Source organism: Streptomyces sp. NBC_01474, from assembly GCF_035918215.1.
Taxonomy (GTDB): Bacteria; Actinomycetota; Actinomycetes; order Streptomycetales; family Streptomycetaceae; genus Streptomyces; species Streptomyces aureus.
Genome location: NZ_CP109449.1, coordinates 3201733 through 3663105, shown reverse-complemented (window position 1 = coordinate 3663105; position 461373 = coordinate 3201733). Strand labels below are relative to the sequence as shown.

Here is a 461373-nt window from a genome sequence, read left to right as displayed (position 1 = left end):
CCTCCCCGAAGGGGATGTCACCGTCAGTGTTGCCGACCACAGTTGGCCCGCGCGCAACGTGAACATGGGGAACCCCCACGCCGTCGCCTTCGTGGACGACCTCGCCCACGCCGGCAACCTCTTCACGGCCCCGCCCTTCACCCCGGCCACGGCCTACCCGGACGGGGTGAACGTCGAATTCGTCGTCGACCGCGGCCCCCGCCACGTCGCCATGAGGGTCCACGAGCGCGGCGTGGGCGAGACCCGCTCCTGCGGCACGGGCGCGTGCGCCGTGGCCGTCGCGGCGGCCCGCAGGGACGGCCTGGACCCGGCGGTGACCGGATCGCCGGTGACGTACGCCGTGGACCTGCCCGGCGGACGGCTCGTGATCACGGAGCGGGCCGACGGGGAGATCGAGATGACGGGACCCGCGGTGATCGTCGCCGAGGGGGAGATCGACACGGACTGGCTGGCGGGTCTCGAAACCGTAAACCCCTGAACGTTCGCTCGAATGGGTGATCCGTTTCACGCTGGGCGAGAGGGGGACTGCTCCACGTGATGGGCTCGGTAGCATCAAGCACCGGCCCGGGCGGGAACCCCGCAGACTGCCGCCGGTCGACGCAGCCGGAGGTGCTCATGAGTGCGGAGGCGACCAATCCCGCTACGCCGGGCCCGATCACACCGGGCGCGCACCGCCGGCGCGGCCGTCCCCGGATCGACCTGCGCCGCATCGGCTGGGCCGCGCTCCTCGGCCCCGCCGCGGGCAACCGGCTGCCCGACGCGATCGGCCACGTGGTCGAGGCCCACCGCGCCCACCACCCCGAAGCACCCCTGGAGCCGCTGCGCCGGGCGTACGTCCTGGCCGAGTCCTCCCACCGGGGACAGATGCGCAAGAGCGGCGAGCCCTACATCACACACCCGCTCGCCGTGACGCTGATCCTCGCCGAACTGGGCGCCGAGACCACGACACTGACCGCGTCCCTCCTCCACGACACCGTCGAGGACACCGAGGTGACGCTCGATCAGGTGCGTACGGAGTTCGGCGAAGAGGTCGCCTATCTCGTCGACGGCGTGACCAAGCTCGAAAAGGTCGACTACGGAGCGGCCGCCGAACCCGAGACCTTCCGCAAGATGCTCGTCGCTACCGGCAACGACGTGCGGGTCATGTCGATCAAACTCGCCGACCGGCTGCACAACATGCGCACCCTCGGCGTGATGCGCCCCGAGAAACAGGCGCGTATCGCCAAGGTCACCCGGGACGTCCTCATCCCGCTCGCGGAACGCCTCGGCGTCCAGGCACTCAAGACAGAGCTCGAGGACCTGGTCTTCGCGATCCTGCACCCCGACGAGTACACGGAGACCCGCGAGCTCATCGCGGCCAACGACGCGCGGGGCACCGATCCCCTCGCGGAGATCGCCGAGGACGCCCGCGCCGTCCTGAAGGACGCCGGGATCGCGGCCGAAGTGCTGATCAGGTCACGCCACTTCGTCTCCGTGCACCGGGCGAGACGCAAGCGGGGAACGCTGCGCGGAGCGGACTTCGGGCGCCTGCTGGTACTCGTCGGTGAGGACGCCGACTGCTACGGGGTGCTCGGCGAGCTGCACACGTGCTTCACGCCCGTCGTCTCGGAGTTCAAGGACTTCATCGCCGTACCGAAGTTCAACCTGTACCAGTCGCTGCACACAGCCGTGACGCGCGGTGACGGCGAGGTCGCCGAAGTCCTCATCCGCACCCACCAGATGCACAAGGTCGCCGAGGCCGGAGTCGTCGCGCTCGGCAATCCCTACGCTCCCCCCGCGGACGAGCAGACGGACAGCATGGGGGAGCGCGCCGACCCGACCAGGCCCGGCTGGCTCTCCCGTCTCCTCGACTGGCAGGAGGCCGCTCCGGACGCGGACACCTTCTGGTCGACGCTGCGCGAAGACCTCGCCCAGGACCGCGAGATCACCGTGTTCCGGCCCGACGGCGGCACGCTCGGCCTGCCCGCGGGCGCCAGCTGCGTCGACGCCGCGTACGCCCAGTACGGCGAGGACGCGCACGCCTGCATCGGAGCCCGGGTCAACGGCCGGCTGGCGACGCTCAGCACGGTCCTGAGCGACGGGGACACCGTCCAGCTCCTCATGGGGCAGGACCCCGCCTCCGAGCCCTCCAGGGACTGGCTCGACCACGCCCGCACACCCGCCGCGCGCATCGCCATCCGGCGCTGGCTCACGACCCACCCGGCCACGCCCCAGCCCGAGCCCGAGGGCAGGCGCGCCCCGGAGCCGGCTCCCAGGGCGCCGCAGGGCGCGCCCGCGGGCCGCCCCGCCGAGGCGAACGCCGTCGTGGACCAGCCGGGCGCCTCGGTCCGCCTCGCGGGCTGTTGCACGCCCGTGCCGCCCGACGCGGTGACGGCCTTCGCCGTACGCGGCGGTGTCGTGACCGTGCACCGCGCGGAGTGTCACGGCGTGGCGCGGATGAAGAGCACGGGACGCGCCGAGGTCGGCGTGCACTGGGGCGACACCACGCAGTGCCGGGTCTCCCTGATCGCCGAATCGTTCAGCCGGCCGCATCTGCTGGCCGATCTCACCGAAGCCATCGCCCTGGAGAGCGTGGCCGTGATCTCGGCGACCGTGGAACCGCCGACCCAGGGCCGCGTACGCCACACCTACACGCTCCAACTCCCCGACGCGACAACGCTCCCCGGACTGATGCGGGCCATGCGCAACATCGCAGGGGTGTACGACGTCAGCCGGGCACAGCACCCCGCCCAGACCACCTCGTAGGGTCTCGTTCGGGTGGGTGTGGCGCGTCCCGCCGGGGTCCCGGCGCGCACGCTGGTAGCCGTAGTTCATGCTGCTCACCCCCCGCACCATCCGCATGGGCACCGCGCTCGTCGCCGCGGCCGCCTCCACCGCACTTCTCGCCGCGAGCGCGCCGCCGCCGGCGGTCCCGCTGGGCATCGGCGACCGGCTCTTCCCGCACCTCGGCAATCCGGGCTACGACGTGGAGTCGTACGACATCGCGTTGACGTATCACGGCGACAACAAGAAGCCGCTCGACGCCGTCACCAAGATCGAGGCCACGGCGACCGCCACCCTCGAGCAGGTGAATCTCGACTTCTCGCACGGAACCGTCCGCTCCGTAGAGGTCAACGGCAGGCCCGCGCGGTTCGACACCAGCGACGAGGACCTGGTCGTCACGCCCGAGACCGTCGTCCCGGAAGGTGCCCCGCTGGAGATCACGGTGCGGCACACCAGCAACCCGGCACCCGGCAAGGAGGAGGGCGGCTGGCTGCAGACCAAGGACGGTCTCGCCATGGCCAATCAGGCCGACGCCGGGCACCGCGTGTTCCCGAGCAACGACCACCCTTCGGACAAGGCCCTGTTCACGTTCCGGGTCACCGCCCCCAAGGCGCTCACGGTCGTCGCCAACGGGGTGCCCTTCCTGAAGATGCGTCACGGAGCGGACACCAGCTGGTCGTACCGCACTCTCCACCCCATGGCCACCGAGCTGGCGCAGGTCTCGATCGGTCGCTCCGCGGTGCTGCACCGCGAGGGGCCGCACGGGCTGCCCGTCCGTGACGTGGTGCCCGCCAAGGACCGCAAGGTCCTCGAACCGTGGCTCAAGAAGACGCCCGGCCAGCTCGCCTGGATGGAAGGGAAGGTCGGCCGCTACCCCTTCGAGAACTACGGCCTCCTGATCGCCCAGGCCCGGACCGGCTTCGAGCTGGAGACCCAGACGCTCTCCCTCTTCGAGAGGGAGATCTTCACGGAGCCCGCGTACCCCGCCTGGTACATCGACTCGATCATGGTCCATGAGATGGCGCACCAGTGGTTCGGTGACAGCGTCAGCCCGCGCACCTGGTCCGACCTGTGGCTGAACGAGGGCCATGCCAGCTGGTACGAAGCCCTCTACGCCCAGGAGAAGGGTCACCAGTCCATGGCCAAGCGCATGCGCGAGGCCTACCGCGCCTCGGACGGCTGGCGCGCCGCGGGTGGCCCGCCTGCCGCCCCCAACGGCCCGAAGCCGGGCCAGAAGATCAGCATCTTCCGGCCCGTGGTCTACGACGGCAGCTCCCTCGTGCTGTACGCGCTCCGCCAGGAGATCGGCACGCCCGCCTTCGAGCGGCTGGAGCGCAACTGGGTGCGCACGCACCGTGACGGCACGGCGAGCACGGCGGACTTCATCAGCCTCGCCTCGCAGACCTCCGGCCGCGATCTCCAGGGCTTCTTCCGGGCCTGGCTGTACGGCAAGAAGACGCCGCCGATGCCGGGGCACCCGGACTGGAAGTCGACGCCGGTGGGGACGGCGAAGCCGGCCAAGGGATAGGCCGTCGACCGGCGGCAAACAGCCCAGGCGGGACACGCTTCGAGCCCCGCGCCGGCGGGCAATAAGTCGGGTGACGAGACGGGCCGTGCCGTGCGACCATCTTCAGGTCGGCGGCACGGCCGGCCCGGGAATCTACGGACGGCCCGGGACGTTGTGTCAGTCGAAGGACCACGCTCTCATGCGCGGACCGTCACACATTCCGAACACCTCGACGTAAGGATCCAATGACCTCCTCTTCTTCCCCTTCCCAGGACGCGCAGAGCTTCGCGCAGAACAACCCCGAAGGTCTTCGGGCCGATGCCCTGATGGAAGAGGACGTCGCCTGGAGCCACGAGATCGACGGAGAGCGGGACGGCGACCAGTTCGACCGCTCCGAGCGTGCGGCCCTGCGCCGTGTCGCGGGCCTCTCCACCGAGCTCGAGGACGTCACCGAAGTCGAGTACCGACAGCTCCGCCTGGAGCGGGTCGTGCTCGTCGGTGTGTGGACCTCGGGAACCGTCAGTGACGCGGAGAACTCCCTCGCGGAGCTGGCCGCTCTTGCCGAGACCGCCGGCGCCCAGGTGCTCGACGGCGTCATCCAGCGCCGGGACAAGCCCGACGCGGCGACGTACATCGGCTCGGGCAAGGCCCTGGAGCTGCGCGACATCGTCCTCGAGACCGGAGCCGACACCGTCGTGTGTGACGGTGAGCTCAGCCCCGGCCAGCTCATCCACCTCGAAGACGTCGTCAAGGTCAAGGTGGTCGACAGGACCGCCCTGATCCTCGACATCTTCGCCCAGCACGCCAAGTCCCGAGAGGGCAAGGCGCAGGTCGCCCTCGCGCAGATGCAGTACATGCTGCCGCGGCTGCGCGGCTGGGGTCAGTCGCTCTCCCGGCAGATGGGTGGCGGCGGCGGTGGCGGCATGGCCACCCGTGGTCCCGGTGAGACCAAGATCGAGACGGACCGGCGACGGATCCGCGAGAAGATGGCGAAGATGCGCCGGGAAATCGCGGACATGAAGACGGGCCGCGAGATCAAGCGCCAGGAGCGGCGCCGCAACAAGGTGCCTTCGGTGGCCATCGCCGGATACACCAACGCGGGCAAGTCGTCCCTGCTCAACCGCCTGACGGGTGCCGGAGTCCTGGTGGAGAACGCCCTGTTCGCCACCCTCGACCCGACCGTCCGCAGGGCCGAGACCCCCAGCGGCCGTCTCTACACACTGGCCGACACGGTCGGTTTTGTACGGCACCTGCCGCACCACCTCGTCGAGGCGTTCCGCTCCACGATGGAGGAGGTCGGTGAATCCGACCTGATCCTGCACGTGGTGGACGGATCGCACCCGGCGCCGGAGGAGCAGCTGGCCGCCGTGCGCGAGGTCATCCGCGACGTGGGCGCCACGCAGGTGCCCGAGATCGTGGTGATCAACAAGGCGGACGCGGCCGATCCGCTCATCCTCCAGCGGCTGCTGCGCGTCGAGAAGCGCGCGATCGCGGTGTCGGCCCGCACCGGGCTCGGCATGGACAAGCTGCTCGCGATCATCGACGACGAGCTGCCGCGTCCCGAGGTCGAGATCGAGGCGCTCGTGCCGTACACGCACGGTCAGCTGGTGGCGCGTGCGCACGCCGACGGCGAGGTGATCTCCGAGGAGCACACCGCGGACGGCACCCTGCTCAAGGGGCGGGTGCACGAGGAACTCGCCGCCGAGTTCGCGCCGTACCTCTCGGCGGCGGCCGCGAGCTGACGCTCCGGCAGCAGCCGGGCATCCTGCGCCGACGGCGAGGGCCCGCCCCCAACTTCCTGGGGGCGGGCCCTCGTTCGTTCGGTGAAGCCGGCGGTTACCGGCTGCCGTACTTCTCGCTCATCGTGTCGAAGACCTGCTGGGCGCCCTTGCCCAGCTGCGGTCCGGCCAGCCAGGTGTTCTCGGCCGGGCCGATCGACGTGTTCGACACCAGCTGCGTCTTTCCGTCGACCATCCGGAACCAGCCGCCACCGGACGAACCGCCGGTCATGGTGCAGCCGATGCGGTACATCGTCGGCATGTCAGGACTGAGGGACAGACGGCCCGGGCGGTCGATGCACTTGTGCATCAGCTGGCCGTTGAACGGCGGCGCGGCCGGGTAGCCCCAGGCGCCCATGCTGCTGACCGACTGGACCGCGGGCTCGGAGAAGTCGACGGGCAGCGCGTTGCCGACGGTCTCCTCGAGGGACTTGGAACCCTGCTCCGGCTTCACGTGCAGCACCGCGTAGTCGTACGGAGCGCCCGCACCACCCGACTCGGCGCCCGTGTCGATCCACTCGTTGGAGGTGGAGGCCCAGTCGGCCCAGAAGGTGCCGTACGGGGCGATCTCCTGCGGGGCGGCGTTCTGCAGCTGCGCCTCGGACTTGCCCAGGTCGTTGTAGGCCGGGACGAAGGCGATGTTGCGGTACCAGCCGCCCGCCGCACCCGCGTGCACGCAGTGGCCCGCGGTCCAGACGAGGTTGGACTTGCCAGGGTTGCGCGGGTCCTTCACGACGGTGCCGGAGCAGACCATCGAACCCTCGGGCGAGTCGAAGAAGACCTTGCCGACCGGGGCGGCGTTCTCGTGGTACGGGGTCTTCTCGGGCACGGCCTTGACGGGCTGCGGCTCAGGGTCCGTGGCGCCCTGGTCGGCCGACGCGTCCTTCGCGGCGATCGTCTTGTCCGGGTCCTTGGCGGACTTCATCCGCTCGGGCTTCCAGTGGTCCTTGATGACCGGGTTGACGAAGTCCTTGGCCTCGCGCAGCCAGTCGTCCTTGTCCCAGTTCTTCCAGGCGCCGTTCTGCCACTTGTCCGGGTCGATGCCGTGCTTCTTGAGCTGGTCGGCGATGCCCCCGGGCAGCTTGCCGTCGGATCCCTTGTCGGCTCCCTGCGAAGCAGTGGCGCCCGACTTGTCACTCGCCTTGTCGTCGCTCGGGCCGCAGGCCGTGGCGGTGAGCGCCAGGACCGCGGCGAGCCCCGTAGCGGCGAGGACATTGCGACGGCCCCGGCTCCGCTTGGATGACGGACGTGTGGAACGCATGGTGCTGTTACCCCCGTTGAGCGAATATGTCATGAGCTTGTCAGGTCCAATGTGAGCTCCGTGCGGAGATCTCGGACGCAGCACCCCACTATGCCTGTGGAGTTGAGGGCGAACGGCGGCGGGGTGGTGAAGGTTTCGTCACCCCGCCGCCGCCCGTTGCCTGCTCACCGGCGTTGCCTGCCCTACTGGCCGGCGTACTTCTTGCTGACCGCGTCGTAGATCCCCTTGGCTTCCTTGCCGAGGCGCGGGCCCGCGAGCCAGCCGGCCGTCACCGGGCCGATCGACGTGTTCGACACCAGCGACGGCTTGCCGCTGGAGCCCTGCGCGATCCAGCCGCCACCGGAGGAACCGCCGGTCATGGTGCACCCGATGCGGTACATCGTCGGCTCGGCCTTCGCGAGCGAGAGCCGGCCCGGCTTGTCGGCGCACTGGTAGAGCGTCTGGCCGTCGTACGGCGGTGCGGCCGGGTAGCCCTTCGCCGTCATCGTCGCGATCTTCGGCACCGCGGGCGCGTTGAAGTCGACCGGCACGGCCGTACCGACCGCCTCCTCAAGGGACTTGCTCTCGCTGCCCTTCTCCGGCGTGACCTGGATGACCGCGAAGTCGTACGGCGCGCCCTGCCCGCCCGTCGGGCCGCCCTGCTCGATCCACTGGTCGGACGTCTGCGCCCACGCGCCCCACCAGACGCCGTACGGAGCGACCTCTTCCTTGGTGGCGGTCTTGAGCTGCGCGTCCGACAGGCCCGCGTTGTTGTACGAGGGCACGAAGGCGATGTTGCGGTACCAGCCGCCGTTCTTGCCGGCGTGCACGCAGTGGCCCGCGGTCCACACCATGTTCGACTTGCCCGGGTGGGCGGGGTCCGTGACGACTGTCGCCGAGCAGACCATCGAGCCCTCGGGGCCGTCGAAGAAGAGCTTTCCGGCGTACGGCGCGCTGTCGTGGTACGGCGTGCCGACGGCCGCGGCCTTCACCGGCTGCGGCGTCGGGTCCGTCACACCCTGGTCGCCCGAGATGTCGTTGTCGTCGACCTCGTTGTCCGGGTTCTTGTCGGCGTCACGCATCCGGTCCGGGTCCCACAGACCGTCGATGATGGGGTTGACGTAGTCCTGCGCCTCACGCAGCCACTTGTCCTTGTCCCAGTTCTTCCACTCGCCGTTCTTCCACTTGTCCAGATCAATACCGTGCTCCTTGAGCCGGTCCTTGATGTCGTCCGGGATCTGGATCTTGTCGCTGCCGCCCTGCGTAGCGGACGCGGTCGGCTTCGAGTCCGCGTTGTCGTCGCCGGGACCGCACGCGGTGGCGGTGAGCGCGAGCGCCGCACCGATGGCGAGAGCGGCCGCCACGGGGGAGGTTCTGCGGCGCGCGCTCCTCCCGCGCTGAACGGTCAAGAGCGGACGTATGGGTCGCATGTCGTGAATCCCCCTGGGCTTCGAGAACTGTGCAGTGTCGGACGCCGGCGGTCGTGAACCCGTCGCGCCACACTCGGCACTTGGTGTGCCTCGCCCCGCGACCGAACCCTCCACCCTCCGTCGAACGGCAACCCACCCTATGCGGGCGCTGTGGGGGACTCCCCACGGAACGGCAACGGTTCCGTCACGGCATGGATCTTCCAAGGGACAAGGATTTTCCGCCGACCCGTGATCCCGCGCAGTCCCCGTCGTTGGTACGTACGGGGGATTCGCCGTCGTCGCTCGGTTCTTGGGGTTCCGCCCCGGACACCCGTACGTCAACTGATCCCCCCATACCGAGAATTCGACCGGATCCAGCGGGATCCAGGGGGAGGACCAACAGCAGTGGCCGTCACCGAGCCTGCGCCCGCGGCGGTGTCCGCGGGGTATGAGGGGGGCGCCGCCCGTGAGGGCGCCGCCCAAGAGGGAATCCTGCGGCGGCAGTCCGCGCGGGAGTCGGCGGCCCGCACCTATGCGCGCGCCCTGCCGATCGTGCCCGTGCGGGCACGCGGCCTGACGATCGAGGGCGCCGACGGACGCCGGTACCTCGACTGCCTCTCTGGCGCGGGCACGCTGGCCCTCGGCCACAATCATCCTGTCGTGCTCGAAGCGATCAGACGCGTACTCGACTCCGGCGCCCCCCTGCATGTGCTCGATCTGGCCACCCCCGTGAAGGACGCCTTCACGACGGAACTCTTCCGAACGCTTCCCGCCGGACTCGCCGAGCGGGCACGGATCCAGTTCTGCGGACCGGCCGGCACCGACGCGGTGGAGGCCGCCCTGAAACTCGTCCGCACGGCCACCGGCCGCAGCGGAATGCTCGCCTTCACCGGCGCCTATCACGGGATGACCGCGGGGGCACTCGAAGCGTCCGGCGGGGCGCAGGACGTCAGGGTCGCGCGGCTGCCCTTTCCGCAGGACTACCGCTGTCCCTTCGGCGTCGGCGGTGAGCGCGGCGCCGAACTCTCCGCGCGCTGGACCGAATCCCTCATCGACGACCCCAAGTCGGGGGTGCCGCATCCCGCCGGCATGATCCTCGAACCCGTCCAGGGGGAAGGCGGGGTGATTCCCGCGCCCGATGCCTGGATGCGTCGGATGCGTGAACTCACCGCGGCACGTTCCATCCCGCTGATCGCCGACGAGGTCCAGACCGGCGTCGGCAGGACCGGCGCCTTCTGGGCCGTCGAACACAGCGGCGTGGTGCCCGACGTCATGGTCCTGTCCAAGGCGATCGGCGGCAGCCTTCCCCTGGCCGTCGTCGTCTACCGGGACGACCTCGACGTGTGGCAACCCGGGGCCCACGCCGGCACGTTCCGCGGGAACCAGCTCGCCATGGCCGCCGGCGCCGCGACCCTCGCCTATGTCCGGGAGAACCGTCTCGCCGAACGAGCCGCCCTCCTGGGCGCCCGCATGGTGGGCCAGCTCCAGGGTCTCGCCGCCGAACACCCCTGCATCGGGGACGTGCGGGGCCGTGGCCTGATGATCGGCGTCGAACTGGTCGACGTAGGCGCCGCCCAGGACCCGGACCGACCGGCCGCACCCGAGGCGAGCCCACATCCTCCCGCGCCCGAACTCGCCGCGTCCGTACAGCGCGAATGCCTCCGCCGTGGACTCATCGTCGAGCTCGGCGGCCGCTACTCCAGCGTCGTACGCCTTCTGCCGCCCCTCACGATCACCGATGAACAGGCTGCCGCCGTCGTCGAGCGTCTCGCCGACGCCCTGGCCGAGGCGGCCCGCACCCATCACGGATAGCCCAGCCGGGACCGGCCCCGTCCTGAAGCCCCACACCCACCGGACCAGGGCCACCACGACACGGACCACCACGGACAGCAGCGGAGCGCCGGACAGTCCGGACCACCGCATCACGGAGTCAACTACCCCACAAGGAAGCCCCGTTGAACGCCAATCCCGCACCCGACGACCGACACCGCCCCCAGGCGACCGGAGCCTGCGACACGCAGCCTCAACTCGCCCCGGAACGCGGGACGGTCCCCCGGCAGAAGGACGGCAGTCAGGAGGCCGAGCATCTGCACGGCTCCACCGCCGACCTGCTGGAGCATCCCGACCCCGGCACCGCGGCCCAGGCCGCGGCCGTCGAGAACCTGCTCCGCTGCTGGGTGCGGGAGAGCGATCTGGCCGAGCCTCCGCACGGCACTCTGCGCATTCCTCTGCCCGCAAGTGGCACCGCTCTCCTCATCCCTGTCCACTACTGGTCCGCGACCGGCTGGCACCGGTTCGGCATGCCCCGTCTCCAGGACGGCCCGCTGGACGCCCCCCGCGTCGACGCCGTCACGGTCGCCGCCCTCCTGAGCCGCGAGGCATCGGGCCCGGGAAGCGCGGCCGAGGTCGGCGGTGGTGTCGGTGTCCGGGTGAGGGGCGGCGGCGGAAGCGGCTGTGACGCCCTTCCACGGGAGGCCGCCGTTCCGGGGTCGACGGGCACGCCGGACACCGCATCCGGCGCCCCAGGCGAGCCGGAGCCGCCGACCGGCCGGACGCCGATTCCGACCGTATCGGCGCCGACCCCGCCCGCCTCGGCGTCGGCCCCGAGCGTCCTCGCGCCGCCTACGCCGACCGTCGCGGACACCCCCGAGGCCGTCGCCGCTGCCGTCGCACCCGAGGCCCCGCGTCCGCACGCCGACCCCGTCGCGCAGCCCGACGTCAGCGGCGGGACCCCTTACCCGGAGGCGCAGGCCTCACGCCCCGAGGCCTCACGCCCCGAGTCCCCCCACTCCGAGGCCACACGCCCTGAGCTGTCTCCCCCCGCCACCTCTCACTCCTCCCACCCCACCCCCTCAGGCGACGGAGCCGACCTAGTGGGGCGCGTCGCCGACTCGATTCGCCGTACCGCCGACTTCATCGCCCACCGCCGCAGCAACCCCCGCGACACGACCGACCTCTTCCTGGCCGCCGAACAGTCCCTCCTGCTCGGCCACCCCCTGCACCCGACCCCGAAGAGTCGCGAGGGCCTGTCCGAGGCCGAATCCCGGCTTTATTCACCCGAGTTGCAGGGATCTTTCCCCCTGCACTGGATGGCGGTGAACCGCTCGGTGCTCGCGATGGACTCGGCCTGGACCCATCGGGGCCGCCCACTCCCGGCAGACCAGCTCACCCTCCAACTCGCCGGGACCCAGTTGCCCCTGCCCGACGGTCACGCCGCGCTGCCCGTGCACCCCTGGCAGGTTCGCGAACTCAAGCACCGCCCCCAGACTGCGGCCCTCCTCGACGCAGGCCTTCTGCGTGACCTCGGTCCGCGCGGCGCCTCCTGGTACCCCACCTCCTCCGTCCGTACCCTCTACCGGCCCGATGCGTCGGCCATGCTGAAGCTCTCGCTCGGCCTGCGCATCACCAACTCCCGTCGGGAGAACCTCCGTAAGGAACTTCACCGCGGTGTCGAGGTCCACCGACTCCTGCGCACAGGGCTCTTCGAGCAGTGGCAGGCCGCCCACCCCGGATTCGACATCGTCCGCGATCCGGCCTGGCTCGCCGTCAACGGCCCGGACGGCGAACCGGTGCCCGGCCTGGACGTGATGATCCGGAACAACCCGTTCGCGCCCGGAGACGACGCAGCCTGCATCGCCGGCTTCGTGTCGCCCAGACCCCCGGCCGCGCCCCACGGACAACGGGACCGCCAGCTCATGCGCTCCCGCCTCGCCGAGACGATCACCCGCCTCGCCGGCCGCACAGGACGCCCCCGCGGCGCCGTCGCCGCCGAGTGGTTCCTGCGCTACCTCGAACACGTCGTACGTCCCGTGCTCTGGCTCGACAGCACCGCCGGCGTGGCTTTGGAGGCCCATCAGCAGAACACGCTACTGCTGCTCGACCCCGAAGGCTGGCCCGTCGGCGGCCGCTACCGCGACAACCAGGGCTACTACTTCCGTGAGTCCCGGCGCGACGAGCTGGACGGCCGGCTGCCCGGCATCGGCAGCCACAGCGACACCTTCGTCTCCGACGACGTCACCGACGAGAGGTTCGCGTACTACCTCGGGATCAACAACGTCTTCGGTGTCATCGGCGCCTTCGGCTCCCAACAGCTCGCGGACGAAAGGCTGTTGCTCGCTGCCTTCCGCGGGTTCCTCTCCGATGTCGCGTCCGGCCCGGACAAGCTCCGCACCCCACTGCCCGGATACCTCCTCGACTCCCCGGCCCTGCGCTGCAAGGCCAACCTCCTCACCCGCCTGCACGGACTCGATGAACTCGTCGGTCCCGTCGACACCCAGTCCGTCTACGTCACCATCGCCAACCCCCTTCATTCCTGAGGACCATGCCCCACCCCATCCCCTGAGAGGAACGTCGCCGTGTCATCCACCGACGCGCGCACCGACGCCGGATTCACGCCCCCCACCGCCCTTACCGATGCCGTCGCCGACGAGACCGCCGACACGGGTCCCGGCGCCGACGAGCTCACAGGCTCCGACCCCGGCGCCGGCACGGACGTCGCCGACACCCTGGACCTGCGTCTGCCCGACGAACTCATCGACCTGATCGCCGGACAGGGTGGAACTGGCGGACAGACCAACGGCAGCGCTGACCAGGGGACCGGCGCAGGCTTTTCCGGGCACGGGCACGCAGCCGACGGAACGCGAGCACACGCACCGGGCGGCACCTCGACGGCCCTGTCGGACGACGACCTGCTCGACAACGTCGGAGCGTGGGGGCCGGTCACCACACGTTCCGGCGTCTTCCAACTGGTTCCTGTCCGTATCGAACGCGACCTGCCGCTGATCAGTCGCTGGATGAACGACCCAGCCGTAGCCGCCTTCTGGGAACTTGAAGGCCCGGAGAGCGTCCTGGAGAACCATCTCCGCCCCCAACTGGACGGCGACGGGCGCAGCGCCCCCTGCCTCGGCGTACTGGACGGCACCCCGATGAGCTACTGGGAGATCTACCGCGCCGACCTCGACCCACTGGCCCGCCACTACCCCGCCCGCCCGCACGACACCGGTGTTCACCTCCTTATCGGCGGTGTCGCCAACCGCGGCCGAGGACTCGGCACAGACCTGCTCAAGGCCGTCGCCGACCTCGTACTCGACCACCGTCCGCCCTGCGCTCGTGTCGTCGCAGAGCCGGACCTCCGCAACACCCCCTCCGTATCTGCGTTCTTGAGTGCTGGTTTCCGCTTCTCCGCCGAGGTGGACCTCCCCGACAAACGGGCCGCACTGATGATCCGAGACCGGGCCCTGCGCGCTCTGCTGTGAGCCCGTCACTCTTAGTACACCGCTCACCCCGATCCGGTTCCCTCCCGAGGAGTCCCCGTGCCGAATCCGTCCGAGCCCCAGACCTCCGCAGCGTCCTCCGCTCTGTACGACCCAGCGGAGCTGACCTCCGAGAACTGGGAGCGCGCCGCCTCCCGGCTGCTGGCGAAGATGATCGGCGAGTTCGCGTACGAGGAGATCATCGAACCGAAACGTGAGCCGGAGCCGGAGCCGGAGCCGGAGCGGGGGCCGGCGCCGGAGCATGGGCTTGGTCCGGGGCCAGGACGGACAGACCTCTACACCCTCACCGTCGAGGGCGCCCACATGGCGCCCGGCAGCGCGTTCCGGTTCAGGGCCCGCCGGGGCGCCTACGGCAGCTGGCTCGTAGATCCCGGCAGCATCCAGTGGATCGCCGGCCGCCCAGATGAGGCCGTCGGCCGCTCAGACGACACCGTCGGCCGCTCAGACGACACCGTCGGCCACGCCGCACAGACTGACAAGGACGCGGACGCTGCCGAGCCCGAGCCCTCGCTCCCCGCAACAGACCCGCCGGAACGCTTCACCGACCCCCTCGTCTTCCTCCTCCGTGCCAAGCACATCCTCGGCCTGGACGGCGCCACGCTCGGGCATCTCATCCGCGAGCTCACCGTCACCCTCGCCGCCGACGCCCGTCTCGACCACACCGCGCTCACCGCGGCCCAGCTCGCCGAACTCGGATACGCCGAACTGGAAGGCCACCAGACCGGCCACCCCTGGCTTGTCCTCAACAAGGGCCGCCTGGGGTTCTCAGCCTCCGACACGGCCCGATGGGCCCCCGAGGCCCGGATCCCCGGGACGCTCCCGTGGATCGCCGTCAACACGAGGATCGCCGCCTACAGAGGCGTCGCGGACCTGGCGACAGCCGATCGGCTGTACGACCGTGAGCTCTCCCCGGCGGCGCGGGACTCCTTCGCCGAGGCCCTCCGGGAGCGCGGCCTGGACCCACAGGCCTACCTGTACCTACCCGTACACCCGTGGCAGTGGAACAACATCGTGCTGCCGCTCTACGCCGGCCCCGTCGCGACGGATGCCATCGTGCCGCTCCCCACCGACGGTGACGTGCGCCTGCCTCAGCAGTCGATCCGCACGTTCCTCAATATCTCGCGCCCCGACCGCCACACGGTGAAGCTCCCACTGTCCGTACTCAACACCCTTGTGTGGCGCGGTCTGCCCACAGAGCGCACGCTCGCGGCACCGTCGGTCACCGCGTGGATGCACTCCCTCCGTGAAACGGACCCCTTCTTGAAGGACGATTGCGGGGTCATCCTCCTGGGAGAGGTGGCTTCGGTCGCCGTCGAGCACCCCGCATACGACGGCCTCGAAGAAGTTCCGTATCAGTACAAGGAGTTGCTGGGCGCCATCTGGCGCGAACCGGTCTCCCGGTATCTCGCCCCCGGTGAGCGGGCCCGCACCCTGGCCTCTCTGCTCCACGTAGACCCGCACGGGCGGGCATTAACCGCGGAGCTCGTCGCCCGCTCCGGGCTGACCCCCGAGGTGTGGCTGCGGCGGCTCTTCGCGGCTCTGCTGCCCCCGCTTCTGCACTTCCTCTACCACTACGGCACCGTGTTCTCCCCCCACGGGGAGAACGCCATCGTCGTCTTCGACGACCACGACGTGCCGGTGCGGCTCGCGGTGAAGGACTTCGTCGACGACGTGAACGTGAGCGCCGAGCCGCTGCCCGAACATGACCGCATGCCGCAGGACGTACGTGAGATCCTGCTCACCGAGCCGCCCGCCTTCCTGACCCAGTTCATCCACGCAGGGCTCTTCGTCGGCGTCTTCCGGTATCTGGCGCCCCTGTGCGAGAAACAACTGGGGGTCACGGAAGAGAAATTCTGGTCCCTGGTGCGCGCAGAGATCGTGCGGCATCAGGCGCGCTTCCCGGAGCTCAAGGAGCGGTACGAGATGTTCGACCTCCTCACTCCCCGCATCGAGCGGCTCTGCCTCAATCGCAACCGACTGCACCTGGACGGTTACCGCGACCGGCCGCAACGCCCCCACGCGGCCGTGCACGGCACGGTGCCCAATCCACTGCACCAGCCTTGATCGCGGGATTGTCAGTGGTGCCCCGTAGGGTGGTCGAGCTATGACGAAGCCCTCCCTCCCCGAGCTCCTGCACGCCGCCGTCGCCGCCGTCGGCGGTACGGAACGACCTGGCCAGGTGACCATGGCCGAGACCGTCGCCGAGGCGATCGACGGCGGTTCCCACCTGCTCGCACAGGCAGGCACGGGTACCGGTAAGTCCCTCGGTTACCTGGTCCCTGCCCTGGCGCACGGGGAGCGGGTCGTGGTCGCGACGGCCACGCTGGCACTCCAGCGCCAGCTCGTCGAGCGGGATCTGCCGCGCACGGTCGACGCGCTGCACCCTCTGCTGCGCCGGCGCCCCCAGTTCGCCATGCTCAAGGGCCGGTCGAACTATCTGTGCCTGCACCGCCTCCATGAAGGAGCGCCGCAGGACGAGGAGGAGGGGCTCTTCGACCAGTTCGAAGCGGCCGCTCCGACCAGCAAGCTCGGCCAGGACCTGCTGCGGATGCGGGACTGGGCCGACGAGACTGAGACCGGCGACAGAGACGACCTGACCCCCGGAGTCTCCGACCGGGCCTGGTCCCAGGTGTCGGTCTCGTCCAGGGAATGTCTGGGCGCCACCAAGTGCGCGTACGGACAGGAGTGCTTCGCCGAGGCGGCCCGAGAGCGGGCCAAGCTCGCCGATGTCATCGTCACGAATCACGCGCTCCTGGCGATCGACGCCATCGAAGGGGCGCCTGTCCTGCCGTCCCACGAGGTACTGATCGTGGACGAGGCGCACGAGCTCGTCTCCCGGGTCACGGGCGTGGCGACCGGCGAGCTCACCCCGGGGCAGGTGAACCGCGCGGTGCGCCGTTCCGCCAAGCTCGTCAACGAGAAGGCGGCCGATCAGCTCCAGACCGCAGCCGAGGGCTTCGAGCGGCTCATGGAGCTGGCGCTGCCCGGCCGTCTGGAGGAGGTCCCGGAGGACCTCGGCTACGCGCTGATGGCGCTGCGGGATGCCTCCCGGACTGTCATCTCGGCCCTGGGCACCACGCGCGACAAGTCTGTCCAGGACGAGGACGCGGTACGCAAGCAGGCCCTGGCCTCCGTGGAGAGCATCCACGACGTGGCCGAGCGCGTCACGAACGGCTCCGAATACGACGTCGTCTGGTACGAGCGCCACGACCGCTTCGGCGCGTCCCTCAGAGTGGCCCCCATGTCCGTGTCCGGCCTGCTGCGGGAGAAGCTCTTCGCGGAGCGGTCCGTCGTGCTGACCTCGGCGACACTCAAGCTGGGCGGCGATTTCAACGGGGTGGGTGCCTCTCTGGGCCTGGCCCCCGAGGGTCAGGAGGGCGAAGGCCTGCCGCAGTGGAAGGGCGTCGATGTCGGATCGCCGTTCGAGTACCGCAAGCAGGGCATTCTCTACGTCGCCAAGCACCTGGCACGCCCCGCGCGTGAGGGCACCCGCAGCGACATGATGGACGAGCTGGCCGAGCTGATGCAGGCCGCCGGTGGCCGGACGCTGGGACTCTTCTCGTCGATGCGCGCCGCCCAGGCCGCGGCGGAGGAGCTGCGGACCCGGCTCCCCGAGTACCCGATCCTGCTCCAGGGCGAGGAGACGCTCGGCGAGCTGATCAAGGGATTCGCGGCCGCCCCGAAGACGTGTCTGTTCGGCACGCTCTCCCTGTGGCAGGGCGTGGACGTTCCGGGCGCCAGCTGCCAGCTCGTCGTCATGGACAAGATCCCGTTCCCGCGGCCCGACGACCCGCTGATGAGCGCCCGGCAGAAGGCCGTCGAGGATGCCGGCGGCAATGGCTTCATGGCCGTGGCGGCGACGCACGCTGCCCTGCTGATGGCCCAGGGCGCGGGCCGTCTCGTGCGGGCGACGGGGGACCGCGGCGTCGTAGCGGTCCTGGACCCGCGGCTGGCGACGGCCCGGTACGGCAGCTATCTGCGGGCCTCGATGCCGGACTTCTGGTACACGACGGACCCGAACCAGGTGCGGCGCTCCCTGGCCGCGATCGATGCGAAGGCGACCGCCGAAGCCGAAGAGACCGCGTAGCCGCACGGCGCATACGGACGCGTGTGTGGAGCCCCGGATACCCGGAGCTCCACACACATCTGGCTCCGCAAACGGCAGGCCCAGGACACAGCAGGGCCCCGGAACCGGCGCAGTTGGTTCCGGGGCCCGGTCAGGGGTGCGGTGTCACACCCGCCGCAGAACGGCCACCACCTTGCCGAGGATCGTCGCCTCGTCACCGGGGATCGGCTGGTACGCGGAGTTGTGCGGCAGCAGCCACACATGGCCGTCCTCGCGCTTGAAACGCTTGACGGTGGCCTCGCCCTCGAGCATCGCGGCGACGATGTCGCCGTTCTCCGCGACAGGCTGGCGGCGGACCGTGACCCAGTCGCCGTCACAGATCGCGGCCTCGATCATCGAGTCACCGACGACCTTCAGGACGAACAGCTCGCCGTCACCGACCAGCTGCCGGGGGAGGGGGAACACGTCCTCGACGGACTCTTCCGCGAGGATCGGGCCACCGGCGGCGATGCGGCCGACGAGCGGGACGTACGACGCGGCCGGCTTGCCTGCGGTGTCCGTGGGCTGCGCGCTCGGCTGGTCGGAGCCACGGACCTCGTAGGCGCGGGGGCGGTGCGGGTCCCGGCGCAGGAAGCCCTTGCGCTCGAGGGCCATCAGCTGGTGCGCGACCGACGACGTGCTCGACAGGCCTACCGCCTGGCCGATCTCCCGCATCGACGGCGGGTAACCACGCCGCTGCACGGAGTCCCTGATCACCTCGATGACGCGGCGCTGCCTGTCCGTGAGCCCCGAGCTGTCCGCCCGGATTCCGGGAGGTCGGCCCGGCAGGGAGCGCGCGGGCTTTGGCCCCTCCGCGCTCATGGATACGTCATTCATGGCATGCACCGGCTCGAGTCGGCCCTGGGAACGGTCCTGGGCAGTGATGGTGGCGCTGTCTGCGGTGGTGGTCACGTCGGTCGGCCCCTCTCGAGTTGTTCTCCCTAGCTAGCCAACGGTAGTTGCTTTCGAAAGGTTGCGCCAAACACACGTTCGAGTGAAAAATCGCAGATTGCTTGTCGTCATCATGTGCCTGGGTGTATGCCTTGCGCTTCGCCGGAGTGGCAATTCGGTTCATTACGGTACGCTTCACCGCCGAGGCCGTGACCCACTCCGTGGGGCTCCCAGTGTGCCATCCGGTGGTCCGTCAACCCGGAACCGGCCCCCTCTCCGTGTGCCGCCGCCCGTGATCCGGGCGCATCCGTCATGGGCGTGCTCCCGCCCCGGTGTTCGCCAGGTGAAAGCGACACGCGTAGGGGCGAATTTGCGACCAAACCCCAGATCTAGTGGTTGGATTGCATCAGCAGCCCAGAAGTTGTGGTCCCCGGTCCGTCGAGGTCTCCGTCATCGCCTATGCTTGGGGCTGCTTCGAGGGGCCTGAAGGGCCTCCCGAGGCCATTGAGTCGTGCTGTGAAGGAGGGTTGGAGTTCCATGCACTGCCCCTTCTGCAGGCACCCCGACAGCCGTGTCGTCGACAGTCGCACCACCGACGACGGCACGTCGATCCGCAGGCGCCGCCAGTGCCCCGACTGCTCCCGTCGTTTCACGACCGTGGAGACGTGCTCGCTCATGGTGGTCAAGCGGAGCGGGGTGACCGAACCCTTCAGTCGTACGAAGGTGATCAACGGCGTCCGCAAGGCATGCCAGGGTCGCCCCGTCACCGAGGACGCCCTCGCCCAGCTCGGCCAGCGGGTCGAAGAGGCGGTGCGTGCCACCGGCAGCGCGGAGCTGACCACTCATGACGTGGGCCTGGCCATACTCGGCCCGCTTCAGGAACTCGACCTCGTCGCCTACCTGCGCTTCGCGTCCGTGTACCGGGCGTTCAATTCGCTGGAGGACTTCGACTCGGCCATCGCGGAGCTGAGGGAACAGTTGCCCGGTGCGAGCCGCGGCGGCGCGGGCGGAGAGCGCGAACCATGTGACTGCGGGCCCGGAGGGACTGTGGAAGTCCCCGTGCCCGCCACCGCTGCCGACTGACCGGCCCAGGGGTCGGTCGGCGGCCATTCAGACCTGTTGCGGGCGGCAAGAGCGGCGTCCGCAATACAAGACACACACCGTGCCACGGGAAGATCGAGGCACTTCGGGGCGTTTTAGCCCGGTATAGGGAGGCGGCATGACAGAGACGGCGAGTGGCCCGGCACGAGGTTCCCGCGCCAAGGGAGCCAAGGCCAACAAGGGGCTGCGTATCGAGCGCATCCACACGACTCCCGGCGTGCATCCGTACGACGAGGTGGAGTGGGAGCGCCGTGACGTCGTCATGACCAATTGGCGCGACGGCTCGATCAACTTCGAGCAGCGTGGCGTCGAGTTCCCCGGCTTCTGGTCGGTGAACGCGGTCAACATCGTCACCAGCAAGTACTTCCGCGGCGCGGTCGGCACCCCGCAGCGCGAGGTGAGCCTCAGGCAGCTCATCGACCGGATCGTGAAGACGTACCGGAAGGCTGGAGAGGACTACAACTACTTCACCTCGCCCGCCGACGCCGAGATCTTCGAGCACGAGCTGGCGTATGCCCTCCTGCACCAGATCTTCAGCTTCAACTCTCCGGTGTGGTTCAACGTCGGTACGCCGCAGCCCCAGCAGGTCTCCGCCTGCTTCATCCTGGCCGTCGACGACTCCATGGAGTCGATCCTCGACTGGTACAAGGAAGAGGGCATGATCTTCAAGGGCGGCTCCGGCGCCGGCCTGAACCTCTCGCGGATCCGTTCCTCCAAGGAACTGCTGTCCTCGGGCGGCAACGCCTCGGGTCCCGTCTCCTTCATGCGCGGTGCCGACGCCTCCGCAGGAACGATCAAGTCGGGTGGCGCCACGCGCCGCGCGGCCAAGATGGTCATCCTCGATGTCGACCACCCCGACATCGAGAACTTCATCGAGACCAAGGTGAAGGAAGAGGAGAAGATCCGCGCGCTGCGTGACGCGGGCTTCGACATGGACCTGGGCGGCGACGACATCACGTCCGTCCAGTACCAGAACGCCAACAACTCGGTCCGCGTGAACGACGAGTTCATGAAGGCCGTGGAGACCGGCGGCAAGTTCGGTCTGCGCGCCCGGATGACCGGTGACGTCATCGAGGAGGTCGACGCCAAGTCGCTCTTCCGCAAGATGGCCGAGGCCGCGTGGGCGTGTGCCGACCCCGGCATCCAGTACGACGACACCATCAACCAGTGGCACACCTGCCCGGAGTCCGGCCGGATCAACGGCTCGAACCCGTGCAGCGAGTACATGCACCTGGACAACACGTCCTGCAACCTCGCGTCGCTGAACCTGATGAAGTTCCTGAAGGACGACGGCAAGGGCCACCAGTCCTTCGACGTCGAGCGCTTCTCCAAGGTCGTCGAGCTGGTCATCACCGCGATGGACATCTCGATCTGCTTCGCGGACTTCCCGACGCAGAAGATCGGCGAGAACACCCGCGCCTTCCGTCAGCTGGGCATCGGCTACGCCAACCTCGGCGCCCTGCTGATGGCCACGGGCCATGCGTACGACTCCGAGGGCGGCCGCGCCCTGGCCGGTTCCATCACGTCGCTGATGACCGGCACCTCGTACAAGCGTTCCGCAGAGCTCGCCGCGGTCGTCGGCCCGTACGACGGCTACGCCCGTAACGCCGAGCCGCACCAGCGCGTCATGAAGCAGCACGCCGACGAGAACACCAAGGCCGTCCGCATGGACGACCTGGACTCGCCGATCTGGGCCGCCGCCACGGAGGCCTGGCAGGACGTCGTCCGCCTCGGCGAGAAGAACGGTTTCCGCAACGCGCAGGCCTCGGTCATCGCCCCGACCGGCACCATCGGTCTCGCGATGTCCTGCGACACCACCGGCCTTGAGCCCGACCTCGCCCTGGTCAAGTTCAAGAAGCTGGTCGGCGGCGGCTCGATGCAGATCGTCAACGGCACCGTCCCGCAGGCCTTGCGCCGCCTGGGTTACCAGGAGGAGCAGATCGAGGCGATCGTCGCCCACATCGCCGACAACGGCAACGTGATCGACGCCCCCGGCCTGAAGACCGAGCACTACGAGGTCTTCGACTGCGCGATGGGCGAGCGTTCCATCTCCGCGATGGGCCACGTCCGCATGATGGCCGCCATCCAGCCCTGGATCTCCGGCGCGCTGTCCAAGACGGTCAACCTGCCCGAGACCGCCTCGGTCGAGGACGTCGAAGAGGTCTACTTCGAGGCGTGGAAGATGGGCGTCAAGGCGCTCGCCATCTACCGCGACAACTGCAAGGTCGGCCAGCCCCTCTCCGCCAAGACCAAGGAGAAGGAGAAGGAGGCGGTCACCGCCAAGGCCGAGGAGACCATCCGTACCGCGGTCGAGAAGGTCGTCGAGTACCGTCCGGTCCGCAAGCGTCTGCCCAAGGGCCGCCCGGGGATCACCACCTCCTTCACCGTCGGTGGCGCCGAGGGCTACATGACCGCCAACTCCTACCCGGACGACGGTCTCGGCGAGGTCTTCCTGAAGATGTCGAAGCAGGGCTCCACCCTCGCCGGCATGATGGACGCCTTCTCGATCGCCGTCTCCGTAGGCCTGCAGTACGGCGTCCCGCTGGAGACGTACGTCTCGAAGTTCACGAACATGCGCTTCGAGCCGGCCGGCATGACGGACGACCCGGACGTGCGGATGGCGCAGTCGATCGTCGACTACATCTTCCGCCGCCTGGCGCTCGACTTCCTGCCCTTCGAGACGCGCTCCGCGCTCGGCATCCACTCGGCCGAGGAGCGTCAGCGTCACCTGGAGACGGGCTCGTACGAGCCGTCCATCGACGATGTCGAGGTCGACGTCGAGGGTCTGGCCCAGTCCGCCCCGCGGCAGACCGAGTCCCTGAAGGCCGTCGTCGAGGCCCCCAAGGCCAAGACCGTGGCGCCGGCTCCGCAGCAGGCGCACACCAGCGCCGAGCTCGTGGAGATGCAGCTGGGCATCCAGGCGGACGCTCCGCTCTGCTTCTCCTGCGGTACGAAGATGCAGCGTGCCGGTTCCTGCTACATCTGCGAGGGCTGCGGCTCGACCAGCGGTTGCAGCTGATCCGCTGACGCAGTGAGGTGAGGGGCGGCGGGCCATCAGGCCCGCCGCCCCTCACCCGTTCCGCGTTCCCGGGGTGCTCAGTGTGCGCGGCCCATCGCGGCGGCGAACGAGGTCGGGTCGCTGTCGAAGCCCTGGAGGACCTCGCGGAAGGCCCACTCACCGGAGTCGTCCCTCGCGAATTCGGCGATCACGGCCGCCGTGGAATCGGCCACTTCGGAGAAGTCGTTCTGCGCGAGGTCGGTATATCCCTCGCGGATCCGCACCGCCGTGTTCGCCACCGCTCCGAACACCGTTGCCCGCTCACCCTGTTGTATGGCGATACCGACGACCACGCGCGCGTAGGAGGGCGACAGGCGCTCCAGCTCCAGTGTCATGACTTCGTCGAACCCGAAGCCCTGGCCGGTCGTGCTGTCGCGGTTGAGGGTGATGGTCCCGTCGGGGGAGCGGCTGTCGAAGTGCACGACGTAGTCCGGCGGCCCGCCCGGGTCGTCGTCCGTGTAGGTCGCCGCGATGATGTCGAGATCATGGGGCGGCGCGCCGACCGGGCTCGGGTCCCATTTCAGTGCGACCTCGACCTTCTTGAGCCCTTTCTTGAAGCTGCTCACCGAACTCCCCCTCCTCGGCTGCTGGTTACGGCTGTCGATGACTGACTGCTCATGACTGTTCATGACTGCTACGGACACGCTACGTCCTACGGTTGTGACCATGAACTGGAACGGGGAAGAGCTGGATCTCGACGCCTACTTGGCGCGAATCGGCTGCACAGGAGACGTGAAACCGGACCTGGAGACGCTGCGCGCGCTGCACCGGGCGCATATCGCGTCGATCCCCTTCGAGAACCTGGAGATCATGCTCGGGCGGCCGGTGGACCTGGATCTCGCCGCCCTCCAGGCGAAGCTCGTGCGGCAGCGCCGCGGTGGCTACTGCTACGAACAGAACCTGCTCTTCGCGGCGGCCCTGGAGCGAATCGGCTACTCCGTGAAGGGACTTGGGGCGCGAGTCCGGGTGGGCGCCACGTCGATTCGCGCCGTCACCCACATGCTGACCCGCGTCACCGTGGAGGACGGCCAGGAGTGGCTGTGCGACGTGGGCTTCGGCGCCCAGGGGCTGCGGGAACCGATCCCCCTGAAGGCCGGGATCGAGGTACGTCAGGGTCCGTGGACCTTCGGCCTCGCGCCGGAGGACAGCGGCGTTCTGGTCCTGAGGAGCCTGCGCCCAGGCGGCTGGGAGGAGATCTACGCCTTCACCCTGGAGGAGCGCTACCCCGTCGACTACGTGGTGATGAACCACTACACGTCGACGCATCCGCGGTCCGCCTTCATCCACCGCGCCGTAGTCCAGCGTGCCGCCGTCGACACCCAGCGCTCACTCATCGACATGCGAATGTCGGTCGAGTTTTCTGACGGCACTCGGGACGAACGGGACGTACAGGAAGGCGAGTTGATCGACCTGCTCGCCCATGAGTTCGGGATCGAACTGAGTGGCGAGGACGCGGCGCGACTGATCTGGATGCACCGCGTCGGAGCGTGACCGAACCCACGTCATGGGCCGTACGATGGCGCGGTGCTGGTCAAGTGGATTCGCTGCACCGTGACCGACCGACGCGGGTTCGAGCGGGGGCAGCGAAAGTGGGCGGGGCTTCTGGGGGAGCCGGGGTTCCGGGGACAGGGCGGGGGCTGGAGCAGAAATCGGCCGGGGGTGGCCCATGTCCTCGGTTTCTGGGAGAGCCGCGCTTTCTACGACTCCTTCATGGCGCGCTCGCACAACCGGCTCGCCGCGGCCCAGTCGGGCACGTACAAAGACATCCAAGTGAAGCTCTTCGACCACCGGTTCGACGTGAAGACGGGCTTCGAGCCGCATTTCACGGACGCGGACACGGTGCGCCTGGCGCACTGCCGGGTGCATGCGGACCGAGAGGAGCACTTCGCGCTCATGCAGGAGAAGGTCTGGAACCCCGCGATGGCCGGCTCCCCGGGGATGGTGCGCGGACTGTTCGGTGAGGCGCCGGGCAATGAGTTCCTGATCCTTTCGATGTGGCACTCCGTGGCCGAGCACGGCAAGTACCAGGCCGAACGCGTGGAGCGGCTCTCGACCCGCGCCCAGACGGAGACAGACATCGCCGGGATCACGGGAGACATCGTCCAGCTGGAGCCTGCCTGGACGGTGTGAGCCGGATCGCCCACGCACAGGGCCGCGCGGTGTGAGATACGCCGGATGGAGCCCGTACGGGTGCTCGAACCGGGCCCTTCCGATCTAGGGTTTCCGCATGGCACGACCGCGGCGCATTGTCCTTGTCAGGCACGGCGAGTCGGAGGGCAACGCCGACGACACCGTCTACGAACGCGAGCCCGACCACGCCCTGGCCCTCACGGAGACGGGGCACCGGCAGGCGGACGAGACAGGGGAGTACCTGCGCGAGCTCTTCGGCCGTGAGCGGGTGAGCGTGTACGTGTCGCCCTACCGCCGCACGCACCAGACGTTCCGCGCCTTCCGGCTCGACCCCGAACTCGTACGGGTGCGTGAGGAGCCTCGGCTGCGGGAGCAGGACTGGGGAAACTGGCAGGACCGGGACGACGTGCGTCTTCAAAAGGCGTACCGCGACGCCTACGGCCATTTCTTCTACCGCTTCGCCCAAGGCGAGTCCGGGGCCGACGTGTACGACCGTGTGGGTGCTTTTCTGGAGAGTCTGTACCGGAGCTTCGAGGCGCACGACCACCCGTCGAACGTCCTCCTCGTCACCCATGGCCTCACCATGCGGCTGTTCTGCATGCGCTGGTTCCACTGGACCGTCGCCGACTTCGAATGTCTGTCGAATCCCGGGAACGGTGAGACGCGGGCACTCGTTCTCGGGGAGGACGGCAAATACACCTTGGACCGGCCGTTCGAACGATGGCGTGATCCCGAGCCGTACGGAGTCACCGGTTAGAGTGGCAGGGCGATGATCGCTGATTCCTCTCCTCATGTGCGGCTTGACCGCGCCCTGTCCAGCCTGCGCGGCCTGGCGGTGGGGGATGCGCTGGGCTCCCAGTTCTTCGTGCCCGCCACCTATCCGCTGCTCCAGCGCCGCGAGCTGCCCGACGGCGTCTGGCAGTGGACCGACGACACCGAAATGGCGTGCTCCGTGGTGGCGGTCCTGGCCGCCGAGAACCGGATCGAGCAGGACGTGCTCGCCCGGTCCTTCGCGGAGCACCACGACTTCGACCGGGGCTACGGCCCCGCGGTGAACCGGCTGCTCCGGCAGATTCGAGAGGGCGGCGACTGGCGCGCCCTGTCCTCCGCGCTCTTCAATGGCCAGGGCTCCTGGGGCAACGGCGCGGCGATGCGGATCGCCCCGCTCGGCGCCTGGTACGCGGACGATCCGGAGCAGGCCACGCATCAGGCCGAGATTTCCGCCTACCCGACGCATCAGCATCGGGAGGCCGTGGTCGGGGCCATGGCCGTGGCCGCAGCCGCCGCGATCGTGGCCGATCCGGCAGGACCGCCGACGCCGCAGGCGCTCCTCGACGGCGTGATCGCGCTCGTGCCGCGCAGTGCGGTGGGCGCGGGGCTCCGGCGGGCCAGGGACATGCTCGACTACGGCGACGCGGGGACGGTGGCCGCGGTCCTCGGCTGCGGCCGGCGCACCACGGCCCACGACACCGTGCCGTTCGCCCTGTGGTCGGCGGCGCGCGGGCTCGGCGACTTCGAGCGCGCGTTCTGGGACACGGCGCAGGTCGGCGGCGACATGGACACGACGTGCGCGATCGTGGGCGGAGTGGTCGCTTCCGGCCCGGGGGGCGCTCCGGCGGACCAGTGGTTGCGGCGTACCGAGCCGCTGCCGGAATGGGCGCCGGGCCTGCCGGTCTGACCTGTGGCTCGCTCACTGCCACACTCGGCGTGGCGGATGCCGGGCCGCCTTCGGTACCTGGGACGGCCCGGCATCCACTTCACGTGGTTTGCGGCCCCCCGTCAGCCGCCCGCCGGCCCGGCCGCACCCGCGGTACCCGCGAGCGCTTCCAGGTCGCTCTTGCGCACACGGATCACCAGAGTGGCGACGACCAGGGCCAGCAGTGCCATCGCCGCGGCCGGAATGAATGCGGTCGAGATGCCCTCGGCCAGGACCTGGTGACCCCAGGGAGCCGGGAGCTGCTGGGTCCTGGCGAACTCCGCCTTCTGCTCGGGCGTGGCCTGCGCCATGAAGGACGGGATCTGGTCCTTGGCCTCGTTCCGGCTGGCCGTGCCGAAGACCGTGGTCAGGATGGAGAGGCCGAGTGAACCTCCCACCTGCTGCGTCGCGTTGAGCAGCCCGGATGCCGCGCCGGCCTCGTGCTGGGCGACTCCGGAGACGGCGGTCAGGGTGAGCGTCACGAAGTTGAGCCCCATGCCGAGGCCGAACAGCAGCATCGGGCCGAGCACCCCACCCACGTACGAGCTGTCGGGGGAGATGAATGTCTGCCAGCCGAGGCCGAGCAGGACGAGTGTCGCGCCGGTCATCATGAACGGCTTGGGGCCGAGTACCGGAAGCAGTCGCTGGGACAGACCGGCGCCGACGATGATCGCGACCGTCACGGGGAGGAAGGCGAGGCCCGCCTCGATCGGCGTGTAGCCGAGTACGTTCTGTGCGAACAGGACGATGAAGAAGAACATGCCGAACATCGCCGCGGCCAGACTTAGCATGATCACGTAGGTGCCCGAGCGGTTGCGGTCGGCGAACATCCTGAGCGGAGTGATGGGTTCCTTCGCCCGGCTCTCGATGAATGCGAAGGCGAGCAGAAGCACCACCGCGGCGGCGAACGAGCCCACGCTGACGCTGTCCCGCCAGCCCTCCTCCGACGCGCGGATGAAGCCGTACACGAGCGAGGCCATGCCCGCAGTGGAGGTGAGCGCGCCCGCGATGTCGAAGCGTCCCGGGTGCCGTTCGGACTCATTGATGTACATCGGCGCGAGTACCGCGATGAGGATGCCGATGGGTACGTTCACGAACAGCACCCAGCGCCAGTCGAGCCATTCGGTGAGCATGCCGCCGGCGAGGAGGCCGACGGCGCCGCCGCCCGCGGAAACGGCCGCGAACACGCCGAACGCGCGGTTCCGCTCCGGGCCTTCGGGGAACGTCGTGGTGATGAGGGCGAGCGAGGTGGGCGACGCGATCGCGCCACCGACGCCCTGCAGGGCCCGGGCTGCCAGCAACTGCCAGGGTTCCTGGGCGAGTCCGCCGAGCAGGGAGGCCAGCGTGAAGAGCAGGATGCCGGACATGAAGACCCGGCGGCGACCGAGGATGTCTCCCGCGCGGCCGCCGAGAAGCAGCAGGCCACCGAAGGTGAGGGTGTACGCGCTGACGACCCAAGTGAGGTCTGTCGTACTGAATTTGAGCGCGTCCTGAATGTGGGGGAGCGCGATGTTCACAATCGTCGCGTCCAGTACCACCATGAGTTGGCAGGCCGCGATGACCGCCAGGGCTATGCCGGGGTGCCCCGCCCGCCGTGCCCTTCCCGGCTTCCTCGCCTTGTCCGGCTTCTGATCTTGAGTTAACTGAGAGGTTGACACTATGGATCCCCCATAAGTGCGTTAGTGAACGCAACCGTTCACTGTCGAGCCGAACGGTAGTGACTCCCCATCAGTGAACGCAACCGTTCACTGAAGAAGCTGCCTTGAATGCCCGGATCCCCAACGGAGAGAAGACGATGGATACTTCGCGCCGGACGGCCGCCCCCGCTCGGACGGCCACCCTGCGCCGGCGTGGCCCTGTGCTGGAGCGGGCCATCCTGGAGGCCGCGCTGGAGCAGCTCAGTACGGTCGGCTGGAACGCCCTCACGATGGAAGGCGTCGCCGCAGGGGCGCAGACGGGCAAGGCCGCCGTCTACCGCCGCTGGCCTTCCAAGGAGGAGCTCGTCGCGGACGCCCTCCAGGCGGCGCTGCCCAGACTCGACGGAGCGCCGGACCGCGGCAGCGTCCGCGAGGACCTGATCGAGCTGTGCCGCCTGATGCGTGAGGCGATGTACTCGCGCCCCGGCTTCGCTCTGCGGTCGGTTCTTCACGAATGCGACTCGGCGACGGCCCAGCGCTTCCATGAGGTGATCTTCGAGGGTGTCGTCGAGCCGAGCGTCGAGCTGATCAAGGAGGTCGTACGCCGTGGGATCGAGCGGGGAGAGGTGCGTTCCGGCGCCACGGACGCATACGTCTGCGATGTCATCCCGGCGATGATGATGTACCGGTCGAAGGTGTGCGCGAGCGAATGGGGCGAGCGTGATCTCACGGAGATGATCGATCAGGTGATGGTTCCGATGCTGCGGCCGCTGGGGGCGTGACGCGGGGTGGCGCCGGCGGCTTGCGGGCTGTGGATTCGGGCCTGGCGCCGGGGGCCGCGCCTCCGTCCGGTCGGCCGTGAACCGCAGGTTCCTGCCCCACCGGCCTCACCTATGGAGACCGGCTGGTCGTACCGGGTGTCGCTGAGGGGGTGAGGCGGCGTAGGCTATCGGCGCCATGCCGTACGAACCACCTACTCACAGCGTCGAGCGCTCACTGCGCGCCACCACCGGAGCCAAGATCGTCGCCGGTGTGGACGAGGTCGGTCGCGGTGCGTGGGCGGGACCGGTCACTGTGTGCGCCGCCGTCACCGGACTGCGCCGACCGCCCGAAGGTCTCACCGACTCCAAGCTGATCAGCCCGAAGCGGCGCGATGTGCTCGCCGAGACGCTGGAGAGCTGGGTGATGGCACATGCTCTCGGGCACGCCTCCCACGAGGAGATCGACGAGCTGGGGATGACGGCCGCTCTGCGGCTCGCCGCGGGGCGCGCTCTTGAGGCTCTCCCGGTCCGTCCGGACGCGGTCATCCTCGACGGCAAGCACGACTACCTCGGCGCTCCCTGGCAGGTCCGTACGGTGATCAAGGGCGACCGGTCCTGTGTGGCCGTCGCCGCGGCATCGGTGATCGCCAAGGTTCGGCGCGACAAAATGATGGCCGAACTGGGCATCGAACATGCAGACTTCGGTTTTGCGGACAACGCCGGTTATCCGTCGCCGGTCCACAAGGCCGCGCTGGAGGAGCGGGGGCCCACCCCGTACCACCGGCTCACGTGGGCGTATCTTGATGCGCTGCCCCAGTGGCGGCATCTCAAGAAGGCCCGCACCTGGGCGGACGGAAACGTTCCGGAGATCGAAGGCCAGCTCGGCTTCGACTTCTGATCTTCCGTTCGCACTCATGTGCCACCCGCCGGGGCCACTCGCACCGGCGTTTGATAGACATCAGCTCATGCCTCTCCTTCCCGAGGAGTCTCAGATTCACGAGAGTGCCCAGGGTCCCCGCGCCACTTCGGCCCCCAGCGGCCGCAACGCGCCGACCCCCCGCCCCGTACCCGGCCCGCGTCCCGCGGCGCCGCCGCGACCCGGACGCCCGGGCCCCGCACGGCCGATGCCGCCCGCGCAGCGCACGTCGCGCGAGTCGGTGTCCGCCGCCAAGCCGGGGCCTTCGGCTCCGGCCGCCCCTGCAGCCGTGCCGGCCGCGCCCGCCCCGGCGGACGCGACCGAGCAGCCGCAGATCCAGCTGATCCCGGCTTCGGTCGAGGGTGCCCTGGACGCCGCGGAGGAAGCCGTCGACCTGCTCCTCGACTCGGGCCGCGCGCCCGGCGAGGTGCTGGTGATCACCACCGGTGACCCGCACCCGTGGGCCACGCACGAGCTGTCCTTCGGCGACACCGCCTACTGGGCGCAGCACGACGCCGGTGACGACGTCTTCTACGCCGACGCCGGGGCCGCCGAGCGCGCTTCGAAGCGGCCTGTGGTCGTCGTCGCACTGAACGGCGGTGCCGACGAGGCGGCCGCCACCGCTCTGCCTCTCGCCCTCGGCCGGGCGGGCGCCCTGCTGATCGTGTGCGGCGACCCGCAGCGGATCAACTCCCTGCTGGGTGCCGGAGTCTGACACGCCGCGCGCCGGCTGTCCGGACCGTTCGACGGTTCCGCGGGCGGCCGGCGGCGCCGTGTGTCTGCGGCCCGTGTCGGCAGGGGCTCGTGCCGGCAGGGCTCGTTTCCGCGGCAGCTGTCAGCGGGCAGCCGCGCGGCGCAGTACCTCCGACGCGGCTCCTCCTGCGCGCGGCAGTGGCGGCTCGCTGCCGCCCTCGTACGCTTCGGGCGTCGATCCAAGGCTCGGGCGCCTGCCACCGCGCCCTTCGCCGAGTACCTGCCAGCCGTCCCGTGTCATGGTGATGTACGCCCCGCAGCGCAGCCCGTGAAGTGTGCACGCATCCCGCAGCCCCCACATCCAGGCACCGTCCTCCTCCGTCCAACGCGCTTCGCCCTCACGGCAGTAGAGCAGCACGGCCGTTCGCACCGGTGTACGGCGTCGGAGGTCGTGCGGGATGACCCGGCGCAGGTGCGTGAGCAGCGAGTTGCGAAAAACCCAGCCGTCCGCCGCGCTCGCGCGCCGGGTGAACGACGCGCTGGCCCTGAGTCGCTCCTCCGTATCGAGAACGGCCACGACGGCCGTCTGGGGCTTGGGGCGGTGCCGGGCATGCAGACCGCTGACGACCTCGCGCGGATTGCGCAGCAGCGGGATCCCCGCCGCGGCCCATTCCGCGGGTTCGAGCATCCTGGCGAGTTGGTTGACGGAGTCGGCGGACATATCGGCACGCGTCGATGACGTCGACAACGATGCCGCCGAGGACGGAGCGAATCCGAAGGTCACGGTCCTCCCTTCGGCTACGCGCCCACACTGCGGGCGGGGTCGGACTGCGGGAGCGCACCGCGGCACAGCCCTACCGGACCACGATCGAGCCGCGCGGGAGCGCCTCCAATTCTTCCCTTCGCACTGGCTTGCGGCAACGAGCAATTGAGGCCGGGGGCCGGTATCTGGGGAAGCGTCGGCTATATCCCTGCCCAATGCCGCCGCCTGCGACGCCAGGATCACGCCTTTACGGCCAGGACCAGCGGTAACACCGCCCGACCTCGTTGATCCGGGCGCCCGGGGAATGGAATCAAGAAGAGCTCGGCGCCTGGTGGGACACACTCCGAGCGGCCGGGTGGAGGGGGCCGGCGGTGATCATCACGGCGGGGGATTGGGCCGTTGTCAGTGGTGTGGGGTTGCATGGGGGCATGAGTAACCAGGAGCTGCGTGCCGAAGCCGACGCCATCCTCGCTGAGCTGGTCGGCGATCCGGGGGGTTCGGCACGCCTTCGGGAGGATCAGTGGCAGGCGGTGGCGGCCCTGGTCGAGGAGCGTCGCCGTGCTCTTGTCGTGCAGCGCACCGGCTGGGGCAAGTCGGCGGTGTACTTCGTGGCCACGGCTTTGCTGCGGCGGCGTGGGTCCGGTCCCACAGTGATCATCTCGCCGCTGCTCGCGCTCATGCGTAACCAGGTCGAGTCCGCGGCGCGGGCCGGCATCCAGGCGCGCACCATCAACTCGGCCAACCCCGAGGAATGGGACACGATCTACGAGGAGGTCGAGCGCGGCGAGACCGACGTCCTCCTCGTGAGTCCGGAACGCCTCAATTCCGTGGATTTCCGCGATCAGGTCCTGCCCAAGCTCGCGGCCACGACGGGACTGCTCGTCGTCGACGAGGCGCACTGCATCTCCGACTGGGGCCATGATTTCCGGCCGGACTACCGCAGACTGCGGGCCATGCTGGCCGAGCTTCCCGCCGGTGTGCCGGTACTGGCCACCACCGCGACGGCGAACGCGCGCGTCACGGCGGACGTCGCGGATCAGCTGGGTACGGGAGCCGGCGAAGCGCTGGTGCTCCGCGGCCCCCTGGATCGGGAAAGCCTGCGCCTGGGCGTCGTCGGCTTGCCGGACGCTGCGCACCGTCTGGGCTGGCTCGCCGAGCACCTGGACGAGCTTCAGGGCTCCGGCATCATCTACACGCTGACGGTGGCCGCGGCCGAGGAGGCCACGGCCTTCCTGCGCCAGCGCGGCTTCAATGTGGCCTCGTACACGGGCAAGACGGAGAACGCCGACCGGCTCCAGGCCGAGATCGACCTCCAGGAGAACCGGGTGAAGGCGCTGGTCGCGACCTCCGCGCTGGGGATGGGCTTCGACAAGCCGGACCTGGGATTCGTGATCCATCTAGGCTCGCCGTCCTCACCGATCGCCTACTACCAGCAGGTGGGGCGTGCGGGGCGTGGCGTGGCCCACGCCGATGTGCTGCTGCTGCCGGGCAAGGAGGACGAGGCCATCTGGCGCTACTTCGCCGATACGGCCTTCCCGCCCGAGGCGCAGGTACGGCAGACCCTCTCGGCCCTCGAGAGTGCGGGTCGTCCACTGTCGGTGCCCGCCCTGGAGGCGGCAGTCGATCTTCGGCGCAGCCGCCTGGAGTCGATGTTGAAGGTGCTGGACGTGGACGGCGCGGTCAAGCGCGTCAAGGGCGGCTGGACGGCCACGGGGGCCGACTGGGTGTACGACTCCGAGCGCTACGCGTGGGTGGCCAAGCAGCGGTCGACCGAACAGCAGGCCATGCGCGACTACGCGAGCACGTCCCAGTGCCGGATGGAGTTCCTGCGTGAGCAGTTGGACGACGAGGGTGCGGTTCCGTGTGGCCGCTGCGACAACTGCGCGGGGGCCTGGGCCGATTCCTCGGTTTCGGCGGAGGTGCTGACGGGGGCGGCCAGGGAGCTGGACCGCCCGGGGGTGGAGGTCGAGCCGCGCCGCATGTGGCCGACGGGGATGCCCGCACTGGGCATCGACCTCAAGGGGCGCATCCCGGCCAAGGAACAGTGCTCCACCGGGCGCGCCCTGGGGCGGCTCTCGGACATCGGCTGGGGCAACCGACTCCGCCCGCTGCTGGCCGAGAACGCGCCCGACGGGCCCGTCCCCGACGACGTCCTGAAGGCTGCGGTGGCAGTCATCGCCGACTGGGCGCGCTCGCCCGGGGGCTGGGCGCCGACTGTTCCGGACGCCTCTGCCCGACCGGTGGGAGTTGTCGCCGTGCCGTCCCTGACCCGGCCGCAACTGGTCGGTTCGCTCGCCCAGGGAATCGCGACCGTCGGCCGCCTCCCCCTCCTGGGCACGCTGGCGTACACGGGGCCGGTGGACGTACACCCGGTACGCCGCAGCAATTCCGCCCAGCGCCTCCGGGCGCTGTCAGGCAGCTTCACCGTTCCTGACGACCTGGCCGCCGCCCTGGCCGGCGCTCCCGGCCCCGTCCTGCTCGTGGACGACTACACGGACTCCGGCTGGACCCTCGCGGTCGCTGCGCGGCTGCTCCGGAAGGCAGGGAGCGAGCAGGTCCTGCCGTTGGTCCTGGCTGCGGCGGGCTGAGGCATGTGACCACTCAGGGCTGAGCCTCACCCGACCACAAGGGCGGGGGACCTCGCCTGGCTTCGGTGTGTGCCTCACACCTGAAGTTTCCGCCTGTGTCCTGCCGCTGACCCGGCGTCGGCGTCGGCGTCCTGGACCGAGGTGCCGTGCCCAGCAGCGCTTGTTGCAACCGGCATTGGGTGACTCGACCTCGAAGCCTCCCCGTCACCCGTCGCACCGGCGGGCGCCGGGCCCTCCCGTCGACAACGGCCAACTCGCCCGGGACAAGCATGACCTGATGGGTCGCTTCACGCGAGTGACCCGCCTGGCCTGTGGACAACTCCTGTCGTGTCCCTGATCCGGGTTATCCACAGGTCAAAACGGAATCTTGAGATTCGCGCCATGGTCGTCTCATGACGAATCACAGCGAAGCAGCCGGCGCACCCGGCACGGAACAGATCACCCTGCGCAACCCGTCCGAACTGGCCGAAGCGCTCCCGTACTTGCTCGGGTTCAAGCCCGAGGACAGCATCGTGCTCGTCGCCCTGCACCGCGGACGCTTCGGCGGTCGCGTGCGACTCGGAATCCCCGAGCGCCCCGGCGACTGGCCATCCGTCGCGGAAGAGATGGCCAAGTGCCTGATCAGCGGATGCGAGCGCAAGGACGGAACGCCTGACGGCATCGTTGCGTTCCTGTGCCGGGATCCGAAGACCACCGAGACCGGGCGGCAGATCATGGAGCGCCTGCAACCGCTGGCACAGATGCTGCGTTTGGGGTGCGGCCGCCTCGATGTGCCTGTGGTCGAGGCCCTCTGCATCTCCGACGATCACTTCTGGTCGTACAGCTGTCCGGTCGAGGAGTGCTGCCCGCCCGACGGCACACCTCTGGCCGCGACCGGTACGTCCGTCACGGCGGCCGCGATGACTTATGCGGGCATCCAAGTGCGGCGCCCGCTAAGGGAGGTGAGGGCCCGGCTCACGCCATGGCAGACGGCGGCCGTGCCACAACAGGAGCACGCGCTGGACGCCGCGGCCATGGCTCTCGTCCCCAGGATTCTCGCCGGAGCCCCGCGCGCCGAGGTCGCGGACGAGACGCTCGATCTCGCACGGCGGGTCTGGAGCCGTTTCGGGCACCGGCCGACCGCTGACGACACACTGGAAACGGATCTCAGGGACGACGAGCAGCTCGCGCACGACGAGGCGGCCAGGTTGATCCTCGGCCTCCAGGACCGGCTGACCCGGGATCACGCGGCCGAGTGGATGGAGGGCGATGAGGCGCCGCTGGCTCTGCGCCTCTGGCGAGCTCTGGCCCGGCGCTGCGTGGGCCCGTACGGCGAGCACGCTGCGGCGCCGCTGACGCTCGCCGGCTGGGTCGCGTGGTCCCTGGGTGACCGCGTGGAGGCCGGCGAGGCGTTGGACATGGCTCTGGCCGCGGATCCCCGGTACGTCTTCGCCCGGCTCCTCATGGAGGCGTGCAGCGCGGACCTGGATCCGGAGCCGGTGCGGCGCAGCCTGCGCAAGACACGGGACGAGCGGGGCGCGACGCCGTCCGAGGCGAATTCGGAGAGGGCCGTTGCCGGAGCCGGGGCAGGAGCGGCGGCAGGTGCGGGAACCGGTGCCGATGCCTGTGTCAACGGCGACGGCGCCGCCGGCCGTAAGGGCGCAGGATCCCCTGGGCGGCCGAGTGCCGAGAACTCTCGGGAACCGGCCGAGGATCGGGTGACGCGGGCCCTGGAGGCCGCTCTGCGCCGGCGCGGATCGCGTCGTGCAGGTGCGGGCAAGGGACCTTCCCGGGCCGGGCCATGCGCCCCGGCGACCGCAGGGGCGTCGCCGCGTGGGTCGGCAGGGGACGAGGCGGGACGGATGAGTACCGACTCGTGGCGCAGGTCCCGTGAGCCCGCCTCTGTGGCCGAGCGGGCACCGACCGGGGCGGGGGAGTCGGGGACAGGCATGGGGCTTCGGCTGCTCGGCTTCCTGCGCCGCGGGCGTGACCTGGGGTGGGGCAGGCCCGTTCACCTCTGTGGCACAGCCTCTGACCGGGCCGCGGCGCCGTCTCCCCGCCGACCCTTCGGAGCGCCATCGGCGCCTCGCGCGCGCCCAGCACGGAAGGAGCCACCCCATGCCGTCCCCCGCGTCGTCGAGCGTGTCCGCCGTATTGACCTGCGCCGTCCCCGTGGCGCTCGCCCTGGAGAAGGACGCCCCACCAGGTGTCGGCGTCCCTCCGTGCGAGACCGGTGCCACTGGTCGTCCGGGGGCGAGGCGGCGGTGATGCCTTCAGCCGCACGAGCGCCGGAGCCCGAAGACTCGTTCAAGGGCTCCTCCGAGAGCCCTTTGGAGGACTCGTTCGTCGACCGCCACGTCGGAGGTGAGGGCCAGGCCCGTGGAATCGCCGTGGGGACCTCGCCTCCTCCACCGGCTGGGGCATCGACCGCGCCCGTTGGAGCGGTGTCCGCGGCGTTGGGTCTGGGTGCGCCATCCGAGACCGCGGGACCGCCAACCGTCGTCGCGGGAGCGCCATCCGCTCAAGCAGTGGCGTCGGCGATCTCCTCAGCGCTCTCCCCCGCCCGCCGCAAAGATCCGGCTCCGGCTCGACCCGCTACCCGCAATGTTCCGCCGCCACCTGCGCACGCCGGTCGCGCGAACACCCCCGCTCCCCGGCGCTCCGCGGAGCTGCCGCCGGCACATACGACGCTGATCTGCGTGGCGCTGCCCTCGCTCGCGATCTCCTCGCAGCAAGGGCAGTTGACGGGCGACGGACTGGAGGGGGTCTACCGTGCGGGGCGCCGGTTGTTGTCGCGCTGCTTGCTCCGCGTGGCGGGGCGCGAGCCGATCGCGGTGCAGGCCCGCATGGTCGCCGCCGACCGGGCCCGGTTCGTGGCGACGCTGAGACCTGTCGTGGACGGCGGACCCGACCCGGACATCATGGTCGAACGGATCCGGCATGCCGACGGCACGGAGCGGATCACGCTGCGCAGCTCGGCCACCCGACCGCTGCGACTACCGGTCGAGGTCGCACTCGGTACGGATCTGGCCGAGCTGGGCGCGGTGGCGGCCGGACGGCCGGGGCGTGAACTGTCCGCCACCGTCCACGACTCCGGCATGCGGTGGTCGTCGTCGGCAGGTCACGCCGTCGTCACCGCCACCCCGCCACCCTGCGACGCCCTCGCCTCCGCCGGGCTGCTGCGCTGGGAGTTCGATCTGCCTCCGGGCGGCACCTGGAGTGTCGAACTACGGGTACGGGCCGAGGGCGGGGCGGCGAGCAGGCCGGTAGGGCATGGCACCGTACGCCCGCTAGCCGCGGCGGAATCGGCTGGGGACGACGCACGAGTGGGCCCGCTGCTGAGAACCTGCGCAGAGGACCTGCACGCACTGCTGCTGCGCGACCCGGCGTACCCCTCAGACCTCTACTTCGCCGCCGGCGCGCCCTGGCGCTGCGGTCTGGCTCCGGCCGAGGCGTTGGCGGCCGCGCGGATGGCGCTCCCTCTGGGGACGCGGTTGGCCGCGGGCACGCTCAGGGCCCTCGCTCGGACCCAACTCTCGGGAACGGGACGGGAGTCGGGGATGATTTCCGGCCCGCTGAGAGACGCCGGCCCGCATCTGCCTCCCGGCTGCACCGGAACCGAAGCGACGCTCCTGTTTCCGGCGCTCCTCGCGGAGGCGAGACGCTGGGGCCTTCCCGAGCAGGAAGTCGCAGAGCTGCTGCCCACGGCGGAGCGCTGCCTGCAGTGGCTGCGGGCCGCCGTCGGCGACGGGGCGTACCTGGCGGACCCCGGCCCCGGAGGGCCATTGCGTTGTGAGACCCAGGCGAACGCCCACCGGGCCGCTCTGCTCGGCGCGGATCTCCTCGACGCCCATGGCCGACCCGGCGCCGTGGAACTGCGCCAGTGGGCTGAAGCGCTGCGGACGAGGTTCAGGGAGGACTTCTGGGCCGAGGACCGTGGAGGCGGCCGGCCCGCCGCCGCCCGCACGCCTGACGGGCGACTCCTACCTCACCTGGGCAGCGCCGCGGCCCACCTCCTCGACACAGGTCTGCTCGGCGGCGGTCTGATGGCGCCGGGCCTCCTCGACAAGGTGCAGACGGAACAGCTCGCGCGGCTCCTGGGCGGTCCGGCGCTCGACTCGGGGTGGGGTCTGCGCAGCCTGGGCGTACGGGAGGCGTCGTACAACCCGTTCGGGCACCGTGGCGGAGCCGTGCGGGTGCAGGAGACGGCGCTGGCCGTGGGCGGCTTGGCCGCTGCGGGCTACGAGAAGGAGTCGAGCTCGCTGCTGCGGGGCGTCCTGTCCGCGGCCGAGGCCTTCGGGTTCCGGCTACCCGAGATGTACGCGGGGGAGCAGCGTTCCGAAGGGGGTGCCCCGCTTCCGCATCCGGCCGCCTGCAGACCCGCGGCCACCGCCGCGGCGTCAGGGGTGCAGCTCCTCACCGCCCTCGTCGGGATCCGGCCGGACGCGCCTGCCGGGACGGTGACGCTCAGACCGATGCGCAGCGCACCCCTGGGGGAGATCGGACTGGCCGGGCTGCGGGTCGCGGGCGCCCCGTTCTCGGTGCGGGTCAGCAGGCTCGGTCTCGCCATGGTCGAGGAGGCGGCCGACGGGCTGCAGTTGGGGGTGTGACCGGCGCGGACGTGAGTTCGGAAGATCGCCGGGGTCCCACCTCGGGGGCTCCGAAGAAGGCCTTGATCGACGATCGCGAAGGGAGTGTTTATCGTCAGGAAGACGACTATGATCGCGGCATGTCGCCCTACGACCCGTCGGCCTTCCCGCCCTTCGCAGTCACCGTCGACCTGGTCGTGCTGACCGTGCGCCGTCACGCGCTCTGTGCGCTCGCGGTGCGGCGAGGCGAACCGCCGTTCCAGGGGCGTTGGGCACTCCCCGGCGGCTTCGTCCGGGACGACGAGGACCTGTCGTCGGCCGCGGCGCGCGAACTGATCGAGGAGACCGGGCTCTGTGCCCATGATCCCGCGGACCCGGACCAGGTCGGCGGCGCGCACCTGGAGCAGCTGGCCACCTACGGCGACCCCAAACGTGACCCTCGTATGCGCGTGGTCAGCGTCGCTCATCTGGCCCTGGCGCCGGATCTGCCGGCACCGCGTGCGGGCGGCGACGCGCACAGTGCGCGCTGGGCGCCCGTGGAGGACCTGCTGAACCAGAGCGGGTACGGGCGCGAGGGTGAGCAGGCGGCACCCCTTGCGTTCGACCATGCGCAGATCCTGGCGGACGGCGTGGAGCGCGCCCGCTCGAAGATCGAGTACTCGTCACTCGCCACGGCCTTCTGCCCGCCCGAGTTCACGGTCGGTGAGCTGCGGCGCGTGTACGAGGCGGTGTGGGCCGTCGCGCTCGATCCGCGCAACTTCCACCGCAAGGTGACGGGCACCCCGGGCTTCCTCGTGCCCACCGGCGGGACCACAACCCGCCAGGGCGGCAGGCCGGCCCAGCTCTTCCGGGCGGGGGGCGCGACGCTGCTCAACCCGCCGATGTTGCGCCCCGAGGTGTGACCCGGAGCTGACAGGGCCTGACCTCCGGGCTCTGCCCGCCCGCGCCGCGCAGGTGACACCCGAGGCCCCACCCTGCCCGAAAAGTCAGAAATGTCGGGTTATCTTGCTGTGGTACCCACGGGGTTCGTCCGTCCCCGCTCGGCGGACGGGCCCTGGCCGCCGAGCGGTCGCACATCCTGCGAGAGAAGCGATGATCCAGGCCTTCGGACTGACAAGCAATCCCCGCCAGGAGCTCCCTCCCGCTGTCGACGACGTGTCCTTCGAGGCGCCGACGGGTCGCGTCACGGCGCTGCTCGGCGCCCGCGCGTCCGGCAAGACGACGGCGGTCCGGCTGATGCTCGAACTCCAACAAGGCCGTGGAATCACGCATTTCAGAGGCCGCCCCCTGCACCGCATCCCCCATCCCTCCCAAGAAGTCGGCGTGTTGCTCGGCGAGGTCCAGGGTCATCCGTCCCGCACCGTACGCGGACAGCTGCGTATGTTGTGCGCGGCCGCAGGCGTGCCGGTGCAGCGTGCGGACGAGGTCCTCGAAGTCGTCGGCATCGTCAGCCTGCGTGAGCAGCGTCTCGGCACGCTCTCGCGAGGCATGGACCGGCGCCTCGGCCTCGCCTGCGCGCTTCTCGCGGATCCGCACACGCTCGTCCTCGACGGACCCGCAGACGGCCTCTCGGCGCGCGAGGGCAAGTGGCTGCACGGCATCCTGCGGGCCCACGCGTCGCTCGGCGGCACCGTGCTCTTCACCACCGACGATGCCAAGGAAGCGGCGCGGACGGCTGACCGCGTGGTCACCCTGGAGGCGGGACGCGTCATCGCGGACCAGGGCGTCGCGGACTTCTCCCGTACCAGGCTGCGCCCCCGCGTCGCCGTCCGCAGCCCACATGCGGCCCGGCTCGGTGTCCTGCTGGCCAAGGAAGCGCGCGCGACGCAGCGTTCCGTCGAGGTCGTGAACGAGGACGGCAACCGGCTCTCCGTATACGGCAGTAACTGCGCGGACATCGGCGAAACCGCATTCCGCCACAGCATCCTGGTCCACCAACTCGCAGACGAGGTCGGGGATGCGGGGCCTGCGGTGAGCGTTCCGGCGCGGGCGCGCACTGAAGAAGTTCGGGAAGCGGAGCCGATCGTGCTCCAGTCGACAGTCGCGGATGCGTCGTCCGTGGCGGACACGCCTCTTCTCGCCATGGAGCCGTCGGAAGAAACCGCCGCACCGTCGGCGCTGGCGCAGGCAAACGCTCCCTCCGCTCAGGAACCCCCGCAGTCCATGGGCACCTTCGTGCCGCTCCCCGCCGACGCGGACCTTGGCGGCGCCTCCTCCTCGGCCTCGGCGCCGCCGTCCGACGAACCGGGCCCCCCGGTGTCCAGAACTCGCTCAGGCCCCGCCCCCGCCCCCGCCCCTCCTCCCTCCCCCCTCCCACCCCCCATCACGATCCACCCCGCACCCAGCCCGCTCCGTCCGCTGCGTTACGAGGTGCGCCGGGCGACCGGTATCGCCACCGGTTACCTCACTGCGGCTGCCGTCCTCGTCGCCTCCGCGATCGTCGCCGTTCTGCTCGCGCGGACCGGTCACACCTCGCAGGCGCACCTGCTGGCCGCCTGGCCCCAGGAGCTACCGCTTCCGCCGGCTGCCCTGGGCGCGGGGCTGCTCGGCGCCTTCGCGTTCGGCGACGAGTTCCGTCACCCCGCGCTCGCCGCCGACCGTGGCACCGTCCCCCGTCGCCTGGGGCTTCTTTGCGCGAAACTCGTTGTCGCAGCGGCCATCGCCGTCTCGCTGGCCTTCCTCGTCGTCGCCTCCGACGCGGTGCTGCTCCACCTTGTATACGGAGAAGAGCTCACCAAGGTTCCCGCAGACTGGCTTTCGACGAGCGCGAGTTGGCTGGCGCTCGTCGTGGGCTGCGCCTGGGCAGGGGTGCTGGCCGCGGGTGTCTTCCGGTCCACGACGGCCGGGCTGGCCGCTGTACTCGCCGTTCCGGTCCTCGTCGTGCCCCTAGTACAGAAGGCCTTGGAAGGACCATCTGTGCGAACGGCGGCGGGACTTCCGTCGAGGCTTCGTGATCTGGCGCTCGTGCACTGGCCGTTCGGGGCGGAGCGATTTCTGGCCGCGGGACTGCGGATGATCGCCCAACCTGTGGGCAGTGCGCTGATGTTGTCGCTGACCGCTCTGCTCTGCGCTTATCTGCTCACAGTGCTGCGTCCCAGGGCTCGATGACGTCCGTCAGGCGCCTTCTGGTCCGGCCTCGCGCACAACTCCCCGAGGAGCGCTCATTTCCGTCCGATAAGGCGTCAATTGCGACGGGGTAAGCGATCACCCTTTCGTGTGCTTTTCACCAAAGACCTCAAGGGACTTGGGGACGGCGCCGACAACAGATCCGTGAGTACCCTTGCGCACACCATGATGACCGCCGCCCGCTCCGCCGACTCCGGCCTGGCCGGCCCGGGCGAACTCGACCGTTACCCCTATGGGGAGGCGCACGGCGCCGACCGTGTGGGCGCCCCTGTGTGGGATGTCGCGGACCAGGACCTCGGCCGGATGGGGCGGCGGGCCGCCGGTAGCCGCGGACGCGGCCTGCACGGCCAACTCGTCCAGCAGCTGGGCCAGATGATCGTTTCTGGGGACCTCGGTGCGGACCGCCCGCTCGTGCCTGAGGAGATCGGCCAGCGATTCGAGGTGTCCCGCACCGTCGTCCGCGAGTCGCTCCGCGTCCTCGAGGCGAAGGGCCTGGTCAGCGCCCGCCCCAATGTCGGCACCCGCGTCCGCCCCGTCAGTGACTGGAACCTGCTCGACCCGGACATCATCGAATGGCGCGCCTTCGGTCCGCAGCGCGACGACCAGCGCCGCGAGCTGAACGAGCTGCGCTGGACGATCGAGCCCCTCGCCGCGCGGCTCGCGGCCGGACACGGCCGTGAGGACGTCCAGCAGCGGCTCACCGACATGGTCGAGATCATGGGGCACGCCCTGGGGCAGGGCGACCCGATCACGTTCGCCCGCGCCGACGCCGAGTTCCACTCCCTGCTCATCCAGCTCGCGGGCAACCGCATGCTCGAGCACCTGTCCGGCATCGTCTCCGCCGCCCTCCAGGTCTCCGGGGGACCCGTCACGGGCTGCGACCGCCCGAACGAGGTGGCTGTCGCGCACCACGGCCGGATCGCCGACGCCCTCGCCGCGGGCGACGGCACGGGCGCGGAGGCGGCCATGCGCCAGCTGCTCACCGTCCACCCCGATGTAGAACGTGTGGTCCCCGCGCCCCGCGAGCACTGACGCGTTTCTCGGCGATCCGGTGATCCGGCGCCTCGGCGCAGGCCCTCGGTGCTCGATGCACCTCACGGTCCGGATGCGCCCACCATCTGTTCCGCATGTGTCGCCGGATCGCGCCTGATCCCCTCGGGACCCGGCGCGATCCGGCGACACATGCGTGGACCATGGGTTCCGCCGGGTCGTGCTGGGTACCAGAAGAGTGGCCATGTTTGACCGTATGTATTAGTTTTTGACCGCTTACGGGGTGTGACTCGGGCCACGCAGATTGGGCGTAACGCTCCTCGGAACAGCGCGATGACCTAAGAGGTGACAGCCGAGGAGGGAATACAGCCGCCGCGTTCGGCGCTGTGCATCTCCCCGGCCCCGCCCGCGCCGTCGGCCCATCCCCAAGCCGGCGGTCGTCGGCTCCGGTCCTCACAGGACGGGGCCGGAAGCCGTTTTCCAACGTTCCGAGAGGTTGTTCGTGTCGGCCAGCACATCCCGTACGCTCCCGCCGGAGATCGCCGAGTCCGTCTCTGTCATGGCGCTCATTGAGCGGGGAAAGGCTGATGGCCAGATCGCCGGCGACGACGTGCGCCGTGCCTTCGAGGCCGACCAGATTCCGGCCACTCAGTGGAAGAACGTTCTGCGCAGCCTCAACCAGATCCTCGAGGAAGAGGGTGTGACGCTGATGGTCAGTGCCGCGGAGCCGAAGCGCCCCCGCAAGAGCGTCGCAGCTAAGAGCCCTGTCAAGCGCACCGCCACCAAGACCGTCGCCGCCAAGACGGTCACGGCGAAGAAGGTCGCTGCCACGGCCACCCCCGAGTCCCCGGCCGTCGAGGCCGAGGCTGAGGACGCCGAACCAAAGAAGGTCGCAGCCAAGAAGACGACGGCCAAGAAGGCCGCCGCGAAGAAGACCGTCGCCAAGAAGGCGACGGCGAAGAAGACCGGCAAGAAGGACGACGAGGTCGACGACGAGGCCACCGAGGAGACCCCCGGTACGGCCAAGGCCGAAGGCGAGCCCGGCGAGGAGGGCGCGCAGGGCTTCGTCCTGTCCGACGAGGACGAGGACGATGCGCCCGCGCAGCAGGTCGCCGCGGCCGGCGCCACCGCCGACCCCGTCAAGGACTACCTGAAGCAGATCGGTAAGGTCCCGCTGCTCAACGCCGAGCAGGAGGTCGAGCTCGCCAAGCGCATCGAGGCCGGCCTGTTCGCCGAGGACAAGCTCGCCAACGCCGACAAGCTCGCGCCGAAGCTCAAGCGCGAGCTGGAGATCATCGCCGAGGACGGCCGCCGCGCCAAGAACCACCTCCTGGAGGCCAACCTCCGTCTGGTGGTCTCCCTGGCCAAGCGTTACACCGGCCGCGGCATGCTCTTCCTGGACCTGATCCAGGAGGGCAACCTCGGTCTGATCCGCGCGGTCGAGAAGTTCGACTACACCAAGGGCTACAAGTTCTCCACGTACGCCACCTGGTGGATCCGTCAGGCCATCACCCGCGCCATGGCCGACCAGGCCCGCACCATCCGTATCCCGGTGCACATGGTCGAGGTCATCAACAAGCTCGCGCGCGTGCAGCGTCAGATGCTCCAGGACCTGGGCCGCGAGCCCACCCCGGAGGAGCTGGCCAAGGAACTCGACATGACCCCGGAGAAGGTCATCGAGGTCCAGAAGTACGGCCGCGAGCCGATCTCCCTCCACACCCCCCTGGGTGAGGACGGCGACAGTGAGTTCGGTGACCTCATCGAGGACTCCGAGGCGGTCGTGCCGGCCGACGCGGTCAGCTTCACGCTCCTCCAGGAGCAGCTGCACTCCGTCCTCGACACCCTTTCGGAGCGCGAGGCGGGCGTCGTCTCGATGCGTTTCGGTCTCACCGACGGTCAGCCGAAGACCCTCGACGAGATCGGCAAGGTCTACGGCGTCACGCGTGAGCGGATCCGTCAGATCGAGTCCAAGACGATGTCGAAGCTGCGCCACCCGTCGCGTTCGCAGGTCCTGCGCGACTACCTGGACTAGAAGCGCGACCGCCCGGACCGGTCCGGGCGGTGGGTGCGTCATCGAAGGGCCCGGCTCCCCTCAGGGGGCCGGGCCCTTCGATGTGCTCATATGCATGACGCACGAGGTTCACTCACGCTGGGTGTGTCGATACCACTCAGAGTGAGGACACCGAATGCGTCGTCCCTTCGCCCGAACGCTGTTCCGGGCGCCTGTCCTGCTGGCGGCGGCGGCCTTGCTGCCCCTGGCTTCCCCCGCCCCTTCGGCCGCGGACAGTATCGTCATCGGAGGCCGGTCGGTCCGGGTGGCCGACAGCCCGTGGATGGTGGCGCTCTCCAGTCGTGACCGGTTCGGGGGTACCCGGTCCGGTCAGTTCTGCGGGGGCGTCGTGGTCGGGCGGTCGACCGTCATGACAGCCGCCCACTGCCTGAGTCCCGAGGTCCTGGGCGCCGCGGTGCGCGCCGTGGGTGACCTCAAGGTCATTGCGGGGCGTGACGACCTGCGGACCGAGTCCGGTGCTGAGATCCCCGTTCGCCGCACCTGGGTCAACCCCGACTACGACCCCGAAACCAACTCCGGTGATGTGGCGGTCATCACGCTGAAGGCGCCGCTGCCCGAGAGGTACGTGATCCCGATGGCGGGGGCGGGGGACTCTGCGTACGCGGCCGGGACCGACGCCGCGGTCTACGGCTGGGGCGACACCACGGGGGCCGGTGACTACCAGAACACGCTGCGGGCAGCGGACGTGCAGGTCCTCGGTGACTCCGCGTGCGAGGCGGCCTATCCGGGCAACTCCGAAGGAAGGTTCCTAGCTCGCACGATGCTGTGCGCGGGGAAGCCGCAGGGCGGGCGGGATGCCTGCCAGGGAGACAGCGGCGGCCCTCTCGTGGCACACGGGCGTCTGATCGGGCTCGTGTCTTGGGGGAGCGGCTGTGGGCGCCCTGGGACCCCTGGCGTCTACGCCCGGGTGTCGGAGGCCATGCGTGTCATGCCGAAGCCTGTCTGACGCCCTCAGGGCGCCTCATGGGCATATGTCGTGCTGATGCGAGGACGGGCGGCCCCCCTGTGGTGCAGGGATGGCCGCCCGATCACCGGCCCGGGCCGGAGCTGGCTCGTCGTTGTGCGAGGCGTCAGCGTTCCTCGGTTTCGGCGCTTACCGGAGCGTCGGTCAGGCGCTCCGTCTCGTCCTGTATCTCAGCGGCGATCTTCTTGAGTTCCGGCTCGAACTTGCGACCATGGTGGGCGCAGAAGAGCAGTTCACCACCGCTGAGGAGCACGACGCGCAGATATGCCTGGGCGCCGCAACGGTCACAGCGGTCAGCGGCCGTCAGTGGGCTCGCGGGGGTCAGAACAGTAGTCACGTCGCCTCTTCTCTAGCTCGACGAGCTGTCGTACCAGGGTCAACATCCAACCAGGCCGAAAACGTTCCCGCTCGTGGCTTTTCCTCGAAAAATCTTTCCGAGGGGCTGTCTGCTGCCGGTTGGCGGCGAATGTGCCGTATTACGTGTCTTACGTGTCTTACGGGTTCGCGCGTTCCGTCAGGGTCGGTCCTCGCCGACTGGCTTGTCGGTTGTTCATGAGGACGTGCCCGGAGCCTAAATGGTTCATGCGCCGAAGGGAACGTGATGTGTGCTTCACCCCATCGAGGGATCGAACACGCATACGATGCTGGACTAGTCTGGGCGGAGGCGAGGGTTGCGTTACAACGGCTCTACCAGGCCTCGGTACCCTCTGAGCGGCGACCGAAGCCGACCCCTTACCCAAAAGGGTTCCAACTGAAATTCAGCGAGGAGCGAACTGCGTGACCGCCGAAACGTCCGTGCCGTCCACAGCGCTGCTGACCGGAGCAGGCGGCATCGTGGACAAGGACAGTTCCAACTACACCGCGCGGCACCTGCTCGTCCTTGAGGGGCTCGAGGCCGTACGCAAGCGCCCTGGCATGTACATCGGGTCGACGGACAGTCGTGGCCTGATGCACTGCCTCTGGGAAATCATCGACAACTCCGTCGATGAGGCCCTCGGCGGCTATTGCGACTACATCGAGGTCATCCTCCACGACGACGCCTCCGTAGAGGTGCGGGACAACGGCCGCGGTATCCCCGTGGACGTCGAGCCCAAGACCGGACTCTCCGGAGTCGAGGTCGTCATGACCAAGCTGCACGCGGGCGGCAAGTTCGGCGGGGGCTCCTACGCGGCCTCCGGCGGCCTGCACGGCGTGGGTGCCTCCGTGGTGAACGCGCTCTCCGCGCGGCTCGACGTCGAGGTCGACCGTGGCGGGAACACGCACGCCATCAGCTTCCGCCGCGGCGTCCCCGGCGCCTTCGCCAAGTCGGGGCCCGACGCGACGTTCGACTCCTCCGCGCGGCTCAGCAAGGTCAAGCGGGTCCCGAAGAACCGCACCGGCACGCGCGTGCGCTACTGGGCCGACCGCCAGATCTTCCTCAAGGACGCCAAGCTGTCCCTGGAGAACCTGCACCAGCGCGCCCGCCAGACCGCGTTCCTCGTGCCGGGCCTGACCATCGTCGTTCGCGACGAGTACGGGCTCGGTGACGGCGGCAGCAAGGGCGAGGAATCCTTCCGCTTCGACGGCGGCATCAGCGAGTTCTGCGAGTACCTCGCCGCCGACAAGCCGGTCTGCGACGTCGTCCGCTTCTCAGGGCAGGGCACCTTCAAGGAGACCGTCCCCGTCCTCGACGACCACGGTCAGATGACGCCGACCGAGGTCACCCGCGAGCTCGGCGTGGACGTCGCCCTGCGCTGGGGCACCGGTTACGACACGACACTGAGGTCGTTCGTCAACATCATCGCCACCCCCAAGGGCGGCACCCACGTGAGCGGCTTCGAGCGCTCGCTCACCAAGACGATGAACGAGGTGCTGCGCGCCCAGAAGCTGCTGCGTGTCGCCGAGGACGACGTCGTCAAGGACGACGCTCTCGAGGGCCTGACGGCCGTCGTCACGGTGCGTCTCGCCGAGCCGCAGTTCGAGGGCCAGACCAAGGAGGTGCTCGGAACCTCGGCGGCCAACAGGATCGTCGCGAACGTCGTTGCCAAGGAGCTCAAGGCGTTCCTGACCTCCACCAAGCGCGACGCGAAGGCCCAGGCCCGCGCCGTCATGGAGAAGGCCGTAGCTGCGGCCCGTACGCGGATCGCGGCCCGCCAGCACAAGGACGCGCAGCGCAGGAAGACGGCCCTCGAGTCGTCGTCGCTGCCGGCCAAGCTCGCCGACTGCCGCAGCGACGACGTGGAGCGCAGCGAGCTCTTCATCGTCGAGGGGGACTCCGCGCTCGGCACCGCCAAGCTGGCCCGGAACTCCGAGTTCCAGGCGCTTCTGCCGATCCGCGGCAAGATCCTCAACGTTCAGAAGTCCTCTGTGTCGGACATGCTGAAGAACGCCGAGTGCGGCGCGATCATCCAGGTCATAGGAGCCGGGTCCGGGCGGACCTTCGACATCGACGCCGCGCGCTACGGGAAGATCATCCTGCTCGTCGACGCCGACGTCGACGGCGCACACATCCGCACCCTGCTCCTGACCCTCTTCCAGCGTTACATGCGGCCGATGATCGAGGCGGGCCGCGTGTTCGCCGCGGTGCCGCCGCTGCACCGCATCGAACTCGTCCAGCCGAAGAAGGGCCAGGACAAGTACGTCTACACGTACTCGGACCGCGAGCTGCGCGAGACGCTCCTGGAGTACCAGCGCAAGGGCGTGCGCTACAAGGACTCGATCCAGCGTTACAAGGGTCTCGGAGAGATGGACGCCGACCAGCTGGCCGAGACCACGATGGATCCGCGTCACCGCACGCTGCGCCGGATCAACATCGGCGAGCTGGACGCTGCGGAGCAGGTCTTCGATCTGCTCATGGGTACGGACGTGGCGCCGCGCAAGGAGTTCATCAGCAGCTCGGCCGCGACGCTCGACCGCTCCCGCATCGACGCCTAGGACCGACCCGGACGCCGGCTCCACCCGTGGGTGGAGCCGGCTGATCCACCCACGATCCACCCCAGCTCCGATCCCGTGAGCCGGCCTTTTCCGTAACTTCGAAGACGTTGCTCGACGACGCCGCTCGGCGTCGTCCGGCGAAGTTCTCGAAACCCTCGAAATCCTCGAAGTCACGGAAAGTCGGAGGCCGCCATGTCCGGGCTCACCAATGTGCTGGTGATCATCGCCGTCGTCGTGCTGGTGGTCGTCCGTCAGTTCAAGGCACAGCAGATCACCATGGACAAGCGCTGGTGGGTCGTGCCCGCCGTGCTCGTCTTCATGGCCCTGCGCAAGCCGGACCTCCTCGACCCCCACCACCAGGCACTCTCGGCCTCGCTCATGGGCCTTGAGCTGCTCGTCGGTCTCGCCATCGGCGCCGGCTGGGCCTGGACCACCCGTCTGTGGACCGTGCAGGACGGCACCGTATGGAGCAAGAGCACCAAGGCCAGCGGCGCCGTCTGGATCATGGGTGTGGCCGTACGGGCCGGTCTCTACGCCGCCGGCGCGGCCTTCGGCATCAAGCAGGGCAGCGCTGCCCTCATGCTCGCCCTGGCCGCCACACTGCTCGTCCGCTCCGGAGTCCTCATCTGGCGTGCGCAGTCCCTGCAGACTGCGTCCCAGGGGGCCGGGGCGTACGGTGACGGCGTGCCCGCGCCGTCGTGGAAGGACCGTGTGTGACGCCCGGAGCCTGGACCAGCTGGCCCTCGCGGGAGGCGCTTTCCCGCGAAGGGCTCACACGCCCACGGCGGGTCCTGGCCCGCGTCGTGCGAGCGGTCGCGCTCACGGCTCTTGTGTGGACCGCCGCAGCGGAGCGTGGAGTGCACGGATGGACCGTCGCCCTGGCGCCGGTCGCGCTCATCGCCTGCGGCGCCGCTGCCTGGGGGTTCTTCCGGACCACGCTGGAACACCTGCTGTGGCCCTCCGTGGGACTGCTCGCCCTCCTGATGGGCGCGGCATTCGCCACGGAGCAGGCCGGGTTCAGAGGGCCGGCGCTCGTCCTCTGGTGCGGCTGTGCCGTCACCGCCCTTGAGCGGCTGCCCCTGGTCGCGGCCATTCCTCTCACGGCCGGTGCGCTCACCGGGTTCGCGGTCCTGAACAACGACGCATGGTTCACCACGGCGGTCACCACCATCGGGCTCTGCCTTGCGGGATACGTCCTGCGCCTCGACGCGGAGGCGAGAGGAAGCGCCCAGCGGCTGCTCCGCCAGGAGCGGGCAGCGAGGGCCGCGGAGGCGGAATCCGCCGCACTGGCCGAGCGTGCCCGGATCGCGCGGGAGATCCACGACGTGCTGGCGCACAGCCTCTCCGCCCAGCTCGTCCACCTCGAAGCGGCCCGCCTGCTCATCGAGCGGGGCGCGGATCTCGACCAGATCCACGAACGGGTCGTCGCCGCCCGGGGCATGGCACGTGACGGGCTCACCGAGACGCGCCAGGCGCTCTCGGCGCTGCGCGGTGAGCTGACGCCGCTGGAGGACTTCCTGCGCGAGCTCGTCGCCACGGACGGTGCGACGGTCTCGGTGGAAGGCGTGCGGCGCCCGCTGTCCGTAGAGGCGTCACAGACCGTACGCAGAGTCGCCCAGGAGGCCCTGACGAACGTACGCAAACACGCGCCCGGCGCGAAGGCCCAGGTGAGACTGGAGTACGGCGCCGCCGAAGTGACCCTTGAGGTAAGGGATTCGGGCTCGGCCGCGCCGGCGGGAGAGCTCACTGTCAGTGGCTCCGGCTACGGTCTGTTGGGGATGAGGGAGCGTGCGGAGCTGCTCGGCGGCACGCTCGTGGCAGGGCCGTGCGAGGAGGGTTTCGCAGTGAAGCTGAAGGTACCCGCATGAGTGGGACGGACCGGGGGGCGAACGGGAGCGATCGCGCAGCGGACTCGGGAGGTTCGCGGACAGGTGCGGCGGACGCGCCGACCGGCGCGGCGGACTCGGCTGGATCGCAGACGGGTGGGGCGGCGCGCAGGGATGCCAGAGTCGTGGTCGCCGATGACCAGACGGTCGTGCGCGAGGGCATCGTGATGCTGCTCGGGCTGCTGCCGGGCATCGAGGTCGTCGGAGCGGCCGGTGACGGGGACGAGGCCGTCGCACTGGTCGCCCAACTCGCCCCGGACGTCGTCCTCATGGACCTCCGCATGCCGCGCTGTGACGGGGCGGAGGCGACGCGGCGTATCCGCTCGGAGTACCCCGGGACCCAGGTCGTCATCCTGACCACCTACGCGGACGACGAGTCGCTGTTCCCCGCGCTCAAGGCCGGAGCCCGGGGCTATCTCACGAAGGACGCGGGCGGCGACGAGATCGTGCGCGCCGTCGAGGACGTGCTCTCCGGCGATGCGGGCCTTTCCCCGAAGATCCAGCGCCGTCTCCTGGAGCGCCTCTCGGAGCCCGCACCGGCCCCCGCGCCGGTGGATCCGCCCGACGGGATCACCGCGCGAGAGGCCGAAGTTCTGGGGCTCATCGCCGAGGGTCTCACCAATCAGGAGATCGCCCGCGCCCTCCATGTCTCCACCGCGACGGTGAAGACACACATCAACAATCTCTTCGCCAAGACCGGCCTCAAGGACCGGGCGCAAGCGGTGCGGTACGCCTATCGGCACGGCCTTGTTCAGCCACCGGGGTCGGCCATCACCTAATGGGGTGAAGGGGGATGTGAGAAGAGTCCGGGATCTTCCCGTTCTGTCCATCCTTGGGCTCGCGGCCTAAGTGGCCCGCGGACAAGGAGAGTTCGGTGGAGAAGCACGACGGGCGCGAGGTGGCGCAGACCCGGGCCGGTGATCGCGGTGTTCTCGGCGATCCCTGGTACGACGCGCTGGCCTCCGGGTGGGGCGAGCTGGACGGCACGGGGGCCCCGGCCCCGGCCGTACCTCCCCAGGCCGCGCCCCCGGAGCGGAGCGCGGCCGCGATCTATCTGGAGGTGCAGCACAGCGCCGCCTTCCAGGAAGTACGCAGCCGCTACCGGAGGTTCGTCATTCCGGCCGCCGCGGCCTTCTTCGCCTGGTATCTCGCGTACATCCTGGCGGCGACGACGGCCCCCGGTCTGATGGGCAGGCCCGTCGTGGGCGCGGTGAACGTGGCGATGCTGGCAGGGCTCGGGCAGTTCCTGAGCACCTTCCTGCTGACGTGGCTCTACTCGCGGCACGCGCGGCTGCGAAGGGACCGCGCGGCGCTCGAACTGCGCTGGGACACCCAGGAGATGACCCGAATGATCGAGGGTGGCCAGCGGTGACCGGAGACCATCAGACGCTGGCGCTGCTGCTGTTCAGCGTGTTCGTCGCCGTCACGCTGGCGATCACCACCTGGGTGAGCCGCAACAGGCACGGCTCGGCGGAGGAGTTCTACGCGGGCGGCCGGCTCTTCTCGCCCATGGAGAACGGTTTCGCCATCGCGGGCGACTACATGTCGGCGGCCTCCTTCCTCGGTATCTCGGGCCTGATCGCGCTCTTCGGCTACGACGGCCTGCTCTACTCGGTAGGGTTCCTCGTCGCCTGGCTCGTCGTGCTGCTGCTGGTCGCCGAACTCGTGCGCAACTGCGGGCGGTTCACGCTCGCCGACGTCATCGCCGCCAGGATGCGCGAGCGTCCCGTGCGGATCGCGGCGGGAACTTCCTCGGTGACGGTGTCCGTTCTCTATCTGGTGGCGCAGATGGTGGGTGCGGGCAGCCTGGTCGAGCTGCTGCTCGGCAGCACCGGCGGAGCCGTACAGGCATGGACCGTCGTCGGCGTCGGCGGGCTCATGGTCATCTATGTGTCGCTGGGAGGGATGCGGGCCACCACCTGGATCCAGATCGTCAAGGCGGTCCTGCTCATGGGCGGGGCGATCACCCTGACCGTGCTCGTCCTGGTGCGTTTCCACGGGGACTTCGACCAGCTGCTGCGTACGGCGGCGCAGCGCAGCGGGCACGGAGCCGCGTTCCTCGCGCCCGGACTGAAGTACGGCGGCGACTGGACCGCGCGGCTCGACTTCATCAGCCTGGGGCTTGCGCTCGTGCTCGGCACCGCCGGGCTCCCGCACATCCTGTCGCGCTTCTACACCGTTCCGACGGCACGGGCCGCGCGCCGCTCGGTCATCTGGTCCATCGGACTCATCGGCAGCTTCTACCTGATGACCATCGTGCTCGGCTTCGGTGCGGCGGCGATCGTGGGCTCCGACGCCGTGCGCGGTTCGAACGCGGCGGGGAACACGGCAGTTCCGCTGCTCGCGCTCGACCTGGGCGGCGGTCCGGACTCCACAGGTGGAACGGTTCTTTTCGCGGTGGTCGCGGCCGTCGCCTTCGCCACGATCCTCGCCGTCGTCGCCGGGATCACGCTCGCCTCCTCGGCGTCCGTGGCCCACGACCTGTACGCGTCCTTGCGCCGCCCGCATGCCAAGCCGCGCAGCGAGGTCGCCGTGGCCCGTGTCGCCGCCGCCGGAATCGGCGTGGTCGCGATCGCTCTGGGTCTGCTCGCCCGTGATCTCAATGTGGCGTTCCTCGTGGGCCTCGCCTTCGCCGTGGCGGCCTCCGCGAACCTGCCCGTGCTGCTCTACTCCCTGTTCTGGCGGAACTTCACCACGCGCGGCGCCGTGTGGGCCGTCTACGGGGGGCTCGTGCCCGCCCTCATCCTGGTGGTCCTGTCACCGGTCGTGTCCGGCAGCGAGACCTCGCTGTTCCCCGGCGTGGACTTCCAGTTCTTCCCGCTGGAGAACCCCGGCCTCGTCTCCATCCCTCTCGGATTCCTGGCGGGCTGGCTCGGCACGGTCACCTCGCCCGAGCCACCGGACGAGGCCAAGCACGCGGAGACGGAGGTGCGGGCGCTGACCGGGGCGGGAGCCGTCTGAGGCCCGCGCCCCACATAGGTGGCCCGAGCCCTCGCGCGGCCGGCCCAGAGTGCTCAGGTCACCTCGGTCACCTCGGTACCCTGGTCAGCTCAGGGCGCCACCCACACGTAACGGTGCTCCGGGCGCCCGGTGTCCCCGTACTTGAGCGAGAGGTGGAGCCGGCCCGACTGTTCCATGTGCCGCAGATACCGCTGCGCCGTGGAGCGGCTCAGGCCCGTCTCCGCCGCCACCTCGTGGGCGGACAGCGGATGGTCTGCGCGGTGCAGCACGCCGCAGATCAGATCCGTGGTCGGCTCCGACTGCCCGCTCGGCAGGCCGGGCGACGCGGGCATGGGCAGCGCCCGTAGCGCACCGAAGATCCGGTCGACCTGCTCCTGGCCCGTTGCGCCGCGGCCGCTGACCCGGTCCACGGTGCGGCGCAGCGCCGCGTACGAGTCGAGTCGCGAGCGCAGCGCGGCGAACGTGAACGGTTTGACCAGGTAGTGCAGTGCGCCCTGGCGCATCGCCGCCTGCACCGTCAGAACGTCGCTCGCCGCCGTGATCATGATGACATCGGTGTTGTGGCCGTTCTCCCGCATCCGGTGGGCGAGTTCGAGGCCCGTCATGTCGGGCAGGTAGTGGTCGAGCAGCACGAGGTCGATGTGCTGGCGCTCCACGAAGGCCAGCGCCTGCGCGGCGTTGTGGGCACGGGCCACCACCCGGAAACCGGGAACCTTTCCCACGTACTTCGCGTTGATCTCGGCGACACGGAAGTCGTCGTCCACGACCAGGACGTCAATCATCGGGCCTCTCTCCCTCAAGCCCAGGCGAGCTGTTAAGCCCGTGTTTCGGCTCAGCTGTTGTAGCGCGAGCAAAACGAGCACAACAGCCTCTTGCAAGCAGAAGTACACCTTGCGCCCAGAAGACTGATGCGGTGTCCCAGGTCACATCTACCTTCCGGCCATGAGCACAGACACCGGCCCCGCCATCGAACTGCGGGGCGCGAGCAAAATCTTCAGGACGCCTTCGGGCGGCCTGCACACCGCGGTCAGGGAGCTCGATCTGACCGTCGCGCGCGGCGAGTTCGTGGCCGTCGTCGGCCCCACCGGCTGCGGGAAGTCGACCACCCTGACCCTCGTCAGCGGCCTGGAGGAACCGACCGAGGGCGAGGTCCTGGTGGCAGGCCAACCCGTCGAGGGTGTCGGCGACAAGGTCGGATTCGTGTTCCAGCAGGACGCGACGTTCCCCTGGCGAACGGTGCTGTCCAACGTCATGGCGGGCCCGCGCTTCCGCGGCGTACCGAAGGCCGAGGCGAAGGCCAAGGCCCGCGAATGGCTGGCCCGCGTCGGCCTCGCGTCCTTCGAGGACCGCTACCCGCACCAGCTCTCCGGAGGCCAGCGCAAGCGCGTCGCGCTCGCCGCCACGTTCGTCAACGACCCCGAGATCCTGCTCATGGACGAGCCGTTCTCGGCGCTCGACGTGCAGACCAGGGCCCTGATGTCGGACGAGCTCCTGGAGCTGTGGGAGGGCACGGGCGCCTCGGTCGTCTTCGTCACCCACGACCTGGAGGAGTCGATCGCGCTGGCCGACAAGGTCGTCGTCATGACCGCGGGCCCGGCCACCGTGAAGCAGGTCTTCGACATCGACCTGCCGCGCCCCCGCAAGGTTGAATCGGTTCGCCTGCTGCCCGAGTTCATCGACATCTACCGCGAGATCTGGGAATCCCTCGGCGAAGAGGTCCGCATCACGCGCGAGAGAGGTGCCGCCGATGTCGCCTGACACCGTCACCGCCGCGCCCGTCACCGACACCACCAAGCCGGGACGCGCCGTCACCAAGGCCCGGGCCGCCCGTCGGCGCAAGGTGCTGGTCGGCAGCGCCCGAGTCCTGCTCCTCGTCGCCGTCCTCGGACTCTGGGAGGTGCTCGCTCGCGCCGCGATCATCGACCCGTTCAACTTCTCGATGCCGTCGAAGATCTGGGACCAGATCTGGACGTGGACCACCCACGGCACGGCGCTCGGCTCGCTGGGCGAACAGGTCTGGTACACGCTCTACGAAGCGCTCGTCGGCTGGATCATCGGCGTGATCGCCGGTGTCGTGTTCGGTATCGCGCTCGGGCGCATCACCTTCCTCGCCGACGTCCTCGGCCCGTACATCAAGGTCCTCAACTCCATCCCGAGGATCGTGCTCGCCCCGATCTTCGTCATCTGGTTCGGCCTCGGCCCGGCCTCCAAGGTCGCCTCCGCCGTCGTCCTGGTGTTCTTCCCGGTGTTCTTCAACGCCTTCCAGGGAGCCCGCGAGGTCGACCGGAACCTGGTCGCCAACGCGCGCATCCTCGGCGCCAGCGATCGCCGAGTGACGCTTCAGGTCGTCATCCCGTCCGCCACGTCATGGATCTTCACCAGCCTCCATGTGAGCTTCGGCTTCGCGCTGATCGGCGCCATCGTCGGCGAGTACATCGGCGCGACCAAGGGCGTCGGCCTGCTCGTCGCACAGTCGCAGGGCACGTTCAACGCGGCGGGTGTGTACGCGGCGATGGTCATCCTCGCCGTCGTGGCCCTGCTGGCCGAGGGGCTGCTCACCTTCGCCGAGCGCCGCATCTTCCGCTGGAAGCCCAAGGACTCGGACAGCTGACGGCTGCCCTTCGGCACGCGTCACCAGCGCTTCCCCGCACCACTCTCCCCACCCGCTTCAGTCTCTTCACAAGGACGTGAACCACTATGCGCAAGACCGCGCGGCTCTGTGCCCTCGCAGCGACCGGCCTGCTCGCCGTCTCCTCCCTCACGGCGTGCGCCAACGACGCCGCCAGTACGAGTACCGGCTCCGGCAAGAAGGCGGACGGCAAGGGCGAGCACGTCAAGATCATGGTCGGTGGCCTGGACAAGGTCATCTACATGCCGGCGATGCTCACGGACCGGCTCGGCTACTTCAAGGATGAGGGTTTGAATGTCCAACTCCTGAGCGAGCCCGCAGGTGTCCAGGCCGAGACAGCGCTCGTCTCCGGCCAGGTCCAGGGGGCCGTCGGCTTCTACGACCACACGCTCGACCTGCAGGTCAAGGGCAAGGCCGTGGAGTCCGTGGTGCAGTTCTCGCGGGCCCCCGGAGAGGTAGAGATCGTCTCCAACAAGGCGTCCAAGGACATCTCCTCGCCCAAGGACTTCAAGGGCAAGAAGCTCGGCATCACGGGCCTCGGCTCCTCGACGGACTTCCTCACGAAGTACCTTGCGGTCAAGAACGGCGTCCAGGCGAGCCAGTTCTCGCCGGTGGCCGTCGGCGCGGGCCCGACGTTCGTCTCCGCGCTCCAGAAGGGCGCCATCGACGGCGGCATGACGACGGACCCCACCGTCGCCACGATCCTGGACAAGAAGCTCGGCAAGGTCCTCGTCGACATGCGGACCCCGGAGGGCTCCCAGGAGGCGCTCGGCGGCCCGTACCCGTCGTCGAGCCTCTACATGCAGACGGACTGGGTCAACAGCCACAAGCCGACGGTCCAGAAGCTCGCCAACGCCTTCGTGAAGACGCTCAAGTGGATGTCCACGCACAGCGCCGACGAGATCGCGGCCAAGATGCCGGCCGACTACTCCCAGGGCGACAAGAAGCTGTACGCCGAGGCGATCAAGGCCACACTGCCGATGTTCACGACGGACGGCGTGATGCCCAAGAACGGCCCCGAGACTGTTGAGAGTGTGCTCAAGGCGTTCAACCCGAACATCAAGAACGCCAAGGTCGACCTGAGCAAGACGTACACCACCGAGTTCGTGGACAAGGCCGCCGGCTGACCACGTCAACTCCTCGTACGTCGCTCAGGTGCGGGTCGCCCAGACATAACGATGTTCCGGGCGGCCCGCGTCGCCGTACTTGAGGGTCAGGCCGGCCCGGCCGGTGCGCTCCAGGAGCTTCAGATAGCGCTGGGCGGTCTGCCGGCTCAACCCCGTACGGTCCCCGACCTCCTGTGCCGAGAGCGGGCCCTCCGCGTCCACCAGAACCCTGCGTACGAGCTCCGCCGTGCTGAGGGAGTGTCCCTTCGGGAGGTCCGGCTCCGTGTCTGCGGAGAGGGCGCCGAAGATCCGGTCGACCTGGGCCTGCTCGGCCTCGCCGCCGCCGTCCAGCGTGCGGCGCAGCCCCGCGTACGCCTCCAGCTTGGCGCGCAGCCCCGCGAACGCGAACGGCTTGACCAGGTACTGCAGCGCCCCGAGCCGCATGGCGGCCTGCACCGTGGAGACGTCACGCGCCGCCGTCACCATGATCACGTCGGTCTGGTGGCCGCGGCGCCGGATCTCCTGAACGGTCGCCAGACCCGTCTCGTCCGGCAGGTAGTGGTCCATGAGGATCAGGTCGATCTGCGGCCGGGCCTCCACCTCACGCAGGGCCTCGGCCGAGCTGTGCGCCTCGGCCACCACGCGGAAGCCCGCCACCTTCTGCACGTAGGCCGCGTTCACGCGCGCGACGCGGATGTCGTCGTCCACGACCAGCACTTCGATCATCGCGGGTCCTCCTTCGTGGGGGCGGCCATGGCATCGGCGGCGGTGTCGGCCGTGGTGGTCATGGGTGTCTCGGTGGTGGCCTCCTGTGCGAGGCCCGGATCCGTCAGCGCCTCGGGCAGGAAGACGGTGAACTCTGCGCCTCCGCCGTCAGGTTCCCCGACGTGGACGCTGCCGCCCTGCCGTTCCGCGAGCCGGCGCACGAGGGGCAGGCCGATACCGCGCTTCCCGTGGGAAGGCAGCTTCTTGGTGGACCACCCTTCCGTGAAGATCAACTCCCGTCGGGCGGCGGGGATGCCGGGCCCCGTGTCGCGCACCCGCAACGCCACCGTGCGGTCGTCGGCCGCCCGTACATCGACCTCCACGCGCGCGTGGGGGGTGCCCGCGACCGCGTCCACCGCGTTGTCGACCAGATTCCCGACGATCGTGACGAGCCCTCGCGGGTCGATCAACCGGTCGGGGAGGAGCGTCCTGTCGGAGATCCACAGGGCGACTCCGCGCTCCGCCGCCACCGTCGCCTTGCCGACGAGGAGAGCCGCGAGCAGCGGATCATGCACCTTCTCGGTCACCTGTTCCGCGGTCGCCCTGTGGTCGCCCACCACCTCGCCGACGAACTCGACGGCGTCGTCGAACATCTCCAGCTCGAGCAGGCCGAGCAGCGTGTGCATGCGGTTGGCGTGCTCGTGGTCCTGGGCGCGCAGGGCATCGATCAGGCCGCGCGTCGAGTCGAGCTCGCGCCCCAGCTGCTCCAGTTCGGTGCGGTCCCGGAGGGTGGCGACGGCGCCGCCGTCGTCCGTGGGCATGCGGTTGGCGATCAGCACGCGCTGGCCGCGGACCGTCACCAGATCCGTGCCCGTGGCCCGGCCCGCCAGCACATCGGTCGTACGACCCGGACCCAGCGCGTCGTCGAGCGACTGCCCGATCACCTCGTCGCCGATGCCCAGGAGCCGGTGCGCCTCGTCGTTCAGCAGCCGGATCCGGCCGCTCCGGTCCAGCGCGACGACGCCTTCCCGAATACCGTGCAACATGGCCTCGCGCTCCGAGAGCAGCCCCGAAATATCGGAGAACGCCAGGTCACGGGTCTGCCGCTGGACCCGGCGTGAGATCAGGTAGGCGGCCAGCGCTCCGACGGCGAGGGCGCCGCCCGCGTAGGCGAACAGGCCCGGAATGGCGTGGATGAGCCGCGCCCTGACGCTGTCGTACTCGATGCCCACGGAGACGGCCCCGACGATGTCGCCCTGTGCGTCGCGCAGGGGCACCTTCCCGCGCGCGGAGCGGCCCAGGGTGCCGCTGTCGATCCCCATGACGTCGTGGCCCGCGAGCGCCTCGCTGGGGTCCGTTGAGACGATCCTGCCGACCTCGCCCGGATCGGTGTGGGACCAGCGGACGCCTCCCTTGTTCATGATCACTACGTACTCGGCGCCACTGGCCCGGCGGATCCGCTCGGCCTCCCGCTGGACGGGGCCGTCGACCGTGGGACGTGAATGCCGCAGGTCCTCGGCGATGCTCGGCTGGGCCGCGGTGGTCTGCGCGATCGCCAGCGCTCGGCGCATCGCCTGGTCGTCGAGCTGGTCGCTGAGCGGCGCGAGGAAGAGCCCCGTCGCGAGCACGGCCACCCCGGCGGCGATCGCCACCTGCATCAGCAGCACCTGCGCGAAGACGCGCCGCGGCAGGCCGAAGCGCAGCCGGCGTGTGGGGGGAGTGGGGCTCATACGAAGAACGGTAAGGGGGCGAGCGGGGTACTCCGTAGCGATGTGGCGGGTATCTCGCGAGCTGGGATGCACCTCGTAAGGGGTGGTGGGGTGCCGTGTGTACGCCGGTGTGGGGCGTGAGCCCGTCGGCTCAGCCGCTCGCGCCGAGGGGGCCTGTGACGGCGGGCGCGATCTCGTCCACCGCGAGTACGTCCATGCGCGCCGGAGTACCCAGTGCGGCACCGCAGCTCTCGGGGCGGGGCGGCAGCGAAGTGCTCTGCGCGACCGTGACGTGCCAGCGGCGGCCGTCCGTGTGGGTGACGGTGACCTCCCAGAGGGTCCCATGCCCCGGTGCCGTGGCCTCCGTGCCGACGACGCTCAGCACTCCGGCGTCATCGATGCCGGCCGACGTGCGCACGGCGAGCTCGGCGGCCTGGCCGGGCCGCTCCCACGCGGAGTTCCCGCGGCATCCGTCGGTGGCGATCCGGCCGGCCCGTACCGCGTCGAGGGTGTCCTTGACGTGGGCGGCGTCTGCGCGGCCGTACGCATAGCCGTAGGGCAGTACGAGCAGCGTGGGGGAGAAGCGGTGGCCGCCGAGGTGGGTGACCTCCCAGATGCCGTCCTGTTCGGACGCGGCGAGATCGGCGGCGAGCGGTCGGCCCAGGAGGGCGCAGCAGCGGTCGCGCTTGCCGTTGGTGCAGACGAGCGCGAGCGGTGCGCCCTTGTGCGGCGTACCGAAGCCGCGGTGATCACCCGCTCCGAGGGCGGCGAAGTCGAGTGCGAGCAGGTCCTGTGGGGACTCGGTCGTGGTGCCGCGCAGCCATGTGTTTCCCGGAATGGTGTGGGCCACATACACATGGCGCCGGGTGGTGGCGTGGAAGTCCGCGTGCCGGCCCGGGCGCCTGATGAGGGCGACGCGCACGCCGGTCCCCTCCGCGGCCGCCTCCAGGGCCCTGCCGAGCTCCGGGTCCAGATGGCTGGACGTCAGCGCCTTCACGCCCCAGGGGCCCGGCTGCTCGATCAGCAGCCAGGTACTCGCGGTGGCGGCGGTCCCCGCGAGAGGCTCGGTCAGATCCTGCGAGGCGGTCGCACACGTACTCACGTAGGGGAGCCTAACCTCACTCGGCCGGCAGTGGGGCGTCGGGCGCGGGCAGCGGCTGAGGCGGGCGCAGTCCCACGTACTGTCCGCTCGGCCGCATCCGCAGCGGGCGCTCGCCGTACTCCTCCAGGGCGTGTGCGATCCAGCCCGCCGTCCGGGCCACCGCGAAGACGGTCTCGCCGGCCTCGGCGGGCATGCCGCACGAGACGGTGAAGACCGCGAGGGCGAGGTCCACATTCGCGTGCAGGTCGGTGTGGCGGGCGCTCGTCGCCACGACGTCGTGGGCCGCGGCGAGCGCCGGGTGGACCTGCGGGATCTCTTCCAGGAGGGCGAACAGGGCCTGGGCACGTGGGTCCTCGCCCTTGTACAGGCGGTGGCCGAGGCCCGGGACGCGGCGCCCGGAACGGAGTTCGTCCGCCACCACAGGGGCCGCGCTGCCGCGGTCGAGGACTTCGAGGAGCATGCGGTGCGCGAGACCGCTGGCGGCGCCGTGGAGAGGTCCCTCCAGGACGCCGAGGCCGGCGGACACCGCCGCGTACGCGTGTGCGCGCGCCGACGCGGCGACCCGGACGGCGAGTGTCGACGCGGCGAGGTCGTGGTCGACGAGGAGCCCAAGTGCCGTGTCCAGGACGTGCAGCGACGGATCGTCGGGTTCGCGTCCGGAGAGGCGGCCCCACAGGCGCTGGGCGAGCGGTCCGCCGTCGCGATGTGTGTGCCGTACGGGTGGCAGGGCGGCCACCAGTGTCGGGATGAGGGTGCGGGCCGTGCCGAGTACGGCCTCTTCGGAGAGGTCGAAGCGCAGCGGGTCGGCGACGGCGGCGGCGACCGCGGCGACCCGCAGACGGTCGACAGGGCCGCTGTGTTCCGGCAGGGCCCCCACAGCGTGCCGGGCCGCGGCGAGGGACTGTCCGGGGCCGGTGAACCGGACCCCCGGCCGCAGCGTCCCGGTCCACAGCCACTCGGCGACCTCTTCGTAGGAGTGACGCGCGGCGAGCTCGGCGGCGTCGACCCCGCGGAAGTAGTAGCGGTCCTTGTCGATCAATGTGATGCGGGTGCGTACGGAGAACTCGCCCGGGGCCGAAGCGGCGGCGGGCTCCCGCTTGTTGCGCTGCGCCAGCGCCTCCACCTCGGCCGCGTCGAACGTGCTGCCGCGCGAGCCCGGCGCCGCCCGGCGGCTGCTGAGCTGACCGCGGCTCACGTACGCGTACACGGTCTCGGGCTTCACACCCAGAAGTTCGGCCGTCTCCTTGGTGCTGAGCCGCCGGGCTTCCCGCGCGGGTGCGGGTTCGTGATCCGTCATGCGCGCCACCGTATATCCGCATCGCTTGTGTTGATTCAATCAATATTGACAGACATTGAGTCAAGCGTGGACAGTCGAATCAAGTCCAGGGAGGAAACATGCCGATCAACGGGACCACGGTCACCCCTGTCGACGTACCGCGGGGACTCGCGGGCGTCGTCGTCACCGACACCGAATTGGGTGACGTCAGAGGGCGTGAGGGCTTCTACCATTACCGCCAGTACTCGGCCGTCGAGCTCGCGCAGACCCGCGGCTTCGAGGACGTATGGCACCTGATGATCCACGGCGAGCTGCCTGACGCCGCGCAGTCCGAGGCCTTCGCCGCACGTACGGCCGCCCTGCGCCGACTGCCCGACGACGTGCGGGCCGCGCTGCCCGTGATCGCCCGCGCCGGAGCGCTCTCCGGCCCGCTCGCCGGGCTGCGCAGCGCCCTGTCGCTCTTCGGCGCCTCACAGGGCTTCCGCCCGGTGTACGACATCGATGACGAGCGGCGGCGGGACGACACCCTGGCCGCCGCGGCGGTCGTGCCGACGCTGCTCACGGCGCTGCACCGGCTCGGTGACGGCCTCGAACCGGTCGAACCGCGCGACGACCTGTCGTACGCCGCGAACTACCTCTACATGCTGACGGGTTCGGAGCCGGAGCCCGCTCACGCCCGTGCCATCGAGCAGTACCTGATCTCAACCATTGATCACGGGTTCAATGCGTCAACGTTCACGGCGAGGGTCATCACGTCGACCGGTGCCGATGTCGCGGCCTGTCTGGTCGGCGCCGTGGGGGCGCTCTCCGGGCCACTGCACGGCGGCGCCCCGAGCCGCGCGCTCGACACCCTCGACGCGATCGGCACGCCGGACCGGATCGACGGGTGGATCCGCGAGCGGGTCCTCGCGGGCGACCGGATCATGGGCTTCGGCCACCCCGTCTACCGCACGGAGGACCCCCGTTCGAGGATGCTGCGGGGCATCGCCGAGGGGTTCGGCGGGCCGACGGTGGAGTTCGCCGTCGAGGTCGAGCGCCACGTGGAGTCGATCCTCGCGGAGCTGAAGCCGGGCCGGGAACTTCACACGAACGTGGAGTTCTACGCGGGCGTGGTCATGGAGCTGTGCGAGTTGCCGCGCGCGATGTTCACCCCGACGTTCGCCGCTGCCCGGGTGGTGGGCTGGAGCGCCAACATCCTTGAGCAGGCTCGGGATTCGAAGATCATTCGCCCGGCGGCCCGGTATGTGGGCCCGGCGGCTCCGGCGCCGGTACCGGTCGTGTCCTGAACGCGCCGGAGCCCGGTCCTTCGTGGGGACCGGGCTCTGGGAAGCGGCGGGCTAGGCGTCCGGGATATCGGCCTTCGCGCGCACGAGCGTTTCGCGGCTGACGATCACGATGCGCTCGTAGTCGGCCAGTGAGGCGTCGTCCGGGAGCTCTTTGTCGAGCTCCGCGGTGGCCTCGGTGCCGATGACGGCGAAGTTGCCGTCGCTCAGCTCGAATACGTCAGGGCAGTTAGCGCCCGAGGTACTGCCACGGGCGTGCGGGGGCACACCGATGCGGCGCACGATCTTCAAGGGGTACCGATCCTTAGAGGAGGCTTACTTCCGGCAGGATGCCGACAGGCTAATGCGCCCCTTGGGGCTCATGCGTAACGACGCGGAAATCCTCGGAGGACTCGCTCGTGTGAGGGATGTCAGCCTGTTGACGGCCGAGGAGTCAGGACGTCGGCGGATCGCCGACCACCCACCACTCCTCGGTGTCCGCTTCCTCGAGCTCCTCGAGGAGCCGGTCGGCGAGGCGGCCGAGCCGAGCTTCGTCGGAGGAGTAAATCAGGGTCGCCCGGTTGGGCCGACTGGCCCGCCAGTACTCGCGGAAGACCGGACTCTGGAAGAGGTCGCGAAGACGGCCGTACAGGTCCTTCTGGTCGATGACGCCTGCCTGGTCCAAGTGGAAGAGGTTGACGTACCAGGCATTCGCGAAGAAGAACTGCCGCACCTTCGCCGGCGGGATCTCGGGGTCGTACGTGTTGATCACGGCTGCGAGCGAGGGGTCGTCGATCGCCTTGAGTGACAGTTCCCAATGCACGCGCTGCTGACGTGCCCGAGCGCCGCGCTGTTGCGACAACTCTTCCTGCTCCAGCTCCTCGATGCGCAGACGTGCCTCCTCGAGGCGACGCCGCTGCGCGGCGAGTGCGAGTGCGACTCCCATGAGAGCCGCCCCGGCAATGACGACGGACCCGATCCCTCGTACCCCAAAACTCTGTGTGGCCATGTCAACCCCCGGTTCAGGCGACCGTCCGCCGGTCGTCGGGTGCGGGGCGACGGGAAAGGACCGGCGAGCGGTGGGCGGCGCGCTTGCCGCCCCCCGGGGTGCCGAGCGGCGCTGGTCGGCGGGGAGGCGGAGAGGAGGCACACGGAGGGAAGCAGGGGTCGCTCGTCCGGGCGCCATGCCTGTCGTGTGCCCAGCCCGCGACGCTAACAATCGTTCACTTCGCGGTGTTTCTACGCGCTCGTATCCTGGGGCGGCATTCATTCGTCGTAAGAACGCCGGTATGCGCGTCCCTGGACGCGTCGGTGTGAGAGAGGTCGCGCGTTGAGTCAGCCGAGGCAGGAGCTTCCGCAGCAGATCCCGGTCGTCGTCCTCGCCGGGTTCCTGGGCTCCGGCAAGACCACCCTGCTGAACCATCTGCTGCACCACGGCGGCGGCACGCGGATCGGCGCGATCGTCAATGACTTCGGCTCCATCGAGATCGACGCCATGGCCGTCGCCGGGCAGCTCGGCGACTCCACCGTCTCCCTCGGCAACGGGTGCCTGTGCTGCGCCGTCGACGCGAGCGAGCTCGACGAGTACCTGGACCGGCTCACCCGGCCGTCAGCCCGCAACGGCATCGATGTGATCGTGATCGAGGCCAGCGGGCTCGCCGAGCCGCAGGAGCTCGTGCGCATGGTGCTCGCCAGCGAGAATCCGCGGATCGTGTACGGCGGTCTGGTCGAGGTCGTCGACGCCGTCGAGTTCGACACGACGCGGGAGCAACACCCCGAGCTCGACCGGCATCTGGCCATCGCCGACCTCGTGGTGGTCAACAAGGCCGACCGGGTCCCGGACGGGGAGCACCAGCGTGTCCTGGAGCGTGTGCGCCGGCTGGCCGGAGGCGCAGCAGTCGTCCCCGCGACGTACGCGCGCGTGGACCCCGAGTTCCTCTTCGACTGCCGGCCGACGCGCGAGCGGATCGGCCAGTTGTCGTTCGATGACCTCCACCGGTACGACGGCGACAGTACGGGCGGAGACGAACGCGACGAGCATGGGGAGCACGAGGAGCACGACGGCCATCTGCACTCCGCGTACGACAGTCTCTCCGTCGAGTCCGAAGTGCCGCTCGATCCGCGCCGGTTGATGGCGTTCCTCGACAGCAGGCCCGAGGGGCTCTACCGCATCAAGGGGTACGTCGACTTCGGCGCGGCCGACACGCGCAACAAGTACACCGTGCACGCCGTCGGTCGGTTCCTGCGGTTCTCACCGGAGCTCTGGACGCCCGGGGAGCCGCGCCTCAGTCGGCTCGTCCTCATCGGGACCGGGATCGACGCCCCGCGGCTGAGCAAGGAACTGACCGCCTGCGCCCAGGACGCCCCGCACACCTATGCCGACGAGCACAGCATGTGGGGCGTCCTGAGATACGTACAGGAACCGCAGGACAACGAAAGGCTCTAGACCGGCCCCGCCACCACCGAGACCGTCTTCGCGAGGGAGACGCCGGAGCCGTCGCGGCGCGGGTCGACCTCGGGCAGCTCGGCCGGGGTGCCGTTCTTCTGCGCCGCGCGGGCCGGTGTCGGGCCCGCCCAGCCCAGGCTCAGGCAGTCCTCGCCCTTCAGGAAGCGCTGGCAGCGCACACCGCCCGTGGCCCGGCCCTTGCGCGGGTACTGGTCGAACGGGGTGAGCTTCGCCGTCGTCTGGACGGAGTCGTCGAGCGTGCCGCGCGATCCCGCCACCGTGAAGACGATCGCGTCCACAGCCGGATCGACGGCGGTGAACGAGATCACCTTGGCGCCGTCGGCCAGCTTGATGCCCGCCATACCGCCCGCGGCCCGGCCCTGCGGACGTACCTGCGAGGCCTGGTAGCGGAGCAACTGAGCGTCGTCCGTGATGAAGACCAGGTCCTCCTCGCCGGTGCGCAGTTCCACCGCGCCGACGATGCGGTCACCGTCCCTGAGGCCGATGACCTCCAACTCGTCCTTGTTCGTCGGGTAGTCGGGCACGACGCGCTTGACCACGCCCTGCTCGGTCCCGATCGCCAGGCCGGGGGACGACTCGTCGAGGGTGGTCAGACAGACCACCTTCTCGTCCGCCTCCAGCGACGACAGGAACTCCGTGACGGGCGCGCCGCCGGAGAGGTTCGGCGCCGAGGCCGTCTCCGGGAGCTGCGGCAGGTCGATGACATTGAGCCGCAACAGGCGCCCCGTGGAAGTGATCGCGCCGATCTCGCCGCGCGCCGTCGCCGGGACCGCGGAGACGATCACGTCGTGCTTGGTGCGCCGGGCGTCCTCGTCGTCCCCGAACGGGCCGGCGGTCGCCGTGCGCGCCAGGAGGCCCGTGGACGACAGGAGTACGCGGCACGGGTCGTCGGCGACCTGGAGGGGCACCGCGGTGACCGCCGTGCCCGCCGACTCCAGGAGCACGGTGCGGCGCTCGGTGCCGAACTTCTTCGCCACCGAGGCCAGTTCGGCCGAGACGAGCTTGCGCAGCTCGGCGTCGGAGTCGAGGATCCCGGTCAGCTCGTCGATCTCGCCGTTGAGCCGGTCGCGCTCCGTCTCCAGCTCGATGCGGTCGAACTTGGTGAGGCGGCGCAGCGGCGTGTCCAGGATGTACTGCGTCTGGATCTCGCTCAGCGAGAAGCGCTCCATCAGGCGTTCCTTCGCCTGCGCGGAGTTGTCGCTGGAGCGGATGAGGCGGATGACCTCGTCGATGTCCACCAGCGCGACGAGGAGGCCCTCGACCAGATGCAGGCGGTCCTGCTTCTTCGTGCGGCGGAACTCGCTGCGGCGGCGTACGACCTCGAAGCGGTGGTCGAGATAGACCTCCAGGAGCTCCTTGAGGCCGAGCGTCAAGGGCTGACCGTCGACCAGCGCCACGTTGTTGATGCCGAAGGACTCCTCCATCGGCGTCAGCTTGTAGAGCTGCTCCAGGACGGCCTCCGGCACGAAGCCGTTCTTGATCTCGATGACCAGGCGCAGGCCGTGCTGGCGGTCGGTGAGGTCCTTGACGTCCGCGATGCCCTGGAGCTTCTTGGAGCCGACCAGGTCCTTGATCTTCGCGATGACCTTCTCGGGGCCCACCGCGAAGGGCAGTTCGGTGACGACGAGGCCCTTGCGGCGCGCCGTCACGTCCTCCACGGAGACCGTGGCGCGGATCTTGAAGGTGCCGCGGCCCGACTCGTAGGCGTCCTTGATGCCGGACAGGCCGACGATCCGGCCGCCGGTCGGCAGGTCGGGGCCCGGGACGAACTTCATGAGCGTCTCGAGGTCGGCGCCCGGGTGCCTGATCAGGTGACGGGCGGCGGCGATGACCTCGCCGAGATTGTGCGGCGGCATGTTCGTCGCCATGCCGACGGCGATGCCGGACGCGCCGTTGACCAGGAGGTTCGGGTAAGCGGCCGGCAGGACGGCGGGCTCCTGCTCCTGGCCGTCGTAGTTAGGCCCGAAGTCGACGGTGTTCTCGTCGATCGACTCCGTCATCAGCGACGTCGCGGGGGCCATCCGGCACTCGGTGTACCGCATGGCGGCCGGCGGGTCGTCGTTCCCCAGGGAGCCGAAGTTTCCGTGGCCGTCGACCAGAGGGAGGCGCATCGAGAAGGGCTGGGCGAGCCGCACCAGGGCGTCGTAGATCGACGCGTCTCCGTGCGGGTGCAACTTACCCATGACCTCGCCGACGACGCGGGCGCACTTCACATAGCCGCGGTCGGGGCGCAGGCCCATCTCGTTCATCTGGTAGACGATGCGCCGGTGCACGGGCTTCATACCGTCACGGGCGTCCGGCAGGGCCCGGGAGTAGATCACCGAGTAGGCGTACTCGAGGAAGGAGCCCTGCATTTCGTCGACAACGTCAATGTCGAGGATCCGCTCCTCGAAGTCGTCGGGAGGCGGGGTCTTCGTGCTGCGGCGGGCCATCGCTGCTGCGGCTCCTTCACAGATGCTGCCGGGGCATGTACGAGAATCTGACGCGCACCATTGTGGACCGCCCCACTGACAACGCCGACCGCGACCCGTCCGTACGGCGTTCGGTGCTCGCTCTCGGCGTACCCAGTGCGGGAACTTCGCCAGGCGTCAGAACGCTTGCATACAGTGGCAGAACTGGCAGCACATCTGCAGTTTCCGCGATAGTTCCGCGATCGAAGGGACGTACATGCCCATGGGTCACACGGCCACCGCCGAGGCCGGCTCCGGCGGCCTGACAGCGACCGAGCACCGCCTCGACAACGGGCTGCGCGTGGTGCTCTCCGAGGACCACCTGACCCCGGTCGCAGCCGTCTGCCTCTGGTACGACGTCGGCTCGCGCCACGAGGTCAAGGGCCGCACCGGCCTGGCTCACCTCTTCGAGCACCTGATGTTCCAGGGCTCGAAGCAGGTCCACGGGAACGGGCACTTCGAGCTGGTGCAGGGCGCCGGCGGCTCGCTGAACGGGACGACGAGTTTCGAGCGCACCAACTACTTCGAGACCATGCCGACCCACCAGCTGGAGCTCGCGCTCTGGCTGGAGGCCGACCGGATGGGCTCCCTCCTCGCCGCGCTCGACGAGGAGTCGATGGAGAACCAGCGCGACGTCGTCAAGAACGAGCGCCGCCAGCGCTACGACAACGTTCCGTACGGGACCGCGTTCGAGAAGCTGACCGCCCTCGTGTACCCGGAGGGCCACCCGTACCACCACACGCCCATCGGTTCCATGGCCGACCTGGACGCGGCCACCCTGGAGGACGCGCGGAACTTCTTCCGTACGTACTACGCCCCGAACAACGCCGTCCTCTCGGTCGTCGGGGACATCGACCCCGAGCAGACGCTGGCCTGGGTCGAGAAGTACTTCGGCTCCATCCCGCGCCACGACGGGAAGCAGCCCCCGCGCGACGGCGCCCTGCCCGACCGGATCGGTGAGGGCGTGCGCGAGGTCGTCGAGGAGGAGGTCCCGGCCCGCGCGCTGATGGCCGCCTACCGGCTGCCGCAGGACGGCTCGCGCGCGTGCGACGCGGCCGACCTGGCCCTGACGGTCCTCGGCGGCGGCGAGTCGTCCCGGATCTACAACCGTCTCGTCCGCCGTGACCAGACCGCCGTCGCCGCCGGGTTCGGTCTCCTGAGGCTCGCGGGGGCGCCCTCCGTGGGGTGGCTGGACGTGAAGACGTCCGGCGACGTCGAGGTGCCGGTCATCGAGGAGGCCGTCGACGAGGAGCTTGCGCGGTTCGCCGCCGACGGTCCCACTCCGGAGGAAATGGAGCGCGCCCAGGCCCAGTTGGAGCGCGAGTGGCTCGACCGGCTCGGCACGGTCTCGGGCCGCGCCGACGAACTGTGCAGGTTCGCCGTCCTGTTCGGCGACCCGCAGCTCGCCCTGACCGCCGTCCAACGCGTCCTCGACATCACCGCGCAGGAGGTCCAGGAGGTGGCCGAGGCCCATCTGCGCCCCGACAACCGCGCGGTGCTCGTCTACGAGCCCACGGCCCCCGAAGAGGCCGACGAGATCGCCGGCGGGACGACGGACGAGACCGCCGCAGCGATCACGGACGAGACCACAGGCGGGACCGCAGACGAGGAGGCCGGCAAGTGACCGAGCTCGCGACCATGGACTTCCACCCGCAGCCCCAGGCCGGCACGGCGCGGCCGTGGGCGTTCCCCGCGCCCGAGCGCGGCACCCTCGACAACGGCCTGACGGTGCTGCGCTGCCACCGCCCGGGCCAGCAGGTCGTCGCCATCGAGATCAACCTCGAAGCGCCCCTGGACGCCGAGCCCGCCGGGCTCGACGGCGTTGCCACCATCATGGCGAGGGCCTTCTCCGAAGGCACCGACAAGCTCGCGGCCGAGGAGTTCGCGGCCGAGCTGGAGCGCTGCGGCGCCACCCTCGACGCGCACGCCGACCACCCCGGCGTACGGGTCTCTCTGGAGGTCCCCGTCTCCCGCCTGCCGAAGGCGCTCGGCCTGCTCGCCGACGCCCTCAGGGCACCCGCGTTCGCGGACAGCGAGATCGAACGTCTCGTGCGCAACCGGCTCGACGAGATCCCGCACGAGACGGCCAACCCCGGCCGCCGCGCCGCCAAGGAGCTCTCGAAGCAGCTCTTCCCGGCCACCGCGCGCATGTCCCGCCCGCGCCAGGGCTCCGAAGAGACCGTCGCGGCCGTCGACGCGGCGGCCGTACGCGCCTTCTACGACCGGCACGTGCGCCCCGCCACGGCCACCGCGGTCGTCGTGGGCGACCTCGCGGACATCGATCTCGACGTCCTGCTCGCGGACACGCTGGGCGCCTGGACGGGGAACACGGCCGAGCCGCGCCCCGTACCGCCCGTGACGGCCGACGACACCGGCCGGGTCGTCGTCGTCGACCGGCCGGGCGCGGTGCAGACGCAGATCCTGATCGGCCGCGTCGGCGCGGACAGGCACGACCGGGTGTGGCCGGCGCAGGTGCTCGGCACGTACTGCCTGGGCGGCACCCTCACCTCCCGCCTGGACCGTGTTCTGCGCGAGGAGAAGGGATACACCTACGGCGTGCGGGCGTTCGGCCAGGTGCTGCGCTCGGCGCCGGACGGGACGGGCGCCGCGATGCTCGCCATCAGCGGCTCCGTGGACACACCGAACACGGGTCCGGCGCTCGACGACCTCTGGAAGGTGCTGCGCACGCTCGCCGCGGAGGGCCTCACCGACGCCGAACGGGACGTGGCCGTACAGAACTTGGTAGGGGTCGCCCCGCTCAAGTTCGAGACCGCCGCCGCCGTCGCGGGGACGCTCGCCGACCAGGTCGAGCAGCACCTGCCGGACGACTTCCAGGCGGAGTTGTACCGGCGGCTCGCCGCGACGGGCACCGTGGAGGCCACCGCGGCCGTCGTGAGCGCCTTCCCGATGGACCGGCTGGTGACGGTGCTCGTCGGTGACGCAGCCCAGATCGAGGAGCCCGTCAGGGCGCTCGGCATCGGAGAGGTGACCGTCGTCACGGGCTGACCGTGACCGGTGTGCAATGAGGGGCCCCGGTGGGCGAGATGACCACCGGGGCCCTTGTATGTCCGAATTGAACCAGTGGTTGCCTGTCTGCCCTGTGGCATGCGCTACAAAAGCCCGTTTCCGTTTGTTGATTGAAAGATGCCCCGCTTAGCGTCGGTCCGGCTGTCCGCCAGATGTGCGCCGCGCCCGCGGCACCGGACAGTCATCGCCGAGTCCCCCAAGGCGCGAGCCGGGGGAGCCGGGGACCCACCGTCCCTGGGGTGAATCGGACGCCCTTCCTTGAAGGGGGTCCGTAGGAGACCTTCCTGCTCCGAACCCGTCAGCTAACCCGGTAGGCGAGAAGGAAGGAAAGGATCAGCCACTCCATGGCGTTCACCCGTGCCACCGGGAAGCACCGTCGCCCGAGCCGTCTCACGCGTACCACCGCGCAGGTCGCCGGCGTCGCCGCGCTCACCACGACCGGTGTCATCGGAGGCCTCGCCGCCCCCGCCCTCGCCGCTGACGACGCGTCTCTCGAGCAGACCGGCCTGACCAAGGCCATCTCGATCGGTGACTCCCTCGCGGCGCAGATCGACGCGCAGGCCGCCGCCCAGCAGCAGGCCGCCGACAAGGCCGCCGCGAAGGAGAGGGCCGAGGCCGCGGCCAAGAAGAAGGCCGAGGAGGAGCGGCGCAAGGCCGCCGCCAAGGCCAAGGCCGAGCGCGAGGCCAAGGAGCGCGCCGCCCGTGCGGCCGAGCGCAAGCGCCTCAACGCCTTCGTCATGCCCGTCACCGGCTCGTACGTGTCGACCGCGTACAAGGCCAGCAGCGGCCTGTGGTCCTCCGGCAGCCACACCGGTATCGACTTCCACGCCGCCAGCGGCACCTCGGTCCACGCCGTGGGCGCGGGCACGGTCGTGGAGGCCGGCTGGGGCGGCGCCTACGGCAACAACATCGTCATCAAGATGAACGACGGCACGTACACGCAGTACGGCCACCTGTCGTCCATCGGCGCCTCCGTCGGCCAGACGGTCACCCCGGGCCAGCAGATAGGCCTCTCCGGGGCGACGGGCAACGTCACGGGCCCGCACCTCCACTTCGAGGCGCGCACGAGCCCCGAGTACGGCTCGGACATCGACCCCGTCGCCTACCTGCGCTCGCACGGCGTCAACGTCTGACCTTCGCCGCGTAGTCACGACAACGCATCGAAAGCCCCGGCTCACCGAGCCGGGGCTTTCGGCGTTACCGGCCGTGCTCGTTACCGGACCGGCTCGTTCGTTCCCGGCGGCGCTGTCCAAAAAATATCCATGGATTACGGCCTGCCGTCGGAAATTCGCGCCCGCTGGAATAGAGTCGCTGGGCAGGCGCGCTGAACGGACTTCAATCGCGCTGTACGAGCGACTGTCTACCGCGTTTCGCGGGGATTATGGCGGAGGTCGGTTCATGCGCATTCCGGCGCACTCGGTATGCACGGCGATCCGCGACGACATCGTCTCCGGTGTCTACGAGCGCGGCGGCAGACTCACCGAGGAGGTGCTCGCCCGCCGCTACGGCGTCTCCCGCGTCCCCGTGCGCGAGGCGCTGCGCACCCTGGAGGCCGAGGGCTTCGTCGTCACCCGCAGGCACGCGGGCGCGTGCGTCGCCGAACCCACCACGCAGGAGGCGGCGGACCAGCTGGAGATCAGGATGCTCCTCGAACCGCTCGCCGCCGCCCGCGCCGCGCAGCGCCGCACCGAGGCGCACCTGAAGGTGCTGCGAGGCCTGGTCAGGCTGGGCCAGGAGCGCTCCCGGCAAGGTCAGAGCGAGGATCTGCGCTCGCTGGGCGGCTGGTTCCACGAGACGCTGGCACAGACGTCCGGCAGCCCGGGGCTGATCACGATGCTCACGCAGCTCCGCCACAAGATCGCGTGGATGTACACCGTCGAGCAGCCTGCGCAGCCCGCCGCCTCCTGGGCCGAGCACGGGGCGATCGTGGACGCCGTGGCGCGCGGTGACGTGGAGCGCGCGCGGGCGCTCACGGCGCAGCACACGGAGCGCGCCATGGCCGCCCACCGCCTGCGCGCCCCTCGTAAGGGTGGCGGTGTGAGGACTTCGCAACATCCCGTCAACACAGTGGGGCTCCAGCATTAACAGAAGCGCCGTATACAAAGAGGGCGGTCCATTTCGACGGGCTCTGTTTCCGCTGTCCCGGAATTATGAGAACAGGGCCGCGGAAGGCAAAAGGGTCTGCTCGGAAAATCCGAACAGACCCTTTATTTGGCGCGATCTTCTGCGAGCAGTAAACGGCGCCCCGGAATCCAGAGGCCCGGTACAGGTCAGCGCTGAGCGACCCCGCACCGGCTCGTACTAGACGGTCTCGGGAAGCTCCTCGAGCCCCTCGGAGACCAGCTTGGCCAGACGGTCGAGCGCGATGTCCGCACCCTCGACGTCGGAGGCCAGAACGATCTCCTCGCCGCCGCCGGCGCCCAGGCCGAGCACCGCGAGCATGGAGGCGGCGTTGACAGGGGTGCCGTCGATCTTGGCGATCGTCACGGGGACGCCGGCCGCCGTGGCCGCGCGGACGAAGATGGAGGCGGGGCGGGCGTGGAGGCCCTCGGCCCAGCCGACGTTGACGCGGCGCTCAGCCATGTGATGCTGCCCTTCAGGATTCTCACGGTTGTCTAGACCAGTCTCCCACACCGGTGGACGTGCCCGATGTGGGTCTACATACCCGTCCGCACACGCCCGTCGGCCCTCATAGAGTGCCTTCGGCCCGCTCGTGCCGCGACCCGTACGACCGTCACCGCCGCGCCGTACGCTTGGCCCATGCAGACCCCGTCGGACCGGCACGCATACCCCGCCCACTGGGAAGCAGACGTGGTGCTGCGCGACGGCGGCACCGCGCGCATCAGGCCCATCACCATCGACGACGCCGAGCGGCTCACGAACTTCTACGAGCAGGTCTCCGACGAGTCGAAGTACTACCGCTTCTTCGCGCCGTACCCGCGCCTGTCCGCCAAGGACGTCCACCGCTTCACCCATCACGACTACGTGGACCGGGTGGGCCTCGCGGCCACCGTGGGCGGCGAGTTCATCGCGACCGTCCGCTACGACCGCATCAACGCCCAGGGAATGCCCGCTTCCGCCCCCGCCGACGAGGCCGAGGTCGCCTTCCTCGTGCAGGACGCCCACCAGGGCCGGGGTGTCGCGTCCGCGCTCCTGGAGCACATCGCCGCCGTCGCCCGCGAGCGCGGGATCCGCCGCTTCGCCGCCGAGGTACTGCCCGCCAACACCAAGATGATCAAGGTGTTCACGGACGCCGGGTACACCCAGAAGCGTCACTTCGAGGACGGCGTCGTCCGCCTGGAGTTCGACCTCGAACCCACCGAGGCCTCGCTCGCCGTGCAGCGCGCCCGCGAGCAGCGCGCCGAGGCGCGCTCGGTGCACCGGCTTCTCGCCCCCGGATCCGTCGCCGTCATCGGCGTGGGCCGCACGCCCGGCGGAGTCGGCCGCAGCGTCCTCGACAACCTCCGCGACGCCGGCTTCACCGGCCGCCTCCATGCCGTGAACAGGGCGTTCCCCGACGACCTGCGCGACCTGGACGGCGTCCCCGCCCGCCGCTCCGTCCATGACATCGACGCCGCCGAGCCCGTCGACCTCGCCGTCGTCGCCGTCCCCGCGCGGTACGTCCCCGAAGTCGTCACCGAGTGCGGAGAGCGCGGTGTGCAGGGGATCGTCGTGGTCTCCGCCGGATACGCCGAGTCCGGCAGCGAGGGTCGCGCCCGCCAGCGCGAACTGGTGCGCCAGGCCCGCTCGTACGGCATGCGCCTCATCGGGCCGAACGCCTTCGGCGTCATCAACACCTCGCCCGAGGTGCGGCTCAACGCGTCGCTCGCGCCCGAGATACCGCGCGCCGGCCGCATGGGCCTGTTCGCCCAGTCCGGAGCCATCGGCATCGCGCTGCTCGCCCGCCTCCAGCGGCGCGGCGGCGGCGTGACCGGAGTGACAGGTGTGTCGACGTTCGTCTCCGCCGGCAACCGCGCGGACGTGTCGGGGAACGACGTACTCCAGTACTGGTACGACGACCCGGACACGGACGTCGCCCTGATGTACCTCGAATCCATCGGAAACCCGCGCAAGTTCACCCGCCTCGCCCGCCGCACGGCGGCCGCGAAGCCCCTCGTCGTGGTGCAGGGCGCCCGGCACAGCGGCGTCGCGCCCCTCGGCCACGCGGTCCGCGCCACGCGCCTGCCGTACGCCACCGTCTCCGCCCTGCTGCGCCAGGCGGGTGTCATCCGCGTGGAGACCATCACCGAACTCGTCGACACCGGCCTGCTGCTGGCCCGCCAGCCCCTCCCGGCGGGCCCCCGCGTCGCGATCCTCGGGAACTCGGAGTCGCTGGGCCTCCTCACGTACGACGTCTGCCTCTCCGAGGGCCTGCGGCCGAAGCCGCCGCGGGACCTGACGACCGCGGCGTCCGCCGAGGACTTCCACGCGGCGCTCACCGAGGCGCTCGCGGACGACAAGTGCGACGCGGTCGTCGTCACGGCGATGCCGGCGGTGGGGGAGTCGACCGCCGAGGACGCGGCGCTCGCCGAGGCCCTCAGTTCGGCCGCGGCCGGCACCCCCACCAAGCCCGTCCTGGTCGTGCATGTGGAGCTCGGCGGCCTCGCCGAAGCGCTCTCCGCGGCCACCAGCACCGGCCCCCGCGCGCTCGCCAGGACCCCCGGTGGCCCCCCAGCCGGACGCCCGCCCACGGACGAGCCCGCCCCGACGCCCGCGCTCATCCCCGCCTACCCCGCCGCCGAGCGCGCCGTCCGCGCCCTCTCCGAAGCCGTCAAGTACGCCCAGTGGCGGCGCGACGCGGCGGAGCCCGGCAAGGTCCCCGAGTACGAGGACATCGACGAGACGGGCGCCGCCGAGCTCATCACCGCGCTCCTCGCGAAGGACGACGACCCGCGCGGCGCCGAGCTCGCCCCCGAGGACGCCCGCGCCCTCCTCGCCCGCTACGGCATCGACGTACGGCAGACCCTGCCCGCCCCCGGACCCGACGAGGCGGCGGCCGCCGCGCGCACCCTCGGCTACCCCGTCGCCCTCAAGACGACCGCCCCGCACCTGCGCCACCGAGCCGACCTCGGGGGAGTACGCCTCGACCTGGCGAACGAGGAGGAGCTGCGCCGCGCGTACGAAGAGCTGTCCGAGACGCTCGGCAAGCCCGAGGAGCTGCGGCCCGTAGTCCAGGCCATGGCACCCCGCGGCGTCGACACCGTCGTCCGCGCGGTCATCGATCCGGCCGCGGGCGCGGTGCTCTCCTTCGGGCTCGCGGGCGCCGCGTCCGAGCTGCTCGGCGACACGGCTCACCGGCTGATTCCGGTCACCGACCGGGACGCCCAGTCGATCGTCAGAGGCATCAAGACAGCGCCCCTGCTCTTCGGCTGGCGCGGCTCCGCGCCGGTCGACACGGCCGCGCTCGAAGCGGTGCTGCAACGGGTCTCGCGGCTCGTGGACGACCATCCCGAGGTCGTCGCGGTCTCCCTGGAGCCCGTCGTCGTCGCCCAGAGCGGCCTCTCGGTCCTCGGCGCCTCGATACGGCTCGCCCCGCCGCCCGCCCGCGACGACCTCGGCCCGCGCACCCTGCCCGCGTACTGAGCGGGCCGGGTGAGACGAGCCCCACATACGGGTGTTTTCCGCACCCGTCCACAGGCGCACCGCGAGCCCCCCGCCGGGCTTTAGGATGGACCTCATGGCCAAGACCAGTACGACGACCCAAGGGCTCCGCGCGGCGATCGAGCGCAGCGGCTACTACCCGGCCCTCGTGGCCGAGGCGGTGGAGGCCGCGGTCGGCGGCGAACCCATCGGGTCGTATCTGGTCCACCAGGAGACCACCTTCGACTCGAACGAGGTGCGCAGGCACGTCACCGTGCTCGTCCTCACCGGCACCCGCTTCATCGTCAGCCACACCGACGAGCAGGCCGCCGACACCACGTCGCCGACGCCGTACGCCACGACGTCCACCGAATCCGTGAAGCTCGGCCGGATCTCGTCGGTCGTGCTCAGCCGCGTCGTCGCCAACCCGGAGAAGTACGTCCCGGGCACCCTGCCCCGCGAGGTCGTCCTGACCATCGGCTGGGGCGCCGTCGCCCGCATCGACCTGGAGCCCGCGGCCTGCGGCGACCCCAACTGCGAGGCGGACCACGGGTACACGGGCAGCTCGACCGCCGACGACCTGAGCCTGCGCGTCAGCGAGACCGGGGACGGCCCCGACACCGTCCGTCAGACCCTCGCCTTCGCCCAGTCCCTGTCCGAGGCGACCGCGGCGACAGCGCGCTGATGGCCACGCCTGCCTGGGACGACGTAGAGCCTCTCGCCGTCCGGTCCGCCCCTGTGCCCGAGTACGGCGCCGGCTCCCTCGCCGACCTGCTGCCCACCCTCGGCTCCCACCTGGGCGTCCCCGGCTGCACTCAGGCGATACCCGAGCTCGTGCCCGCCGACCGCGCGTGCGTGTTCCTGATCGACGGGCTCGGCTGGCAGCAGCTCCAGGCCCACCCGGACGAGGCCCCGTTCCTGGCCTCGCTCCTCGCCTCCTCGCGCGGCGGCACGGGCCGCCCGATCACAGCGGGCTACCCGGCGACCACCGCGACCTCGCTCGCCTCGGTCGGCACGGGCCTGCCGCCCGGCGCGCACGGCCTGCCCGGCTACACGGTCCGCAACCCGGACACCGGCGAGCTGATGAACCAGCTCCGCTGGATCCCCTGGACCCAGCCGCACGTCTGGCAGCCGTACCCGACGATCTTCCAGCGCGCCCACGAGGCCGGGGTGCACACCGCGCAGGTCTCCGCCCCCGCGTTCGAGTCGACGCCTCTCACAAAGATCGCCCTCAGCGGCGGCACCTTCCGCGGACGCCTCTCCGGCGAGGACCGCATGGACCTGGCCGCCGAGCAACTGGCGGCGGGCGACCGCTCGTTGGTCTACACGTACTACAGCGAGGTCGACGGCAAGGGCCACCGCTTCGGCGTCGACTCCGACCCGTGGCGCGGCCAGCTCATGTACGTGGACCGCCTCGCCCAGCGCCTCGCCGAGCAGCTCCCCCCGCGCAGCGCCCTCTACATCACGGCCGACCACGGCATGATCGACATCCCGTTCGACGAGCAGTCCCGCATCGACTTCGACGAGGACTGGGAACTGCGCGCCGGCGTCGCCCTCCTCGGCGGCGAGGGCCGCGCCCGCCACGTCTACGCGGTGCCGGGCGCCGAGTCCGACGTCCTGACCGTGTGGCGCGAGGTGCTCGGCGAGCAGTTCTGGATCGCGAGCCGGGACGAGGCGATCGAGGCCGGCTGGTTCGGCCCGCACATCGACGAGCGGGTCTACGGCCGGCTGGGCGACGTCATCGCGGCCGCCCACGACGACGTGGTGATCATCGCCTCGGAGCGGGAGCCCAAGGAGTCGGCCATGGTCGGCAACCACGGCTCGATGACCCCCGCCGAGCAGCTCGTACCGCTGCTCGAAGTACGCTCCTGATCGCCCCCCACCACCGCGGAAAGGTCCTCAACTCCCCATGCCCGAGCTCGTGTTCTTCTCCGGAACGATGGACTGCGGAAAGAGCACCCTGGCTCTCCAGATAGAGCACAACCGCTCGTCGCGCGGCCTCAAGGGCATGATCCTCACGCGCGACGACCGGGCCGGTGAGGGCAAGCTCTCCTCGCGTCTCGGCCTCGTCACCGACGCCGTCGAGGTCGCCGACGAGCTCGACGTGTACGCGTACGTCGTCGACCAGCTGTCCCAGGGCGGCCGAGTGGACTACGTCATCGCGGACGAGGCGCAGTTCCTCGCCCCCGCCCAGATCGACCAGCTCGCCCGCGTCGTCGACGACCTGGGCCTCGACGTCTACGCCTTCGGCATCACGACCGACTTCCGGTCCAAGCTGTTCCCCGGTTCCCAGCGCCTGGTCGAACTCGCCGACCGCGTCGAGGTCCTCCAGGTCGAGGCCCTGTGCTGGTGCGGCGCCCGCGCCACGCACAACGCCCGCACGGTCGGTGGCCGGATGGTCGTCGAGGGTGCCCAGGTCGTCGTCGGGGACGTCGACCGGAGCGACGACGAGGTCGGCTACGAGGTCCTGTGCCGACGCCACCACCGCAAGCAGCTGACAAGCGCCACGGCACACGCGGCGGCCCTGTCTCCCGAAGTGCTGCCGATCGCTTCGGCCTGAACCGCCGCTGACCTCCGCCAGGAGGCCCTAGGGCCTTTCGTCCTCCTCGCGCGGCGCCGACCGTACGAGGGTGAACACCGCGCCCTCCGGGTCCGCGACCGTCGCCAGGCGGCCCTGGGAGCCGTCGCGCGCGGGCTTCAGGACGTGGCCGCCGAGCTCCTCGACCAGGGACACCGACTCGTCGACGTCCGCCACCTCGAAGTACGTCATCCAGTGCGCGCCCCGGTCGCGCGGGAGCGCCTGGCCCACGCCGTGCACCGACGCCACCGGGCTGCCGTTCAGATGCAGCGTCAGATAGTCGAAGTCGGCGGAGACGACGGCCTCCTCCTCGTAGCCGAAGGTCACTTCGTAGAACTTGGCGACGCTCGCAGTCTCCTGGGTCACGAGCTCGTTCCACGCCGGCGCCCCCGGCACCCCGGTGAGCGCCATCCCCAGATGCTCGGCCGCCTGCCAGATGCCGAACACCGCGCCCGCAGGGTCCGACGCGATGGCCATCCGGCCCGCCTCCCCGGCGTCGATCGGGCCGACGCCGACCGTGCCGCCGCAGTGGCGGATGCTCTCGGACGTGGCGTCCACGTCGTCCGAGGCGAGGTACGGGGTCCAGGCGACAGGCAGATGGCGGTCGGGCGGCATCTGCCCGATCCCCGCCACCTCGTGACCGTCGAGCAGGGCCCGCACGTAGGGGCCGAGCTGCTGCGGTCCCGGCCGGAACTCCCAGCCGAACAGAGCCGCGTAGAACTCCTGGGTCGCCGCCATGCCGTGCACCATGAGACTCACCCAGCACGGGGTGCCCGGCGCGCGCCTGGCTGCTGCCTCGGTCATCGTCACTCTCTCCTCGGAACAAAATCACGTGTCGCAACGCGCCCGAGCTGATGCTGGCACTCCATGGCCGCGCGACGCTCATCGGCCGCGCCGCCACGGACAGACTCCTCGCACGAGGATGCCCGGTGAGATGTCCGTATCAATTGCCGCGCCATGGCCTCGCGATGTCCGGTCGGTCAACGCTCGGTAGTCGATCGTGCACGCTAGCCGACCGACGGCGCTCGGGCCAGACCATGAGCAAGGATGGCCCTCATGAATGCCATCATCTCCGCAACCGAACTCGCGAGCGAGTCGGCGGGCGGGAACCCGCCGGTCATCCTCGACATCCGCTGGCAGCTGAGCGCGGCCAAGGCCGCAGGGGCCCCGGCCTTCGACGGACGGGCCGCATACGAGGCCGGACACATCCCGGGCGCGGTCTACGTCGACCTCGACGCCGACCTCGCGGGACCGGCCGGAGCGGCCGGCCGGCATCCGCTGCCGGACGTCGCGTCCTTCGGCGCCGTGATGCGGCGGGCCGGCGTGTCGGCCGACCGGGACGTGGTCGTGTACGACGGCGGACAGGGCTGGGCCGCCGCGCGCACCTGGTGGATGCTGCGCTGGACGGGTCACCCGTCCGTGCGAGTGCTGGACGGCGGTCTCGGTGCGTGGGAGGGCCCGCTGGAGACCTCGGTGCCGTCGCCCGTGCCGGGCACCTTCGAGCCCGCGCCGGGCGCCGTGGGGCTCCTGGACGCCGACGGGGCGGCCGCGCTGGCCCGCTCGGGGGTCCTGCTCGACGCCCGCGCCGCCGAGCGCTACCGGGGCGACGTGGAGCCGATCGACCGCGTCGGCGGCCATATCCCGGGCGCGGTGTCCGCTCCGACGGCGGAGAACGTGGCACAGGACGGCCGTTTCCTGCCCGCCGAAGCGCTCGCCTCCCGCTTCAAGTCCCTTGGTGCGTCCGGGGATTCGGGCGAGGTGGGCGTGTACTGCGGCTCCGGCGTCTCGGGCGCCCACGAGGTGCTCGCCCTCGCGGTGGCGGGCATCGACGCTGCGCTGTACGTCGGTTCGTGGTCCGAGTGGTCCTCGGACGAGTCACGCCCCGTGGCGACCGGCCCCGATCCTCAGTAGGGCATCGGCAGTTGAGAACGCGAGAGGAGGCCCGCACCGATGTGGCGCGGGCCTCCTCTGCATGCCGTTCGTGTTCTGCGTACGCCTCGCGTTCTCCGAACGGCTTGTGGCTAGTCCTGCTTCTTGCGGCGGGTGCCGAAGACGATCTCGTCCCAGCTCGGCACGGCCGCGCGCCGTCCGGGACGGACCCCGTCGGCCTCGGCCTGGCGGTCGGTGGTGCCGGTGAGACGGTCCCGGTGTCCCGCGACGCTGCGGGGCATGAGGACGTCCGCGTAGGCGGAACCCGCTCCCGCGGACGCGGCGGGAGCCGGCGGCTCCTCCGCCTCGGAGGGCTCCGGCTCGTCCGTGATGGGCTCGGGTGCGGGCACCGTGGGGCGCTCGGGGACCACGATGTCGCCGCGGTAGCTGGGTACGGCTTCCAGAAGGCTGGTCAGCGAGTCACGCTCGGCGGCGGAGACGGCCGTCGGGCTCTCCTCGGTGATCTCCGGTACGGGGGCCGGCGACGCGGGGCGCTCCAGCTGCCGGTCGAGGGCCCGGTCGAGCGGGCGGTCGCGGGGCAGCCTCGCGATGCGCGGCACGAACGGAAAGCTGGGTTCCGGCGTGGCGATGTCGTCGGTCTCGCCGATGAGCGAGCGCGCCTCGTCGTCTACGGCCTGGACGAGCCGCCGGGGCGGGTCGTACGTCCAGCTCGCCGAGTGCGGCTCACCCGCGACCAGGTAGACGAGCAGGACTTCCCAGGTGCCGTCGTCGCGACGCCAGGAGTCCCACTGGACGGTCTCCCTGTCGGCGCCGCGCAGCACCAGACGCTCCTGCACCGCCTCGCCGAGCTGGGGGCCCGCGTTCTCGCCGGGGCGGCGCACGGGGGTCTTCCTGGCCCGCTCGGCCATGAAGGCACGCTCGGCGAGGACAGGGCCCTCGAAGCGGCGGACGCGGTCGACGGGGATGCCGGCGAGCTGGGCCACCTCCTCGGCGGAGGCACCGGCACGTATACGCGCCTGGATGTCGCGGGGGCGGAGATGGCTCTCCACCTCGATCTCGATCTGGCCGAGGCGCGGACGGTCGCCGCGCACGGCGGCCCGGAGGCGCTCATCGATCGGAAGCGTGTACTCCGTGCTGTCCGCAGCCTTCAGCACCAGCCGTGTGCCGTCGTTAGAGACGGCCACGACACGCAGTTCGGGCATGGGGACCTCCCGGGTGGTGCCTGCCGACGTCACGTGCGTCGCTGCTTCCGCTAGTCGAGTGTGGCCTGCCCGGGTGCAGCCTGCCACAACCTTGCCGAGTTGCCCGGCGTGTCGGGCCTGGGCCCTGGATCGCCGTTATGGCACGGTTACCTGTTCGCAACGCTAAGTCACCGAGCTCGTCACCCTGTGCAACGAACCCCCTCCCGGCGGTCCTGGAAGGCCCCGGGCACCCTGACGGGAGACCGGACCCAGGGCTCGCAACGGTACTCCATTCGGGCCACTCGGGTGGACCGGCACGCCATCGAAGTTCTCATGGGGGACGGGAGTTGGGTACGGGGCATCACTCGTTCGGGGTTCACCGACGTGGCGTGCTTCACGGAATCCCCTGAAACGGAACTAATCACTTCGTGCACCCGTCCCTATCTCGTGAAGTAAGTCGAGAAAGGCAGGCAAGGGTCGGAGATGGGCGAGAAGCCGAAAACCTCCCAAGATGCACAAGAAAAGCCCAAGGGGAAGCGGCTCGACCTGAATCTGCCCCAGGTGGCGGGCAGTGCCGTGGCCGCCGTGGTGGCGGCCAAGCTGGCCGCCGGGCTCGGTGTGTACGGGACGATCGTGGGCGCGGGAGTCGTGAGCGTGCTGGCCACCTGCGGCGGCTCGCTCTTCCAGCACTTCTTCCGGCGCACGGGCGAGCAGATACGCGATGTCGCCGGCCAGGCGATACCGAAGGGCCGGCAGGTCCCGGTGACGGAGGACGGGCGTCCGGTACCGGAGACCTTCCGGCCCGACGTGGTCGCTGCTTCCGTGGTGCCGCCCGCGGCCACGACGGCGTTGCGGACGGACGTGCTCCCGAGGACGACGACCTGGGGGATGGGCGGTGCGCCGGCGCAGGATGCCGACGCGACGACTGTCCTGCCGGCGCTGGACGCCGAGCGGACGCGGTTCCTCAAGGCGGGTGGCGGTGACCCGGATCGGACGCAGCTCCTCACGGCCGCCGCTGGTGACTCGGATCGGACTCAGCTCCTCACGGCCGAACGAGGTGGTCCGGAGCGGACGCGGTTCCTCAAGGCGAGTGGCTGTGATCCGGATCGGACGCGGCTCCTGACGGCCGGTGGTGGTGATCCGGACCGGACCCAGCTCCTGAACGCAGGCGTCGGCGGTGGCGATCCGGAGAAGACCCAGTTGCTCAGGGCCGGGGGCTGGGCCGGTGGTCCGGAACTGCCGCCTCCGCCGGGCGACTTGGGCGACGGGTTCACCGACGGGCTCATCGACGGACTCCCTGACGAGTTCACCGAAGGGACCACGCACCGCGCGCGCGTGCGGAGCTGGAAGCGGCCCCTCGTCGCCGCTGCCGTGGTCTTCGGAGTGACCATGGGCGGCATCACGACGTACGAGCTCGCCTCGGGGCAGAGTTTCAGCGGTGACGGCCAGCGGACCACGCTCCGCGAGGCCTTCACCGGCGGAGGCGCCCCCTCGCCCCGCAACGACGACACCCCCGTGCCGAGCACCTCGCAGGAGCCGTCGGACAGCAGCAGCTCCGGGACACAGAGCGGCACCCCGCAGGACGGCAGTGGGGGGCGCAAGGGCGTCACCGAGGAGCCCACGCCCACGCCCAGTGCGAGCGAGGACTCCCACACCGGTCACGACAACGGCTCGGGCAGCGGTTCCGGTACCGGCGGGGACAAGTCCACGCCCACGCCGACCCCGACGCCCACTCCGAGCACCTCGCAGAGCAGCGACGGAGCCGACGTGCCGCAGCAGCAGGACGAGACGCCCACGCAGTGAGCGCGGTCAGTCGCCGATGACCCGCCGCAGATAGTCGTTGGCGAACAGGCGGTCCGGGTCGAGGCGGTCGCGCAGCTCCGTGAACTCGCCGAAGCGCGGATAGACCGTCGAGAAGTAGTCCGCGTCGCGCGTGTGCACCTTGCCCCAGTGCGGCCGGCCCTCGTGCGCGGTGAAGATGCGCTCGGCCGCCGTGAAGTAGGCCTGGTACGGGGTGCCCTTGTACATGTGAACGGCGATGTACGCGCTCTCCCGGCCGGACGCCGTGGAGAGCGCGATGTCGTCCGCGGGGGCCGTGCGGACCTCGACGGGGAAGCTGATGCGCAGGTTCGAGCGATCGACCATGGACTTCAGCTCGCGCAGCGTCTCGACGAGGGCCGCGCGCGGAACGGCGTACTCCATCTCCACGAAGCGGACGCGGCGCGGGGACGTGAAGACCTTGTAAGGGATGTCCGTGTAGGTGCGGGCGGAGAGCGCGCGGCTGGAGATCTTCGCGATCGACGGGATCGTCGAGGGGACCGCGCGGCCGAGTGAATTGACCGCCTGGAAGAGGCCGTTCGACAGCAACTCGTCCTCGAGGAAGCTGCTGAACCTGCTGACGGGGGCTTCCGGCCCGGCGCTGCGGTTGTTGCGCTTGGTGTTGCAGTTGCCGGTGTGCGGGAACCAGTAGAACTCGAAGTGCTCGTTCTCCGCGTACAGCGCGTCGAAGTTGCTCGTGACCCTGTCGAAGGTCATCGGCTCCTCGCGGGCGGTGAGCAGGAAGATCGGCTCCACGGCGAACGTGATCGCCGTGATGACGCCGAGGGCACCGAGTCCGATCCGCGCGGCCGCGAAGACCGCACGTTCTTCTGCGGTCCCCTTGTCCGAGCAGGTGAGGACCGAGCCGTCGGCGGTGACCAGTTCAAGGCCCTTGATCTGCGCGGATATCGACGCCGATTCGCGGCCCGTGCCGTGCGTGCCGGTGCTCGTGGCACCCGACACCGTCTGCTCCATGATGTCGCCCATGTTCGTGAGCGACAGGCCCTCGCGGGCCAGGGCGAGGTTGAGTCGCTTGAGCGGGGTGCCCGCCTCCACCGTGACGGTGCCGGCTTCGCGGTCAATATTGCGGATGCCGGTCAAGAGTTGAGGGCGTATCAATACACCGTCAGTCGCCGCAGCCGCGGTGAACGAGTGCCCCGTACCGACGGCCTTCACCTTGAGGCCGTCGTCGGCGGCCGCGCGGACGGCCGCCGAGAGCTCCTCCACCGACGCGGGCGTCACCTCGCGGACCGGCCGGGCGGTGACGTTCCCCGCCCAGTTACGCCACGGTTCGTTCCGTGTCCTGGCCTGCCGGGCTTGCGTCGTTTCGCTGCCCGAGTTCCCCGTGCTCATTGGTTCCTCCCCGCTGCGGCACCGGCTGCTTCAGCCGGCGGTACCCCAGGAACCCGACCGCCACCGCGACGGCGCCGGCCACGGCCGGAACCCCGTACCCGGCCTTCGCGCCGGCGGCGTCGATCACCCAGCCGGCCGCGGAGGAGCCGAGCGCGACACCGACCGCGAGTCCGGTGCTCACCCAGGTCATGCCCTCGGTCAGTTTCGCGCGTGGTACGTGCTGCTCGACGAGAGCCATCGTCGTGATCATCGTCGGTGCGATGGACAGGCCCGCGACAAAGAGCGCCACGGCCAGAAACGGAAGGTTCCCGACCAGTAGGAGGGGGATCATACTCACGGCTGTCGTGCACACACCGACCAGCCACCGGCGTGCGGGCGCCCCCTTGAAGTGCAACAGCCCGAAGACCGCTCCCGCGGCGCAGGAACCCGCCGCGTACACCGCGAGCACGAGACTGGCCGCCGCCTTGTGGCCCTCGTCCTCGGCGAAAGCGACGGTCACCACGTCCACCGCGCCGAAGATCGTGCCAGTTGCCACGAACGTCGCCACCAGGACCTGAAGACCGCGCGACCTCAGGGCGGACCCCCCGGAGTGCTGTCCGCGCGGATGCGGCACCGGCTCGGTCGCACGCTGCGCGGTCAGCCAGAAGACACCGGCCGCGAGGAAACAGCCCGCGAGAAGGGGCCCCGCCTCCGGGAACCAGGCGGTCGACAGACCGATCGAGATGATCGGCCCGAAGATGAAGCACACCTCGTCGATGACGGACTCGAAGGAGTACGCGGTGTGCAGCTGAGGCGTGTCCCTGTAGAGGGCCGCCCAGCGTGCCCGGACCATCGAGCCGACGCTGGGCACACAGCCGATCAGGGCGGCGAAGACGAACAGCGTCCAGTCCGGCGCCTCGAACTTCGCGCACAGCAGCAGACCGGCGACGGCGACGAGCGAGACCAGGGCGGCGGGCCGCAGTACACGGCGCTGCCCGTGCCGGTCTACGAGGCGTGAGATCTGCGGACCGATGGCCGCCGCCGAGAGCGCCACGGTGGCCGACAGGCCACCCGCGAGCCCGTATCGGCCGGTCAGCTGGGAGACCATCGTGACGATCCCGATGCCCATCATCGACAGGGGCATCCGGCCCAGGAACCCGGCGACCGAGAAGCTCTTGGTGCCGGGCAGGGCGAATATGGCGCGGTAGGGGCTGGGCAAGTCGTCTCCGGTAAGGCGCGTAGGTGGCCAAGACAGCTTACGGGTCCCGGGGCTTAGGGGCATGGCCGTTTTCCGCCTGTCAGTGACGGGTGGCAGGATCAAAGGCATGTCCGATGCGCTCGATCCCACGCCCTTCGACGGCTACGACGCCCTGCTGCTGCTCTCGTTCGGAGGCCCCGAGGGCCCGGAGGACGTGGTCCCGTTCCTGGAGAACGTGACGCGTGGCAGGGGAATCCCCAAGGAGCGGCTCAAGGAGGTGGGGCAGCACTACTTCCTGTTCGGCGGGGTCAGCCCCATCAACGAGCAGAACCGCGCCCTGCTGGACGCGCTCCGCAAGGACTTCGCGGACCACGGCCTCGACCTGCCCGTCCACTGGGGCAACCGGAACTGGGCGCCGTACCTGACGGACACCCTCCGCGAGATGGTCACCGACGGCCACCGGCGCATCCTCGTCCTCGCGACCAGCGCGTACGCGTCGTACTCGGGCTGCCGCCAGTACCGCGAGAATCTCGCGGAGTCCCTCGCCGCCCTGGAAGCGGAGGGGCTCGAAGTGCCGCGCGTCGACAAGCTGCGGCACTACTTCAACCACCCCGGCTTCGTGCGCCCCATGATCGACGGTGTCCTGAGGTCGCTCGCCGACCTCCCCGACGACGTGCGGGACGGCGCCCACATCGCGTTCACGACGCACTCCATCCCGACCGCGGCCGCCGACGTCTCCGGGCCGGTCGACGACCACGGCGACGGGGGTGCCTACGTGAAGGAACACCTGGACGTCGCGCGCGTGATCGCCGACGCGGTCCGTGAGGAGACCGGGGTCGACCACCCCTGGCAGCTCGTCTACCAGTCGCGGTCCGGCGCCCCGCACATCCCGTGGCTGGAGCCCGACATCTGCGACCACCTCGAGGAGCGGCACGGCGCCGGTGTGCCGGCCGTCGTGATGGCGCCCATCGGGTTCGTCTCCGACCACATGGAGGTCCTCTACGACCTCGACACCGAGGCCACGGCCAAGGCCGCCGAGCTCGGCCTCCCGGTGCGCCGCTCCGCCACGGTCGGCGCGGACCCCCGCTTCGCCGCCGCGGTCCGCGACCTCGTCCTCGAGCGGTCCGCCGCCGAGCGCGGCCGGGCCGTCACGCCGTGTGCCCTGGGCGCGCTCGGCGCGAGCCACAACGTCTGCCCGGTGGGCTGCTGCCCCTCCCGTGCCCCCAAGCCCGCGGCCGCGGGCGCCGACAGCCCGTACGCGTAAGGATCCCGACGTGACAGACCTGAAGGCCGAACTCCTCGAGGTCGCCCTGGAGGCCGCCGCCCGCGCCGGGACCTTCCTGCGCGACGGCCGCCCCGCCGACCTCGGCGTCGCCGCCACCAAGACCAGCGCCGTCGACGTCGTCACGGAGATGGACATCGCCTCCGAGAAGCTGATCACCGGCTTCCTCGCCGAGCGCAGGCCGGACGACGGCGTCCTGGGCGAGGAGGGCGCGAGCACCGAGGGCAGCAGCGGGATCACCTGGGTGATCGACCCCATCGACGGAACGGTCAACTACCTGTACGGGCGCCCCGAATGGTCGGTCTCGATCGCCGCCCGCCTGGGCGACGAGACTCTCGTCGGGGTCGTCGCGGCGCCCCTGCGCGGCGAGACCTACCGTGCGGTCCTCGGCCAGGGCGCGTTCGTGAACGACCGCCCGGCACACGCGCGCGTGGCGCCCCCCTTCGAGCAGGCGCTCGTCGGCACGGGATTCGGCTACCTCGCCGCACGCCGGGCCCACCAGGCCGATGTCGTACGGGAGTTGGTGCCCCACGTGCGCGACATCCGGCGTGGCGGTTCGGCCGCCATCGACCTCTGTGACGTCGCCGTCGGACGCCTCGACGCGTACTACGAGCGCGGCCTGAACCCCTGGGACCTGGCGGCCGGAGACCTCATCGCCAGGGAGGCGGGCGCGCTCACCGGCGGCCGTCCCGGTGAGGTGCCGTCCGGAGAGCTGACGATCGCGGCGCCGCCCGGACTCTTCGAGCGGCTCCAGAGCCGCCTTGAGGAGCTCGGGGCCTGGCACGACTGACGCACAGCGGCCTGCCGAGCGCGCAGGAAGCACGGGAACGGCACGAGAAAGGGCCCCGGCGCCTGCCTGGATCGACCAGGCGCCGGGGCCCTTCCGTACTGCGTCAGACGCGCGCGACGCCGAGCTCCACGCCGTGCTCGGCGGCGAGCCGATGCAGGTCGTCCAGCTCGTCCTGCTCGATCTCGACGAGGAATTCGTCGCCCGTCTCGCGAGCCCGGCTCAGGTCGGACTCGGTCGCCTTGATGCGCTGCAAAATTCCTGCGGTGAATGCGTCCATGGTTGCGCCCCCTCGTCCTGGGTCGTGGGTCGGTGGCACGGGGGTGTGCCCTCGGAAGGGGCGATCACGTCTCACACCGCCCTGCGGAAAGCGGGTCGTGGTACGCCACATACAAAGCGTGATCGCGGGTGTAAATCCGTCCTCCCCGCGCTCACTTACGCAGAAACCTCGACCGGCCAGAAAATCCCGCATTCCCGGGGCGCCCCATCGCCTTACAGCCGGTTTATGGCCGAAAGGGGCAGGATGGAGCCCACACTCCACGACCCGGACCTGCTCACAGGTGCTCAGAACCTGCCCGCAGGTCACACAGGAAGGACAGCGACGTGCGCGTACTCGTCGTCGAGGACGAGCAGCTGCTCGCCGATGCGGTGGCCACCGGACTTCGCCGGGAGGCCATGGCCGTCGACGTCGTGTACGACGGTGCGGCCGCCCTCGAACGCATCGGCGTGAACGACTACGACGTGGTCGTCCTCGACCGGGACCTCCCGCTCGTGCACGGCGACGACGTCTGCCGCAAGATCGTCGAACTGGGCATGCCGACCCGCGTCCTGATGCTGACCGCCTCCGGCGACGTCAGCGACCGCGTCGAGGGCCTCGAGATCGGCGCTGACGACTACCTGCCCAAGCCGTTCGCGTTCAGCGAGCTGACCGCCCGTGTGCGGGCGCTCGGACGCCGTACGAGCGTGCCGCTGCCGCCGGTCCTCGAACGCGCGGGCATCAAGCTCGACCCGAACCGCCGCGAGGTCTTCCGCGACGGCAAGGAGATCCAGCTCGCACCCAAGGAGTTCGCCGTCCTCGAGGTCCTGCTGCGCAGCGAGGGCGCGGTCGTCTCGGCCGAGCAGCTCCTGGAGAAGGCCTGGGACGAGAACACGGACCCCTTCACGAACGTTGTCCGGGTCACCGTCATGACCCTGCGCCGCAAGCTCGGAGAGCCCGCCGTCATCGTGACCGTGCCCGGCTCCGGATACCGGATCTGATCCCCTGTGGCCTCGACACCGGCGCCACCGGCCGCGCCTCCGAAACCCACATGGGACCCCAGAAAAGCCGAGCCGCCCTACCCGTGGCTGCGCCCGACCATCCGCATACGCCTCACCCTGCTGTACGGCGGCATGTTCCTGATCGCCGGCATCGTGCTGCTGTCGATCATCTATCTGCTCGCCGCGCAGGCGCTGAACGTCGGCAGCGACCTGCCGTTCACCGTCACGAACGGCTCGGTGAGCAGCGGTACCTGCCGTAACTTCTCGGGCCTCCCCGACCACCCCACGACGAGCCAGCTCAACTCCGCGCTGAACGAGTGCGTCAACGAGATGCGTCAGCACGCACTCGACAACCTCCTCAGCCGCTCGCTCCTCGCCCTGCTCGGCCTCGCCGTGATCGCGTTCGCCTTCGGGTACGCGATGGCGGGCCGCGTCCTGTCCCCGCTGGGCCGCATCACGCGCACCGCGCGCCGGGTGGCCGGCACGGACCTGTCGCGGCGCATCGAGCTGGACGGTCCGGACGACGAGCTGAAGGAGCTGGCCGACACCTTCGACGACATGCTCGACCGCCTGGAGAGAGCCTTCACCGCGCAGCAGCGGTTCGTCGGCAACGCGTCGCACGAGCTGCGCACCCCGCTCGCGATCAACCGCACGCTCCTGGAGGTCCACCTCTCCGATCCCGGGGCGCCGATGGAGCTCCAGCAGCTCGGCAAGACGCTGCTGGCGACGAACGAGCGCAGCGAGCAGCTCGTCGAGGGCCTGCTCCTGCTCGCCCGCAGCGACAACCAGATCGTGGAGCGCAAACCGGTCGACCTCGCCGAGGTCGCCTCGCAGGCCATCGACCAGGCCCGCTCGGAGGCCGACGCGAAGGGCGTCGAGATCCGCGGCGAGCGCAAGGAGGCCGTCGTCCAGGGCAACGGCGTACTCCTGGAGCGCATCGCCCTGAACCTCGTCCAGAACGCCGTCCGGTACAACGTCCCGGAGGGCGGCTGGGTCGAGGTCACCACCGAGGCCCAGCACGGTCAGGCGGTCCTCGTGGTGTCCAATACGGGGCCCGTGGTGCCCGCGTACGAGATCGACAACCTCTTCGAGCCGTTCCGGCGACTGCGCACCGAACGCACCGGGAGCGACAAGGGAGTGGGGCTCGGCCTGTCGATCGCCCGCTCGGTGGCGCGCGCTCATGGGGGCCGTATCATCGCGGAGCCGCGTGAAGGGGGTGGGCTCGTCATGCGGGTCACCCTGCCGATCTGAGGCCTCCGAGACGCGGGTCACCCGCCGATCCGGGCCTTTCGAGATGCGGGTCGGCGACCGATCTGAGATGCTTCCGCCGACGTGCCGGAGGAGTTCGCTTTTAGCGGAATTTTCGGGACCTGATCCCGCGAAGACCGTGTGTGATCGATCACAAGGGCGAATTTCCGGCCATCTACTCTCCGTGATCGCAAAAGCCCTCGGAAAGCCTGGAAAATCCGGGTTTTCAGGGGTCCTGATCACGGGAAGTACACGGGGTGGCGCCCGTGGAGCGCGACCTTTGGACCGTGTACGGTCCCGATCGCCATCCAACCCGATCACTCATGGGGGATCCGGTTGGGTGTCGATTGAGTAACAGACCTTGATGTGAGGCAAAATCTCCGCCTCAGGTCGGGCACAAAGTCCGGCCTCCCGCGCGTTGTGCGCTGGAGACACCGCATACACCCAGAGGGGGAGAGCGACACATGGCAACGGATTACGACACCCCACGCAAGACCGACGATGACGTCAACGAGGACAGCATCGAGGAGCTCAAGGCTCGTCGGAACGACAAGTCGACCTCGTCGGTCGACGTCGACGAGTTCGAGGCCGCCGAAGGCCTGGAGCTCCCGGGCGCCGACCTCTCGAACGAGGAGCTGGCCGTCCGGGTCCTGCCCAAGCAGCAGGACGAGTTCACCTGCATGAGCTGCTTCCTGGTGCATCACAGGAGCCAGCTGGCCCGCGAGAAGAACGGCCAGCCGATCTGCCGCGACTGCGACTGAGGCAGGGTCGGCCGTGACTGGCTCGACCCCGCCCTGGAAGCGCCGCTCCCGGAAGGACCGGGAAGCGGACGGTGGCCCGTCCGACGACGGCGTGCGTGACGACGAGCGAGGCTCTTCCCCCACAGGAGCAGCCTCGCTCGAGGACGCGGACGACCAAGAGGTGGCGGGCGACCTCGCGGCGGCGGGATACAGCGACGTGCCCGCCGTCTCCACCGCGGGTGACCAAGCGCCGATCGGCGGCCGTGCACAGGTCGCCAGGCGACGTGTGGCCGCCGTCAAGGACGGCGTCCGTAAGAGCGGCACCGCCGCCAAAGCAGGACTCGGCTATCTCGCCGACCGGATCATCGAGAACGCGCCGCGCGTGCCGGTGCGCGATCTGGCGACCCTGCGCAGACAGTTCCCCGGCCTGAACGCCGAACAGCTCGCCGACAAACTCGTCGCGGGCGCCGCCAACGCCACCTCCACCGTGGGTGCGGGGATCGGCGCCGCCGCGATGATGCCCGTACCTCCCGCGATGCCCGCCGAGCTGGCGGCCGAGATCACCGGCGTCGCAGCCATCGAGATGAAGCTGGTCGCCGAGCTGCACGAGGTCTACGGAGTGCGCCCGCCCGGAGCCCTTAAGGACCGCAGCGCCGCCTATCTGGCCTCGTGGACCGAGGAGCGCGGCATCGAGGTGACGAAGCCCGCGACGATCAATGCGGCGCTCGGCGGCCAGATGAAGCGCGAGCTGCGCCAGCAGATCATGAAGCGCATGGTGCGCAACCTGCCGAACCTGATGCCGTTCATGGTCGGCGCCGCGGTCGGGGCGGTCATGAACCGCCGCGACACCAAGAAGCTCGCGGGGCGGATCCGCAAGGACCTGCGCAAGATCCAGGTTCCCTGGGACGCCCTGCCGGAGCTGCCGCCCCTGGAGCGCCCCAGCGACCCGCACCCGCTGATCCCGGGCGACGCACCCGGGCCCAAGGAGCTCGGAAGCTGACCGGCGCTACTTGCCGAGCGCCTTCGCCAGCCCCTTCGGGTCCCGCGTCGACAGATACACGTAAGGGGTCGGGTCCTGCGGGTCGATGACGTCCACGCGCAGGGCCGTCGGGACATAGCTGCGGAGCAGCATGAAGGCGCGCGGGTCGGCCTTGTGCGTGCGCCAGGCGCGCGCCCCCTCGGCGTCCAGGACCTCCGCGTCACCCAGTGCCGACAGCGGGATCTTCGCGTCGCCGGCGACCAGCGAGTCCGCCACGACACGGATGCGCACGGAGCCGTACGAACTCGTCACCACCGCCGCCGCGGCCGTCCCGCCGACCAGCCCCCCGAGCAACGGCAGCGTGCCGAACGGCAGCAGGATCAGGGCGCAGGCGACGCCGAGCAGGAGTGAGACGAGCCACCACGAGCGGGGGGCGGTGAGGCGTTCTTCGAACGGTGCGGTGGAGAGCTCCATGCGGTCAAGCTTGGCACGGTGCGCTTTCTCCCAGGACGCGCGGGTAAGGTCTGCGCCTGTGAGTGGTACTTCTGCAGCTCTGACGCCCCCCGCCGACGCCATAGCGCCCGTGCGGCACCCCGATGCCCCCGCACCCGGCGAGCTCCTCGGCGCGCACTACGGACACTGTTTCGGATGCGGCGACGAACAGCCCCACGGGCTGCATCTGGCAGCTCGCGCGCAGGACGGCGTCCGCGTCACCGCCGAGTTCACGGTGCGGCCCGCCCACCAGGGGGCCCCCGGTCTCGCACACGGCGGAATCCTGGCCACCGCCCTCGACGAGACGCTCGGCTCGCTGAACTGGCTGCTGCGCGTCATCGCGGTGACCGGCCGGCTCGAGACGGACTTCGTGCGGCCCGTGCCGGTGGACACCGTGCTGTACCTCGACGCCGAGGTCACCGCCGTCGCGGGCCGCAAGATCTACTCGACCGCCACCGGCCGGATCGGCGGCCCCGACGGGCCCGTCGCGGTCCGCGCCGACGCCCTCTTCATCGAGGTGAAGGTCGACCACTTCATCGACAACGGCCGTCCGGAGGAGATCCAGGCGGCCATGAGCGACCCGGACCAGGTCCGGCGCACCCGTGCCTTCGAGGTGAACCCGTGACCCGAGCTCCTCTCGACGTGCTGATCAGGCGCGTCGACCCCGACGTACCGCTGCCCTCGTACGAGCATCCCGGTGACGCGGGCGCGGACCTGCGGACCACCGAGGCGTGCGAGCTCGCGCCGGGCGAGCGGGCCGTACTTCCCACGGGGGTGTCGATCGCGCTGCCCGAGGGGTACGCGGCCTTCGTGCACCCGCGATCCGGACTCGCCGCCCGTTGCGGTGTCGCCCTGGTGAATGCCCCAGGGACGGTGGATGCCGGGTACCGTGGAGAGATCAAGGTGATCGTGGTGAATCTCGACCCGCGCGACAGCGTGCGGTTCGAGCGCTTCGACCGGATTGCCCAACTGGTCGTCCAGCAGGTCGAGAAGGTGCGCTTCCAGGAGGTGGCGGAGCTTCCCGACTCGGCGCGGGCCGAGGGGGGCTTCGGGTCCACCGGTGGTCATGCCGCCGTGGGACCGGGCCCGGGTGGGCATCAGGGTGGGAATCGATACGCATCGGTCGTATCCGACCGGGAAGGACAGTGACGTGTTCGGACGTCGCAAGAAGAACGGCGCCGCCGATGACGCGGCGGGCGAGGCCGAGCAGGTCGTCGACGGCGTAGCCGGCGACAGCGACGCGGGCGAGGGCGAGCCGCAGCGCGTGCGGCTCGAGCCCGAGCCGCGTCCCGACGGCCCCTGGGACGCCTCCGAGGTCCGCGAGCCCGGCGAGGGCCGCGTGGACCTGGGCGGACTCTTCGTCCCCGGAGTCGAGGGCATGGAGCTGCGGGTCGAGGTCGCGGGCGACGCGATCGTCGCGGCCACCGTCGTCCTCCAGGACAGCGCAGTGCAGCTCCAGGGCTTCGCCGCCCCCAAGAAGGAGGGCATCTGGGGCGAGGTCCGTGAGGAGATCGCCTCGGGCATCACTCAGCAGGGTGGCGTGATCGACGAGGTCGAGGGTCCGCTCGGCTGGGAGCTGCGGGCCCAGGTGCCGGTGCAGCTGCCGGACGGCACGGGCGGCTTCCAGGTCGTCCGGTTCATCGGCGTCGACGGCCCCCGCTGGTTCCTGCGCGGAGTGATCTCCGGGCAGGGCGCGGTGCAGCCGCAGGCCGCCGGGCTCCTCGAGCAGATCTTCCGGGACACCGTCGTGGTCCGCGGTGAGGGCCCGATGGCCCCGCGCGACCCGATCGTCCTGAAGCTGCCGGACGACGCGCAGATGGTCGCCGAGGGCGTGCAGCAGGAGCCGCAGGAAGGCTCCCGGTTCGCCGGCGGCATGGGGCAGCTGGCGCGCGGCCCCGAGATCACCGAGGTGCGCTGAGCCGCACCCTTACCGCCATCGATGGGCCGCACACTCCACCGGAGTGTGCGGCCCATCGGCGTTGCGTGGCTCGGCAGTTCAAGGCTGTCCAGACCATTGCGAGGCCTTCGCGCAACTCCTTGACGAGCTGCTATGCGCCGCGCGCCGGGGGACGGGGGCTCGTGGACGTACGGCGGGTGCCTGCCGTGGTGCGGGGTCACCGTGTCGCCGACCCGCACGGTTCCTGAGTCCAGTTCGCGGCCCCGTGCCGCGCCAACGAGGAGCTGGGCGCGACGGTTCTGGTCGTCACGTACGAACCGCTCGTGTCCGGCAGGGTGCGCCGCGCGGTCCGTATCCGCGACGGCCGCGCCTCGACGGAGACCTTGCGCGAACGCGGGGGAGAGGGTGAGGAGTTCACGGTTCTGGACCGGGCGGGCACGCTCCCGCTGCCGCGGGACTGCGTGGAGCGGTACGGGCTGTGCGGCCGGGTTCGGCTCACGGGTGAGGCGGGCCACGTGGGTGTATGGCCGGATCGCGGCGACCGCTCCGACGGCTGAACTGCGGCTCTTTCTTCACCTCTTGACGGAGGGCTGGTACGTACCTAAGGTCTGCGGCCAACACCCGTGTTCATAAAGGTACTTCACGTTCACGTAGAAGAACGGATGGCCCCCCACATGCCGAACACACCGGCCCCCGCCCGCCACCGGCGCAGACGACGCGCCGCCCTGCTCGCCACCCTGGCGACGACCACCACCGCACTCGTCGCCACCCTCCTCGCCTGGCCCGGCGCCGACCGCGCCGACGCCGCGCCCGCCACCTTCGCCCACCCGGGCGTCGTCGTCTCCAAGGGGCAGCTCGACTTCGCCCGCGACAAGGTCGACGCCGGCGCCCAGCCCTGGAAGGGCGCGTACGACCAGATGCTGGCGAGCAAGTACGCCTCCCTCACCCGCACCGCCAAACCCCGCGCCACCGTCGAGTGCGGCTCCTACTCCAACCCCAACTACGGCTGCACCGACGAGCGTGAGGACGCGATAGCCGCGTACACCGACGCCCTCGCCTGGTACATCACGCGCGACGACCGCTACGCGAAGAAGTCCATCGAGCTGATGGACGCCTGGTCGGCCACCATCAAGGAGCACACCAACAGCAACGCGCCGCTCCAGACCGGCTGGGCAGGTTCTTCCTGGCCCAAGGCCGCCGAGATCATCAAGTACACGTACACCGGCGGCTGGGCGAACGAGGGCCGTTTCCGGACGATGCTGCGCGACGTCTATCTCCCCAAGGTCATCAACGGCTCCAACTCCAACGGCAATTGGGAGCTGTCGATGATGGAGGCCGCCGTCGGCATCTCCGTCTTCCTGGAGGACAGGACGTCGTACGACAAGGCCATGGCCAAGTTCCGTACGCGCGCGGCCGCCTACGTCTACCTCGCCTCGGACGGCGACCTGCCGAAGACCGTGCCGAGCCAGAACCTCGACACCAAGGCCAAGATCGTCAGCTACTGGCAGGGGCAGTCCACCTTCGTCACCGGCCTCACCCAGGAGACCTGCCGCGACTTCACGCACACCGGATACGGCATCTCCGCCATCTCCCACATCGCCGAGACCAGCCGCATCCAGGGCCAGGACCTGTACGGCACCGACGTCGGGCAGCGCCTCCAGCAGGCCCTCGGCTTCCAGGCCAAGTACGAGCTGGGCGAGGCGCCGCCGAGCTGGCTGTGCGGCGGGTCCGTCACGCGCGGACTCGGGCCCGTCACCGAGGTCGGCTACAACGCGATGCACACCCGCCTCGGCAACGCCATGACGAACACCCAGAAACTCACCGAGCAGAACCGCCCGGCGGGCTCCAACAACCTGTTCGTCGCCTGGGAGACCCTGACCCACGCCGAGAACCCCAACTGATCCGGGCCATTGCCCGGCCGGGCGCCGCGTGACCATACTGGCGCCCGGCCGGGGAACGCACGGGGAGCGCACATGAGTGAGAGCACGGAAGCGGGGACCGCCGTCCTCGACCAGGACGGCGGCGGCCCCATGGTCGTCATCGAGGACCTGCACCGCTCGTACGGCACCGGGGCCGCGGCCGTGCACGCCCTGCGCGGCGTCTCCTTCGAGGTACCGCGCGGCGAACTCGTCGCCCTCAAGGGCCGCTCGGGATCCGGCAAGACGACGCTCCTCAACCTCGTCGGAGGGCTCGACGAACCCGACGGCGGGCGCATCATCGTCGATGGACAGGACCTCTCCGGACTCGGCGAGAACGGCCTCCTGGAGCTGCGCCGTGACCGCATCGGCTTCATCTTCCAGTCCTTCGGCCTGATCCCGATCCTGTCCGCCGCCGAGAACGTCGGGGTGCCGATGCGGCTGCGCAAGGCCGACCCCCGCGAGCGCGAGGAGCGCGTCGAGCTGCTCCTCGCCCTCGTCGGCCTCGCCGACCACGCCAAGCAGCGCCCCGGCGAACTGTCCGGCGGCCAGCAGCAGCGCGTCGCCATCGCCCGCGCGCTCGCCAACCGGCCCGCCCTCGTCATCGCCGACGAACCCACCGGCCAGCTCGACGCCGAGACCGGACTCGCCGTCATGGAGCTGCTGCGCGCCGTCGTCCGCAGCGAACACGTCACCGCGCTCGTCGCCACCCACGACGCGGCGCTGCTCGACCTCGCCGACCGGGTCCTCGAACTGCGCGACGGCGAGATCACGGAAATCGCGGCGTCGGGGCAGCGCTGACCGAAACGCCGCCGGTGCGGAGTGGCCCGCATCAGAGTTGCGTCAAAGACGCACGTCCGCGGCCCCCTCGCCCCATTTGCCGCAATTGGTGGCCGTAGGGTCGACGCTGCGTACAACACGTGCAGCGGGAAGACAATGGGGCCATGGGACGCGGCAAGCTTCGGATCTACCTCGGTGCGGCACCGGGCGTCGGCAAGACCTACGCGATGCTCTCCGAGGGCCACCGCCGTATCGAGCGGGGCACGGACTGCGCCGTCGGCTTCGTCGAGCACCACGGCAGGCCCCGTACGGAGGTGATGCTCCACGGCCTCGAACAGATCGCCCGCAAAGAGCTGACCTACCGCGGCGCCGTCTTCACCGAGATGGACGTCGACGCCGTACTCGCCCGCCGCCCCGAAGTCGCCCTGGTGGACGAACTCGCCCATACGAACGTGCCCGGCTCGCGCAACGCCAAGCGCTGGCAGGACGTCGAGGAACTCCTCGCGGCCGGCATCGACGTCGTGTCCACCGTCAACATCCAGCACCTGGAGTCACTCGGCGACGTCGTCGAGTCGATCACCGGCGTGCGCCAGCGCGAGACCGTCCCCGACGAGGTCGTGCGCCGCGCCGACCAGATCGAACTGGTCGACATGTCGCCCGAGGCGCTGCGCCGCCGCATGGCCCACGGCAACATCTACAAGCCGGACCGCATCGACGCCTCCCTCTCCAACTACTTCCGCCCCGGCAATCTCACCGCCCTGCGCGAACTGGCCCTGCTCTGGGTGGCCGACCGCGTCGACGAATACCTCCAGCAGTACCGCGGCGAACACAACATCCGCTCCACCTGGCAGGCCCGCGAGCGCATCGTCGTCGGCCTGACCGGCGGACCCGAGGGCCGCACCCTCGTCAGGCGCGCGGCGCGGATGGCCGCCAAGGGCTCGGGCAGCGAGATCCTCGCCGTCTACATCGCCCGCAGCGACGGCCTCACCGCCGCCTCCCCCAAGGAGCTCGCGCTCCAGCGCACCCTCGTCGAGGACCTGGGCGGCACCTTCCACCACGTCATAGGGGACGACATACCGGCCGCGCTCCTCGAGTTCGCACGCGGCGTCAACGCGACCCAGATCGTGCTGGGCTCCTCGCGCCGCAAGACGTGGCAGTACATCTTCGGACCCGGCGTCGGCATGACCGTCGCCCGCGAGTCGGGCCCCGACCTCGACGTGCACATCGTCACGCACGAGGAAGTGGCCAAGGGGCGCGGCCTCCCCGTCACACGTGGCGCGCGCCTCGGCCGCTCCCGCATCATCTGGGGCTGGCTCATCGGCGTCGGCGGGCCCGCCCTGCTGTCCCTCGCGCTCACCCATGTCGCCACCGATCTCGGCCTCGCGAACGACATGCTCCTCTTCCTGTCCGTGACGGTGGCCGCCGCCCTCGTCGGCGGTCTCCTGCCGGCGCTGGCCTCGGCCGCCGTCGGCTCGCTCCTCCTGAACTACTTCTTCACGCCGCCGCTGCACCTGTTCACCGTCGCCGACCCCAAGAACATCGTCGCCATCGTGATCTTCGTAGGGGTCGCGGTGTCGGTCGCCTCCGTCGTCGACCTCGCGGCCCGGCGTACCCACCAGGCAGCAAGGCTGCGGGCCGAGTCCGAGATCCTCTCCTTCCTCGCCGGCAGCGTCCTGCGCGGCGAGAACAGCCTCGACGCGCTGCTCGACCGGGTCCGCGAGACCTTCGCCATGGACTCCGTCGCCCTACTCGAACGCGCGAGCGACGTCGAGCCGTGGACCCGCGCAGCCAGCGTCGGCCCGCACCCCGTGGAACGCCCCGAGGACGCGGACGTCGACATGCCGGTCGGCGACCACATGGCGCTCGCCCTGTCCGGCCGGGTGCTGCCCGCCGAGGACCGCCGCGTCCTCGCGGCCTTCGCGGCCCAGGCCGCCGTCGTCCTCGACCGCCAGCGCCTCCAGTCCGAGGCGGACCAGGCCCGCACCCTCGCCGAGGGCAACCGCATCCGCACCGCCCTGCTCGCCGCCGTCAGCCACGACCTGCGGACCCCGCTCGCCGGCATCAAGGCCTCCGTCTCCTCCCTGCGCTCCGACGACGTCGCCTGGTCCGAGGAGGACCAGGCGGAACTCCTCGCCGGCATCGAGGAGGGCGCCGACCGCCTCGACCACCTCGTCGGCAACCTCCTCGACATGTCGCGCCTCCAGACCGGCACCGTCACCCCGCTGATGCGCGAGATCGATCTCGATGAGGTGGTCCCGATGGCGCTGGTGGGCGTCCCCGACGGCAGCGTCGACCTCGACATTCCGGAGAGCCTGCCCATGGTCACCGTGGACAAGGGACTCCTGGAGCGCGCCGTCGCCAATATCGTCGAGAACGCGGTCAAGTACAGCCCCGAGGACGAGACGGTCCTCGTGGCGGCCAGCACACTCGGCGACCGCGTCGAGGTGCGCGTCGTGGACCGCGGTCCCGGTGTCCCCGACACCGCGAAGGACCGCATCTTCGCCCCGTTCCAGCGTTACGGTGACGCACCGCGCGGCGCCGGAGTGGGCCTCGGCCTCGCCGTCGCGCGCGGCTTCGTCGAGGCGATGAGCGGCACGCTCACGGCGGAGGACACCCCCGGCGGGGGCCTGACCATGGTCCTCACGCTCACCGCCGCGACCGGCCACCCGACGGCCGGCCGCACCAGCTCAGCCATTGCTCAGAGAGGCAGGTACGCATGACCCGGGTGCTCGTGGTCGACGACGAGCCGCAGATCGTGCGCGCCCTCGTCATCAACCTGAAGGCGCGCAAGTACGAGGTGGAGGCCGCGGCCGACGGCGCGGGCGCGCTCCAGCTCGCCGCCGCGTTCCACCCCGACGTGGTCGTGCTCGACCTGGGCCTGCCCGACATGGACGGCGTCGAGGTGATCAAGGGCCTGCGCGGCTGGACCCGCGTACCGATCCTGGTGCTGTCCGCGCGCCACTCCTCCGACGAGAAGGTCGAGGCGCTCGACGCGGGCGCCGACGACTACGTCACCAAGCCGTTCGGCATGGACGAGCTCCTGGCCCGCCTGCGCGCCGCGGTCCGCCGGGCCGAGCCCACCGGCGGCGGCGAGGACGAGGGCATCGTCGACACCGACGACTTCACCGTCGACCTGGCCGCGAAGAAGGTCAACCGCGACGGCCGCGACGTACGCCTGACCCCCACCGAGTGGCACCTCCTGGAGGTCCTGGTCCGCAACACGGGCCGCCTGGTCAGCCAGAAGCAGCTCCTCCAGGAGGTCTGGGGCCCCTCCTACGGCACCGAGACGAACTATCTGCGCGTCTACATGGCCCAGCTCCGCCGCAAACTGGAGTCGGACCCCTCCCACCCGCGGCACTTCATCACGGAGCCCGGCATGGGGTATCGCTTCGAGCGCTGACCCGCTCATCCGTTGTCCCCGCCCCCCGGTACGCTTGATTTATGAGTGCTGTCCCTCGTTCCGATACGCCGTCCGAGAAGCCGGTAGGCCGCTTCCGGCGCATGCTCGACCGGCTGTCCTCCTCCCAGGAGGATCTGGAGTCGGAAGAGCTGCGCGAGGACTCGCAGACCACGGGCTGTACCCGCATCGGGGACTGCCAGGACCGGCAGATAGTCACCGTTACTGGTACCTTGCGCACGGTCACCCTCCGACCACGTGCCGGAGTCCCGGCCCTGGAGGCGGAGCTGTTCGACGGCTCCGCGGCTCTGGACGTCGTATGGCTCGGCCGCCGGTCCATCGTCGGCATCGAACCGGGCCGCAAGCTGATCGCTTCCGGACGGGTCTCGATGAGCCGGGGCCGTAGGGTGCTCTTCAACCCGAAGTACGAACTCAGACCGCTCGGACGGGAGTAGCCGGTGACGTCCCTCGACAAGCCGACCGCGGATCAGGACTCCGACTCGAAGGCGGTGACCGAGGCCGCCCTCTTCGAGGCCTTCGGCGGCGTGCGGGGCTTGGTGGAGACCGTCGTTCCCGGTCTCCTCTTCGTGACCATCTTCACGATCAACAAGGACCTGCACATGTCGGCCATCGCGGCCCTCGCGGTGTCCCTGGTCCTGGTCGTGGTCCGCCTGGTCATGAAGGGCACCGTCAAGCACGCCTTCAGCGGCGTCTTCGGCGTGGCCTTCGGCGTCGTCTTCGCGATGATGACGGGCAACGCCAAGGACTTCTACCTGCCCGGCATGCTCTACACGCTGGGACTGGCCGTCGCCTACATCGTCACCACGCTGTGCGGGGTGCCGCTGATCGGCCTGATCCTGGGACCGGTCTTCAAGGAGAACCTCTCCTGGCGCACGCGCAACCCCGGCCGCAAGAAGGCCTACGCGAAGGCCAGTTGGGCCTGGGGCCTGATCCTGCTCGCCAAGTGCGCGATCCTCTTCCCGATGTACTGGTGGGCGGACACCACGAAGTTCGGCTGGGTCCTGATCGCTCTGAAGATCCCGCCGTTCCTGCTCGCCGTCTGGCTGACCTGGGTCTTCCTGGCGAAGGCACCCGCGCCCATCGACGTGTTCGCGGAGATGGAGGCGGAGGAGAAGGCCGAGAAGGAAGCGAAGGCTGCCCGCAAGGAGGGCGCAGCGCGCCATCGCCGGGAGGTATGAGGCTCGTTCGCGGCTGCGGGTGAGTGGGGGCGCTTGTCGCGCCCACGCGGCGGAGCCGCACATGTCACAGCCCCGCGCACCTAGAAGCAAAGAGGGCCCCGGAGTCTCGACTCCGGGGCCCCTCTTCGTAGCTACGGAAGAACCGTCAGCCCGCGACGTCCTCGCGGCGGACCGACAGCAGGTCCTCGAGCTGTTCCTCGCGGGCCTGGGCGGCCACGAACAGCAGCTCGTCGCCCGCCTCCAGCGAGTCCTCCTGGGACGGGGCCAGGACGCGGGTCCCGCGGATGATCGTCACCAGGGACGTGTCCTCGGGCCACTGGACGTCGCCCACGCGCGTGCCGGCCAGTGCCGACTCGGGCGGCAGCGTCAGCTCCACCAGGTTCGCGTCGCCGTGGCTGAAGCGCAGCAGGCGGACCAGGTCGCCCACGCTCACCGCCTCCTCGACGAGCGCGGACATGAGGCGCGGCGTGGAGACCGCGACATCGACGCCCCACGACTCGTTGAAGAGCCACTCGTTCTTCGGGTTGTTCACGCGGGCGACGACCCGCGGGACCCCGTACTCGGTCTTCGCGAGCAGCGAGACGACGAGGTTGACCTTGTCGTCGCCGGTGGCCGCGATGACCACGTTGCAGCGCTGGAGCGCCGCCTCGTCCAGGGACGTGATCTCACAGGCGTCGGCGAGCAGCCACTCCGCCTGCGGGACGCGCTCGACCGAGATGGCGGTCGGCGCCTTGTCGATGAGAAGGACCTCGTGCCCGTTCTCCAGGAGCTCACCGGCGATGGACCGGCCCACCGCGCCCGCTCCGGCAATGGCGACCCTCATCAGTGACCGCCCTCCTCTTCAGGACCCTCGGCGAACGCCGCTTCGACCTTCTCGACGTCGTCGGTGCGCATCATCACGTGCACCAGGTCGCCCTCCTGCAGGACCGTCTGCGACGTGGGCAGGATCGCCTCGCCGAGCCGGGTGACGAACGCGACCCGGACGCCGGTCTCCTCCTGGAGCCGGCTGATCTTGTGGCCCACCCACGCGACCGAGGCGTGCACCTCGGCGAGCTGGACACCCCCGGTAGGGTCGCGCCACAGCGGCTCGGCGCCGGACGGCAGGAGCCTGCGCAGCATCTGGTCCGCGGTCCACCGCACGGTCGCGACGGTCGGGATGCCCAGGCGCTGGTAGACCTCGGCGCGACGCGGGTCGTAGATACGGGCCGCGACGTTCTCGATGCCGAACATCTCGCGGGCCACGCGGGCGGCGATGATGTTCGAGTTGTCACCGCTGGAGACGGCCGCGAACGCGCCGGCCTCCTCGATCCCCGCCTCGCGCAGGGTGTCCTGGTCGAAGCCGACCCCGGTGACGCGGCGGCCGCCGAAGCCGGAGCCCAGGCGGCGGAACGCCGTGGGGTCCTGGTCGATGACCGCTACCGTGTGCCCCTGTTGCTCAAGGTTCTGGGCCAGGGCTGAACCCACCCGGCCGCACCCCATGATGACGATGTGCACCGGCCGCTACCCCGCACTCCCGGTCGCCCCGATGACCTGCGAAAACATCTCGCTCACTCTTCTCTCTCAGTCTGCCGGGCAACTAGAGGCAATCGCGTGCCGCGTTGCCCGGAGATGAGCTTAAGCCGCATGGCCTCCGTTGCCTGCATCCGCGTAGCCGGAAGCTCGATCAGCTTCGGCGCGCGCTTCCCCTGCCCGCGATCTCGGCCGCGTCCTGCCTGAAGGCCCACTTCATCTCCGGTTCCATCGCGAAGCGGAAGAGGCGTTGCACGGGCGGTGTGCACAGGCTGGTGATGAGAGCGGCGGCGGCCAGCGTGACGGTGATCTCGCCGAGCGGGGTGTGGAGCCACCGAAGGTCGTACCAGTCCCAGAAGCGGGAGCCCTTGGCGACGAACCCGTGCAGCAGGTAGCCGTACAGGGTGCCTGCGCCGAGTGCCGTGAACCACGTCTTGCGGCGCGGGACCCAGGCGAAGAAGCACGCGACGAGGACGACGGAGCAGCCGAACATGGCGAGTGTCATGACGGCGCCCGACCAGCCGGGGGCGCCGAGCTCCTGGGCGCTGTCACGGCGGTAGAACCAGGCGGCGTTCATGCGCGGGGCCGCCCAGTACGCGAACAGCAGGGCGGCCGCGAAGACGGGGACGGCCAGGATCCGCGCCTCGCGACGGCGTACGAGCTGGAAGTGCTCCGGCTTGAGGACGAGGCCGAGCACGAAGAAGGGGAGGAATTGCAGGACGCGCTGGAGGTCGAGGTCGTCGCCGATGTCGGGGGAGACGGCGGCGAGCACCGCGATGGCCAGCGCGAGCGGTACGGGCCAGCGGACGATCTTCCACAGTGGGGTGGTGAGCCGCCACACGAACAGCGCGATCAGGAACCAGGTCAGGTACCAGGGGTCGAGGAGGCTGATCGGGTACGTCGGGTCGTCGTTCGCCCAGCGCTTGAAGAAGGTGTACGCGACCTCGAAGATCACGTACGGCACGGCGACCCCGGTCACCAGGCGCTTGAGGCGTCCCGGGCTCGCGTCGAAGCTGCGCGAGAAGTAGCCGGAGATGACGATGAACGCCGGCATGTGGAAGGTGTAGACGGTGATGTAGAGGGCGGCCGCCGCCCGGCTGTCGCCGCGCAGGGGCTCCCAGGCGTGACCCATCGCGACGAGGACGATGGCCAGGTACTTGGCGTTGTCGAAGAACGCGTCGCGCGGCTTGGCGGGCTGCTTGTCCGGCTTCCCCGCGACCCCCTGCGGCCTGTCCGGCCTCTCCGCTGCTGCGCGCTGCTCGTCCGGCTTGTCCGCGGCCCGCGCGTGCGTCGCCGTCGGCGGCTTCTCCGGCGGGGGCGCAGCGGACACGGACGCGGGTTCCGGCGACGGTGCGGTGTGGTCACCCCGAGGTGTGACCGGCCGCTGCGCGGGGAGGTGGCTGCGGGACATCTCCCGCACCGTATCCACCCCTTCTCTCCCGCGTAAACCCGGACCACAGCGGCGTTACGGGCGTCACAGTGCCCACCTAGACTGGGGTCCTCCTTGGCCCGGTGAGCCGAAGCGGATGTGGAAGAGGACGACGACGGTGGTGACGCGCGTACGCGACTTCGATGACCGGCCCGCCTTCGACGACCCGCCCGCCGAGGTCATCGCGGAGGCGGCCGGCGCGTTCGGACTGCTCGCCTCCTCGGCCCGGCTGCACATCGTGTGGGCCCTCGCGCAGGGTGAGAGCGATGTCACAGGCCTCGCCGACCGCGTCGGCGGCGCGCTGCCCGCCGTGAGCCAGCACCTGACCAAGCTGAAGCTCGCCGGGCTCGTCCGGTCCCGGCGCGAAGGGCGCCGCCAGGTCTACTTCGTGGACGACCCGGACATCGTGGCCGTGGTGCGGCTGCTGGTCGGCCGGCTCGCCGAACGGGCCGACCCGAACCCGGCCCCCCGGCTCCGCGGGGCCGGGGCCTAGGGTCTTTCGCCAAAGGAGGCCGGGCGATGGCGGAGCGGGGCGGGCAGGCCAGGCGCAGGCCCTGGCTCTGGGGCGTGGTGCTGCTCGTCCTCCTGGTGGCCTGGGCGTGCGGGCGGTCGGGGGACACGGGCACGGACGGGACCGGTGGCGCCACGGGAGCTTCGGGGGCTACGAGGAAGCCGGATGCGTCCGCCCACCCCTCGCGAACGCCCACGACCCCCACGCCGAAGCCCAGCCCCAGCAGCCCCACCACCCCCTCAGGCAAGTACGACCCGGCGGCCTACGCCCCGCAGGTCCGGGCCCGCGCCGCCGAGGCCGGCGTCAGCCCGCGGCTCCTCATGGCGATCCTCTACAACGAGTCGTACAAACCTCACGACCCCGCCCTGGAACGCGCCTGGCAGCGCTACAAGCCGGGCGCCGCCTTCGGGATCGCCAACATGCACCGCGCCGCGTTCGACGAGACCAAGCGGGGCCGGGCCTTCGCGGGGCGCCGGTGGGAGGAGCTGCCCGACGACCGGGACCTCGCCGTGCGCGCGGCTGCCTGGTACCTCCACGACCTGGCGCGGCAACTGCCCGCGCACCCCTCGGGCCCGTACGACAAGGACGAGTTGCTCGCCCTCGGCTACAACGCGGGGGCGGGGAACATGCAGGCCTTCGCGCGCGGCGCGACGCCCGGCAGCCAGGCCGCCGACTATCTGTCCCGGCTGCGTTCGAACTGGGAAAAGGCGGGACGAGCCGTCGCCCGGACCGGTGGCGGCTGAGGCCGAAAGCCCTCGCCAGGACCGCCCGGCGTGAGGCCCGGTGCGAGGCCTTGTGTGAGGTTCCGGTGCGCTTGGGGGGTGGTGGGTGGGCGGCCCCCCGTTCGAACGCTTACGATCCTCTGCGTGTCCAAACTGACCGACGTGCCCAAACGGATCTTGATCGGGCGCGCTCTGCGCAGCGACCGGCTCGGAGAAACGCTCCTGCCGAAGCGCATCGCCCTCCCCGTTTTCGCCTCCGACCCGCTGTCCTCCGTGGCCTATGCGCCGGGAGAGGTGCTGCTGGTCCTCTCCATCGCGGGCGTGTCGGCGTACCACTTCAGCCCCTGGATCGCCGTCGCGGTCGTGGTGCTGATGTTCACCGTGGTCGCCTCCTACCGCCAGAACGTCCACGCGTACCCGAGCGGCGGCGGTGACTACGAGGTCGCGACCACGAACCTCGGCCCCAAGGCCGGCCTCACCGTCGCGAGCGCCCTCCTCGTCGACTACGTCCTCACCGTCGCCGTGTCGATCGCCTCCGGCATCGAGAACCTCGGCTCGGCGATCCCGTTCGTCGTCGAGCACAAGGTCCTGTGCGCCGTCCTGGTCATCGTCCTGCTCACGCTGATGAACCTGCGCGGCGTGAAGGAGTCCGGGAAGCTCTTCGCCATCCCGACCTACGTCTTCGTGGCCGGCGTCTTCATCATGATCGCGTGGGGCGCGTTCCGCGGGCTCGTCCTCGACGACACCATGAAGGCGCCCACCGCCGACTTCCACATCAAGGCCGAACACCAGGGCCTCGCGGGCTTCGCCCTCGTCTTCCTGCTGCTGCGCGCGTTCTCCTCCGGCTGTGCCGCGCTCACCGGTGTCGAGGCGATCAGCAACGGCGTACCGGCGTTCCGCAAGCCGAAGTCGAAGAACGCGGCGACCACGCTCGCGGCGATGGGCCTGCTGGCCGTCACCATGTTCTGCGGCATCATCGCCCTGGCCATGTCGACCAAGGTCCGCATGGCCGAGAACCCGGCGACCGACCTGATCCACAACGGCGTCGCGGTCGGCGAGAGCTACGTCCAGAACCCGGTGATCTCCCAGGTCGCCGAGGCCGTCTTCGGCAAGGGCAGCTTCCTCTTCATCATCCTCGCCGCGGCCACCGCCCTGGTCCTCTTCCTCGCGGCCAACACCGCGTACAACGGCTTCCCGCTCCTCGGCTCGATCCTCGCCCAGGACCGCTACCTGCCGCGGCAGCTGCACACCCGCGGCGACCGCCTCGCGTTCTCGAACGGCATCGTGCTCCTCGCCGGCGCCGCGGCGCTCCTCGTCGTCATCTACGGCGCCGACTCGACGCGCCTGATCCAGCTGTACATCGTCGGTGTGTTCGTCTCGTTCACGCTCAGCCAGACCGGCATGGTCCGGCACTGGAACCGCCATCTGCGCACCGAGAAGGACCAGGCAAAGCGCCGTCACATGGTCCGCTCGCGCGCCATCAACACCTTCGGCGCGTTCTTCACCGGCCTCGTGCTCGTCGTGGTCCTCGTCACGAAGTTCACGCACGGCGCCTGGGTCGCCCTCCTCGGCATGTGCATCTTCTACGCGACGATGACCGCGATCCGTAAGCACTACGACCGCGTGGCCGAGGAGATCCAGGCCCCCGAGACGCCGACCGACGACAGCGTCCGGCCGTCCCGCGTCCACTCGATCGTCCTCGTCTCCAAGATCCACCGCCCGACGCTGCGCGCCCTCGCCTATGCGAAGCTCATGCGCAGCGACACCCTCGAGGCGCTCAGCGTGAACGTCGACCCGGCCGAGACGAAGGCCCTGCGCGAGGAGTGGGAGCGGCGCGGCATCGACGTACCGCTCAAGGTCCTCGACTCGCCCTACCGCGAGATCACCCGGCCGATCATCGAGTACGTCAAGGGCCTGCGCCGCGAGTCGCCCCGCGACGCGGTCAGCGTGATCATCCCCGAGTACGTGGTCGGCCACTGGTACGAGCACCTGCTCCACAACCAGTCCGCCCTGCGCCTCAAGGGCCGCCTCCTGTTCACCCCCGGCATCATGGTCACCTCGGTGCCCTACCAGCTGGAGTCCTCCGAGGCCGCCAAGAAGCGGGCCCGCAGGCGCCAGGACTGGAACGCGCCGGGTGCCGTGCGCCGCGGCCCGGTCGAGAAGCGCCCGAAGGAGCCCTCCAACAAGGGCTGACCCCCTCGGCTGTCGTGTGGCGAGCGGCCGGACAACACCCACGTAGACTGGTGGGCTGTTGTCCGGCCGTTCGCCGTGTCCCTTGCTTTCTTACGTTGTGGAGTCCCCCGCCATGCAGGCAGAACCGAAGAAGTCGCTGGTCGGGGAGGAGTACGAGGTCGAGATCGGCCCCGTCGCCCATGGCGGCCACTGCATCGCCCGCACGGACGAGGGCCAGGTCCTGTTCGTCCGGCACGCGCTGCCCGGCGAGAAGGTCGTGGCCCGCGTCACGGACGGCGAGGAAGGCGCCCGCTTCCTGCGCGCCGACGCGGTCACCGTCATCGAGGCGTCCAAGGACCGCGTCGAGGCGCCCTGCCCGTACGCCGGCCCCGGCCGCTGCGGCGGCTGCGACTGGCAGCACGCCAAGCCGGGCGCGCAGCGCCGCCTCAAGGGCGAGGTCATCGCCGAGCAGCTCCAGCGCCTCGCGGGCCTCACGCCCGAGGAGGCCGGCTGGGACGGCACGGTCATGCCGGCCGAGGGCGACAAGCTCCCGGCGGGCGAGGTCCCGCAGTGGCGCACGCGCGTGCAGTACGCGGTCGACCCCGACACCGGGAAGGCCGGCCTGCGCCGCCACCGCTCGCACGAGGTCGAGCCGATCGAGCACTGCATGATCGCGGCGCCGGGCGTCTCCGAACTCGGCATCGAGAAGCGCGACTGGACGGGCATGGAGTCCATCGAGGCGATCGCGGCGACGGGCTCCCAGGACCGCCAGGTCATCCTGACCCCGCGCCCCGGCGCACGCCTGCCCCTGGTCGAACTCGACAAGCCGGTCTCCGTGCTGCGCGTCGACGAGAAGGACGGCGGCATCCACCGGGTCCACGGCCGCGGGTTCGTCCGCGAGCGCGCCGACGGCCGCACGCACCGCGTCGGCAGCGGCGGCTTCTGGCAGGTGCACCCGCAGGCGGCGGACACACTGGTCAAGGCCGTCATGCAGGGCCTGCTGCCCCGCAAGGGCGAGATGGCGCTCGACCTGTACTGCGGCGTCGGCCTCTTCGCCGGCGCGATCGCGGACCGCATCGGCGACCAGGGCGCGGTGCTCGGCATCGAGTCGGGCAAGCGCGCGGTGGAGGACGCCCGCCACAACCTGGCCGCGTTCGACCGCGTCCGCATCGAACAGGGCAAGGTCGAATCGGTCCTCCCGCGCACGGGCATCACCGAGGTCGACCTGATCGTCCTGGACCCGCCGCGCGCGGGCGCGGGCAAGAAGACGGTGGAGCACCTGGCGTCGCTCGGCGCCCGCCGCATCGCCTACGTGGCCTGCGACCCGGCGGCCCTGGCCCGCGACCTGGCGTACTTCCGCGACAGCGGCTACAAGGTCCGGATGCTGCGGGCGTTCGACCTGTTCCCGATGACGCACCACGTGGAGTGCGTGGCGATCCTTGAGCCGGTGAAGAAGGACGCCTGACCTGAGGTTTCCTGTTCCAGGTGGTTCGTTCGACCTGTTTCGCCCGCGGAACGGGTCGACTGGGCGCTCCGCCCATTCAGGCTGGCCTGACCTGCGGGTTCAGGGTGCGGCGAGGATCGCATGGGCGGCGGGGGCGAAGTCTCGTTCGTGATTCTTGACGCCCGGATGACGCTCGTCCCGCTGGTTTGAAGCGGGGCGTCGTTACCCAGCTGACGACGTGGAACACGGAGCGACCAAGTACGGAGCGACCAAGTGACGGCTTGTTCGGGACGCGTGGGCGCGGTCGCCGCCGGGGGACGACGAGACCGTTCCCACGTTCGGGAACCGGCTTCCTCCACGCGTCCGCGCACTACGTGAACAGTTCGGCGAGCAGCTCCAGGCGTCGCACACGCTCCCGCTCATTGGCCTCCGTCAGCAGGTTCCCCAGGCCCGTCGACTGGCTGCCTGGGACGAGTCCCCTCGATCAGCGGCCCGGCGGCTGTGCCGACACCTCCCTCCACGGCTTCCCGGCCCCGGACTCAGAGGGCGATCTTGCCCAGGCGAGCAGACAATGAGGACGAGGGACCCTCTCGCGGCTGCGGCGAGATGTGTGGTTCTACGGTCTGGAGGTCGGGGACATGGGGTGAGTACGGCCATGACGGTCGAAGAGCGGACTCCTCAAGTCGATGCATGCTTTCCCGCCGAGGGCTTGAGCCGCCGCCCCGGGCCGGTGGAGCGCGCCGATCCCGTAGGGCCGAACGTCTCCCCGCCCGGCTCGCAGGACGAAGTGGTGTCCATCCGAAACATGGCGGCGCAACTGAGGGCCGGCTACCCCTCGGCCGACGCGGTCACCGTTGAGGCGACGGTGAGGACCGCGTACGACTCGTTCCACGAGGCCAGGGTCAGAACTGCATCCCAATCCTGGTCGAACGCCGGTCCCAGAGGGAGCAAGTGCCGCCTGCCGCAGCGCTCCCGGTCAGGCCATCGACGGCAGGGTGGCACTCAAGACGCGCCGTGCTTGCCCCGGAAGGGCTGATGGGTGATGTCGGACGAGAGAGCGGAACGCATCGCGGATTTCATCGGGCCGCTACGGGTGAAACCGGGGTCGAAGGTGCGCCTGGACCGAGACTTCGATCCTCGCTACAAGGCCGGTCTGAAGAAGCGGGAGGGGGTCGAGCTGCTGCGGACCGGGGTGTCGCTGCTGGCCGAATACCAGGAGCGGCTGGCCGCCCAGGACACGTACGGCGTACTGCTCTGTCTCCAGGCACTCGACGCCGGAGGCAAGGACGGGACGATCCGCCACGTGATGAGCGGCGTCAATCCCCAGGGCGTACGGGTCAGCAGCTTCAAGGTGCCCTCCGCCGAGGAACTCGACCACGACTACCTCTGGCGCTACGCCCAGCGGCTGCCCACGCGCGGCGAGATCGCCATCTTCAATCGCTCGCACTACGAGGAGGTTCTCGTCGTGCGAGTCCACCCCGAGAACCTGGTCCGGCAGAAGCTGCCGGAGAAGGCCCGTGAGCCGGGCCTGTGGGACCGGCGCTACCGGGAGATCAACCGCTGGGAGCGCTACCTCACGGACAACGGGTTCAAAGTGGTGAAGATCTTCCTGAACCTTTCCAAGGAGGAGCAGCGCACCCGCTTCCTGAAGCGGATCGACGTGCCGGAGAAGAACTGGAAGTTCTCTGCGGCCGACGTCCGGGAGCGGCGCCGATGGGACGACTACCAGCACGCGTTCTCCGAAATGCTGTCGGCCACGAGTACGAAGTGGGCGCCGTGGTACGTCGTGCCGGCGGACCGGAAGTGGTTCGCGCGGATCTGCACGGCGGCGGTCCTCACGCACGCTCTGATGGACATCGATCCCCAGTACCCCGACGTGGGGGAAGAGGCGCGGAAGGATCTGCTCGTCACCAGACGGGAGCTGGAACAGGAAGCTCCCGCCGGCGCCCCGGCCGATCCGTACACCTCCCGGCATCCGTCGGCCGCTCAGGCCACTGGCCGGAGAGACAGGCCGACAGAAAGCAGGCGCGCGTCCGGCGCCGGGCGGCCGACGAAGAAGAAGCGCGGCTAGAACCTGTTCGACCGGCGCGCGACCGGCCCGGAGGCGTCCGGGGCGACGGATCGGAGGCAGAACGATGACGGTGCGGTCGGATTCCGTGGGGGAACGGCCCCGGGCTTCGAAGGACGGCTGGTACACGCGTGCTCCCGAGGAGGTCGTAGCTGCGTTCGGTGTCGATCCGGCGGTCGGCCTCTCCGCGGCACGGGCCGCGGAACTCCTCGCGGCGCACGGCCCGAACTCGCTGCCCGAGGAGAAGCGGACTCCGGCCTGGCGCCGGTTCCTCGGGCAGTACCGCAGTTACATGCAGATCGTCCTGGTGGCCGCGGCGATTGTCTCGCTGCTCATCAAGGAGTGGACCACTGCGATCCTGCTGATCGTCCTGACCCTGCTGAACGCGGTCGTGGGCCTGCGCCAGGAGGGCAAGGCCGAGAGCGCGATGAACGCGCTGCAGTCGATGATGAAGGCGACGGCGCGGGTACGCAGGGACGGGAGGGAGGCCGAGATCCCCGCCGAACAGCTTGTCGTCGGCGACATCGTGCTCATCGCCGCCGGGGACCAGGTGGCGGCCGACGGACGCATCATCGAGTCCAGTGCCCTGCAGATCGACGAGTCGGCGCTCACCGGCGAAAGCGTTCCCGCCGCGAAGGACACCGCTACGCTGCCGGGCCCCCGACCGGCACCCGGCGATCAGACGAATATGGCCTTCATGAACACCCCGGTCACCCACGGCAGCGGCGTACTCGTCGTCACTGCGACCGGCGTCGGAACCGAAGTCGGCAAGATCTCCGGGATGCTGTCGGCCACCGAGAAGGAGGTACCGCCGCTCACCAAGGAGCTCGACACCCTGACGCTGTGGATCACCGGGGCAGCGGGTCTGACCATGATCGTGATGTTCGCTCTGGGGCGGGGCCGGGACCAGGCTTGGGACGTCCTGTTCGTCAGTGCTGTCTCGCTGGCCATCGCCGCCATTCCCGAGGCCCTGCCGACCGTGACCCAGGCGATCCTGTCCGTCGGCAGCCTCAACCTGGCGAAGCGGAACGCCATCGTCAAAGAACTGCCGTCGGTCGAGACCCTGGCGTTCACGTCGGCGATCAACTCGGACAAGACCGGCACCCTGACGATGAACCAGATGACCGCCGTCGAAGTGGTGAGTCCCACCGACCGGTACACCGTCTCGGGCACAGGCTACGGACTCGACGGGAAGATCCACCATGCCGCAGGTTCCTCCGCGGGCATCGAGGACGCGATCCTGCCGTACGTGGTGGCCGGCGACGCGAAGCTGGTGGACGGCAAGGTGGTGGGCGATCCCACCGAGGGCGCGCTGCTGGTGCTCGCGCACAAGGCCGGGCTGGACATCGACGCCACCAGGGAGCGCCTGCCTCGGCTCGCCACACTGCCGTTCGACCCGGGCTACAAGCTGATGGCCACCTTCAACTCGGCGGTCGACACCGCCGGGCGGCAGGTCGTCCGATGCTTCGTCAAAGGCGCGGTCCCGGCGGTGGTGGCGCGGGCCGCCACCGCGCTCGCGGCGGGCGAGACCATCCCGTGGGACGCCGAACTTGCCACGCGTGCCGAGGCGCAGACCGAGCGGATGGGCGGCGAGGGGCGCCGGGTGATGGCCGCGGCCACCCGTGACCTGGATCCGGCCGGTTTCGATCCGGACGGGGACCTGCTCGCGTATGTCACCGAGCTGCGGATGACCAGTCTCGTCGGCATGGTCGATCCGCCCCGGGAGGAGGCCAAGGCCGCCGTGGCTGACGCCCAGGCGGGGCACATCCGGGTCCGCATGGTGACCGGTGACGACGTCACCACCGGTGCGGCGATCGCCCGGCAGCTCGGCATCCCCGGCGAGGCAATCCTCGGCGCCGATTTCGCCGCCATGAGCGAGGACGAGCAACTCGCCCGTATCGACGGCATCGGTGTGGTGGGGCGCGTCGCGCCGGAGCACAAGGTGCTGCTCGCCAACACGCTCAAGAAGCAGGGCGACGTCGTGGCGATGACCGGGGACGGCGTCAACGACGCGCCCGCCATCAAGGCCGCCGACATCGGTATCGCCATGGGCAGCGGCACGGACGTGGCGAAGAACGCCGGACGCATGATCCTCTCCGACGACAACTTCGCCACCATCGTCTACGCCGTGGAGCAGGGCCGGCGAATCTACGACAACCTCACGAAGTACATCCGATTCGTACTGCTCCTGCTGGTCACCTTCGTGCTGACCTTTCTCGGGGCCACCGTCTTCAATATCGCCGCCGGTGAGCCCTTCACCCCGCCGCAGGTCCTGTGGATCCACTTCGTGGTCAACGCCTCCTTCGGCTTCGCGCTCGGCTTCGACCGGGAGAGCCCCGGACTCATGCATCGCAGGCCGCGTCCGCGAGGGGAGTCCGTGCTCACCCGGCCCGTGCTGGTCACAGTCGGGCTGGGTGGGCTGGCGATCACCGTCATTCTGCTCGGACTGATCAAGCTCGGTCAGGCCCACTTCAACAGTGTCGGGACTGGTCAGTCGATCGCGTTCACCGCCTTCGCCCTCTGTCTGATCGTGGCCGCGTTCGAGTGCCGCAGCGAGACGGATTCGGTGCTGACCTCGTCCACCTTCGACAGCAAGCAGATGAACTGGGTGGCACTGGCCCAGTTCGTGCTCGCGGTACTGGTGACCCAGATGGACGGCTTCCGCCGCATCCTCGGGACGACCGAGATCAACGCGCGGCAGTTCGGCTGGGCGCTGCTGGCCAGCCTCGTGCTCCTGCTCCTGTGGGAACTGGGCAAGCTCCTGGCCCGTCGCTTGAGAGGCGCCTGACGCGTCGCCACTTCACCGCCCTCAGTACGGGCCTCTCCGTTCGCGACTCACAGCCTTCTGCTGCCTGCGCACCGGAGTGGTTGTCTCTCACCACCGCCGAACAGCCTGCTCAGCCCGGACCCGATACCGCTGCGCCTCCGCCCACGACACCAGCCGTTCGCTCAGGCGGCACCACGTCCTGCGGCGACCCGCCCCATCGTCAGCGCCAGACGCCGCACCCGCCGCCAGTCCATCGGCGGGGCACCGCGCGGCACGCCGGGCCGGTGCCGGGGCACGCGCACGCGCAGAGCGCCGGCCGCGAGGCGACAGTGCACCGGAGTGGGCAACATCAGCGCCTCGCCGTCGACACCTACCGGGATGACGGGAGCGTCGGCGTCGACGACGACCTCTCGTCGGGCGGTGGCCGCGGTCAGTCCGCGGCCCTGCCGGCCACGTAGCAGGAGCTCTGTCGCTTCGGCGGCGTTGCTGACGCTCACACACAGCACCCCCAACTCGCCGGAGTCCAGTCGCTCTCGGCGCCCCAGTCCGGCGGAGTCGCCCCTCTCATAGGGGTTGTTGCTCACCAGTACGGCCTGGGGACCGTCCATGGTCAGCGAACCGGCACGGACACTCAGCCGCGCGCCGTCGGCGTGTGTCAGCAGATCCGGCAGCATCTCCAGGATCGTGCGGGCCTTGTCGTCGCGATAGGCGGGACTCTGCACGACTTCCGCGTATACGCCGAACGAGGCGTTGTTGATGAAGACGCGCCCCGCGCTCAGGTCCGCAGGCGCTCCCGCATGGAGGTAGCCGAGGTCGATGCGCAGTTCGACGCCGTCGGTCAGTGCCTCCAGACACCTGGAGGGATCCTGCCGGTCCAGGCCCAGATCCTTGGCGAGGTGGTTGCGAGTGCCGGCGCTGATCACCATGAAGGGGATGTCGTGCTCTGCAGCCACACCGGCGACCGAGGCCTGCGTACCGTCACCACCCGCGACGCCGAGCAGATCGGCTCCACCCTGGACGGCTCGCCACGCCAGCTCGGCCACGTCCTGCCGCTGCGCCGGATCCAGCACGACGACCTCGGCACCAAGGGCTCTGGCCCGCTCCACCAGGTGGAACCTCTCGACCTTTCCGCCGCCCGAGAGCGGATTCATGATCAGGAATGGTCGCTTTGCCTGGCCGACGGAGCGCTCCGTCATTCTCGGGGATGTGTCTTCGACGAGTGCCGCCCTGCCTGCGGAAACGGCCAGCGCCCAGAGGCCGAGCGAGGCCAGCACGACCCACAGCAGTCCGGCAGCCGCGTACAGGAGCAGGACACCGAGCGGCGCGGCGACCACCAGCAGCGTGGCCAGCACCCTGATCCAGCCGGTGTGGGTGAGCATCCACCACCCGCCGGCCGTCGTGAGCGCCAGTCCTGCCCACCCCACCCCCATGAGCACGAGGCTCCCGAGTCCGGCGAAGACCACCAGCACCAGAAGTGCCGCTGCGCCCGCCGCCAAGGCCAGACGCGCGGTCCCGCGCCTGCTCATGGGGCACCTCCCGCCGCTCCACCGGCTGCCGGACAGAGGTCGTACTCGACCGAAGCCGGCAACTTCTGACGAGCTTCAAGACGAGCAACCACAGGGTCCTGCACCTGACTGAACTTGGGACATCTCCGAACCACCTTCCGGTGCTGTGCGGAGCCGATACACGCCGCCCGCTGCACACGGCAGCCCCCACGCATCATCGGTCCACTCCTCCACGGTAGGAGCGCCGGGGAAAGCACGCCCGCCGGGCCGATCAGGTCTTGATCCATGTCAAGGCTCGTTCACAGCCCTTTCAGCCCCGATCTCCCGAAGTGCAGCGGCCCACGTGATGATGTGAGGCATCGGGATGTCGCGCGGCCGGCAAGCTGCTTCTCGTGTCGCCGTTCATCGGTCAGGCGTCCGGCCGTTAGGCTCGCGTCGCCACAAAGGTCCCGATCTTCACGGAGGGCAGGACAACGGGGATCAATCGAGAGCGCATCGTCAGAACGCTGACGTTCTGGCTGCGGCCGGCCTTCGCGTTGCGGGTCATCAACCGGTTCCAGAAGATCGTGGGTTTCGACCGCTCGATGGCCCTGGCGTCCAGCGCCTTGACGGCATTGGTCCCGCTCTCCGTCCTCCTTGGCGCCGTCCTTGGCAACTTTGTGCACTTCGACGCCGCCGAGCGGATCATCAAGCGTTACCACCTCACCGGAGCGGGCGCCACGGCAGTCAGTTCGCTGTTCTCTCCTGCCGAGGAGACCAGCGCGAGCGTGGGCATCTTCGGGGTCGTGTTTCTGACGATCTCGGTGCTGAGTTTCGCGCGAGCCGCACAGCGACTCTTCGAACAGGCATGGGAACTCAAGCCCCTCAGTGTGCGCAACACGCGCAACGGCTTGTGGTGGATCCTCACTCTCGGTGGCTACGTAGCGATCAGCGCGTTGCTCTCCGGGCTCCATACCCAGGGCGCGCTGGGTCTGGCGGCCGCATCGGCGTGTGGGGTACTGGTGACCGCTGCGTTCCTCGTCTGGAGCGGCCGGATCCTGTCGGCGGAGCGGATCAGCTGGCGGGACCTGCTTCCCTTCGGCATCACCGGCGCCGTCCTGACGGCGGCCTATTCAGTGGGCGCGACCATCTACATGCCGCATCTCTTCAACTCCTCCGCAGCACGCTACGGGGTGGTCGGTGCTGTTTTCGCGATGATCTCCGCCCTCTTCGCAGCCATGCTCGTCCTGGTTGCATCGGCGGCATTGGGGCGAGAAGTACGGGACGAGCTCAGCCGGATCCGTCAGGGCCACCGCCCTTCCGACCATGAGGTCCGCCGGCAGTGGGACAGCGTGGTCGAGCAGACTCGGTCACGGTGGCGCACGGCACGGAACCAGGTCTCTCATCATCGGATCAAGAACTCGAACCATTGATGGGCACGGCCGGCCGCATTTGTATCCCTCAGCGCCCGCTGTCGTCACTCAGGAGACGACCGGCGTCGCTTGCTCGTTCAGGCGCTCAGCCGTCCGTCCTTGACCGCTGAGACGAAGGAGGACCAGCCGGCGGCCGGGAACACGAGAACCGGCCCGTGCGAAACCTTGCTGTCCCGTACCGGGACGACGACCGCGAAGTTGTCGGCGACCTCGACGCACGCGCCACCGTCCTGGTTGCTGTAGCTGCTCTTCCGCCAAGAAGCGTCGCTCAGGCCGATGGTTCGCACGTTGCTTCCTCCAACATCCGCAGAATGAACTTGCGCGATTCCGCCGGGGTGAGCGCCAGGTCGCGCACCGCATCGTACGTCTTCTGCAAACGCACAACAGGTGCGGATTCCTCGATGAGTTCGCCCCGGTATCCGTTCTCGGTATACGCGACGGTCCTGCCCTCGGGAAGGAGCAGGTACCACATGTCTGCGCTCATGAGACCGTGCAGCCCTGCGCTGTGCAGAAGCACGTGGACCGTCACATGGGGACGATCCGCAGCTTCCATCAGGTACTCCAACTGCCCACGCCACTCCGCCACTTCCCGCAACGGCGTCCGCAGCACCGCCTCCGACAGGATCGTCCGGAACGGCGGCGCGTCCTCTCCCTCCAGCAACTCCCGCCGCCCCATCCTGGCCTCGACCTGCTGCTCCAGCTCCTTCCCCCGGAGCCCGCCCGCCGCCAGCACCTCGCGCGCATACCCCGGCGTCTGCAACAACCCCGGCAGCACGCTCACCGCGAAGTGCCACAGACTCACCGCCTCGGCCTCCAGCGCCATGTACCGCCGGTAGCGCTCGCGGAACTGCGTGTGGTCCCCGGCGGCGAGCTCCCACAGCGCCAGTAACAGCCCCGGCGTCCCGTAGTGCTGGTCCAAGGCCTTGACGACCTCGGGGCTGCCGAGCGTCTCGCCCTTCTCCATCTTGCCGAACAGGGAGTAGTCCCAGCCCAGCCGTTCGCCGAGCTGCCGCAGACTCGTCCCGCTCCCGGCCCGCAGGGTCCGCAGCTCCTCGGCGAACCTCTGACGCGGCTCCTGGCTGCGGCCGGTGATGACCCGTCGCTGCGGCATACGGCCGACTCCCCTCCGAGCCGCCGGCTTGTGGTCGGTGTGGAAGGTGTGGAACCAGCGCCGTTCGACGGGGAAGCACCGCACGTCCACGGCGTGATCGGTCACATCCGGACGCATCCTCGTAACACCCGGACTACGCAGCGTAATTCACGCAGCTTGCCGGGGTCATGGAATCAGTCGGACCGACGAACCCGACAGACCGACCGGCGAAGGACGAGGACACGTATGCCCCCCACGCAGCGGCCCCCGCACCACTCGATCACCCCCGCTACCGGCCACACCGCCATCGTCACGGGCCCTTCGAGACCCCGTACGCCCAAGGTCCAGGAAGCGCTCGACGCCCGTGACGCCCTGGCCGGCGCTCTCAGCCAGGCAGGGGTCCAGCTCCCCGCAATGGACGTCCGTACCCCGTGGGCGGGTGACGGAGAGGACGGGGGCCGCTACGCGCTCGTCCACCTCGGGGTCTGCTCGGCGCCCGTGGCGCTGCAGTTGGCGGCTGTGATCGCCAAGGGGGCCGGTTCGTGACGCCGGAGCCGGTTCCGTCCCTGGAGGTGGGAGACGCTGTCCACGACACTGTGCGGGACCGGTTCGGACGGGTCATGGGCCATGAGGGGCCGTATCTCCAGATCCGTCCGCTGGCCGGTGGCCGCGAATGGGACGCCGATCCGGGCCACCTCCGGCTCCTGACCCAGGACGAGTTGCTGCGCGCCCTGGTGGCCGAGGCGAACGCCCGCAGCAGGCAGGGCATCTGAGGGCGCGGCGGTCCACCGAGCGCGGAGTCCCGCCGACGCCCTCCTCGTGATCCACGCGCTGACCCAGGACGACGAGAGCTGTCTCGGTGGCCCGGCGGGCTTGCTGATGCGCCCAGGCACGGAAACCGGAGGGCATGACTCGAGAGTGCGGTGACCGTTGGTGTGCGGGTGCCGGCACGCCCTGCATTCCCCGTCGAGAAGTCCGCCCCCGCGCGCGCGGCCGGAAAGGCTGGGATCCTGGGGGCGAGAGGGCCCATGACCCGACCCCTGACAGGCAGCGGTGGTGAGCGCTGTGGCGGAGATCCACGAGCATGCTGCTGGACCGGCCGGTCCGACTGTTCCGGGCGTGGATCCTCTGGGGGACTCGTTTCTCCGCACGCGGATCGCCTTGCCGACGCGACCCGCCGCCTACCTGCGGCGGCAGCGGCTCGACCGGCACCTCGACAAGGCTCTTCGGACACGGCTGACCCTGATCAACGGAGCGGCGGGCGCGGGCAAGACCCTGCTGGCCGCCGACTGGGCCGCCGGCCTGCCGCAGCCGGTCGCCTGGCTCACCGCCGAGGACGAGGACCGGCAGCCCGGGGTGTTCTGGGCGTACGTGCTGGAGGCTCTGCGCGCGTGCGGTGCGCCGGTCTCCGGCGCGGTCGGGGTCCCGATGGAGGCGGCCCGCGTGGACCGCAAGCTGCTGGCGGCGCTCGCCGCCGATCTGGACGCACGCGACCAGCCGGTGACCGTCGTGATCGACGAGTTCGACCGCGTGACCACCCCCGAGGTCGCCGAGCAGCTGGAATTCGTCCTGCACCACGCCGGGCAGGGCATGCGCCTGGTCCTCGTCACCCGCACCGAACCCCTGCTGCCGTTGCACCGTTACCGGGCGGCCGGCGAGCTGACGGAGCTGCGCGGCGCCGAGCTGGCCTTCACCCCCGAGGAGGCCGTCTCGCTGCTGGAACTGCACGGTCTGCGCCTGCCGCTCGACGCCGCGCGCGGCCTGGTGGACCGCACCCGGGGCTGGGCCGCCGGCCTGTGCCTGTGCGCCCTGGCCGCGCGCGAGAGCGCGGCCCCGGAGCTCTATCTGAAGGAGTTCGAGGCGGACCGGAGCGCGGTCGCGGACTTCCTGCTGGCCGAGGTACTGAAGCGGCAGCCGGAGGAGACACAGGATCTCCTGCTGCGCGTCAGCGTCCTCCAGCGTTTCAGTCCTGATCTGGCGAACGCGCTGACCGGGCGGACCGACGCCGAGGCCCTGCTCGTCGAGCTGCACCGCGCGAACGCGTTCGTCGAGGACCTCGGGCACTCGTGGTACCGGCTCCACCCGCTGTTCGGGGAGATACTCCGGGCCCACCTGCGCGTCCGCCTGCCCGGGCTGGAGCCCGAGCTCCACCGGCGTGCCGCGCTGTGGCTGCGCCGTTCCGGATCCCTGCCGGAGACACTCGCTCACGGTGCCGCATCGGGCGACTGGGGTTTCACCGCCGGCGCCCTCGTCGACGACCTGGCGATCGGGCAGCTCTTCACCGGTCTGCGCTCGGGCGACCTCGACCAGTTGTTCTCCGGGATGGACCCCGAGGCCACCGGCCCCGCGCCGGAGCTCGTCCGGGCGGCCCGCGACCTGTCCCGGTGCGACGTCGAGCGCGGTCTGTCCCATCTGCGCCGCGCCGAGGAGCGGCTTGCCGCCGACCCGCACGACGGGGCGGCCGCGCGGCTGAGCTGTGCGCTGCTGGAGACGCTGGCCGCCCGGCTGACCGGTTCTCCCGAGCAGGCCGAGGAGGCCGCTCAGGCTGCCGTCCGGCTCCGGCGCGAGGTCCCGGAGCACCTCCTGGACAGGCATCCCGAACTCCATGCGCTCCTCATGACCCATCTCGGCTCCACCCGCCTGTGGGCCGGGCGCTTCGAGGACGCGCGTGCCGCCCTGACCACAGTGGCGGGCACTCATGGCGAGGCGTCCACCGTGCTGCCCCGTGAGGAGTCGCTGGGGCACCTGGCGCTGATCGACTACCTGAACGGCTGGATCGGCAGGGCGGAGCGCAAGGCTCTCGCGGGTGCCTCCGAGGCGGAGAGGTTCCGTCTGCCCGAGCCGGGCGTCTCCGGTGCCGGCACGGGCATCGGGTTGCTGGTGCTGGCCGCCGTGGCCGTGGACCGCGACGAGCTGAGCCGGGCGCAGACCCTTCTCGACGAGACGGCCCCGCTCCCCGCCGCGACGCACGATCCGGTGATCGCCGCGGAACGGGCCATCACCAAGGCGCGTCTCCTGCTGGTCCAGGGCCACGCTCGGGCCGCCGTCGAGGCGGCGGACCCAGGCATCCGCGTCTCCGTCGCCTCGCCCTGGGCGGCGGGCCAGGAGGCGCTGGTCGCCTCGGCCGCCCACATGGCCGAAGGACGGCCTCGGATGGCCGCCGAGGTGCTCCAGGATGTCTCCGGCGACCAGCCGGCCTGTGCTGTGGAAGCCGCGCGGATGCTGCTCGCCGCAGGTCGCCCGGAAGAGGCCGTCGGTCTGCTCGACAGCATCGACACCGGGGGCCGGACCGGGCCGGCGGTGACCGTTCGGGCAGCGCTGGTCAGGGCACAGGCCGCGCAGGGAGCGGGAGACGACGCCACAGCACACAGGCTCGTCGCGCAGGCACTCCTCAGCGCCCGGCGCGAGCGGCTCCGCAGACCCTTCCTCGACGCGCGGCCGTGGATCCGGCCCCTGCTGTCCACCGCGCCGCTCCAGGAGCTGGCCGCGGACTGGCTGACGCCCGCTCCGTCGCGTCCTGGTGAACCGGCCCCGGTCGACGGGCGGCCTTCTCCGCTCGTCGTGGAGCTGAGCGGACGCGAGCGGGACGTGCTGGAGCGGCTGGCCCGGATGATGTCGACCGAGGAGATCGCCGCCGACCTCTACGTGTCGGTGAACACGGTGAAGACCCATCTCAAGAGCGTCTACCGGAAGCTGGCGGTGAACCGGCGCAACGAAGCGGTGCGCCGCGCGCGCGAACTCGGACTGGTGTGAACGGGCCTCGGCGGCCGGCCGGCGCTCCGGCCGGGGTGACCGGACCGACGCGCTGAGCCGAGCACGAGGAGGTACCAGTGTCCCGAACCACCGGACCCGTCACGGGCCGACCGGACGGAGCCGAGCGCCGAGCACGTGCCGACTACACGGGCGGCGTCTACGGATCCCTGCTCGCGGCCTCCGTGGTCGTCGGCGCCGGCACGCTGGGCTCCTTTCCCCGCGCGGAGCTGGTGCTGCTGCTGTTGCTCACCGGCGTGGTGTTCTGGATCGCGCACGTACACGCGCAGCTGTTCGGAGCGCGGCTGGCGCGGCGCACGGCACTGGACCGCGGGACCGTGCTGCGCGCGTGCCGCGACGAGTGGCCGATCGTCGATGCGGCCATCCCGCCCGCCGCGGCGGTGGCCCTCAGCCCTCTCCTCGGGCTGGACGTGAAGGGCGCGCTCTGGCTGGCGCTGTCGGTCGCCGTGGCCGGGCAGGTGAGCTGGTCCGTGGCCGCGGCACGCCGGGCCGGTGCCCCCCGGCGTCTCATGGCCGTCACCGCCTTGGTCAACCTGGTGCTCGGTCTGCTGATCATCACCTTCAAGATCGTCCTGAAGCACTGAGCCGGATCGTCGTACGCCGGAGAAGGCAGGTCACCTGTACCGGGTGAGGCCCGGCCGGGCGCAGAGGCGGACGCTCGCAGGTGAGGACGTCGCCCACCCGCCCCACGCTGCTCGCGGGAGAAAAGCCCATGCGTTACGAGATCCGCGTCGAGGGACACATGTCGGAAACGCTGACCAAGGCCTTCCCGGAGCTGGGCCACGTGAAGATGGCCGGCCAGACGGTTCTGTTCGGCCCCGTCGTGGACGACGCGCACCTGTACGGGCTGCTGGCCCGGTTCCAGTCGCTGGGACTGCGGGTGCTGGAGATGCGGCAGCTGCCGGAGGGCCTGGCCGACTGATCAGAGGCGCTCCGCCCGGATCAGGGCGGAGCTGTCTGCCGCTCCGCCCTGATCCGCCCGGAGCGGCCTGCAGTTCCCGGCGTCCCGGCGTCTCGCTCGACTCGTTTCGTCGCCCTTCGTACCCGTCCGCCGCACGCGAGGCCGCAGGGCGTGCGAACGCCTCCGGTCCACCTCATCGCCTGGGCGGCGCCGCCGAGGGATCACCCGCCGTGGGTGACCCGGCGGGCTGCGGCGCGCGGGACGCTGAGGCGGTCAGGTCCCCGCGTGCTGCCGGTCCCTCCGGCGGTCCGGGAACAACCCGCTCGATCATGCGAGGAGGAGCCATGACCATGCCGCGTGGTCCGGCGCCGCAGCCCGGACCGGAACCCCCCGCCGGCGGGGCGGCCCCCCGGCCGGTCGACGATCCCGCCGAGGCGCTGGCGCGACTGGGCCGCTCATGGACCTGGATCCTGGGCTCGGCGGTCGTCACGCTGGTGCCAGGCATCCTGATCCTGGTCTGGCCGGCGGAGACACTGCACGTCCTGGCGGTCCTCATCGGCCTGTACCTGCTGGTCATGGGGGTGTTCCGGTTCGTGGCCGTCTTCGCGCGCGAGGAAGAACGGCTGACGGGGCTGCTCCTGGCCGTGCTGTTCCTCCTGGCCGGGGTGCTGTGCCTGCGGAACCCGCTGCAGACCATCACCGCACTCTCCCTGATCGTCGGCATCGTCTGGCTCGCGTCCGGCGTCCTCACCCTCTACACCGCCATCGCCACCAAGGACCTGCCGCACCGCGGCGTGCTCATGGGCGTCGCGGTGCTCGGCATCGTCGCGGGCATCGTCGTACTGGCCCTGCCCGCCGAGTCGGCACAGGCCCTGACCCGGCTGCTCGGACTGTGGCTCGTCCTGCTCGGTCTGGCCGAGGCGGCGGTCGCCTTCGCCTGGCGGTCCGCGCTCCGGAAGGCGGGCGTCACGGGCTCGCCCGGCCAGGCCCCGACGGACTGACACCCCACACACCGAGTTCACCCCCGTCGGGTGAGGCCACCCGGCCCCCGTCGGCCCACGCTGAAGACGGCAGGCAAAGGCGGCTGGGCGAGCGCCCGGGACGGAGAAGAGACATGAACGCGCAGACGTACCTGGCGTACGACTATCCCCTGATGAGCGTCTTCTGGAGCATGCTCTGGTTCTTCCTGTGGATCATGTGGTTCGTCCTGCTCTTCCGCGTCATCGGCGACATCTTCCGCGACGACGGCATGAGCGGCTGGGGGAAGGCCGGCTGGCTGGTGCTCACCATCTTCCTGCCCTTCCTGGGCGTCTTCGTCTACATGATCGCCCGTGGCAAGAACATGGGCCGCCGGGAGATCGCGCAGGCCCGTGAGCAGCAGAAGGCCTTCGACAGTTACATCAGGAAGACCGCGGGCGGTACGGACCGGCCCAGCAGCGTCGACGAGCTGGCCAGGCTGTCCGAGATCCGCGCCCGCGGCGACATCACGGACGAGGAGTTCAGCAAGGCGAAGCAGATGGTGCTGGCCGGCCACGGTCCGGCCGAAGGCCCTGGTACCGACACCGCCTCCGGCTCCTCCGACTCCGCACGCTGAGCGCGTGCCGGACGAACACGAAACGAGGCACCACCATGACCGCGACACACTCGCAGCCGGCCGACACGACGAAGCAGGCGTGGGCAGGCGGCCTGACGATCTTCGCCGGCATCATGCTCATGCTCGTCGGTGTGCTCGGCATCTGCCGGGGCATCATGGGGATCGCCAAGGACGACATCTTCGTCACCACGCGCAACTACATCTTCCAGTTCGACCTGACCGGCTGGGGCTGGATCCACCTCGTCCTGGGCGTAGTCGCGGTGATCGTCAGCTTCGGGCTGCTCCAGACCGCGACGTGGGCGCGCGTCGGCGGTGTGGTCATCGCCGGACTCGTCATCATCGCCAACTTCCTCTCCCTGCCGTACTACCCGCTCTGGTCGGTCGTGCTGATCGCGATCTCGGGCTTCGTCATCTGGGCGCTGTGCGTGGTCCGGAAGGACGAGTCCGACGGGTTCTAGACGAGTCCGACAGTTTCTGCCGGTCCCGGTGGCTCGCCGGGACCGGTAGGGCGGCAGGCCGACGCCGGGACGGGGGCCTCGCCTGCCGGGATGACGTCCGCGGTGGCGGCCGGCCGGCGCAGGAGTGCCCGGTTCATGCGCTGTCCGGCCTCGGCGTGCTCGGGGCGGCCCGCGAGGCCACCCCGCTCGTCCGGGTCCGGGGTGCGGTCGCAGGGCTCGGCCGGTTCGTACAGGCGCCACACGTACACCACTCCTTGCCCCGTACGGCGATGGCGCGGCCCACGAGTCCGGGGCGCTCGTGCTGGAGCGCGGCCTTCAGGCCGTGGAGAAACCGGCGCTCGCCATCTGCGGCTCCTCTTCGAGGGGGAGCCGCTTTTCGGTGAACGCGTACGTGCGACGCCTTGCCGAGGCTTGCAGCACGGGGAGGAGGCTGCGGCCGGAGGTGGCGGTGCGGGGCATCGGTCCCGAGCAAGTCGGCATGCAGCTGGTCCGGGACGAAGAAGACGGAATTCGGCTGCTTGGGGGGCATGGGTCGTGCTCCTTCGCGTCACCCGACCATCAAAACCATACGGTGAGTGGTTTTTAGATACAAGGGGTGTGCGCCGGCGGCCGCGACCTCGTGGCCACCGGTCGCTCGGCGCATTGACGTTCTTCGGTTGGCGCATTGACGCCTAGAAACCGATCACAATATGGTTTTCGAGCGTTGAAGAGCCTGCCGGCGGAGCGTGCCGTCCGGCTGCCGCATGACACCTTGCCGGGAGACGTCTGCCACCCGGCCCTCCAGACGGAGAGAACAGCATGAGGATTTCCGCCCGCATAGGGGCATTGACGGCTGGTGCCACGGCTCTGTCCCTGGTACTCACGGGCTGTGGCAAGGACGGCGGTTCCGCCACGGCCGGCACGGCGGAACTCGACATCGCCACGCTCACGAACGCCCAGAGCCTGGACCCGGCGACCGCGCTCGGCAGCGCCCTGCCGTACTTCCAGGCGGTCTACGACACCCTCATCAAGCGGGCCCCCGACGGCACGTACAAGCCGATGCTCGCCACCAAGTGGACGTACGACAAGAGCCGGACCAAGCTCTCCCTCACTCTGCGGAAAGGGGTGAAGTTCAGTGACGGGGCCGCCTTCGACGCCCAGGCGGTCAAGGCCAACCTGGAGCACTTCAAGGGCGGCGGAGGTGGCGGGGCGAAGTACCTCGCCGCGCTCAAGAGCGTCAAGGTGGCCGACGCGACGCACGTGACGCTGGAGCTGGCGAGCCCCGACCCGGGGATGCTCTTCTACCTGAGCGACGCGGCCGGCCTGATGGCGAGCCCGAAGAAGTTGGCCGGCGGCTCCCTCAAGACGAAGCCGGTCGGGACCGGCCCCTACACCCTGGACAAGGCCAGGACGGCGATCGGCTCCAAGTACGTCTTCGACCGCAAGAAGGACTACTGGGGCGAGGAACTCCCGTACAAGACCCTGACGATCAGTGTCTTCGACAACGAGACGGCCGTCGTCAACGGCCTCAAGACGGGCCAGCTCGACAGTGCTGTCCTCCAGGACGCCAATCAGCAGGCGTCCATCGAGTCCGACACGAACCTCACCAAGTCCAGGCACAGTTTCGACTTCCAGGGGCTTCTGCTCTTCGACCGCGGCGGCGTACGGACACCGCAGCTGAAGGACGCGAGGGTGCGACAGGCGCTCAACTACGCTCTGGACCGCGAGACGATGCTCAAGAAGATCCGCGACGGCCGTGGCGAGATCACGGACCAGGTCTTCGGTCCCGAGACGAAGGCGTACGACAAGAGTCTGGACACCTACTACCCCCACGACCCGGCCAAGGCCAGGAAGCTGCTCGCGCAGGCCGGTTACGCGAAGGGCTTCACGCTGAAGCTGCCGCGCATGTCCGCCATCGTCAACGACGCCCTGGCGTCGTCGATCGAGGCCGACTTCAAGGCCGTGGGCGTCAAGGTCAAGTGGGACCAGCTCGACGGCGCCACCGCCCTGCAGAAGATCTTCCAGGAGAAGGCCTACTCCGGCATGGTCATGAACATCGGCCAGTCCTCCGTCGACTGGGTCACCGTGAACGACCTCGTGGTGCCGGGGGCGTTCAACCCCTTCGCCACCAGCGACCCGACCGTGAAGAAGCTGCTTCCGCAGATCCAGGCGGCCAGTGGCACCAAGGCCGGTGACGACGCGTCGCGCGCGCTCAACAAGCACCTGGTCGAGGAGGGGTGGTTCGCCCCCTTCTACCGGGCGTCCTTCCTGTTGGTGTCGACCAAGGACGTGAAGGTCGTGGCGCAGTCCGGGATGGCCGTGCCGTCGATCTACGACTACACGCCCGCCAAGTCCTGAACCGAATGACACGAAGGGGGCGCCTCCACCGCAGTCCGCGGTGGAGGCGCCCCCGTTATCGTGCGATCACGCCCAGGGAACGTCCCCGGCGGCGAAGTGGACGAGGCCGCGCTCGCGCCAGAGCGGCGCGTGGCGCGCGATGCGCCCGCGGTACTCGGCCCACAGGGGAGGCCGGCCCGACCAGGCCGTCTCGGCGACCGAGCCGAGCCGCGGCAGGAGCAGCGTCGTGAGGTCGTCGATGCCCCGCAGGGTCTCACCGAACAGGGTCGCCTCGACGCCCGCGACGGACTCGTCGGGGATGCCGTGCGAGGCCGGGTCCCAGGACGCCGTGTGCCGGACATCGCGCGGGAGGTAGTGGGGGAAGCCGAGGCGGGCCGCTGCCTCCGCCTGGGCAGGAGGCGTCACCTCGGCCGAGTAGCGCCGGTCGAGGTACAGATGGGACTGCGGGGAGAGCAGCAGCCGCCCGCCGCCCGCGAGGACACGCTCGACGTCGTGGTCGGACGGGGCGAAGAAGGTCCTGAGCGCCGAGACGATCTCCATCGTCATGCCGGACGCGGCCAGTTCGGGCCGGGCGGCGAGTTCCTCGGCGGAGTCCGGGAGGTCCATCATCGGCACGTCGACCCAGAACTGCGCGATGTCCCCGGGCCCGGAGCCGGCCCGCGACGACTCCTGCCACGCCACCGGACGCTTGCCGAACTTCCGTGTGAGGCTGCGTAGTTCGTGTACCGCGACCTTGAAGGCGTCGGCCGTGATGCCTACGGCTTCGTCGCACCCGATGTGCACGAACGGGCCGTCCGTGAGGGCGCACACGTCGGCGAGAACGGCGGAGACCGCGGAGTGCGTGGCCGCGTCGGCGAGGTCGAGCGGGGGCACGAACGGGAAGCGGTCCGCCAGCCCTTCGGGGGCGGGAGCGGGCGGGAGGTCCGGCAGCGCGGCCCGCAGGGCCGCGCAGTGACCCGGGAGATCGATCTCGGGAACGATCGTGACAAAGCGCCGCGTCGCGTACGCCTGGAGGTCGCGGTACTCGTCGGCCGAGTAGAAGGCCGCCGCCGTGGACACACCCGGACCGGACGCGTCCGCGCCGGGTGTCAGCGCGGGGAGCGACGGCACCGCGAGGCGCCAGCCCTCGTTGTCGGTGAGGTGCAGGTGCAGCACGTTCAGCTTGTAGAGGGCGGCGAGGTCGATGACCTGGCGCACCTCGCCGGGCGTGACGAAGCTGCGCGCCGGGTCGATCATGAGGCCACGCCACGCGTAGTGGGGCGCGTCCGACAGCCGCAGGGCCTCGATCGCGCCGTCCGGCGGTGTCGTCAGGAGCAGTTGGGCGGCGCTGGTCGCCGCGCGGAAGACGCCTTCGGGTGTGCGCGCCCGGCAGGTGATCCCGTCGGCCCCGACGGTGAGGGCGTAGGCCTCGTCGGCCGGTTCCGCCGTGCCGGCCGGCGCGACTCCGACGGTCCTGCCGGGCGGAACACCCGTCGCGTCGAGGGTCAGGACGATCTCGCTGCCGTGCGCCGACGGATCGCCGTCGGCAAGCAGCCTCGCGCCGAGGTGCGGTGCCAGCAGCGCCCGTACGGTGTCGGCGACCTCGCTCAAGGAGCGGTCGGCCCGGACGCGCCAGGGCCCTGCGGCCGCAAGTGATCCGGCGCCGCCCTGAGCGGCTTGCCCGGTCGGGCTGGGGATGACGGCGTTCATGAAGTCCTCCACCGGCAGGTCCGGAGGCCCGGGGGTCCGGCCGCCGGTTCGTCAGGTACGGCGTTACGGCGCCCCCGGGCGGGCGGACCGGTCGGGCCGCGGGTTCGTCCCGGCGCCACTTCCACTCCGACCGGCCCCACCTGTACGCTAACACGAAAACCGATCAACGAACGCTTTTCAGGGGTGGCCGTATGACGTCCTCAGCGCAGTCCGAACTCGTCCTGCCGGACGGCTTCCTGATGGGTGCGGCCACCTCCGCCCACCAGGTCGAGGGCAACAACACGGGGAGCGACTGGTGGGCCTTCGAGAACCGGCCGGACACCTTTGTGAGCGAGCCGAGCGGGGACGCCGCCGACAGTTTTCACCGCTGGCCCGAGGACATGGATCTCCTGCGTGAACTCGGCTTCAACTCCTACCGGTTCAGTATCGAGTGGGCCCGCGTCGAGCCGGTGCAGGGACGCGTCTCGCGTGCCGCCCTCGCGCACTACCGGGACATGGTCCGCGGGGCGATCGAGCGTGGTCTCACGCCGGTCGTGACCCTGCACCACTTCACCTGTCCCCAGTGGTTCCACGCGCGGGGAGGCTGGGCGGCGCCGGACTCCGCCGAGGTGTTCGCGCAGTACACCCGGACGGCGCTCGAGGTCCTGCGGGCCGGAGTGACGTACGTGGCGACGATCAACGAGCCCAACATGGTGGCCCTGATGTCCGCCCTGTACCGCCACGCCATCGAGAAGGGCGCGGGCGCCGCGGGCGCCGCCGCGGGCTTCGCCTCCGTCGAGCCGGCCGCGGACGTCACCGAGGCCCTCATCCGCGCCCATCGCGCCGCGACCGAGGTCCTGCGGGGCGCCGGCCTGGGGCTCCAGGTCGGCTGGACGGTCGCCAACCAGGTGTACCAGGCCGAACCGGGGGCCGAGGACGTGGCGGCGGCGTACGCGTTCCCGCGTGAGGACGTGTTCCTGGAGGCCGCGCGTGACGACGACTGGATCGGCGTACAGGCCTACACGCGCCACCTCATCGGCGCGGACGGGCCGCTGCCCGTTCCCGAGGGCGCCGAGACCACGCTGACCGGCTGGGAGTACTACCCCGAGGCGCTGGGCGAGGCCGTACGGCACACCGTCGACGTGGTCGGCCCCGGCGTGCCCGTCATGGTCACGGAGAACGGCATCGCGACCGGCGACGACGAGCGCCGCGTCGACTACACCACCCGCGCCCTGGAGAGCCTCGCGTCGGCCATGGCCGACGGCATCGACGTACGCGGCTACCTCCACTGGAGCGCCCTCGACAACTACGAATGGGGCACCTACCGGCCGACGTTCGGGCTGATCGCCGTCGACCCGGACACCTTCGCCCGCACCCCCAAGGAGTCGGCCCGCCGGCTCGGCGCGCTCGCCCGCTCGGGCCGGATCCCGCACGCCCCGGCCGGCGCTCTCAGCGCACGCTAGGCTGGCTGACATGGCGAAACGGGGCCCGTACGAGAAGGGCGAGGCGAAGCGCGCCGAGATCCTCCACGCGGCGTTGGAGATCTTCGCGAGTGAGGGATACCGCGGTACCTCGCTGCGCAAGGTGGCGGCCAAGTGCAATCTGAGCCTTCCGGGTCTCATGCACTACTTCGACTCGAAGGAGGACCTGCTGACGCAGGTCCTGCGGATGCGTGACGAGACGGCCAGGATCCGGCACGCGGAGCGGACCGACCCGGCGGCCTATCGCGAGCTCATCCGGGAGGCCACGAGCACGCCCGGACTCGTGGAACTGTTCGTGTCCATGGCGGCGGCCGCGAGCGACCCGAGTCACCCGGCGCACGCCCACTTCGCCGAGCGCTATCCGACGGTGCGCGAACGCACGGCGGACTATCTGCGCAGGCGGATGGACGAGGGCACGCTGCGCTCGGACATCCCGCCGGAGCGGCTGGCGGTCCTGTTCATCGCGCTGGCCGACGGAATCCAGCTGCAGTGGCTGATCGACCGGTCCACCGACATGGAGCAGCCCATCGAGGACGTGATGAGCCTGCTGGCGGCGAAACCGGACGAGGAGTGACGGTTTTGCCGCGAGAGACGTGAAGAGGGCTGGAGGCGGTGTGCGCCTCCAGCCCTCTGTGCGTTGACGCGTGGTCAGCACTCTGCCGCGTGCCGGGCGCGTGGTCGGCGCTCTGCGCATGGGTGCGTGTCCCGCCCTCTGCGCGGTGCCGCGTGGCCTCGGACGTTCACCACGAGCCGGTGGTCAGCCCCGCGGCCCGGTGGATGGCCCGGGTCCACGGAATCCAGCGCGGGTCGGGGCCCTTGGACCCGTCCCACGTCATCTCCGTGCAGGTGTAGCCCACGGCCAGGCCGCTCTCCGGGTGCGCCATGCCCAGGCGGCCGCCCGCCCCGGCATGGCCGAAGGAGCCCTCGCCGAGCATCGGCAGGCCAGGGCGCGGGAGTTCGAAGCCGAGGCCGAAGCGTGCCGGGTGCGTGTGCGCGGGTCGGCGCAGCGGCGCCGGCGCGGGCAGATGGTCGGTGCGGGGTGCCCGTGCCCGCTCCACGGTCAGCGGCGACAGCAGCCGCACACCGTCGACGTGGCCGATGAGAGCCGCGTAGAGGCGGGCCACACTGCGGGCGTTGCCGATGCCGCCCGCCGCGGGAATCTCGGCGGCGCGGCCCTGCCGGGAGTGGAACGCGGTGGTGACGGAGGCGAGTTCGGCCATGGACGCCAGGATCGAGCGGGCGAGCCGGTCGTCCGGTGTGAGGCCGACGGAGTGCAGCGCCGCGGTGATCTCCTCGGGAGCGGGCGCCGCCCCCGGCCGGTGCTGCTGCACGAACCTGTGCTCTTCGTGCGGGGGCAGTCCGATCCACAGGTCGAGCCCCAGCGGGCCGGCGACCTCGGCTGCGAAGAACGACCCGACACTGGCGCCGGTGACCCTGCGCACCACCTCGCCGACCAAGTGGCCGTAGGTGAGCGGATGGTAGTGGAAGGCGCTGCCGGGCCGCCACACCGGCCGGGCGTCCGCGAGCCGGGCCACGCATCCGTCCCAGTCGAGCAGGTCCACGGTGGCGGCATCGGCCGGATCGCGGGTGAACGCGGGCAGCCCCGCGCTGTGGGTGAGGAGGTCGGCGACCGTCGTCGCGGCCTTGCCGTTGCGGGCGTACTCCGGCCAGTAGCGGGAGACCGGGTCTGTCACATCGAGCTCGCCGTTCCGGGTGAGCATCTGGACGCAGACCGCCGACAGCCCCTTGGTGACCGACATCAGCACGCCCACCGACTCGGGACCGTAAGGGCGGGCGCCCGCCGGTCCGGCGGCCGTCCAGGTGTCCACGACGAGACGCCCGCGCCGGTACACCGCGAGCTGCGCCGAACCGGGGTCCCGCGCCTGGGCGTCGGCGAACGCGTCGAGCACCGGCTCCCACCCGGCCGCGGCCTCGCCCTCGATCACCGCGGCGCCCTCACTCGTCATCGTCGGTCACCGCTGCGTCCTCACTCGTCGTCGTCGGCCGGAGGTTCTCCGCCTGCCGCCTCCGCCGCCACCTTGGCCGACAGCGTGATCACGTCCTCGGGGCCGACACTGCTCTGCGGGAAGTCGGCGATGACGTCGAGCGGGACTCCCGCCAGGAAGCGCCGCATCACCGGATCGGCCATGGCGCCCGCGCTCTCGTCCGTGCGGCCGTGGGCGAACGCCTCCGCAAGGAGCGGCCCGCCGACGGGGTGTTCGAGCCATTCGGCCAGGGTGTGACGCCCTGTCAGCAGAATTCGGGAGGGGTCGCCGTCGAGCGTCACCGGAACGGTGAGCCTGATGTCCCGCGACGAGGCCGCCACCTCGAAGTGGTGGACACCGCCCTCCACACGCCATTTCGCCTCGCGTTCGCTGTAGTGGGCGAGGTCGGCCCGGTCCACGCTCACGCGCACCTCCACCTCCTCGTCCGGCGCCAGCTCCACGGACGCGAACCCGCGCAACTCGCGCTCCGGGCGGGCCACTCGGCTGTCTGCCGGTCCCCGGCTGTAGATCTGTACGACCTCGCGCCCGGCCCGCTGCCCGGTGTTGGCCACCCGTACGCGCAGATCCAGACGCGCGCCGTCGGCCTCCGGCAGCACCGTCAGGGCGGAGTACGTGAACGTCGTGTAGGACAGTCCGTGCCCGAACGGGAAGGCGACCTCGGCGCGGTGCTTGTCGTAGCCGCGGTAGCCGACGAACACGCCTTCCCCGTAACGGACATGGCCCTCCTCGCCCGGGAAGGACAGATGCGACGGGGAGTCCTCCAGGCGCAACGGGATCGTCTCGGCGAGCCGGCCCGACGGGTTGACCGAGCCGAACAGGACGCCGGCGAGCGCCGCGCCGCCGCCCTGGCCGAGGAGCCAGCCCTCGACGAGCGCCGGCACCCGGTCGTGCCAGGGAGCGGTGCGGACCACCCCGCCGTTGGACAGGACCACGACGACCCGCGGGTTGACCGCGACGACGCGCTCCAGGAGCCGCACCTGCGCTGCGGGCAGGTCGATGTGGTCGCGGTCGAAGCCCTCCGACTCGTCCTGCGCGGGCAGTCCGAGGAAGAGCAGCACGGTGTCGCTGCCCGCGGCGAGCCGCTCGGCCTCCTCGACGAGATCGTCCGTCGCGTCCGCGTCCGCGTCTGCGTCTGCGTCTGCGTCCGCTTCGGCGCCGGGCAGGGCGTAGCCGGCCGCGAACGTGACGCTCGCACCGTTCGCTGCCGCGTTCAGGCAGTCCAGTGGTACGTCCAGCCGGGTCGGGGTGACCTGTGAGCTGCCGGCGCCCTGGAAGCGCGGGGTGCGGGCCATCTCGCCGATCACGGCGACGGTCCCGGAGTCCGGGGCCAGGGGCAGCAGTTCGCCGTCGTTCTTGAGCAGGACGACACATCGCTCGGCGGCCGTCCGGGCCAGTTCGTGGTGTGACGTACGACACCTCGTCGGCGGCGGTGGCGTCGGCCGCGGTGGCGCGGCGGGCGAAGAGCGCGAGCCGGGCGACCGACCGGTCGAGCGTCCGGGCGTCCAGCTCGCCGCTCTCGACGGCCGCGACGACCTCGGCGTCGGTCCGTCCGCCCGTGCCCGGCATCTGCAGGTCGAGCCCGGCGCGCAGCGCGGGTACACGGTCGCGTACCGCTCCCCAGTCGGACATCACGACACCGTCGAAGCCCCACTCGGTGCGCAGGATGCCGGTCAGGAGACGGTGGTTCTCGCTCAGCGGTACGCCGTTGACGGCGTTGTAGGCCGACATCACCGACCAGGGGCGGTCCCGGCGGACGATGCGCTCGAAGGCGCGGAGGTAGATCTCACGGAGCGGCCGCTCGTCGATGTCGGCGCTGACGCGCATGCGGTCGGTCTCCTGGTTGTTCGCCGCGTAGTGCTTCAGCGCGGCGCCCACCCCCGCCTCCTGCAGCCCGCGCACCATCGCGCCGCCCACCTCGGCGGTGACGAGCGGGTCTTCGGAGAAGTACTCGAAGTTGCGTCCGCACAGCGGTGACCGCTTGATGTTGATGCCGGGACCGAGCACGACGTGGACGCCGTGCGCCCGTGCCTCGGCGGCGATGGCGGCGGCGACCCGGCCCGCGAGCTGCGGATCCCAGCTGCTGCCGAGCGCGACGGCCGGGGGGAAGCAGGTGGCGGGCGCCGCGCTGTGCAGGTCGACCTGGCCGCCGTCGCCCTGCTCCTTGGGCAGCCGCAGTCCGTGCGGCCCGTCGGACAGCGACACGGCCGGGACGTCCCCTGCCGCCTGAGTGACGAAGTCACCCGCGCCGCTGGTCAGCGATGCCTTCTGGGTGAGTGACAGTTCGCCGCCCGCTGCGGGTGCGCCGGGCGCGCCGGGTGCGGGGGAGTGGTGCTGGTGGGTCATTCGGCCTGCCCGGTGAGATGTGTCGACGCGGCTGGAGACTCAGCCAATCAAAAAACGTATGGTGATCGGTTTTTGCTGTCAAGGTCTGCGCGGGGCGTCTCGGTGAGTGGTGCGGTGCATCTGGTGAGGGGTGTCCAAGTTGTCGCACGCAGACGTCTTGACGGCTAGAAACCGATCACCTTACGGTTTTCGAGCTCGGTCGCCTCCGTCCGAGTGAGGACCCCCGCGCGCCCATGCCGCAGATGAGAAGAGGTACAGCAGTGCAGCTGCACCGTTCGCACCGTTCCTCCCCTGAGCACTCATCCACAGAAGGCGCCCGGCGCCCTCTGCTCCGCGCCGCCGTCTTCGTGGGCACAGCCGGGCTGGTGGGCCTGTCCCTCGTCCAGCCCGCGGCGGCCCGCCCGAGCGACAAACAGCCTCCCGCGCACGCCAGGCAGGAAGCCGCCCCGGTGCGTTACGTGGCGCTGGGGGACTCGTACAGCTCCGGGCTCGGCATCCCCGACGAGGTCGACTCGAACTGCGGCCGCTCCAACAGCAATTACCCCTCGCTGGTCGCCGAGGCCCTGAACGCCGCCGGCGTCACCGACGTGACCTGCGCAGGCGCCGACACGAGCGACATGGCCGGGCCACAGGACTCGACGCCACCCCAGCTGGACGCGCTGCGCCCGGACACGACCCTGGTCACCCTGGGGATCGGCGGCAACGACCTGGGCCTCCAGGAAGTCGGTACCCGCTGTGTCCTGGTCGCGTATCTCGACCCGAACGGGTCACCCTGCAAGACGAGTTACACCCTGCTCGGCACCGACGAGATCCGCTCGCGCATCAATACCACCGCGCCCAAGATCGACGCGATCCTCCAGGAGATCCACGCCCGCTCACCGCAGGCGCAGGTGCTCGTGGTCGGCTATCCGGTGATCATGCCCGACGACGGTTCCGCGTGCCGAGACGCCATCCCCTTCGCGGCAGGCGACTTCGCCTGGTTCCGCGACAAGGAGAAGGAGCTCGACTCCATGCTCGCCCAGCAGGCCTCCGCCTACGGCGCGACCTACGTCAACACCTACACCCCGTCGGTGGGGCACGACGCCTGCAAGGCCGAAGGGGTGCGCTGGATCGAGCCGAAGGAGACGCCGGAAGCCGCCGGCTTCCACCCCAACGCCGCGGGACACCGCAGCATGGCCGCCCAGGTGCTCGCGAGGATCAGCCCGTGACCGGATCCCCGGCGGAGTCGGCCACGTGAAGGCCGTACCGGCCGAGGAAGTCGCGTACGGGCGCTTCCATCGGCACCGCGTCGGGCCGGAGCAGCCACTGAGTCCGCAGGCCGTCCCCCACTTACCAAGTAGTCACATTCCTCCCGGCACATCTGCTCGGCGGTGAAAACCGCAGGTAGAGTCCCCCACGATCTCGTCCGCCGACGCGGTGCGGGACGTCCCACGCGCCGCGCGTGGCCCCGCCTCAGTGCGGGGCCACCGCACCCCGGCGCGGTTCACGCCGGCCGATTCGGCCGCGGTCACGGATACCGAGACACATGCTGACCTTCATCACCCGCAGGATCGCCGCGGGAGCGGTGCTCCTGCTGGTCATCTCGCTCCTCTCCTACGTGCTTCTGTCGATCCCGGACATGGATGTGGGGCGCCAACTCCTCGGCGAGGGGGCGTCGCAGAACGTCGTCGACGCCAAGAATGCCCAGCTGGGACTCGACCGGCCGGTCCTCGCGCAGTACGCGGACTGGCTCTCCCACGCCGTGCGCGGGGACTTCGGCACGTCCTGGTTCTCCAGCGAGGACGTCTCCCAGGCCATCGCCAACCGAATGCCCGTGACCGTGAGTCTCATGCTCGGCGTCACGCTCGTGACGGCCCTGGTCTCGTTCCTGCTCGGCGCGTGGGCCGGGGTACGCCGCGGCGGCGCCGTCGACCGCGGCGTCCAGATCCTCGGCGTCCTCGGCTACGCGCTGCCCGGATTCCTGGTGACGCTGATCCTCGTACTGGTCTTCGCGGTCCGGCTGAACTGGTTCCCCGCCATCGGATACACCCCGTTCACCGAGTCGCCGGGCGGCTGGCTGTCCACCGTCACGTTGCCGGTGATCTCGCTGTCGGTCGCCTCCGTGGCGGGCGTCTCCCAGCAGGTGCGCGGCGCCGTCATCGACGTCCTGCGCCAGGACTACGTCCGCACACTGCGGGCCCGCGGACTGCCCCCGTCCCGCATCGTGCTCAAGCACGTCCTGCGCAACGCCTCCGCGCCCGCCCTGTCCGTCCTCGGCATGCAGTTCGTCGGCCTGCTCGGCGGCGCCGTCCTCGTCGAGCAGATCTTCGGCCTGCCCGGTCTCGGCAGCATGACCGTCACCTACACCACCCGCGGCGACATCCCCGTGATCATGGCGCTCGTCATGCTCACCGTCATCGGTGTCGTCCTGATCAACCTTCTGGTCGACATCATGATCGGCTGGCTCAACCCGAAGGCGAGGATCGCATGAGCGAGAACCTCCCTGCCGATCCGGCACCGATCGCGAAGACACCGGCGGACGCCGGCCGTTCCCGCGGCATCCTCCGGCAGCTCGTGCGCAATCCGCTGGGCGCCGTCTCCCTGACGGTCCTTCTGCTCCTGGTCGCGGCGATGCTGCTCGCCCCGCTCCTCGCACCCCAGGCCCCCGGGGCCGCCACGCTCGCCGACGCGTTCGCCGGTCCGAGCTCCGGCCACCCGCTGGGCATGGACTCGGCGGGACGCGACATCCTCTCGCGGATCCTGTACGGCGGGCGCAACACCCTCGGCGGCGCCGTCATCGCCCTCGGCATCGCGCTCACGCTCGGTGTCCCCGCCGGCCTGTACGCCGGCTACTACGGAGGCCGCTTCGACTCCGTCGCCAACTGGCTCGTGAACCTCGTGATGGCGCTGCCCGCCATGGTCGTGCTCCTCGCCTCCCGCGCCATCCTCGGCCCCAACGTCTGGGTCCTGATGGTCGTCCTCGGATTCCTGTCCTCCCCCAGCTTCTTCCGCCTGGTGCGGGGCATCGTCGCGAACGTCCGGGGCGAGCTGTACGTCGACGCCGCGCGCGTCTCCGGGCTCTCCGACACCCGCATCGTGGCCCGGCACGTCCTGACCGTCGTCCGCGGCCCCATCATCATCCAGATCGCTCTCGTGTCCGGCCTTGCCATCGCCCTCCAGGCCGGCCTCGAATTCCTCGGTGTCGGCAGCGGAGACTCCGCCACCTGGGGCGCCATGCTCAACGAGGCGTTCCAGAACATCCAGCGCCGGCCGATCCTGCTGCTGTGGCCCGGACTCGCCCTCGGCCTGACCAACGCCGCGCTCGTCCTGATCGCCACGGCCCTGCGGGACTCCCTGGAGGACCGCGCGGGACAAGCGTCCCGTCGTATTCGGACTCCCGCCCGCACGGCCGATGCCGTGGCGCCCGCGGACTCCGGCGAGGAGCGGGCCGAGCTTCTGTCGATCCGCTCGCTCGCCGTCGCCTACCCCGGACCCGAGGGCGGTGACAAGGAGGTCGTGCACGAGGTCGACCTCGACGTGCGGCCCGGCGAAATCGTCGGCCTGGTCGGCGAGTCGGGCTCCGGCAAGACGCAGACCGCGTTCTCCGTGCTCGGCATCTTCCCCGAGGGCGGCCGGATCTCCCGCGGCAGCGTCCTCGTCGCGGGCCGGGAAGTCGTGGGGATGCCCGAGCGGGAGCACCGTGCCCTGCGCGGGGCGACCGTCGCGTACATCCCGCAGGAACCGATGAGCAACCTCGACCCGGCGTTCACCATCGGCAGCCAGCTCATCGAACCGATGCGCCACGTCCTCGGCCTGTCCCGCAAGGAGGCCGCCGAGCGCGCCGTCGACCTGCTCCGCACCGTCGAGATCCCGAACCCCGAGCAGGTCATGCGCCGCTACCCGCACGAGATATCCGGCGGCATGGCCCAACGCGTACTCATCGCCGGCGCCATGTCCTGCGACCCCGCACTCCTCATCGCCGACGAACCCACCACCGCCCTCGACGTCCGCGTCCAGGCCGAAGTGCTCGACCTGCTGCGCCGCCTCCAGCAGGACCGGAACCTGGGCGTCCTGCTGGTCACCCACAACCTCGGCGTCGTCGCGGACCTCTGCGACCGGGTCGCCGTCATGAACAAGGGCCGCATCGTGGAGACCGGCACCACCGAGCAGGTGCTCCACGACCCGCAGGACGACTACACCCGCACCCTGCTCGACGCCGTTCTCGACACCGCCCCCGCACGGGAGCCCTGGCAGCCCCGCGAGGCAAGGAGCACCACCGTATGACCAGCGCACCGGCGTCCGAAGCCCTGCTGACCGTCAAAGACGTGCGGGTGTCGTTCCCCGGCAAGGGGTGGCGCGCCCCCCGTACCGAGGTGCTCAAGGGGGTGGACCTCGACATCCGGCCCGGCGAAACCCTCGGCCTGGTCGGCGAGTCGGGCTCGGGCAAGACGACCATCGGCCGCGCCGTCCTCGGTCTGGTGCCGGTCGCCTCGGGCACCATCACCCTCGACGGCGAACGCATCGACACGGCGACCGCGGCACGCCGCCGGGCCCTCAGCCGTGACCTCCAGGTCATCTTCCAGGACCCGTACACATCGCTGAACCCGTCCCTCACCATCGGCGACACCCTCGCCGAACCGCTCCTCGCGCAAGGCGTCGACGCCCGCGAGGCGCGCGGCCGGGTCGGCGGCCTGCTCGACCGGGTCCACCTGCCGTCCGACGCGGCGCGACGCCTGCCGCGCGAGTTCTCCGGCGGGCAGCGCCAGCGCGTCGCCATCGCCCGCGCCCTCGCGCTCCGCCCGCGCCTCGTCGTCTGCGACGAACCGGTGTCCGCACTCGACCTCACCACGCAACGGACCGTGCTCGACCTCCTTCTGGAGATCCAGCAGGAGACCGGGGTGTCCTACCTCTTCGTCTCGCACGACCTGTCGGTGGTCCGCTGCATGAGCCACCGGGTCGCCGTGATCCACCGGGGCGAGATCGTGGAAACGGGCGAAGCCGACCACATCACACGCACCCCCGACCACGCGTACACCCGAACGCTGCTCCTGTCGGCCCCCGTGGCCGACGTGGCGCAACAGCGCCGCCGCAGGCAGCTGCGCCTGCGGCCGGAACAGCCGAGGCAGGCTTCCTGAACAGGGGACGGCGCAGCGGCGGGCGCCCCGCTTCTCACAGCCGCGGGTCGGTGAGTGTGTGGCGGGCGTAACCGCCCGTGATCACTTGGGTTGACCTCGGGGTAACGGGCATTTCGTACGGTCGGGTGGTCTCATCCGACCGTACGAAAGTGGGCGCACGGTGGCCACTCAGGACCCGCGGGGCCGTGCCGAGCAGGTGCGGACCGTGTGCTCGTACTGCGGTGTGGGCTGCGGGATGGTGCTCGACGTCGCCACCGGGGCCGACGGGCGCCGGAAGGTTCTCAAGGCGTCGGGCGACAAGGCTCATCCCGCCAACTTCGGGCGGCTGTGCACCAAGGGTGCGACCACGGCCGACGTGCTGGCCGCCCCCGGGCGGCTGACCTCCGCGCTGGCGCGGGCGGGGCGCGGGACCGAGCCGGTGCCCGTCGCCGTGGACGAGGCGGTCACGTCCACGGCGCGGCGCCTGCGGGCGATCGTCGACGAACACGGTCCTGACGCCGTCGCCTTCTACGTGTCGGGGCAGATGAGCCTGGAGGCGCAGTACCTCGCCAACAAGCTCGCCAAGGGCTTCGTGCGCACCAACCGGATCGAGTCCAACTCCCGGCTGTGCATGGCCAGTGCGGGCAGTGGCTACAAGCTGTCCCTCGGCGCCGACGGGCCGCCCGGCTCGTACCAGGACTTCGAGCGCGCCGATGTCTTCTTCGTCATCGGGTCCAACATGGCCGACTGCCACCCGGTCCTCTTCCTGCGGCTGATGGAGCGCGTCAAGGCGGGCGCGAAGCTCATCGTCGTGGACCCGCGGCGCAGCGCCACCGCCGACAAGGCGGGCTTGTTCCTGCAGATCCGGCCGGGAACCGATCTCGCCCTGCTCAACGGCCTGTTGCACCTCCTCCACGAGAACGGGGACCTGGACGCCGACTTCATCGCGGACCGTACCGAGGGCTGGGAGGCGATGCCCGAGTTCCTCGCCGACTATCCGCCCGCCACGGTCTCCGGGATCACCGGCATCCCGGAGGAGGACATCCGGCAGGCCGCGCGGTGGATCGGTGCGGCGGGGGAGTGGATGAGCTGCTGGACCATGGGGCTCAACCAGTCCACCCACGGCACCTGGAACACCAACGCCCTGATCAATCTGCACCTGGCCACCGGGGCGATATGCCGCCCCGGCAGCGGACCGTTCTCGCTCACCGGCCAGCCCAACGCCATGGGCGGACGCGAGATGGGCTACATGGGACCCGGCCTGCCCGGTCAGCGATCCGTCCTGGTGGACGAGGACCGCGCCTTCGCCGAGGATCTGTGGGGCCTGGAACCCGGTGCCGTGCGCGCGGACGGCTCCGGGCAGGGGGCCGTCGACATGTTCCGGCGGATGGCCGAGGGGGAGATCAAGGCCTGCTGGATCATCTGCACCAACCCCGTCGCCTCGGTCGCCAACCGCAGGACCGTGATCGAGGGGCTCGAAGCCGCCGAACTCGTCGTCACCCAGGACGTGTTCGCCGACACGGAGACCAACGCCTACGCCGATGTCGTCCTGCCCGGCGCACTGTGGAGCGAGACCGAAGGCGTACTGATCAACAGCGAACGCAATCTCACCCTCGCCCGCCCTGCCGTCGACCCGCCCGGCGAGGCCATGGCCGACTGGCGCCTCATCGCGCGCATCGCCTGCGAGATGGGATACGAGAAGGCGTTCTCGTACGACAGTGCCGAGGACGTCTTCGAGGAGATCAAGCGGGCCTGGAACCCGAAGACCGGGTACGACCTGCGGGGCGTGACGTACGAGCGGCTGCGCGCCACGCCCGTCCAGTGGCCGGCCGCGGACGCCGAGGGCCCGGACCGCAACCCGATCCGGTACGTGAGCGAGGACGGCGCCGGTCCGGTGTTCCCGACGGCGAGCGGCCGGGCCGTGTTCTTCGGCCGCCCGCACATCCCCGCGGCGGAAATGCCCGACGACGACTACCCGTTCGTCCTCAACACCGGGCGCCTCCAGCACCAATGGCACACCCTCACCAAAACCGGCAAGGTCGCCAAGCTCAACAAGCTCAACCCCGCTCCTTTCGTCGAGCTGCATCCCGAGGACGCCGATCGCCTGGGCATCGGCGAGGGCGATTCCGTGGAAGTCGCCTCCCGGCGAGGCCGGGCCGTGCTGCCCGCCGTGGTGACGGACCGGGTGCGGCCGGGGTGCTGCTTCGCGCCGTTCCACTGGAACGACCTCTTCGGTGAGTATCTGAGCATCAACGCGGTGACCAGCGACGCCGTCGACCCGATCTCGTTCCAGCCCGAGTTCAAGGTGTGCGCGGTGACGCTGGCCAAGGTCAGCACACCGGTCGCGGTCCTTCCCGGGCCGTCCCCGGTCCCTGCCGCGGAACCGGGGCCCGATCTCGTCGCAGCGTCCACCCCTGCGCCCGGCGCGGCGGCCGTGTTCGGGCTGACGGACGCCCCGCCGCCCGTGCTGGCCGAGCACGAACGCCAGTACCTGGTCGGCTTCCTGGCGGGGCTGGAGTCGGGCGCGCCGGGGGTTCCCGTGCTGCCGCCCGGCGCGCCCTTCACCGAGGAGCACGCCCGTTGGGTGAACGGCGTACTCGCCGGCCTGTACTCGCGTGTCCCGCAGCCGGACACGGGGCCCGTGGCGCGGGCCGTGAGCGGCGGCCGTGAGGTGGTCGTGCTGTGGGCCTCGCAGACCGGAAACGCCGAGGAGTTCGCGGCGATCACCGCCGACCGGCTCACCGCGGCCGGGCACCGCACGGCCCTGATGGGCATGGACGCCACCGACCCCGGAACCCTCCCGGCCACCGCTGATCTCCTGCTGATCACCAGCACCTTCGGCGACGGGGACGCACCCGACAACGGCGCCGGATTCTGGGAGGCCCTCACCGCCCCCGACAGCTCGCGCCTGGAGGGCCGGCGCTATGCCGTACTCGCCTTCGGGGACTCCTCGTACGACGACTTCTGCGGTCACGGGCGGCGCCTCGACGAGCGTCTGGACGAACTGGGAGCCGTGCGCCTCGCGCCGCGCACCGACTGCGAACCGGACTACGAGCCCTCCGCCCACGCCTGGCTCGACCAGGTCTTCACCCACCTGAGCACCGCTCCGGCACCGGCCCACGACCTGGCGCCGGCACGCGTCCCGGCGCCCTCGCAGTCACCCGCCCCGGCCATGACGCCGGTCCGCAGCACCAAGCCCGCACCCGCCGTCGCCCGGCTGGCCGGCAATCGGCTTCTCAGCCTTCCCGGTGCCGGGAAAGAGGTCCGGCGGTTCACCTTCGACAGCCGCGACAGCGAGTCGCCGCTCATCTACGAAGCCGGTGACGCGCTCGGCGTGCATCCCGTCAACTGCCCTGATCTGGTGGCCGAATGGCTGGCCGTGACAGGTCTCGCCCCCGACGCCGCCGTACAGGTCCCGGGCGTGGGCGACGTCCCCCTCGGCGAGGCCCTGCACCAGCACCTCGACATCACCCGGCTCACTCCCGCTCTGCTCGCCTTCATCACCGAGCGCACCGGCGACCGCGACCTGAGGAAACTGCTGCGCCCCGACAACAAGGGCGAGCTCGCCCAGTGGTCCTGGGGCCGCCAGGCGGTCGATGTCGTCGCCGAGTACGCGGTCCACGCCGACGCCCAGGACTGGGCCGGCGTCCTCAAGCGGCTGCAACCCCGCCTGTACTCCATCTCGTCGAGCCCTCTGCTCGACCCACGTCAGGTGTCGCTGACGGTCTCCGTCGTCCGGTACGAGAACGTCCGCGGACGCCCCCGCAAGGGCGTCTGTTCGACCTTCCTCGCAGATGCCGCTCCCGATGCCCCGGTGCCGGTCTTCATCCAGCGCTCACCGAACTTCCGGCCCCCGGCGGACCCCACGGCTCCGATGGTCATGGTCGGCCCCGGCACCGGCGTCGCCCCGTTCATCGGATTCCTCGACGAGCGTCGGGCCCGCGGACACGGCGGCCCGAACTGGCTCTTCTTCGGTGAACAGCACCGCGCCACCGACTTCTACTACGAGGACGAGCTGTCCGCCTTCCTCGCGGACGGCACCCTCACCCGGCTCGACACGGCCTTCTCCCGCGACCAGCGCGCCAAGATCTACGTCCAGGACCGCCTGCGCGAACACGGCGCCCAGCTGTGGTCCTGGCTCCAGCAGGGCGCGCACTTCTACGTCTGCGGCGATGCCGCCCGCATGGCCAAGGACGTCGACAGCGCACTGCGCGACATCGCCGTCGCCCATGGCGGCCTCGACCCCGACGCGGCCGCCCTGTACGTCAAGCAGCTCGCCGCCGACCGACGCTACGTCCGCGACGTCTACTGACGGAGCTGAAGTTGATCCGCTTGTGCGGATGGGGGCGAGGCTGTGGGCGTACTGGTGGTGCAGCCGGGTTCCCTGCGCGTCGTGCCGAACTGGGCAACGGCCGGCAACTCGTCCGCTACGAGGACAGGCCCGAGTACTTCCCGGCCCGTGCCGTCCGCGTCGCCGACGAGGCGCACGCTGAGCGGAACACCCGACCGGAGGGATTCATGAACACCGAACTCGACCGCGCCGCACGCCTGTTGGACGCCCAGGACAAAGCCGCCGAGCTCTTCGCCGAGGTCGAGGCGAGGAAGCTGGTCGCGCCGGGGGAGGGGGAGCGGGCGGTCAGCGACCGGATCCGCGACCTCGCGAACGAACTGTTCGGACCCACGCGCCACTGGCACAAGCGCATCGTGCGCTCGGGGCCGAACACCCTCCACCCGTACAAGGAGAATCCCCCGGACCGGATCATCGGCCGGGACGACATCGCCTTCGCCGACTTCGGGCCGGTCTTCGAGGAGTGGGAAGCCGACTTCGGCCGCACCTTCGTCCTCGGTGACGACCCGGACAAGCTCCGGCTGCGCGACGACCTGCCCGAGGTCTTCGCCGCCGGACGCCGCGCCTTCGAGGCCGACCCGGACATCACCGGCGCCGCGCTCCACGCCGAGGTCGCCCGGCTGGCCGCCACGCGCGGCTGGGAACTGGGCGGCTGGCACGCCGGTCACCCGGTGGGCGAGTTCCCGCACGAGAAGATCGACGGCGCCGACATCGAGTCGTACATCGCGCCCGGGAACGCCACCCGGCTCCGGCGCTCCGACCGGGCAGGACGCGCCTGCCACTGGATCCTGGAGATCCATCTGATCGACCGCGAGCGCGGCTTCGGCGGCTTCCACGAGGAGCTTCTCGACCTGGGATGACCGTATGCGGGCCGTTGTGTAGGCCGTTCAGGCGCTGTCGCTCGTGCGACGTCCTTCTCCTGCCGACATCTCTCAGCGGTGCCCGTGTTCACCGTCGTACGGACGGATCCGTGCATGGGCCGGGCTCCTGCCGGACATCGGCGTGCCCCGCACACCACTTGGAGACACGATGTCCATGCGTCACCGCCGACCGCACACGGTCCTGATCGTCGCCGCCCTGTGTCTGGTCACCACCCTCACCGGATGCTCGGGCTCGGGCGACGGGTCCCCCTCCAGCAGCAGCCCGCCCGCGTCCCCCTCCGCCCCGGCCTCGGCATCCCCCTTGTCCTCCGAGAGCGGTAAGGGCGAAGTGAAGGTCACCATCAAGGGCTTCGCCTTCCACCCTGCCACGTTCGAGGTCAGCCCCGGCACGAAGATCACCGTCACGAACGAGGACTCGGCCACGCACACGCTGACCGCCGACGACAAGTCCTTCGACACCGGCGACCTCGCACAGGGGAAGTCGGCCACCTTCACCGCGCCGTCCAAGCCGGGCTCGTACTCCTACATCTGCACCATCCACACGAACATGAAGGGCACCCTCACGGTCCGCTGACGTCGGCGCACCCCGCACGCCCTCGTCACCGGGAGGCCCCCGCCATGTCCCACGAACCGACCGACCCCCCGTCCGCCCGCCCCGCGCGCCGGCCATGGCGCGCGGCGGCCCGCATCCTCGCCGCCGCCGGACTCGCCGTCAACGCGTATGTGCACGCGGACCTCGCGTCCCGCTACGACCCCGTCAGCGCCGCGATCGGCCAGGGCCCCCTCTTCAGGATCGAGGCCGCCCTCGCCGCGCTCGCCGCCGTGCTCGTCCTGTTCTGGCGCCGGTCCCTCGGTGACGTCTTCGCCTGGCTCACCGCCGCCGGCGGGCTCGCCGCCCTGCTCGTCTACCGCTACGTCGACGTCGGCGCATTCGGGCCGCTGCCCAACATGTACGAACCCCTCTGGTACGCGGAGAAGGACCTCGTGGTGATCTCGCAGGCCGTGACCGTCGTGGCGATGACACTGCTCCTGGCCGGCCGGGGGCGCGAACGGTTCCTGATCCGGCGGCCGGCCTCCGGACACTGAGTGATATCTGTTCCGGCGAGCGCAGAAATTGAGGGCGGGGGGCTGAAGTTTTTCCGGGCGGCAGGGCTGGGAAATCGGAGTTCCGCGATGATTTCGGGGCGGCATGCTACTGTTGGATTTAGTTGCAGTTGTGGTTCCCAAAAACTTCGAGTGCCTCCGCCGGGATATTCAATCCCGCGGGAGCGCTTCTGTGTTTCCGGTGTCCTTTCCGGGCGGGGCGATGATCGCGGCGACAGGAGTTCGCACAGTGCGGGCTCCGGGCACTGCCCCGAAGGAGATATGACATGGCTGCTGGCACCGTGAAGTGGTTCAACGCGGAAAAGGGTTTCGGCTTCATCGAGCAGGACGGTGGCGGCCCCGACGTCTTCGCCCACTACTCGAACATCGCCGCCCAGGGCTTCCGTGAGCTGCAGGAAGGCCAGAAGGTGACCTTCGACATCGGTCAGGGCCAGAAGGGCCCGACGGCCGAGAACATCGTTCCCGCCTGACGTCGTCGCTGACGCGTAGACCGTAGCTGGGGCCCGCACCTTGGGGTGCGGGCCCCAGCTCGTTGCTTTTCCGGGTGCCGTTCATGTTTTTGGCATCCAATTATTCGGCTCGTTCCTGCGGTTCCCTGCGCTTTTCAAATGTCGCGGGAATTCCCTGACGCGTGCCGTGCATTTTCGTGCCGCGTCCAGGAAGGTTTTGCCGATCATGAAACGTACGTATGGGACAGGTCGAGAGAGTCGAGCCGGGCGAACGAGCCGGAGTGTGGTTTCCGGGGAGTTCGCGTTGCCGAAGACCGTTCGGCCGGGCCTCCCCGCAGTCGCTTCCTTCGGGGAACTCGCCCTGCCGGACGAGCTCCTGCAGATGCTCACCAGCCTCGGCATGAACGAGCCGTTCCCCATCCAGGCAGCGACCCTGCCCAACTCCCTCGCCGGGCGGGACGTGCTCGGCCGCGGCCGTACCGGGTCCGGCAAGACCCTCGCGTTCGGACTCGCCCTCCTCGCCCGTACCGCCGGGCGGCGCGCCGAGCCCCGCAGCCCGCTCGCCCTGGTCCTCGTCCCCACCCGCGAACTCGCCCAGCAGGTCACCGAGGCACTCACCCCGTACGCGCGGTCGCTGAAGCTGCGCCTGGCCACCGTCGTCGGCGGCATGTCCATCGGACGTCAGACCGGAGCGCTGCGCGGAGGCGTCGAGATCGTCGTCGCCACCCCGGGCCGGCTCAAGGACCTCATCGACCGAGGCGACTGCCGGCTCGACGAGGTGGCCGTCACGGTGCTCGACGAGGCCGACCAGATGGCCGACATGGGCTTCATGCCCCAGGTCACGGCCCTGCTCGACCAGATGCGGCCGGAGGGGCAGCGCATGCTGTTCTCCGCCACGCTCGACCGCAACGTCGACCTCCTCGTGCGCCGCTATCTGCACGACCCCGTGGTCCACTCCGTCGACCCGTCGGCCGGCGCGGTGACCACGATGGAACACCACGTCCTGCACGTGCACCCGGTCGACAAGCACGCGGCCACCACCGAGATCGCCGCCCGCGACGGTCGGGTCATCATGTTCCTCGACACCAAGCACGCGGTGGACCGTCTGACCCGGGACCTGCTCGGCGTCGGTGTGCGCGCCGCCGCCCTGCACGGCGGCAAGTCCCAGCCGCAGCGCACCCGCACCCTCGCCCAGTTCAAGAGCGGCCACGTCACCGTCCTGGTCGCGACCAACGTCGCCGCCCGCGGCATCCACGTCGACAGCCTCGACCTCGTCGTCAACGTCGACCCGCCCGCCGACCACAAGGACTACCTGCACCGCGGCGGCCGTACGGCCCGTGCCGGTGAGTCCGGCAGCGTAGTCACCCTCGTCCTGCCCAACCAGCGCCGCGACATGAGCCGGCTGATGCGCGACGCCGGGATCACCCCGCAGATCGCTCAAGTCCGGTCGGGTGAAGCCGAGTTGAGCCGCATCACCGGGGCGCGGACGCCGTCCGGTGTGCCGGTCGTCATCACCGCGCCGGTGATGGAACGCCCTCGGCGCAGCGGGGCGAGCACCCGTGGCCGCCGCAGCCGTTCCGCCGAGGCCCGGCGCGCCGCCGATCCGAGGCGCGCCGCCGACCAGCCGCGCACGGGGCAGGGCGCGGGAACCTTCCGGCACTCCGCGCCCCCGGTCGCCGCGGCGTCCTGACCTGTGACGCCACGGCCCGTAGCCCCGCCCCATCCCGCCATCCCGTAGGAGGCACTTTGACACTGGTCGAGACACATCCGCGCAAGACGGCCCGCCTCCCTTCGGGGGCAGCGTCCCTGAGGCCGTCGGGACCTCACGTCTGGGCCGACATGACCGTCGAGGTCGCCCTGTCCGTCCTCGACAGCTCCCGTGCCGGTCAGCTCCTCCTCTGCGACGAGGACGGCCGCTGCACCGGTACGGTCAGCCGCGCCGAGCTGAGCGCCGCGCGCGGCAGCGCCCGCTACACCGATCGCACCCAGCTGCGGGACATCGTCCACAGCTCCGGACCGTCCCTCTCCCTGTGAGGCCCTCATGCGCTGTGTCATCGCCAGATTCCCCTTCGACCTGTTCAGCAGCGACGTGCTGGACGCGATGAAGGGCGTCAAACCCGAACCCGTCACCGGCGACTCCGTGCTCATCGGGCGGCGCCACTACCCCGTCAAGCAGGTCGGGGCCGTCATCACCCGGCAGGATCGGCGCGACTTCACCTCCGCTGAGGTGGTCAGGGCGCTGACCGCGCTCGGCTTCACCTGTACCGAGGTCTCTGCGGGCCGCTCCGCCGGGGCTGAAGTCACCCCGCTCCAGGCCGCGTCGGCGCTGATGGGCCTGCCGGCCTCCGCGTAGACACGCCACCGCCGGCCGCCGAGGCCGGGCGGCGCCGAGGGCCCCGACCGGTTCGCCGGGCGGGGCCCTCGGCGTGTGCGCGGCCCGGCGGCGGCGCGACCCCGCGGACGCATGGTGTTCAATTTGGCCGGGGCACGGCGGCCGCGACGGCGCCGGGGCCCCTCCATGCGCCCCTCGACGAGGTGAGATGACAGCAGAAGAACCGCTCGGCCGTCTCGACGACGACGACTACCCCGCCTTCACGATGGGACGGGCCGCCGAGATGATCGGCACCACGCCCGCGTTCCTGCGGGCCATCGGCGAAGCGCGCCTGATCACTCCGCTGCGGTCGGCCGGCGGACACCGCCGCTACTCCCGCTACCAGCTGCGTATCGCGGCACGTGCCCGCGAGCTCGTCGACCAGGGCACCCCCGTCGAGGCCGCCTGCCGCATCATCATCCTCGAGGACCAGCTCGAGGAGGCCCTGCGCATCAACGCGGAGTTCCGCCGCGCGGCGGCCGGACCGGACGCCGGGGCCGAGGGCCGTTAGGCCCCGCCCGAAGACCCAGCCCCTCAGGCAACTCCCTGCCATGCAGCTTCCTGGCGTGGCGGGATGCGGACAGTGGGGGTGGCGCGGTGATTATCTCTAGGCACGCAGTCGGAACGGCCGAAACGGACCGGACCGGCGCAGGTCAACGCATCGAACGTACGCCGCACCGTACTCGCGAATGGAGACCTCCCATGTCCCGTGCCACCACCCGCTGTACCGTCCTCGCCGCCGCCGTACTCGGCGGGATCCTGTGGGCCGTGCCCGCGCAGGCCCTCCCCTCCGGGGCCACCGGGCAGGGAGCCGGTACCTCGAAGGCGGCCCCCTCCTCCGCCGACGACTTCGTGTGGCCGACCCCGCCGGCCCGGCCCCTCGACTTCGTGTGGCCGAGCCTTCCGCAGAACCTGCCCGGCCTGCCCGGCATACCCGCCTCGCCCGACGACTTCGTCTGGCCCGTCACCCCTCAGCGGTGAGTGCGATGCGGACGACGACGCCCCGTCAGATCCACTCCCTGCGCGTGGCCTGCACGCCGGCCTCGAAGCGGCTCGACGCACCGAGGCGCTCCATCAGCTCGGCCATGATGCGGCGCTCGGTGCGCACCCCGATACCGAGCGCACGGGCCACGGCCTCGTCGGTGAGACCCGTCGCGAGGAGCTGGAGGAGCTTGCGCTCCTGCGGGGTCAGCCCACCGGGCAGGGCGTCGCCGGGCCGGTCGAGGGGGCAGGAGTGCTCCCAGTACGCCTCGAACAGGGCCCGCATCGCGAGGACCACCGGCTGGCTGCTGAACAGCAGCGCGGACGGCTGGGCCTGACCCGGCAGACCTGCCACGATCGCCGCGGTGTTGTCGACGATGAGCAGCCGCATCGGCAGCGTCGGCGAGGTCCGGATCTCGCTGTGCCGCTCCGCCATCCACTGCGCGTGCGCCTTGGTGACGCGGTCGTTGGCGACGCTGTCGAGGTAGATCGACCGGAAGCGCACGCCCCGCGCGAGCGCCCGCTCGTTGAGGGGCCGGCCGGCCTCGATCGACTCCTGGGTCAGCGCGTTGACCGGATGGAACGCGAGGGACTCGCGCACGCAGGACTCGGCGAGCGCCTCCAGACGGATACGGATGTCGTCGACGTTGTCGAGGTGTTCCGTGCCGTCCAGGGTGTTCGACCAGCCGGACGCCGTGTACTCGGCGGCGAGCGCGGCCAGCGCGGCGCGGTTCTGCTCGATGCGCTGCTGACGCCAGGCCAGTTCGTTCTGCTCCCGCTGGAGGAGGACCTTCAGGCCGAGCGACGGGTTCACCGCCCGCAGCCGGCCGGGGGAGTCCGTCGAAGGTGCGAGGAGGGAGAGTTCGGACAGCCGGTCCAGGGCCGCCTCCACCGCCTCCGGCGTGCAGTCGAGTAAAGCGGCGAGGCGCTTCGGATCGTGTTCCTTGTGGAACAGAATCGCGCGGTAGACGCCGAGCGTCTGCTGATCCAGTGACGAGACTTCGTCCACGTGGTGTTTCCCCCTTGAACCACGGTTGAACGTTTATTCAGCGCCAAGTCAAGGCGCCTGAACTCCACTTCATCAGGGCGCGCCGCATTCCCGGCGACGCGCACGTTTCAAGCCGTACACAGATTCCGCACGTTACCTGCTCATCGTATTCCGCGAACAGGGAGTCCTCGTGTCCCACGCAGCGTCCTACGCACCCCCGCCGCTCGACGGCTGCGTCGTCCTCGTCGTCGACGCCACCACCGGCACCGGACGGGTCGTCACCGCGCGGCTCTGTGCCGCCGGGGCCGCCGTCGCCGTCGTCGGCGCGGGCCATCGGGGCCGCGGGGACGACGCGGCCACCAACGCGGCCTTCCTGTGCAAGGAGCTGGCCGGCATCGGTCTCGTGGCGCTGCCGTACCAGGTGGACGCCGAGGACACGGAGGCGGTGCTGGCGCTGCCGGCGCAGATAGCCGCCGACATCGGGCCGCCCACGGCCGCCGTCGTGATCGTCCCGGCCGAGGACGCCCCGTACGGCCTCGCGGACACGTTCCGCGCGGTGTCGGCCGCCGTCGCGGCGGGCCTGCCCGTCCACGCCGTGCACATCGAGATCGACCAGGAGGCCCGGGCCGAGGAACTGGCCAGGTCGGTGGTCGACCGGCTGCTCGGCACGTCCGGTTCCGAGTCCGAGTCCGAGTCCGAGCCTGAGTCCAGTACATCGATACGGGGGTAGAGAGATGTCCGTACGCGTGGTCGTAGCAGGTGATCACCAGCTGGTCCTCGAAGCGTTCGCCGAGACGCTCAACGGCACCAACGGCCTCGACGTCGTGGGGCTCGCCACGACCTACGAGGCCGTGCTGCCCGCCGTCGAGCGGCACCGCCCGACCGTGCTGCTCCTCGGGGAGCCCACCATGGGCGGCAAGGCGCTGCGGGCCGCGACCGATGTGCGCGCGCAGCATCCCAAGTGCGGCGTCGCCCTCATGGTCGGAGCGGCCACCCCCGCGGTGGTCGACCGGGCCGTCGCCGCGGGCGCGCTCGGCATCGTCCCCAAGAACGCGCGCCTGCCGCAGCTGATCACCACCCTCATGGGCGTCGCGGGCGGCTGTCTCACCGTCGACCCGGCGCTGATGAGGCCGCCCACGACCGGTGAATCGGCGCTCAGCGTCAGGGAGATGGACGTGCTGCGCCTCACCGCCGGCGGCGCCACGGTGAAGGAGATCGCCGGCGAGCTGTATCTCGCCGCGGGGACCGTACGGAACCTCACCTCGGCGGCCATCAAGAAGCTCGGCGGCCGCAACCGGTTCGACGCGGCGCGCATCGCGAGCGAGCACGGATGGCTGTGAGACCGGGGCGGCCCGGGGCCGGACGCGCGCCGGCCCCGGCACGGGGTGTGCCGGGGCGGGGCGTCCTGGTGCGAGGCGTACGGGCGCTGCTCACGCGCGTACGGGCGCTGCTCACGCGCGTACGGGCGCTGCTACTTCTCCAGGCAGAACTCGTTGATCGGGTAGCCGACATGGCGGTCGGCCGTGGGCAGATGGCCCAGGATCGTGTCGCCCGGCTTGAGTTCGGTGCTGTTGAGGACCGAGGCGCCGGGGCCGAGGACGCGGACGTGCCAGTCGTCCTGGAGGATCAGGTTGACCGTCTGGCCGTTGGGCGCGACCGCGTCGATGGAGATCAGCGGACGCGTCTCGATCTTCACCCGGCCGACGCTGACGGGACGCGTGCGGCCCTTCACGTCGACCGCGAGGACCGAGCTGCCGGCGTGCAGTTCGCTCAGGTAGTGGGTGCGCCCGTGCTGCGCCACGGTGTACGAGTGCAGTGCGCCGGCGTTGACCCGGAAGGGGCGCGTCGGCATGTACGGCAGCGGGTGGGTCTCGCTGACGCACAGCACCATGCCCTTGGAGTGCGAGCCGACGAGGATGCCCTCGTCCTTGCGGAAGTGGGTCGTCGTGTCGACGCAGGCACGCTCACCCATCCCGATGTGCGTGGCGCCCGTGACCGTCAGCTCCACCAGCGGGATCTCCCCGCCGCGCGAGGCGGCCGCGGTGCGCAGGGCGGTGGCGTCGCCCACGGTGCGGCCGCGCATCAGGACGCCGTCCGAGCCCAGTTCGAGCACGCCGTAGACGATCTCGGCCTCCTCGTTGTTGGCCGCGGTCGTGACGATGGAGCCCGGGGCGCCGGTGGCCGCCGCGATGACGATCTCCAGCGGGATCTTCGTCGGGTCGCGGAAGTCGAGGACGCTCCATGCCTCCAGGCGCGCCGCCAGGCAGGCGTCCTCCAGGGTGTCGGCGTCGACGATCTCGACGTAGCGGCCGAACTCGACGTCGGGGTGCGCCGCGACGAGCGGGGCCCGCTCGTCCTTGCCGCCGGGCACGATCACCAGGTCGGCCTCGCCGAGGTCGGCGGGGACCGAGGCCGCCCCGTCCTCGAACAGAAGGATCTTGCGGACGGTCGGGGGCAGGCCGGTGAAGGCGGCCGGGTCGGCGGCGACGACGCCGTCGATCCGCTGGTGGACGGCCTCTTCGAGGATGGCGGCGGTGGCGGTGCCGGCGTCGCGGATGTCAAGCCAGCACAGTTTTGCGTCCGTCATGATGCGGACCTCCTGTCAGATCGTGGGAGAGCGGGGCGGTGGTCGGTGCGTCGAGGTGGTCCGGGGTGAGCCGGGCGTCGCTGTCCGTGTCGGCGGACGCGGTGAAGGGGCCCGGCCCGAAGTGCTGTTCGGGGAAGTGGTGGACGAGCCGGGCGACCTTGGCGGCGAGCCTCCTGGGGTCGGCGGCCTGGAAGATGTTGCGGCCCATCGCCACGCCGCCCGCGCCGCCGGCCAGGGCGTCCCGCACGTACGCGAGGACGTCCTCCTCGTCGGCGAGGGCGGGGCCGCCCGCGACGAGTACCGGCACCGGGCACGCCGCCGTCAGGTCGAGCATCTCCGCGGTGGAGCCGAGGAAGACGGTCTTGACCAGGTCGGCGCCCAGGTCGGCGGCGATCGTCACGGCGTGCGCGACGAGCTCCGGGTCCCGGGGGTCGGTGATCCGCGGGCCGCGCGGGTACACCATGGCGAGCAGCGGCAGGTTCCAGCGGTCGCAGGCGTCGGCGATCCGGCCGAGGTCGCCGATCTGCTGCCGCTCGTCGTCGGAGCCGAGGTTGACGTGGACGCTGACGGCGTCCGCGCCGAGGCGCAGGGCCTCCTCGACGCCGGCGACGACGTACTTGGCGTTGGGGTCGAGCGCCTGGCTGGTGCTCGCGTTGAGGTGGATGATCAGGGACATCGCGGCGAACCGCTCCGGACTGATGTGCCGCACACTGCCCTTGTGCACGACGACGGCGTCCGAACCGCCGGCCGCGAGGCGGCCCGCGAGATGGTCGAGTGACATGCCCTTGGACACCACGGGACCGTCACTGATCGAATGGTCGAGAGGGGTGATCATCAGGCCGGCCGTGCTGTGGCGGTAGAGCCGCCGCAGCCGCAGCGACCGGGCGAAGTGGCCGTATGCGGTCATGAGACGCCCTTTCTGGTTCGCGGGATGGCGTGATCGGGCGGGGCGCCCGTGCCGCGTACGCGGACGGGGCCGTCCCGCGCGGTGGCTCCGCGCGGGGAGCTGGTGGCGGGCGCCGGCGCCGTCCCTGAACGCTCGGGTGTGGACGACACCCGGCGCAGATACGCGCGGTCCGGCTTGCCCGACGGGGTCAGCGGCAGCTGCGGCCAGACGGAGATCCGGACCGGGGTGTGCTCCGGAGTCAGCGTCGCGGCCACGTATCCGCGCAGGTCGCACGAGGTGCGGGCGGCTCCCGAGTGCAGTTCGACGGCGGCGTGCACCTGCTCCACGTAGTCGTCGTCCCGCACGCCGAAGACCGTGGCCTGGCGTACCTGCGGATGCTGGAGGAGCGCGTCCTCGATCGCCGTGGGGTCCAGCTTCAGACCGCCGTGTTTGATCACGTCGCCGACGCGTCCGTCGAGCCGGAGATAGCCGTAGCGGTCCCAGTGCCCGAGGTCACCGGTGCGCAGCCAGCCGTCCCTGAGGGTGGCGCCGGTCAGCTCGTCGTCGTCCAGGTAACCGGCTGTCACTGTGGGGGAGTTGACCCACAGCTCGCCCGTGACGCCCCGTTCGACCTGTGGTCCGCCGCCGGGCGTCCTGATCTCCAGGCGCACCCAGGGGAAGGGCCGGCCGACCGAGCCGAGCAGTTCCGGCTCCCGGTGGTCGAGCGGGTTGAGGCTGCTGATGCCGCCCGCCTCCGTGGTGCCGTACACCTGGATGAGGACGTCCCCGAAGAGGCGGACGGCCCGCTCCACGCGGCCCGGGGCCGCCGGGGTGCCGCTGTAGGTGATGCGGCGCAGCGAGGACAGGTCGGTCGTCTCGATGCCCGGATGGTCGAGCAGTCGGTACAGGTGGGGAACCGCCAAGTACACGTCGGTGACGCGCTGGCGGGCGAAGGCGCGCAGTACGTCGTCGGGGTCGAAGCCGTCGTGGAGCACCACCGTTCCGCCGCCCGACAGGACGGCGTCGGCCATCGGAGCCGTCGTGTGGCTGATCGGTGTGACGGACAGGAGCGTCGCGGGTCCCCGGGGATCGAGGCCATGGGCGAGGCGGTCGACGAGCTCCTCACGGGTGCCGAACTGCTGGGCGACCATCTTGGGCCGGCCCGTGCTGCCGCTGGTGAAGTCGACGACGGCGAGCGCGTCGGGCCGCGGCGGCGGCAGCCCGCCCGGATCGAGGGCCCGGGCGGGAGCCCCGCGTGGGATCGGCAGCACGGTGAGCCCCGGCAGGCGGTGGGACAGCCAGCGCCCCCGCTCGGCACTCTCCTCGTCCACCAGCAGGAGCAACGCGCGCAGATCGCGCAGGAGTCGGGTCTGCATGCCGAGCGAGAACGTCTCCGTGTCGGTCCTCGGGTTCATCGACCGTACGTAGACGGAGGTGGCCCCCAGGAGGTGCACGGCGTACCGGGCGCTGAGCATCAGCGGATGGTTCGGCCCGGTCAGAACGGCCACGGTGTCGCCCCGGCCGACCCCGTGACCGTGCAGCAGGGCCGCGGTGCCGTGGACGGAGTCGCTCAGCTCACCGGCGGCGACGGTGCCGTCCGGCCGGTGCAGGACCGCGCGGGACGGATCCCGTTCGAGCGCGTCGAGAATGCGGCGGACGTACGGGCTTGATCGTGCGGTCATGTTCCCCCCTTTCTTCAGCAATTCGGTGTGTGGAATGGGAAGTTCAAGAGATCTTCATTTGCGCCATCATTCCCATGGCGCTGTGGTCGATCATGTGGCAGTGGTAGGGATAGACGCCCTTGTGCGTGTCGAAGGTGAGCTGGAGTCTGGCCGTCTGCCCCGGAAAGAGCAGCACGGTGTCCTTGAGGCCGGCCTCCGCCGGATAGACCGGCTGCCCGTCGCGTTCGAGAATGCGGAACTGCACCAGGTGCGTATGGAAGTTGTGCGGAATCGTGGTGCTGGTGTTCGTGACCGTCCAGACCTCCGTGTCGCCCCATTTGATGTTCGTGTCGATGCGGCCGGCATCGAAGGTCTTTCCGTTGATGTAGGCCTTGTCGCCGGTGCCGGGCTCGTCCATCCGCAGGTCGAAGCTGCGCTCGACGGCCGGCTTCGGCAGGGCGGGCAGGGCGGTGAGGACGTCGGGCACGCGGCTGGTGTCGGGCGACTTCTCGCCGACGTCGAACCGCATGATCTGGCCGACGAGTTCGGTCGGCCCCGGGCCCAGCATGTTCTGGAGCGTGAGCTGGGTGCCGGGCGCGTACTTGGAGAAGTCGACGACGAAGTCGGCGCGTTCACCGGGGGACAGGACGAGGACCGGGGTGGCGGCGGGTGCCGGGAGCAGGCCGCCGTCCGAGCCGATCTGGGTGACCTGGCTGCCGTCGTTCAGGCAGAGGATGAAGATGCGCAGGTTGCATGAATTGAGCATCCGGAAGCGGTACTTGCGCGCCTCGACCTTCATGTACGGCCACGGGGCGCCGTTGACCAGGATGGTCGTCCGGTTCTCCGCGTCGTCCATCGTGTAGACCATCCGGCCCGCCGCGTCGAACTGGGCGTCGCGCAGGATCAGCGGCACCTCGTAGCGGCCGGACGGCAGGCCGAGCGCGTCCTCCGCTTTGTCGCCGAGCAGATAGAGACCGGAAAGGCCCCGGTAGACGTGCTCGGACTCCATGTGGTGGGCGTGGTCGTGGGTCCACAGCGTGGCCCCGACCTGCTCGTTGGCGTAGACGTACGTCCTGGAGCGGCCCGGCGCGATCGTGTCCATCATGCCGCCGTCGTGCTCCACGGGGTTGCTGCCGCCGTGCAGATGGACGGAGGCCGGCATGTCCAGGGCGTTGATCTGCCGGACCACCGCGGTGCGGCCCTTGCGGGCCCGGATGGTGGGGCCGGGGAACGTGCCGTTGTAGGTCAGCACGTCCGTGCGGGTGCCGGGCAGGATCTGGTGGCTGGTGCGGCTCATGGTGACCGCGTAGTAGTCGGCGGTGCTCGTTCTCCGGTACGGGGCGAGGACCTTGGGCACGGGCAGCGGGACCGCGAACGGCGTGACGGCCGGGGCGCCGGCCGCCGTTGCCGCGTTCGCGGATCCGCCCGACGTCAGTGTCTGGAAGAGCCCTCCCGCGGCGCCCACCGCGCCGACGGCACCGGTGGTGAGACCGAGGCGTATTGCATGACGACGTGTAAGCACGGCGGGGATTCCTTAACTGAGGTCGCTCGGCCGACTTGCCTGGCCGGATGGTGAATTCGTCTTCCGAGCATGCGGACAAGGGCGCGGAATTCCGAGGGATCGAAGCGCCTCGGTGACGGGTGTCATGGCCGCCGATGGTGTACGTCACCGATTTCACGCGAGACAGGGGGAGGGGTTCCCGTTCGGCGTGACAGTGATTTCCGGAGTACGCCCTCGACCGCACGCGGACTGGGCAAGCCGCCTCAAAGGAACCGGAGATCAGCATGCAGACCGAGAAGACGGCGAAATCACCGCCGCGTACCGCGCCCGCGTTCCGCGCCGACGTCCGGGTCCTCTTCGACGGGGAGTCGGCGACCCTCGCGGGCCCCGCCACCTCGCTCACCCTGCGACCGGTGCGCGGCGGCATCCGCACCGCGCTCGGCCGGCTCGCCGAAGGGCCGTGCCCCATGGGCGAGTTGCTGGACGGGCTGCGGCCCGCCGAGGCGGTCCAGGTGGAACGGCTCCTCGACCGCGCGGGCCATCTCGTCGCGCGCAGCGTCCTCACCCGGGGCGGACCCGCTGACCGCAGGGAGCTCCTGCGCATCGAGCCCACCGCGCGTGACGCCGAGCACCGGATCGCCGTGGTGGCGCCGGGCGCGGCCTTGCGCCTCTCCCGGTTCGCGTTCTGCCGTACCCGCGAGGGCGTCCTGGTCCTGGAGTCACCGCTCGTGAAGTTCCGCGCGGTGCTCGTGGACCGCGCGGCCCGCGAACTGGTTGCCGCCCTGGGCGAACCCGTCGCGGCCGGCGCGCTCGGCACCGGCCTGCGCGAGGACGACGCCCTCGACGCGCTCGCCCACCTCGTGGGCGCCGGCTTCGTCGAACCCGCCGACGAGGACGGCACGTTCGCCTCCGACACGGAGCCGACGCTGCGCCAGTGGGACTTCCACGATCTGCTGTTCCACTCGCGCATCCGCTCCGGGCGCTACGACGACGTGTTCGGCGCCGTCTACCCGTACCGCGGCGAGATCGACCCACAGCCCGCCGTGAAGCCCGCCCCGGACGGACCGGCCGTGGACCTGTACCGGCCCACGCGTGAGGAGATCGCCGGGCGTGACCCGTCCCTCACCACCGCCCTGGAGACGCGCCGCTCCATCCGCTCCTACGGAGAAGGGGAGTTGACGGCCGAGCAGCTGGGCGAGTTCCTCTACCGGGTCGCCCGCGTCCGCGCCCACTACACCCCCGAGGAGGGCAGCGGCCGCGACGAGGTCGTCTCCCGCCCCTATCCCAGCGGCGGCCAGGGCTACGAACTGGAGCTGTACGTGACCGTGCGGCGCTGCGCGGGGCTCGACGCCGGCATCTACTACTACGACCCCGTCGCGCACCGCCTCGTCCTCGTCAACGACGCGGAGACGGACCGGGAGTCCCTCTTCCATGTGGCGTCGCGCGCCACCGGGATGGAGGCACGCCCCGACGTGCTCATCACTGTCACGGCGCGCTTCCAGCGCATGGCGTGGAAGTACCGCGCCATCGCCTACGCCACGACGCTGCGGCACACCGGTGTGCTCTACCAGACCATGTACCTGGTGGCGACGGCCCTCGGCCTCGCCCCGTGCGGCCTGGGCAACGGTGACGCCGACATGTCGGCCCGTGTCCTCGGCCTCGACTATCTGAAGGAGTCGTCCGTGGGCGACTTCCTGCTGGGCAGCCGCAGCCCGGACGACTCCGTGGCCGGCGATCCCGAGGCGGGCTGGGCCATGCTCAACAGCCCGGAATGGTCGCTGCCGGTTAATTCCCCCGTGATAAATGTCAGCGAGGGGGCGCAAAGGCTGGCCACCGAATGACCGGCCGAGCATTATTAATTGCGCAGCCACCGGTTGCGGAAAGAAAAAAGACCCCCCGGAAATCTCCGGGAAGGTCCCTCCGGGGAATCCCCGGGAACTCCTGAAAGGAATTCATCACATGAGCATCAACGACATCAAGAACGGTGACGACGCGGAGAAGGCGTTCGACAGCTTCGACGTCGACGAGCTGGAGACCCTTGAGGTCGCCCAGGGCGTGGCCCTCCCGGAGATGGGTGCCTCCAGCGGTTCGATCGGCACCTCGTCGTCCTCTTCGTCGACCTGCTCCGCCTGCTGACTTCCCCTCACCCACCGCTCATCCACCCCGCGAAGCCACTTCGCGGAACACCGGAAGGAATTCATCACATGAGCATCAACGACATCAAGAACGGTGACGACGCGGAGAAGGCGTTCGACAGCTTCGACGTCGACGAGCTGGAGACCCTTGAGGTCGCGCAGGGTGTCGCTCTCCCCGAGATGGGCGCCTCCAGCGGTTCGATCGGCACCTCGTCGTCCTCGTCCAGCACCTGCTCCGCCTGCTGATCCACCGTTCCAAAGGATGCGCCCATCCAGCCGGGAGCTGGATGGGTACATCCTTTTGTGGGGACCTTTCGCGGGCCCAGGCCGGGGCCCGCCGCGTTCCTGCGTCAGCCCCGCACGGCGACGTGGAACGACGAGGCCCACAGCACCAGCGCGGCGCCCAGGCCGACCACGACACGCACGGTCTCCATCGTCGTGCCGGTCGCGGCGACCACCAGGCCGGCCACCGCGACCGCGGTCAGGAAGACGGCCGTCCACTTGTACTGCCACTGGTCGAAGAGGCGGGCGAGCGGGAAGAAGTGCAGGCCCACGACCAGGCAGATGCCGGGCGGGATCAGCTCCGGGTGGCCGCTCGCGTTCGACGCCGCGATCACCACGAAGATCGCCACCAGCTCGGCCATGTTCACCATGCCGACCCCGCGGTTCCACTTCTCCGGGAGCCGCACCATGCGCGAGGCCGGACCGGCCCCGCCGCGGAAGGCCAGGACCACCGCCACGACGGTCACCGCGGCGGCGAGCACGCCGACCGTCACCGAAACCCCCACGGCACTTATGCCGGAGCCGCCCGCAAAAGCCCACACCAGGGCAAAAACCGCGAGGACGATGGCCCCGCGGCGGCGCAGATTCTGCGTGAGTGCAAGGCACTCCGTGTCCGTAGTCATGGCCGGAGAGTACAGCGATCTTGGCGCCTGCCCGGCAGTTTTCGGCCAACCCGTCCGTGACTCGGCGGGCGCCCGTGTCACGAAAGCAGTGACGTATGTAAGCGGCCGCCCCGCATTCCCTATCCGGGCACAAGTCGCCGCCACAGAATTCCAGTCAAAACATTCCGCAAGATCTGTTGAAGATTTCCTGGAAGGTGCGAAAAACATGGGGGTTGAAGCGCCGGAGCGCACTGCCGTGAAGCCGGACTCCGCCGGCCTGACGGGAGTGCGGCTCCACACACGGATGCCGGTGACACCGGCGTGGCTCGCCCGGCACGTCGTGCCGGCCGCCCGCGCCCTGAGCGAACGGGGCGCTCCCGCCGTCCAGTTGAGGCGCGGCTGGCTGCACGGCCCGCACGTCGACGTCCTCGCCCTCGCGGTGCCGGGCGGCCCCGACTGGACCGAGGTCGCGGACCTCCTCGACGCCGGTCCCCTCGACCCGCCGCGCGCCCTGACCGAGGAGGCGTACCTGGAGCAGGCCCGCGAGTTCGGCCGGCTCGAAGCGGTGCAGCCGCCCTACCTCCCGCTGCACGAGCACGGCGCCGTCTCACGGGTGAGCCCCGCCGACACGGCGTCCCGTGAGCCGCGCCTCGACCAGTTCCGCACCGTCGTGCTCGGCGCTCTCAACAAGCCCCTGCTGCGCATGATCGACGGCATCGCGGCCGAGCCCGCCACCGCCACCGTGCGGCTCGCCGAGGCGTTCGCCGCCCTCGTCGACACCCACTTCCTCGGCCCCGCCTACGGGGTGTTCTCGCCCCGCTCCCACGTGGAGGCGTTCCTCGCCTGGGCCGCGCCCACCAAGGACGTCAGGCCCGTCTTCCAGGAACGGCTCGCCAAGGACGCGCCCCGGCTGCGTACCGTCGTCGAACAGCGCCTGTCCGGCGAGGTGTCGGCCGGCGCCGCCGAGTGGCGGACCGCGTTCGCGTACAGCTCCGGCGCCCTGGAGAGTGCCGTCGCCGCCGGGACGCTCACCCTCGACCTGCTCGACTCCGTCACCGACGGCGTGGACCGCAGCGAGATGGGCCCGCCCGGAGCGACCCGCGTCGTCCCGCAGGGCGACCAGCCCGACAGCGACTTCCACCGCGCCGTCGGCGAGTCCGGAGTGGTCGCCGACCCCTCCCGCTGGTTCGCCGCCTTCCGCCTCCTGACCAACCTCTTCTACGAGCAGCTGCCCCTCCTGACCGTCTCGCCGATGCAGCGCTACTACATGTGCTTCGCCCTCGCCGAGACCGTCGACGACGTCCTCGGCGTGTCCTGGCAGGACCGCCTCAACGACCGCCGGAACCGCATGACCGGCACGGCGGCCGACCCGACGGGAGTCACGCGATGACCGGCCCGACCACACCCGAGTCCCTCTGGTTCCTGCGGGTCAACCCGCTGCGCCGCACCCGCCTCGCCGACCCGGCCCAGCGCCGCACCCTCGCCGAACTCGCCGCGGCCGAAGAGGTGTTGAGGCAGGCCGCCGACGCGTGCTCCGACGAGCTGTACCACCGCATCGGCGCCGCCGCCGACGATGCCGAGCGCCGTGACCTCATCGCGCTGCGCCGCTCCATCCACAACGGCCGCGCACCCAAGAAGCCGCCGGCCCCCACGCCCGCCGTCACCGAGTGGCTGGCCGCGCGGGACGCCAGGGAGCGGCTGCGCGACGCCGTCGTCGAGGGCTACGCCGAGGCCGCCGACCGTGAACGGGCAGGCCTCGCCGCCCTGTTGGGCGACGACGACCTGCTGCGCTCGCTCGCCCTGGTGGCACCCGAGGTCCACCAGGAGGCCGAGCGCTACCGCGCCGCCGTCCTCGGCCCCGGCAAGGTCTCCGCCCGCACCCGCAAGTCCGAGCGCGGCCTCATCCAGTACGTCACCCGGGCCATGGTCCGCACCAGCCCGCTGTCGCGGTTCACCGCCGTAGGCATCGCGGAGCCCGACCCGGCCGGGGTCGACCCCGGCGACGTCCCCTTCGAGGGCGCCACCGCCTTCCCCGGGCTCGACCGCGTCATGCTCGGCTACGTGCTCGGGGGGCTCCCCGCCGCCGACACCGCGGACCTCACGGACCTGTGGGTGGGCATCCCGCCCACCTCGGCGCCCGACCCCGAGTCCGGCAAGCTGTTCTTCCTGCGGCTCACCGACGCGGGCATGCGCCGCCTCGCCGTACCCCTGGACGGGCCCGTCGGCGACCTGCTCGACGCGGTGTCCATGGGGCCGCGGCTCTTCCCCGCCGTCGTCGCCCACGTCGCCGAACGCGCCGGCATCCCGGCCGAGGCCGCCGACAAGCGCGTACGGCAGGCCGTGGGCCAGGGCCTGCTGTGCACCTTCCACGAGGCCGAGGACGGCTCCGCCGACTACGACGACCTCCTCACCCCCGACGACCCGCGCGCCACCACCCTCGCCGCCGGGATCCGCGCCGGACTGCCCCGCCTCGCCGACGCTCCGGCGCCCGAACGGGGCGGAGTGCTCGCCGAGTTGCGCGGCGACCTCGGCAAGCTGAGCCACCTCGCCGGGCGGCCCGCCCAGATCACCGTCGAGGAGGACTACGTCATGCCGCCGCTGAAGGTGGCGACCCGGCAGTGGCACGAGCCGCTCGCCGACCTCGGCCCGGCCGTCGAGCTCCTGTCCGTCTTCGACTGGCTGCACGACGTACGCGTCCTGATGACGGCCGCGTTCGTCGAACGGTTCGGCGCCGGGGCCAACATCCCGCTCGCCGCGAACGCCGCGTTCGTCGTCGGCGAGGTGTCCAGGCGCGCCGCCGCCATGGACGCCGTGTACGGGCCGCACGGCACGGGCGACCCGTCCGCACTCGCCGGCATCGGCCCCGCCGACGGCTCCCTGGAGCGCATGTACCTGCTGCGCCGCGAGCTCACCGAGGCCGTCCACGCGCGCCTGTCCAAGACCGTCGACGCCGGCGACGACACCCTCGTCCTCACCCCCGACGACGTGGCGGGCCTGACCGCGTCCCTGCCCGACCGCTTCCGCCAGGACCCCCTCATCTACGGCGTCCTCCTCCAGGAGGGCGACGGCAGGCTCGTCCTCAACGACGGACTGCCGGGCCACGGCATGCTCTACGCCCGCTTCCTCGACGCCGACCGCCGCATGGGCGGCCGCGCCCTGCCCCGCCTCGCCGGACACCTCCAGCGGGAGTACGGCTTCGACGGCGCCCGCGTCACCGAGGACCTGGGCCTGCACCGCCTCAACGTCAACGCGCACGCGCCGATCCTGCCCGGCGGCCTCACTCCCGAGGACTGGTTCACGCTGCGCCTCGCGCACGACCCGGACACCGACACGCTGCGCGTCGAGGACGCCGACGGCGCGCCCCTGCGCGTACTCCCGCTCGGCACGGGCCACCCCGGCCTGTTCCCGCCGCCCCTGTCCGTCGCCTCGGGCCTCGCCATCAGCGGCCGCCTCTTCAACAGCCTGCCCAACAGCTGGCACGCGGCGACGCCGTGGGACCGCGCCACCACCAGGACCGCGCCCCGCATGGCCGTCGGCGACGTCCTCATCGGGCGCCGCCGCTGGTACGGCGGCGACGAACTCACCACCGCGGTCGCCGCGGGACCCGATGAGCACGACCGGCTCCTCGCGCTCAACGCGTGGCGCGCCCGGCACGGCGTCGCCGAAGAGGTCGTCATCAAGAACGCGCCCGAGGACGAGGGACCCCTCTCGGTGGGCGCCCCCGACGTGCAGTCCAAGCGGCTTCAGCAGAAGCCGCAGTACGTCGACCTGACCAGCGCCCTGAGCGCCCGCGTCCTGCCGCGCATGCTCGACCGGCGCGGCGCCGACGGCTGCTACCTGGAGGAGGCGCTGCCGTCCGTCGTCGACGGCACGCACGCCACCGAGTGGGTCGTCGAGGTCGGCCGCGACGCCGGCGGCCGCTTCACCTACCGAGGGGGACAGGCATGACGAACGCCAAGCTCAAGGCCCGCCCGGACCTGCACTTCGCGCCCGTGCCCGGCGGCGTCTACCTCAGCGGCACGCGCGGTCAGGTCGTCCTGCGCGGCTCCGACGTCCTGCACGCCGTGGCCGAGGGCTGCGTCCCCCTCCTGGAGAAGGGCGCGACCGAGGACGAACTCGTCGCCGAACTCGGCACCGAGCGCTCCCGGCCCGCCGTACGCCACCTCGTCGGCAAGCTGCGCGACGCGGGGCTCCTGCTCGACCCCGACGCGTTCACCGCCCCCGAGCCGTCCGCCGAGGAGCGCGCGCCGCACGCCGAGTCCGTCGCCCGCCTCGAAGCCCGACTCGACGACCCGTACGCCGCGTTCGCCCAACTGCGCGCCGCCCGGGTCCTCGTCACGGGCCCGCCCGAGGCGACGGGCCCTGCGGCGCGCGGGCTGCGCCGGGCCGGGGTGGGGGAGGTGACGGTCGTCGAGGCGCCCGGTTCGTCCGACCATGCGTACGAAGGTGCTGACGCCGTACTGGAGATCCGTACCGCAGCTGATGGAGCGGGGCCCGAACTCCTCCCTGTGAATCATCACTTGACCGTCCTCCTCGGCGACACGGTTCATGTCGTGGGCCCCGTTCTCGCGGGTGGTCCCGAGGCTGCCGGGACCTTCCGTGAGCGGGTCCTGTCCTGGACGGACGAGGGCGACGGGCCCGTACCGCGCCCGGTCGCCGACGCCGTCGCCGGAGCCCTCGCGGGGCAGCTGCTCATCGACACGCTGACGGGGACGGCGGACGTGGACGAGGCCCACGTCGTGCACGGGGCGGACCTGGTCTCCGACCGGGTGACCGTCGGGGGAGCCCGCATGGCGGCCGCGACCGGCCGGCCGGGCTCCCTCCTCACCGACGTCCCCTCGACGCCGATGCCCGAACCCGAGGACGCGCGCGAGTCGGCCGTGGCCCTCGCCGGACGCTGGACCGGACTGTTCGCCTACACAGCCGACGAGGACCTGCCACAGATGCCGCTCGCGCTGCGCGCCGTGGAACAGCGCGGGGAGCGGGCGGGCACGGTCGTCGCCTGGGGACCGCACCAGGAGGCCGCGACCGTCGCCGCCGCGCTGCTCGCCCTGCGGGACCGCGTCGCGGGGGCGGCCGCCGGACTGACCGAGGAACACTGGCTGCTCGACGGCGCGCTGCGGCTGCTGGCCCCGCGAGCGGCGGAGCTGGCCGGGGCCGACGCGACGCCCGACGCCGAAGGGCGGCGCATCCTGTCCGCCCTCCGGCAGCTCGTGGACGGCGAGCCCCGGCTCGCGCTGCGTCACGTCCCCGGCGTCGACTGGCGTCTCGCCGAGGTCGCCTCGGCGGCCGGTGAACTCCTCGGCGCGGGCTGGGGATCCACCCCCCAGGAGGCGCTGCGCACCGCCCTGTGCGAGGCCGTCGCCCACGCGCAGACGGACCGGCCCGGCCAACTCTCCACGGACGCTCTGCTGTTCGCCGGCCCGGCCGCCATCGGAGCCCTGCGCGCACAGCTCATCGCCCACGCCGACACTCTCGGCGTCGCCTTCACCGGCCACGCCGTCGCGGCCGACCCGGTGCTCGGCGAGATCCCCTTCTGGTACGGGCCGGTCGAGGCCGCAGAACGCACGCGGGAGACCCACGATGCACAGTGACACGGCGGACACGACCAGCGCGCGGCGCGCTCCCGACGCGTACGACGACGAGATCTGGCGTGACGTCTGCGCCGGACTCAGTGCCCCGGCCGTCGCGGACGGCGTGAGCGTCTCCGTCCGACGCGGCTGGGACCTCGGCTGGGAACGCCAACGCCTCGACGCGGCACGGGAGTCGGGCAGCCCGCATCTGTCCGTGCGCGTCCACGGCGACGAAATCCTCGTCGGACCGCTGTGGGCCCCGGGCACCGATGCCGGGTGCGCGGGCTGCGCCGAGGTGCGCGAGCGCACCGTCGTCGACCACCCCCTGGCCGGCGACCTCGCCCACGCGGCCGCGGGCCCCGCGCCGTCCGAGGCGCTGCTGCCCGAACTGCTCCGGGCGTCCCTGGAGCATCTGGCGCGGCGTCCCCTCGGCCCCGGCGAGCTGTACGCCGTCTCGGCGCGCGGCCTGCGCCGCCACCGCGTCGCCCGCAGTTTCCACTGCCCGCTGTGCGGCCCGGAGAAGGGCGAACTCGCCGCGGTGGAAGAGCCGTTGCCGCTCGCGCTGCGGAACCGGCCGGCCTCCCCGGGCGACCCGACCCGATCCGGCGACAGCCGTCTCGTCGAGCGCGGCCTGCTGCGCGAGCGCCTCGTCGACGACCGCTTCGGCCCCGTCCGCGCCATCCTGCGCGAGTCCCGCACCCCGTTCGCGATGAGCATGGCCGTCGTACCGGACGCGCCGGCGATGGGCCACGGCCGCGCCAGGACGTTCGCCGAGACCGAGCCGGTCGCCGTCCTTGAGGCGTACGAGAGGCTCGGCGGATTCCCGTACGACATCCCGGTCCTCACGGACCGCGCGTACACGGACGTCGCCGAGCACGCCGTGGACCCGGCGACCCTCGGCCGGTACACGGACGAGCAGCTGGCCCACCCGACGAGCCGGGTGACCCCGCACACGGCCGACACCCCGATGGACTGGGTGTGGGGCCACGACCTCGACGACGGGCGGGCCCTGCTCGTCCCCGCAGACCACGCCTTCTACCAGTACGAGTACGCGTTCCGCAGGGACCGGCGCGCCGCGAGAGCTGTCGGGCCGCATGAGCGCAAGCACTACTTCTACGAGTCGTCCAGCGGCTGCGCCGTCGGCGCGAACCTCGAAGAGGCGGCGCTGCACTCGCTGTTCGAGCTGGCCGAGCGCGACGCGTTCCTGACCTCCTGGTACCGGGCCGCGCCGCTGCCCCACATCCCGGAGAGCTCGATCACCGACCCGACGAGCCGCGCCATGATCGAGCTGATCCGGGCGCGCGGCTTCGACATCCATCTCCTGGTCGCCACGCGGGACATCGCGCTGCCCGTGGTCTGGGTCCTCGCCGTCAACCGCCTCGACCCGTTCCCCGCGACGTTCTCCTCGGCCGGGTCCGGGGCGGACCCGCAGTCCGCGATCCGCGGCGCCCTGCGCGAGGTCGCCCAGCTCGTCACCAACCCGGTCGACTGGACCAGGGAACAGGTCGAGGCCATGGCCGAAGACCCATGGCTCGTCCAGGAGTTGGAGGACCACGTCCGGTTCTCCTCGATCCCCGAGACGCTGGAGCGGGCCACGGCCGCGCTCGGCGGCCCGAGCGTCACCCTGGACGAGGCGTTCCCCGACTGGCCGCGGCGACTAGCCGACGCGTCGGGCGGCGATGTGCGCGGCGCCCTGGACCTCGTGCGCTCCCTGTTCGCCGACGCGGGCCTCGACCGGATCGTCCTCGTCGACCAGACGAGCCGCGAGCACGCCGACGCGGGCATCCACGTCGCGCGAGCGGTCGTGCCCGGCATCCTGCCGATGTGCTTCGGCCACGCACAGCAGCGCCTGGCGGGCCTGCCCCGCCTGGAGGCGGCATTGCGCGGCACGGCCCAGGAGCACCGGACGTCCCCCTACGACCCCCACCCGTTCCCGTGACCGCGCCCGCGCCGGCCCGGCGTTCCCCCGTGGAACTGCCGGGCCCCGAAGGCGACAACAGCATCGCGCGCGAACCCCTCTGGTACGCGTACGGCGCAGGCGCCGACCGGCCCGAGCCGCCCCCGTGGACCTGGACACCGGAACCGCCCCCGGACACACACGTCCCGCCCGAGCCTCCGTGCGCCGGCGCCCCGCGCGAGACCCTCCCCCTCGGCACCGTCGACCTGCTGGAGGCCATGCCCTACCCCGCGCTTCCGCCGCCGCGCGACGTGGCGGACCGCCTGGCCCGCGCGCTGATCACCGCGTTCGGCCCGCAGCGCCGCGAGCCCGAGAACCCGTACAACGACCACCGCCCCTACGCCTCCCCGCGCTGTCTCTTCCCCGTGCACGCCTTCGTGGCCGGGGGCAGTGGCGGGGCGCCCTGGCGTGTCCTCGATCCCGGCCGGCACGCGCTGACCGGTGAGCCGGGAGGGGGCGCGCCGCGCCGGATCGCCCTCACCGGTCGCTACACGTCGATCCCCGCCGCCTACAAGTGGTTCAGGGGCTCGCTGGTCGCGCTCGAACTCGGCATCGTGCTGCGGGCGTTGGGCGTGGGCTTCGAGCTGTTCGACGTACCAGCGCGGCTTTCGCTCCCCGGGCCCGACGGGCATGAACTCCTCGGGGACCTCGGGCTCGACCCGGCGTGGGAGTGGTCGCTGCCGCTCACCCTCGACGTCGGCGAACCGCCCCCGGTCCTGCCCGTACGGCGTCGCGCCGCCGTCCCCGACCTGCGCGACCCGTCCCTCGCCGACCTCGTGCGCGTCAACCGGCAGCAGACGTACGACAGTTCACCCGTCCCTGTCGGGCGCGCGATCCCGCGGGGCCTGCCTCTCTCGCACACCGTCCCGAACTGGGCGGAGCTTCTGTGGCAGCGGCACTCCGGGCGCATGCCCCGCGCCCTGCACGGCATGAGCGGCCGCCGCGCCCGGCTCCCCGCCGAGGCGTTCGACAGCGCCCTGCGGTGGCTCGCCGTCCCGCCCCCGGGGCCCGACCTCGCTGCGGCCTTCGGCGCGGTGAACGTCACCGCCGTCGTCCAGGGCGTCGAGGGTCATGAGGACGGGGTCCACCGCGCGGTCCCGGGCGGTGCCCGCCTCCTGCGCGCCGACCCGGAAGCGCCCGCCCGCCTGGAGGAGCACTACGGGTACGGCGTCTCGCCCGTCAACGGCTGCCGCATCCGGCACGCGCCCATGACCGTGTTCTTCTCCGTGCGCCCCCGCGACCTGTTCGCCCGTTCGGGCCCGGCCGGGTGGGGCGCCGCACAGCACGCCGTCGGCTGGGCCGCCCATGGCCTGTGCCTCTCGGCGGCGGCCTCCGGCCTGTTCGCCCGGCCCGTCCGCGCGTTCAAGGAGATCCCCACGCAGCGCGTCCTCGGCCTCGACCCGGACGAGACGATCGTCCTCTCCGTCGTCGTCGGCGCCCCGCAGGACTCGGGCGGCGCCCTCCTGGACCTGCGGCTGTGACCGTCCACGCCCCGACCACTCAGGGAGACCTCATGACATGGAGCTCGTGGCACCTCCACCTCGCCACCACCGCCCGGTCCGCGCACGACCGCGTCCTGACCGACGTGATCGGCCCCACGATCGGCGAACTCGCCCCCGGCACAACCTGGTTCTTCATCCGCTACTGGCAGGCGGGACCCCATCTGCGGCTGCGGATAAGGGACTTGGAGCCGGATGCGTATGACCGAGTCGAGGAGGTGCTGCGCGTCCGGCTCGCCGACGCCGGCACGCTCGGGCCCGGCGAGGAGCCGCTCGACCCCGACGCCTACCTCGAAGGCGCGGGAGCGCTCGCCTCCGCGGGCGAGCAGGGCGACGACCGGCACGTACGTGCCATGCTGGCCCCCGGCGTCCACCGCGCCGACTACGACCCCGAGTTCGACCGCTACGGCGGCCCCGCCCTGATGCCCGCCACCGAGGACCTGTTCCGGCTCTCCAGCGAGCTCGTCCTGCGCCTCGCGCCGAAGGCTCCCGCGCAGGCGCAGCGGTCCCTGCTCGCCCTGCGCGGCACCATGGCCGCCGCCGCAGCCCTCGGTGACACCGCCGAACGCGGCTACTTCTACGCGCACGGCCTCGGCGCCTGGCGGGCCTGGGCCGGGGAGGCCGGCTACCCGGGCGAGCTCCTCGACTCGCTGACCACGATCACCCGGGACGCCGGGGCCAAGCCCGTGGACCCGCTCGCCCACGGCCCGTTCGCCCACTGGCACGACGGACTCGCCGCCCTCACCGGCGACATCCGGGAGAAGTCCCCGACCCACCCCGGAATGATCCTCTTCTCGCACGCCCACATGCTCCACAACCGCCTGGGCCTGAGCCTCCTGGAGGAGCTGCGCAACTACGCCTGGCTGGCGCATGTCTTCCCGGTCGCGGAGGGCGCCCTCGCCTGACCGGCAGCACGCACAACGAGGCCCGGCCGGTGAATCACCGGCCGGGCCTTCGTGTTGCGCCGCACGCGGCTCAGGCGCGCACGAACACCGCCGTCACCCGCACCCGCAGCCGGGGACCCACCAACGCCCGCATCGCGCTCACGCCGCACGCGTGCCGGTCGACCGTCGCCGACGCGCGGACGACCGTGCGGGCGTCCTCCGGGACGACCTCGTCGACCGTGAGGACCAGCGGCACCGCACGGCCCTTGACCGACAGCAGGCCCGACACGGTCCAGGGCTCGCCCGCGGCGAGGGTCTCACCGTCGAAGCGCAGGAGCGGGTGGTGCTCCGTGTCGAGGAAGGCGGGGCCACGGACGGCGTCGTCCCGGCGCGGGTTCCCGGTCGTGAAGCCGGCCGCGTCGAGCGCGACGTCGAGGTGCCCGAGCCGGCCGTCCCCGTCGAGTTCCGCGGCACCGGAGCGCACCGGCATCGACCCGGTCACCGGGAGGAGGAGAAAGTGCCGGCCGGTGAACTCGACGGAACTGGCGGAGGGTTCGAGGGTCCAGGCGCCGGCGAGGTCGGCCGGCCCTGGGCGCGTGTGCGGTTCGGTGAGCGACATGTGAGGGGGTTCCCTTCGGGAAGTGGGGGGTGGGGCGGGGTGCCGAGGGGGCCTCCGAGGAGGCCCCCAAGAAGTGCGCGGGGTACGGCGCGTGGCCTACTCCGGCCTCGGGTCCCAGCGGAAGCTGCGCACCGAGATCAGGGCGCCGACGACACCCCAGGCCGCGAGGACGGCGAGGTCGCGCCACTGGTAGCCGGAGTTCTGCGCGAACGGCGCCAGCATCGCGTCGTTGAACGGCTTCACCGGGAGCAGCCCGGCGATGTTGTTGAGGACCTCGGAGTGGATCGGGAAGTAGCTGCCCGAGATGAACACCAGCGGGAACTGGATGAACTGCACCACGGCGGGCGCCGCTTCCGAGTTCTTGATGAGTGAGGCGACGCCCACGCCCAGCGCGCAGAAGCTCGCCGCGCCGAGAACGAGGGTGAGCATGATCGCGCCCCAGTGCGTCGGCAGCGGCACGTCGTACAGCGAGCCGATACCGATGACGAGCGCGACGTCGACGACGCTCACGACGATGCAGTGCACGAGCAGGCCCGTGAAGTAGACCCAGGCCGGCAGCGGTGTCGCGTGCAGCCGCTTGAGCACCCCGGTCTGCCGGCGCATCGCGAGGACGATCGCCAACTGCCCGTAACAGGCGCCCAGTACGGACACCGCGGCGATCGTCGGCGTGTAGTACTGCATGCCGGACAGGCCGAAGAAGAACTTGTCGTCGGCGCTGCCGCTGAACACCGCGCCGAAGATCGCGATGATGACGATCGGCAGCACGAACGTGAACACCATCGACTGCGGGTTGCGCCAGAACGACAGCTGTTCGTACCGGATCTGGTGGCCGAGCAGCGCCAGCGGGCTCCGCTCGGTGCGCGCGGTGCGCCCGGCGCCGGCGGCCGTGGTCGGGGTCAGGGTGGTCATGAGCGGCTCCGTCCGGGTCGGCGCCCTCGCCGCGAGGACGGTCCGCGCCCGCGTTCGGAGGACGGTGAGGATGCTTCCTGTTCCGCGTACTTGCTGGTCAGGCCCAGATAGATGTCCTCGAGCGTGGGCTGCTCCACGGTCAGGCGCTCCAGCGGGGTGCCGCGCCGCAGCGCCCACTCGGTGAGCCGGTGCAGCGCCGCCGTCGGCTCGTCCGACTCCGCCGTGACCAGGCCCTCCTGCACATCGCTCACCTGCAGCGGCACGTCGGTGAGGGCCGCGCCGTGCGGCAGCAGGAAGCGGATCCGGGCCAGCGCGCTGTCCCGGCCGCCCAGTGTGTCGGGCGTGCCCGCGGCGACGATCTCGCCGCCCGCGATCACGGCGACCGAGTCGGCGAGCGCCTGCGCCTCGTCCATGTAGTGCGTGGTCAGGACGATGGTGGTGCCCGCGTCCCGCAGGTTCTTGACGACCTCCCAGGCGCCGCGCCGCGCGTTCGGGTCGAAGCCTGTCGTCGGCTCGTCCAGGAAGAGGAGCTGCGGGTTGCCGACGACGCCGAGCGCCAGGTCGAGCCGCCGCTTCTGCCCGCCGGACAGGTCCTTCACCTTCGCGCCGCGCTTCTCGTCGAGCCCGACCAGGTCGATGACCTCGTCGATGCCGCGGGGCGCGGGGTAGTAGCCGGCGTTGCGCGCGATCGTCTCGCGCACCGACAGATACGGCTCGACGGCGATGTCCTGGAGCACGAGCCCGATCTGCCCGCGCAGCCACTTGCCGTCCGCCTTCTTGCCCGGGTCGCGCCCGAGCACCTCGACACTCCCGCCGTCCCGGCCGCGGAAGCCCTCGAGGATCTCCAGTGTGGTGGTCTTGCCCGCGCCGTTCGGTCCGAGCAGGGCGAAGATCTCCCCGTCCGAGACGGTGAAGTCGACCCCCCGTACGGCCTCGTGGTCCCCGTAGCGCTTGCGCAGGCCCTCCACGGCCACCGCGGTCACCGCGGTCCCTCCGCTTCCGTCACTGTGTGCCTCCCGGCGTCGTCAGATCTCGCTGTCACCTGGAAGTTAGGCCCGGCCAGGGGCCCTTGAGCCGCCGTGGCCCGGTTCCGATGACGGACGTCACGCAAGCGGCGACAGTTGTCAGGTCAGGGGGTGACGGCCGTTGCCGCGCGGGCCGGGAGCCGCCGATGCTCTGGGAGCGGCGAAGGGCGGGACCCGGGCCACCGGGTTCCCCGCACCGCCGCGCACATGGCCGGCAGACAGCGACGCGGAAGGCGGTCCCAGACGTGCGGTTCGGGGAAGTGGGCGAAGGGGAACGGCCGCGGATCACTGTGGTCGGCGCGGGCATCGGAGGCCTGGCACTGGCCGGCGCGCTGGCCGCGCACGACATGCCGTACGTGGTCTTCGAGCAGACCCGGCGCCTCGCGGAGGTGGGGGCGGGCGTCCAGCTCTCGCCGAACGCGATCAGGCCGCTGCTGCGCCTCGGCCTCGGCCCGGCGCTGCGCGAGCACGCCGTGCGCATCGAGGCGATGGAGGTACGCGGCTGGACCGGCCGCCCCATCGCCCGTACACCGCTCGGCGAGGACTGCGAGCGGATGTTCGGGGCGCCGTACTACGCGATCCACCGCGCGCATCTGCACGAAGCGCTGCTGTCGCTGGTCGACCGGGACAGCCTCCGGCTGGGCCAACGCCTGCGCGGCGCCGATGAGCTGGGCGACGACGGTGCCCGGCTCACCTTCGAGGACGGCACCGTCCGCGACGCGGAGGTCGTCGTCGGCGCCGACGGCATCCACTCGACCGTCCGCGAGACGTTCCTGCGCGACGAGCCGGTCTTCGCGGGGCTCGGCATCTACCGGGGCCTGGTCCCCGTGGACCGGCTCCCCGACGAGGCGCGCGCCGCCCTTGTGCGCCTCTGGCTCGGCCCCGGCGGGCACTTCGTCTGCTACCCGGTGTCCGGTGGCCGCCACCTCAGCTTCGCCGCGACCGTCCCCATGACGGACGCGCCGCCCGAGTCGTGGTCGGCGCCCGGCGACCCGGAGGAGCTGCGCCGCGCGTTCGGCTCCTGGACGGGCCTCGTCTCCGACATCGTCGAGGCCGTCGAGGTGACCCATCAGTGGGCGCTCCACGACCGGCCGCCGCTGCGGCAGTGGTCGAGCCGCCACATCACGCTTCTCGGCGACGCGGCGCACCCGATGCTGCCGTTCATGGCGCAGGGCGCCAACCAGGCCGTCGAGGACGCGATGGACCTGGCGGCCTGCCTCGCCGCCCCGACCGACGAGTCCACCGGCACCCGCCTCGCCCGTTACGAGTCCCTGCGTATTCCGCGCACGGCCGAGATCCAGCGCGGTTCCCGCGGCAACGCCGGCGTGCTGCACCTGCCCGACGGCCCGGCCCAGCGCCGCCGCGACGCGCAGATGGCGGTGCACGCCGCCCTGCGCGACCGGACGACGCTGTACGCCCACGAGACGGGACGCAGCGTGGTGCCTTCGGGAGTGTGACTTCCGGGGCGTGCCTATGAGGGTGTGACTACGGAGGTGTGACTTCGCAGGTGTGCCTTTTCGAGGCGCGGTGTGACGGTACGTCGGCCGCCGTCTACTGTTCGGCGCATGCAGTCCTACACCATCGGGCAGGCGGCGCGTCTGCTCGGCGTCAGCCCCGACACGGCACGCCGCTGGGCCGACGCGGGCCGCGTTGCCACCCACCGCGACGAGGGCGGCCGCCGCCTGATCCGCGGGCAGGACCTGGCCGCCTTCTCCATCGAGGTCGGCCAGTCGGGACCCGACCCGGAGGACGCCTCGTACACCTCCGCGCGCAACGCCTTCCCCGGCATCGTCACCGGTGTGCAGCTCGGCGACGTGGCGGCCCAGGTCGAGATCCAGGCGGGCCCGCACCGGCTCGTCTCGCTCCTGACCCGCGAGGCCGTCGAGGAGCTCGGCCTGGAAGTGGGCATGCAGGCCATCGCCCGCGTGAAGTCGACCAACGTGCACATCGACCGCACCTGAGCCGGCCCACCGGGCACCCGGATGCGGGGGGTGTACGTAGCAACACCCGAGGTCCGGGCCGTACGCCCCCTGTGCCGGAAAGTCGCCGTCCCTAACGTCGTGGTCATGGCGCAGACAGCGCCGTGACGACGACGGTGGACGGGGAGAGACCATGTTCCGACGTACGGGCCGGGCGGGCGGCAGCGGACCGGCAGGACACGGCGGCGAGGCCCTGCGCCTCGTCAAGGTCAGCAAGACCTACGGGGCCGGGGAGGGCGCCGAGAACGCAGTGACCGCACTCGACGACGTGACCCTGAGCCTGCGGAGCGGGACCTTCACCGCCGTGATGGGTCCCTCCGGCTCGGGCAAGTCCACGCTCCTGCAGTGCGCGGCCGGACTGGACCGGCCCGACAGCGGCATCGTGATGGTCGACGGCGAGGAGATGACGGGCGGCACCGAGGCGGCCCTCACCAAGTTCCGCCGCCGCCGGATCGGCTTCGTCTTCCAGCAGTACAACCTGCTGCCGACGCTGACCGTCGCCCAGAACACCACCCTCCCGCTCAGGCTCGCGGGGCGGCGCGTGAACCGGGCCCGCGCCCAGGAGATCCTCACCCAGGTCGGCCTCGGCGACCGGCTCGGCCACCGCCCCGAGCAGCTCTCCGGCGGCCAGCGCCAGCGCGTCGCCATCGCCCGCGCCCTCGTCACCGAACCGAGCGTGATCTTCGCGGACGAACCGACCGGAGCCCTCGACACCCGCAGCGCGCGCGACGTCCTGCGCCTCCTCCAGGAAGCAGTGCGCCTGCACGGCAGGACCGTCGTCATGGTGACGCACGATCCGGTCGCCGCCTCGTACGCGGACTCCGTGCTCTTCCTCGCGGACGGCCGCCTCGCGGGCGAGATGACCGCACCCACCGCCGACGCCGTGGCCGAGCGCCTCGCGCACCTCGGTGACACCACGCCGGCGGGGGTGTGAGCCGTGTTCGCACTCGCCCTGCGCTCCGTCCTGCTGCGCCCCGGCCGCCTCCTCGCGACGCTCCTGTCCGCCTTCCTCGGCGCGGCGGTCGTCATGACGTTCAACTCGCTGCACGACACGGCGCGCGCCCCCGGCGTCGACCACGTCAGCGCGGAGACCCTCACCACCGCGGCGAGCGTCGTCGGCGGCTACGGAACCCTCCTCGTGTTCTTCGCCGTCGCCTCCACCCTGACCATGAACGTCCGCCAACGCGCCGACGAGATCGCCCTCCTGCGTCACACCGGAGCCACCCCCGCCCAGATCAAGCGCATGATCGTCGGAGAGTCCGTCATGGTCGCCCTCGCCGGTTCGGTGCTCGCCGTCGGGCCCGCCATGCTCGGCGGCCACGCCCTGCTCGACGTGTTCAAGGACGGCGGCCAGGTCGCCGACGGCGTCGATCACGTCTTCGGTCCCATCGCCCTCATGTCCGGTGTCGCGGTCACCCTGCTCGCCTCCGCGGGCGCCGCGTTCCTCGCGGTGCGGCGCGCCACGAGGAACGCCGCCGGAATGCGTCAAGGGCGAGGCAGGGCACGGAAGTTCGCTGCCTGGGGCGCGCTCGCCGTCGGTGCCGCCGGTGTCCTGAGCACCTTCGCGATGAAGGCCACCGACGCGGCCCTCATGGCGGCGCCCGCCTACGGCGCGATCCTGCTCTCCGTAGGCTTCGCGCTCCTGTCCCCGGCCCTGCTGCGGGCCCTCCTGGACCGCGCCGAACCTCTGCTCACCGCACTCACCGGCGCGAGCGGCTATCTGACGGTACGGAACATGCGGCAGCGCGCCGAGCAGCTCTCCGGCGTCCTGATGCCGCTGATCCTCTTCACCGGCATGGCCACGACCACCCTCTGCATGCAGGCCGCCGAGAACGACGCGATCAAGTCGTCGGGTCTCGCCGAGTCGGTCGAGGACAAGAACCTGGAGACCCTCAACTTCGTGGTCGTCGGCATCATCGTCGTCTTCGCCTGCGTGATGCTCGTCAACACCCTGTACGCGGCGACCTCCTACCGGGTCCGCGAGTTCGGGCAGCAGCGCCTCGCCGGCGCCACTCCGGGGCAGGTCCTCGGGACGGTCGCGGTCGAGAGCCTCGTGCTCACGGTGACGGGTGTGTTCTTCGGCACGGTCGCGGGCCTCGCGGGAATCGTGCCCTTCACCACCGTCCGCACCGACTCGATCCTGCCCGGCCAGGGCCTCGGGATCTGGCTCACGGTCGTGGCGTTGGCGGCCACGGCGACGTTCGTGACCAGTCTGGGCACGGCCCGCAGGACCCTGCGCGTCAGGGCCGTGGACGCCGTCGCGATCGCCGCCTGACACCGGATCCGCCCGCCCGGCACGGTCCGCGCCCGCCACCACGGCGGAGGCGGACCGTGTCGCTGTTGGGCTGAACGGGTGAGTTGGCGTAAGAATGGCGGGTGCAGAAAAAAGTACGAGCCCGGACGGGGTGGGGGCAGTGAACAGCCACGACGTCACTGACGAACAGTGGGAAGGGCTCGCCCAGGTCGTACCTCTGCGCGGCCGTAACGCATGGCCGTCGGCAGTCGACCACAGGGCCGTTCCCGAAGCGGAGACCGAGGCGCGGCGACGGTTCGTCGTCCTGCGGGTCAACGTGTTCGCGGACGCCCGCGAGGTCGCCGAGACCGTGATGACGGGCATCCCCGTGCTGCTCGACCTGAGCGGCGCCGAGTCCGATGTCGCCAAGCGTGTCCTGGACTTCAGCAGCGGCGTGGTTCTCGGCCTCGGCTGCGGCATGCACCGCGTCGACCGCAATGTCTTCCTGCTCGCCCCTCCCGGCACCGAGGTGCAGGACTTCGTGGCGGGGGCCGTTCCCCGGGTCTAGGGCTTTTCCTTTGGATCAGGCCGGATCAGGCCCCGCGAGCCCGGCCTGATCCAGACGAGAGGCCCTGGTCACCCGGCCCAGGCCTCCGGTCCCCCGATCGAAGGAAGGTCCGCCCGGAATAACGGTTCTCCGGGCGGAGTGCCGCCTACCGTCCGGGACATGACCTTGCTCGCGCGGGACGGCGGCGCGCCCCCGGCCCCCCAGAACCGGCCGAGCCTCACCGAACTGCGGCTCTCCGCCTTCGCCGCGCACCGAGGCGCCGGCTTCCCGATCGGCCCGCTGACGCTCTTCGCCGGGCCGAGCGGCAGCGGCAAGTCCAGCGCCCTGAAGGCCTACGAGGGTCTGGCCCGGCTCGGCGGCGGCGCGGCCCTCGACGAGGTGTTCCCCGACCCGTCCGCCTGCGTCCCCGACCGGGCCCGGCCCGACGCGCAGCGACGCCGCGGCTTCCGCATCGGCTGCACCGTCACCGGGCCCGTCGGCCCGGTCCGCCTCGACCTCGCGATCCAGGCGGAGCCCGAACTGCGCATCGTCGGCGAGCGGTTGACCTGCGACGGCCGCACTCTCCTGGAGACCGCCCTGCGCGACCCCGGACGCCGCGTCGTCCAGTCCGCCTGGCACACGGCGGGGGCAACCCCCGTGACCCGCGCACCCCTTCCGGACGACCTGCTCGGCACGGCGCTCCTGCCGCTGCGCGTCGCGGGCAGGACGGAAGGCCAGCGGCTCGTCATCGCCGCCGCCGAACAGGTCGTGGTCGCCCTGCGCTCCGTCTTCTCCTGCGACCCCCGGCCCGACCGCATGCGCCGCCCCGCCCCGGCCGCCGCCGACCGCCTCCTGAGCGGCTGCGACAACCTCGCGGCCGTCCTGTGGCGCACACGCTCCGAGTGCGGCACCCGGCACGCGCTGCTCGTCGCCGCAGCCCGCGCCGGCTGCGCGGGACCCGTCGTCGACGTCCTGTCGGAGGACCTCGGCAACGGCACGGTACGGGCCGTGCTCGACCGCGGTGACGGGCTGCGCACCCCCGTCGACCGGCTCGGGGACGGAGAGTTGAGGTACCTGGCGCTCGCGCTGGTCCTGCTCACCGGCCCCCGGGTGCTCGCGGTCGACCCGGCGGCGGAGGTCCCCGAGGCGTACCAGACGCTCACCGTCCTCGCCGACGGCCTCGACCGCAGCCTCGACCCGCGGCAGCTGCGTGAGCTGACGGCGCTCGCGGTGCGGATGTGCGGGCGCGGGCACATCCGGCTTGCGGGGGCGGTCGGCGACGGGACGTGGGCGGCGCGGGAGCACGGCGCGGCGGTGGTAGACCTGGGGCCGTGACAGAACTTGATGTGGCGGGGCTGCAGCGCCGGCTGGCCCGATTCGCGGCGGCCAGGAACTGGGAGCAGTACCACACGCCGAAAAACCTGGTGGCCGCGCTGAGCGTGGAGGCGTCCGAACTGGTCGAGATCTTCCAGTGGTTGACCCCGGAGGAGTCGGCCGGCGTGATGACGGACCCGGACACGGCGCACCGGGTGCGCGACGAGGTCGCGGACGTCCTCGCGTATCTGCTGCAACTGTGCGAGGTGCTCGGGATCGACGCGCTGGCGGCGCTGTCGGCGAAGATCGACCGCAACGAGGACCGGTTTCCCGTGCCTGGGGAGGGCTGAGACCGGCTGGAGGGTCGCGCGACCGGTCTTGTCACTCTATGGAGTCACGAAATTATCAACATTGGACTCCGTGTCCACAGATTTCGGTCGTCCTCTGGCTTTTCACCTCTCGGACCCTCACTCTGGGTAGTGGACAAGGGAGTTCGGGACGGGGGCGGCGCATGGACGCGGTGCGACTCATCAGGGCGAGCCGACGGGCCCTGGCGGAGAGCCAGGACGCGCCGGCCATCACGCGGGAGGCATGGCAGGCCCAGGCCCTCGCACAGGCCATGGGGAACAGGCTGGCGAGAGAGGGCCCGCCGGAGCTGAGGGGCGAGGCGCTCGGACTGAGCGAGGCGGGCGGCAGAGGCTGCTCGGGCTCGGCGATCCCGGTCATCGGGTCGGGCGGCATACGGGCGGCGCAGCTCACGGAGCTGCCGGAGGCGCACAAGGCGCTGATCGGTCTGGCCGCGCTGCTCGGCGAAGTGGGGATCGCCCTGGTGGGCATAGCCAGCGAGGCGGAGGAGGAGGGGGCCTACTGGCACTGCATGGACGCCATCGACGCCGCCGACGAATCACGGGACAGGGTCCTCGAGATAATCCGCCGGCTCGGGCTGCGCCGCGACACCATGTCGGAGTCGGAGCCGGACTCGGCGGCGTAGGGGCCGCCAGTCGGTGCGGCTGTGGCAGCGGGCTTCGGGGGCGCACCGGCCTCGGTGCGACGCGCCCCCGGCGGGGTCAGAGGCGGTGGCCCCCGTCGGCGGACGGGGCGCCGGGTCCGGTGGACTGCTGGAGGTCGGCGTCGAGTTGCGACAGATCCGCGTTGAGCGCGGCCATCAGCTCTTCCATCTGCTGGAGCAGACCCTTCGGTGCGCCCTTCTGATCCGGCACGGCCGGTTCGCGCACGACCTGCTCGGACATGGCTTCCTGGGACATGACGGCCTCCTCGGCCCTCGCCCGGCAGCGGCAGCCGCCGCCGGTGCGGGTGCGGGTGCCGGGCGGTCCGGCTCCGCCCGAGCCAACGATCACTCGCGTGGACGGGTCACTGGCGCGCGCCCTGGCCACGTGCCCGGTTGACGGATATTCACCCGACAGGGGCGGAGGCGGAGCGGCGGACCAGCGGAGCTGACGCTCAGCCGTGCAGCCGTGCAGCTGCTCAGGAAGCCAGGAGGCGCGTGGTCTAGGAAAGCTGGGGCATTACCTCGGTGGCGATCAGCTCCAGGTGGTCCAGGTCGTCCAGGTCGAGCATCTGGAGATACATCCGCTGCGAGCCGACGGCCTGGTACGCGGCGATCCGCTCGACGACCTCGGCCGGCGAGCCGGCGAGCCCGTTCGCCTTCAGTTCGTCCACATCGCGGCCGATGGTGGCGGCGCGGCGCCTGACGTCGGCGTCGGTCTTGCCGACGCACGCGACCAGGGCGTTGGAGTAGACGAGGCTGCCGGCGCTCCGGCCGTGCTCCTCCGCCGCCGCACGGACCCGCTTGAACTGCTGCTCCGTGTCGGTGAGCGACGCGAACGGGATGTTGAACTCGTCGGCGTACTGCACGGCGAGCGCCGGGGTCCGCTTGGCGCCGTGCCCGCCGATCAGGACCGGCACCTTGTTCTGCGCCGGCTTCGGCAGCGCGGGGGAGTCCTTCAGCTGGTAGTACGTGCCGTTGAAGCTGAAGCGCTCGCCGACGGGCGTGCTCCACAGGCCCGTGACGATGGCGAGTTGCTCCTCGAGGCGGCCGAACTTCTCCTTCGGGAAGGGGATGCCGTAAGCCTCGTGCTCCGCTCCGTACCAGCCGGAGCCGAGGCCCAACTCCACGCGTCCGCCCGACATCTGGTCGACCTGCGCGACCTGGATCGCGAGGACGCCCGGGAGACGGAAGGTGCCGGCGGTCATCAGTGTGCCCAGGCGGATCCGCTTGGTCTCGCGAGCGAGGCCGGCCAGCGTGATCCAGGCATCGGTGGGGCCGGGGAGCCCGTCGGCGGAGCCCATGTGCAAGTAATGGTCGGACCGGAAAAACGCTCCATAACTGAGGTCTTCAGCGGCCTTCGCCACGCGGAGAAGAGTCTCGTAGGTGGCGCCTTGCTGCGGTTCTGTGAATACTCGAAGATCCATCCAGCCATCATGCACGGGTCACTTCTGGTGACCTTTTAGAACCGCAGCGTCCCCGGGGAGAAATGCGTGGTCGGGGGCGGTACTGGCGGACCATACTCGGACGCGTGTTCCTGACGATCAGCACGACCGGCACCCCTGAACGCCCCGCGACCGACCTCGGGTTTCTGCTGCACAAGCATCCCGGCAACGCGCAGGCGTTCTCCACCTCGCACGGAACCGCGCACGTCCTCTACCCGGAGGCGTCCACGGAGCGCTGCACCGCGGCGCTGCTCCTGGAGGTGGATCCGGTCGCGCTCGTGCGCCGCGGCAAGGGCAAGGGCCGTGGCGGCGCCCCCGACGCGGCGCTCGCGCAGTATGTGAACGACCGGCCGTATGCCGCATCGTCCCTGCTCGCCGTGGCGATCGGCAATGTGTTCTCCAGCGCCCTGCGCGGACAGTGCAAGGCCATGCCCGAGCGGGCCGAGCAGTCGATGCCGCTGCGTATCGAGGTACCCGCGGTGCCCGCGCGCGGTGGGGCGGCGCTGGTGCGCCGGCTCTTCGAGCCGCTCGGTTGGGCCACGGTGACGGCCGACCCGGTGGCGCTCGACGAGCAGTTCCCCGAGTGGGGCGACTCGCGCTATGTGCGTCTCGTCCTGGAGGGCGAGCTGCGCCTCGCCGAAGCGCTGCGGCATCTGTATGTGCTGCTGCCCGTGCTCGACGACGCCAAGCACTACTGGGTCTCGGCCGACGAGGTCGACAAGCTGCTCCGGGCGGGTGAGGGCTGGCTGCCCACGCACCCCGAGCAGAAGCTGATCACCAGCCGCTACCTCTCGCGACGCTGGGCGCTCACCCGCAGCGCCATGGAGCGCCTGGAGCTGGTGCGGCTCGCCGACGCGGACGACACCGACGTGGAGGACATCGACAACGCGGTCGACGAGGCGACGGACACCGAGGAGCAGCCCGTACCGCTGGCCGTTCAGCGGCGCGACGCGATCACCGCCGCGCTCAGGGCCGCCGGGGCGGGGCGCGTGCTGGACCTGGGCTGCGGACAGGGCCAGTTGGTGCACGAGCTGCTCAAGGACACCCGGTTCACCGAGGTCGTGGGGGTCGACGTGTCGATGCGGGCCCTGACGATCGCCGCCCGGCGCCTCAAGATCGACCGGATGGGAGAGCGCCAGGCCTCCCGCGTCACGCTCCTCCAGGGCTCGCTCGCGTACACCGACAAGCGGCTCAAGGGATACGACGCGGCGGTACTGAGTGAGGTCATCGAGCACCTCGACCTGCCGCGGCTGCCCGCACTGGAGTACGCGGTGTTCGGCTCCGCGCGGCCGAGGACGGTCCTCGTGACGACGCCGAACGTCGAGTACAACGTCCGCTGGGAGACCCTGCCCGCCGGACACGTCCGGCACGGCGACCACCGCTTCGAGTGGACTCGCGAGGAGTTCCGTACCTGGTCGCGCGCGGTGGCCGAACGGCACGGCTACGGCGTGGAGTTCGAGCCCGTGGGTCCCGACGACCCGGAGGTCGGCCCGCCCACGCAGATGGCCGTCTTCACCCTCACCGACCAGACCCTGACCGACCCGAGCCCGAAGGAGGCGAAGGCCGCATGACCACCACCGGTTCCCACGCTCGTACGCTCCCCGTCACCGACCTGTCTCTCGTCGTCCTCGTCGGCGCCTCGGGGTCCGGCAAGTCGACGTTCGCGCGGCGGCACTTCAAGCCCACCGAGATCATCTCCAGCGACTTCTGCCGAGGGCTCGTCGCCGACGACGAGAACGACCAGAGCGTCAGCCGCGACGCGTTCGACGTGCTCCACTACATCGCGGGCAAGCGCCTCGCGGCCGGGCGGCTCACCGTCGTCGACGCGACCAACGTCCAGCAGGAGAGCCGCAAGCAGCTGGTCGACCTGGCACGGCAGTACGACGTGCTGCCCATCGCCATCGTCCTCGACATCCCCGAGGAGGTCTGCGCCGCGCGCAACGCGCAGCGCGCCGACCGCGCCGGCATGGCACGCCGCGTCATCTCCCGGCACACCCGCGAACTGCGGCGCTCCCTCCGTCACCTGGAGCGCGAGGGCTTCCGCAAGGTGCACATCCTGCGCGGCGTCGAGGAGGCCGACAGCGCCGAGGTCGTACGCGAGAAGCGCTACAACGACCTCAGGCACCTCACGGGCCCCTTCGACATCATCGGCGACATCCACGGCTGCGCCTCGGAGCTGGAGACGCTGCTCACCGGGCTCGGCTACGTGGACGGTGTGCACCCCGAGGGCCGTACGGCGGTCTTCGTCGGCGACCTCGTCGACCGGGGGCCCGACTCCCCGGGCGTCCTGCGGCGCGTCATGGCGATGGTCAAGTCGGGTCACGCGCTGTGCGTGCCCGGGAACCACGAGAACAAGTTCGGCCGTTACCTCAAGGGCAGAAGGGTCCAGCACACGCACGGCCTCGCCGAGACCGTCGAGCAGTTCGCGGGGGAGAGCGAGGAGTTCACGCAGGAGGTCGCCGAGTTCGTCGACGGCCTCGTCAGCCACTACGTCCTCGACGGGGGCAAGCTCGTCGTGTGCCACGCGGGCCTGCCCGAGAAGTACCACGGGCGCACGTCCGGGCGGGTGCGCTCGCACGCGCTGTACGGGGACACGACCGGCGAGACCGACGAGTTCGGCCTGCCGGTGCGCTACCCGTGGGCCGAGGAGTACCGCGGCAGCGCGGCCGTCGTCTACGGCCATACACCGGTCCCGCAGGCCACCTGGCTCAACAACACCATCTGCCTCGACACCGGCGCCGTGTTCGGCGGCAAGCTGACCGCGCTGCGCTGGCCGGAGCGTGAACTGGTCGACGTACCCGCCGAGAAGGTCTGGTACGAGCCGTCGAGGCCGCTGCGGACCGAGGCGCCCGGCGGCCAGGACGGGCGGCCGCTCGACCTCGCCGACGTGCACGGACGACGGTCCGTCGAGACGCGGCACGCCGGACGCGTCGCCGTGCGCGAGGAGAACGCGGCGGCGGCTCTCGAGGTCATGAGCCGCTTCGCCGTCGACCCGCGCCTGGTCCCGTACCTGCCGCCGACCATGGCGCCCACGGCGACCTCCGGCGCGGGAGCCTGTGGCGGAGCCGCCGATGAACACTTCCTGGAGCACCCCGCCGAGGCCTTCGCCCAGTACGCCGCCGACGGAGTCGGGCGCGTCGTGTGCGAGGAGAAGCACATGGGCTCGCGGGCCGTGGCCCTGGTGTGCCGGGACGCGGATGTGGCGCGTGAGCGCTTCGGCGTCCCGGAAGGGCCCACCGGCGCGCTCTACACCCGTACCGGACGGTCCTTCTTCGCCGACGAGCAGGTCACCGAGGAGATCCTCGGCCGGGTGCGCGCCGCCGTCACGGACGCGGGGCTGTGGGACGAGCTCGACACGGACTGGCTGCTGCTCGACACCGAGCTCATGCCCTGGTCGCTCAAGGCGTCGGGCCTGCTGCGCTCGCAGTACGCCGCCGTGGGCGCCGCGTCCGGTGCCGTGTTCCCGGACGCCATCGCCGGTCTGGAAGCGGCGGCGGCACGCGGTGTCGACGTGGGCGAACTGCTCGGCAGGCAGCGTGAACGGGCCGTCGACGCGGCCGCGTTCACGGACGCCTACCGGCGCTACTGCTGGACGACGGACGGGCTCGACGGGGTGCGGCTCGCGCCGTTCCAGATCCTGGCCGTGCAGGGCAGGTCGCTGGCCGCGCTGCCGCACGACGAGCAGCTCGCGCTCATCGACCGGATGGTCGAGCACGACGGCTCGGGGCTCCTGCAGACCACCCGGCGGCTCTTCGTGGACACCGGAGACGAGGCGTCCGTGAGCGCCGGTGTCGACTGGTGGCTGGAGATGACCGGGCGCGGCGGCGAGGGCATGGTCGTCAAACCGGTCGAGGCGCTCACGCGCGACGGCAAGGGCCGGCTCGTACAGCCCGGAATCAAGTGCCGTGGCCGTGAGTACCTGCGGATCATCTACGGTCCCGAGTACACGCGCCCCGACCACCTGGAACGCCTGCGCGGCCGCTTCCTCGGGCACAAGCGCTCGCTCGCGATCCGCGAGTACGCGCTCGGTCTCGAGGCGCTGGACCGGCTCGCGGACGGGGAGCCGCTGTGGCGGGTCCACGAGGCGGTGTTCGCGGTCCTCGCGCTCGAGTCGGAGCCGGTCGACCCGAGGCTGTGAGAGCGCTGATGTGAGCCGCCACCCAGCTCCTTGATTGCACGGGCGCGGGCCGTCCGGCCGGGGAAGGATGGATCCATGGGATTCCACGTCGACTCCGAGGCCGGGCGGCTGCGCCGCGTCATCCTGCACCGCCCTGATCTGGAGCTCAAGCGGCTCACGCCGAGCAACAAGGACGCGTTGCTCTTCGACGACGTGCTGTGGGTGCGCCGCGCGCGGCAGGAGCACGACGGGTTCGCCGACGTGCTGCGCGACCGCGGCGTGACCGTGCACCTCTTCGGCGACCTGCTCACCGAGGCGCTCGCCATCGGGGACGCCAGAACCCTCGTCCTCGACCGGGTCTTCGACGAGAAGGAGTACGGTCCGCTCGCCACCGACCACCTCAGGGCCGCCTTCGAGACGATGCCGGCCACGGACCTGGCCGAGGCGCTGGTCGGCGGCATGACCAAGCGGGAGTTCCTCGACCGGCACCCCGAGCCGACGTCGGTCCGCTTCCACGCGATGGACCTCGACGACTTCCTGCTCGGCCCGCTGCCCAACCACCTGTTCACCCGCGACACCTCGGCCTGGATCTACGACGGCGTCTCCATCAACGCGATGCGCTGGCCCGCCCGGCAGCGCGAGACGGTCCACTTCGAGGCGATCTACCGGCACCATCCGCTGTTCCGCGACGTGGGCTTCCACCTGTGGTCGGAGGGACAGGCCGACTACCCGTCCACGATCGAGGGCGGCGACGTCCTGGTGATCGGGCAGGGCGCCGTACTCATCGGGATGAGCGAGCGCACCACCCCGCAGGCCGTCGAGATGCTGGCGCACAAGCTGTTCGCGGCGGGCTCCGCGCAGACGATCGTCGCCCTCGACATGCCGAAGCGGCGGGCGTTCATGCACCTCGACACCGTGATGACGATGGTCGACGGCGACACGTTCACGCAGTACGCGGGGCTCGGCATGCTGCGCTCGTACACCATCGAACCGGGCGTGGGGGAGCGGGAGTTGAAGGTCACCGACCATCCGCCGGAGCACATGCACCGGGCCATCGCGGCCGCGCTCGGCCTCAGCGAGATCCGGGTCCTGACCGCCACGCAGGACGTGCACGCGGCCGAGCGGGAGCAGTGGGACGACGGGTGCAACGTGCTGGCCGTGGAGCCGGGCGTGGTCGTCGCCTACGAGCGCAACGCGACGACGAACACCTATCTGCGCAAGCAGGGCATCGAGGTCATAGAGATCCTGGGCAGTGAGCTGGGACGGGGGAGGGGCGGCCCGCGCTGCATGAGCTGCCCGGTCGAGAGGGACCCCGTATAGAGCGTTGGCCCCCGGGACATCGTGGTACCCGGAACATATGGAGCGGTGGCCCCCGGAGCTGACCCTGTATATAAATGTGGAGCATCGTATAGACTTCCAGCAACTCTGATGCCCTAGCCCTTTACGCGTACCCCAGGAGCGCCCCATGGCGACAGTCCGTCCCGACCTCACCGGCCGCCACTTCCTCAAGGAGGTGGACTTCACCGCCGAGGAGTTCCGCGGCCTGATCGACCTCGCCGCCGAGCTGAAGGCGGCCAAGAAGGCGGGGACGGAGACGCGGCACCTCGCGGGCCGGAACATCGCGCTGATCTTCGAGAAGACCTCCACCCGGACGCGCTGCGCCTTCGAGGTCGCCGCGGCCGACCAGGGCGCTTCCACGACCTACCTGGACCCGTCCGGCTCGCAGATCGGCCACAAGGAGTCCGTGCGGGACACCGCCCGGGTCCTCGGCCGGATGTTCGACGCCATCGAGTACCGCGGGGACAGCCAGTCCGGCGTCGAGGAGCTAGCCGCGTACGCGGGCGTGCCGGTCTACAACGGCCTGACCGACGCCTGGCACCCCACGCAGATGCTCGCCGACGTGCTCACGATGGTCGAGCACTGCGACAGGCCGCTGGACCGGATCGCCTTCGCCTACCTCGGTGACGCCCGCTTCAACATGGGCAACTCGTACCTGGTGACCGGCGCGCTGCTCGGCATGGACGTCCGTATCGTGGCGCCGCGTGAGTACTGGCCGGCCGAGGAGATCGTCGCGCAGGCCCGCAAGCTCGCCGAGACGAGCGGCGCCCGCATCACGCTCACCGAGGACATCCCCGAGGGCGTCGCGGGGGCCGACTTCGTGGTCACCGACGTCTGGGTCTCCATGGGGGAGCCCAAGGAGGTGTGGGCCGAGCGCATAGCCGCTCTCGCGCCGTATGCCGTGACGATGGACGTCCTGCGCGCCACGGGGAACGCGGACGTCAAGTTCCTGCACTGCCTGCCGGCCTTCCACGACCTGGGCACCAAGGTCGGGCGCGAGATCCACGAGGCGTACGGCCTGGACTCGCTGGAGGTCACGGACGAGGTCTTCGAGTCGGAGCACTCGGTCGTCTTCGACGAGGCCGAGAATCGGCTGCACACCATCAAGGCGATCATGGTCGCCACGCTGGCCTGACGCCCGCCCCGCAGGGGAGGCGCGTACTACTCCGGGCTTCTCCGCTGCGTCGGCACCGCGGGAAGGGTGAACCAGACCGCCTTGCCGGACGCGGTGGGGCGATGTCCGCAGGACGAGCTCAGGGTGCGGATGAGCAGCAGCCCGCGCCCGTGCTCCTGCCACGGGTCCGGCTCCCCGGCCGGACCGGGCAGGGTCAGATCGCCGGGCGGCGCCGGGTCCCCGTCGTGCACCTCGACCTGACAGCCCGACGCCAGCAGCTCCACCACCAGCTCGATGGGGCCCGCCCCCGCCGTGTGCTCGACGGCGTTCGCCACCAGCTCGGCCGTGAGCAGCTCCGCCGTGTCGCTGTCGGCGACGGGCGACTCGATCTCCGCCAGGGCCGTGCGCACCAGGGCGCGCGCGACCGGCACCGCGGCCGCGGTGTGCGGCAGTGCGATACGCCAGGAGGTGGGGGCAGGCGGTGTGGGCACGGCGGGTCCGTTCAGGGGGCAGGTGTCCTGACAGTGGGTGACAGGGGCTGACAGCGGGGGAGCTGTCCTGCTTTCAACCATACGAATGGTAAGGCGTCGCTGGACAGAGCCGCCCGACGCCCTTTCTCCGGGACGTTCGTCACTTGTCTCATACGCGCTCCCTACCTGGGCTGAACACCTGCCGTCAGGATCGCGTATCGCGTACTCGTGACGGAAGTCACGAAGCGGTGATAACTTCATGGAACGACGTGCCTGACACGGGCGCGCCGACCGTCCGCCGCCCCCGCCCGAGGAGGCCGCACCGCCATGAGTCCCTTCACCGGCTCCGCGCCCCGCACCGACGACTGGCGGCATCTGAGGTACGCCGTCGACGACGGGGTCGCCACCGTCACCCTGGCCCGCCCCGACAAGCTCAACGCGCTCACCTTCGGCGCCTACGCCGACCTGCGCGACCTGCTCGCCGAGCTGTCCCGCGAGCGCTCCGTACGCGCCCTCGTCCTGGCCGGCGAGGGCCGCGGATTCTGTTCCGGCGGTGACGTGGACGAGATCATCGGCGCCACCCTCGCCATGGACACGGCCCAGCTCCTCGACTTCAACCGGATGACCGGCCAGGTAGTACGGGCCGTGCGCGAGTGCCCCTTCCCGGTGATCGCCGCCGTGCACGGGGTCGCTGCGGGCGCGGGCGCCGTCCTCGCCCTCGCCGCCGACTTCCGCGTCGCCGACCCGAGCGCCCGCTTCGCGTTCCTCTTCACCCGCGTCGGCCTGTCCGGCGGCGACATGGGCGCCGCGTATCTGCTGCCCCGCGTCGTCGGCCTCGGCCACGCGACGCGTCTGCTCATGCTGGGCGAGCCGGTGCGCGCCCCCGAGGCCGAGCGCATCGGGCTGATCAGTGAGCTGACCGACGAGGGCCAGGTCGACGAGGCCGCGCAGGCCCTGGCCCGCCGCCTCGCCGAGGGTCCCGCCCTCGCGTACGCCCAGACCAAGGCCCTGCTCACCGCCGAACTCGACATGCCGCTGGCCGCCGCCGTCGAAATGGACGCCGCGACCCAGGCCCTCCTCATGAACGGCGAGGACTACGCCGAGTTCCACGCGGCCTTCACGGAGAAACGCGCGCCCAAGTGGCAGGGGCGGTGACCATGGGACCCCTGCGTGTGGCGGTCATCGGCGGCGGACCCGGCGGCCTGTACGCCGCCGCCCTCCTCAAGCGGCTCGACCCGCGCCGCGACATCACGGTCTGGGAGCGCAACGCCCCCGACGACACCTTCGGCTTCGGCGTCGTCCTCTCCGACGAGACGCTCGGCGGCATCGAGGGCGCCGACCCCGTCGTCCACGCCGCGCTCCAGGCGGAGTTCGTGCGCTGGGACGACATCGACGTCGTGCACCGCGGCACCCGCCACACCTCGGGCGGCCACGGCTTCGCCGCGCTCGGCCGCCGCAGGCTCCTCGAAATCCTCCACGAGCGCTGCCGGCAGCTCGGCGTGAACCTCCGCTTCCGCTCGGAGGCGCCCTCGGCGGCGGACCTCTCCCGCGACCACGACCTGGTCGTCGCCGCCGACGGAGTGCACAGCGCGACCCGCGAAGCGCACGCCGACACGTTCCGGCCGCGCGTCGAGGAGCACCGCTGCCGCTACATCTGGCTCGCCGCCGACTTCGCCTTCGACGCGTTCCGCTTCGAGATCGCCGAGACCGAGCACGGCGTCATGCAGCTGCACGGGTACCCCTATACGGGGGGCGACAGCACCGTCATCGTCGAGATGCGCGAGGAGGTCTGGCGGGCGGCCGGGTTCGACGAGCTCGACGTGAGCGAGTCCGTCGAACGCTGCGCCAAGATCTTCACCGAGGCCCTGGGCGGCCGTGGCCTCAGGTCGAACAACTCCGCCTGGACCGCCTTCCGCACGGTCGTGAACGAGAAGTGGTCGCACGGGAACGTCGTCCTCGTCGGCGACGCCGCGCACACCGCGCACTTCTCCATCGGCTCCGGCACCAAGCTCGCCGTCGAGGACGCCCTCGCGCTCGCCGCCTGCCTCCAGGAGCAGCCCACCACGGCCGAGGCGCTTGCCGCGTACGAGGCGGAGCGGCGGCCCGTCGTCGCCTCCACCCAGCGCGCGGCCCGCGCCAGCCTGGAGTGGTTCGAGAACATCGGTCTCTATCTCGACCAACCCGCACGCCAGTTCGCGTTCAACCTCCTCACCCGCAGCCGCCGCGTCACGCACGACAACCTGCGCCTGCGCGACCCCCGCTTCACCGAGGCCGTCGAACGCGACTTCGGCTGCCCGCCCGGCGCACCCCCCATGTTCACGCCGCTGCGCCTGCGCGATCTGACCCTGCGCAACCGTGTCGTCGTCTCCCCCATGGACATGTACTCGGCCCAGGCCGGCGTCCCCGGCGACTTCCACCTCGTCCACCTCGGCGCGCGGGCCCTCGGCGGCGCCGGACTCGTCATGACCGAGATGGTGTGCGTCAGCCCCGAGGGCCGCATCACCCCGGGCTGCACCGGTCTCTACACGACGGAACAGGCCACGGCCTGGCGCCGCATCACCGAGTTCGCGCACACCCAGGCCCCCGGCACCGCGGTCGGCGTCCAGCTCGGGCACTCCGGACGCAAGGGCTCCACGAAACTGATGTGGGACGGCATCGACGAACCGCTCCCCGACGGGAACTGGCCGCTGGTCGCCGCGTCCCCCCTCCCGTACAAGCCGGGCAGCCAGACTCCGCACGAGCTGGCGACCGGCGAACTCGCAGATGTCCGCGAACAGTTCACGTCCGCCGCCCTGCGCGCCGCCGACGCCGGCTTCGACCTCCTCGAACTGCACTGCGCCCACGGCTATCTGCTGTCCGGCTTCCTCTCGCCGCTGAGCAATCACCGGACGGACGCGTACGGCGGCTCGCTCACGAACCGGCTGCGCTTCCCCCTCGAAGTGTTCGACGCCGTACGCGACGTGTGGCCCGGCGACCGGCCCATGACCGTCCGGATCTCCGCCACCGACTGGGCGGAAGGCGGCACGGACGCCCACGACGCCGTGGAGATCGCCCGCGCGTTCGCGGCGCACGGCGCCGACGCGATCGACGTGTCGACCGGACAGGTCGTCGCCGACGAGAAACCCGCGTACGGACGCTCCTACCAAGTGCCGTTCGCTGACCGGATCCGCAACGAGACCGGCATCCCGGTGATCTCGGTCGGCGCGATCTCCTCGTGGGACGACGTCAACTCGCTGATCCTGGCCGGTCGCACCGACCTGTGCGCCCTGGCCCGCCCTCACCTCTACGACCCGCACTGGACCCTGCACGCGGCGGCCGAACAGGGCTACGCGGGTCCCGGTGTCGCCTGGCCGAAGCCTTACGAGGCGGGCAGCCGGCCACCCCAGACGGGACGGTCGGACGCTCCCAAGCCCCGGCTCACGCTGGGTGGTTGAGGGTGGTGAACGCCGCCCCCGCGTCCCGCAGCCGCTCGTGCAGTGCCCGGAACACGCTCGCCGACCGCGTGCCCGGCCACCGCGCCGGCAGCAGCCCGGCGGGCAGCCCCGGGTCCGCGTACGGCAGATGGCGCCAGGAGTCGAGGGCGAGGAGGTAGTCCCGGTACGCCTCTTCCGGCGCGGCGTCGTCGGGGGAGCGGGCCTGCCAGGCGGCGAGCACCGGCGCGTGCTCGTCGAGGAACGCCTCGTGCAGCGCCGCGAGACGGTCCAGGTCCCACCAGCGCGCGACCGCGTCGGCCGTCGCCGCGAAACCCAGATGCTCGCCGCGGAACAGATCGACGTACGGGGAGAGCCCGAGGCGTTCCAGGGTGTGCCGGGTCTCCTCGTGCAGGCCCGCCGGGGCGATCCACACGCCGGGCGCCGCCGAGCCGAAGCCGAGCCCGGCCAGCCTTGAGCGCAGGACGTGCCGCTTGGCGCGCTCGGCCTCCGGCACGGAGAACACGGCGAGCACCCAGCCGTCCGCCTCGCCGGCCGGCGCTCCGTAGATGCGCCGGTCGCCGTCGTCCAGGAGCTGCCGCGCGGCCCGCGACAGCGCGTACCCGGCGGCGCCCGACCCCGTGCGCTCCGGCAGGAGCAGCCCGCGCCGCTTGAGGCGGGACACGCAGGACCGCACGGCGGGCGCGTCGACGCCGACCGCGCCGAGGAGGCGGATCAGCTCGGCGACGGGCACGGGGCCGGGAAAGCCGCGCCCGTAGGCGCCGTAGAGGGTGACGATCAGGGACCGGGGAGTGTGCAGCTCGGACACGTGGTCACTCTAGATCGCCGGCGGAGCGCAGCCGGAACCGCTGGAGCTTCCCGGTCGCCGTGCGCGGCAGGGCGTCCAGGAAGACGATCCGGCGCGGGCACTTGTACGGCACCAGTTCGGCCCTCACGAACGCCCGCAGCGCGTCCGGGTCCCGGCGGGCGCCCTCGCGCAGTACGACGTAGGCGACCGCGATCTGCCCGCGCTCGTCGTCGGGGCGGCCCACCACCGCGGTCTCCGCGACGTCGGGGTGCCGCAGCAGCGCGTCCTCGACCTCGGGGCCCGCGATGTTGTACCCCGCCGATATGATCATGTCGTCGGCGCGGGCGACGTACCGGAAGTAGCCGTCGGGCTCGCGGACGTACGTGTCCCCGGTGACGTTCCAGCCGCCGCGGACGTACGTCGTCTGCCGTTCGTCGGCGAGATAGCGGCAGCCGACCGGGCCGCGCACGGCGAGCAACCCCGGTTCCCCGTCCGGCACTTCGGACCCCGCGGCGTCGACCACGCGCGCCTGCCACCCGGGCACGGGCACGCCCGTCGTCCCGGGGCGGATCGCGTCGTCGGCGGCGGAGATGAAGATGTGCAGTAGTTCCGTGGCGCCGATGCCGTTGATGATGCGGATCCCCGTCGCCTCGTGCCAGGCCCGCCAGGTCGCGGCCGGCAGGTTCTCGCCCGCGGAGACGCACCGTCGCAGCGACGAGAGAGCGTGCCGGTCGGTGCCGTCGAGGAGCGCTCGGTACGCGGTCGGGGCGGTGAACAGGACGGACACCCCGTGCTCGGCGATCGCGGGCAGCAGCTGCCTCGGCCCCGCGTGTTCGAGCAGCAGCGACGAGGCGCCGGCCCGCAGCGGGAAGATGACGAGCCCGCCGAGCCCGAACGTGAAACCGAGCGGCGGGCTCCCCGCGAACACGTCGTCCGGCGTCGGCCGCAGGACATGGCGCGCGAACGTGTCCGCGATGGCGAGGACGTCCCGGTGGAAGTGCATGCAGCCCTTGGGGCGCCCGGTCGTGCCCGACGTGAACGCGATCAGGGCGACGTCGTCGGCGGCGGTCGCCACGGCCTCGTACGTCTCGGGCAGCCCGGAGACGCGCCTGAGGAGGTCGTCGGACCCCTCGCCGCCGAACGGCGTGACGCGCAGCCCGGGCACCTCGGCCTTCACCAGGTCGTCCATGGCCCTGGCGTCGCACAGCGCGTGCGTGACCCGGGCGATGGAGCAGATCGTCGCCAGCTCCTGCGCCCGCGCCTGCGCGAGCACGGTGACGGCGACCGCGCCTGCCTTCATCACGGCCAGCCAACAGGCCGCGAGCCACGGCGTGGTGGGGCCGCGCAGCAGCACCCGGTTCCCCGGCCGTACGCCCAGCTCACCGCTGAGCAGATGCGCGATCCGGTCGACGCGGCGCAGCAGCTCCCCGTATGTCCACACCTCCCCGTCGCCCGTGCGGAACGCGGGACGGTCGGGGCCGAACCGTTCGACGGTGCGGTCGAGCAGCTCGGCCCCGCAGTTCAGCTGCTGCGGATAGCGCAGTTCGGGGAGGTCGAAGACGAGGTCGGGCCAGAGTTCGGGCGGCGGGAGGTGGTCGCGCGCGAAGGTGTCGACGTGGGCCGACGTGTGCTGTGGCGGAGCGTCTGTCATGGCCGTGCGCCCCCTAGGAACGAAAGACCCTGCTTGTGGTGGGCTCGCGGAATGAGCGTATCGTGATGGTGACGACAGTCAACGGTCCGCGATACCGTGACGGAGCCGGCCCGAGCCGCCGGCGAACCGGGAGGCGCCGACAGATGACCGCAAAGTCCGCAGCTCCGTCATTCTCGCTCGACCCGGCGCAGACCGCCTGGTGTGCCGAACTGCGCGCGCTCGCCGCCGAGCGGCTCGCGCCCCTTGCCGAGAAGGGCGAACCGGGGAAGGTGAACCGGCCGCTCGTCGCCGAGCTCGGGCGGCTCGGCCTTCTGGAACGGCTGTTCCGCTCCGGGGCCCTCGACCTGTGCCTGATGCGCGAGTCCCTCGCCCGCGCCTGCACGGAGGCCGAGACCGCGCTCGCCCTCCAGGGGCTGGGCGCGCACCCCGTGCACGCGTACGGCACCGACACCCAGCGCGCGCACTGGCTGCCGCGCGTCAGTGACGGCACCGCCGTCGCGGCCTTCGCGCTCAGCGAGCCGGGCGCCGGCTCCGACGCCGCGGCCCTCGCGCTGCGCGCCGAGCCCGACGGCACCGGAGGCTGGTGCCTCATCGGCGAGAAGACCTGGATCTCGAACGCCCCCGAGGCCGACTTCTACACCGTCTTCGCCCGTACGGCCCCGGACGCCGGAGCGCGCGGAGTCACCGCGTTCCTGGTCCCCGCCGACCGCCCCGGACTCACCGGCACCCCCCTGGACATGCTGTCCCCGCACCCCATCGGTTCCCTCGACTTCGACGCGGTCCCGGTCACCGCCGACGACGTGCTCGGCGAACCGGACCGCGGCTTCCGCGTCGCCATGACCACCCTGAACCTCTTCCGCCCGAGCGTCGGCGCCTTCGCCGTCGGCATGGCGCAGGCCGCGCTCGACGCGACGCTCGCCCACACCGCCCGGCGCGACGCGTTCGGCGGCAAGCTGAAGGACCTCCAGACGGTCGCGCACCAGGTGGCCGATCTCGCCCTGCGCACCGAGGCGGCCCGCCTCATGGTCTACGCGGCCGCGGCGGCGTACGACGCGGGCGCCCCCGACGTGCCGCAGCGCGCCGCGATGGCGAAGCTCCTCGCCACCGAGACCGCCCAGCACGTCGTCGACACCGCCGTCCAGCTGCACGGCGCCCGCGCCCTGCAACGCGGCCACCTCCTCGAACACCTCTACCGCGAGGTGCGGGCCCCCCGCATCTACGAAGGGGCGAGCGAGGTCCAACGCGCCATCATCGCAAAGGAGTTGTACGCGTGAGCGGCATCGAGCGGATCAACCCACCCGAACTCTCCCCGCCCACCGGCTTCTCGCACGCCGTCACCGCCACCGGCGGCCGCCTCGTCTTCCTCGCCGGCCAGACCGCTCTCGACGCGGACGGCAAGATCACCGGCGACACGCTCCCGGAGCAGTTCGAGCGGGCCCTGACCAACCTCCTCACCGCCCTGCGCCACGCGGGAGGCACCCCCGACACCCTCGCCCGCGTCACCGTCTACGCCACCGACATCGCCGACTACCGCACCCAGGCCCGCGAACTCGGCCGGATCTGGCGCGAGTCGGCGGGCCGCGACTACCCGGCGATGGCGGTGATCGGCACGACCCGACTGTGGGACGAGCAGGCTCTGGTGGAACTGGACGGCCTGGCGGTCCTGCCCCACTAGGGCGGAGTCCGCCGGCGCCCGGCCGGCGACCCCCGGCATGGAGCCCGAAGAGCATGCCCGCACCCCGATGTGAGGGGCCGGCCGCTACTCCTGCGGCAGGATCACCGCGCGTCCGCGCACGGTCCCGTCGTGCAGCCGCTGGTAGGCGGTGGGCGCGTCGTCGATGCCGTACGTCTCCACGTGCACGGAGACGACTCCGGACCGCGCCAGGTCGAGCACCTCCATCAGCTCGCTGCGGCTGCCCCAGTACGGCGCCGTCACCGACGCCTCGTACGGTGTGGTGCCGAAGCCGACCGCGAGGCTGCCGCCGCCGAGGCCGACGATGGTGACATCGCCCTCGACCGCCGCACAGCCGCCCGCCGTGGCCACCGTCGGTGTGGCCCCGACGAAGTCGAAGACCGCCTCGGCGCCCTTGCCGCCGGTCAACTCCCTGACGACAGCCACGGATTCGGCGTCCGACAGGATCGCCTCATGGGCGCCCACCTCGCGGGCGAGCGCCAGTTTCTCCTCGTTCACGTCCAGCGCGATCACCCAGGCAGGGGACAGTGCGCGCAGGAGCTGGATCGCGACGTGCCCGAGCCCGCCCGTGCCGATCACGACGGCCGTCGACCCCGGCACCAGCTTCGGCAGCGACCGCTTGATCGCGTGGTACGGCGTCAGGCCGGCGTCGGTCAGCGGCACCGCCTGCACCGGGTCGAGGGCGCCGAGCGGCACGAGATGGCGGGGGCTGTCCACGACCATGTACTCGGCCATGGCGCCGGGCGCGCCGAGGCCGGGCGGGTAGATGCCGAGTTCCTTGGCGCGCAGACAGTAATTCTCCTTGCCCTCCGCGCACTTGGCGCAGGTGCCGCAGCCCCACGGCCCGTAGACGGCGACCGCGTCGCCGACCTCGACGGCCACCACCCCGTCACCCACCGCCGCGACCGTGCCGACGCCCTCGTGGCCGAGCGTGAGCGGCAGCGGGAAGCCCAGCTGATCGGCGGGCCAGCTCATCACGGCGATGTCGGAGTGGCAGACACCGGCCGCCGTCACCCGCAGCAGCACCTGGCCGGGACCGGGGGCGGGCACGGGGATCTGCACGACTTCGGGAGCGGCACCCACCGTGCGGTACTGGACGGCCTTCATCAGCTCGGTCATCGTGCGTTCCTCCCGGGAGCGGTGCGGGGGCCCGGTGGCCGCCCTCCCCGGGATCCATGTCACCGGGCGGCGTCCGTCACACCCGCAGACCCGCTCAGTGGTCCATGTGCGCCGCGATGTCCTCCGCGCACGCGCGCAGGGCCGGGACGTGCGCGCGCAGTTCGTCGGCGCCGGTCAGGGCGACGGCCGCGCCGAGCGAGACGGCGAGGCGCGGCGCCTGTCCGTGCGGCGGGGGCACGGCGACGGCGATCGACCGGACGCCGACCTCGTTCTCCTCGTCGACCTCGGCCCAGCCGCGCTCGCGCACGGCGTCGAGCTCCTCGCGGACCGCCGCCGGGTCGGTCACCGTGCGGGCGGTGACCGCGCTCAGGCCGGCCGCGAGCAGCTCGTCGCGCTCGCGCTCGGGCAGGCCCGCGACGAGGACCTTGCCGAGCGAGGTCGCGTGCCAGGCGTTACGGGTGCCCTCCGCGCTGCGCAGCTGGAGGTGCTGCGTGCCCTGCGCGGTGAGGACGAGCAGCACGTCCGTGTCGTGGAGGATGCCCGCGATGGCGGGCAGGCCCGTGCGGTCGGCGAGCCTGCGCATCGGCGCCGCCGCCGCGGAGTAGCCGGCCGGTGAGCGCTGGAATCCCCGCGACAGTTCGAGCACCCGGGCCCCCAGCGCGTAGCGCCGGGTGTCCTCGTCGTACGCCACGAACCGTTCGGCGGCGAGCCGGCCGAGGAGCCGGTGGGCGCTGCTGACCGGGAGCGCCGCGGCGCGGGCCGCGGCGCTCACCCCCAGGCCCGCGGGATGGTCGGCCAGCACGGTGAGGAGTCGCAGGCCCCGGCCGAGCATGTCGTCGCCGGACGTCGTGGTCACGCTGCTCGTCTCCCGTGTGCTGCGCCCGGACGCCGGGACCGGTCCCCGGCGCACTCAGGTGGTGGTGGCAGCGGTGGGCTGCCGGTTCACCGTACCCGGGCGGGTACCGGACGGACGGGGCTCGTGCACCGCCAGCATCAGCACGGCCGAGACCAGCGCGCCCGCCGCCATGAACGCGAAGGCCCCCGCGTCCCCGAGGGACGTGCCGCGTACCCAGCCCACGAGATACGTCCCGGCGAACGAGCCGAGCGCACCGAGCGAGTTGACCATCGCCACCGCCGCGCCCGAGACGCCCGCCGGGGCGAGCGTGGAGACGAGCGCGAAGTACGGGCCGTAGGGCGCGTACAGGCACAGGCCCGCCACCACGAGCAGCGCGAGCGCCACGGGGAAGTGGGACCCGGCCGCGTACGAGCCGAACAGGGCGAGGCCGCCGGCGGCGAGCCAGGGCCACACGGCCGCCTTGCGCCGCCCGCTGCGGTCGGACAGGCGCGAGTTGAGCAGCATCGCGACGACCGCGAAGGCGTACGGCACGGCGGTCAGCAGACCGGTGGCGCCGATGCCCTCGCCCGAGCCCTTCTTCACGATCGACGGCAGCCAGAAGATGAAGCCGTACATGCCGAACGACCAGAAGAAGTACTGCACGGCCATCAGCAGCACAGGGCGCGAGCGCAGCACCTTGCCGTACTCCTCGCGCAGGTTCCCGGAGGCGGCGGGCACGGAGGCGCGGTCCTCGCGCAGGACTTCCAGCTCGGCCGGGGCGACCCACCTGGCGTCCTCGGGGCGGTCCTTGATGAGCCGCAGGCAGAACAGGCCCCAGACGACCGAGGGCACACCCTCGACGATGAACATCACGCGCCAGTCGGTGACCGACACCAGCCAGCCGGACAGGGCGGAGAGCCACATCACGGTGACCGGATTGCCCAGGATGAGCAGGGTGTTGGCGCGGCCACGCTCGCCGTGCGTGAACCAGCGGCTGAGCAGCATCACCATCGACGGCAGCACCGCGCCCTCGACGACGCCGAGCGCGAACCGCACGGCGATCAGCTGCCCGGGGCTGCTCAGCAGGCCCTGCACCACGGCGAGCAGCCCCCACAGCACCGTCGACCAGGCGACGAGCCGGCGCGCGCTGCGCTGCTCGGCGTAGATCGTGCCGGGGATCTGGAAGAAGAAGTAGCCGAGGAAGAACGACGCGGCGATCAGCGAGTCGAGGCCCGCGGACAGATGCAGCTCGTCGGCCATGCCGCCGGCGGAGGCGATCGCGTAGTTCGACTTGTCGAGATAGGCGAGCGAGTACGTGATGAACGCGACCGGTATCAGGTGCCGGGCGCGGGTCGAGCTCCAGAAGCCGCCGGTGGACGGCCGGGAGGGCGACGGCGCTGTCATCCCTTGACCCCCTGTTTTCCGTGAGATGGAAAGTGTTTCACTGGGCGGGAAGACGCTACGAGGGAGTGGCGGCCGGGTCAATGGGTCGCCCGCATACCGTGACGGCAAGCAGCCGAAGGAGAAACCCGCGATGACCGATACCGACGTGCTCGTCCCCTGGCCGCAGCTCGACCGGCGCCACGGCCCCTGGCCCGACGGCGTCCGCGTCCACGTGTGGGACGGTGTGACGCCCGCGTCCGAACTCCCGCAAGACGTCCTGGACGCCGTGGAGTTCTGGGTGATGCCCTACGCGGTTCCCGACGCGGACCGGCTGCTGCCCCGGCTCCCGCGCCTGCGCGCCGTCCAGTCCCTGAGCGCCGGAGTCGAGAAGCTCCAGCCGCAGCTGCTCGAGGGCGTCACCCTGCACAACGGCCGGGGCCTGCACGACGCCTCCACCGCGGAGCACGCCCTGGGCCTCATCCTCGCGGCCCAGCGCGAACTGCCCCGCTGGGCCGCCGACCAGGTGGCCGGCCGCTGGGAGCCGCACTTCACGCGCTCGCTCGCCGACAGCCGCGTCGCGATCGTCGGCTACGGCTCGATCGGCTCGGCCCTGGAGACCCGGCTCCTCGCCTGCGAGGCCGAGGTCGTCCGCGTCGCCCGGCGCGCCCGCCCCGACGAGGGGGTCCACGCGATCGCCGATCTGCCCGAACTGCTCCCCGGCCTCGACATCGTGGTCCTCGTCCTGCCCGAGAACCCGGCCACGGTAGGCCTGTTCGGCCCGAAGGAAATGGCCGCACTGCCGGACGGCGCTCTCGTCGTCAACGTCGGCCGCGGCCGCACCCTCGACACCGAGGCCCTGCTCGCCGAGACCGTCACGGGCCGGCTGCGCGCCGCCCTCGACGTCACCGACCCGGAGCCCCTCCCGGCGGACCACGCCCTGCGCCACGCCCCCGGCGTCCTCATCACCCCGCACGTGGCCGGCGGCTCGGCGGCCTTCCGTCCGCGCGCCGAGCGCCTGATCGTGGAGCAGGTACGCCGATGGGCCGCGGAAGAGGAACTGCTCAACCTCTTCCCGCGGCCCTGAACGACGTCAATCGCGTCAGATGTCCCGGAACGTCTCGATCTGTGCGCCGACGGAGTTGAGCCGCTCGGCCAGGTCCTCGTAGCCGCGGTTGATCACGTACACGTTGCGCAGTACGGACGTGCCCTCGGCGGCCATCATCGCGAGGAGCACGACGACGGCGGGGCGCAGTGCGGGCGGGCACATCATCTCGGCGGCGCGCCAGCGCGTCGGGCCCTCGACGAGGACGCGGTGCGGGTCGAGCAGCTGGAGGCGCCCGCCGAGCCGGTTCAGGTCCGTGAGATAGATCGCGCGGTTGTCGTAGACCCAGTCATGGATGAGGGTCTGGCCCTGGGCCGCCGCCGCGATGGCCGCGAAGAAGGGCACGTTGTCGATGTTGAGGCCGGGGAACGGCATCGGGTGGATCTTGTCGATCGGCGCCTCCAGTTTGGAGGGCCGGACGGTGAGGTCCACCAGGCGCGTACGGCCGTTGTCCGCGAAGTACTCGGCCGTGCGGTCGTGGTCGAGGCCCATCTCCTCCAGGACCGCGAGCTCGATCTCCAGGAACTCGATCGGCACCCGCTTCACCGTCAGTTCGGACTCGGTGACCACCGCGGCGGCCAGCAGGCTCATCGCCTCGACCGGGTCCTCGGACGGCGAGTAGTCGACGTCCACGTCGATCTGCGGCACGCCGTGCACGGTGAGGGTGGTCGTGCCGATGCCCTCGACGCGTATGCCCAGGGCCTCGAGGAAGAAACAGAGGTCCTGGACCATGTAGTTCGAGGACGCGTTGCGGATGACGGTGACGCCGTCGTGGCGGGCAGCCGCGAGCAGCGCGTTCTCGGTCACGGTGTCGCCGCGCTCGGTCAGCACGATCGGCCGGGTGGGGGAGACCCCCGCCTCGACCTGCGCGTGGTAGAGCCCCTCGGTCGCCGTGATGTCCAGGCCGAACCGGCGCAGCGCGATCATGTGCGGCTCGATGGTGCGGGTGCCGAGGTCGCAGCCGCCCGCGTACGGCAGCTTGAAGTGGTCGAGGCGGTGCAGGAGCGGGCCGAGGAACATGATGATCGAGCGCGTGCGGCGTGCGGCGGCGGCGTCGATGGCGTCCATGTCGAGGGCGGCCGGCGGCACGATCTCCAGGTCCACACCGTCGTTGATCCACCGGGTGCGGACACCGATGGAGTTCAGGACCTCGAGGAGGCGGTAGACCTCCTCGATGCGGGCGACGCGGCGCAGGACCGTGCGGCCCCTGTTGAGGAGCGAGGCGCACAGCAGCGCCACGCAGGCGTTCTTGCTCGTCTTCACGTCGATCGACCCGGACAGGCGGCGGCCGCCCACCACGCGCAGGTGCATCGGACCCGAGTAGCCCAGAGAGACGATTTCACTGTCGAGCGCTTCGCCTATTCGGGCGATCATCTCAAGGCTGATGTTCTGGTTGCCGCGCTCGATGCGGTTGACGGCGCTCTGGCTGGTACCGAGCGCCTCGGCGAGCTGCGACTGTGTCCAGCCCCGGTGCTGTCGGGCGTCACGGATGAGCTTGCCGATACGTACGAGGTAGTCGTCTGCCATGGCGGCAGGCTATCTCAGATATGAGATGCCGCATTTCGGCGGGTCCATTGGGGTGACGGGCCGTCAACCGGCCCTGGTGGCGCGCCGGCGCGCGTGCGGGACGATGGGGAGGGCGGTCCGCCGATGACGTGGCGGGACGGCTCGGTGAAACCCGGGCATGACCAGTCCGGCCTCATGTATTAGAGTTATCTCGACATCGAGATATCTATAGAGGCACACCGCAGCCGCCATGCTGAGTAAGGGTTACCTAACTTAGCCTTACCTTAGCGGATCGGCGAACCCGTCGTGGCGGCAGGATGCGGTGGAACGCGCACATATATGAAGGAGACTGTCGTGTCGGCGAACAGCTTCGACGCCCGCAGCACGCTGCGCGTGGGCGACGAGTCGTACGAGATCTTCAAGCTGGACAAGGTCGAGGGCTCCGCGCGCCTCCCTTACAGCCTGAAGGTTCTCCTGGAGAACCTGCTCCGCACCGAGGACGGCGCGAACATCACCGCCGACCACATCCGTGCGCTCGGCAGCTGGGACTCCCAGGCCCAGCCGTCCCAGGAGATCCAGTTCACGCCCGCCCGCGTGATCATGCAGGACTTCACCGGTGTGCCCTGTGTCGTGGACCTCGCCACCATGCGTGAGGCCGTGAAGGAGCTCGGCGGCGACCCGGCGAAGATCAACCCGCTGGCCCCGGCCGAGCTGGTCATCGACCACTCCGTCATCGCCGACAAGTTCGGCACCGCCGACGCCTTCGGCCAGAACGTCGAGCTGGAGTACGGCCGCAACAAGGAGCGCTACCAGTTCCTGCGCTGGGGCCAGACCGCCTTCGACGAGTTCAAGGTCGTCCCCCCGGGCACCGGCATCGTGCACCAGGTGAACATCGAGCACCTCGCTCGCACGGTCATGGTCCGTAACGGCCAGGCCTACCCCGACACCCTCGTCGGCACCGACTCGCACACCACGATGGTCAACGGCCTGGGCGTCCTGGGCTGGGGCGTCGGCGGCATCGAGGCCGAGGCCGCGATGCTCGGCCAGCCGGTCTCGATGCTCATCCCGCGCGTCGTCGGCTTCAAGCTCACCGGTGAGCTCAAGCCCGGCACCACCGCCACGGACCTCGTGCTCACGATCACCGAGATGCTGCGCAAGCACGGCGTCGTCGGCAAGTTCGTCGAGTTCTACGGCGAGGGCGTCGCCGCCACCTCCCTGGCGAACCGCGCCACCATCGGCAACATGTCGCCGGAGTTCGGCTCCACCGCCGCGATCTTCCCGATCGACGACGAGACGCTGAAGTACCTGAAGCTGACGGGCCGTGACGAGCAGCAGGTCGCGCTCGTCGAGGCGTACGCCAAGGAGCAGGGCCTCTGGCTCGACCCGGCCGCCGAGCCCGACTTCTCCGAGAAGCTGGAGCTCGACCTCTCCACGGTCGTCCCCTCCATCGCCGGCCCGAAGCGCCCGCAGGACCGCATCGTCCTCGCGAACGCCGCGCAGCAGTTCGCGCTCGACGTGCGCAACTACGTCGAGGACGACGACGAGGCGGGCAAGGAGTCCTTCCCGGCCTCCGACTCCCCGGCCGCCGCCAACGGCGTCCCGTCGCGCCCGACCCTGGTCACGGCCCCCGACGGCTCGACGTACGAGATCGACCACGGCGCCGTCACCGTCGCCGCGATCACGTCCTGCACCAACACGTCGAACCCGTACGTGATGGTCGCCGCCGCGCTCGTGGCGAAGAAGGCCGTCGAGAAGGGCCTGACCCGCAAGCCGTGGGTCAAGACCACGCTCGCCCCGGGCTCGAAGGTCGTCACCGACTACTTCGACAAGGCCGGTCTGACGCCGTACCTGGACAAGGTCGGCTTCAACCTCGTCGGCTACGGCTGCACCACCTGCATCGGCAACTCGGGCCCGCTGCCCGAGGAGGTCTCGAAGGCGGTCAACGAGCACGACCTCGCGGTCACGTCGGTCCTCTCCGGCAACCGTAACTTCGAGGGCCGCATCAACCCCGACGTCAAGATGAACTACCTGGCGTCCCCGCCGCTGGTCGTCGCGTACGCCATCGCCGGTTCGATGAAGGTCGACATCACCAAGGACGCCCTGGGCATCGACCAGGACGGCAAGCCGGTCTACCTCGCGGACATCTGGCCGACGGAGGCCGAGGTCAACGACGTCGTCGCCAACTCCATCGGCGAGGACATGTTCAACAAGTCCTACCAGGACGTCTTCGCGGGTGACGCCCAGTGGCAGGCCCTGTCGATCCCGACCGGCAACACCTTCGAGTGGGACTCCGAGTCCACCTACGTCCGCAAGCCCCCGTACTTCGAGGGCATGACGATGGAGACCACCCCGGTCTCCGACATCACGGGCGCGCGCGTCCTCGCCAAGCTGGGCGACTCGGTCACCACCGACCACATCTCCCCGGCCGGTGCGATCAAGGCCGACACCCCGGCCGGCCAGTACCTCACGGAGCACGGCGTCCAGCGCCGTGACTTCAACTCCTACGGCTCGCGCCGTGGCAACCACGAGGTCATGATCCGCGGCACGTTCGCCAACATCCGCCTGCGCAACCAGATCGCGCCGGGCACCGAGGGCGGCTACACCCGCGACTTCACCCAGGCTGCGACTGCTGACGCGGCTCCGGTGGCGTTCATCTACGACGCCTCGCGCAACTACATCGAGCAGGGCACCCCGCTGGCCATCCTGGCCGGCAAGGAGTACGGCTCGGGTTCGTCCCGTGACTGGGCCGCCAAGGGCACCGCGCTCCTCGGCGTCAAGGCCGTCATCGCCGAGTCGTACGAGCGCATCCACCGCTCGAACCTCATCGGCATGGGCGTCCTGCCGCTCCAGTTCCCGGAGGGCGCCTCGGCCGAGTCCCTCGGTCTGACCGGCGAGGAGACCTTCTCCTTCACCGGCGTCGAGGAGCTCAACAACGGCACCACGCCGCGCACGGTCAAGGTCACCACCGACACCGGTGTGGAGTTCGACGCGGTCGTCCGCATCGACACCCCCGGTGAGGCGGACTACTACCGCAACGGCGGCATCATGCAGTACGTGCTGCGCTCGCTGATCCGGAAGTAAGCGGTCGGCAGGGCAGTTGAGGGCCGCATCCCCGGCGACGGGGATGCGGCCCTTTTGCGCGTCCGGCAGCCTGGCCTGACGGCGATGAGTTCTCCCGGCCGAGGGAGTCTCCTCACTGTCACCCGTAACCCAGGAGGAACACGTGACGCAGCTGCTGAGGGTCCAGAACTTCAACGTCTCCAGTGACGGGTTCGGCGCAGGGGAGGGGAAGAGTCTGGAGCGGCCGTTCGGGCATGCCGATCCGGGGGAGATGTTCTCGTGGTGCGGTGCCACGGCGAGCTGGCCGACCCGCACCGATCCCGGGGGCACCCGGGGCCTCGACGACTACCTCGTCCGCGACTACCACCGCAACATCGGCGCCGAGATCATGGGCCGCGGCAAGTTCGGGCCGCAGAGCGGTCCCTGGCAGGACCTGGAGTGGCAGGGCTGGTGGGGCGACGAACCGCCGTTCCACACACCCGTGTTCGTCATGACCCACCACACACGCCCGTCGTTGACCCTGTCCGACACCACGTTCCACTTCGTGGACGCCGACCCGGCCACCGTCCTCGAACAGGCGAAGGAGGCGGCCGGGGGCAAGGACGTCCGGCTCGGCGGCGGGGCGAACGTCATCCGCCAGTTCCTCGACGCCGACCTCGTCGACACCCTGCACGTGGCCGTCTCACCGGTGAAGCTGGGCTCCGGGTCGCGGCTGTGGGAGTCGCCCGACGAGCTGCGCGACCGCTTCCACGTGGACGTCGTGCCCAGCCCGGGCGGCAGCGTGACGCACCACCTGTTCTGGCGGAAGTGAGCGGAAGCAATGCGGGCCTGGCGGGCGTGAACTCCGCACGCCCGCCTGCCATTTCACCCGTTCACCCGCCCGGCGTCAGTTCCGGTACCGGAAGATGATCCGACCGCGCGTCAGGTCGTAGGGGCTGACCTCCACGAGTACCCGGTCGTACGGCAGGATCTTGATGTAGTTCTTCCGGATCTTGCCGCTGATGTGAGCGAGCACCTTGTGCCCGCTCGCCAGTTCCACCTGGAAGGTGGCGTTGCGCAGGCACTCGACGACGGTGCCCTCGATCTCGATACCGCGGTTCGTCTTCGTCATCAGTGAAGTACGACCTCCAGGTTGCTGCCGGCACGCTCGGCGCCGGTCGCGTCGAAGAGCGCCGAGGCGGCCAGGTTCAGTTCGCCGACCTCGGCCGACGCCGTCCGGACCCCGGACCGGTGCAGGGAACCGAGCACTTCGGCGAGGAGCGCCCGGGCGATGCCCCGGCGCTGCCGGTCGGCCCGGACCGCGATGAGGCCGATCCGTGGTTGCCGCGGCACCGGCGCCACCCGGAGCAGTCCCACGTACTCGCCGGACTCCACCTCCCTCGCGACCGCGTACTTCGTCGGGTCCACCACGGTGGCATCGTCCAGGCGTGGCAGCACCTCGGCCGGCATCTCCTGCCATCCGGCACGGGCGCCGACCTCGTCCCGGATCGTGCGGTCCAGCGTGCGCAGGGGGTCCTTGTCCGCCTCGCCGAGGGGAAGGATCGTCACGCCCGACGGCGGATGTGCCGAGCCGAGTCCGGTGACCTGTGGGTCGGTGGGCAGGACATACACCCACTCGCGGCGCCGGATCGTGAAACCGGCGCGCTCCCACTGGGACCTCAGGTCCCGGTCGGACTCGTCGACCATCGTGTACAGCGGCCTCGGCAGGTCCGCGAGCATGGCATCGGCGAGCCGGCCGAACGCCGCGTCGTGCCAGGAGTCGATGCTGAGGAAGAGCCGTCCGTCGAGCCGCGGCCAGACCTCGCCGCGACCGACCACCTGGTCGTCCTCCAGCGCGTGCCACTGTCTGTCGGCGACGCGCGTGATCACTGTTGTATTCATAGGTCTCTGCCTTTCGGGATCGCCTTGTCCAGGCGCTCCCGGGCGACCTGTGTCAGCCGACCGACCGTGGGGACGAGAGGAGCACCCACATGCGTACTGCGTTCATGGGTCTCACCTCCTCGGGCTGCGTCACGGTTCGGGCCAGACACTAGGCGGGGCGACACGGCCCTGTCCACGCAATTAAATGCGCGACGGCGCCACTGAGCCGCGAGACCGGCAGGTCCCGCGGCTCAGCGGCACGATCAGGCTTCAGGCGCTAGCCCAGCAGCTCCACCTCCGCCACCGTCGCGGCCCCACCGGTGAACACCAGCCGGTAGTGCTTGTACGTGCCCGGCTCGCTCACCGAGAACGCCCGCGTCTGCTTGTCCCAGGAGAAGGACTCGCCGGACCGCTGGTCCAGCGTCTTCCACGACGAGCCGTCGGCCGAGGCCTCCAGCTTCCAGCCCGCCGGGGCCTTCGCCCTGTCGTCCGACGTCAGCGTGTACTGGACGGCCTTCGCGCCGTCCGCGCCGACCGGCAGCTCCACCGACTCCGCACTCGCGCTCGTCGCCGAGGAGTTGTCGAACAGCGGACCAGAACCCGTGATGGCGTCCTTGCGCGGCGACGGCACCTTGTCGTCCTGCGTGATGGAGACCGGCGCCGCGTTCTTGCCGGTGCCCCACTTCGACGGCTTCGGGCCCATCGCGAACTCCAGGACCCCGCCCTTCGCGACGACGGAGTGCGGCAGCGACGTCGACGTCCAGTTCTTGCCGTTGACCTTCAGCCCCTGCACGTAGATGTTCTTCGCGCTGTTCTTGGGAGCCTTGACGACCAGGTCCTTGCCGTTCTCCAGGTGCAGCGTCATCTTCGTGAACTGCGGGGAGCCGATGGCGTATTCACCGCTGCCCATGACCAGCGGGTAGAAGCCGAGCGAGGAGAAGAGGTACCAGGCCGACTGCTCGCCGTTGTCCTCGTCGCCGTGGTAGCCCTGGCCGATCTCGCTGCCGGTGTACAGCCGCGACATGACCTCGCGGACCTTCTCCTGCGTCTTGTACGGCTGGCCCGCCGCGTCGTACATGTACGTGATGTGGTGGCCCACCTGGTTGGAGTGGCCGTACATGCCCATCCGGACGTCACGCGCCTCCGTCATCTCGTGGATGACGCCGCCGTACGAGCCCGCGACGTCGTTCGTCGCCGTCTCCGGGGTGGCGAAGAACGTGTCGAGCTTCTTGGCGAGGCCGTCGCGTCCGCCGTAGAGGTTGGCGAGCCCGCGCGAGTCCTGCGGGGCGGTGAAGGCGTAGCCCCAGGCGTTGGTCTCGGTGTAGTCGTAGCCCCAGATGCGCGGGTCGAACTTCGACGACTCGACGCGCCAGTCGCCCTTCTCGCTCTTGCCCTGGAAGAAGCCCGCCTTCGGGTCGAACATGTTCACGTAGTCGCGGGCCCGGTTGAGGAAGTACTCCGACTCCTCCTTGTAGTGCTTCTCACCGGTCTTCTTGTAGAGGGCCTGGCCCATCTGTGCGATGCCGTAGTCGTTGAGGTAGCCCTCGAGCGCCCAGGACAGACCCTCGTGGGTGTCCGTGCTCGTGTAGCCGAGGAACGGCGACGTCTGCATTCCCTTGCGGCCCACGCCGGCCGCGGGCGGCACGACGCTCGCGTTCTTCAGAGCCGCCTTGTACGCGGCCTCCGCGTCGAACTTGACGCCCTTGACGTACGCGTCGGCGAACGCCACGTCCGACGACGTGCCGGTCATCAGGTCCGCGTAACCCGGTGAGGACCAGCGCGAGATCCAGCCGCCGTCCTTGTACTGCTGCACGAACCCGTCGACGAGCTCGCCCGCCTTCTTCGGTGTCAGGAGCGAGTACGCGGGCCAGGTCGTGCGGTACGTGTCCCAGAAGCCGTTGTTGACGTACGGCTTGCCGTCGACGATCTTCGCGCCGGTGTGGGTCGGGGTGTCCGGACCCGGCATCGGCGAGAACGGCGAGGCGTACTGGTACTTCGAACCGACCTTCTCGAAGCCGGAGTTGGGGTACAGGTACAGCCGGTACAGGGACGAGTAGAGGGTGGTGCGCTGGTCGGCCGTGGCGCCCTCCACCTCGACCTTGCCGAGGAGCTTGTCCCACTGCGCGCGGGCGCTGTCCCGCACGGAGGAGAACGACGACCCGGACGGCAGCTCCTGCGCGAGGTTCGCCTTGGCCTGGTCGATGCCGATCAGGGACGTCGCGAGGCGCAGGGTGACCGCCTTGTCGGCGCCCGGCTTGAAGCGGAGGTAGCCCTTGGGGCCGGTGGAGTCGCCGCCGGTGACCGGAGTGTCGAAGACGCCGTAGACGAAGAGCCGGGTCGCGCCCGCGGAGAGCCCGGACTTCACGTCCGAGTAGCCGGTGACGATGCCCTTGTCCTTGTCGAGCGTGAGGCCCGCCTGGTCGGAGACGTTGTCGAAGATCACGCTCGCGTCGTCACCGGGGTAGGTGAACCGCAGCATCGCCGCGTGGTCGGTCGGCGTCATCTCGGCCTTGAGGCCGTTCTCGAAGCGCACCCCGTAGTAATAGGGGCGGGCCGTCTCGTTCTCGTGCTTGAACGGCAGCGCGCGGCCGGTGCGGGAGGTGTCCGGGGTGCCGGACGCCGCCGACGGCATCATCTGGAACGTCTGCCGGTCGCCCATCCAGGGGCTGGGCTCATGGCTGGCGCTGAACGCCTCCATCGTCGGGAGGTTGTCCGCGTTGTTGTCGCGGCTGTAGTCGTAGAGCCAGCTGAGCGAGCCGGCGTTGGTCACCGGCGTCCAGAAGTTGAAGCCATGGGGGACCGCGGTGGCCGGGAACGTGTTGCCGCGTGAGAAGCCGCCACTGGAGTTCGTGCCGCGCGTCGTGACCGCGTAGTCCGACAGATGCGCCTTCGGCGGCTCCGGCTTCGCGGCCTTCAGCGCGATGTCGTCGACCCAGCCGCGGAACTTCGCCGGGCCCTTCGGCGAGTCGTACGCCACCAGGATCCGGTCGACGGTCTTGCCGGCCGCGACCGAGCCGATGGAGGAGGCGACGGCGTTCCACTGGTTGACGTAGAGCCGCTTGGCCGCGCCCTGGCCCTGCGGCGTCAGCAGGCCGCCGTTGCTGTCGGTGGCCTTCAGGTCGCTCAGATAGGTGCCGTCGGTGAAGGCGAGGTCCACGGAGACGTTCGTGGCGTCGTAGTCGCGGTCGCCGTCCGCCATCGACGGGAAGATCTTGTAAGAGAGCTCCGTGTCACGGGCGACGGCCACGTCGACGTCGAAGACCTTGTTGTACGAGTAGGCACGCGCGTCGGCCTTGTGCGTGCCCGCGTAGCGCAGGGCCTTCTTGCCGGTGAAGCCCGCGCCCGCCTTGGCGGTGGGGGAGCCGCTGGGGCCCTTGTCGACGAGGGAGAGCATGTCGTCGGGCGTGGGCGAGCCGGTGTCGGCGGTGGCCAGCTGGAGGTCGGCGAGCTGCGTGGCGTCGTCGGCGCCGTTGTTCTTGGTGAACTCGATCCGGAAGTGCTGGTACTCGGCCGGGTTCTGGAGGTCGTACTTCTTGGTCTGGAAGCGGTCGGCGAAGCTCTCCCCGGTGCGGGTGTCGAGCGTCGTCCACTCCTTGCCGTCGGTGGAGCCCTTGAGGGTCCAGTCCTTCGGGTCGCGCTCGGCGTGGTCGTTGGCCGACGTCAGGGCGTACGTCGTGATCTTGGCCGGCGCGTCCAGGTCGTACTCGACCCAGGCCGTCGGCTCGAAGGAGAGCCACTTGGTGCTCGACTCGCCGTCGAGGAGGTTCTCCTTGGTCTCACCGCCGCCCGTGTTCTCGTCGCTGGCGCGGACCTCCGTGACATGGCTGTTGACATTGCCCGGAAGTCCGCCGCTGTCGCCGCCGTCGACCCCGGACGACCGCTTCGTCCCGTCTGCGGCGGTATCCACGGTGTTCAGCCAGGTCGGGGCGGGATCGCCCGTTTCGAACGAGGAGCTGAACTCGCGGTCGGCGTGCGGCCGTTGGTCGGGGGAAGCGGCGGACGCTCCCTGACCGGCGGCGACGAGCGCGAGTGAGGCCGCCCCCAGGGCGGCCGTGGACCTAAGTCTGTGTCTGGATCTGCCATGCATTCGCGAGCACCCTCCCGGCGCGAGACAACGTTGTCAATTCGCAGCGCAGGGTCCAGTAGGGAGGTAAGTCGCCCGTGGTGTCAAGGGTGTTGGGATCGGCGCGTGCGACGCGCGGGGCGAGAAGACTGGCGCGACCATCCATTAAGCGAGGTCATCCGTCGTCCGGGGCGCGCACGGGCCGCTCATGGGTGCCTCATATATCCGAGAGGTCTCAACTCGGGAAAGAACGCCGTCCAAACCTGCATTCGATCTTGCCCAGTTGATGTGAAGTGGACTATACCTGTCGGCGTCTGCCCAGCCGTTTTCACCGGCCGCGGACAGCGCGGGGGGATGGGGGAAACGGTGAGGCGCGTATCCGAGCGCCGTCGGCCGTGTGTTTCCGACCGATCCCGGCGTGTAGACATCAGGCACGACCCCAGCTTCACATCACCGCGGTGCCGGGGAGGATCCGGTTCACCGCCTGAGTCCTGGAGAAGGCGAGGACTTGAGCATGGGATCCACTTCCGCCCAGAACAACGGTGAGGGCTTCGGCCGTCGCGATCTGATCAAGCGGTCCGCCGCACTCGGTCTGGTCGCCGTTCCCACGATGAGCTTCCTGTCGGCCTGTGCGAGCAGCGACAGCGGTTCGGGGGACAAGGCCAAAAAGGGCAAGACGTCCAAGAAGAACCCGCTCGGCGTGAACGAGACCGCGCCGCTCGCAGTCACCATCTTCGACGGCGGCTTCGGCACGAAGTACGCCACGGACGCCAACGCCGAGTACAAGAAGGCGTTCCCCAAGGCCAAGATCCAGTTCCACGCGACGCAGAAGATCCAGTCGGAGCTCCAGCCGAAGTTCAACGGCGGCACGCCCCCCGACCTGATCGACAACTCGGGCGCCGAGCAGATGGACATGGGCGTCCTCGTCGGCAAGAAGCAGCTCACCGACCTGACGCCGCTCCTGGACGCGCCCTCGGTCGACGACCCGTCCAAGAAGGTCCGCGACACCCTGCGCCCGGGCATCGTCGAGATGGGCCAGTTCGACGGCGACCCGGTCTGGATCATGTACTACGCGTACACGGTCTACGGCGTCTGGTACTCGCAGAAGGCCCTGGACGGCCTCGACGCGCAGTACCCGGAGACCTGGGACGACATGCTCGCCCTGTGTGCCAAGGCGAAGAAGAAGGGCATCGCCGGCTGGACGTACGCGGGCAAGTACCCGTACTACCTGCCGTTCTCGCTCTACCCCTTCATCGCCAAGATCGGCGGCCGCGAGGTTCTCGACAAGATCGACAACCTGGAGCCGAACGCCTGGAAGGACCCGGCCGTCAAGTCCGCCTTCGAGGCGTACTACGAGCTGTACAAGAAGGGCTACGTCCTCAAGGGCACGCCCGGTATCGACCACATCCAGTCGCAGACCGCGTGGGCCAAGGGCAAGGCGCTGTTCATCCCGAACGGCTCCTGGGTCGAGAACGAGTCCGCGAAGGTCATCCCCGCCGACTTCCAGCTGTCGGTCGGCGCGCCCACCGGCCTCGACTCGAGCGACAAGATGCCGTTCGGCACCATCTGGGCCTCCGGCGGTGAGCCCTTCATCGTCCCGGCGAAGGCGAACAACGCCGAGGGCGGCATGGAGCAGCTGCGCATCATGCTCTCCGAGGCCTCCTCGAAGAACTTCACCTCCTCGGTCAAGTCGCTCACCGCGTTCAACGGCGGCACCGACGGCATCGAGCTGACCCCGGGCCTCAAGTCCGGTGTCGCGGCGCTCGAGAAGGCCGGCGAGAACGTCGTCAACCCGCGCCTCCAGGACTGGTACGTCAAGCTCCAGAAGGAGCAGATCGGCGTCTCCTGCCTGGGCGAGATGATGGCGGGACGGCTGACCCCGGCCGAGGCCATCAAGAAGGCGCAGGGCTACGCGGACGCGGCCGCCAAGGACTCGTCCATCAAGCACTACAAGCACCAGTAAGAGCTCGTGCGCACGCGTCATCAGCGGCGGCACCCGCGAATCGATCGGGGTCGGTAAACCATGCAACACGGCAAGTACAGGTTCATCGTGGGGTTCCTGGCGGCCCCCTTGGCGTTGTATGCAGTCTTCGTCATCTGGCCTTTCGTCCAGTCCATTTACTATTCGTTCACGGACTGGACCGGCCTGAGCCCGGACTTCAAGATGGTCGGCTTCGCCAACTACAAGAGGATGTTCGAGGACGACGTCTTCTGGAAGTCCTTGCAGCACAGCGTGTTGCTGGCATTGCTGCTGCCGCTGGTGACGCTGGGCCTCGCGCTCTTCTTCGCCTTTATGCTCAATGTCGGTGGGCGGCGCCGGAAAGGCACCGCCATCACCGGAGTACGTGGTTCCGGGTTCTACAAGATCGCGTATTTCTTCCCGCAGGTGCTTTCGATCGCGATCGTCGCCATCCTGTTCCGGTTCGCCTTCAATCCCAATGACGGCGTGATCAACGGGACACTGAAGGCGATCGGTCTCGGCAGCATCCAGCCGGACTGGCTGGGTGACCCGAACTTCGCTCTGTGGTGCGTCATGGCCGTCCTGGTCTGGAGCACCGTCGGATTCTTCGTCGTGCTCTTCTCGGCGGGCATGGCGTCCATTCCGAAGGACTTCTACGAGGCGGCGCTGCTCGACGGCGCGAGCCGGTTCACCACCTTCTTCAAGATCACGCTGCCGCTGCTCTGGGACACGGTGCAGTCCGGCTGGGTCTACATGGGCATCCTCGCCCTCGGCGCGGAGGCCTTCGCCTCGGTGCAGATCATGACGGTGGGCCCCGGCGGCCCCGCCTACTCGACCACGGTCCTTCCGCTGTACGTCTACCAGTCGGCCTTCCGTGACGCCAACGCCGCCTACGCCACCACGATCGGCGTCGCCCTGCTCATCGTCACGCTGCTCTTCGCGGCGGTCGTGATGCGGCTCGGCCGGCGCGAGCGGCTGGAGTTCTGATGCAGTGCCTTCCCGGGGGGCACGCCCCGGACAACCGGCCGCAAGGCAGGCCAGACCAGATGCCCGGCGCTCCATCGCGAGGTGAACGACAGTGAAGACGACCGACATGCCTCCGTCCGCGGAACCGGTCGAGGACCGTCCACTCGTGACGAAGACGGACGGGCCGGCGAAGGAGAAGAGCAGCGAGGGCGGCGTCCTCAACGTCTTCTCGCACGGCATCCTCGTCATCTGGGCGATCATGGTCGTCCTGCCGCTGCTCTGGGCGGTGATGACGTCCTTCAAGGACGACAACTCGATCTTCAGCTCGCCCTGGTCGCTGCCGGACAAGCTGCACTTCGACAACTGGTCGCGCGCCTGGTCCCAGGCGCACATGAGCGACTACTTCGCCAACACCCTGATCGTGGTGGGGTTCTCGCTCGTCGGCACGCTCGTGCTCGGCTCCATGGCCGCGTACGTCCTGGCCCGCTTCGACTTCCCCGGGAACCGGTTCATCTACTTCCTCTTCGTCGGAGGAATGAGCTTCCCGATCATGCTGGCCCTGGTGCCGCTGTTCTACGTGCTGAACAACATGCAGCTCCTGAACACGCTGCCGGGCCTGATCATCGTCTACATCGCGTACTCGCTGCCGTTCACGGTCTTCTTCCTGACGTCGTTCTTCAGGACGCTGCCGACGTCGATCGCGGAGGCGGCCTTCGTCGACGGTGCCTCGCACACCAGGACGTTCTTCCAGATCATGCTGCCGATGGCCAAGCCCGGCCTGATCAGCGTGGGGATCTTCAACTTCCTGGGGCAGTGGAACCAGTACATGCTGCCGACGGTGCTCAACACCGACCAGGACAAGAAGGTGCTGTCCCAGGGTCTCGTGGAGCTCGCGACCAGCCAGGGCTACAAGGGCGACTGGTCGGGCCTGTTCGCGGGCCTGGTCATGGCGATGCTGCCGGTGCTCGTGGCCTACATCATCTTCCAGCGCCAGGTCGTGCAGGGCCTGACCGCGGGGGCGCTCAAGTAACGCCTCGGACACGTCGGGTGAGGGCCCGGTTCCGGAACATCTCGTCCGGAACCGGGCCCTCACCCATGTCCGCGCACGTGTGTGCTCTTCTGTGCTCTTCTGCGCCGGGTATCGCTCAAGCTCTTGACGGGAGGCAACCCGAAAGGCTCAGCTTAGAGTTCAATAGTTGGACATACGCCGAGGCCTCATCGAAGCGGCCTCGCACGCAGGAGGTCGTCGTGGAGACTCCGGGGTCGCAGTCGTCGCTGCATCGGGCCAATCTCGAGCGGGTCGTACGCGCCGTGCGGCTCGCCGGATCGCTCACGCAGGCGGAGATCGCGAGGACGACCGGCCTGTCCGCGGCCACGGTCTCCAACATCGTCCGTGAGCTGAAGGACGGCGGCACGGTCGAGGTCACCCCCACCTCGGCGGGCGGCCGGCGGGCCCGCAGCGTCTCGCTCAGCGGTGACGCGGGCATCGTCATCGGTGTCGACTTCGGCCACACCCACCTGCGCGTGGCGATCGGCAACCTCGCCCACCAGGTGCTCGCCGAGGAGGCCGAGCCCCTCGATGTGGACGCCTCCGCGGCGCAGGGCTTCGACCGGGCCGAGGAGCTCGTCGAGCGGCTCGTCGCGGCCACCGGCGTGGACCGTACGAAGGTGGCGGGCGTCGGGCTCGGCGTACCGGGCCCCATCGACGTGGAGAGCGGCACGCTGGGCTCCACGTCGATCCTGCCGGGCTGGACCGGCACCAAGCCCGCCGAGGAGATGAGCAGGCGCCTCGGCGTGCCCGTGCACGTCGACAACGACGCCAATCTGGGCGCCCTCGGCGAGCTGGTCTGGGGCAGCGGGCGCGGCGTCAAGGACCTCGCGTACATCAAGGTCGCCAGCGGTGTCGGCGCCGGGCTCGTGATCGACGGGAAGATCTACCGGGGGCCCGGCGGGACCGCGGGCGAGATCGGGCACATCACGCTCGACGAGTCCGGCCCTGTCTGCCGCTGCGGCAACCGCGGCTGCCTGGAGACCTTCACCGCCGCCCGCTACGTGCTGCCGCTCCTGGAGTCCAGTCACGGCACCGGACTGACCATGGAGTCCGTCGTGCGGCTCGCGCGGGACGGCGACCCGGGGTGCCGGCGGGTGATCGCCGACGTGGGGCGTCACATCGGCAGTGGTGTCGCGAATCTCTGCAACCTGCTCAACCCCAGCCGGGTCGTCCTCGGCGGCGATCTGGCGGAGGCCGGAGAGCTGGTCCTGGGGCCCATCAGGGAGTCCGTGGGGCGCTATGCGATCCCCAGCGCGGCCCGCCAACTGTCCGTCCTTCCAGGGGCGTTGGGCGGCCGCGCCGAAGTGCTCGGGGCGCTCGCCCTGGCGCTCAGCGAGATGGGCGATTCGACCCTTTTGGACGGATCTCTGTCCGTGGCGACACCTGCCTTCACTTAGAGAACGCATGACACCGTTGCCATCTCGTTAAGGATTTACTCCTTGACGCCGGGGTTGCGGCCGAGTTGACTTCCCGCTACCTCGGCCGCAACGTCGCGGCCTCGTCAGGGAGGTTTCTGAAGTGAACACGCGTATGCGTCGTGCCGCCGTTGCGTTCTGTGCCACTGGTATGGCCGTCTCTCTCGCCGCTTGCGGCAGCGCCAAGGAGTCCGGCGACAAGGGCAGCGGCGACAAGGCGAGCCCCAAGAAGGGCGACGCCATCACTGTCGGCCTGCTGCTGCCGGAGAACCAGACCGCGCGCTACGAGAAGTTCGACAAGCCGATCATTGAGAAGCAGATTTCGACGCTGACCAATGGCAAGGGCAAGGTCGAGTACCTGAACGCCAAGCAGGACGCGACCGTCCAGTCCCAGCAGATCGACACGATGATCACCAAGAAGGTCGACGTGCTGATCCTGGACGCGGTCGACTACAAGGCCGTCGCCGGCGGCGTGAAGAAGGCCAAGGACGCCGGCATCCCCGTCGTCGCGTACGACCGCCTGGCCGAGGGTCCGATCGCCGCGTACACCTCGTTCGACAACGAGGAGGTCGGCAAGACGCAGGGCGAGGCGCTCCTGAAGGCCATGGGCTCCAAGGCCACCAAGAGCAGCAAGATCGTCATGATGAACGGCGCGATCACCGACCCGAACGCCGCCTTCTTCAAGAAGGGCGCCCTCTCCGTGCTCAAGGACAAGGTGACCGTCGCCAAGTCCTACGACACCAAGGAGTGGAAGCCGGAGAACGCCAACTCCAACATGGAGGCCGCGATCTCCGCGATCGGCAAGGACAAGATCGCCGGCGTCTACTCCGCCAACGACGGCATGGCGGGCGGCATCATCACCGCCCTGAAGGCCGCGGGCCTGAGCAAGCTCCCGCCGGTCACCGGCCAGGACGCCGAGCTCGCGGGTGTGCAGCGGATCGTCACGGGCGACCAGAACATGAGCGTCTTCAAGTCGTACCCGCAGGAGGCCGAGACCGTCGCCAAGATGGCCGTCTCGATCGCCAAGACGGGCAAGCTCGACAGCTCCCTGGAGACCAGCACGGTCGACAGCGGCACCGAGAAGGGTGTCCCCTCCGTGATCGTCCCGGTGGTCTCCCTGACCCAGGACAACATCCAGGACACGGTCGTCAAGCAGGGCTACTACACCCTGGGCGAGATCTGCACGGCCAAGTACAAGGCCGCCTGCGACAAGATCGGCCTGAAGTAACCAGGCCGGAGTCGCCTCGGCAACTCCCTGGTCCTGCACGGGACATGAGCGCACCGTGAAGGTGCGCCCCGTGTGAGCACGTCCGGCGCCCCGCCGCCGACAGCCCCGCAAGCTCAACGGCGGGGCGCCGGACGGAACGACGTACGACAGCACCATCCCTGCGCGTACGCACCCCCCTCTCAGTCTCTTCTGTTCAACCTCCCGCCGGGTCAGGCCTTTGGCGGCGAAGGAGATGGTTCACGTGTCCGCTACGCCCGTGCTGGCGTTGCGCGGAGTCTCCAAGCGATTCGGTGCCGTCCAGGCGCTCACCGATGTAGAGCTTGAGGTCCACGCCGGTGAGGTGGTCGCCCTGGTCGGCGACAACGGTGCCGGAAAGTCCACCCTTGTCAAGACGATCGCCGGTGTGCACCCCATCGATGAAGGTGTCATCGAGTGGGACGGCAAGGCCGTCGCGGTCAACAAGCCGCACGACGCCCAGAATCTGGGCATCGCGACCGTCTACCAGGACCTCGCGCTGTGCGACAACATCGACGTCGTCGGCAACCTCTTCCTGGGCCGTGAGCTCAAGCGCCGCGGTGTCCTCGACGAGGTCGAGATGGAGCGCCGCTCCAGGGAGCTCCTCGAGACGCTCTCCATCCGCATCCCGAGCGTGCGCATCCCGATCGCCTCGCTCTCCGGCGGTCAGCGCCAGGTCGTGGCCATCGCCCGCTCCATGCTCGGCGAGCCCAAGCTGGTCATCCTCGACGAGCCGACGGCAGCCCTCGGTGTCGAGCAGACCGCGCAGGTCCTCGACCTCGTCGAGCGTCTTCGCGAGCGCGGCCACGCGGTCATCCTCATCAGCCACAACATGGCCGATGTGAAGGCCGTCGCCGACAAGGTCGCCGTCCTGCGGCTCGGCCGCAACAACGGCGTTTTCGAGGTCAAGACCACCTCGCAGGAAGAGATCATCTCCGCCATCACCGGCGCCACGGACAACGCCGTGACCCGTCGTGCGGCGCGCACCAACGCGGAGGCTCAGAAGTGAGCATCGAAAAGACCGACAAGCCGCAGGCCCCCGTGGACGCCCCGGCGGTCGCCGGCGACGCGAGCGTGGCCATCGACCCCCGCCTCCTCGTGCGCGAGCAGGGATTCGCGGGCTACATAGGCGAGTTCAAGCGCAAGATGCGCGCCGGTGACCTCGGCGCGACGCCGGTCGTCATCGGCCTGATCGTCATCTGCGCGATCTTCCAGAGCCTCAACTCGGCGTTCCTGGGCGCGGAGAACCTCAACAACATCTTCGTCGCCATGGTCGCGACGGGCATGATGTCGGTCGGCATCATCTTCGTGCTGCTGCTCGGCGAGATCGACCTGTCGGTGGGCTCGGTCTCGGGTGTCTCCGCGGCGATCACGGCGGTGATGAGCGTCACCCACGGCGTCAACGAGTGGCTCGCGGTCCTCACCGCCCTCGCCGCCGGTGCCGTCATCGGCGCCCTGCACGGCTTCTTCTTCGCCCGGATCGGCGCCCCCGCGTTCGCCGTGACCCTGGCCGGCCTGCTGTTCTGGAACGGCTTCATGCTCCAGATCCTCGGCTCCAACGGCACGATCAACATCGACGGCGACGGCGTGATCGGCAAGCTCACCACGTACTACTTCTCGGACGTCGCGGCCGCCTACGGGCTCGCGATCGTCGCGGTTGCCGCGTACTTCCTGACGGCGTTCCTCGGCAACCGGCGCCGCGAGGCCGCCGGCATCCCGTCCCGCCCGATGAGCGAGCTCGTGCTGCGCACGGTGCTGCTCGCGATCGCGGCCTTCGCCGTGGCGATCATGTTCAACCAGTACAAGGGCCTGCCGCTCGCCGTGCTGCTGTTCGCGATCGTCCTGGTCGCCTCCGACTTCGTGCTGCGCCGCACCTCGTACGGCCGCAAGATTTTCGCGCTCGGCGGCAGCGTCGAGGCGTCGCGCCGCGCCGGTATCAACGTCACGGCGATCCGCGTCTCGGTCTTCGCCGTCGCGGGCCTGTTCGCGGCGGTCGGCGGCCTCTTCTGGGCCTCCAAGATCGCGGCGGCCAACCAGAGCGCCGGTTCCGGCGACCTCCTGATGAACGTCATCGCGGCGGCTGTCATCGGCGGCACCAGCCTCTTCGGCGGCCGGGGCCGCACCTGGAACGCCCTGCTCGGTGTCCTCGTGATCACGTCGATCCAGTACGGCCTGGCCCTCCAGGGCATCGCCACCCCGATCCAGTACATGATCACCGGCGGCGTGCTCCTCGCCACGGTCGTCATCGACTCGGTCACCCGCAAGACCCAGAAGTCGGCCGGCCGCGCCTAGGCCCCTTCGCCCCAGCGGCCCGTACCTCCCTGATCCTGTGCCCGGCGCCAATGACGACGCCGGGCACAGCCATGTCATGAGAGCGCTACCGAACGTGCGTACCCCTCGGGTACGGCCGATCGCGTGATGTACAACGCACAGCCCTGGCGCAGCGCGCCAAGGCGGAACATTAGACTCGACAGGCCCGGCAAAAGCTCGAACAGCTCTATCGCAAGGAGGCACGGGTGCCGCTGCTGACCCGCATCACGGGACCGCGCGATCTGGACCGGCTCAGCCTGGAACAGCTGGACCAGCTGGCCGGCGAGATCCGGACCTTCCTGGTCGACGCGGTATCCAAGACCGGCGGCCACCTCGGCCCCAACCTCGGCGTCGTCGAGCTCACCATCGCGCTGCACCGCGTGTTCGACTCGCCGAAGGACCGGGTGCTCTTCGACACCGGTCACCAGTCCTACGTGCACAAGCTGCTCACGGGCCGCCAGGACTTCGGCAAGCTGCGCACCAGGGGCGGCCTGTCCGGCTACCCCTCGCGCGCCGAGTCCGACCACGACGTGATCGAGAACTCGCACGCCTCCACGGTCCTCGGCTGGGCCGACGGCCTCGCCAAGGCGAACGAGGTGCGCGGCAAGGACGACCACGTCGTCGCCGTGATCGGCGACGGAGCCCTCACCGGCGGCATGGCCTGGGAGGCCCTGAACAACATCGCGGCCGCCAAGGACCGCCCCCTCGTGATCGTCGTCAACGACAACGAGCGCTCGTACGCCCCCACCATCGGCGGCCTCGCCAACCACCTGGCCACGCTGCGCACCACGGACGGCTACGAGCGGTTCCTGGCCCGCGGCAAGGACCTCCTGGAGCGCACGCCGGTCGTCGGCAGGCCGCTCTACGAGACCCTGCACGGCGCGAAGAAGGGCCTCAAGGACTTCATCGCCCCGCAGGGCATGTTCGAGGACCTCGGCCTGAAGTACGTCGGCCCCATCGACGGCCACGACATCGAGGCCCTGGAGTCGGCCCTGGCCCGCGCCAAGCGGTTCGGCGGACCGGTCATCGTGCACTGCCTCACCGAGAAGGGCCGCGGCTACAAGCCCGCCGAGCAGGACGAGGCCGACCGCTTCCACGGCATCGGCCCGATCCACCCGGACACCGGCCTGCCCATCAAGGCCTCGGCCGCCAGCTGGACATCCGTCTTCGGCGACGAGATGGTCAAGCTCGGCCACGACCGCGAGGACATCGTCGCCATCACCGCCGCGATGCTCCAGCCCGTCGGCCTGAAGAAGTTCGCCGACGCGTTCCCGGACCGCATCTACGACGTCGGCATCGCCGAGCAGCACGCCGCCACCTCGGCCGCGGGTCTCGCCACCGGCGGGGTGCACCCGGTCTTCGCGGTCTACGCGACGTTCCTCAACCGCGCCTTCGACCAGGTCCTCATGGACGTCGCGCTGCACAAGTGCGGTGTCACCTTCGTCCTGGACCGGGCCGGCGTCACGGGCGACGACGGCGCCTCGCACAACGGCATGTGGGACATGTCCATGCTCCAGGTCGTCCCCGGCCTGCGCCTGGCCGCCCCGCGCGACGCCGAGCAGCTGCGCGCCCAGCTGCGCGAGGCCGTCGAGGTCGACGACGCGCCGACCGTCGTCCGCTACTCGAAGGGCGTCGTCGGACCCGCGGTCCCGGCCGTCGGCAAGGTCGGCGCCATGGACGTGCTGCGCAGGCCGTCCGCGGCCAAGCCGGACGTGCTCCTCGTCTCCGTCGGGGCGCTCGCCCCGATGTGCCTGGAGATCGCCGGCCTCCTCGACAAGCAGGGCATCACCACGACCGTCGTCGACCCGCGCTGGGTCAAGCCGGTCGACGAGGCGCTCGCGCCGCTCGCCGAGCAGCACCGTGTCGTCGTCACCGTCGAGGACAACTCCCGTGTGGGAGGCGTAGGTTCAGCCGTCGCGCAGGCCCTGCGCGACGCGGGCGTCGACGTACCGCTGCGTGACTTCGGCATCCCGCCGCGCTTCCTCGACCACGCCTCGCGCAAGGAGGTCATGGCCGAGATCGGCCTCACGGCCCCCGACATCGCGCGTCAGGTCACCGGTCTGGTCGCCAAGCTGGACGGCCGCTTCGAGCGCGCGACGGCCACCGACGCGGTGGAGCCCGCGCGCGACTGACCCCCACAGGCTGCTCCATGGGCCGGTCCTCCCACCCCGCAAGGGTGGTGGGACCGGCCCATTCGCGTGAATGCGCCCGCGCCGGGACATAAGGAGCGAAAGCCCCCTCGATCATGTCGAGGACGACGATGCGTGGGAGGTACGACCGTGAGCAGCACCCTCTTCAGGACGAAGAAGGTCGAACAGTCGATCTTGGACACTGAGGAGCCGGAGCACGCACTCAAGAAGTCGCTGTCCGCTCTGGACCTCACCGTGTTCGGTGTCGGTGTCATCATCGGCACCGGCATCTTCGTCCTCACGGGCAAGGTCGCCAAGGAGAACGCGGGCCCCTCGGTGGCCCTCGCCTTCGTCGTGGCCGGCGTCGTCTGCGGCCTGGCCGCGCTGTGCTACGCGGAGTTCGCTTCCACCGTCCCGGTCGCCGGATCCGCCTACACCTTCTCGTACGCGTCGCTCGGCGAACTCCCCGCCTGGATCATCGGCTGGGACCTGGTCCTCGAGTTCGCGCTCGGCACGGCGGTGGTCGCCGTCGGCTGGTCGGGCTATGTGCGCTCGCTGCTGGACAACGCCGGCTGGCATCTGCCCGAATCGCTGAGCGGGCGGGACGGGGCCACGGGGTTCGGCTTCGACATCCTCGCCGCCGCCCTGGTCCTGGTGCTCACCGTCATCCTCGTCCTCGGGATGAAGCTCTCCGCCCGCGTCACCACGGTCGTCGTCGCCATCAAGGTGGCCGTCGTCCTCATCGTGATCATCGCGGGGGCCTTCTTCGTCACGGCCGACAACTACAAGCCCTTCATCCCGAAGGCGCGGCCGCAGGAGGCGGGCAGCAGCATCCAGTCCCCGCTCGTGCAGCTGATGTTCGGCTACACGCCCACCGACTTCGGCGTCATGGGCATCTTCACCGCCGCCTCCGTCGTGTTCTTCGCCTTCATCGGCTTCGACGTCGTGGCCACCGCCGCCGAGGAGACGAAGAACCCGCAGCGGGACATGCCGCGCGGCATCCTGGGCTCCCTCCTCATCTGCACCACGCTCTACGTGGCGGTGTCGATCGTCGTCACGGGCATGCAGAAGTACAGCGAGCTGTCCATCGACGCCCCGCTCGCGGACGCCTTCAAGGCGACCGGGCACCCCTGGTACGCGGGTGTCATCAGCTTCGGCGCCGCGATCGGCCTGACGACGGTCTGCCTGATCCTCCTCCTGGGCCAGACCCGGGTGTTCTTCGCGATGAGCCGCGACGGGCTGCTGCCCCGCTTCTTCTCCGTCGTCCACCCGAGGTTCAAGACCCCGTACCGGCCGACCATCCTGCTCGGCGTGATCATCGCGATCCTGGCCGGGTTCACCAGCCTCAGCGAGCTCGCGGAACTGGTGAACATCGGCACGCTCTTCGCGTTCGTCGTCGTCGCGCTCGGCGTCGTCATCCTGCGCCGCACCCGCCCCGACCTGCCCCGCGCCTTCCGCACCCCCCTGGTGCCGTTCATCCCGATCCTGTCGGTGCTCGCGTCCCTGTGGCTGATGCTGAACCTGCCCGCGGAGACCTGGATCCGCTTCGGTATCTGGATGGCCATCGGCTTCATCGTGTACTTCGCGTACGGGCGCTCGCACAGCCGGCTGGGGCGGCAGGAGGAGGCAGGCAAGGGGGCGTGAGTCGCCCGGCGGGGCGAGTGTGGGGGTGCCCCTCTGTCGACAGCGGCACGCCTATGATAGTAAATTTCAGGATCCGTGCGCCAAGCCGGGCCGGAGTTCTGAGGGAGGGTGGCATCCCGTCATGCCGATGAGGTCTGCGAGCGCGGCGAGCGCCAGGGGAGCACAGGCGCCCGAAGGCCGGCCCGGTGAGTACCTGGAACCGGTCGGCGTCGAGACCGGGCGGTGGCTGTTCCTCGGCATGGACGGGCGACTGACGGCCTATCTGCCCGTGGCCGGCGGTGTCCAGCGCTGGACACAGGACCGGCCGGGAGCCACGCGCTGGACGGGCCCCGAGTTCTTCGCCGCCCCGCACGTGCGGTTCATGTCGCTCACCCAGGGCGCGGACGGCTACGTCCATCTCCTCGGCAGGCGCGCCAGGCGCCGCGCCGACGGCACGGTCACCGTCGACATCGTGCACGCCATCCAGTACCAGACCGGCCGCCCGCTCTCGGAGTGGCGCGGCCTCGGCAACCCGTACAAGGACCCCGAGGCGGCGCGCAAGTTCGGCCGTCCGTCCGGGGTGGCCGACGCCTCCGGCACGGTCCACGTCTTCGTCCGCAACGGCGCCGGCGGCGTGCATCTGCGGCGCGAGGGCGTGGGCGGCAAGTGGCAGCCGTGGGAGGACCTCGGCGGCGAGCAGGCCGTCCACGGACTCGCCCCCGCCGTCACCGCGTCGGGCCGCATCGAACTCCTCGCGCCAGCCCGCGGGTCGGCGCTGCACTGGTACCAGGCGGAGGCGGGCGGCCAGCTGCTGCGCGGCCAGGACATTCCCCAAGTGCCCGTCGCGGGCAGCGCCGTCGGCCTGGAGACGGCCAGGGAGCGAGTCTCGTTCTACTGGTCCGACCCGGCGGGCGGCATCGTTGCCCAGCGCCCCGGCAACTGGCCGGTCGCGCTCGGCTCCGCGACCGACGACACCCAGCTCGCCGCCGTCCGCACGTTCATCGACGGCTACGACTGCACGGTCCTCGCGCACCGAGGCGCGACCGGCGCGATCATGCTCTCCGCGTTCGTCAACGAGTCCGAGGCGAACGGCGTGTGGTGGTCCGACACCGGGCGGCGCTGCGTCGGCGGCCCCGGCCTCGCCGTCGACGCGTACGGCAGGGTGACCCTCGCGGCGGTCGACGAGAGCGGCGCGCTGTGGATCTCCCACCAGACCGAGGGCCCGGGCCTGGCCCTCGGCGACTGGTACCGGATCTGACGTCCGCCGCCACCCGGCGCGGGCCTCGCGTGAAGCGGCGCGGGCCCGCGCACGGACCCGCGCCCCGCTCACTGCGAAGTCCCGTGCGCGGGTGACTTCTTGGCGGACTCGGGGATCTCGGACCCGGTGCGGATGGCCTTCCACAGGGTTCTCGCCTGCGGTTCGGCGGGCACCACGCGGTTCGGGTCCGCGGTGTCGTACCGCACGGGCAGCATGATTGTTTCCATGCTCGCCGGGTCGACGCCGTTCATGCTGCGTCCGAAGTCGGCGAGCGACTTGAGGGAGGCCAGCTCGGAGTCGGTGGTGAGCGACGAGGTGAGACTGTTGGCGATCTTGTAGGTCTTCGTGGGGCTGCCCAGCAGATCCTGCTTCTTGATCTCGCTCAACAGGGCGATCATGAACTGCTGTTGGAGCCCGATACGGCCGAGGTCGCTGCCGTCGCCGACGCCGTGCCGCGTCCGCACGAACGCGAGGGACTGGGTGCCGTCGAGCTTGTGGGTGCCCGCGCTCAGGTCCAGGCCGCTGGACTTGTCGTGGATCGGCTTGTCGACGGTGACGGTGACGCCGCCTATCGCGTCCACGAGCCCCTTGAAGCCCGAGAAGTCGATCTCCATGAAGTGGTCCATGCGCACGCCGGACATCTGCTCGACGGTCTTGACCACGCAGGCCGGACCGGCCAGCGAGTACACGGAGTTGAACATCACGCGCTTGGCCGCCGGGATGGCGGAGCCGTCCGACTTGGTGCACTCGGGCCGGGTGACCAGGGTGTCGCGCGGGATGCTCACCGCGGTGGCCTGCGTGCGGCCCTCGGGTATGTGCATCACCAGGGCGGTGTCGGAGCGCGCGCCGGCGACCTTGCCGGTGCCCAGGTCCGCGTTGGCTCCCGCGCGCGAGTCCGAGCCGAGGACCAGGATGTTCTGGCCGGACGTGGGCAGCTTCTCGGGGCGGTTCTTGCCGAGTGCTTCGTCCAGGTCGACGCCGTGGAGATTGCCGTTGAGGCTGCTGTAGAGCCAGTAGCCGGTGCCGCCGGCGGCCAGGACGAGCACCACCAGGGTCCACAGGATGATGCGCCGGGCACGGCTGCCGCGGGAGCGCGGCGGCTTCGCCGGACGGCCCCGCCGCCCCTGCGGGCGCCGTCGACTGTGCGTGGCGGTGGCATGACTCATAGTGATCGCAATCCTCCGGGACGCGGCCGTCTGGTGGTCGCACGCGGAACGGCGGAGGGTCCGTGGGGGATCGCCGGGGCCGCAAGGCCTCGTCGTGCGGCCGGCGCGAGAGGGGGCAACGCGTCCCGGTGCGCCCGGCGGGCGTACGGGCGTGCGAAGATCGGCCGGATATCGGAGCACTATAGACAGAATTCGGCGCGCCATCACGTCCTGGTCGCCGTCAGTTCTCCGGCCTCGCGGACGCCCTGACGGTTGTGAAGGTTGTACGCGCCACGGGGTGGTCCATGTCACGCGCGCGTTTGTGAAGATCGTTTGACGTCGCTTTATCGGGCAGATGTCACAGAAGTATCGGGTGTGTCCATTATCAACCTCGATCTACTGCCCCAATGCATCCGTATTTAGCGGCTTTTGGGTTTTCGCTTGACGAGTCTTTATTGAAAAGGCAAAGATCCCTCGCGCTGGTTCCCGTTTAGAACGGCAACCGAATGTGATGTGAACTACACGTGAAGACTCTGAGGTGTCGAGCCTCAGTCGGGTCGAGGCTGAGGGTCAATGAGAAAGCTGTCCTTGAGAGCTGTTCAGAAGCTCACGTGCAAGAAGCGTGACGCCTGGTGGACGGTGCTCTTGGTCGATCCCGTGGCGACCCGGATGCTGTGCTGGTTGGCCCGCTTCCGCTGCGTCACCCCGAACCGCGTCACCTGGGCCGCGCTCTTCGTCGGCCTCGGCTCGGCGTGGCTCTTCCTGCGCGGTGACCAGACCTCGCTCATCATCGGAGCCGCTCTCTACCACGTGAGCTTCATCCTCGACTGCATCGACGGCAAACTCGCTCGCCTCAAGGGCAACGGCTCCGTCTTCGGAGGCTGGCTCGACTACGTCTTCGACCGCATCCGCGTGCTGTTCTGCGCCCTCGCCCTGATGGGCGGCCAGTACCTGCGCACGCACGAGGCCTACTACCTGCTCGCGGCGCTCGTCGTGGTCTTCCTCGACATGCTGCGCTACGTCGACGCCCTGCAGATCTACAAGATGCGCATGTCCATGCGTACGAAGATCGAGAAGGTGACAGCGGAGCGGAAGGCGGCCGAGGCGCAGGCCCGGGCGGCGCAGGAGCCCGAGGCCGAGCCCAAGGTCGTCTTCATGGAGGACCTGCTCCGGGAGAACCCCGGCGTCGAGGCCGAGGTGCTGAAGCAGCACTCCGGAACGGGTGAAGTCGTCGACCTGCACGCCCAGTTCCGGGGACGCTTCCCCTGGTACACCCGGGTGCGCCAGGCGCTCCTGCGCAGCCGTGTCAGGCCGCACCTGATCAGCGGCATCGAGTTCCAGATGTTCATCTTCATCGTGGGACCGCTGATCGGGCAGATCCTGTGGACCACGGCCGTCTCCGCCGCACTGCTCGGCCTCTTCGAGCTCGTGATCATGTACAAGTTCTGGCTGTCCACCCGGGACTTCACCCGGGTCATGGAGGAGCTGGCGCCCACGCCGTCCACGGCCGGCACCGTCGCCGACCACCTGTTCGCGGGCCGCCACCGAGGGCGCGTCCCTGCGGCGCCGCCCGAGGTCGCGATGGAGGAACGGTTCCCCACCCCTGAGCCGTACGAGGACCCAGGCTTCCAGCCCTATCCGCAACCGCAGTACCAGAGCCATAACCCGTACGCCGCTGCCGGCCGGGTCGCTCCGTATTCGCCCCACACGGTCACGCGGCCCATCCCGGTGCAGCGGACCGACGACACCTGGACGGAGGCCGAGGGGCGCTCACGATGAACTACCAGCACGTCGAACCGACCGCGTACACGGTCACCGTGGTCGTGGGCGCGTACAACGCGAGCGCCACGCTCGACCGCGCCCTGCGCTCCGCACTCGGCCAGACCCACCAGCGCGTGGAGGTCGTCGTCGTCGACGACGCCTCCACCGACGGCACCCTCGCCGTCGCCCAGCAGTACGCCCTGCGCGACCCCCGGGTGCGCGTCATCGCCCGCCCGCAGAACAGCGGCGGTGTCGGCGCGCCCCGCAACAACGGCATCGAGGCCGCGAGCGGCCAGTTCGTGATGTTCCTCGACGCCGACGACGAACTGCCCCACAAGGCCTGCGAAGTCCTCCTCGCCTCCGCCCTGACCACCGGCGCCGACATCACTGCGGGCCGCGCCCTGCGCGTGAACCTCGCCAAGGACGAGATCACCGTCTGGCAGCCCCAGCTCTACGGCACCGACCGCACCGTCGCCGGCGGGCTCCGGGCCATGCCTGAACTGTTCGACGACCCGATCGCCGCGGCGAAGCTGTACCGCCTCGACTTCCTGCTCAACAATGGCATCCGGTTTCCGGAGAGCGTGTACTTCGAGGACACGTACTTCTCCACCGTCGCCGGTTACTGCGCCCGCTCCATCACCCTCCTCGCGGCCCCCGTCTACCGCTGGATCTGGGAGCGTGAGACGGACGCTCCGTCGATCACCAACCGGCGCGGTGAACTGCGCAGCATCCGCGACCGCGTCCTCGTGCACCAGTGGGCCGACGCCTTCCTCGCGCAGAACGGCGCGCACGAGCTGATGGCCCACAAGGCCGCCAAGTTCCTCTCGCACGACCTGCGGCTCTACACGCCCGAACTGCGTACCGGCGACGACGGCTACCGCCAGGGCTTCGTGCAGTTCGTCGCTCCCTATCTGCGGTCGTTCACCCCCGAGGCGTACGACCTGTGCGGCCCCCTGGAACGCGTGCGGGCCTTCGGGCTCATGCACGGCAGGGTCGACGTGGCGCTCTCGGTCTCCGACTACACCCAGCGGCGCAGCGTGCTCAGCTCCGACCTGGTGGAGCGCGACGAGAAGGTCTACTGGTCGGGCTCGCTGCTCGGCCGGCCGCACGCCGAGCGCTTCCTCGACGTCACCGACCTCGACCTCACCGGCCAGACCCTCTCCGACGCCCGTCTGTTCAACCAGGCCACGCGCGCCGAGATCCGGGACGGCGAGCTCCACGTCACGGGCTACATCCGCAACCAGTTCGGCCGCATCGGCCCCAAGGACAAGCTCGAACTGACCGCGGTCCTGCGCCGCCGCAGCCCCAAGACCGACCACACCTTCGCGGTCAGCGGCGTCGAGGTCGACGACGAGTACATCCGCTACCACACCACGGTGGACCTGGACGAGACCGTCGGCGAGTCCGGCAGCGGCGCCACCTGGAACCTCTTCGTGCAGATCCGGCACGCCGGACAGCGCGCCACCACGACCGTCTGCGTGCGTGGCGTCGACGTGGGCCAGGAGCGCTACCGCGGCGACGGTGAGACGTACGAGATCTACGAAACCGTCAGCGGCAACCTCGCGCTGCGCCCCGAGACCAGCGAGCAGCAGGCCGGCCTCGACCCGCGGGGGACGCCCTGGCTGTGGTGGGCCGACAGCAGGGCCCCGGAGCCGGCGGCACCCCCGGAGCGGTACGCCCTCTCCCTCGTCGTGCACTGCCACAACGACGAGTACAACCTGTACGAGTTCCTCAACTCCCTCGCCGCCCAGGCCGACTTCACCCGGACCCAGGTGATCCTGGTGGACGACGGATCGGGCGACAGCACCCCCGGCCGGCTCGCCGCCTTCGCGGCCCACTACCCGAACGTCTCGGTCGTCACACAGGTGCCCATGGGCATGCGCGTCGCCTTCGACAACGGGCTGCAGTACGTGAGCGCGCCCTACGTGATGTTCGCGCGCGCCCGCGACATCCTCGGCGAGGACAGCCTCGGCCGCCTCCTGCGCACCGCCCGCTCGGCCAAGGCCGACGTCGTCATCGGAGACCAGGACAACTTCCCCGGCCCCCGGCGCGGCACCGACCAGCCGTGGAAGCGGTACTTCGCCAAGGGCGCGGACCAGGTGGCACGCCTCGACGACGCCCCCTACCTCGTCTTCTCCACGGACCTGGGGGCCAAGCTCCTCAGGACCAGGCTGCTGCGCGAGCAGCGGCTGCGCTGCGGCCAGGGACCGGGCTACGAGGACGCCTGGATGGCCGTGCCCGCCCTCTTGCACGCGCGCCGCGTCGCGATCGCTCCCGAGGCCACCTTCTACGAGCGCGACCAGGAACAGCAGGACTCGCTGTTCGACCTGCCCTGGAACGACTCGGTGAAGACCCAGGAGCTGATCCGCCTGTGCGGACACGTCCTGAGGCGCACCGCCACGCTCAACCCGCGTACCACACGCCTCGCACAGCGCTTCGTCGTTCGCACCATGCAGCCGTACCTGCGCAACATCCACCGCATCATGAGCCGCGCGGAGATCAGCGCGATCTTCCCCGCCCTCTACGACGTCTACGCGCAGATACCGGACGACCTGATCCTGCAGTACGCGGTCGTCCCCATGTCACGGCTGCAGCACCACGCCGTGCGGACCGGGAACTTCGCGCTGTTCTGCGACCCGCACGCCAAGCCCGAGTACCTGCCCCACCTGCACATCGACGACCAGGGCCTGCACCGCAGGCTCACCGTCGACAGTGTCCCGACCTCGCTGCTGCGCGTGGACCGGCAGAAGGCCGTCCTCGAGACCTTCGAGACGGACCGCGAACAGATCGTACTCCAGGGCCTGTTCGTCCTGTCCGGCACTGACATCTCGCACGAGTTCGACAACCGCATCCAGCTCGTCCTCGGCGACGGCCGCGCCGAGCGCGCCGTCCCCGTCGAGCAGGTCTACCGCCGCGACCGCTGGCGCACCCGCAAGGAGCAGGACTGGTACTCCGGCTGGCGGGCGGTCCTGCGGCCCGAGGACTTCAAGGGCATCAGTAACCGCGACCTCACCCTCACGGTCCGCGTCCACGACGCCGACCGGCACCTCGACATCCCCGTCGAAGCACGGCAGATGCTGCACCGGTTCAAGGGCGTCCACCCCGTGCGCCGCGCCACGCTCCTGCTCGGCATCGACGGCGACGAGCAGATCACGCTGCGCCGGGTCGCGGGCCTCGTGCGCCGGGCCACTCACAAATTCAGGCGCTTCGGCCGGGAGTTCAGGGCCGCCCTGCCCGGCAGGCCCGGCTGGCGCACCCGGCTCCTGTACTGGCTCACTCACCCCTGGCTGCACCGCAAGGACATCTGGATCATCGGCGAGCGCGAGGACACCGCGCAGGACAACTCGTACCACCTGTTCAAGTGGATCCGGCAGTACGAGCCCAAGCGCAAGGTGTACTACGCCATCAACGGCGACGCCGCCGACCGGGAGAAGATCGACCACCTCGGACAGGTCATCGACCGCCTCTCCTGGAAGTACCGCGTCCACCTGCTGCACGCCTCGCGCCTCATCAACGCGTACGACCTGGAGGCCTACCTCGGCTTCCCCGGTCTGTCCAAGCGGGCCTTCCTGCGCGGATACGGCGATCTGCTGCGCTACAAGCGGGTGTTCCTCCAGCACGGCGTCGTCTACAACGACGTGGCGCCGTCCATCCACGCGCAGGTCACCAACGTCGACATGGTCCTCACCACCGGACGCAGCGAGCGCGCCTACTACGCGGAGCACTGCGGCTACGGCTACGACCGGGTCGCCGCCACCGGCCTGCCCCGCTTCGACGCGCTCGAACCGGTGCCGGGACTGCGGCGGATCCTCGTCATGCCGACCTGGCGCCGCGACATCGTGGCCCCGTCCTACAACAAGGCCGCCAAGCCCGAGATCCCCTTCGCCGCGTCCGAGTACTACCGCTTCTTCTCGTCGCTGCTCCGCGACGAGCGGCTGCTGAGCGCCCTTCAGTTCTACAACGTGGAACTGGAGTTCATGCCGCACTACGAGATCCGGCCGTACCTCAAGCACTTCCGCATCGACCACCCGTCGATCACCGTGTCCACCACGGGCCGCGACGTACAGGTGGCGATGCGCGAGTGCTCCATGCTCGTCACGGACTACTCGTCGGTCTTCTTCGACGTGGCGTACATGGCCAAGCCCATCGTCTACACGAACTTCGACGACGAGGCCTTCTACAGCAAGCACTACAAGCGCGGCTACTTCGACCTGGCCAGGGACGGTTTCGGGCCCACGTGCGGCACCGTCGACCACGCCGTGAACGAGATCATCGGATCCATCGAGCGGGGCTTCGAGGTCGAACCCGAGTACCGCAAGCGGGCCGAGGACTTCTTCGTGCTGCGCGACACGTTCAACTGCGAGCGCGCCTACGACGTGATCGAGACCATGGACCCCGGCGTGGTGGGGGCCGTATGACGCGAGAGCGGACGGAGCACAACCGATGACACGCGTTTTCCTCGCCGGCGACTCGACGGTCGCCGCCCGCCCTCACAGCATGGCCCCGATGGCCGGCTGGGGGCAGGCGCTGCCGGTGTTCCTGCAGGGTGCGGAGGTCGTCAACGCGGCGCGTGCCGGGGCCAGTTCGCGCAGCTTCCTGGAACGCGGACGGCTCGCCTGGATCCTGCAGCGACTCGCCCCCGGCGACCTGCTCCTGATCTCGTTCGGCCTCATCGACCGCAAGCCGGAGCCGGGCCGCCACACCGCCCCGTTCACCGACTTCCAGTGGTACCTGCGCCAGTACGTCCACGGGGCGCGCGACCGCGGCGCTCACCCGGTGCTCGTCACCAGCCACGACCGGCGGTCCTTCGACGCCCACGGCAACATGCGGCACCCGTCCGGCCTCTACCCGGCGGCCGTGCGTGAGCTCGCCGCCGCGCTGACCGTCCCGCTCGTCGACCTTCACCGCTGGACCACCGACTGGTGGCGGCAGGCCGGACCCGACGGCACCCGGCGGGCCTTCCTCCACCTGGAACCGGGTGAGCACCCGAACTACCCCGAAGGCATCGAGGACAACACCCACCTGAGGCCGGCGGGCGCCCTGGAATGCGCCCGCCACGTCGCCGACACGATGCGCGTGACCGGCCTGCTGCCCCCGGACCACTTCCGCAACCTGGACGTCCAGTACCTCCCCGAGGACTGCCTCCAGTGGCCCGACGACCACACCTTCGAACAGGTCACGGCGGAGCGGGCGGTGGCCGCGTGAGCACGTGGTTCCCGCTGACCCAGGCCTGGGTCGCTCACCCCCGCCACTCCGAGTACGGCGGCCGGCTCGAACTCGCCGCCGACGCCGACCCGTCCGTCCCCCTCGTCCCCGGCCAGGAGGTGCAGCTCGCCGTCACCGTCCAGCCGGCCGGCGGGGCTTACCGCACCTACGGCTATCTCATGGACGACCTGCTCGGCACGGCCGCCGTCATGCCCGCGCACAAGGGCTTGGCCCATCTCGCCAAGAACGGCCGCTACGCAACGTATGCCACCGGAACCGAGCCCCGCACCGTCATCTCCACGCTGCGCATCCGCGACGACGCCTCCGAAGGCGCGGTCGTCCTGCCGCGCGTCAGCGTCGGCGTGATGCTGAACGAGGGCGACAAGCTGATCTCGTCGTCCGCGGTGTCCGAGGGCGGCTTCCGGGTCCGCCGGGCCTGGCTTCCCGGCCGCAGCGTGATGCTCCGCCCCGGCGCCCGGGTCACCATTCCCGCCGGCTTCAGCCCGGTGCAGGGGCTGCGGCTGACCGGCGCCACCTGCGCCCGGTACGGGGTGGTCACCTGCGCCCCCGACGGCAGCGTGACCTACCGGTCGGATCCCACCTTCCAGGGATACGACCACTTCGCCTGCTCCTTCGAGGTGGCCGGGGGACACGTCGTGTGGTCCGAAGTCACCCTGTTCATGGGGGACCTGGCCGGTTCACCCGGTGCGCTGCCCCTCCAGGGGTGAGCGGCGAAGGGGGCGGCATGAGACGGCGAACGGCCGTCGTCGCGCTGGCGATGACACTGGCCGCGTGCGGAGCGCCCATGGGAGACCGGGCGGACGGCGCGGGCCCGCCGACGGCCGCCGCGCGGACGGCCGAGCTGCCGAGCGGTGTCACCTACCAGCGGTCGACCCGCACCCTGGCCGACGGCGAGCCCGTACGCGTGCATGTCCTCGCGGTCGCGCCCGACTCCCGTGCCACGGTCAACGCCGTGCACGGCAGGACGCTCGCCGGAACGTCCACCGTGCGTCAACTGGCGGCCGGCGCCGGCGCCGCGGCCGCCGTCAACGGCACCTTCTTCGACGTCCACACCGGTGAGCACCACGGCGGCTACGAAGGCGATCCGCTCGGCATCTACGGCACGGACGGACGCCTCTTGAGCGAAGCCGCGAACGGGAGCACCGCCCTCGTCCTCGGCGGAGGGCGGCCGCGCGTGACCGAGCTGCGCTCCGCGACCTCGGTGCTTTCGTCGGACGGAGCCCGCAGGACCGTGGACGGCATCGATCGCAGGCCCGGACGGATCCTCGGGTGCGGCGGCGTGAGCGGCGACGTGCTCGCGGGCACGGACCGGCCGGTGACGACCCCCCGGCACGGCGAACTCTGCGTCGACGAATCGGAGTTGATCGACTTCCGCCCGCAGTGGGGTCCGTCGTCCCCCGCCGCCGAACCCGGCAGCGCAGAGGCGGTCCTGGACGCGCACGGCACGGTCACCCGACTGCGTTCCCCGGCGGGTGGCTCGATTCCGGCCGACGGGCGCACCCTCGTCGGTACGGGCGGGGCGGCCCGGTGGCTGCGGGACCACGCGCGGGTGGGGCACTCCCTGAAGGTGATGAACCGGGTCACGGATCCGCGGGGCGCCGTCGTGGGCGGCCGTGGTGTCTCGTTCGTCGGGGCGGGGCCTGCCCTCGTCCGCGGCGGACACGTGTGGATCAACGCGCGGGCCAACGGCTATCCGGCCTCGGCGCTCACCACCCGGCATCCGCGGACCGTCGCCGGGGTGACGGCGGACGGCACGCTCCTGCTCGTCGTCCTCGACGGCCGGTGGCCCGGCACAAGCGTCGGCGCGACGTTCGCGGAGACGGCGAGGATCATGGTCTCCCTGGGTGCCGTCGACGCGGTGAACCTGGACGGCGGCGGCTCCAGCACGGCCGTCGTGGACGGCCAGGTGCGCAACCGCCCGTCAGGGGGCCATGGTTCAGGCCCGGGGGAGCGAAAGGTGTCGAACGCGATCGTGATCGTCCCCGAGCGCTGAGGGGCGCTCGCGCGGGTGCCCGGGGCTACTCCCGCCCGCCCCCGTACACCGTCCGTGGCCCCACGCACTCCGCCCCCAACTTGCCCACTCGGCTGCGCAGTTCGCGATCCGCGGTCACCACGACGCACGGCTGCCCCGCCGCGGCGACCAGCTCCACGATGTGATCGTCCCCGCTCCCCGCCGCCGACTCGACCCGCACGCGCGGCACCGACCCCACGCCGCGCGCCGCGCCTTCCACGACGAGCACGATGTCGACGCCTTCGCGCTCGGCATAGGTCACCAGGCTGTCCCGAAGGCGTTCCGCCGCGCCCCGCCGGTCGCGCCACCACCCGTCGGGGACCGAACCGACGACATTGGCACCGTCGACGATCAGCAGCGTCGTCATGTGGTCCCGCCCTTCCCCCAGGCGGCCGTGAGCCGCCGCATCGCCTCCACGGCGCGCGCCGTGCGCGGGGCGTCCGTACGCAGCGCGTTGGCGAACTCGACGTGCAGGAACTGCACATGCTCGGCGGCCGCCTTCGCGCCCTGCACATTGGTGTGCCCCTCGAGCGGACAGGAGCGTACCCAGGCGCGGCACACGTCGAAGTCCCGCGCACGCAGTTCGTCGGCGAGCAGCCGGCCGTCGGCGCGGCCCACCCTGCCGCTCCCGGTGGACGCGATCACGTCGCGCCCCGGCGCCGAGTCGTCGGCGAAGCCGTGGAGCTGGAGACCGGGCAGCCGGCGCTCCGCCAGCTCGTCGCAGAACGCGTCGAAGACGGTGTCCCGGCGGTGCGCGACGTCCGCCGCGTCACCGCGCCCGGCTTTGCGGTGTGCACCAGCAATGACGAGGACTCCGCCGTGTCCGCCGCGCAGGACGCCCACGCCGAGCCGCTCCGTGTTCCGGTCGGCGACCGGGTGCGGGATCTGCACCGACCAGCGTGCGGGCGAGCCGGTCTCGACGTACACGCGACCCCAGCCGCGCGGCGCGGGTCCCACGTCGGTGCGGTCGGTGATCTCCGCGTACCGCCGCCCGGTGGCGCTGTCCGTGACGGTGGCGAGCGAGAGGTCGATGCTGGACAGGCGCTCCTCGGCCTGCTCGGGGCGGCCGTCGAGCAGGAGCTTCAGGCCGCTCGCGGCCGTGCGTCGCTCGGCGCGCGTCGGGGGGCGGTAGCCGGTGCCGGGGCCGAAGCGCGCGGTGTAGTCCGTGACCCGGGCGAGCAGGTCGACCCCGGTGCGGGCGTCCTGCCGGGTGTGGGGTCCGCGGCTGCCCGACGGCTCGTCCCGGCGCGTGAGACCGGCCACAAGGGCGGTCGTGACAACTGCTGCGATCAGCAGCGTTGTTGCAATCGTTACCATCTTCGTCCGGTTCGCCCTCATGGTTGTATAAAGATAGCCCGGTGAAGAGACGCCCCTCCCGCCGGTCGCTGTCCGGCATAGCCCTCACCGCGCTGCTCGCGGGAACCGCGGCCTGTGGCCCCTTCGGTTCGGACGACGACGGCAAGGCAGCCGCGGACGGCCCCTCGTTCACCGTCGCGGCCGCCGGCGACATCCTCATCCACCCGCAGCTCACCGAGCAGGCCCGCAAGGACGCCAAGGTGACCGGGCACGGCGAGAAGGGGCTCGACTTCGACCCGATGCTGGCCGGCGTCAAGCCCGTCATCAGCAAGGCGGATCTGGCGATCTGCCACTTCGAGCCCGTCGCGGGCAAGCCCGAGGGGCCCTTCGAGAGCTACCCCGCGTTCCTGGTGCCGCCGCAGATCGCCACCACCATCAAGCACGTCGGTTACGACACCTGCTCCAGCGCCTCGAACCACACGCTCGACCACGGCGTCGGCGGCGTGCGGAACACCCTGAACGTCCTCGACCGGGCGGGCCTGAAGCACACCGGCTCCGCGCGCAGCGCCGCCGAGGCCGCCAAGCCGCTGATCATGGACGTCAAGGGCGTCAAGGTCGCCCAGCTCTCGTACGCCTTCGGGTTCAACGGCAACGAGATCCCCGCGGACAAGCCGTGGCTGGTCAACCAGATCGACTTCAAGAACATCGCCGCGGCCGAGAAGCGGGCCAGGGCCGCGGGCGCCGACGTGGTGATCCTCAGCATCCACTGGGGCCGCGAGAACCAGCCGAACCCCAGCCGCTCCCAGCTCCAGCTGGGCCGCAAGCTGGCGCGCGAGACCGGTATCGACCTGATCATCGGCCATCACGCGCACGTGGTGCAGCCGATGGAGAAGGTCGACGGCACCTGGATCGCGTACGGACTCGGCAACCAGATCGCCCGGCACGACGTGCCCACCGGACTGACCGAGGAGGGTGTCATCGGCTGGTTCGAGTTCACGAAGCGCGGCGGCAAGTGGGACGTGCAGGCCAAGTACATTCCGACGTTCACCCAGATCCCACCGGACCCGGATGAGTCGGGCAATCTCCCGAAGGGTGCCGTGAAGGACCACCGGCTCGTGGACATCGCCGCGGCCCTGCGCGAGGACCGGGGCGCCGCGAAGCTGAGCGAGCAGCAGCGCGCCCGCTACCGCCTGGCCTTCGAGCGCACCGAGGGCACGATGCTCAACCGCGGCGCGGCCAAGGACGGACTCGCGCCGCTGGAGCCGCTGCCCGAGTGAGGGTCGCCGCGAAGCGACGCTTCTCACCTTTTTCTTAACTCGTACAACCCTTTGCCCGCGGTGTGGGTCAGATGTTTCTGGATCGCACAGCTGTGCGCTCCGGTGCGTGCAACCCCCACGGCCCGCGGAGTGACTTCCGTGCGCCCTGCACGCCCCACATGTTCCAGAGAGGAGCCCTCCGTTGGCCGCTTCGCCTCCGAAGCGGCGGCACAAGGTCCGCCGAAGAGCCGATATGTCCCTGCTGGGTGGCATTCGCCCACCCATCGCCGTGCTGTCGGTTCTGCTCCTCGCCCTGGCGGGCATCACCGCCCTCACACTCGGCCGCGTCGGACACGACCGCGTCCCCGAAGCCGTACGCACCTCCCAGCAGCACTTCGCCGAGGACGGCGCCATCGCGCTGCGCGCCTCCGTCGACGAGGGCGTCACCGACCTCACGCGGACGGCGCAGCTGTTCAGCGCCGGCGACCCGGTGCCCGCCGACGCGGTCCTCGACAAGATCGGCAACGTCTACCAGAAGTGGACGGGCACCGCCGTCGTCGAGATCCAGTCCGGCAAACTCCTCGCCGCGCGCGGCGAGAACGTGCCGCTGACGGCGATCGACCGGTCCAAGCTCGCCGACGAGAACGGCCTCGCCCCGCGCATGGTGCGTCTCCAGAACGGCGAGACCCGGCTGCTCTCCTTCGCCCTGCTGAACTGGAAGGGCCGGCCGCAGCAGCTCCTCGTCGCCTCCAACAGCCTGAAGTTCCCGGGTATCAGCCTCGGAGAGTTCCGCTCCATCGCTGTCATCGACCAGTCCGGCACCCTCCTCAGCAGCGACGGCATCCCCGAGCCCGAGCAGGTCCTCACCGACCTGCAGCGCGACGAGGTCAAGGAGTCCAACCGGCAGCTGAAGGCCTTCGCGAAGGCCGCCGCCGGCAAGGCGAAGCAGCACCCCGTCAAGTCCAAGGAGCCCGGATCCGGCGGGTTCCTGGGCGTCAGTGGCAGCCTCAGCGGCGACCGCTACATGGGCGAGCGCTCCGTCGCCGGCTACGCCACACTCGCCTCGCCGCAGCCCGGCGAGCCCACCGTCGCCACCGGCCTCGGCCTGACCGTCGTCGCGATGGTCAAGGTCGCCGAGGATCCCGCCGTCACCGCGAGCCCGGTCTTCGGTCTGGCCGCCGCGGCCTCCCTGCTGCTCATCGGCGGGCTCACCGTCGCGCTGCTCCTCGGCACCGTGCAGCGTCCCCTGATCAGGCTGTTCCTGGAGAGCCGCCGGCTCACCCGCGGCGACCTCGCCCGGCCCATCACCGTGCCCCGGCGCGGCGAGGCCGCCCGGATCGGCGCCGCGCTGGAACGCCTGCGCCGCCAGCTGCTCGGCGAGAGCCCGCGGCCCGCCGCCCCGGCCCGCCGCCGCTTCGGCGCCCGCGCGCTCCTCGCGGTCGCCGGGATCCTGCTGCTCGTCTGGGCGGGCCCTCTCCTGCTGCTGCTCAACCGGGCGGGCGACACCGTCGTCGTGCCCCAGCAGATGGTGAACGACCAGCGCGAACGCACCGACACCGTGTCCGACCGGGTACGCCGCGCCCTCAACGAGGGCCACGCCGACCTGATGTCGGTGGCCTCCCTCATCGGCGACCGCACCAAGCCCTCGCAGATGACCGAGGTGCTCGAAGCCACCATGAACGAGCACCTGCGCTACGAGTCCCTGTACGTCCTCGACGCCCGCGGCAACATCCTCGCGAGGTCGGGGCACGGCCCGCACAACGACCAGGGCGAAGCCCCTTCCGCCGAGCCCATCCGGGTCCTGGACGACCAGGGCAAGAAGCCGGTCATCGTCGGCACCGCGGAACTGCCGGGCCGCGAGGGCGCGGCCGTGGTCGGCGAGTTCCGGATCGACTTCCTCAACTCGCTGCTCAAGCGCCCCGGGCTCGGCGACGTCCGTGTCGTCGACGCCGAGCGGCGCGTCATCGGCGGCAACACGGGCTATCTGGCCTTCCACAGGCTGCCCGGCGAGCGGCTCGACGAACTGGTCGACGGGACCAACCAGAAGGTCGGCATGAGCCCGCGCCCCAGCGGCGTGCTGTTCCGCGACGGCGGCGACATCCAGATCGCCGCGGCCGCCCCCTTCGTCGGCGGCGGCGCCGCCAAGTCCCTCGGCTGGACCGTCGTCAGCTGGCAGCCCGCATCGAGCCTCGCCATCCCCGAGTACAGCCTCCAGAACCGCACGGTCCTGGCCGGACTTCTCGGCATCACCGCGGCGGCCGCCTGCCTCGGCTGGCTGCACATCGTCGTCGTACGGCCCCTGCGCGACCTGGCCCGCCAGGCCGAGTCGCTCGCGGACGGTGACCGCAAGACCGTCCTGTTCCCACGCCACCACGACGAGGTCGGCGCCGTCGCCCGCAGCCTGGAGCTGATCAGGCAGCAGGTCCAGAGCCAGCAGCGCAAGCGCGACGGCGGTGCCCGCACGCCCGCCGGAGCCGGAAGGAACTAGAACCACCGTGCTCTTCCTCTACACCGTGCTCGTGGTGTGCGGATCCGTCCTGCTGATCGCCGGAATCGTCGAACAGCGGCGGCATTTCGCCAACCTCGAACACATACCGACCCGCGTCCTGGTCAACGGCATCCGCGGCAAGTCGTCCATCACGCGTCTGTGCGCGGGCGCCCTGCGCGGCGGCGACCTGACCACGGTCGCCAAGACGACCGGTACGGCGGCCCGCTTCATCCACCCGGACGCCACCGAGGAACCGGTCTACCGCAAGTTCGGCATCGCCAACGTCGTCGAGCAGATCGGCATCGTGCGCCGCGCCGCCGCGTACAACCCGGACGCCCTCGTCATCGAGTGCATGGCCGTCATGCCGGCGCTCCAGGAGATCAACCAGTCCAAGCTGATCCGCTCCACGATCGGCGTCCTGTGCAACGTCCGTGAGGACCACCTCGCCGAGATGGGCCCCACCCTCGACGACGTGGCGCGCTCGCTGTGCCGCTCCATGCCGGAGGGAGGCATCTGCGTGACCGCCGAGCAGGAGCGCTTCCACATCCTCCAGGAGGAGGCGGACGCCAGGGACTGCAAGCTGATCTACGCCGACCCCGAGACGGTCAGCGACGAGGAGCTGCGCGGGTTCAGCTGGTTCACCTTCAAGGAGAACGTGGCGATCGCGCTGACCGTCGCCGAGCTGGTGGGCGTCGACCGGGACACCGCGCTCCAGGGCATGTACGACGCCCCGCCGGACCCCGGAGTCCTCTCCGTCGAGCGCTATCTCACGCACGACAACAAGAAGCTCCGCTTCGCGAACGTCTTCGCGGCCAACGACCCCGAGTCGACGCTGATGAACATCAACCAGCTTCTCGACCTCGGTGCCGTCCACCGCCCGCTGAACGTCGTCATCAACTGCCGCCCGGACCGCGTCGAACGCAACGGCCAGATGGGCGAGATCATCCCCGAGCTCGATCCGGACCAGGTCTTCGTCATCGGCCACCCGGCCAAGTCCGCCATCGACGCGATCCCCGCCGCCTACCGCGACCGGGCCGTGGACCTCGGCGGCGACCGGCGCGAGGCCGAGGAGTTCATGGGGAAGCTGCTCGGCAGCCTCGGCCCCGACTCCTCGCTCGTCGCCATCGGCAACATCCACGGCCAGGGCGAGCACCTACTGGAGCACCTCGCCGAACTCCCCGCGGACGAGTCCGAGGACAACACCGCCACCGCCGATGGGTACGGGACCGGGGCCGCGGCGCACGCGGCACAGGCCCCCCACGAGCCCGTCGAGACGATGCAGCTCTACGCGCCCCGCATCGACCCGTACCAGCAGTACCCGCAGGCGTACGAGACGCGGTACGCGCCCCAGCCGCACATCCCTGTGCAGCGTGACGCGGACCGGCCCCATCCCGAGTACGACGAGCCGCAGGCGCCCCGCGAGGTCTGGCCCACGGTGATCCAGGCCCAGCCCGTGCAGCCCGTGTATCCCGCTCAGCCGGCCGAACAGGAGCGCCCCCGCGGCCTGTTCGAGCCTCGCGTCCCGCCCGCACCCCCCACCGAAGACCCGCAGCAGTGGCACAGCAGCCCAGGAGAACCCCGTTGATCCCCACCGTCCTCACCCCCGAGATCGCCGCGATCGGCATCGCGATCGGGCTGCTGTTCTCCCTGGTCTGCTATCTCACGACGAACCTCTCGCCGGGCGGAATGATCACCCCGGGCTGGATCGCGCTGACGCTCGTCGAAGACCTCCAGCGCGCGGCCATGGTCGTCGGCGTCACCGTCCTCACTTATGTGGGCACGCTCCTGATGCAGCGCTACGTGATCCTCTACGGCAAGCGCCTGTTCGCCGCCGTCGTGCTGCTCGGAGTGACGCTCCAGGCCACCGTGATGATCGTGCTCTCCCTCGAGTTCCCGCTGATGTACGCGAACCAGACGCTGGGCTTCATCGTCCCCGGCCTCATCGCGTACCAGCTGGTCCGCCAGCCCAAGGGCCCCACGATCCTCGCGACCGGCTCGGTGACGCTGATGGCCTACGTCGTCCTCACCGCCGGAATCCTCCTCGGCGTCATGCCGTCCGCCTGAACCAGCCACCGGAGCCGACCTCATGAGTGCCAAGAAGAAGCACCCCGTCCTGCACACCGCGGTCATCCTCGCGCTGCTGGGCGGCAGCGCCTATCTGACGGTGGAACTGCGCAAGGACGAACAGGCCAAGGCCCCCGCGGTCCAGGCTGTCACCGACACCCCGCTCCTGGAGTCGAGCACGGGCCACAAGAGCGGCAAGCAGACCTGGGAGCGCCTGAAGAACCCCGAGCGCTCGGTCCTGCGCGGCGAGGGCGGCCAGGTCCTCGCGACCTTCACCGACGGCGCCCGCACCGCCACGCTGAAGGGCCCGAGCCGCACCTTCACCGAGCCCGCCAACACCAAGTCCCGGGTGGTCACCGAGGACTGGGTGCGCCTGATGCCCGAACCCTGGCGCACGGGCGCCGAGCGCGAGAAGTGGTTCAAGGACTGGTTCAAGGAGTTCTACGGCAGCGAGGAGGACGACGTCTTCGCGTTCGCGTTCCAGTACCTGGAGGGCGCCCCCGTCAAGAAGGACGACGAGGGCATCGCGTACGCCGGTGACGCCAACTTCGGTCCGATCAACCCGAACGGCAGCGAGGGCAACGACCTGCGCGACGAACTCTCGGACTTCTACGACTACTTGCGCATCCCGTACACGTTCCGTGACGGCGTCACGCAGGAGCCCGAGGCCCGCCGTGCCCGGTCCGTGGACTGCTCGGGCTTCCAGCGCCTGGTGTGGGGCTACCGGGCCCGCTACCCCCTGATGTCGTCGGACAAGTCCGGCGACGGCCTGCCGCGTACCGCCAACGGCATCGCGCGCTCGGACGTCGGGACCGACATCATCCCCCTCAAGGGAGTCGGCGCGGCCGACCGGCCCAAGTCCATCGACGTGCTGCAGCCCGGCGACCTCGTCTTCTTCAAGCTCGACGCCCGCACGAACCAGCGCCTCGACCACGTCGGTATGTACATGGGCCACGACACCGACGGCCACATGATCTTCGTGTCGAGCCGCGAAGAGGTCAACGGCCCCACCATCGGCGACAAGGGAGGCACGTCCCGCCTCGACGGCAATGGCTACTACGCGAGCACCCTGCGCAGCGCGAAGCGGCTCTGACCGGCCGCTCGATACGCCGGTGCCCGGTACACCAGTTGGTGTGCCGGGCACCGTTCGTGCGGGGGAGTTACGCTGGAACGCTCGCCACACCCGCGTCCAGGAACCGCTTGCCGGTCACCCGCTCGCTGACGCCCTCACGGTCCAGGTACGGCGTGATGCCGCCCAGGTGGAAGGGCCAGCCGGCGCCGGTGATCAGGCACAGGTCGATGTCCTGGGCCTCGGCGACGACGTCCTCGTCGAGCATGAGGCCGATCTCCTGCGCCACCGCGTCGAGCACGCGGTCACGGACCTGCTCCTCCGTCAGGACGACATCGCCCTGCTTGAGGAGCGCGGCGACCTCGGGGTCGAGCTCCGGCTTCCCGGAGTCGTACACGTAGAAGCCACGCTTGCCGGCCTTGACGACCGCCGCGAGGTTCGGGGACACCGTGAAGCGCTCCGGGAAGGCGCGGTTCAGGGTCTCCGAGACGTGCAGACCGATCGCGGGACCGACCAGCTCCAGGAGGACGAGAGGAGACATCGGCAGGCCGAGCGGCTCCACCGCCTTCTCGGCGACCTCGACCGGGGTGCCCTCGTCGATGACGTTCTGGATCTCGCCCATGAAGCGGGTGAGGATGCGGTTCACGACGAACGCCGGGGCGTCCTTCACCAGAACCGCGGTCTTCTTCAGCTTCTTGGCGACACCGAAGGCCGTGGCCAGCGAGGCGTCGTCGGTCTGCTCGCCGCGGACGATCTCCAGGAGCGGGAGGATCGCGACCGGGTTGAAGAAGTGGAAGCCGACGACCCGCTCGGGGTGCTTCAGCTTGGACGCCATCTCGGTGACCGAGAGGGACGAGGTGTTGGTGGCGAGGATCGCGTGCGCCGGGGCGACCGCCTCGACCTCCGCGAACACCTGCTGCTTGACACCGATCTCCTCGAAGACGGCCTCGATGATGAAGTCCGCGTCGGAGAAGCCCTCGGCCTTGTCCAGGACGCCGCTCACCAGCGCCTTGAGGCGGTTGGCCTTGTCCTGGTTGACACGGCCCTTGCCGAGCAGCTTCTCGATCTCGGCGTGGACGTAGCCCACACCCTTGTCGACGCGCTCCTGGTCGATGTCGGTCAGGACGACCGGCACCTCGAGGCGGCGCAGGAAGAGCAGCGCGAGCTGCGAGGCCATCAGGCCCGCACCCACGACGCCGACCTTGGTGACCGGACGCGCGAGCGACTTGTCCGGCGCACCCGCCGGGCGCTTGCCGCGCTTCTGGACGAGGTTGAACGAGTAGATACCCGCGCGCAGTTCGCCACCCATGATCAGGTCGGCGAGCGCCTTGTCCTCGGCGTCGAACCCGGCCTGCAGGTCCCCGCCCTTCGCGGCGGCGATGATGTCGAGGGCGCGGTACGCGGCCGGGGCGGCGCCGTGCACCTTGCTGTCGGCGATGAACTTGCCGCGCGCGACGGCCTCGTCCCACGCGTCGCCGCGGTCGACCTCGGCGCGCTCGACGGCCACGTCGCCCTTGAGGACGTTCGCCGTCCAGATCAGCGACTGCTCCAGGAAGTCGGCGCCCTCGAAGATCGCGTCGGCGATGCCGAGTTCGAAGACCTGCTTGCCCTTGAGCTGGCGGTTCTGGTTGAGCGAGTTCTCGATGATGACCGAGACGGCCTTGTCGGCGCCGATCAGGTTCGGGAGCAGCGCACAGCCGCCCCAGCCCGGGACCAGACCGAGGAAGACCTCGGGGAGCGAGAACGCGGGCAGCGCCTTGGAGACGGTGCGGTAGGTGCAGTGCAGACCGACCTCGACACCGCCGCCCATGGCCGCGCCGTTGTAGTACGCGAACGTCGGCACGGCGAGGCCCGAGAGGCGCTTGAAGACCTCGTGGCCGCCCTTGCCGATGGCCAGCGCGTCGTCGTGCTTCTTGAGGAGCTCGACGCCCTTGAGGTCGGCGCCGACGGCGAAGATGAACGGCTTGCCGGTGATGCCGGCGCCGACGATCGTGCCCTCGGCCGCCTCCTTCTCGACCTGGTCGATCGCGGCGTTCAGGTTCGCGAGCGAGGCCGGGCCGAAGGTGGTCGGCTTGGTGTGGTCGAAGCCGTTGTCGAGCGTGATCAGCGCGAACCGGCCCGCGCCGAACGGCAGGTCGAGGTGGCGTACGTTCGCCGACGTGACGACCTCGTCCGGGAACAGCTCGGCGGCGCCCTTCAGGAGCTCAGCGGTGGTAGTGCTCACTTGTCGCCTCCGGCGTCCTTGTGGTGCGGGTTCTCCCAGATGACCGTGGCGCCCATGCCGAAGCCGACGCACATCGTCGTCAGGCCGTAGCGGACCTCGGGCTGCTCCTCGAACTGGCGGGCGAGCTGCGTCATCAGGCGCACGCCGGAGGAGGCCAGCGGGTGACCGAACGCGATGGCGCCGCCGTACTGGTTCACGCGCGCGTCGTCGTCGGCGATGCCGTAGTGGTCCAGGAAGGCGAGGACCTGGACGGCGAAGGCCTCGTTGATCTCGAAGAGGTTGATGTCCTCGATCGACAGACCGGCCTTGGCGAGCGCCTTCTCCGTCGCCGGGATCGGGCCGTAGCCCATGACCTCCGGCTCGACGCCCACGAAGGCGTAGGAGACGAGGCGCATCTTCACCGGGAGGTTGTTCTCGCGGGCGAAGTCCTCGGACGCGATGATCGACGCGGTCGCACCGTCGTTCAGACCGGCGGCGTTGCCCGCGGTGACGCGGCCGTGCACGCGGAACGGCGTCTTGAGGCCGGACAGGTTCTCCAGCGTGGTGCCCGGGCGCATCGGCTCGTCGGCGGTGACCAGGCCCCAGCCGGTCTCGCCGACGTCCGGGTTGGTGTTGCGCACGGAGATCGGGACCAGGTCCTGCTGGATCTTCCCGTTCGCGTACGCCTTCGCCGCCTTCTCCTGCGAGCGCACGGCGTACTCGTCGGCGCGCTGCTTGGTGATCTGCGGGTAGCGGTCGTGCAGGTTCTCGGCGGTCATGCCCATGAACAGGGCGGACTCGTCGACGAGCTTCTCAGACACGAAGCGCGGGTTCGGGTCGACGCCCTCGCCCATCGGGTGGCGGCCCATGTGCTCGACACCGCCGGCGATGACGGCGTCGTACGCGCCGAAGGCGATGGAGCCCGCGGTGGCGGTGACGGCGGTCAGCGCGCCGGCGCACATGCGGTCGATGGAGTAGCCGGGCACGGACTGCGGGAGGCCCGCGAGGATGCCGGCCGTGCGGCCGAGGGTCAGGCCCTGGTCGCCGATCTGCGTGGTCGCGGCGATGGCGACCTCGTCGATCTTCGCCGGGTCGAGGGCCGGGTTGCGGCGCAGCAGCTCCCTGATGGCCTTCACGACGAGATCGTCGGCGCGGGTCTCGTGGTAGATGCCCTTCGGGCCCGCCTTGCCGAACGGGGTGCGGACGCCGTCGACGAAGACGACGTCCCTGACGGTACGAGGCACGATGGCTCTCCTCCAGATGCGGGATGGCACTGCCGCGCGGCACGCACCCGGGATACGGGAAGCGCGCTGCGAATACCGTCATGCTACTTGCGGGTAACCAAGTCGTGTAGTCCCCCCGGCCGGAGCGGCGAAGGTCACACCACGCGATCGAGGATCGAGCGCACCACGGGCCCCGCCGAAGCCATCACGTCACGCACGAACCGCACCCGTCCCACCCCGAATCCGCGCAGCGCCGAGCCGTGGTCGCCGGCGACGACGAGCGCCGCGGAGAGGAGCAGCGCCCGCCACCCCAGGAGCACCAGGCGCCCCACCGGGCGTGGCATCCGCGCGAAGGCCTCGCGCAGCCGCTCGCAGTGGAACGGCACATGCCGCTCCTCGTCGGCGAGGATCGCCCCGGCCACCCGTGTCGTGAGCGCGTCGTCGGTGCCGTCGCGCAGCGCGCGGTAGTAACGCAGCGCCACGACCTCGGCGACCATCAGGACCAGGAGTTCGAGCCGCAGCCCGAGAAGCCGGCGCAGCCGGACGAAGACGGTGTCGCTCCAGTGGGAGGTGAGCGGCGGCACCCCGCCGGCGCCGAGCAGCAGCCCGAGCAGCCGGGCGTGGTTCTGCTCCTCGGCCACGAAGAGCCGCACGGCACGGGCGTAGGCGGCGTCGCCCGCCCGGTCGGCCTTGGCGATCAGGTTCGCCCCGTCACCGCTCTCGCCGACGTGGAAGCGCCGCACGCTCCGCCAGATCGCGGGATGCACCCGCGCGCCCCGCTCCCAGGCGGGTTCCGGCGCCGTGGCCCGGCGCTCCCGCTCGACCTCGAAGTCCCGCACCCATGCCTCGTACCCCCTGGTGATCACGGGAGTGACCGTAGGCAGGCCCTCCCCGCCTCGGCGAGCGAGGAGGGGCCACCGGTACGAAACCGCGACGAACGCGGGGCGCCGCGCGGCGCCCCGCGTGTCAGGCGCTCTGCTTCAGCGCCGCGGCGAGCAGCGGCGTGACCTGCTCGATCTGCCAGGGTCGCGCCCCGTACCCGCGCAGCGCCTCGGCCACCGCCGCCTCGGAGCGGTCGCCCGGGGGCTCCCAGCACACCCGGCGGACCGTGTCCGGCGTGATCAGGTTCTCCTGCGGCATGTTCAGCGTCTCGGCCAGCGACGACACCGCGGCCCGCGAGGCGGAGAGGCGCGCCGCGGCGACCGGGTCCTTGTCGGCCCAGGCCCGCGGGGGAGGAGGCCCGGCGAGCGGGGCCCCGGGCTGCGGCAGCTCCGCGTCGGGCAGCTCCTTCGCCCGGTCCACGGCCGCCTGCCACTGCTCCAGCTGACGCCGGCCCGTACGGTGCCCGAAACCGGGCAGCGCGGACAGCGCGTGCACATTCGCGGGAAGCGAGAGCGCCGCCTCGACGATCGCGCCGTCCCCGAGCACCTTGCCCGGCGACACGTCACGCCGCTGCGCGATCCGGTCCCGCGCGGTCCACAGCTCCCGTACGACGGCCATCTGACGGCGGCGCCGCACCTTGTGCATTCCGGACGTGCGCCGCCACGGGTCCTTGCGGGGCGGCGCGGGCGGTGCCGAGGCGATGGCGTCGAACTCCTGGTGCGCCCAGTCCAGCTTGTCCTGCCGGTCGAGCTCCTTCTCCAGCGCGTCCCGCAGGTCCACGAGGAGCTCCACGTCCAGCGCGGCGTAGCGCAGCCACGGGTCGGGCAGGGGCCGCGTCGACCAGTCGACGGCGGAGTGGCCCTTCTCCAGGACGTAGCCGAGGACGTTCTCCACCATCGCGCCGAGCCCCACGCGCGGGAAACCGGCCAGGCGCCCGGCGAGCTCGGTGTCGAAGAGGCGGCTGGGGACCATACCTATTTCGCGCAGACACGGCAGGTCCTGCGTCGCGGCGTGCAGTACCCACTCGGCGTCGGCGATCGCGTCGCCGAGGGCGGACAGGTCGGGGCACGCGACGGGGTCGATGAGCGCGGAGCCCGCGCCCTCGCGGCGCAGCTGCACCAGGTAGGCGCGCTGCCCGTAGCGGTAGCCGGAGGCGCGCTCGGCGTCTACGGCCACGGGCCCGGTGCCCGCGGCGAAGGCCGCGACCACCTCGGCCAGGGAGGCCTCGTCGGCGATCACCGGCGGGATGCCCTCGCGCGGCTCGAGCAGGGGGATCGGCACCTCCGCAACAGAGCCGCCGTCGTCCGGGGGTGCGCCCCCGGTGGTTCGCAGTGAAGTGTCTGCTGCGGTCTCTTGGGCGTCGGTCACCTGTCAAGGGTATCTGCCCGTACGTATGCCTGACCTGCGTGTTCTGGCCATTGGTCAACTGACCTGCGAAAACGCGTCTCGACAGGTCGCGGTGCGTCTGGGCGGTTCTCGCACCAGAGTGCCCGGAATATGCCCTTAGTGCCAACAATCCATACTTGATCTACAGCCACGGGAAGGCCCTCTTGTCGGGGCTTGCACCGTGAGGCACACCACAAAGGGTCCGTCAGCAAGCTGACGGACCCTCATGAACGATCGAAGACGCGTGCGGCGAGTTCTTAAGGCCGGGAGGCCATTTGAACGTCAGAGCAGCCGCGCAGGCTCGCCTCGTGGCCGGCGAAGGCCTTGAGAGCCGAAGCGGCGAACTGGGCGGAGTGGTGAGCGACCGGGGATGTGTCGGTATCCCTGTCGTACAGGTGGTACAGCACGAACACTGCGGGCTGTGCGGATTCGGGGCACCTGGCGGTGGCCCAGGCATATTCCTTGTCGCCGTAAGTGGGGCCGCGGCCCTTCTTGAGGTTGTCGCCCTCACTCGCGAGGAAGTCCTTGGCGGCGCCGCCGTAGTAGGCGTACAGGCCGTATCCGGGCTTTTTCTCCGGGGTCGCCAGGTAGCAGTTCACTTGCGGCGTCTGCCCATCCGCGGGGTACTCCATGATCTCGGGTACACCGTTCCCTGTGGCCGTCGGGGCAAGCTGGCGCAATGAGGCGCAGGAACCTTGCGCCTGCTTCAAGGGCTTCGCCGTATCAGGCGTGCCGAGCCGGGAGAGGGACACGCTGGTGAGCCGCTTGCCGGCCTTCACCTGGCACCCGTGCTTCTCAGCTGCCTTCCGGGCCGTCTCGGTGGTCACCCGGCCAAGCCCGGCCAATGTGGCGCTGTTCGGCTCCCCGCGCAGGTCACCGTATGCGACAAGAGCCTTGTCCTTCTGGTTCCGGCAGTCGAGCGCGACCATGACCTGCCAGCCGCCCTGGTACCTGGCGATGCCGGACCAGCCGTAGCCGAGGGGCGCCGCCTGCCCCCTCGCGCCGTTGTAGTCCTCGTTGTACCAGGAGAGGTCGGCGGAGGGGGGCGCCGCGCTGCTCCAGCGCAGCTTCACGTCCAGGGAACTGCGCTGTGGTCCGGTCTCTGCGTTGCGGACACTGCAGGAAGCCAGGTATTCACTGTCACCCTCGGAGCCGGCGCTCAGGTGCGACGAGTGCAGAGCTGCACGAAGTCCGCCCTGAGCCAGGGTGCCGTCACAGGCGTGGTCGAGCGATCGGTCGTCCTTCCACTGGTCGAACGTGCCGGTGCTGTACAGCGCACAGGCCACGATCCCGAGAGCCAGAACGAGTGCCGGCGCGTACCACCTTGCACTTATACGTCGGAGCCTGGACTTGATTTGCATCGTGCTCATTCTGTCGGGTGCCTGTTTCTCCGGGCGTCAACGGTCGGCTCGAAGGGTGTCGAGCGTACGGTTGCGGCCCAAGTCGTACTGGTCCTGCCCCGCGTGGACGAAGGACTTCGTCCAGTCGCTGTCGATGCCGTGCCCGCGACTGTCGGCCCATGCCCTGACCATGTGATCCACGTCGTGCAGCCCGGCGTCGTAGGTCTTGGCGTTCTTCTCGGTGGCCTCGACGTTCGCCTCGGCGGTGTGTTCCTTGTTGGACTCGTAGGCCCACACGTCGATGGCCTTCGAGGTGAGGTCTCCCACCGGGGAGAGATCAGCTACCGGATTGAACATCAGTGCCGTGCTGAAACCCGTGCCGATCCCGTGGTTGAAGTCGGCGGCCCACTGCGTCTTGTCGAACCGTTCGTCGAAGATGACGTCCGACCGGATGCCGTCATAGGCGCCCATGGCGCGTGAGGACTCGACGACGCGGTTCTGGATCGTCTTGTCGCCGGCGTCCTGGGGGATATCCGCCAGGACATGGTGCGAATACTGCTGCTCAGCCCCGTAGAGGTGGCCGAAGGCTCCCCCGTCGTCGGCGATGCCCCTCATCACGGCGGCGAGGCGCTGGTGCCCCACAGCCATGTGCGCCCCGTCCTTGTCACTCCAGACCTCGCCCGTGCTGTCCCAGTCGATGTCGTACTTCGAGTCCGAGGCGGCGTAGATCTCGTGCGTGTCGGGTGTGTACGACGTCAGGACGTGCGCCAGCGGTGTGGACAGGTTCTTCGGCAGATGGTCCGCCGCCTTGTCCGAGTACAGGGTGTTGATGGTGTCCTGCAGGATGCGGGCCTGCGGCTCGCTGTGCTGTCCGACCGCGTGGTAGGCGCCCGGCGCTTCCCCGGTCGTGGCGGCTTCCAGGGCGGCGCCGAAGCCCTTGCGCACGTCGCCGTCCTCCTCCATGACCGGAAGGCCCGTCGTGGTGCCGCCGGGCGGAGTCGCGTAGTGGTCGACGACCGTGTCCCAATCGCGCCCGTGCAGCAGGTACTTGAGGTTGTCGTTGTGCGCCGGGTCCAGGTATTCGGTACTGGTCTTCGGGTCCTCGGACATGATGCCGAGGACGCCGTCGAGCGGGTCGTTGGCGAACCAACCCCGGTCCTTGCCGTTGAAATCGTCCCGCAGGGCCCAGATGGATTCCATGTTCCCCTTGGCGAAGTGCGACTCCTCGGCCTTGCGGACGTCGTCGGCGGTGTCCTCGAGGAACTGCCCGGAATAGCCGTGTCCCTGCTGCATCAGCGTGACCAGGCTCTGGTAGCCGCGGACCCTCTCGTTCGGGATCGGGCTGAGGCCGTCCACCTTGAACTCCTCGACCCCCGCCTTCTGCATGTCCGCACGAAAGTGCTTGTAGAAGTCGGAGTTCGGGTCGCGGGTCGCGGTGGCCAGCGTGGTCGCGAGGCCGTTCTCGAGGTCCTTGTACCGGCCGGCGTTCTTCTTGTCGTCGTAGTGGCCGAGGCTTTCGAGGTCGTTGGACAGCTTCAGCGTTCCCCGCGCTCCGAGGTCGTCCAGGAGGGTCTGACTGAACGCCTTGTCTTGGGAGTTGTCATGGAAGAGCCGCTGCAGTTCCTGGTAGTCGCGCGCGGACGCCTTGCCGGAATTGATACGCGTCGCGATGTCCTCGGCCTCGACGGCCTCGTACTTCTCTATGTCGCCCTGCGCCTTGCCGTTGAAGCCGTTCAGCGTGCCGTCGGAGGTGTCGGAGTCGATGACGACGGCCGTGAAGGCGACCTCGACGCCCTTGTCCGCGTCGTCCACGTTCTGCACGCACTGATCGATGCGCTGCTGCCAGGAGTTGACGGCCGTGCGGACGCTCGCCTGGTAGTCGGGATCGTGGGCCAGCGCCTGGTGCTCGCTCTGGGTGAGCTTGCTGTAGTCGTACGTGACGACGCCCTGGTCGGACACCTTCATGTCCTTCGCCATGGCTTCGTCCCGGGCGGTCTCCAGCTTCTTCTGAAGGTCCACGAACTGCGTGTGCGCGTCACGGAGGAGTGAGGCGATCGCCTTGGCCTCGACCTGGGCGTTCTGGAATTCCTTGAGCGTGATGTCGAAGCGCTGGTTGGCGGCGTCCGCACTCAGCCCTGTCCACGTCTGGCCCATTGATATGCCGTGCACATCCCGCTGGTACGCGGTCTCCTGCTTGTGGAACTTCTCCGCCATGCCGTCCCAGCGTTCGGCAGCGGTGGTGAGCGTGGACAGGTCTGTCGTCATTATCTCGTGGTAAGTCGGCATGGATCCCCGTTGAGTGCGAAGGCGTACGAGCGGGCTGTCTGTCAGGGATGCGGTGGCGGTGAGTATGTGTCGAGCACCGACACTTTGCGCACCCCGGCGAGCACTCCGAAGTCCGTCCCGGTCAGAAACGTGTTGCTGCTTTGCAGTGCCCCCTTCTCCGAGGACAGACGGTTCATGAGGTTCTTGGCCTGTTCGCCCCACGTCTTGTGCGCTTTGCTCACGGCGCCCGAAGTGAGCCACCCGTGCCCGTCCTTGGGCCCGAACGCCTTCACTGAACCGCCCGTCTCCTCATCCGCCCAGGCGCCCGCCTGCTTGGTTTCGGGCTCGATATGTTCCTGAATGGCCTTCGCTGCGGCCTTCTTCTCGGCCGGTGATGACGCCAGGTCTTTCTGGCCGCCAGAAAGACCAGGAGGATTGGCCGAGCCACTAGGGTCGGTTGGTATTTGGTTGAGTCGCATCTGTATCGACTCGTGTCCTGCGGGTTCCATTGCTCGCTGCTCTCCCCCGTGCGCGTTGGACCCTAAGTGCTGGTTCGCGTACGTAATTGGCTACATGGGTTGCGTCAGGCGTATGAGGGTGCTGGGTTCCGGCTGCGGCCACGCAAGACGACAACTGTCGCGCCGGGCAGTACGACGACGTCGATTCCCGGGCCCGCCACCGCTCCGGCAGCAGCCGTAGCCCCGCCCCACTCGTCTGTGACGAACCGATCGGCGCTGTCCACCGCCACGGTGACCTCCCCGTACAGCACACCCCGTGGGAATCAGCCTAGTTACAGGTGGCGACGGGCGAAACCCCAACTGCCCCAGGTGCAACAGGAAAGGGACGGTGTTCCCCGCACAGTGCGGATCGCCGTTTCCCAGGGATCGAAAGGTCCTCAGAGGCAAGCTACTTCGGTGAAGTGGCTGATCAGGGAGTGAAGTTCATGTCCCGGCAGGATGTTGTGGGCGCGGAGACCCTGCTGCGAGGCGGAGATCTCCTTCTCTGACTGCGCGGCCGTGGACGAGGGCAGCGGCAGGTCGCGTCGAGACGTCCGACCGAGACGTATCGGTGTCAGGCGCAGAGTCGACCTCGGCCAAGGTCACCGACGGCTGATCCGCTGCCGGAGTGGGGGTGGTGAGTTCCTGTGCGAGGCGACCCGGTGCCGGGTCCTCGGGGGTAAAGCCGGCGCCTCCGCAGGCTTCGGCGGCGGAAGTCTGCGACTGGTTCACGGCACCGTCCGGCTACGGCGGCCAGGGTGTCCTGCGAACGTGGTTCTGGAAGCAGCCGGGGTTGATGATCGGGTGCCTCCCGGGACGACGCTCCACGGCCTCCGTCACGTCTACGCGAGTCTGGTATTCAAGTACCGTGAGTCGTGAAGACCGTCCAGAAGCGTCTGGGGCACTCGCAGCCGAGCGTCACGCTCGACACCTGCACCCGCCTCTGGCCGGACGGCGTGGACACCGCCTGGGCGGGCGTCGAGGTTGCCCTCGGTGATGTGCCCTGAGCGGCGGGTTGGATGACATCTCCACAGTTCAGGCCCACGCTGTGGCAGATCAATGTCTCGGTGTATGTACAGCGCCCGTCGACGGAACGTTCCGTCGACGGGCGCTGAAGGTACATAAACCAGTCAGGGTCAGTGGATGATGCCGGTGCGCAGGGCAACGGCGACCATTCCGGCGCGGTCTCCCGTGCCGAGCTTGCGCGCGATGCGGGCGAGGTGGCTCTTGACGGTCAGCGCGGACAGGCCCATCGAGACTCCGATGGCCTTGTTCGACTGGCCCTCGGCGACGAGCCGGAGCACCTCGACCTCACGGCCTGACAGTTCGCGGTAGCCGCCCGGGTGGCTCGGAGCACCCGGGGGGCGGCGGTGCATACGGGCCGCGGCGGACCCGATGGGGGCGGCGCCGGGGCGGGAGGGCAGCCCGACGTTGGTACGGGTGCCGGTGACGACGTAGCCCTTGACACCGCCCGCGAGGGCATTGCGTACGGCGCCGATGTCGTCGGCTGCGGAGAGGGCGAGCCCGTTGGGCCAGCCCGCGGCACGGGTTTCGGACAGAAGGGTCAGGCCGGAGCCGTCGGGAAGGTGGACGTCGGCGACGCAGATGTCGCGGGGGTTGCCGATGCGGGGACGAGCCTCCGCGACGGACGAGGCCTCGATGACGTCACGTACACCGAGCGCCCACAGGTGGCGGGTGACGGTGGAACGGACGCGGGGGTCGGCCACGACCACCATGGCGGTCGGCTTGTTCGGGCGGTAGGCGACCAGGCTTGCGGGCTGCTCGAGGAGAACGGACACCAGGCCTCCTGGGGTGCGGGACGGGACCGGCTCGGGGAAGAAGCCGGGGCGAACCGTGCTTTCAAGGTCACAGACCTCTTCGGCACTAAACCCGCCCGCCTTTAGAGAAAGATCACGATTTAGTGAGTAACAATTCGTGCAATTCGGACACGCGATCGATCATCCGAAGATCGAACCGAATCACAACGGGACCGGAACTCTTCGAGGTCCGGTCCCGATCGGTGCTGCCACTGTCCCTCGTCACCGGCGGCGGAAGGCCGAAAATCGCCTGCCGATGGCTGTTCCTCGTCGCCCGTCAGGACTTCGGCGCCGCCGCCAAGAGCTCTCGCGTCGCCGGTCAGGACTTCCGCACCGCCGTCAGGACTTCTGCGGGCCCCGGCGCTGAGGCAGCGTCACCACGGACGCATCCCCGGGTCCGGCCGGCGGCAGGCCCGCGATCTGGCTGAGCAGATCGCACCAGGCCGCCAGGTGAGAGGACGTGTCCGGCACCCCGCCGAGCCCCTCACGCGGCGTCCACGAGGCGCGGATCTCGATCTGCGACGCCGGCGCACGCTCACTGAGCCCGCCGAAGTAGTGCGAACTCGCCCGCGTCACCGTGCCGCTCGCCTCCCCGTACGACAGACCCCGCCCCTGGAGCGCGCCCGTCAGCCACGACCAGCAGACCTCGGGGAGCAGCGGGTCCGCCGCCATCTCCGGCTCCAGCTCCGCCCGCACCAGCGTCACCAGGCGGAACGTCCCGCGCCACGCGTCGTGCCCCGCCGGGTCGTGCAGCAGGACGAGGCGGCCGTCCGCGAGGTCGTCGTCGCCGTCCACCACCGCGGCCTCCAGTGCGTACGCGTAGGGCGCGAGGCGCTGCGGCGGCTTGGTCGGGTCCACCTCGATCTCCGGGCGCAGCCGCGTCCCCCGCAAGGCCTCGACCGCCGCGCGGAACGGCGGTGGAGCCGAGTCCACCGGGTCCTTCGTGTTGCGCCCCTCCCGCTCCGATTCACTCATTCCCTCAGCGCCGTCCGACAGTCGTCCCTCAGCCGCAGCCATGCGGGGAAGATTAAGGGGAACGCGGCCTTCGCGCAGGGAGAGACACCCGGCACCCCCACCTCGATGTCCCCGCGCCCGGCGGGGTTCGCGCCCGTGCGAGACTTTCCGACGTGAGTGCCAACCTCCGCCCCACGGGCCAGCAGCCGACAGCTACGTACGAATCCGCCTTCCTCAAGGCGTGCCGGCGTGAGCCGGTGCCGCACACCCCGGTGTGGTTCATGCGGCAGGCCGGTCGCTCGCTGCCCGAGTACCTCAAGGCGCGCGAGGGCATTCCGATGCTCGAGTCCTGCATGATGCCCGAGCTCGTCGCCGAGATCACGATGCAGCCCGTGCGCCGCCACCACGTCGACGCGGCCATCTACTTCAGCGACATCGTCGTACCGCTCAAGGCCATCGGTATCGACCTCGACATCAAGCCGGGCGTCGGTCCGGTCGTCGAGCAGCCGATCCGCTCGCGCGCCGACCTCGCGCGGCTGCGCGACCTCACGCCCGAGGACGTCTGGTACGTCACCGAGGCGATCGGCCTCCTGACGGCCGAGCTCGGCTCCACCCCGCTCATCGGCTTCGCCGGCGCGCCCTTCACCCTCGCGAGCTACCTCGTGGAGGGCGGTCCGTCCAAGAACCACGAGCACACCAAGGCGCTCATGTACGGCGACCCGCAGCTGTGGGCCGACCTGCTCGACCGCCTCGCCGAGATCACCTCCGTGTTCCTCAAGGTGCAGATCGAGGCCGGCGCCTCCGCCGTCCAGCTCTTCGACTCGTGGGTCGGCGCGCTCGCCCCCGCCGACTACCGGCGCTCCGTGATGCCCGCGTCGTCCAAGGTGTTCAAGGCCGTCGAGGAGTACGGCGTGCCGCGCATCCACTTCGGCGTCGGCACCGGTGAGCTCCTCGGCCTGATGGGCGAGGCCGGCGCCGACGTGGTCGGCGTCGACTGGCGCGTCCCGCTCGACGAGGCCGCGCGCCGCGTCGGCCCCGGCAAGGCGCTCCAGGGCAACATCGACCCGGCGGTCCTCTTCTCCACGCCGGAGGCGGTGGAGGCCAAGGCCCGCGAGGTGCTCGACGCGGCGGCCGACCTGGAGGGCCACGTCTTCAACCTCGGTCACGGCGTGCCGCCCACCACGGACCCGGACTCCCTGACGCGTCTCGTCGAGTACGTCCACACGCAGACCGCCCGCTAGGGGTGGTGGGGGCGGGCTCGTGCCCGCCCCCGTCCCGCTGAACGAACAGCGCCCGCCTGAACGCAAGCCGCCCGCCGCGCGTACGTCATGCCGAGCAGTGTCCCGCCGCCCCAAGCGAGGAGACCAGCCCATGACCGACCATCAGCCGGGTACCCCCGTACCTCCCCTCACCGCCCTGCCGGACGGTGAGGCCCAGCTCGCCGTCGTGCTGCGCCTCACCTGGGAGGACCTGGCCGCGCTCGGTCAGGAGGCGGGCCGCATCGCCGCCCGCACGCACCGCCCGGTCACGCTCGACGAGGCCGTCAGCCACCGTCTGCGCAACCGCCTGCCCGCGGCCCACGCCAAACCTCCGCAGGCCACGACCGCTTCCGTCCTGAGCGCGGCCACGCCGCGCACCCCCGGCGACCAGGCGCGCCAGGCCATAGAGCAGATCAACGGCACGTCCACCCCGATGCCGCCCACCTCGGGCCCGGACACGCGTTAGGGGGCGGAGCCCCTAGCCCCTAGCCCCTAGCCCCTAGCCCCTGCGCACCGCCGCGCTCGACTTGCGGGCCGCCACCAGGATCGGGTCCCACACCGGTGAGAACGGCGGCGCGTAGCCGAGGTCGAGGGCCGTCATCTGGTCCACCGTCATGCCCGCGGTCAGCGCGACCGCCGCGATGTCGACCCGCTTCGCGGCGCCCTCGCGGCCGACGATCTGCACGCCGAGCAGGCGGCCCGTGCGGCGCTCGGCGATCATCTTCACCGTCATCGGGGCCGCGCCCGGGTAGTAGCCCGCACGGCTCGTCGACTCGATCGTGGCGGACACGTACTGCAGACCGGCCCGCCGCGCGTCCTTCTCGCGCAGGCCCGTGCGCGCGATCTCCAGGTCGCACACCTTGCTCACGGCCGTTCCGACGACGCCCGGGAACGTCGCGTAGCCACCGCCCGCGTTCGTGCCGATGACCTGCCCGTGCTTGTTGGCGTGCGTGCCGAGCGCGATGTGGCGCTCGCGTCCCGAGACCAGGTCGAGGACCTCCACGCAGTCGCCGCCCGCCCAGATGTTCTCGTGGCCGCGCACCCGCATGGCGAGATCGGTGAGGAGCCCGCCGTGCTCGCCCAGGGGGAGCCCCGCGGAGCGCGCCAGCGAGGTCTCCGGGCGGACACCGATGCCGAGGACGACGACGTCCGCCGGATACTCGTCGGACGTCGTCGCGACCGCCCGCGCCCGCCCGTCGTCGCCCGTGAGGATCTTGGTGACCTCGGCGTCGTCGACCATGGTGATGGCCAGGCCGGTCATCGACTCGTGCACCAGGCGGCCCATGTCGGGGTCGAGCGTCGACATCGGCTCCGGCCCGCGGTTGACGACCGTGACCTCGTATCCGCGGCGGATCAGCGCCTCCGCCATCTCGACGCCGATGTAGCCCGCGCCGACGACGACGGCCCGCCGCCCCTGTGTCGAGGCGAGCGAGTCGAGCAGCGCCTGGCCGTCGTCGAGGGTCTGCACGCCGTGCACGCCCGGCGCGTCGATCCCGGGAATCCGCGGCCGCACCGGCCGGGCACCCGTAGCGATCACGAGTTTGTCGTACGAGGTCCAGGCCTCCGTGCCCGTGTCGAGCGCGCGTGACCTCACCCGCCCGCCCTCGACGTCGAGTTCGGTCACCTCCGTGCGCATACGCAGGTCGATGGACCGCTCCCGGTGCTCCTCGGGCGTGCGCGCGATCAGCTCGTCGGGCCCGGCCACCTCGCCGCCGACCCAGTAGGGGATACCGCACGCCGAGTACGAGGAGAAGTGCCCCCGCTCGAAGGCCACGATCTCCAGCTCGTCGGGGCCGCGCATCCTGCGGGCCTGCGATGCGGCGGACATGCCCGCCGCGTCGCCGCCGATGACGACCAGTCGCTCACGTGTAGGGCTCATGCCCACCAAACTACGTCCGCGCCCCCGTCACTCGTTCTCCTCCCGCTCCCCGGCCGGCGGATGCGCGGGCAGCGGGCCGAGCGCCGTCGTCAGCGGCGGTGCGGCGGCGGTGGCCCTGCGCGGCAGCCGCGGCCGCACGAGACGCAGCCACACGAAGACCAGCAGGCCGCCCGCCACGGCGAACGGCAGCACCGCGCCGACGGCCACCGCGACCCAGCGCAGCATCGTCACGAACGCGCCCCAGCCACCCGCGACCGCGTCGGTGAACCCCGGGTCCTCGTCCTTGTGCCCCGCCGGCTTCACCGGGGTCTCGGTCAGCGACAGCGTGATCGTCGCCAGGCTCGTCCGGTCCTTGAGGGACGCCTGCTGCGCGAGCAGGGCCTCCAGATCGGACTCGCGGGTGCTCAGCTCCCCTTCCAGGGCGACGACATCACTCAGCTTCGTCGCCTTGTCCATCAGTTCGCGGACCCGCGCCACGCTCGCCCGCTGCGACTTGACGCGGCTCTCCACGTCGACGACCTGGTCGGTGACGTCCTGCGCCTTCTCCTTCCGCTCGATGAGCCGGCCCGCGCCCGCGAGGTCCGCCAGGACCTGCTCGTAGCGCTCCTGCGGCACGCGCAGGACGACACGGGAACGCTCATGTCCCCTGCCGTCGCGGTCGGTCGACTCGTTGCCCACGATGCCGCCCGCGTCCTCGGCCGCCGTGCGCGCCTTGTCGAGCGCCTGCGGGACATCCTTGACCTGCACGGTGAGCGTCGCCGTGCGGATGATGTGGACGCCGGTCAGCTTCGGCGTCTCACGCCGGGACGACTTCGTGTCCGACTGTCCTCCGCCCGCCTGACTCGCGGCGCCCCGGTCCGCGGCGGCCGCCTCCCCGCCGTCGGCCTTGCCGGCGTCCCCGCTGTCCGAGGCGCCGGCGCTGCACCCCGTCAGCGCCAGCGCCGCCACGAGCAGGACGGCTCCGGCCGCCCGTATGCCGCGGCGCCCCGGCCGCTTTCCTGTGGTGCCTGATGTCCGCATCGACGTACCCCCCGGAGGTTGAGTGGGACGGCCGGCCCAAGGAGAGGCACCGGCCGCCTCCTTTGACGGCCGGGCGACCCCTTTCGGTGGTTGCCGGGCGGTCCCGATGCGGTCACGGTCGGGACTCGCCGGTCTGAGACAGTGGGGGCATGCGCGAAGCGGACACAGGCACGGGAACGGGACAGGCCCCGAGGGCGGTCGTCATCGGCGGTGGCATCGCGGGGCTCGCCGCGGCCCACCGGCTGCTCGTGGCCGGCGCGCAGGTCACCGTTCTGGAGGCGTCGGGCCGCCTCGGCGGCAAGCTGCGCGCCGGGGAGATCGCGGGTGTACGGGTCGACCTCGGCGCCGAGTCGATGCTCGCCCGGCGCCCCGAGGCGGTCGGCCTCGCCCGCGAGGTGGGGCTCGGGGACCGGCTTCAGCCGCCGAGCACGGCCACGGCCTCGCTCTGGACCAGGGGCGAGCTGCGCCCGATGCCCAAGGGCCATGTGATGGGCGTCCCCGGCACGGCCGCCGCGCTCTCCGGAGTCCTCTCCGACAAGGGCCTGGCCCGCATCGAGCAGGACCGTGACCTGCCCGCCACCGAGTTCGGCGACGACGTCGCCGTCGGCGCGTACGTCGCCGAGCGCCTCGGCCGCGAGGTCGTCGACCGGCTCGTGGAGCCGCTGCTCGGGGGCGTCTACGCGGGCGACGCGTACCGCATCTCGATGCGCAGCGCCGTCCCCCAGCTCTTCGAGGCGGCCCGCGCCCACCGCTCCCTGACCGAGGCCGTCCGCGCCATCCAGGAGCGCGCGGCGCGGAACCAGCAGACGGGCCCCGTCTTCATGGGCATCGAGGGCGGCATCGGACAGCTCCCGCTCGCCGTCGCCGAGTCGGTGCGCGCGCGGGGCGGCGAGATCCTCCTCGACAGCCCCGCCCACGGTCTGCGCCGCACCTCCGACGGCTGGGAGGTCAGGGTCGACGACCACGTCATCGAGGCCGACGCCGTCGTCCTCGCCGTGCCCGCGGAGAAGGCGGCCTGCCTCCTCGACACCGAGTCGCCGGCCGCCGCCGCGGAGCTGCGCACCGTCGAGTACGCCTCGATGGCCCTGATCACCCTCGCGTTCCGGCGCGAGGAGGCGAACCTGCCCGAGGGCTCCGGCTTCCTCGTGCCGCCGGTCGACGGCCACACGATCAAGGCGTCCACGTTCGCCTCGAACAAATGGGGCTGGATCGCGGCCGAGGACCCCGGCCTGGTCGTCGTACGCACTTCCGTGGGCCGGCACCAGGACGAGAAGGACCTCGCGCGCGACGACGACGGGCTCGTCGAGGTGTCGCGCCACGACCTGCGGGAGGCCACCGGCCTGAGCGCCACGCCCGTAGCCACGCGCGTCACGCGCTGGCACGAGGGCCTGCCCCAGTACCCCGTCGGCCACCACGCGCGCGTGGCCCGCATCCGCGGCCACGTCGCCAAGATCCCCGGACTCGCCGTGTGCGGGGCGGCGTACGACGGCGTGGGCATCCCGGCCTGCATCGCGAGCGCCTACGCCGCCGTCGACCAGCTGGACGGTGACCTGACCGGCGTGCAGGAGCTCACCGCGCACCCGGTGCAGAGTCTGCACGGCGGCGCGGGAGAATAGCCCTATGAGTGACGACGCCCCCGCCAAGATCCCGAACGCAGGCAAGAAGGCCAAGGACCTCAACGAGGTCATCCGCTACACCCTGTGGTCCGTCTTCAAGCTCCGAGACGTCCTCCCCGAGGACCGGGCCGGTTACGCCGACGAGGTCCAGGAGCTCTTCGACCAGCTCGCGGCGAAGGACGTGACGGTCCGCGGCACGTACGACGTGTCCGGTCTGCGCGCCGACGCCGACGTCATGATCTGGTGGCACTCGGAGACCGCGGACCAGCTCCAGGAGGCGTACAACCTCTTCCGCCGTACGAAGCTGGGGCGCGCCCTCGAGCCGGTCTGGTCGAACATGGCGCTGCACCGGCCCGCCGAGTTCAACCGCTCGCACATCCCGGCGTTCCTCGCCGACGAGACGCCGCGCAACTACGTGAGCGTGTACCCGTTCGTGCGCTCCTACGACTGGTACCTGCTGCCCGACGAGGACCGCCGCCGCATGCTCGCGGACCACGGCAAGATGGCCCGCGGCTACCCGGACGTCCGCGCCAACACCGTCGCCTCGTTCTCGCTGGGCGACTACGAGTGGCTCCTCGCCTTCGAGGCCGACGAGCTGTACCGCATCGTCGACCTGATGCGTCACCTGCGCGCCTCCGAGGCCCGCATGCACGTCCGCGAGGAGGTCCCGTTCTACACGGGCCGCCGCAAGAGCGTCGCCGAACTCGTCGCGGGTCTCGCGTAGTTCATGTAGTTCCCGGGTCCGTACGCGAAGGGGCCGACCGGTCGTCGAACCGGTCGGCCCCTTCGCGCGTGTGCCCGCCGTCAGTCCACGGCGAGCGGCGCCGGTTCGGGGTGCGGGGCGCAGGCAGCGGCGCGGGTCACCGGGATCCGCCCCTTCATCAGATACGCGTCGAGGTGGCTGTTGACGCACTTGTTGGGGCCGGCGGCGATGCCGTGGGTGCCCGCGCCGCGCTCCGTGACCAGGACCGACCCCGGAAGCCTGCGCCACAGCTCACGGGCGCCCTCGTAAGGGGTGGCCGCGTCCCGTTCGGCGGCCAGGATCAGCGTCGGGGGCAGCGCGCCGGACGCGGTCCGCACGTCGACGGGACGCTGGCGCGGGGCGGGCCAGTACGCGCAGGGCAGGTTCATCCAGGCGTTGTCCCACGTCTCGAACGGGGCGCGGCGCGCCAGCTGGGTGTTGTCGCGGTCCCAGACGCGGAAGTCGGTGGGCCACGCCGAGTCGTTGCACTCGACGGCCGTGTAGACGGCCGTGCTGTTCTCGTTCCCGGCGGCCGCCGCGGCCCGCGGCGCGGCCTGCTCGGCGAGCGGCTTCGGGTTGCCCTTCAGATACTCCGACAGCGCGCTCGCCCGCATCGCCCAGTAGTCGTCGTAGTACCCGGCCTGGAGATACGCGGACTGGAGCTGGCCGGGGCCGACGGTGCCGCCCGCGGGTTTGCTCGCGAGCCGTGCCCGGACCTTCTCGTAGCTCTGCTGCACATCGGCGGCGGTCGCGCCCAGGTGGTAGGTCTTGTCGTGCTTGGCCACCCACTTCCGGAAGTCCGTCCAACGCCGCTCGAAGGCCACCGACTGGACGAGGTTGTTGGTGTACCAGATCTGCTTCGGGTCGGGGTTCACCGCCGAGTCGAAGACCATGCGGCGCACATGCGTGGGGAAGAGCGTCGCGTACACGGCCCCGAAGTAGGTGCCGTACGACGACCCCATGAAGTTCAGCTTCTGCTCGCCGAGCCCGGCGCGCAGCACGTCCAGGTCGCGGGCGTTGTTGAGCGTCGTGTAGTGCCGCAGCGCGTCCCCGGCGTTCTTCGCGCATCCCCGGGCATACGCCTTGGCCTGCGCGATCCGCTCCAGCTTGTACGAGGCGGAGGGCTGGGTCGGCGCCTGCGTGGGGGCCTTCGCGAACCGCTTGGGGTCCTCGCAGGACAGCGGGGCAGAGCGGCCCACCCCGCGCGGGGCGTAGCCGACGAGGTCGTACGCGGAGGCGATGCGCTTCCACTCCGGCATCGGCCCGACGAGCGGGAAGTACATGCCGGACGCGCCGGGGCCGCCGGGGTTGAAGACGAGGGAGCCCTGCCTGCGGACCGGCCTGCCGCCCTTTGGAGCCGTCGTGCCGGTGGCCTTCACGCGGCTGACGGTCAGTCTGATCTGCTTGCCGGCGGGGTGGGCGTAGTCGAGGGGGACGGAGACGGTGCCGCACTTGATGTAGGTCGGGAGGTGCTCCGCGGCGGCGCAGGTGCCGAAGGTGATTCCGGCGGCCGCGGCGCGGGCGGCGGCCACGGCCGTGCCGCGCAGTTCGGCCCTGTCGGGCGGGGCCTGGGTGTCGGCGCGGCCGGGGGCGGCGACGAGGGCGGTCAGGACCAGGGATCCGGCGGCCGCGTAGACGGCTGGGGCTGCTCTCATCGCTCTTGTGGGTCCCTTTCGTCCGGCCCTCGTACGGCCGTTTCGCGCGGCCTTTCGGGGCTGTCGCCCGCCTGCCGGGAGCAGACGCGAACAAAGGGGATACTTCGTGCGGCAGTTGACGAAGTAAAGCACCGGCCTGCCGGTGTCGGCTCAATGACCCCGTTGCGCCGTCCCGAAGGCCTCGCGCAGGGCCGGGTCGGACACCGCGCGGACGCCGTGCACGGCGACGGCGGTCAGCAGGGCGGCCTCCCCGACCCCGTCACGTACGCCGTTGGGCAGGGCGCCGATCAGCCGCTGTCCGGTGGGGGAGGCCCAGCGTGTGTAGGGGTGGACCTCGAAGCGGGCGATCGCCAGACAGGACAGCGTGAGAACGAGGGGCAGCGCGAACCACGCGGCGACCAGCACGCCGTCGCCCGGTTCCCCGCCCGGCATCGTGAGCGACACCCCGGCCAGGACCACGACGGCGAGCGCGGCGGCCCGCACCTGGCGGACCGCGGCCGCGACCCCGCCGCGCGCGCCGTCAGGCACGGCCAGGCCCGCCGTGACGAGCCGGTCGGCCAGCGCCCGTACCGCGTCCGCGGCCGCCGTCGCCCGGCGCACCGCCCCTATCCGGGACTGCCCGTCCGGCCCGATGGCGCCTATCACCGAGCGCTCGATGTCGTCGCCGCCGACCGGGTCGACCACGGTGGCCCAGCCGGTGTGCGCGAGCAGCAGCCGCCGGCTGCGCGCCATCGAGACGAGGGTCAGATCGGCGACCCGGAGCGGGCCGCCCGACAGGAACGCGGCCTCGTACAGCGTCAGCTCGTGCGCCCCGCCCCCGGCCGGCTCGCTGTGCGCGGCGTGCGCCGCGGCGAGGCAGAGGCGCGCGCAGGACAGAAAGGCCGCGGCGCAGGCCATGAGCAGGAACAGAAGCCAGAACATGGCGTTTTTCTATGTCACCTGATTCGGGTGGCGCCACGGGTTGTTCACCATATGGACAGAGCGTTGTCCGTATGTGACGTTCCGTTTTCCTCCCTTCCCCTTGTCGTGTCAGGGCTTGGGCCGGGAGGCCGCCGGGGGCATCGGGAAGGAGGGGGACGGGGAGAGGGGCGTGGGGGGAGTGGGGGACGCCACGGGGCCCGGCGGGGCGGGGGAGCGGGTCTCCGGTGGCGTACTCGCGCCGGCGGCGTCCCGCGCGAGGGCGTCGAAGTCGACCAGCCCCGTGGACTCCAGGACCTTGATGTGGTCGAGGACGGTCTTGTTCGCGTCGTCCGCCAGGTCCCGTACGAGCGAGTTGCGTGTCGTCGCGCGGACCTGGGCGACCAGTGAGAAGACCTTCCCGTGGGCCCGGCGCAGGATGTTGGCGAACTTCCGCTCGTAGTCGTCGCCGTGCGCCGCGCTCAGCTCGGTCAGCCACTGCTGCTGCTGGCCGTTGGGCTGGTCGGGGAGTTCGAGGCCGAGCCGCGCGGCGACCTCGCGCACGCGCGCGTCCAGGAAGGTGTGCCCCTCGACGAGGTGCTCACCCGCGGTCCGCACCGCCGTGCTGGTCCCTCTCGCCTCGGCCTGCTGGCCCGCGGGCAGCTCCCACAGCCCCGCGAGCCGCACCTTCGTGACGAACTCGCGGTCCAGGGCCGACAAGGGGCCGAATCTGGTCGACACGGTCCCCTCGTCGAGCAGGTCCACACCCGTGCCGGAGCGGTCGGCGTACGACCAGACCGGGAACACGAGAGCGGCGAGCGTGGTGACGAGCCCGGCGACGATGAGTCCGGTGCCGTTGACGAATCGGGTGCGCATGGTGCCTCCTGGTGCGGCACCGCACGCTAGTCCGCTTCACGGACGTGGGCTCGGGCAACCCCGGGAATACGTCAACTGCGGTACGGGCACGGGGTGGTGGTGCTCAGGCGGACCGGAGGGCCGGACGGCCCCGGTGGAGGGCGGACCGCGCCGCGCGCACCAGGCGTGCCCCCGGGTGCGAGGCCGGCGGGGTGGGCCCCGACCGCTCCCGCCACCACCGCTCCAGCTCCCGCCGTGCCCCGGCGTCCCCGGGTCCGCCGGAGTCGAGCAGATGCCCGGCGAAGTCGAGGGCGTCCCGGCGGTAGCCGCCCGTCATGGGCCGGCACTGCGCGTACGACAGGAACGCCGGGCGGTACGCGGCCGGGCCGAGGATCTCCGGCAGTTCGGGTGCCACCTTCGCCACGACGTCCGCCCGCTTGGCGCACAGTGCCCGGCTCTGGACCTTGAGCCGCACCCGGTCGAACCCCTCCGGTGCGGGCGTCCCCGCGACGAGGGCGGACAGGAGCGCGGCCTGCGCGAGCGCGAGCCGCTGACGGGCGGGGCCGGTGTCCTGCGGAGCGCCGGTGCCGCGCGAGGCCGTGTCCGAGGAGGGCCGCACGGTGCGCCCCTCGGCGGGCGCGGTCGTCAACGTCCGCCTGATCTCGTCGAGTTCACGCTCAAGCTCCCGTGGAGCCGGGAAGTTCTCGTCGCGCTCCAGGAGGACTCCGGGGGGCGAGACCCGGGACGCCAGGTCGGCGAGGATGTCGAGGACGGGGCGCGGTACGGGGTGCGCGTGGCTGTCGTGCCACACGCCGTCGCGCTCGAATCCGCCCGCCACATGCACGTACGCGATGGCCTCGACCGGCAGTTCACCGAGAGCCTTCGCGGGGTCCTCGCCGCGGTTGACGTGGTTCGTGTGCAGGTTCGCCACGTCGATGAGGAGGTGGACGCCGGTGCGCTCCACAAGCTCGTAGAGGAACTGGCCTTCCGTCATCTCCTCGCCGGGCCAGGAGAACAGGGCCGCGATGTTCTCCACGGCGAGGGGGACGGGCAGTGCGTCCTGGGCGATGCGGATGTTCTCGCAGAGCACGTCGAGGGCGTCCCTCGTGCGCGGGACGGGCAGCAGATGGCCGGCCTCCAGCGGCTGCGACGCGGTGAGCGCGCCGCCCGCCCGTACGAACGCGATGTGCTCGGTGACGAGCGGGGAACCGAGGGTCTCCGCGCGGGCCGCGAGGTCGGCGAGCCTGCCCTCGTCGGGCCGGTCGGCGCCGCCGAGACCGAGCGAGACGCCGTGCGGCACGACGGTGACGCCGCGCTCGCGCAGCCGCAGCAGGGAGTCGGGGACGTGCCCGGGGCACACGTTCTCCGCGACGGCCTCGACCCAGTCGATGCCGGGCATCGCCTCCACGGCCTCCGCGATCTCCGGACGCCAGCCGATGCCCGTACCCAGACGCTCGATCCGCTGCATGGTTCCCCTCCTCCACCCCGGCCGTGTGCCGTGCGATGCCGGTGTCATGACCCCGGCGGACTCCACCGAACCCAGGAGGGGGGACGTTCAGAGGTTCATTTGAGGTTCCTCGCGACGCCGGCGCGCAGGGCCGGGCGCCGGCGCCGCGGTCTCACCCCGGTGGAATCGGCCACGGCGATCTACGCGCGTCTGCGTATGGCGCAAGGGCAGGAGAGCCGCGCGAACTGGCGCGGAACCACGTCGCCGCCAGAATTGTGAGGTACGTCCGGACGTGGGTTCCCTTCCGCTGCACCATCCGCTGTGTGGGACTCGTGAACTTCCTGCCCCGACACGTGCGCATCGTGTGCAGGTCGCACGGGCGCCTCTTCATCGAACCGACTTTCGGGCTGGCGTAAACATGCCTTGCTCCCGCAACCCCCAACTACCCAAGGTGGGTGGGCACTTGAGCATCAGGAGTCACAAGCATGCGTGCTTGACCCGGGCGGCCGTCCGTCCGGGGCATTGACGGGGGAAGCTGATACGAGGCGTGCGGACCGGCGCGGCATGACGCGTCCGGAGACCGCCGCGCGCCGCCCTTTGCCACACCTCCCCCTCTGCCGCCTCTTGGTGCCTTTCACCCGGTGCCCGAGAAGGGATAGGAGGGGGAATGCCGACGAATGCCGTGAGTGCCGTGAGGCCGACTTACCCGGGCGTCTACGTCGAAGAACTTCCCAGCAGCACCCGCGCCATCTCCGCCGTGACCACTTCGGTGACCGCGTTCGTGGGGCACACCCGGCGCGGCCCGCTGAACGAGCCGGTGCGCGTCACCGGATTCACCGAGTTCGAGCGGCGCTTCGGAGGGCTGAGCGCGCAGAGCCCGCTCGCCTACGCGGTGCACCAGTTCTTCGGCAACGGCGGCTCCGTCGCCGTGATCGTCCGGGTCGCCAGGGCGGGCAGCGGCAAGTCCGCCTGCGTCGTCCTGGAGTCCACCGACGGCCGCAGCGAGAGCCATGTGCTCGAGGTCCACGCCAAGGAACCCGGCGTGTGGGGCAACAGTCTGCGGGTCGCCGTCGACTACGACACGACGTGCCCCGACGAGACCTTCAACCTGCGGGTCCACGACGCCAGGGGCGACGCCCGCGAGAGCTTCACCGGCCTGTCCATGGACGCCGGCAGCGGAACCTACGCGCCCACCGTGATCAACGCCGGTTCGCGCCTCATCCGCGTCGACGCCGTGGGTGAGGGACGCCCCGACCCGTCCGGCACCGTCTCCAAGCCGTTCGGTCACGAACTGCCCGATCTGGCCGTCGACGTGACGGTGAAGATCGGTGACGTGGAGCGCGAGTTCAAGCTCTACGACGCCGACTGCGACGGCGAAGTCCCGTCCTCCGTGGCTGAGTTGGCGCTGCTTCTCGAGCGCAAGCTGCGGGCGCTGCCCGACGCGCCGGGCCGGCACGCCTTCGCGGGAGTCGAGGTCACCGCGTTCGGCCGGCGCCTCCAGGTCGTCGCGGGCTCCACCGACCCCGAGGACGTCGTCCGCTTCCTGGGCGAGTGCGCCAACGACCTGGGCCTGGAGGCCTCGGTCAACCCGCCGGTGCTCCCGCTGGAGGGCGGCGAGGACGGCGAGGCCCCCGGGCCGCGCGACCTCATCGGCTCCGAGGCCGACAAGACCGGCATCCAGGCGCTGCGCGGGGTGGCCGACGTCAACCTGCTCTCGCTGCCGGAACTGGCGTCGTACGAGAAGACCGAGGACGCGCTCACCGTCGTGTCCGCCGCTCAGCGGCTGTGCGAGGAGCGGCGGATCTTCCTGCTGGTCGACGCGCCCGCCACCTGGGTGAGCGTGGACTCGGCGCGGGCGGGCCTGTCCACCTTCGACGCCGTGCGCGGCAACCACGCGGGCCTGTACTTCCCGCACCTGCAGCTCACCGACCCGCTCACCGGGAGGCTGCGCGCCTTCCCGCCGTCCGGCGCGGTCGCCGGCGTCATCGCGCGCACCGACTCCGAGCGCGGTGTCTGGAAGGCGCCGGCCGGCACGGAGGCGCAGCTCGTCGGAGTGCGCTCCCTGACCGTCGAACTGACGGACCGCGAGACGGGACTGCTCAACCCGCTCGGTGTGAACTGCTTGCGCACCTTCCCCCTGGCCGGCCCGCTGGTGTGGGGCGCGCGCACGCTGGAGGGCTCCGACGCCCTCGACAGCGCGTGGAAGTACGTGCCCGTGCGGCGGCTCGCGCTGCATGTGGAGGAGAGCCTCCAACGCGGGTTGCAGTGGGTCGTGTTCGAGCCCAACGACGAGAGCCTGTGGCAGCAGATCCGGCTGTCCGCCTCCTCGTACCTGCACACGCTCTTCCGCCAGGGCGCCTTCAAGGGCAGCACCCCGCGGGAGGCGTACTTCGTCAAGTGCGACAGCGAGACCACGACGGACGAGGACGTGGCCAACGGGATCGTCAACGTGCTCGTCGGTATCGCGCCGGTCCGTCCGGCCGAGTTCGTGGTCGTCAAGATCCAGCAGACGTCCGGGCAGTTCGCTCTCTAGCGGCCCGGGATCCAGGGAGAGCTGAAGGAAATCGATGGCTGAGTTCACGGTCAACGCCCATCGCTTCGACCCGTACAAGAACTTCAAGTTCCTGGTCCTGTGGGACGGACGTACGGTCGCCGGCATCAGCAAGATCAGTCCGCTGAAGCGGACCACGGAGGTCGTCAAGCACCGCCACGGCGGTGACCCCTCCTCCCCGCGCAAGTCGCCGGGGCGCTCGGAGTTCGAGGGCATCACCCTCGAGCGCGGAGTCACCCACGACCCCGAGTTCGACCGCTGGGCCAACAAGGTCTGGCAGGTCGGCGCGGGCCTCGGCTCCGAGGTGTCCCTCGCGGACTTCCGCAAGGACCTCGTCATCCAGGTCCTCAACGAGGCGGGCCAGGTCGCCGTCTCGCACAAGCTGTACCGGACCTGGCCCAGCGAGTACCAGGTCCTCGGCGAACTGGACGCCAACGCCAACGCGGTGGCCATCCAGTCGCTGAAGCTCGAGTGCGAGGGCTGGGAGCGGGACTACGAGGTGCCCGAGCCGGAGGAGCCCTCGTTCCTCAACCCGGCCTGAGCGCTCCGCCGGAAGTGCCGTGACGGGTCGTCGTTCGTCGGCGGCTTCGTCGTGGCTGGTCGCGCAGTTCCCCGCGCCCCCATGGGCGCTGTCGAACCGCGGCGACCTGCTTGGTCGAGGGAATCGGGGTGGGCATGGTGATCACCGGGGCGGCTGAACTGCTGGCTGCCTGGGAGGCGGGCCTCGGCGAGGCTCCGGTCGGGCGTGCGCTGCTGCTGCACCGCACGGCACGACCGGACGTCGGGGCGGAGCGGCTGTCGGCACTGCCGGTGGGCGAGCGCGAGGCGGACCTGTTCGCGTTGCGCCGGGAGCTGTTCGGCGAGCGGATGCAGGTGCGCCTGGCGTGCGGGGCGTGCGGGGAGGACATGGAGTTCGACCTGGACGCCGGGGAGCTCGCGGGGTCCCTGGGCGGGCGCGGCGAGTCGGCCGTGCGGGTGCAACAGGACGGCTGGGAAGTCGAGTTCAGGCTGCCAGGCGTCGCCGACCTGACGGCGGCGGTCCGGGCGGCGCACCCGCGTACGGCACTGCTCGCGCGGTGCCTGGTCTCGGCGGTGCACGACGGGACGGCGGTGACGGCGGGGGAGTTGCCCGCGCCGGTGCAGAGCCGGATCGTCGAGGCCGTCGAGGCGGCCGACCCCGGCGCCGACCTGGCGCTCAACGTGGCCTGCCCCGAGTGTGGGCAGGCCACCCGGGCTGAGCTCGACATCGCCACCTACCTGTGGACCGAACTGGACGCCTGGGCACGGGACGTGCTGCTCGACGTCCATCTGCTCGCCACCGCCTACGGCTGGAGCGAGCCGGAGATCCTGGCGCTCAGCCCGACGCGGCGCCGCTACTACCTGGAGCTGTGTGCGGATGTCTGACTCCGAGGCCCCTGGGGGCTCGCCGGACTTCCTCGACCGGCTGCTCGCGCGGCACACCGCGCCGCGACCGGCCGCGGCGCGGGTACGGCCCCGGTTGCCCGGCCCGTTCGAGCGGGTCGAGGCGGTACGGGCCGCCGCACCGGCACCGGGCGAGGACGCGCTGCTGTGGCCCGCGGCCACGCCGCCGACCGTCGCGCTGCCGGATGTGCCGCCGCCGACGGTTGTGGCGGCGCGGACGCACATGGAACGGGAGCGGACCGTCGTACACACGGAGCGGGAGGCTGAGCCGCAGGGGCCGCGTCCGGCCGCTCCGGCCCGCGCCGAGGCGCCGTTGCCGCGTCCCGCCACCTTCGTCGCGCCGGCGCTGCGACCGCTGCCCGACACCGGGCGGCGTGCGGCGGTGCGCGCGGAGCGGGAACCGGCACAGACCGCGGTGTCCGTGCCCCTCCCCCCGGGCAGGGACGCCGCTCCCCACGCCGGGCCGGCGGCGCTGCCCCCCAGCGCCGCCGGCCCGGCGGCAACGCGCGACGCCGTACGGCAGGCCGCGGCCCGGCGACCGGCACGCGTCACCGAGCAGGTGGTGCAGGTACAGATCGGGCGGCTCGAAGTGACGGCGGGCGAGGCGCCCGGCGCCGGACGGCCCCGGACGCCCGCCGCGGGGAGGGCAGGGGCCACGTTGAGCCTCACGGAATACCTGGCGCGGGGGCGCGAGTGAACGGCGAGAACGGATCAGTACGACGACCAGCAGGCCGAGAGGAACCGAGGAACTGACGCCATGAGCAACGCACTTGCCCTCGCGCATGTCACCCAGGCCCTCGCCCTGCTGCTCGAGTCCAACCTGGGTCCCGAGATCGACATGGCCGTCAAGGTCGAGCCGCGCAAGCCGCCGGCCGACCCGCCGACCGAGCCCACCATCTCCGTGTTCCTCTACCAGGTCACGCCCGACACCTCGCAGCGCAACAACGACCTGCCGACGCGTGCGGCCGACGGCACGCTGGTCAAGCGGCCCGTCGCGGCACTCGACCTGCACTTCCTGATCACCGCGTACGGCGACGAGACGGAGCTGGTCGGGCAGCGGCTGATCGGTTCCGTGGTGCGCGCGCTGCACGAGATACCGGTTCTGCCGAAGGACATCATCGAACTCGCCGGGGAACGGCCGTACCTGGCGGGCAGCGATCTCGCCGAGTCGGCGCAGCGCGTGCGGTTCACGCCGACGGTGATGGACGTCGACGAGACGTCGAAGTTGTGGGGGATGCTCTACCAGACGCCCTACACCCTGTCGGTGGTCTACCAGGCGGCCCTCGTCCTCATCGACGGCCGGGAGACTCCGGTGGCGGGCAAGCCGGTGGAGCGGCCGGAGGTACGGGTGCTGCCGTTCGGGGCGCCGGGCGCGCCGGTGCCTCCGGGGGCGGAGCCGACTCCTGACGTGACATCGAATGAGCCTCCTCCAGGCGACGTCGTGAAGCAGGAGACCGAACCCCCCGCCCGCCCGAGCGCAAAGAAGACAGCCAGGACCCCTGCGAAGACCGCCGCGAAATCCCCGGCCAAGGCCCCGGCACGCACGCGCAAGACAGCGCCCCGGGCCGCCAAGCCCGCACAGGAGTGACACGGCATGGAGACGACGGGGGCAGGTGAGGACATGGGGACGCACGAACAGAACGCGGCGGACGCCGAGCCGGGCGGTGCGACGCTGACCGCGGAGATCCGGCGCGTCCTGGCCCGTGTCGACGCGCATGCCGCACGTGTCACGCAGGAGAGCGACGGTGCCCCCGGGGCCGAACTCGCCACCGCGCCCGGCGGCCCCGGCACCGCCCCGCTCGACGCACTCGTCTCCTGCTTCAGCATCACGCCCTTCGAGCGCGACCTCGTACTCCTCGCCGCTGCCCACGAGTTGGAGCCCACGGCCGCCGCCCGATGTGCCGCGGCCTGCGGTGACCCCGAACGGACATACCCCACCTTCTCGCTCGCGCTGGCCGCGCTGGCCGAGCCGCACTGGAGTGCCCTGACGCCCGTGGCGCCGCTAAGGCGCTGGCGGATCGTCGAGCTGGACGACGAGTCGCGGCTGACGGCCTCCCGGCTGCGCCTCGACGAGCGCATCCTGCATTTCCTGCTGGGCTCGCCCTATCTGGACGCGCGACTGCACGGCCAGTTGCGCCGCACGCCGGCGCCTCAGGAGCTGACGCCGTCGTACGACCTGGCCGCGAGCCGGCTCGCCGAGGGCTGGGCGACGGCGGCGGACTCCGACGCGCCGCTCGTCGAGGTGACCGGCGGGGACCTGCGCAGCCGGGCCGACCTCGCCGCCGCGGCGGCCGCGCGCTCGGGATTCGGGCTCTACTCGATGAGCGCCGAGGACGTGCCGTCCGACCCGGTCGAGCGTGACCGGCTCGCCCGGCTGTGGCAGCGTGAGGCGGTTCTGCTGCCCTCGGCGCTGCTCGTCGAGGTGGGCGAACTGGACCGCGACCAACGGGCGGCGACCGAGTCGTTCCTGGCGGGGGCCGCTGTACCGGTCGTGGTGTCGAGCGAGGATCCGCTGCGCTCGGAACGGTCGTACGGGGCCCGGGTGGTCGTGCCGCGACTGGACGACGAGGAGCAACTCGGGCTGTGGTCGAGCGCGTTCGACGGGGTGGACCTGGACGAGAGCGAACTGCGGGCCCTGGTGGCCCAGTTCCAGTTGCCGCCGCACGTCGTGCGTTCGGCGGCCGCCGCCGTACACCGCCGGCTGCCGCACGAGGACGAGCTGGACGCCGCCGAACTCGCCTGGCGCGCCGGGCTCGACGAGGCGCGGATCGGCATGGACGAGCTGGGGCGGCGGATCGCGCCGCAGGCCGGCTGGGACGACCTGGTGCTGCACGAGCGGCAGACGAGCGTGCTGCGCGAGATCGTCGCGCATGTGCGGCAGCGGGCAACCGTGCACCAGGAGTGGGGGTTTGCGGCCACCCTGCGCCGCGGCCTCGGCGTGACCGCGATGTTCGCGGGGGGCTCCGGCACCGGCAAGACGCTGGCCGCCGAGGTCATGGCGAAGGAACTCGGCCTCGACCTGTTCGTCATCGATCTGTCGCAGGTGGTCAGCAAGTACATCGGCGAGACCGAGAAGAACCTCCGCCGGGTCTTCGACGCCGCCGAACGCGGCGGCGCGCTGCTCCTGTTCGACGAGGCCGACGCGCTGTTCGGCAAGCGCAGCGAGGTCAAGGACAGCCACGACCGCTACGCCAACCTCGAGGTCAGCTATCTGCTGATGCGGATGGAGGCCTACCGGGGACTGGCCGTCCTCACCACCAACATGAAGAACGCCCTCGACACGGCCTTCCTGCGGCGCATCCGCTTCGTCGTCGACTTCCCCTTCCCGGCCGAGCACGAGCGCGCCGAGATCTGGCGCCGCGTGCTGCCGTCGCAGGCCCCGGTGAAGGACATCGACGCGTCGCTGCTCGCCCAGCTCACCGTCGCCGGCGGCTCGATCCGCAACATCGCCCTGTCCGGGGCCTTCCTGGCCGCCGAAGAGGGCGACCGGCTGCAGATGCGGCACATGCTCGCCGCCGCCCGCACCGAGTACCTGAAGCTGGAGCGCTCGCTGACGCCTTCGGAGGTGCGCGGATGGGTGTGAATTTCTCGCGCGACCACGCGCGGGGCCACTCGCGGAACCAGGAGCCCTCGGCGATCCGTGTGGAGATCGGGGAGCTGGTTCTCGACGGCTTCCGGGCGGATCCGGAGCGCGTCTCGGCCGCCTTCGAGAGTGAACTGACCCGGCTGGTACGGCTGCACGGCGTACCCCTGGCGGCGGACGGTTCCCTCGCGGTCGACGCGCTGTCCGGGCTGCCGCCCCTGCCCGCCGGACTGTCCGCGCGACGCCTCGGGCAGGAGCTGGCGCGTGCCGTGCACGAAGGGCTGAGCGGTCACGGGGAGGTGAGCCGGTGAGCTCCCAGACCCAGGACGCCCGTGCGGAGCAGGCCGCCGAGCAGCGGCGTCGTAAGCGCAAGGAGCGGGCCGCCAAGTCCCGTGCGCCCGAGCCGAAGAACATCGTCAGCGGCGCCGGACAACCCCTCGACCCGGGTCTGCGACGGGAGCTGGAGGAGCAGCTCGGTCACGATCTCGGTCGGATACGGCTGCACACCGGCCGGGACGCCGGGCAGCTGACCGAGCTGCTCGGCGCCGACGCGGTCGCGGTCGGCCAGGACGTCTTCTTCCGCGAGGGCGCCTACCGGCCCGGCACCGACGAGGGCCGCCGGCTGCTGACCCACGAGCTGCAGCACACGGTGCAGAACCCGCACGGCCTCGGCGCGCTGCGGGCCGGCCGCGAGCTCGGCGCCGTGAGCCTGCCGCAGCAGGCCATCGAACGGGAGGCGGAGGCGGCTGCCCGGGCGGTCGTACAGCCGGGAGCCCTGGAGCAGACGCCGCAGGTCGAGGAGGGCCAGGCCACCCCGGGCTGGCTGCGCTACGCCACCGTCGACGCCGACCGGATGCGCGCCGAGGCCGTCGACCCGGCGACCCTCGTGGACCGGCTCGCGGGAAACGTGCTGCGCTCCCTGCGCGGCGACCCGACCGACGCCTCCGGCCGGGTACGGCTCCAACTGGCCCGTATGTCGGAGGAGTTGGAGAACGCGGTCGTCGACCGGCTGGAGAACCGGCTGCTCACGCCCGAGTACGACCGGCTCCTGGAGATCGCCGATCAAGCCCGCCCCGGTCCCGTCGAACTCCAGCCCGCCGAGACGCCGTTGCCCGAGACCGACCTCTTCGAGGCGCTCGGCGTCGAACGCACCCAGTGGCAAAAGAAGCAGGAGTCCGACCGCCGGTCCGGCGACCGGCGCGCCGATGACACCCGCGAGGAACAGCAGAACGCCAAGGCCCGCGACGAGAAGAGCAGCAGTAACCGCAGCCGGGCCCGCTCGGACGCCGCCACCGAGGAGCAGGACTCCGACCGGCGCACGGAGCAGGAGGACGAGCGCAACGCCTCCCGGCAGCAGGCCAAGGAAGAGCAGCAGCAGACGGACGAGCAGGCGGCCGGCGACCGCGAGCGCACCGACCAGGCCGCCGACCGACATGCCCAGGGACAGCAGGCGGGCACGGAGCAAGCCAAGGAGGAGCGCAAGGAGCAGCGCGACCGCGAGGAGGCCGACCCGCGGCAGGCGAGCGCGCCGGGGACCGACAAGCGCAAGGAGCGGGACGACCAGACCCAGCCGGGCGCCGGGTCGAAGAGCGAGGAATCGGACCCGAAGCAGAAGGCCCAGCCCGGTCCCGTACGCCCGGAGAAGGTCGACGAGCGTGCCGAGCAGCCCGACTCCGCGCTGTCCGAGCACGGGCTCAACGAGAAGGACGAGGACGGCGGCCCTGAGGCCGAACCGCGGGAAGAGGAAAGGCCGCTGGGCCTCGAAGCGGGCGCCGACCAGGAGGTCGCGGGCGGCGAGGACGAGGGCGGCCGGGCGCCGGGTGCGGAGCAGGAACCCGCGATCAAGCCGGAGGACTACCTGCCGGAGGCCGACCTCGACCTGTCCGCCGTACCGACCGCGGACAAGCTCGCACCGGGCGCCGCCGAACCCTCGCTGCCCTCCTTCCCGGCCCCGCCGCCGACCAAGGCCGAGAAGACCGAGCAGGAGCGGGAGAAAAGGGACCAGGAGGCGGACGAGGACGCCGCCGGACCCGAGCAGAAGGCGCCGGGCCAGGACGAGGGACCCGTCGAGGGCGAGGCCCCGCAGCCCGAGAACGGGCCCGCCGCACAGGCCCAGGACCGCGGCACCAAGGACCTCCAGGAGACCGACAAGCCGCTCGACCAGGAGGTCGGCCAGGACCCCGCGACCCAGGACAAGGAACAGCCCGAGGCCGAGGCCGAGAAGCCCGACCCGGAGCAGCAGCAGGAGAAGGAGCAGAACAAGGAGCCGGAGTCCGCCGAGGGGGACCGGACCGACGACGAGAAGCCGGACGCCGAGGACGCGGAGGCGGAGAAGAGCGGGCAGCGGGAGCGTACGGCTGCGGAGTCCCGCACGACCGCGGGATCCCCGTCGGCCGCCGCGCCCACCGTGGTGAGCCCGGTGGCGGCGGCTGTGTCCAAGCCCGCGGGCGCGCAGACCCCCAAGACCCCGGTCGAGGACCGCGACCCCTCGCCCGCCGCCCGGCGCGGTGCCGAACCGCCCCGGTCCGAGCGCGAGGCGCCGCAGGCCAAGAGCCAGGTACCCAAGGAGAGCGGGCCCGGCGCCGCGCCGCGCGGACCCGTGGGTGCCGCCGAGAGGACCGGACCGACGACCGCTGCCGGACCCGGTGCCGCACCGTCCGTCACGCAGGCGGCGGTGAGCCCGGCCGCCGAGCAGAGCGATGGGCCCGGCCAGACCGCTTCCGACACGGACGCGCCCCGGCCCGAGGCGTCCCTGGAGAAGGACGGCGGTGGCTGCGCGCCGCCCGCACCCGCACCCGAGAAGGACGAGGGCGGGCAGGGAGGTTGCGGGGGCGGCGGTGGCGAGGCCGCGCCCGAACAGAAGCAGGAGGACCCGCCGGACGTCTCGGGGCAGGACCCCAAGGCCGCCGTGCAGACCGTGAGCAAGCTGGCGCCTGACCAGGCGGCCGCCGCCATGCCCGGGGTCGACAGGGCCGCGGACAGGAAGATCGGCGAGGAGCAGCAGCGGCTCGACGCGGCCCCGCCGACGCGCGAACGTCCCTCTGGGGCGCCGCAGACGCGTTCGGCGCCGCCCGAGGCCGCACCCGAGGCCGCTCAGGTCACCGGCAAGGTGGAACGGATCGGCCCGGAGGACCAGGGCGACAAGCAGAAGGCCAAGGGCGGTGACAAGGCCGAGGGCAAGGAGGCCACCGCCGACGTTCCGCCGCCGGCGGCCCCCGCCGTGCCCGACAAGGGGCTCAGCGAGGCCGAGGCGAAGAACGTCGAGGCGGCGGCCGACGCGGTCCCGACGACCGACCCGGAGCTGGAGAACAAGACGGTGGGCCCGGCGCCCAAGATCCGTCTCGAAGGCGCCAGCGACCCCACCCGCACCGACGACCAGGCCAAGGCGCTCAAGGACAAGCAGTCCGACCTGCAGACGACGGGCCGCGAGGACGCGGCCAAGCCGCTCGGCGAGGATCAGATCTTCCCGAACGCCCCCGCGGAACAGCTCCACGGCAAGGCCTCCGGCGGCGCGGGCGGCGGCAAGGCGGGCGCGCTGGAGGCCACTCCCGCGCCGAAGGCCGGCGTCGGCGCCGTCGCCAAGCAGGAGAAGGGCACCGAGATCACCGGTGGCGCCGGCAAGGCGCAGGGCGACCTCGATGCCAAGGACAAGGAGCACCAGCAGAGCGAGCAGCAGGCCAAGCAGGACAAACAGACCGAGATCAACAGCGAGGTCGAGCGCAACACCGCGCAGCAGACCGCGGAACGCGGCCGGGTCGCCCAGGAGACGCGGAAGCAGCGCGAGGACTGGCGGGGCGAGCAGGACAAGAAGGTCGAGGACGCGGACAAGCAGTCCGACGACGAGCACGGCAAGAAGAACAAGGAGATCGTCAAGGCCCGCGACGACAAGGACAAGGAGGTCGGCGAGCGCAAGGACAAGGACAACGCCTCGATCGACACCGAGCGCGAGAACGCCGAGAAGGAGGCCCAGAAGAAGAAGGAGGAGAAGAAGAAGCCCTCCGGAGGCCTGTTCGGCTGGATCGCGGACAAGGTCGCCGACTTCTTCAAGGGCCTGCTCGCCGCCGTCACCGCGGTCTTCGACGCCGCCCGCAAGGCCGTCAACGGGATCATCGACCAGTTCAAGGAGTGGGCCAACCAGGCCATCGACTTCGTACGCGATCTGGCGATCAAGGCGATCAACGCACTCGCCGACGTCCTGATAGCGATAGGCGACACGCTGCTGGCGGCCTTCCCCGAACTCCGGGACCGCTTCCGCAAGGCGATCGAGGGCCTGCGGGACGCGGCGATCGCGAAGGTCAACCAGCTGGCGGACAGCCTGAAGAAGGCGGTCAACGCGCTGCTGGACGCCCTTGCCGCCGGCCTGAACAAACTGCTTGACGTCCTGGAGGCGGGCGTCAAGGCGGTCATCAAGGCCTACCAGGCGATCATCGTGGGCGCGATCAAGTTCGCGCAGGCGGCGATCGAGGCGCTGGGGAAGTTCGCGGCGCTGGTCGCCGACATCGCGCCCGACCCGGGCGGCTGGATCTCCAAGGCGGGCAGCTCGGCCAAGACCGGCATCACCGACCACCTCTGGGGCGCCATCAAGGTGGCGGTGAAGGGCTGGTTCGACACGAAGGTCGAGGGCATCCTCGGCCTGGGTAAAGCGGTGATCGACGTCCTGGTCAAGGGCTGCGTCTCGATCAAACAGATCGGCAAGATGGCCTGGGAAGCGATCACCGCCTCGCTCCCGATGATGATCGCGACGCTGGTCATCGAGAAGGTCGTCTCGATGATCGTGCCGGCGGCGGGCGCGATCCTCACGATCATCCAGGGCCTGATGGCGGCGTGGTCGACGGTCAGCTCGATCCTGTCGGCGTTCGGCAAGTTCTGGGCCTACCTGAAGGCGGTCAAGGCGGGCCCGGCGGCCTGCCTGTTCGCGGAGGCGGTCGCGGCGGGCGTCGTGGCCCTCCTGGACTTCATCACCAACTTCCTCCTCCAGAAGCTGTCTTCAGCGACAAAGGGCGTCGGTAAGCGCCTCAAGGGCATGGCCCAGAAGATCATGGACGGCCTGAAGAAGGTCGGGGGCGGGGCGAAGAAGGCGGCGGGGGCGGCGGTCAATTCGGCGCGGGCCGCGGTACGGAAGGCCAGGCAGGCCTTGAGTCGGCCCGGCAGTGAGCGCAGGCCGAAGGGCGAGCCGTCTCCCGACCTCAAGTCCCCGGTGAAGCCGAAGGATCACGCTACGCCGAAGGGGCCGGCGAAGAAGCCGGACGGTGCGGAGACGAAGCCGAAGGAGAGGGCGCCCGAGAAGGAGCAGGGACCCGCCAAGGACCGGACCCCGGACAAGGAAAAGGCACCGGCCACGGACAAGACTTCCGAGTCCGCTCCGAAGAAGAAGCAGAAGGAGATCGAGGGCCCCAAGCCCACCAAGCCGAAGAAGCCCAAGTCCCCTGTGGGCAGGGCCCTCTCGAAGGCCAAGGGTGCGGTCAAGTCGGCCCTGAAGAAGGTCGGCAACGCGGCCAAGACCCTCGGCCGGAAGCTGAAGAAGTCGAAGCTCGGCAAGGCGCTCAAGAACGGCGCGTCGAAGCTGCGGAACTTCTTCAAGCGGAAGAAGGACCAGTTCCGCGACCACAAGCGGCGCCAGCAGGAGCAGAAGAGGCGGAACCAGGACCGGCGGAAGAAGGACGAGAAGTCCAAGGAATCGAAGGAGGCACGGCTCCAGAGGATCATCGGGCGAATCCGCCCCCGCCTTCAGCGCATGCTGGGCAAGGGCGTGGGCCGGCTCGCATCGAATGCGGTGCTGTTGGGGCTCAAGACCTGGTACCGGCTCACTGAACTCAGCGACACGCGCAGCAGCCCATTCAAGATCAATGCCACGCTGAACCCCACCGGATCGGCTGGTGAGGGAAGCCGCGCCAAGGTGGAACTCTCGGCCAGGTTGGAGGAATTCCTCAACAAGGATCCCGAACGGCGAGCACGGCTTGAGCAGGCTCTAAACATTTCGACCCTCGATGACTGGCTCCTGTTCAAGGGGGCGGAGAACGCCGATGAGTTCATGATGAAGATCCGTAGGATTCTCAAGGATCTCGATAAGGCGGATCAGCGCAACACGAGGGACAAGGTCCTCGGCACCATCAGGGTGGCGGAAGGCGACACGCGAGAGAAACTGCGTGCCCAGGAAGCCAACAAGGGCAGGTGGCAGCCGGATGCCGGGGAGGTCCCGGACGAGGTGGTCAGCCAGGAGGAGGACGCGTTCCATCGCGTACACATGAGTGACGCGATACAGCGGGCCAAGCCTCCCGTCATCGGTGACCCCAGCCTTCCGCAGGGGGTCGCTCGGGTTGCCTGGACCCCGGAAAAGATGCGGGACAAGGTGGAGTTCGCGCGAAAGGCTCTGGCCCTCAAGAAGGCCGGTGAACGCGGGCAGGTCTCCAAGTTCAAGAGCAGCGCGGACGAAATGTTCCTCGACGAGATCGATCGTCAGATGCTGATCGCCCAGTTCGGTGAGATCGCGAAAAGGACCAAGGCGCCGAAGAAGCCGAGGCCATCACGGGACCCCGACCTGGCCACCCGCCTCAAAGACCTGAGCATGAAGTTCAAGCAGCTGGTCATCATCCGCTCGGATCAACTCGCGAAGCCAAAGGGGCGGCTGTTCCAGAACGACGTGAAGGAGCGGCTGAAGAACATGCAGGCCGACCACACGATCGAGTTGCAGTCCGGCGGGCGCGACATATATGACAACCTGCGCCTGATTGACAAGGGTATGAATCAGAAGATGGGCGCGCAGATCAAGGACTCGGTGAATCGTCTGGACTACGGCGCCCTGTATGGTTTTGACATTCAAATGTACTGACTATTCAAGGAAAAACATGGCTTCCCATGGCGAACTCGTCGAAATCTTCGGCGAATCGAATATCGAGAAGATGGGCTACAGAGAGGCCTTGCGCATCGGTCTCGATGAAGAGGATGCGCTCGTCTTGTCGCACGTCGGGCTGCCGCGGAATTGCGGCGCGCTCTTCACGACCGAAGTGGACGCGAGTCCGCCGCTGTTCACCGTCCGGAACTTCTCGGACGACGGATCCAATCGGGCGGTGATTCTCGGTGGGCCGCGGGACGACCCAAAGATGCGTTACTTCCTCAATGTCCGAGATCGATTCGTCGGTCTGATCGCTCTTCGCGACGAACCTCGCGGAGAGGTCGTGAACAGCACCCTGGCCGACTTTGTGGAATTCCTCTACCACATCGCTCGACGTGACGTCTCGCCCGCGCCGGCATCTGCGGCCGAAGGCGTGCAGGACGCCGACCAGCTCGCGGAGATCCTCATCGACCGAGACCCGCATGCCTTCCGGGAGCCGGACACCTGGTGGTCGATCGCACTCACGCAGATCAGAGAACACGAAGAGGGCTCATGACCCGCTACGCCGACATCCCCAAACCCATCCGCTCCGGAATAGTCGTCGTCAACCCCGACACCGGCACCCCCCAGCGCATCATCGTCCTGCAGTTCAACCCGGACACCCTGGAGCGCAGCATCGCCCCCCAGTCCGCCGGTGACAGCAAGGACGGCGGAAGCGGTGGCACCGGGAGTGGGGACCGGAATGAGGCGCTGCGCCTCAAGGGTCCCGCCGAGGAGACCTGGAAGTTCACCGCCGAGATCGATGCCACCGATCAGCTGGAGATCGCGGCGCCCGACGGGATTCACCCGCAGCTCGCGACCCTCGAAATGCTCGTGCAGCCCACCACCGCTCAGCTGCGCGCCGCCAGTCGGCTCGCGCAGAACGGGACCATTGAGATCAGTCCGATCGAGATGCCGTTGACGTTGTTCACGTGGGGCAGCAAGCGGATCATGCCCGTGCGGCTCACCGAGCTTTCCGTCAATGAGTCCGCCTTCGACGTGAATCTCAATCCGATTCGGGCCTCGCTGAGCATCGGGATGAAGATCCTCACCGTCAGTGATCTGCCGGCCGGGCACCGCGGTGCCGATCTGTACATGGCCCACCTCGCGCAGAAGGAGCGGCTCGCCGCCGCCGCGCGCGGCGGGAGTCTCGGGGCCCTCGGACTGCCGGGTGCCGACGTGCTGAGTGGAAGGGGTTGACGGGCCACCGTCATGGCTGACATCGAGTCCTACGAGAGTGCCCTGAGCGCGATACCCGGGGCCCATCCTTATCCGCGGAGCAGCCGGTACCACGACGCCGAGATCGGCATACACGTCCAGAAAGACGGGACCGAAGTCCGTTACGCCAAGCGCCGGTTACTGCCTCCGCTCGACGCACAGGAGACGCAGGAACATGTCGTGGGGGCAGGCGAGCGGGCCGATCTGCTCGCCCAGCAGTACTTCGGCGACCCCGGCCAGTGGTGGCGGATCGCCGACGCCAATCCCGTACTCGATCCACGGGAGTTGACGGACCAGGCCGGGGTCGGACGGGTCATCGACATCCCTGCGCCCGGAGGGCACCGGCGTGTCTGAGCAGCCCGTCGGGCAGGGTCCCGTCCACATCACGCTCCTCATGGGGCCGAAGCTCGCCCGGCCCGTGCCCGCCGAGGTGACCGAGGCCCTCCTGTCCGCCCAGATCACCGCCACCGCCGGCGAACGCAGCGGGTTCCAGCTGGCCTTCGATCTCACCAAGACCGGCGTCATCAACCAGCGGCTCCTGCCCGAGGGGTTCTTCGATCCCAAGACGCGGCTCATCGTCACCGTCAGCGTCCGGGGTACCCCCGACGTGCTCTTCGACGGGCTCATCGTCCGTCAGGAGGTCGGCGCCAGCAACCAGCCCGGGCACTCCACCCTCACCGTCACCGGCGAGGATCTGACCCTGCTGATGGATCTGGAGGAGCGGACCGCCCGGTACCCCAACCTCCCGCCCTCCGAGCGGGTTCTGAGCATCCTGCGGCGCTACTCCGACTACGGAATCCGGCCCGACGTCTACGCCGAGAAGATCACCCAGCCCCCGCACCAGGACCTCCGCGTCCACTACCAGACCGGCACCGATCTCCAGTACGTCACCGATCTCGCCCGCGCCAACGGGTACACCTTCTACCTCGACCCCGGGCCCAACTCCGGCCAGTCCTCCGCCCGTTGGGGACCCGAGGTCCGCCTCGGCATCCGGCAGCACGCCCTCAACGTCAACATGGACGCCAATACCACCGTCGATCAGCTGACGTTCGCCTACGACGGGACCGCTCGGGAAGAGCCTCAGGCCCGGTGGCAGGATCCGGGGACCCGGCAGTCCACGCTCCTGCCCCAGCCGCCGATCAGCCCCTTGCGGCCGCCCCTCGGCCGCCGACCCACCCCTGCCCTCAAGCGCAAGACCCTCTCCGGCACCGCCAAGCAGCAGCGCGAGCAGGCCGAGGCCGAACTCCTCGCCCGGGCTGCCGTGTCGGCGGATGTCGTCTCCGGGTCCGGGTCGCTCGACGTCAACCGGCACGGGTACATCCTGCAGCCCCGCCAACTGGTGGGCGTGCGCGGCTCCGGGCGGGCCTACGACGGCGACTACTACGTCAAGTCCGTCACGCACAACCTGCGGCCGGGGTCCTTCCAGCAGAACTTCACCCTCTCCAGGGAGGGGCTGGAGGCGCGCAGCGACTACGTCCGGCCGTAAGAACACGAACGACGCACCGATCAGGAGTAGTTCAGCATGGCGGCACCCAACAACAGCTACCTCGGCAAGTTCCGCGGCCGGGTCGTGGACAACAACGATCCGCTGCGCATCGGCCGTATCACCGTCGAGGTCCCGGACGTCCTCGGTGACGAGGCGTCCACCTGGGCGCTTCCGTGTCTGCCTTTCACCGGGCCCGAGGCCGGGCAGTTCGTGGTGCCGCCGCCGGGCGCGGGTGTGTGGGTGGAGTTCGAGCAGGGGGACCCCAGCTTCCCCGTGTGGACCGGGTGTTGGTACGGCACGGCCGAGGAGCTGCCGCCCGACGCACGGCGTGAGCTGGCGGCGAACTCGCCCAGCAAGCCGGTCGTCGTACAGACACCGGCCGCGCACAAGCTCGTCATGAACGACACCGCCGGCGCCGGGCAGGGGATCCTGCTCCAGGCTCAGGGCGGCGCGTACATCCGCATCACCAGGGAGGCCGTGGTCATCGCGACCGGCGCAGGAGCCGAAGTCGTACTCCGCGGCAACGAAGTAACCATCAACGAGGGCCAGTTGACCGTGCTCTCGAAGCGATAGAAGACGGGGGAAGCACCAAGTGTCCGGGAGTCTGCTCGACGCCGGCGCCGTGATCGGCTGCCCGCACGGCGGCCGCGTCACCGCCGCCATCACACCTTCCGGCGGCGTACGCATCGAGGGTGCGGCCGTCGCCACGGCCGCGCACACGTACGTCGTCACCGGCTGCCCGCACACCCAGGACGGTGTGCACAAGCCCTGTGTCTCGGTCCGCTGGACCGCCGACGGCACCGGCGTCACCGTCGCCGGCGTCCCCGTGCTGCTCGACACCTCGGCGGCCCAGTGCTTCACCGCGGCCTTCGTGCCGCAGGGGCCGCCCGTCGTCCAGGCCGCCCAGCGAAAGGTGACCGTCCGATGAGCCCGACGAGCCGGGGAACCCGCCCGCGCAGCGACATCGCGTTCCCCTTCCGTGCCGACCGCCGGGGACGCACCGCGCACGCCGCCCACGGTGAGCACGTCCACGACCTGATCGAGCAACTGCTGTTCACCAGCCCCGGCGAGCGGGTGATGCGCCCCGACTTCGGCTGCGGGCTCCTCGACCTGGTCTTCGCCCCGAACAGCCCCGAACTCGTCAGCACGCTCGAACTGTCCGTGCAGGCCTCGCTCCAGCGCTGGCTCGGCGACCTCATCGACGTGGTGGCCCTCGACGTGGAGAGCGCCGACGACGCCGTTCGGGTCCACCTGTCGTACGTCCTGCGCGCCACCGGAACCCGCGCGGACGACGTCTTCGAAGGGAGGGCGGCGTGACCACCGGAACCACCACCTCCCGCCGCGTCAAGGTAAGAGCCGCTCAGCTCAACGGAGTCGACTCCGTCGAGGTCAGTGACGACGGGCTGCTGCTCACCGTCATGTTCCTCGGGAAGGCGCCGCACGGCCTCGGACCGGAGAACGTCCGGATCGACGGCGGCCGGCGGATCACCGGCATCACAGTCGTCGACGTCAGCATCGAGCGCGAGGAGGACCCGGAGCTCGACGACCTGCTCTACGTCACCCTCGACCAGGCCGGAGACACCTCGCGGCACGTGCTCTCGCTCGTCGAGACCGACCCGTACGGGCGTCCGGGAACGGAACCCTTCCGGGGTTTCGACCAGCGCTATCACCGCGCGTCCTTCTCCTTCCGGCCCGACTGCCCGTCCCCCTTCGACTGCAAGGAGGACGAGCCGGAGACGGACGGCTTCCCCGCGGCGCCCGTCGTCGACTACACGGCCCGCGACTACGACACCATCCGCAAGCTGCTCCTGGACCGGCTCGCGCTCACCACCCCGGACTGGGTCGAGCGCAACCCCGCCGACCTTGGTGTCACGCTCGTCGAACTGCTCGCGTACACCGGCGACCAGATCAGCTACCAGCAGGACGCGGTGGCCACCGAGGCCTACCTCGACACCGCGCGCCGCCGGGTCTCCGTACGGCGGCACGTCCGGCTCATCGACTACGCCATGAACGACGGCTGCACCGCGCGGGCGTACGTCACCGTGCAGACCGCGGGTGACACCACCCTCGCTCCGGGCACTTTCCGCTTCGCCTCCGTCGACGTGCGCACCCTCGATCCGCACGACCGGCCCGAACCGGGCACGGTGATCGACGAGAGCGACGTCGGCGACCTGGACGAGCGCGGCTCGGTGGAGGTCTTCGAACCGGTCGTCGCCGCCGACCCGCTGGAACTGAAGGTCGCGCACAACGGGATCCGCCTGTGGACCTGGGGCGGCGAGGTGTGCACCCTGCCCACGGGCGCCACCTCCGCCACCCTGCGCGACGAGTGGGACGACCCGGAGACCTGCCGGGAGCGCCGACTCGCCCTCAGCCCCGGAGACGTGCTGGTCCTGGAGGAGGTGAAGGGCCCGCGTACCGGCACCCCCGGCGACGCCGATCCCCGCCACCGCCAGGCCGTACGCCTCACCTCCGTCACCCCGGGCGTCGACCGCATCGAGGACCAGCCGGTCCTGGAGGTCACCTGGGCCGCCGAGGACGCTCTGCGCTTCCCGCTCCGCCTCACCACGCGCGGCGGCCGCGACTGCCTGCCAGTCGAGGACGTGAGCCTGGCCCGCGGCAACGTCGTCCTCGTCGACCACGGCCGAACCCTCACCGGGCTCCCTCAGACGGCCACCGTGCCGCCCGGTCCGGCCGTCGTGGCGCCCTGCGACCCTCCCGTCTTCGGCTGCGGCGACCGGGACGAGGGCAACGCGCCGGCCCGGCTCATCAACTCCCTCACGGACCGGGCGGCGGACGGGCGGGCACTCGTACCCGACGACGTCCGCGAGCTGTTCGAGGTGGTGGGTGAGGCGGCGACCGTCCGCGCCGGACTCGGTCTGGAGCGCGCCGGGCAGCGGCACGAGCGTGTGGTGCCCGGCACGGCGTACGCCCAGACGGCTGCCCTGCGCACCCTGCTCGCGCAGTCCGTCTACCCGGGCATCGTGCCCCGCTTCCGCCCCGTTCTCGGCCGTTCCCCGGTCGTACAGGCGGTGCCGTTCCCCGACGCGCAGGTCGTGGCCGCCGGGCAGGCCGAGCGGATCGCCGCGATCGCGGGCCGGGTGCGACAGCGGCTCGTCGAGCTGTGGCGCAGCGCCCGCGACCGCGACGGGCTCGGGGACGAGGAGATCGAAGAACTCGCCGTGATCTACGGCCTGAAGGTCCTGGAGCGGCTCGAACTCCGCACGCATCCCGTCCGCGCCCTGCGCGAACTCCTGCACAGAAACGACGAGTTGCTCGAAGCGAAGTTGCGCCGCGCGGAGATCCTCGTGTCCCGGGCCCGTGCGGGCGCGGTCCTCGACGGGCACATCGCCTGGGAGATCGCGCACAGCTGGGGCCCGGTGTACGCGGTAGGACTGCACCCCGACGAGCCCGTGCTGCGGGGGTCCGCGGCCGCCGCGCTCGGCCAGGACCCGCGCAGGGCACTGCCCGCCGTTCACGTCGAGGACGGTGACCTGACCTGGACGCCCCGCCGCGACCTGCTCCACAGCGGGCCCCGCGACCGGCACTTCGTCGGGGAGCTGGAGGACGACGGCCGGGTCGCCCTGCGCTTCGGCGACGGCCGGCACGGCGCCGGGCCGACGCCGGGCAGCCGGCTCGCCCTGCACTACCGGCTCGGCGGCGGCATCGCCGGCAACGTCGGCGCGGAAGCCATCAACCACCTGGTCATCCAGAGCGGCTGTGAACAGCCGCGGGCCACCGTGGTCCGCAACCCGCTGCCCGCCACCGGCGGGGTCGAGCCCGAACCCGTCGAACAGGCACGCCAGTTGGCCCCGCTCGACCTGCGCCGCACCCGCCTGCGCGCGGTCACCGCCGAGGACTACGCGGACCTCGCCTGCGCCCTGCCGGGTGTGCAGCGGGCCGCGGCGGAGATCCGCTGGACCGGCAGTGTCCAGGAGGCCCACGTCGCGATCGACGCGTCCGGCAGCGCAGAGCCGCCGGCCGAGCTGCTCGCCCGGGTCGAGCAGTCCCTGGAGGCGTACCGGCGCATCGGCCACGACCTCGTGGTCGGCCCCGCGCGTCTGGTGCCGCTCGAGATCGCGCTGAGCGTGTGCGCCGCGCCCGGCCATCAGCAGGGGCAGGTGCTGGCCGAGCTGTACCGAGTCCTCGGCAGCGGCCGTCTCTCCGGCGGACGGCTCGGGTTCTTCCACCCGGACGCGCTGACCTTCGGCGAGCCCGTCCGCCTGAGCCGTCTGGTCGCCGTCGCCGCGGCCGTGCCGGGCGTGCGGGAGGTCCGGGTCGACCGTCTGCGGCGGCTGTTCGAGCAGGACCGAGGAGAGAGGGAGGACGGCGTGCTGCGGCTCGGCCCGCTGGAGATCGCCACGTGCGACAACGACCCGGACCGGCCGGAGAACGGCCGGCTGGCGATATCCATGGGAGGTGCCCGATGAGCCAGGCCTGTTCCTGCGGGGGCGCGTGCGGCGGTCACGACGAGCGTCTCGCGCCCGCCCCGCCGCACAACCCGCCCGGCCGCACCGCCCTCGACTACCGCGTCGGCGAGTACGGCTCGTTCCTGGCCGCCCTGCTCGACCGGCTCGCCTCACCGGCGTACCCGGCGCTCGGTGGCCTGACCGTCCGTACTCCCGACGACCCGGCGATCGGCCTCCTCGACGCCACCGCCGTCCTCGGTGACCTGCTCACGTTCCACTCGGAGCGGATCGCCGACGAGGCCTACCTCCGTACGGCGGGCGAGCACCGGTCGCTGGTCCTGCTGGGCCGGCTCGTCGGCCACCGCCCGCGGCCGGGTGTCGCCGCCGCCACTCACCTCGCGTACACCCTCGAACGCGACCCGCGTGCCGAGGCGCTGCCCGTGCTGATCCCGCGCGGCGCGCGCACCCACGGCGTGCCCGCCTCCGCCGACGAGGAGTCCGTGACCTTCGAGACCAGCCGGGACCTCACGGCCCGCTGGGACTGGAACGAGCTGAAGGTGCGCAGGCGCCGGCCGTCCCTGGTCACCCCGGAGGATCTGGAGCGCCGCTCCGAACTCTTCGTCGAGGGCACCGCGAACTCCCTGCAGACCGGCGACCAGTTGCTCTTCGTCTTCGGCGAACAGGCCGGCGGGGAGCGGAAGCTGCTGTCTGTCGCAGGCGTACGCATCGACCGGGACGACGACGTCACGGCGATCTCCCTGCAGGAGTCAGCACCGCCCACGCTGAAGGAGTTGGTCGACGAGGTGCGGCGGTGGACCGCCGAGCCCGCGGCGCCCGGTGAGCCGGGGGAGGAGCCGCCTACGCCGGAGGTCCCGAACCCGCGGCCGGTGAGCCGGTTGATCGAGGACTTCGAGGACCAGGTGCTGGCCCCGCTCCGTGCGGCTCTGGACGACGTGAAGACACCCGAGAGCCTCGCGTCCTGCCTCGCGGAGCCCGTCGCCCGCCTCGGTGAGGCGCAGGTGATCGGCGAACCGTGGGAGGACGTGGCGGCCTGGTTCGAGCAGCTGCAGGCGGTGCTGGCCGAACTTGCCGAGCGCGCACTTGAGTTGGCGCCGGCGAAGAGCGTCGAGGACGGTGCGGCGGGAAGTCGTCGGGCCGCGGCGCCGTCTGGGCTGGTCGCGCAGTTCCCCGCGCCCCCGAAGGGCGACCCACGCACCGCCGCCTACCAGGCGCTGTCTGCCGTACTTCCTGCCCTGCGTGCCGCCGGGCCGGCCCCGGAAACCGGTGCTCCACGTGCCAGTACCGACCCTGCCGCTGTCCTCGCGGCCCTCAGCCCCGGCCTCGCCGGCCTCTACCCGGCCTGGCGCAGGGCGGCGGCCGTCGTCCCCGGCACCGCGCAGCTCCTGCGCGACCTGCTCGCGATGCGGGTCACCGCGGCCCCCTTCGGCGCCACGGCCCCGCTCAAGCCCGTCCAGGACGACAAGGGCCGGGTCATCCGCAGCGCGGACTGGCCGCTCACGGGGGCCGTGCTGACCAGCCTGCGGGTCGTCCACGACACCGCGGGCAAGGCGCCGATCCGGGCGGAGTTCCAGTACGTCGAGGGCAACGGCTCCGACCAGCGGGCAGTGCCGCTGCCCGTCACCGGGCAGATCACCTTCGCGCTGGGCCCCGGCCAGGTCGACCTGTCGACGCGCTCCGCACAGGACCGCGAGCTGAGCTGGCTCACCCTCCCCCACTCCCGAACTCGTCCGAGCGGGGGGACCCCCGTCCCCGCCGACTCCCAGGAGCCCGGCGTCACCGCGCGCCTTCGCGACGGTCTGCCCGAATGCACCCTGTTCGTGTCCCGTCCGGACGAGGACGGCCTGATCCACGTCGGCATCAACAACGGCAGCACGCAGGAGATCTCCCTGCGCCCGGGCGCCACCAAGCAGTTCACCCACGGTGAGTACGAGGTGAGCCTGCGCTACGGGGTGGGCAGCAGCGAGCCCAAGGTCGAGATCGTCATCGCCGGCAAGCCGGCGCTCGTCAACCGGCGCGTGCTGCAGCTCGACACCGTGCACACCGGCATCACGGTCGGCAGCTGGGTCGCGATCCAGCGCCCCGCCAAGGGTGCCGAGGACGGCATACCCGGCGACGCCGGGCTCGCGTTCGTCACCACCCAGGTCGTGGCCGTGCGCACAGCGGCGTACACCAACTACGGGATCACCGGCCGCGGCACCGAACTCACCCTCGCCGACCCCTGGCTGGACGAGTTCGACGTCCTGCTGTCGCACATCCGCGACACCACCGTGCACGCGGCGGGCGCGCCGCTGCGCCTGGCCGACGAGCCGCTCGGCGAGGAGGTCCACGGCAACGGGATCGAACTCGCGGAGCTGTACGACGGGTTGGGTGCCGGACGCACCCTCATCGTGACCGGCGAGCGCAGCGACATCCCCGGGACGGTCGGCGTCACCGCCACCGAGGTCGTCACGATCGCCGCCGCCGACGCGACCGTGGACCCGCAGCTGCCGGGGGACCGCGTCCACACCCACCTCACCCTGACCACCGACCTCGCCCACCGCTACCGTCGCGAGACGGTCCGCATCCTCGGAAACGTCGTCGAGGCCACCCACGGCGAGAGCCGGGAGGAGGCCATCGGCAGCGGCGACTCGGACCGTGTCAACCAGACGTTCGCCCTCTGGCAGTCCCCGCTCACCTGGCTTGCCGACGACAACCCCCTCGGCGCCACACCGGTGCTGGAGATCCGGGTCGACGGCGTCCTGTGGCACGAGGTCGACAGCCTTGCCGGACGCGGCCCGCGCGAGCGGATCTACATCACCGGCACCGCCTCCGACGGCCGGACGACGGTCACCTTCGGCGACGGCGTGCACGGGGCCCGGCTGCCCAGCGGTCACGAGAACGTCCACGCCCGCTACCGCTTCGGCACCGGCAAGGCCGCCAACGTCCCTGCCGACCGCCTCACCCAGCCCCTCACCCGCCCGCTCGGCGTCACCGCCGTCACGAACCCCCGCCCGGCGACGGGCGGCGCCGACGCGGACGGTCCGGGCCTGACCCGCCGGACGGTCCCGCTGGCCGTCTCCGCGCTCGACCGGCTCGTCTCGGCGGCCGACTACGAGGACTTCGCCCGCTCCCGGGCAGGCATCGGCCGGGCCGCCGCACGCGAACTCTTCGACGGGCGGCGGTGCGTGCTGCATGTGACGGTCGCGGGCACCGACGACGTGCCCCTGGACGGAGACGGGGCAGGATCAGCAACCCTGCGCGCCCTGCGCGGGGCGCTCACCGAGTACGGCGACGTCAACCTGCCCGTCCGCGTGGACGTGCGCGAGCTGGTCCTGCTGCTCGTAGCCGCCAGGGTGAAGGTCGCTCCGGACCACGCCTGGGAATTCGTCGAACCGCGGCTGCGGCAGGTGTTGCTGCGTCGACTCGGCTATGAGGGACGCGAGTTGGGGCAGCCCGCCCGGCTCTCCGACCTTCTCGCGGCGGCCCACACCGTGCCGGGTGTCGACTACGTCGACGTCGACGTCTTCAACGGGGTCCCCGCGTCCGCCACCCCGGAAGAGCTCGCCGAGCTGCTCACCGACCCCGGCGCACCGCGGTCGAGTGTTCCCGCGCGCGAGGCGACGTACGACGAGAAGATCCACACCGTCCGCGACACCGGTGGCGAGACCCTGTCGGCGGTCTGCGCGCGCCACGGCATTCCGCTCGCCGAACTCCTGCGCCTCAACCCCGACATCACCGACACCCGGCGCCTGGCGAAGGGCCGGTCGGTGTCCGTCTTCCGCGGCATCCGCCCCGCCCAGCTCGCCCTGCTGTCCCCGCGAGCCGCGGACACCCTGATTCTGACGGAGGTCAAGTGATGGCCGCGCATTCAGCGGATGTCCAGTTGGACCCGACAGCGCTCACCACGAACCGGGAACCCGACGGCCTCGCCGCCCTGCTGCCCCGCTGGCACCTCCTGCGCGACGCCGAGGAGGGCGAGCCGCTGCGCGCGCTGCTCGCGGTCGTCGCCGAGCAGCTCGACCGGGTCCGCGACGGCGTCGAGCAGGGCTACGAGGACCTGTTCGTGGAGACGGCGGCCCCCTGGGCGCTGCCGTACCTCGGCGACCTGGTCGGATACCGCACCCTGCCGGGCTACGAACGCGTCCTCACCACGGGACTGCACGAGGGCGGGCGTGCCGCGCTGGCCGAGGCCGTCGCGCCGCGAGCGGACGTGGCGGCCACGGTCGCAGGCCGTCGCCGCAAGGGGACCCTGCACCTGCTGGAGGAGATCTCCGAGCAGGTCGCGGGGTGGCCCGCGCGGGCTGTCGAGCTGTCGCGCCTGGTCGCTCACCACCAGTCGGTGAAGCTGTACCGGGACACGGCCGCGGAGAGGGGGCGCCTCCTCGACCTCCGGGACGGCTCGGCGCTCGCACTCGCCGGCGGCCCCTTCGACAGCACCGTCCGCACCGTCGACGTCCGCCGTGCCAACTCGTCGAAGACGCAGGGTGGTTGGACCCCGGCGGGAGTCGGCCTCTTCGTCTGGCGGCTCAAGGCGTACTCGCTGACGTCCTCTCCGGCGTACTGCATCGACCGCGCCCGCAACCTCTACACGTTCTCGATCCTCGGCCATGACAGCCCCCTGGTCACCGAGCCGGTCCCGGAGCCGTCGCCGACCCACATCGCCACGGTCGACAACGTCCCCGCGTTCATCACCCGCCGCCTGCTCCACGACCGCCTCCTCGACTACTACGGCCCCGGCAAGAGCTTCGTCATCCGGCGCGACGGCGAGGACAAGCCCGTACCACCGTCCGACATCGTGGTCGCCGACCTGTCCGAGTGGCGCTACCGGCCGAAGCGCGGTCAGGTCGCCGTCGACCCGGAGCTCGGGCGGATCGCGTTCGGTGCGCGCTCGGCGCCCCGGCAGGGTGTGTGGGTGGACTACCACTACGCGTCCGGCGCCGACATGGGCGGCGGCGAGTACGAGCGGCCCGACCGCGTGGACCGGCCCGACGCCGCCTTCTACCGGGTCGGGCCCGGACAGCCGTACCGGCAGATCATGGACGCGTACCGGGCCTGGCGGCACGACCGCCGTGCGGACCGCACCGGGCCCGACGGCATCATCGAGATCACGCACAGCGGCGCCTACCAGGAGCAGCTGGACTTCGACCTCGACCCCGGCGACCGGCTGGAGCTCCGCGCGGCCGAGGGCACGCGGCCGGTGATGCGGCTGCTCGACTGGTACAGCAACCGGCCCGACGCCCTCAACATCCGGGCCGTGGCGGACGATTGCGCCCCGCACGAGCGGCCGCGCATCGTCCTCGACGGGCTGCTGGTCGCCGGGCGCGGCATCAACGTCACCGGGCCGATGGGAGCCGTCGTCCTGCGCCACACCACCCTCGTACCCGGCTGGTCACTGGAGCCCGAGTGCGAGCCGCACTCGCCCGACGAGCCCAGCCTCGTCCTGGAACGCACCACCGCCTGCCTCCAGATCGAGCACAGCATTCTCGGCACCATCGAGGTCATCGGCGACGAGGTCGGTGAGGACCCCCTCGACATCCACCTCCGCGACAGCATCCTGGACGCCACCGGCCACGACCGCGAGGCCCTGTCCGCGCCGGACTGCCGCCTCGCCCACGCCGTGCTGCACGCGCACCGCGCGACCGTCATCGGCGAAGTCCACGCGCACGCGGTGGAGATCGCCGAGAACTCGGTCTTCACGGGCAAGCTGCGGGTGGCCCGGCGCGGCATCGGCTGCCTGCGGTACTCGTACGTCCCCACCGGCTCGCGCACGCCGCGACGGCACCGCTGCCGGCCCGATCTCACGCCCGGCGTCCAGCCGTTGTTCGCCGCCGTGCGCTACGGGACGCCCTGGTACGGGCAGTTGGCCGACCGCTGTCCCGAGGAGATCCGGCGCGGCGCGGACGACGGTGCCGAGATGGGCGCCTTCCACGACCTGTACCGGCCGCAGCGCGAGGACGGTCTGCGCGCACGGCTCGCGGAGTACACGCCCGCGGGCACGGACGCCGGAATCTTCTTCGTGACATGAGCAGTGCCGCCGTACGACCCACCCGCACTTTCCTGAACCAGGGGGACCCCCTTCATGCACGCTGATCTCTCCCGTCTCACCTTCCACCCGGAGCGGCACTACTCCGCGGTCGTCGCCCAGCAGGGCCGCGTCCAGCTCGACGCCGACGCCAACGAGCAGACCGCGATCCAGCTCCACCGGGCCCGCACCCTCGCCGCGGACCTGATCGGCCGCTACGGCGGGCCGCGCGACGCGGCGGGCTTCCGCGTCGAGTACGTGGGGGGCAAGCACGACATCGACACCCTCTACATCCACGGCGGCCGCTACTACGTCGACGGCATCCTGCTCGACGCGGACCGCCCGGCGCCCGGCACGCCCGTGCCGGACGAGAACGCCGAGACCGCCGAGACCGCCAAGGACACGGCCACCCCGCCGTCGTACTGGACCTACTGGGACCAGCCCGACGCCTTCCGCGATCCGGAGAAGCCCGGCGACCGGCTGCCCTCGCCCGCGCAGTCGCCGTTCGTGGTCTACCTGAACGTGTGGGAACGGTCGGTGAACGCCGCCGAGGAGCCGTCGCTGCGCGAGGTCGCCCTCGGCGCGGCGATGCCGGACACCGCGGCCCGCGTCAAGGTGGTCTGGCAGGTGCTTCCGCTGTCCCTCGCGGCGCTGGCGATCGAGGACGCCGACCCGTCGAAGGAGGTCGTCCGCGCCGCCTTCGACAAGTGGGCGCAGCGCCAGGCGGCAACCACCGCCCGGCTGGCCGCCCGCAGCGAGCGGCCCGACCACGCCGACGAGGACCCGTGCCTGGTCAGGCCCGACGCCCGTTACCGCGGTCCGGAGAACCAGCTGTACCGGGTCGAGGTCCATGCCGGCGGCGAGGCGAAGGACGCCACCTTCAAGTGGTCCCGCGAGAACGGCTCGGTCGTCTTCCCGGTCGACGCACTCGACGGCACCTGGGTGCAGCTGGCGTCCCTCGGCCACGACGACAAGCTCGACCTGGACGTCGGCGACTTCGTCGAGTTCACGGACACCGCCTACGCCTCCCGCCTGGAAGCCCTGCCCCTGCTGCGCGTCGAGGAACTCGACCTGCCGGGCCGCCGGGTCCGCCTGTCCGCCGAGCCCGGGCCGGGCGTCGGCCGGCTTCCCCACCTGCACCCGTTCGTGCGCCGCTGGGACCACCGCGAGGGCCCGAAGCGCAGGGGCCGGACCGCAGCCCTGAAGGGCGGCGCCGTCCCCGTCGCGGAGGGGGAGTGGCTGCCTCTGGAGGACGGTGTCGAGGTGTACTTCGCCAAGGACGGCACGTACCGGACCGGCGACCACTGGCTCGTCCCCGCGCGCACCGCCACGGGAAGCGTCGAATGGCCGACGGACCCGGCGCGCCGCCCGCTGCTCCAGGGGCCCGCCGGTATCGCCCGTCACTTCGCCCCGCTGGCCCTGGTCAAGGGCGAGGAGAGCGCCGTCGACCTGCGCCTCGCCTTCGGCCCGCTCGCGATCGGCATCCCGGCCGCGGACGAGGCGACCCTTGCGGCGGAGGAACAGGCACACCGTGAGGAACTCGCGGCCGAGGGCCCCTCGCACGGGAGGTCGCAGACCACCGCAGAAGCGGAGTCCGCCGTGGAAGGAGACGAGTGATGGCCACACCTCTGAGCGCGTCCAAGCTGGTGGAGATCCTGCGTAAGGAGGGTCTGACGGTCCACGAGGTGCGCAACTGGCGTTCGCACAACCGCAATACGAAGGGCCCCTGGGGCCCGGTGAACGGCGTGATGATCCACCACACCGTCACCTCGGGCACGGACGCCTCCGTGAACATCTGCTACAACGGCTACTCGGGCCTGCCGGGGCCGCTGTGCCACGGCGTCATCGACAAGAAGGGCGAGATCCACCTCGTCGGCAACGGCCGTGCCAATCATGCGGGGCTGGGCGACAGCGACGTCCTGCGCGCCGTGGTCGACGAGTCGAGGCTGCCGCACGACAACGAGGCCGACACCGACGGCAACCGGCACTTCTACGGCTTCGAGTGCATCAACCTCGGCGACGGCAAGGACCCCTGGCCCGAGGCGCAGAAGGAGGCCATCGAGAAGGTGTCCGCCGCGATCTGCCGTCACTACGGCTGGAGCGAGCGGTCGGTCATCGGCCACAAGGAGTGGCAGCCGGGCAAGCAGGACCCGCGCGGCTTCACGATGGACGGCATGCGCAAGCGGATCGCCGACCGGCTCGCCGGGAAGTCCCAGGGTTCCGAACCCGACCCGAAGCCCACGCCGTCCAAGCCGTCGCACGCCCCGTTTCCGGGCAGCGGCTTCTTCCACAACGGTCAGAAGTCCGCGCTCATCACGGCCATGGGCCGCCGCCTGGTCGCCGAGGGCTGCGACCACTACGAGGAGGGGCCCAGCCCCGAGTGGACCGACGCCGACCGCAAGTCCTACAAGGCCTGGCAGCAGAAGCTCGGCTTCAAGGGCAAGGACGCGGACGGCATTCCGGGGAAGACCAGCTGGGACAAGCTGAAAGTCCCGGCGTCCTGAGAGCCGTCAGCGGGCGGGCTGCCCAGGACGCCGACGCGGAGCAGCCCGCCTACGGCCGTCGTGCGCGCGGGAGAGGGCAGAAGTGGCTGCCTCCTTCGGCCACCACGGTGTTCCCGGGGGCGATCTCCGTGAATCCGGCGTCCCGGACCACCGGCAGGCCGCTCGTGGTCAGCTCGGCCCAGCGGTCCGTGTCAGCGGTGCGTACGGACAGCGGGAAACCGGCGTCGCGCCACTCCGCGCGCTGCTCGTCCGTCAGTTCCCACCAGGCCAGCTGCGCGCCGTGGCCCGCCTGGGCCATCGACTTGCCCGCCGTCATGTCGAGGTCGGGGCTCAGCCACAGGACGGGTGCCGTGAGGTCGGGGTCCGCCGGGGGCTCCGGGTCGTCCAGTTCCGTTCCCGACACCTGGAGCCGGGCCAGGTCCTTGGGCCAGCCGTCGAGCGGGACGGGCGGGAACACCCGTACCTCGGCCGACTTCCCCGTCACCGTGATCCCGTCGAGCGCCTCCGCCCTGCGCCACTCGGCGCCGCGCGCCCGCCGCACCACCTTGCGGATCCGGGCGTCCTGCCAGTCGCGCATGACCTGCGCCCACTCTCCCTCGCCGGTCGCGCGCGGATCGGAGAGGATCACGAGGACGGCGCGGGCCGCCGTCTCCAGGGCGTCGGTGCGGGCCGGGGGAGCGGCCCGCTCGATACGCACCACGAGAGGCAGCACGAACTGCTGAGCCTCGTCGCGTACGGTCCGCTCGGACCGGAAGGGGCTGTCCTGCGGCACCTCGGGGGAGGCGTCGGCGGCGTCGTTCTGGAGGGTCTGGTCGTCACTGCTCACCGGACCAGTCTGCCAGGCGGATGATCGGTTCTTCGCGGCGTCGTGCGACAGCCGCGGTCACCCCGAGCAGGACGTGCGCTGTGCCTCCTGCCATTCGCACACGGGGCACAGCGTCACGCCCTTGCGGGACTCCGGGTACTCGGTGGGCCTGCGGCACAGCACGCACTCGGCGAACGGTTCCGTGGTCGCGCCGGCCGGTTCAGATACGTCAGGGTCCGTACGCGGACCCGGCCCGTCGCAGTAGTCAGCCATGACTCCCACCGTAGTGCGGGCCCCCGGACGGGCCCTAGTGCTGGGCCGTCGACCTGATCAGCTCCGACACCCGCATGAACCGGTACCCGCGCTCCCGCAGCTTCGGCACGACGGCGCGCACCGCGGCTTCCGTGGCGGGCGCCGCGCTGCGGGTGCAGTGCATGACGACGACCGAACCGGGCCGCACCCCGTCGAGCACCTGCTGCGCCACCGCCGCCGAGTCCGTCGCGAACGCGTCACCGCTCACCACGTCCCACTGCACGGCCGTGACGCCCGCCGGGGTCAGCTTCCGGAGCACCTCCTTGTCGTAACACCCGCCCGGGAAGCGGAAGTACGGCACCGTGCGCTTCACCCCGGCCTTGCGGAACGCGGTGAAGGCGCGCTCCACGTCCGACCGCATCCGCGCGGGCGGCATGGTGGGCAGCCCGTAGCACTGGCCGGTGAAGGCGTAGTGGCTGTACGAGTGGTTGGCGACCTCGAAGAGCGGATCGCTCCCGATCGACTTCGCCTCGGCCGGGTACTCCTCGGCCCACCGCCCCGTCATGAACACCGTCGCGGGGACCTTCAGCCGGCGCAGGGTCGCGATCAGGGCCGGGTTGTCGAAGTGCTCACCTGCCGCGGCGCGGGGGCCCTCGTCGGCGGTCATGTCGGCGTCGAAGGTGAGGGCGACGGTGCGGCCCCGCGGGTGGGGAGCGCTCTTGAACACGGGGGTGAGACCGGCGGGGCCCGGTGCGAGTGTGGGCGGGCGCGAGGGCGCGGCGGACGCGGACGCGCTCACCTCCCCTCGCCCCGGGTGCCCGGTGGATCCGCCGCCCCCACTGCACGCGGCAGCACCGACCCCCAGCGCGCCCAGGGCGCAGACCAGCGCAAATCTCCGTACATAGGTCATCACGCGGCGACAATAAACTTACTAATGGGATTAATTGCGCATCATGTCGCCTGTGCGGAGCGGCGTCGGGCCAGGTGGGCGAAGGGCGCCGCCGCGGGGCTCAGGTGTCCCGCAGCGCCCCGGTCACCTGAGCGAAGAACCGCGCGTGGGCGGACTCGCTCGCCGGGAGCTCCGGGTTCCAGGGGAGCAGGCGTGCCCCGGCCGCGACCTGCAGCCAGTGCGGGTCCGCCGCGTACTGCTCGTGCGCGGCCGCGTTCGCGCGGGAGTCGACGAGCGCGATGTCGGGGGTGAGCGCGGCGGCCTGCGCCCACCCGGCCGTGCTCCAGTTGGCGCCCGGCCCCTGTGGCGGTTCGACGGTGCGTACGCCGAGGGCCGTCAGCGCGCTCAGGTCGGGCCACTTGGCGGGGCGGGCCAGATGGACACTGTCGGGGCCGCCCGGTGACAGGGCCAGTACCCGCCCCGGATTGTCCTGCGCGGCCTGCTCCAACTCCCGCATGGCGCGCTCCAGTTCGGTCCCGGCCCGGTCCCGCGCCCCGAGCGAGCGTGCCAGCCCGGCGAAGCGCTCCCTGACCGCGGTGAGTGAGCGGCCCTGCCCGACGTCGACCACGACGACCGGGACGTGCTCCTCCAGATGCTTCGCCACGTCGGGATCGACGCCGTACACCTGGCCGCCGCCGTAGGTGACGGCGACGACGAGGTCGGGCTCGGCCGCGAGCACGGCCTCCAGGCCGAGGCCCGCGCCCGCACCGAGGTAGCGGACCTCGCCGAGCGGCAGCGTCCCCGCCTTGGCCGGGTCGGCGGCGTCCCCGTCGTGGAACGAACCGAAGATCCCCACCGGCCGTATCCCGTGGTCCCACAGGGTGGCGCCGGCCTGTATGTAGGCCACTACCCGTAACGGCACGTCCCCCGCGGCCGCCACATGCCCGCGGTCGTCGGTGAACTCCCAGACTGCGTGTCGTTCCATGTGTTCGTGTCCTTGTCCCTAGGGGGCGCGACGTCCTGACGGGCTCGTGGGCCCGGCCGGACCCCTAGGACCCTGCCCAGGGGGCGGGAGCGGCACGCTCGGTGAATCAGCCGCAGTTGTGGGCGGCACTGGTGGGGCCGGAACCCCGCCTCACCTCTGCGCGAGCAACTGCTCCCTCGCCGCGGCCACGTCGAAGTCCGCCTTCGGGTACTTCGGGTCCAGCGCCTCCAGATGTTCCAGGAGCAGCTTGCTGACGGCCCAGTTGCGATACCACTTGCGGTCGGCCGGCACCACGTACCAGGGCGCGGCATCCGTCGAGCAGCGCTCCAGCGCGATCTCGTACGCCTCCTGGTACGCGGGCCACAGAGCGCGGTCTTCGATGTCTCCCATGGTGAACTTCCAGTGCTTGTCCGGGTTGTCGAGCCGTTTGAGGAGCCGCTCGCGCTGTTCCTCGTACGAGATGTGGAGGAAGCACTTGACGACCGTCACGCCGTCCTCCGCCAACGACTGCTCGAAGCGGTTGATCTGGCCGTAGCGGCCGCCCAGTCGGCGGTGCGGGACGAGGCCGCGGACGCGGGCGGCGAGGACGTCCTCGTACTGCGAGCGGTCGAAGATGCCGATCTCGCCGGGCTCAGGGAGCGCCCGCATGATGCGCCACAGGAACGGATGGCCGCGCTCCTCGGCGGTCGGCGCCTTGAAGGCCTTGATGCGGCAGCCGGAGGGGTTGAAGAGGCCGATGACGTGCTTGACCGTGCCGCCTTTGCCGCTGGTGTCCATGCCCTGGAGGATCAGCAGGATCCGGCGCCGGTCGCCGGCCGTGCCGGAGGCCCACAGGCGCTCCTGGAGGTCCGCGAGGCGTTCACCCATACGGGCGGTCGCCTCCACGCCCGCGGCCTTGCCGGAGGGGCCCGCGGGCGTCGCCCGTGCGTCCAAGGAGGCGAGATCCACGGGCTTGCCCGCGGGGATGCGCAGCAGCTCACGAAGCGCGACGGGCGACTTCGAGCCGGAGGACTTCCCGGACGGCTTCCCGGGGGCCTGTGCGGCCTTGGCCCGGGACTTCCCGGCGCTCTTGGCCGGCTCGCCCTTGCCCTTCCGCTTCGTGTCCTTGTCGGCCTTGGCCACCGCGCACCCCTTCCCGTCAGGTCCCTCGATCGTGCGACGGACCGGGCACCTGCGCTACCGCTGCCAGGGCCCCGTCACGGCGAAGGTCGTCCCGGGCGTGTAGCAGTTGACGTACATCGTGTCGCCGTCCGGGGAGAACGTGACGCCCGCGAACTCGCCCCACGCCGGTTTCTGCGCCGTGCCGATGTTCTGGCGCCCGCGCGCCATCGCGTACACGTCGCCGCGGCGGGTCACGCCGAAGACGTGCTGCGCGCCCTCGCCGTCCTCGCACACCATCAGGCCGCCGCTGGGCGCGAGGCAGATGTTGTCGGGCTCCTCGCCCGGCAGCTGGACGTCGGTGCTCGGGCCGAAGACGATCACCAGCGTGAGCCGGCGCTTGTTCGGGTCGTAGCGCCAGATCTGCCCGAAGTGATCGGCCGCCGAGCCCTCCGCGCTGTGGGCGAAGGAGGAGACGAAGTAGACGGACGAGCCGCCCCAGTAGCAGCCCTCCAGCTTCTGCGCGTGCGTGATGCCCTTCGGGCCGAAGTCCTGGAGGCGGATGGGGGTCTGCGCGGCCAGCGGGTCGGGTACGTCGACCCACTCGATGCCGTCGAACGTCGCGCCCGTCTCCTGGACCACGGAGAGGTCGGGCACCCCGGGTACCCGCATCGCCTGCAGCGTTCCGCCCGCCCGCAGGGAACCGAGGCCGCCCTCGGGCTTGTCGGGCAGGAAGCGGTAGAACAGGCCGAAGGGCTTCTCGAAGGCGTCCTCGGTCTCGTAGACGACGCCCCGCTTCGGGTCGATCGCGATCGCCTCGTGCTGGAAGCGGCCCATCGCGGTCAGCGGTACGGCACCCGAGCGGTGCGGGTCGGCCGGGTCGACCTCGAAGATGAAGCCGTGGTCCTTGGTGTAGCCGTTCGTGCCTGCCTTGTCCTCGGTCTCCTCGCAGGTCAGCCAGGTGCCCCAAGGCGTGTGCCCGCCCGCGCAGTTGACGGCCGTACCGGCGATGGCGACGCGCTCCGACAGGACATTGCCCCGATGGTCGAGCGTGAGCGCCGTACAGCCGCCCTTGCCCATCGGGTCGTAGGTGAGCCCCTCGACGGTCGGCACGGCGATCTTCGCGGTGACGCGGTTCTCGTGGTTGCGGACCAGGTGGACCTGGCCGTGTCTGCCCTTCAGGGCCGTCATGCCGTCATGGTTGCTGGGCACCTTGCCCTCGCCGGAGCGCAGCGGGTCGCCCTCGCGCGAGAGGACCTTGTAGCGGAACCCCGCGGGCAGATCGAGCAGTCCGGCGGGGTCGGGCACCAGCGGGCCGTAGCCCTTTTTCCCGAGGCTCTGCGCGGCGGCCGTGCCCGCGAAGAGCTCGGAGAGGCTTCCGGCGAAGGCGATGGCGGCGACGGAAGCGCCGCTGCGCGCGAGTACCTGACGTCGTGTTGCGGGGGACTGAGCGGTACGTGCGGTACGTGCTTCAGACATGGGGCAACCTCCTGCTGGCGGACAGGAACTGTGACCCGGCTGTGTCTATCACGGCCCATTCGTCACGGGAACCACGCGCGTAGCAGAGCCAGTTGAGGGTTGGTGTCTCGTGTAACCGGCTTACTGTCCCGTGCGTACGGCTCAGGGGGCCGGGCGGGTGACAGGGCCGGAGGGGACATGAAGGTGCTGCTGCGGGCGGTGCGCGCGATCGACCGGGTGGCGGTGCGGGCCATGGTGAACCGCGACCGGAGCCTGGCCCGTGCGCCGCGGCGTCCTGGCCGGATCCAGGCCTACGGCCACCGGCGTCCGGTGCGCGCGGGCGGCTTGCTGGGGGCCGCGACGGCGGCGCTCATGGTGGGGATCTGCGCAGTCGCGGGGTGGCGGTTCACGGGGGCGGCCGATGTCCTGGCGCTCGTCGCCGTCGGGACGGGGGTCGGCCTTCTCTTCGCCCTGACGCTGCGGTGGGAGCGCATGGCCAAGGAGGCCCTTGAGCACATCAACCGCGCCGAGCCGTTCAAGGCGCCGTCGGTCCGGAACGCTGTCGCCTGGATCGGTGGTACGTGGGTGGTGTTGACGGTGATGTGGTGGAGCGAGGACGCGAGGCAGGGCAGGGATGCCGACTGGCTTGTCAGTGCGGTGTGTGCCGCTGCCCTGACGGTGCTCATCAGCTCGGCGGGCTTTGTGGTCGGGCTTGTGACCGGCAGGCGACGCCGCAGGTGACCCCGGGCGGCCCTATGCGCGCACCAGCCCCTTGGCGTCCCGGGCGAGCGCCGTCAGGCGGGAGATCGCGCGGAAGTACTTCTTGCGGTAGCCGCCGTTCAGCATCTCCTCGCTGAACAGCTGGTCGAAGGGGAGTCCGGAGGCGAGCACGGGGATCTCGCGGTCGTAGAGCCGGTCGGCGAGCACGACGAGCCGCAGCGCCGTCGACTGGTCGGGGACGGGCTGCACGTCCGTGAGGCAGACCGCCTTCAGGTCGTCCGTCAGGGCGCCGTAGCGGCTGGGGTGCACGCGCGCGAGGTGGTCGAGCAGATGCGGGAAGTCGTCGAGCGCGGCACCCTGCGTCGCGTACGCCGCCTTCGTCACCTGTTCGTCGGAGAACGGGGCGGGCGCTTCGGGCAGGCCGCGGTGGCGGTAGTCCTCGCCGTCGATGCGCAGGGGGCGGAAGTGCGCGGACAGGCCCTGGATCTCGCGCAGGAAGTCGACGGAGGCGAACCGGCCCTCGCCGAGCTTGCCCGGCAGCGTGTTCGAGGTTGCGGCGAGCGCGACGCCCGCGTCGACGAGCTTGCCCAGCAGGGTCGACACCAGGACCGTGTCGCCCGGGTCGTCCAGCTCGAACTCGTCGATGCACAGCAGCCGGTGCTCGCCGAGCGTGCGCACCGTCTGCTGGAAGCCGAGCGCGCCCACCAGGTTCGTCAGCTCGACGAACGTGCCGAACGCCTTCTGCTCGGGGGCCGCCGGGGTGGCGTGCCAGAGCGAGGCGAGCAGGTGGGTCTTGCCGACGCCGTAGCCGCCGTCCAGATAGACGCCGCGGGGCCCGGTGGGTGCCGCGGGCTTCTTGGCGAACCACCGCCGCTTGCCCGAGCCGCTCGCGTGGGCGCCGCCGAGCCCGGCCGCGAAGTCGCTCAGGACCCGCACCGCATCGGTCTGGCTGGGCTGATCGGGGTCCGGGATGTACGTCTCGAAGCGGACCGAGTCGAAGCGCGGCGGGGGCACCATCTCGGCGACCAGACGGTCCGCGGGGACGAGCGGCTCACGGGCGCACAGGGACAGCGGGGCCGCGTCGGCTATCGGACTCTGGGCCGGGGCAGTGGTGGAGGACGACACAGCACCCAACTCTAGACGCCGTGGGAGACTGCGTGACATGCGACGCCTGTTCCCTGTGACGTACGAAACAGCAGATCACGCGGGCCACGAACCCCGTGAATGGAGTCTCGGCGAGCTCGCGGACGCCTATGCCTACCCCTTGGGGCAGGACGTATGGCTGCGGGCCAACATGGTCTCCACGCTCGACGGCGCCGCCCAGCACGACGGCCGCTCGCAGGGCATCTCGTGCGCCGCCGACATGCGGATCTTCGGCACCCTGCGCGGTCTCGCGGACGCCGTCCTGGTCGGTGCGGAAACGGTCCGTATGGAGGGCTATCGCCCGGCACGCGCGCGTGAGGCCTTCGCCGCGCGCAGGGAGGCGGCCGGACAGGGCCCCGCCCCGGCCATCGCGGTGATCACCGCGAGCCTGGACCTCGACTTCTCCCTCCCGCTCTTCACGTCGCCCCTCGTCCCCACCTTCGTGGTCACCGGCGCCGGAGCCCCGCCCGACCGTATGGAGGCCGCTCGCAAGGCCGGCGCCGAGGTGCTGATCGCCGGCGAGGGCGCCACGGTCGAGCCGGAGCGCGCGGTCCGGGCGCTCGCGGAGCGCGGGCTCACCCGGCTGCTCACGGAGGGTGGACCCCGCCTGCTCGGCCAGTTCGTGGCCGCACAGGTGCTCGACGAACTCTGTCTGACGCTGTCGCCGATGCTCACGGCCGGAGACGCCCAGCGCATTGCCGGGGGACCGTCCCTGACCGTCCCTGAGCGTTTCGAGATGGCTTCTGTACTGGAAGAGGCCGGGTTCCTGTTCACCCGATACCGTCGGAGCTGACAATCAGTGGAATCTGCCGTTCCGTTTAGCTTCCGCTGGGCACACTAAATCTCGCAGACCCCGTACGGCCACGGGGCAGGATGGTTTCCGCAGGGACCGGTCGAGAGTCGACGGCCCACGGAGGAGAGAAGAAGGGCGCCTGTCGTGTTCACGAGCGTATTGATGATCGAGAAGGCCCTGACGTCCGCCGACGTGGAGTTCGTCACCACCTTGCACGGTGATGAGGAAGTCGCGTTCCACGTGCTGCTCCAGCCCCGCGGCGACCAGGCCGACCGCCTGCTGCGGGCCATCGACGACGTCGCCATGGGGGAGCTCGACGACGCGGCGAAGGAGAAGGACGTACCCGAGGGCCGGGACGCCACGGAACCCGGCGAACAAGCACTCCAGGTCTCCCTCGCCGCACTCCACCAGGCCGGCTGCGAGGCGGAGGGCCGCCTCGTCGAGGACCACCCCCTGGACGCGCTGAAGTCCCTCGTCGACGAGATCGGCGCCGACGAGGTCATCGTCCTGACCGACCCGCATTACGTGGAGGAGTTCTTCCACCGTGACTGGGCCTCGCGCGCCCGGCACAAGGTGGGCGTCCCGGTCCTGAAGCTCTTCTCGTACAGCAAGGTGTAGCCGCCAGGGCGGTACGGGGTTGCGCGGGCGGGGTGCACGGAGAAAGTAGGCTGAGCCTGCCCGCACAGTGGGCACGCAGCAGCACACCGTCCCAGGGAGAAACCAATGGCACCCGGCCTGCCCACCGCCATGGACCGACCGCACTTCATCGGCATCGGCGGCGCCGGAATGTCGGGCATCGCGAAGATCCTCGCGCAGCGCGGCGCCCAGGTCGCCGGCAGTGACTCCAGGGAGTCCGCCACGGCCGGGGCGCTGCGCTCGCTCGGTGCCACGGTCCACATCGGCCACGACGCCGCGCACCTCGCGCCGGACGCCACCTGCGTCGTCGTCTCCTCCGCGATCCGCGCAGACAACCCCGAGCTGGCCCGCGCCGCCGAGCTCGGCATCCCGGTCGTCCACCGCTCCGACGCCCTCGCCTCGCTCATGGTCGGCCTGCGCCCCATCGCGGTCGCCGGCACGCACGGCAAGACGACGACCACGTCGATGCTGGCGGTGTCCCTGTCCTCCCTGGGCCTCGACCCCTCATACGCCATCGGCGGCGACCTCGACGCCCCCGGCTCGAACGCGCTGCACGGCGCGGGTGAGATCTTCGTCGCCGAGGCCGACGAGTCGGACCGCAGCTTCCACAAGTACGCGCCCGAGGTCGCCATCGTCCTCAACGTCGAGCTCGACCACCACGCCAACTACGCGTCGATGGACGAGATCTACGAGTCCTTCGAGACCTTCGCCTCCAAGATCGTCCCCGGTGGCACGCTCGTCATCGCCGCGGACCAGTCCGGCGCGGTCGAGCTGACCCGCCGGCTGCGGGACACGACGTCCCTGAAGGTCGTCACCTACGGCGAGTCGGAGGCGGCCGACGTCCGCATCCACAAGGTCACCCCGCGCGGCCTGACCAGCGAGGTCACCGTCCTCCTCGACGGCAAGCTGCTCACGTTCACGGTCTCGGTCCCCGGCCGCCACTACGCGCACAACGCGGTCGCGGCCCTCGCCGCCGGCGTCGCGCTCGGCATCCCCTCCCGCAACCTGGCCGCGGCGCTGAAGTCGTACACCGGCGTCAAGCGCCGCCTCCAGCTCAAGGGCGAGGAGAACGGCGTACAGGTCATCGACTCGTACGCGCACCACCCCACCGAGATGTCCGCCGACCTCGAGGCGATGCGCTCGGCCGCGGGGGACTCCCGGATCCTCGTCGTCTTCCAGCCCCACCTCTTCTCCCGCACCCAGGAGCTCGGCAAGGAGATGGGCGACGCCCTCGCCCTCGCCGACGCGTCCGTGGTCCTGGACATCTATCCGGCCCGCGAGGACCCGATCCCCGGCATCACCAGCGGCCTCATCATCGACGCGGCGCGCGCCGCGGGCGCCGACGTGGACGCCGTCCACGACAAGGCGACCGTGCCCGACGTGATCGCGGGAATGGCCAAGCCGGGCGACCTTGTTCTCACCATGGGCGCGGGTGACGTCACGGAGCTCGGCCCGCAGATCCTGGATCGCCTTGCCAAGTGAAGGACTGAACTGAATGTCGTACGACGTCGAAAAGCCGGACGAGGAGTGGCGCGCGGAGCTGACCCCGGCGGAGTACGCGGTACTGCGCCAGGCCGGCACCGAGCCCGCCTTCGTCGGTGAGTACACGGACACCAAGACCCAGGGCGTCTACTCCTGTCGCGCGTGCGGCGCGGAGCTCTTCACCTCGGGAGAGAAGTTCGAGTCGCACTGCGGCTGGCCGTCCTTCTTCGATCCGAAGGACACGGACGCCGTCGAGCTGATCGCGGACCGCTCGCACGGCATGGTCCGCACCGAGGTGCGCTGTGCCCGCTGCGGCTCGCACCTCGGACACGTCTTCGAGGGCGAGGGCTACCCCACCCCGACGGACCAGCGGTACTGCATCAACTCGATCTCGCTGCGGCTGGCGCCGGAAGCGGGCTGAGCCGGGCCCGGGGCTCCGGCGGAGGCTCAGTCCTCCGCCGGCGTCTCCGGGCGCATCATCGGGTGCACGACGCCCGGGAAGACGCGGGCCCGGACCACCGGCTCCGCGGAGCCGCCCTGCACGATCGTCTCGGCGATGCCCCACGGGCGGCCGGGCAGGACGACGGTCAGCGTGTACGAGGACGCGCAGCCCATGCAGTCGTACTTGTCCATCCACGTCTCGACGTCCGTGAGGCTGCCGGGGGCGCGGGCCACGTGGCGGTGGACGGCGTGGCAGCGGTCGCACTTCTCGCCGGGCTCGCAGGTCCCGCCGCAGGGGCAGGGGACGTCCAGGGAGTCCGCGGGCCGCCAGCGCTGGGTGCGCACGGCCTCCGCGGTGGCGCCCATGTCCTTCATCGCCTTGAGGTTCTTGGCGGCGACGACGTACGACTCTCCGGTCGACGTCATCCGGTGCCGGATCACGTGCTTGCGTCCGCGGTTCGTCGTCATCTGGTTCCTCCTGGGTTCACGCAGCCCGCCAGGAGGCCCACGAGATCGTTCCTCCCCCACGGTACCGGGCCCGGCGGGTGCACCGGGCCACGAGAGACCGGGGAGAGGTCAGCCGGGGGCCGTGGCGACCGGGCCAGCTCCAGCAGGCCGCCGGGGGCCGCGCTGCGCACCGTGTCGTTGCCGGCGACCGTGAGCAGGAAGAAGAACATCTCGAGCTCGGCCGCCGTCAGGTCGGCGTCGGTGGCCAGGACCGTCATGACGTCGTCCGCCGGGTGTGTCCGCTTGTGCGCGGCGAGCGAGCGCGCGTAGGCGAACATGTCGCGCGGCATCGCGGGGGAGCGCGGGTCGACCGGTCTGCCGTCGGCGTCGAGGACGGGCTCGTCCGCCTCGTCCGGGTGCTGACAGTGGGGGGAGCGGTCCCTGCCTGCGCCGCACCACCGTGGCCCGCGACCCCAGGGGCGCACAAAGGCGCGCGGCGGCATCGGGGACAATGAAGGCTCCACCCGGGCGCAGGCGGCGACGCCGTGCCCGTCGAGCAGACACCACGTAGGAGAACGGGCCCGTTGTCCCAGAAGCGCGAGAACCGTCCTGAGGCCGTCGCGTCCGACGGGGCCGTCCCGGGCACCGCACCCGTCCCGGGCACCTCCGTCCCTGGCACCGGCACCGTTCCGGAGGCCGGGCACCGCCGTCGGCTCGACCTGCGCGCCGACTGCGGGAACTGCTTCGGGCTGTGCTGTGTCGCCTTGCCCTTCGCCAAGTCCTCCGACTTCGCCGCGAACAAGCCCGCGGGCCGGCCGTGCCGCAACCTCCAGGACGACTTCCGCTGCGGCATCCACGCCACGCTCCGGGACAAGGGCTACGCGGGCTGCACGGTCTTCGACTGCTTCGGAGCCGGCCAGCAGGTGTCACAGGGCACGTTCGGCGGCGAGGACTGGCGTACGTCGCGCGGGACCGCGCGCGCGATGTTCGACGTCTTCCCCGTCATGCGTCAACTGCACGAACTCCTCTGGTACTTGACCGAGGCGCTGGATCTGGAGCGGGCCCGCCCGGCGCACCAGGAGGTGCGGCGCGCCCTCGACGGGATCGAGGAGCTCACCCGCGCCGACGCCGCCACCCTCACCGCGGCCGACATCCCCACCCTCCGCGGCGAGGTCAGCGAGACGCTCCTGAAGGTCAGCGAACTCGTACGGGCGGCCGTCCCCGGCCGCAGGAAGAATCACCGGGGCGCCGACCTGATGGGCGCCCGCCTCAAGGGCGCCGACCTGCGAGGCGCCAACCTGCGCGGCGCCTACCTGATCGCGGCCGACCTCACCGGCGCCGACGTGCGCGAGGCCGACCTCATCGGGGCCGACCTCCGCGACGCGCGTCTTCAGGGCGCCGATCTGACCGGCAGCATCTTCCTCACGCAGGCACAGGTCAACGCGGCCCGCGGGGACGGCTCGACGAAGATCCCGGCCTCCTTGAGCCGTCCCGCGCACTGGTAGGCACCTGCGAGTCGTCAGATCCCCAGGGACTTCTTCAGGAAGTCGAGCTGGAACAGCAGCAGGTTCTCCGCGACGTCCTCCTGCGTGACCATGTGCGTCGCGCCCGGCAGCGGAAGAACCTGGTGGCTGCGGCCCGCCGCGAGCAGCGCCGCCGACAGGCGCAGGGTGTGCGCGACCGCCACATTGTCGTCGGCGAGCCCGTGCACCAGCAGGAGCGGGCGGCGCAGCAGCGGCGCGTCGGCGATCAGGGAGCAGCGCTCGTAGTTCTCGGGCTCCTCGTCGGGATGTCCGAGATAGCGCTCCTTCCAGTGCGTGTCGTACAGCCGCTGGTCGGTGGGCGGCGCGCCCGCCACCGCCGCGTGGAAGACGTCGGGCCTGCGCAGCACGGCGCCCGCGGCCAGGAACCCGCCGAACGACCAGCCACGGATCGCGACCCGCGTCAGGTCGAGGTCGGGGAACTCCGCCCCGGCCGCCTGCACGGCGGCGACCTGGTCGTCCAGGGCGTGGGTCAGGATGTCGCCGCGGATCTCCTTCTCCCACGCGGGACCGCGCCCCGGGGAGCCGCGCCCGTCCGTGACCAGGACCGCGAAGCCCTGCTCGGCGAACCACTGCGACAGATGCGCGGGCCAGCCGAGGCCGCGCGTGGCAACCAGCAGGTGCTGGCCCCCGTACGGGTTCACCAGGACGGGGAGCGTGGCGCTGCCCGGTGTGTGCCACGACGGGAGGAACAGCTGGCTGCGCAACTCCCGCTCGCCGAGCCGCAGATGGGCGGGGCGCGTGGGGACGACGGGGCGCTCGGCGAGCGAGGCGATCTCCCCGTCGGGGCTGCCCTTCTTCGTCACCTCTACCTTCACGGCGTCCTCCCGGCGGCTCACCAGGACCGTGGTGCCGCCCGCGGAGACCGCCGTGTGCACGCCCGGCGTGTCCGTGAGCCGGACGCAGCCCGCGTCGGGCGCCCAGGTCCACACGTGGGTCTCGGTGGGCTCGTCACCACCCTCGAACAGCACGGACTCGCCCTGGGCGCCGAGCACGTGACGGATCTGGAGGCCCACCGGGGTCACCGGCTTCCCGGCCACGACGAGGCGGCGGGTGTCCTGCTCGTCGCGGGTCGTCACCAGCGCGCCGGACGCCGTGCGGCACGGGGCGCCGGGGACCAGCTCGACCCAGGCCGCGTCGCGCTGCTCGTCCAGGAGGCGGGTGGCGCCCGTCGCCGGGTCCACGGCCAGCGTACGCAGCGTCCTCTGGTCGCGGCTCTGCACTGCGGCGAACGGGCCGTGCGCGTCCCACCCGACCACAGGCACGTACTCGAACGCCCCACGGTCCCAGTCCACTTCGGCCCGGGAGCCGTCCAGGTGCAGCACATGGAGCGACACGTCGGCGTTGGCCGTGCCCGCCGCCGGGTAGCGCACGGCGCGCGGCGGCGCCGAAGGGTCGGCCGGGTCGGAGAGGTACCAGCGCTGCACGCGCGACGTGTCCACGCGCGCGGCGAGCAGCGCACCGCCGTCGGGCGCCCACCAGTGACCGCGCGGCCGGCCCATCGACTCCGAGGACGCGTGGTCGGTCAGCCCGTAGGTGATGTCGGGGCCTTCGGGCGCCGCGAGGAGCCGGTCCTCGCCGTCGAGTGTGACGACGTGCAACGCGCCGCCGGTGACGTACGCGACGAACCGGCCGTCGGGGGACAGACGCGGGTCCACGACCGGGCCCGCCGCCGACACGGGGAACGGGACGCCGTCCGCGACACGGACCGCCCAGAGTGCTCCCGACAGGGCGTACACGACAGTGCGGCACTCGGCGTCGGCCGAGTACGAGACGAGCCCCACCGCGCTCTCGCGCGCCCGCTCCCTGCGCACCCGCTCGGCGGCCGGCACGTCTCCCGCGCGCGCGGTGCGCGAGACGTTCACCAGGACGCGCTCCGCACCGTCCTCGTGGAGCCACAGGGCACTCACGGGGTCGGCGCCGCCGCCCGTGCGCAGGAACAGGACGCGCCCGCCGTCCGCCGAGACCGTGAACCGGCTCGGTGCGCCCAGGGCGAAGCGGCGGGTGCGGGCGTACTGGCGCGGGAACTCTCGGGCATCGTCCATGAGGGCACTCTGGCATGCCCTGCTGACACCCCGTCGGGTGGGCGAGGGGGCGGGCCGCCGCTCGCGTCAGGTGTCGGACTTTTCCCGCACCACCACGACCGAGCAGTGCGCGTGCTGCGTCACCTGCTGGCTCACCGAGCCGAGCAGCGCCCCCTTGAAGCCGCCGTAGCCGCGGGTGCCCACGACCAGGAGGTCCGCGGCCCCGGACGCCTCGACGAGGACCTTCGCCGCGGGCCCCTGCACCATGCGGCTGTGCACCGGGACGGGCGGGTTCTCTCCGATCGTCTCCGTGACGACGTCGATGAGCTTCACGCGTGAGGTCTCCTCGGGGGAGAGCGGTCGGCGACCGCCCACCACCGTGTCCCCGTCGGCGGGCCCGCCGAGGCTGAAGGGGTTCGTGGACCACTCCCAACTCATGACGGCGTGCACCCGGCCGCCGACGAGCGTGGCCTGCCGCACGGCCCAGCGGAGGGCTTCCTTCGAGTGGTTCGAACCGTCGACACCTACGACGATCAACGGCTCCGTGGCCTGGCTCACCGAGGACTCCTCAGATGGGGGATCGGGGTGGACTTGGGTACCGCCCTTTTCCCCGTCCGGGCGCCCCTCAGTCGCGGGTTCACGCGATGGTGCGGTCATGTGCCGCCGTCCGGATGCCCGTCGGGGGCCACGGGTAGGGCCGGGCCATGACGCAGCCGTTCGAACTGCCGCACTTCTACATGCCGTACCAGGCGCGGCTCAATCCACACCTCGACGAGGCGCGGGCGCACTCCAGCCGGTGGGCCCGCGAGATGGGCATGCTGGAGGGGTCGGGCATCTGGGAGCGGAGCGACCTCGACGCGCACGACTACGGACTGCTGTGCGCGTACACCCATCCCGACTGCGACGGGCCCGCCCTGTCGCTCGTCACCGACTGGTACGTGTGGGTCTTCTTCTTCGACGACCACTTCCTGGAGACGTTCAAGCGGACCATGGACCGCGAGGGCGGCAAGGCCTATCTGGACCGCCTGCCCCTGTTCATGCCGATGGACCTGTCGACCCCCGTGCCCGAGCCGCGGAACCCCGTCGAGGCGGGCCTCGCCGACCTCTGGGCGCGCACCGTGCCCGCCATGTCGGTGGACTGGCGCCGAAGGTTCGCCGAGTCGACCGAACACCTCCTCAACGAGTCGATGTGGGAGCTGTCCAACATGAACGAGGGGCGGATCTCCAACCCCGTCGAGTACATCGAGATGCGCCGCAAGGTCGGCGGCGCGCCCTGGTCGGCGGGGCTCGTCGAGTACGCGACCTCCGAGGTGCCCGCGTCCGTCGCCGGGTCGAGGCCCCTGCGTGTGCTGATGGAGACGTTCTCCGACGCCGTGCACCTGCGCAACGACCTCTTCTCCTACCAGCGGGAGGTCGAGGACGAGGGCGAGCTGAGCAACGGCGTGCTCGTCCTGGAGACATTCTTCGGCTGTACGACGCAGGAGGCGGCGCAGACCGTCAACGACATCCTCACCTCACGCCTCCACCAGTTCGAGCACACCGCGCTCACCGAAGTGCCCGCCCTCGCCGTCGAGAAGGGGCTCACGCCGCCCGAGGTCGCCGCGGTCACCGCGTACACGCGGGGCCTCCAGGACTGGCAGTCGGGGGGCCACGAATGGCATCTGCGCTCCAGCCGGTACATGAACGAGGGGGCGACCGGGAGCGACCCCCTGGCGGGGCCCACCGGGATCGGCACGTCCGGTGCGGACGTCGGTGCGCTGCTCGCGGCGGCCGGCGCCGAGCGGCTGCGCGCCTACACACATGTGCCGTACCAGAAGGTGGGCCCGTCCCTGCTCCCCGACTTCCGCATGCCGTTCCGACTCCGGCTGAATCCCGGCCTGGGGGAGGCCCGCCGGCGCATCGCCCCGTGGGCGCACGCCATGGGCATCCTGGAGGAGGGCGTATGGGACGAGGACAAGCTCGCCGCCTACGACCTGCCCCTGTGCTCGGCCGGTCTCGACCCCGACGGGGACCAGGACGCCCTGGACCTGAGCGCGCACTGGCTGGCCTGGGGGACGTACGGGGACGACTACTACCCGCTCGTCTTCGGGGGCCGGCGTGACCTCGCCGCGGCGAAGCTGTGCACCGAGCGGCTCTCCGCGTGCATGCCCGTCGACGGCGGCGAGTTCCCGCCGCCCGTGACTGCGATGGAGCGCGGCCTCGCCGACCTCTGGACCCGCACCGCCGCCGGGATGACGACCGCGCAGCGGCGCACCCTGAAGGCGTCCGTCGACGTCATGACGGAGAGCTGGGTGTGGGAGCTGTCCAACCAGCTCCAGAACCGCATCCCGGACCCCGTCGACTACTTGGAGATGCGCCGCGCCACCTTCGGCGCAGACCTCACTTTGGGCCTGAGCCGGATGGGCCACGGCCCGGCCGTGCCGCCCGAGATCTATCGCAGCGGCCCCGTCCGCTCACTGGAGAACGCGGCCGTCGACTACGGGATGCTCCTGAACGACGTGTTCTCGTACCAGAAGGAGATCGAGTACGAGGGCGAGATCCACAACGGCATCCTCGTCGTGCAGAACTTCTTCGGCTGCGACTACCCGACCGCGCTCGGTGTCGTGCACGACCTGATGACGCAGCGCATGCGGCAGTTCGAGCACATCGCCACCCATGAATTCCCCGTCCTCTACGACGACTTCAAGCTGTCGCGGGAGGCTCGGGCGACCTTGGACGGCTATGTGGTGGAGCTCCAGAACTGGATGGCCGGAATCCTCAACTGGCACCGTGACTGCCGCCGTTACGGAGCCGTCGACCTGGCCCGGCGCGCGCATGGCTTCGTACCGGGGCGGTTGCCGAACCTTTTCGGCCGGAATGAGCGATTCATGGAACCCTCGTGGGGTGTGGTGAGTCCTGTGAGGTGAAGGCGGCCACTGGTCGGCCGCACCACGGGGGAGGTGTCCTCTCGGGCTCCTTCCGCGCGGTGAACCCGCTTGTCGTGCACCCCATGCACATCCATCTCGCCGACTTCCAGATCCTCGGCCGTGGCACCTGCGACGTCTCGGGGTTCGACGTGACGGCCGGCGGCACGCTCGCGCCCGACCCGGCCACGCCGGTCCCGCTCCCGCCGAGGCGATGAAGTTCGACCACGGGGCGGGGCGCGGCGGACATGGGGGGCATGAGGGGCGCAGCGGCTGACTGGATGCCAGAAATGCCCGGTTCAGTCTCACTCGTTCGGGAATCGTCGCGCCGGACGCGGACGGGTAGGGCTTTGGCCGGAGGTGGGCCATGGAACAGACCGCGTTGCGCCCCAAGTCGATGCCCGGAGCTCCGCGTCGTGAGGCGGCGGCCGCCCGGGGGAACGGTTCGGGCGGCCGCCGCCCGCACGCGGCGCGGCGCCGCGGCAGGCGCCTCGTCACTCTGCTGCTCGGCCTGCTGTTCGGGGCCGTGCTCGTGCTGTCGGGCGTCGGCCTCGGCACGGTCGGCGCGGCCGTCATAGGCATGAGCAAACTGGCCGAGATGCAGCAGCAGGCGGGGGCGGCGCCGCGGCCTCCCGCGCTCGCGCCGTCCCGTCCGCCGGCCGCGTCCGCCTCCCCGTCGCCTTCCGTCCGCCCCGTGCGGGCGGCGCTCGGCGTCGAGGCGGTGGACGCGCCCAAGGGGGCGGGGGCGCTGCTCGTGGGCGTGCACGTCCCCGGCCCCGGCTACACGGCCGGCCTCGTCCGGGGCGATGTGCTGATCGCCTTCGGCGGGAGCCGGATCGGCTCGGCGGGCGCGCTCGCCCAGGCGGTGGCGGCCGCGCGCCCGGGACAGCAGGTCACTCTGACGGTCCGGCACGAGTCCGGCGCGCACCAGGTGCTGGCGGTGACTCCTGGGGTGGTGACGTAGGGGATCGCCAGGGGATCGCTCTCGCTCCGAGGGGGGATCACACGACCCGGAAGTGCGTCGTCAGCCGCCGCTCGTCGTCGAGGATGTGGAAGGCCAGGCCCACCGGAGCCTCCCGGTCGGCCACACCCTCGCCCTCCCAGGGCAGTCGCAGCGTCCACGTCACACCCGGGCCGATCACCAGGGGGCGGCCCGCGAACACCGTGGCGGCCGGGGTGTGCGCGTGCCCCGCGATGATCCCGGCGATCTCCGGCCGCCGCTCCAACAGGGCGGCCAGGGCCAGCGGTTGATCCAGCTGGTACGCGTCGGGCAGCGGGTGGTGCAGTGCCACCGGCGGGTGGTGGAACGCGAGCAGGACGGGCGTCTCGCTGTCGAGCCCGTCGAGAGTGTCCTCCAGCCAGCCGTACGTCTCCTCGTCGAGCCGGCCCTCGTCCGCGCCCGGAATGCTGGAGTCGCACATGAGGACCACGACGCCGCCCACGCGGTGGGCGCGGTTCACCGGCCCCTCGGCGGCGGGTTCGCGGAGCAGCGCCTTGCGGTAGGGCGCCCGGCTGTCGTGGTTGCCGGGACAGGGTAGGACGGGGAAGGGCAGGGCTGGCGGTGGTGGGCCGGGGAAGGGCGGGCCGCCGCCGTTCGGCCCGCCCGTGTGCAGCCCGAGCAGCCCCGCCGCCTCCTCGTACTCGGACTCCGCGCCGTGGTCGGCGATGTCGCCGGTGACGAGGAGGGCGTCCACGGGGCCCGGCAGTGCCCGGAGGTGGTCGATCACGCGCCGGGCCCGCTCCGTGGCGCGCGGGGTCCCGTCGAGGTGCAGGTCGCTGATCTGGGCCAGAACAAGCATGGTCTTACGCCCTCCGGAGAAGCGGCTTAACGGATGAGGTCGATCTAACCATTAGTCGTAATGGTCAATCAATGGGTTGGCATTAGATGGCGGTCCGGCCGGGTGGCGCGCACATGCGGGAACGGACTCGCGTCAGGCCCGGCGGACGGGCAGGATGCTGCCCGTACGTCCTTTTTGTAGAAGCGATGTTCAGCTCGGAGTACCCGGAGGACCGGATGACCGCCACGCCCGCGCCGTTCACGGCCGACGACTACAAGGCCCGCATGGAGCGCGCCGCCCGGTCCGCGGCCGACGCGGGACTCGCCGGCGTCCTCGTCGCCCCCGGCCCCGACATGGTCTGGCTCACCGGCTACTCGCCCACGGCCGACACCGAGCGCCTCACGATGCTCGTCCTCGCCCCGGGCCGGGACCCCGTCCTCGTCGTGCCGACCCTGGAGGCACCGGACGCCGCGAAGGCCGTGGGGGCGGACGCCCTCACCCTGCGGGACTGGACCGACGGCAAGGACCCGTACGCGGTGACCGCGCCCCTCCTTGACGCCTCCGGGCGCTTCGGCGTCAGCGACAACGCTTGGGCGATGCACCTCATCGGGCTGCAGAAGACGCTGCCCGACACCTCGTACGCCTCCCTCACGGAGGCCCTGCCGATGCTGCGCGCCGTCAAGGACGCGGCCGAACTCGAACGGCTCACGGCGGCCGGCGAGGCGGCCGACGCCACGTACGAGGAGATCAAGAAGGTGGCCTTCGCGGGCCGCAGGGAGATCGACGTCGCGGGCGATCTCGCCGGTCTGCTGCGGCAGTTCGGGCACTCGCAGGTCGACTTCACCGTCGTCGGATCGGGCCCGAACGGCGCCAACCCGCACCACGAGGCGGGCGAGCGCGTCATCGAGAACGGCGACATGGTCGTCCTCGACTTCGGCGGCCTCAAGCACGGCTACGGCTCCGACACCTCCCGCACCGTGCACGTCGGCGAGCCGACCGCCGAGGAGCGGCGCGTCCACGACGTCGTGCGTGAGGCGCAGGCGGCGGGTTGCGCGGCGGTCAGGCCGGGCGCCGCGTGCCAGGACGTCGACCGCGCCGCCCGCGCCGTCATCACCGAGTTCGGCTACGGCCAGTACTTCATCCACCGCACCGGCCACGGCATCGGCGTCACCACCCACGAGCCGCCCTACATGATCGAGGGTGAGGAACAGCCCCTCGTCCCCGGAATGTGCTTCTCCGTGGAGCCGGGCATCTACCTTCCGGGCCGCTTCGGGGTGCGCATCGAGGACATCGTGACGGTCACCGAGGACGGCGTACGACGGCTGAACAGCACGTCGCGGGACATGGCGATCGTGAGCTAGACGCCATGTCCGACGCCCCGCGGCCCACCCAGGACACCGTACGAAGACTGCTGGGCGCCCTCCTCCCGGACAGCGGGCAGCTCGACGTCAGTGCTGTGGCCGAGGGCGGTGAGCACTCCACCTGGTGGGTCGGTACCCGCTATGTGCTGCGCCTCGCCCTCGACGCGCCGGCGTCCGTGCGCCAGCGCCGCGAGATCAGGCTCCGTGACCTCGTGCGCCAGCACGTCGGCATCGCCGTGCCCGCCTCGCTCGCGTCCGGCGAGTGGGCGAGCGGGCGCACGTACTCCCTCGACACGCGGCTGCGGGGCGCGTCGGGCGAGGCCGTCGACGTGACCGCGGCCGGCGAGGAGGATCTCGCGGGGCTGCTCGGCGGGCTGCGGGAGGTGCCCGCGGCGCGGGCCGAGGCGCTCGGGCTCGCGAGGACGGCGCCGCGCTCGCTCGACGCGCTGCGCCAGGGGGCGGCGCGGGCCGCCGAACTCCTCGGCGGTGACGGCGAGTTCGAACCCGCGCGGCTCGCGCAGCTGACCGCGCAGGCCGCCGCTCAGCTCGCCCCCCAGCCCGGCGCCGTCGTCGTCCACCACGACCTCAAGGGCGAGCACCTCACCGTGACCCCCGACGGCCGGGTGCGCGGCGTCCTCGACTGGTCCGACGCCGTCATCGGTGACCCGGCGGAGGACATCGCGGGCCTGAGCATCGCGGTCGGCGCCCGCGCGGCCGTCCGCGCGGCGACCCTCGCCGGTTACGGCGCCCGCGCCAGCCTGCGCGGCCTGTGGCTGGCCCGCTGCGACACGCTCGTACGCCTCGGCGAGCGCCTCCACGGCACGGACGACAGCCCCGTGCCGCTGCTGCGCACCCAGCTGGAGCGCGCGTGGGAGGCGATCCTCCTCGAACTCGTGACGGAACTCGCCGACAAGGACCCGGAGACCGGCTGAAGCCCCCTACGGGCTGACGAGCACCGCGCACGACTGCGGCGGGACGGTGAGCAGACCGTCCTCGCCGGGCAGCCCCACCGGCTCCCACGCGGCGAGCACCCGGTAGCCGTTCCGCCCGACCGGCACCGCCGCCGGCTCGTCCGACAGGTTCACCGCCACCCGCAGATCACCCCGCCGGTACGCGATCCAGCGGGCCTCCTCGTCGTACGCCACCCGCACCGCCGCGAGGTCGGAGTCCGTCAGGTCGGCCCGGGCGTGGCGCAGCGCGATCAGCTCGCGGTACCAGGCCAGCACGCGCGCGTGAGGACCGCTGTCCGGCTCCGACCAGTCCAGGCAGGAACGCTCCCGGGTCGCCGGGTCCTGCGGATCGGGGATGTCCTCCTCGGCCCACCCGTGCGACGCGAACTCCCGCTGCCTGCCCTTGCGTACGGCCTCCGCGAGCGCGGGGTCGGTGTGGTCGGTGAAGAACTGCCACGGGGTGCGCGCGGCCCACTCCTCGCCCATGAACAGCATCGGCGTGAAGGGCCCGGTCAGCACGAGGGTGGCCGCGCACGCGAGGAGCCCGGGGGACAGGCTCGCGGAGAGCCGGTCGCCCTGCGCGCGGTTGCCGATCTGGTCGTGGGACTGGGCGTAGCCGAGCAGCCGGTGCGCGGGGGTGCGGGTGCGGTCGATGGGGCGCCCGTGATGCCGGCCCCGGAACGTCGAGTACGTGCCGTCGTGGAAGTAGCCCCGGGTCAGGGTCTTGGCGAGCGCGGCCATCGGCGCCTTCGCGAAGTCCTCGTAGTAGCCCTGGGACTCGCCCGACACCGCCGTGTGCACGGCGTGGTGGAAGTCGTCGCTCCACTGTGCCTGGAGCCCGAGGCCGCCGTGGTGGCGCGGGGTGATCACGCGCGGGTCGCCGAGGTCGGACTCGCCGACCAGGAACAGGGGTCTGTCCTGCTCTTCGGCCAGGGCGTCGACGGCCGCGGACAGCTCCTCCAGGAAGTGGACCGCGCGCGCGTCGCACAGCGCGTGCACCGCGTCGAGGCGCAGCCCGTCGATCCGGTAGTCGCGCAGCCAGGCGAGCGCGCTGCCGACGAGGTACGCGCGCACCTCGTCGGAGCCGGGCGCGTCGAGGTTGACCGCGGCGCCCCAGGGCGTGTGGTGGGTGTCGGTGAAGTACGGCCCGAACGCGGGCAGATGGTTGCCCGAAGGCCCCAGGTGGTTGTGGACCACGTCGAGGACGACGCCGAGCCCGAGCCCGTGCGCCATGTCGACAAAACGCTTCAGCGCCTCAGGGCCCCCGTACGGCTCGTGCACCGCCCAGGGGCTGACGCCCTCGTAGCCCCAGCCGTGCTGCCCGGGGAACGGGCACACCGGCATCAGCTCGACATGGGTGATGCCCAACTCGACGAGATGCCGCAGGTGTTCGGCAGCGGCGTCGAGCGTGCCCTCGCGCGTGAAGGTCCCCACGTGCAGTTCGTACAGGACCGCGCCGGGGAGGCCGCGTCCCGGTCCCGACTCCGAGCGCCACGTGTACCGCTCGTGGTCGACGACCGCGCTCAGGCCGTCGGGTCCGTCCGGCTGGCGGCGTGAGCGGGGGTCGGGCAGCACCGGCCCGTCGTCGAGCGCGAACCCGTAGCGCGTGCCGTCCTGCGCGTCCGCCTCGCCCGTCCACCACCCCTCGCGGTCCGGGTCGCGCTCCAACGCGCGCGTGGTGCCCTCGCAGTGGAGCGCGACCCGCTCTGCCTGTGGTGCCCACACCTCGAACTGCACGGACGGTTCCCCCTTGTCTGCCGACAGTGACGACCCGTCCATCCTGCGTCAGCGGAGATCGATCCGCTGGGATTCGCGACGGGTTCCGCGCATTCCTCGCCGGATCGGACCCGTCGGCCGAACCGGCCGGTGAACCTCAGACGAAATTGATGCGCTTCTCCGTGACCGGGTACCCGGCCTTCGCGAAGTTCGCCGCCATCGGGAAGTTCCCGTCGTCCGTCGCCCCGGCGATGAACTCGGCGCCGTGCTCCACCAGGAAGTGCGTCGACTCGACCAGAAGGTCGTAGGCGTATCCGTGGCCGCGCTGCTCCGGCACCACACCGATGAACCCGATGCACGGCCCGCCGGGGTTGTGGGCGGGGATGTGCAGGCCGACCAGCTCGCCCTGCGCTGTGTACGCCAGCTGCCACCACTCGCGCGGCGACGGGCACCAGTGGAAGAAGTCCAGCTCCTCCTGCGCGGCCGTGTCGAGGCCCGACTCCTCGATGGCGTGCCGCGCGTGCGCGTCGAGCGTCGCCGAGTGGACCCGGCGCAGCACGTCGAGGATCACCTCGTCGTCGGGCTCGGCCCGGAACTCCAGGCGGCCGGGGCGCTCCGGCAGGCCGTTGTCCGGCGTCCACCGGTAGCGCAGCCGTTCCACGAGGAACTTCTTGCCGGCCCGCGTGACCGCCTCCATCCGCGCCTCGGCGGCCGCCCGCGTCCGCGGGTCCTCACTCCACCCCGCAGGCAGGATCAGCTCGTACTCGACGTCGAACGGGGCCTGCCGCAGCAGTTCGGCGCCCGCTTCGATGTCGTCCTCCAGGACGTCGAACCAGTTCAGGTTCACCGGTTCCGTGTCGTCCTTGCCGCCCCACCATGCGGCCCGCGCGACCACGCGCCCCTCGCGCAGGGCGACCCAGGTCCATTCGGGGCGGTAGTCGCCGCCCTCGGCGACGGTGCGATAACCGACGCCGGTGATGACGCGGCCCACGAGGCCCGGATCCTCGAACGTACGGAAAAGCGGAACGTCTTCCTCGGTCAGTGCGCGGACGACCGGACGGGCGTCGTCGTGCGTCGGGTGCGGGCTTCCATGCGGTGCAGCAGTCAAGAAATCTCCTGGTTTCACGCGAACGCGCCCGGTGACGGTCCGGGCTGCCGAACGTAGCAGCGGGCCCGCGCCGGGCGCGCCCGGTTTTCCGCACACCGCGTCAAGCCACCGTCCTTGCTGGTCAAGGCCGTACGGGGGCGGGCTGAAGTTCGTCGTTTTCTGGACACCTCGGCCGCGCTGCCGGACAATCACGCACGTGACCTCCTCGTTCGAGCACCATACGTACCCGGCGCGGCTGTCCGACGCCGAGCGCGACAGGGCGTTGCGGGAGCTCCGCGAGGGCGCCGCACTCGGCAGGCTGTCGCACGACACGTTCGTACGGCGCATGGAGCTGGCACTCGCCGCCCGCCGGTCCGACGAACTCGCCGCGCTCACCGCCGACCTGCACACCGAGGGCCGCTGGTCCCGCGTGGTCTTCGGCACCGTGGCGGCGGTCTCCGGCTTCACGGTGCGACTGCGCGGGGCGTGGCAGCGCGAGCGACTCCCGAAGCTGCAGCTGCCGTCGCCGAACAACCCCTACCCGCTGCGCATCGGGCGCGACCCGGCGAACGGACTGCGGCTCAGCCACGAGACCGTCTCCCGGGTGCACGCCGAACTGAGCAGGCAGGGCGGCATGTGGGTGCTGCGTGACCTCGGCTCCACCAACGGCACGTCCGTCAACGGGCGGCGGGTGGTCGGCGCGGCGGTCGTCCAGGACGGCGACCAGGTCGGCTTCGGACGGATGTCGTTCCGGCTCTCCGCCGACTCCGTCTGACTCAGGGGTGCTCCAACTCCGGTCGCTGCATGCAGCGTTCGCGGTCAGTCACCCGCCGCGAGCGTGTGCCGCACGGCCGCGACGGTCGTCCGCGACTGGTGCTCGACCTGGTGCTCCAGCGGCACCCAGCGCGCCCTGAACCGCTCGGCGAACGCGTCGCACCAGTGCGTCACCAACTGCTCAAGACGCTCCGCGTCCGGGTCGTCCGCCTCTTTCAGGACCCGCAGGAGCATCGCCGCGGCCCGCAACGGCAGCCGTCGGGAGAACGCGTCGATGCTCCCCACGTACGCCATCGTGGCGTCCGACGGCGGAGGTTGCAGCCAGTCGCCCGCGAGGCCCGGCACCAGCGCGACGGCCCAGCGCGTCGCCCGCATCAGCGGCCCGTCCACCTCGGGAAGCCGCGGCAGCGCCGACTGGAGGATCTCCTCCACCAGGAGCGTGTCCCGGCTCAGTCGCTGCGCCAGGCGCCGCAGCGCCCGGTCGGGGGCGGGGTGCGGCGCCGGGTCGTCCACCAGGTCGCTCGCCCACATCGGGACCTCGACGATCGCCGTGCGGCCCCCGTAGCGGTGGGCGTGGTGCCAGGTGCTGTGCCGGGCGTCGTCCGGCAGGCTCGGGAACGCGGCCTCCGCGCCGGGCTCCGGCATCACATGGACGCCGGGGCCCGTCGCGGGCCAGCCCGCCGCGTCCGAGGCCCCCGTCTCCACCGGGATGTGCAGCTCCGCCGCCGACTTGGCGAACGGCTCCGCGAGCCCCGGTATGTCCCGCGTCAACTGCACCCAGCTGCCGCCCAGATCGGTGCCGTGCAGCGACACCTGGAGAAAGGGGCGCAGCTCGTCGATGACCCCGGTCAGGGTCCGCGTCTCGGGCGGCAGCCGGTCCGGCGGCAGCACGGAGGGAGACCACTCCGGCTGCTCGGGGCCCGCGGGGCGGAAGAAGTGCCGGTGGTAGTCGAGCAGGGTGCGCGGCGCGGGGGTGCGGTGCAGATCCGCGCCGTCCGGGTCGGCGCACAACAAGAAGTGCCAGGAGCAGTCGGTGCGCAACTCCCGTTCCATCAGGGCGCGTTCGGCGAGACGCAGGAGAGTGGAGCCACCGGCCGGCTCGTTCGCATGGGCTCCCGCGACCACGAGCACCGCGCGGTGGTCGTGCCCCACCGACAACAGGTGCAGCGGACGGCCCGCGCGTGAGGTCCCGACCTGGCGTAGAACGCACAGATCGGGTCGGTGAGTCGCCAGCTCCCGTGCTGACTGGACCAGTTCGGCCACATTCGGGTAGCGCTGCTCCGTCAGGTGACTCACCCCCGTTGGTGCTCCACGCGTCGCATCCCGCAGTACCCCACGCTCCGCGGCACCTGTCAAGAAGGCCGCATCCGGTGCCGTACCGCTGGTGCGGCCCGCGGCTCCGCCGGACTGGGGAACGTCTCGCCGACTGCCTCGGAGAGCGTGGGGTGGGCGTGGAGGTGCCGGGCCACGTCATGCCCGTCGTGACGGCCGAGCGGCGGCCGGTGCCGAGGGCGGCCGGAGCGGTCGGCGAGCACTGTGTGGTCCTCTCGGCGGAGCCGACGTGGAGGCGCAGCCTGACAGTGTTCTCCAGGGTCCCTCCGACGGGCTCCGCGGCGGACTTCATGGAGCTGCCGTGCAGGTCATGGCCGTACGCTCAGGCGCCTGCCTCACCCGTACGGGCGCACGAGGACTGCGCAGGGGAGCCCGCGGTGGTCCGCTGAGAAGACTCGCGCGTCTCCCGGCGCGCACCGGTGCAAGGCTGGGGGCTCGGCGATGCGCGCAGTTCCGGGAGCCCAGGACCCGGCCGGGATCACCGGCCCTTCGGCGGACGACCCCGCCACGTGCCCCTTCGTGCCGCCCGACGTCACGATGGCGCCCGGCGCCGGTGGCCTCCGCCCCGCACCCGGCCACCGCGGTCCCGAGGGCTCGCCCCCGCCCAGCCTCCGCGCACCGGGGACCGACCGCGACCCCTACCCCCTGTACCGGACGCTCAGGGCGTCGTACCCGCTCGTCCACGACGAGGCCTTCGGGGCGTGGCTCGTCAGCCGCTACGGGGACGTGCGCGCCGCGCTCACCGATCCGCGGCTCGTCGCCCCGCCGCCGGGACGGACCCTGGCGCACCTGGAGGACCGCACGCACGCCGTGCACCGCGCGCTGCTCCAGCCGGCGCTGCGCGGCCGCGCCCTTGCCGCTCTGCGGGCCGGTGTGGAACGCGCCGCGTACGTGCTCGCCCATCGCCTGTCGGAGCGTCAGGAGGCTGATCTCGTGGCGGAGTTCTGCCAGTGGCTGCCGGCCGTGGCGGCGGTGACCGCGCTCGGGCTGCCCCACGAGGACACCGCGCGCGTGCGCGAGTGGTGCCGTGAGGGCCTCACGCACCTCGGCGACGGCCACGGGGACCTGGACGCCTTTCTCCGCCCCCACGTCGCACGCCGCCGCGCGCGTCCCGGCGACGACCTGCTGTCCGTCCTCAGCACCGCACGGGCGGACGGCAGCCACCTCCCTGACGAGACCGTCGTCGGCCTCGCCGGGACGCTGCTCGGCGCCGGAGGCGAGGCCACGCATCTCGCGCTCGCCTCGTTCCTCGCCAACCTGCTCGACCACCCGGCCCAGTTGAGGCTCGTACGGGAGCGTCCCGTGCTGATACCGGCGGCGTGGGTGGAGTCCCTGCGCCGCGACCCCGCCGTGCACATCGTGCTGCGCCGCGCCCTCGTGCCCGTCGTCACCGGTGCCGGGACGATACCCGCGGGCGCCGACGTCGCCTGTCTCGTGGGCGCCGCGGGCCGCGACCCGACACGCTTCGCCGTCCCCGACCGCTACGACATCCTGCGCCCGGCGCCCGGACAGCTTGCCTTCGGCGCGGGCCGTCACCGCTGCCTCGGCGTGCAGCTGGCCCGCCTCACCGCCGAGTGCGCGCTGCATGCCCTTCTGGAGGCCCTCCCGCACCTGCGCTGGGCCCCCGGAGGCCGGCCCGCCTCGGCCGGCCTCATCACGCGCGGCCCGAAGACCCTCCCAGTACTCCTCAGCTGACGGTCGCGCGTACGAGGAGCGCCACCGGATGCCGGTCGAACAGCTTCTCCACGCGCGCGTGACCCGTGAACTCGTTTCCCGGGGCGAGCAGGTCGACCCACTGGCCCTCCGGGAGCGACAGCTCGGTGTCGCGCCAGCCGCCCGCCTCCGTGAGGCGCAGCGACAGGCGGGTCGCGGCGGCGACGACCTCCCCGGAGCGGGCGAACGCCACACAGTGCGCGGCGCCCGCCCCCCGCGCGGCGACCGGTTCGTACGTCGATCCGCCACCGAACCACTCCGGATGTGCCCGGCGTAGTCGTAGCGCGGCGACGGTGAGCGCCAGTTTCTCGTCGGACAGATCGCCGGGGACGCACCCCTCGTCGGAGTCGAGCCGCTCCAGCAGATCAGAGTCGAAGCGGGCCGGCGCACGGTTGTCCGGGTCCACCAGCGCCCGGTACTCGCGCTCCGTGCCCTGGTAGACGTCCGGCACCCCCGGCATCGTCAGATGGGCGAGAGCGGCCCCCAGGACGTTCGCCCGGACATGGGGCCGCAACGAGTCCGCGAACGCGGCGACGGCCTCCCTGGGCGGCCCGCACGGGCCCGCGGCCACGAAGTCGCGCACCGCCTTCTCGTAGTCCGCGTCCGGCTCGGTCCAGCTCGTGTGCAGCCCGGCCTCGCGCACGTGCTTGAGCATCGCGCCCTGGAGCCGCTCGCCGTCCTGGTCGCCGAACCCGACCGCCGTCTGCCAGGCGGCCCAGGCCAGTTGGGGATCGGGCGCGCTCGCACCGCCCTCGCGCGCGGTCCGCTCGGTGACGTCCGCGAGCAGATCGGCCCAGCGCCCGGGACACTGCGTGAGCACGGAGATCCCCGCCCGCACATCGGCGCTGCGCTTGGTGTCGTGCGTCGAGAGGACGGTTCCCGTGTACGGCCAGTCGCGCTGCACGCGCGCGCAGTACGCGTGGAACGACTCCGGGTCCACCGCTGGGCTCTGCGGCGTCCCGCCGACCTCCGTCGCCGACAGGAGGGGCGCGTGCCGGTAGAATGCCGTGTCCTCGACCGCCTTGGCGCGCAGCGCGGACGCCGTCTGCGCGAACCGCGCCCGGAACGCCTCGTGTTCGGGCCCCGACCCGCGCTTCCCGAGCGCCAGATCCCGCACGGTGTCCACCGCCTCGGCCTCCTCGGCGACGGTGAACACCCCCTTGGCGTCCTCGGCGGCACCGGGCGTGAGCACGGTCTCGGGGGCCGCGCCCCCGGTCACGTACGGCCGGTACACGTCCAGGCGCACCAGGAGTTCGCGTACGGCGGCACGCAGGGCCCACGGGGCGTGGTCGCGCAGGGCGGCGTCGGCGGCGCACAGCCGCCCCGCCTCGCGCGTGAGGCGGTCCACCTCGGCCGCCAGCTCGTGCGTGACGACCTTGTACGCGGCGCGCCGCGCCGTGGCGTCCCAGTCGCCGCCCAGGTCGGCGGGGGCCGCCGTGAAGCGGCGGAACAGGCCGAGCAGTTCGTCCGCGCCCGACGGGTCGGTGAACAGGCCGTCGATCCGGCGCAGCGCGTCGTAGCCCGTCGTACCGGCCACCGGCCAGGCGGCGGGCAGCTGTTCGTCCTCGCCGAGGATCTTCTCGACGACGGTCCAGCGCCCGGCGGCCGCGTCGGCCAGGTCCTTCAGATACGCGCCGGGGTCCGCGAGGCCGTCGGGGTGGTCGACACGCAGCCCGTCGAGCACGCCCTCGCGCAGCAGCTGGACGATCTTTCCGTGGGTGGCGTCGAACACCTCCCGGTTCTCCACGCGGACCCCGATCAGGTCCGAAATGGTGAAGAAACGCCGGTAGTTGAGCTCGGTGCGGGCCAGGCGCCACCAGCCGAGCCGGTACCACTGGGCGTCGAGCAGCTCGGGAAGGGGCAGCGTCTCCGTGCCCTCGCGCAGCGGGAACGCGTGCTCGTAGTAGCGCAGCACCCGCCCGTCCACCTCCAGGTGGTCCAGCTCGTGGCCCAGCCGGTGGCCGAGCACGGGCAGCAGGACCCGCCCGCCCTGCGCCTCCCAGTCGATGTCGAACCAGTGCGCGTAGGGGGAGTGCGGCCCGTCCCGCAGTACCTCCTGGAGGGGCCGGTTGAGCCCGGCCGCCGACGCCATGTGGTTGGGCACGATGTCGGCGATCAGGCCGAGCCCGTGCTCCCGCGCCGTCCGCGCGAGCGCCCGCAGCCCGGCCTCACCGCCCAGCTCGTCCCGCACGCGCGCGTGGTCCACGACGTCGTACCCGTGCGTGGAACCAGGTACGGCCTCCAGGACCGGCGACAGATGCAGGTGCGAGACACCCAGTGAGGCCAGATACGGGACGGCTCCGGCGGCCGCGGCGAACGGGAACGCCGGCTGGAGCTGCATCCGGTACGTGGCCGTGGGCGGGGCGGGGACCTCGCCCTCTTGTTGGTCCGGTGTCATGCGCGTCATGCGAACCTACGTACCCGCCCCGGCGTCTTTCGTGTCATCGCCGCATGCGTATGTCACCGGCGCCGTCGATAGCTTCGAACGATGGCACAGGCAGCGGGGGGAACGTCGGCGACATACCGCGAGGTGCTCGGGGCGACCGGGACACTGCTCCCGGTGATCTCGTTCTTCGGGCGACTGCCCGTGGCGGTGATCCAGTTCGGCAGCGTCCTGCTGATCACCAGGACGAGCGGTTCCCTCGCGACCGGAGGGACCGTGGCCTGCGCGCTCGCGCTCGGACAGGTGGCCATGGGGCCCGTCGTCGGCCGGCTCGCCGACCGGCATGGGCAGCGGAGCGTCGTCCTGTGCTGCTCGCTGCTGAACGCCCTCGCGATCGCCTGCTACACGCTCGGCGCCCTCGCGGGACTCCCCACGCCTCTCCTGGTGGCGCTCGGCGTTTTCGCCGGGGCCACGGTGCCGGGGATCGGCCCGCTGGCCAGGGCACGGGGCGTCGCCCTCGTCCGCCGCGGGGGTGCGGACGAGCGCGTCGTGAACACGGTGCTGTCACTGGAGAGCACGATGGACGAGCTGTCGTTCGTCCTCGGGCCCGCGCTGATCGGTGTCGCGGCCTTCGTCGGCCACCCCGCGTACGCGTTCGGGGCCGCCGCTCTCCTGGTCGCCGGCTGCGGCACGGCGTTCGCGCTGCACCCGACGGCGACGGCGGTCCGGCCCGCGACGGCGCCCGCCCCCAAGCAGCCACGGGCCCGGCGCCCCCGCATGCCGCGCGAGGTCCGGCTCGTGCGCCTCGGCCTCGTCCTCCTCGGCGTCCTCCTGGGCGGCTGCGGGGCCGGGATCACGGCGCTCACCCAGAAGCTCGGCCAGGAGGACCAGGCGGGCCTCGTCTACGCCGCCATGGGCGTCATGAGCGCCGTCGCAGGCCTGTCCATGGCCGCCGTGCCGGAGCGCTTCGGGCTCGCGCTGCGCTGGCGGGTCGCCACGGCCGCCGCCGCGCTCCTGTCCCTCCTGCTGATCGGCACGCAGAACATGCCGGGCCTCTACGTGGCGGTGACCGTGTTCGGCGCCGTCTTCGCGCCGAACCTGATCACCGGCTTCGGACTCACCGAACGCGCCGTGCCGGGCGAACGTCTCGCCGAGGGCATGACGTTCGCCGCGAGCGCCTTCGTCGGCGGGCAGGCGGTCACGCTCGCCGTGGCGGGCCGCCTCGCCGAGTCCCACGGCCCCGCCGCGGCGTTCACCGTCGGCAGCGTGGCCGCGGCCCTCGCGTTCGGCGTCGCACTCCTCGTCAAGGCCCCGGCGGCACCGGGAGTCACGCCGGTCGCTGCAACACCGTCAGGCTCCGGTCGACGAGTGTGAGGCGGTCACCGGCCTTTACCTTGGCGCCGGTCCCGAGGGGCACGCCTTCGGGCAGCGCCGTGTCCACCACGACCTCCCACTGCCGGCCGTGGTTGACCGGGACGAGGAACTCCAGCGCGTCGGGCGACGCGTTGAACAGCAGCAGGAACGAGTCGTCCGAGATGCGCTCGCCCCGGGGGCCCGGCTCCGAGATCGCGTGCCCGTTGAGGAACACCGACAGGGCCCGCGCCTGCGCCGCGCCCCAGTCGTCCCGCGTCATCTCCTCGCCCTCCGGAGTGAACCAGGCGATGTCGCTCAGCTCGTCGTGGGTGCCCTCGACCGGCCGCCCGTGGAAGAAGCGGCGCCTGCGGAACACCGGGTGGTCACGCCGCAGCCGCGCCATCGCGCGCGTGAAGGCCAGCAGGGCGTCCTGCTCGCCGTCCTCGGGCCAGCGGACCCAGGCCAGCTTGCTGTCCAGGCAGTAGGCGTTGTTGTTGCCGTTCTGCGTGCGTCCCAGCTCGTCCCCGTGGCTGAGCATCGGCACGCCCTGGGAGAGCATCAGTGTCGCGATGAAGTTGCGGATCTGACGGTTCCGCAGGCCGAGCACCTCGGGGTCGTCGCTGTCGCCCTCCGCACCGCAGTTCCACGACCGGTTGTGGCTCTCCCCGTCGCGGTTGCCCTCGCCGTTCGCCTCGTTGTGCTTCTCGTTGTACGAGACCAGGTCGCGCAGGGTGAAACCGTCGTGGCACGTGACGAAGTTGATGGAGGCGAGCGGGCGTCGGCCGTCGTCCTGGTAGAGGTCGGACGAGCCGGTCAGCCGTCCCGCGAACTCGGCGAGGGTGCGCGGCTCGCCCCGCCACAGGTCCCGGACGGTGTCCCGGTACTTGCCGTTCCACTCCGTCCACAGCGGCGGGAAGTTGCCCACCTGGTAGCCGCCCTCGCCGACGTCCCACGGCTCGGCGATCAGCTTCACCTGGGAGACCACCGGGTCCTGCTGCACGAGGTCGAAGAACGACGACAGCCGGTCCACCTCGTGGAACTGTCGTGCCAGCGTGGCCGCCAGGTCGAAGCGGAACCCGTCGACGTGCATCTCGGTGACCCAGTAGCGCAGCGAGTCCATGATCATCTGGAGGACGTGCGGCGAGCGCATGAGCAGCGAGTTCCCGGTGCCCGTGGTGTCCATGTAGTAGCGGCGGTCGTCCGCGAGGCGGTAGTACGAGGCGTTGTCCAGGCCCCTGAAGGACAGCGTCGGGCCCAGGTGGTTGCCCTCGGCCGTGTGGTTGTAGACGACGTCGAGGATGACCTCGATCCCGGCCTCGTGCAGCGCCCGTACCGCCGACTTGAACTCCAGGACCTGTTGCCCGCGGTCGCCCCAGGACGCGTAGGCGTTGTGGGGCGCGAAGAAGCCGATGGTGTTGTAGCCCCAGTAGTTGTTCAGGCCCATCTCCACCAGCCGGTGGTCGTTGACGAACTGATGGACCGGCATCAGTTCGAGCGCCGTCACGCCCAGCTCCGTGAGGTGCTCCAGGATCGCCGGGTGCGCGAGCGCCGCGTAGGTCCCGCGCAGCTCCTCCGGGAGCGCCGGGTGCGTCATCGTGAGGCCCTTCACATGGGCCTCGTAGATCACCGTGCGGTGGTACTCGGTGCGCGGCGGACGGTCGTCGCCCCAGTCGAAGTACGGGTTGACCACGACCGACGTCATCGTGTGCGGCGCCGAGTCCAGGTCGTTGCGCTTGTCGGGTGACCCGAAGGGATACCCGTACACCGCCTCGCCCCAGTCGATCCGGCCGCTGATCGCACGTGCGTACGGGTCGAGGAGCAGCTTCGACGAGTTGCACCGCTGCCCTCGCTCCGGGGTGTACGGGCCGTGCGCGCGGAAGCCGTACCGCTGGCCCGGCATGATGCCGGGCAGATACGCGTGCCGTACGAAGGCGTCGGTCTCCCGCAGCTCCACCGCGGTCTCCGACCCGTCGTCGTGCAGCAGACACAGCTCTATGCGCCGTGCGGCCTCCGAGAAGACCGCGAAGTTGGTGCCGGCGCCGTCGTAAGTGGCACCGAGTGGATACGCCTGTCCAGGCCAGACCTGCATGGGTACGACTCTTCCACTCCCGGCCCGGATGTCCCGGGCGACTTCCGCCAGAGTCTTCCCGAAAGTGACGGAACCACCTAGGAATTGGGCCCCTCTTAAAGGAAGACCACGCATACCCGTCCGCCCACAGGTGGGGCCGCGGGGACAACAGGGGGAAGATGTGCGAGAGCTCGCAAGACGCCATCTGGGGAAAATGATGGCGGGAGCGGCCGTCGCGGCCGTGGCGACCGCCGTGCTGCTGGGCGTGACCCTGCCGGGGGAGGCGGGCGCGGGTGACCAGGCCAAGGCCGGCTCCGCCCAGCAGGACGCGATCCCGAAGGACGGCGTGGTGGAGGCCGCGCCGAAGGAGGGCGACAAGGGTGTCGGCAGGGACCCGCTGACCGACGACGAGATCAAGCGCGCCGAACAGATCGCCGTCGCGAGCAACGGACTGCGCAGGAGCGCGCGGGACGTCGAGGGCGACCGGGGGCCGCAGCACCTGTCCACGAACCTCAGCGAGGTGGACCCCACGCAGAGCGGCGCGCAGGCGGCAGAGCGGCGCGCCGAGGTCGTCTACTACGACTACAAGGCCGACACGGTCGTGACCAGGACCGTGAACCTCGACAGCGGCAAGGTCGAGAACACCGACACGGCGCACGGCGTGCAGCCGCCGCCGAGCCCCGGCGAGCTGCGTGAGGCCACCCAGCTCCTCATCGCGGACCCGCTCGGCGCCGGCCTGAAGAAGGACTACAAGGACGCCACCGGCAAGCAGCTCACGAGCACGGACCAGCTCGAACTGAGCGGCATGGTCTTCCGCAAGGAGACCGTCGCCCACGTCCCGTCCGGCCTCACCGCCTGCGGCGAGCACCGCTGCCTGCGCGTCGTCACCAAGGTCAGGAACGGGCCGTGGATCGACACCCGCGCCCTGGTCGTCGACCTCAGCGCGCGCACCGTCGGCCGCCTCGGCTGAGTCCCTCACGCCCGCCTCTCCTCCTGCTTGAAGGAGTCATTCCGTATGCATGTCAACAGACTTCGGCGCGCCCGCGCCCGGGCCGCCGTCGCCCTCACGTCCCTCGCGCTGCTCGGCACCGCCGTCAGCGCCGCGGGCCCCGCCACCGCCGCCCCGCAGGCGCCCACCGCCGCGGCCCCGGCCTGCAGCACCGCGTACAAGATCGAGCAGGTCCTCGACGGGGGCACGACCTGGCGCATGTGCTGGCACTACAACACGCTGTCCGGGCTCGTCCTCGACGACGTCAGCTACCAGCCCAAGGACGAGCCCAAGCCGATCGCCGTCCTCACCAGCGCCCGCCTCGCTCAGGTGCACGTGCCCTACGACGACGGCGAGAACGAGTACGACGACGTCACCGGCACCGATTTCGGGTACGCCCTGCAGAACCTGAAGCCCGGCGAGTGCCCCGGCGGCACCATCAAGACCGTCAAGGTGCCCGACCGGGGCAACGTGCAGGGCCTGTGCACCACCACGCGCGCGCGTGGGCACGCGTACCGGCTCAACGACGACGAGAGCACCGGCGGCAGCGGCAAGGTCTACACCGCCCAGGGCAAGGACCTCCTCGTCTACACGGTCAACAAGGCGTCCTGGTACGAATACATCACCGAGTGGCGGTTCTCCTCCGACGGGACGATCACGTCGAACGTCGGCGCGACCGGCAGCATCTCCCCGTACGACTACAACGGCACGGACGGCAAGGGCTGGCCGATCGGCAAGGGCGCCCGCGCCTACGCCGAGAGCCACGCCCACAACGTCTTCTGGCGGCTCAACTTCGGCCTCGACGGCTCCCCCAAGAGCAAGGTCGAGCAGTACGACTCCAAGGTCACCGCGCCGCGCGGCAGCGGCAGCCCCACCACGAAGACCACCCGCACCCCCGTCACCAAGGAACTCGCCGGTGACGCGAAGGACATGCGCTGGTGGCGGGTCGTCAGCACCGCGGGCAAGAACAAGGACGGCCATCCCAGGTCCTACGAGTTCGTGCCCGGCCGCTCCAGCAAGTTCCCGGGCCGTTCGTTCACCAAGCACGACGTGTACTTCACCGAGTACAAGAAGTGCGAGCAGTACGCGAGCGACAACCCGGCCGGGCACTGCGGCGGCGCCAGCGTCGACAAGTGGGTCGGCGGGCAGACGCTCACGCACCCGATCACCTGGGTCAACATCGGGTTCCACCACATCGCCCGGGACGAGGACCAGCAGCCGATGCCGGTCCACTGGCAGGGCTTCTCGCTGGCCCCCAGGGACGTGACCGCTATGAATCCGCTCACTCCCGCCGACCTCGCGGACCAGAACGGCGTGCCCAGAAACGGTAGTTGAGAAACTACCCTGCCCATCCGGCTGCACCGCCGACCGCTCCCGGAGTACCCTTCCTTGATCGTTGCTGGGGTTGCTCGGGGGAGCGGAAGGCGGTGCGTGGGTGAGCTCGGGTGGGCTGGAGCTGCCCCCTGGTGACACAGGTCACGAGGGGAGCTCCGCTGACGTCCCGCCCGGAGCCGTGTCCTTGGCGCGGCCCATGGACATGGGATCCCAGATCGGCCCGGAGTCGGAGTTCGCCTGGGGCGCCGACGCCTGGAGCGAGGTCCGTACGCGCGCGCAGCGGGCCGGCCGCGCCTACATCTGGCTGAACCTGGTCGAACAGCGGCTGCGGGCCGTGGTGGCCGCCGTGCTGCGCCCCATCTACGAACCCGTCCACGGGGACGACTGGGTCGTGGCGGCCGCCGGGCCCGCCGGGCAGGAGTGGGTCCAGCGGGCCGTCGCCGTGCGCGAGGTGAGCCGCCGCAAGGGCTATCTGCTCGACCCGGCCGACGACAACGTCCTCAGCTTCCTCACCCTGCCGCAGCTGCGCGAACTGATGGTGCAGCACTGGCCCTGCTTCGAGCCGTACTTCGACGACCGCCGCGACGTCGAACTCGCCCTCGACGAGCTGGAGGTGACGCGGAACGTCGTCTCGCGCAACCGCGCCCTTTCCGAGGCCGTCCTCGCCCAGGCCGAGCGCGCCTCCGGCCGGCTCCTGGAGATGCTCGGCGCGGGCTCGGACGTGCCGTCCGCCCGCAGGCTCCCGGTGGACGCCGTCGAGGAACTCGTCGGCGACCGGTACGCCGATGTCGTGGGCGTGCACCCGGACCGGGTGCGCCTCCTGCGCCAGTTCCCGGCCGAGGACATCTTCGGCGGCGCGCGCCGCCTCGACGCCATCGGCATAGGCCTCAACATGCTGGTGCAGAACTTCTCGGGCCGCCGCCTCGTCCGGCTCGCCGAGTCCGGCTGCCGCGTACGGCTGCTCTTCCTCAACCCCGCCTCCAGCGCCGTCAAGCGCAGGGAGCGCGAGCTGGGTCTCAAGCGGGGCGAGCTGAGCCGCGCCGTCGAGATGAACATCCTGCACATGCGCCGGGTGCGGGCCCGGCTGCGCGACCCGGGCGCCTTCGAGATCCAGGTCTACGACGAGACGCCACGGTTCACCGCGTATCTCGTCGACGGCGACGGGTCGGACGGCGTCGGGGTCGTCCAGTCGTATCTGCGCCGGGCCAGGGGCATGGAGGCGCCGGTCCTCGTACTGCGCGGGCCCGGGCGCGTGGTGAAGGCCCACGCCCGGGACGGGGAGGAAGCCGGACTTTTCCCGACGTATCGCGAAGAATTCGAGCTGGCGTGGGCGGACGCCCGGCCCGTGTCCTGACCCCGCCGCGTCGGGGAAGCGGAACGCTCCCGGCCCGTTGTCAGTGCCCCATGTCATCGTGGTGACCACTGGGGAGACACGGGGACGCACCATGAAGAAGGGGGCCGCGATGGGATGGCACCAGGAGCTGCTGGTCGGCTTCGACCTGGAGACCACGGGGACGGATCCGCGCGAGGCGCGCATCGTCACGGGCGCGGTGATAGAGGTCAAGGACGCGAGGCCGCTGGGTCACCGGCAGTGGCTCGCGGACCCGGGGGTCGAGATCCCGGCCGACGCGGTCGCCGTGCACGGGATCAGCAACGAGAGAGCGGCGTCCGACGGTGAGCCCGCCGACCGGGTCGCGGACTCCATAGCGGAGACGCTCGTCGGGTACTGGCGCACGGGCGTGCCCGTCGTCGCGTACAACGCCGCGTTCGACCTGACCCTGCTCTCCGCCGAGCTGCGCCGCCACGGTCTGCCGTCGCTGCGGGAGCGGCTCGGCGGCATGGACCCCGCGCCCGTCATCGACCCGTACACGATCGACCGCTCGGTGGACCGCTACCGCAAGGGCAAGCGGAACCTCGAGGCGGTGTGCGCGGAGTACGGCGTGACGCTCGAATCCGCGCACGACGCCTCCGCCGACGCCCTCGCCGCCGCGCGCCTGGCCTCCGCGATAGCCGGCCGCCACCCGAAGGTCGCCTCCCTCGGACCGGCCCGGCTCCACGCATCCCAGATCGAGTGGTATGCGCAGTGGGCGGCGGACTTCCAGTCCTTCCTGCGCCGCAAGGGCGACGCACAGGCGGTGGTCGAGGCGACGTGGCCGATGCGGGAGCTGACAGGGCCCGGGGTCTGAGCGGTGAGGCGGGGGACTTCACGGAGTCACCGGCCCGGGGGCCGGTGACTCCGTGAAGATCCCGCCGCCGTGCCGCTCTACACGGCCACCCGCCGCCACTGCTGCGACGCCGCGCCCGTGTACGTCTGCTGGACGACCGCCGTGCCCGTCGCCGTCGAACCGCCGGCCGTGCCGAGGGACTTGCCCGTGCGGACGCACACCAGGCGGAGGTGGCCACCGTCCGTGGACTCCGCGCGCCAGTGCTGGTTGTCCGCGCCGGTGGCCCGGTACTGGACGATCGGGGCGTTCTCCGTGGCCTGGCCGCCGCTGACGTCCGCCGTCAGGCCGGAGTACACGTTGGTCAGGCGGTCGCCGCCGTCCAGAGCCTCCGCGAACTTCCACTGCTGCGACGCGCCGCCCGTGCGCGCGCCCAGGACCAGCGGCGCGGACTCGGCGGTCCCCGACACCTCGATCGCCATGCCGCTGTCGGCCCGGTTGACGAGTACGTAGCGCTGCGACGCGTACGAGGGGGTCAGGGTGATGCTCGCGCCCGGCTTCAGGCTGACGTCCTTCGTCCAGGACCCGGCCCGTACGCGGGTGGTGCGGCCACCGGTCGAGGTGAGCCGGAGCCTCGTCGCCACGCCGTCCTTCCACTCCAGGTCGGCCGTGAACCCGCCGCGCACGCCGATGCCGGTGACCTTGCCCGACGTGCCCCACGCGACCGGCAGGGCGGGCAGGAGTTCGACGAGGCCGGGGCGGGAGTAGAGGAGCATCTCGATCACGGCGGACGTCGTGCCGAAGTTGGCGTCGATCTGGAACACCGAGCTTTCGCCGCCCAGGTGATACATGTCGAAGAAGTTGGGCGCGGTGCCGTTGCTGTGGTTCACGGAGGGCCGCAGCACCGTGCCGACGAGCTGGTACGCCTTCTCCGCGTCCTTCATCCGCGCCCAGCACAGGGCGCGCCACGCGCAGCCCCAGCCGTAGGTGTCCATGCCGCGGGCCGTGAGGCCCTTGTCGACGCCGACGAGGACGTCGTGCGGGCTGCGGTCGCGGCTGACGCGGTCGCCGGGGAACAGTCCGACGAGGTGGGAGAGGTGCCGGTGCTGCGTCTCTCCGAGGTTCGCGCCGCCCATCCACTCCTCCAGCCACCCGGTGGTGGGGCTGACGCGCGGCAGGTACAGCCTGTCCTGGAGGGCGGTGACGCGGCGGGCGTACGCCTTGGAGATGCCGAGGGCCGCCGTGGCGGTGCGGAAGTTCTCGAAGAGCTGCCAGACCAGCTCCTGGGCGTACGTGATGCCGCGCGCGTCGGTCGGGCCGTGCTCCGGCGACCAGTCGTGGTCGTCGACGAGCACCTCGACGTCCGCCCCGGTCCCCGGATCCTTCACCGACGCCGTGACGAGCCGCTTCTCCCAGAACGCGCAGGCCCCCTCCAGGAGCGGCAGGATCTTCGCCAGGTAGCGCCGGTCGAGGGTGAACTCGTAGTGCTCGAAGAGGGAGTTGCACAGCCAGGCGTTGCCCGCCGGGTGCCACCACCAGCCGGGGCCGCCCATGGTGTTGGTGGAGATCGCCGTGGTCCACCCCGCGATCTCGCCGCTCGTGTTGCGGAAGCCGTTGCGCGGGTCGTTGAACAGCTCGCGGGTGCGCTTCTCCCAGTGCGGGACCTGGGCGAGGCAGTAGTCGGCGAGCGCGTCGAAGCAGTCGGGCAGGCCGGTCCTGTCGGTGGGCCAGTAGTTCATCTGGAGGTTGATGTCGGTGTGGTAGTCCGCCATCCACGCCGGGTCGTTCCGATCGATCCACAGGCCCTGGAGGTTGAGCGGCAGCGAGGAGCGCGAGCCGCACACGGTGAGGTAGCGGCCGAACTGGACGTACGACGCCTCGAGTTCGGGGTCGGGGCGGCCACCGGAGGCCTGCCGGGCCAGGAGTCGCTTGTCGGTGTCCAGGGCACGCTGCGCGGCGGTGGACGCGCCCAGGTCGACGCTCATGGTGTCGAACAGGGCGCGGTGGTCGGCGACGTGGGCGGCGAGAAGACGGTTCGCGCCGGCCTTCGCCGCGGCGGTGGTCCGCGCGGCTGCGGTGGCGTGCGGGTCGGCGTCGCGGTCGATGAACCCGTCGGCCTCGGGGGAGTAGGAGGTGCCGCCGCTCAGGACGAGGAGGACCTCGTCGCAGTCCTCGAAGGTGACCGAGGAGCCGCTCGCGCCGACCGTGCCGCCGCGGTGCGTCGCGGCCCGCGCGATGGCGGCGTAGGCGAGGCCGTTGTCGAGTTTCGCGGCGAAGCCGGCCGAGGCGGTGGCCGGGTCCACGGTGATCGGCTCGCCGCGTGTCCCGGCCAGCGTGAGGCGTCCGCTCCAGGTGCCACCCCCTACACGCGTGAGCCGGACGACGATCACGTCGTCGGGGTGGCTGCAGTAGATCTCCCGCCGGTAGCGGGTGCCACCGAGCTCGTACTCCACCGTCGTCAGGCCGTTGCTGAGGTCGAGGCGGCGCCGGTAGCCGCTCACGGCGGACGGGTCGTGCCCCGGCACCTCCAGATACGCCTTGACGAGGACGCCGTACGAGCCGAAGTGGGCGGTGTCGTAGGGGAACTGGCCGTCCGACTCCAGTGCGTCGTTCGCCCCGCCCGTCCACAGGGTGACGTCCGAGACGGACAGGACCTCGCGGGACGGGTGCCCGGAGACGACGGCCCCGAGGCGGCCGTTGCCGATCGGCAGCCCCTCCCGCATGAGCTGGTCCTCGGCGGCCGGGGACCCGTACCGCAGTGCGAGCGCGTCGGCCTCGGGGACCAGACGTGGCGCGGCCGGGCGTCCGCCGGGTCTCGGCGCTGCCTGCGCCGTGAAGGCGGGGACTTGGCTCAGGGCCAGGAGAGATCCGATGGCTGAGCCGTATTTGAGAACGGAGCGGCGGGAGACGGCGGAGCCGGGTTCGGGGTGTGCGGGCATCGGGTCCTCCAGGCAAGGGTCGGCCAACTCCGCCGTACCTTGCTCCAGGACCCCACCGCAGGAAAGAGATCGGATGAATTCGGCGCGAAAGTCCAACAACTCCTGCGCGGGAGTCCAACCGCCGTCTCGCGAGCGGAAGTTCAGCCGCCCATGTCCGAGCGGAGGTTCGGTCACCCGCCGGGAACGGCACCCGTCAGAACGGATACCAACGCACCGCCGGATCCCCGTCCCGCAACGACGCCACCCTGCGCTCGAACTCCGTGAGCGCCTTGGGGTTGGCCGGCGCGTGCTGGGCGACCCACGCGCAGCTCGCCGTCTCGCGCGCGCCGCGCAGTACGGCGCACCCGTCCCATTCCCGCACGTCCCAGCCGTACGTCCGCGTGAACGCGTCGTACGCCTCGGGGTCGAGGCCGTACCGGTCGCGGGAGAGCGCCATGACGACCAGGTCGTGCTCGCGCAGGTCGGAGGAGAACGTCTCCAGGTCGACGAGGACGGGCCCGTCGGCGCCGATGTGCACGTTGCGCGGCAGCGCGTCCCCGTGGATCGGGCCCGGCGTCAGACGCGGGACGAGCGCCGCCGCCGCGTCCGCGAAGCCGTCGCGCCGTTCGCGCAGGTACGCCGCGTCGGCGGGGTCGATCGCGTCGCCCGCGAGCCGCAGCCACCGCTCGACGCCGCCGAGCAGCTCGCGGCGCGGCAGCGTGAAGGGCGGCGCGGGCAGGGCGTGCACGAGGCGGAGCAGCTCGGCCAGGTCGCGCGGTTCGGCGGGGCGCAGCGCGGCCGGAACGCGGTGCCACAGCGTCACCGGGTGGCCGTCCACGAGGAGCGGCTCCGGCTCGGCGGCGCGCACGGCCGGCACGCCCCGGCCGGCGAGCCAGCCCGCGACGGCGAGCTCGTGCCGCGCCCGCTCCAGGAGCTCGGGGTCGCGCCCCACCTTGACCACGAGGTCACCGAGCGCGAACACGGCGTTCTCGCCGAGCGCCAGCAGCTCGGCCTCCTGCCCGCCGCCCCGCTGCCCGCCGGAGAGCCCCGCCGCCGCGAGCACCTTCCGAGCCTGCCCCTCGTCCATCACTTGCCTCCCGCCGATCCCATGGTCCGGGCCCAGTCTCGCATCCGCTTCACGTGCGCATACGCCCCGGTCGGCGCCGTAACGGACAACGTCGTGCGCAGCGGCTTGACGAGGCACGGGTCCCTCAGCACGATGACGGGGGCCGCCGGGACGGCCGGTGCCGCACCCGTCGTCCGAAGGAGCCGAACACGTGACATTGGCGACCGCAACGACGCGGCCGGCGAAGCGCGCGCCAGGACCGCCGGGCAGTGGGCGCCCGGCGGACCGCGGCGCCTGGTTCCTGGTCCTGCCCGCCCTCATCCCCATCCTCGTGCTCAGCGTGGGGCCCCTCCTCTACGGCATCGCGCTGGCGTTCACCGACTCGCAGGCGGGACGTACGGCGCCGACCCAGTGGGTGGGGGCGCTCAACTTCCAGGACCTGCTGCACGACACGCTGTTCTGGGACTCGTTCCGGATCGGCCTGCTGTGGGCGGTCGGGGTGACCGTCCCGCAGTTCCTGCTCGCGCTGGGCCTCGCGCTCCTGCTCAACCAGAACCTCCGCTTCCGCTGGCTGGCGCGGGCGCTCGCGATCATTCCCTGGGCGATGCCCGAGGTGGTCGTCGGCATCATGTGGCGCCTCGTCTACAACCCGGACGCGGGCATCCTCAACGAGACCATCCGCGACCTCGGCCTCGGTGACGGGCGCGACTGGCTCACCGGTCTGGCGACCGCGCTGCCCGCGGTGATCGTCGTCGGCATCTGGGCGGGCATGCCGCAGACCACCGTCGCCCTTCTCGCCGGACTCCAGAACACCTCGCCCGAACTCCACGAGGCCGCCGCGCTCGACGGCGCGGGCGCCTGGGGCCGCTTCCGCGCGGTGACGTGGCCCGCGCTCAGGCCGGTCGCCCTCGCCATCACCGCGCTCAACTTCATCTGGAACTTCAACTCGTTCGCCCTGGTCTACGTCCTGACCAACGGCGGCCCGGGCGGCCGGACCCGCCTGCCCATGCTCTTCGCCTACGAAGAGGCCTTCCGCTACGGCCAGTTCGGCTACGCGGCGGCGATGGGCTGCGCGATGGTCGCGGTCATCTCGGTCATCCTCGCCTTCTACCTCGTGGGCCGGCTCAAGGGAGGCGACGAGCAGTGAGCCGTACCCGTACAGGCATCCGGCCGAGCAGGCCGGCGCGCGCGGGCCAGTACCTCGCGCTGCTCGCCTATCTCGTCTTCCTCGCGTTCCCGTTCCTGTGGCTGATCTCCACGGCGTTCAAGCCGCCCCGCGAACTCGCGAGCCTGCACCCCACGTGGATACCCAAGGACCCCACACTCGCCAACTTCCGCCAGGCCTTCGACGAGCAGCCCCTCCTGAGGGCCGCCGCCAACTCCGTGCTCGTGGCGGTCTGCGCGGCTCTGATCGCTGTCGTCATCGCGACCCCGATGGCGTACGTGATGGCCCGCCACCGCTCCGCGCTGTCCCGCGCGGCGACGGGCTGGGTGGTGGTCAGCCAGGCGTTTCCGTTCGTCCTGCTGATCATCCCGCTCTTCCTGATCCTGAAGAACCTGCACCTGATCAACTCGCTGCCCGGCCTGACCATGGTCTACGTCGTGTGGTCGCTGCCCTTCGCACTGTGGATGCTGGTCGGCTACGTCCGGGCCGTGCCGCCCGAGCTGGAGGAGGCGGCCGCCGTCGACGGAGCCGGAAGGCTGCGCACGCTCGTCTCCGTCACGGCGCCGCTGCTCGCGCCGGGTCTGGTGGCGACGGCCCTGTTCGCGTTCATCACCGCGTGGAACGAGTTCTTCTTCGCGCTGGTCCTGATGAAGACCCCGGAGCGGCAGACGCTGCCGGTGGTCCTGACGCACTTCCTCGGCGCGGAGGGCGTCGCCGACCTGGGGCCGCTGGCCGCCGCGGCGTTCCTCGCGACCCTGCCGTCGCTGGTGATCTTCGCGCTCATCCAGCGCAGACTCACCGGCGGGATGCTGACCGGGGCGGTGAAGTCATGAGGCGCGTGTCCCGGCTGGCCGCCGTAGCCGCGGCCGTGGCCCTGCTGCTCACCGGCTGTTCGTCCGGCGGGACGGCCGACGACGGCAAGATCACTCTTGAGTTCCAGTCCCTCGCCTGGCAGAAGGAGTCCGTCGACGCCAACAAGCAGCTCGTGAAGGAGTGGAACGCGGCGCACCCGGACATCCAGGTCAAGTACGTCCAGGGCAGCTGGGACAGCGTCCACGACCAGCTGCTCACCTCCTTCGAGGGAGGGGAGGCGCCCGACGTCATCCACGACGCCTCCGACGACCTCGCGGACTTCGCGTACGGCGGCTACCTCGCCGATCTGCGGGACCTGCTGCCCGCCCGCCTCAAGTCCGATATCCCGCAGCACAGTTGGGAGACCGCGACCTTCGGTGACGGCGTCTACGGCGTGCCGTTCCTCCAGGAGCCGCGCGTCCTCATCGCCAACGCGAAGATCCTCGAGGCGGCGGGTGTACGCATCCCGACGCCCGAGAAGCCCTGGTCCTGGGAGGAGTTCAGGACTGTCACGAAGAAGCTGAGCGGCGGCAAGAAGTTCGGTGTCGCGTGGCCGCTGAAGGAACCCGTCTCGGCGACCCTCAACCTCTCCCTCTCGGCCGGCGGACGCATGTTCCACCGCGGCGCCGACGGCAAGGTGACGGTCCGCTTCGACGCCGCGGACCAGGTCGTGCCCCGCACGGTCCACGACCAGGTCGACACCGACGGCAGCGCCTCGGGCGCGACGCTCGGCATGGGCGGCTCGGACACGCTTCCCGGCTTCTTCGCGGGCAAGTACGCGATGGTCCCGCTCGGCTTCTCCTACCGCCAGCAGATCGTCCAGCAGGCGCCCAAGGGATTCGACTGGCAGGTGCTCCCGGCGCCCGCGGGCCGTGACGGGCTCGCCCAGGGCGTCTCCCCGCAGACCCTGTCCGTCGCCGAGGACAGCCCGCACAAGAAGGAGGCGGCGCAGTTCATCGACTTCCTGCTGCGGCCGCCCAACATGGTGCGCCTCGCGCTCGGCGACTGGATGCTGCCCACCGGCACCGAGGCGCTGAAGGACCCGGCCCTGCACACGGAGAAGAACGACTGGGCGACCGGCACGGCCCTCGCCGGTGACCTCCGCTCGGCCCCGGCGCAGTCGGTGCGCGGCTACGCGGAGTGGAAGGACAAGGTCGCGACGCCCGCCCTCCAGGAGTACTACAGCGGCTCGATCGGCCTCGGTGAACTGCGCAAACGCCTGGTGAAGGACGGAAATCTGGTGCTCGCGAGGTATCAGAGGTAGGGCGGGACACCACAACGAGGTCACATGTAGAGGACGAGGCGCGGGCCCAGGCAGCGCGAGACGCAGATCATCAGCGTTTCGCCCGCCGCCCGCTCCTGCGCGCTGAGCACCGAGTCCCGGTGGTCCGCCGCGCCCTCCACGATGTCGGTCTCGCAGGTCCCGCAGGTGCCTTCCGCGCAGGAGTACAGCACCTCGACCCCCGCCTCCCGCACGGTGTGCAGGATGCTGCGGCCGGGCGGCACGGTCAGGGTGCGGCCGGAGCGCCGCAGCTCCACGTCGAAGGCGTGATCCGTGGCGTCGGCGCCGTCCGGTCCGTCCTGCGTCGGCCGGAAACGCTCGGTGTGCGCGGCGCCCCGGGCCTCGACGGCGTCGAGGAGCGGTCCCGGGCCGCAGCAGTAGACCAGGGTGTCGTCGCCGTCCGTCTCCGGTGGGCCGAGATACCCGTCGAGGTCGAGGAGGCCCGTCTCGTCCTCCGGCGCGACGCGCACCTTCGCGCCGTAGGCGGAGAGTTGGCCGAGGAACGCCATCGAGCCGCGGGTGCGGCCGCCGTACAGCAGGCTCCACTCGGCGCCCGCCGCCTCGGCGGCAGCCACCATCGGAAGGATCGGGGTGATCCCGATGCCGCCCGCCACGAAGCGGTAGCCCGGCGCCTCGTGGAGCGGGAAGTGGTTGCGTGGCCCCCGGACGCGTACGACCGCGCCCGGGGTCAGCTTCTCGTGCACGTACGCCGACCCGCCGCGTCCGCGCGGTTCGTGGAGGACGGCGACGGTCCAGGCGGTGCGGTCGGCGGGGTCGCCGCACAACGAGTACGGGCGGACCAGGCCGTCCGTGAGGACCAGGTCCACGTGGGCGCCCGGCTCCCAGGAAGGCAGGGGGTCCGCATCCGGGTGGCGGAGCGTCAAGGACACGACGCCGGTGGCCTCTTCGGCCCGTGCGGCGACGACGAGGTCGGCTTCGTAGGGCGGGGTCACCGGTCGTCCTCCTGGTGATCGGGGTGGGACAGCATCCACTGCCACATCAATACGGGGTCCTGCGTGTCGTGCTCGGCCCCGCAGTGGCAGATGCCGTGCAGTGCGTCGGTGCCGGGGACCCAGTCGACGCGGTACACCTCGGCGGTGGGCGGGCGGCTCATCGCGCGACGTTGTCGGGGGTCGCGGACCGGTCGCCCTCGGCGGCGAGGCGGGACAGGATACGGCGGGCGGCGAGGCCGCCCGTGTCGATGTTGATGCTGAGTTCCTGGTAGCCGGCGGGCTCGCTCTCCAGGGTCTTCTGGAGCAGGTTCAGCGCGTTCACGTCCTGCATGACCACCTCGTGGTTGAAGTCGCGCAGGAACGCGGACATCTCCTCGTCGTCGTGGCCGAAGTCGCGGGAGACGGCCCAGAAGTCGTAGACCTGGTCCGGCGTGGACGGTGTGATCGCGTAGGTGATCTCCACGTGGAAGGCGTCCGGGTCGGTGCCGTCCGGGTTCGGCAGGACGCCCTGCGGGGCGATGCGGCTGTGCAGCAGGTACAGGCAGGGGGCGTGGTACTCGATGTCCTGCCAGCGGGTGATGCGGCCCTTGATGCCGGTGGAGTTGGCGTAGAACGGCGGACACTCGGCGTCGTCCATGTGCCGGCTGACGCGGACGATGCCCGCGCCTTCGTCGACCTCCGTCGTCATGGGGGTGTCGGCGACCTCGGGCGTGCCGATGTAGCCGCCGTGCAGGTACGTCTCGTGGGAGAGGTCCATCAGGTTGTCGACCAGCAGGCCGTAGCCGGCGTCGATGGGCTCCATCCCGCCGACCGTCGTCCAGTGCGCGGAGTCGGCCAGGTGCGGGGCGCGCGGGATCGTCGTCCGGTCCGCGAGCGCGGGGTCGCCGATCCACACCCACACGAAGGAGTCCAGCTCGGCCACGGGGTACGAACTCACCCTGGCGGTACGGGGGATGCGCTTCTGCCCGGGGACGTACACGCAGGTGCCGGTCGTGTCGTAGGTGAAGCCGTGGTAGCCGCAGACCACCCTGTCTCCGTCGAGCCGGCTGTGCGAGAGCGGGAAGCGGCGGTGCACGCAGCGGTCCGCCAGGGCGACGACCTCGCCCGTGTCCTCGGTCCGGTGGAAGGCGATCGGTTCGCCGAGGACGGTGCGGGCGAGCAGTTCCCGCCCGACCTCCGTCCCGTACGCCGCTACGTACCACTGGTTCCTGGCGAAGGCGGTCGTGTGAGGCATGGATGCGGCTCCCGTCTCTGGTGGTGGTCGCATCGTCGGGGAGAGCGTCACGCAGACGCAATGCGGCTTCCGCCTCACGGAAGAGCCTTGGTATATGGCCTGGTCGGAGCGGAGTTCGAAGCCAGGAGAGGTATCGGAAAGCCCTTGGATTCTGTGACGACTCGATCGCCGCGTTCCGGCGGCACACGAGCACTGCCGCCGCCGTCCAGCGGGCCTGGCGTGCCCCTTGGCCCCTCGGTGGCCCGCGTGACACCAGCCCGGGCGGGGTTCGGGGGCGGCTCGTAGTCCGACTGTGTGACGCGTTCGGCTGAAGTACGGCTGCTTTGCGCGCCGGTCTGCCCCACCGCCGGGCAGGGTGCTTTCGTCTGGGGGCCGGGTATGTGACGGCTCCGGTGTCTGCCTGACGGGCCGGCCGACGTTCCGTTCTCCTCCTGCGCGTCGTCCGGTCCTCGAGGGCGTCCGTCGACAAGGCAGAAGGAGAGAACGTGGTGGCAGGAAACTCCAACGAGAGCCGCGGGGTGGTGTCCGCGCAGCTTCTCAGGGGCCAGAAGGCGCTCGTGACCGGCGCCAACTCGGGCATCGGTCTGGCGACCGCCATTGCCCTGGGCCGGGCCGGAGCGGACGTCGTGGTGAACTATGTCGTCGGTGCGGACGAAGCAGACAAAGTCGTGAAGGAGATCGAGGCCTTCGGTGTCCGCGCCTACGCCCACGAGGCCGACGTGTCCGACGAGGACCAGGTGACCGCCATGGTCGCGCGGATGGTCGAGGAGTTCGGCACCATCGACATCATGGTGGCCAACGCGGGCCTCCAGCGGGACGCAGCCGTGACGGAGATGACACTCGCCCAGTGGGAGAAAGTCATCTCCGTCAACCTGACCGGCCAGTTTTTGTGCGCGCGGGAGGCCGCCAAGGAGTTCATCCGGCGCGGCGTGGTGGAGGAGGTCTCCCGTTCGGCGGGAAAGATCATCTGCATGAGTTCGGTCCACCAGATCATCCCGTGGTCGGGGCACGTGAACTACGCCTCCTCCAAGGGCGGTGTGGGCATGCTGATGCAGACCCTCGCCCAGGAGCTCGCACCCAAGCGGATCAGGGTCAACGCGGTCGCACCCGGCGCCATCCGCACGCCGATCAACCGCGACGCCTGGTCCACCCCCGAGGCCGAGGCCGACCTCCTGCGCCTGATCCCGTACCGCCGCGTGGGCGACCCGGACGACATCGCCAACGCCGTCGTCGCCGTGGCGTCCGACCTGCTCGACTACGTCGTCGGCACCACCCTCTACGTCGACGGCGGAATGACGCTCTTTCCCGGCTTCGCCACCGGAGGCTGATCTCCGGTGCGGGATCACGTCACGCCCCGCCGGGTGGTGATCCTCGGCGGAGGGTTCGCGGGGCTGTTCGCCGCCCGTGCCCTGCGCAAGTCACCGGTCGCGGTGACCGTGGTCGACCGCCGCGCCCACCACCTCTTCCAGCCGCTGCTGTACCAGTGTGCTTCAGGGATCCTGTCCGAGGGGCCGATCGCCCAACCGCTCCGCGGGGTCCTGCGGCGCCACCACAACGTGCGCTGCGTGCTTGCCGAAGCCACCGACGTGGATGCCGGCGCCCGGCTGGTCCACGCCCGGCGACCCGAGGGCGCGGACATCGTGCTGCCGTATGACGATCTCATCGTCGCGGTGGGCATGCGGCAGTCCTACTTCGGGCACGACGAGTTCGCCGCGCACGCCCCCGGCATGAAGACCCTGGACGACGCGCTCGATATCCGCCGACGGATCTACCGGGCGTTCGAGATGGCCGAAACGGCAGCGGACGACCGGGAACGGCAGCAATGGCTCACCTTCGCCCTCGTGGGTGCCGGGCCGACCGGTGTCGAACTCGCGGGACAGGTCCGGGAGATCGCCGGTCACACGCTCGAGCGGGAGTTTCAGAAGATCGATTCCGCCAAGGCCCGGGTGCTGCTTTTCGAGGGGTCCGACGCGGTGCTGGGTGCGTTCGGCCCTCGACCGGCCCACCGTGCGGCCCGAACCCTGCAGGATCTCGGAGTGGAGCTCCACCTGGGCACCAGGGTCACCGACGTCGGCGCGGACGGCCTGACGGTGCCAGACCATGACGGCGGGACGACCCGGTTCGACGCACGCACCGTGCTGTGGACGGCGGGCGTCGAGGCGCCGCCGATCGCGGCCGCGCCGGCCCGCGCAACCGGTGCCGAGCAGGACCGGGCCGGACGCATCCTCGTCGAACCCGACCTCACCGTCCCCGGCCATCCGGAGATCCGCGTCACGGGCGACGTGATGAGTCTGAACCGGCTGCCGGGGCCGGCCGAGGTCGCCATGCAGTCGGGTGCGTACGCGGGCCGGAGGGTGCGCCACGCCGTCGAAGGCAGGACGAAGGAGCCGAAGCCCTTCACGTACTTGGATCTCGGCAGCGCCGCCTACATCGCCCGCGGCCGGGCTGTCGTCAAGGCCGGCCCGCTGCATCTGTCGGGCTTCGCCGGCTGGCTGGCCTGGCTCTTCATCCACCTGGCCTTTCTCACCGGCTTCCGCAGCAGGCTGGGAGCGGTGCTCAGCTGGTCCGTCGTCTTCGCCACCGGCTCTCGCCGCGAACGCGCCTTCACCATGCCCGGCACCGACGTGTCGGCGGCCCGCGCGGCCGGGCCGAAGGCGCCCGAGCCTCCCTGAGGCCGGCCCCGGCCGACCCTCTGCGGGCACCTCTTCGCATCCTGTCCCTCCGCAGCCCCGCCATGCAGGGCAGACCATCGAGGCTCACATGCTCAGCACCGCTGCCCTGCTGGCGAACAGCACCCCGGCCCAACTCCTGCCGGCGCGGGAGTTGATGGCCTTCACCCTGGCCTCGCACATCCTGCTGGTCCCGTTCGGCGTGGCGCTGCCGTTCATCACGTTGCTCATGCACCACCGGGCGCTTCGCCGCAACGACCCCGTCGCCCTCACACTCGCCCGGCGCTGGTCGGCGGTGATGGCCGTTCAGTTCGCCGTCGGCGTCGTCACCGGCACCGTGCTGTCCTTCGAGTTCGGTCTGCTGTGGCCCGGCATGATGGGTCGCTGGGGCGACGTCTTCGGCCTCGGGTTCGGCATCGAGGCGTGGGCGTTCTTCCTGGAGGCCGTCCTGATCGCGATCTACCTCTACGGCTGGCGCCGGCTCAAACCCTGGACCCACTTCTGGCTCGCCGTACCGCTGCCACTGGCCGCCCTGATGGGGGCGTTCGGCATCATCGCGGCCAACTCCTGGATGAACACCCCGCAGGGGTTCCGCCTGGACGCCCTGGGCGATCCCGTCGCCGTCGATGTGCGGCAGGCGATCTTCACACCGATGTTCGGCCCGGAGTACTGGCACTTCGTGGTCGCGATGCTCCTGACCGCCGGCTACGTGGTCGCCGGTGTGTACGCGGTCGGCTGGCTGCGCGGGCGCCGTGACCGCTACCACCGGCTCGGCTTCACCGTGCCGTTCACGGTTGCCGCGATCCTCACCCCGGTCCAGTTCATGCTCGGTGACTCCGCCGCTCGCGCCGTCTTCCACAAGCAGCCGATCAAGTTCGCCGCCACGGAGATCGTCTGGAAGACCGACACCCACGTGCCGGAGTACATGTTCGGGCGCCTGCACCCCGACGGGACGATCTCCGGCGGTCTCAGGATTCCCCAACTGGACTCGATCCTCGCCGGATTCAGCCCGGACACCAAGGTGACGGGCCTGTCGTCGGTCGCGGCGAGCGACCGCCCGACGGCGACTCAGGCCACCATCGCCCACTGGGCCTTCGACATCATGGTCACCATCGGCAGCGTGCTGATCCTGCTCGCGCTCTGGTACGGCTGGTGCTGGCTGCGGCGCCGGGACCTCCCGCGCAGCCGCTGGTTCTTCCGCTGCGCCGCGATCGCGGGAGTCGCGTGCCTGGTCACCGTCGAGTGCGGGTGGATCACCACGGAGGTCGGCCGCCAGCCCTGGATCGTCTACCAGCACATGAGGGTCTCGGAGGCGGTGACCGGTACGCGTGCCGGATCGCTGTGGGCGATGCTCGGCATCGTCATGGTCGTGTACGTGGCCGTCTTCGGCTCGTTCCTCGCGGTCGTCCTGAAGATGCGCACCCGCTGGCGCATCGCCGACGAGGGCCTCGCCGCCGCGCGCGCCGAACTGCCGCCGGAGAACGACACCCCCTACGGGCCCAGAAGCGAGCCCGAGCCCACCACCACCGGGGCCGAGCCCGGCGGCTCCGACCGCACCTCTGGCGGTGCGTCGTGATGGCCGACTTCATCGCATGGGTGATGGTGCTCGCGATCGCCGCCTACGCCTGCGCCGGAGGTACCGACTACGGCGCGGGATTCTGGGACCTCCTGGCCGGCGGCGCGGAGCGTGGCAAGCGGCCCCGCTGGCTGATCGACCACGCCATGGCACCGGTCTGGGAGGTCAACAACGTCTGGTTGATCTTCATTCTGGTGATCATGTGGACCGGCTTCCCGACGATGTTCCAGGCCGTCTTCTCCGCGATGTGGCTGCCGCTCGCCCTCGCCGCCGTCGGCCTGGTGCTCCGCGGCGCCGGGTTCGCTCTGCGCAAGCCGACCCGCCGCCTGGCCCAACAGCGGATGTACGGCGCCGTGTTCGCCATCTCGTCGCTGCTCACGCCGTTCTTCCTCGGTGCGGTGCTCGGCGGCATCGCCTCCGGTCGGGTCAAGGTCGGCACGCCCGCCTCCGCGGACGCCTGGGCCAACGGGACCTCCGTCCTCGTCGGACTGCTGGCCATCGCCGCCACCGCGTTCCTCGGCGCGGTCTTCCTCTGCTCCGACGCCCTGCGGTTCGGCGCCGACGACCTCGTCGACTACTTCCGCCTGCGGGCGCTGACCGCCTTCGCCGCGGTCGTCGTCCTCGCGCTCATCGGCCTGCCCGTCACCCACAACGACGCCCCGTACGTCTGGGACGGCCTCACCGGGGGGCTCGGCCTGCTCCTGATCATCCTGGCCGCGGTCTGTGGTCTGGCCACGGTCCTGCTCGTGTGGCGCCGCTCCTACGGCTGGTCCCGCTACACCTCGGTGGCAAGCGTCGCCCTGGTCGTCGGCGCCTGGGGTTTCGCGCAGCGGCCGTACGTGCTGCCGACCTCGCTGACGGTGGCCGAGGCGGCCGGTGCCGATCACACCCTGCGCTGGCTGATGATCGTCACAGCCATCGCGATCCTGCTGGTCGGTCCGGCGCTGGTGCTGCTGTACCGGCTCGACACGATGGGTGAACTGGAGGAGCTCACCGACGCCGACACGCGCGCCGCCAGAGCGCCCGGCGACAACCTGTAGCGGCGCTCAGCCGGTTCACACAGCGACGGAGCACCCGTCAGCGCAGGCGGGCGGCGATGCGATCGCCGACCCGAAGGGCGTTGGCGATGGCGGTCAGCGACGGGTTCACCGCGCCGATGCTGGGGAAGAAGCTGGTGTCCACGACGTAGAGGTTGTCGAGGTCGTGGGCCTTGCAGTTGACGTCGAGGGCGGAACTTTTCGGGTCGTCGCCGAACCGCACGGTGCCGGCCTGGTGCGCGGTGGCGCCGATCGGCATGCCCTTGTGCAGGTAGATTCTAGGAGTTGCCGGCTGTCCTGGCAGCGGTCCTACGGTGTATTTGCCTGATCCCCAGCCGCCCAGGGCCACCACGACCGTCGGCACCGGGGTCACAGGACGGCGATCGGGTTGACGGGCGAGCCGGTGGCGTCCGGCAGTCTCAGCGGGGCGATCACGCAGAGGAACGTCCAGCGCCCCTCCGTCTCGCAGACCGGTGCCAGGTACTCGAACTGCAGGTAGTCCAGCAGGTGAAGGCCCATGGCGTGGATCGCCAGCACATGCACGGGGAAGCCGACGCCCTCGGTGGAACTCGGGGCGGTGTCGTTGTTCCCGTCGCCGCCGAGCACGGCGACCCGCCGGTCCGCGAGGAACTCCAGCGCGTACGGGTGGAGACCGGCGCGCTCATGTGCCGCGTCCCACGGCCCGAGTTCGGCGCGGCGTCGGCGGTGGCCGACGCGGACGAAGAGCAGGTCGCCTTCTGCCACGCGGAGATTCTGGGCGCTCTCGGCCGCGGCGAGGTCGTCGACGGTCACGTGATCACCCGGTTCGAGCCAGGGCACGCCGCGCAGCCGCGGGATGTCCAGCAGCACGCCGCGTCCGACGATCCCGTCGCGCGCCGTCTCGATGGAGAGCCTCGTCGCCCCGCCCGCCGTGACGCTGCTCGAGGGCACACCGCCGTGCAGTGTGCCGTCGTAGATCACGTGGCAGAGGGCGTCGATGTGGCTGTCGGCGTCGCCGTGCACGTTCATCGCGAAGCTGTCCCTCGCGAAGTGGAGCCCGCTGGAGGTGTCTTCCGCCGGCTGCCCGCTCATCCGGTGCTCGGCGGGCTCCGGATGGTCCGGGCCGGACAGGGTTTCCACCGGCGCGGCGAGCGTGACCGTCCGGCCGGTCCGCACCTCGCGGGTCGCGGCCAGAACCCGCGCAGGAGTCAGGGCGGTGAGAGCACCCCGGGGACCCCCGGCCCAGGCGGTGCGCGAGCGCAGGTGCCGGTACAGCACGCCGAACTCGTCGGCGGTCAGCCGTGACGGTCCTGCCGGACGTGCATGCGTGACCACGGGTCAGCGCCCGCTCTCGGCGTCGAGCGCCTTGTCGAGGGTGGTGGCCGCCATGATGAGCGACAGATGCGTGAACGCCTGGGGGAAGTTGCCCAGTTGCTCCCCGCTCGGGCCGATCTCCTCGGCGAAGAGCCCGACGTGGTTGGCGTGGGTCTGCATCTTCTCGAAGGTGTAGCGGGCCTGGGGCAGCCGCCCCGCCCGGGCCAGCGCGTCGACGTAGAGGAAGGTGCACAGGCTGAAGGTGCCCTCCGAGCCGCGCAGCCCGTCCGGTGATGCCGCCGGGTCGTAGCGGTAGACGAGGCTGTCGGACACGAGCTTGCGGTCCATCGCGTCGAGGGTGGCGAGCCAGGACGGGTCCCGGGGGGCGATGAACTGGACCCTCGGCATGAGCAGCAGCGAAGCGTCCAGGACATCGCCGCCGTAGTGCTGGACGAAGGCGCCCTCCTGCTCGCTCCAGCCGCGTTCCATGACCTGCTCGAAAATGGCGTCCCTGGCGCTGCGCCACTTCCCCACGTCGGCGGGCCTGCGGAAGCGCTCGGCCAGGCTCAGTCCTTGGTCGAAGGCGACCCAGCACATCACGCGGCTGTATGTGAAGTCCTGGCGGCCGCCGCGGGTCTCCCAGATGCCCTCGTCCGGCCGGTCCCAGTGGTCGGCGAGCCAGTCCAGCGTCCTGGCCAACGCCTTCCATCCCCGGTACGTGGTCTGCTGCGCGATCTCCAGGCCCTGGGACACCGCGGTGAGGGCCTCGCCGTAGATGTCCAGCTGGAGCTGGTCGACGGCGCCGTTGCCGATGCGGACGGGGGAGGAGCCGCGATAGCCCTCGAAGTGTTCGAGTGTCTCCTCCGGCAGGTGGGGATTGCCGTCGATCCGGTACATCGTCTGGAGCGGCTCCTCCTCCTTGCCCTCGCGCTCGTGCAGCCTGTCGACGAGCCAGTGGACGAAGGCGGTGGCCTCCTCGACGAAGCCGAGGTCCAGCATGGCCCGCACGGACAGCGCGCCGTCGCGCACCCAGGTGAACCGGTAGTCCCAGTTGCGCTCTCCGCCGACCTGCTCGGGCAGGCCCATGGTCGCCGCCGCGACGAGGGCGCCGGTGGGAGCGTAGGTGAGGAGCTTGAGCGTGATGACCGAACGGTGCACCAACTCGGGCCAGCGGCCCCGGTAGCGGGACTGGCGCAACCAGCCCTGCCAGAAACGGGCGGTCTCATAGTCCTGTGCGGTGAGCCCGTCGACCGTGAGGGGTGCGGGTGCCTCGCCGCCGGACGCGCAGACGGTGAACACGACACCGCCCGACTCGCCGGCGCTCAGCGTCACCCTGCCGCGTACGTCCTGGCCGTCCCGCTCCAGCGGGAAGGAGGCCTGCAGATGCGCGTCCATCCCCGGGGACCGGAAAACACCCGTGTTCTCGCCGAGCTCCAGCTGGTGCTCGGCCCGGCCGTAGTCGAAGCGCGGGCGGCACTCGAGCGTGAAGTCGACGGTCCCCCGCACGGTCCGCACGACGCGTATCAGGGTGTGACGGTCGGTGGCGGTGCGGGTCCGGTCCGGCGGCATGAAGTCGACCACCTCGCCCACCCCGTCCGGTGACATGAACCGCGTCACCAGAATGGCCGTGTCGGGGTAGTAGAGCTGCTTGCAGACCGCGTCGGGATGCTCGGGGGCCAGCCGCATGTACCCACCGTCGTCGTGGTCGAGCAGGGCGGCGAAGATGCTGGGCGAGTCGAACCGGGGAGCGGCGAACCAGTCCACGACACCCTGCGACGAGACGAGCGCGGCAGTCTGCAGATCGCCCACCAGGCCGTGTTCGGCGATGGGAGGGTAGCGGTCCATGACTGCTCCGAAGTCTCGACAGAGCCCCTGCTCCCACTATCAGCCACTCGGGTGGCCCTTGCGCGTCGAAGCGGTGGACGACCGCTCGCCCGGGCGATGGGGTGGCGCAAGGAGATGATCCACGTCCGGCTGGTGAGCCGGGTGAACAGGCCCGGCGATCTCACCGGCGGGAACGTGTCGCGCTTGACCGGGTCGATGCGGGGCCGCACGCTCCCGATGGGAGGGGCGGCGCCGCGGGCCACCACCACGTCGGCGCCCGACGGCACCGACAGGGCGGACCGAGGAGGCCACGCGTGCAGCAGAGCCGCACTGGACGGCAACTGACCCTCCGCCACGGCGCGCACAGTGCCGTCATCGTGGAGCTGGGAGCGGCCGTTCGGTCCTACGCGGTCGGTGAACGCACCGTGATCGACGGATTCGCAGAACAGGACCGGATCACCGGCGGGCGCGGTCAGATCCTGGTGCCGTGGCCCAACCGGATCCGTGACGGACGGTACCCCTGGGACGGGCAGGATCTGCAGCTGCCGCTCACCGAGCCGGCCGGCGGCAACGCCATCCACGGGCTGCTCCGGTGGGTCGCGTGGCGGGTCGTGGAGGCGAGCGGCAGCCGCGCAGTCCTGGAGGTTCCGCTGTGGCCGCAGCCGGGCTACCCGTTCCACCTCCACGTCCGCGCCGAGTACGCCCTGGGCGAGAGCGGCCTCGAAGTCGCCGTCACCGCGCGCAACCTTGACGCGAGCGCCGCACCCTTACGGCTTCGGCCAGCATCCCTACATCACCCCGGGCACCGGGGTCGTCGACCAGGCGGTGCTGACCGTCCCCGCACGGACATGGCTGCGCACCGATGAGCGCGGACTGCCGGTGGCCGCCGAGCCGGTCGCCGGGACCGAGTACGACCTGCGAACGCCACGAGCTGTCGGTGCGCTCCGCCTGGACACCCCATTCGGTGACCTCGACCGGGACGCGGACGGTCGGGCCGTGGTGCGTCTGGCCCACCCGTCGGGTGCCTTCGGTACGGACGTGTGGCTAGGTGAGGGCGCCGATTACGTACAGCTCTACACCGGCGACACTCTGCCGCCGGAGGAGCGCCGTCGAGCGGTCGCCATCGAGCCGATGACCTGCCCCCCGGACGGCTTCCGCAGCGGCACCGGGCTCGTCACCCTCGGCCCCGGCGAGCAGCACACCGTCCGCTGGGGGATCACGCCGTGGGAAGAGTGACGGCGCCGTCACGGTCCCCGACCTGACCCTCGCCGGGCCGAGGACCACGATGCGACGTGGACCTGCTGGGGTTCGCCGCAGCCGCCGCTGTGGTCGTGCAGGACCGCCACCGCCGTGGGCCGTGCCGTTCCCACGATCCGTCTGCCCGTGGTGCTCTCGACCGGCCTGCTCCCCATGGCGATCTGCGCGGCGGCCACGCGGCACACAGCGCAGGTCGGACCCGGCCGGCCGGCAAGAGCACCGACCCGTCCCACCGCACGTCGAAAGGGCCACTCGTGACGACGAATCAGGTGCTCATCGGCGTGGGCTCGATCCTCGTCCTGGCCGTCGGATCGCAGATCCTGGCCGGCCGCCTGCGCCTCCCCGCCCTCATCGTGCTGCTCCCGGTCGGCTTCGCCGCCGGCGTGCTGATCGACGACGTCGACCCCGAGTTCCTCGTGCGGCGGGACGGCCGCCTCGATCCGGTCACGGGAGGCAGCACGTCGGCGCCCCGGCCGGGAGACATGGCCGTCCTGCCGGCTCCGGGCCGACGGGGTTCCGAGAGTCCGGCGCAGTAGGGTGGCCGTCGGCTCTCGGCCGCCCGAACCCCCGTCTTTCCCGGCGGGCCGTGCCTGGGACCGCGACTCACACGGCCCGACTCACCGGTGTCCGCGCACGTCACTCGCATGGGCACCGGCCGCCGCGGTCTCCTCCTGACTCCTCAGGGCCGCCAGCCCAGGGTGCGCGAGATGCCCCGGCCGGCGAGTCGTACGGCCGGGATCAGCGAGTGCGGCTGTGTCCCGGCCGAGGGGACCACGAGCGAGACCGCGGCCACGACGTCGCCCCCAGGCCCGCGCACGGGTGCGGCCACCGAGACCGCGTCGTCCGTGATCTGGCGGTCCGCCACCGCGCAGCCGGTGCGCCGCACCTCGGCCAGGGCGCGGCGCAGCCGGACGGGGTCGGACAGGGTGTGCGGGGTGAAGGCGGCGAGCGGGCCCCCGCAGACCTGGTCCTGGAAGGTCCTGGCGCTGTGGGCGAGGAGGACGAGTCCGACGCCCGTCGCGTGCAGCGGCCAGCGCGCTCCGACCCGGCTGCGCACGCCGACCGCGTGGCGGCCGGACAGCCGCTCGATGTAGACGACGTCGAGGCCGTCGCGCACCGCGAGGTGCACGTTCTCGTGGGTCGCCTCGTAGAGGTCCTCGAGGAAGGGCAGCGCGGCCTCGCGCAGGGCGGGGCCGCGCGGGGCCAGCGCCGCGAGTTCCCAGATCCGCAGCCCGACGTGGTAGCTGCCCGCCGCGTCGCGCTCCAGGGCGCCCCACGCGGTGAGCTCGCCCACCAGGCGGTGGGCGGTGGCCAGCGGCAGTCCGGCCCGGCGGCCTATCTCGGTGAGGGACAGCGCGGGTCTGCGGTGGTCGAACGCGCCGAGCACCGCCAGCAGCCGCTCGGCCGCGGAACGGCTGCGCGCCGCGCCCGCGGAGTACTGCGACGGCTCGGTCATGTCCGCCGGGTCAGCCCCGGTCCGCTTCCGCGACCCGCGCCAACAGGGCCTGCAGCGTGGCCCGTTCGCCGGGAGCGAGGGGGGCGAGCAGTTCGTCGGTGACGCGCCGGCTGCCCTTGTCGGTGTCGCGCAGGACGTCCTTGCCCCGGTCCGTGAGGGCGACGATGCGGCTGCGCCGGTCGCCCGGCGCGGGTCCCCGCTCCACCAGGCCGAGTTCCTGCAGATCGTCCACCAGGCTCACGATGGCGCTCGGGTCGTAGCCGAGCCGGTCGCTCAGCTCGCGTTGCAGGGCGCCCTCCACGGTGGCGAGGTAGCGCAGCAGCGCGTAGTGCCGCAGCCGCAGGCCGAACTCTTCGAGCGTGGCGTTGAACAGCCGGCCCGAGTGCAGCCCGAGCCGGTAGAGGAGATAGCCGGTGTCGGCGTGCAGCGCGCGCATCCAGGGCGCGTCTTCGTCAGCGATGTCGGGGATGTCGAGCTCCGGGGCCGGTCCGTGCGGGCACGGGGGTGCATGGGGTCGGCTCCAGCATGAAGGACTTAAAGGCTTACAGCAACTATTGATGACAACAATGATTCGTCTTGGCGTCCTTCTCGTCGGCCGGTACGGATTGAGCGGATCGGATCTCCTCGGCCGCCTTCTCCCCCGCCCATCGCGCACGGCTGTCTCACGCTCTCCCTCTTCATCCCGATGTTCACCGAGCTCCTCGACGTGGAAGGCGTCACCACCAAGGTCAACTACGGCCTGAACAAGGTCCGTTTCCCCGCCCCGTGCCGGCGGGCTCCCGCATCCGCCTGGCCGCGCGCCTCGCCGGAGTCGCGGACGTGCCGGGCGGCGTGCAGATCACGGTCGACGGCACCGTCGAGATCGAGGGAGCGGCCAAGCCTGCCGGTGTCCTGCAGGGCGTCTCGCGATTCTCCGCGTAGCGGCGGCCGAATGTAAGTTGCACGAGACGTCTCGTCTCACCTACCGTGGCGTCATGACCGTCCCCAGGAACGCCCATATCGCCATGTTCTCCATCGCCGCCCACGGGCACGTGAACCCGAGCCTCGAGGTGATCAGGGAGCTCGTCGCCCGTGGGCACCGCGTGACGTACGCGATCCCGCCGCAGTTCGCGGAGAAGGTCGCCGAGACCGGGGCCGAGCCGAAGGTCTGGCACTCGACGCTGCCCACCGACGACGACCCGGACGCGTGGGGCACGGAGCTGATCGACAACCTCGAACCCTTCCTCACCGACGCGATCCAGGCGCTGCCGCAGCTCATCGACCTCTATGAGGGCGACGAGCCGGACCTCGTCCTCTACGACATCACCGCCTACCCCGCCCGCGTCCTGGCCCACCGCTGGAACGTCCCGATCGTGCAGTTCTCACCGAACCTCGTGGCCTGGGAGGGCTACGAGGAAGAGGTCGGCAAGCCGATGTTCGAGCCGCTGAAGCAGACGCCGCGCGGCAAGGCGTTCTACGAGAACTTCGAGCACTGGATCCGGTCGAACGGGATCGACCGTTCCGTCGAGGACTTCATGGGCCGCCCCGACCGCTGCCTCGTCCTCATCCCCAAGGCGCTCCAGCCGAACGCCGACCGGGTCGACGAGAGCCGTTACACCTTCGTCGGCGCCTGCCAGGGCGAGCGGGCGGCGCAGGGCGAGTGGCAGCGCCCGGCCGGTGCGGAGAAAGTCCTCCTCGTCTCGCTCGGTTCGTCCTTCACCAAGCAGCCCGCCTTCTACCGCGCCTGCGTCGAGGCCTTCGGCGACCTGCCCGGCTGGCATGTGGTGCTCCAGATCGGCAAGTTCGTCGACGAGGAGGAGCTCGGCGAGATCCCCGCGAACGTCGAGGTGCACCACTGGGTGCCGCAGCTGGCGATCCTCAGGCAGGCCGACGCCTTCATCACGCACGCGGGCGCGGGTGGCAGTCAGGAGGGCCTCGCCACCGCGACGCCGATGGTCGCGGTCCCGCAGGCCGTCGACCAGTTCGGCAACGCCGACATGCTCCAGGGCCTCGGCGTCGCACGCCACGTGCCGATGGAGGAGGCCGCAGCCGGGAATCTCAGGGAGGCCGTACTCGCCGTGGCGTCCGACCCCGAAGTGGCGCGCCGCCTCCAGGAGATCCGCGCGGACATGGCGGGCGAGGGTGGCACGGCCCGCGCAGCCGACCTGGTGGAGGCGGCGGGCAGGACGGTTGCCCGCCAAGGGTGAAGGGAACGCAGGCGTTCACGGGGGACCCCTGATCATCCCGGGTCCCCCATATGCCATATACGGCGTAACTTCGGATGCTATCGGTCGTTTTCGGGCAATATGCCGCTGACGACCCATGGATGCCCTTTGCCACGGTTCAGTGTGATTGTCCCCGCGTACATGGTGCAGGCATATCTGCATGAATGCCTTGAATCCGTCCTGGAGCAGCCCTTCACGGACCTTGAGCTGATCGCGATCGACGACTGCTCACCGGACGGCAGTGGAACGATCATCGACGAGTTCGCGGCCCGGGATCCGCGCGTGCGTGCCGTCCATCTGACGGAGAACGCGGGTCTCGGCCGAGCCCGCAACGCGGGGCTCGAACGCGCCACCGGCGACTACGTGATCTTCCTCGACAGCGACGACTCCCTCGCCCCTGACGCGCTGCACGCGATCTCCGACCGGCTCAAGAACACGGACGGCCCCGACGTCCTGGTCTACGACTACGTACGGTCGTACTGCACCGGGACGACGGCCCCCGACACCGTCACGGCCCAACTCTCCGAGGAGGGCCCGGCGGCCTTCACCCTGGACGACCGGCCAGGCCTGCTGAGAGTCCTGCACGTCGTCTGGAACAAGGCGTACAGCCGTGAGTTCCTGGAGCGTGCCGGCTTCACCTTCGCTCCCGGCTACTACGAGGACGTCTCCTGGACCTATCCGGTGCTGGTCACCGCGGAGACGATCGCGGTGCTCGACCGGGTCTGCGTGCGGTACCGGCAGCGCAGACGAGGGGCGATCACCTGCTCCCCCGGGCGCAGGCACTTCGAGATCTTCGACCAGTACGACCGGGTCTTCGCCTACCTGGACGCACACCCCGAACTGGCGCGCTGGCGGCCCTTCGTCTTCCGCCGGATGCTCGACCACTTCAGCACGGTGTTCACCGTGCGCGACCGGCTGCCGCGCGGCAGCCGCCCCGAGTTTCTGCGCCAGGCCCGCATCTACAGCCGCCGCTACCGCAGCCCGGGCGCGACGCCCCGCACGCGCACCAGAATCCGGCACGCCCTGGTGCGCCTGGGCGCGCACCGCAGCTACCTCGCCCTGTACTTCGCGCGAGCCCTCCAGCGACACGTCCGCCGCGCCGCCGTCGCCGCATACGGTGCCGCCAGGGCGGCCGCACTCCAGATCCACTACCGCATCCAACGGCTCCTTCCGCTGCGCGAGAACGACGCCGTGTTCTCCGCCTACTGGGGCCGCGGCTACGGCTGCAACCCGGCGGCGATCGAGGCGAAGGTCCGCGAACTGGCGCCCGGCATCCGCACCGCCTGGATCGCCGGCCCCGCACACCACCACACGATCCCGCCGGCCACCCGTCGCCTCACCCCCGGCTCGGCCGCGTACTGGACGGCGCTGGCCCGCTCCAAATACCTGGTCAACAACGTCAACTTCGACCGAAGACTCGTCAAAGCCCGGGGCCAGGTGTTCCTGCAGACCCAGCACGGCACCCCGCTCAAGCACATGGGCCTCGATCTGCTCGACCGGCCCGCCGCCGTCGGCGACACCGACGTCCGGCGCATGCTCGCCAACTGCGACAAGTGGGACTACGTCCTGTCCGCGAACCGCCATTCCACGCTCGTCTGGGAGCGGGTCTACCCCGCTGCGTACACCACGCTCGAGTACGGCTATCCGCGCAACGACATCTTCCAGCACGCCACCGGCAAGGACGTGGCCCGGCTGCGCGAGACCCTGGGCATCCCCCGGGATTCCGTCGCGATCCTGTACGCCCCTACACACCGGGACTACCGCCGCGCCCAGCGCCCCGCGATCGATCTGGAGCGCATGCTGCGCTCACTCGGCCCCAGCTTCACGGTGCTCACCCGCGCCCACCACTTGTCCGGCACTCCGCTCGTGGACAAGGGCTCGTCCCGGCTGGTCGACGTTTCGGACCACCCCTGCGTCGAATCCCTGTGCCTGGCGAGCGACGCGCTGGTCACGGACTACTCCTCGCTGATGTTCGACTACGCCAACCTGGACCGCCCGATCGTCGTGTACGCCGACGACCGGGCGGCCTACGAGGCGGCCCGCGGCACCTACTTCGACCTCTGGAGCTTCCCGCCCGGCGTGGTCGCCACCGGTGAGGACGAGCTGATCGACGTCTTCGCGACCGGGGAGTGGCGCAGCCCGCGCTCCGCCCAGCGGCGCGCCGCGTTCCGGAGTCGCTTCTGCCCGTACGACGACGGGGGCGCCGCGGAGCGCGTCGTGCGGCATGTCCTCCTGGGGGAGACGACGGGTCTGCCGTCCGTCGTGCCACCGGAGGAGCGGCGCCCGGCGGCGGCCCCGGCGGCATCCGGTCCGCGGCAGGAGCCGGAGGCAACCGTGACTCTGCCGACCGGCGCCGCCTGAACGCCCACCGAAGGAGAGTGCGTTGCCCCGCTTCAGTGTTGTTGTTCCTGCCCACGACGTGCCGGGGCGGCTGCCCGACTGTCTTGATTCGGTGCTCGGCCAGGCCTTCGCCGACTTCGAGCTGATCGCCGTCGTCACCGCCCCGGAAGGGCTGTGTGCCTCGATCGTGGCCGCGCACGCGGACCGCGATCCGCGGATCAAGGTGCTGCACTCGCCAACGGGCGACGGCCTGTCGGGCGCACGCAATGCGGGAATCGCCTGCGCCGAGGGCGAGTTCCTGCTCTTCCTCGACGGCGACGACACGCTGGTGGCCGACGCTCTGGGAGTCCTCGACGCCCGGCTCACCGAATCCGAAGAGCCCGATCTGCTGCTCTTCGACCATGAGCGGGTGCACTGGTTCGACGGCGGCAGAGGGGCGACCCTCGAGCGGCTGTGGCAGGGCGCCCCGGCCGGGACCTTCACGGTGGAGCAGCATCCCGCGCTGCCCGATGTGCTGGTGCCCGCATGGAGCGCGGCCTATCGGCGCGACTTCGTGTCCCGGCACGAACTGGCCTTCGTACCAGGCATGTTCACCGACATGGTGTGGAGCGTACTGGCCGCGCTGCGAGCCGAGAGGATCGCGCTGCTCGACCGGATCTGCGTACGCCATCTGCTGCGCCGCCAAGGCGGCCGGAACACGATCCCCGGCCGCCACCACATGGATCTGCTCGACCAGTTCGACCTGGTGATGCGCCGGGCGGCGGAGCTGAAGCCGGACGCGGCGCTGCTCGGCAGCGTCTTTCACCAGTTGGTGTGCGGGGTACTCAAGACCGCGGCATCCCCCGGGCAGCTGCCGAGCCCGGCGCTGCGGCGACGGTTCTTCCGGCAGGCCGCCCGGCTCTACCGTCGGCACCGCCCCGCGGGCCACCGCCCGCCAGGAGGCAGCGTAGGACTGCAACACGTGTTGCTGGCTTCCCGCTCGTACACGGCATTCCGCGCGTTGCGCGGCACGAAGCACCGCCTTGGCAGCGTGGCGCGGCTTGTCCGACGGTTCCTCAGGAGACTGCGGAAGCGGAGCGGCAACCCGTACGGGGCCTACCTCAGAAGGCCGGTCGACGAGAACCTCGCTGTCTTCTCCTCGTACTGGGGCCGCGGCTACACCTGCAACCCCGCCGCCGTCCACGCGGCGGCGCGGCGTCTGGCCCCGCATGTCAAGACGGTCTTCCTGGCGACGAAGGACCACGCGCGACAGATGCCGGACGACGTGGAGTGCGTGGTGATCGGAAGCGCCCGCTACTGGGAGGTGATGGCCACCGCCAAGTACACCTTCAACAACGTCAACTTCGAGATGTCGGTCAAGAAGCGCCCCGGCACCGTCCATGTGCAGACCCAGCACGGCACCCCGCTCAAGCGCATGGGTGTGGACCAGGCGGAGTTCCCGGCGGCGGCGGCCGCGGCCGGCTCGCTCGGCAAGCTCCTGCAGCGCGTGGACCGCTGGGACTTCAACCTCTCCTCGAACCGCCACTCCACCGAGGTCTGGGAGCGGGCGTACCCGGGCGAGTACGAGAGTCTGAACATCGGCTATCCGCGCAACGACGCGTTCTACGGGTCGACGGCCGAGGACGTGGCCGCGATCCGGCGCCGCCTCGGCGTCCCCGAGGACCGGATCGCGGTGCTGTACGCGCCGACCCACCGCGACTACCGCACGGACTTCCTCCCCCAGCTGGACCTAGTCGCGTTCTGCGAGGCGCTCGGCGATCAGTTCGTGGTGCTGCTGCGGGCCCACCACTCCTACGAGGGGGCCGCGGGTCTCGAAGGGATGCTGCGCTCCGGCGCGTTGATCGACGTGACGGAGCACCGTTCGCCCGAGGAGGTGTGCCTCGCCGCGGACGCGCTGATCACGGACTACTCGTCGATCATGTTCGACTACGCCAACCTCGACCGCCCGATCGTCGTGTACGCCGACGACTGGGACGTCTACCGGGAGACGCGGGGCGTCTACTTCGACCTGCTCGCCGCGCCGCCGGGGCCGGTGGCCCGTACCCAGGACGAGCTGACGCGGATCTTCCGCAGCGGTGAGTACGACGGCGAGGCCGCGGCCCGGCTGCGCGGTGCGTTCCGTGAGCGGTTCTGCGAATTCGACGACGGGCTCGCCGCGGAGCGGGTGGTGCGCCGGGTGCTGCTCGGTGAGCCGGCCGAGGCTTTGCCGCCGGTCGTTCCGCTGGGCGAGCGCGTTCCGGCCCCGGCAGCTGCCCGCGTCCCGCACCACTGACCCGTCCGAACCGCACGCCCACCCCCATCCCTCACGACCGTGGAAGAGCCCGTGCCTCGTTTCAGCGTCATCGTCCCCGTCTACAAGGTTCAGGGCTACCTGCGCGAGTGCCTCGACTCGATCCTGACCCAGTCCTGCACCGACATCGAGGTCATCGCGGTCGACGACTGCTCACCCGACAACTGCGGCAGCATCATCGACGAGTACGCGGCGCTCGACGCCCGGGTCACCGCGGTCCACCTGCCGGAGAACGTCGGCCTCGGCCGTGCGCGCAACGCGGGGGTCGGCCACGCGACCGGCGACTATCTGCTCTTCCTCGACAGCGACGACAGCTATACCCCCGGCGCGCTGCGAGCCATCGACGAGCGGCTCACCGTCACCGACGACCCGGACGTACTCGTCTTCGACCATGTGCGCACGCACTGGTGGGGCCGTGGCGGCAGGAGCATGACGGCGGAGCTGCTCGCCTCCGCGGGCACGGACACATTCGACATCGTGAGCAGCCCCCAGTATCTGCATCTGTTCCTGGTCGCCTGGAACAAGGCCTACCGTCGCGACTTCTTCACCGGCCACGGATTCACCTACCGGGAGGGTCTCTACGAGGACGCCCCGGTCACCTATCAGGCGTTGATGTGTGCCCGCCGCATCGCATGCCTCGACCGGGTGTGCGTCCAGTATCTGCAGCGCAGGCGTGGCGCGATCACACGCACCCCGGGGCGCAGGCATTTCGACATCTTCGCGCAGTACGCGGGGTTGTTCGCGTTTCTCGACGAACACCCGGAGCTGAACGGGTCGAGGCCGCTCCTCTTCGAGCGGATGATCAACCACTTCCTGGCGACGCTGCCGCTCGGCGAGCGAGTGCTGCCCGAGGACCGGGCCTCCTTCTACCGGGAGACAGTGGGGTTCTATCGGCGCTACAAGCCGGACGGTTTCACCCCGCCGCGCGATGCCTACCGCACCCAGTGGCGCCTGCTCCCCGGCAGCCCGTACCCCCTGTTCCAGGCCTGCGTGCTGGCCGAGCGGCTACGGAAGGCGTCCCTCCGCAAGAAGGGCGAGCTGCGCAGGAAGACCACGCGGCAGATCAAGCGGACCATCGCCCGGACCCAGCGCCGGCGCCCGCTCGATCCGAATCTCGCCGTGTACTCGGCCTCCTGGCACCGCGGTGTGCTCGGGGATCCGGCGGCCATCCATGACGCGGCCCGGATGCTGGCCCCGCACATCCACCCGGTGTGGGTGGTGCGGCCGGACGACGTGGAGTTCCTGCCGAGAGGCATCGACCACGTCGCCCCGGACTCACCGCGTTACCACCGAGTGACGAGCCGCGCCACGTATTTCATCAACAACGTCGACTGGACGCACGGCCTGGTGAAGCGCCCGGGGCAGATCCATGTGCACACCCACCAGGGGACACCTCTGGGGCACATGGGCGTCGACCTGCTCGGCCGCCCGGCCGCGAGATACCACGTCGATGTCCGTGCGACGCTCCGGCGAGCGGACCGCTGGGACTTCAGCCTGGTCTCCAGTCCGTACGCGCAACAGATCTGGGACCGCGCCTATCCCTGTCACTTCACCTCGATTCCGACCGGCGCCCCGCGCAACGACGTGCTGGTCAGGGGGGACGCGTTGCGGACGGTCGCCCTGCGCGAGCGGCTCGGTGTCCCGGGCGGCAACACCGTGGTGCTCTACGCCCCGACCTGGCGCGGCCACCGCAAGTCGTACGTGCCGCGGCTCGACCTCGAGCACCTGGTGCGGGAGCTGGGGCCGACGGTCACTCTGCTCGTCCGGTTGCACCCGAGGGACGCCAAGGCCGAGATCCGTGGTCTGCAGCTGCGCGACCTCCAGCGGCGCGGGCTGCTCCTCGACGTCACCGACGAGCCGTCCGTACAGGACATGATGCTCGTCTCCGACGCCCTGCTCACCGACTACTCGTCCCTGATGTTCGACTACGCCAACACGGATCGCCCGATCATCGTCCACGGCGATGACTGGGCTGCGTACCAGGCGGCCCGCGGTGCCTACTTCGATCTGCCGGCCGAACCACCGGGCCATGTCTCCACCAGCACCGACGAGTTGACGGATCTGTTCGCCTCCGGGGCGTGGCAGGACGCGCGCTCCGCCGCTCTTCGCGCCGCCTTCCGCCGGCGGTTCTGCGCGTACGACGACGGCCACGCGGCCGCCCGGGTGGTCTCCCTGATCATGCTCGGCCGTGAGTACCCCCCGTCCTCCATTCCCCAGCAGGACGCACGACAGCTCCGCGGCGCCGCGCACCCCGCTCTCCCGGACGGCACACGATGACCACGGCCGCGGCCACCGCCCAGTCCTTCTCCGCACCTCCCGCTCGCCGCTCCGGTCCGCACGCCCAGGAGATCTCTGCCATGTCAGACACCCGGCCCCGTTCCCGGCTCCGGTCCTCAGCGGCGGCGGTGAAGGCCCAGGATCTGTGGTCGCACGTACCGTCGGCGCTGCGGTTGCCGCTCGTCGTCTTCCTCTCGTGCCAGGCCTGCTACCTGCTGTGGTGGATGGCGTTCTACCCCGGCCTGATCGACTACGACGCTCTCGCCTACACCTGGCAGGTCACCACCGACCACTGGATCTCCAATCACTCGGTCCTCTACAACTCCCTGCTCTGGCTGTCCCTCAACACCACTGGGGGCTTCGCGGCGCTGACGCTGCTGCAGACGATCGCGATGTCCGCGGTGCTCGGCTACACGTGCGCGAGCCTGCGCGCTCTCGGCGTACGCGGACGGTGGAGCGCACCGGCCGCGCTGGCCTGCGCGGCGGCTCCGCCGCTCGGTGTGTTCACCGTCTACGTGGGGAAGGACGTGCCGTTCACGATCTGCGCGGTGCTGGTTTTCGCCGTGACGGTACGGCTGGTGGGCAGGCGGCTGCGGGGGAGCTGGAACGGCCGTCTGCGACGCTCCGAACTCCTGCTGCTGTGTGCCGCGTTCCTCGGAATCAGCCTCTTCCGCAACAACGGCTTTCCCGTTGCCGTGATCGCCGCGCTGAGCCTCCTTCTGGCCCTGCCCGGGGCCCGGCGCCTGATCGCCGTACTGGTCACGGCCACCACTGCCGTGACATTGACGCTGATGCTCGTGGTCTATTCGGCGGTCGGCATCCAGAAGCCGCCCAAGACGCTGGTCTACAACCTCCACTACGCCGACCTGGCGGTGGCCTACGCGCAGGCACCGGGCCTGTTCACCCAGGACGATCTGCGGCTGATGTCGCGGGCGGCACCGCTCTCGGACTGGCGTACGACCGGAGCCACTTGCTTTGCCTCCGACCCGCTCTACCGGACGCTGAACAGGCACGTCACCGACCAGCTCACCGAACCACTCGTGCAGTTGTGGTGGCGCACCCTGCGCAAGGCCCCCCAGAAGGTGATGGGCGCACGGATCTGCCGCGGGCACATCGCCTGGGCCGTCTTCCCCGGTCCTCAGGATCAAGGCGGCAGGACGTACAACTCCCTCAACTGGGTGAACCCGACGTTCTACAAGTGGTACCCGGAGATGAGGACCAGCCCGTACCGACAGGCGGCCGAGCCGCAGCCTCCGTCCCAAGCCCTCCGCGACGCCGGCGTCTTCGCGTATGCCGTCTCCCGCGTTCCCCAGCTGGAGTGGCTCCTGTGGCGCGGCGCGATCTGGTGCTACGCCACCTATGTGCTCGTCACCCGCCTCACCCGGGCCCGCGGATGCCGCCCTCTGTTCGCCCTGGCAGGCGTCACCTTCGGCACTCAGTTCACCGTATTCGTCGCGACCCCCTCGCCGTGCTTCCGCTACATGGCGGCCCCCATGTTCATCGGCGTGCTCTGCCTGTCACTCATTCCCGCGCTGCGCGGTGACGCACGCCCCGTCGTCCCGCCGCCGGCATCCAGGGCGACGTCGTCCACTACCTCGGACACCTCACCGAAGACCGTGGAGTACACCCGGTGAAAAGCCGGCGTAGCAGCTGAAACCGAACGTTGTCCGAACGCCCAGGAGATCTCCGTTTATCCCCGACAGCAAGTCCGTTCCGGCCGGTCCGAGATGAAGACCGTCACGAGGGTCCCGGCCCTCTGGTCGCGCGTACCTCAAGAACTGCGGTTGCCGCTGGCCGTCTCCCTCTCGTGCCAGGCCTGCTACCTGCTGTGGTGGGCGGCCTTCTACCCGGGTCTGATGAGCGTGGACTCGGTGGCCTACACATGGCAGGTCACCACCGGCCACTGGCGCTCGGACCACTCGGTGCTCTACAACGCGCTGGTCTGGCTGACCCTCAACATCACGGGGGACCTCTCCGCGCTGACACTGCTGCAGACGATCGCCATGTCCGCTGTGCTCGGCCTCACGTGCGCAAGCCTGCGGACTCTGGGGGTGCGGGGGCGGTGGAGCGCACCGGTCGCGGTGGTCTGCGCAGCCGCTCCGCCGCTCGGGTCCTTCGTCGTCTTCGTGTGGAAGGACGTCCCGTTCACCATCTGCGCGGTGCTGGTCTTCGCGGTGTCGGCGCAACTGCTGGGCAGGCGTTTGCACGGCACGTGGAACGGCCGTGTGCACGGCTCGGAGCTCTTGCTGCTGTGCACCGGGCTCCTGGGCGTCGACCTCTTCCGCAACAACGGCTTCCCGATGTCCGTGATCGCGTCGCTGGCCCTGCTCCTCGCGCTGCCCGGAGCCCGGCGCCTGATCGCCGGACTTGCCGCCTCCGCCACGGCCCTGACGCTGCTGCTCATGCTCGTGGTCTATCCGGCGGCCGGCGTCGAGCAGCCGAGCAAGTCATTCGTCTACAACCTGCACTACGCCGACCTCGCGGTGGCCTACGCGCAGGCACCCGGCCTGTTCACCCCGGCCGACCTGCGGCTGATGGCCAGGGTGGCGCCGCTCTCGACCTGGCGCGGCGCCGGCACCAACTGCTACGTGTCCGACGTTCTCTACTACAACCCTTCGCTGAACCGGACCGTGGCCGACCGGCTCAGCGAACCGCTGGTGCGGTTGTGGTGGCGGGTCCTGCGCATGGCCCCCGAGCAGATCTTCGGCGCGCGGCTGTGTCGAGCGCACATCGCCTGGGCCGTCTTCCCCGGACCGCGGGACAAGAGTGCCAGGACATGGACGTACGGCACGTCGATCCCCGCCGACCTGTGGGGTTTCCGCCCGATCCAGGACAGCCCGTACCGGCCGGTGCTGAAGGCCCGACCGCTGTCCCAGGCCCTCAACCACGCCGCCACCTTCGGCCGCTCCGCCTTCCGCGTCCCCCAGCTCGAGTGGCTCTTCTGGCGTGGCGCCACCTGGTGCTACGCCACCTACGCGCTCGTGGCCCTGCTCGCCCGGGCCCGCCGCTGCCGCCCCTTGCTCGCCCTGACGGGCGTCACCCTCGGCGTGCAGCTCACCGTGCTCGCCGCCAATCCCGCGCCGTGCTTCCGCTACATGGCGGCCCCCATGTTCATCGGCGTTCTCTGCCTTTCTCTGATCCCCGCCCTGCGGGCCTCGACCCGATGAGATCGTGTCGATTCTTGCACGCGGACCTATAACGCACGATCATGCCCACGGCGGTTTATCTGAAAGGGCATCCAAAGACATGACTTACGACCCCCAACAGCGGTTCTTGAGCTTGGTGCCCGGCGGCAACGGAATTATGTACGCGATTCAGGCCGACGGAAATCTGTATTGGTATCGGCATATCAACTGGACGACGGGCACCCCCGCCTCCTGGGCAAATTCTGGCGCCCCTCGACTCATCGGTACCGGATGGCAGAAATTCCGTTTCGTCCTGGCCGCCGCCGACGGACAGGTCTTCGCGTTCCTGCCGAACGGGGATCTTATCTGGTACCGATACCTTCTGTCCGACCTCAACACCGGTGCCGGGAGCTGGCACTCGGCAAGCGGCAGTCGCATCGGTACCCAGTGGAACTTCCCGCGTGTCATCGGTGGGTGGAACAATGTCTTCTATGCGCAGGACGGCAACGGAGACCTTCGTTGGTACAAATATACCGGTACCAATGGTTCCTTCAGTTGGGCGCCGAATTCGGGTGCCAAGATCGGTTCGCAATGGCAGCCCTACACCCAGCTGTTCGCCGATCCGAACGGCGTTATTTTTGGAACACGGCACGGCAGTGCGCTCAGCTGGTTCCGCTATCTCGGCTCAACTGGGTCTTTCAACTGGGCGAACGGTGGCGTGCCGGTTGACACCACCATTCTGGGGCCGTTCGAGAGAGGGCTCTTCTCCAATGGTTCCGGTGCCGTGTACAAGATCAATACCAACACCGCCAACCCGCCGGGCCCCGACAACCAGCTCCAGTGGTACCGCCTGCTCAACTCCGAGACCGTCAATACCAGCGGCGTTCAATGGGCGGGCGGATCCGGCGCTGTGGTCGGCACGGGTTTCACCCGCGAGAATTCAGCGGCGCTGCAGGGCTATCCGACGTCGGTATCCACTCGACAGGGCACGAATCTCGACATCCATGTGTCCACGACGTTTCCTTCGTACACATCGTCCACTGTTCGTCTTGCTCCTGCCTCGGGTGCCCCCGTCACGGTCACCGCGCCCGCCAGTCGCACGGGACAGTTCCAGCTGCTGAAGAGCGGATATCACGCCGCAGGGTGCGGGTGGAATCCTTCCTTCTCGGTGTCCGTGGGGACCGGGACGAGCTGGCCTTCGGGCGTATATGCATCGCAATTGAAATCGCCCCAGGGCAAAGAACACAACGTGATGTTCGTCGTGCGCCCTTCATCACCGCAGCGGCAGATCGCCGTCCTGGTGCCGACCAATACTTACAACGCCTACAATTTCTGGGGCGGACACAACCAATATACGGCCGGTCAATCCGGTGCGCAGCGGACCGTCACCCTGCAGCGTCCCAATATGGGAACTTCGTGGGACAACTCCTATCTGGCGGCTCCCGGAATCATTGACCACCTGCTCTACAGTGACCTGCTGCTGTTTCGATGGATGAGCTCACAGAACATCCAGTACGACTGCTACGCGGACAATGACCTGCATGCGACGGGTGCCGGCTGGCTGCGGACACCCGCGCAGGGAGGGAATTACAAGGCGGTGGTGCTGACCACCCATCCCGAGTATTTCACCCAAACCGCGCGCGACAACATCGCGGCCTTCCAGAACAACGGCGGCCGCATCATCTACCTGGGTGGGAACGGCATCTACGAACGGATGCAGTACACGCCGGACGGTAACGCGGTCATTTTTCGGCGGCCCGACGGCTCACGCGATGTCTTCGCGGATTCCGGGCAGTCCGAATCGCAAATCCTGGGCGTATCGCACTTCCCGCCGACGTATATGTCCTTCGCCCCGTACGAGGTACGCGACACCGGGAACAATCCTTTTACGGCGGGAACCGGTCTGAGCGTGGGGGACAGCTTTGGCAGCGTCTCCTACGACATTGCTGCCAGCGGCTGGGAAGTTGACCGACTGCAAGCCGCCGTGCCCGGAGCCGTACTCATCGCGGAAGGGCTCAATAGTACGGGCGGTGCCGAAATGGTCTATGTGCCGCCCGTTTCCCCGAAGGGCTGGGTGTTCACGGCCGGCTCTCTGTCCTTCACCGGCAGCATTCCGTTCGACACCGCGATCCAGAAAATCCTGCTGAATGTATTCGCGAAAGCGGTGGCCTAGCGTCTTGGCGCACAAGACCAGGCACCGCCGACAGGGAGAGGAGAGAACATGAAGGAGACCTCGCGTCGCACCGTACTGGTCGGCACCGCGGCCGCGATGATTTCGCTGGGCCTTCCCGCATCGACTGCTGGTGCGGAGCCCGCGCAAGAGGAACCGCCGGCCACCGCGAGAGAGAAACGGCCGGCAGCCGGCGCCTGCGGAATGCTGGGCAGCGCGGAGGTCTGCGTCACGGCACGAGAAGTCCAGGATGTAACCGGCCTCCAGTACGTCATCACAAATAGCGGCACCCAGCCGATGACCTACACCCTGTGGTACGAGGACACGACCGGGGGGCCCGAATCAGGCAAGGTCACGGAAACGGTGAAGGCAGGGGAGGTCGCCACCGGTTACTTCTATGGCGCCGTCCAGCACTGTTTCACGCTACATGCGTGCGAAAAGGCTGGGAACGCGTGCATCACCCTCGGACCCGTCTGCGGCGAAATTCCGTCAGGCTGGTAGCAGGAACGAACGGGCCAAGTCCCCGCACCCAGACCCCTGTTGGGTCGTTCCACAGCACATGAAGCAGAACAGTGAAGTGGTGTTCGCTCCCGTCAGGATCGCTGCCGGGGCCCAGGTCGACGAGTCGGTCGCGCTCGGCCCCGGCACCGCCGTGTGGGAGCTCGCCCAGATCCGTGAGCAGGCCGTGCTGGGCGACAACTGCGTGGTGGGGCGGGGCGCCTATGTCGGCCCCGGCGTCCGGATCGGCAACGGGGTCAAGATCCAGAACCACGCCCTGGTCTACGAGCCGGCGGAGCTCGGCGACGGCGTCTTCGTCGGTCCCGCGGTCGTGCTGACCAACGACCACAACCCGCGCTCGGTCGACCCCGAAGGGCGGCCCAAGCAACGTGACGACTGGGAGCCCGTGAGGGTCACGGTCGCCGAGGGCGCGTCGCTCGGCGCGCGTTCGGTCTGCGTGGCCCCGGTCCGCGTCGGCCGCTGGGCGATGGTCGCCGCCGGTGCCGTGGTCACACGGGACGTGCCGGACTTCGCCCTTGTCGCCGGCGTCCCGGCCCGTCACATCGGCTGGGTGGGCCGTGCGGGCCGACGCCTGCGTGAAGTCCCTGGCTCGACCGGGATGTGGGAATGTCCGGGCACCGGCGCGCTGCACGCCGAGAACGACGGCGTTCTCACCGAGGTCTGATGCGAAAGCCGCCACTGGGCGAGGCCGCGGCGGACTTCATCCGGAACCTGCGATCCCGGCGGTGGCGGCTCGGCGGTCCGGGCTCTCCTGGATATCGAGCATGAGGGCGCCGATGAGAAAGTGAATCCCGGTGAGGAACGGCATCGTCGCCAGCAGGACACTCCCCGCGCTGGCGCTCGCGGGCCCGAGCGTGTGGATCAGTACCCAGGTGCTCGCCGCGCTGCCGAAGGTGATCAGGAACAATCCCGCCAGGAGCAGCAGAGCGATCGGCGAAAAAGAGAAGACGACGTATTTCAGGAGAACGCGTCGCCCGGACCCGCGAGCCAGCTGGCCGATCAACGCAGGAATGACCTTGTGCATCCGCATGGTTGACACCTCGTTCCCGTAGACCGCGGGAATAGGGACGTCGCAGGCCGGGATCCGAAGGATGTTCAGATTGATCAGAAGGTCGTTTTCGAATGAGTAGTCCTTGGCCACGCGGTCAAGGTTCAACCGTTCCAGCGCTGCCCGGTGGATCGCGGTGTACCCGTTCTGAGGGTCGAACAGGTGCCAGTACCCGGATGCCAGCTTGGTCATGAAGGAGAGGATGACGTTGCCGAGAATCCGGTGTTTCGGCATTCCGCGGTAGGAGTCGCGCGAGTAGAAGCGGTTCGCCTTCGTGAAGAGGGCGGTCCCGTCGCAGATCGGAGCCAGTAGGGCGGGAAGATAGGCCGGGTCCATTTGTCCGTCGCCCGCCATGACCACCGAGACGTCGCACCCCAGCCGCAATGCTTCCTTGTGCCCGTCGCAGACCGCGCCGCCGACTCCGGTATTGGTCTCGTGCCGGATGAGCACCACACGCGGGTCGCCGGCGTCGGTCGCCTCGACGGCCGTCGAGTCACTGCTGGCGTCGTCGATCACCACGATATGGTCGACGAAATCGGGCGTGGTGTTGATCGTCCGGGCGATCAACTTTTCCTCGTTGTACGCCGGTACCACAACCGCGACTTTCATATTCTGATACACGGAGAAAAAACCTCTCACGGTTCTTCAATTGGAATACGCCTGCGACGATGGGCTTGAGCAGGGAGGAAGGTACCAAAAATCGTACGGAATTTGTGGGACGCCGTTCACCGCTTTTCCTCGGCTGATACGACAAGGTTCCTCCTTGTGGGAGGGCTGTGCTACACGATCGATGTGGGGACGCTGGTCCTGCTGCACGGTGGACTTCATATGCCGTTGGCCGGGGCCACCTCACTGGCGTTTGTGACCGTACTGGCGGTCAACTTCGGACTCAACAGAGCTTTCGTATTTCGCAGCGGCGCACTGGCCGGACCGGCCTTCGCCAAATATCTGGTGCTCGTCGGACTCAACTACTGCGCAACCGTGGCGACGGTCACCGGGCTGACGGCTTTGGGCATGTCGTACGTAGCGGCGAAGACGACGTCGACCATCGTCAATGCGGTGGTGAACTACGGTGCGTTCCGGTGGTGGGTCTTCAGGTCACCCGGTGCGCGAAGCCCCGGCAGTCCGGGCAGGCCCGCGCCGACCCGGATGCCGTGACCCGGCACTTCACGACCGCTGGGTGACCGCCGCCAGATTCGGGGGGTGCGGGCTCTGCAGCGGCAGGTACGCCTTGCGACGTGCCGAGTCGAGGACGGCCTCGGCGACCTCGACCGTCCTCAGCCCCTGCTCGAGGGTGACGATGTCCGTGCCCTTGCCTTCCACGGCGTCGCGGAACCGCTCGTGCTCGACGAGCAGCGGCTCGCGCTTGGGGATGGCGTACCGGACCATGTCGCCCTCAGCGGCTCCGCGGAAGTTGCTCAGTGCTTCCCACTCCGTGGCGACGGCGCCGTTGGCGTGGAAGGTGAGGTCGGCGGTGAGGGTGTCCGCGATGAAGCAGCCGTGCTCGCCGGTCACCGCCGTGAAGCGCTCCTTGAGCGGGCTGAGCCAGTTCACGAGATGGCTGACCATGGTGCCGTTGGTGAGCTCACCGACGACCGCGACCATGTCCTCGTGCGGGCGGCCGCTCTTGGAGAGGGTGCGGGCCGCCACGGAAGCGTAGGGGCATCCCGTCACCCAGCTGGTGAGATCGATGTCGTGGGTCGCCAGGTCCTTGACGACTCCGACGTCCGCGATGCGCTGCGGGAAGGGCCCCTGCCGCCGCGTGACCACCTGGAACATCTCACCCAGCTCGCCCGCCTCCAGGCGCGAACGCAGGCTCTGCAACGCCGGGTTGAAGCGCTCGATGTGTCCGACCCCGGCGACCAGACCGGCCCTGTCGAAGGCGTCGGCCAGTCGTCGGGCCGCAGCCGCGGAGTGGGCGAGCGGCTTCTCGATCAGCGCGCACACGCCGTCGGCGGCCAGGGCGAGGCCGATCCCCTCGTGCAGCGAGGTGGGGCAGGCGACCACGGCGTAGTCGAGCCCGAGCGCGAGCAGTTCGGGCAGGGTGGCGAAGACCGGGGCGCCACGGGCAGCGCCCGTGGGGTCTCCCGCCGGGTCCATGGCACCGACGAGTTCGACGCCGTCGAGCGACGACAGCACCCGGGCATGGTTGCGCCCCATCGCACCCAGACCGACAAGTCCCGCACGGAGGATCGGCTTGCTCACCGGGCACCTCCGGCGAAGCTCACGGCCCGGGCGATCCGCTCGAGGTCGCCCTGCCCCAGGGTGGGGTGGACCGGCAGCGAGAGCACCGCGGCGGCAGCGCGGTCGGTCTCGGGCAAGGGAGGGCCGGCCGGGTCGTGGTACGGCTTCAGACGGTGGATCGGCGTCGGGTAGTACACCGCGCTGCCGATGCCCTGCCGCGCCAGTTCCTGCTGCAGGGCGTCCCTGCGGCCGTCGGGGACGGCGACGGTGTACTGGTGGTAGACGTGCCGGGCGCCATCTGCCACCTGTGGCACGGGCAGCCCTTCGATACGGGAGTCGAGCACCTTGGCGTTGGCCCGCCGCCGCTCGGTCCACGCGGGAAGCTGCTTCAGCTGCTCGCGGCCGACGGCCGCCGCGACGTCGGTCATCCGCATGTTGGCGCCGACGATCTCGTTCTCGTACCGCTGTTCCATGCCCTGGTTCCTGAGCAGCCTGAGGGTGCGGGCCAGTCGGGGATCGGCTGTGGTGATCATGCCGCCTTCGAGGGCGTGCATGTTCTTCGTCGGATAGAAGCTGAAGCATCCGGCCTGCCCGAACGTGCCGACGTTCTGGCCGTGCAGCGCGGCGCCGTGCGCCTGGCAGGCGTCCTCGACGACGGCGAGGCCGTGGCGTGCGGCGAGCGGCATCAGGTGGTCCATGGCGGCGGGGTGCCCGTACAGATGCACGGGCATCAGTGCCGCGGTGCGCGGACCGATCGCCGCCGCCGCGGCGAGTGGATCGAGGCAGTAGGTGCCGGGCGTGATGTCGGCGAAGACGGGTTCGGCACCCGCCAGGCGTACCGCGTTGGCAGTGGCGGCGAACGAGAAGGAGGGCACCACCACCTCGTCGCCCGCTCCGATGCCGAGCGCCATGAGGCTCAGCTGCAGCGCGGAAGTGCCGGAGTTGACGGCTACACAGTTACGTTCGGCGACCAGCTCCGAGAACTCTTCCTCGAAGGCGGCCACCTCGGGCCCCTGGATGACATGGCCGCTACGCAGGACGCGTACGGCGGCTTCGATCTCGGCTTCGCCGATCACGGGCCGGGCGGCCGGGATGGACAGGCTGGACCCGCACACGGGCAGTCTCCGTTCGAGAGCGAGGGAGTCGGCCTGCCTTTAACCGCAGTTCCGTGTCAGGAGTTTCTGATATCACCACCTATTAACCCGAAAGGCAGTATGCGTAGGATGAGGCGATTTGCCCCGCTCTTCGGGGTGAACGGCGCGAGCGTCAGGTCACTCGATAACGCTCGGGTAACACAGGTGGCGCCTGGCGAAGTCATCGACTTGGCCATGAGGTTCGACCGTTACCTCCGGCCAAAGGTTGCACGCTGCGCTACTTGAACCTCGTATGAAGGGCTTTCTAGCGTGAGATGAACTCACGTCGAACGCCAGGAAGTTGACCAGCCATGCGCCGAGACATACCGCCCCTCGACGAGGTGCGCCGCATCACCCAGAAGAAACGGGACGCGTGGTGGACCGTGCTCCTCGTCGACCCGGTCGCCACGCCGCTGGTGCGGCTGACGGCGATGCGTACGAGGATCACCCCGAACCAGATCACCTGGGGCGCCTTCATCCTGGGCCTCGGCTCCGCCGTCCTCTTCTGGCTGGGCGACTGGCGCTGGCTCATCGCCGGCGCCGTCGTCTACCACCTGTCGTTCATCCTCGACTGCATGGACGGCAAGGTCGCCCGGCTCACCGGCCAGGGGTCGGTCTTCGGCGCCTGGCTGGACTTCGTCTTCGACCGCATCCGCGTCATGGTGTGCGGCGTCGCGCTCATGGCGGGCCAGTACGAACGCACCGGTGACGAGCTCTACATCTGGCTCGCCCTGGCCGTCGTCGGCCTCGACACCCTGCGCTACATCAACTCCCTGGAGATCTTCAAGATCCGCCACTCCATGCGCAAGCAGATCAAGGAGCGGGTGAAGGAGGCGCGGCGCGCGGAGAACGAGGCCGAGCTCGCCTTCATGGAGGACCTCCTGCGCGACAACCCCGAGGCGGACATCGAGCAGGACCTCCAGAAGGCACGCTCGGCCCAGGGGATCGCGGAGGCCGCACCGCAGCCCGCGCCCCAAGTGGTCGACCTGCACCAGGAGTTCAGGAGCCGCTTCCCCGTATATCTGCGGACGCGCTCGTTCCTGCTCCGTCGCCGCATCCGTACCCATCTGATCAGCGGGATCGAGTTCCAGATGGGCGTCTTCATGATCGGCCCGCTGATCGACCAGGTCCTGTGGGCGACGGTCGTCTCCGGAGGGCTCCTACTCCTCTTCGAACTCGCCATCGTTTATAAGCTGTTGCTGTCGACCCGTGACTTCACGCGCACGATCGACTCGTTCGCGGAGCGCGGCCGCCGGGCCGCGGCGGCCTGAACGTGAGAGGGTGCCCCACCGGACCCGACGGTCCCGCGGGGCACCCCCGACGCGTAACTCAGCCCTGCGCCGTCGTCACACCCCCACCCGCTCGTCCGTCACGGCCGGCGGCGGGGGAGCGGCCACCTCGTCGTGCGTCAGGTCGGGCAGCCGGTGCAGCCACTTCGGCAGGTACCAGTTCCGCTCGCCGAGCAGCGCCATCACGGCGGGGAGCAGGATGCCGCGGATGACCGTCGCGTCGATGAGCACCGCGGCCGCCAGGCCTACGCCCATCTGCTTGAACGACTGCATGGACAGCGTCCCGAAGATCGCGAATACGGCCACCATGATGACCGCCGCGCTGGTGACCACGCCCGCGGTCGTCACCACGCCGTGCGTGATCGCGTCCTTGTTCGTACGTCCCTGAAGCCGCGCCTCCCGGATCCGCGACACCACGAACACGTGGTAGTCCATCGAGAGCCCGAAGAGGATCACGAAGAGGAACAGCGGCAGCCAGGAGATGATCGCGCCCACGCCCTCCGCGCCGACCAGGGACGCGCCCCAGCCGTTCTGGAAGACGGCGACCAGGATGCCGTAAGCGGCGCCCACGGACAGCAGGTTGAGGGCGATCGAGGTGATCGCCACCGTCAGTGAGCGGAACGACAGCAGCATCAGCAGGAACGCGAAGACAACGACGAACGCGAACACCGGGACCACCGAGCCGACGATCTGGTCGTTGAAGTCCTTCGATCCCGCGACCTGACCGGTGACGGGCGCCTCGACCCCGTCGACCTTGCCGAGCGTGTCCGGGCGCACCTGGTCTCTGATCAACGCGAGGCTCTTCTCCGCCCTGTCCTGGTCGGAGCCGCCGACCAGCGGGACGCTGATGAACGCCACGTTCTCGCGGCCGTGCACGGTGAGGTCCACCGGGCCGCGCGAGGCGCCCGAACTCACCGCCGCCGCACGGAAGTCGGCGATCGCGCTCCGCACCTCGGGCGCGTTGATGTCGGCGGCCTTGACGACCACCTCGGCCGGCTCGGAGCCGCCGGGGAACGCGTCGTTGAGCCGGTCGTACGTCGCCACGATCGGCAGCGAGTCGCCGAACTCCTGGTCCAGGGTCAGGTTCTGGGTCTTCATACCGAGCGCCGGGGCGGTCACCGCGAGCAGCGCGCCGATCGCGACGACCACGGACACGGCGGGCCGGGCGAGGACGACGCGCAGCACCGCCCGCCAGAACCGGCTGCCTTCCGGAGCCCCGTTTCCGTTACGTCGCCTGCCGCGGTTAAGGAACGGCAGCCGCCCCTTCTCCACGCGCTCGCCGAGCAGCGAGAGCAGCGCCGGCAGCACCGTGACGGAGCCCACCATGGCGACCGCCACGACCATCAGCGAGGCGAGGCCCATCGCCTGGAACTCGGCGAGCCCCGTGAAGAGCATGCCCGCCATCGCCACGCAGACCGTGACACCCGAGACGATGATGGCCCGGCCGCTCGTCGCCGCCGCCACCCGCAGCGCGGTCTGCGGGTCGTGACCCTTCATCCGCTCCTCGCGCTCGCGCCGCAGATAGAACAGGCAGTAGTCGACGCCGACCGCGAGACCCACCAGCAGCATCACGGAGTTGGCGGTGTCGCTCATCGGCTGGAGGTGGCTGACGATGCCCATCAGGCCCATCGTCGCCATGATCGCGGTGACGGCCAGGGCGACCGGGAGGAGGGCGGCGACCAGCGCGCCGAACGCGATGAGGAGGATGCCCAGCGCGACCGGGACCGCCGAGTACTCGGCCCGCTGGAAGTCGTTGCCGAAGGCGTCCTCGAACGTCTTGCCCATGCTCGCGCCGCCGATCTCCTCGATCCGCAGCGAGCCATGGGTCCGCTGGACCTTCTCGACGGCCTTGAGCACCGGTTTCACACGGTCGCTCGCCGTGCCGGGGTCGCCGCGCATGTCGAACTGGACGAGCGCGCTGCGGCCGTCCTTGGAGATCGTCTTCGCCCGCGGGTCGTAGGGCGACGTCACGTTCGTGACGGCGCCCGTGCCCTGGACCGCCCTCACGACCTCGTCGACGGCCCGCCGGAAGCCGGCGTCCGTCGCCCGTACTTTGCCGTCCCTGCCCTGGACGAGCACGGTCTCGCCCGCGGGCTCCTCGATACCGGCGTCGTCGATGATGCGCGCCGCCTGTGTGGTCTCGCCCTGGAGCTGATCGCTGTCCGACACGTCGACGCGGCCGGCGGCCGAGCCGATCCCCATGGCCAGGACCACGAACAGCACCCAGATCCCCACGGCAGCCCATCGGTGCCGCACGCTCCAGCCGCCGGCCCGGGCCGCCAGGCCCCGTACCCGCGTGTCTCGGTTCCCCATGACGGGCTGCCCCCTTGTGTGCGGTGACAGCACCGTGCCGTCACCTCCGTATCGAAGGTATGGGCCCGATAAGTGCGTCTCGTCGTGCTGCCCGGTGAGTCGGCGGGGGCCCGGCTCCTCCTTGCGGGCGGGGCGCGCTCCCCACTCAGGAGGACTCAAGTCCCCTACATCTATAGGGAATTCCCGGAGTCCGAAGTGTCGGGCGAAGCCCGAATTGTTATTACGAAGGCTTGTTGAACAAGTCACAGCTGCATGTAGGTCTTGATCTGGTCGCGTCAATCGGACAGGGTTTCGTGCCAACCCCCGGAGATCTTCCGGAGATTGCCGGGGGATGCGTGAGATCCATCAGTGAACCCCCCACAAACCCCCCCACAGAAACCACGAGGAGACCCCTCTTCATGGCAACTCACAAGCGTGCCCGCAGCACGATGAAACTCACCGCGGCGATAGCCACCGCTGCCACCGCGGTCGGAGTGACCGTCTTCGCGGGCTCCCTGGCCGGCGCCTCGACCCCGGCCGAGGGCAAGGTCTACGGGCTCGACGCCAAGGGCGCCGTCTCCGGCAGCTACATCGTGCTGCTGGACCAGAAGGCGAACACGGACGCCAAGCAGGGCCTCGCCAAGGAGTACGGCGGCAAGCTGAAGCGCGCCTACTCCTCCGCCGTCAACGGATTCTCCGTGAACGGCCTCTCGGAGACCGAGGCCAAGCGCCTCGCCGCCGACTCGTCGGTCTCCAAGGTCGTCCAGAACAAGAAATTCCACATCGACGCGACCCAGGACAACCCGCCGTCGTGGGGCCTCGACCGCATCGACCAGGCGGACACCGCGGGCGACAAGAAGTACACGTACCCGGACAGCGCCGGTGAGGGCGTGACCGCGTACGTCATCGACACCGGCGTCCGCGTCAGCCACAAGGACTTCGGCGGCCGCGCCACCTCCGGCTTCGACGCCGTCGACAACGACGACAACGCCGACGACGGCAACGGCCACGGCACGCACGTAGCCGGGACCATCGCCGGTGAGGCGCACGGCGTCGCCAAGAAGGCGAAGATCGTCGCCGTCCGCGTCCTCGACAACGAGGGCTCGGGCACCACCGAGCAGGTCGTCGCCGGTATCGACTGGGTCACCAAGAACCACCAGGGCCCGTCCGTCGCCAACATGTCCCTCGGTGGCGGCGCCGACGAGGCGCTCGACGCGGCCGTGCAGAAGGCCATCGCCTCCGGCGTCACCTTCGCGGTCGCCGCGGGCAACGAGTCGACCGACGCGTCCGCCGGCTCCCCGGCCCGCGTCAAGGAGGCCATCACCGTCGCCTCCTCCACGAAGGACGACAAGCAGTCCGACTTCTCCAACTACGGCTCCGTCGTGGACATCTACGCCCCCGGCTCGGACATCACCTCCGACTGGAACACCGGCGACGACGCCACCAACACCATCTCCGGTACGTCGATGGCGACCCCCCACGTCGTGGGCGCCGCCGCCGTCTACCTGAGCGGTCACAAGGACGCGACCCCCGCGGACGTCTCCAAGGCGCTGACGGACGGTGCGACCCCCGACAAGATCTCCAACGCGAGCGAGGGCACGCCGAACAAGCTCCTCAAGATCGTCGAGTAGCACCGCAGCACCCCTGACCGGCGGCCGCCGTGCCCTCCCCCACGGGGCGCGGCGGCCGCCTATCGTGTCCCCATGGCGACAAAGGCGTACGCGGCACTGCTCCGCGGCATCAATGTGGGCGGCAGCAAAAAGGTCCCGATGGCGCGGCTTCGCCCCCTGATCGAAGGGCTCGGGCACGACGACGTACGGACCTATCTCCAGAGCGGCAACGCGACGTTCACCAGCCACCACGGCGACGAGGAGACTCTCGCGGCCGAGCTGAGTGAGGCCATCGAGAAGGAGTTCGGCTTCGCCGTGGACGTGATCGTCCGCGACCACGCCTACCTCGCGTCGGTTGCGGACGCGTGCCCCTTCGACGCCGGCTCGCTCGAAGGCAAACAGCTGCACGTCACCTACTTCTCCGGGCCCGTCGACCCCGAGCGGTTCGCCCCCGTCGACCCGGCCGCGTTCGCCCCCGAGGACTTCCGGCTCGGCCCGCGCGAGCTGTACCTCTACGCCCCCGAGGGCCTCGGCAGCTCGAAGCTCGCCGTCGCGCTCTCCCGGCCGGCCCTGAACAAGGGCCTCATCGCCACCAGCCGCAACTGGAACACCGTCGTCAAGCTCGTGGAGATGACCGGTGCCTGAGCTCGACGCCGCTGTCGAGGCCGCCATCGAGGGGGAACTGCGTCTGCTCGATCCGGCCGTGCGCCGTTCCCCGGAGCTGCTCGGCGCGCTGCTGCACCCCGACTACTTCGAGTTCGGCTCGTCGGGCCGCCGCTGGGACCGCGCCGCGATCATCGCCGAACTCTCCGCCACGCGCGAACCGGGCATGCGGCCCCTCACCGTCTCGCGGATGAAAGGCGTGCGGCTCGCCCCCGGCCTCGTCCATCTGACCTTCGAGACCGACCGCAACGGCGCCTGCGCACACCGCAGTTCACTGTGGCGGCAAGGCGTCGAGGGGTGGCTGCTCTACTTCCATCAGGGGACACCGTTCAGCCGGGAATGAGCGCGTCGCGGTGACGTCACCGCGACGGCTTCGAGCGGGAGCGCGGACCTCTTTGGCGACGCCCGCGACGACGCAGGCCCCGATGGCTCCGGCGACCGTGACCAGGACGTACGTGGGATACAGGTCGTCCCCCGACGGGTACCGCTCGCCGCAGAGCCGCACCACGTCGGGGCGGTCGCGGTCGGCCTCCAGACACACCCGGTGCCCGACCCCGGGACTGCCGGTGCCCGCGCCCAGCGATCTCCTGACGGTGTGCCGGCGGCCCTGGACCTCGTACGCGATCACCTGCTCGTAGCCGCTCTTCGGCACGTGCTCGACGGCGGTGACGACGCCGGTGACGCGGACCGGAGCCGCGTCGATCCGCTCCGCCTGCCGCCACTGCCGGGAGGCCGAGCAGCCGCCGAGAACCGCCACGAGCAGGCAGAGGAGTCCGGCCCCCCAGAGGGCCAAGCGGGTACGCACGGGGAGCAGGCTCGCACGCCTCGGTGCGCGGAGCGCGAGAGTTTGCCCGATCGTGAGTGGCCCCTACAGCCTTCTGTGACAGGCTCGTTGGCATGCGCTACCTCATCATCGGAGCAGGAGCGGTCGGCGGCGCCCTCGGCGGCCGGCTCGCACAGGCCGGGCACGACGTCGTCCTCGTCGCCCGCGGCAAGCAGTACGAGGCACTGCGGGACCACGGGCTGCGGCTCGTCACCCCCGACGGCCCGTACATCCACCGCCTCCCGGTCGTCGCCGGGCCCGAGGAGCTCGGCGAACTGAGCCCGGACGACGTCCTCGTGCTCGCCGTGAAGACCCAGGACAGTGTCGCGGCGCTCGAAGCGTGGGCCGGGCGGCCGGTCGCCGGAGGCGGCACCGCCGCCGAGCGGCTCCCGCTGGTCTGCGCGCAGAACGGAGTGGAGAGCGAGCGCCTCGCGCTGCGGCTCTTCCGGCGCGTGTACGGCATGTGCGTGTGGCTGCCCGCCACGTTCGTCGAGCCCGGAGTCGTGTCCGCCGCGGGCACACCGCTCACCGGCATCCTGCACATCGGCCGGTACCCGGGAGGCACCGACGAGACCGCCCACCGCATCTCCGGCGACCTGGAGAAGTCCTTCTTCGAGGCGCCCGTCGTGTCCGACGTGATGCGCTGGAAGTACGCCAAGCTTCTCGGCAACCTGGCCAACGCGATCGAGGCCGTGTCCGGGGTGATCGCCGGCGAGGAGGGGCTCGCCCTCCACGGGCGCGCCCGCGCGGAGGGTGAGGCCGTGCTCGGCGCGGCGGGCATCGCGTTCGCCTCCAAGGAGGAGGAGAAGGAGTCCCGCGCCGACAAGATCCGGTTCGAGCCCTTCGACGGCTCGGAACGCAGCGGCGGCTCGTCGTGGCAGTCCCTCAGCCGGGGCACGGGCACCATCGAGTCCGACTACCTCAACGGCGAGATGGGCCTGCTCGGACGGCTGCACGGCGTGCCGACCCCGGTCAACGACGCCCTGCAGTCGGTGGCCGACCGCTTTGCACGCGAGCGCCGGCCGGCCGGGTCCATGACGATCGCGGACCTTGTGGCGGAGGCCGATACGGCGAAGCGATAGCTGTCGCATTTCTTCAAGCCGCCGGCGGCCCCGCGCGAGACGCTTTCCGCATGGAAACCGAGTACACCTCCATGATCGAGTACACGTCGATGAAGGAATGCGCCGCGGAGGCCGCCAGGGTCGCGCGCGGGGTCGACGCGGCGCGCCTGCCCGAGCCGAGCGGGTGCGGCGACTGGGACGTTCGCACCCTCGTCAACCACTGGGTCCTCTACTCCGCGCACGGCCTGGAGCACCGGGCCCTGCGCAAGCAGCTCCCCGACGAACTGACGGCCCGCGACTTCACCGGCGACACCGACTGGGCCGAGGCCTACGCGGCACAGCTCGAACGGGCCGTCGCCGCCTGGTCCGACCCGCAGGTCTGGGAGGGCGAGATCGACCTGGGCTTCGCGAAGACGCCTGCGCCCGAGATCGCCCGCCTCCTCGTCGCCGAACTGGCCCTCCACGGCTGGGACGTGGCCCACGCCACCGGCCAGAAATTCCAGCTCCCCGACGCCACGGCCCGCCTGCTGCTCGACGTGGTCGAGGCGAACGCGGAGGAATACCGCAGGTACGACGGCTTCGCCGACGCGATCCCGGTGCCGGCCGACGCGCCTTTGTTCCATCGGGCGCTTGCGCTGAGCGGGCGGGATCCGCGCTGAATGGCGAAGAGAAACTGAACGCCTCGGAGGACCTGAACGCCTCGGAGGAAGCGAATGCCTCGGAGAAGACGGGATGAGGGGACGGCGGTCTCCTGACGCGTCGCGTCAGGCGCCCACCGCCACCAACTCCCGTACCGTCGCCGCCTCATAGCGGCGCACGAGCAGCCGTGCCACCTCCGGGGCCGGGCCCAGTACGTCCGCGAGGACGTCCGCTTCACAGGCGCCGCGGGCGATGCGGTCCGGGAGGAAGCCGGGGGCCAGGACGTAGGGGGCGACCGCCACCCGGCGGACGCCCTCGGCGCGCAGCCGCGCCACGGCGTCCTCCGTGCGGGGCAGAGATGCGGAGGCGAACGCAGGTCGCACGGCGCACCAACCGGTGTGCCGCCACTCCCGCGCGATTTCAGCGATCACTGCGATCGCCTCCGGGTCGGTGGAGCCCGCCGAGGCCAGGACGACCCCGGTCGTGGGCTTGTCGGCCGGGGTGAGCCCGGCCTCGTACAGACGGCGTTCGAGCGCCGCCGTCAGGAGCGGCGAGGGGCCGAGCACCTCCGCCTGGCGGATCCGCAGCCGGGCCGGGGCCTGCCGCAGGACAGCCGGGATGTCCGCCTTCGCGTGGAACGCGCGCGTCAGGAGCAGCGGGAGCGCGACCACGTCACGCACACCCTCCGCCGCCAGGGACTCCAGGACGCCGTTCACCGAGGGGACATTGAAGTCCAGGAACCCCGTCTCCACGCGCAGCCCCGGCCGCAGCGCCCGTACTTCGCGTACGAGCGCGTGGACAGTCGCGGCATGGCGTGGATCGCGGCTGCCGTGAGCGATCACGAGCAGGACCGGGCGGGCGGGGCGCTGGTGCATGGCGGGGTCAGCTCCTCACCAGGAGGCCGCGGCTGCGAAGGACGCGCCGCTCCAGGGGGCTGAAGATCAGCAGGTCGATGGCGATGCCGACGATCAGGATCAGGAAGATGGCGAGGAAGACCATCGACATGGAACTGGCGTTGCGGCCGTTCTCCAGGAGCTGGCCGAGGCCGATGCCCAGGTCCGGCGACGAGGCGATGATCTCCGCGGCCATCAGCGAGCGCCACGAGAACGCCCAGCCCTGCTTCAGGCCGGCGAGATAGCCGGGCAGCGCGGCCGGGAGCACGATGTGCCAGGTGTGCCGCAGGCCCGTCGCGCCGAGGGTGCGGCCGGCCCGCAGGAACAGCGGCGGCACCTGGTCGACGCCCGACACGAGGCCGTTGGCGATCGAGGGGACCGCGCCGAGCAGGATCACGGCGTACATCATCGTGTTGTCGAGGCCCAGCCAGATCACGGCCGGCGGGACCCAGGCGACCGAGGGCAGCGACTGGAGGCCGGACAGGATCGGGCCGATCGCGGACCGGATGAACCGGACCCGGGCGACGACCAGGCCGAGCGGGGTGCCGATCGCCAGCGCCAGCAGGAAGCCGAGCAGGCCGCGCGACACACTCGTCCAGATGTAGTCGAGAAGCGTCCCCTGCAACCACGCGTCGGACACCTCGGCCCACACCGCGGACGGCGAGGGCAGCTTGCTCGGGTCGTCGACGATCTTGAACGACACCAGTCCCTGCCACACGATCAGGACCAGGAGCACCGCCGTCAGCGGCGGCAGCACCTTCTGGACCAGCGTCTGGCGCAGCGGGACGCGGGTGCTCTGGACGGTCTCCAGGGCGTCGAGCCCCGCCTCGAGACCGGACATGTCGTGCCGGCCGCCGTCCTTGACGGCGGCCGGGCCCGCGCCTTTGGTCGCGGTCGTCGTCTCAGTGCTGGCCATGGCGGCGGATCTCCCCACGCAGTTGTTCGGTGATCTCGACGGACAGTTCCGCCACGGCGGTGTCCTCGATGCGGCGCGGCTGCGGAATGTCGACCCGCCACTCGTGCGCCACCCGGCCCGGCCGCGAAGAGAGCAGTACGACCCGCTCGGCGAGCCGCACCGCCTCGCGGACGTTGTGCGTGACGAACAGGACGGAGACGTTCGTCTCGCGCCAGATACGGGTCAGCTCGTCGTGCAGCACGTCGCGCGTGATGGCGTCGAGCGCGGCGAACGGCTCGTCCATCAGCAGCAGCTGGCTGTCCTGCGCGAGCGCCCGGGCCATCGCCACGCGCTGGCGCATACCGCCGGACAGCTCGTGCACCCGCTTGCCGTACGCGCCGTTCAGCCGGACGAGCTCCAGGAGCTCCTCCGCCCGCGTGCGGCGGTCCGCCTTCGCGACGCCGCGCAGCTTCAGGGCCAGTTCGATGTTCTTGCCCGCGGTCAGCCACGGGAAGAGGGCGTGCTCCTGGAACATCAGGGCCGGCCGGCCCTGCGTGCTGATCTCGCCCGACGAGGGCCGGTCGAGGCCCGCGACCAGGTTGAGCAGCGTCGACTTCCCGCAGCCCGAGGCTCCCAGGAGGGTGACGAACTCGCCCGGAGCGACATCGAGCGTGATGTCGTCCAGGACGAGCTGCTGCCCGGCGGGCGTGGCGAAGGACTTCGAGACGTGCTCGATCCGCGCGGCGTGGCCGGTGATCTCCGTGCCGTCCACGGCCTTGGCGAGTGTCGTTGCCATGGTCGTCACCTCCTGGGAACTCAAGCGATTACGGGATTGCCTGACGCGGTTACTTGACGCCGAGGCCGGCGTCGGCCAGCGCGCCCTTGCCCTCGGCCTTGAGGACCTTGTTCAGCGGTGCGAGGTCGTAGATGCCCTTGAGGTCGGGCTTCTCCAGCAGGCCCGCCTTCACCGCGTGCGCCGCCTCGGTGTCGAGGGTCGAGGCCAGCGGGTCGTCGGTGAACTGGATCGACTTCCACGCCGGGTCGAGCACGTCCGCGGGCAGCGCCTTGCCGGAGTCGGCCGCCAGCTGCTTGTTGGCCGCGGCCTTCGCCTCGTCCGGGTTGGCGTTGATCCACGCGTTCGTCTTCACCGAGCCGCGCAGCACGGCCTCGACGACGTCCGGGTGCTCCTTGAGGAACTTCTGCGACACGATGATGTTCGTGATCACGAACTTCTTGTCGGGCCACAGGTCGGACTCGTCGAGGAGGACCTTGCCGCCCTCGGCCACGAGCTTGGACGCGGTCGGCTCCGGCACCCAGGCGCCGTCGATGGAGCCGGACTTGTAGGCGTCCGGGGTGATCTTGTTGTCCGTGCGGACCACGGAGACGTCGCCCTTGCCGCTGTTGGCGTCGACCTTCCAGCCCTTCTCGGCGATCCAGTTGAGGAACGCGACGTCCTGCGTGTTGCCGAGCTGCGGGGTGGCGATCTTCTTGCCCTTGACGTCGTCCAGGGACTTGATCTTCTTCGGGTTCACCACGAGCTTCACACCGCCGGACGCCGAACCGCCGATGATGCGCAGGCTCTTGCCCTGGGACTTCGTGAAGCCGTTGATCGACGGCGAGGGGCCGATCCAGCCGATGTCGATGGAGCCGCCGTTGAGCGCCTCGATCTCGGACGGGCCCGCGTTGAAGGTCTGGTACTTGGCCTGCGTGCCCTTGAGCTCCTTCTGGAAGAAGCCCTTCTGGTTGCCCACGAGGGCGGTGCCGTGCGTCAGGTTGCCGAAGTAACCGATCTTCACGGTGTCGGCGGAGAGCTTCTTGCCGTTGGCAGCGACGTTCGTCTTGCCGGACGTGTCGTCCTTGGCATCGGAGCCGTAGCCGCAGGCCGTCGCGGCGAGCGCGAGGAGCGGCAGGGCGGCGACGGCGGCGAGGCCGCGGCGCCAGGAGGCGGAGTTGGCAGGCACGGGAGGTGGTCCTCTCGTTGGCCCGGCGGTCACGCTCTCAGGGCGTGGCCGGGAGGTCGGCAGGGTTTCGTCTTCGTACGAACAGGTCGCGGGGGGTGTGGGCGCGCAGGCAGTGCGCGTACGTCAGCACGCACATCGCCCGACCCCGCCCTGGCCCGCGCCGAGGGTGCCGCTGCCGACGCGGCCGCCCTCTTTCGCGAACGTCGCATAGATGTCGATGGAGGTCATGACTAGAAGTCCCAGCCGTCGTCGTCTGTGGCCTGCGCGGTCTCTTCCGCGTGGACCGCCTGCGGCTTGCCGGCGAACGCCTCGCCCGCCATGCCGGCGGCGAGCGTCGTCCCGTCGGCCGGGTCGATGAGGAGGAACGACCCGGTGCGGCGCGAGTCGGCGTAGTCGTCGAGCGCGATCGGCTCGGCGGTGCGGACCTTGACACGGCCGATGTCGTTGGCGACCAGCTGCCCCGGCTCGGGGTGCTGGGACAGGTCGTCCAGGGTGAGCCGCGAGGGGATCTCCTTGACGATCGCCTTGACCGTGCGCGTCGTGTGCTTGAGCAGCACGCGCTGGCCGACGGCGAGAGGCTGGTCGGCCACGTGGCAGACGGTCGCCTCGACGTCCTGCGAGGTGGCGGGCGCGTCGCCGCTCGGCACGATCAGGTCGCCGCGCGAGATGTCGATGTCGTCCTCCAGGAGGAGGGTCACCGACTGCGGCGTCCACGCCACGTCGACCGACTTGCCCAGCAGGTCGATCCCGGAGACCTTCGACGTGCGGCCGGACGGCAGCACCGTGACGGACTCGCCGACGCGGAACGTGCCGGCCGCGATCTGGCCCGCGTAACCGCGGTAGTCGGGGTGCTCGGCGGTCTGCGGGCGGATGACGACCTGGACGGGCAGCCGGGCGTGGCAGCTCGTCAGGTCGTGGCTGACCGGGACCGTCTCCAGGTGCTCAAGGACGGTCGGGCCGCCGTACCAGTCCATGTTCGCGGACGGCTCCACGACGTTGTCACCGGCGAGCGCGGAGATCGGGATCGCGGTGATCTCGGGAACGCCCAGGTCGGACGCGTACGCCGTGAACTCCTCGGCGATCTTCGCGAAGACGGGCTCCGCGTAGTCGACGAGGTCCATCTTGTTCACCGCGAGCACCACGTGCGGGACGCGCAGGAGCGCGGCGACGGCGGCGTGCCGGCGGGTCTGCTCGATGACGCCGTTGCGGGCGTCGACGAGGACGACGGCGAGGTCGGCGGTGGACGCGCCGGTCACCATGTTCCGGGTGTACTGCACATGGCCCGGGGTGTCGGCCAGGATGAACCGGCGCCGGGGCGTGGCGAAGTAGCGGTAGGCGACGTCGATGGTGATGCCCTGCTCGCGCTCGGCACGCAGGCCGTCGGTGAGCAGCGCCAGGTCGGGCGCCTCCTGACCGCGGCTGCGGGACGCGTGCTCGACGGCCTCCAGCTGGTCCGTGAGGACCGACTTGGAGTCGTGCAGCAGGCGGCCCACGAGGGTGGACTTGCCGTCGTCGACGGAACCGGCGGTGGCGAACCGCAGCAGGGTGGTGGCCGACAGGTCGGCCAACTGCTCTGTGGTGGTGCTCATTTAGAAATACCCCTCGCGCTTGCGGTCTTCCATCGCGGCCTCGGACATCTTGTCGTCGGCGCGGGTCGCGCCCCGCTCGGTGAGCCGGGAGGCGGCGATCTCGGTGATCACGGCGTCCAGCGTCGTCGCGTCGGAGTCGACGGCGCCGGTGCACGACATGTCGCCGACCGTGCGGTAGCGGACGAGGCGCTTCTCGACGCTCTCGCCCTCCTTGGGGCCGCCCCACTCACCGGCGGTCAGCCACATGCCCGAGCGCTTGAAGACGTCCCGCTCGTGCGCGAAGTAGATCTCCGGCAGTTCGATGCTCTCGCGGGCGATGTACTGCCACACGTCGAGCTCGGTCCAGTTGGACAGCGGGAAGACGCGCACGTGCTCGCCGGGGGCGTGGCGGCCGTTGTACAGCTGCCACAGCTCGGGGCGCTGGCGGCGCGGGTCCCACTGGGAGAACTCGTCGCGCAGGGAGAACACGCGCTCCTTGGCGCGGGCCTTCTCCTCGTCGCGGCGCCCGCCGCCGAAGACGGCGTCGAAGCGCTCCGCCTGGATCTTCTCCGTCAGCGGCACCGTCTGGAGCGGGTTGCGCACCCCGTCGGGACGCTCCTTCAGGGCGCCCCGGTCGATGTACTCCTGTACGGACGCGACGTGCAGCCGCAGCCCGTGCTCGGCGACGGCGCGGTCGCGGTACTCGAGGACCTCGGGGAAGTTGTGCCCGGTGTCGACGTGCAGCAGCGTGAACGGCACCGGCGCCGGCGCGAACGCCTTGAGCGCCAGGTGCAGCATCACGATGGAGTCCTTGCCGCCGGAGAAGAGGATCACCGGCCGCTCGAACTCGCCCGCGACCTCACGGAAGATGTGCACGGCCTCGGACTCGAGGGCGTCCAGGTGCGAGAGCGCGTACGGGCTGTCGGTCTCTTCGCCTGTGGTGGGTGCGACGGTCGTCATGAGAGACCCCTCTCGGTGAGCAGCGCGTAGAGCGCCGCCGCGGACTCCTGCACGGTCTGGGTGTGCGACTCGATGCGCAGGTCGGGCGATTCGGGCGCCTCGTACGGGTCGTCGACCCCGGTCAGCCCGGAGATCTCGCCCGCCGCCTGCTTCGCGTACAGGCCCTTCACGTCGCGCACGGAGCAGACCTCGACGGGCGTGGCCACGTGCACCTCCAGGTAGCCGGTGCCGCCGACCTGGTGGCGCTTGCGTACGGCCTCGCGGCTGTCCGCGAACGGTGCGATCACCGGGACGAGCGTCAACACGCCGTTGCGGGCGAGGAGTTCGGCGAGGAAGCCGATGCGCTGCACGTTCGTGTCGCGGTCCGCGCGGCTGAAGCCGAGGCCCGCCGAGAGGAACTCGCGGATCTCGTCGCCGTCGAGTACCTCGACGCGGCGGCCGTCGGTGCGCAACTGCTCGGCGAGCTCGTTGGCGATGGTGGTCTTGCCCGCGCTCGGCAGACCCGTGAGCCAGACGGTGGCTCCGGTCACTTGCTTCTCCAAAGTCTCTGTGGTTCCGGGCATCAGCCGTGGATCCCGCACTCGGTCTTGTTGCGTCCCGCCCAGCGGCCGGCCCGCGCGTCCTCGCCCTCGAGCAGGCGCCGGGTGCAGGGGGCGCAGCCCACAGACCCGTAGCCGTCCATGAGCAGGGGGTTGGTCAGCACACCGTGCTCGGCGACGTACGCCTCGACGTCGTCCTGCGTCCAGCGGGCGATCGGCGAGACCTTCACCTTGCGGCGCTTCTCGTCCCAGCCGACGACCGGGGTGTTCGCCCGCGTCGGGGACTCGTCGCGGCGCAGTCCCGTGGCCCACGCCGTGTACGAACTCAGGCCGTCCTCAAGGGGCTTGACCTTGCGCATGGCGCAGCACAGGTCGGGGTCGCGGTCGTGCAGCTTCGGCCCGAACTCGGCGTCCTGCTCGGCGACGGTCTGCCGGGGCGTGAGCGTGATGACGTTCACGTCCATCACGGCCTCGACGGCGTCCCGGGTGCCGATGGTCTCCTCGAAGTGGTAGCCGGTGTCGAGGAAGACGACGTCCACGCCGGGCCTGGCGCGCGAGGCGAGGTGGGCGACGACCGCGTCCTCCATGGAGGAGGTCACGCAGAAGCGCTTGCCGAAGGTGTCGACAGCCCACGTGAGGATCTCCAGGGCGGACGCGTCCTCCAGGTCGCGCCCGGCCCGCTCCGCGAGTTCCCGCAGGTCGGGCTCGGTCCGGTCGGCGACCTCAGTGGCCTGAGTGGTCGTCATATGTCTTCCCCTCCACCGTCGTTGCGCTGAACTCCCCGGGTCAGCAACCCCAGGAACTTCAACTGGAAGGCCCGATTGCACGCCGCGCATTCCCACGCGCCGTGCCCGGTCTCGTTCGGACGCAGGTCCTCGTCACCGCAGTAGGGGCAGTGGAACGGGGCGGCTCGCTCGCTCACGACAAGGCCTCCTCGGACGCGCGCGCCGTCCACGTGGCGAAGCGCTCGCCGTCCTCGCGCTCCGCCTGGAAGCGCTTGAGGACCCGCTCGACGTAGTCGGGGAGCTCGGCCGCGGTGACCTTCAGGCCGCGGACCTTGCGGCCGAACCCGGCCTCGAGGCCCAGCGCGCCGCCCAGGTGCACCTGGTAGCCCTCGACCTGGTTGCCGTCCTGATCGAGCATCAGCTGGCCCTTGAGACCGATGTCCGCGACCTGGATACGGGCGCAGGCGTTGGGGCAGCCGTTGATGTTGATGGTGAGGGGCTCGTCGAACTCCGGGACGCGGCGCTCCAGTTCGTCGATCAGCGAGGCGCCGCGCGCCTTCGTCTCGACGATCGCGAGCTTGCAGAACTCGATGCCGGTGCAGGCCATGGTGCCGCGCCGGAAGGGGGACGCGTTGACCTTCAGGTCCAGCGCCTCCAGCTCGGCCACCAGCGACTCGACCTGGTCCTCGGCCACGTCGAGCACGATCATCTTCTGCTCGGCGGTGGTGCGCAGCCGGCCGGAGCCGTGGGCGCCCGCGATCTCGGCGATCTTGGTGAGGGTCGTGCCGTCCACGCGGCCGACGCGGGGCGCGAATCCGACGTAGAAGAGGCCGTCGTTCTGGGGGTGCACGCCGAGGTGGTCGCGCCAGGTGCCGGCGGGCTGCTCGGGCGCGGGGCCGTCGACGAGCTTCCGCTGGAGGTACTCGTCCTCCAGGACCTGCCGGAACTTCTCGGTGCCCCAGTCGGCGAGCAGGAACTTCAGGCGGGCGCGGGTGCGCAGGCGGCGGTAGCCGTAGTCGCGGAAGATGCCGATGACGCCGCCGTACACGTCCGGCACCTCGTCGAGCGGCACCCAGGCGCCGAGGCGCTGGCCCAGCTTGGGGTTGGTGGACAGGCCGCCGCCGACCCAGAGGTCGAAGCCGGGGCCGTGCTCGGGGTGGTTCACGCCGACGAACGCGATGTCGTTGATCTCGTGCGCCACGTCGAGCTGCGGGGAGCCGGAGATCGCGGTCTTGAACTTGCGCGGCAGGTTCGAGAACTCCGGGTTGCCGATGAAGCGCCGCTGGATCTCGTCGATGGCGGGCGTGCCGTCGATGATCTCGTCGGCGGCGACCCCGGCGACGGGCGAGCCGAGGATGACGCGGGGCGTGTCACCGCAGGCCTCGGTGGTGGAGAGTCCGACCGCTTCGAGGCGCCGCCAGATCTCCGGCACGTCCTCGATGCGGATCCAGTGGTACTGGACGTTCTGCCGGTCGGTGATGTCGGCGGTCCCGCGGGCGAACTCCTGCGAGATCTCGCCGATGACGCGCAGCTGCTCGGTGGTCAGCCGGCCGCCGTCGATACGGACGCGGAGCATGAAGTACTCGTCGTCCAGCTCCTCCGGCTCCAGGATCGCGGTCTTGCCGCCGTCGATCCCGGGCTTGCGCTGGGTGTAGAGCCCCCACCAGCGCATGCGGCCCCTGAGGTCGTTGGGGTCGATGGAGTCGAAGCCGCGCTTCGAGTAGATCGTCTCAATGCGTGTCCGCACATTGAGACCGTCGTCGTCCTTCTTGAACTGCTCGTTGCCGTTGAGCGGCGTGAAGTGACCCACGGCCCACTGGCCCTCGCCGCGGTGACGGCTCACCTTGCGGCGCGGCGCGGCGGTCGTGGGCTTTTCAGGGATGGCAGCCATGGGTGTACGTCCTTCAGGCGGGCGGCGGCTCTGACAGCTTTGACCAGCACACTTCGCGCGAGGGCGCGGCGGTGCGCAGGGTGCTGTACGGGGAGAAAGTGCGGCGGTGCTGGTGGAGTCAGCTCACCGGACACATGGCGCTGGACATGCGGCAGAGATCGACGTGCCGCCGACTCACCAAGGCAATTCCAGCTCGATCCATGACGGAAGCGTGTCATGGGACTTTCGGCCCAGTCCACCACTGTCCAGAAGGTGGACAAGACTGTCTCGCATCGCGGACGGGTGTGTCGCGCGTCACTGAAGGGGGCGGGAATGGACCGGAGAGAAGGGGAGCGTACGGGAAGGGGCGCCGCGGTGTCCCGCGGCGCCCCTCATGTCCTCGTCCCTGCTCTTACGCCCCCGGCTACGCCCCGGGCCACGGCCCCGGCGTCGCCACCTCGGGCTCCTCCTCGACCTTCGTGTCGAAGAGGCGGAACCCGCGCCGCTCGTAGTTGGCCATCGCGTGCTCACCGTCCTTGCTGCACGTGTGCAGCCAGACCCGCTTCGTCGGCGTGCGGTCCGGCCACCGCTCGGCCAGGTCCCAGGCGCGGGCCACTCCGTAAGAGAGGAGGTGACCGCCTATGCGGCGGCCCCTGAAGGCGGGGATCAGGCCGAAGTAGACGACCTCGACGACGCCGTCGTCCTGCGCCTCCAGCTCGACGTAACCGGCCGGGGTCCCCTTCTCGTACGCCACCCATGTCTCGGTGCCCGGACGCGCCAGGACTTCCTGCCAGCGCGCGTACGTCCAGCTCAGGCGGTCCGTCCAGAGGATGTCACCCCCGACGGAGGCGTACAGGAAGCGGCTGAACTCAGGCGAGGGCACCTCGGCGCGGACGATGCGGAGGTCGCCGCCCTGGGGTGCGGCGGCCGGCCGGAGGTCGGAGGGAGCGGTCTGCTCCAGGGACCAGGTGGTCACAGCGATGTTGCTCATACGCGTCAGGCAATCACGGGCTCCGCACCCTGGCCAAAGCGGTCCGCGATACGGGAAGATCCGCCCGCGCCACGCCGCCCCCCGCGCACGACGCACCTGGAGGATGTTCATGCCCCGCAGGACAACTCGCCGCACACCCCGCGGCCTCCTCGCCACGGCCATCACCACCGTGGCCCTCGCGACCCTCGCCGCCCCGGCCTCCGCCACGACCGCTCCGCAGGCCGCCGTCGGCCCACAGGGCCGGATCTTCATGGTCAACCCCGTCCAGTCGTCCGGCGACCAGACCCTCACCGACACCAAGGACTCCCCGACCGCGGTGCCCGCCTCCGCCTACACCCTTGCCGCGCTGAGGAACCTCGACGCGAGCGGCGGCCTCTCGGGCAAGTGGGTCACCGTGAGATCGAACACCGGCGGCGCCGCCTCGGTCGCCGACGCCGGCACGTACGACCGTCAGGACGACCAGTTCGAGCAGGTCATGGCCTACTTCTGGGTCAACGAGGCACAGGAGTACCTGCAGAGCCTCGGCTTCGGCAGCGAACTGCCCGGCGCCAACGACCGCGCGCAGCCGGTCCGCATCGACCAGTGGGGCGCCGACAACTCTTTCTTCACCGACAAGAAGGCCGAGATCCGCTTCGGCAAGGGCGGCGTCGACGACGCGGAGGACGCCGAGGTCATCGTCCACGAGTACGGGCACGCCGTGCACAACGCGCAGGTCCCCGGGTTCGGCACCTCTGAGGAGGCCGGGGCCATCGGTGAGGCGTGGGGCGACTACCTCGCGGCGTCCGTCGGCGCCTATGCGGACGCTAAGTACGGCTGGCCGCACAAGACCGACCTCGCCTGTCTTGCGGACTGGGACTCCGTCTCGTACACGGCCACCGCGCCGCACTGCCTGCGCCGCCTCGACACCGGCAAGACGTACGCAGACAAGGTGGGAGAGGTGCACGCGGACGGTGAGATCTGGTCCCAGGCGCTCTTCGACATCAGGGGTGCGCTCGGCGCGCGGACAGCGGACCGCGTCATCGTCGACGCGCAGTTCGGCTTCGCGCCCGACACCAGCTTCAAGGACGCGGCCCTGACGACGGTCGCAACTGCGCAGAAGATGTACGGCAAGAGCGCGGCGGACGCCGTGCGCAAGGCGTTCCAGGCCCGCGGCATCCCTGGGGTGTGAGCCGGCGCGGGGCGGCCGGGCGCCGCCCCGCGCGCACGCGAAAGGAAAGACGCAGGGCGCCGGCGGATGTCCAGGAACCACCTCCGTAAGTCCATGGAGTCGCGCCCGGACGGGGCGGCACGCTCTGAGCCGTCCCGCCGGGGGGCTCCATCCCCTCCGGCATCCGCAGCCACTCGCGGAGGTACGTCATGAGACGCAGCCGCGTCAGCACCGCGCTCGTCGCCTTCTGCGCCGCCGCGACCGCGGGCGTCACGGCCCTCGCGGCCGCCCCCGCCGCCACGGCCGCCTCCCCCTTCGCGTCGCGCACCCACTACGTCGACTGCCGGAGCGGAACCGGCCCGCAGAAGGGCACGCGGGCGGCGCCGTGGCGCACGCTCGCCGCCGTCAACGCCCAGCGCCTCGGCCCCGGCGACCAGGTGCTCCTCAAGCGCGGCACCCGCTGCACGGGCACTCTCACCCCGAACGGCGCGGGCGCCCCCGGCAGCCCCGTCCGCATCGCCCCGTACGGCAGCGGGGCGAAGCCGGTGATCGACGGCGCGGGCGCCCCCGACACCGTCCTCCTCCGCGACACGCAGTGGATCGAGGTCTCCGACCTGGAGATCACCAACGCGGCGAACCCGGGCACCAAGCGCCGCGGCGTGCGCGTCGTCCTCAGCGACTACGGCACCGGCAGGCACTACCGCCTCACCGGCCTCGACATCCACGACATCCGCGGCGACGACACCAAGGACAACGACGGCTCCGCGGGCATCCTCTTCTCCGTCACCGGGTCGGCGAAGGAGACGCACTACGACGACGTACGCGTCGAGAACAACACCCTCAGGACAGTCGACCGCGAGGGCATCTTCTTCGCCTCCAGCTGGAACCAGCGGCCCGCCATCAGCGGCTACGACCCGAACGGCCCGCACTGGGTCCCGTCCACCGGCGTCGTCGTGCGCGGCAACACCCTCGACGACCTCGGCGGCGACGGCATCGTCATGACCGCCACCGAGAACGCCCTGGTCGAGCACAACACCCTGCACGGCTTCCAGCGGCGCTCCGCCGGATACAACGCGGGCATGTGGCCGTGGAACGCGGACGGCACCGTCTTCCAGTACAACGAGACGTCCGGCGGCGAGACGACCCGCGACGGCATGGCGTACGACGTCGACGAGGGCTCCTTCGGGACCGTCTTCCAGTACAACTACAGCCACGACAACGCGGGCGGCTTCTTCCTCGTCTGCAGCGCCGACGGAACCCTCGGCGACGCCGTGATCCGCTTCAACATCAGCCAGAACGACCACTTCAGGGGCATCGAGACCTGCCGCGGCTCGTTCTCCGGGGTCCGCTTCCTGCACAACACGATCTACGTCGGTGACGGCGTCAGCCAGACCGTCGTCAACGAGAACACCACGAGCCGGCACGAGATCGCCTTCGACGACAACATCGTGGTGAAGGAAGGTGCCGGCACGGCGGCCTTCACGCTGCGCTCCGGCGGCGTCACCGCGTCCCACAACATCCTGTACGGGGTCGGGGCGACGCCCGCCGACCCCGGCGGCACCGCCGCCGACCCGCTGCTGGCCCGTCCGGGCGAGGCCACGGGCTACGGCGATGCCGGGGCCGCCTACGCCCTGCGTGCCGGATCGCCCGCACTCGGCGCGGGGGCGCCGCTCGCCGACGCGGGCACCCGCGACTTCGCGGGCAACCCGGTGGTGCCGGGAGCGGCGCCCAACATCGGTGCGTGGAACGGGAGTTCGTCCCACCGGTGACGATCGGCGGGGCGCCCTGATCCTGGTCGGGGCTCCCTACGGGGCGCCGACCGGCACCGGCGCGTGCCAGCCCTGCGTGTCCGGTCCGGCCGGCGCGAGCTTCACGCCGGAGCCCGCGCGGGCGAGGGAGCGCCCGGTCGCCTGGTTCACCAGGGTCTTCTTGCCCGGGTTGTACGTCCACAGCTTGGCCGGGTCGGTGACCTTGCCGCCGGTGGCGATGTCGCCCGCGCAGTCGGAGATGCGCACGCTCTTCTTGTCGCTCGCGGTCAGGCAGTAGTTCGACGGCAGCCGGACGGTGCCGTCGGCCGCGAGGACCCAGGACTGCTCGAAGGCGCCGGGACCGTTGTCCTTGCACGCGGCGAGCGTGAGCTTCGCGCCGTCCTCGGCGGCGCCGCTCGGGGCGAGGCACTTGTCGCCGGGCGCGGAGATCTCGGCGCGCTTCGAATTGCCCAGCGCCAGACGCTGGTTGGTGCTTCCGTCGGGACGCGCGTCCACGGCGGCGGCGCACGGCGGGTTGCTCTTCGTCTTGGTCACCGAGCTGACGGCCGCACCGGCGCCGACGGCGGTGCCGGTGGGCAGGCCGAAGTGGGCGTCCGAGTACGGCTGGTCGTAACAGGTGGCCCGCGGGTCGTTCCACTCGAAGTACTCGACCCAGTCGATCAGGCCCGTGGACTTGATGGCGGTGGCCGGCGTCTGCACGCTGCCGAGCTTGAACGACTCGCCCGTGGTCTTGTCGTGGATGGTGGCGCCGAACCAACCGTCGCCCTCGTAGGCGACCGTGGAGGTGTAGGTGTGCCCCTCCTCCCAGTCGTGGTTCATGCGACAGCTGGAGCCCTCGCCCTCGCCGCCGAACTGGAGGCAGTAACTGCCTTCCGAGCCGGGCTTGCGCTCGAAGCTGTCCCACACCGAGAACAGGAACGTCGGCTTGTCGCCGCCGTTGCGCTGCATCCCGATGTAGGCGCCGTTGCCGACGTTGAAGCCGAACTGGTGGCTCCAGAAGGTGTTCGCGTTGTAGCCGGGGTCCTTCTCGACCGTCGTGGACCAGGTGACCTCGCTGAGCCCGTCGGCCGCCGACGGGAACGAGTAGTAGGTGTACGTCCCCGGGGTCGTGCCGATGGCGTCGTCCGCGCTCGCCGCGGGGGCGGAGGCCAGGCCGGCTCCGGCGGCGAGGCCGAGCGCCGCGAGGAGCGGCACGGACCGCCGCTTGAGGGAACGGGTGAAGCGTCCAGTCATCGAAAACCCTGCCTGTGATGGAGGTGGATGCGTGAAGGGAGTGCGTCGGGCTGCACTGCGCAACATCGTGCGCGAAGGTGATTGAAAGCGCGTGAATTAGAGCATGATCGCGCGCGACGGGCACATCTTGCGCCATCGGGCGGCGTGGGGCAAGAGGGGGCGCGCAGGGCCGTCGCAGTGCCGTGAACGCCTCGTTCACGGCCTAACAGGTGCGCCGGATGTGGCCCTCCTTGAGTGCGGCGGAGACGAACCAGCAGGCGAGGCCGTACGCGTCGACGTGGATGCCGCGCACCGGCAGCTCGTGGCGGAAGCGCTCGTAGCCGTCCAGACCGGCAGCGAAAGATCGCGGTAGTGGCGGGTCGGGGCGCCGTCCGCCGAGAACGCGATCGGGAACATCGCGCCGACGTCCTGGACCGCGCACGGCACGCCGTGGTCGCGGGGCGCCCGGAGGGCACGCCGGCGCTCGCTTCCGGTGGCCTCGGACTCCTGAGATGTCGGCGTCCGGTTTGTACGCGCTGTCCGACGCCGTCAGGCGAAGTCGGTGTCGAGCCCGGCGAACGCGGTCTCGGCACCGGCGTGTACGCGGCCCGGTGGGTGGTGACCTTCGGTGCCGTCTTGAGGCCCACTGCGTAAGCCTTGTCGTTGAGCGTGACCTCGGTGGCCGGGCTCGTACTGCCGAGCAGCAGGGCCCCGCTCGTCCGGTCGCCATAGGAGAGGTCGCCATAGGAGAGGACGCGCGGGAAGTCCTCGGCGACGCTTCCAGGGCCCTGGGGGGCGGGCCCTACGCAGCAATTTCCACCAAAGTCCAAACGCCGGCGGTCGTTGGTCCGAACGCAGAAGGACAGCTTCGCCCAGGTCGGGGCCGGTGCGTGCGACTGAGGTGACCGTGTGCGTTGCCTGCGCGTTTCTTGCGTGAAGCTGCAAGATCTAAATAGTTACCAATCAAGTCTTGTCATCCGTCGCCAGGCTGACGCAAGATTCCGGTACCTCGCGAGCCGGGCCGCAGCCCCCGCGAGGGCCCTGTGAAACCAACCCTCGCTCGCCACTCGACGCAGGAGGTGAATGTGTCGGCCGCTGCGTCCGCATCGCCCACGCCCACATCGCAAAACCCGCCCGACCTACCGCACGAGGCACCCGGAACGTCGGGCAGGAAGAAGGCGTCCGGCACGAAGGGGACGCCGGACAGGAAGGGGCGCGAGCCCGCCGACCGGCGGAGCCTGCGCGAGCGTCTGAGGCAGGACCGCACCCTGCTCCTGCTGTGCGTGCCGGGCATCCTCTACTTCGCGGTGTTCTTCTACCTCCCGCTCGCGGGCAACAGCATCGCCTTCCAGGACTACCAGCCCTACCTCGGCTTCAAGGGAAGCCCGCTGGTCGGCTGGGACAACTTCAAGGCCCTGCTCGAACAGCCGGAGTTCTGGACGGCCGTCTGGAACACGCTGAAGATCAGCGCCGTCCAGCTGATCCTCTACTTCCCCGCGCCGATCGCCCTCGCACTCTTCCTGAACTCGCTGATCAGCAACAAGACCCGCCGCCTCATGCAGACGGTCGTCTACCTGCCGCACTTCCTGTCGTGGGTCGTCGTCGTCGGCATGTTCCAGCAGGTCTTCGGCGGCGCGGGCACGGTCACCAGCTATCTGAACGACCACGGCGTGCACGTCGGCAACATCATGAACAACCCCGACACGTTCATCTACCTGATCACCTCCCAGAGCGTCTGGAAGGACGCCGGCTGGGGAGCGATCATCTTCCTCGCCGCGATGGCCTCCATCGACACCTCGCTCTACGAGTCGGCGGCGATGGACGGAGCGGGCTGGCTGCGCCGCATGTGGCACATCACGCTGCCCGGCATCAGGCCCGTGATGATCATGCTGCTCATCCTGCGTCTCGGCGACATCCTGTCGGTCGGCTTCGAGCAGATCCTCCTCCAGCGCGACAACGTCGGCCGGGACGCCTCCGAAGTCCTCGACACCTACGTCTACTTCCACGGCGTCGTCGACGGCGACTGGGGCATGTCCACCGCCGCCGGCCTGATGAAGGGCGTCATCGGCTTCGTCATGATCGTCCTCGCCAACAAGTTCGCGCACCGCCTCGGCGAGCAGGGGGTCTACCAGTGAGCACCGCGCCCATATCCACCACCCTGCGGCCCGAGAGCCAGGAGAGCCGGGAGAGCCGAAAGGGCCGCACCGGCAGCAGGAAGCGCCGCGGCTCCGCCGAGCGCCCCGCCTGGATGGAACAGCCCAACCCGGCGGCCCAGACGCTGAAGTTCATCGTCATCGTCGCGATGATCGTGGCGGTCGGCTACCCGTTCCTGCTCGCCATCGGCACCAGCCTCTCCTCCAAGGCCGAACTCGCCGCGAACGGCGGCTACGTGCTGTTCCCGTCGCACCCCACGCTCGAGGCGTACCGGGTGGTCCTGTCCGGCGGCGTCATCACCCGCGCCGCCGTCGTGAGCATCGGCGTCACGGTCATCGGTACGGCGCTCAGCCTGCTCTGCACGATCGCGCTCGCCTACGGCCTCTCCCGGCCGCGGACCTTCGCGGGCAAGCCGCTGCTCCTGATCGTCGTCGGCACGTTCCTGTTCACGCCGGGCATCATCCCCAACTACCTGGTGGTGCAGGAGCTGGGACTGCTCGACACCTACGGGGCGATGATCGCGCCGATCCTGCTCAACGCGTTCAACATCATCGTGGTCCGGGCGTTCTTCCAGGGCATCCCCGACGAGCTGCACGAGGCGGCCCGCCTCGACGGCGCCGGTGAACTCACCATCCTGTGCCGGATCGTGCTCCCCCTGTCGAAGGCCGTCATCGCCGTGGTCGGCATGTTCTACGCGGTGACGTACTGGAACAGCTTCTTCAACGCGATGCTCTACATCAACGACCCGGACAAGCTGCCGCTCCAGGTGGTGCTGCGCAGCTACGTCCTCCAGGGCGACACCTTCAACGCGAAGGCGCTCGGCGTGAGCGTGCTGCCCGCCAGCACCGCCCTGTCGATGGCCGTGCTCATCCTGGCGGTCCTGCCGATCATCGCGGTCTACCCCTTCCTCCAGAAGTACTTCGTCAAGGGCGTTCTCACCGGCGCCATCAAGGCCTGAGCCACCACCCTCAACCGCTCCTCGCCCCTTAGGAGAGTCATGTCCTCCAGAGACTTCAACCGCCGCGGGTTCCTCGGTGCCGCGACCGTCGCCGGCCTCACCGTCGCCGGTGCCGGTTCCCTCACGGCCTGTGGTTCCGGCGCGGCCTCGAGTGGTGGCGGCGCCAAGGCGTCGGCCAAGCTGAAGCTGCCGACGTACGTCCCCGCGAACGTCCCGGCGCCCGACCTGCCGGGCAACGCTGCGGGCCTCGACCCGGCGTACCTGCGCTACCCCAAGAACCTGACCCGCAGCGTCAGCAAGAAGCCGGGTGACGGCAAGCCGGTCACGGCCCTGACCGAGACCTTCACGACCGCGGCCCCGGCCATGAACCGGAACGCGTACTGGCAGGAGCTCAACAAGCGCCTGGGTTCCGACCTGAAGATGACGATCGTCAACGGCCTCGGCGCCGACGACGTCTACCGCGCGAAGTTCAACGCCACCATCGCCGGCGGCGACATGCCCGACCTCATGTGGTTCCCGCCGAACCAGGGCCTCAAGAACGTCCCCGCGCTGCTCGAGGCGAAGTTCCACGACCTCACCGAGTACCTGTCGGGCGACGCGGTGAAGAAGTACCCGAACCTCGCCAACATCCCCGGGTTCGCCTGGAAGACGGCCGTCTTCAACGGCAGGATCTGGGGCATGGCGGTCCCGTACGGCCGCATGGGCCAGGTCTACGTCGCGAACGAGGACTTCTGGAAGCCGGTCGGCGGCGTGCAGTTCGACAGCGCCCAGGACTTCTTCGACAAGGCGAAGGAACTCCTCGACGTCAAGCGCAAGAAGTACGTCCTCGAGCCGGCGTACGTGAACCACATCCTGCAGTTCGCCTACTGGCACGGCGCGCCCAACGGCTGGCGCATGGACGGCGGGAAGCTCACCCACTACTTCGAGACCGACGAGTTCCACGCCGGCCTGGAGTTCGCCCTCAAGTGCCAGAAGGCGCAGCTGTTCTGGCCGGACCCGAACCTGCCGACGACCCTGGAGAAGATGGAGGGCGGGTTCCTCGGACTGCACGTTCAGTCCTTCCCCGGCTTCCTCAGCGACAGCAACCAGTACGACTGGCCGGAGAAGGTCGTCGTCCCGTTCGCGGCGGAGAAGGGGATGACCCCCGGCTGGGGCTACGGCTACGGCTCGGTCGGCTTCACGGCCATCAACAAGGCCGTGAGCAAGGACCGTATCGACACGCTGCTCCAGGTCATGAACTACCTCAGCGCCCCCTTCGGCACCGAGGAGCGGCTCTTCCTGGACAACGGCATCGAGGGCACGCACCACACCCGCTCCAAGGACGGCGACGTGCTCCTCAACAAGAAGGGCAACGCCGAGGTCATCACCACCCGCCAGGCCATCAACTTCTTCGGCAACGCCCCCGAGACCCTGTACCTCCCGGGCAAGCCCGACATCACCCGCGGCATCCACGCGGCCCAGGTCGAGCTGATGAAGCTCGCCAAGATCAACCCGACCACGGGCTTCTTCTCGGACACCAACGCCAACAAGGGCGCCTCCTCGACCGACACCGTGTACCAGGCCGTCAAGGACATCGTCGCCGGCCGCACCCCGCTCTCCTCCTTCAAGAAGGACATCCTGCCGACCTGGCAGCGCGAGGCGGGCAACGCCATGCGCGACGAGTTCGAGAAGGCCATCGCCGACAGCAAGTAGCACCGCCCGGCAGGACCCCGCACCACTAGGCGTATCGCACACAGAACAGGACACCCGCACGTGGAAGACCTGCGCATCGGAGTCATCGGGCTCGGACTGCGACGGAACCTGGCGACCGCCGCGCACCGTCCCGGCAAGGGATCGGTCGTGGCGGCGGTGGCCGACCTCGACCCGCAGATCCGGGCCAAGGTCCCGGAGCTGTACGAGGGCGCGGTCGCCGTCGACGACTACCGAAGGCTCCTCGACGACCCGTCGATCGACGCCGTCATCGTCGCCACCCCCGACGACACCCATGAAGCCATCGCCTGCGAGGCGCTCGAAGCGGGCAAGCCGGCCTACGTCGAGAAGCCGCTCGGCATCTCGGTCGAGCAGTGCGACACCATCCTGCGCACCGCGTACAAGACCGGCACCCGCCTCTACGTCGGCCACAACATGCGCCACATGGGCGTCGTGCGCCTCATGCGCGACATCATCGCGCGCGGCGAGATCGGCGAGCCGAAGACCGTGTGGGTACGGCACTTCGTCTCGTACGGCGGCGATTACTACTTCAAGGACTGGCACGCCGACCGCACCCGCACCACGGGCCTCCTCCTCCAGAAGGCCGCGCACGACCTCGACGTGGTGCACTGGCTGGCCGGCGGCTACACCAAGCGCGTCAACGCCCTCGGCGACCTCATGGTCTACGGGGACCTGCCGCGCCGCGAGCCGGACACCCCGCGCCCCGACGGCTGGCTGAAGGAGTTCGACTGGCCGCCGACGGAGCGCCACGACCTGCACCACGTCGTGGACGTCGAGGACGTGTCGGTGATGAACATGCAGCTGGACAACGGCGTCATCGCCGCCTACCAGCAGTGCCACTTCAGCCCCGACTACTTCCGCAACTACACGGTCATCGGCACCGAGGGCCGCCTCGAGAACTTCGGGGACAGCCCCGGCGACGAGGTCCGGGTCTGGAACACGGGCCCGACCGGCTACCGCAAGGACGCCGACATCGTGTACCGCGTGCCCGAGGCGACGGGCTCGCACGGCGGCGCCGACGAGCGCATCATCGGCGAGTTCTGCCGCTTCGTCCGTGAGGGCGGTGTCACCGACACGTCGCCCGTCGCGGCCCGGATGAGCGTCGCCGCCGGTGCGCTCGCCACCCGCTCGCTGCGCGAGGGGGGCGTGCCGTACGACGTCCCGGAACTCGAGCCGGAGCTTCTCGCGTACTTCGACGGCGGTCAACCGCCGCGCGAAGCAGGGGAGTAGCAGCCACGGCGCAGGCGTGGGCGGGCCCGTCGGAGGGGGCGGGCCCGCCCACGCCTGCGCGCGCACACAGACGGTCACGTGTAGGTGCGCGGATGATCACGTCTGGATGCGGAGAACGGCGCGGGTTACGCTACGCGCGTCGCGAGGAGGAACAAGTGGGCGCACCTGCCCGATGGACCCAACTGCTGGAAATACTCGGCAATGAGGGTCATCTCGATGTCACGGAGGCGGCCGAGCGACTGGGCTGTTCCTCCGCCACGATCCGGCGCGACATGGACGAACTGGCCCGGCAGTCCCTGCTGACCCGCACGCGCGGCGGGGCCGTGGTGAGCTCCGTCGCCTACGATCTGCCGCTGCGCTACAAGACGGCCCGCAAGGCGGACGAGAAGCAGCGGATCGCGAAGGCGGTCGCCGAACTCGTCCCGTCGGGCTCCGTCGTCGGTATCAACGGCGGTACCACGACCTCCGAGGTGGCCAGGGAACTGGCCGTCCGCACCGACCCGGGCGGCACGTCCGGCGGCGTCGCGCTCACCGTCGTCACCAACGCGATCAACATCGCCAACGAGCTGGCGATCCGCCCCCATGTGAAGATCGTCGTCACGGGCGGCGTGGCCCGGCCGAGCTCGTACGAACTCGTCGGCCCGCTCGTCACCTCCGTCCTGCAGAGCCTTGCCCTCGACTACACGATCCTCGGTGTGGACGCGGTCCACCCGCGCTTCGGCGCGGCCACCCACGACGAGTCGGAGGCCAGCGCGAACCGCTCGCTCGCCGAACGCGCGGGCACGGTCATCGTGGTGGCCGACTCCTCGAAGCTGGGCCGCCGGGCGTTCGCCCAGGTGTGCGCGCTGAACGCGGTGTCGATCCTGGTGACGGACAAGGACGCCCCGGAGGTGCTCGTCGAGGAGATCACGGCGCAGGGCATCGAAGTCATCTGCGTGTGACCGGGCGCCCGTAGGGCGTGTTGTGGCGGCGCCCGGTCACGTCTGCATCAACTGGGCGTTGTCCAGCGCTGGTTGGCGCCGCCCGAGCACGTGTAGGTGATCAGCTTCGTGCCGTCCGCGCTCGCGCCGCCCTGGGCGTCCAGGCACTTGCCCTGGTTGACGAGGGTGTCCCCGGAGCGCTGCCACTGCTGCGCGGCCGAACCGTTGCACGTGGACAGCTGCACCGAACTCCCGCTCACCGTCATGCACTTGTAGAGCGCGTGTACGGTGCCGTCGTGCGACAGGACCCAGTTCTGGTTGTTGCCGCCGCCGCACGTCCACAGCTCGAGCGGGGTGCCGTCGGTGCTGCCGCCGCCCGTGATGTCGACGCACTTGCCGCTGCTGCCCGTGATGTCGCCCGAGGCGGAGTTGCCGGTCGCGTCGTCGTGCACGCTGCCGCCGGAGACCTGGGTGACCTTGGCGTACTGGGTGCAGGTGCTGCTCGTGGACGTCGAGCCGACGGAGGCGGAGACGGCGGAGCCGCCGGTCGACGTGCCCGCGGGGAGGTCGAAGCGGGCCCGTGAGTAGGGCTCGTCCTCACAGGTCGCCGAGTTGCTGTTCCAGTCGAAGTACTCGACCCAGTCGACCATGCCGCCCGCGCTGATGCGGGCGCCCGAGCCGACCTGGAGGCTGCCCAGGACGAAGGACGTGCCGGCCGTGACGTCGGAGATCGTCGCCTTGTACCAGCCGTCGGTCGTGTCGGGGGAGACGCGGTACGTGTAGTGGTGTCCCGCCGTGAACGCCTCGTTGTAGCGGCAGGTGTACCCGGTGCCCGACTCGTCGAAGGTCTGGCAGTACGTACCGGCCGAGCCTGCCTTCGCCGCCGTCGAGCCCCACAGGGAGAACAGGAACATGCCGGTGCCGGTGCGCCAGCGCTGCTGGCCGACGTAGCCGCCGACGCTGTTGGTGAAGTCGAACTGGTGGGCCCAGTAGACGTTTCCGCGGCCCGGGTCCGCCTCGACCGTCGTACCCCAGGTGGCTTCGGTGAGGGCCGTCGTGCCGGACGGGAAGCCGTAGTTGGTGTAGGTGCCGGGGGTCTGCCCCGCGGCCTGGGCCGGCGCGGACAGGCCCAGCGTGGCGGCGACCGCGACGACGGCGGTCACACAGACGGATCGGATCGATCTGAAGCGACGCACAGGTTCCTCCTGAACGGTGGGGGAGGGAGGTGCTTGCAGATATGCGCTGTTGCTCGTGCTCGACAAGAGAGTGACGGCGGCGGGTGGGCAAGGGCATGGACTTCTGGAGCGCGCACATGGACTCTCGGCGGAGTTCGACGGGGTTGGCTGATCTCAAATGCTCGAAAACGCGCTATAACTTGCACAACCAAGCATGTGCTGGGATGTGAGGGTGCGCCATGAGCCATATCGAGAACGAGCTGTACAGCCAGCCCGAGTGCTGGGAACGGGCGGCCGAACTGGCCCTGACCCGAGGGGCGTTGCTCCCCGAGCCGGGCGAGCGGGTCGCCGTCGTCGGCTGCGGTACCTCGCTCTTCATGGCGCAGGCCGCCGCCGCGCTGCGCGAGGACGCCGGCCACGGCGAGACCCACGCCCACGCCGCGTCGGAGTTCCCGGCCGGACGCCACTACGACCGGGTCGTCGCCCTGACCCGCTCGGGCGCCACCACCGAGGTGCTCCGCCTCCTCGCCGGGCTGCGCGGACGCGTCAGGACCACCGTGATCACCACGGACGCCGCGACCCCGGTGGCCTCGGCCGCCGACGACGTGCTCGCACTCGACTTCGCCGACGAGAAGTCCGTCGTGCAGACCCGCTTCCCGACCTCGGCCCTCACGCTGCTGCGCACCCACTTCGGGCTGCACTCGCAGGAAGTCGTGGACGACGCGCACGACGCGCTCGCCGAGCCGCTGCCCCCGTGGCTCGTCGACTGCACGCAGTTCATGTTCCTCGGCCGGGGCTGGACCGTGGGGCTCGCGGGCGAGGCGGCCCACAAGATGCGCGAGAGCCAGCTTCCCTGGACCGGCGCCCATCCGGCCCTGGAGTACCGGCACGGCCCGATCAGTGTCTCGACCCGCGGCACGGTCACGTGGATGCTCGGCGAGGCGCCCGCCGGTCTCGCCGACGAGGTGCACGCCACCGGCGGAATGTGGGTGGCCGGCGGCCTCGACCCGCTGGCCGAACTGGTACGGACGCAGCGCCTGGCGGTGGCGGTCGCGGTAGCAGGCGGCCGTAACCCGGACCGGCCCCGCCACCTCACGCGCTCGGTGATCCTCGCCCGGGTCTGAGGGGTTAACTTGGCCTGAGAAAACCGCTGTTGTGGGGGCGGGGTCAGTGCGGCGGCGCCGACCGTGATCTCAGTACGCCGGGTGCCACCGAGTACGGCAGCAGGTCCGCCGGGCTCTGCGGGAGCACCACCTCCAGCTCCGCCTCCTCGTGGAAGCGGTACGGGCGGTGCCCGAGCAGGCTGCCGAGATAGCGGCGTACGCGCGACATCTCGGCGCGCACCGTCACCGTGCGCGTCGGGTCGCCGAACATGTCCTCCGCGAGGCCCGACGCGCTGCGCCCGCGGGGGCGGTGCAGGGCCAGCAGATAGAGGAGTTCGGCGTGGCGCGGGCTCAGCTCGTGCGACCAGGACCGCGTGCCGTCGGTCACCGTGACCGACCAGTGCCGGGGCCTGCTCACGTCCAGGACGACACGGGTGCCGCCGAGCGGTTCGGCCGCCCCGTCCGGACCGTCGGGCCGCAGCAGCCAGCCGCCCGGCAGCGGCGCCACCGCGCACATCCCCAGCGTCGGCAGCCAGGCCCGCCCGTCCGAGAGTTCCGAGAGCTCGGACAGCGACTTGGGCAGCGCGATCCGGTCCACCGGCTGCATCCCCGTCACCGCCGCCGTCCAGCCCTGGACGTCCACGGCGACCGCCCGGCCGCCGATCCGCGCGAGGACCGGCGCCGCGACGGCCCGCAACCGGTCGAGCGCCGCCGCATGCCGCTCCCGCAGCCGCGCCTCCGCCAGCTGCGCGACCGTCCCGACGAGCGAGAGCGTCGCCGGGTGCATCGTCTCCAGGGGGCCGCTCACGTCGACGACGCCGATCAGCCGCCCGTCGCGCGGGTCCGTGATCGGTGCCCCCGTGCACGTCCAGGTGTGCAGCGACCCCACGAAGTGCTCGGCGGAGAAGACCTGCACCGGGCGCCGCGTCACGAGCGGCGTGCCCACCCCGTTCGTCCCGACGGTCTCCTCGGACCAGTCCGCGCCCAGTTCGAAGCCGAGCCGGTCGGCCTTGTGCAGCACCGCCGCGCTGCCCTCGCGCCACAGGACGCGCCCGTCCGCGTCGGACACGACCATGATGTGCTGCGCCGCGTCCGCGACGGTGACCAGCGCCTCGCGCAGCACCGGCAGGATCTCCAGGAGCACGGACGACTGGCGGCGCTCCTCCACCTCGTCCATGCTCAGCAGGCCCGAGCGCACGTCACGGTCCGGGTCGACCCCGCTGCGGAGCATGCGGTTCCAGGACTCGCCGATCACCGGGCGCGGCAGGATCTGCGGCTGCTGCCCCGACAGGGTCGCGGCGCGGACGCCTTTGAGGAGCCGCGCGGCCAGGGAGCAGTCCATGGTGGACAGCCGGCCGAGATCGACGGTCGAGTTCTTCTGCGTCACGGGTCCTCCTGGAACAGACCAGTGCGTGGGGACGTGTGCCTATCGTGCCGCTTCACCGGCCTTTGCGGGGCGGAAAGGCGGCCGCGACAGTTGCAACCCTCTGCAACTCTGGCGAACAGCCGTACGTCGGTCGAAGCTGAAACCGTGCCGCTCCGGCGGCGCGGGAGCTCCTCAAGGGGCCTGCAAGGCGGGGGTGATGCCGTGTCGGCGCAGCATCACCCCCGTGACCTCGGTCGTCACCCGGTGGTTTCGGGCCGGTCGCTCAGCTCACAGGGCGCGCCCGCTCGACGACCGACCGCAGGTCCAGGCTGTGCGGCAGCGTGCCGAACGCCGCACCCCAGTCCCCGCCGAGCCGCGAGGCGCAGAACGCGTCCGCGACCTCCGGCGGCGCGTGACGCACCAGCAGCGAGCCCTGGAGCACGAGAGCGATCCGCTCCACGACCCGGCGCGCCCGTGCCTCGATGCCTTCCAGGTCGGCGAGTTCGGTCAGCAGGTCCTTGATGGCGCCGTCGAGGCGGTGATCGGCGCCCCGCGCCCTGCCGACCTCCTGGAGGAACGCGTTGAGCGCCTGCGGCTCGCGCTGCAACGCCCGCAGCACGTCGAGCGCCTGCACATTGCCGGATCCCTCCCAGATGGAGTTGAGCGGCGACTCGCGCAGCAGCCGCGGCATGCCGGACTCCTCCACGTAACCGTTCCCGCCCAGGCACTCCAGGGCCTCGGCCGCCATGGGCGTGCACCGCTTCGTCACCCAGTACTTGGCGGCCGGGACCGCGATCCGCAGGAACGCCCGCTCCTGCTCCGACCCGGTGTCCTGCACGGCGTCCTGGGCCGCCGCGAGCCGCAGCGCCAGCGTCGTCGCGGCCTCCGACTCCAGCGCCAGGTCGGCCAGCACGTTGCGCATCAGCGGCTTGTCGACGAGCCGGCCGCCGAACGCCTCGCGGTACGTGCAGTGGTGGATCGCCTGCGCGACGGCCTGGCGCATGATCGCGGCCGAACCGAGCACGCAGTCCAGGCGCGTGGCGGCGACCATCTCGATGATGGTGCGCACCCCGCGCCCCTCGTCCCCGACCCGGCGCGCCCAGGTCCCGTCGAACTCGACCTCGGCCGACGCGTTCGACCGGTTGCCCAGCTTGTCCTTGAGCCGCTGGATCGCGAACGGGTTGCGCGTGCCGTCCTCCAGGACGCGGGGCAGCAGGAAACAGGTGAGTCCCTCGGGGGCCTGCGCCAGGACGAGGAAGCCGTCCGACATGGGCGCGGAGCAGAACCACTTGTGCCCGGTCAGCTCGTACGTGCCGTCCTCGGCGAGCGGCGTCGCCCGCGTCGTGTTCGCGCGGACGTCGCTGCCTCCCTGCTTCTCCGTCATGCCCATCCCGAACACGACGCCCGCCTTCGTGGCGGCGGGCCGCAGCCCCGCGTCGTACACCATCGAGGTCAGCCGGGGCTCCCACTCGGCGGCCAGCGCGGGATCGGCCCGCAGCGCGGGCACCGCCGCGTGCGTCATCGACAGCGGGCAGGTGTGGCCCGCCTCGACCTGGCTCCACACCAGGAACGCGGCCGCGCGCCGCAGATGGCCGCCGGGCCGCGACCAGGCCGACGTGAGTCCGGCCGCGACACCCTTGGCCATGAGCCGGTGCCAGGACGGATGGAACTCGACCTCGTCGACGCGGTGCCCGTAGCGGTCGTGGGTGTGCAGCGTCGGCGGATTCCCGTTCGCGAGCACGCCCCACTCCAGGGCCTGGGTGGAACCGGCGGCGCGGCCGAGGCCGCCGAGTTCCTCGCGGACCTCGGCGGTCAGCGAGGGCTCCAGATGCCGTTCGACTCCCTCGGTGAGGGCCTTGTCCGCGGCAAAAACGTCATATCCCACCAGGGGCGGAGCCTGGTTGGTCACTGCGTGGGTGGTGGCTGCCATGACAGATACGGTAAGGACGTGCACCAGGCAAAAGAAACACCCGATCGGCCACGCAGAGGCCGACTCCACCGGGCCCGCGCCCTTTACCGCAACGTCTCGAAGCGCAGGACCGCCTGGCTGCTGCTCAAGGACACCGTCAACTCGTGCATGGAGTACCGCATCCTGGGGCTCGCGGCCGAGGCGGCGTTCTTCACGCTCCTGTCCGTGCCGCCGCTGCTCCTCTCCCTCATCGGACTGCTCGCCTACGTCGACACCTGGACCGGCGCCCACACGATCGCCGGCGTCCGCGACAACATCCTGGAGGCGTCGCGCACCGTCCTGAGCGACCAGGGCGTGAAGGAGATCGCCCGGCCGATCCTCGACGACGCGATGAAGGGCCGCCCCGACGTCATCTCCATCGGCTTCCTGTTCTCGCTGTGGTCGGGCTCGCGCGCGGTGTCCACGTTCGTCGACACGGTGACGGTCATGTACGGGCTCGACGGTGTGCGCGGCATCGTCAAGACCCGGCTGCTCGCCTTCCTGCTGTTCCTCGTCGCGCTGATCGTCGGCTCGGTCGCGCTGCCGCTGATGATCGCGGGCCCGGACGCGGTGATCGCCCTGGTCCCGTGGTCGGAGACCGTGGTCCAGGTCCTGTACTGGCCCGTCGTCCTCCTCCTGTCCGTGGTCTTCCTGACGACGCTCTACCACGTGTCCGTGCCCGTGCGTTCGCCGTGGATCGAGGACGTCCCCGGTGCCCTCGTGGCCCTCGCGATGTGGGTGCCGGGCAGCTTCCTGCTCCGCCTCTACATCACCAGCGCCATCGAGGGCCCCACCATCTACGGGTCCCTGGCCGCGCCCGTCGCCGTGCTCCTGTGGATCGGCGTGTCGGCGTTCGCGGTGCTCGTCGGCGCCGCGGTGAACGCGGCGATCGACCGGGTCTGGCCGTCTGTCGCGACCTCGGTCGCCCGTGCCGCCAACGAGCGGTGGCGGACCAAGCAGGCCGCGGAGTACGTCGCCCGCTCCGCCGCCCGCCAGGCGCACGGCGACGACGACGCGGACGACCCCGACATGCCGTCCGAGTTCCCCGAGCGCTGGTCGAAGTTCCTGCCCCCGGACGACGTGTCGTCCCGCCTGCGCACGCACGTGCGCAAGAACGGTGACCATCCGCAGGACCCCCGTCAGCGCGACCACGACCACCACGACCACAACTGACCGGCGGACGCCACCCCGCGCACGCGGCGTAGCCTCGAAGACGTGGCTGACGTGTACCGGGAGCGGGCGGCGCGGAGCGTGGCGGGCGCGGTCCTGTGGACCCGTACCGTCACCCCGGGCGGCGACGGCCGAAGCCCCGCACCGGACGTCCTGCCCGACGGCTGCATGGATCTGCTGTGGACCGAGGGACGCCTCTTCGTCGCCGGACCCGACACACACGCGTACCGGCCCGGCATCAGCGGTGCCACCCGGTTCGCCGGCATCCGCTTCTTCCCCGGCACCGCGCCCGCCGTCCTCGGCGTCCCGGCCCAGGAACTGCGCGACCGGCGCGTCGACCTCGCCGACCTGTGGCCGTCGGACCAGGTGCGGCGCCTGACCGAACGGGTCGACGCGGCACACGACCCGGCGGCCGCCCTCGAAGCCGTGGCCCTCGAACGGGGAGCCGCGCCGCCCGACGCCGTCCTCGCGCACATCGTGGCGTCGCTCGGCGCGGGCCGCACCGTCGCCGAGACCGCCGACAGCGCGGGGCTCGGCGCGCGCGGCCTGCACCGGCGCTCCCTCGCCGCGTTCGGCTACGGGCCCAAGACCCTGGCCCGCGTCCTGCGTCTGCAACGCGCCCTCGCGCTGGCCCGCGGGGGAGTGCCGCTCGCCGAGACGGCCGCGCGGGCGGGGTACGCCGACCAGGCCCATCTGGCGCGTGACGTAAGGGCGTTGGCGGGCGTTCCGCCGACCCGTCTCGTCTGACGGGGCGGGCCGCGCCTACCAGGGAGAGATCGGCTCGATCCCGACCCGGCGCCCCTCCTCGTCGAGCAGATGCCCCATGCGCTTGACGGTGTGCAGGCCGACGATGCGGTCCGTCACCGTGAGCGAGGGCAGCCGGGCGCACAGCGCGGTCTCGCGGCGCTGGATGTCTCCCAGGTCGTGCACCCACAGCGTGGCGAAGATGTTCGCGGGACCCGTGACGGCCGCGACAAGACGGCACTCCGGGAGCGCGGCGAGCGTGCGGTGGACGGTGCCGATGTCCCGCGCGGGGACCCGGCCGAGCAGCGACACCGGAACCGGATGACCGGCGAGCGCGGACGCGATGTCGCAGCGGAACGTCAGGACCGCCGAGTCCGTGAGGCGGCGCAGCCTGCGGCGGACGGTGGGCGGGCTGGTGTCGGTGCGCTCGGCGAGTTCGGCGAGGCCGAGCCGCCCGTCGCGGACGAGTTCGCCGAGCAGGGCCCGGTCCACGGGGTCGAGTTCGAGCCCGCGCGCCGGCTCCTGCGCCGCCGTGGCGTTCCCGAGCGCCGTCATCTGCGAGGGGTCGAGGGAGCGCAGCCGCCAGCGGCTGCCCTCGACGTAGAGCGACGTGGCGAACAGGGCGCTGACCGACACGATCCCCGGCAGCTGGTCCAGCTCCCGCGTGAGGAAGCGGCTGAGCGAGGGCAGGTCGGGGGCCAGCACGTCGAGCAGCAGGTCGGAGCTGCCCGGGGCCGTCACCTCGATCGTCGCCGCCTCCGGGAGCGCACTCAGCCGGGCGAGCAGCCGCGACCGTTCCTGCGGCAGGCAGCGCAGCAGCACGAACGCCGTGCAGCGGTTGCGGGTGAACTCGCGGCCGGGCGCCGCGTACACCCAGGCGAGCCCCGCCCGCGTCAGCCGGTCCCAGCGCCGCGCCAGCGTGCCCGCCGTCACGCCGAGCGGCGGCGAGAGCTCCGACCAGGATGCCCGGGGCCGTAGCTGGAGGGCGTTCACCAGGGCGAGGTCCAGCTCGCTGGCGGTGACCGTTTCTCGCATCACAAGCACTCCGTACGTACGAATCCATGAATATTCGGGGCCGTCCGTGCCTCGGCCCGCACAGTAGCGACCACATTCGGTTCCGGCCACCAGAAGATCCAGAGGTGAAGCTGTGTCCACACACACAACGGGAACGGGGCGGGGACCCAGAGCGGTGAGCTCCGGCCCGGCCATGGTCGCGACGATGGCCGTCGTCGTCCTGTTCAGCGGCATCGTCCAGGGCTATCTGACCCCGCTCCTCCCCGAGGTCGGCCGGAGCCTGCACATCGGCACCGTCGGGCAGAACAACATCTACCTGCTCTTCCAGCTGGCCTGCGCCGTGCTGACGCCGCTGCTGTCCCGGCTCGGTGACCTGCACGGACACCGCAGGCTGCTGCGGGTGGCGCTCGCGATGGTGGCGGGCGGCTCGCTCCTGATCGCCGCGTGGCCGTCCGCCGTGACCCTCGCCGTCGGCGTCACCCTCCAGGGCGCCCTCGTCGGCTTCTTCCCGCTCCTCGTGGGCATCCTCCGCTCCCGCGCCCCCGAGCAGAACCGCACCGGGATCTCCCTCCTCGTGGGCGTCCTGCTCATCGCGATCGGCGTCGGCGGTCTCGTGGCCGGCGCGCTCAGCGAGGGCCACGCGCAGGCCGGGCTGTGGACCGCGGTCCCCGTCGCCGTGCTCGCCGTCGCCGCCGGTCTCGTACTGCCGGACAGCGACATCCCGCGCGGCGGCCGCTTCCACTACGGCGCGGCGGCGCTGCTCACCGCCGGCCTCATCGCGCTCGTCCTCGTCCTGGCCCAGGGCAGCACGTGGGGCTGGGGCTCGGCGCGCACGATCGGGCTCGCCGTCGTGGCCGTCGCCGTCCTCGCGGCCTGGGTGGCCGTCGAGCACCGGTCCGAGAACCCGCTGGTCAGCGTCCGTATGCTGGCCAACCCGCGGCTCGCGGTGGTCAGCGGCTACACGTTCTGCGCCTCGTTCGGCACGATCGGCTTCCTCGGCGCCAACGCCCTCTTCCTGGGCTCCTCACGCTCCGAGAACGGCTACGGCATGGACATGGGTCCGCAGGCCATCGCCACGATCTCGCTCGCCATGGTCGTCGCCGGATTCGCCGGATCCACGCTGACGCCGCGCCTCGCCCGGCGCATCGGCGACCGCGCCGTGCTCGCCACGGGCGGCGTCCTCGTCGCGCTCGGCTTCCTGGGCATGGCCCTCTTCCACGACAGCCTCGGCCAGTATGTGACCTCCGCCCTCGTCGTGGGCCTGGCGACCGGGCTCTTCGAGTCGATCACGCGGACCTTGTCGGCGGAGGTCGTCGAGGAGCACGAGACCGCGCTCGCCGTCGGACTCAACGAACTCGCCCTCTCCCTGGGCGCGGCCATCGGCGCCGCCGTGATCGGCGGCTTCTTCACCGCCCACGCCGTGCGCGGGACCACGCGCATCGCGGAGTCCGGCTACCTGTGGGGCTGGGGCGCGTGCGCCTGCGCCGCCGTCGTCGGCACGGCCCTCACCCTGCGCTACCGCGCGCCCCGCACCGCCGCCACCCCCGTACCGCACCTCGCCCCGACCGGAGACCTCGCATGACCGACACCCCGACCGCGCGCAAGACCGTGACCGGCGCCGTACGGAACTGGCGCGAGCCGGTCGTCGCCCTCAGTCACGCCCTGCACGACGACCCCGAGACCGCCCTGCAGGAACACCGCGCGGCGGCCCGGATCGCCGACCTCATGGAGAGCGCCGGATTCACCGTCACCCGCGGCGCCGGCGACCTCCCCACCGCGGTGCTCGCCACCTACGGCACCGGCGACCTCGTCATGGCGTTCTGCGCCGAGTACGACGCCCTGCCCGGCATCGGCCACGCCTGCGGGCACAACGTCAACGGCGCCGCGTCCGTCGGCGCCGCCCTCGGCCTCGCCGCCGTCGCCGACCAACTCGGCGTCACCGTCAAGCTGATCGGCACGCCCGCCGAGGAGGACATCGGCGGCAAGGTGCTCCTCATGGACGCCGGGATCTTCGACGACGTCGCCGCCGCGATGATGGTGCACGCCGCCCCCGACGACACCGTGGGCGCCTCCTCGCTGGCCATCGGCGCCTGGGATCTCACCTACCGGGGCAGGCCCTCGCACGCCGCGCTCGCCCCCTGGGAGGGCGTCAACGCGCTCGACGCCATGACCGTCGCCCAGACCGCCGTCGGCCTCCTGCGCCAGCAGCTGCCGCCCGGCGTCGTCGTGCACGGCATCGTCACCGACGGCGGCCAGGCCGTGAACGTCATCCCGGCCCGCACCGCCGCCCGCTACGAGGTCAGGGCGCGCACCGTGGAGCAGCTCGCCGAGGCCTGGCAGCGGGTCAGGGCGTGCTTCGAGGCGGGCGCGCTCGCCACCGGCGCCGAGCTCGAAGTGAGCGCGCACGGAAGGGACTTCGCCGACCTGCGCCAGGACGAGGAGATGACCCGGTCCTACGCGAGGGCCGCCGCTGAGCTGGGCCGTACGGTCACCTCACTGCACGGCGAGACGATGGCGTCGACCGACATGGGCAACGTCTCGCAGCGCATCCCCTCGATCCACCCGACGGTCGGCTACGACACGGGCGGTGCCAAGCAGCACACCCCCGAGTTCACCGCCCACGGCAAGACCCCGGGCGCCGACCTCGCGGTGCTCGACGGGGCGACGGCCCTCGCCCTCGTAGGCGTCGACCTCGCGACGTCCGGGGTACAGCGCGCCCGGCTGCTCGACGGGGTGCGCAAGCGCCGGGCGAACGCGTCCTGGCCGGGCGGACGCATTTAGGCGGTCGTGGCCGGCGGTGCGAACAGGTCGACCCCGTTGCCGTCGGGGTCGAGGACCACGGCGTACCGCTGGCCCCAGAACGCGTCCCACGGCTTCAGCTCGCCGTCGTACCCGGCGGCCAGCAGCTCCTCGTAGACGGCGTCCACCCCGGCCGCGTCACCGCAGTCGAAGGCCAGCCCGTGCCGGGAGGCGCCACGGGCGGGCGCCCGCCAGGACGGGTGGAACGACTTCACGGTCTCCTCGGTGTCGAGCAGGACGCGCAGGCCGCCGGGCAGGACGGCCTCCGCGTGCGGCTGCTCCTCGGCCCCTTCGGGGAACGCGAGGCCGAGGCGGCGGTAGAACGTGACGGCGGCGGCCATGTCGGAGACGACGACGCCCACGGCGTCCAGTCGTGCGGTGATCTCGGTCATGCCCCCACCGTAGGCACGCGCCCCCGCACCGGTCTTGAACGAATCGGACACCGCCGCGCCGCACCCGCGCCCGGTCGCCGGCCCGCGCCGCTCAGCGACGTACCGCCGCCGCGAGCGCCGCGATCCGGTCAGGGCCCACGCGGCAGCAGCCTCCGATCAACCGGGCCCCGGCCCGCTCCCAGCCGGCCACTCGGTCCGCGGTGAACGTGGCCGCGCCCCGCCAGCCGCGCGCTTCCGCGTCCCAGGACTCGCCGCTGTTCGGATAGGCCACCACCGGCTTCCCCGTGACGCGCGCGGCCAGCGCCACCGCGGGTTCGACGTCCTCGGGGGCGCAGCAGTTGACGCCCACCGCGACGATGTCGTCCGCGTCGGCGGCGAGCGCGAACGCCTCCTCCAGGGGCTGCCCGGCGCGGGTGCGGTCACCGGCGACGCTGTACGACAGCCACGCCGGGACACCGAGCCCCCGCACGGCCCGCAGCAGAGCCCGCGCCTCGTCGGTGTCCGGCACGGTCTCCAGGGCGAGCACGTCCGGCCCGGCCGCGGCGAGGGCGTCGAGCCGGGGCCGGTGGAAGGCCTCCAGCTCGGCCACCGTCAGGCCGTAGCGGCCCCGGTACTCCGAACCGTCGGCCAGCATCGCCCCGTACGGGCCCACCGACGCGGCCACCCACAGCGGACCCGGCACCCCCTTCGCCTCCGCGCGCCGGGCCGCCTCGCGCGCCAACTCGACGCTCAGAGACAGGAGTTCGGCGGCCCGCTCGCGGGAGACCCCGTGCCGCGCGAACCCCTCGAACGTCGCCTGGTAGCTCGACGTGATCGCCACCGAGGCCCCCGCCTCGTAGTACGCGAGATGTGCGGCCACGATCGCCCCGGGCCGCTCGGCGAGCAGCCGCGCCGACCACAGCTCGTCGCTCAGGTCGTACCCGGCGGACTCCAGCTGGTTGGAGAGCCCGCCGTCCAGGACGACCGGCCCCGCGGCGAGGGCTTCGGCAAGAGGAGGTGACGTCATACGACGACGCTAACTCTGTCGGAACCCGGACGAGCGGGGCACGAACGTGAAGCCGCGCTCGTGGTACGTCTCGGCCACCTTGGCGATCTTCTCGGCGTTCAGGCCGGAGGTGGGGTGGCTCAGGAACAGCGCGCTGCCCACCGGCAGCGCGTCCACCAGCGCGCGCACGATGTCGTACGCCTCAACTGCCGGGTACGGGACAGGCCTTGGCCCGTGGATCAGCCCGCTGCCGAGAACGTGAAGGCGAACGTGGCCGGGGCCACCTCGTGCACGTACCGCGGGAGCGGGCCGGGGCCGCAGGACTGGGAGCCGATGCCGTGCTGGGCGTGGTCCAGGTTCACCCACACCGTGTTCCCGGCCACCAGGTCCGTGCGGTGCCCGGCCGCGTCGAGGTGTTCGCTCGTCCAGCGGCGGGCCGTGAACCAGAACTCCGGCTCGCCGTCGATCCGCAGGCCGCCGATCTCCATCCGGCGGACATCCGCGCGCGCACCGTTCTCCTGCGGGCGCACGTACGGGGTCTGGAGCTCGTCGACGGACGCCTCCCACCGGCCGAGCCGCGACGCGGCACGTGTGTCCGGGTAGGCCTCGCCGGGGCCGCCGCCGAACCAGCGCGCGTGCGTCGCGGACGACGGCAGGCCGAGGCGGACGCCCAGGCGGGGGAGCGGCACCGTCCAGTCGCCCTCGGGGGTCACCGAGACCGTCAGGGTCAGACGGCCCGTCTCGTCCGCCGTCCAGCGGTACTCCGTGCCGAGCGCGAACTGCTCGGCTGCGGGGGCCACCCGGGTCCGTACCGTCAACGCGCCTGATTCCAGGATGACGTGGTCGAGGCGGTGCCGCATGCGGTGCAGCCCGGCCGTGCGCCACAGGAGGCCGAACCGCCGGTCCGCCTGCCAGTCGGCGCCGTTGTCGTTGTCCGTCGGCGCCCGCCACACGTCCAGGCGCACCCCGGTGACGGGCACCTGTCCGACGCTCCGCAGCTCGCCCGTACGCGCGTCGAAGACGGCCGGGCCGAGCGTGACGGCCTCCGCTTCCCGCACCGGCGAAAGCCCGCTCGCGGGAACGACCGACTTCCTTCCTGACGCGGGGAGTTGACCCCATGCGACCACGTGACCCCGGTCCGCCCACGCGGTGTCGTCGGCGAGCGCCGCCCGTACCGTCCACTGCGTCTCCGCGCCCCGTGCCGCGTCCGGCGGGGCGGGCAGCTTGACGTCCGCGCTCTCGCCGGGCGCGAGCGCGGGCACGGCGAGCGGGCCCGATTCCACCGGCGCGCCGTCCACCTCGTACGACCAGGTGAAGGCCAGCGCGGCGAGGTCCGCGAAGTCGTGGCGGTTCGTGACGCGGACCGTGCCCGCCGTCCCGTCGCCCTCGACCAGGACCGGCTCGATCACCTTCTTGTACTCGACGAGTCCGGGCGAGGGCGTGCGGTCGGGGAAGAGGAGCCCGTCGCACACGAAATTGCCGTCGTGCAGCTCCTCGCCGAAGTCACCGCCGTACGCGTACCCGTACCGTCCGTCCGCGAGGCCGTGGTCGATCCACTCCCAGACGAATCCGCCCTGGAGCCGGTCGTACGTCTCGAACAGGCGCTGGTACTCGGAGAGTCCGCCGGGTCCGTTGCCCATCGCGTGCGCGTACTCGCACAGGATGAACGGGAGTTCGCGGCGCGCCTCGGGGCCCTCGTCCTCGTACCGGCCGATGCGTTCGACCTCGGCGTGGTCCGCGTACATCCGCGAGTAGACGTCGGTGTCGGCGCACGACGGGTCGCCCTCGTAGTGCAGCGGGCGGGACGGGTCGCGGTCCCGGATCCAGTCGGCCATCGCGCTCAGGCCCGCGCCCGTGCCGCACTCGTTGCCGAGGGACCAGATGATCACCGACGCGTGGTTCTTGTCGCGCTCCACCATGCGGGCCGCCCGGTCGAGGAGAGCCGGGGTCCAGCGCTCGTCGTCGACCGGATTGCGCTGCCACCGCTCGTGGGTGAAGCCGTGCGTCTCCAGGTCGCACTCGTCGATCACCCACAGGCCGAACTCGTCGCACAGGTCGAGGAACGCGGGGTGGGGCGGGTAGTGCGAGGTCCGCACGGCGTTGATGTTGTGCCGCTTCATGAGGAGGACGTCGTGGCGCATCGTCTCCTCGTCCACGGCGCGGCCGCGCTCCGGGTGGAACTCGTGCCGGTTGACGCCGCGGAACAGGATCCGCTTTCCGTTGACCTTGAGGACGCCGTCCTCCACGGCGACGGTACGGAATCCGGCGCGGAAGGGGATGATCTCCCCGCCCGGCGTGGCCAGTTCACCCGCGTACAGGCGCGGCGTCTCGGCCGTCCACGGCTCCACCGGCAGCGACACCGGCTCACCCGCCCCGACGTCCACGCCGAGTTCGGGCACGGTCACGCGCCCTCCCGCGCTCGCCTCGACCCGCAGGGTGCCTTCCCCGGTGCGGTGGTCGTACGCGGTGTGCACGAAGAAGTCGGCGTCCGCGCCGTCGGGCCGGTGCAGCAGCGTGACCTCACGGAAGATGCCGGGCAGCCACCACTGGTCCTGGTCCTCCAGGTACGAGCCGGACGACCACTGATGGACGCGTACGGCCAGGACGTTGCCCTCCGCGCGCAACAGCCCCTCGACCGCGAACTCGTGCGGCAGCCGCGAGCCCTTGAACTCGCCGAGCTCCTCGCCGTTCAGCCAGACCCGCGCACACGACTCGACCCCCTCGAAGCGCAGCACGGTCGCCCCCGACGCCGGCCAGTCGTCCGGCAGGCCGAAGACGCGCAGATGGTCACCGGTCGGGTTCTCGGTCGGGACACGCGGCGGGTCGACGGGGAACGGGTAGACGGTGTTCGTGTACGCCGGTGACCCGAGGGCCCCGTCGCCCTGGAGTACCCAGTGCCCCGGCACTGTCAGCTCCGTCCAGGCGGACGCGTCGTGGCCGGGGCGCGCGAAGGACGCGTCGTGGCCGTCGGCCGTCGCCGAGAGGCGGAAGCGCCAAGGGCCGTCCAGGGACAGGGACGCGGCGTCGGAGGCGGCGTACCAGGAGCGCGGCGCGACACCGCCGGTCCCGGGGGACACCTGCTCGTAGTAGGGGAGTGCGGATTCCTCAGGGAGGGACACCTCGGGGAGGGACATCGTTCTCCTTGACGGTCAGGTCGTGTGCGGGGTGAGGGTGGTGCCGGTCAGGCCCGGCGACGACAGCACGCCCTCCAGAGCGAAGGTCGCCGCGCCCAGGCTCACGGGGTCGGTCGGTATCGGGGACAGGACGATCTCGGTGGCCGCGAACGGGCTGCCCAGCGCGTGCCGCGCGACGGCCTGGCGCACTTCGGTCAGCAGGGGCGTACCGAGCGCGGTCGCCACCCAGCTGCTGAGCACGATCACTTCGGGGTTGAGCAGGTTCACCAGGTCCGCGACGGCGGCGCCGAGATGGCGGGCGGTCTCCCGGACGACCCGCAGCGCCACCGGGTCGCCGCCGGCGGCCGCGCGGCCGAGCGCGCCGATCGTGGCGGTCTGGTCATCATCGGTCAACAGCGCACTGTGCGGGGCGAGTTCGCGCAGCGTCCGCATGATGGCGGGCGCGCCCACGTACGCCTCCACGCATCCGGCGTCGCCGCAGCGGCACGGCCGCCCGTCGAGCACGAGCGTGGTGTGACCCCACTCGCCGGCGCTGTTCGTGACGCCGCGGTGCAGGGCGCCGCCGAGCGCGAGGCCCGCGCCGACGCCGGTGCCGAGGTTGATCACCACGGCGTCGTCGCATCCGCGCGCGGCACCGAACCACAGCTCCGCGACCGTCGCCGCCCGCAGCGGGTTGTCTAGGTGGACCGGGTAGGGGAGGCGCTCGCCGAGCAGCGCGGTCAGCGGCACGTCGCGCCAGCCCCAGTTCGCGGCGCGGACCGCGACGCCGCGCTCGCGGTCGACCTGCCCCGGCATCGTGACGCCCACCCCGAGCACCCGCGGCGGGCGGCGCGTGTCCGCGGCGGCGACCACGGCCCCCACCGCCGCCGCGATCCGGCCGACGACCTCCTCCGGGGCGGACTCGCCGGGCCGCAGCTCCTCCTCGGCGCGCGCCACTACGCCCAGCGCGAGATCGAAGAGCTCCGCGTGCACGTACGTCTCCGCCACGTCGACGCCGACGAGCGCGCCGCCCGCCGCGTCCACCGCGACCAGCGAGCGCGGACGCCCGCCCGCGGACTCCTCGAAACCGACCTCGACGAGCAGGCCGAGTGCCGTGAGCTCCGCCACGAGCGTGGCGACCGTCGCCTGACTGAGCCCGGTCGCCGCCGCCAACTCGCCCCGGGAAGCGGGGGACTTGGCGATGAGGTGGCGCAGCACCGCGTACCGGTTCGCCGTCCTGATGTCCCGGGATGTGTGCTTCACCGTGTCCCCTCCTCCGCCCGCTTCGACGCTACGGCCGCCCGCACCCCTTCGACAAGGGGTTTGAAAAGGGGTTGTCAAAAGTCCCCGCCCGCGAGGGGGTGGTCACCACGGAGTACCGTCCGACCGCATGACCCAGACCGAGAACGCGACAACGCTGTCGCGCACGCTCCCGCAGACCGACCGCACCCGCCACAGCAGGCTCCGCGAGCAGGGCAGCCTCGAACGCTCCGACCTCGAGGCGATCCTCGACGCGGCATTCGTCTGCCATCTCGGCGTCCTCGTCGACGGCCGCCCCGTCGTCGTCCCCACCGTCTACGGCCGCGACGACACCCGGCTCTACCTGCACGGATCGGTGGCGAGCCGCAGCCTGGCCGCCGAACCCGACGCGCCGATATGCGTGACCGTCACCCACGTCGACGGCCTGGTCCTCGCCCGCTCCGTCTTCGAGCACGGCGTGAACTACCGCAGCGCGATGATCCACGGCGTACCGCGCACGGTCACCGACCCCGACGAGAAGCTCGCGGGCCTGCAGCGCCTCACCGAGCACGCGACCCCCGGCCAGTGGACGTACGCCCGCCGGCCCAACCGCAAGGAACTGGCCGCCACCACCCTCCTGGTGCTGTCCCTCGACGAGGCCTCCGTCAAGATCCGTACGGGCGCCCCCGACGACGGCGCCGGGCCCGACGCAGTCCTCGGCCTGTGGGCCGGCACCCTGCCCCTGACCTCCCGCTGGGGCGCGCCGACCGCCGACCCGCTGCTGCCGCCCGGCATCACCGCCCCGGCGCACATCGTGGCGCGCGCGGGGACCCGGCAGGGCTGACGTGCAAGCGGGGGCATACCGTGAGTTCTCGAGCAGTGATGTTCCGGGAGCTGAGGAGAGACGGGATGCAGAGCCGTACGGCGCTGGTCGAGGACCTGATGGAGCGCTTCCCGCACGTGCCGCGGGAAGCGGTGTTCAAGGAGGATCTGCTGCGCGGCGGCGTGGCGTTCGACAGGTCCGCGCTCAGCGACAACGAGTCCGGTGACGTCAAGCCGAAGTCGTACTTCATCTTCTCCTTCGACCACGGCACGCTCCCCGAGCTCGGCGAGGCCGCGCTGCGCCGACCGCCGGAGGAGATCATCCTCACCGGCGGCCCGTACGACCTGCGGCGCACGGTCGTCTCGGTCCGCGTGAACCCGTCGTCGCCCTACCGGGTCGCGGCCGACGAGGACGGGATGCTCGGCCTCTACCTCGACGGGAAGCGGATCTCGGACGTCGGCGTCCCGCCGATGCCGGAGTACTACCGGCACAAGCTCTCCAACGGAAAGTCCGTCATGGAGGTGGCCCCCACCATCCAGTGGGGCTACCTGATCTATCTGACCGTCTTCCGCGTCTGCCAGTACTTCGGCGCCAAGGAGGAGTGCCAGTACTGCGACATCAACCACAACTGGCGCCAGCACAAGGCGGCCGGCCGCCCGTACACCGGCGTCAAGGACGTCGACGAGGTCCTCGAAGCCCTCGAGATCATCGACAAGTACGACACCACGAAGGCGTCCACCGCCTACACGCTCACCGGCGGTGCGATCACCTCCAAGCTCCAGGGCCGTGACGAGGCCGACTTCTACGGCCTGTACGCCAAGGCCATCGAGGAGCACTTCCCCGGCCGCTGGATCGGCAAGGTCGTCGCCCAGGCGCTGCCCAAGGACGACGTGCAGCGCTTCAAGGACTACGGCGTGCAGATCTACCACCCCAACTACGAGGTGTGGGACCGCCGCCTGTTCGAGCTGTACTGCCCCGGCAAGGAGCGCTACGTCGGCCGCGACGAGTGGCACAAGCGCATCCTCGACTCGGCGGACGTCTTCGGCGCGCGCAACGTGATCCCGAACTTCGTGGCCGGCGTCGAGATGGCCGAGCCCTCCGGCTTCACCACCGTCGACGAGGCCATCGCCTCCACCACCGAGGGCCTGCGCTTCTTCATGTCGCACGGCATCACACCCCGCTTCACCACGTGGTGCCCCGAGCCGACGACCCCGCTCGGCAAGGCCAACCCGCAGGGCGCGCCGCTGGAGTACCACATCAGGCTCCTGGAGGCCTACCGCTCCACGATGGAGGAGTACGGCCTCTCCTCGCCCCCCGGCTACGGCCCCGCGGGCGCCGGCCGCGCCGTGTTCTCCGTCAGCTCGTTCATGGACAGCCTCGCGCCGGAGACCGCCCCGGCCGGCTAGCCACGGCTCCGCCCCCACGGGCTGTGCCACTGGTCGGCGATGGCCGTCGCCCGCGCGAAGTGAGCGGCGGCATCGCTCTTCCGGCCCAGGAGCAGGGCGGGTTCACCGAGTGTGTACGCGACCGGCCGGGTCGCCACCGTGAAGCCCGAGGAGGGCGGCGAGTCGCAGTACGGCGACCGCCTCCTCGGGGAGCCGGCCCAGTGACCGGCGGGCCGCCCCGGTTGTCGCCGAGGAGCGGTGCCGGCCGCCCGCCCGTTCCACCTGTGTTCAGGCCGCCCGCTCCCGCAGCACCGCGAGCGCACGGTCGGCGTGGGCGCTCATCCGGAACTCGCTGCGGACCACTTCGAGGACGACGCGGTCCTGTCCGAGGACGAACGTGGCCCGCTTCGTCGGCGCGATCGAGAAGCCGCGCGCGACCCCGAACCGCTCGCGCACCTCGCCCTGCGCGTCCGAGAGCAGCGGGAAGCCGAGCGTGTGCTTCCCGGCGAACTCCGCCTGGCGCTCGACCGGATCGGCGCTGACGCCCACGGGCCGCGCGCCGACGGCCGCGAACTCGGCCGCGAGATCCCGGAAGTGACAGGCCTCGGCCGTGCACCCGGGCGTCATGGCCGCCGGGTAGAAGAACAGGACGACGGGACCCTCGCTCAGCAGCTCCGACAGCCGCGTCGGGGTGCCGCTCTCGTCCGGCAGGGTGAAGTCCTCGACGGTGTCGCCCGCTTCGACGCGCTTGCTCATGATCCGGCCTCCTGGGCCTTGGCCACGCCGCGCGCCCACAGCACGAGCGGCACCTGAAGGGGAAGCCGCACGAGGGCCGCGGTCAGCAGCGGCGCGGGCTTGTCGCGCCAGTCGACCGCCATCTGCACATTGGCGGGGAAGACGCCCACGAAGAAGGCGGCCGTGGCCTGAGCGGCCCTGCGGCGCGTCCACGGCAGCGCGATGCCGGCCGCGAGCGCGAGCTCGACGGCGCCGCTCGCGTACGTCCACGCGCGCGCGGAGCCCGGCAGCGCGCGGGGCACCGTGGCGTCGAAGGACTTCGGGGCGACGAAGTGCGTCACCCCGGCACCGGCGAGCAGCCCGGCGAGGGCGAGTGACTTGCGCGTGGACGACGAACGGGACCTGGAACGGGGCCTGGAACCTGAAGCGGGGCGGGGCACGGAACCTCCTCGGATGACTGGCGCGCGATATTACTCGGGAGTAAGCGCGCTGGGGAAGCCTGCGTGACCGAGCCCCTGTCGCCCCTGGCCTACCCGACGTCGAGATAGTCGCGGTCGATGTTCACCTTGGCGCCGCCCCAGGTCTCCTGGACCTCACCGGCGTACTGGTGGATGCGCTGACTGCCCGGCCAGGCGGAAGCCGGGACGTAGCTGCCGGCGTCGGTGGTGGCGGCACCGTTCCACGCGGCGAACCAGATGTGGTCGACGCGCGTGTACGCCGGGTTGTCGTGCTCGGCCGCCGCGTCGCGGACACCGGAAGAGGCGCCGGAGTAGAAGCCGGAGAGATAGCCGCCGGCGTGCAGCGCCTCGGTCCAGCCGGACAGGTAGGAGAGGACGGCCGCCTTGCAGGAGGCGGTGGAGGCGTAGCCCTCGATGTCGTTGTAGAGGGCGCTCCCGGCCGGGATGCCGAGCGCCCGGGCGGCGGACACCGAGCCGACGGCGGCAGCGGCGCCCTGAGAGCGCGCGGTGGCCGGAACGGCGGACATCCTGTTGGAGAAGGTGGTGCAGGGGGCTTGCCTGCCGACCTCGATCGGGATGAGCCGCCACCCCTTCGCGGTCTGCTTGCTCACCCAGGAGGCGGTGAGGTTCGGCTGCGCGCAGGCTCGTGTCTCGCCGCTGATGTAGACGCCGACGGCGCCGTACGGGGAGTCGGCCCGCCAGGCGTCCATCGTCTTCTGGGAGGGCGCGGTGCAGGAGTCGAAGCCATGGCCGGTGAACTCGCCGGGCTGCGCCCCCGCGGCGGCCGCGGTCCGCGCCGCACGGCCCGTCGGCAGCGGCGCGGGATTGCCGCCCGTCGTCAGGATCGCCGACCCAAGGACCTTGCGTACCGCGGTCTCGTTGGCGTCGGTGTGCGACGCGGTGACGAGTACGCCCGCGCTCTCGACGGCGACCTGGATCTCGTCGTTGGTGGAGACCGCGCCCGGAGCGACGGCCGAATGACCGGCGGCGCGTGCCGTGGAGGGCGTCACACGGTGGGGGTCAAGACCGGCAAGCGGTTCGACGACCAGGCCTTCCGTGCGTCCGACCAGCCTCGCCGGGCACGTCGACCCGTTGCCGGGACGGCCGAGATAGACGGTGGGCCGGTCGAAACGTACGCAGGTGTCGGGGTGCCGTTCGAGGTCGACGACCTGCCACGTGGCCGGGACCCGCACCTGGTAGCCGTGGTACGTCACCACTTGTGCGCCGTCCTGCGCTTCCGCCGGAGCTGCCCCGACGGGCGCTGCGGACAGTGCCCCCAGTGCGACGAGCAGTGCCGCCGCGGTGGCGGCCGGGCCGCGCCCGCGCCGGATCGGACGAAGTCGCACGAGGGTCTCCTCTTCGGAGGGGGGAACAGGGTGACTGCAGCGCTAGGTGTACCGCGTCGGGTCAGTGAGGCGGCTGTACGACGCGGGGGATGTGACGAGGTGTCATCCGCCCTCCGTAGTCGCACTCGCCTGGTATCCGACTCAGGGCTGCCGGCCGGTGTCCGGGGGGTGGGCGCGAGGCCGATAAATGCCTGGTGCCGCTGCTCTTGCCTGAGCTAGTCTCCGAACCGTTCCAGCGGTGGTCCATGGCCACCGTACGCAGAGGCGTGTTCCAGGAGGTGTTGACCGATGGCTGTCGTTGTGACGGGCGCTGCCCGCATCCAGAAGTTCATCGAGTCCACCTCTGTGGTCACCGGCTGACCTGCCTTCTTCGTTCGCGCCGCTGTGCGCGACCAGCTGGGGCCGCCTTTGTGAAGGGTCACCCCTTGTCTTCCTCTTCTCTCCCGAGCTCTTCTCCCTCGAAATCGGCCCTGGCTGTGTACGGCTGGGACGGCGGCTGGGAAGCTGAGTTCGCCCGGTTCGCCGGGCAGGGCCTGCTGCCGGGCCGTGTCGTACGTGTCGATCGTGGTCTGTGTGACGTCGTCACCGCCGAGGGTGTGGTGCGCGCCGACACCGAATTCGTCGTCCCCCGCGACCCGATGAAGGTCGTGTGCACGGGCGACTGGGTCGCCGTAGACCCTGAAGAACGCGACCCGCGGTACGTGAGGTCGCTGCTGCCGCGCCGCACGTCTTTCGTGCGGTCGACCTCGTCGAAGCGGTCGGAGGGCCAGATCCTCGCGGCCAACGTCGACCACGCCGTGATCGCCGTGTCGCTGGCCGCCGACCTCGACCTCGGCCGTATCGAGCGGTTCCTCGCCCTGGCGTGGGAGTCCGGCGCCCAGCCCGTCGTCGTCCTCACCAAGGCCGACCTCGTGCCGGACGCCGCGACCACCGCGCACCTCGTCTCCGACGTGGAGACGGCTGCGCCCGGCGTGCAGGTCCTCGCGGTCAGCGCCGAGCAGGGCCACGGCATCGATGTGCTCGGCGCGCTCCTCGACGGGACGTCCGTGCTCCTCGGCCAGTCCGGAGCGGGCAAGTCGACGCTCGCCAACGCCCTGCTCGGCGCCGACGTCATGCACGTGCACGCCGTGCGCGACGTCGACGGCAAGGGCCGGCACACCACGACCACCCGCAACCTGCTGGTCCTGCCGACCGGCGGCGTCCTGATCGACACCCCCGGGCTGCGTGGCGTCGGGCTCTTCGACGCCGAGGCCGGCGTCGGGCAGGTCTTCTCGGAGATCGAGGCCCTGGCACAGGAGTGCAGGTTCCACGACTGCGCCCACGACGCCGAGCCGGGATGCGCCGTGCTGGCCGCGCTCGACGACGGGACGCTGCCCCCGCGCCGCCTCGACAGCTACCGCAAGCTGCTGCGCGAGAACCAGCGGCTCGCCGCCCGCACCGACGCCCGTCTGCGGGACGAGATGCGGCGCGTCTGGAAGATGCGCGGCGCCCAGGGCCGCGCCGCGATGGAGGCCAAGCGGGGGCGCCTCGGCTGAGCCGGTCTCGCGTGCGGCCTCCGCCGTCCCGTACGGGACGGCGGAGGCCGCGGCATCCCCGCGCCCCGGTGCCATAGCGCCATGTCCGAATTCCGCCAGCCCCCTGCGCCGCGCAGGCGCACACTGGAGGGCGTGATGATCGATGAGGACACGCGGTACGAAGCGGTGCGCAGCCGCGACGCGCGCTTCGACGGAGAGTTCTTCTTCGCCGTCGAGACGACCGGCATCTACTGCCGCCCCAGCTGCCCCGCGGTCACCCCCAAGCGAAAGAACGTCCGCTACTACGCCACCGCCGCGGCGGCGCAGGGCTCCGGGTTCCGCGCCTGCCGGCGCTGCCGCCCCGACGCCGTGCCGGGCTCGGCCGACTGGAACGTACGCGCCGACGTGGTGGGCCGCGCCATGCGCATGATCGGCGACGGCGTCGTCGACCGCGAGGGCGTCGCCGGGCTCGCGGTGCGCCTCGGGTACAGCGCCCGCCAGGTGCAGCGCCAGCTCACCACCGAGCTGGGCGCCGGGCCCGTCGCCCTGGCCCGCGCCCAGCGCGCCCACACCGCGCGCGTCCTGCTCCAGACGACCGGCCTGCCGATCACGGAGATCGCGTTCGCCGCGGGCTTCGCGAGCGTGCGCCAGTTCAACGACACGATCCGCGCGGTCTACGCCCGTACGCCCACGGAGCTGCGCGCCGAGGCCCCCGCCACCCGCGCCACCGCCACCGCGGCCGGCATCCCCCTGCGCCTCGCCCACCGCGGCCCCTACCAGGCCCGCCCCCTCTTCGACACCCTCGCCCGCGAGGCCCTCGACGGCGTCGAGGAGATGACCGGAACGCCGGGCGCCCGCATCTACCGGCGCACCCTGCGCCTGCCGTACGGCACCGGCGTCGTCTCCGTCGACGAGCGCACCAGGTCCACGCCCGCGAGCCGCGCCGCGCACCACGGCGGCTGGCTCGACGCCCGCATCCACCTCACCGACCTGCGCGACCTGACGACGGCCGTGGGACGCCTGCGGCGCCTGTTCGACCTGGACAGCGACCCCTACGCGATCGACGAGCGCCTCGGCGCCGACCCGCGCCTCGCACCGCTCGTGGCCGCACGGCCCGGTCTGCGCGCGCCGGGCGCCGCCGACCCCGACGAGGTGGCCGTGCGGCTCCTCGCCGGGCGGACGGAGTCGGCGCGGCTCGTCGAGCGGTACGCGAAGGCCGTCGACGCGCCCTGCGGCACCCTCACCCATGTCTTCCCCTCACCCGACGACCTCGCCGGGGAACCGGGACCCGTCGGCGCACTCGCCACGGCCCTCGCCGACGGCGCCCTGCGCCTCGACCCGGGCGCCGACCGCGACGACGCCGAGGCCGCCCTGCGCGCCCTGCCCGGCGTCGACGCCCGCACCGCCGCCCTCGTCCGCATGCGGTCCCTGGCCGACCCGGACGTGGCCCTGCCCCACGCGCCGGGGCAGGAACCCGTACCCGACACCTGGCGCCCCTGGCGCACGTACGCACAGCAACACCTCTGGACACAGCGACAGTTGGAGCAGCAGTCATGACCGTCTACTACACCGTGCTCGACAGCCCCGTCGGTGAACTCCTGCTCACCGGCGACGAGTCGGGCGCCCTCACCTCACTGTCCGTGCCCGGGCAGAAGGGCGGCCGCACGGTGCAGCCCGGGTGGCGGCGCGCACCCGAGCGATTCGCCGACGCCGAGAAGCAGCTCGCCGCCTACTTCGCCGGTGAACTCAAGGAATTCCAACTGGAGTTCAGCACGGAGGGCACCGAGTTCCGCGAGAAGGTGTGGGCGGCGCTCGACGCCGTGCCGTACGGCGCGACGACCACGTACGGCGCCGTGGCAGCGAGCATCGGCGCGTCACGCGCCGCGGTCCGCGCCATCGGCGGCGCGATCGGGGCCAACCCGCTCCTCATCGTCCGCCCCTGCCACCGCGTGATCGGCGCGGACGGCTCCCTCACCGGCTACGCGGGCGGCCTGGAGCGAAAGCTGCAGCTGCTGTCCCTGGAGGGAGTCCTCCAGGATCGCTAGTCGTCGAGGGCCTGGTCGTCGAGCCCCCAGCTGTGGATCTTGCGCGGGTGGATGCGGATGAGTTCCTCGCTGAAGTGCGCGCCCAGGTGGTGCGGGCCGGTGAGGAGTTCCGCCTCGCCACGGATGTCGACGCCCCGCACCTTCCACGGCTTGAGGCTGAGGATGTCGTCGACGACGAGCGCGACCTTCGGGTTCGCCTGGAGGTTGCGCCATTTCTTCGTCGTCCCGAACTGCTGCGAAAGACACCCCTAACCTGGGATGCTCAACTCGTGGCTCTAGGCAGTGCAATCGCCGTGGTACGCCGGGTCGTTCGCTGCTTCATCTACGCCCGGATCAGCGAGGACCGCGAGGGTGCGCACCTCGCCACCGAGCGGCAGGTAGAGGACTGCGAGGAACTCGCCGCCCAACTCTCCACGCCCACAGTTGAGTACCGCATCGTGCGGCTCTTCGAGGACAACGACCTCTCGGCCTACACCGGCAAGCCCCGGCCCGACTACAAGGCCATGCTCGACGCACTCCGCAACGACGAAGCAGACTGCGTCCTCGCCTGGCACACCGACCGCCTGCACCGCTCCCCTGTCGAACTTGAGGAGTACATCGACGTCTGCGGGCCCAACGGCATCGACACCCGCACCGTCAAGGCCGGTCAACTGGACCTCAGCACAGCCACCGGCAGGATGATCGCCCGGCAACTCGGCGTACAGGCCCGCTACGAAGTGGAGCGGATGATCGAACGCTCCAAACGGGCCCGGGATCAGAAGGTCGGGCGTGGTGAATACGCCGGCGGACCCCGCCCGTTCGGCTACGAGAAGGACGGCGTCACGCCGCGCACGCTGGAGTGCCCCGACTGTGGGCGGGTGGGTCCCGACGGGTTCCCAGTGCGGCGCCAGTGCGACGGATGCGGGGCGGTCGACCGATTCACGCGGAACCTTGCGTGCGAGGCGTGCGAGGCGAAGGACACGCTCCAAGTCACCAGGGTGTGCGGCGACTGCGGAACGACTGCCACGTTCGCTGAAGGGTCGGAGGCAGCCGTCGTCCGCGACGCGGCGCCCGCTGTTCTGTCCGGAGCCTCGCTCGGATCCCTCGTCGCGGCCGCCAAGACGGCCGGCCTGATGACGTCTCACGGCAAGGTGCACCGAGCCCCGAACTTCCGCAGCGTGCTGCTCCGGCCTCGCAACGTCGGGTTGATGCAGCACCGCGGGGAGATCGTCGGCCGGGCCGATTGGATGCCGCTCATGGATGAGCCCACGTGGCGCAGCATGGTTGCGGTACTGGAGGATCCGGCGCGGCTCCCTTCGGCGACGAATGCGCGCAAGCATCTCGGGTCCAACATCTACGTGTGCGGCGTGTGCGGGGCCACGCTGAAGGCGTCTTCGAAGCCGAATCGCCGGGGCGGTGGGACGCGGCCGGTCTATCGGTGCCGCGACAAGGATTGTGTGACACGGGATCTCCCGGACCTCGACAGCTTCGTCATCTTGCAGTTGATGGACAGGCTTGCCCGTGAGAACACCGAGGACCTCACGGCACCTCGTGAGGAGCCGGTCAATGTCCGTGCTCTGCAAGATGAGATGCGGTCGGCGCGTCGGATGCTGGACGACTTGGCCACCGCCCTCGGTAAGGGCGAGATGGACATGCAGGAGTGGCGTGCTGCCGCTGGCCCTGCGCGGAAGCGACTTGCAGCGGCCGAGGACGCGATGAAAGACGCGGTAAAGCGGAACCCGGCTGCGGAGTTGATCGGTGCAGAGGATCCCGAGGCGGTGTGGATGAGCGAGGCGTTCGATCTGTCCCGGAAGCGGGCGACCATTGACTACCTGATGAAGGTCACGGTGCATACCGCGCGTCGGGGTCGGATGGTCGGCGGGTCGTACTTCGACGCGGAGACGATCGAGATCGAGTGGAAGTAGTGCCGCATCAGGCAACGTTGGCCCTGTTGTGAGGTGACGCGCCGCTCGGCTCCTGTTCCGGGCGGCGTGGGGCTCTTGAAGCGGCTGCGTTCGGCGTTGATCTACAGCACGTACCCGATCAATCCGTCGCCCTGAATGCCCGTCATCAGGTCTGCAAGTCGGGCAGCCTTTTTCAGTGCTGACGCGGCGGCCACGAAGTGGGGGCCTAGCTCACCGTAGTGGGGTTCCCAAAGGTCATGCCTACTCATGTCGACGACGACGAAGACGTCCTCGCGGATGCCGTACCGCCGTGCGTCGCGGACGCGCTGGCGCTGTTCGATGCGTGCGGAGCAATCGACGCTCCCATCAGAGGTGACGGTCCACTGGCCAACCGGGTGCCTACCGGTGAACAGGGCATGGCTGCCGGCGGCGGCGGCCGTAATGCAGGGTTCATCGATGCGGGCATACGCACCGTCATGCTGAAGTGACCCGTAGAGGTACAAGGGGAACAGCGGGGCTGCGTGATCCCGTGCGTAGTCGAAGAACTCCCGGGCCCGCTCGCGCAGGAGTGCTGCCCGCGCCTCGTGGGCCCTTTGCTTCTGGGCGCGGTTGATGGCTGCGGCTTCGGCAGCCTGCTCCTGTCGGCGCGCGTGTGCAGCTGCAGCGTCCCCCAAATCGGACATATTCATCCTCCAGGGTGTGGTCGACGACCCGTCTTCTCAGGGAACCAGGCGGGTATTTACAAGTCCATCCTGTTCTGGCAATGCCCTTGGGCTGCGCCTCAACCTGAACCCTCCCGGGTTCGGTGGAGTCTCCACCAAACCCAGAACGGTTCACCTACCGCCGCCCCGTCCGGCAGGACAGGGCGAATGTTGCCTGACGCGGCAGTAGCAGCGCCCCCAGTTGTGGACTGGGGGCGCTGTGACTGCACCTCCGTGCCTGGGAGCGTTTGGAGGGGGCCAGTCTTTGTGTGACCACATGCTTTAGGTGGAGTTTGCCGCTGGCAATGCCCACCGAACCCTGTTCACTAGAACGTGTGGACTATTCGCACAGCATGCACACACGTGCTCGATCCATGATCGACATCGCCGACGGGCTCGGCGTCCCGCTCCGCGACCTCGGCTGACCTACCGGTCCTCGGCCAAGTAGTCAGCGAGCAGGGCAGCGTGGCGAGCCAGCTCCTGCTTCCACTCGGCCGGCGACTGCTCGGAAATCTCGCGCCACAGAGCGGCCGAGGCCATCGAGAACGCGGCAAGCGCTCGAGCCTCGGCGTCGTGCCACGACGGGAACCGGTCAGCGAACCTGAGCGCATCCTCAACCGAGTGGCCTGCCTCCATGAGCCGCAGCGCCAGCGCCCCCGGATCGAGCCAGGCAGCGCCACGCGTCGGCCACGCCCAGTCGACGAGGCGGGCCCGGCCGCCGGTGATCAGGATGTTGTCTGGGGCGAAGTCGGTGTGGAGCAGCGCCGTGCCGCGGAAGTAGTGGAGGACGTCCGGCAGGGCGTAGTTCTTCCACCGGTCGGCGGCTTCCTTGATGTCGAGGTCGGCCGGCGCGGTCACGGCCTGGAGCTCGGTGAGCGCGGCCTCGACGAGTGGGAGGTCCGCCGAGCCGGGCGCGTAGTCGGCGTGCCTGCCGTGGACGACCTCGTATCCGAGGAGGCTCCACCCGGCGGCCTCGATGTGCCAGTGCAGACGGGGGCAGGAAGCGGGCAGGAGTGGGGCGACGGCCGCTTCGCGGCGCTGAGCGTCGACCTGGTGGTGGTCGGCAGGGATGCCCTTGACGAACACGGGCCCGCTGCCGGTGTGCAGGACGGAGGCGATGCCGGAGTTCATGCCGCCGGTCATCGTCTCGGTGTGGTGGACGGTGCCGGTCTTGTCGGCGACGGCCCGGCGGGCGTCGGCGGGGAGCTGCTCGAAGGCGATGCGAGGGATGGGCACGCGCTGATCCTCGGAGAGTGGGGGGATGATGCCGCCCCGGCCAGAGTACGGGCCAGGGCGGCACGGTGGTGCAGGGTGCGGTTCTAGTACGGCTGGTCGTCGCCGGCCGAGCAGGAGCACCTAGCGCCCTCGGCGGCCACATCGAGATCGGCGATGATCTGGAACTCATCCGTGCGGATCGGCGTGGCGGTCAGCGGGAGCGGCAGGGTAGCGGTCGCGTGCGCGGGCGGCCGGGTGCCGATGGTGAGCATCACGGGCTCGCGTGGCGGGGCGATAGTGGCGGTGGGCGGTGTCATGATCCGTAACCTCCGTGTTGGCAGTAGAGCTCTCGTCGATCCCCCGCCTCCTGGTAGAGCTTGGCCAGCGGCCGGCACGTTCGGCACGTGCCGACCTTTGTGCAGCCGGAGCAGCCACCGGTGCGGAGCTGTAGGGACTCGGCGATCTGGCCGAGTCGGGGGAGGGCATCCAGACCCTCGGTGATCAGGTTCACGCTCGGGTCGCGGCCGACCTTGCAGATCGAGGCGATGCCGTGCGGGTTGACGTGGAAGAAGGTGTGGCCCGCGTTGCAGCCGGTGAAGACGCTGCGCGGAGTGAGGTGGCTCTCGGCCTGCGTGGCGAGGGGGTTGGCCTCGCCGTCGATCGTCGGCGACATGTTCGTGAACACCTGATGCGAGAATCCGTACCGCTCGCACAGGGCGACCATGGCGTCGACCTCGTGGGCGTTGTCGTCCGACACGATCACGTTCAGCCGGACCGGGAGCCCGTCGGCACGGGCGGCGTCCAGGCCCTCGAGGAACCTGCCGAATGAGCCGCGGTTCCGGGTGACCTTCTCGTAGGTCTCCGCGGTCGCCCCGTACACGCTGAGGGTGAGCCGGTACGGGCGGTGCCGGGCGAACAGCTCACGGATCGGAGCTTTCCGTAGGGACGAACCGTTCGAGGAGACCTGCACCATCATGCCGAGCTGGTGGGCGTACTCGTAGGCCGCGCCGAACTCTCGGTCGATGAGGGCCTCGCCGCCCGTGATCTGTAGCCACAGGACGCCGGCGTCGCGCATCGTGCGGAGCAACTGCTGTTTGCCCTCCCAGTCCAGGCCCTCGAACCGCTTCTCTCCGAGGTAGCAGAACTCGCAGTCGTAGTCGCAGCCGAGGTTGATCTCCCAGGATGCTTTCGCGTACCCGTACCGGGAGCGCTCACGGACGAGGAGGTCCACGGTCAGGGGCCGGTCCAGGGGCAGCCGCCATGCCTGGCGGGCGGCGTCGTGCAGCCAGACCGGGGCGGCGTCCGGCCCGCTGAGGGCGCGGAGCTCGGTGTAGCGGGCCTCAGGGATACGGACGCCGGAGGGGTGACCGGGGTGCAGGAGAAGGTAGTCACTGAGGAACGGACTGGCGATCAGTCGGTGCACGAGCCTTCCTTTCGCGGAGGGGCGGTGCGGGCAGATGGGACGGGGGCGGGGGCGCCGGACGGGGCGTGGAACTACGTGGTAGGCGAGTCATGTTGGGCGGGCCGCCCCCACTGCTCGCCATCGGGCGGCCCGCCCTGCTCCGCCGCCAGTCACCTCCATGAACCCGACGGACGGGAGTTTTCAGTCGGCCTGCTTCTCGCCCGGCCGGCGCGGCCAGCCCGTGCCAGCCCGGAAGCCGTTGGTGAGCGGGCCGCTGTAGACGTTCCGGTGGTCACTCCGGTGGTCGGGGTGGAAGGTGCAGCGCATGGCGCCGTCAGGCTTGCGCATGAAGCAGATTCCAGGGATCTGCACCCACGGGAGCTGAGACGTCGGCTTGGGGCTCATCGGTCGTCACCTGTGATCTGGTGGAGGCCCCAGAGTGCGCGGCCGAGTGCGCTGATCGTGAGAGATGCGGCGAGCGGGCTAGGGCTCAATCCCTCGCGCATGACCGCCTCGGCCTCGTCGACCGCCCGTTCCCGGGATGCGCGCTCCGGTCCGGGCGCCGCATCCTCGACCTGTGCGGCCACGATCGGCGTCAGCCTCTGGATCGCCAGCCGTGCCGCCGCGTACAGGTACCGCAGCCGCTCCGGTGTGGGGTAGTCGCGGGGCGCGGACAGCGCCTCCTCGATCACCTCACAGATCGTGGGTGTCGGAAGCGCGGTTCCTCTGGGACTGCTCATTCTCGGCCCCCGCCGTCGTCGCGGATTCGCTGTGTGACCAGCGTCGCGATTCGCGAGGGGGCTAACTGTCACTCTTCAGTGACAACTCACAGGCCGACCCATGCCGCCATGTACCCCAGAGTGTCGGGCGTTTTGCGCTGCTGGTGGACGAGCCCTTGGATCGTCTCGCGGGCACCGGGGTGATAGCGGGTCTGTTGCGGCGCAGCCTCCCGCGCCCGGACCAGGGACTTCAGCGCGGCCTCACACCGTCCGATCTCCATCTCAGAACGGGCCCGGTCGATGTAGAAGTGCGCCCGCCGGGACGTCGCCCACGTGTTGGGCATCTTCACCTTGCGGGCCTTCTCAACGGCCTGCCCGTACTGGCGGAGCTCGCCCAACGCAGACACTTCGTGCACTGCCACGTTCGCGGGACCGAACGACAGCCAGTGCACCGCGGACGCGTCCCCGGTCCGCTTGGCGATCCGTCGAGCCTCGGCAAGGTGCGTGTCCACGAGCCCGGCGTCACGCGCCCTTGCTGCGATCACCGTGGCTCCCAGATGGAGTTGCCCGGCCACGGCGAGGGACTCGGTGCTCTCGTCGGCCTGGCCGAGGACGAGATGGCCGGCGGCGACGAGGCGCAAGCCGATGGTGTGCTCGCCCTCGCGGAAGTAGACGAGGCCCCGCATGTACTGGCGGACCGCGGCCAGAAGTGGATCGGACGCGCGCTGTGCAGCCCAATCCATGCGGTCGAGGGCGATGGTGGACAGGTCGTAGAAGCCGAGCTTGACGGCGATGTCGTGGGCGCTGCGGTACGTGGAGGCGAGGGCGCGCCACAGGTCGGTGGTCGGGTGGCAGTGAACGGCGGTCGTCAGTTCGGCGATCAGGTGGGGCAGGGGCTTGGCCGCGGCGGTGAGCTTGGCTGCCCTCACGCGCTGGCACAACAGGTCTGCGCCGGAGATGAGTTCGCCCGCCGAGCGGGGCGTGAGGTCGGGGTCGGCGCCGAGGTCGTACAGGTCGAGTGACTCGCGGATGGGGCGGATCAGTTCGGCGAGGCGATCTTGTTGCAGCTCGGTCATGTACGGCTGTCCTGTCAGGGCTGTGACGTCGATGTGCAGTGCCCTGGCGCATGCCGCGATAAAGTCGGGGGACGCCGTCTTGTGGCCGCCCTCGACTTGGTGGAGCAGGCTGTAGGAGAAGCCGATCGCGTCGGCGAATCCACGTTGCGTGTATCCGCCGAGCTTGCGAGCTTCCGCGATGCGGGCCCCTGCGTGGTCGTCTCTGGGCATACTGGAACTCCGTTCCTGACTCACCATTTGGAACGGTACTCGCGCTCCGTGGCGCTGGACCGGCAATCGCCCTCGTTCCATCGGAACGGGGGCGGTTGCGTGTGATCAACGGTGCGGGATGAGATGAGGGCATGACCTCACGGACCTTGTACCTGTTCGCGTCAGCCGCGCCCCCTGTGTTCGACGTGGCGCGGGTCATCGAGACGGCGCAGGCCGACGGGTGGGACGTGTGCCTCGGCCTCACACCGACAGCGGCCCGCTGGCTGGACGAAGTTGGCAGCCGCCGAGACAGTCTCGATGGCCTGGCCGCGCTCACCGGGCACCCGGTCCGAAGCGAGTACAAGTTGCCGGGTCAGCTGGATGTCTGGCCCAAAGCCGACGTCATCCTGTTCGCCCCGGCTACCTTCAACAGCATCAATTCGTGGGCGCTCGGCATCACGTCATCGTTCGTGGTCGGCGTAGCCGCCGAAGGCATCGGCAAGGGCATCCCGACAGTGACGATGCCGTGTGTGAACGCCGCGTACGCCCAACACCGGCAACTCGACCGCAGCGTCACCGAACTGCGCGAGCAGGGCGTCACGGTCCTGTACGGCGATGGCGGGTTCGAGCCCAACCCGGCGGGATCCGGCAAGCCGGCCGGGTATCCGTGGGGGGCGGCGCTTGCCGCGGCTCGCCAGCTCCTCGACGGAACATGACGAAACGCCCCCTCCCGCCCGAAGGCGAGAGGGGGCGAGGTCACGCGTACTGGCGTCGTTGCGGATCCAGGCCGGCCGCGGTCGGCGGCGTGTCCTCCGGGGCCGGTTGCTCCGGCGGCGGAGCCCCAGCCCGGCGGCAGACCAGCGCATTGGGATCGTCGGCAGGGGCCTGCCACGTGTAGCCGTCAGGGCACTGCGTCGTCCCGTCAGTTCCGTCGGTCCCGTCCTTGCCGTCCCGCCCAGCGGGCCCGGGCGGACCGGACGGGCCGGGCACGGTCGAGTCAGCGCCAGGCGCACCCCGTGGCCCCGGAGAAGGAGTGATCGTCGGCGCCGGTTTCCCGGATGCGCCCTGCGGACCTCTCGGCCCCGGCACTAGCACGGGATCACCTACACGGTCTGGGAGATTGTCGACCGCCCGGGACGGATCCGGCGCCGCCGGCGTTCCGCCCTCGGCTTCGACCTGCTTCCGCAGTATCCGGACGTCCTCCGCGGGAGTCGTCACCGCGTCGCCCCGCCGTCCGGCTTCCGCTCCGAGTTCGTCTGCGCGGCGGGCCTCGGCGTCGATACGCAGCCACACCAGGACGATCGCGCCGGACAGCGTCCACATGGTCCTCAATCACCACACGGCCGGGAAGAACAGCCGCGACACTGTCGCCAAGAACGGCGTCCCGGGCCTGCCCCCGCGTAGCGGGCGCCGCTACCAAGCTCGTGCACGGCGATCGACCAGAGGGTGTCGCCGTCGGCGACGGTGTACGTGCGTGACGTGCCCGGCGACCACGAGGCCTTGTGCTTCAGCCGCTCGGCGAGCCTCGAACTCGTCCGGCGGAAGATCGCCGACACCGAGCGGCGCGAAGCCGAGCAGCTGTACGGCCAGGAGCACCGGCCGCCCGCCCCGGACTGGCTCATCGAGATGGGCCTCGGCGGACGCGACCCCGTATACGTCCACGTCGGTGGGTGTCACATGGCAGGCAAGCTAAGCCGCGGCGTCGAACGCGATCAAGCACTGCGGGCCGTGACCGAGGGCATCGACGCATGCCCCCACTGCCGGCCCGACACCGAGCTCGGCGTGCTCGACTAACCGTCCCTCGCGCCAGCGCGCCTACGCCTGCGGACCGGCGCCGTCGCCCACACTGCCAGTCCCACGAGGGAGAAGACGATCACCCCGCCGACAACTGTGGGGACGACAGCCATCAGAGCCATAGCAAGCAACGCCTTCAGCAACATCCACGCATCGCTCACCGCGTCCCGCCGATCACCGTCATGTACGTGTCGACGCCCGATCGCGGCAGATAGTTCCGGATGCGGTCAGGGGGCCGGTGCGCCCACTGTTCATCCGGGAGATCTCCCCGCCCCGTGAACCGTGATCGTTCACAGATTGAGATCCACTTTCGATACGCGGCCTAGTCGTGCGCGCGCCGTCCCCCAGTGGCAGCCGGCGAGTCTCGGTGCGCGGACAGATCCTCGGACTCGCCTACTCGGATGGGGACGTCATTGAGTTCCTTCGCCGCGCGGGCCTGCCGGATGCGGAGGCGCTGCTCGACGAGCCCTCGTTCGTCCACTGGCGGGGCGGCCGGGCGCACCACTACGAAGCCGCCTGACGGTGCGCCAACTCCGGGTACAGCAAACTACTCACTGGGAGTCTGCTCAGGGGAGTTCGAAGACGGGGACGGAGCAGGGGTGGGGGCAGTACTGGGCTGATTGGACCTACTTGCCTTCCACCTCCTATATAGGTCGTTCGCCTCGTCGACATCATTCATGCCCAAGTCTGCAGCTCGCTGAAATTCCCGCTCCCATCTTGAGATCTTTCGTTCCGCCTTAAGTCGTACGGATGCCGCAAAGAAAAGATATCCGGTACCAGTGATGAAGCAGACGTGCAGCAAAAATACGAGATCTGATCCGGTGGCTCCGTCCGCATACGGGTGTTTAAGTGCAGTCCATTGAAAAATCCGAAATACACCCCAAAACTGCGTCGCTGCTGCCCACCCCCAGACGGCTGCGAGTTCGAGCGTGGCGCGGTGAAGCCATCGTAGCCTTTCGGTACGCTGCTTCAACCTTTGGGTGACCCGCTCCTCTTCTGTTGAGCTGAGGGGCGTCCCACTCTTGAAAGCCGTCAGAATCATCGTTGCGTCTTGCCGATACATCACTTCAATGCGCTCGCGGTCAGCATGCCCATTGCGTCTGGCCGTGAGGGACTCCAATGCCATTACGAGCATGAGGGCGGAAATTACAGTGGTGGCATTGGCGGCAAAATCCTGCGTCATTCGCGATGATTTTCCACCGCCTAGAAAATCATTGATGAATGAAAAAAACGCGGAGATGATTGCATTCTCCTTCCGGGTTCAGATCTCCAAGTTATCCACGGACACGCGTGCTCTTGTGCCCCTCGCTCTATCGTGACGACCCTGTGGATCACAGGGAGGCGTTGTGCACAGGGTGGACCTGGCCCGCCCCGGCACTCGCCGCGATGCCGGACGACGTACGCGAGGAGACGCTGGCGCTCATCGATGACATCGCCGCAGACAGGGCGGCCGGCCACGGGAGCACGGCCGCTACCGACGCCGTGCTCCGAGGGCGGGTGTGGGTGGTGTACGGGGCGCTCGGCGGGCTGCTCATCGTCCTCGATGCGGGGCGGATCGCCTGAGCGCTCCTATGCCTCGTCGAGGGAGAGCAGGGAGTAGGCGGTCGGCGGGTCTTCGGTGGTGGTGTCGTCGTCAAGTTCCACGGTTCCGTAACCCGGCTCAGCCATGGTGGGTCACGGGCGGGACTGGGCGGCCAACACACAGCCAGTCGGCTTCATTGAGGGAAGGGCCCCCAATGGATCTCAGCTCCGGGTGCGATGGCTAGGTTCTCAAATTCCACGGTACCCCCGCTGTATTCTGCGTTTCGAAAAATCACTGAGAGGTGCCCAAAATCGCAGGAGATGAACTTGACAGCCCCGTCAGAGAATCGGGCGCGCTCGAAGGTCACTTCATTTTCTAGAAAGTCGTCTACGGTCTCGTTTTCTGGGTTGCCTGCGAAGTGTGAACCCTTGAATATGACAGTGCCGCCGCGGAAGTGGGCGTCACCGAATGACACTCGGTCGATCGACCTTAGGCGCTCGAACAATACTTGCGATCCGCAGAAATCCGCTTGCTCGAAGCTGTAAGGCACGGCGCCCGCATGGGCAATAAACCCTGTCCCGCCAAATCTAACGGAGCCGCCGCTAAAACTGGCCTTAGCGAATGTGGAGTGCTTCATTTCGGCGAGAGTGAAATCGATGTAGCCATCGACGAATTTCGCACTCTCGAAGCTTACGGGACGCTGGAAGGATGCGCGAGCGAAAGAGCCGCCGTCGAATATCGCTCCGGTAAAGTCGAATTGGCACTGCGACCAGCTTGTCTGATCGCCCCCGTTCCGCAAATGGTTACGGATAATTTTGATAATCGTGAGCCTCACCTCCCGCTCACCGTGCTTGAAGCCGGAGGCCTCCTGAACTGGCTGGTAGGGCATCCGCAGGTAGGCGCATAAGACGTCCACACACACCTGTCGTTGCTCCGGCCAGTCGTCGGCCAGGCGCGCCATCGCATACACCCCTGCAAGTCGTACTGCGGCCTGTTCGTGGCCGAGTTGCTCGGCCGCGGTCGTGTACCGCTCGGCAAGCTGGCTCGCGTCTGCTCGGTGCGAGTCGCCTTCGGAGAGGAGCTGCTTGCGGTAGGCGTACACGCCGGCGAGCACGGCACCCATGAGCGTGATGACGGTGACGGTGGCTTTGATGACGTCCTGAACGTCGACGGGCGTCTTCGTCGTGTTCTCGGAAGTGAGCAGCGCGTCCGCACCTTGGTAGAGAGCGAAGGCGAGTAGCCCGACGGCTATCAGGGCGAGCGGGGCGACGAGCCAGATGGATCGCAGGTTGGGGGTGTGGCGGCCCTGTGACGTGTGGCGGCGCTTGAAGAGGTTGGGCACGGGGTGAAGCCTGCCGCGTGTGAGGAACGCTGCGCGGCGGGTTTGATCACTCTGTGACCTCGTCGTCGCTGCGGTGTGGGTGGCGCTCGGCGGGCTGCTCGTTGTCCTCAATGCCAGGCGCGTCGGCTGCGTTCGCGCGCCGCCTAATGTTGGCCCTGTCCTGGGGCGAGGTCGGTCGGTCCGTCGGGCGGGGACTGTACGAGCGCTGGCGGAATTGTGCTATCGCTCAAGGTGATGATGGAGGTCGCTGCGTCGAGACGTGGTCAGACTGTCCCGCCATCTGTAGATTCAACGCCTCCTCAAGTTGGTCTGCTTCGTCCCTGAGCCTCCCGAATCGTGCAACAGCAGGTCCCAAACCGAGCAGGATGACCAGCAGGAATCCGGCGCCGCCCGTCGTTGCGATGAAGTCGGCCCATCCCGGAGCGGCAGGGCGTTCCGTGCCCGCAAGCCAGGTGATCAGGTACGCCTCGGCAATGCCGTGGCTGACCACTAAGGCCACCCACACAACGTCGAGAAAGTATCTCCACATGGGCGGCCGTTCATATGGCGCCGACTCGCCGCGTCGCAGCTTCTCCAGGCGTTGTTTGGCCTTATCGACGTCATCCTTGACGCGGTTGTGCCATTCAACTCCTGCGAGGAGAAGAATGATTGGGATAACGGTGACCATCGCGCCAGCGAATTCCTCGGTCATCTTGACTGCCACTGTGCCCCCATCGCTCCGTCGGTGGTGAGGCACCGTAGCGGATCTCTACCGCTGCGTGTACCCGACCTTGAAACCCTGGATCGAGCTGTACCTGCCCCCGACGGACAGGGCCCGCTCCTGCGGGTGGGTCATGTGGCGATGAGCCCGTCCTCCGTCCAGATCCGCCCGCACTCCGCACAGTGCGCGACGGGCGGCCGGCCTTCCCCGCCGTGCATGTCGATCTCCCCACCACACGGGCAGCGTTGGGCGAGAGTCCGCTTCTGTGCGGTGATGTCGAGGGCGCGCTCCACACGCTCGGCGGCGCCGGCCGAGACGACTCCGACCTGTTCGGCCTCTGGCACGGTCAACCCCCGGAACGGGCCCGGCTGGTTCTCGACGCGGGCCAAGAGCCACAGCGCCGTGTACGGGACGGGGCGGCGGCGGCCGGTCCACCTCCAGCGGCGCGGGTCGGCCGCGTCCGCGCGGGCGAGGGCGTTGCGCCGTTCCCGGTCGGCTGTCGGCCAGGTTGCCGGGGCGGGTCGCATGGCGGGCCGCTGGACGGAGCTGGCGATCTGGTCGGCGGTGTCGTGGAGCGCGGCCTCGACGACGCGCATCGTGTCGAGGATCGCGATGCGCAGGGGCGGGCGGGTCTCGCCGACCTGCGACGGGTCGCGGTCGAGGTACTGCCGGGCGTAGGCGGCCTGCCAGCGGGCGGCTTCGACGAGCTGCTCGTCGGCGCGGTCGAGGGCGGAGAGGTAGTCGCTCATCCGGCCGGCGGGGGGCCAGGTGGCGAGGCCTGTGGTGGCGAGGGCGTCGCGGAGGTCGGTCCAGTGGAGGGCGATGGTGCGGAGGTGTGCGATGGCGGATGAGGAGAGCTCTCAGGCGCGAGGCGAGGGGCCGAGCGAGCAAGGACCTTCGCATCCTGACGAGCAGATGGAGGCTCCTCTTGCCGAGTTCCGTATGGAGATGCGAGACCGTTTCCCCGGTGGCCGTGCTGTCATAGGCGTCGAACAAGAGGGCGAGTTCGTGTGGCTGGCATCCCGGCAGCACGTGACCGAACAGGCTCGGGATGAGTTCGTGGATCAGCTCCAACGCATCGTCAATGAAGGCTGGTGGGTGCAGAATTGGCCCGGCCGGAGCTGACATTTGGGAGCGCCACTAGCCCGCAGGCCCTTGGCCTGCGGGTTTAAGTGTGTCCTTCAATCTACTTCGGCGCCCGAGCGCGTATCCGCCGACCAGGATCGTCCCGTCGTCCTGCGGGAAGAACCCCACCGGGTTCGCCTGCGGCTGGCCCTTCGGGTCGACGGTGGCCAGCCGTCCCAGGCGCTGGGACTTCAGATACGTGATCTCGGCCTCGCTGAATTCGGTCATGGCCTCAGCCAAACACGATCGCCCCCGTCATGCATCGGGCCCCGGTCCTAGGGCCGTTGCCCGATGCGTCCCGACGGTTACGAGAGGAGACGTGCGTACCTGTCGTGCCAGGGGTGCGCCTCCTCCAGCTGCGCGCTCAGGGCGATCAGGGTGGCCTCGTCGGCGGGGCGGCCCACCAAGGAGACGCCCACCGGGATGCCGCTCTGCGGGGTCCAGTACAGGGGGACGTTGACCGCCGGCTGGCCCGTCATGTTGTACGGGCTGGTGAACGCGCTGAACGCGCTCTGGCGGCGCAGATTGTCGAGCGGGTCGCCGGACTCGTCGAAGAACTCGTGCGGTTGCGGCAGCGTCGCCAGGGTCGGGGTGAGCACGGCGTCGTACCCGGACGTCGCCCGTACCGCGTGGCGTGCGGCGCGCTGCATCCCGGTGATGGCGGCCGCGAGCTGCTCGCCGCTGACCCCGCGCCCGAACTCGCGCCAGGCCCGGGTCACCGGCCGCAACAGCTCCTCCGCACCGGCGTCGAGGGCGTGGCCGAGCGACTGCACCCCCCACGCCGTCACGAAGTGGCCGCTGATCTCGGGGCCGAACGGCGTCGGGATGTCCTCCACGATGTGCCCGAGACCCTCGAGCAGTCGCGAGGCGTGTTCCCAGGCCGCCACGCACACGGGATTCACCGTCACACCTTCGGCGGCGGGCCGCGCGTACCGGCCGATGCGCAGCCGCCCGGGGGAGCGCTCGGCGTGGGAGAGGAACGTCTCGCCCGGCGGGAGCGGCGGCGCCCAGTGCGGGTCGCCCTGCTCGGGCCCCGCCAGAGCGTCGAGGAGCGCGGCCGCGTCGCGCACGCCGCGCGCCAACGGGCCCTGTACGGACAGGCCGTTGACCTCGATCCCGGCGGGGCCCGAGCTGACCCGGCCCCGCGACGGTTTGATGCCGAACAGGCCGCAGACGCTCGCCGGGATCCGGATGGAGCCGCCCCCGTCGCTGGCGTGGGCGACGGGCACGAGGCCGAGTGCCACGGCGACCGCGGCCCCGCCGCTGGATCCGCCGGCGGACAGGGCCGGGTCCCACGGGTTGCGGGCCGGACCCGTCACGTCGTTGTCGGTGTAGCAACAGCAGCCGAATTCAGGTGTGTTGGTCTTGCCGAAGCTGATCGTGCCTGCCTCGCGCAGCCGGGTCACGCTGTAGGCGTCGGCCTCCGGCACATGGCCCGCGAAGGCCTTGGACCCGTACGTCGTGCGTACGCCGGCCGTGTCGACCAGGTCCTTGACCGCCGTCGGTACGCCGAACAGCGGTGGCAGGTCCCCGTCCACGCGCCGCTCCTGCGCGGCTGCAGCCCCGGCCAGAGCGGCGTCGGGCGTCACCGTCACGAAGGCGCCGAACCGCTCGTCGTAGCGCTCCACCCGGTCCAGGTGGTGCCGTACGAGTTCCACCGGGCCGACCTCGCCCTTGCGGACGGCGGCGGCCTGTTTGAGCGCGCCGAGTGCGTGCAGCTGAGTCGGGGCGGTCATACGGCGCTCTCCTTCAGTTCGGCGACCTGCCGGGCCACGAGTTCCTCGTGCTCCTCGACGTCGCGGCGGGCGTCGCGCGGCCGCCACCTGCCCGTCATCACGAAGATGAACGGCAGGAACAGCACCTGCCCACCGAGGCACACCCACCACCAGGTCTGCCACGCGTGCGCGTTGTCCGCGCTCGCCCGCTGCACCTCAGGCCCGTGCTCCCGCAGGATCTTCAGCTGCGGCGCCGCCTTCTGCACGGTCTTCAGTCCTTCGGCGCCGACCTCCTTCTGCGCCTGGGCGAGGAGCGAGGCGGGTACCTTGCCCGGTGCGTAGGAGCCGAGTTCGGCGAAGAGCTTCGGGTGGGCCTTCGTGATGGCGAGGGCCGGGGCCGCCTGCACCGACGCTGCCTTGACCTCCGCGCCGTGCTCGATGAGCGGAGTCACCGTGCTCACCACGAGAGGCACGAAGGCGGCGGACAGGGCGACGGTGATCCGTATGATCCAGCCCCACACGGCGAGACCCGTGGCGGTGGCCGCCGGGTTGTGCCGCTCGACCGTCTCCGTGAAGCTCGCCATCCACGGTGAGTACGCGATACCGCTGGTGACGCCGATGCCCGCGACGATGAACGCGAACGTGTAGTAACCGGTGTGCGGTTGGGTGGCGTGCAGGGTGAACGCCAGCGTGAAGCCTATGGACCCGAGCGCGCCGAGCAGCATGAAGGGCTTGCGCACGCGCAGGCGGTCGGAGAAGAGGCCGGCCAGGACCAGGGAGACCGCGTTCGCTCCCCAGTACCAGTTCAGGAGGGCGTTGGCGCGCTGTGCGGTGTACCCGAAGGTGGTGGCGAAATACAGCACGAAGTTGCCGACGGCGGCGAAGTACAGCAGGAGGTAGACGCTGATGGCGACGGCGGAGCCGATGACGTCGAGGCGGAGCATCTGGCGCCACTGACCGCCCAGCGCCGCCTCGGTGTCCATCCCCTTGGCCCGCGCCTCGATCAGCGCGCGGTCGCGCAGGGTCACCATGATCTGGTCGCGCAGCGCCGGGGCGAGCTCGCGCAGTCCGAACAGCGCGACGACGAACACGACGAGGCCGCTGATGCCCGCGTAGCGGATCTCGTCCTGCCAGGTGGTGGCGCCGCTGAAGGTGCGGGAGGTGACGGCGGTGACCACGAGGCTGCCGATGATCGGCCCCATCGTCCAGTAGCCCATCGCCGAGGCCCGGCCGAGCTGCGGCGAGAAGTCCCTGATGAGCGCGGGGGTGGCGACCAGGATCATGCCCTCGACGAGTGACACGGCCGAGTAGACGACCAGATAGCTCGCCTTGCCCGGCGCGTTGGGCAGGACGAACGTGGTGAGCAGTCCGACCAGGAGCAGGCCGTAGACCACGATGTTCGCCCGGCCCCAGCGATCGGCGAGACCGGCCACCAGGGACGAGAAGGCGCCCACCGCGTTGGCGGCCACCGAGACGTACACGAAGTACAGGAACGTCATGTGGTAGTGGCTGATGATGGCGGTCGACACCGCGTACTGGATGTACAGCTGGTAGTAGAGAACGACCGTGGCGAGCACGACGAGCGCCAGGTACCAGTACCGGGGGCCGCTCTCGGGATAGTGGTCGAGCCGTCGGCCGCCGAGCCCGCTCAGCGCCGAGGACCGCGGCCGCTTGGTGCGCCGAGCCGTGTCCGCCGGTGATGAAACCGACATCATGCCTCCCTGCTGTCATGGCACACGCCAGCGCGTGCATGGTCGGGGAGGCTAATACCGTCCGGTCGGTATCTCATAGAGGTGGGACAAGGATTTGTGATGCCGTTTACGGCGGGAGCGTGCGGCCCGGGCCGGCCCGCCCCGCGCCGGGCGGGACCGGGCCGGGCCGGGCCGCGGGTCACGTCAGACGGGCAGCCCCCAGCGCGCGGCCGGTGCGTTCGCGGTCACCGGCTCGATGTTCAGGTCGGGGCGGTCGCCCTTCGCGGTGACGAGCGCAGAGTCGCCCTTGCGCAGAGTGATCCGGATCGTCCCGTCGCCCGCGTCCTCGTAGCGAAGTGACCTGCCCCGCCCGTCGCGTACGTCGACCGCGCCCGCGATCCCGTGCCGCACCACGCACGGCTCGCCCGCCTCGCTCACCAGCCGCACCCAGCGCGTCGTGCCCCCCTCACGCACCGCACTCAGCAGAAAGGCGCCCTGTGTACGGAAGTTGTGGACGGTGAGGTCCTTCCAGGCGGCGGGCAGGGCCGGGAAGACGCGGATCACGCCGCCCCAGGACTGGCACACCATGTCGTGCAGGGACTGGGCGGCCGACAGCGGAGTCTCGATGACGGGGCCCGACTCCTTGTACATGGTGTTGGCCTGGATGAAGCGGGACATGAGCTGGCCCAGGTACTTGAGCGCGTCCTCGCCCTTGCCGAGCAGCGCCGACATCGAGGCCGCGCCCGTGAACGTATAGCCCTGGAGGGCCCCTTCGAAGCCGACCCAGTGGGCCAACGACTTCTCGATCAGGGCGAGTTCGTCGGGGGTGCGGCCGGTCAGCTCGTACAGCGGGTACACCGCGAGCATGTGCGAGTAGTGGCGGTGGGACTTCGCGAAGGGGATGTCCGCGCCGATCATGAAGCCGTTCGCGTCCGTCGGGTAGGCCACGCGCCGGGCGAGCACCTCGCGCCAGCGGGGCGCCGACTCGTCATCGATACCGAGGAGTTCGGCCGAATCCAGGAGGGTCCGACAGCCCCACGTCAGGAGCATCAGGTCGTAGTTGCAGTCGCGGGTGTTGCCGCCGTACTCGGGCGAGAACGTCGCGGGCAGGTGCAGCCTGCCGTCGGCTCCCGGCTCAAGGAAGTGCAGGTAGTAGTTGATCGCCTTGCGCAGCAGGGGGAAGAGGACGTCACGCAGGATCTTCTCGTCCATGGTGTGGCGGTAGCTCAGCCACACGTTGTGGAGCGCCCAGGTGAGGTTGCCGACCTCGGGGGTCGGAGTGTCCTGGCCGGGGATGCCGACGCCGTAACCCTGCGCGTTGCTCGTCGCGCCGCCGTTCACGAGGTGCATGTCCGTGGTGCGCGGGATGCCGAGCGAGTCGGCCCGGTACGGGGCGGACATCTCGGCGGTGAGGTTGTCCCGGAACTCGCCGAGCGCCCGTGTGACGGCGTCGAGTTCGAGGTGGTTCGAGCCGTGGATCAGCCAGTACTCCAGCTGCACGTTGAGGTTCCACCAGGTCGCGGGCCACGGGGTCGGCTCCAGCCAGGGGCCGCTGGTCGCCATCACGGGGGCGTCCCGGCGGGCGGCGGACGCCGTCTTGTAGAGCTGGATCCAGTAGAAGCGCTGGATCCGGGCGTCGGGTACGGACAGGAAGCTCTTGCGGTAGTACGCGTGCCACCAGGCGCGATGGGTCACGGCGAGGGCGTCGTACGGGAGCCGGGCCGCGGCCCGCACCGTCGAGACGGCCCGGTCGCGGGCGGTGGACTTCGGGAAGGAGTGCGCCACGTTCACGTACAGCGTCCGCCGCTCGCCGCGGGTGCGCTCGCGCCAGGCGGTGACGTACTGGCCGCCGGACAGGAGCGGCTGGACGGAGACGGAGACGCCGTCGTACTCGCCGGACTCGGCGGGCGGATTGCCCTCGTAGCCGGCCGGGATCGGCTGGAACGCGGCGCGCGGGCTGATGGACTGCGCGGGGTGGAAGACCCATGCGAAGCCGCGCTCGCCCTCGGACGGGGTGACCTCTACGGCGAGGACGGAGAGCGCGTTGTTGACCTGGGCGCGGATCGTGAGCGTGCCCTTGTCGGTGGTGAGGGTGCCGGTCAGCTCCGCGTCACGAAGGCGCAGGCGCCAGTCGAGGCCGGTGACGGCGCCGACGGGTTCGAGCGTGAAGTAGCCGATGGGCAGCCGCGCCAGACCGAACAGGGAGCCGAACTCCGGGCGGTGGTCCTGGACCTCGGAGTGCTGGACGTTGAAGCGGATCGCGTTCTTCCCGGGCTCCTGGTAGATCCCGGAGCCGAGCAGGCCGTTGCCGAGGTACGGGCCCTCGTACCAGGTCTTCGGCATCTTCTGCCAGACGAGGTCGGCATCGTCGAGGACGGTGCGCCAGGCGTCTTCGGAGGGAGCGCTCGCCGCTGTGGCGGGGGTCGCGGCCGGGGTGGCGGCGGTGGCCTGAGCCGGCAGCCCGCCCGCCAGCGCGACCCCGGCGAGGGTGGATCCGGTGGCGAGCACGGTCCTTCTGGACGGTCTTGGCATGGCGCGGCCTCCACGTGTCGAAGCAGACGTCGATTCATCGGAGCTATCCCCTGCGGCAAGCTAGAGAGGCGATGAGGGCCCGTCAATATGCCGGGAGAGATCCGATGTAATTCGCGCTACGTGGATGCTGTACACATACATGAACCGGACGCTCAGCCCCAGATCACGGCCCCGATCCAGGCGCCCACGATGAGCAGGCAGGCGAAGAGTTCGGCCAGGACGCTGGAGCCGCCGGCGCGCATCGCGGTCCGGGTCGAGGCGACGGCGTCGCCGTGCCGGCCGAGGCGCAGGCGCTCGCAGAGGTAGACACCTCCGATGAACCCCGGGATCGATCCGATCACCGGGATCACGCAGAAACCGACGAGGGCTCCGGCCCCCGCCCATATCGCGGTGCGGCGCGTGGCTCCGCTCTCGCGCAGCCGGCGCGGCGGGAGCTGCCAGCGCAGCACCTGGGCGGCGAGCAGGACGGCGGTGGCGCCGACCAGGACACCCCAGGCCAGCCCGTTCGGGTTCTGGAGCGACCACACGAGGACCGCGGCCCACACGAGCCATGACCCGGGCACCCCGGGCACGAGCACCCCGCACAGGCCGAGCAGCATCACCACTCCCACCAGCAGGAGTTCCCACGCGCCCATCTGCCAAGAGTGCCGGACAACGACGGAACCCGCAGATCGCAGAGCTTCACGCTCCGCCACCACCGACGGCTTCCGGCCGCGGAACTCAGCCCTCCGCGGCGTGCTCCCCGCGCGGCTGCGCCGGCACGTCCCGCGACACCCAGCCCCGCTCGTACGCATGCCAGCCCAGCTGGAGCCGCGTCGTCACACAGGCCAGTTCCATCAGGCGCTTCACCCTGCGCTGGACCGTGCGGAGCCCCAGGTCGAGCTGCTTGGCGACGCTCGCGTCCGTGAGCCCGGCCAGCAGAAGGGAGAGGATCTCCAGGTCCGTGCCGTCGGGGCCGTCCGGCTCCTGCTCGGTGATGGCGCGGCTGCTCTCGCCGAGCCGCAGCGGCAGGGCGTCCCGCCATACCGCCTCGAACAGGCCGGACAGCGACTCCAGGAGCCCGCTCGCGTGGACGACGAGCGCCGCGGGCTCCGCCGTGCGCGAGGTCAGCGGCACCATCGCGAGAGCCCCGTCGGCGATCACCAGCTTCGTCGGCACCCGGTCCACGACCCGTACCTGCTCGTCCCGCCCGATCGCGGCCGACAGCTCCGTCAGTCCCGTCGGCATCGAAAGGACCTCGCGCTCCACCACGACCCGGTACGCGACGCCCCGGCTGGTGGCCTGCTCCTCCGCCTCGTTGTCCATCCCCGACACGGCGATCGGATTGCCGGTGACCAGCGCGCAGACCTCGTCCGTCGCGCCCAGCTGAAGCTGGAGGAACCGCTGCGCGACGGCCGCGGCGCCCGTGACCACCTCGACCAGATCGTGCACGGCGGGCTCGGCGGCCTGCGCCCGGTACTCCTCCGCGAGCAGTGCCGCCGCCAGCTCCGCCTTCTCCAGCTCGTGCCGCTGCTGCGTCAGGAGCGCGCCGAGCGCGACGCCCGGCGGAGCCGCGACCCAGCGCCCCGGCCGCGCCGACGACTGCGCCGCGAGCCCGTGCCGCTCCAGCCTGCGCAGCGCGTGCTCGGTCTCGTACTCGGCGAGGGCGAGCCGCCCCGCGAGATCGGGCACGTCGGCCGCGCCCAGTGACACGAGCGCGCGGTACGTGCTCTCGTGCATCTCGTCCAGACCTATCGCACCCAGCATGCGGCGATGCCCCTCCCCGAGCCTCGGTTCCGGCGGCACCGTGGCGGGAAACGGCCACGGCACAAACCCGCCGCGCCCCATCTTCCCCGTACCACCGCTCTCTCTGCCAATGTGGCGCCACCGCAGCACCAACATCCGCCGGGAATATGGCCTTTGCGCCGTATTCACCTGCGCTTTCACCTGGGGAGAGGGAGAGCGATGCGCGCGATATCGCGTACGGCCTCGGTGGCGGCGACCGCCGTCGTCCTGGCCGTCACCGCGGCCCTGCCTACCGTGGCCGAACCACGGGGGGACGCCAAGAGACCGCTCGTCGGCAGCGAGGCGGCCGCGAAGGAGGGGGCGGGCTCCGTCGTCACCCTCGTCACGGGCGACCGGATCCTGGTGACCAAGGACGGCACGGGCCACAGCGCGGCCACCGTGCTCCCCGGCGAGGACGGCACCGCCCCGCTCGTGCAGACGCGGACGTCGGGCAAGGACCTCTACGTCTACCCCGCGGGCGCCGTCAAGGCGATCGCCGACGGCCGCGTCGACGAGGAGCTCTTCAACGTCACGGGCCTCGTCCGCCAGGGCTACGACGACGCGCACAGCAAGACGCTGCCGCTCATCGCGGTCTACGACAAGTCCGTGGACGTCGCCCGCAGCGCGCCCGCCGCCCCGCGCGGTGCCGAGCGCGGCCTCGTGCTCGACCCCGTCGACGGCGTGGCGCTGAAGGCCGACAAGAAGAAGGCCGCCGACTTCTGGGCCGACGTCACCGACACCCGCTCCCGTGCCGCCGGCTCCCTCAAGAAGCTCTGGCTCGACGAGAAGATGCAGGCCAGCCTCGACCGGTCGACGAAGCAGGTGCACGCCCCCGAGGCGTGGGCCGCGGGCTACGACGGCAAGGGCACCAAGGTCGCCGTTCTCGACACCGGTGTCGACACCGACCACCCCGACCTCAAGGGGCGCGTCGCCGAGTCGAAGAACTTCACCGACTCCGACGACGCGGGCGACCACCAGGGCCACGGCACCCACACCACGTCCACCGTCGGCGGCACCGGCGCGGCGAGCGACGGCAAGGAGCGCGGCGTCGCCCCCGGCACCACGCTCCTCAACGGCAAGGTCCTCAACGACTCGGGCTCCGGTGCCACTTCGTGGATCATCGCCGGTATGCAGTGGGCCGTCGACCAGGGCGCCGACGTCGTCTCCATGAGCCTCGGGAACCCCGCACGGACCGACTGCACCGACCCGATGGCCACCGCCACCGAAGAACTCGCGCAGTCCTCGAAGAACACCCTCTTCGTCATCGCGGCGGGCAACACCGGCCCGGCGAACAACACGGTCTCCTCGCCCGGCTGCGCCCCGAGCGTCCTGACCGTCGGTGCCGTCGACGGCGCCGACGCCACGGCGAACTTCTCCAGCCGCGGCCCGGCCTACGGCTCGCACACCCTCAAGCCCGAGATCACCGCACCCGGCGTCGCCATCTCGGCCGCCGCCGCGGGCGGCCGTGGCATCTACGCGTACCAGTCGATGAGCGGTACGTCGATGGCGACCCCGCACGTCGCGGGCGCCGCCGCCATCGTCAAGGAACGCCACCCCGACTGGAACGCGCAGCAGATCAAGTCGGCCCTCGTGTCCTCCGCGGACGCCGCCATCCCCGGCGACGTGCGCGAGACCGGCGGCGGCCGTCTCGACGTGAAGGCCGCGATCGACGAGAAGGTGCTCGGCGCGAGCGCCGTCCAGGGCGGCAGCTTCAACTGGCCGCAGGACAGCAGCGACCGCACCACCGTCGACGTGCCCTACACCAACACCACCGACAAGCCGGTGCGGTTGAGCCTGGACGTCAAGGGCGTCACCGGCAACGACGGCTCTCCGGTCCACTCCTCGGTCGCGAAACTCGGCGAGCGCACGGTCACCGTCCCGGCGGGCGCGACCGTCGAGGTCCCCCTGAAGATCGACCCCACCGCCTCGCTCAAGGCCGCCCAGTACGGCGACGTCACCGGCCGCGTGCTCGCCACCGCCGACGGCGTCGGCGTCTCCACGCCCTTCTCGCTGTACGTGCAGCCGGAGACGGTCACCCTCCGCGTCAAGCTCGTCGACCGCTCCGGCAAGCCCGCCGGCGCCCAGTCGTCCGTCGACCTGATCGGCACCGACGACGCCAGCGGCGAGCGCCGCTTCAACGAGGGCGCGGCCGACCAGACGTACCAGGTGCGTCCGGGCCGCTACTTCCTCTCCAGCTTCGTCGCCACACCCGACACCGAGGGAACCCTCCTCAACTCCCTTTCCTATCTGGCCCGTCCGCAGCTCGAGGTGAAGAAGGACACCACCGTCGTCCTCGACGCGCGCAAGGCGAACCGGCTCACGGTGAAGACCGACCGGGCCTCCGAGTCGCGCGGCGCCACCCTCGGGTTCGCGCGCAGCTGGGACGACACCTGGCTGCACGCGGGCACCGCGTCCGGCGGCCGCACGATCGCCGGCTACTACGCCGACGTGGAGGGCCGGGCCACCGACGGCAGCTTCGAGTTCGACAGTTTCTGGCGGGCGGCGGCCCCGCAGCTCGCCGAGTTCGGCATAGTGGGCGGCCCCGCGTTGCACGCGGTGGCCGGAGCCACCAACTCGGCGAACCTCGACGGCACCGGCACGGCGCAGGTCGTCGACGCCAAGTCCGGTACGGCGGCCGAGCTCGCCGCGGCCGGGGTCAAGGGCAAGATCGCCCTGGTCGAGCTCGCCGACAGCGGTGCGGCCGCGGCCGTGTCCAAGGCGGCCAAGGACGCCGGAGCCACCGCCGTCCTCGCATACCGCTCGATCCCGGGCCGCTTCTACCCGTCCGTCGGCTTCATCGGTGGCCCCCTGGCCGTCATCGGTATCCCGTCCGACGAGGCCGCCGACCTGCTGACCCGCATCGCGGGCGGCGAGGTGACCCTCCACTGGAAGGCCACGGCGAAGAGCCCGTACATGTACAACCTGGCCTTCCCCGAGACCGGCCCGGTGCAGAGCGCGCGCACCTACACCGTCCGCGACCGCGACCTCGCCGAGAACAAGGCGACGTACCGCGCGATGGGCACCCCCACCGACTACCTGGACATCCCCAGCGTCACGCGCCCCAGCGGATTCTCCGCCTACTTCGGTGACTTCGAGACGGTCGCGGCGCCCTCACGGCGCACCGAGCTCTACTCGCCCGGCACCACCGGCTTCGGCCACCAGGTCTCCAGCAGCTTCCCCTGGGGCGAGTTCATGATCGACCCGGTGCGCACCTACAAGAAGGGCGAGCACCGCACCGAGGAGTGGTACGGCGGAGTGCTCGCGCCCACCACGCCGCTCGACGACGCGGGCAAGCCGGCGCTCGCCGCCGAACGCCAGGGCAACCTGATCGGCGTCGCGCCCGGCTTCTGGGGCGACAGCGAACACCAGGGTGTCCAGGGAAGCTTCGGTGACTTCGGCTCCATGGACCTGAAGCGCGACGGCGAGGTCGTCAGCCACAGTCCCTTCCCGTTCGGTGTGTTCGACGTTCCGGCGGACGACGCCGCGTACGACCTGTCGCTGCACACCTTCAAGCAGAGCTTCGGCGCCTGGAACCGCTCCCCGGAGACGCAGACGACCTGGTCGTTCCGCTCGCACCTGGAGGAGGACGTCTACTCGCAGGGCATCCCGCTGCTCTTCCCGCACTACGCCCTTTCGCAGGACGACCTCAAGACGCTGCCCGCCACGGACGGCCAGCGGATCACCCTCACCGCGACCGGACACGCCGGCTACACGCCCGGCAAGCTCACCTCGGTCAAGCTGTCGTACTCCTACGACGGCGGCACCACCTGGACCGAGGCGCCGACCGCGCAGAGTGACGGCAAGTGGACCGCGACCGTGAACCACGCGGGCGCCTCCGGCAAGCAGGTCACCCTGAAGGCCCAACTGACCGACGCCAAGGGCAACTCGGTCGAACAGACGGTGACGCGCGCCTACGACGTGCGCTGATCACCGAACGAGCCGGTCCGCCGGGCGTCCTTCCCGTGGGGGGTGGGGTCGTCCGGCGGACCTTTCGCGTGCGGGAATTTCCGGATGCCCGTTTTCGTACGGCCCGTGCGGTGGACAATAAGGGCATGAGCCAGCAGGGGGAGAGGAACTCCGGCCGACACGGTCAAGGCGACGACTGGTGGGGGCAGCTGTACGACGACTCCACCGACGACACGGGTCCGACCCCGGCCCCGGACACCCTCGACGACCGGTTCGCCTCGGCGTCGGGGACGGTGTCGGCGGGGCCTGAACGCGCCGATGAGCAGGAGGCGGTCGCGGAGCAGGTCCCGGAGCGGGCGCCTGTCCCGGAGCAGGTCACCGGGCGGGCGTCTGTCCCGGAGCAGGTCCCGGAGCAGGTCACTGGGCGGGCGTCTGTCCCGGAGCAGCGGATGGTGCCGCCACCCCAACCGCCACCGCCGCCCGCCCCGCCCGTGGACGCCCCACCGCCGCCAGCGCCTGCCCGGCCCGTGGACCCGCCGCCGGATCCGGGCGCCCCGCGCGCTCCGTGGGAACCCCCGGCGCATGCTCCGGGACGTCCCCAGAGCTTTCTGCCCGGGCCGCCGCCCAGCCACCGGCCACCGCCGCCCCCTCCCTCCGCCGCGCCGGACCTGCGTGCGCCCGATGCCCATGCGCCCGCCTCCGACGCGGCCCCCGACGCCGGTCCTGGCCAGGACGCGGTCGTCGCCGAAGAGCCAGAGGCCCGCCCCGACCCCCCCGTCGTCCCCTATGTCGGCGACGGCCCTCCCACGTACGACGCCGAACCCACCGCGCTTCCGGCCGCCGACCCCGACACCCTCGACGACCTCGTCGCCGACACCGTCCTGGACGGCGCCAGGTACGGGACCTCCACCCTGCGCGCGGTGTCGGTGCGCGGCGACTCCGCGCGCTACCGCGGCGAGCCCCGCCGCGACTGCCTGCTCACCGCCCGGTTCGGCACGGGCCCCGGCGCCCTCATCCTGGTCGCCATGGCCACCGGCGCCCGCGCCGCACCCGGAGCGCACCGCGCGGCGGCCGAGGCCTGCGACTGGATCGGCCGCGCCGTCGGCCGCAGTCACGCGAGGCTCGCCGAAGACATCCGCGCCGCCCACCGGGGCGAGCTCAAGTCGGGCTTGCACCGCCTGACCGACCGCAGCCTCGGCAGACTCAGGGCGAGCGCCGCCGAGCAGGGCCTCGAACCGGAGGAGTACACGGCGAGCCTGCGCTGCCTCCTGCTGCCCGCCGACCCCGGCTGTCGCACCCGCGTGTTCTTCGGCGTCGGCGGGGGCGGCCTGTTCCGGCTGCGCGACGGCGAGTGGCAGGACATCGAGCCGCAGGTCTCCGAGGCGTCGGGCGCCCCCGTCGTCGGCTACGGTTCGCCGCCGCCGGAGACCCCTGACGGCGACCGCCTGACCATGGACCTCGGGATCACCACGCCCCCGAGCCCGTACGAGCCGGCGCCCGAACAGCCCCGCGACCCGTTCCGCTTCCGCGCCTCCGTCGCCCGCCCGGGCGACACGCTCCTGCTGTGCACGGCGGGCCTGGCCGAGCCCCTGCGCGGCGAGCCGGAGCTGTCCGGGCACCTCACGCGCCGCTGGGACGGGAGCGGCCCGCCCGGCCTCACCGCGTTCCTCGCGGACACCCAGGTACGGGTCAAGGGGTACGCGGACGACCGCACGGCCGCCGCCGTTTGGGAGGCGTAACCACGCCCGCTGTGGATTCATGGGGAAAGGAATGTCCTCAGGACCCGGTTCGTGAAGGGGCGCGTGAGTCATGGCCAAGCAGAACGTCGCCGAGCAGTTCGTCGACATCCTCGTCCGCGCGGGCGTCAAGCGCATGTACGGCGTCGTCGGCGACAGCCTGAACCCGGTCGTCGACGCGATCCGCCGCAACTCCGCGATCGACTGGATCCACGTACGGCACGAGGAGACCGCCGCGTTCGCCGCCGGGGCGGAGGCGCAGATCACCGGGAAGATGACGTCCTGCGCCGGCTCCTGCGGGCCCGGCAATCTGCACCTCATCAACGGGCTCTACGACGCCCACCGCTCCATGGCCCCGGTCCTCGCCCTCGCCTCGCACATCCCGTCGAGCGAGATCGGCCTCGGCTACTTCCAGGAGACCCACCCCGACCGGCTCTTCCAGGAGTGCTCGCACTACAGCGAGATGATCTCCAACCCGCAGCAGATGCCGCGCGTCCTGCAGACGGCGATCCAGCACGCGGTCGGCCAGTCGGGCGTCAGCGTCGTCACCCTGCCCGGCGACGTCGCCGACCGGCCCGCCCCCGAGAAGTCGGTCGAGACGGCGATCGTCACGTCCCGGCCGACCATCCGCCCCGGCGACACCGAGATCGACCGGCTCGTCGAGATGATCGACGACGCCGCCAAGGTCACCCTCTTCTGCGGCAGCGGCACCGCGGGCGCGCACGCCGAGGTCATGGACTTCGCCGAGAAGGTCAAGTCGCCGGTCGGGCACGCCCTGCGCGGCAAGGAATGGATTCAGTACGACAACCCCTTCGATGTCGGCATGAGCGGGCTGCTCGGGTACGGCGCCGCGTACGAGGCGACGCACGAGTGCGATCTGCTCATCCTGCTCGGCACGGACTTCCCGTACAACGCGTTCCTGCCGCAGAAGGACGTGAAGATCGTCCAGGTCGACGTCAGGCCCGAGCACCTCGGCCGGCGCTCGAAGCTGGACCTCGCCGTGTGGGGCGACGTGCGCGAGACGCTGCGCTGTCTGACCCCGCGCGTGGAGCCGAAGACGAACCGGCGCTTCCTCGACAAGATGCTGAAGAAGCACGCGGACACCCTCGAAGGCGTCATCAAGGCGTACACGAAGAAGGTCGAGAAGCACGTCCCGATCCACCCCGAGTACGTCGCCTCCGTGCTGGACGAACTCGCCGCCGAAGACGCCGTGTTCACGGTCGACACGGGCATGTGCAACGTGTGGGCGGCGCGCTACATCTCGCCCAACGGCCGCCGCCGCGTGATCGGTTCGTTCTCGCACGGCTCCATGGCCAACGCGCTGCCGATGGCGATCGGCGCCCAGTTCGTCGACCGGAACCGCCAGGTCGTCTCGATGTCGGGTGACGGCGGGTTCTCCATGCTGATGGGCGACTTCCTGACCCTCGTCCAGCACGACCTGCCGGTCAAGGTCGTCCTCTTCAACAACTCCTCCCTCGGAATGGTCGAGCTGGAGATGCTCGTGGCCGGGCTCCCGTCATACGGGACGACGAACAAGAACCCCGACTTCGCGGCCGTCGCCCGCGCGTGCGGCGCGTACGGGGTGCGCGTGGAGAAGCCGAAACAGCTCGCCGGGGCCCTGAAGGACGCCTTCAAGCACAAGGGCCCCGCCCTCGTCGACATCGTCACCGACCCCAACGCCCTGTCGATCCCGCCCAGGATCAGCGCCGAGATGGTGACG

At 70.7% G+C, this 461373-nt stretch carries 382 protein-coding genes, 8 pseudogenes and 1 riboswitch (2 of these 391 cut by a window edge); of the genes and pseudogenes, 242 read left to right on the top strand and 148 right to left on the bottom strand.

The genetic code is table 11. The annotated features are described in order from the left end of the window. The 4 genes from dapF to hflX form a co-directional block, all read left to right on the top strand. Positions 1–478 carry the 3' portion of a diaminopimelate epimerase gene (dapF, locus tag OG758_RS16885; RefSeq protein ID WP_326710782.1) on the top strand. 401 nt of this gene lie to the left of the window's left edge, so the window shows 478 of its 879 coding nt (coding positions 402–879); the start codon falls outside the window, past its left edge; it ends in the stop codon at positions 476–478. A 137-nt stretch (positions 479–615) separates the two neighbouring features. Next, positions 616–2745 carry a RelA/SpoT family protein gene (locus tag OG758_RS16880; protein WP_326710781.1) on the top strand — a complete coding sequence of 710 codons (2130 nt, stop codon included), beginning with the start codon at positions 616–618 and terminating at the stop codon, positions 2743–2745. 67 nt (positions 2746–2812) lie between these two features. Then, positions 2813–4291 carry a M1 family metallopeptidase gene (locus OG758_RS16875; protein ID WP_326710780.1) on the top strand — a complete coding sequence of 493 codons (1479 nt, stop codon included), beginning with the start codon at positions 2813–2815 and terminating at the stop codon, positions 4289–4291. Between the two features lie 224 nt (positions 4292–4515). Beyond that, entirely contained in the window at positions 4516–6012 is a 1497-nt protein-coding gene (gene hflX, locus OG758_RS16870; RefSeq protein WP_326710779.1) for a GTPase HflX, read from the top strand. A 94-nt stretch (positions 6013–6106) separates the two neighbouring features. On the opposite strand, the gene OG758_RS16865 is transcribed toward hflX, so the two are convergent. Together OG758_RS16865 and OG758_RS16860 are read right to left on the bottom strand one after the other, a co-directional pair. Beyond that, positions 6107–7309: a trypsin-like serine peptidase gene (locus tag OG758_RS16865; RefSeq protein WP_326710778.1), complete on the bottom strand. Its 1203-nt coding sequence runs from the start codon at positions 7307–7309 to the stop codon at positions 6107–6109. Positions 7310–7491: 182 nt separating this feature from the next. Beyond that, a complete protein-coding gene (locus OG758_RS16860) occupies positions 7492–8718 on the bottom strand; it encodes a trypsin-like serine peptidase (RefSeq protein ID WP_326710777.1) in 1227 nt (408 codons plus the stop codon). Between the two features lie 384 nt (positions 8719–9102). Between OG758_RS16860 and OG758_RS16855 the strand changes: the two genes are divergently transcribed. The 5 genes from OG758_RS16855 (at position 9103) to OG758_RS16835 (ending at position 18057) form a co-directional block, all read left to right on the top strand. Beyond that, positions 9103–10509, top strand: a complete 1407-nt coding sequence (locus tag OG758_RS16855) for a diaminobutyrate--2-oxoglutarate transaminase family protein (RefSeq protein ID WP_442810334.1) — start codon at positions 9103–9105, stop codon at positions 10507–10509. Between the two features lie 143 nt (positions 10510–10652). Next, positions 10653–13013 carry an IucA/IucC family protein gene (locus OG758_RS16850; protein ID WP_326710776.1) on the top strand — a complete coding sequence of 787 codons (2361 nt, stop codon included), beginning with the start codon at positions 10653–10655 and terminating at the stop codon, positions 13011–13013. Positions 13014–13052: 39 nt separating this feature from the next. After that, positions 13053–13952, top strand: coding sequence for a GNAT family N-acetyltransferase (locus tag OG758_RS16845; protein ID WP_326710775.1), 900 nt, complete (start codon positions 13053–13055; stop codon positions 13950–13952). A 57-nt stretch (positions 13953–14009) separates the two neighbouring features. After that, positions 14010–16034 carry an IucA/IucC family protein gene (locus OG758_RS16840; RefSeq protein WP_442810333.1) on the top strand — a complete coding sequence of 675 codons (2025 nt, stop codon included), beginning with the start codon at positions 14010–14012 and terminating at the stop codon, positions 16032–16034. A gap of 40 nt (positions 16035–16074) precedes the next feature. Next, on the top strand, positions 16075–18057 hold the full coding sequence (locus tag OG758_RS16835; RefSeq protein WP_326710774.1) for an ATP-dependent DNA helicase: 1983 nt from the start codon (positions 16075–16077) through the stop codon (positions 18055–18057). Between the two features lie 144 nt (positions 18058–18201). Here OG758_RS16835 and lexA read toward each other — a convergent pair whose 3' ends face one another. Next, the gene (gene lexA, locus OG758_RS16830; protein WP_326710773.1) at positions 18202–18987 is read right to left on the bottom strand and encodes a transcriptional repressor LexA; all 786 of its coding nucleotides are present in this window, start codon (positions 18985–18987) and stop codon (positions 18202–18204) included. A gap of 516 nt (positions 18988–19503) precedes the next feature. Here lexA and nrdR point away from each other — a divergent pair. Together nrdR and OG758_RS16820 are read left to right on the top strand one after the other, a co-directional pair. Then, positions 19504–20049, top strand: coding sequence for a transcriptional regulator NrdR (nrdR, locus tag OG758_RS16825; RefSeq protein WP_116509015.1), 546 nt, complete (start codon positions 19504–19506; stop codon positions 20047–20049). A 136-nt stretch (positions 20050–20185) separates the two neighbouring features. After that, positions 20186–23086, top strand: coding sequence for a vitamin B12-dependent ribonucleotide reductase (locus OG758_RS16820; protein WP_326710772.1), 2901 nt, complete (start codon positions 20186–20188; stop codon positions 23084–23086). 77 nt (positions 23087–23163) lie between these two features. Here OG758_RS16820 and OG758_RS16815 read toward each other — a convergent pair whose 3' ends face one another. Beyond that, on the bottom strand, positions 23164–23691 hold the full coding sequence (locus OG758_RS16815) for a TerD family protein (RefSeq protein WP_326710771.1): 528 nt from the start codon (positions 23689–23691) through the stop codon (positions 23164–23166). A 100-nt stretch (positions 23692–23791) separates the two neighbouring features. Between OG758_RS16815 and OG758_RS16810 the strand changes: the two genes are divergently transcribed. The 4 genes from OG758_RS16810 to OG758_RS16795 all read left to right on the top strand — a co-directional run bounded on the left by OG758_RS16810 (position 23792) and on the right by OG758_RS16795 (position 26933). Further along, positions 23792–24616: an arylamine N-acetyltransferase family protein gene (locus OG758_RS16810; protein ID WP_326710770.1), complete on the top strand. Its 825-nt coding sequence runs from the start codon at positions 23792–23794 to the stop codon at positions 24614–24616. A 33-nt stretch (positions 24617–24649) separates the two neighbouring features. Further along, positions 24650–25255, top strand: a complete 606-nt coding sequence (locus tag OG758_RS16805) for a YdbC family protein (protein WP_326710769.1) — start codon at positions 24650–24652, stop codon at positions 25253–25255. Between the two features lie 97 nt (positions 25256–25352). Next, positions 25353–26012 (top strand): histidine phosphatase family protein, encoded by a 660-nt coding sequence (locus OG758_RS16800; RefSeq protein WP_266559114.1) that lies wholly within the window; start codon positions 25353–25355, stop codon positions 26010–26012. Between the two features lie 12 nt (positions 26013–26024). After that, complete coding sequence (locus tag OG758_RS16795) at positions 26025–26933, top strand: ADP-ribosylglycohydrolase family protein (protein WP_326710768.1); 909 nt, start codon at positions 26025–26027, stop codon at positions 26931–26933. A gap of 101 nt (positions 26934–27034) precedes the next feature. On the opposite strand, the gene OG758_RS16790 is transcribed toward OG758_RS16795, so the two are convergent. Then, entirely contained in the window at positions 27035–28609 is a 1575-nt protein-coding gene (locus OG758_RS16790; RefSeq protein ID WP_326710767.1) for an MFS transporter, read from the bottom strand. Between the two features lie 137 nt (positions 28610–28746). On the opposite strand from OG758_RS16790, the gene OG758_RS16785 reads away from it, so the two are divergent. The 3 genes from OG758_RS16785 (at position 28747) to OG758_RS16775 (ending at position 30980) form a co-directional block, all read left to right on the top strand. Next, positions 28747–29370: a TetR/AcrR family transcriptional regulator gene (locus OG758_RS16785; RefSeq protein WP_326710766.1), complete on the top strand. Its 624-nt coding sequence runs from the start codon at positions 28747–28749 to the stop codon at positions 29368–29370. Between the two features lie 175 nt (positions 29371–29545). Further along, positions 29546–30247: a ribonuclease HII gene (locus OG758_RS16780; protein WP_326710765.1), complete on the top strand. Its 702-nt coding sequence runs from the start codon at positions 29546–29548 to the stop codon at positions 30245–30247. 67 nt (positions 30248–30314) lie between these two features. Further along, positions 30315–30980, top strand: a complete 666-nt coding sequence (locus OG758_RS16775) for a hypothetical protein (protein ID WP_326710764.1) — start codon at positions 30315–30317, stop codon at positions 30978–30980. Positions 30981–31100: 120 nt separating this feature from the next. Here the strand turns inward: OG758_RS16775 and OG758_RS16770 are convergent, their stop codons facing one another. Next, positions 31101–31742 carry a hypothetical protein gene (locus OG758_RS16770; protein WP_326710763.1) on the bottom strand — a complete coding sequence of 214 codons (642 nt, stop codon included), beginning with the start codon at positions 31740–31742 and terminating at the stop codon, positions 31101–31103. Between the two features lie 407 nt (positions 31743–32149). Between OG758_RS16770 and OG758_RS16765 the strand changes: the two genes are divergently transcribed. The 8 genes and pseudogenes from OG758_RS16765 to OG758_RS16735 all read left to right on the top strand — a co-directional run bounded on the left by OG758_RS16765 (position 32150) and on the right by OG758_RS16735 (position 46010). Beyond that, positions 32150–34309, top strand: coding sequence for a RecQ family ATP-dependent DNA helicase (locus tag OG758_RS16765; protein ID WP_326710762.1), 2160 nt, complete (start codon positions 32150–32152; stop codon positions 34307–34309). A gap of 392 nt (positions 34310–34701) precedes the next feature. Continuing rightward, positions 34702–35724 (top strand): annotated as a pseudogene (locus OG758_RS49070) (DUF4192 domain-containing protein); the annotation flags it as partial. Positions 35725–36978: 1254 nt separating this feature from the next. Continuing rightward, positions 36979–38898 carry a glycogen debranching N-terminal domain-containing protein gene (locus OG758_RS49065; RefSeq protein WP_442810428.1) on the top strand — a complete coding sequence of 640 codons (1920 nt, stop codon included), beginning with the start codon at positions 36979–36981 and terminating at the stop codon, positions 38896–38898. 119 nt (positions 38899–39017) lie between these two features. Further along, on the top strand, positions 39018–39779 hold the full coding sequence (locus OG758_RS16755; RefSeq protein WP_326710760.1) for an NUDIX hydrolase: 762 nt from the start codon (positions 39018–39020) through the stop codon (positions 39777–39779). Between the two features lie 190 nt (positions 39780–39969). Then, positions 39970–41985, top strand: coding sequence for an ABC transporter ATP-binding protein (locus OG758_RS16750; RefSeq protein ID WP_326710759.1), 2016 nt, complete (start codon positions 39970–39972; stop codon positions 41983–41985). A 162-nt stretch (positions 41986–42147) separates the two neighbouring features. Further along, complete coding sequence (locus tag OG758_RS16745; RefSeq protein WP_326710758.1) at positions 42148–43035, top strand: FadR/GntR family transcriptional regulator; 888 nt, start codon at positions 42148–42150, stop codon at positions 43033–43035. A 454-nt stretch (positions 43036–43489) separates the two neighbouring features. Continuing rightward, entirely contained in the window at positions 43490–45025 is a 1536-nt protein-coding gene (locus OG758_RS16740) for an RNA polymerase sigma factor (RefSeq protein WP_326710757.1), read from the top strand. Positions 45026–45179: 154 nt separating this feature from the next. Further along, positions 45180–46010, top strand: coding sequence for a S1 family peptidase (locus OG758_RS16735; RefSeq protein ID WP_326710756.1), 831 nt, complete (start codon positions 45180–45182; stop codon positions 46008–46010). 124 nt (positions 46011–46134) lie between these two features. On the opposite strand, the gene OG758_RS16730 is transcribed toward OG758_RS16735, so the two are convergent. After that, the gene (locus tag OG758_RS16730; protein WP_326710755.1) at positions 46135–46365 is read right to left on the bottom strand and encodes a DUF7455 domain-containing protein; all 231 of its coding nucleotides are present in this window, start codon (positions 46363–46365) and stop codon (positions 46135–46137) included. A 440-nt stretch (positions 46366–46805) separates the two neighbouring features. Here OG758_RS16730 and OG758_RS16725 point away from each other — a divergent pair, with 440 nt between their 5' ends. From OG758_RS16725 to OG758_RS16700, 6 genes are all read left to right on the top strand, one after another. Beyond that, positions 46806–48941, top strand: a complete 2136-nt coding sequence (locus tag OG758_RS16725) for a DNA gyrase/topoisomerase IV subunit B (RefSeq protein WP_326710754.1) — start codon at positions 46806–46808, stop codon at positions 48939–48941. A 192-nt stretch (positions 48942–49133) separates the two neighbouring features. Next, entirely contained in the window at positions 49134–49658 is a 525-nt protein-coding gene (locus tag OG758_RS16720; RefSeq protein WP_326710753.1) for a DUF1453 domain-containing protein, read from the top strand. Next, positions 49655–50809 (top strand): sensor histidine kinase, encoded by a 1155-nt coding sequence (locus OG758_RS16715; RefSeq protein ID WP_326710752.1) that lies wholly within the window; start codon positions 49655–49657, stop codon positions 50807–50809. Before OG758_RS16720 ends, OG758_RS16715 begins: the two co-directional genes overlap by 4 nt. Positions 50810–50952: 143 nt before the next feature. Next, complete coding sequence (locus tag OG758_RS16710) at positions 50953–51606, top strand: response regulator (RefSeq protein WP_372567295.1); 654 nt, start codon at positions 50953–50955, stop codon at positions 51604–51606. Between the two features lie 95 nt (positions 51607–51701). After that, positions 51702–52199 carry a DUF485 domain-containing protein gene (locus OG758_RS16705; protein WP_326710751.1) on the top strand — a complete coding sequence of 166 codons (498 nt, stop codon included), beginning with the start codon at positions 51702–51704 and terminating at the stop codon, positions 52197–52199. Next, positions 52196–53788 (top strand): solute symporter family protein, encoded by a 1593-nt coding sequence (locus OG758_RS16700; RefSeq protein WP_326710750.1) that lies wholly within the window; start codon positions 52196–52198, stop codon positions 53786–53788. Before OG758_RS16705 ends, OG758_RS16700 begins: the two co-directional genes overlap by 4 nt. An 89-nt stretch (positions 53789–53877) precedes the next feature. Here the strand turns inward: OG758_RS16700 and OG758_RS16695 are convergent, their stop codons facing one another. Further along, a complete protein-coding gene (locus OG758_RS16695) occupies positions 53878–54570 on the bottom strand; it encodes a response regulator (RefSeq protein ID WP_326710749.1) in 693 nt (230 codons plus the stop codon). A gap of 160 nt (positions 54571–54730) precedes the next feature. Between OG758_RS16695 and OG758_RS16690 the strand changes: the two genes are divergently transcribed. The 3 genes from OG758_RS16690 to OG758_RS16680 all read left to right on the top strand — a co-directional run bounded on the left by OG758_RS16690 (position 54731) and on the right by OG758_RS16680 (position 57544). Then, a complete protein-coding gene (locus OG758_RS16690) occupies positions 54731–55546 on the top strand; it encodes an ABC transporter ATP-binding protein (protein WP_227297789.1) in 816 nt (271 codons plus the stop codon). After that, positions 55536–56399, top strand: a complete 864-nt coding sequence (locus OG758_RS16685; RefSeq protein ID WP_326710748.1) for an ABC transporter permease — start codon at positions 55536–55538, stop codon at positions 56397–56399. Before OG758_RS16690 ends, OG758_RS16685 begins: the two co-directional genes overlap by 11 nt. A gap of 86 nt (positions 56400–56485) precedes the next feature. After that, positions 56486–57544, top strand: a complete 1059-nt coding sequence (locus OG758_RS16680) for an ABC transporter substrate-binding protein (protein ID WP_326710747.1) — start codon at positions 56486–56488, stop codon at positions 57542–57544. Positions 57545–57568: 24 nt separating this feature from the next. On the opposite strand, the gene OG758_RS16675 is transcribed toward OG758_RS16680, so the two are convergent. The 4 genes from OG758_RS16675 to OG758_RS16660 form a co-directional block, all read right to left on the bottom strand. Next, a complete protein-coding gene (locus OG758_RS16675) occupies positions 57569–58249 on the bottom strand; it encodes a response regulator (RefSeq protein ID WP_116508961.1) in 681 nt (226 codons plus the stop codon). Further along, positions 58246–59958 (bottom strand): sensor histidine kinase, encoded by a 1713-nt coding sequence (locus tag OG758_RS16670; RefSeq protein WP_326710746.1) that lies wholly within the window; start codon positions 59956–59958, stop codon positions 58246–58248. Before OG758_RS16670 ends, OG758_RS16675 begins: the two co-directional genes overlap by 4 nt. 130 nt (positions 59959–60088) lie before the next feature. Continuing rightward, the gene (locus tag OG758_RS16665) at positions 60089–61039 is read right to left on the bottom strand and encodes a sucrase ferredoxin (protein ID WP_326710745.1); all 951 of its coding nucleotides are present in this window, start codon (positions 61037–61039) and stop codon (positions 60089–60091) included. A 16-nt stretch (positions 61040–61055) separates the two neighbouring features. Beyond that, positions 61056–62336, bottom strand: a complete 1281-nt coding sequence (locus OG758_RS16660; RefSeq protein ID WP_326710744.1) for a citrate synthase — start codon at positions 62334–62336, stop codon at positions 61056–61058. Between the two features lie 98 nt (positions 62337–62434). Between OG758_RS16660 and OG758_RS16655 the strand changes: the two genes are divergently transcribed. Then, positions 62435–63601, top strand: coding sequence for a citrate synthase/methylcitrate synthase (locus tag OG758_RS16655; RefSeq protein WP_326710743.1), 1167 nt, complete (start codon positions 62435–62437; stop codon positions 63599–63601). Positions 63602–63652: 51 nt separating this feature from the next. On the opposite strand, the gene OG758_RS16650 is transcribed toward OG758_RS16655, so the two are convergent. Together OG758_RS16650 and OG758_RS16645 are read right to left on the bottom strand one after the other, a co-directional pair. Further along, positions 63653–63889 carry a hypothetical protein gene (locus OG758_RS16650; RefSeq protein ID WP_116508950.1) on the bottom strand — a complete coding sequence of 79 codons (237 nt, stop codon included), beginning with the start codon at positions 63887–63889 and terminating at the stop codon, positions 63653–63655. Between the two features lie 142 nt (positions 63890–64031). Beyond that, complete coding sequence (locus tag OG758_RS16645; protein WP_326710742.1) at positions 64032–64523, bottom strand: DUF6082 family protein; 492 nt, start codon at positions 64521–64523, stop codon at positions 64032–64034. A gap of 384 nt (positions 64524–64907) precedes the next feature. Here OG758_RS16645 and OG758_RS16640 point away from each other — a divergent pair, with 384 nt between their 5' ends. Beyond that, positions 64908–66023 (top strand): CobW family GTP-binding protein, encoded by a 1116-nt coding sequence (locus OG758_RS16640; RefSeq protein WP_326710741.1) that lies wholly within the window; start codon positions 64908–64910, stop codon positions 66021–66023. Here OG758_RS16640 and OG758_RS16635 read toward each other — a convergent pair. Next, positions 66020–68476, bottom strand: coding sequence for a DNA gyrase/topoisomerase IV subunit A (locus OG758_RS16635; RefSeq protein WP_326710740.1), 2457 nt, complete (start codon positions 68474–68476; stop codon positions 66020–66022). The genes OG758_RS16640 and OG758_RS16635 overlap by 4 nt on opposite strands. Before the next feature lie 235 nt (positions 68477–68711). Here OG758_RS16635 and OG758_RS16630 point away from each other — a divergent pair, with 235 nt between their 5' ends. From OG758_RS16630 to OG758_RS16615, 4 genes are all read left to right on the top strand, one after another. Continuing rightward, positions 68712–70118, top strand: a complete 1407-nt coding sequence (locus OG758_RS16630; protein ID WP_326710739.1) for a M16 family metallopeptidase — start codon at positions 68712–68714, stop codon at positions 70116–70118. Then, positions 70115–71500 (top strand): M16 family metallopeptidase, encoded by a 1386-nt coding sequence (locus tag OG758_RS16625; protein WP_326710738.1) that lies wholly within the window; start codon positions 70115–70117, stop codon positions 71498–71500. Before OG758_RS16630 ends, OG758_RS16625 begins: the two co-directional genes overlap by 4 nt. A 196-nt stretch (positions 71501–71696) precedes the next feature. Then, positions 71697–71853: riboswitch (cyclic di-AMP (ydaO/yuaA leader) on the top strand. Between the two features lie 12 nt (positions 71854–71865). Next, entirely contained in the window at positions 71866–72654 is a 789-nt protein-coding gene (locus OG758_RS16620) for a M23 family metallopeptidase (protein WP_326710737.1), read from the top strand. Between the two features lie 265 nt (positions 72655–72919). Then, positions 72920–73606 (top strand): GntR family transcriptional regulator, encoded by a 687-nt coding sequence (locus tag OG758_RS16615; RefSeq protein ID WP_326710736.1) that lies wholly within the window; start codon positions 72920–72922, stop codon positions 73604–73606. Between the two features lie 216 nt (positions 73607–73822). On the opposite strand, the gene OG758_RS16610 is transcribed toward OG758_RS16615, so the two are convergent. Next, complete coding sequence (locus OG758_RS16610) at positions 73823–74104, bottom strand: HPr family phosphocarrier protein (protein ID WP_266559038.1); 282 nt, start codon at positions 74102–74104, stop codon at positions 73823–73825. A 177-nt stretch (positions 74105–74281) separates the two neighbouring features. Between OG758_RS16610 and OG758_RS16605 the strand changes: the two genes are divergently transcribed. The 4 genes from OG758_RS16605 (at position 74282) to OG758_RS16590 (ending at position 79661) form a co-directional block, all read left to right on the top strand. After that, the gene (locus OG758_RS16605; RefSeq protein ID WP_326710735.1) at positions 74282–77104 is read left to right on the top strand and encodes a bifunctional acetate--CoA ligase family protein/GNAT family N-acetyltransferase; all 2823 of its coding nucleotides are present in this window, start codon (positions 74282–74284) and stop codon (positions 77102–77104) included. Between the two features lie 94 nt (positions 77105–77198). Continuing rightward, positions 77199–77786: a DUF5998 family protein gene (locus OG758_RS16600; protein WP_116513360.1), complete on the top strand. Its 588-nt coding sequence runs from the start codon at positions 77199–77201 to the stop codon at positions 77784–77786. After that, positions 77786–78973: an alkaline phosphatase family protein gene (locus OG758_RS16595; RefSeq protein ID WP_326710734.1), complete on the top strand. Its 1188-nt coding sequence runs from the start codon at positions 77786–77788 to the stop codon at positions 78971–78973. The genes OG758_RS16600 and OG758_RS16595 overlap by 1 nt, the downstream gene beginning before the upstream one ends. 37 nt (positions 78974–79010) lie before the next feature. Beyond that, positions 79011–79661, top strand: coding sequence for a thymidine kinase (locus tag OG758_RS16590; protein ID WP_326710733.1), 651 nt, complete (start codon positions 79011–79013; stop codon positions 79659–79661). A 27-nt stretch (positions 79662–79688) separates the two neighbouring features. Here the strand turns inward: OG758_RS16590 and OG758_RS16585 are convergent, their stop codons facing one another. Next, on the bottom strand, positions 79689–80483 hold the full coding sequence (locus OG758_RS16585; RefSeq protein ID WP_326710732.1) for a VOC family protein: 795 nt from the start codon (positions 80481–80483) through the stop codon (positions 79689–79691). Between the two features lie 252 nt (positions 80484–80735). Between OG758_RS16585 and OG758_RS16580 the strand changes: the two genes are divergently transcribed. Beyond that, positions 80736–81590 (top strand): sulfurtransferase, encoded by an 855-nt coding sequence (locus OG758_RS16580; RefSeq protein WP_326710731.1) that lies wholly within the window; start codon positions 80736–80738, stop codon positions 81588–81590. A gap of 110 nt (positions 81591–81700) precedes the next feature. On the opposite strand, the gene sepH is transcribed toward OG758_RS16580, so the two are convergent. After that, positions 81701–82771: a septation protein SepH gene (gene sepH, locus OG758_RS16575; protein WP_326710730.1), complete on the bottom strand. Its 1071-nt coding sequence runs from the start codon at positions 82769–82771 to the stop codon at positions 81701–81703. A 462-nt stretch (positions 82772–83233) separates the two neighbouring features. Here sepH and OG758_RS16570 point away from each other — a divergent pair, with 462 nt between their 5' ends. Further along, a complete protein-coding gene (locus OG758_RS16570; protein ID WP_326710729.1) occupies positions 83234–84553 on the top strand; it encodes a hypothetical protein in 1320 nt (439 codons plus the stop codon). 6 nt (positions 84554–84559) lie between these two features. Here the strand turns inward: OG758_RS16570 and OG758_RS16565 are convergent, their stop codons facing one another. Next, a complete protein-coding gene (locus OG758_RS16565) occupies positions 84560–85921 on the bottom strand; it encodes a D-arabinono-1,4-lactone oxidase (protein ID WP_326710728.1) in 1362 nt (453 codons plus the stop codon). After that, the gene (locus tag OG758_RS16560; RefSeq protein ID WP_326710727.1) at positions 85848–87119 is read right to left on the bottom strand and encodes an MFS transporter; all 1272 of its coding nucleotides are present in this window, start codon (positions 87117–87119) and stop codon (positions 85848–85850) included. The genes OG758_RS16565 and OG758_RS16560 overlap by 74 nt, the downstream gene beginning before the upstream one ends. 106 nt (positions 87120–87225) lie before the next feature. Between OG758_RS16560 and OG758_RS16555 the strand changes: the two genes are divergently transcribed. Next, positions 87226–88362: a ferrochelatase gene (locus tag OG758_RS16555; protein ID WP_326710726.1), complete on the top strand. Its 1137-nt coding sequence runs from the start codon at positions 87226–87228 to the stop codon at positions 88360–88362. 10 nt (positions 88363–88372) lie between these two features. Further along, positions 88373–89170, top strand: a complete 798-nt coding sequence (locus OG758_RS16550) for an inositol monophosphatase family protein (protein ID WP_326710725.1) — start codon at positions 88373–88375, stop codon at positions 89168–89170. Positions 89171–89273: 103 nt separating this feature from the next. Here OG758_RS16550 and OG758_RS16545 read toward each other — a convergent pair whose 3' ends face one another. Continuing rightward, positions 89274–89447, bottom strand: a complete 174-nt coding sequence (locus OG758_RS16545; RefSeq protein ID WP_326710724.1) for a hypothetical protein — start codon at positions 89445–89447, stop codon at positions 89274–89276. Positions 89448–89770: 323 nt separating this feature from the next. Here OG758_RS16545 and OG758_RS16540 point away from each other — a divergent pair, with 323 nt between their 5' ends. The 4 genes from OG758_RS16540 to OG758_RS16525 all read left to right on the top strand — a co-directional run bounded on the left by OG758_RS16540 (position 89771) and on the right by OG758_RS16525 (position 93412). After that, on the top strand, positions 89771–90424 hold the full coding sequence (locus tag OG758_RS16540; protein WP_055544891.1) for a response regulator transcription factor: 654 nt from the start codon (positions 89771–89773) through the stop codon (positions 90422–90424). A gap of 6 nt (positions 90425–90430) precedes the next feature. Further along, entirely contained in the window at positions 90431–91675 is a 1245-nt protein-coding gene (locus OG758_RS16535; RefSeq protein ID WP_326710723.1) for a sensor histidine kinase, read from the top strand. 461 nt (positions 91676–92136) lie between these two features. Continuing rightward, entirely contained in the window at positions 92137–92433 is a 297-nt protein-coding gene (locus OG758_RS16530; RefSeq protein ID WP_030357326.1) for a DUF4193 domain-containing protein, read from the top strand. Positions 92434–92446: 13 nt separating this feature from the next. Further along, positions 92447–93412, top strand: coding sequence for a hypothetical protein (locus OG758_RS16525; protein ID WP_326710722.1), 966 nt, complete (start codon positions 92447–92449; stop codon positions 93410–93412). Positions 93413–93418: 6 nt separating this feature from the next. Here the strand turns inward: OG758_RS16525 and OG758_RS16520 are convergent, their stop codons facing one another. Beyond that, positions 93419–93865, bottom strand: a complete 447-nt coding sequence (locus OG758_RS16520) for a DUF3093 domain-containing protein (protein WP_266559003.1) — start codon at positions 93863–93865, stop codon at positions 93419–93421. Between the two features lie 58 nt (positions 93866–93923). Here OG758_RS16520 and OG758_RS16515 point away from each other — a divergent pair, with 58 nt between their 5' ends. The 10 genes from OG758_RS16515 to OG758_RS16470 all read left to right on the top strand — a co-directional run bounded on the left by OG758_RS16515 (position 93924) and on the right by OG758_RS16470 (position 103072). Then, positions 93924–94508 carry a PaaI family thioesterase gene (locus OG758_RS16515; protein WP_116508891.1) on the top strand — a complete coding sequence of 195 codons (585 nt, stop codon included), beginning with the start codon at positions 93924–93926 and terminating at the stop codon, positions 94506–94508. Beyond that, positions 94505–95032 (top strand): dUTP diphosphatase, encoded by a 528-nt coding sequence (gene dut / locus OG758_RS16510; protein ID WP_100591168.1) that lies wholly within the window; start codon positions 94505–94507, stop codon positions 95030–95032. The genes OG758_RS16515 and dut overlap by 4 nt, the downstream gene beginning before the upstream one ends. Position 95033: 1 nt before the next feature. Continuing rightward, a complete protein-coding gene (locus tag OG758_RS16505; protein WP_326710721.1) occupies positions 95034–95801 on the top strand; it encodes a DUF3710 domain-containing protein in 768 nt (255 codons plus the stop codon). A gap of 302 nt (positions 95802–96103) precedes the next feature. Further along, entirely contained in the window at positions 96104–96337 is a 234-nt protein-coding gene (locus tag OG758_RS16500) for a hypothetical protein (protein WP_326710720.1), read from the top strand. Positions 96338–96454: 117 nt separating this feature from the next. Then, entirely contained in the window at positions 96455–97681 is a 1227-nt protein-coding gene (locus OG758_RS16495; RefSeq protein ID WP_326710719.1) for an alginate lyase family protein, read from the top strand. Between the two features lie 72 nt (positions 97682–97753). Continuing rightward, the gene (locus OG758_RS16490) at positions 97754–98497 is read left to right on the top strand and encodes an ABC transporter ATP-binding protein (protein WP_326710718.1); all 744 of its coding nucleotides are present in this window, start codon (positions 97754–97756) and stop codon (positions 98495–98497) included. 143 nt (positions 98498–98640) lie between these two features. Further along, the gene (locus tag OG758_RS16485) at positions 98641–101196 is read left to right on the top strand and encodes a sensor histidine kinase KdpD (RefSeq protein ID WP_326710717.1); all 2556 of its coding nucleotides are present in this window, start codon (positions 98641–98643) and stop codon (positions 101194–101196) included. Further along, positions 101193–101876 carry a response regulator gene (locus OG758_RS16480; RefSeq protein ID WP_266558987.1) on the top strand — a complete coding sequence of 228 codons (684 nt, stop codon included), beginning with the start codon at positions 101193–101195 and terminating at the stop codon, positions 101874–101876. The genes OG758_RS16485 and OG758_RS16480 overlap by 4 nt, the downstream gene beginning before the upstream one ends. A gap of 41 nt (positions 101877–101917) precedes the next feature. Beyond that, positions 101918–102328 carry an OB-fold nucleic acid binding domain-containing protein gene (locus tag OG758_RS16475; protein WP_326710716.1) on the top strand — a complete coding sequence of 137 codons (411 nt, stop codon included), beginning with the start codon at positions 101918–101920 and terminating at the stop codon, positions 102326–102328. Between the two features lie 3 nt (positions 102329–102331). Next, positions 102332–103072 (top strand): DUF3159 domain-containing protein, encoded by a 741-nt coding sequence (locus OG758_RS16470; RefSeq protein ID WP_326710715.1) that lies wholly within the window; start codon positions 102332–102334, stop codon positions 103070–103072. Positions 103073–103217: 145 nt separating this feature from the next. Here OG758_RS16470 and OG758_RS16465 read toward each other — a convergent pair whose 3' ends face one another. The 3 genes from OG758_RS16465 to OG758_RS16455 form a co-directional block, all read right to left on the bottom strand. Further along, positions 103218–103895: a potassium channel family protein gene (locus OG758_RS16465; RefSeq protein WP_116508876.1), complete on the bottom strand. Its 678-nt coding sequence runs from the start codon at positions 103893–103895 to the stop codon at positions 103218–103220. Then, the gene (locus OG758_RS16460) at positions 103895–104566 is read right to left on the bottom strand and encodes a potassium channel family protein (RefSeq protein ID WP_116508874.1); all 672 of its coding nucleotides are present in this window, start codon (positions 104564–104566) and stop codon (positions 103895–103897) included. Before OG758_RS16460 ends, OG758_RS16465 begins: the two co-directional genes overlap by 1 nt. Before the next feature lie 169 nt (positions 104567–104735). Next, the gene (locus OG758_RS16455; protein WP_326710714.1) at positions 104736–105992 is read right to left on the bottom strand and encodes an acyltransferase family protein; all 1257 of its coding nucleotides are present in this window, start codon (positions 105990–105992) and stop codon (positions 104736–104738) included. 139 nt (positions 105993–106131) lie between these two features. Here OG758_RS16455 and OG758_RS16450 point away from each other — a divergent pair, with 139 nt between their 5' ends. The 7 genes from OG758_RS16450 (at position 106132) to OG758_RS16425 (ending at position 115715) form a co-directional block, all read left to right on the top strand. Beyond that, positions 106132–106503: an ArsR/SmtB family transcription factor gene (locus tag OG758_RS16450; RefSeq protein WP_326710713.1), complete on the top strand. Its 372-nt coding sequence runs from the start codon at positions 106132–106134 to the stop codon at positions 106501–106503. Between the two features lie 26 nt (positions 106504–106529). Continuing rightward, the gene (locus OG758_RS16445) at positions 106530–107264 is read left to right on the top strand and encodes a transglycosylase SLT domain-containing protein (protein ID WP_326710712.1); all 735 of its coding nucleotides are present in this window, start codon (positions 106530–106532) and stop codon (positions 107262–107264) included. 123 nt (positions 107265–107387) lie between these two features. After that, positions 107388–109436: an APC family permease gene (locus OG758_RS16440; RefSeq protein WP_326710711.1), complete on the top strand. Its 2049-nt coding sequence runs from the start codon at positions 107388–107390 to the stop codon at positions 109434–109436. Between the two features lie 112 nt (positions 109437–109548). Next, entirely contained in the window at positions 109549–110880 is a 1332-nt protein-coding gene (locus OG758_RS16435; protein WP_326710710.1) for a class I SAM-dependent RNA methyltransferase, read from the top strand. A gap of 550 nt (positions 110881–111430) precedes the next feature. Then, positions 111431–111895, top strand: a complete 465-nt coding sequence (locus OG758_RS49060) for a three-helix bundle dimerization domain-containing protein (RefSeq protein WP_442810332.1) — start codon at positions 111431–111433, stop codon at positions 111893–111895. Between the two features lie 6 nt (positions 111896–111901). Then, positions 111902–112930, top strand: coding sequence for a polyphosphate kinase 2 family protein (locus tag OG758_RS16430; RefSeq protein ID WP_326710709.1), 1029 nt, complete (start codon positions 111902–111904; stop codon positions 112928–112930). Positions 112931–112994: 64 nt separating this feature from the next. Next, a complete protein-coding gene (locus OG758_RS16425) occupies positions 112995–115715 on the top strand; it encodes a cation-translocating P-type ATPase (RefSeq protein ID WP_326710708.1) in 2721 nt (906 codons plus the stop codon). Positions 115716–115876: 161 nt separating this feature from the next. Here the strand turns inward: OG758_RS16425 and OG758_RS16420 are convergent, their stop codons facing one another. Next, the gene (locus OG758_RS16420) at positions 115877–117220 is read right to left on the bottom strand and encodes a diacylglycerol/lipid kinase family protein (protein ID WP_326710707.1); all 1344 of its coding nucleotides are present in this window, start codon (positions 117218–117220) and stop codon (positions 115877–115879) included. Positions 117221–117735: 515 nt separating this feature from the next. Here OG758_RS16420 and OG758_RS16415 point away from each other — a divergent pair. Continuing rightward, a complete protein-coding gene (locus tag OG758_RS16415) occupies positions 117736–118611 on the top strand; it encodes a YhjD/YihY/BrkB family envelope integrity protein (RefSeq protein ID WP_326710706.1) in 876 nt (291 codons plus the stop codon). Positions 118612–118688: 77 nt separating this feature from the next. Here OG758_RS16415 and OG758_RS16410 read toward each other — a convergent pair whose 3' ends face one another. Both OG758_RS16410 and OG758_RS16405 read right to left on the bottom strand, forming a co-directional pair. Beyond that, positions 118689–118898, bottom strand: a complete 210-nt coding sequence (locus OG758_RS16410) for a DUF397 domain-containing protein (protein WP_326710705.1) — start codon at positions 118896–118898, stop codon at positions 118689–118691. Further along, positions 118880–119722, bottom strand: a complete 843-nt coding sequence (locus tag OG758_RS16405) for a helix-turn-helix domain-containing protein (RefSeq protein ID WP_326715941.1) — start codon at positions 119720–119722, stop codon at positions 118880–118882. Before OG758_RS16405 ends, OG758_RS16410 begins: the two co-directional genes overlap by 19 nt. 225 nt (positions 119723–119947) lie before the next feature. Here OG758_RS16405 and OG758_RS16400 point away from each other — a divergent pair, with 225 nt between their 5' ends. From OG758_RS16400 to OG758_RS16365, 8 genes are all read left to right on the top strand, one after another. After that, positions 119948–120247, top strand: coding sequence for a hypothetical protein (locus OG758_RS16400; protein WP_326710704.1), 300 nt, complete (start codon positions 119948–119950; stop codon positions 120245–120247). After that, complete coding sequence (locus tag OG758_RS16395; RefSeq protein WP_326710703.1) at positions 120244–120474, top strand: hypothetical protein; 231 nt, start codon at positions 120244–120246, stop codon at positions 120472–120474. Before OG758_RS16400 ends, OG758_RS16395 begins: the two co-directional genes overlap by 4 nt. 292 nt (positions 120475–120766) lie before the next feature. Continuing rightward, a complete protein-coding gene (locus OG758_RS16390; RefSeq protein WP_326715940.1) occupies positions 120767–123454 on the top strand; it encodes a LuxR C-terminal-related transcriptional regulator in 2688 nt (895 codons plus the stop codon). A 77-nt stretch (positions 123455–123531) separates the two neighbouring features. Further along, positions 123532–124056 carry a hypothetical protein gene (locus tag OG758_RS16385; RefSeq protein WP_326710702.1) on the top strand — a complete coding sequence of 175 codons (525 nt, stop codon included), beginning with the start codon at positions 123532–123534 and terminating at the stop codon, positions 124054–124056. 128 nt (positions 124057–124184) lie between these two features. After that, the gene (locus tag OG758_RS16380; RefSeq protein ID WP_326710701.1) at positions 124185–124394 is read left to right on the top strand and encodes a hypothetical protein; all 210 of its coding nucleotides are present in this window, start codon (positions 124185–124187) and stop codon (positions 124392–124394) included. Positions 124395–124717: 323 nt separating this feature from the next. Continuing rightward, on the top strand, positions 124718–125374 hold the full coding sequence (locus tag OG758_RS16375; RefSeq protein WP_326710700.1) for an HdeD family acid-resistance protein: 657 nt from the start codon (positions 124718–124720) through the stop codon (positions 125372–125374). Between the two features lie 113 nt (positions 125375–125487). Next, complete coding sequence (locus tag OG758_RS16370) at positions 125488–125967, top strand: SHOCT domain-containing protein (RefSeq protein WP_326710699.1); 480 nt, start codon at positions 125488–125490, stop codon at positions 125965–125967. A 35-nt stretch (positions 125968–126002) separates the two neighbouring features. Then, positions 126003–126425: a DUF7144 family membrane protein gene (locus OG758_RS16365; RefSeq protein WP_326710698.1), complete on the top strand. Its 423-nt coding sequence runs from the start codon at positions 126003–126005 to the stop codon at positions 126423–126425. Here the strand turns inward: OG758_RS16365 and OG758_RS16360 are convergent. Both OG758_RS16360 and OG758_RS16355 read right to left on the bottom strand, forming a co-directional pair. After that, entirely contained in the window at positions 126422–126667 is a 246-nt protein-coding gene (locus OG758_RS16360; RefSeq protein WP_326710697.1) for a hypothetical protein, read from the bottom strand. The two genes, OG758_RS16365 and OG758_RS16360, sit on opposite strands and share 4 nt — an antisense overlap. Before the next feature lie 73 nt (positions 126668–126740). Beyond that, positions 126741–126884 (bottom strand): hypothetical protein, encoded by a 144-nt coding sequence (locus OG758_RS16355; RefSeq protein WP_326710696.1) that lies wholly within the window; start codon positions 126882–126884, stop codon positions 126741–126743. Between the two features lie 339 nt (positions 126885–127223). Between OG758_RS16355 and OG758_RS16350 the strand changes: the two genes are divergently transcribed. Then, positions 127224–128762, top strand: a complete 1539-nt coding sequence (locus OG758_RS16350; RefSeq protein WP_326710695.1) for an ABC transporter substrate-binding protein — start codon at positions 127224–127226, stop codon at positions 128760–128762. A 66-nt stretch (positions 128763–128828) separates the two neighbouring features. On the opposite strand, the gene OG758_RS16345 is transcribed toward OG758_RS16350, so the two are convergent. Continuing rightward, complete coding sequence (locus OG758_RS16345) at positions 128829–130451, bottom strand: family 20 glycosylhydrolase (RefSeq protein WP_326710694.1); 1623 nt, start codon at positions 130449–130451, stop codon at positions 128829–128831. Positions 130452–130642: 191 nt separating this feature from the next. On the opposite strand from OG758_RS16345, the gene OG758_RS16340 reads away from it, so the two are divergent. Continuing rightward, complete coding sequence (locus tag OG758_RS16340) at positions 130643–131893, top strand: glycoside hydrolase family 1 protein (RefSeq protein ID WP_326710693.1); 1251 nt, start codon at positions 130643–130645, stop codon at positions 131891–131893. 10 nt (positions 131894–131903) lie between these two features. Beyond that, a complete protein-coding gene (locus OG758_RS16335; protein ID WP_326710692.1) occupies positions 131904–132485 on the top strand; it encodes a TetR/AcrR family transcriptional regulator in 582 nt (193 codons plus the stop codon). Positions 132486–132651: 166 nt separating this feature from the next. Here the strand turns inward: OG758_RS16335 and OG758_RS16330 are convergent, their stop codons facing one another. The 3 genes and pseudogenes from OG758_RS16330 to OG758_RS16320 form a co-directional block, all read right to left on the bottom strand. Next, positions 132652–133878, bottom strand: coding sequence for a serine hydrolase domain-containing protein (locus OG758_RS16330; RefSeq protein WP_326710691.1), 1227 nt, complete (start codon positions 133876–133878; stop codon positions 132652–132654). Positions 133879–133898: 20 nt separating this feature from the next. Next, the gene (locus OG758_RS16325; protein ID WP_326710690.1) at positions 133899–135518 is read right to left on the bottom strand and encodes a glycoside hydrolase family 3 C-terminal domain-containing protein; all 1620 of its coding nucleotides are present in this window, start codon (positions 135516–135518) and stop codon (positions 133899–133901) included. Next, positions 135445–136260, bottom strand: a pseudogene (locus OG758_RS16320) (glycoside hydrolase family 3 N-terminal domain-containing protein); the annotation flags it as partial. The pseudogene OG758_RS16320 and the gene OG758_RS16325, both read right to left, overlap by 74 nt. Positions 136261–136607: 347 nt before the next feature. Between OG758_RS16320 and OG758_RS16315 the strand changes: the two are divergent. The 14 genes from OG758_RS16315 (at position 136608) to OG758_RS16250 (ending at position 151487) form a co-directional block, all read left to right on the top strand. Continuing rightward, on the top strand, positions 136608–137468 hold the full coding sequence (locus OG758_RS16315) for an SGNH/GDSL hydrolase family protein (RefSeq protein ID WP_326710689.1): 861 nt from the start codon (positions 136608–136610) through the stop codon (positions 137466–137468). Positions 137469–137785: 317 nt separating this feature from the next. After that, entirely contained in the window at positions 137786–138730 is a 945-nt protein-coding gene (locus tag OG758_RS16310; protein WP_326710688.1) for an ABC transporter permease, read from the top strand. Beyond that, on the top strand, positions 138727–140523 hold the full coding sequence (locus tag OG758_RS16305; RefSeq protein WP_326710687.1) for a dipeptide/oligopeptide/nickel ABC transporter permease/ATP-binding protein: 1797 nt from the start codon (positions 138727–138729) through the stop codon (positions 140521–140523). The genes OG758_RS16310 and OG758_RS16305 overlap by 4 nt, the downstream gene beginning before the upstream one ends. After that, positions 140520–141374 (top strand): ABC transporter ATP-binding protein, encoded by an 855-nt coding sequence (locus OG758_RS16300; RefSeq protein ID WP_326710686.1) that lies wholly within the window; start codon positions 140520–140522, stop codon positions 141372–141374. Before OG758_RS16305 ends, OG758_RS16300 begins: the two co-directional genes overlap by 4 nt. A 235-nt stretch (positions 141375–141609) precedes the next feature. After that, on the top strand, positions 141610–145665 hold the full coding sequence (locus OG758_RS16295; RefSeq protein WP_442810427.1) for a molybdopterin-dependent oxidoreductase: 4056 nt from the start codon (positions 141610–141612) through the stop codon (positions 145663–145665). A gap of 206 nt (positions 145666–145871) precedes the next feature. Beyond that, positions 145872–146561, top strand: coding sequence for a M24 family metallopeptidase (locus OG758_RS16290; protein ID WP_326710684.1), 690 nt, complete (start codon positions 145872–145874; stop codon positions 146559–146561). A 169-nt stretch (positions 146562–146730) separates the two neighbouring features. After that, positions 146731–147156, top strand: a complete 426-nt coding sequence (locus tag OG758_RS16285; protein WP_326710683.1) for a cupredoxin domain-containing protein — start codon at positions 146731–146733, stop codon at positions 147154–147156. A 44-nt stretch (positions 147157–147200) separates the two neighbouring features. Next, the gene (locus OG758_RS16280; protein ID WP_326710682.1) at positions 147201–147668 is read left to right on the top strand and encodes a hypothetical protein; all 468 of its coding nucleotides are present in this window, start codon (positions 147201–147203) and stop codon (positions 147666–147668) included. A gap of 284 nt (positions 147669–147952) precedes the next feature. Next, positions 147953–148156 carry a cold-shock protein gene (locus OG758_RS16275; protein WP_326710681.1) on the top strand — a complete coding sequence of 68 codons (204 nt, stop codon included), beginning with the start codon at positions 147953–147955 and terminating at the stop codon, positions 148154–148156. Positions 148157–148361: 205 nt separating this feature from the next. After that, positions 148362–149825 carry a DEAD/DEAH box helicase gene (locus OG758_RS16270; protein WP_326710680.1) on the top strand — a complete coding sequence of 488 codons (1464 nt, stop codon included), beginning with the start codon at positions 148362–148364 and terminating at the stop codon, positions 149823–149825. A gap of 149 nt (positions 149826–149974) precedes the next feature. Further along, a complete protein-coding gene (locus OG758_RS16265) occupies positions 149975–150169 on the top strand; it encodes a hypothetical protein (protein WP_266558949.1) in 195 nt (64 codons plus the stop codon). Positions 150170–150176: 7 nt separating this feature from the next. Next, on the top strand, positions 150177–150488 hold the full coding sequence (locus OG758_RS16260; RefSeq protein ID WP_326710679.1) for an SCO5918 family protein: 312 nt from the start codon (positions 150177–150179) through the stop codon (positions 150486–150488). 187 nt (positions 150489–150675) lie between these two features. Then, positions 150676–151017 carry a MerR family transcriptional regulator gene (locus OG758_RS16255; RefSeq protein WP_326710678.1) on the top strand — a complete coding sequence of 114 codons (342 nt, stop codon included), beginning with the start codon at positions 150676–150678 and terminating at the stop codon, positions 151015–151017. A 191-nt stretch (positions 151018–151208) separates the two neighbouring features. Continuing rightward, complete coding sequence (locus tag OG758_RS16250) at positions 151209–151487, top strand: hypothetical protein (protein WP_326710677.1); 279 nt, start codon at positions 151209–151211, stop codon at positions 151485–151487. A 25-nt stretch (positions 151488–151512) separates the two neighbouring features. On the opposite strand, the gene OG758_RS16245 is transcribed toward OG758_RS16250, so the two are convergent. Continuing rightward, positions 151513–152496, bottom strand: coding sequence for a helix-turn-helix transcriptional regulator (locus tag OG758_RS16245; RefSeq protein ID WP_326710676.1), 984 nt, complete (start codon positions 152494–152496; stop codon positions 151513–151515). A 169-nt stretch (positions 152497–152665) separates the two neighbouring features. Between OG758_RS16245 and OG758_RS16240 the strand changes: the two genes are divergently transcribed. Together OG758_RS16240 and OG758_RS16235 are read left to right on the top strand one after the other, a co-directional pair. Beyond that, positions 152666–153205, top strand: coding sequence for a hypothetical protein (locus OG758_RS16240; RefSeq protein ID WP_326710675.1), 540 nt, complete (start codon positions 152666–152668; stop codon positions 153203–153205). 4 nt (positions 153206–153209) lie between these two features. After that, entirely contained in the window at positions 153210–153815 is a 606-nt protein-coding gene (locus tag OG758_RS16235) for a response regulator transcription factor (RefSeq protein WP_326710674.1), read from the top strand. Positions 153816–153946: 131 nt separating this feature from the next. Here the strand turns inward: OG758_RS16235 and OG758_RS16230 are convergent, their stop codons facing one another. From OG758_RS16230 to OG758_RS16215, 4 genes are read right to left on the bottom strand one after another with little or no spacing between them, the layout of a single operon-like run. Then, a complete protein-coding gene (locus OG758_RS16230) occupies positions 153947–155062 on the bottom strand; it encodes a 3-dehydroquinate synthase II (protein ID WP_326710673.1) in 1116 nt (371 codons plus the stop codon). Then, positions 155034–155969, bottom strand: a complete 936-nt coding sequence (locus OG758_RS16225) for a 2-amino-3,7-dideoxy-D-threo-hept-6-ulosonate synthase (RefSeq protein WP_266674982.1) — start codon at positions 155967–155969, stop codon at positions 155034–155036. The genes OG758_RS16230 and OG758_RS16225 overlap by 29 nt, the downstream gene beginning before the upstream one ends. Further along, positions 155966–157630 carry a class I adenylate-forming enzyme family protein gene (locus OG758_RS16220; protein ID WP_326710672.1) on the bottom strand — a complete coding sequence of 555 codons (1665 nt, stop codon included), beginning with the start codon at positions 157628–157630 and terminating at the stop codon, positions 155966–155968. The genes OG758_RS16225 and OG758_RS16220 overlap by 4 nt, the downstream gene beginning before the upstream one ends. Before the next feature lie 43 nt (positions 157631–157673). Continuing rightward, complete coding sequence (locus OG758_RS16215; protein ID WP_326710671.1) at positions 157674–159131, bottom strand: multicopper oxidase family protein; 1458 nt, start codon at positions 159129–159131, stop codon at positions 157674–157676. 263 nt (positions 159132–159394) lie between these two features. On the opposite strand from OG758_RS16215, the gene OG758_RS16210 reads away from it, so the two are divergent. The 3 genes from OG758_RS16210 (at position 159395) to OG758_RS16200 (ending at position 161491) form a co-directional block, all read left to right on the top strand. Then, on the top strand, positions 159395–160951 hold the full coding sequence (locus OG758_RS16210) for a SagB/ThcOx family dehydrogenase (RefSeq protein ID WP_326710670.1): 1557 nt from the start codon (positions 159395–159397) through the stop codon (positions 160949–160951). A gap of 118 nt (positions 160952–161069) precedes the next feature. Further along, the gene (locus OG758_RS16205; RefSeq protein ID WP_100591202.1) at positions 161070–161246 is read left to right on the top strand and encodes a thiazolylpeptide-type bacteriocin; all 177 of its coding nucleotides are present in this window, start codon (positions 161070–161072) and stop codon (positions 161244–161246) included. Positions 161247–161314: 68 nt separating this feature from the next. Beyond that, on the top strand, positions 161315–161491 hold the full coding sequence (locus OG758_RS16200; RefSeq protein WP_100591202.1) for a thiazolylpeptide-type bacteriocin: 177 nt from the start codon (positions 161315–161317) through the stop codon (positions 161489–161491). 104 nt (positions 161492–161595) lie between these two features. Here OG758_RS16200 and OG758_RS16195 read toward each other — a convergent pair whose 3' ends face one another. Beyond that, positions 161596–162150: a DUF7010 family protein gene (locus OG758_RS16195; RefSeq protein WP_326710669.1), complete on the bottom strand. Its 555-nt coding sequence runs from the start codon at positions 162148–162150 to the stop codon at positions 161596–161598. 205 nt (positions 162151–162355) lie between these two features. On the opposite strand from OG758_RS16195, the gene OG758_RS16190 reads away from it, so the two are divergent. Genes OG758_RS16190 through OG758_RS16165 form a run of 6 tightly spaced genes read left to right on the top strand, consistent with a single transcriptional unit; the run spans position 162356 to position 172063 of the window. Next, on the top strand, positions 162356–163519 hold the full coding sequence (locus tag OG758_RS16190; protein WP_326710668.1) for a hypothetical protein: 1164 nt from the start codon (positions 162356–162358) through the stop codon (positions 163517–163519). Continuing rightward, on the top strand, positions 163516–166077 hold the full coding sequence (locus OG758_RS16185; RefSeq protein ID WP_326710667.1) for a hypothetical protein: 2562 nt from the start codon (positions 163516–163518) through the stop codon (positions 166075–166077). The genes OG758_RS16190 and OG758_RS16185 overlap by 4 nt, the downstream gene beginning before the upstream one ends. Continuing rightward, complete coding sequence (locus tag OG758_RS16180; protein WP_326710666.1) at positions 166074–167723, top strand: hypothetical protein; 1650 nt, start codon at positions 166074–166076, stop codon at positions 167721–167723. Before OG758_RS16185 ends, OG758_RS16180 begins: the two co-directional genes overlap by 4 nt. After that, on the top strand, positions 167713–169641 hold the full coding sequence (locus tag OG758_RS16175) for a TOMM precursor leader peptide-binding protein (protein ID WP_326710665.1): 1929 nt from the start codon (positions 167713–167715) through the stop codon (positions 169639–169641). Before OG758_RS16180 ends, OG758_RS16175 begins: the two co-directional genes overlap by 11 nt. Then, positions 169638–171140, top strand: a complete 1503-nt coding sequence (locus OG758_RS16170; RefSeq protein ID WP_326710664.1) for a nitroreductase family protein — start codon at positions 169638–169640, stop codon at positions 171138–171140. The genes OG758_RS16175 and OG758_RS16170 overlap by 4 nt, the downstream gene beginning before the upstream one ends. Before the next feature lie 32 nt (positions 171141–171172). Further along, positions 171173–172063 (top strand): thiopeptide-type bacteriocin biosynthesis protein, encoded by an 891-nt coding sequence (locus OG758_RS16165; protein WP_326710663.1) that lies wholly within the window; start codon positions 171173–171175, stop codon positions 172061–172063. A gap of 70 nt (positions 172064–172133) precedes the next feature. Here OG758_RS16165 and OG758_RS16160 read toward each other — a convergent pair whose 3' ends face one another. From OG758_RS16160 to OG758_RS16150, 3 genes are all read right to left on the bottom strand, one after another. Next, positions 172134–172661 carry a YceI family protein gene (locus OG758_RS16160; protein ID WP_326710662.1) on the bottom strand — a complete coding sequence of 176 codons (528 nt, stop codon included), beginning with the start codon at positions 172659–172661 and terminating at the stop codon, positions 172134–172136. A gap of 96 nt (positions 172662–172757) precedes the next feature. Further along, positions 172758–173570 carry an ABC transporter permease gene (locus OG758_RS16155; RefSeq protein ID WP_326710661.1) on the bottom strand — a complete coding sequence of 271 codons (813 nt, stop codon included), beginning with the start codon at positions 173568–173570 and terminating at the stop codon, positions 172758–172760. Then, entirely contained in the window at positions 173567–174553 is a 987-nt protein-coding gene (locus OG758_RS16150; RefSeq protein ID WP_266674995.1) for an ABC transporter ATP-binding protein, read from the bottom strand. Before OG758_RS16150 ends, OG758_RS16155 begins: the two co-directional genes overlap by 4 nt. Positions 174554–174840: 287 nt before the next feature. Between OG758_RS16150 and OG758_RS16145 the strand changes: the two genes are divergently transcribed. From OG758_RS16145 to OG758_RS16110, 8 genes are all read left to right on the top strand, one after another. Further along, on the top strand, positions 174841–176052 hold the full coding sequence (locus OG758_RS16145; RefSeq protein WP_326710660.1) for an FAD-dependent monooxygenase: 1212 nt from the start codon (positions 174841–174843) through the stop codon (positions 176050–176052). Between the two features lie 108 nt (positions 176053–176160). Then, positions 176161–176556: a TOBE domain-containing protein gene (locus OG758_RS16140; protein ID WP_326710659.1), complete on the top strand. Its 396-nt coding sequence runs from the start codon at positions 176161–176163 to the stop codon at positions 176554–176556. A gap of 151 nt (positions 176557–176707) precedes the next feature. Continuing rightward, on the top strand, positions 176708–177508 hold the full coding sequence (locus OG758_RS16135; RefSeq protein ID WP_326710658.1) for an ABC transporter ATP-binding protein: 801 nt from the start codon (positions 176708–176710) through the stop codon (positions 177506–177508). A 3-nt stretch (positions 177509–177511) separates the two neighbouring features. Continuing rightward, on the top strand, positions 177512–178849 hold the full coding sequence (locus OG758_RS16130; RefSeq protein WP_326710657.1) for an ABC transporter permease: 1338 nt from the start codon (positions 177512–177514) through the stop codon (positions 178847–178849). Positions 178850–178988: 139 nt separating this feature from the next. After that, a complete protein-coding gene (locus OG758_RS16125) occupies positions 178989–179375 on the top strand; it encodes a cell division protein SepF (protein ID WP_116508805.1) in 387 nt (128 codons plus the stop codon). Between the two features lie 159 nt (positions 179376–179534). Further along, the gene (locus OG758_RS16120; RefSeq protein ID WP_326710656.1) at positions 179535–180689 is read left to right on the top strand and encodes an AAA family ATPase; all 1155 of its coding nucleotides are present in this window, start codon (positions 179535–179537) and stop codon (positions 180687–180689) included. After that, positions 180686–181018 carry a nucleotide pyrophosphohydrolase gene (locus OG758_RS16115; protein ID WP_227297874.1) on the top strand — a complete coding sequence of 111 codons (333 nt, stop codon included), beginning with the start codon at positions 180686–180688 and terminating at the stop codon, positions 181016–181018. The genes OG758_RS16120 and OG758_RS16115 overlap by 4 nt, the downstream gene beginning before the upstream one ends. A gap of 161 nt (positions 181019–181179) precedes the next feature. Next, a complete protein-coding gene (locus tag OG758_RS16110; protein ID WP_326710655.1) occupies positions 181180–181659 on the top strand; it encodes a DUF6099 family protein in 480 nt (159 codons plus the stop codon). 76 nt (positions 181660–181735) lie between these two features. Here OG758_RS16110 and OG758_RS16105 read toward each other — a convergent pair whose 3' ends face one another. Together OG758_RS16105 and OG758_RS16100 are read right to left on the bottom strand one after the other, a co-directional pair. Beyond that, entirely contained in the window at positions 181736–181933 is a 198-nt protein-coding gene (locus tag OG758_RS16105) for a hypothetical protein (protein WP_326710654.1), read from the bottom strand. Positions 181934–182177: 244 nt separating this feature from the next. After that, positions 182178–183101, bottom strand: a complete 924-nt coding sequence (locus OG758_RS16100) for an LLM class F420-dependent oxidoreductase (RefSeq protein ID WP_326710653.1) — start codon at positions 183099–183101, stop codon at positions 182178–182180. A 104-nt stretch (positions 183102–183205) separates the two neighbouring features. Between OG758_RS16100 and OG758_RS16095 the strand changes: the two genes are divergently transcribed. The 4 genes from OG758_RS16095 (at position 183206) to argF (ending at position 189709) form a co-directional block, all read left to right on the top strand. Beyond that, entirely contained in the window at positions 183206–184690 is a 1485-nt protein-coding gene (locus OG758_RS16095; protein ID WP_326710652.1) for a 3' terminal RNA ribose 2'-O-methyltransferase Hen1, read from the top strand. Further along, positions 184687–187257, top strand: coding sequence for a polynucleotide kinase-phosphatase (locus OG758_RS16090; protein WP_326710651.1), 2571 nt, complete (start codon positions 184687–184689; stop codon positions 187255–187257). Before OG758_RS16095 ends, OG758_RS16090 begins: the two co-directional genes overlap by 4 nt. Before the next feature lie 75 nt (positions 187258–187332). Continuing rightward, positions 187333–188556, top strand: coding sequence for an arginine deiminase (locus OG758_RS16085; protein ID WP_326710650.1), 1224 nt, complete (start codon positions 187333–187335; stop codon positions 188554–188556). Positions 188557–188701: 145 nt separating this feature from the next. After that, positions 188702–189709 carry an ornithine carbamoyltransferase gene (gene argF, locus OG758_RS16080; RefSeq protein ID WP_326710649.1) on the top strand — a complete coding sequence of 336 codons (1008 nt, stop codon included), beginning with the start codon at positions 188702–188704 and terminating at the stop codon, positions 189707–189709. A 26-nt stretch (positions 189710–189735) separates the two neighbouring features. On the opposite strand, the gene OG758_RS16075 is transcribed toward argF, so the two are convergent. Beyond that, positions 189736–190194 (bottom strand): ATP-binding protein, encoded by a 459-nt coding sequence (locus OG758_RS16075; RefSeq protein WP_372562092.1) that lies wholly within the window; start codon positions 190192–190194, stop codon positions 189736–189738. Between the two features lie 291 nt (positions 190195–190485). On the opposite strand from OG758_RS16075, the gene OG758_RS16070 reads away from it, so the two are divergent. Together OG758_RS16070 and OG758_RS16065 are read left to right on the top strand one after the other, a co-directional pair. Then, positions 190486–191313, top strand: coding sequence for an enoyl-CoA hydratase family protein (locus OG758_RS16070; RefSeq protein ID WP_326710647.1), 828 nt, complete (start codon positions 190486–190488; stop codon positions 191311–191313). Positions 191314–191315: 2 nt separating this feature from the next. Beyond that, the gene (locus tag OG758_RS16065; RefSeq protein WP_326710646.1) at positions 191316–193592 is read left to right on the top strand and encodes a bifunctional salicylyl-CoA 5-hydroxylase/oxidoreductase; all 2277 of its coding nucleotides are present in this window, start codon (positions 191316–191318) and stop codon (positions 193590–193592) included. Here OG758_RS16065 and OG758_RS16060 read toward each other — a convergent pair. Together OG758_RS16060 and OG758_RS16055 are read right to left on the bottom strand one after the other, a co-directional pair. Further along, complete coding sequence (locus OG758_RS16060) at positions 193576–194397, bottom strand: PaaX family transcriptional regulator (protein WP_326710645.1); 822 nt, start codon at positions 194395–194397, stop codon at positions 193576–193578. The two genes, OG758_RS16065 and OG758_RS16060, sit on opposite strands and share 17 nt — an antisense overlap. A 4-nt stretch (positions 194398–194401) precedes the next feature. Next, positions 194402–196027, bottom strand: coding sequence for an AMP-binding protein (locus OG758_RS16055; protein ID WP_326710644.1), 1626 nt, complete (start codon positions 196025–196027; stop codon positions 194402–194404). 143 nt (positions 196028–196170) lie between these two features. Here OG758_RS16055 and OG758_RS16050 point away from each other — a divergent pair, with 143 nt between their 5' ends. Both OG758_RS16050 and OG758_RS16045 read left to right on the top strand, forming a co-directional pair. Next, the gene (locus OG758_RS16050) at positions 196171–197301 is read left to right on the top strand and encodes an acyl-CoA dehydrogenase family protein (protein WP_326710643.1); all 1131 of its coding nucleotides are present in this window, start codon (positions 196171–196173) and stop codon (positions 197299–197301) included. Beyond that, positions 197298–197702, top strand: coding sequence for a RidA family protein (locus OG758_RS16045; protein WP_326710642.1), 405 nt, complete (start codon positions 197298–197300; stop codon positions 197700–197702). The genes OG758_RS16050 and OG758_RS16045 overlap by 4 nt, the downstream gene beginning before the upstream one ends. A gap of 84 nt (positions 197703–197786) precedes the next feature. Here the strand turns inward: OG758_RS16045 and OG758_RS16040 are convergent, their stop codons facing one another. The 3 genes from OG758_RS16040 to OG758_RS16030 all read right to left on the bottom strand — a co-directional run bounded on the left by OG758_RS16040 (position 197787) and on the right by OG758_RS16030 (position 201078). Next, entirely contained in the window at positions 197787–198827 is a 1041-nt protein-coding gene (locus tag OG758_RS16040) for an NAD(P)-dependent alcohol dehydrogenase (RefSeq protein ID WP_326715939.1), read from the bottom strand. A gap of 106 nt (positions 198828–198933) precedes the next feature. After that, positions 198934–199695 (bottom strand): IclR family transcriptional regulator, encoded by a 762-nt coding sequence (locus OG758_RS16035; RefSeq protein WP_266558858.1) that lies wholly within the window; start codon positions 199693–199695, stop codon positions 198934–198936. A gap of 54 nt (positions 199696–199749) precedes the next feature. Continuing rightward, positions 199750–201078: an MFS transporter gene (locus OG758_RS16030; protein WP_326710641.1), complete on the bottom strand. Its 1329-nt coding sequence runs from the start codon at positions 201076–201078 to the stop codon at positions 199750–199752. Positions 201079–201208: 130 nt separating this feature from the next. Between OG758_RS16030 and OG758_RS16025 the strand changes: the two genes are divergently transcribed. Then, the gene (locus OG758_RS16025; RefSeq protein WP_326710640.1) at positions 201209–202141 is read left to right on the top strand and encodes a 2-hydroxyacid dehydrogenase; all 933 of its coding nucleotides are present in this window, start codon (positions 201209–201211) and stop codon (positions 202139–202141) included. 15 nt (positions 202142–202156) lie between these two features. Here the strand turns inward: OG758_RS16025 and OG758_RS16020 are convergent, their stop codons facing one another. After that, entirely contained in the window at positions 202157–203686 is a 1530-nt protein-coding gene (locus OG758_RS16020) for a helix-turn-helix domain-containing protein (RefSeq protein WP_326710639.1), read from the bottom strand. Between the two features lie 333 nt (positions 203687–204019). On the opposite strand from OG758_RS16020, the gene acnA reads away from it, so the two are divergent. Together acnA and OG758_RS16010 are read left to right on the top strand one after the other, a co-directional pair. Further along, positions 204020–206746: an aconitate hydratase AcnA gene (gene acnA / locus OG758_RS16015; RefSeq protein ID WP_326710638.1), complete on the top strand. Its 2727-nt coding sequence runs from the start codon at positions 204020–204022 to the stop codon at positions 206744–206746. A gap of 142 nt (positions 206747–206888) precedes the next feature. Then, positions 206889–207536 carry a dihydrofolate reductase family protein gene (locus OG758_RS16010; protein ID WP_326710637.1) on the top strand — a complete coding sequence of 216 codons (648 nt, stop codon included), beginning with the start codon at positions 206889–206891 and terminating at the stop codon, positions 207534–207536. 75 nt (positions 207537–207611) lie between these two features. Here the strand turns inward: OG758_RS16010 and infA are convergent, their stop codons facing one another. From infA to OG758_RS15995, 3 genes are all read right to left on the bottom strand, one after another. Continuing rightward, a complete protein-coding gene (gene infA / locus OG758_RS16005; protein WP_326710636.1) occupies positions 207612–207836 on the bottom strand; it encodes a translation initiation factor IF-1 in 225 nt (74 codons plus the stop codon). Then, positions 207836–208606 carry a GNAT family N-acetyltransferase gene (locus OG758_RS16000; protein ID WP_326710635.1) on the bottom strand — a complete coding sequence of 257 codons (771 nt, stop codon included), beginning with the start codon at positions 208604–208606 and terminating at the stop codon, positions 207836–207838. Before OG758_RS16000 ends, infA begins: the two co-directional genes overlap by 1 nt. 256 nt (positions 208607–208862) lie before the next feature. Further along, a complete protein-coding gene (locus OG758_RS15995; RefSeq protein WP_326710634.1) occupies positions 208863–212672 on the bottom strand; it encodes a GH92 family glycosyl hydrolase in 3810 nt (1269 codons plus the stop codon). A 490-nt stretch (positions 212673–213162) separates the two neighbouring features. Between OG758_RS15995 and ngcE the strand changes: the two genes are divergently transcribed. The 10 genes from ngcE (at position 213163) to OG758_RS15945 (ending at position 226603) form a co-directional block, all read left to right on the top strand. Further along, entirely contained in the window at positions 213163–214611 is a 1449-nt protein-coding gene (gene ngcE / locus OG758_RS15990; protein ID WP_326710633.1) for an N-acetylglucosamine/diacetylchitobiose ABC transporter substrate-binding protein, read from the top strand. Between the two features lie 60 nt (positions 214612–214671). Then, positions 214672–215595: a carbohydrate ABC transporter permease gene (locus OG758_RS15985; RefSeq protein ID WP_326710632.1), complete on the top strand. Its 924-nt coding sequence runs from the start codon at positions 214672–214674 to the stop codon at positions 215593–215595. Positions 215596–215701: 106 nt separating this feature from the next. Next, on the top strand, positions 215702–216604 hold the full coding sequence (locus OG758_RS15980; RefSeq protein ID WP_326715938.1) for a carbohydrate ABC transporter permease: 903 nt from the start codon (positions 215702–215704) through the stop codon (positions 216602–216604). 218 nt (positions 216605–216822) lie between these two features. Then, on the top strand, positions 216823–218022 hold the full coding sequence (locus OG758_RS15975; RefSeq protein WP_326710631.1) for an ROK family transcriptional regulator: 1200 nt from the start codon (positions 216823–216825) through the stop codon (positions 218020–218022). 133 nt (positions 218023–218155) lie between these two features. After that, positions 218156–219268 carry a substrate-binding domain-containing protein gene (locus OG758_RS15970; RefSeq protein ID WP_326715937.1) on the top strand — a complete coding sequence of 371 codons (1113 nt, stop codon included), beginning with the start codon at positions 218156–218158 and terminating at the stop codon, positions 219266–219268. 232 nt (positions 219269–219500) lie between these two features. Beyond that, positions 219501–220292: an ATP-binding cassette domain-containing protein gene (locus tag OG758_RS15965; RefSeq protein ID WP_326710630.1), complete on the top strand. Its 792-nt coding sequence runs from the start codon at positions 219501–219503 to the stop codon at positions 220290–220292. Continuing rightward, positions 220289–221575, top strand: a complete 1287-nt coding sequence (locus tag OG758_RS15960; RefSeq protein WP_326710629.1) for a sugar ABC transporter permease — start codon at positions 220289–220291, stop codon at positions 221573–221575. The genes OG758_RS15965 and OG758_RS15960 overlap by 4 nt, the downstream gene beginning before the upstream one ends. 224 nt (positions 221576–221799) lie before the next feature. Beyond that, on the top strand, positions 221800–223725 hold the full coding sequence (gene dxs, locus OG758_RS15955) for a 1-deoxy-D-xylulose-5-phosphate synthase (protein ID WP_326710628.1): 1926 nt from the start codon (positions 221800–221802) through the stop codon (positions 223723–223725). A 147-nt stretch (positions 223726–223872) separates the two neighbouring features. Then, on the top strand, positions 223873–225366 hold the full coding sequence (locus OG758_RS15950; RefSeq protein WP_326710627.1) for an amino acid permease: 1494 nt from the start codon (positions 223873–223875) through the stop codon (positions 225364–225366). Positions 225367–225487: 121 nt separating this feature from the next. After that, the gene (locus tag OG758_RS15945; protein ID WP_326710626.1) at positions 225488–226603 is read left to right on the top strand and encodes a hypothetical protein; all 1116 of its coding nucleotides are present in this window, start codon (positions 225488–225490) and stop codon (positions 226601–226603) included. Positions 226604–226671: 68 nt separating this feature from the next. Here the strand turns inward: OG758_RS15945 and OG758_RS15940 are convergent, their stop codons facing one another. Beyond that, positions 226672–227769, bottom strand: a complete 1098-nt coding sequence (locus OG758_RS15940; protein ID WP_326710625.1) for an LCP family protein — start codon at positions 227767–227769, stop codon at positions 226672–226674. 567 nt (positions 227770–228336) lie between these two features. On the opposite strand from OG758_RS15940, the gene OG758_RS15935 reads away from it, so the two are divergent. The 5 genes from OG758_RS15935 to OG758_RS15915 are packed head-to-tail and all read left to right on the top strand — an operon-like array spanning position 228337 to position 236728. Further along, entirely contained in the window at positions 228337–229527 is a 1191-nt protein-coding gene (locus OG758_RS15935) for a CDP-alcohol phosphatidyltransferase family protein (RefSeq protein WP_326710624.1), read from the top strand. Further along, a complete protein-coding gene (locus OG758_RS15930; RefSeq protein ID WP_326710623.1) occupies positions 229524–233927 on the top strand; it encodes a glycosyltransferase in 4404 nt (1467 codons plus the stop codon). The genes OG758_RS15935 and OG758_RS15930 overlap by 4 nt, the downstream gene beginning before the upstream one ends. 25 nt (positions 233928–233952) lie before the next feature. Beyond that, on the top strand, positions 233953–234714 hold the full coding sequence (locus tag OG758_RS15925) for a rhamnogalacturonan acetylesterase (RefSeq protein WP_326710622.1): 762 nt from the start codon (positions 233953–233955) through the stop codon (positions 234712–234714). Next, positions 234711–235442, top strand: a complete 732-nt coding sequence (locus OG758_RS15920; protein WP_326710621.1) for a hypothetical protein — start codon at positions 234711–234713, stop codon at positions 235440–235442. The genes OG758_RS15925 and OG758_RS15920 overlap by 4 nt, the downstream gene beginning before the upstream one ends. A gap of 17 nt (positions 235443–235459) precedes the next feature. Continuing rightward, positions 235460–236728 carry a phosphodiester glycosidase family protein gene (locus tag OG758_RS15915; protein ID WP_326710620.1) on the top strand — a complete coding sequence of 423 codons (1269 nt, stop codon included), beginning with the start codon at positions 235460–235462 and terminating at the stop codon, positions 236726–236728. Positions 236729–236753: 25 nt separating this feature from the next. Here the strand turns inward: OG758_RS15915 and OG758_RS15910 are convergent, their stop codons facing one another. Both OG758_RS15910 and OG758_RS15905 read right to left on the bottom strand, forming a co-directional pair. Further along, on the bottom strand, positions 236754–237113 hold the full coding sequence (locus tag OG758_RS15910; RefSeq protein ID WP_326710619.1) for an NTP pyrophosphohydrolase: 360 nt from the start codon (positions 237111–237113) through the stop codon (positions 236754–236756). Next, on the bottom strand, positions 237110–238063 hold the full coding sequence (locus OG758_RS15905) for a hypothetical protein (protein ID WP_326710618.1): 954 nt from the start codon (positions 238061–238063) through the stop codon (positions 237110–237112). Before OG758_RS15905 ends, OG758_RS15910 begins: the two co-directional genes overlap by 4 nt. A 41-nt stretch (positions 238064–238104) precedes the next feature. On the opposite strand from OG758_RS15905, the gene OG758_RS15900 reads away from it, so the two are divergent. From OG758_RS15900 to OG758_RS15880, 5 genes are all read left to right on the top strand, one after another. Then, entirely contained in the window at positions 238105–239319 is a 1215-nt protein-coding gene (locus tag OG758_RS15900; RefSeq protein WP_326710617.1) for a CapA family protein, read from the top strand. A gap of 232 nt (positions 239320–239551) precedes the next feature. Next, complete coding sequence (locus tag OG758_RS15895; RefSeq protein ID WP_326710616.1) at positions 239552–241786, top strand: HAMP domain-containing protein; 2235 nt, start codon at positions 239552–239554, stop codon at positions 241784–241786. Positions 241787–241793: 7 nt separating this feature from the next. Next, complete coding sequence (gene pgsB / locus OG758_RS15890) at positions 241794–243371, top strand: poly-gamma-glutamate synthase PgsB (RefSeq protein WP_326710615.1); 1578 nt, start codon at positions 241794–241796, stop codon at positions 243369–243371. Then, on the top strand, positions 243368–243850 hold the full coding sequence (locus OG758_RS15885) for a poly-gamma-glutamate biosynthesis protein PgsC/CapC (protein ID WP_100591255.1): 483 nt from the start codon (positions 243368–243370) through the stop codon (positions 243848–243850). The genes pgsB and OG758_RS15885 overlap by 4 nt, the downstream gene beginning before the upstream one ends. A 22-nt stretch (positions 243851–243872) precedes the next feature. Next, positions 243873–244943 carry an NlpC/P60 family protein gene (locus OG758_RS15880; protein WP_326710614.1) on the top strand — a complete coding sequence of 357 codons (1071 nt, stop codon included), beginning with the start codon at positions 243873–243875 and terminating at the stop codon, positions 244941–244943. A 67-nt stretch (positions 244944–245010) separates the two neighbouring features. On the opposite strand, the gene OG758_RS15875 is transcribed toward OG758_RS15880, so the two are convergent. The 7 genes from OG758_RS15875 to OG758_RS15845 form a co-directional block, all read right to left on the bottom strand. Further along, positions 245011–247143 (bottom strand): 3-hydroxyacyl-CoA dehydrogenase NAD-binding domain-containing protein, encoded by a 2133-nt coding sequence (locus tag OG758_RS15875; RefSeq protein ID WP_326710613.1) that lies wholly within the window; start codon positions 247141–247143, stop codon positions 245011–245013. Then, positions 247140–248366: a thiolase family protein gene (locus tag OG758_RS15870; RefSeq protein WP_266558788.1), complete on the bottom strand. Its 1227-nt coding sequence runs from the start codon at positions 248364–248366 to the stop codon at positions 247140–247142. The genes OG758_RS15875 and OG758_RS15870 overlap by 4 nt, the downstream gene beginning before the upstream one ends. Before the next feature lie 134 nt (positions 248367–248500). Further along, positions 248501–249211, bottom strand: a complete 711-nt coding sequence (locus OG758_RS15865; protein WP_326710612.1) for a ferritin-like domain-containing protein — start codon at positions 249209–249211, stop codon at positions 248501–248503. A gap of 100 nt (positions 249212–249311) precedes the next feature. Next, complete coding sequence (locus OG758_RS15860) at positions 249312–250595, bottom strand: ribonuclease D (RefSeq protein WP_326710611.1); 1284 nt, start codon at positions 250593–250595, stop codon at positions 249312–249314. Between the two features lie 275 nt (positions 250596–250870). Continuing rightward, positions 250871–251974 (bottom strand): hypothetical protein, encoded by a 1104-nt coding sequence (locus OG758_RS15855; protein ID WP_326710610.1) that lies wholly within the window; start codon positions 251972–251974, stop codon positions 250871–250873. Between the two features lie 36 nt (positions 251975–252010). Beyond that, positions 252011–254218 carry a hypothetical protein gene (locus OG758_RS15850; protein ID WP_326710609.1) on the bottom strand — a complete coding sequence of 736 codons (2208 nt, stop codon included), beginning with the start codon at positions 254216–254218 and terminating at the stop codon, positions 252011–252013. Between the two features lie 62 nt (positions 254219–254280). Next, positions 254281–254727 carry a hypothetical protein gene (locus tag OG758_RS15845; RefSeq protein WP_326710608.1) on the bottom strand — a complete coding sequence of 149 codons (447 nt, stop codon included), beginning with the start codon at positions 254725–254727 and terminating at the stop codon, positions 254281–254283. Positions 254728–255590: 863 nt separating this feature from the next. Here OG758_RS15845 and OG758_RS15840 point away from each other — a divergent pair. After that, positions 255591–255722, top strand: a complete 132-nt coding sequence (locus OG758_RS15840) for an integrase (protein ID WP_326710607.1) — start codon at positions 255591–255593, stop codon at positions 255720–255722. A 129-nt stretch (positions 255723–255851) separates the two neighbouring features. On the opposite strand, the gene OG758_RS15835 is transcribed toward OG758_RS15840, so the two are convergent. Both OG758_RS15835 and OG758_RS15830 read right to left on the bottom strand, forming a co-directional pair. Beyond that, positions 255852–256514, bottom strand: coding sequence for a response regulator transcription factor (locus OG758_RS15835; protein WP_100591261.1), 663 nt, complete (start codon positions 256512–256514; stop codon positions 255852–255854). 357 nt (positions 256515–256871) lie between these two features. After that, positions 256872–257507 (bottom strand): DUF3000 domain-containing protein, encoded by a 636-nt coding sequence (locus OG758_RS15830; RefSeq protein WP_382059648.1) that lies wholly within the window; start codon positions 257505–257507, stop codon positions 256872–256874. A gap of 152 nt (positions 257508–257659) precedes the next feature. Between OG758_RS15830 and hemE the strand changes: the two genes are divergently transcribed. Together hemE and OG758_RS15820 are read left to right on the top strand one after the other, a co-directional pair. Next, positions 257660–258727 (top strand): uroporphyrinogen decarboxylase, encoded by a 1068-nt coding sequence (gene hemE, locus OG758_RS15825; RefSeq protein WP_326710605.1) that lies wholly within the window; start codon positions 257660–257662, stop codon positions 258725–258727. Positions 258728–258857: 130 nt separating this feature from the next. After that, positions 258858–259211 (top strand): hypothetical protein, encoded by a 354-nt coding sequence (locus OG758_RS15820; RefSeq protein WP_326710604.1) that lies wholly within the window; start codon positions 258858–258860, stop codon positions 259209–259211. 33 nt (positions 259212–259244) lie between these two features. Here OG758_RS15820 and OG758_RS15815 read toward each other — a convergent pair whose 3' ends face one another. Further along, entirely contained in the window at positions 259245–260624 is a 1380-nt protein-coding gene (locus OG758_RS15815; RefSeq protein WP_326710603.1) for an FAD-dependent oxidoreductase, read from the bottom strand. Positions 260625–260651: 27 nt separating this feature from the next. Next, positions 260652–261644 carry a DUF4349 domain-containing protein gene (locus OG758_RS15810; RefSeq protein ID WP_326710602.1) on the bottom strand — a complete coding sequence of 331 codons (993 nt, stop codon included), beginning with the start codon at positions 261642–261644 and terminating at the stop codon, positions 260652–260654. 149 nt (positions 261645–261793) lie between these two features. Here OG758_RS15810 and hemG point away from each other — a divergent pair, with 149 nt between their 5' ends. After that, positions 261794–263260 carry a protoporphyrinogen oxidase gene (hemG, locus tag OG758_RS15805; protein WP_326710601.1) on the top strand — a complete coding sequence of 489 codons (1467 nt, stop codon included), beginning with the start codon at positions 261794–261796 and terminating at the stop codon, positions 263258–263260. A gap of 4 nt (positions 263261–263264) precedes the next feature. Continuing rightward, positions 263265–263984 carry a hydrogen peroxide-dependent heme synthase gene (hemQ, locus tag OG758_RS15800; protein ID WP_326710600.1) on the top strand — a complete coding sequence of 240 codons (720 nt, stop codon included), beginning with the start codon at positions 263265–263267 and terminating at the stop codon, positions 263982–263984. 80 nt (positions 263985–264064) lie between these two features. Here the strand turns inward: hemQ and OG758_RS15795 are convergent, their stop codons facing one another. The 4 genes from OG758_RS15795 to OG758_RS15780 form a co-directional block, all read right to left on the bottom strand. Continuing rightward, positions 264065–265657 (bottom strand): alpha/beta hydrolase, encoded by a 1593-nt coding sequence (locus tag OG758_RS15795; protein ID WP_326710599.1) that lies wholly within the window; start codon positions 265655–265657, stop codon positions 264065–264067. Positions 265658–265807: 150 nt separating this feature from the next. Next, entirely contained in the window at positions 265808–266578 is a 771-nt protein-coding gene (locus OG758_RS15790; protein ID WP_326710598.1) for a TIGR04222 domain-containing membrane protein, read from the bottom strand. Between the two features lie 108 nt (positions 266579–266686). Beyond that, positions 266687–267430, bottom strand: a complete 744-nt coding sequence (locus OG758_RS15785; protein WP_326710597.1) for a DUF4142 domain-containing protein — start codon at positions 267428–267430, stop codon at positions 266687–266689. Positions 267431–267533: 103 nt separating this feature from the next. Continuing rightward, entirely contained in the window at positions 267534–268877 is a 1344-nt protein-coding gene (locus tag OG758_RS15780) for a DUF692 domain-containing protein (protein WP_326710596.1), read from the bottom strand. A gap of 646 nt (positions 268878–269523) precedes the next feature. Between OG758_RS15780 and OG758_RS15775 the strand changes: the two genes are divergently transcribed. From OG758_RS15775 to OG758_RS15680, 20 genes are all read left to right on the top strand, one after another. After that, the gene (locus tag OG758_RS15775) at positions 269524–271389 is read left to right on the top strand and encodes a phage tail sheath subtilisin-like domain-containing protein (protein WP_326710595.1); all 1866 of its coding nucleotides are present in this window, start codon (positions 269524–269526) and stop codon (positions 271387–271389) included. Positions 271390–271423: 34 nt separating this feature from the next. Further along, positions 271424–271948 (top strand): phage tail protein, encoded by a 525-nt coding sequence (locus OG758_RS15770; RefSeq protein WP_100591276.1) that lies wholly within the window; start codon positions 271424–271426, stop codon positions 271946–271948. Between the two features lie 134 nt (positions 271949–272082). Beyond that, positions 272083–272811, top strand: a complete 729-nt coding sequence (locus OG758_RS15765; RefSeq protein WP_326710594.1) for a T4 family baseplate hub assembly chaperone — start codon at positions 272083–272085, stop codon at positions 272809–272811. After that, on the top strand, positions 272804–273526 hold the full coding sequence (locus OG758_RS15760; RefSeq protein ID WP_326710593.1) for a hypothetical protein: 723 nt from the start codon (positions 272804–272806) through the stop codon (positions 273524–273526). Before OG758_RS15765 ends, OG758_RS15760 begins: the two co-directional genes overlap by 8 nt. Before the next feature lie 60 nt (positions 273527–273586). Then, positions 273587–274417, top strand: a complete 831-nt coding sequence (locus tag OG758_RS15755) for a DUF4255 domain-containing protein (RefSeq protein WP_326710592.1) — start codon at positions 273587–273589, stop codon at positions 274415–274417. Between the two features lie 33 nt (positions 274418–274450). After that, complete coding sequence (locus OG758_RS15750; protein ID WP_326715936.1) at positions 274451–276412, top strand: ATP-binding protein; 1962 nt, start codon at positions 274451–274453, stop codon at positions 276410–276412. Then, positions 276403–276723 carry a hypothetical protein gene (locus OG758_RS15745; RefSeq protein WP_326710591.1) on the top strand — a complete coding sequence of 107 codons (321 nt, stop codon included), beginning with the start codon at positions 276403–276405 and terminating at the stop codon, positions 276721–276723. Before OG758_RS15750 ends, OG758_RS15745 begins: the two co-directional genes overlap by 10 nt. After that, positions 276720–283241, top strand: coding sequence for an eCIS core domain-containing protein (locus tag OG758_RS15740; RefSeq protein ID WP_326710590.1), 6522 nt, complete (start codon positions 276720–276722; stop codon positions 283239–283241). The genes OG758_RS15745 and OG758_RS15740 overlap by 4 nt, the downstream gene beginning before the upstream one ends. 16 nt (positions 283242–283257) lie before the next feature. After that, complete coding sequence (locus OG758_RS15735) at positions 283258–283800, top strand: SUKH-4 family immunity protein (protein WP_326710589.1); 543 nt, start codon at positions 283258–283260, stop codon at positions 283798–283800. Further along, on the top strand, positions 283797–284483 hold the full coding sequence (locus OG758_RS15730) for a hypothetical protein (protein WP_326710588.1): 687 nt from the start codon (positions 283797–283799) through the stop codon (positions 284481–284483). Before OG758_RS15735 ends, OG758_RS15730 begins: the two co-directional genes overlap by 4 nt. Positions 284484–284495: 12 nt before the next feature. After that, entirely contained in the window at positions 284496–284855 is a 360-nt protein-coding gene (locus tag OG758_RS15725) for a hypothetical protein (protein ID WP_326710587.1), read from the top strand. Further along, the gene (locus OG758_RS15720; protein ID WP_326710586.1) at positions 284848–285987 is read left to right on the top strand and encodes a hypothetical protein; all 1140 of its coding nucleotides are present in this window, start codon (positions 284848–284850) and stop codon (positions 285985–285987) included. The genes OG758_RS15725 and OG758_RS15720 overlap by 8 nt, the downstream gene beginning before the upstream one ends. A 36-nt stretch (positions 285988–286023) precedes the next feature. Next, on the top strand, positions 286024–286560 hold the full coding sequence (locus OG758_RS15715) for a phage baseplate assembly protein V (protein ID WP_326710585.1): 537 nt from the start codon (positions 286024–286026) through the stop codon (positions 286558–286560). A 19-nt stretch (positions 286561–286579) separates the two neighbouring features. Beyond that, positions 286580–286915, top strand: coding sequence for a hypothetical protein (locus OG758_RS15710; protein ID WP_326710584.1), 336 nt, complete (start codon positions 286580–286582; stop codon positions 286913–286915). Then, positions 286912–287304 (top strand): GPW/gp25 family protein, encoded by a 393-nt coding sequence (locus OG758_RS15705; RefSeq protein ID WP_116508651.1) that lies wholly within the window; start codon positions 286912–286914, stop codon positions 287302–287304. Before OG758_RS15710 ends, OG758_RS15705 begins: the two co-directional genes overlap by 4 nt. Further along, the gene (locus OG758_RS15700; RefSeq protein ID WP_326710583.1) at positions 287301–290414 is read left to right on the top strand and encodes a putative baseplate assembly protein; all 3114 of its coding nucleotides are present in this window, start codon (positions 287301–287303) and stop codon (positions 290412–290414) included. Before OG758_RS15705 ends, OG758_RS15700 begins: the two co-directional genes overlap by 4 nt. Beyond that, positions 290411–294250, top strand: a complete 3840-nt coding sequence (locus OG758_RS15695; protein ID WP_326710582.1) for a putative baseplate assembly protein — start codon at positions 290411–290413, stop codon at positions 294248–294250. Before OG758_RS15700 ends, OG758_RS15695 begins: the two co-directional genes overlap by 4 nt. Then, positions 294250–296418 (top strand): hypothetical protein, encoded by a 2169-nt coding sequence (locus tag OG758_RS15690; protein ID WP_326710581.1) that lies wholly within the window; start codon positions 294250–294252, stop codon positions 296416–296418. Before OG758_RS15695 ends, OG758_RS15690 begins: the two co-directional genes overlap by 1 nt. Before the next feature lie 54 nt (positions 296419–296472). Continuing rightward, on the top strand, positions 296473–298032 hold the full coding sequence (locus tag OG758_RS15685; RefSeq protein WP_326710580.1) for a DUF6519 domain-containing protein: 1560 nt from the start codon (positions 296473–296475) through the stop codon (positions 298030–298032). Next, positions 298032–298919 (top strand): peptidoglycan-binding protein, encoded by an 888-nt coding sequence (locus OG758_RS15680; RefSeq protein WP_326710579.1) that lies wholly within the window; start codon positions 298032–298034, stop codon positions 298917–298919. Before OG758_RS15685 ends, OG758_RS15680 begins: the two co-directional genes overlap by 1 nt. 49 nt (positions 298920–298968) lie before the next feature. On the opposite strand, the gene OG758_RS15675 is transcribed toward OG758_RS15680, so the two are convergent. From OG758_RS15675 to OG758_RS15650, 6 genes are all read right to left on the bottom strand, one after another. Next, positions 298969–299745, bottom strand: a complete 777-nt coding sequence (locus OG758_RS15675) for an aminoacyl-tRNA hydrolase (protein WP_382059635.1) — start codon at positions 299743–299745, stop codon at positions 298969–298971. 57 nt (positions 299746–299802) lie between these two features. Beyond that, positions 299803–299997: a hypothetical protein gene (locus OG758_RS15670; protein WP_266558718.1), complete on the bottom strand. Its 195-nt coding sequence runs from the start codon at positions 299995–299997 to the stop codon at positions 299803–299805. 34 nt (positions 299998–300031) lie between these two features. Continuing rightward, on the bottom strand, positions 300032–300886 hold the full coding sequence (locus tag OG758_RS15665) for a polysaccharide deacetylase family protein (RefSeq protein WP_442810426.1): 855 nt from the start codon (positions 300884–300886) through the stop codon (positions 300032–300034). 100 nt (positions 300887–300986) lie between these two features. Beyond that, positions 300987–301850 carry an ABC transporter substrate-binding protein gene (locus OG758_RS15660; RefSeq protein ID WP_326710577.1) on the bottom strand — a complete coding sequence of 288 codons (864 nt, stop codon included), beginning with the start codon at positions 301848–301850 and terminating at the stop codon, positions 300987–300989. Positions 301851–302000: 150 nt separating this feature from the next. Next, positions 302001–302825, bottom strand: coding sequence for a polyphosphate kinase 2 family protein (locus OG758_RS15655; RefSeq protein WP_326715934.1), 825 nt, complete (start codon positions 302823–302825; stop codon positions 302001–302003). A 201-nt stretch (positions 302826–303026) separates the two neighbouring features. Beyond that, positions 303027–304427, bottom strand: a complete 1401-nt coding sequence (locus tag OG758_RS15650) for an alkaline phosphatase PhoX (protein WP_326710576.1) — start codon at positions 304425–304427, stop codon at positions 303027–303029. A gap of 177 nt (positions 304428–304604) precedes the next feature. Between OG758_RS15650 and OG758_RS15645 the strand changes: the two genes are divergently transcribed. Beyond that, on the top strand, positions 304605–305147 hold the full coding sequence (locus OG758_RS15645) for a hypothetical protein (protein ID WP_326710575.1): 543 nt from the start codon (positions 304605–304607) through the stop codon (positions 305145–305147). Positions 305148–305159: 12 nt separating this feature from the next. Here OG758_RS15645 and zapE read toward each other — a convergent pair whose 3' ends face one another. Then, entirely contained in the window at positions 305160–306251 is a 1092-nt protein-coding gene (gene zapE / locus OG758_RS15640; protein ID WP_326710574.1) for a cell division protein ZapE, read from the bottom strand. Positions 306252–306288: 37 nt separating this feature from the next. Between zapE and OG758_RS15635 the strand changes: the two genes are divergently transcribed. The 4 genes from OG758_RS15635 (at position 306289) to msrB (ending at position 309601) form a co-directional block, all read left to right on the top strand. Then, entirely contained in the window at positions 306289–307062 is a 774-nt protein-coding gene (locus OG758_RS15635; protein WP_326710573.1) for a pyrimidine reductase family protein, read from the top strand. A 144-nt stretch (positions 307063–307206) separates the two neighbouring features. After that, positions 307207–307680: an indole-3-glycerol phosphate synthase gene (locus OG758_RS15630; RefSeq protein WP_326710572.1), complete on the top strand. Its 474-nt coding sequence runs from the start codon at positions 307207–307209 to the stop codon at positions 307678–307680. Between the two features lie 105 nt (positions 307681–307785). Then, complete coding sequence (gene murC, locus OG758_RS15625; RefSeq protein WP_326710571.1) at positions 307786–309180, top strand: UDP-N-acetylmuramate--L-alanine ligase; 1395 nt, start codon at positions 307786–307788, stop codon at positions 309178–309180. 13 nt (positions 309181–309193) lie between these two features. Then, positions 309194–309601 (top strand): peptide-methionine (R)-S-oxide reductase MsrB, encoded by a 408-nt coding sequence (gene msrB / locus OG758_RS15620; protein ID WP_326710570.1) that lies wholly within the window; start codon positions 309194–309196, stop codon positions 309599–309601. A gap of 26 nt (positions 309602–309627) precedes the next feature. Here msrB and OG758_RS15615 read toward each other — a convergent pair whose 3' ends face one another. Further along, positions 309628–310089, bottom strand: coding sequence for a hypothetical protein (locus tag OG758_RS15615; RefSeq protein ID WP_266558708.1), 462 nt, complete (start codon positions 310087–310089; stop codon positions 309628–309630). A gap of 104 nt (positions 310090–310193) precedes the next feature. Then, a pseudogene (locus OG758_RS15610) lies at positions 310194–310490 on the bottom strand (cytochrome P450); the annotation flags it as partial. Between the two features lie 297 nt (positions 310491–310787). Between OG758_RS15610 and OG758_RS15605 the strand changes: the two are divergent. Further along, the gene (locus OG758_RS15605) at positions 310788–311573 is read left to right on the top strand and encodes a pentapeptide repeat-containing protein (RefSeq protein WP_326715933.1); all 786 of its coding nucleotides are present in this window, start codon (positions 310788–310790) and stop codon (positions 311571–311573) included. 14 nt (positions 311574–311587) lie between these two features. Here the strand turns inward: OG758_RS15605 and OG758_RS15600 are convergent, their stop codons facing one another. Together OG758_RS15600 and OG758_RS15595 are read right to left on the bottom strand one after the other, a co-directional pair. Next, positions 311588–313654 (bottom strand): prolyl oligopeptidase family serine peptidase, encoded by a 2067-nt coding sequence (locus OG758_RS15600; RefSeq protein WP_326710569.1) that lies wholly within the window; start codon positions 313652–313654, stop codon positions 311588–311590. Between the two features lie 66 nt (positions 313655–313720). Further along, positions 313721–314191, bottom strand: a complete 471-nt coding sequence (locus tag OG758_RS15595; RefSeq protein ID WP_326710568.1) for a universal stress protein — start codon at positions 314189–314191, stop codon at positions 313721–313723. 146 nt (positions 314192–314337) lie between these two features. On the opposite strand from OG758_RS15595, the gene cyc2 reads away from it, so the two are divergent. The 3 genes and pseudogenes from cyc2 to OG758_RS15580 all read left to right on the top strand — a co-directional run bounded on the left by cyc2 (position 314338) and on the right by OG758_RS15580 (position 317500). Further along, positions 314338–316539 (top strand): germacradienol/geosmin synthase Cyc2, encoded by a 2202-nt coding sequence (gene cyc2 / locus OG758_RS15590; protein WP_326710567.1) that lies wholly within the window; start codon positions 314338–314340, stop codon positions 316537–316539. Positions 316540–316610: 71 nt separating this feature from the next. Beyond that, positions 316611–316745: pseudogene (locus OG758_RS15585) on the top strand (multicopper oxidase domain-containing protein); the annotation flags it as partial. Positions 316746–316903: 158 nt separating this feature from the next. Continuing rightward, positions 316904–317500, top strand: coding sequence for a S1C family serine protease (locus tag OG758_RS15580; protein ID WP_326710565.1), 597 nt, complete (start codon positions 316904–316906; stop codon positions 317498–317500). 37 nt (positions 317501–317537) lie between these two features. Here OG758_RS15580 and OG758_RS15575 read toward each other — a convergent pair whose 3' ends face one another. After that, positions 317538–318335 carry a metallophosphoesterase gene (locus OG758_RS15575; RefSeq protein ID WP_326710564.1) on the bottom strand — a complete coding sequence of 266 codons (798 nt, stop codon included), beginning with the start codon at positions 318333–318335 and terminating at the stop codon, positions 317538–317540. Positions 318336–318520: 185 nt separating this feature from the next. Here OG758_RS15575 and OG758_RS15570 point away from each other — a divergent pair, with 185 nt between their 5' ends. Both OG758_RS15570 and OG758_RS15565 read left to right on the top strand, forming a co-directional pair. After that, a complete protein-coding gene (locus OG758_RS15570) occupies positions 318521–319675 on the top strand; it encodes a M24 family metallopeptidase (protein WP_442810331.1) in 1155 nt (384 codons plus the stop codon). A 5-nt stretch (positions 319676–319680) separates the two neighbouring features. Continuing rightward, a complete protein-coding gene (locus tag OG758_RS15565) occupies positions 319681–320607 on the top strand; it encodes an aminoglycoside phosphotransferase family protein (protein ID WP_326710563.1) in 927 nt (308 codons plus the stop codon). 6 nt (positions 320608–320613) lie between these two features. Here the strand turns inward: OG758_RS15565 and treZ are convergent, their stop codons facing one another. Further along, positions 320614–322362: a malto-oligosyltrehalose trehalohydrolase gene (gene treZ / locus OG758_RS15560; RefSeq protein ID WP_326710562.1), complete on the bottom strand. Its 1749-nt coding sequence runs from the start codon at positions 322360–322362 to the stop codon at positions 320614–320616. A gap of 136 nt (positions 322363–322498) precedes the next feature. Beyond that, positions 322499–323449, bottom strand: a complete 951-nt coding sequence (locus tag OG758_RS15555; protein WP_326710561.1) for a GNAT family N-acetyltransferase — start codon at positions 323447–323449, stop codon at positions 322499–322501. Between the two features lie 196 nt (positions 323450–323645). Here OG758_RS15555 and OG758_RS15550 point away from each other — a divergent pair, with 196 nt between their 5' ends. Continuing rightward, a complete protein-coding gene (locus OG758_RS15550; RefSeq protein ID WP_266558696.1) occupies positions 323646–324203 on the top strand; it encodes a DUF1707 and FHA domain-containing protein in 558 nt (185 codons plus the stop codon). Positions 324204–324247: 44 nt separating this feature from the next. Here the strand turns inward: OG758_RS15550 and OG758_RS15545 are convergent, their stop codons facing one another. Beyond that, positions 324248–325498 (bottom strand): M14 family zinc carboxypeptidase, encoded by a 1251-nt coding sequence (locus OG758_RS15545; RefSeq protein ID WP_326710560.1) that lies wholly within the window; start codon positions 325496–325498, stop codon positions 324248–324250. Positions 325499–325975: 477 nt separating this feature from the next. Here OG758_RS15545 and OG758_RS15540 point away from each other — a divergent pair, with 477 nt between their 5' ends. Further along, entirely contained in the window at positions 325976–327229 is a 1254-nt protein-coding gene (locus OG758_RS15540) for a cytochrome P450 (protein WP_326710559.1), read from the top strand. Here OG758_RS15540 and treY read toward each other — a convergent pair. Then, positions 327222–329645, bottom strand: a complete 2424-nt coding sequence (gene treY / locus OG758_RS15535) for a malto-oligosyltrehalose synthase (protein ID WP_326715931.1) — start codon at positions 329643–329645, stop codon at positions 327222–327224. The two genes, OG758_RS15540 and treY, sit on opposite strands and share 8 nt — an antisense overlap. Positions 329646–329735: 90 nt before the next feature. Between treY and OG758_RS15530 the strand changes: the two genes are divergently transcribed. Next, positions 329736–331004: an MFS transporter gene (locus tag OG758_RS15530; RefSeq protein WP_326710558.1), complete on the top strand. Its 1269-nt coding sequence runs from the start codon at positions 329736–329738 to the stop codon at positions 331002–331004. Here OG758_RS15530 and glgX read toward each other — a convergent pair. Continuing rightward, entirely contained in the window at positions 330958–333072 is a 2115-nt protein-coding gene (gene glgX, locus OG758_RS15525) for a glycogen debranching protein GlgX (protein WP_326710557.1), read from the bottom strand. The two genes, OG758_RS15530 and glgX, sit on opposite strands and share 47 nt — an antisense overlap. Before the next feature lie 160 nt (positions 333073–333232). On the opposite strand from glgX, the gene OG758_RS15520 reads away from it, so the two are divergent. From OG758_RS15520 to OG758_RS15505, 4 genes are all read left to right on the top strand, one after another. After that, positions 333233–334021, top strand: a complete 789-nt coding sequence (locus OG758_RS15520; protein ID WP_326710556.1) for a Tat pathway signal sequence domain protein — start codon at positions 333233–333235, stop codon at positions 334019–334021. A 45-nt stretch (positions 334022–334066) separates the two neighbouring features. Continuing rightward, on the top strand, positions 334067–335374 hold the full coding sequence (locus tag OG758_RS15515) for a copper amine oxidase (protein WP_326710555.1): 1308 nt from the start codon (positions 334067–334069) through the stop codon (positions 335372–335374). Between the two features lie 100 nt (positions 335375–335474). Beyond that, complete coding sequence (locus OG758_RS15510) at positions 335475–336728, top strand: SAV2148 family HEPN domain-containing protein (RefSeq protein WP_326710554.1); 1254 nt, start codon at positions 335475–335477, stop codon at positions 336726–336728. Positions 336729–336837: 109 nt separating this feature from the next. Continuing rightward, positions 336838–337560, top strand: coding sequence for a 3'-5' exonuclease (locus OG758_RS15505; RefSeq protein WP_326715930.1), 723 nt, complete (start codon positions 336838–336840; stop codon positions 337558–337560). Positions 337561–337637: 77 nt separating this feature from the next. Here the strand turns inward: OG758_RS15505 and OG758_RS15500 are convergent, their stop codons facing one another. Together OG758_RS15500 and OG758_RS15495 are read right to left on the bottom strand one after the other, a co-directional pair. Next, positions 337638–340475, bottom strand: coding sequence for a glycosyl hydrolase family 95 catalytic domain-containing protein (locus tag OG758_RS15500; protein ID WP_326710553.1), 2838 nt, complete (start codon positions 340473–340475; stop codon positions 337638–337640). Positions 340476–340668: 193 nt separating this feature from the next. Next, positions 340669–341541, bottom strand: a complete 873-nt coding sequence (locus OG758_RS15495) for a phosphotransferase enzyme family protein (protein WP_326710552.1) — start codon at positions 341539–341541, stop codon at positions 340669–340671. A 190-nt stretch (positions 341542–341731) separates the two neighbouring features. Between OG758_RS15495 and OG758_RS15490 the strand changes: the two genes are divergently transcribed. The 3 genes from OG758_RS15490 to OG758_RS15480 are packed head-to-tail and all read left to right on the top strand — an operon-like array spanning position 341732 to position 344801. Then, entirely contained in the window at positions 341732–342667 is a 936-nt protein-coding gene (locus OG758_RS15490; protein ID WP_326710551.1) for a carbohydrate ABC transporter permease, read from the top strand. Between the two features lie 17 nt (positions 342668–342684). Beyond that, on the top strand, positions 342685–343518 hold the full coding sequence (locus tag OG758_RS15485; protein ID WP_326715929.1) for a carbohydrate ABC transporter permease: 834 nt from the start codon (positions 342685–342687) through the stop codon (positions 343516–343518). Beyond that, positions 343515–344801 carry an ABC transporter substrate-binding protein gene (locus OG758_RS15480; protein WP_326710550.1) on the top strand — a complete coding sequence of 429 codons (1287 nt, stop codon included), beginning with the start codon at positions 343515–343517 and terminating at the stop codon, positions 344799–344801. Before OG758_RS15485 ends, OG758_RS15480 begins: the two co-directional genes overlap by 4 nt. Positions 344802–344821: 20 nt before the next feature. Here OG758_RS15480 and OG758_RS15475 read toward each other — a convergent pair whose 3' ends face one another. From OG758_RS15475 to OG758_RS15465, 3 genes are read right to left on the bottom strand one after another with little or no spacing between them, the layout of a single operon-like run. Then, positions 344822–345772, bottom strand: a complete 951-nt coding sequence (locus tag OG758_RS15475; RefSeq protein WP_326710549.1) for a PDR/VanB family oxidoreductase — start codon at positions 345770–345772, stop codon at positions 344822–344824. Continuing rightward, positions 345769–345933, bottom strand: a complete 165-nt coding sequence (locus tag OG758_RS15470) for a hypothetical protein (protein ID WP_326710548.1) — start codon at positions 345931–345933, stop codon at positions 345769–345771. Before OG758_RS15470 ends, OG758_RS15475 begins: the two co-directional genes overlap by 4 nt. Next, entirely contained in the window at positions 345930–347006 is a 1077-nt protein-coding gene (locus OG758_RS15465) for an aromatic ring-hydroxylating dioxygenase subunit alpha (protein ID WP_326710547.1), read from the bottom strand. Before OG758_RS15465 ends, OG758_RS15470 begins: the two co-directional genes overlap by 4 nt. Before the next feature lie 488 nt (positions 347007–347494). Here OG758_RS15465 and OG758_RS15460 point away from each other — a divergent pair, with 488 nt between their 5' ends. From OG758_RS15460 to OG758_RS15445, 4 genes are all read left to right on the top strand, one after another. Continuing rightward, the gene (locus OG758_RS15460; protein WP_326710546.1) at positions 347495–348334 is read left to right on the top strand and encodes an SDR family oxidoreductase; all 840 of its coding nucleotides are present in this window, start codon (positions 347495–347497) and stop codon (positions 348332–348334) included. Positions 348335–348340: 6 nt separating this feature from the next. After that, positions 348341–349678 carry an NAD(P)/FAD-dependent oxidoreductase gene (locus OG758_RS15455; protein WP_326710545.1) on the top strand — a complete coding sequence of 446 codons (1338 nt, stop codon included), beginning with the start codon at positions 348341–348343 and terminating at the stop codon, positions 349676–349678. A gap of 88 nt (positions 349679–349766) precedes the next feature. Beyond that, complete coding sequence (locus OG758_RS15450; RefSeq protein ID WP_326710544.1) at positions 349767–351251, top strand: cytochrome ubiquinol oxidase subunit I; 1485 nt, start codon at positions 349767–349769, stop codon at positions 351249–351251. Beyond that, entirely contained in the window at positions 351251–352291 is a 1041-nt protein-coding gene (locus tag OG758_RS15445) for a cytochrome d ubiquinol oxidase subunit II (RefSeq protein ID WP_326710543.1), read from the top strand. The genes OG758_RS15450 and OG758_RS15445 overlap by 1 nt, the downstream gene beginning before the upstream one ends. A 37-nt stretch (positions 352292–352328) precedes the next feature. On the opposite strand, the pseudogene OG758_RS15440 reads toward OG758_RS15445, so the two are convergent. From OG758_RS15440 to OG758_RS15430, 3 genes and pseudogenes are all read right to left on the bottom strand, one after another. Further along, positions 352329–352565, bottom strand: a pseudogene (locus tag OG758_RS15440) (GMC family oxidoreductase); the annotation flags it as partial. 92 nt (positions 352566–352657) lie between these two features. Further along, entirely contained in the window at positions 352658–353602 is a 945-nt protein-coding gene (locus tag OG758_RS15435) for a cyclase family protein (RefSeq protein ID WP_326710542.1), read from the bottom strand. Between the two features lie 3 nt (positions 353603–353605). Continuing rightward, positions 353606–355426: a glycoside hydrolase family 15 protein gene (locus OG758_RS15430; protein WP_326710541.1), complete on the bottom strand. Its 1821-nt coding sequence runs from the start codon at positions 355424–355426 to the stop codon at positions 353606–353608. A gap of 101 nt (positions 355427–355527) precedes the next feature. On the opposite strand from OG758_RS15430, the gene OG758_RS15425 reads away from it, so the two are divergent. The 3 genes from OG758_RS15425 to OG758_RS15415 all read left to right on the top strand — a co-directional run bounded on the left by OG758_RS15425 (position 355528) and on the right by OG758_RS15415 (position 357198). Further along, the gene (locus tag OG758_RS15425) at positions 355528–356271 is read left to right on the top strand and encodes an aldose epimerase family protein (protein WP_326710540.1); all 744 of its coding nucleotides are present in this window, start codon (positions 355528–355530) and stop codon (positions 356269–356271) included. Further along, positions 356153–356641 carry an aldose epimerase family protein gene (locus OG758_RS15420; protein WP_326710539.1) on the top strand — a complete coding sequence of 163 codons (489 nt, stop codon included), beginning with the start codon at positions 356153–356155 and terminating at the stop codon, positions 356639–356641. The genes OG758_RS15425 and OG758_RS15420 overlap by 119 nt, the downstream gene beginning before the upstream one ends. Positions 356642–356916: 275 nt before the next feature. Further along, entirely contained in the window at positions 356917–357198 is a 282-nt protein-coding gene (locus OG758_RS15415; RefSeq protein WP_326710538.1) for a hypothetical protein, read from the top strand. A gap of 143 nt (positions 357199–357341) precedes the next feature. On the opposite strand, the gene OG758_RS15410 is transcribed toward OG758_RS15415, so the two are convergent. Then, complete coding sequence (locus OG758_RS15410) at positions 357342–358118, bottom strand: IclR family transcriptional regulator (protein ID WP_326710537.1); 777 nt, start codon at positions 358116–358118, stop codon at positions 357342–357344. 10 nt (positions 358119–358128) lie between these two features. Continuing rightward, positions 358129–358554, bottom strand: a complete 426-nt coding sequence (locus tag OG758_RS15405; RefSeq protein WP_266675118.1) for a MarR family winged helix-turn-helix transcriptional regulator — start codon at positions 358552–358554, stop codon at positions 358129–358131. 201 nt (positions 358555–358755) lie between these two features. Here OG758_RS15405 and OG758_RS15400 point away from each other — a divergent pair. From OG758_RS15400 to OG758_RS15355, 10 genes and pseudogenes are all read left to right on the top strand, one after another. Further along, positions 358756–359039 (top strand): annotated as a pseudogene (locus tag OG758_RS15400) (MaoC/PaaZ C-terminal domain-containing protein); the annotation flags it as partial. 53 nt (positions 359040–359092) lie between these two features. Continuing rightward, positions 359093–360304 carry a macrolide-inactivating glycosyltransferase gene (mgt, locus tag OG758_RS15395; protein WP_326710536.1) on the top strand — a complete coding sequence of 404 codons (1212 nt, stop codon included), beginning with the start codon at positions 359093–359095 and terminating at the stop codon, positions 360302–360304. A 126-nt stretch (positions 360305–360430) separates the two neighbouring features. After that, positions 360431–362683: a bifunctional glycosyltransferase/CDP-glycerol:glycerophosphate glycerophosphotransferase gene (locus tag OG758_RS15390; RefSeq protein ID WP_326710535.1), complete on the top strand. Its 2253-nt coding sequence runs from the start codon at positions 360431–360433 to the stop codon at positions 362681–362683. Positions 362684–362705: 22 nt separating this feature from the next. Continuing rightward, positions 362706–364934, top strand: coding sequence for a bifunctional glycosyltransferase/CDP-glycerol:glycerophosphate glycerophosphotransferase (locus OG758_RS15385; protein ID WP_326710534.1), 2229 nt, complete (start codon positions 362706–362708; stop codon positions 364932–364934). Between the two features lie 51 nt (positions 364935–364985). Further along, positions 364986–367229, top strand: coding sequence for a bifunctional glycosyltransferase/CDP-glycerol:glycerophosphate glycerophosphotransferase (locus OG758_RS15380; protein ID WP_326710533.1), 2244 nt, complete (start codon positions 364986–364988; stop codon positions 367227–367229). Positions 367230–367309: 80 nt separating this feature from the next. Continuing rightward, a complete protein-coding gene (locus OG758_RS15375) occupies positions 367310–368863 on the top strand; it encodes a hypothetical protein (RefSeq protein WP_326710532.1) in 1554 nt (517 codons plus the stop codon). 93 nt (positions 368864–368956) lie between these two features. Next, a complete protein-coding gene (locus OG758_RS15370) occupies positions 368957–370396 on the top strand; it encodes a hypothetical protein (protein WP_326710531.1) in 1440 nt (479 codons plus the stop codon). 79 nt (positions 370397–370475) lie between these two features. Further along, complete coding sequence (locus tag OG758_RS15365) at positions 370476–372527, top strand: N,N-dimethylformamidase beta subunit family domain-containing protein (protein ID WP_326710530.1); 2052 nt, start codon at positions 370476–370478, stop codon at positions 372525–372527. Positions 372528–372575: 48 nt separating this feature from the next. Then, positions 372576–373025 (top strand): hypothetical protein, encoded by a 450-nt coding sequence (locus tag OG758_RS15360; protein ID WP_326710529.1) that lies wholly within the window; start codon positions 372576–372578, stop codon positions 373023–373025. Positions 373026–373083: 58 nt separating this feature from the next. After that, entirely contained in the window at positions 373084–373707 is a 624-nt protein-coding gene (locus OG758_RS15355) for an acyltransferase (protein ID WP_326710528.1), read from the top strand. 36 nt (positions 373708–373743) lie between these two features. Here the strand turns inward: OG758_RS15355 and OG758_RS15350 are convergent, their stop codons facing one another. Next, the gene (locus OG758_RS15350) at positions 373744–374712 is read right to left on the bottom strand and encodes a glycosyltransferase family 2 protein (RefSeq protein ID WP_326710527.1); all 969 of its coding nucleotides are present in this window, start codon (positions 374710–374712) and stop codon (positions 373744–373746) included. 144 nt (positions 374713–374856) lie between these two features. Between OG758_RS15350 and OG758_RS15345 the strand changes: the two genes are divergently transcribed. Continuing rightward, complete coding sequence (locus OG758_RS15345; protein ID WP_326710526.1) at positions 374857–375249, top strand: GtrA family protein; 393 nt, start codon at positions 374857–374859, stop codon at positions 375247–375249. A gap of 9 nt (positions 375250–375258) precedes the next feature. Here the strand turns inward: OG758_RS15345 and OG758_RS15340 are convergent, their stop codons facing one another. Further along, entirely contained in the window at positions 375259–376251 is a 993-nt protein-coding gene (locus OG758_RS15340) for a Gfo/Idh/MocA family oxidoreductase (RefSeq protein WP_326715928.1), read from the bottom strand. Between the two features lie 41 nt (positions 376252–376292). After that, entirely contained in the window at positions 376293–377390 is a 1098-nt protein-coding gene (locus tag OG758_RS15335) for a DegT/DnrJ/EryC1/StrS family aminotransferase (RefSeq protein WP_326710525.1), read from the bottom strand. A 329-nt stretch (positions 377391–377719) separates the two neighbouring features. On the opposite strand from OG758_RS15335, the gene OG758_RS15330 reads away from it, so the two are divergent. Then, the gene (locus OG758_RS15330; protein ID WP_326710524.1) at positions 377720–378679 is read left to right on the top strand and encodes a CDP-alcohol phosphatidyltransferase family protein; all 960 of its coding nucleotides are present in this window, start codon (positions 377720–377722) and stop codon (positions 378677–378679) included. 75 nt (positions 378680–378754) lie between these two features. On the opposite strand, the gene OG758_RS15325 is transcribed toward OG758_RS15330, so the two are convergent. Continuing rightward, on the bottom strand, positions 378755–381010 hold the full coding sequence (locus OG758_RS15325) for an MMPL family transporter (protein WP_326710523.1): 2256 nt from the start codon (positions 381008–381010) through the stop codon (positions 378755–378757). Between the two features lie 398 nt (positions 381011–381408). Between OG758_RS15325 and OG758_RS15320 the strand changes: the two genes are divergently transcribed. The 3 genes from OG758_RS15320 (at position 381409) to OG758_RS15310 (ending at position 383605) form a co-directional block, all read left to right on the top strand. Continuing rightward, the gene (locus tag OG758_RS15320; RefSeq protein WP_326710522.1) at positions 381409–382620 is read left to right on the top strand and encodes a S8 family peptidase; all 1212 of its coding nucleotides are present in this window, start codon (positions 381409–381411) and stop codon (positions 382618–382620) included. Positions 382621–382692: 72 nt separating this feature from the next. After that, the gene (locus tag OG758_RS15315; protein ID WP_326710521.1) at positions 382693–383244 is read left to right on the top strand and encodes a DUF1697 domain-containing protein; all 552 of its coding nucleotides are present in this window, start codon (positions 382693–382695) and stop codon (positions 383242–383244) included. Then, positions 383237–383605, top strand: coding sequence for a nuclear transport factor 2 family protein (locus OG758_RS15310; RefSeq protein ID WP_326710520.1), 369 nt, complete (start codon positions 383237–383239; stop codon positions 383603–383605). Before OG758_RS15315 ends, OG758_RS15310 begins: the two co-directional genes overlap by 8 nt. Here the strand turns inward: OG758_RS15310 and OG758_RS15305 are convergent. Beyond that, complete coding sequence (locus OG758_RS15305; protein WP_326710519.1) at positions 383534–384067, bottom strand: hypothetical protein; 534 nt, start codon at positions 384065–384067, stop codon at positions 383534–383536. The two genes, OG758_RS15310 and OG758_RS15305, sit on opposite strands and share 72 nt — an antisense overlap. 92 nt (positions 384068–384159) lie before the next feature. Here OG758_RS15305 and OG758_RS15300 point away from each other — a divergent pair, with 92 nt between their 5' ends. Both OG758_RS15300 and OG758_RS15295 read left to right on the top strand, forming a co-directional pair. Further along, positions 384160–385167 carry a ketopantoate reductase family protein gene (locus OG758_RS15300; RefSeq protein ID WP_326710518.1) on the top strand — a complete coding sequence of 336 codons (1008 nt, stop codon included), beginning with the start codon at positions 384160–384162 and terminating at the stop codon, positions 385165–385167. Between the two features lie 50 nt (positions 385168–385217). Then, on the top strand, positions 385218–385805 hold the full coding sequence (locus OG758_RS15295) for a TIGR03086 family metal-binding protein (RefSeq protein WP_326710517.1): 588 nt from the start codon (positions 385218–385220) through the stop codon (positions 385803–385805). A 105-nt stretch (positions 385806–385910) separates the two neighbouring features. Here OG758_RS15295 and OG758_RS15290 read toward each other — a convergent pair whose 3' ends face one another. The 12 genes from OG758_RS15290 to OG758_RS15235 all read right to left on the bottom strand — a co-directional run bounded on the left by OG758_RS15290 (position 385911) and on the right by OG758_RS15235 (position 396187). Continuing rightward, a complete protein-coding gene (locus OG758_RS15290; protein WP_326710516.1) occupies positions 385911–386660 on the bottom strand; it encodes a sirohydrochlorin chelatase in 750 nt (249 codons plus the stop codon). A 7-nt stretch (positions 386661–386667) separates the two neighbouring features. After that, positions 386668–387594 (bottom strand): ABC transporter permease, encoded by a 927-nt coding sequence (locus tag OG758_RS15285; protein WP_326710515.1) that lies wholly within the window; start codon positions 387592–387594, stop codon positions 386668–386670. Continuing rightward, positions 387581–388369, bottom strand: coding sequence for an ABC transporter ATP-binding protein (locus OG758_RS15280; protein WP_326710514.1), 789 nt, complete (start codon positions 388367–388369; stop codon positions 387581–387583). Before OG758_RS15280 ends, OG758_RS15285 begins: the two co-directional genes overlap by 14 nt. A gap of 49 nt (positions 388370–388418) precedes the next feature. Next, a complete protein-coding gene (locus tag OG758_RS15275) occupies positions 388419–389534 on the bottom strand; it encodes an aliphatic sulfonate ABC transporter substrate-binding protein (RefSeq protein WP_326710513.1) in 1116 nt (371 codons plus the stop codon). A gap of 230 nt (positions 389535–389764) precedes the next feature. Next, positions 389765–391123, bottom strand: coding sequence for a sulfate adenylyltransferase subunit 1 (locus OG758_RS15270; RefSeq protein ID WP_326710512.1), 1359 nt, complete (start codon positions 391121–391123; stop codon positions 389765–389767). Then, the gene (gene cysD / locus OG758_RS15265; RefSeq protein ID WP_326710511.1) at positions 391124–392062 is read right to left on the bottom strand and encodes a sulfate adenylyltransferase subunit CysD; all 939 of its coding nucleotides are present in this window, start codon (positions 392060–392062) and stop codon (positions 391124–391126) included. After that, a complete protein-coding gene (cysC, locus tag OG758_RS15260) occupies positions 392059–392625 on the bottom strand; it encodes an adenylyl-sulfate kinase (RefSeq protein ID WP_326710510.1) in 567 nt (188 codons plus the stop codon). Before cysC ends, cysD begins: the two co-directional genes overlap by 4 nt. Beyond that, positions 392625–393347 (bottom strand): phosphoadenylyl-sulfate reductase, encoded by a 723-nt coding sequence (locus OG758_RS15255; RefSeq protein ID WP_326710509.1) that lies wholly within the window; start codon positions 393345–393347, stop codon positions 392625–392627. Before OG758_RS15255 ends, cysC begins: the two co-directional genes overlap by 1 nt. Next, positions 393344–393523 (bottom strand): hypothetical protein, encoded by a 180-nt coding sequence (locus tag OG758_RS15250; RefSeq protein ID WP_326710508.1) that lies wholly within the window; start codon positions 393521–393523, stop codon positions 393344–393346. Before OG758_RS15250 ends, OG758_RS15255 begins: the two co-directional genes overlap by 4 nt. Next, on the bottom strand, positions 393520–395217 hold the full coding sequence (locus OG758_RS15245; protein ID WP_326710507.1) for a nitrite/sulfite reductase: 1698 nt from the start codon (positions 395215–395217) through the stop codon (positions 393520–393522). Before OG758_RS15245 ends, OG758_RS15250 begins: the two co-directional genes overlap by 4 nt. Before the next feature lie 118 nt (positions 395218–395335). Then, positions 395336–395419 (bottom strand): putative leader peptide, encoded by an 84-nt coding sequence (locus OG758_RS15240; protein WP_323136396.1) that lies wholly within the window; start codon positions 395417–395419, stop codon positions 395336–395338. 201 nt (positions 395420–395620) lie between these two features. Continuing rightward, complete coding sequence (locus OG758_RS15235) at positions 395621–396187, bottom strand: GNAT family N-acetyltransferase (RefSeq protein WP_326710506.1); 567 nt, start codon at positions 396185–396187, stop codon at positions 395621–395623. A 109-nt stretch (positions 396188–396296) separates the two neighbouring features. On the opposite strand from OG758_RS15235, the gene OG758_RS15230 reads away from it, so the two are divergent. Together OG758_RS15230 and OG758_RS15225 are read left to right on the top strand one after the other, a co-directional pair. Next, positions 396297–397355 carry a M4 family metallopeptidase gene (locus OG758_RS15230; protein ID WP_326710505.1) on the top strand — a complete coding sequence of 353 codons (1059 nt, stop codon included), beginning with the start codon at positions 396297–396299 and terminating at the stop codon, positions 397353–397355. Between the two features lie 188 nt (positions 397356–397543). Continuing rightward, positions 397544–399103, top strand: a complete 1560-nt coding sequence (locus OG758_RS15225; protein ID WP_326710504.1) for a right-handed parallel beta-helix repeat-containing protein — start codon at positions 397544–397546, stop codon at positions 399101–399103. Between the two features lie 36 nt (positions 399104–399139). On the opposite strand, the gene OG758_RS15220 is transcribed toward OG758_RS15225, so the two are convergent. Both OG758_RS15220 and OG758_RS15215 read right to left on the bottom strand, forming a co-directional pair. After that, positions 399140–400336, bottom strand: a complete 1197-nt coding sequence (locus tag OG758_RS15220; RefSeq protein ID WP_326710503.1) for a DUF3472 domain-containing protein — start codon at positions 400334–400336, stop codon at positions 399140–399142. Between the two features lie 202 nt (positions 400337–400538). Further along, positions 400539–400757, bottom strand: coding sequence for a hypothetical protein (locus tag OG758_RS15215; RefSeq protein WP_326710502.1), 219 nt, complete (start codon positions 400755–400757; stop codon positions 400539–400541). Positions 400758–401400: 643 nt separating this feature from the next. On the opposite strand from OG758_RS15215, the gene OG758_RS15210 reads away from it, so the two are divergent. The 5 genes from OG758_RS15210 (at position 401401) to OG758_RS15190 (ending at position 407308) form a co-directional block, all read left to right on the top strand. Continuing rightward, the gene (locus OG758_RS15210) at positions 401401–402450 is read left to right on the top strand and encodes an ABC transporter permease (RefSeq protein ID WP_326710501.1); all 1050 of its coding nucleotides are present in this window, start codon (positions 401401–401403) and stop codon (positions 402448–402450) included. Positions 402451–402563: 113 nt separating this feature from the next. Next, entirely contained in the window at positions 402564–403427 is an 864-nt protein-coding gene (locus OG758_RS15205; RefSeq protein WP_266569114.1) for a carbohydrate ABC transporter permease, read from the top strand. Positions 403428–403466: 39 nt separating this feature from the next. Next, positions 403467–405119 carry a hypothetical protein gene (locus OG758_RS15200; RefSeq protein WP_326710500.1) on the top strand — a complete coding sequence of 551 codons (1653 nt, stop codon included), beginning with the start codon at positions 403467–403469 and terminating at the stop codon, positions 405117–405119. Positions 405120–405179: 60 nt separating this feature from the next. Further along, on the top strand, positions 405180–406367 hold the full coding sequence (locus tag OG758_RS15195) for a Gfo/Idh/MocA family protein (RefSeq protein WP_326710499.1): 1188 nt from the start codon (positions 405180–405182) through the stop codon (positions 406365–406367). 155 nt (positions 406368–406522) lie between these two features. Beyond that, entirely contained in the window at positions 406523–407308 is a 786-nt protein-coding gene (locus tag OG758_RS15190) for a DeoR/GlpR family DNA-binding transcription regulator (RefSeq protein WP_326710498.1), read from the top strand. A 47-nt stretch (positions 407309–407355) separates the two neighbouring features. Here OG758_RS15190 and OG758_RS15185 read toward each other — a convergent pair whose 3' ends face one another. After that, on the bottom strand, positions 407356–408483 hold the full coding sequence (locus OG758_RS15185) for a ricin-type beta-trefoil lectin domain protein (RefSeq protein ID WP_326710497.1): 1128 nt from the start codon (positions 408481–408483) through the stop codon (positions 407356–407358). 218 nt (positions 408484–408701) lie between these two features. Here OG758_RS15185 and OG758_RS15180 point away from each other — a divergent pair, with 218 nt between their 5' ends. Continuing rightward, positions 408702–409586, top strand: coding sequence for an SIS domain-containing protein (locus tag OG758_RS15180; protein ID WP_326710496.1), 885 nt, complete (start codon positions 408702–408704; stop codon positions 409584–409586). A gap of 43 nt (positions 409587–409629) precedes the next feature. Here OG758_RS15180 and OG758_RS15175 read toward each other — a convergent pair whose 3' ends face one another. After that, complete coding sequence (locus tag OG758_RS15175) at positions 409630–410907, bottom strand: helix-turn-helix domain-containing protein (protein ID WP_326715927.1); 1278 nt, start codon at positions 410905–410907, stop codon at positions 409630–409632. A 307-nt stretch (positions 410908–411214) separates the two neighbouring features. Then, positions 411215–412861 (bottom strand): acyl-CoA dehydrogenase family protein, encoded by a 1647-nt coding sequence (locus OG758_RS15170; protein WP_326710495.1) that lies wholly within the window; start codon positions 412859–412861, stop codon positions 411215–411217. Between the two features lie 18 nt (positions 412862–412879). Between OG758_RS15170 and OG758_RS15165 the strand changes: the two genes are divergently transcribed. Further along, on the top strand, positions 412880–414052 hold the full coding sequence (locus tag OG758_RS15165; RefSeq protein WP_326710494.1) for a YihY/virulence factor BrkB family protein: 1173 nt from the start codon (positions 412880–412882) through the stop codon (positions 414050–414052). A gap of 51 nt (positions 414053–414103) precedes the next feature. Then, positions 414104–414796 carry a helix-turn-helix transcriptional regulator gene (locus OG758_RS15160; RefSeq protein ID WP_326715926.1) on the top strand — a complete coding sequence of 231 codons (693 nt, stop codon included), beginning with the start codon at positions 414104–414106 and terminating at the stop codon, positions 414794–414796. Positions 414797–414811: 15 nt separating this feature from the next. Here OG758_RS15160 and OG758_RS15155 read toward each other — a convergent pair whose 3' ends face one another. Next, positions 414812–415828, bottom strand: a complete 1017-nt coding sequence (locus OG758_RS15155; protein WP_326710493.1) for an Lrp/AsnC family transcriptional regulator — start codon at positions 415826–415828, stop codon at positions 414812–414814. Positions 415829–415982: 154 nt separating this feature from the next. Here OG758_RS15155 and OG758_RS15150 point away from each other — a divergent pair, with 154 nt between their 5' ends. Both OG758_RS15150 and OG758_RS15145 read left to right on the top strand, forming a co-directional pair. Continuing rightward, positions 415983–417389 (top strand): MFS transporter, encoded by a 1407-nt coding sequence (locus OG758_RS15150; RefSeq protein ID WP_326710492.1) that lies wholly within the window; start codon positions 415983–415985, stop codon positions 417387–417389. Continuing rightward, positions 417386–418588: a M20 family metallopeptidase gene (locus tag OG758_RS15145; RefSeq protein WP_326710491.1), complete on the top strand. Its 1203-nt coding sequence runs from the start codon at positions 417386–417388 to the stop codon at positions 418586–418588. The genes OG758_RS15150 and OG758_RS15145 overlap by 4 nt, the downstream gene beginning before the upstream one ends. Here the strand turns inward: OG758_RS15145 and OG758_RS15140 are convergent. From OG758_RS15140 to OG758_RS15120, 5 genes are all read right to left on the bottom strand, one after another. Continuing rightward, positions 418585–418998 carry a VOC family protein gene (locus OG758_RS15140; protein WP_326710490.1) on the bottom strand — a complete coding sequence of 138 codons (414 nt, stop codon included), beginning with the start codon at positions 418996–418998 and terminating at the stop codon, positions 418585–418587. The genes OG758_RS15145 and OG758_RS15140 overlap by 4 nt on opposite strands. 91 nt (positions 418999–419089) lie before the next feature. Further along, positions 419090–420004: a homocysteine S-methyltransferase gene (gene mmuM, locus OG758_RS15135; protein ID WP_326710489.1), complete on the bottom strand. Its 915-nt coding sequence runs from the start codon at positions 420002–420004 to the stop codon at positions 419090–419092. 9 nt (positions 420005–420013) lie between these two features. Further along, complete coding sequence (locus OG758_RS15130) at positions 420014–420175, bottom strand: SAM-dependent methyltransferase (protein WP_384304949.1); 162 nt, start codon at positions 420173–420175, stop codon at positions 420014–420016. Between the two features lie 47 nt (positions 420176–420222). Further along, positions 420223–423117, bottom strand: a complete 2895-nt coding sequence (locus OG758_RS15125; RefSeq protein WP_326710488.1) for a glycoside hydrolase family 2 TIM barrel-domain containing protein — start codon at positions 423115–423117, stop codon at positions 420223–420225. A gap of 15 nt (positions 423118–423132) precedes the next feature. Continuing rightward, positions 423133–424359 (bottom strand): ROK family transcriptional regulator, encoded by a 1227-nt coding sequence (locus OG758_RS15120; protein WP_326710487.1) that lies wholly within the window; start codon positions 424357–424359, stop codon positions 423133–423135. 127 nt (positions 424360–424486) lie between these two features. Between OG758_RS15120 and OG758_RS15115 the strand changes: the two genes are divergently transcribed. Further along, positions 424487–425179, top strand: coding sequence for a pyridoxamine 5'-phosphate oxidase family protein (locus tag OG758_RS15115; RefSeq protein WP_326710486.1), 693 nt, complete (start codon positions 424487–424489; stop codon positions 425177–425179). A gap of 65 nt (positions 425180–425244) precedes the next feature. After that, positions 425245–426564, top strand: a complete 1320-nt coding sequence (locus OG758_RS15110; RefSeq protein WP_326710485.1) for a radical SAM protein — start codon at positions 425245–425247, stop codon at positions 426562–426564. Between the two features lie 267 nt (positions 426565–426831). Here the strand turns inward: OG758_RS15110 and OG758_RS15105 are convergent, their stop codons facing one another. The 3 genes from OG758_RS15105 to OG758_RS15095 form a co-directional block, all read right to left on the bottom strand. After that, on the bottom strand, positions 426832–427299 hold the full coding sequence (locus tag OG758_RS15105; protein ID WP_227298035.1) for a peroxiredoxin: 468 nt from the start codon (positions 427297–427299) through the stop codon (positions 426832–426834). Next, positions 427296–427718 carry a DoxX family protein gene (locus tag OG758_RS15100; RefSeq protein WP_382059585.1) on the bottom strand — a complete coding sequence of 141 codons (423 nt, stop codon included), beginning with the start codon at positions 427716–427718 and terminating at the stop codon, positions 427296–427298. Before OG758_RS15100 ends, OG758_RS15105 begins: the two co-directional genes overlap by 4 nt. 89 nt (positions 427719–427807) lie before the next feature. Continuing rightward, positions 427808–429082: a DUF1906 domain-containing protein gene (locus OG758_RS15095; RefSeq protein ID WP_326710484.1), complete on the bottom strand. Its 1275-nt coding sequence runs from the start codon at positions 429080–429082 to the stop codon at positions 427808–427810. Between the two features lie 425 nt (positions 429083–429507). Between OG758_RS15095 and rsgA the strand changes: the two genes are divergently transcribed. The 3 genes from rsgA (at position 429508) to OG758_RS15080 (ending at position 432641) form a co-directional block, all read left to right on the top strand. Beyond that, positions 429508–430617 carry a ribosome small subunit-dependent GTPase A gene (gene rsgA / locus OG758_RS15090; protein WP_326710483.1) on the top strand — a complete coding sequence of 370 codons (1110 nt, stop codon included), beginning with the start codon at positions 429508–429510 and terminating at the stop codon, positions 430615–430617. A 135-nt stretch (positions 430618–430752) separates the two neighbouring features. Then, positions 430753–432153, top strand: coding sequence for a DNA-3-methyladenine glycosylase 2 family protein (locus OG758_RS15085; protein WP_326715924.1), 1401 nt, complete (start codon positions 430753–430755; stop codon positions 432151–432153). After that, positions 432150–432641, top strand: a complete 492-nt coding sequence (locus tag OG758_RS15080; RefSeq protein ID WP_326710482.1) for a methylated-DNA--[protein]-cysteine S-methyltransferase — start codon at positions 432150–432152, stop codon at positions 432639–432641. The genes OG758_RS15085 and OG758_RS15080 overlap by 4 nt, the downstream gene beginning before the upstream one ends. Here the strand turns inward: OG758_RS15080 and OG758_RS15075 are convergent. Next, a pseudogene (locus OG758_RS15075) lies at positions 432638–432868 on the bottom strand (pyridoxamine 5'-phosphate oxidase family protein); the annotation flags it as partial. The gene OG758_RS15080 and the pseudogene OG758_RS15075 overlap by 4 nt on opposite strands. A gap of 42 nt (positions 432869–432910) precedes the next feature. Here OG758_RS15075 and OG758_RS15070 point away from each other — a divergent pair. Next, on the top strand, positions 432911–434545 hold the full coding sequence (locus tag OG758_RS15070) for a recombinase family protein (protein WP_326715923.1): 1635 nt from the start codon (positions 432911–432913) through the stop codon (positions 434543–434545). Between the two features lie 101 nt (positions 434546–434646). Here OG758_RS15070 and OG758_RS15065 read toward each other — a convergent pair whose 3' ends face one another. The 7 genes from OG758_RS15065 to OG758_RS15035 form a co-directional block, all read right to left on the bottom strand. Further along, positions 434647–435207 carry a hypothetical protein gene (locus OG758_RS15065; RefSeq protein WP_326710481.1) on the bottom strand — a complete coding sequence of 187 codons (561 nt, stop codon included), beginning with the start codon at positions 435205–435207 and terminating at the stop codon, positions 434647–434649. A 444-nt stretch (positions 435208–435651) separates the two neighbouring features. Continuing rightward, on the bottom strand, positions 435652–436461 hold the full coding sequence (locus OG758_RS15060; RefSeq protein WP_326710480.1) for an aminoglycoside phosphotransferase: 810 nt from the start codon (positions 436459–436461) through the stop codon (positions 435652–435654). An 83-nt stretch (positions 436462–436544) separates the two neighbouring features. Continuing rightward, the gene (locus tag OG758_RS15055; protein WP_326710479.1) at positions 436545–436757 is read right to left on the bottom strand and encodes a hypothetical protein; all 213 of its coding nucleotides are present in this window, start codon (positions 436755–436757) and stop codon (positions 436545–436547) included. Then, positions 436754–437863, bottom strand: coding sequence for a radical SAM protein (locus OG758_RS15050; RefSeq protein ID WP_442810326.1), 1110 nt, complete (start codon positions 437861–437863; stop codon positions 436754–436756). The genes OG758_RS15055 and OG758_RS15050 overlap by 4 nt, the downstream gene beginning before the upstream one ends. 180 nt (positions 437864–438043) lie before the next feature. Then, positions 438044–438190 carry a hypothetical protein gene (locus OG758_RS15045; protein ID WP_326710478.1) on the bottom strand — a complete coding sequence of 49 codons (147 nt, stop codon included), beginning with the start codon at positions 438188–438190 and terminating at the stop codon, positions 438044–438046. Positions 438191–438243: 53 nt separating this feature from the next. Continuing rightward, positions 438244–438534 (bottom strand): DUF6415 family natural product biosynthesis protein, encoded by a 291-nt coding sequence (locus OG758_RS15040; RefSeq protein WP_326710477.1) that lies wholly within the window; start codon positions 438532–438534, stop codon positions 438244–438246. A gap of 134 nt (positions 438535–438668) precedes the next feature. Further along, positions 438669–439847 carry a helix-turn-helix domain-containing protein gene (locus OG758_RS15035; RefSeq protein ID WP_326710476.1) on the bottom strand — a complete coding sequence of 393 codons (1179 nt, stop codon included), beginning with the start codon at positions 439845–439847 and terminating at the stop codon, positions 438669–438671. A gap of 131 nt (positions 439848–439978) precedes the next feature. On the opposite strand from OG758_RS15035, the gene OG758_RS15030 reads away from it, so the two are divergent. The 4 genes from OG758_RS15030 to OG758_RS15015 all read left to right on the top strand — a co-directional run bounded on the left by OG758_RS15030 (position 439979) and on the right by OG758_RS15015 (position 443183). After that, complete coding sequence (locus OG758_RS15030; protein ID WP_326710475.1) at positions 439979–440542, top strand: flavoprotein; 564 nt, start codon at positions 439979–439981, stop codon at positions 440540–440542. Between the two features lie 754 nt (positions 440543–441296). Beyond that, on the top strand, positions 441297–441620 hold the full coding sequence (locus OG758_RS15025; protein ID WP_326710474.1) for a DUF6233 domain-containing protein: 324 nt from the start codon (positions 441297–441299) through the stop codon (positions 441618–441620). Between the two features lie 313 nt (positions 441621–441933). Further along, the gene (locus tag OG758_RS15020; RefSeq protein WP_326715921.1) at positions 441934–442140 is read left to right on the top strand and encodes a hypothetical protein; all 207 of its coding nucleotides are present in this window, start codon (positions 441934–441936) and stop codon (positions 442138–442140) included. An 806-nt stretch (positions 442141–442946) separates the two neighbouring features. Further along, positions 442947–443183 carry a hypothetical protein gene (locus OG758_RS15015; protein ID WP_326710473.1) on the top strand — a complete coding sequence of 79 codons (237 nt, stop codon included), beginning with the start codon at positions 442947–442949 and terminating at the stop codon, positions 443181–443183. Between the two features lie 152 nt (positions 443184–443335). Here OG758_RS15015 and OG758_RS15010 read toward each other — a convergent pair whose 3' ends face one another. The 3 genes from OG758_RS15010 to OG758_RS15000 all read right to left on the bottom strand — a co-directional run bounded on the left by OG758_RS15010 (position 443336) and on the right by OG758_RS15000 (position 445933). Then, complete coding sequence (locus tag OG758_RS15010; RefSeq protein WP_326710472.1) at positions 443336–444484, bottom strand: hypothetical protein; 1149 nt, start codon at positions 444482–444484, stop codon at positions 443336–443338. Between the two features lie 226 nt (positions 444485–444710). Further along, positions 444711–445175 (bottom strand): hypothetical protein, encoded by a 465-nt coding sequence (locus OG758_RS15005; protein ID WP_326710471.1) that lies wholly within the window; start codon positions 445173–445175, stop codon positions 444711–444713. Positions 445176–445315: 140 nt separating this feature from the next. Beyond that, complete coding sequence (locus OG758_RS15000; RefSeq protein WP_326710470.1) at positions 445316–445933, bottom strand: hypothetical protein; 618 nt, start codon at positions 445931–445933, stop codon at positions 445316–445318. 91 nt (positions 445934–446024) lie between these two features. On the opposite strand from OG758_RS15000, the gene OG758_RS14995 reads away from it, so the two are divergent. After that, on the top strand, positions 446025–446309 hold the full coding sequence (locus OG758_RS14995; RefSeq protein WP_326710469.1) for a hypothetical protein: 285 nt from the start codon (positions 446025–446027) through the stop codon (positions 446307–446309). Between the two features lie 51 nt (positions 446310–446360). Here OG758_RS14995 and OG758_RS14990 read toward each other — a convergent pair. From OG758_RS14990 to OG758_RS14965, 6 genes and pseudogenes are all read right to left on the bottom strand, one after another. After that, positions 446361–446537: pseudogene (locus OG758_RS14990) on the bottom strand (pyridoxamine 5'-phosphate oxidase family protein); the annotation flags it as partial. A gap of 77 nt (positions 446538–446614) precedes the next feature. Continuing rightward, a complete protein-coding gene (locus OG758_RS14985; protein WP_326710468.1) occupies positions 446615–448045 on the bottom strand; it encodes an amidase in 1431 nt (476 codons plus the stop codon). Beyond that, positions 448042–449736, bottom strand: coding sequence for an MFS transporter (locus tag OG758_RS14980; RefSeq protein ID WP_326710467.1), 1695 nt, complete (start codon positions 449734–449736; stop codon positions 448042–448044). The genes OG758_RS14985 and OG758_RS14980 overlap by 4 nt, the downstream gene beginning before the upstream one ends. Before the next feature lie 183 nt (positions 449737–449919). Next, positions 449920–452247 (bottom strand): glycosyl hydrolase family 95 catalytic domain-containing protein, encoded by a 2328-nt coding sequence (locus OG758_RS14975; protein WP_326710466.1) that lies wholly within the window; start codon positions 452245–452247, stop codon positions 449920–449922. Between the two features lie 152 nt (positions 452248–452399). Further along, positions 452400–452882, bottom strand: a complete 483-nt coding sequence (locus OG758_RS14970; RefSeq protein ID WP_326710465.1) for a DUF456 domain-containing protein — start codon at positions 452880–452882, stop codon at positions 452400–452402. Between the two features lie 85 nt (positions 452883–452967). Next, the gene (locus tag OG758_RS14965; RefSeq protein ID WP_326710464.1) at positions 452968–453993 is read right to left on the bottom strand and encodes a winged helix-turn-helix transcriptional regulator; all 1026 of its coding nucleotides are present in this window, start codon (positions 453991–453993) and stop codon (positions 452968–452970) included. Positions 453994–454191: 198 nt separating this feature from the next. Here OG758_RS14965 and OG758_RS14960 point away from each other — a divergent pair, with 198 nt between their 5' ends. From OG758_RS14960 to OG758_RS14950, 3 genes are all read left to right on the top strand, one after another. Further along, positions 454192–457938 (top strand): S8 family peptidase, encoded by a 3747-nt coding sequence (locus OG758_RS14960; protein WP_326710463.1) that lies wholly within the window; start codon positions 454192–454194, stop codon positions 457936–457938. A 125-nt stretch (positions 457939–458063) separates the two neighbouring features. Next, the gene (locus tag OG758_RS14955) at positions 458064–459656 is read left to right on the top strand and encodes a protein phosphatase 2C domain-containing protein (RefSeq protein ID WP_326710462.1); all 1593 of its coding nucleotides are present in this window, start codon (positions 458064–458066) and stop codon (positions 459654–459656) included. A 70-nt stretch (positions 459657–459726) separates the two neighbouring features. Continuing rightward, positions 459727–461373 carry the 5' portion of a pyruvate dehydrogenase gene (locus tag OG758_RS14950; protein ID WP_326710461.1) on the top strand. 99 nt of this gene lie beyond the right edge of the window, so 1647 of the gene's 1746 nt are visible here — the first part of the coding sequence; the start codon lies at positions 459727–459729; its stop codon lies off the right edge, out of view.

Excerpts from the sequence above, each read along its gene's own strand:
- OG758_RS15045 (WP_326710478.1), bottom strand. The coding sequence starts at position 438,190 with ATGCGCAAGCCTGACGGCGCCATGCGCTGCACCTTCCACCCCGACCAC.
- OG758_RS15295 (WP_326710517.1), top strand. The coding sequence starts at position 385,218 with ATGGAAACCGAGTACACCTCCATGATCGAGTACACGTCGATGAAGGAA.
- OG758_RS15570 (WP_442810331.1), top strand. The coding sequence starts at position 318,521 with ATGTTCAGCTCGGAGTACCCGGAGGACCGGATGACCGCCACGCCCGCG.
- OG758_RS16600 (WP_116513360.1), top strand. The coding sequence starts at position 77,199 with ATGGCCAAGACCAGTACGACGACCCAAGGGCTCCGCGCGGCGATCGAG.
- OG758_RS16635 (WP_326710740.1), bottom strand. The coding sequence starts at position 68,476 with ATGGCCCGCCGCAGCACGAAGACCCCGCCTCCCGACGACTTCGAGGAG.
- OG758_RS15495 (WP_326710552.1), bottom strand. The coding sequence starts at position 341,541 with ATGGACGAGGGGCAGGCTCGGAAGGTGCTCGCGGCGGCGGGGCTCTCC.
- OG758_RS16555 (WP_326710726.1), top strand. The coding sequence starts at position 87,226 with ATGTCCGATGCGCTCGATCCCACGCCCTTCGACGGCTACGACGCCCTG.
- OG758_RS16110 (WP_326710655.1), top strand. The coding sequence starts at position 181,180 with ATGGACGCGGTGCGACTCATCAGGGCGAGCCGACGGGCCCTGGCGGAG.
- OG758_RS15205 (WP_266569114.1), top strand. The coding sequence starts at position 402,564 with ATGGAACAGCCCAACCCGGCGGCCCAGACGCTGAAGTTCATCGTCATC.
- cysC (WP_326710510.1), bottom strand. The coding sequence starts at position 392,625 with ATGCCCGGAACCACAGAGACTTTGGAGAAGCAAGTGACCGGAGCCACC.
- OG758_RS16275 (WP_326710681.1), top strand. The coding sequence starts at position 147,953 with ATGGCTGCTGGCACCGTGAAGTGGTTCAACGCGGAAAAGGGTTTCGGC.
- OG758_RS16655 (WP_326710743.1), top strand. The coding sequence starts at position 62,435 with ATGCCGATCAACGGGACCACGGTCACCCCTGTCGACGTACCGCGGGGA.
- cysD (WP_326710511.1), bottom strand. The coding sequence starts at position 392,062 with ATGACGACCGTCGCACCCACCACAGGCGAAGAGACCGACAGCCCGTAC.
- OG758_RS15930 (WP_326710623.1), top strand. The coding sequence starts at position 229,524 with ATGAACTACCAGCACGTCGAACCGACCGCGTACACGGTCACCGTGGTC.
- OG758_RS15690 (WP_326710581.1), top strand. The coding sequence starts at position 294,250 with ATGGCCGCGCATTCAGCGGATGTCCAGTTGGACCCGACAGCGCTCACC.
- OG758_RS15980 (WP_326715938.1), top strand. The coding sequence starts at position 215,702 with ATGCCTCCGTCCGCGGAACCGGTCGAGGACCGTCCACTCGTGACGAAG.
- OG758_RS15270 (WP_326710512.1), bottom strand. The coding sequence starts at position 391,123 with ATGAGCACCACCACAGAGCAGTTGGCCGACCTGTCGGCCACCACCCTG.
- OG758_RS15450 (WP_326710544.1), top strand. The coding sequence starts at position 349,767 with ATGCTCAGCACCGCTGCCCTGCTGGCGAACAGCACCCCGGCCCAACTC.
- OG758_RS16290 (WP_326710684.1), top strand. The coding sequence starts at position 145,872 with ATGAACACCGAACTCGACCGCGCCGCACGCCTGTTGGACGCCCAGGAC.
- OG758_RS16425 (WP_326710708.1), top strand. The coding sequence starts at position 112,995 with ATGACGGTGCGGTCGGATTCCGTGGGGGAACGGCCCCGGGCTTCGAAG.
- OG758_RS15500 (WP_326710553.1), bottom strand. The coding sequence starts at position 340,475 with ATGCCCGCACACCCCGAACCCGGCTCCGCCGTCTCCCGCCGCTCCGTT.
- OG758_RS16750 (WP_326710759.1), top strand. The coding sequence starts at position 39,970 with ATGATCCAGGCCTTCGGACTGACAAGCAATCCCCGCCAGGAGCTCCCT.
- OG758_RS16795 (WP_326710768.1), top strand. The coding sequence starts at position 26,025 with ATGATCGCTGATTCCTCTCCTCATGTGCGGCTTGACCGCGCCCTGTCC.
- OG758_RS15735 (WP_326710589.1), top strand. The coding sequence starts at position 283,258 with ATGGCTTCCCATGGCGAACTCGTCGAAATCTTCGGCGAATCGAATATC.
- OG758_RS15340 (WP_326715928.1), bottom strand. The coding sequence starts at position 376,251 with ATGGGGCGCAACCATGCCCGGGTGCTGTCGTCGCTCGACGGCGTCGAA.
- OG758_RS15635 (WP_326710573.1), top strand. The coding sequence starts at position 306,289 with ATGCGACGCCTGTTCCCTGTGACGTACGAAACAGCAGATCACGCGGGC.
- OG758_RS16050 (WP_326710643.1), top strand. The coding sequence starts at position 196,171 with ATGACCGCAAAGTCCGCAGCTCCGTCATTCTCGCTCGACCCGGCGCAG.
- OG758_RS14975 (WP_326710466.1), bottom strand. The coding sequence starts at position 452,247 with ATGCCAAGACCGTCCAGAAGGACCGTGCTCGCCACCGGATCCACCCTC.
- OG758_RS15915 (WP_326710620.1), top strand. The coding sequence starts at position 235,460 with ATGAGACGGCGAACGGCCGTCGTCGCGCTGGCGATGACACTGGCCGCG.
- OG758_RS16495 (WP_326710719.1), top strand. The coding sequence starts at position 96,455 with ATGCCGAACACACCGGCCCCCGCCCGCCACCGGCGCAGACGACGCGCC.
- OG758_RS15615 (WP_266558708.1), bottom strand. The coding sequence starts at position 310,089 with ATGACGACGAACCGCGGACGCAAGCACGTGATCCGGCACCGGATGACG.
- OG758_RS16265 (WP_266558949.1), top strand. The coding sequence starts at position 149,975 with ATGACCGTCGAGGTCGCCCTGTCCGTCCTCGACAGCTCCCGTGCCGGT.
- OG758_RS14955 (WP_326710462.1), top strand. The coding sequence starts at position 458,064 with ATGAGCCAGCAGGGGGAGAGGAACTCCGGCCGACACGGTCAAGGCGAC.
- OG758_RS15580 (WP_326710565.1), top strand. The coding sequence starts at position 316,904 with ATGGAACAGACCGCGTTGCGCCCCAAGTCGATGCCCGGAGCTCCGCGT.
- hflX (WP_326710779.1), top strand. The coding sequence starts at position 4,516 with ATGACCTCCTCTTCTTCCCCTTCCCAGGACGCGCAGAGCTTCGCGCAG.
- OG758_RS16660 (WP_326710744.1), bottom strand. The coding sequence starts at position 62,336 with ATGACGGATCACGAACCCGCACCCGCGCGGGAAGCCCGGCGGCTCAGC.
- OG758_RS15830 (WP_382059648.1), bottom strand. The coding sequence starts at position 257,507 with ATGAGTGAATCGGAGCGGGAGGGGCGCAACACGAAGGACCCGGTGGAC.
- OG758_RS14995 (WP_326710469.1), top strand. The coding sequence starts at position 446,025 with ATGGCGGATGAGGAGAGCTCTCAGGCGCGAGGCGAGGGGCCGAGCGAG.
- OG758_RS16375 (WP_326710700.1), top strand. The coding sequence starts at position 124,718 with ATGACCATGCCGCGTGGTCCGGCGCCGCAGCCCGGACCGGAACCCCCC.
- OG758_RS16355 (WP_326710696.1), bottom strand. The coding sequence starts at position 126,884 with ATGCCCCGCACCGCCACCTCCGGCCGCAGCCTCCTCCCCGTGCTGCAA.
- OG758_RS15200 (WP_326710500.1), top strand. The coding sequence starts at position 403,467 with ATGTCCTCCAGAGACTTCAACCGCCGCGGGTTCCTCGGTGCCGCGACC.
- OG758_RS16765 (WP_326710762.1), top strand. The coding sequence starts at position 32,150 with ATGAGTAACCAGGAGCTGCGTGCCGAAGCCGACGCCATCCTCGCTGAG.
- OG758_RS16160 (WP_326710662.1), bottom strand. The coding sequence starts at position 172,661 with ATGTCGCTCACCGAACCGCACACGCGCCCAGGGCCGGCCGACCTCGCC.
- OG758_RS16590 (WP_326710733.1), top strand. The coding sequence starts at position 79,011 with ATGCCCGAGCTCGTGTTCTTCTCCGGAACGATGGACTGCGGAAAGAGC.
- ngcE (WP_326710633.1), top strand. The coding sequence starts at position 213,163 with ATGGGATCCACTTCCGCCCAGAACAACGGTGAGGGCTTCGGCCGTCGC.
- OG758_RS15775 (WP_326710595.1), top strand. The coding sequence starts at position 269,524 with ATGCCGACGAATGCCGTGAGTGCCGTGAGGCCGACTTACCCGGGCGTC.
- OG758_RS15080 (WP_326710482.1), top strand. The coding sequence starts at position 432,150 with ATGACCGTCTACTACACCGTGCTCGACAGCCCCGTCGGTGAACTCCTG.
- OG758_RS16630 (WP_326710739.1), top strand. The coding sequence starts at position 68,712 with ATGCCCATGGGTCACACGGCCACCGCCGAGGCCGGCTCCGGCGGCCTG.
- OG758_RS16755 (WP_326710760.1), top strand. The coding sequence starts at position 39,018 with ATGTCGCCCTACGACCCGTCGGCCTTCCCGCCCTTCGCAGTCACCGTC.
- OG758_RS16445 (WP_326710712.1), top strand. The coding sequence starts at position 106,530 with ATGGCGGAGCGGGGCGGGCAGGCCAGGCGCAGGCCCTGGCTCTGGGGC.
- OG758_RS16835 (WP_326710774.1), top strand. The coding sequence starts at position 16,075 with ATGACGAAGCCCTCCCTCCCCGAGCTCCTGCACGCCGCCGTCGCCGCC.
- mmuM (WP_326710489.1), bottom strand. The coding sequence starts at position 420,004 with ATGACGTCACCTCCTCTTGCCGAAGCCCTCGCCGCGGGGCCGGTCGTC.
- OG758_RS15375 (WP_326710532.1), top strand. The coding sequence starts at position 367,310 with ATGTCAGACACCCGGCCCCGTTCCCGGCTCCGGTCCTCAGCGGCGGCG.
- OG758_RS15575 (WP_326710564.1), bottom strand. The coding sequence starts at position 318,335 with ATGCTTGTTCTGGCCCAGATCAGCGACCTGCACCTCGACGGGACCCCG.
- OG758_RS16820 (WP_326710772.1), top strand. The coding sequence starts at position 20,186 with ATGACAGAGACGGCGAGTGGCCCGGCACGAGGTTCCCGCGCCAAGGGA.
- OG758_RS16865 (WP_326710778.1), bottom strand. The coding sequence starts at position 7,309 with ATGCGTTCCACACGTCCGTCATCCAAGCGGAGCCGGGGCCGTCGCAAT.
- OG758_RS16235 (WP_326710674.1), top strand. The coding sequence starts at position 153,210 with ATGTCCGTACGCGTGGTCGTAGCAGGTGATCACCAGCTGGTCCTCGAA.
- OG758_RS16615 (WP_326710736.1), top strand. The coding sequence starts at position 72,920 with ATGCGCATTCCGGCGCACTCGGTATGCACGGCGATCCGCGACGACATC.
- OG758_RS16210 (WP_326710670.1), top strand. The coding sequence starts at position 159,395 with ATGCAGACCGAGAAGACGGCGAAATCACCGCCGCGTACCGCGCCCGCG.
- OG758_RS16520 (WP_266559003.1), bottom strand. The coding sequence starts at position 93,865 with ATGGAGCTCTCCACCGCACCGTTCGAAGAACGCCTCACCGCCCCCCGC.
- OG758_RS16585 (WP_326710732.1), bottom strand. The coding sequence starts at position 80,483 with ATGACCGAGGCAGCAGCCAGGCGCGCGCCGGGCACCCCGTGCTGGGTG.
- OG758_RS16455 (WP_326710714.1), bottom strand. The coding sequence starts at position 105,992 with ATGTCCCGCAGCCACCTCCCCGCGCAGCGGCCGGTCACACCTCGGGGT.
- OG758_RS15670 (WP_266558718.1), bottom strand. The coding sequence starts at position 299,997 with ATGGCTGACTACTGCGACGGGCCGGGTCCGCGTACGGACCCTGACGTA.
- OG758_RS16485 (WP_326710717.1), top strand. The coding sequence starts at position 98,641 with ATGGGACGCGGCAAGCTTCGGATCTACCTCGGTGCGGCACCGGGCGTC.
- OG758_RS16195 (WP_326710669.1), bottom strand. The coding sequence starts at position 162,150 with ATGACTACGGACACGGAGTGCCTTGCACTCACGCAGAATCTGCGCCGC.
- OG758_RS16025 (WP_326710640.1), top strand. The coding sequence starts at position 201,209 with ATGACCGATACCGACGTGCTCGTCCCCTGGCCGCAGCTCGACCGGCGC.
- OG758_RS16480 (WP_266558987.1), top strand. The coding sequence starts at position 101,193 with ATGACCCGGGTGCTCGTGGTCGACGACGAGCCGCAGATCGTGCGCGCC.
- OG758_RS16810 (WP_326710770.1), top strand. The coding sequence starts at position 23,792 with ATGAACTGGAACGGGGAAGAGCTGGATCTCGACGCCTACTTGGCGCGA.
- OG758_RS15760 (WP_326710593.1), top strand. The coding sequence starts at position 272,804 with ATGTCTGACTCCGAGGCCCCTGGGGGCTCGCCGGACTTCCTCGACCGG.
- OG758_RS16140 (WP_326710659.1), top strand. The coding sequence starts at position 176,161 with ATGCAGTCCTACACCATCGGGCAGGCGGCGCGTCTGCTCGGCGTCAGC.
- OG758_RS15035 (WP_326710476.1), bottom strand. The coding sequence starts at position 439,847 with ATGCCCAGAGACGACCACGCAGGGGCCCGCATCGCGGAAGCTCGCAAG.
- OG758_RS15660 (WP_326710577.1), bottom strand. The coding sequence starts at position 301,850 with ATGGAACGACACGCAGTCTGGGAGTTCACCGACGACCGCGGGCATGTG.
- OG758_RS15255 (WP_326710509.1), bottom strand. The coding sequence starts at position 393,347 with ATGACGACCACTCAGGCCACTGAGGTCGCCGACCGGACCGAGCCCGAC.
- OG758_RS16400 (WP_326710704.1), top strand. The coding sequence starts at position 119,948 with ATGCCCCCCACGCAGCGGCCCCCGCACCACTCGATCACCCCCGCTACC.
- OG758_RS16270 (WP_326710680.1), top strand. The coding sequence starts at position 148,362 with ATGAAACGTACGTATGGGACAGGTCGAGAGAGTCGAGCCGGGCGAACG.
- OG758_RS16200 (WP_100591202.1), top strand. The coding sequence starts at position 161,315 with ATGAGCATCAACGACATCAAGAACGGTGACGACGCGGAGAAGGCGTTC.
- OG758_RS16165 (WP_326710663.1), top strand. The coding sequence starts at position 171,173 with ATGACATGGAGCTCGTGGCACCTCCACCTCGCCACCACCGCCCGGTCC.
- OG758_RS16255 (WP_326710678.1), top strand. The coding sequence starts at position 150,676 with ATGACAGCAGAAGAACCGCTCGGCCGTCTCGACGACGACGACTACCCC.
- OG758_RS15225 (WP_326710504.1), top strand. The coding sequence starts at position 397,544 with ATGAGACGCAGCCGCGTCAGCACCGCGCTCGTCGCCTTCTGCGCCGCC.
- OG758_RS16105 (WP_326710654.1), bottom strand. The coding sequence starts at position 181,933 with ATGTCCCAGGAAGCCATGTCCGAGCAGGTCGTGCGCGAACCGGCCGTG.
- OG758_RS16295 (WP_442810427.1), top strand. The coding sequence starts at position 141,610 with ATGGTGCTCGACGTCGCCACCGGGGCCGACGGGCGCCGGAAGGTTCTC.
- OG758_RS15680 (WP_326710579.1), top strand. The coding sequence starts at position 298,032 with ATGGCCACACCTCTGAGCGCGTCCAAGCTGGTGGAGATCCTGCGTAAG.
- OG758_RS15515 (WP_326710555.1), top strand. The coding sequence starts at position 334,067 with ATGCATGTCAACAGACTTCGGCGCGCCCGCGCCCGGGCCGCCGTCGCC.
- OG758_RS16685 (WP_326710748.1), top strand. The coding sequence starts at position 55,536 with ATGTCGCCTGACACCGTCACCGCCGCGCCCGTCACCGACACCACCAAG.
- OG758_RS14985 (WP_326710468.1), bottom strand. The coding sequence starts at position 448,045 with ATGACCGCCCCGACTCAGCTGCACGCACTCGGCGCGCTCAAACAGGCC.
- OG758_RS15030 (WP_326710475.1), top strand. The coding sequence starts at position 439,979 with ATGACCTCACGGACCTTGTACCTGTTCGCGTCAGCCGCGCCCCCTGTG.
- OG758_RS15540 (WP_326710559.1), top strand. The coding sequence starts at position 325,976 with ATGCGCGCAGTTCCGGGAGCCCAGGACCCGGCCGGGATCACCGGCCCT.
- OG758_RS15755 (WP_326710592.1), top strand. The coding sequence starts at position 273,587 with ATGAGCAACGCACTTGCCCTCGCGCATGTCACCCAGGCCCTCGCCCTG.
- OG758_RS15895 (WP_326710616.1), top strand. The coding sequence starts at position 239,552 with ATGTCCCTGCTGGGTGGCATTCGCCCACCCATCGCCGTGCTGTCGGTT.
- OG758_RS15880 (WP_326710614.1), top strand. The coding sequence starts at position 243,873 with ATGAGTGCCAAGAAGAAGCACCCCGTCCTGCACACCGCGGTCATCCTC.
- OG758_RS16085 (WP_326710650.1), top strand. The coding sequence starts at position 187,333 with ATGGGATTCCACGTCGACTCCGAGGCCGGGCGGCTGCGCCGCGTCATC.
- OG758_RS16230 (WP_326710673.1), bottom strand. The coding sequence starts at position 155,062 with ATGACGGACGCAAAACTGTGCTGGCTTGACATCCGCGACGCCGGCACC.
- OG758_RS15925 (WP_326710622.1), top strand. The coding sequence starts at position 233,953 with ATGACACGCGTTTTCCTCGCCGGCGACTCGACGGTCGCCGCCCGCCCT.
- OG758_RS16055 (WP_326710644.1), bottom strand. The coding sequence starts at position 196,027 with ATGACAGACGCTCCGCCACAGCACACGTCGGCCCACGTCGACACCTTC.
- OG758_RS15320 (WP_326710522.1), top strand. The coding sequence starts at position 381,409 with ATGGCAACTCACAAGCGTGCCCGCAGCACGATGAAACTCACCGCGGCG.
- OG758_RS15430 (WP_326710541.1), bottom strand. The coding sequence starts at position 355,426 with ATGGACCGCTACCCTCCCATCGCCGAACACGGCCTGGTGGGCGATCTG.
- OG758_RS15530 (WP_326710558.1), top strand. The coding sequence starts at position 329,736 with ATGGCACAGGCAGCGGGGGGAACGTCGGCGACATACCGCGAGGTGCTC.
- OG758_RS15725 (WP_326710587.1), top strand. The coding sequence starts at position 284,496 with ATGGCTGACATCGAGTCCTACGAGAGTGCCCTGAGCGCGATACCCGGG.
- OG758_RS16775 (WP_326710764.1), top strand. The coding sequence starts at position 30,315 with ATGCCTCTCCTTCCCGAGGAGTCTCAGATTCACGAGAGTGCCCAGGGT.
- OG758_RS16405 (WP_326715941.1), bottom strand. The coding sequence starts at position 119,722 with ATGCCGCAGCGACGGGTCATCACCGGCCGCAGCCAGGAGCCGCGTCAG.
- OG758_RS16580 (WP_326710731.1), top strand. The coding sequence starts at position 80,736 with ATGAATGCCATCATCTCCGCAACCGAACTCGCGAGCGAGTCGGCGGGC.
- infA (WP_326710636.1), bottom strand. The coding sequence starts at position 207,836 with ATGACGAAGACGAACCGCGGTATCGAGATCGAGGGCACCGTCGTCGAG.
- OG758_RS15745 (WP_326710591.1), top strand. The coding sequence starts at position 276,403 with ATGGGTGTGAATTTCTCGCGCGACCACGCGCGGGGCCACTCGCGGAAC.
- OG758_RS16720 (WP_326710753.1), top strand. The coding sequence starts at position 49,134 with ATGTCCGGGCTCACCAATGTGCTGGTGATCATCGCCGTCGTCGTGCTG.
- OG758_RS15300 (WP_326710518.1), top strand. The coding sequence starts at position 384,160 with ATGCGCTACCTCATCATCGGAGCAGGAGCGGTCGGCGGCGCCCTCGGC.
- nrdR (WP_116509015.1), top strand. The coding sequence starts at position 19,504 with ATGCACTGCCCCTTCTGCAGGCACCCCGACAGCCGTGTCGTCGACAGT.
- OG758_RS16860 (WP_326710777.1), bottom strand. The coding sequence starts at position 8,718 with ATGCGACCCATACGTCCGCTCTTGACCGTTCAGCGCGGGAGGAGCGCG.
- OG758_RS15315 (WP_326710521.1), top strand. The coding sequence starts at position 382,693 with ATGGCGACAAAGGCGTACGCGGCACTGCTCCGCGGCATCAATGTGGGC.
- OG758_RS15910 (WP_326710619.1), bottom strand. The coding sequence starts at position 237,113 with ATGACGACGCTGCTGATCGTCGACGGTGCCAATGTCGTCGGTTCGGTC.
- OG758_RS16605 (WP_326710735.1), top strand. The coding sequence starts at position 74,282 with ATGCAGACCCCGTCGGACCGGCACGCATACCCCGCCCACTGGGAAGCA.
- OG758_RS16785 (WP_326710766.1), top strand. The coding sequence starts at position 28,747 with ATGGATACTTCGCGCCGGACGGCCGCCCCCGCTCGGACGGCCACCCTG.
- glgX (WP_326710557.1), bottom strand. The coding sequence starts at position 333,072 with ATGCAGGTCTGGCCTGGACAGGCGTATCCACTCGGTGCCACTTACGAC.
- murC (WP_326710571.1), top strand. The coding sequence starts at position 307,786 with ATGGCACCCGGCCTGCCCACCGCCATGGACCGACCGCACTTCATCGGC.
- OG758_RS15650 (WP_326710576.1), bottom strand. The coding sequence starts at position 304,427 with ATGTCTGAAGCACGTACCGCACGTACCGCTCAGTCCCCCGCAACACGA.
- OG758_RS16670 (WP_326710746.1), bottom strand. The coding sequence starts at position 59,958 with ATGAGCCCCACTCCCCCCACACGCCGGCTGCGCTTCGGCCTGCCGCGG.
- OG758_RS16340 (WP_326710693.1), top strand. The coding sequence starts at position 130,643 with ATGACGTCCTCAGCGCAGTCCGAACTCGTCCTGCCGGACGGCTTCCTG.
- OG758_RS15180 (WP_326710496.1), top strand. The coding sequence starts at position 408,702 with ATGAGCCATATCGAGAACGAGCTGTACAGCCAGCCCGAGTGCTGGGAA.
- OG758_RS16250 (WP_326710677.1), top strand. The coding sequence starts at position 151,209 with ATGTCCCGTGCCACCACCCGCTGTACCGTCCTCGCCGCCGCCGTACTC.
- OG758_RS15785 (WP_326710597.1), bottom strand. The coding sequence starts at position 267,430 with ATGCGCACCCGATTCGTCAACGGCACCGGACTCATCGTCGCCGGGCTC.
- OG758_RS49060 (WP_442810332.1), top strand. The coding sequence starts at position 111,431 with ATGAGGACGAGGGACCCTCTCGCGGCTGCGGCGAGATGTGTGGTTCTA.
- sepH (WP_326710730.1), bottom strand. The coding sequence starts at position 82,771 with ATGCCCGAACTGCGTGTCGTGGCCGTCTCTAACGACGGCACACGGCTG.
- OG758_RS16345 (WP_326710694.1), bottom strand. The coding sequence starts at position 130,451 with ATGAACGCCGTCATCCCCAGCCCGACCGGGCAAGCCGCTCAGGGCGGC.
- OG758_RS15410 (WP_326710537.1), bottom strand. The coding sequence starts at position 358,118 with ATGACCGAGCCGTCGCAGTACTCCGCGGGCGCGGCGCGCAGCCGTTCC.
- OG758_RS16690 (WP_227297789.1), top strand. The coding sequence starts at position 54,731 with ATGAGCACAGACACCGGCCCCGCCATCGAACTGCGGGGCGCGAGCAAA.
- OG758_RS15750 (WP_326715936.1), top strand. The coding sequence starts at position 274,451 with ATGGGGACGCACGAACAGAACGCGGCGGACGCCGAGCCGGGCGGTGCG.
- OG758_RS15280 (WP_326710514.1), bottom strand. The coding sequence starts at position 388,369 with ATGGCAACGACACTCGCCAAGGCCGTGGACGGCACGGAGATCACCGGC.
- OG758_RS16565 (WP_326710728.1), bottom strand. The coding sequence starts at position 85,921 with ATGAGCACGGGGAACTCGGGCAGCGAAACGACGCAAGCCCGGCAGGCC.
- OG758_RS14970 (WP_326710465.1), bottom strand. The coding sequence starts at position 452,882 with ATGGGCGCGTGGGAACTCCTGCTGGTGGGAGTGGTGATGCTGCTCGGC.
- OG758_RS16430 (WP_326710709.1), top strand. The coding sequence starts at position 111,902 with ATGTCGGACGAGAGAGCGGAACGCATCGCGGATTTCATCGGGCCGCTA.
- OG758_RS15235 (WP_326710506.1), bottom strand. The coding sequence starts at position 396,187 with ATGAGCAACATCGCTGTGACCACCTGGTCCCTGGAGCAGACCGCTCCC.
- OG758_RS14960 (WP_326710463.1), top strand. The coding sequence starts at position 454,192 with ATGCGCGCGATATCGCGTACGGCCTCGGTGGCGGCGACCGCCGTCGTC.
- OG758_RS15470 (WP_326710548.1), bottom strand. The coding sequence starts at position 345,933 with ATGAGCCGCCCGCCCACCGCCGAGGTGTACCGCGTCGACTGGGTCCCC.
- argF (WP_326710649.1), top strand. The coding sequence starts at position 188,702 with ATGGCGACAGTCCGTCCCGACCTCACCGGCCGCCACTTCCTCAAGGAG.
- OG758_RS16040 (WP_326715939.1), bottom strand. The coding sequence starts at position 198,827 with ATGAAGGCCGTCCAGTACCGCACGGTGGGTGCCGCTCCCGAAGTCGTG.
- OG758_RS16800 (WP_266559114.1), top strand. The coding sequence starts at position 25,353 with ATGGCACGACCGCGGCGCATTGTCCTTGTCAGGCACGGCGAGTCGGAG.
- OG758_RS15780 (WP_326710596.1), bottom strand. The coding sequence starts at position 268,877 with ATGCAGCGGATCGAGCGTCTGGGTACGGGCATCGGCTGGCGTCCGGAG.
- treY (WP_326715931.1), bottom strand. The coding sequence starts at position 329,645 with ATGACACCGGACCAACAAGAGGGCGAGGTCCCCGCCCCGCCCACGGCC.
- OG758_RS16305 (WP_326710687.1), top strand. The coding sequence starts at position 138,727 with ATGAGCGAGAACCTCCCTGCCGATCCGGCACCGATCGCGAAGACACCG.
- OG758_RS16620 (WP_326710737.1), top strand. The coding sequence starts at position 71,866 with ATGGCGTTCACCCGTGCCACCGGGAAGCACCGTCGCCCGAGCCGTCTC.
- OG758_RS15465 (WP_326710547.1), bottom strand. The coding sequence starts at position 347,006 with ATGCCTCACACGACCGCCTTCGCCAGGAACCAGTGGTACGTAGCGGCG.
- OG758_RS16020 (WP_326710639.1), bottom strand. The coding sequence starts at position 203,686 with ATGGCAGACGACTACCTCGTACGTATCGGCAAGCTCATCCGTGACGCC.
- OG758_RS16330 (WP_326710691.1), bottom strand. The coding sequence starts at position 133,878 with ATGACGAGTGAGGGCGCCGCGGTGATCGAGGGCGAGGCCGCGGCCGGG.
- OG758_RS16370 (WP_326710699.1), top strand. The coding sequence starts at position 125,488 with ATGAACGCGCAGACGTACCTGGCGTACGACTATCCCCTGATGAGCGTC.
- OG758_RS15055 (WP_326710479.1), bottom strand. The coding sequence starts at position 436,757 with ATGACACCGCCCACCGCCACTATCGCCCCGCCACGCGAGCCCGTGATG.
- msrB (WP_326710570.1), top strand. The coding sequence starts at position 309,194 with ATGTCGTACGACGTCGAAAAGCCGGACGAGGAGTGGCGCGCGGAGCTG.
- OG758_RS16680 (WP_326710747.1), top strand. The coding sequence starts at position 56,486 with ATGCGCAAGACCGCGCGGCTCTGTGCCCTCGCAGCGACCGGCCTGCTC.
- OG758_RS16220 (WP_326710672.1), bottom strand. The coding sequence starts at position 157,630 with ATGACCGCACGATCAAGCCCGTACGTCCGCCGCATTCTCGACGCGCTC.
- OG758_RS15365 (WP_326710530.1), top strand. The coding sequence starts at position 370,476 with ATGACTTACGACCCCCAACAGCGGTTCTTGAGCTTGGTGCCCGGCGGC.
- OG758_RS16310 (WP_326710688.1), top strand. The coding sequence starts at position 137,786 with ATGCTGACCTTCATCACCCGCAGGATCGCCGCGGGAGCGGTGCTCCTG.
- OG758_RS16155 (WP_326710661.1), bottom strand. The coding sequence starts at position 173,570 with ATGACCACCCTGACCCCGACCACGGCCGCCGGCGCCGGGCGCACCGCG.
- OG758_RS16380 (WP_326710701.1), top strand. The coding sequence starts at position 124,185 with ATGCGTTACGAGATCCGCGTCGAGGGACACATGTCGGAAACGCTGACC.
- OG758_RS16350 (WP_326710695.1), top strand. The coding sequence starts at position 127,224 with ATGAGGATTTCCGCCCGCATAGGGGCATTGACGGCTGGTGCCACGGCT.
- OG758_RS16135 (WP_326710658.1), top strand. The coding sequence starts at position 176,708 with ATGTTCCGACGTACGGGCCGGGCGGGCGGCAGCGGACCGGCAGGACAC.
- OG758_RS16090 (WP_326710651.1), top strand. The coding sequence starts at position 184,687 with ATGACCACCACCGGTTCCCACGCTCGTACGCTCCCCGTCACCGACCTG.
- OG758_RS15175 (WP_326715927.1), bottom strand. The coding sequence starts at position 410,907 with ATGGACTGCTCCCTGGCCGCGCGGCTCCTCAAAGGCGTCCGCGCCGCG.
- OG758_RS15790 (WP_326710598.1), bottom strand. The coding sequence starts at position 266,578 with ATGTTCTGGCTTCTGTTCCTGCTCATGGCCTGCGCCGCGGCCTTTCTG.
- OG758_RS15140 (WP_326710490.1), bottom strand. The coding sequence starts at position 418,998 with ATGACCGAGATCACCGCACGACTGGACGCCGTGGGCGTCGTCGTCTCC.
- OG758_RS15105 (WP_227298035.1), bottom strand. The coding sequence starts at position 427,299 with ATGAGCAAGCGCGTCGAAGCGGGCGACACCGTCGAGGACTTCACCCTG.
- OG758_RS15795 (WP_326710599.1), bottom strand. The coding sequence starts at position 265,657 with ATGAGAGCAGCCCCAGCCGTCTACGCGGCCGCCGGATCCCTGGTCCTG.
- OG758_RS16475 (WP_326710716.1), top strand. The coding sequence starts at position 101,918 with ATGAGTGCTGTCCCTCGTTCCGATACGCCGTCCGAGAAGCCGGTAGGC.
- OG758_RS16530 (WP_030357326.1), top strand. The coding sequence starts at position 92,137 with ATGGCAACGGATTACGACACCCCACGCAAGACCGACGATGACGTCAAC.
- OG758_RS15285 (WP_326710515.1), bottom strand. The coding sequence starts at position 387,594 with ATGGCCAGCACTGAGACGACGACCGCGACCAAAGGCGCGGGCCCGGCC.
- OG758_RS16365 (WP_326710698.1), top strand. The coding sequence starts at position 126,003 with ATGACCGCGACACACTCGCAGCCGGCCGACACGACGAAGCAGGCGTGG.
- OG758_RS14965 (WP_326710464.1), bottom strand. The coding sequence starts at position 453,993 with ATGCTGGGTGCGATAGGTCTGGACGAGATGCACGAGAGCACGTACCGC.
- OG758_RS15565 (WP_326710563.1), top strand. The coding sequence starts at position 319,681 with ATGTCCGACGCCCCGCGGCCCACCCAGGACACCGTACGAAGACTGCTG.
- OG758_RS15240 (WP_323136396.1), bottom strand. The coding sequence starts at position 395,419 with ATGGATCGAGCTGGAATTGCCTTGGTGAGTCGGCGGCACGTCGATCTC.
- hemG (WP_326710601.1), top strand. The coding sequence starts at position 261,794 with ATGCGCGAAGCGGACACAGGCACGGGAACGGGACAGGCCCCGAGGGCG.
- OG758_RS15355 (WP_326710528.1), top strand. The coding sequence starts at position 373,084 with ATGAAGCAGAACAGTGAAGTGGTGTTCGCTCCCGTCAGGATCGCTGCC.
- OG758_RS15505 (WP_326715930.1), top strand. The coding sequence starts at position 336,838 with ATGGGATGGCACCAGGAGCTGCTGGTCGGCTTCGACCTGGAGACCACG.
- OG758_RS15480 (WP_326710550.1), top strand. The coding sequence starts at position 343,515 with ATGAGGCGCGTGTCCCGGCTGGCCGCCGTAGCCGCGGCCGTGGCCCTG.
- OG758_RS15155 (WP_326710493.1), bottom strand. The coding sequence starts at position 415,828 with ATGCGAGAAACGGTCACCGCCAGCGAGCTGGACCTCGCCCTGGTGAAC.
- OG758_RS15995 (WP_326710634.1), bottom strand. The coding sequence starts at position 212,672 with ATGCATGGCAGATCCAGACACAGACTTAGGTCCACGGCCGCCCTGGGG.
- OG758_RS16675 (WP_116508961.1), bottom strand. The coding sequence starts at position 58,249 with ATGATCGAAGTGCTGGTCGTGGACGACGACATCCGCGTCGCGCGCGTG.
- OG758_RS16300 (WP_326710686.1), top strand. The coding sequence starts at position 140,520 with ATGACCAGCGCACCGGCGTCCGAAGCCCTGCTGACCGTCAAAGACGTG.
- OG758_RS15125 (WP_326710488.1), bottom strand. The coding sequence starts at position 423,117 with ATGTCCCTCCCCGAGGTGTCCCTCCCTGAGGAATCCGCACTCCCCTAC.
- OG758_RS15820 (WP_326710604.1), top strand. The coding sequence starts at position 258,858 with ATGACCGACCATCAGCCGGGTACCCCCGTACCTCCCCTCACCGCCCTG.
- OG758_RS15940 (WP_326710625.1), bottom strand. The coding sequence starts at position 227,769 with ATGAGTCATGCCACCGCCACGCACAGTCGACGGCGCCCGCAGGGGCGG.
- OG758_RS16205 (WP_100591202.1), top strand. The coding sequence starts at position 161,070 with ATGAGCATCAACGACATCAAGAACGGTGACGACGCGGAGAAGGCGTTC.
- OG758_RS15085 (WP_326715924.1), top strand. The coding sequence starts at position 430,753 with ATGATCGATGAGGACACGCGGTACGAAGCGGTGCGCAGCCGCGACGCG.
- OG758_RS15730 (WP_326710588.1), top strand. The coding sequence starts at position 283,797 with ATGACCCGCTACGCCGACATCCCCAAACCCATCCGCTCCGGAATAGTC.
- OG758_RS15170 (WP_326710495.1), bottom strand. The coding sequence starts at position 412,861 with ATGGCAGCCACCACCCACGCAGTGACCAACCAGGCTCCGCCCCTGGTG.
- OG758_RS16490 (WP_326710718.1), top strand. The coding sequence starts at position 97,754 with ATGAGTGAGAGCACGGAAGCGGGGACCGCCGTCCTCGACCAGGACGGC.
- OG758_RS16595 (WP_326710734.1), top strand. The coding sequence starts at position 77,786 with ATGGCCACGCCTGCCTGGGACGACGTAGAGCCTCTCGCCGTCCGGTCC.
- OG758_RS15770 (WP_100591276.1), top strand. The coding sequence starts at position 271,424 with ATGGCTGAGTTCACGGTCAACGCCCATCGCTTCGACCCGTACAAGAAC.
- OG758_RS16645 (WP_326710742.1), bottom strand. The coding sequence starts at position 64,523 with ATGGGAGTCGCACTCGCACTCGCCGCGCAGCGGCGTCGCCTCGAGGAG.
- OG758_RS15330 (WP_326710524.1), top strand. The coding sequence starts at position 377,720 with ATGCGCCGAGACATACCGCCCCTCGACGAGGTGCGCCGCATCACCCAG.
- hemQ (WP_326710600.1), top strand. The coding sequence starts at position 263,265 with ATGAGTGACGACGCCCCCGCCAAGATCCCGAACGCAGGCAAGAAGGCC.
- OG758_RS16120 (WP_326710656.1), top strand. The coding sequence starts at position 179,535 with ATGACCTTGCTCGCGCGGGACGGCGGCGCGCCCCCGGCCCCCCAGAAC.
- OG758_RS15065 (WP_326710481.1), bottom strand. The coding sequence starts at position 435,207 with ATGTCCGATTTGGGGGACGCTGCAGCTGCACACGCGCGCCGACAGGAG.
- OG758_RS15000 (WP_326710470.1), bottom strand. The coding sequence starts at position 445,933 with ATGAGCGACTACCTCTCCGCCCTCGACCGCGCCGACGAGCAGCTCGTC.
- OG758_RS16780 (WP_326710765.1), top strand. The coding sequence starts at position 29,546 with ATGCCGTACGAACCACCTACTCACAGCGTCGAGCGCTCACTGCGCGCC.
- OG758_RS15115 (WP_326710486.1), top strand. The coding sequence starts at position 424,487 with ATGACCCAGACCGAGAACGCGACAACGCTGTCGCGCACGCTCCCGCAG.
- OG758_RS16065 (WP_326710646.1), top strand. The coding sequence starts at position 191,316 with ATGGGACCCCTGCGTGTGGCGGTCATCGGCGGCGGACCCGGCGGCCTG.
- OG758_RS16070 (WP_326710647.1), top strand. The coding sequence starts at position 190,486 with ATGAGTCCCTTCACCGGCTCCGCGCCCCGCACCGACGACTGGCGGCAT.
- OG758_RS15325 (WP_326710523.1), bottom strand. The coding sequence starts at position 381,010 with ATGGGGAACCGAGACACGCGGGTACGGGGCCTGGCGGCCCGGGCCGGC.
- OG758_RS16875 (WP_326710780.1), top strand. The coding sequence starts at position 2,813 with ATGCTGCTCACCCCCCGCACCATCCGCATGGGCACCGCGCTCGTCGCC.
- OG758_RS16570 (WP_326710729.1), top strand. The coding sequence starts at position 83,234 with ATGGGCGAGAAGCCGAAAACCTCCCAAGATGCACAAGAAAAGCCCAAG.
- OG758_RS16185 (WP_326710667.1), top strand. The coding sequence starts at position 163,516 with ATGACCGGCCCGACCACACCCGAGTCCCTCTGGTTCCTGCGGGTCAAC.
- OG758_RS15855 (WP_326710610.1), bottom strand. The coding sequence starts at position 251,974 with ATGCAAATCAAGTCCAGGCTCCGACGTATAAGTGCAAGGTGGTACGCG.
- OG758_RS16735 (WP_326710756.1), top strand. The coding sequence starts at position 45,180 with ATGCGTCGTCCCTTCGCCCGAACGCTGTTCCGGGCGCCTGTCCTGCTG.
- OG758_RS16000 (WP_326710635.1), bottom strand. The coding sequence starts at position 208,606 with ATGAATACAACAGTGATCACGCGCGTCGCCGACAGACAGTGGCACGCG.
- OG758_RS16335 (WP_326710692.1), top strand. The coding sequence starts at position 131,904 with ATGGCGAAACGGGGCCCGTACGAGAAGGGCGAGGCGAAGCGCGCCGAG.
- OG758_RS16260 (WP_326710679.1), top strand. The coding sequence starts at position 150,177 with ATGCGCTGTGTCATCGCCAGATTCCCCTTCGACCTGTTCAGCAGCGAC.
- OG758_RS15815 (WP_326710603.1), bottom strand. The coding sequence starts at position 260,624 with ATGAGCCCTACACGTGAGCGACTGGTCGTCATCGGCGGCGACGCGGCG.
- OG758_RS16880 (WP_326710781.1), top strand. The coding sequence starts at position 616 with ATGAGTGCGGAGGCGACCAATCCCGCTACGCCGGGCCCGATCACACCG.
- OG758_RS16180 (WP_326710666.1), top strand. The coding sequence starts at position 166,074 with ATGACGAACGCCAAGCTCAAGGCCCGCCCGGACCTGCACTTCGCGCCC.
- OG758_RS15230 (WP_326710505.1), top strand. The coding sequence starts at position 396,297 with ATGCCCCGCAGGACAACTCGCCGCACACCCCGCGGCCTCCTCGCCACG.
- OG758_RS15715 (WP_326710585.1), top strand. The coding sequence starts at position 286,024 with ATGGCGGCACCCAACAACAGCTACCTCGGCAAGTTCCGCGGCCGGGTC.
- OG758_RS15970 (WP_326715937.1), top strand. The coding sequence starts at position 218,156 with ATGCGTCGTGCCGCCGTTGCGTTCTGTGCCACTGGTATGGCCGTCTCT.
- OG758_RS16465 (WP_116508876.1), bottom strand. The coding sequence starts at position 103,895 with ATGAGGGTCGCCATTGCCGGAGCGGGCGCGGTGGGCCGGTCCATCGCC.
- OG758_RS15850 (WP_326710609.1), bottom strand. The coding sequence starts at position 254,218 with ATGACGACAGACCTGTCCACGCTCACCACCGCTGCCGAACGCTGGGAC.
- OG758_RS15765 (WP_326710594.1), top strand. The coding sequence starts at position 272,083 with ATGGTGATCACCGGGGCGGCTGAACTGCTGGCTGCCTGGGAGGCGGGC.
- OG758_RS15645 (WP_326710575.1), top strand. The coding sequence starts at position 304,605 with ATGAAGGTGCTGCTGCGGGCGGTGCGCGCGATCGACCGGGTGGCGGTG.
- OG758_RS16100 (WP_326710653.1), bottom strand. The coding sequence starts at position 183,101 with ATGGATCTTCGAGTATTCACAGAACCGCAGCAAGGCGCCACCTACGAG.
- OG758_RS16695 (WP_326710749.1), bottom strand. The coding sequence starts at position 54,570 with ATGATTGACGTCCTGGTCGTGGACGACGACTTCCGTGTCGCCGAGATC.
- OG758_RS15665 (WP_442810426.1), bottom strand. The coding sequence starts at position 300,886 with ATGACCTATGTACGGAGATTTGCGCTGGTCTGCGCCCTGGGCGCGCTG.
- OG758_RS16545 (WP_326710724.1), bottom strand. The coding sequence starts at position 89,447 with ATGGACGCATTCACCGCAGGAATTTTGCAGCGCATCAAGGCGACCGAG.
- cyc2 (WP_326710567.1), top strand. The coding sequence starts at position 314,338 with ATGACGCAGCCGTTCGAACTGCCGCACTTCTACATGCCGTACCAGGCG.
- OG758_RS15245 (WP_326710507.1), bottom strand. The coding sequence starts at position 395,217 with ATGGCTGCCATCCCTGAAAAGCCCACGACCGCCGCGCCGCGCCGCAAG.
- OG758_RS16190 (WP_326710668.1), top strand. The coding sequence starts at position 162,356 with ATGGGGGTTGAAGCGCCGGAGCGCACTGCCGTGAAGCCGGACTCCGCC.
- OG758_RS15145 (WP_326710491.1), top strand. The coding sequence starts at position 417,386 with ATGACCGACACCCCGACCGCGCGCAAGACCGTGACCGGCGCCGTACGG.
- mgt (WP_326710536.1), top strand. The coding sequence starts at position 359,093 with ATGACCGTCCCCAGGAACGCCCATATCGCCATGTTCTCCATCGCCGCC.
- OG758_RS15445 (WP_326710543.1), top strand. The coding sequence starts at position 351,251 with ATGGCCGACTTCATCGCATGGGTGATGGTGCTCGCGATCGCCGCCTAC.
- OG758_RS16175 (WP_326710665.1), top strand. The coding sequence starts at position 167,713 with ATGCACAGTGACACGGCGGACACGACCAGCGCGCGGCGCGCTCCCGAC.
- OG758_RS15360 (WP_326710529.1), top strand. The coding sequence starts at position 372,576 with ATGAAGGAGACCTCGCGTCGCACCGTACTGGTCGGCACCGCGGCCGCG.
- OG758_RS15405 (WP_266675118.1), bottom strand. The coding sequence starts at position 358,554 with ATGCGCGCGCTGCACGCCGACACCGGCTATCTCCTCTACCGGCTCGGG.
- OG758_RS14980 (WP_326710467.1), bottom strand. The coding sequence starts at position 449,736 with ATGTCGGTTTCATCACCGGCGGACACGGCTCGGCGCACCAAGCGGCCG.
- OG758_RS15005 (WP_326710471.1), bottom strand. The coding sequence starts at position 445,175 with ATGACCGAGGAATTCGCTGGCGCGATGGTCACCGTTATCCCAATCATT.
- OG758_RS16280 (WP_326710682.1), top strand. The coding sequence starts at position 147,201 with ATGTCCCACGAACCGACCGACCCCCCGTCCGCCCGCCCCGCGCGCCGG.
- OG758_RS15290 (WP_326710516.1), bottom strand. The coding sequence starts at position 386,660 with ATGCACCAGCGCCCCGCCCGCCCGGTCCTGCTCGTGATCGCTCACGGC.
- OG758_RS15110 (WP_326710485.1), top strand. The coding sequence starts at position 425,245 with ATGCAGAGCCGTACGGCGCTGGTCGAGGACCTGATGGAGCGCTTCCCG.
- OG758_RS15965 (WP_326710630.1), top strand. The coding sequence starts at position 219,501 with ATGGTTCACGTGTCCGCTACGCCCGTGCTGGCGTTGCGCGGAGTCTCC.
- OG758_RS15370 (WP_326710531.1), top strand. The coding sequence starts at position 368,957 with ATGAAGACCGTCACGAGGGTCCCGGCCCTCTGGTCGCGCGTACCTCAA.
- OG758_RS15945 (WP_326710626.1), top strand. The coding sequence starts at position 225,488 with ATGCCGATGAGGTCTGCGAGCGCGGCGAGCGCCAGGGGAGCACAGGCG.
- OG758_RS16420 (WP_326710707.1), bottom strand. The coding sequence starts at position 117,220 with ATGAGCAGGCGCGGGACCGCGCGTCTGGCCTTGGCGGCGGGCGCAGCG.
- OG758_RS15905 (WP_326710618.1), bottom strand. The coding sequence starts at position 238,063 with ATGGTAACGATTGCAACAACGCTGCTGATCGCAGCAGTTGTCACGACC.
- OG758_RS16225 (WP_266674982.1), bottom strand. The coding sequence starts at position 155,969 with ATGACCGCATACGGCCACTTCGCCCGGTCGCTGCGGCTGCGGCGGCTC.
- OG758_RS15685 (WP_326710580.1), top strand. The coding sequence starts at position 296,473 with ATGCACGCTGATCTCTCCCGTCTCACCTTCCACCCGGAGCGGCACTAC.
- OG758_RS16435 (WP_326710710.1), top strand. The coding sequence starts at position 109,549 with ATGCAGGCAGAACCGAAGAAGTCGCTGGTCGGGGAGGAGTACGAGGTC.
- OG758_RS15705 (WP_116508651.1), top strand. The coding sequence starts at position 286,912 with ATGAGCCCGACGAGCCGGGGAACCCGCCCGCGCAGCGACATCGCGTTC.
- OG758_RS15845 (WP_326710608.1), bottom strand. The coding sequence starts at position 254,727 with ATGGAACCCGCAGGACACGAGTCGATACAGATGCGACTCAACCAAATA.
- OG758_RS15985 (WP_326710632.1), top strand. The coding sequence starts at position 214,672 with ATGCAACACGGCAAGTACAGGTTCATCGTGGGGTTCCTGGCGGCCCCC.
- OG758_RS16285 (WP_326710683.1), top strand. The coding sequence starts at position 146,731 with ATGTCCATGCGTCACCGCCGACCGCACACGGTCCTGATCGTCGCCGCC.
- OG758_RS16030 (WP_326710641.1), bottom strand. The coding sequence starts at position 201,078 with ATGACAGCGCCGTCGCCCTCCCGGCCGTCCACCGGCGGCTTCTGGAGC.
- OG758_RS15220 (WP_326710503.1), bottom strand. The coding sequence starts at position 400,336 with ATGACTGGACGCTTCACCCGTTCCCTCAAGCGGCGGTCCGTGCCGCTC.
- OG758_RS16610 (WP_266559038.1), bottom strand. The coding sequence starts at position 74,104 with ATGGCTGAGCGCCGCGTCAACGTCGGCTGGGCCGAGGGCCTCCACGCC.
- OG758_RS15810 (WP_326710602.1), bottom strand. The coding sequence starts at position 261,644 with ATGCGGACATCAGGCACCACAGGAAAGCGGCCGGGGCGCCGCGGCATA.
- OG758_RS15695 (WP_326710582.1), top strand. The coding sequence starts at position 290,411 with ATGAGCCAGGCCTGTTCCTGCGGGGGCGCGTGCGGCGGTCACGACGAG.
- OG758_RS15600 (WP_326710569.1), bottom strand. The coding sequence starts at position 313,654 with ATGGACGATGCCCGAGAGTTCCCGCGCCAGTACGCCCGCACCCGCCGC.